Consider the following 350,535-nt stretch of genomic DNA (forward strand, 5'->3'; position numbering starts at 1 on the left):
TTTTAGAGCAGTGAGGCACATGCCGTATTTGCCCAGCATGGGCGAATGTCGGCCGGAACCCGATCAGCAATCTCAGGGAACTCGCATGGCAGCCTCGACACAAAGCACCTCCGCCACGACACCGCATTCGCGCGCGCCCATCCGAGATTGGCTCGGACTTGCCATCCTTGCGCTGCCGACATTTCTCGTTGCCATCGACATGACGGTGCTGCACCTGGCCGTACCGCATCTCACGGCGGCGCTGCGTCCAAGCAGTGCTCAACTACTCTGGATCATCGATATCTACGGTTTCATGATCGCCGGCTGTCTGGTGATAATGGGCACACTGGGCGACCGGATCGGACGCCGCCGTCTGCTTCTGGCAGGCGCAGTGTTCTTCGGTGCAGCGTCCACCTTTGCGGCTTTCGCCGGCAGCGCCGCGACACTGCTCACCGCACGCGCGCTTCTTGGCGTGTCCGCCGCCGCACTCATGCCGTCCACGCTCGCTCTTCTGACCGATATGTTCCGCGACAGCCGGCAGCGCGGTATTGCAATCGCCATATGGTCCAGCTTGTTCATGGCGGGGACGACAATCGGGCCGATCATAGGCGGGGCACTGCTTGAGTACTTCTGGTGGGGCTCCGTGTTTCTTTTGAATGTGCCTCTCATGCTGATACTTCTGGCCGCGGGTCCTTTCGTTTTGCCTGAAAATGTGCGCTCCGGCGGCGGACGGCTCGACCTGGCAAGCGCGGCCCTGTTCCTGTCAGCGGTCCTGACCGCAGTTTATGGAATTAAACACATCGCAACCAACGCGCTGGACCTGAAAGCCCTGTTGGCGCTCGCTGTCGGACTGGGTATCGGAACCATGTTTCTAAATCGCCAAACAAAGCTCGCCGACCCGATGCTGGATCTTTCCCTTTTTCGCAACACGCGGTTCAGTGCCGGGCTCGCCACCCAGTTCCTGACCATCTTTGCCGTGGCGACACCCTATTTCCTCTCGACCCAGTATCTGCAACTCGTTGCCGGCCTGTCCCCGCTTGAGGCCGGTCTTGCAATGCTGCCGCCCATGCTGGCCGGAATCGCAGCCTCACTCCTTGCACCGGTAGCGACCCGCATTCTGCACCCCGGAAGCGTGACGGGGTTGATGATGCTGATTGCGGCAGTGGGGTTTGCGCTGCTTGCCCTTACCTCTGCCAATGGCACACTCAACGCGGTGCTTGGTGGGCTCGCCCTCATCACCATTGGCAGCAGCGCGACCATGGCGGTCATCGTCAACATCATCATCAGCGCGGCACCTGAAGAACGTGCCGGAGAAGCTTCCGGCCTTTCGGAAATGAGCGGCGAGTTCGGCATGGCTCTGGGTCTCGCCGTAATCGGCAGCGTCGCCAGCGCAGCCTATCGCCTCTCTCTCGCCAAAGCACATGGGAGCGACGGCAACGCCGGTGCAACAGGTGCAATGGATGCGCTCGGAACCGCAATCGCCGAAGCCGAAAAGCTCGACACCGCTTCCGGCAACGCACTTTTGACCGCCAGCCGGGAGGCCTTCGTGACGAGCCTTGCTCTAAGCGCAGTCATCGGCCTCACGCTGGTTCTGGGACTGGCGGTTCTGGCATTCCGCGTTCTGCGCCGCGTGCCCCGGCAGAACAGTGGATAAAGGTAGAGAGCCGCTGCCGCGCCGGACTCAACTTATCAGGAAAGCCCTTCGATCAGACCGTTTTCATTGAGGAAAATGTGTTCGGAAGACGGGACTTTCGGCAGACCGGGCATGGTCATGATCTCCCCGCAGATCGCCACAACAAAACCGGCGCCGGCAGACAGGCGCACTTCGCGGATCGGCACCACATGACCGGTCGGCGCGCCGCGCAGATTGGGATCAGTGGAGAAGGAATACTGCGTCTTTGCCATACAAACCGGAAGGTGCCCATAGCCCTGCTCCTCCCACTGCTTTAACTGGCTGCGCACGGCCTTGTCGGCAATCGCCTCAGAACCGCGATAGATGCGTTTGACCACAGTGTCGATCTTGTCGAAGAGCGGCATATCATCGGGATAAAGCGGCGCGAATTGTGAAACGCCGCTCTCGGCCAGCGCTACCACCTTATGCGCCAGTTCCTCAATGCCGGCAGAACCTTCTGCCCAGTGACGGCACAGCACCGCCTCCTCGCCCTGCTCGGCCACATAGGCTTTCACCGCGTCGATCTCGGCATCCGTGTCCGTGTGGAAATGATTGATCGCAACGATTGCCGGAACACCGAACTGCTTCACGTTCTCGATGTGGCGACCGAGATTGACACAACCGGCCTTCACCGCCGCGACATCTTCACCACCCAGATCCTCCTTCTTCACACCCCCATTCATCTTGAGCGCGCGAACAGTCGCCACGATGACCGCGGCAGCCGGCCTGAGAGCGGCCTTGCGACACTTGATGTCAAAGAACTTTTCTGCCCCGAGGTCCGCGCCGAACCCGGCCTCCGTCACCACGTAATCGGCGATTTTCAGCGCAGTTGTCGTCGCCATCACCGAATTGCAGCCATGGGCAATGTTTGCAAAAGGGCCACCGTGTACGAAGGCAGGATTGTTCTCGAGCGTTTGCACCAGATTGGGCTGAAGCGCATCCTTCAGGAGAACGGTCATCGCGCCGTCGGCCTTGATGTCCCGGGCATAGACAGGGCTCTTGTCACGGCGGTATCCGATGATGATGTCGCCAAGCCGCTTTTCGAGATCCTTGAGGTCCGTCGCAAGGCACAGAATGGCCATGACCTCAGAGGCAACGGTGATGTCAAATCCTGACTCCCGTGGGAAACCGTTGGCCACACCGCCAAGCGAGCATACGATCTCGCGCAACGCCCGGTCGTTCATGTCCATCACACGCCGCCATGCCACTCGCCGCGTATCGATCTCCTGGGCGTTGCCCCAATAGATATGATTGTCGATCAACGCCGAAAGCAGGTTGTGAGCCGAGGTTATCGCATGAAAATCCCCCGTGAAATGGAGGTTCATATCCTCCATTGGCACCACCTGTGCGTAGCCGCCGCCCGCCGCCCCGCCCTTCACTCCGAAACAGGGCCCAAGTGAAGCCTCGCGGATGCAGATTGCCGCCCGTTTGCCGATGCGATTGAGCCCGTCACCCAGGCCTACGGTCGTCGTGGTCTTGCCTTCGCCCGCCGGCGTTGGATTAATCGCCGTGACGAGGATCAGCTTGCCGTTTTCCCTTTTGCGCGCTTCTGCGATGAACGCAGCGGAAACCTTCGCCTTGTCGTGACCGTAGGGAAGAAGATGTTCGCTCGGAATGTCGAGCCGCGCACCGATTTCCTGAATGGGTTTCTTTTTCGCCGCGCGGGCAATTTCGATGTCGGACTTCACTTCGGCCATGACAGTGTTTCCCTCTCCCGGTGGCGTGCAAAGTTCGCCGATAGGAATAAAGCCGCGAATTGAAAACATCCACCGTCGCAAAAGAGGCGCGGAATGCGTGAAATGCGACAGGGTATCTTCGAGGCTGGTGGTGAAGCGGCAGGCGAAGTCTGCAGACGCGCCCACCACATGAGTGGATTGGACTACCGATCCAGAACGAGGCGCAATTCCACGAGATTGGAACGAACCCGCAAAATATAGAACCCCATCGTGGCGAGGTGGGTCGGCATGATCCAGCCATCCTCACGCCCATTGGAAATGATGAAGGGCTGCACGTTGAGCGCGGCGCGGAACTGTTCCTCAGTCGTATCCCAGAGCGAACCGAGAGACCGCTGCTTGATGACATCCTCAAAATCGGCACCCGCCGCCTTGAGCAGTCCGTAATAGGCGTAGAGCTGACCATAGGCGAACCAGAACCGGTCATCCGCGCGTGTGTCGAACCAGCCGGAATTGTAATTCTCCGAACGCTGGCGCAACAGATCGGACGTGGACCCCAGATCACTCGCGATACGGTCGAGATACTGGATCAGATTGTCGGCGCGCGCGTCGAACACCGTCTCACAGGTCTCAAGCCGGTCGTTGAAACTGCGCAGGTCGCGGATGGCGGAGCGATAGAAGCTCGGCGTCGGCGTTTTCGGGCCAAATGGGCTCAGGCCGAAATACCAGGTCTCCTCATCAAAGGTAAGCGCGCCGCGTGCATTTTGCAGGTCCCGGTCGATCTGCGAAGTGCCGCGCACACGGCCAAGCGCATCGACAAGCTCTACCGCGCTACGGCGGGTCGCCTGATTGATCCCGCGCTGGAAGGACGCCTTGTTGTCGAAAAATGGCGTATCGTCCCAGTCGAGCACGAAGAAGAAGCCGAGCTTGTAGAGAAGCATGGAGGATATCCACGCGTTCTCATTCACGTTGAAGTCGGTCAGGTCCGCGGTCAGATCAACAATGGCTGAACGTCCGCAGGTGCGTGTCTCACCACCCTGCGTGGCGGCCGTCTGCTCGCCGGCAGAGACGCCTCTGGCATCAAGCTTGTACTCTTCGACATAATCGGGATCGAAGCCGCTCCAGACCTGCGTCTGCCAGAAAAAATAACCGTAGAACCCGACGATGGCGAGCAAGATGAGACCGATGGAGCCGCGCAAAATCCAGCCGCGACGTGTGTACCATCGCCCCAGAGCCATGAACGGCCAGAGGATCCAGGCGATCACAAGCCCGATGCCCCGGCCGATCCAGTGAAACACGCGGGTGAAGAAATCAACGATCGGATCGAGCACGAAACGCCTCCCTCAGGCGATTGGGGTCCAGGATCAGGTTTCCAGACCATAGAGGCGCTTCCGCAGCGCCGGTTTGTCCATGAGATATGCGGTTTTGAGCCGCGCCACAACATATTCGCGCCAGGCTTGCGGCCAGGTTTCGTAATCGCGGTAAAAACCCTGCTTGTTGAAAACGTAACGGGCGATGAAATCGGACGGCACGAAATCGGAAATCAGCCGGTTGGTGAGCCAGGCATCCTTGTGCGCCGGATCTGCGCGGGTGACAAGAAAGCGTTCACGCGCCGGAATTTCTTCGATCTTGAGCGTGCCCGTCTGGCTGATTTCGCGCACGGCGGCGTTGAGAAGCGGAACACTCCCCTCACCGGCAACCAGTTTCGCGTTGCGGTGCGTCCAGGTCTGCAGCCACACCGGATCGATGCGAGCGAAATCCGTATCCGGCTCCTCGCGCCGGATCAGATCAAGCAGTACCATCTCGCCGCGATGGGCGAGATAGTTCGAGCGTTCGATCCATGAGGCGCGAGGAAGCTGGATGCGGCCCGTTTCTGCCAGGAATCGGAAGATGCGCGCCGGATCGTCCTTCGACAGATAGCTCACCTGCCAGGGCCGCGAGCGGCGGAAGCCCGGCGTCGCAGGATCTGCGATCACCGTTGTGGTGTTTGGATCGGTGAATATATAGACACCGCCGAAATGGCTCGTCCAATAGGCATCGTGCCGGAACACGACCTGTTCGGGCACAAGACTGTTTTCGCGGATGTCGCCGGTTTCACGCGCCAAAGCAACCATGCGGTTGAGCAGTTCGTCGTCACGCCAGGCGTCGGGCTCATGCTTCACACGGTCGGCAAGCCGGCCAAGCTCCGCGGCCTTGCCGAGCAGGTCTTCGGCGGAGAGAACCTTGAACTCCACCTGCGCGATGGAGAGCAGATCCTCTATATCGCGCACCTGATTTACCTGCTCCTCGATCTCACCATACACCACATCCTTGATTGTGATGGCATTGATGGCGCGCGCATTGGCCATCATGAATTCGTAGACGAGCTGCGAGGTGTTGGAGAAGGCCGTGTGCACCACGGGCAATTCGATCTGCGCCGGGGTGAGGATGATGAAGCGGCGATTGACACCATTGGGGTCGAGATACTGCGCGTCGTCCAGCTCCTCGGCAATCTGCGGCGAGAAGCCGGTGCGGTCGATCTCGAAGGAAGCGAGTTTCGTCTGCGGCACGCCGAAGGCATCGAGCGCCTTGTTGTAGCGTGCGATCAGATGGGATTCTTCTATCTTCAGGAGCCGACCGAAGATGAGATCGTTTTCGCGGAGGAGGTTCATTTCAGCACGATCACAACTAACAAAAAAACTATCAATGCTGACAAAGCTAATGAACGCCGGGATAATTTTTCAATCTCGGCCTCTAATAAACATATTTTATCAAGAGCTTGTCCCGAATTAAGCGCACCAGACAAAGATTCTCTTCGAGTCCTTATAAGTAATCCATCTCTATCAATTTCAGTTATATTTTCCGTATTACTATCAAATTCGCCAGTTTCCCAACTTACTTCGTTACCGGCACGAAGTGCGTTTTCAGTAGACCACCGGTATTCCCCTGACGCTTTGAGTTCCTCAATCTCAGCATCAAGCGCGCTGTGTTTCCGCTTAAGACTCTCAAGAAAATCACCCATCCCAAACGCCCCTCGCCTTCATGTCCTCGATCTCACGCAGGGCGCGTTCGCGCAGGCGCTGGTCGCGGATGATGGTGGAAACGGCCGCATCGTCGGAACGGTCCGAATAGCGGAACTCCGAATCCGCGTAGCGGTTGATCTCCTGCATGACCATGTCCATCGTGAATGGCCGGCGCAGTTCGGCGATCATCGCTTTCTTCTCATCATAGCTTTTGCGCATGAAAGCGTCTGGCGTCTCGAACCATTCGTCCGGAAGCTCAATGTCCATGGCGCGCATCTTGATAGCGTCGGTGATGTTCTTGATGGCACGGCCGGTAAAGCGTGGCTCTGCCAGCTTGATCTCGTGCAGATAGGCGCCGATATCCGTCAGCGTCTTCGGCTCGCCGCGCTCGTTCAGGAAGCGCTCGTAGACCTTCGCAAGCCCTTCTTCCTGCGGCCTGGAATGCGCCTCATAGGCGGTTTCGACCGCGCGCTTGATTTCCTGCGTGGCGAAAGGCTCGTGCTCGCCAAGCGGGATCGAATGGTTCTTCCCGGCCAGAAGCACAAAAATGTCGACATAGTCCTCAAAAGTCTGCGGCCCGTCGACAAGCCAGCGCGCACCCGCCCGCTGCCGCAGCGCATCGTCCACATTCTCCGGATAGTTGGAGAACATGCCGAAGGAGCAGTTGCCGCGCACCACTGTGCCCGCGCCCGCAAAGCTCTCCATCAGAACGCCCGTCACCTCCTGCTGGCCGGCAGACGCCCGGTCGTCGGAGCGCTTGGCCGCCACCTGATCGATGTCGTCGATCGTGCCGAAACCGATGGCGCGCGGGCTCAGCACATTTTCCACGAACTGCTTGCAGTTTTGGCCCGACTTGCCCTGATAGGAGGAAATCTGGTCGACACCGAAATTCTCGTAGTGGAAGGGCACGCCCGCGACCTGGCAGTAATCGTTCAGAAGCCCGGCGGTCATCTGGATGAGGATGGTCTTGCCGGTGCCCGGCGCGCCATCGCCGATGAAGGTGAAAAGAAATCCGCCGAGCTCCACGAACGGGTTGAGCTGGCGGTCGAAATCATAGGCCATCAGCATCTTGGCGAGCTTCATGGCCTGATATTTGGCTATGTGATTGCCGATGATCTCGTTGGGCTTCTTGAAGGTCATGACGAGCGGCTTGCGCCGGCTGCCCGGCGCAACGTCGAAGCCGTCCAGCGTGAAATCGTCGGCCTCAAGTCGCATATGCGTGTCTTCAAACGCACCTAGACCGGTGAAACGGCTGCGCCGCTGCAAAAGCCCCTCGATTGCGACGCGGGCAAGCGCGCGGGCGCGCGCCGTCATCGCCGTATCATCGGCAGCGCCCGAGATCGCACCATCGAGCGCGGCAAGAACGCTTTTGAGCGCATCCTGCGGTGTATCGAACTGGAAATCCGGCTCATCCGTGTCGTTTACCGGCTCGCTGTCGGCGTCGAGCATCTGCAGGAGATAGGATGAGAGCGTGAAGGCTGCGACATAGGCTGACGCCTGCAGAAGCGCATGATAGGACTGCGCCGCCGCGCCTTCGAGCGGGCTGCGGGCGTTCCGCTCCTGAAGGCTTTCAAGTTCGGTCGAGCGTGCAAAGACATCGGCAACGGCCAGCGCCACCGCCACGCCGCGCCGGGCGCGGAAAAGGAGCGTGTGCTGGGGGATGGAAAGCATCGGATCGCCCTGACGGATGGCGGCGATGGTTTTCGCCAGCTCCACCTCGCGCGTCCTGCGCAGCGCGCCGGTGGAGACGGTCGACACGAAGCGCCGCCCGGTGCCGGCAAGCTCGGTGCCGGAGCGGCCGCCATCGGCCTGAAGCACCACAAAGCGCGTCACAAGGCTCTGCGCCGTCGCCCGGTGCTTCTCGATGTCCTTCTCGCCGATGGTCGTCAGGCCCGTGTCCATGGAATGTCCTATACGTCGGTGATGACCCGCCCGCCCGAAATGACGTGCACGTCGTAGCCTTCAAAAATCTTTTGCGCCTCGCCGGCTGCATAGAGCGCCTGATAGGCTTCGTGCGGCACGAGCGCGTGCTGCTCATAGGCGCTCACGCCCATGCGGGCAGCGTCCAGATCATCCGTGTCGATGAAGAACTCCTCGCGCGCCGGCTGGCTGGACCACAGCCCCTTGCGCGCCGGGCGCTCGGTCTTTGAATAGACCTCCTGCACCGTCCAGGTGAGAAGCCACGCATTCTCCTGCCGGCGCACCTTGCCCAGCACCTCCGAAACGGTCGAATTGTTCTCCGTGATGCCGGCCGTATAAAACGGTCCCAGCACCACCCGGCGCAGTTGCTTGGGGTGGAGGTGGTCGAAATCCTTGTCGAGATTTCCGGCAATCGTGGCGGGCGACAGGGAATAGGCGGAGTTTTTCTCCGCAAAATCATCGAAGCGATGGGCCAGCTCCGGATTGAGCAGACCGCCCACCGGCAGACCGATCTCGACATCCTCTTTTAGCTTGCCATCTTCGGAAACAAGCGCCTTGACCATGGAAGGCGAGGAATCCTCTACCGCTGCCATATAGACCACGGGAAGGCTCGAATTTCCGTCAAAAGCACCCCAATGCACCAGATAATAAGGCCGTTTTGTCTTGGGATTCACCGAAACACGCACCGTTTCCGGCAAAATGAAGGGCGAGAACACATTGCCCGCCTTCAACTGCTCCAGATAAAGCCGCTCGGCCATGGAGCGCTGGAGGTCAGCCGGAAATTCGCGATGGCGCAAAATGAAATCGACCATCTCGGCCCGCAGCTCGTCTGGCGCCGATATACCGGCAAGACGCTTCTCGGCCTGACGCCGGTCGTTCTCGAGTTCCAGCACGCTCTGGAAAACCGGATAACCGCTTTCAGCGCGCTGAATACGGAATTTTTCCATGAACCCGAGGCGGTTCTGCCAGCACTCGAACGAGCGTTCCAGCCTGCCGATATAAGGAGACACGACCTCCGCCACGAGACCGTGCGACTGGAAGGGTGAGGCCGACCGGTCGCCGAAGTAGACGCCAAGCCCTTCAAGCGCGGACGCAATGGCATCGAAATAGCGCGCGGCGGCGTCAGGAGCGGCGTTCATGCAGATCGCCCCGACTGTCTGTTTTCCCCCATACCGTCATCAGCTGCGAACGTAGTTGGCGGCGTCGTGCTTTTTCATCACGTCTTCGAAACGGCGGGCGAAGGCATCGTCGGCAAGCTTCTTGCGGCGCTGGATATCGGCGGTGGTGACCATGTTCTTCTCGTGCAGTTCGAGGAGATCGCCAATGTGCCGCTGTGCGGCGGCCCCGATGCCGGCCATGGTCTCCTCGGCGGTGTTGTCGACCTTCGAACCCAGCGTGTTGATGCGGTGGGCGACGTCTTGCTGGGCTGCGGTCTTCAGCGAATCCTCGAGCGCCTTGTAGAGAACGATGCGCTGCTCGGTGTCGATGGTGAGTTTGTTGATCAGCGTCGACTGGGCCGCGATCTGGTTGTTGAGCGAATCCACGAAGGTCTGGAACATGGAGGTGTAGCGCTCAAGCGTCTGGCTTTCGGCAAGCAGCTCCTGCTCCTTCGCCTGCGCTTCATTGTATTCGGTGGCAAGCTTCGAGCGTTCCCCTTCGAGCGCCGCCCGGTCCTTCTGGCTCGTGGAGGCTGCAATGCGGTTCTCGATATCGAGCAGCATCGGGTTCAGTTCCTCTATACGCTTCTGAGTAGCCTCCAGGGTCTCCATCGTGATTTTGCGCCGCTCGATAACCTTGGCAAGACTTGCCTCGGAGGTCTGATAGCGTTCTTCGAGAACCTGCTTCTGATCCTTCAGAATGCCGGTGATGGTATCCGACTTTGAAAGCAGTTCCTGAAGATTGCCGGCCAGAGACATGTTGCGGACGCGCTCTGTGCGCATGCGCTGCTTCTTCTGCTTGGAGAAGATGCCTATGAAGTTTTCCCAACCGGTGTAACTCTTCATGCTCTCGAATTCGGAACCGAAGACATTGGTGGCATCCTCAAGGCCGATGATCAGGTCGGCGATGTTGGTCTCCATCACCTTTTGCTGCGTGAGAACGTCCTGAATGCGTGCATTCTCTATGTCGAAATCGGCCTGGCCGATCTTCTCGTCGGTGCGGGCGAGCTTGTCGAGCACGGTGCCCGACTGCTCGATCTTCGAGCGCATCTCGTCGACCACCTCACGGGTCTTCGCGATCTCCGTGTCGAAATTCTGCAAGGTGGCCATAATAATACGCTCCGCAAAGGTCAGGGTTGCGAAAATATATGTGGGTCCATTGACGATTGAAAGACGTTACCGGCCTCGACGCACAATTCCTCAAGCGCGGTGGCCGCGCCACTCTGCCTGCGCTCCCTGTGGCGAAGCAGACTGAAATCGCGTGCACCAAGATCAATGCTCGCGACTTTCAGCAGACCACGTTCCACCAGCGGGCCGGCAGCTGACATGGAAATGGCGGCGGCACAACCACTCTCCCGCACGGCGGAAAGCACCGCCTCATTGGAGGGAAACTCCATGACGAGATTGAGCCCGGCTGGGTCGACACCCATCTCGGTTAACGTGCTTTCGAAGGCGGCACGCGTGCCTGATCCCTCCTCCCGCATGATCCATGACGCTCCCGAGATGAGGTCTTGCGGCGTAAGAGGCGGGCCCTCGGCCCACGGATGCGTGGGTGCGACCACGACTGACATGACGTCCCGATCCACCCGGCGCACGGTGAGCGCCGGTTCATCCACCCTGCCCTCGACCAGTCCCACCTCGGCCACGCCTTCCAGCATTGCGTCTGCCACCATACGTGTGTTTCCCACTTTGAGCTTTACTGCGATGCCGGGATAGAGCTTGTGAAACCGCATGAGCACCGGCGGCAACCAGTAGCTGGCCACCGTCTGGCTCGCATGGACATTGAGCGTACCGCGCCGCAGCCCGCCAAGCTCTGAAAGCATGGTTTCGGCAGAGCGCACCCGCGCGAGCGTCGCCTGCGCCTCGCCAAGAAATACCTTGCCGACACGTGTCAGCTCGATGCGGCGGCCAACGCGGTGAAAAAGCTCGACACCATAATAGCTCTCAAGCGCCTTGATCGATGCACTGACGGCAGAGGGCGTGCGTCCGACAGCGGCGGCAGCCTGAGTCAGGTGTTCCCGCTCGGCGACGGCCACAAAGATCAGCAATTGTTCAAAAGTCATGGGATCATTCGATTTTCACGAATGAAACATGACATACTATTCGATAGAAGTCGATAAATCCTCATGCGACCAAGGATGCATTCATCGCATCAGGTCGCATTCATGTCCGCACTTCGCCACCCGCTTCAGCTTCTTCCCGGCGTTTTTCTCTCCCTCCTTGTCGCGGGGGTGGCGCTGGTGACTGCATGGGCGGAACAGGTGTATTTCGGCGAGGCATGGCTTGAAGGACTGGTTCTCGCCATTCTGTTCGGCGCCGCGGTAAGCTCCATCGCCCGGATCACCCCTGCCTTCCGCCCCGGCATCGATTTCTGTGCCAAGGCGGTGCTGGAGGTCGCAATCGTATTGCTCGGTGCCTCCATCAGTCTCGCAGCCCTTGGCGATGCGGGCCTCGGGCTGGTGGGCGGGATTGTGGGCGTGGTGGTTCTGTCGCTCGTTGCAGGCTACGCGATCAGCCGGGCGCTTGGACTTTCGCGCAGCCTTGCAACGCTGGTCGCATGCGGCAACTCCATCTGCGGAAATTCGGCGATTGCAGCCGCGGCGCCCGTGATCCGTGCCGAAGCATCAGAAGTGGCGGCCTCCCTCTCCTTCACCGCGTTCCTGAGCATTCTCGTCGTGCTGCTTCTGCCCGTCCTCTATACGGCCATCGGCATGAGCCCGGTCCAGTCGGGCGTCCTTGCCGGCCTCACGGTCTATGCGGTGCCGCAGGTGCTGGCCGCCGCCGCCCCTGCCGGCCCGATCGGCATTCAGGTGGGAACGCTGGTCAAACTGGTTCGTGTGCTCATGCTCGGCCCGGTGATCTTCCTTCTGGGCCTGACCCATGGGCGCATGGCAGGCGTCAGGCTTGGTTTCTTCGAGATGGTGCCATGGTTCATCATCGGCTTTCTCGCGATGATGGGACTGCGTTCGGCAAACCTCATCCCCGCCCCGGCGCTTCCCGTCATGCATGAGACATCCGGCTTTCTGACGATCATCGCCATGGCAGCGCTCGGCCTGACGGTGGACATCAGAAGCGTGATGAAGAGTGGTGGCCGTGTTATCGCAGCCGCCCTTCTGTCCCTGACCGTACTGGGTGTGGTCAGCTATGCGCTGATCCGCGTTCTGGATGTTGCCTGAACGAGAGCGCTACTCAGCAGCACTTCCAGCAAAGCCCACAAGGTCCTCCGCCTTCCAGCGGCCCATTTCCTCTTCCCAGTGTTTGCGGCAGAGCGAGACATACACATCCTTGCCGATGGCGACCTGTGCGCCCTTCTTTGCCACTTTACCATCAGCCCCGAGCCGAACCACCATGGTGGCCTTGCGCCCGCAGCGGCAGATCGTGCGCACCTCACGCAGTTCGTCGGCCAACGCCAGAAGCGCTTGCGATCCGGTGAAGAGATTGCCCTGAAAATCGGTTCGCAACCCGTAGCACATGACGGGAATGCCAAGCCTGTCTGCCACGCGGGCAAGCTGCCAGACCTGCTCTTCCTCCAGAAACTGCGCCTCGTCGACAAACACGCAGTGAACTGTCGTGTGGTCGTGATGTTCGGCGATGCGTGCAAAAAGGTCATCCCCGTCGCGGAACATTTCCGCGTCGCTGTCGAGGCCGATGCGCGATGAGATGTAGCCGCCATCGTCCTTGCGGTAATGGCCTGCGACGAACAGCATCGTGTTCATGCCGCGCTCGCGGTAATTGTAGGATGCCTGCAGGAGCATGGTCGACTTGCCCGCATTCATCGTCGCATAGTGGAAATAGAGCTTTGCCATCGCGCTACCTGCATCGTTCGCGCTCTTAAACACCACCAGAAGCCTTTAGAAAACGCCACATCGGCCTTCTTCCACCGGAATACCGTCGCAGACGGTGCCTTGTATGGCGCAAACAGACACCTCTTTGTGCTTGCAGCGACACTGAATTGGTGCTTGCCTTTGAAATAATAAGCAAAGCCGGATAAGACCCGCGCTTCATCGACATAACCGCAGAGGAGAGCCGTCAATGTTACCGAGCCGAAAATCGTCCCTGGTCCTTGCGCTCGCCGCAAGTCTCGCATCGGGCACCGCATGGGCCGCGGAGCCCGAAGCCTGCCAGTCCGTTACCTTCTCGGATGTCGGCTGGACCGACATCACCGCGACCACCGCCACCGCCTCGGTGGTGCTTGAGGGCCTTGGCTATGAGCCCGAAACACAGGTGCTTTCGGTGCCGGTGACCTATGCATCGCTCAAGAACAATGACGTGGATGTCTTCCTCGGCAACTGGATGCCGACCATGGAGGCCGACATCGCGCCTTACCGCGAGGATGGCACGGTTGAAACCGTGGTTACAAATCTGGAAGGCGCGAAATACACGCTGGCCGTTCCGCAATATACCTATGATGCGGGCCTCAAGAGCTTTGCCGATATCGCCAAATTTGCTGACGAACTGGACGGCAAGATCTACGGCATCGAGCCTGGCAATGATGGCAACCGCCTGATCCTCGACATGATCGAGAACGACACGTTCGGCCTGAAAGACTTCGAAGTGGTGGAAAGCTCGGAAGCCGGCATGCTCTCGCAGGTGCGCCGCGCTGTGGGATCGAAGGAGCACGTAGTGTTCCTCGGTTGGGAACCGCACCCGATGAACGCCAATATCGACATGGCCTATCTTGAAGGCGGTGACGATGTATTCGGCCCCAACTATGGCGGCGCGACGGTGCACACCAACACCCGCGCAGGCCTTTCCGAAGAATGTCCGAACCTCGGAAAACTCCTGAAGAACATGGTTTTCTCACTTCAGATGGAGAACGAGATCATGGGCAAGATCCTTGACGACGGTGCCGAGCCGCAAAAGGCCGCAGCAGAATGGCTCAAGGCCAATCCGGACGCACTCGGCCCATGGCTGGAAGGCGTGACCACGTTTGGAGGCGAGCCTGGCCTCGACGCCGTGAAGGCGCATCTGGGCATGTAAACATCATGACGAAGCGGGGTGCCCGGGCTGGCACTCCGCGACGTCTTTTTTCGGCCCGCAGGCCAAAAGATCGCCGCATAGTCGGCGAGCACACGCATAAGAAGAAATCCGAGAAAAGGAACTCCCCGGGCTCATGGACCCTCTTTCAGAATGGATTGCTGACTGGAAAATTCCCATCGGTCGGTGGGGCCGAGACTTCTTCGACTTTCTGACCACCAATTTTGCCTGGTTGTTCGACACGCTGGCAGACGTTCTGGCCGACGTGCTCGACGGCATGGTGGACATTCTGCTGGCCGTTCCTGCCATTGTTCTGGTGCTTGCCATTGCAGCACTCGCCTATCTGCTGCAACGCTCCTGGAAGCTTTCTGTCGCGGTAGCGCTCGGCCTTCTCTTCATCATCAATCAGGGTTTATGGGAAGAAACGGTCGAGACGCTTGTGCTCGTCGTGGCCGCGGCAGCCGTGTCCATGGCGATTGGCGTCCCCGTTGGCATCTGGGCAGCACACAATCCACGCGTCTACAAGGTTTTGCGCCCCATACTCGACCTGATGCAGACGCTACCCACCTTCGTTTATCTGATCCCGGTTCTCATCCTGTTCGGTCTCGGCGCTGCTCCCGGCCTGATCGTGACGGTCATCTTCGCTTCGCCCGCGCCAATTCGGCTCACCTATCTCGGCATAACCTCCGTTCCCCGGCCCATGATCGAGGCCGGGCACGCCTTCGGCGCCACCAAGCGCCAGCTTTTGTGGAAGGTGGAACTGCCGGCCGCCCTGCCCTCCATCATGGCCGGGCTCACCCAGTGCATCATGCTCTCGCTCTCCATGGTGGTGATTGCGGCACTGATCGGCGCCGACGGCCTCGGAAAACCGGTCGTCCGGGCGTTGAATTCGGTCAACATCCCGCTCGGGCTTGAAGCAGGCCTCGCTATCGTCGTTCTGGCCATCATTCTCGACCGTATCGCGCGCATTGAGCGGGGGAGCGACAAATGAACGTGGCCATCGACTTCAACAAGGTTGACATCCTCTTTGGCACGGAGCGGCAGAAGGCAGAGGCGCTTCCACTGGTGGATGCGGGCAGGAACCGCGAGGAAATCCTCGCTGAAACCGGCGCGGTGCTCGGCTGCGCCAACTGCGACCTGACCGTGGAACGCGGTGAGATTTCCGTATTGATGGGGCTTTCGGGCTCTGGAAAGTCGACGCTGCTGCGTGCAGTGAACCGGCTGAACATCGTGGCCCGCGGCAATGTCGTGGTCCACGATGGCGACTGGCAGGCCGATGTGGTGAACTGCTCGCAAGCCGAATTGCGCAAAATCCGCCGCGAATGCGTGGCGATGGTCTTTCAGCAATTCGCCCTTCTGCCCTGGCGCACGGTGGCGGAGAATGTGGGTTTCGGGCTGGAGCTTGCAGGCATATCGGCGAAAGAGCGCAAGGAGCGCGTGATGGCGCAGCTCGAGCTGGTGCATCTGACCGACTGGGCCGACAAATATGCCCATGAGCTTTCAGGCGGAATGCAGCAGCGTGTGGGCCTTGCCCGCGCCTTTGCCACTGAGGCGCCGATCCTGCTCATGGACGAGCCATTCTCCGCGCTCGATCCGCTCATCCGCACCAAGCTGCAGGACGAACTGCTTGAACTCCAGGAGCGCCTGAAAAAGACCATCCTGTTTGTGAGCCACGATCTTGAGGAAGCCCTCAAGATCGGCAACCGCATATCGATCATGGAAGGCGGACGCATCGTGCAGACCGGCACGCCGGAAGACATCGTTCTTGCACCCGAGAACGACTATGTGCGGGACTTCATTTCCAATGTGAACCCGCTCTCTGTGCTGACCGCCTGGAACGTGATGCGCGATGTTCGCGACCTTGAGGCGGCCGGCGAAGGCTGGCTGTGGCTCGACCGGCGCAAGACCACGCGGTTCAAGTTCGATGAAAACATGCTGGTCATCGATGCCGAGCGGAACGGCAAGCCCGCCATCTGGGTCTCCTGCGACAATATCGAGGACCTCCCCGAGGACAGGCCAAAGGTCTTCTGGGCAACAGCGGGCACACCGCTGCGCACGGTGATGCGCGCCATGCAGCAATCCCAGACGGCGCCGGTGGCGCTCTTCGACGAGGCCTCGCGTTTTGTCGGGGCGATTGGTATCCGCGACGTGCTGGGCGCCATCATTCGGCGCTGAGCATCTCCACACACAGCGGCATTGCACAGATGCCGCTTTTCGAGTTGCGCCTCCACCGCTACTGTCTCGATCACACATTGAGGGAGGCTGACACATGAATCCATCCGGTATGGTTGCGCTTGTTACGGGCGGCGGTTCGGGGCTTGGCGAAGCGACGGCGCGTGCACTGGCGGACAAAGGCGCAAAAATTGCCATTGCGGATGTCGGCATGGAGAGGGCCGAAGCGGTGGCCGCGGATATCGGCGGCATTGCCGTGCGCTGCGATGTCACCAGCGAAGCCGATGGTCTGGCGGCTCTGGAGGAAGCGACGGAAAAGCTCGGCACGCCGCGCATTCTCGTGAATTGCGCCGGCATTGTCACGGCTACCAAAACCGTCGGCCGGGATGGGCCCCACCCGCTCGATCTTTATCGCAAGGTCATCGAGATCAATCTTCTCGGAACGTTCAACATGATCCGGCTTTTTGCGGCCCAGGCACAGGATCTTGAACCGCTGGAGGGTGGAGAGCGCGGCGTGATCGTGAGCACCGCATCTGTTGCAGCCTTTGACGGGCAGATCGGTCAGGTGGCCTACTCCGCTTCCAAGGGCGGCGTGGTCGGCATGACGCTTCCCATCGCCCGCGATCTCTCACGGTCTGGCATCCGCGTATGCACGATTGCGCCCGGCATCTTCAAGACACCCATGATGGCGAGCCTGCCGGAAGAGGCGCAGGCTTCGCTTGGCCAGCAGGTGCCCTTCCCGCCGCGCCTCGGCGAGCCTTCCGAATATGCAGCGCTTGCCTGCCATATCGTCGAAAACCAGATGCTGAACGGCGAGACCATCCGCCTTGACGGCGCGATCCGCATGGCACCGAAATAGCCCGATGATGGAGAATCCCCATCCACAGCTTGCAGCCGAAAGCATGATCGGCGAAGGAGATGCTTCAACGGATTGAGGCATCGATGAGCGAAGGAAAATCAAAGGACGTCATTCTCGAAACGGATGCGGACGCCATTCGCCTTGCGAAGACGCTGTTGCGCGCTGCACGCTTTGGTGCGTTGGCAACGATCGATCCAGATGACGGCGCACCCTTCGCGACCCGCGTCGCGACCGCGACCGACCTCGACGGCGCGCCACTCATACTGGTCTCGGGCCTGTCTGCCCATACCAGGGGGCTGGAAGCCGATCCGCGCTGCTCGCTGCTGATAGGTGAGCCCGGCAAGGGCGACCCGCTGGCGCATCCGCGCCTTTCCATCAAAACTTCCGCCTCCAGGGTGGAACGCGAAAGCAAAGCGCACGAACACGTCAGACGTCGCTATCTGTCACGTCATCCCAAGGCAAAGCTGTATGTCGACTTTCCAGACTTCTCCATTTACCGGCTTGAACCGCAGCAGGCGCTTCTCAATGGTGGATTCGCCCGCGCCTACAGGCTTTTTCGGTCTGAACTCCTGACGAACAGCGCCGCTCTGGACAGTCTTGCAGGCTCCGAGGCCGGTGCCATCGCACACATGAACAAAGACCACGCGGACGCGTTGGAAAACTATGCCCGCCATTTTGCCAGGGCTCCCTCGGGAAAATGGCAACTGACCGGCATCGACCCGGACGGGATCGATCTGGCGCTTGGCGACGAAACGTGCCGCATTTTCTTCAAATCCCCGCTGAGCGACGCCTCCCAGATACGCCCCACTCTTGTGGCGATGGCAAAGGAAGCGCGCATGGGGATCGCCAGTTGAAACGGAAGCTCTTACCCATCGCAAGCGCCGAAGATCCTCGCATCGCTGCCTATCGCGATATTCGCGAACGCGATCTCGTGGGAAGGCAAGGCCGTTTCGTGGCCGAAGGACGCGTGGTGCTCAACGTGCTCTTCTCAACAGGCCGGTTCACAGCCGAGAGCGTGTTTCTGCGGGAAAACCGTGTGGCCGGGCTCGGCGACCTCATCGACCGCATTCCCGAAGACGTTCCGATCTATACAGCCAGCGCTGCTGTGATGGATGAGGTCGCCGGTTTCGAGATCCATCGGGGCATTCTGGCGATCGGTCGCAAGCGCGAAACGAGCGGCGAAGCGCTGCTCGATACGCTGCCCGACGCGGCGCTGGTGGTCGCACTATCGGGCATATCCAATCACGACAATATGGGCTCGATCTTCCGCAACGCCGCATCTTTCGGCGCTGCCGCCGTGCTGCTCACGAACGATTGCTGTGATCCGCTCTACCGCAAGGCTATCCGTGTCTCGGTAGGTGCCACGCTGAAAATCCCCTTCGCGCGTTTCAGCGATACAGCCACCCTTGCGGCAGCACTTGAGGATCAGGGCTACTCGATTCTAGCGCTGAGCCCACAAGGAAAGATCGACATCGCGGGGATAAAGCGCGACCCGCGCCACGCATTGCTTCTTGGCAGCGAAGGGCATGGACTTTCGGAAGAGGACATGAGGCGGTTTCCCACCGCACGCATTGCCATGGCCCCGGATTTCGACAGTCTCAACGTGGCTGCAGCCTCCGCCATTGCATTGCACCGGCTCTGGCGCCCGGCCTGAGACTAGGAAGCACGTTCGCGCAGAATGCGCACTCTTTCAGCAAGGCTCATTGGGCGACCGTCGCCTCCAGTCTCCGGAGACTGAAGCGCTTCGGCGATTGGTGAACTTTCCCCTTCGAGAGACGCTGTCAGACCGATCACTTCTGCCGCCAGGCTATGGATCTGCTCACGCAGGGCTTCATCTGCCGGTGCGTCATAAGCTGTCTTCGAAACCGAAGCCTTTCCGTTTTTCTTTTTCTCAGAAAGCTCGGCACGCAGTTTCTTGTTTTCCTGAAGCAACCTGGAAATCCGTGTCTTGAGTTTCTCCTGGTCACTTTCAGATATTTTTTGAGGGCCCGTCGTCTTTGCCCCACCCTCGGAAAGAAGTGTGCGAACTTGCAGGGACTTGTCTGCAAGTTCACGCGACAGGCGATCGCATTCGGCCTCCACCTCCTTCAACCGGCGAGCGGCCTGTTCAGACAGGCTGGCCTCGCTCACCGCGTTCATCTCCTTGCGGAGACGGGCAATCTCGGCTTCACGGCGTTCAAGCTTTTCTTCGTGCTCGTACAGCGCCCTCATCTGCGCCTCCAGCTTTTTCTGAAGGTCGGCATTGCGCTTCTCGGCTACTTTCAACCCGGCTTCAGCCTCTTTACGTCCGGTTTCGGCTTCACGCGCTGCGCGAATTGCATCCTTGCGATCACGACGAAGTTCGGCCAGATCATCCTCCACCTTACGCAATTCCGTCTCGCGGGCGACCATTTCGATCTGCCGGCTGCTCGCCAGCAAACGCTCTTCCTCGTAGCGGTCATTAAGCTCCGTCAACGCGGTACCGCGAACCTCAAGCTCGGAAAGTGCTTCCTCCAGCTTCGCTTCCAGCATGGAAATGACTTCGGCGTTCTCCGCCAGCGCCGTGCGCTGCTTCTCGGTTTCGTCTCGCAGTTCGGCAATTACCCTGTCCTGTGCGTCTCGAGCCTCGGCGAGCTGCCGGGCCTCGTCGCTCAGTCGGGAGATCTCGACAAGTTGTGAAGACGTCTTCCTGTTCAGGGACTCGATATTCATCTCGAGCCGGCGGGCGGCCATGGCGTGGCTGGCGCGCAGCCGATCTTTCTCCGCCTCAAGTTCATTGGCAGAAAGCGGCAGGCTGGCTTCTATACGCTTTGTCGTGAGCCGCACCGCCCTGCGCCATACAAGCGGGGCCAAAGCAAGAGCGAGAAACCCCGCAATAAAAAACCCCAGAAGAATAAGCAGTATCGTCGTGATCACCGCATGAAACCCATCTCGTCAAGGAAACCCTGCATGTGCAGTTGTCGCCTCATTGGGTCACGCAAAACGACCCGCACGTCAAGCTGATACACTCAGGAAGCCGTTGCAACCATCGGGGCAGCGCGCAATCAGTTGGCCCGCCGCCGTGATGAACCTGCCTCAGAAGGGATTCCATGTCGGCTGCGGGGTCATCTTCAGGTAACCCAGATTGATGCCAAGGCGTGCGCCCACCCCGGTACGGATCGGGACCAGGATCATATTGTCGTTGGTCAGCGCGTTGAAGCCAAGACCCGCCACCAGGTAAGCAGAGCCCGCAACGCCGCCGAAGCGCCGGTAAAGATCGTTCACGGAGTTGAGGTTGTAGACGAGGATCATGACGCGGGATCCCTGACCGCCATAGTCCCAGCCGATGGATGGTCCCTGCCAGAAGACCTTATGGTCACCGGCATTCTTGGTGTAAAGCATGCCTTCGCCGTAGGTCAGGCCTCCGATAAACGCCCCGGAGCCTTCCTCGCCAAGAACATATCCGTTCGGCAAGCCGTAATTGGAGAATATCTTCTCCACCACGGTTGCCAGACCACCTGTCGTGGCACCGAAAAATCCGTGTCCGGCGTCAACGATCTCCTGAGCCGTATAGCCATTATTGGCCCGTGCCGTATTGGTGGCCACGGAGATGGCGCCCAGGCCGACCGCGAAAACCACCAGACAGACCTGGATAAACCGCGTCCAATAAAAAAGCCGTGCAGGCATTGTTCATTCTCCATCCATGAGTGGCAGTCATAGACTGCCCACCGTTACCCCGCCTCGAGCCACGATTGCTTCAAAATAGGCCGTGAATCTTTTCCAACTGTTAACCTCAACCTGAAACATGGCCGGCGCATGGCCCTTCACCAGGACGTACGGCTGCGGCCTGCGCCATTTCAGGCCAAACTGTTGCCGGTTTTCGCGCGCCTGTGTAACCAGAAGCAGCGCGTTCCATGATCTGATTCGGTCGGAGACTGGGACCTGTTCGAAGTCGGAACCACAAGAGCAAAGACCGGCCGGCGCCGCGGCATCCACAGGCAGCGATGGTCCGATCGGCAACAACGTCTGGAGGACAGATGCCCATGTCCGAATTTTTCTCGCTGAGCGCAACCGATCTTGCCGCTCTTCTGTGCAGCCGCGTTTGCCACGACATCATTTCGCCGGTGGGTGCCATCAACAACGGCCTCGAACTGTTAGATGAGGGCGGCGCTGACGAAGATGCCATGGCCCTGATCCGCGCCAGCGCGGTCAATGCCTCGGCACGCCTGCAGTTTGCGCGCATCGCCTTTGGCGCCGCCGGTTCGGCGGGTATGCAGATCGACACAGGAGACGCACAGGCGGTAGCCACGGCCTTCATCGCCAACGAAAAGCCCGAACTCGAATGGAATGGTGCCCGCGCGCTCTTGCCCAAAAACCAGGTAAAGCTTTTGCTAAACCTGTTGCTCGTTGCCAATTCCGCTATTCCGCGCGGCGGCAAGCTGCGCGTTTATCTCGAAGAGCTCGAAACCTCCCCCGCTTTCAAGATCAAGGCCGAAGGCCCGATGCTGCGCGTACCACCGAAGTTTCTTGAGCTTCACTCAGGAAGCAAACCGGAAGAGCCCATCGATGCCCACAGCGTTCAGTTTTACTACACCCTGCTTCTGGCACGCGATACAGGCATGACGGTCAATATCCGCGCCACGGCCGATGAGATCATCCTGTCTGCAGGGAAATAGTCCGTTAACCATAAGTCTTTGCGGCAGCTTTACCAGCCTTGCTCCATACTCCTTCCTGCTTGCCTGACAGCGGCAACTGCATTGCACGAAAGGATGTGGAAAATGGCTCGCTGCCTGATCGTCGACGATTCCAGCGTCATCCGGAAGGTCGCCAAACGGATACTCGCCAGCGCGGAAATGATGGTCACCGAGGCCGCCAGTGGGCAGGAGGCCCTTGATCTGTCTGCCCATGACATGGCTGACATCATCATTATCGACAGCTCCCTGCCGGATATGGATTCAAGCGACCTCGTTCGCCGGTTGATGGTTCTGCCTGCAGAGTTCAAGCCGTATATTCTTCTGTGTCTTGCTGAGCTCGATCTCGGCGCGATCATGCGTGCGAAACGGGCTGGAGCGCAGGGCTATATGCTGAAACCCTTTACCCGCGCGCAATTGCTCGAGCAGTTCCGGGAGTTTCAGACAGCAGCGTAACGCCTGACTGGACAAAACAACACACCCAGACAACGCAAAAAACCCGGCCTCGCGGCCGGGTTTGCGCGTTCTTGAAGGGGAGGCGAAACGGGGGTCAGGCGCTTTCGCGAATTTCCTCGGGCTCGCGCAGCACGTAACCGCGACCCCAAACCGTCTCGATGAAATTCTGACCGCCGGACGCGGCATCCAGCTTCTTGCGAAGCTTGCAGATGAAGACGTCGATGATCTTCAATTCCGGTTCGTCCATTCCACCATAAAGATGGTTCAGGAACATTTCCTTGGTCAGCGTCGTACCCTTGCGGAGCGAAAGTAGCTCCAGCATCTGGTATTCCTTGCCCGTCAGGTGGACGCGCTGCCCAGCGACCTCGACCGTCTTGGCATCCAGGTTCACAATCAGATCACCGGTGGTGATAACCGACTGTGCGTGCCCCTTGGAGCGTCGCACGATGGCGTGAATACGCGCCACAAGCTCGTCCTTGTGGAACGGCTTCGTCATATAGTCGTCTGCGCCGAACCCGAGGCCACGCACCTTGTCCTCAATGCCGGCCATACCGGAGAGGATAAGGATGGGCGTCTTCACCTTCGAAAGGCGCAGTGTCCGCAGGACCTCGTAACCCGACATATCCGGCAGGTTGAGATCAAGCAGTATGATATCATAATCGTAGAGCTTACCGAGATCGACGCCCTCTTCTCCGAGGTCCGTCGTATAAACATTGAAGCTCTCGGATTTGAGCATCAATTCGATGCTCTGTGCCGTAGCACTGTCGTCTTCAATCAGCAAAACGCGCATCTTTATCCCCTTCTCGCCGCCGACCCGGCCTGGCAGGCATCCGGCACCGAAGCAATGATTGCCTGAATCGGAGGCTGCCAGTTAATGGTTAACAAAATCTAATTCGGTCTGGCAAGCACCAGATTCCCTTTTCAGCTTTTGAAGGCACTTCTTTGATTCCACTAGTGAAATATCCGCCTCTGAATAGAGCGAATCACATTAGCAATTCACGCTAACCGACTCTCTCAACAATCAAATTACGTCTTTCTCACGCACAATCTTTACCGTGCCTTAAGCCATCGTCCTTATGATTAACAATGCCCGTAAACGAATGGTTACCGAAGGGGCCGAATCTTAGGAATTTGTTTCCTAAGTGCGCTTACCCTGCGAGGACTGACCCGGCGTAAACGGGACGGACAGCCGCCGAGGGGCGCTGGTGTGTGCGTATTGTGGGAGTATCGAGTATGAAGCCGCGTGAAAACCTCGTTCGACTGAAGCAGTTTCAGGTTAATGAGAAGCGCCGCCGCATGGCACAGCTGGATTCGATGATTGCCGAGTTCGACCGCATGGCCGCGGAACTGGATGCGCAGATTACTTCTGAGGAAACGAAGGCCGGCATCACCGATCTCAATCACTTCGCCTACCCGACTTTTGCCAAGGCCGCGCGCCTGCGCCGCGACAACCTGCGCACCTCGCAGGCAGAACTCGTCGAACAGCGCAAATCCGCCGAGGCCGAACTTTCCGAGGCGGAAGCAGAACTGGCCAAGGCCGAAGCTCTGGAAAACCGCGACGGGCGCGGGCGACAGGACGCAGCAGCCTCCCGCGCGATGACCGGCTGACCTTCGTCCCCGCAGACACCATCTATCGCTGAATCACTTTCAACGGCAGGGTTCTCCCTGCCGTTTTGCGTTTCTACCTGTTGCGCTGGATAAACCCCGGACTGCCAGAGTCTGTTTAAATAGATCGCGGCGTCATGCAGCCTGGCAGAACGGAAATGCAGAACTGAATTCGACCTCGCGCCGGAAAAGAAAAGGGCCGACGCAGAACGCCGGCCCTTTTCGGGTTTGAACGGCAGTCGACGCATTTTCCCGTTTCGCGAAAATGCGTCGAAACCTGGTCAATGTCGATATTGCTGGATACGTGTTGTCCGCAGCCCCGCCAGGCCATGATCATCGATAGAAGCCTGCCACGAGAGGAATTCCTCCACCGTCAGACGATAGCGCTGACAGGCTTCCTCAAGACTCAAAAGCCCACCGCGCACTGCGGCCACCACTTCCGCCTTGCGACGGATTACCCACCTGCGCGTATTGCTCGGTGGCAGATCCGCAATTGTCAGCGGGCTGCCATCCGGGCCGATGACATATTTTACGCGCGGTCGAACCATTTCGGTCATAGTACTCTCTACCTGAACTCAAGACCCGTCACACAAGCTACTGCGCCGGCTTTAAAATTTGCCTAAACACATGGTAAGCATACGGTAACGGACATGAATCCCGCGTTAGGAATTTGTCGCCGATTTGTTTCAAATTGCGTCGACCCCAGTGGCAAAACTCCGGAAAACCGCGGCCTGGCTTCCATCGGCGACCGTTAACCTTCGGGCTGGCAGCATGCCGATCCTTGACCTATATTCGCCGCATTGGCATGTAATCGGCCACGCTCAGAGACAAAGAAGATCAAGCAAATGAACAGCCTCGACCTGCCCGGACGCCCGCAGGACTGCCGAATCGTGGTGGCGATGTCAGGCGGTGTGGACTCCTCCGTCGTTGCCGGCATCCTCGCCAAACAGGGCTATGACGTCGTTGGCGTCACGCTGCAGCTCTATGATCATGGCGAGGCCGCGCACCGCCCCGGCTCCTGTTGCGCCGGTCAGGACATTGACGACGCACGTCGTGTGGCCGAGACGCTGGGCATTCCTCACTATGTGCTGAATTACGAGCAGCGCTTTCGCGAGGCCGTGATCGACCCCTTCGCTCAAAGCTATGTCGCCGGTGAAACGCCGATCCCCTGCGTTTCGTGCAATCAGACCGTGAAATTCGCCGACCTTCTGGAAACGGCACGGGACCTTGGCGCCGACGCGCTCGCTACCGGGCACTATATCCGCAGCCGCGCGAATGGTGCCCACCGCGCGCTCACGCGGCCGGTGGATGCTGATCGCGACCAGAGCTATTTCCTTTTCGCCACCACTCAGGAGCAGATCGACTATCTGCGTTTCCCGCTGGGCGGACTCTCCAAGCCTGATGTGCGTGCCATCGCCGAAGAAATGGGCCTGAGCGTCGCCGCCAAGCAGGACAGCCAGGACATCTGCTTCGTACCACGCGGCAAATATTCGGACATTATCAGCAAGCTGAAGCCCGAGGCCGCGACGCCGGGTGAGATCGTGCATCTGGACGGGCGCAAACTCGGCCGCCACGACGGCGTGATGCATTACACCATCGGCCAGAGGCGCGGTATCGGCGTCGCCACGGGAGAACCGCTCTACGTCGTGCACCTGGATGCCGAGAATGCGCGTGTCATTGTTGGCCCGCGAGAGGCGCTGGAAACGCACAAGGTGTTCTTGCGGCAGGTGAACTGGCTCGGCGATGGTCCGCTCGACGAATTGCCCGCAGATGGGATGGAGGTCTTTGCCAAGGTTCGTTCGACGCGCCCGCCGCGCCCTGCCGTGCTGCATCACGCAGACGGCAAGACCTGGGTTGAACTCACCGAGGGCGAAGCCGGCGTCGCTCCCGGACAGGCCTGCGTGCTTTACTCCGATGACGGCAATGAGGCCCGCGTCTTTGGTGGTGGCTTCATTGAGCGTTCGGAGAGAGGGCAGGAAGCGGAAGCACAGCTCACGCGTCTGGCAGCAGCCGCACCCAGCGCGTAAAGGTCGCCCTGCTCACCCGCGGCAGTCTCAGCCTTCAAAGAGCGGGCGCTTTTGCTGGAAAATCGATGGTCAAGCGGCAGGAAACTCAGGCTGGCTGACCAGACGCGTCAGCCATGCATTACAGAACCGGCCGTCAGAATGCGCAGAACCTCAATGGCCTCTTCGCCCGTTGTGCGCGGCTCGCTTCTTGTTTCGATACAGTCGAGAAAATGCTGCAGCTCACGCGTCAGCGGCATCCCCTCTTCCACATCCACATAGGTTGGCTCATTGGTGGTGAACGCCCAATGGCCGCTGTCCTGCCAGACTGCATGGCGATAGACGGCGAGCTTGCGCCCCCATGGCTCCACATCATCGAACACCGCCATCGCCTTGTCGCCGACAACCGTCAGGCGGCGCTCACGATAGGGGTTGAGCCGCGAGGTGAAGAGGTGGCTGCGCAGACCGCCAGGAAAGCGCATGTGGAGATGCGCGAAATCGCTCAGGTGATCGAGGAGCGCCGCGCCCTCGCCGCGCACTTCTTCGGGAGCCGCTCCCGTCAGCGCCAGGATCATCGACAGATCGTGTGGGGCAAGATCCCACAGGGCGTCGTTCTCGGTGTGAAACTTGCCAAGCCCCAGCCGGTGGGAATGGATATAGCGGATCTCACCAAGGTCGCCCTGGTCGATCAGCGACTTCAGTTTCTCGAAAGCCGGATGAAAGCGCAGCACATGGCCAACCATGATGATGCGCCCTGTTTCACGCGCCACGGAAACCGAGCGCTCGGCATCCTCGACAGTCAGTGCTATGGGTTTTTCAACCAGAACATCCTTGCCCGAACGCATGGCACGGATGGCGTATTCGGCGTGAAACTGCGGCGGCAGAGCCAGCACGATCGCATCGATCTCGGCATGCTCGAAGAGTGCGTCGGGTGAGATCGCCACGCATTCATGTTCACTGGCAAAGCCTTCAGCCCGCGCCTCATTGGCATCAGACACGGCAGCCAGCACTCCCAGAGACTTAAGCGTGCGAATGTGGTTCGAGCCCCAATAGCCACATCCGAGTACGGCAATACGCGGTTTCATAAAATCCTTCGCCCAAGATTTTGGCGCAGAAAACACATACAGACGCGGCCCTCGCGACTCAACCCTGCCCGTGAAATCCCGCCGATTTCTTCAGGGAAATCGTAAGCCTGGACAAATTCCCCCAAGAAACGGTGAAGCCCGCTTGACACGACAGACACCGCCCCCTTATATCCGCGCGTCTTCGTGAGGCACCGAACCGGTTTTGAAACGGTTTCCCCGGCCTCCAGGCGGCGGAGTAGCTCAGTCGGTTAGAGCAGAGGAATCATAATCCTTGTGTCGGGGGTTCGAATCCCTCCTCCGCTACCAACGTTCCCCCCGAACCCGATCTAGGTGTGCTTTACGTCCAAGGCGGCCTACCGCTACCATCACTCACAAGCCCTTTCGGATAGACAACCGGTGTCCCGCTCCCTCGTGCAGGACTAGAGCCTTTCGGCAAGCCGAAGCGTCACCATGTAGCCGGCCCAGGCTGACGCGCCCGTCAGTGCAGTCCCCCACGCCATATCGACGATGGTTACCGCCACGGACCAGTTTTTCACCGTTGCCAGATTGGTCATGTCATAGGTTCCGTAGGCGATCAGACCAAGAAGCGCACCGGCGATAAGAGCACTGGTTGCCGTGCCGTTGCCAAGGGCGGGGGCGACGGCGAAGTAGACGATGCCCGCCACGTATACGCAGTAGAAAAGCCCGGCGGCGGCAAGGTTTGGCTGATCAAGAAGCAAGTGCCCCATCCGATCGCGGTAGAAGCCCGTAGCCACACGCGACAGCCAGACATAATCCAGCCCGAAGAAGACCATGGCCGTGGCGAGATATGCGATGATGTAGGTCATTGAATGCTCCGATACCTGGAAAGTCGCGCGCGATCAGATTCCGAGGATCGGCTGAACGGCGCGCACCAGCCAGCTGCGAAATTTCAAGGGGGCGTCTGTGACGGCAAGGCAAATGCAATCCTCGCCTTCCGTCGCCACCGGCTGATGCTGCAGAGCCTCGTCCGCCTCTTCCAGATCGCCCCGTGCGAATAACGCGTCGCCGTCGTAAAAACTGCCGGAAAGAACGAGCGTTAACTCCCGCCCCCGATGCCCGTGCTCCGGCACCGGCTTGCCCGCTGGAATGCGCAGCAAGCGGACCCTTGTGCTTTTGTCCTCCACCGCAATGGGCAGGTGGTAGGCCCCGCGACCGAGCGGTCGCCATTTCACCGAATCCACGTCACCCCCCACATAAGAACGCAAAGGTTCCGGCAGGACGATAGAGAGGGCGCTCTCCGGATTGCGGCTTGACGGGGGTGTCTCGCCTTGCGCCTTTGCGCTCTCCAGCCGCTGTTTGAGGGCCTTCCAGCTGCGATCCTCATCGGGCAGCGAAGATTGAGGCGCAAGGTCGCTTACCAAAGCTCCACCCGCCATTTCCATCAGCGCAAGGCGGCGCCTGCTCTGTGGACACAAAGCAAGATGGGTGGCAATCGCGATGCGCCAGCCTTCCGAAAGCACGCCGGTGGCATAGTCGAGAAGAAGCTCATCGCTTACCTGATGCTGAATGGTCATGGCCGGTCTCCCAGCGCCGCGCGCAATTTTGAAAAGGCAAGCCGAATGCGCGATTTCACCGTGCCCAGCGGCAGCCCGAGACGTTCCGCGATCTCGCTATGCGAAACCTCCTCGAAGAAGGCCAGTTTCAGAAGGTCGTGCTGCTCGGGAGGAAGGCCGGTCAAGGCGATATGCAGACGTTGTTCTTCGTCTTGTGTTTCGACCGCATCATCGGCTGCAGGCTCTGCTTCCGGCACAAATGCGGGATCGTTGGGATCGAAGTCCGGTTGCCGGCTGCGGCGGTAGCTATCGATGCGCAAGTTGCGGGCGATGGTGAATATCCAGGCACTGGGTGAGCCTTTTGCCGCGTCGAACTGCGCGGCCTTGCGCCAGATCGTTACCATTGTTTCCTGCATCAGTTCTTCCGAGACCTGCGGGTCGCGCACACGCTGCAACATGAAGGCGCGCACCCGAGGTGCGTAGGCACGAAAGATCTGTTCGAAGGCTTCCATATCGCCGCTCGCGCCAACGCGGACGATCAAACGTGCAACATCGTCTTGAGGCGCTGGTCTGGAGATATCTTTCATCAAGCCCCGCAACACCGCTGTGTGATGCCGTGTGGCATGCACGACACCAAACGCTGGAAGCGCCTGTCTGGCAGGCAATGTCGGGCATAGATCGAGATTCATACCCTGAGTTACGACAGTTAGAGCATTCCGGATCACAACAAGCAAAATTTTTTGATGCAGGGAGATCCAAATGGGCTCCGTGTCCGTAGACCTTCATAACATTCATGGAGGGCTTCCCGTTGCTGACAAAAAAACACAGGCCGACTGACAGTCGCGTGGCGGTTATCGGCAGCGGCATTTCCGGGCTTTCGGCTGCCTGGCTCATTTCCCGCTCTCGCCAGGTCACCCTTTATGAAGCGGACGCGCGACCAGGCGGACACGCGAATTCGGTAGATGTAATCACCCCGCGGGGGCCCACGGCGGTCGATACGGGGTTCATCGTCTACAATGACCGCAATTATCCTGAGCTCGTCTCCCTTTTTGAGCATCTTGGCGTTTCCTCCCAGCCCTCAGACATGTCCTTTGCGGCGTCGCTGGATGGCGGCCGGTTCGAATACTCCGGATCCGGGCTCAAAGGGTTGCTTGGTCAGAAAGCAAATGTCCTGCGTCCGGTCTTCTGGCGGATGATCGCCGACATAATCCACTTCTACCGGACGGCCCCATCCATTCTGATCGAACGCGGCAATACGGACGAAACGCTCGGCTCATTTCTTGTACGCGCGGGTTATAGCGACAGCTTCATCAACAACCACCTTCTTCCCATGGGCGCAGCGATCTGGTCGACCACGGCCGCGCAGATGCGTGATTACCCACTCCGCGCCTTTATCGGATTTTTCGAGCGACACGGGCTTCTGACACTCACCAACCGGCCGCAATGGCGCACCGTCACGGGCGGCAGCCGCACTTATGTCGAGCGGCTCCTGAAGAATTTTGAAGGAGAAGTGCGCCTTGCCTCCCCCGTGACAAATGTACGACGCCGGGATCACGGGGTAGAGGTAACCGACGCAACTGGGCATACTGACACATTTGACGACATCGTGATTGCCACTCACGCGGATCAGGCGCTTCGCATGCTCGAAGACCCAAGTGAGGATGAATACCAGCTCCTTGGTGAATTCGCTTACACGCCCAATGAGGCAGTGCTGCACCGGCACACTGGACTTATGCCGAAGCGTCGCAGCGTCTGGTCGAGTTGGAATTACATCGAGGCGGCGCGCCAGCCCGGAGAACGACAGCTCTGTGTCACCTACTGGATGAACCGCTTGCAGAATCTCGATCCGGTCCATCCGCTCTTCGTGACGCTTAACCCAGTCTATGCGGTTCCCGAGCAAGATCAGATTGCCGCCTTTTCCTACACACACCCCCTCTTCGATACGAAAGCGCTCACGGCACAGAAGCAGCTTTGGCGGCTTCAGGGCGTCCGCGGAACCTGGTTCTGCGGTGCCTATTTCGGCAGCGGGTTTCATGAAGACGGCATCCGCTCGGGCCTTAGCGCGGCAGAACAACTGGCCGGCGTTTCTCCGCCCTGGAGAGGCAATCGGCAAGACCAGCCGCTGCCGGTCAGTCAGGACGTTGTCGCGGCAGAATGAGCTGGGTTTCCACCATATATTCCGGAAAGGTCGTCCACCGGCGTCACCGGCCCACGGCACACCATTTGAGCTACCGGGTGTTCGCCCTCTATCTCGATCTCGATGAATTGCCTTGTCTGTCGGAACGCTTGCGGCTGTTCAGCTATAATCGTGCCGGGGTGTTCTCCTTCCACGACACGGATCACGGCAATGGCGTTCCGGGCGGGTTGCGCCACTGGGTCGATGCGCAGATTGAAAAGGCCGGCCTCGATGCCAGGACAATGCGGGTGGGCCTGCTGTGCTATCCAAGGATGTTTGGGTACGTCTTCAATCCTCTGTCCGTGTATTTCTGCAGGGATGAAGAAGGCAATGTGCGTCTCATACTGTACGAGGTGTGCAACACCTTCGGCGAACGGCACACCTATGTGATTCCCGTGGAGAATATGGCTCCGAAGGGCATTCGCCATGCCTGCGACAAGGCACTTTACGTGTCACCCTTCCTGTCAATGAAGTGCCGGTACAACTTCCGCATCCTGCCCCCCACGGAGGATGTGTTGGTCGCAATCAACGAGACAGAGGAAGACGCACCGGTGCTGCACGCCTCCTTTGCAGGACAACGTCGGGACTTGACTGACCGGGCGTTGCTGGGACTCCTTTTAAGCCATCCACTGATGACACTTAAAATCACCGGTGCAATCCATCTCGAGGCGGCACGCCTCTGGCTGAAAAAGATCCCCTTCCACAGGCACACGCCTTCCCCACACCGGGTCACGCAGACCCTGGTCAAACCCGATCAAAAGGCAGATCCTCATGAGTCATATTGAACATGCCTCCAGGCTAAACGCCCAGTCATCGAGCCCCCTGTGGCAGCGCATAGTCTGTCGCTGGGCGGATGCCATCGATTACGGTCAGATCACTCTGCGTTTCCCCGACGGCGGGCGTCACACAGCCGCCGGGACACAGCCAGGCCCAGCCGCCGTGCTTCGCTTCAAGAACGGACGGGCTTTTATGCAGATCCTGACAGGAGGCAGCAACGGTTTTGCACGGGCCTTTCTCGACGGCCACGTCGAAACGCCCGACCTGGACGCCGTCCTCGAATTGGCTCTGGCTAACGAAACACGCTGGCGTGCCGTGTTGGAGAGTTCCTCTCTGATGTCCAAGCTGGACGTGCTGAGGCATCGCCTTCGTCGCAACTCGCGCGCGGGGAGCAGGCGCAACATCGCCTTCCATTACGATCTCGGCAACGAATTCTACAGCCACTGGCTCGACAGGAGCATGACCTATTCGTCAGCGGTCTTCAGCTCGCAAACACAGAGCCTGGAGGACGCCCAGGCTGCCAAATACGATCGCATCATCGATCGCCTGAAGATCGGGCCCGACGATCATGTTCTCGAGATCGGCTGCGGCTGGGGAGGCTTCGCTGAACATGCAATTCGCAAGACGGGTTGCCGTGTGACCGGACTGACACTGTCGCGCGAGCAGGCCAATTTTACCCGGGAAAGGCTTGCGCAAGCTGGATTGTCCGACAGGTCCGAAACCCGTCTGCAAGACTATCGCGATTGCCGCGGCACCTTCTCCAAGATTGTCTCCATCGAAATGTTTGAAGCCGTCGGCGAGGAGAACTGGCCTCTCTATTTCGATCGGATCCGCGCCCTCCTGGCACCGGGTGCGCGTGCTCTTATCCAGGTGATCACGGTGGATGAAAGCCGCTTTGAGATCTATCGACGGAAGGCGGATTTCATCCAGACCTATATTTTTCCCGGTGGCATGCTCCCGTCCCAACGCGCCTTCGAAGATGCCGCTTTCAACGCCGGCCTCACACTCGCTGACCGATATTGTTTCGGGAAGGATTACGCCCGTACATTGACCGAATGGGAAGCGCGCTTCGCACGAGGGTGGGAGGCCATTTCGTCACTCGGATTCGACGAGCGCTTTCGCCGCATGTGGCTTTACTATCTAGCCTATTGCCGGGCAGGCTTCCGCAACGGCCGTATCGATGTGGTTCAATACGAGCTTGCATAACCTGCCACAGTGAGAGGATCAGTCTCCAGCGCGCACAAGCTTGCGGGTAATCATAAAGCGCAGAGCCGCTGGCAGGGCGTGCAACAATTTGATTGCTATCTTCATTTTCCAGGGGAATATGATCTCGTACCGTCCGGATTCGAGCCCTTTTTCGATCGTGTCTGCGGCCTCCTCCGCCGAGATCAGGAATGGCATCGGAAAATCATTGCGCGCCGTCAGCGGCGTATCGACGAAACCGGGATTGATGACGCTCAGCGAAACGTTCCTGCGCTCGGCCTCCGGCTTCATTGCCTCACACAGATTGTTGAGCGCCGCCTTGGTCGCGCCATAGGTTGCGCCACCGGGCAGACCATTGTAGCCCGCCACTGAAGCCATGATGGCGATCTTGCCCCGCCCGCGCTGCATCATCGTTTTCAATAGCGGGTCAAGCGCATTCAAGGTGCCTTGCAGATTGACTGAAATCATCGCCTGCGCGGTTTCTGCCCTGAAGTCGAAAGCACCGTCGCGCTTGTAGGTGCCTGCTGCCAGAACAGCCATGTCGAGCGGTCCGAGGTCATGCTCGATCCGCCCGTGGACGCGCCTGGTCAACGTCATATCGGTAACATCAAGCGGATAAGGGTAGATGCGCCCCGCCTGCTCGGCTGCCAGTTCTTCCAGCGCTTCCACACTTCTGGCACTGGCCGCCACCTGCCATCCGCTGCGCGCCAGGCGCAACGCCAGCGCGCGCCCGATACCAGAACTTGCACCTGTGATCCACACGATACCTTTTGCGGTGTTGCCTGTCATGACGCTCAAACTCCTCTGTTGCCAGAGACTACGCGTCAAAACCAGGGCCGGATCACCCCAGTCGGCGCCTCCCGCCATTTCGCATGCGCGAAAACCCTTTATTCGACCGGATACTGTTTCGCCAGGGCCGCCACGTCATTGTCGGTGAGAAGGTTTGCCTTCATGCCGCGGGTAAGCAGCACCAGACGTGCCGTTGCTTCCAGCTCCTCCATGGCGAAAACCGCTGCTCTCAGATTCTTTGCCGCCACCACCGGGCCATGATTGGCCAAAAGCACGGCTGAATGCTTGCCTGCAAGGCCCCTCACCGCCTCACCCATGGCTGCATCTCCGGGCATGAAATAGGGAAGAAGCTTCACCTTGCCGAGCTGCATGAGTGAATAGGGCGTGATGGGTGGCAGCACATTGTCGGGATCCGTTTCAGGCAGCACCGAGAGCGCCACCGAATGGGTGGAATGCAGATGCACCACCGCGCCGGTCTGGGCCTGACGCGTTTCGTAAAAGGCTGAATGGAGAGGCACCTCCTTTGTCGGGAGGTCGCCGTCAATATGTTTGAATGATCCATCGAGACGGGAAATGCGGGCCGGATCCAGCATGCCGAGCGAAGACCCGGTTGGGGTTACGAGCAAACTGCCATCAGAAAGCCGGGCCGATATGTTGCCGGTGGACCCATGGGTCAGGCCGCGGTCATAGAGAGATTTCGCCAAAAGCGCAATTTCATCCCGCAGGCGTGTCTCTTCACTCATGCATTTGCTCCAAGAATTCGTGCTGCCTTGATGAAAAAGTCCTGTCCTCCGAAATTGCCGGATTTCAAAGCCAGTCTCAGCGATCTTCCAACCACCTGAAGCGCTGGAACACCTGGGTCGATTTCCGGCCCGATCTCGAACGCCTCGACCTCCAACGCCGACACGATCGCCCCCGAGGTTTCGCCCCCGGCGGATATGATGATGTCCACTCCCCGCTCTGCGAGAATACGCGCGGTCTCTGCAAATAGCTGCTCGATGGCCTGCGCCACCGTGTCCCGGCCAAACCGGCGCTGGTTCTCCAAAACCGTTTCCGGACCAGCGGAAGAATAGGCGAGCGGAACACCCTCTTGTTCGATCAGCCATTCAGCCAGGGATTCCGCGTTGACCCGCTTTTCAAGCACTTCGGCAGCGGCAATCTCGTATGCGGGCTGGCCTGCCCTGCGGTGCGCCTCCACCTGACCGCATGTGGCACGGGAGACAGAGCCCGCCAGTGCCACGGCCTTCGATGCCATCGGCGCGAACCCTTCCGCGCGGTCGAGCCGGGCGGGACGGCAGCCGAAATTCTCTGGAAGACCAAGAGCAATCCCTGAGCCGCCGGTCACAAGCGGGAGATCGGCCACCGCCCTGCCGATCTCCACCAGATGTGCATCGCTGACCGCGTCGACAATGATGAACGGCCGCCCCGCCTCGAACTCCCGCGTGATGGCGCGTCGAATGGCTTCATGCCCGGCCAACACATCCCCGATAGCCACATGGCCGACGGGCTTTTTTGTCTGCGACGCCAACACCCGGCGCAGATCCGCATCCCGCATCGGCGTCAATGGGTGATTTTCCATTCCGGATTCATTGAGTAGCCGGCCATGGACAAACAGGTGACCCTGATAAATGGAGCGGCCTGTCGCGGGAAAGGCCGGGCAGAATATCACCGGTCCCGCCTCCAGCGCCTCACTCAGCGCCTCCGCAACAGGGCCGATATTACCTTCAGACGTTGAATCGAAAGTGGAGCAGTATTTGAAGAAGAATTGACTGCAACCCTGATCGCGCAGCCAGTTCAACGCTTCCAGAGACTGTCGGACAGCCTCATCGGCGGGTACTGTCCGCGTCTTCAGGGAAACGATGCCCGCCTCCACATCCGGTGCGGCGAGTGAACTGGGGAGCCCACAATATTGAACGACCCGCATTCCGGCTTTGGCAAGCGTGTTTCCAAGGTCAGACGATCCGGTAAAGTCGTCCCCGATACAGCCAAGCTTCATTTATGCCTGCCCCGTGTGTTGGACAAAGTTGAAGCCCTCCCTGGGCCCCGTTTGCTCGCCAGCTTTCCATTTTCTGCGACCTTGGGAAAGAGGGGCCGGGCGGGTTGTCCATCTCCGCGCTGGGGGCACCCCGGCACTGTGTGCAGATACGTGGCGATCATCCCGACGACAATCATCCGCTTGTTGCCGCCATCCGCTTGTTGCGCCCATGACCGAGCGCGATTGTCTCTCTCTCTCTTGCAGACTTTGCACGAGCCCTTTCGGAGCAATGCCCCTGCCAATGTCAGCTGAGAAGTGACGTTTCAAACCGAACCCGTCTGCCTTGCAATGGCGCCCGGGGGTCCCAGTAGTTTGGCACCGGTGTCGTGCCCGCGGTGCAAAGCGCACTCAGAAATGCTTCGTCGTCAGCATCGTAAGGTGCTTTTGCCGCTTTGAGGTAGGCATTGAGCTGATCGACAGTACGCGGGCCGATCAGCACGCTTTTAACGGCGTCGTTGGCCAGCACCCATTGGAGGGCGAGATGCGCCGGCGCGACCCTCTTCTGATCGGCATACACGGCCACCCTCCCCGCGAGTTCCAGTGTTGCGGGGTGAAACTCCGTTTCCAGCATGCGGTTATCCCCACGCGCCGCACGCGAACCCTCGGGCGTGCCCGAACGATATTTGCCCGTGAGCACGCCTCGCGCAAGTGGTGAATAGGGAACAACACCAATGTCAAAATGGCGGCACACCGGCAGATAGTCTGCCTCCGCAGTCCGGTTGAGCACGTGATAACAGGGCTGCGCAGCAACCGGTCTCGCGACCCTGAACCTGTCAGCCAGATGCACGAGTTCAACGATCTTCCATGGTCGGAAATTTGACACACCCCAAGCGCGAATGGCGCCGCTGGTCAGAAGTTCGCCCATCGCTCCGACAATCTCATCGAGCGGCGTGGAGTTGTCGTCATGGTGCAGGTAATAGAGATCGACCGTTTCCCGCTTCAGCCGCTCCCGCGACAGTTCTGCCGCTTGGAGAATCCACGCAGGCGAGAGACCGCCACTTCCTTGAAACCCCGGCAGTGGATTACCGCATTTCGTGGCGACGTAAACCGGCAGATCGCGCTGGCTCAGAAGCCTTCCTAGAATGGCTTCAGATCGAGTTCCCGCATAGGAATCCGCTGTATCGATGAAATTGCCGCCAGCAGCAAGATAACAGTCGAGGATGGCTGAGGATGTCTCCTCATCAGCCTGGTCCCCGAACATCATCGTGCCAAGACAAAGGCGCGAGACCTCCGGGCCATACGGTCCAAGCTTCGTGGCCGTCAATGGCATGCCTCGCCGCTCCCGTTCAGAACCTTCTTTTTATACACCGATCCAGACGCTGCCCCCACGGCCGGACGCTGAAGTTCGCCCTCTGGAGTCCAGCTTCAACGACACTTGGTGGCACGGGAGCTCATAGTGCATCTTTGACCAGAGGCAGCAAGTCTGCACGCGTTGCCTTGGGGCTACCACACATTCTGGCGGTAGCCCCCAGACCTTGTCAAAGGAAGAGATCTGCGATGATTGCCGATCCGACATATGTGCCCGTCATCACGAACACGGCCACGATGAAGAGTTTCCAGCCCGAGGACTTGGCGATTGAAATTTCGCGCCGGGTGATCGCGATGCCCGCATAAGCCAGACATGGCGTGGCAAGCGTGAGAAAATTCACGTGGCTCACCTTGTCCAGAACCCAGGCACTGCCGGGTGTCCAGGGCAAGGTTGCGAGGATGCCCACGAGTGATATCCAGGCGACCGATGGCAGGTTGATTGGAACGACATGTGTCAGAACCAGGCCAACCATCGCGATGACGTAAAGGACGGCAAGGCCGACCAGCCCCTGAATGACCGTGGCGTCTGTCGCAACCGTATTCCCCACCAGAGCGATGAGGGACACGGCGGCCAGCAGCACGGCATGCTGCCCGAGATCGGGCTTCGTGTTTGCTTCGTAGTCGACGGGAAGTTCAGCAGTGCTCATGATCATTCTCCGGCGTTGCTGGCTGCGGGCTCTTTGCGGCCCAGAAGGTCGTAGAGTTTCTCAGTCACCGGCAGGGCCACAAAGATGCACAGGTAAAGACCCGTTGCATATGTCAGCACATTGCTGGCCCCGGCGAGGGCGAGAATCTGCTCCTCCATCGCCGGTACGGCGTGAGACAACGCACCGGAACAGGCCGCCATCATCGAGCCTGACCCGATGCCGCACGCCATGGCCAGAGCCTCGATGCTGAACCAGCCGGAGGTCGCCAGAAGCGACGCGAGAATGGCGAAGATGAACGTCCCGAAAAGTGTACCGATGACATAGACGCCCATGACACCGGCACCCTCGGCGGATTTCAGCCCGTATTTGTCGGCGATGATCGCGATGTTCGGTTCACGGGCGACGGAGAAAGTGGCTCCCACCGCTTCCCGCCCCATGCCGAGCACCAGCACGGCAACCGGGAAAGCAAGCAGAATCGTGCCCAGATTGCCGAGCTCCTGCAAAATCAGCGCCGGCCCCGCGGCAATGATCTTCTCCATCGACGGCCCAATGATCGTGCCGAACTTGGCGATGAACGGCATGATCGCGATCACGATCAGCGGTGATGCAGCACGGACCTCGCGCTGTCCCATCCAGCCTTCAGCCTTGCGAATGACGTTGGGATTGAGAATTAGCCCCATCACGAAGGCGTAAAGCAGCGGCAGAAGCAGGATCGAACCAATGCCGATCGGCACGGCGATCACGCCGATGGCCTCTGCGATGACGGTGATGACCAGCACGCTCAGATGAAGGCGCCAGTCCAGCAGTATGTCTTTCGTCTTCTCCATAGAGATCCCCTCTCGTAAGCCCGCCCCATTCTTAACGCGGGCCGGGATGGAACAAAGGGCGGCCCCGAGGGACCGCCCATGCGGTTCAGCCCGGCGCGTAACCGAAGCCGATGGTCGGATCGGCTGCGGTTTCGACCCAGACTGATTTCGTAGTCGTATAGGCGGCAAGCGCCTCCCGGCCGGAAGAACGCCCATAGCCCGACTGGCCAAAGCCGCCGAAAGGCGACATCACATGGATTGTCTTGTAGCTGTTGATCCAGAAAGTGCCAGCGCGAACTGTTGCTGCAACGCGGTGTGCACGTCCCACATCCCGTGTCCAGACCGCGCCCGCGAGCCCATAGGGCGTGTCGTTGGCAAGCGCCACTGCTTCTTCCTCCTCCTCGAAGGAAAGAACGGACAGAACGGGGCCAAACACCTCCTCACGCGCGATCTCCATCTCGCGAGATACCTGGTCGAGAACTGTCGGAGCATAGAAAAATCCGTCGGTATCACCCAGGGCCTCCGGCTTTCCGCCGCCGGTTGCCAGATGCGCACCTTCTGAAACGGCGGCGCGCACCATAGTGTCCACCTTGTTCCACTGGCGGGCATTGTTGACCGGGCCGATCTGCGTGGCCGGATCGAGCGGCATGCCGACTGGAATTCGGGCGCTGGCCTTCGCCAGTTTTTCAACCATCTCCGCGTGCACGCTGCGGTGAACCAGAAGCCGGGAACCAGCCACGCAGCTTTGACCGCACGCGGCGAAGATTGCCGCCTGCGCACCGACCACGGCACGGTCGATATCCGCATCGGCAAACACGATGTTGGCGGATTTCCCGCCCAGTTCCAGGATTGAAGGGATGAGACGCCGCGCCGCGGCGGATGCGATCGCCGCACCGCCCGCAGCTGAGCCGACGAAGACGACCAGACCCGTCGCGGGGTGTTCGATCATCTTCTGGCCGGCCGTCGGCCCCTGCCCTGCAATCACGTTGACGAGCCCCTTCGGCGCACCTGCCTTGACACACAGGGCAGCGATGACGAGCGAGCTCAACGGCGTTAGCTCGGAAGGTTTCAGCATCACCGCATTGCCCGCACAGATCGCCGGTGCAACCTGCCAGCAACAGGTGAAAAGCGGCGCATTCCAGGGGGTGATCTGGGTAACCACACCGATGGGCTCGTGGCGGGTGTAATTGAGATGGCTTGACGGTACCGGGATCACGTCGCCGCTGATCTTGTCGCACCAGCCCGCATAATACTCGAACATCTCGGCCATGCGAGCCGGCTCGCCGGCGGCATCGCGGATGGGACGGCCGGCCGAGATCGCCTCAAGACGGGAAAGCGGCTCCGCATGTGCGCGGATCTCGCGTGCGATCTCGAACATGATGCGCCCGCGTTCTGACGCTGTCTTGCCCCACCATTCACGCTGCGCAGCAACTGCCGCTTCGGCAGCTACGTCCACCACGGCTGCACCGGCATCTAAGAACTCCGCAAAGGCCTTGCCGGTGGCCGGATCGGTCAGCTCAAGGCCCTCGCCATCACCCGACATCAACCGTCCGGCAACGTGATTTTGCACCTCGGCGCTGCCGAGCAGTTCGGTCAACAACCGCGCGACTTCCGTGCGTGTGTCGCTTACGGGGATCATGTCGTCAGCCATCCGTTTTCTCTTCCGTACCGGCCGCAACACGGCCAAGCAGCATAAAATCCTGATCGTCGGCAATGCCCGAGCTTTCCTCGGACCACAGTTTCGCGACCAATTCCGAGACTGGCATGGGACAGCCGCTGTCCCGCGCCAGTTCAAGCGCCAGTCTCACATCCTTGCGCATCAGACCTGCAGAAAAACCGCTGTCGAAACTGCCGGTCAAAACCCAATTGGGAAAATGAACCTCGCTTAGCGCGCTCCGCCCCGTGGCGCTGTTGATGACGGAAAGCGCGTCCCGGGCCGGAAGGCCCGATGCCTCTGCAAGCCGCAGCCCTTCCGCCGTGGTGAGCATATGGCAGGCCACCAGCATATTGTTGACGAGCTTCGCGATATTGCCGGCCCCGCTCGGCCCGACATGGATCACCTTGGAAGCAAGCGCATCCAGAACCGGTTTGGCCTGCGCGACCCACTGCGCATCGCCGCCCAGCATCACCGAAAGGGAACCGCTTGCCGCCCCCTGCGGACCGCCACTGACGGGCGCATCAAGAAAACCGTGGCCGATCTCGGAGAGTTTCGCCGCCAGTCTGCGGCTCACCGCCGCTTCAGACGTCGACGTGTCGATGATGATCTTCGGAGAATTGAATGCACCTGCGGCCAATCCGGCCTCAATCGTCGATTCCACATGGCTGGCAAGGGGCAATGAGAGGACAATCACGTCACATGCCTCGATCACCCCGGCCGGAGCCCCATGCGCAGTAATGCCGGCTTCTTTGGCTCTTGCCATGGCCCGCGGCGCAAGGTCAAAAGCTGTCACGGAAAAGCCATTGGCCAGAAGAGAGCGGGCCATGCCCATTCCCATAGCTCCAAGACCGATCACGCCGACCGACTGCGTCATGCCACCTCCCATGCACTTGGTGTTCATGACACTGCGGTGACAGAGTGTTGTTGAGTAGACATCGATTCAGGCACGTAGCGTTGCTATTTTAGCAACACAAGATGCACTATTCACGGAATGCCGACATGTTCGCGGCCAGATACTCGACCGTTATTGACGAAGACTGCGGCAAGCGACGGCGGGCCCGCACCATAAGGTGCGCACTGACATGCCGCAGGCTTTCCTCGTCGAGCTCGACAATCGCGACCTCACCCCGTTCTGCCTGTATGGAGACGGAGAAGCGTGGAAGGAAGCTTCCGCCCATGCCCGCGCCCACATATCGAATCAAAGCGGCGATGGAGGAGGTCTCCACCTGGGGCCGCAACGCAAGCCCAAGATCGCCGGCTGCACGCGCAACCAGTGCCCTGATGCCATGGCGGGCATCGAGGATGGCAAAGGGATGATCAAGCATTTCAGCAAGCCGTACGGACCGTCGTTCAGCGAGCGGAGAATGAACCGGGACCACACCGCAGAGCGGTTGTCTTGCAAGCGCCACTGCCCGTGTTGCTTCCATAGGGACAGGATTGTAGGCGATACCCAGATCCGCGTCCCCTTCAACCACCTGGCGCTGAATTTCCTCGGTTCCGGCAATGTTGATGCGAAACCTGAGATGAGGATGGTTCTCCGCGAGCGGGGCGAGGCCGTTCTGCATCAGATCTGCAGCAAATCCCTCGCCGACGGCGATACGCACCACCTGCCCGCCCGAAGCTGTGAACTTGCCGAGCTGGTCGAGCAGAAACGTCTCTTCATCCTGCCGAACGAGTGCATGCTCACGCACCAGCCGCCCTGCATCCGTCAGCACGATGCCCTGTGCGCTGCGTTCCACGAGACCAACACCCAGCCGCGCTTCGGCTTCGGCCAGCTTGCGGCTGATCGCCGAGGGCGCAACATTCAGCCGTTCGGCGGCACGACGGATCGACCCCTCGCGGGCAACGACCAGGAACGCCCGCAAGAAGCGGCTGTCCAGAGCGTCCATCAGACAGAAAGAGCCCGCCGGACCAACCGCACCCAGAATTCGGCGCCCGTTGGCAGCACTTCGTCGTTGAAATCAAACCGGGGCGAGTGGAGCCCGGGGTTTTCGCCCTGGCGCGCCGCGCCCAGCCAGATATACGCGCCGGGCTTTTCGTTCAGCATGAAAGCGAAATCCTCGGACGCCATGCTTGGCCCGGCCTCTCCCGCATCGAGACCCATGGCCTCCCCCACACGCCTCGCAAGCCCCGCCTCGGCCGCGCTGTTGACCGTCGCAGGATAGCGTCGCTGATAATCGATGTTTGCCCGGCAGCCATGGGCTGCAGCAATGCCATGGACCACCTCGGCCAGCCTGGTTTCGATCTCGTCCCCTGCGTCAGACTGGAACCAGCGGGTCGTTCCACAAACGACCGCACGGTCGGGGCAAACGTTGAATGCAGAGCCGGTGTGAATCTGCGTTACCGAGACGACGCCCGGCACGAGCGGAGACAACCGCCGCGCCGGTAATTCCTGCAGTGCTGTGGCGACGCGTGCTGCGGCGGCCACCACGCCATCGCTCTGCTCAGGCATCGCGCCGTGTCCGCCACGTCCCTCGATGGTGATCTCGAAAATCGCGAAGGCTGCCATCATCTCCCCGTCACGGGCGACAAGTCGTCCGGGAGCGAGACCCGGCCAATTGTGAATCCCGAAAACCCTGTCGCACGGATACTGGCGAAAAAGCCCCTCCTCGATCATCACGCGCGCACCACCATCGTTTTCTTCAGCCGGCTGAAAAATCAGGGTCACGTTTCCGCCGGTCACACCTTCAGCCGCCATCTGACGCGCGGCCAGAAGCAACATCGCCGTGTGTCCGTCATGCCCGCAGGCGTGCATCTTGCCAGGGTGGCTCGAAGCGTACTCCAGTCCTGTTGTTTCTTCGATGGGCAGCGCATCAATATCCGCCCGCAGACCAATCGATGCCCCCCCGTCACCCAACCGCGCAACCACGCCAGTCTTCGCAAGCCCTGTTTGAACCTGCCAGCCCCAGCCCTCCAGTAAACCGGCGATCAGCTTCGAAGTACGCTCTTCCTGAAATCCCAGTTCGGGATGACGATGCAGGTCACGACGCCACGCAATGGCTTCGTCAATGTGAGCGCTTTCGAACATTGTCCACCCTTTCCGGACTGTCTGTTGAACGCCGCCGATGGCCGCGCGCACGACAGCACGTGAAAGAGACGCCCTGAATTGTCAAGAACGGGACACCGCTCACCCTTTGGTCAAATCGGCAGGGATACCCATCCAAAGCCACCGCACCGCTATCCGCCCCCCGGTTGCGCGTTTTTCAGCCGCTCAAAGCGCGATCATAGGTTTCCACGGTTTTGCGGGCCCTCGCTCTGACTGTATCAACGGCATCACCGGGTCGATAAAGTCCCGTCCCCAGACCGAAAGCGCGCACGCCGATCCCGAAATACTCGGCCAGTGTCGCATCGGAAACACCGCCCACGGCACACACCACAGCGTCCCTCGGCAGAATAGCCTTGATAGCGGCAATGCCGGACACGCCAAGCGCGGACGCCGGGAAAAACTTGAGCGCCGAAGCCCCGCATTTGTGCGCAAGAAGGGCTTCGCTGGGTGTGAAAACACCGGGCATGGAGATCATGCCGAGCGCCACACTGCGCCGGATAACCTCGGGGTCCGTATTCGGGCTCACGACCAGCCGGCCGCCGATGTCGTACAACCGCTCGACATCCTCAACGGCGAGCACTGTGCCGGCACCGACGAGCGCACGGTCTTCCGCTATTGCAAGGGCTGTTTCAATGGACTGGAACGGTTCCGGCGAATTCAGCGGGACCTCTATGGACGTGATGCCCTCGTCGATAAGCATCTCAGTCATGGCCGCAACTTCCGAAGGACGAATGCCACGCAGGATCGCTACCAGCGCACGCCTCTCTCCCGGCCAGCTCACATCTCGTTCCGGCATGTCTATCGGCTCCAAATTCGTTTTGCTGATCTGAAAAGCCCTGCCCGCGAGGCTTCTCCCGCATCTTTCGAGACGACCTGGAAACCCTGTTTTTCCAGGGCAACCGAATACAGCGCATTGACCGGCTCTGATGCGATCAACGTAACCTTGCCCTCCATACCGAAAAGCTCTCGCGCGGCAGAAATCTCGCCGCCGATCAAGAGACCGGAAAGATGGGCGGCACCATCGCCGCGAGTTTCCAGACCAAGCAATTGTGCAGCACGGACCCCGAAGAAGCCGGAAAGGGCAGCGTGCTCCTGTACTTCGGTACGTTCCAGTGCGGACCAGAATGCTGCGTCATCTGACGAGACAACGGCTTTTTCCTCGACCGCGTGCTGCAGAATTCCATGTTTCGTGAGCAGCGAGAAAAGCTCTCCGGTCATGAACGTGCTGAAACGCGTGACCACACCGTTTTCAATCTCGACCCATTTGCTATGCGTGCCCGGCATGCATACCAACGCATTGCCGCTCTCGCTCACGACACCCAGCAATTGTGTTTCCTCGCCTCGCATGACGTTCGGTGCCTGCGGGTCGTTCAGAGATAGTCCCGGCAGTATTCGAACATCTCCGGGTACGCCCGGAACCTTGATCGCCCTGTCCGCGAGTGCTGCAAGTTTGGCGGGAACCTCCACATAAGGTGCCTCCAGCCAACCCTGCCTTGCACCCGCCATCCCGCAGATCAACACAGGCGTGCCGGCAGGCGCTTCCACCTTTTCGAGATGAGCGTTGAGGACCGGTTCAAAGCCCGTCTTCGCGCAGTGCATCATGCCTTCCTCGCTCCTGCTGGACGCGACGACGGCCCCCTCGGCATCCAGAAGCCAAAGACGAAAACTGCTCGTGCCCCAGTCAACGGCAGCGCAGTAGGGACGGGATGGGTCGGTCATGAAAGTGAACTCAGGTCGGATGCTGCAAAACGCTCAGGCCACCATCAATAACGAGGCATGCGGCATTCATGAAGGGACATTCGTCGGAGATCATAAAAACCGACGCCATGGCGATCTCGTCAGGCGTTGCGATGCGACCGCCCGGATGCATGGCCATGGTCTCGGCCCGCGCAGCATCCGGATCGGGAAAACTGTTCCAGTAATCCACATTCTTCTGGGTTTCGACATAGCCGGGCGCGATGGCATTCACCCGCACACCCCTGCCCGCATATTCCAGCGCCAGCGCCTTCGTCATGCCCAAGAGGGCATGCTTGGCCACTGGATACGGAAAGGTGTGCGGGATAATTGTGAAACTATGGGTCGAGGCGATGTTGAGGATTGCGCCGCCGCCTCCTTCAATCATGCCAGGCAACAACGAACGGCAACAGTGCCATGCTCCCTTCAGATTAATATCGAAACAGCGCGCCCATTCTTCATCGTCCGTCTCGAGCGGTTTATGAAAAACATTGACACCGGCATTGTTGATAAGCGCGTTGGGTGTCCCGATCGTGTTTCCCGCCATATCCGCCGCCGCCTTGATGGCAGAGGCATCAGAGATATCTGCAACAGCATAGGCTAGCCGCCCCTCGGCCCCACCGAGTTCGTCAACCGTCTGCTCAAGAAGTGTCTCATCCCGGTCCACAAGAAACAGAGAAGCCCCTTCGCGCAGGCAGGCTTCGGCGATCGCCCGGCCTATGCCCTGAGCAGCGCCTGTCAGAAAGATGCGCTTGCCGCTCAACCGTCCCTGTCCAGATGTCATGCGATCTCTCCCGATGTCCAAGGCGCCGCCAAACGTTCCCTGAATGAAAAGCAAATCCAATATCTACAACACGCCATCCTGCATCAGCGTCGCCCGATTGCACTCGACCGCATATTATCGAGCAACACGGCAAGCAACAGGATGAACCCGCGTACCACATATTGATAGAAAGCCTGAATATTCAGAAGATTCATGACGTTTTCTGCAATGCCCATGATCATCACACCGACGATCACACCGGTCATTGTCGCCCGCCCCCCAGCCAGCGACACCCCACCCAGAACGCAGGCCGAAATCACGGAGAGCTCGAGCCCCGTAGCCGCATTCGGCTGCCCGGATGTGATGCGGGAGGCAAGCAGGATGCCGGCCACCGCACAGATGAAGCCCTGCAGCGTGAAAATCCAGATTCGCATCCAGTCGACATTGACACCCGCAAGTCTTGAGGCTTCCGGATTGCCGCCCATGGCAAGCGTGTTCTTGCCGAAAACCGTGCGGTTCAGGACAAAACCGAAAATGACGAAGAGAGCCGCCAACACCCAGATCGGAGTCGGAACACCCAGAAACTTGGAAAGAGCCAGCTGGTAGAACATGGGATCGTCGATACCGACAGCCCGCCCGTCCGACGAGATGAGCGCAAGCCCGCGCACGATCTGCATGGTTGCCAGCGTGGTGATCAGCGCGTTGATGCGAAATTTGGCGATGACCACGCCATTGAAAAGGCCGACCAGCGCGCCCGCAGCCAGCGCGGTCAGAATACCCAGAAAGATGGACCCGGTGGCATTCGACGCCATCACCGCGACCATGCCGCAAAAAGCAACATTGGAGCCGACGGAAAGGTCGAAATCGCGCGCCGCAAGACAAAACATCATCGTACAGGCAATCACACCAACGGTAACAACGGACTGTAAGAGACCGAGCATGTTGCGTTCGGTCAGGAAGTTGGGAACCGTCAGCGACACGAGCGCGAAGGCGAGAATGAAAATTACAAGCAGTCCCTGGTCGCCCAGGATGAGCTTTTTGATGGAAGTCGTCATCGTGAAGCCTCTTAACCGACCGACGCGGCGCTGGCCTCGTCCGGCAGCGCGGCGGCGAGGATGGATTGTTCGTTGAAGTCGGCTCGCTTGATCTCCGCGCTGATGCGCCCTTCGCACATCACGAGGATGCGGTCGCAAATGCCCATCACTTCGGGCAATTCGCTGGAAATGACGACTATGGCCATCCCCTCCTCCGCGAGCTGATAGAGAATGTCGTAGATTTCGGATTTGGCGCCGACATCGATGCCGCGCGTCGGTTCGTCGACGAGTAGAACCCTGACACCCTTTTCCGAGAGCCAGCGGCAAAGAATGACTTTCTGCTGATTCCCGCCGGACAGGTTGATGATGTCCTGCCTGCGCGAGGGTGTGCGCACCCTCAGTTTCTTCAGAAAGGTCTCGGCGACCTGCCCTTCCTGGCGCAGATCAAGCACACCGAACCGTGTCAGATGACGGCGCGAAGAGATAAGGATGTTCTCTTCAAGCGAACGGCCCTGGATGATGCCGTCGAACTTGCGATCCTCGGAGCACAGAACGACCCCCTTGCGGATCGCCTCTGCCGGTTGGCCTGACCCGATGTCCACGCCGCCGACACGCACATGTCCTCCGGCGCGCGGATCGGCACCACTGATCATGCGCAAGAGCTCCGAACGCCCCGCTCCTATAAGGCCGAAGAACCCGAGTATTTCCCCCTTTCGCGCCTCGAAGGAGGCGGGAACGGGCAGCTTCTCGCCATGAACCCCGTCCACCTCCAGCTCGACCGCTCCAACGGGACGCGCGCGCCATCCCCAGATGTCGCTGATTTCGCGCCCAACCATTTCGGAGACGATTTGCTCGCGCGTCACCCCTTCGATCGTTTCGTGATGGGCAGCAAGTCTGCCGTCGCGCAGAACCGTGAGGCTGTCACAGAGGCGGAAGACTTCATCCAGCCGATGGGAAATGTAAAGAATGACGCGGCCATCCTCCCTCAGCCTGTCGATCAGGGTGAAAAGAATTTCGCTCTCACGAGAGGATAGTGAGGAAGTCGGTTCATCCAGCGCGATGACACGCGCATCGAGCATGACGGCTTTCGCGATTTCGACCATCTGGCGTTCGCCGATGGAAAGCTCTGCAACCTTGCGCGTCGGATCGACGGAGATTCCGGCAAGCTGGAGCTTGCGCCGGACATCCTCATACATGGCACTGAAACCGATGACGCCGCCGGTTGCAGGAAACCGTCCAAGGCAGAGGTTCTCAGCGACTGTTAGCCCCGGCACCAGTTGCAATTCCTGATGAATGACAACGACGCCAGCATCGAAGGCATCGCGGGTCGACTGGTAGTTCTGCGTCTCCCCGTCTATGCGCACAGTGCCTTCATCGGCAGCAGCATCGCCGGAAAGAATGCGGATCAGCGTGGATTTCCCGGCGCCGTTCTCGCCCATCAAGCCATGTACCGCGCCTTTGCGAACTCCAAACGAAACATCGGAAAGCGCTTTGACGCCGGGATAACTCTTCGAGATGCCGGAGAATTCGAGATAGGCAGACATGAAGCCGGCTTCCTCCAAAGCATAGCCAGTGTCGGAAACCCGCCAGAAAGGCGGGAAGAGAGCAGCCGGCATGATTGCACGCCGGCTGCATGGAAACCGCCGGCTATTCGATGCCGAGTTCCTTGCGGACATCCTGATAGTTGTCGCGTAGCGCCAAGGCGCCGGACGTCAGGATCAGCTTCTCAGGCTCCTTGCCGTCGACAATCCACTCATGCATGTTGAGTGCGGTCTCATAGCCATGGCGCTTCGGTGAAATGATCACCGTTCCGAAGAAACCCGTTGGCTCGGGCTTCTTGAATTCGTTGATCGCCGAATCTGCGCCACCAATGCCCACACCGATCATGCCATCGGCGCCGATTCCCACGCCTTCCGCAGCGCGCACCGCGCCAAGGACAGCCTCATCGTTGAGTCCGAAAGCAACCCAATGCTTGATGTCCGCATTCTTGTTCAGAACCACGGTCGCTGCATTGAGAGCAGCCTCGGTGTCCGTACGCGCCTGCGGCGCATCAAAGATGTTGGCTTCCGGAAATCCAGCCTCTTTGAGCTTTGCAATCGCGCCCTCGACCCGATCGACTGCTGTCGGAAGCTGATCGTATGAAACCCGGATCGCACCGACCGTGCTCATGTCCCAACCGCGATTCTTGATCTCGGCAACGATGGCTTCACCGGCGGTCTCGCCAATCTTCACGGCCGAAATTCCCATATGCGGCACATCCGCAAGGGGCTCTCCATCGGATCCGACCAGCCTGTCATCGACCGTCATCAGCTTGAGGCCATTAGCGGCAGCCTTGGCGACAATGCCCGGCCCGAGCTTCACGTCAGGCGTACAGATAATGAAGCCCTGAACACCCTGGACACCGAGATTATCGATGGCTGACATGACTTTCTCGCCATCTTCCGCGCCGATTTTGACCAGCGTGAAGCCTTTTTCAGAAGCAGCTATATCAGCAAACTTCCATTCATCCTGAAACCACGGTTCTTCCGGCTGCTTAACCAGAAAACCGATCTTCACTTCATCGGCCAGCGCCGACCCGGCCAGAAGCGTGCCGGCAATCGCAGCCATTGCTGCGGTTTTCAAAAAACGCATGAGAACCTCCCTGTTGCTCTGCGACGCCCTCCTGAGAGCGGGTGAAAATTACGTCCAATTATCATATTAGTCAATTGCATTTGTATGATAAATAATGCTATTGATTTGACAACGAACAAAAGACGGCCATGACTGCCGACAAGAACCCCTCTCGCAGCTTTCCCGGAAAGCCAGCGGGAAAGAGAATGTGGAGGCAACAGGACAGTGACCGTTTCAACCATGGATGCTCCGGCGGGCAAGTCGATCCGTCCACGGGTCCGCCTGTCGGTGGCGCAGTGTCTCGCCCAGGACATATTTTCGGGAAAGTTCGCGGAAGGCTCCAATTTGCCGAGGGAGAACGACCTTTGCGAAGATTACGGCGTCAGCCGCACGGTCATCCGGGAAGCACTGAAAATCCTTCAGGCCAAGGGTCTGGTTGTAAGCCGCCCTCGCATCGGGACCATCGTGTGTCCGCAGGACGAATGGAACATTCTTGACAACCAGGTCCTTGATTGGATTGGCCCCAACCTCGACAGGATGGGGCTGGTCGACTGTATCCTGGAAGCGCGCGGCGCGATTGAGCCGATGGCGGCAGAACTGGCCGCGCGGCGGGCCACGATGCAGGAAATCGCCGATATCGAAGCGGCGTGGCAGGCGATGGCGAAAGCCGGCAACGATATAGAGGCCTTTATCGCCGCTGACACTGTCTTTCATGAGCTCCTTCTGAAAGCCAGCCACAACCGCATTTTCCAGCAGTTCGGCGCTCTTATGGATCCGGCCTTGAACTTCATGCTGTCGACATCGGCGCATTCGGCCGAGAATCTCGAAGAATCGATCGGGCAACATGGGGCGCTGGTCGAGGCGCTACGATTGCGCGACAGCGAAGGCGCACGCAAGCTCGCCCTCGCGCTTATTGCCAAGGCCAAGCACGATGTGAGTGCCGCCCGGTCTGTCAAATCATAACGCAAAAAGACACGTTTTCATGAAGATAACCAAACTCACCACTTTCCTTGTTCCGCCGCGTTGGCTTTTTCTCAAGATTGAAACCGATGAAGGGATTTCCGGCTGGGGCGAACCCGTTCTGGAAGGTCACGCGGCAACGCTCGCAGCCAAGATCGAAGAGTTCTCCGACTTTCTCATCGGTGCCGATCCCATGCGGATCGAAGACATCTGGCACATGCTCTACCGGAACGGATGCTATCGTGGCGGGCCGGTGCTGATGAGCGCCCTGTCAGGCATCGACATGGCGCTCTGGGACATCAAGGGGCAATATTACAACGCTCCCGTTCACGACCTCCTGGGCGGTGCCGTCCGCGACAAGATCCGAAGCTATTGCTGGATCGGCGGCGACCGTCCTTCGGATCTCGTTGCTGGCGCGAAAGACCTGATGAAGCGGGGGTTCGATGCCTGCAAATTCAACGCCTGCGCGGAAATGCAGATCATCGACAGCTACAAGAAGCTCGATGGCGTCGTCCAGCAATTGTCGGATCTGCGTTCTGCCGTCGGGACCGAGATGGACCTCGCTTTCGATTTCCACGGCCGAGTTCACGCCCCGATGTCGAAGCAGTTGCTGAAGGAAATCGAGCATCTCAGACCGATATTCATCGAAGACGCGGTCGATTCCGCTCATATCGGCACGCTGGCCGATCTCTCCCGTCAGACATCCATCCCTCTGTGCATCGGCGAGCGGCTGCATTCGCGCTTCGACTTCAAGCCGGTGTTCGAACAGCGGGCAGCAAGCGTAATCAACCCGGACACCGCACATGTCGGCGGGATCTCCGAAATGCTGCGCATCGCACACTGGGCCGAAGCCTACGATGTGGCCCTTGCACCGCATTGCCCGCTGGGACCGATCGCGCTGGCCGCCTGTCTGCAGGTGGATGCCGTCTGTCACAACGCCTTCATCCAGGAACAGAGCCTTGGCATCCATTACAATGCCACCCAGGACATGGCCGACTATCTCGAGCCGGGTCATGGTTTTGAACTGGAGGACGGCTTTCTGAAAATCCCCAGGGGACCCGGTCTCGGCATTCGGGTGAACGAGGAATTTGTGCGAAAGCAGGCGGAGATCGGGCACCGCTGGCGCGCACCGGTGTGGCGCCACGAGGACGGATCAATTGCCGAATGGTAACCGGGCGCCGATTTCACCGGCAAAACCGATCTCATGGGCAACCACGACCATGGTCATGCCGGCTTCGGCCAGGTCACGCATTACCTGAAGCACCTCCCCCACGAGCTCCGGATCAAGCGCAGGGGTCGGTTCGTCAAAGAGAAGCACCTTGGGTTTCATCACCATGGCGCGGGCGATAGCCACCCGCTGCTGCTGACCGCCCGACAATTCTCGCGCATACCGGTCGATCTTGTCGGAAAGCCCACGCGAGCCAGCAGTTCCGGAGCCTCGGCTTTCACCTGGACGACAGTCAAACGACGCACATGGATGGGCGCTTCAATGAGGTTCTCCATCACCGTCATATGAGAGAACAGGTTGAACGACTGGAACAACATGCCGATCTCAGCTCGCCGCTGGCAGAGTTCGTCGTCCTTCACCTCATAGAGACGGTCACCGCGCAGGTCGTACCCCACGAAAGCGCCATCGACGAGAAGGATCCCACCGGTGAGCTTTTCCAGATGGTTGATGCAGCGCAGAAACGTGCTCTTTCCGGAGCCCGATGGCCCAATGATGCAGGCAACCGAGCCGGTTGGCACATCGAAGTCCACGCCCTTGAGAACTTCAAGCTGGCCGTGAGATTTGCGCACACCGCGGGCGAACACGATGGAGTTCTCCGGCACGCCAAAGCGTGCCCGATTTTCGCCGGGCGTGTTGCTCATGCTGAAAGCTCCTTGGCGCGCGGTCCGAATGCGTTGCGAAGCACGCGCAGAGCCCAAGCATCCGTGCGGGCCCGCCTCACCTATTTCCACCAGATCGGCCAGTATGCGCTTTCCTTCAAGGAAGACCCCGAACAGCGCAAACGCCATGGCCCGATCCATGACAAGGTTCTACTGGCACCACTTGTTCAGGAACCGAACCTGCCAAAAGACTGGCAGGACACGGATGGCAAATAATTCTCCCAACGCCAGATCTCAGTTCCTCGTCTGATCGGCGAGGTCAAGACGTTTCAACACGTCTTTCATGTCGCGAATTTTCCGCGCGGACGTTTGCCGCGCCGCACTGGAGGAAAAGCCGAAGCCAACGATCTCATGATCAACCCCGACTGACACGCTGCAGGAGGCATGAAACGACCGAATACCGGTGGCACGCGCAATCTCGCCCAGATTTTCCGGCTTCAGGCCCGAACCTGCCATGATCTCGATGCGATCGCCCGCATGGGCGCGCATGGCTGCGAGCGCATTCTGCCCCTCCAGAACCGTCGGAGCGCCGCCGGACGACAAAATTCTTTCAAAGCCGAGCAGAACAGCAAGGTCGATTGCCGCCAGCCGATCCTCCACCGTGTCGATGACACGGTGGAGCGTGCGCCCCATGCCCGCACTTGTTTCGCTCAACATTTCAAGAGCATCCTTGTCGAGCACACCCTCGACAGTCGCCACTCCAAGCACAACGCCTGCGAGCCCTGCTTCCCGAGCGGCCGCAATATCATCCTGCATCAGAGTGATCTCCCGCGCATTGAAGCAGAAATCACCCTGACGTGGCCGGATCATCGCGTAGGCGGGCACACCGCATTTGGCTGCCGCCCGCATCAAGCCATGAGAGGGTGTGAGCCCGCCAAGCGGCAATGCCGAACACAACTCAATACGGTCGACCTCACCCTCGACACACGCTTCCACTCCCTCCAGAGTGTCGACACAGACCTCAAGGGTTGCCCGCATCGTGTGCCTCCCTTGCAAAGATCGCAGCCCCGATCAGTGCGCTCTCAACTCCACCCCGTACAGGGACGAGCAATCGGTCCCTGCGTTCTATGAGGCAGCGCTGACGCACCTCGGCATCGAGTGCCTCCAGGAGCAGTTCGTCCTGTGCCAAGCCACCACTGACCGGTACGATGGAAGGGTCGATCATATTGACCATGTTGGCCAGTGCTCCACCGACAATGTCCAGAAACACGTCGACGGTCCGCGTCGCCTGTTCTCCTCCACCGTGCCATTGCGCAAGAATTTCGTAGCTATCACTCTCAAGACCATGAAGGTGCTCGTGCAGTCGTTCGATGCCGCGCGCGGCGCCAAGCGTATCGACACACCCCGTCTGCCCGCACCCGCATTCAATAGCAGGCAGCAGAGTTCCGGTCCGCATCGCACTGGCCGGCCCATGCCCCCACTCTCCAGCATTGCCCGTGGCACCGGTCATCACTTTCCCGTCGATAATGACTGCACCACCAATACCGGTGCCAACAATCGCCGCAAGAACATGCCGGTGCCCCACACCTACCCCCGCCTTGGCCTCGGCAAACGCAAATGCGTTCGCATCGTTCATGACATAAACAGGACGCTCCAGAGTTTCACCAAGATCCCCGGCGAGATTGCGGCCCGTAATGCAGGGAATATTGGCACTGCGCGCCAATCCGGTATGCGGATCGATCACCGCCGCGATCGAGATGCCAACGGGCGTGCTGGCCTCTCCCGCCATCGCCTTCACTGTTTCAAGAAACGCGCCATAATCGTCCGCAGGTGTGACCTGCCGGTGGCGGATGACAGGCTTTTCGTTCTCGCCCATGTCGGCAACAACGGTTTTGGAGCCGCCGATGTCAAAACAGCATGTCATATCAGCCCTTTCGTGTTGGCCGAACTTCGGTGGAGCAGGCCATTTCCTTCTCAGGTCTCCTCCAGAGAGAGTTTGCCCTCGACAAGGAACCGAAAGCGGCCACGACCACATTTGTCGATGACGATACCTGCTCCGCGCTCGCTCAAACGTCGTTGAAGCAACAACAGCCGCGCCTCCAGATTGTCGATGTAGTCGGGCAATCTCAGCGCTGGATCGAGACGGAGTTCCCGATTGGTGAACGCGACACGCCCACTCTGCGCATGTTCCCGCGCAAGCTTCCAGAGGATAGCACCCGCCACGCCACGAATGATGTAGACATCGTCGACAAAGACCGAATTGTCGATCCTGTAATGACGGAGCCGAATGGCCTTGCCACCGGCATCACTTCCTGGAAGAGCCGGCTGCGCGCGCTCGGCAGTCTCGTCTTTCTGCAATAGCGCAACCCGCGCAGACACAAGCTCCGCAATCAGGGTCAGCGCATCCTCTTCGTCATAGCCAAACTGGTTGGGCTCTGTGCTTTCGGCAAACAGCACCCCCATCGTCTGGTCTTCACACAGAATGGGAACGGCAATCTGGCTCTGCGGTGCCTCAAGACCCGGGAAGGCGATGGCATTGGCACATGCCCACTCCAGCCCGGCCGCCCTGGCACTGTCCAGAACGGCAGCGCGATAGGTATATTGCGACGTCATATGCCCAATGCGAATGGGAACGCGCTGTGCGGCTGCGACCCCGATCACGCCATCCCCGAGGCCAACTTCGGAACCGATGCCGGAGAAGGGATAGCCACGCGAACTGACCGTGTAGAGGCGGTTGGAGATCTGGTCGAGCATCAACACCATGGCGTGCTCGATCCCGAAATGCTGCTGCAGACAGGCGAGCAGCGTATCGAACAATTCCCCCATCTCAGAGGCTCGTGAAAACTGCTCGCAGCTACGCCGTGCGGCCGCCAGTGCATTGCGCTTCGTGGGCCGGGCCATCACCTCGCTTGCGACCGGCTCTATCTCACGCACACGAAAAACATCGGAACCAAGCAGACGGAAAACATCCTGCATGCCGCTATGCGAGGCAATTCCTGCAAGCTTGGCACGCATGATCTCAAACAGTGGACCGCTCGTCTGCGTTTCCAGATATTCCAGCGTGAGGCGATACTGCGCATTCGTATCCGGGTCGACAACAGTGACGGAAGCCAGTCTGGTCGCGAGCAGATTGCGGCGGGTCTTGTTGAAGAACTGATAGGACAGTGCAACGTGATCGGGATCGACATACTGCACATGTGAAATCAAAGATACATTGGGGATACCGTCAACGTCAGCCGTGGCAAGTATCGAAGGAACGATGCCCTCAAGCGCGTTGCGTATCTCGGGAAGCCTAAGTGTCATCATTTGCGCAGTTCCGCCCCAGCCCCCGGTCCCGGGGTCTGCACAAACGCGGCAACTGGATCAAAATCGAGCGCGACGAGATCGCCCACGTCGACCGCACAATACGCTTCGGTGAAGCTGCGGGCATAATCCACATCGCGAAGTTCCTGCTCGAGTCCAGCCAACTGCTCCACCGCAGCCTGCCTGTCGCTCAATGAGGGTTCACCAGTGGCAGCGTTGATCCCCTTGATCTGGATGGATCGATGGGTAAGCGGTTGACTGAAGGTGACAGCGACCGGAGCGCCCCGATCCGCTGCGGCAAGTAGCGCATGACTGCTTCTGCGCAACAGGAGGATGCGCATGCGCCCGTCTTCCAGGACACGACACGCGCAACCCTGACCGCTCAGTGGAACATTGCCCCTGCCCCCGACCGCGATAATCACACTGACACCGCTCTGACAGAACTCAGCAAGTTCAGCCGTCAGAACGCTGCCCGAACCAAGATCGTCCTTGCAGGCGCTGAGCGCCTCCAACTCGGCTTCAGGAGAATGAGGGCGCTGGGCGCGCGGCATGTCTGGTTTCGCTTTCCCTGGATCGCTTGAGGGATGCAGGCCCATCCCGACGCGCATGAAGGCTATTTAGCATTTTTTTATGATCTCTTGCAGCTAGATTTAGCAGGCTCCGGAAATCCCGGTGAACTATTCGACTGGTCATTCGCTGCCGCGTTCATGGCAACGTCAGCAGCGATCAACCCGAAGCAACCGCAAGGAAGAAGCGCGAAGACGGACGCCAAAACTTGGCGCGGGGATACGCCGATACGGGAACGGGTCTGAACCCTTCCCTGACCACCGCCCCCGAATGTCTGAGCGCTGGTTCCAAGCTGTTGTGTGCGGAGTAGCGGCCAAAGACGGTGCGTCTCTCCCGCATGGGACACCGAAATAGTTCAACCAGGATAAGCAAGATGAATTATCTCATTCGTCCAGAAACGGATTTATCCGACGCGGCAGGGCTTCGCCTGAAGCCGCTTCTGACGCAGGTTAAGGGCAAGCCCATCCGACCTTCGGATGCTGAATATGAGCAGGCTCGGATACTCGCGAACAACAACTGGGACCACCAACCCGCATTGATCATGCGGGTGGCCGACGTACACGATGTGGCGCTCACCCTACGCTTTGCCCGGGAACAGGGCATCGAAATAGCGGTTCGAAGCGGGGGACACTCCACATGCGGCCATGGCTCCTGTTCCGGCGGCATCGTGATCGATCTGCGCGACCTGAACGCGCTTGAATTCGCACAGGATCAAAGCTGGGTCTGGGCTGGCGCCGGGCTCACGGCTGGCGAGGTTACTGCCGAGGTCGAAAAGCGCAAGCTTATCGTTGGTTTTGGGGACGCGGCCACGGTCGGCATTGGTGGGCTCACGCTCGGTGGCGGCATAGGATACATGGTCCGCAAGCACGGCCTGACAATCGATTCCGTCCTTGCCTTCGAGGTGGTTACAGCCGCAGGTGAAGTCCTGATTGCTGACGCCGACAATCATCCTGACCTGTTCTGGGCCCTCAGAGGCGGCGGCGGCAATTTCGGTGTCGTGACACGCTTCAAATACCGACTTCATCCACTTCCCGACTTCACTGGCGGACCGCTCATTCTGCCCGTAACGCCCGAGACACTGACCGGTTTCGTAGCAGCAGCGGAGGCAGCCCCTGATGAACTTTCAACGATTGCGATGGTGATGCCGGCACCTCCCATGCCCTTTTTGCCGCCCGAAATGGTTGGAAAAACGGTTCTCATGGGGATGATGGCCTTCGCGGGACCGGCCGATCAGGCTGAGAAGGCGCTCGCTCCCTTCAGAGCGCTGGCGAAGCCGATAGCAGATCTTGTGGGCCCAGCCCCCTACAGCTCGATGTACATGCCCGACGACCCGATCCTCCATCAGTCGGTCTCCATACGCACCACCTTCATGGACGGGGTCACAAAGGCGCAGGCGGAGAAGATGCTTGAGCTGATTGAAGGCAACGACGCCCCTCTGCGTATGATCCAGGTCAGGGTGCTGGGTGGAGCTGCAGCCCGCGTCGCGCCGGAAGCAACCGCTTTCGCGCATCGGCAAAGAAAGATCATGACGGTGTTTCTGGCCATCGATAGTCCAGAGACACTGGCGCGAAATGAAGAATGGGTCTCTCGGTGTCTGAAGGAACTGGCCGAAAACGACCTCGGCGCATATGTGAACTTCCTCGCCGACGAGGGTGCGCAGCGCATCCGCCAAGCATATCCCGAGGCAACCTGGAACCGCCTGCGGCAAATCAAACACCGATATGACCCGGACAATATCTTCCGGCTCAATCAGAATATTCCGCCCGCTGTTTAAAATCAGGACGGATCAATCGTATCCGGCGTCGGGGCCCTCCTCCGGCGCCGGAGTTTTTCTCGCTTTTTGGTCAAGCGCCCTCGCGGAGACGCTCTTTCTCGGGCGGGCTTGGCATGAATTTGCGTTCTGCTGCGCGTCGCGCTTCCTTTCGTTCCGCCTTCTGCCTGGATAGGAAAAGGGCGACCGCGTATTGCAGGCCAATCCCGACAGTCAGCAACACGGCGTCAGAAACGAAACCGGTTTCAAAGCGCAATCGCAGGATCTGCAGCACAATCGCCAAAACCGACCCTGAAGCGAAAACGGCGAGACCGTTCCTGCCCATCAGCTCGATCGGCCGGAAAACCGGCCATTGAAAGGCCTTGATCACCCAGGCAACGTTGGTCAGGACATAAGCAAGCGCAAGGGCATGCAGAAGCCGCGGCAACGCCAGAAAGGTCTTGTCAAAGCCCGCAATGAAGAATGGCAGAAACTTGCGCCCTGGCAGCGCACCCGCCTTGAGCAACACCCAGATGCAGGAGAATGCCAGAAACGCGACGCATAGCCAGAACAGCCACGCGCGATAAGGTACGAGCTTTCTTCCCTCAAGCATGCACAGGCCGCCCGCAATTCCCACAGCGTAGATCAGTTGCCAGGCTACCGGATTGAAGAACCAGCCCCCCGGATTCGGGTAGTTTGGCAAATTCAGGCGAAAGGTGCCTGCAAGTAGCCAGACAACAACTGCAGCTCCGATTAACGCGAGCGGGCTGCGCAGACCGATCATGATGTAAAACGGCGAAGCAAGCAGAAGCACGGCGTAGAGCGGGAGGATATTGAAGTAGCCAAGCTGATGGCCCAGAAGTGGCACGCCGACCATGGTCTGCAATGGTTTTGTGAGAAGCGGTCCGAAATTGATCCGGCCGAGCATCTCGAACACGCCGAAATACAGCGCTCCACCGGCAACCAGCGCAATGGCCAGAAGTGACGACACGATGTGCGTGACGTAGAGCAGCCCCGCGCGCCGCCAGACCTTCATGCAGGACGAAAGGAATGCTCCCTCGCGAAAGCCGCGCGAATAGGCGAGCCCCACGGCAATACCGGACATGAGAACAAAAGCCTCGGCTGCGTCCGAAAAGCCGAAATTGCGGGAAGTCAAATTCTCATAAAGATTTCCCGGCACATGGTTGATGAAGATCGTGATCAGGGCGAGACCACGAAACACGTCCAGGCGCTGGTCACGGCCAACGCTTGCGGGGATGAAGGGGGCGTTCATGGGGCAGCCTCACTGCTCCGCGTCAGCGGGCTCAAGCGCCGGTTCTGCCACCGGCGGGCTTGCGGGCGCAGGCTCTGCAGCGCCTCGCCAATACGAGAGAATGGCTTCCTGACGCAGGACCACCGGCGACCGTTCACGATCGTCTTCCGTCTGGAACAGCCCCCCCTCCCCAGCGTCGATTGCACTCCACGAGCTGATATGGATGAGAAACGGTGCAAACACCTGGGGGCCGGCCACAAGAAGCAGCCATCCCACATATTCCGGGGCGAACTGGAAAGCGAGCCCCAGTGTCACGAGGCCCGTGGCGCTGATCCACCAACTGGCAGACCAGGCTTCAGAAAGGCTGACAGACCCTGCTTCCCGGTCGGTAGCGGGCCAGCCGCCATCCATGCCGAGAAAAACCTCCATCACCGCACGGCACTGATACATAAGCATGATCGGCGCGAGCAGACTGGTTGATAGTATCTCCGTCAATGTGTTGAGAAGCGCCCCGCCAGTACCGCCGAAACGCTCATTCACGCCACTCAAGGCTCCACGCAGAACGATCAGTAGTTTCGGCCCGATCAACAGCCCGAAAACGCCGACGAGCAGGGTCAGGGCAAGCCCCTGTTCGACCCGCGGAAAAACGGGAAACAGACCCGGTTCGGGGAAATAGTCCGGCACACCCTTCAGCAACGGTGCCGCGATCGAGGCCATGATGAACAATGCCCATAGCGGTGATGCGACATAGGCCATGATGTTCTGGACAAAGACGAACCGGCTCCACGGCTTCAGGCCGGGAGCCACCATCACCCGAGCGTGCTGAAGATTGCCCTGGCACCAGCGACGGTCCCGCTTGGCAAAGTCCACCACATTGTCGGGCCCCTCCTCATAGGAACCGGAAAGATCCGGATCGACGCGAACGATCCACCCATTGCGGGTCAAGAGCGCCGCTTCCACATAGTCATGGCTGAGAATATGCCCACCGAACGGGGGCGTCCCAGACAGTTCCGGCAGCCCGCAGCTTTGAGCGAAAGCCCGCGTACGGATAATGGCGTTGTGTCCCCAGAACGGGCCGGCCTCACCCTGCAATGAGGCTAGACCACGCGTATAGATCGGGGAGTAATAGCTGGTAGAAAATTGCATCGCACGACCAAAGAACGAGCGTGCGTGGACGATCTTGGGAAGCGTCTGAAGCAAACCCAGCCTGGGCTCGCAATCCATACGCCGCACCATCTCGGCCATGGTCGCGCCTTCCATCAGACTGTCGGCGTCGAGAACGATCATATAGTCGTAGAGAGCACCGGACGTCCTGATAAAATCGGCAATGTTTCCAGCCTTCTTGCCGGTATTCTTCTCCCGCCGGCGATAATAGATCGCCGTATGCGCTCCACACTCCGCCTGCAGACGCTGGAACCAGCGCTCTTCCTCCGCCGCAACGCGCTCATCGTTCGTGTCGGATAGGATCGCGAAATCAAATCGACCGGCGGCACCCAGCGTGTGGAGGCTGCCGATCATCGCGGCTACATGGGAAAAGGTCTTGACCGGATCTTCATTGTAAACAGGGACAAGAACCGCTGTACGCGCCTCTGTCGGAGCGAGTTCGAAAGGTTCCTGTTTCTCCGGAAAGGGAGGGCTCAACAAGCCGTTGAACGCATAGGCTGCGCCCCATGCTAGCCAGGCGGTGCTGGCGGCCAGGAGCACGATCCGGATGGCGTCGATCCATTGGATCCCATCGGCCGAAAAATATCCGACTGCAAGCGAAGCGACGAGCCCCGCCATAAGCAGGCAGAAAAGGATCGACAATACGCGTCTTACGCTGACCATCACACTCTCGCGGCGTTCAATGACCGCCCCTTCCGACGGTCACATGCGTGCCCGGGCTCACTTCCAGGCCAATCGTTTGAGCAGAATGGAGAATAGCGCCGGGCGGGCGCGCCGGCGTTCAAGCACCTGCTCGGGCATGGCCATGGGCGCCACCGGCAGAGTGTGACGGAGAGGCATCATCGGCTGGCTGTCCGTCTCACGAACGTGCATCATCTGTTTCTCTCCACTGATAACTCCAGATTTCGGAAAGGCGTTTGTCGTCGAGCTTCAGGTGCCCGCTCATTTCGACGGGCCCCGCACCGTTCGGCTTCAGGTCAATCACCAGACGCCACATGCCATTGCTTTCGATGCGGGAAACCGCGGAATGGGCAATCTCACCCCGGCTGACGTTTACGACTGCTTCAATGTTTGAATCGCCCGGAAGGTTCCGCAGAACTTCGCCATCGAAATCCACGACGAACTTTCGTAACCCTTCCTCATTCTTGACACCCGAGACACCCCCCTCTCCACTGCGGAGCGCCATCACTCTGGCGAACCGGTTGGTCGGCTCGTCGATGGCACCCCACGTCAAACGGTAATTGAACTCAAGGGCATCGCCCGCCTTCACGTCCCTTTCGGGCACCCAGAACGCGACAATGTTGTCATTGACTTCCAGGTCGGTGGGGATCTCCACCAGAGTAATGTTGCCACGCCCCCAGGCCTCCAGCGGCTCAACGAGCAGTGACGGCCTGCGTTCGTAGTGAGCGCCGGCATCCTGGAAATGCGCGAAATCACGATCGCGTTGATACAGACCAAAAGCCTGCGGGCTATCTTCGGAAAAGAAGGACGTTGCGAGCTGGGAGGGATTGTTCAAATTGCGCCACAGCTCGTCACCGTCCTTGCGAACGATCTTCAGACCATCGCTGTCATGGACCTGCCCGCGATAGTCATCGAACGCGCTGTCATTGTTCTCGGCAAAGAGGAACATGGATGTCATTGGCGCAACGCCGAGGCGACCAATATCCTTGCGGGCGAAGAGACGTGCGGTCACCGTCATGACGGTGTTTCGCCCAGGCGTTATCACGAAGCGATAGGCGCCGGTCACACTTTCGCTGTCGAGCGCCGCATAGACCACCACTTCCTTGCTGCGTCGATTTGGCTTCTCGATATAGAAATCGGTGAACCGCGGGAACTCTTCCCCATTGGCGGTGGCCGTGTCGATGGCAAGGCCACGCGCTGACAACCCGTAAAGCGTGTCCCGTCCCAGTGCGCGGAAATAGCTTGCACCGAGGAATGAGACCAGCTCATCCATCACATCAGGAGCATTGAGAGGATAGTGAAGCCGGAAGCCTGCCTCCCCCTCCATCACGAGATCCTCGAACAGGGATGGATCGAGCGGCTTGCGATACTCGAAGTCGCGACCGGTGAAGAGGATCGGCTCGGCCATGTTCCCGTCCACCGCATAGAGGCGCACGGGCTCCTTGAAAAGCCATCCCATATGGAAGGCCTGGAGTTCGAAAGGGGCTTCCCCCTGCCACAGGGCATGATCGGGCCGGAAGCGAATCGCCCGATGCTCATCATAGGTCAACCCGGCTATCTGCTCCGGTAACTTGAACTCAGCTTTTGAGAATGGCGCGGAAGCCTTGCTCTTCATCGCCTCCGTAAGAGTGTCAAAAGAAAAGGCCTGTGCCTTTCCTTTCTCATCAATGCCGTGCGGCGCAGGATCTTCGGCGCGCGCCTGGGTTGCAAGAGCCGTCAGGCTGGAGGTACCCAACAGCGACGCTGACAGGCAGGAAACAAGGAAGGATCGTCGGTCCATATATGGAGCTCGTATGCAAGAAAACTCAGGGTGAAGCCGCGGCACAAGCCACGCGCTTTCAACGCATTAATTGCGGTTTTGTTTCGGCACTGGACATAACATTCGAAGACTGACCGTTACCAAGATTTGAAGGCACAGCGCAGAGCGGCGGATCGCTGTACAGCTTCCCCTCAAGACTTGCAATCCTGTTCTGAATCGTGCCCAATCACACCACCTCACCCAACGTGAGCGAACCCACCACAAACCGTCATGGCCAAACCAGATAAGAAGCTGTTGGCGGTGCATCAATCCGGGAAATCTGCCGATGGATCTAGGACTGAAAAACAAGCGCGCCCTCGTGCTCGGCGCAAGCCGCGGCCTCGGCGCTGCCATAGCCCAGGGGCTGGCAAAGGAAGGAGCGACCGTGGTCGCCGCCGCACGCAGCAAGGACAAGATCGAAGCCTGGGCAAAGGAATTGCCGGCAAGCGCAGGCACTGTCCAGGCCTATGAACTGGATCTTTCAGACCATGCCGCGATCGACGACCTGGCCGACAGGCTTCTGGCCGAAGGGGGCGTCGACATTCTTGTGAACAACACGGGCGGCCCTCCTCCTGCTAGCGCGGTCGACGCAAAACGCGGCGACTGGATCTCGAATTTCGAGACCATGGCCGCCAACATCTTTCATCTGACCGGGCGGCTCCTGCCAGCAATGCGTCAGCGCAAATGGGGCCGCATCCTCACCGTGACCTCGTCTGGCGTCGAGCAGCCCATCCCCATTCTGGCCCTGTCGAACGGCATTCGTTCGGCAATTGTCGGCTGGTCGAAAACGCTGGCGACAGAAGTTGCGCGTGACGGTGTTACGGTCAACATCCTGATGCCCGGACGTATTCACACCCAGCGCGTCGTCGAACTCGACACAGCGGCGGCCAATCGTTCCGGCAAACCGCTGGAGGAAGTGTCCGCTGCAGCCGCCGAGTCCATTCCTATGGGACGTTACGGCGATCCGGAGGAATTCGCCAACATGGCGGTTTTCCTTGCTTCCGAACGCGCGTCTTATGTCACCGGCACCAAGGTCCGCATCGACGGCGGCGCGACGCGTTCGGTCTAGGTGAGATTCACCTCCTCAATGCACGCCCAAGCGCATGCCATAATGCCTTGGGCGTGCGCTCAAATGTTTTGAAATCGACGTGCACGAGACCAAAGCGTTTTCATAGCCGAGCGCTTACTCGGAATTGTCCAGAAGTGACCAGACGATGTAGCCCTTCAGGGGAACGCCTGCGCTCAGGGTCCTGCGTACTGCACCGATATGTCGGTTGAGGAAAACAATGCGGGCAGCAGCATCCACTCGCCCGTTGGCCCAGATCGGGGAGGAACTTCGTGGCGCGGTGGAAGGCCCGGCGGTAGTTCACATCCAGCCCGCCCGCGTCAAGAATGAGTACCGGCAACAATACCATCGTCAGCCTTGGTGGACGGGATACCATGGTTCCCATCCCCCCCCCAAAAAAATCGCTCTCAGGCACGCAGTGCCATTTCGGTGAACGCCCCGAAGACATGCGAATCGCCCACAGCGAAGACTTCCTTTTCGAAGGAGACGTGCACTTCGTTGAACGCTTCGGCGAGGTCACTAATCTTTACCTTCATGTGAAAGATGTGGATGACGCAGTCGTCGTGAAGGTGGGTGGTGTCCAGAATTACGCCAAAGGCGATCGAGTGAGCATCACCGCGCCCCCTGAAAAGATGCGTCTTTTCACCGAAAAGGGGCGCTCGTTCCTTCATATTTGAAACGTTTGAACTGCACGCAGGATTTCTTGACCCGAATCGAAAGCTTACCTAACCATAAAGAGGTTACTGGGGCTTCCAGACTTCCATTCTGGATCTCCCTCTTGTGCTGCTCGAAATGGAATGACCGGTCTGAACTTCCCGGCCCTTTCACCATCAGATTTGTATGGATCGAGCATTTAGCGGGCCTCGTATTGCGTATCCGCGAAACGCTTGGCACCGATCTTTGAAGGTGCGGATTTGCGGTGACATTGAATGGCGACTGAGATACGCGAGAAACGCACTGCAAGGCTATCCAAAGCCGTGTCGCGGCGCGATCTGTCCAACCTTGCGCGCGGCTATTGCCAGTCTGGCGAACCGATCTCCTACCTGATTGCGGAAGCCGCGCCAGACAGCGCAACTGGCATGGCAAGCATTCTCGTTTCCAACTGGACTTTCGACACGATCGAAGATGTCGGGCTGACCGCGATCACCCGCCTTGTCGAGAGTTCCATTTCCACCTTTCCCGGTGCGATGCCGCGCGGATGGCATCCGGTTGCCCTATCTGCGCTCCTGGCCTGCGATGAAGTGGCGAACCTTTCGCTACACGAGCAACAAGAGATATTTCTTCTCAAACTCCCGTCAGGCAAGAAGCGTTACATCGCACTGATATCCACCAGTCAGACAGATACGCTCGACCTCGCCGAGCTACGCCGATTGCAGATGGGACTGTGTCATCTTCTCTCTGGCTACAAGTCAAAAGCAAACCCGGTGGGCGAGCCGCTCTCGGAGCGGGAGCGGGAATGTCTCTATTGGGTTTCTGAAGGAAAAACTGCCGATGAGGTATCCCTCATCATCAACGTGTCATCGAACACAGTAAACAGTTACGTCGCCCACGCGATCCATAAGCTGGCGGCGAAAAACCGCGCTATGGCGATTGCAACGGCCATTCGCAACGGACTTATATAGAACGGTATGACAGGGATGCTTTCGGACATCGCAGTCGAGCTGCAGGAGCTCACCGAAAGCATCGGCGCTGACCGGTTTCATCTTTACCTGGTCCAGGGCGTGTCGAAACCCAGGTTGACCCCCTGTCTGGCTGAACATGCCCCCGGGCACAGCGTCGAAAGTGCCGAGTTTGCAAAGCGATTACCCAAACGTTTTGCCGACAAACTCTCCGAGACCTTCCATCCCCTGTTCTGGGGCATTGCCATGCCTGACGATTCTTCCGGCATGCACTGGGAAGAAACCCTGCCGCTTGACGAGGGGTGTGGTCTGATTTTGCCGCTCGCAACAGACCAGCGAAATCATGGCGCGATTTTTATTCTCGGCCAGGACATCCGTCTGGAACGGGATCTTTTGTTTGATCTCCATAGCCAGTGTCATGCGCTGTTCACACAGTTCATTGAGCGGGACCCGCATCCCGCTGAAAGCGCAAGTCCGGCCATTTCGAAGCGGGAGCTTCAGTGTCTGAAGCTAACCGCCAACGGATTGACCAGCGAGGAAATCGCCAGGCGCCTGGGGCTTTCGGTGCACACTGCCAATCAATATCTGGCGAACACGACGCAAAAGCTCAACGCCGTCAATCGCGTTCACGCAGTTGCCAAGGCACTTCGCAAGGGATTGATCGACTGACCGAAAACGTCTCTCCTGCCGCGATATCAGACTGCCAGTTCCTGATCACCCGTTGATGAGTGGTCTCTCGCTGCGCACGATACGCGAAGCCTGCAATGCCTCCGCAAGATACCGCGAGTTCACCTCGGGATCCTCGGACGGGTTATCGAAGGCCACGTAATTGACCTCCACACCGGCATTGTCAGCGCTGAGCTCCAGCGTGAAATAGACTGTCGCGCCCTGCGGGCGCAATTCCAGATCGAGCGAGATGCGCGGGCTTCCGCTCCATGTCACATGCGCGTCGCAGCCATGCCCCAGGCGCAACGTGCCCGGCATGAAATAGAGTTCTGCAGCGGATTCGACGATATCAGCGACGCTCGCCAGGCTCTCAAGCCGAATGAACGCGATATAGTCGGCCACGTCGATAAGACGCAACTCGTTCGCTACCGCGCGTATGGCGTTGGCAACGATGATTTCGCGAGCAGGCGAATGCGGCTGCTTATCCATAGTGTATCCCTGCTGACTACGGTCTTTCACCGGTTCTGTAGATGCGACGGATCAACTCCGCGACAGCCTTGTAAAACTGTGACGGAATCAAACTATCAACCGAAACTTGTTTGTACATGGAGCGTGCGAGAACCGGCTCTTCGAAGACCGGAATGCCGTGCTCGGTTGCAATTTCCCTGATGCGAAGGGCTATGAGGTCCTGCCCCTTCGCCACCACCACGGGCGCTGCATCCTCGTCACGACGATACCGCAGCGCAATCGCAAAGTGGGTTGGATTGGCTATGACCAGTGTGGCTTGGGGCACCGCAGACATCATGCGCTGGCGAGCCCGGTCGCGTGCAAGCGAACGCAGACGCGCCTTGACGATCGGATCGCCCTCGGTCTGCTTGTGCTCGTCCTTGACCTCCTGCTTGGTCATGCGCAGATCGACACGCCATTGGTGGCGTGTCCAGAAAAGATCGGCGACCGCAATAACTGCCACCACAAGCGTCACCACTACGAGACTCTGAACGGCGATGTCGCGAATGACCGAGGAGAATTCGACCGGATTGGTGATCATGCCGGCGAGCAATCGCGTCTCTGCCTCACGCATCGCCAGAACAAGAAAGCCGCCTGCAACGATGATCTTGCCCAGGGATTTTGCGAACTCCACAAAACCCTTGACGCCAAAAATCCGGCTCCAGCCTTCCTTGAGAGAAATGCGCGAGAGCTTTGGTTTGACGCGGTCAAGGACAAAGCGCGGCGTGTTCTGAAACACTGAAGCCGCGACACCCGCCGTCACTAGCAGCAGCATCACGGTACCCACGACCTTCGCGATCTCCATGAATACCAGCTGATAAATCGCCATCGCATCAGAGCGCGTTTCCAGCGACCAGCCGTCCGCCCGCTCAAGAAAAATGGAGAGGAAGCTGCCAAGCCGCATCGCACTGTCCTGTGCGAAGAAGATGGTGAAAGTCAGAATGGCGAGAAAGGACGCAAAAACCGGCACTTCCTTGGAGAAGGGCAACTGACCTTTGTCGACGGAGTCACGGATTTTCTTTTCCGTTGCCTCTTCGGTCTTGCTTTCCTTGTCGGCACCTTCCGCCATCAGGACCTTCGCTCAAGCGATTGCAGATACGGTGATCCGGTATCGTCAGGAAGCGAACCGGCTTTTGTCCTTGGTGAATGCGTCAGGCGGCTTCCTGCTGCTGCATGCTGGGCAGGACAAAATTGCCCTGTTGTGCCAGTTGGACCGCACTTGCGGAGATGCGCCTGCGAGCTTGCAGGATATCAGCCTCAGGCACGTCCTCCGAGCCGGTGCTGAGTTCGGCCTCGATCATGCGACGCGTGCGCTGTCCAAGGGCCGACAACACGGCTTCCACAATGGCCTCGGAGGCATTGCGGAGCGCCAGCGTCACCAGTTCGCTCGACAGGCCGTCGAACAGTGCGACACGGGCTTTCTGATCGAGCAGCACGATTTCCTCGAAGCTGAAAAGCTGAGAGCGGATCGCTTTCACATCGCTGGTGCCAGTCAGCTCCAGCTCGTGAATGACCTCGTCGGCCTGGTCCTTGTCGAGTTCATTGAGGAGCGACGCCACGCGCGCCAGACCGACGGCAGAGTCCTTGCCGGCACGCATATTGCGCAGAAGGTCGCTCATGCGGTTCTCGATAAGTTTCTTCGCCTGAGCCGGCATTTCGCCCGTCGCCGCCATCCGGCTGATGACCGAGGTCCGCAGGTTTTTGTCCAGGCTCACCAGAACTTTAGCAGCGATGGACGGAGCGATGCCGCCCAGAATGGCAGCGATCACCTGCGGATGCTCAGCAGAGATGAGTTCAATCAATTCCTCGGCAGGGAGCTTCTCAAGTTCGGCCCAGACCTCTTCGGCCTCGCTGGCCGCTGGCGCATTGCGCCCCATGAGAAGGTTCATTTCTTCTTCGGAGAGGGTCTCGTTGAGAATCGTATCAATGCTGTCAGCCGAATCGAGAAGCCCGGCGCCTTCAGTGAATTCGCTTTCGAATTCGCTGACGACTTTCTCCAGCTCTGCCTGCGGGATGGTTCGCAGCAGGCGTGCTCCTTCCATGAGCGCCTTGAGTTCGTCCTGCTTGAAAAACTTCAGAAGTCGACCCGCCGAAGGCTTGCCCATCGCCACGAGAATGGTGGCCGCCTTCTGCGCCTGTGTCAGAGCCAGAGCTTCCGTCATGATCGAACCGACCTTCCTATCCGCTATTCGTTATACGCTTTATTCAACAGACGCCTTGCCGGCAATTTCCGTGAGCTTCACCCCGAAACGAGACGGATCATCATCAACCAGTGTGATCTCACCCCGTGCGATACGCCTGCCATTCACGACGATCTCGACCGGCTCGCCCACGCGCCGATTGAGCGACACTGTCGATCCCTTTTTAAGAGCCATGAGTTGCGAGACAGGCATCTCGGCGCTGCCGAGAACAATCTGGACCTCAACTGGAATGCTCATCACCAGGTCAGGATTTCCCGAGAAGGAATCGACCCGTGCACCCCCGCCGGGATTCTCCTCGTGCAGCACGTCCTTCAGTTCCTCAATCGCCTTATTGAGCTCTTCCTCGCCGTGTTCCTGCGGCTCCGGCTCGGCATTCGTCATCGTCATTCTCCTTCACCGCCTTTCCGGCACATTATTGTGCCAGAAGGCCCTCGACGACATCCTTGCGGGCGTCAAAGGGCTGTTTGATCCGCACCGTGTAGTGATGTCCGGCTTTTCCGAAATCACAGGTGAAAACTGTCTTGTCACGCACCGCGAGCCTCGCTTCGGGTTGAGCCCCATCGCCAAATTCGATCACCTGACCTTCGTGAAGCGACGCGAGTTGACCAAGCGCCATGCGCATCAGCGGAATGGTTGCCTTGAGGCGCACATTCGACCGCATGACCTCATCGCTAAACCGGTTGTGCCAGTCGGCTGCCTTGGCGCTTTGCTGGCGATTGTCTTCTACTTCGGGATCGCGAACCTCCAGCAGAAGACGCTGCGGCATCCAGGCGGTAAGAAAACCACCCTGCTCTTCCCCGCCAATCGCAAATCTGATGCGGACCCCCGGGCCGTCCCGCACGACGAAGCGCCGAAAATCAGCTCCGGCCAGTACAGTCGGCATTTGCAAGCGCAATCCGAGCGAACGGGCGCCCTTCCCGTTCAGGGCCCTTGCGAAAATGTCGAAAGCGTGGGCTACAACATCCCGTTCGATGGCCGAGGGCGGGCGTTCGAGGGCAACCGCCGGCAATTCAGGATTGCCTCCGAACATGGCTCCGACAATAAGGGAGATCGCTGTGGGATCGAGCCGCATGGTAAGTGCATCACCGGATGCATCGCCAGGAACGACCACAAGCGCATCGCAACAATCCGGCTGGGGCTTAAGTTCGGCAAGCCGCACGATTTCAACATCCACCAGATCTACCGTGATCGGCGTCGGCAGCTTTTCTTCCAGACTTTCCATGACACGCGGCAACGCGCGGGTCGCACATGACCGCGCCGCCTCAACCACCTTTCGCGGATCGCCGGTGGCACCCACCAGCCGCTCCACGACGAGCGCGCGCATCAGTTCAGGGTCATCCGTCAACGCCATGATCGGCTGTAACTCCATTGATCCTGCTGCATCATGCTGCCTGTTTCTCACCGCCACCGGTGTTCATGGTGCTCTGCTCGACCGCATCAATGCTCGGTCGGTCATATGCCGAAATGGTCTTGCGGCCGAACTCCAGTGCCACCTGCGGCAGCGAGCCGTTCATATATGCGAGTAAAGTCTGCTTCACGATCACGTAAAGCCGGTTCTTCTTTTCCCGAACAATCTTGATCTTGGTCGCAATCGGACCGACTACGGCATAGGACATGAAGATGCCAAGGAAGGTACCCACCAGTGCCGCGCCGACCAGACCACCTAGAATTTCCGGAGATTCATTGATCGCTCCCATGGCCTTGATCACCCCGAGAACGGCGGCCACAATACCAAGTGCAGGAAGCCCCTCCGACACCGCCACGAGCGCGTTGTAGGATTTGAGCTTGTCGCGTCGGATAGTCTGGATTTCCTCATCCATCAGCGCCTCAATTTCGAAAGGACGCGCATTGCCAATAATGATGATACGGCAATAGTCGCAGATGAAATTGGTGAGGTCCTTGTTTTTCAGAACCGTGGGATAGGTCTGAAAAATCGCGGATTCTTCCGGATTGTCGATATGAGCCTCAACCTCGCTGCGCGACTTTGTCCGCAACTCCCGCATCAGGCTATGAAGAACGCCGAGCGTTTCAAGATACTCGGTTTCTTTCGGCACCGCGCCCTTGAAAGCCTCAATGCAGGCCTTGCCCGCATCCTTGACGGTCGACATCGGGTTGGCAACCAGAAACGTGCCGAACGCCGCGCCGCAGATGATCACGACTTCCCACGGCTGGAAGAGCACATCCACATGTCCGCCCATCGCCATATAGCCGCCGATCACGCAGCCGAGCGTTACCACCAATCCGATTAGAATACCCATCTATACCGCCATCTTTTCTTGGCCTTTTCCCCTGTGTATCTGCCGTGGCTTGCGTGAGGCTTGAATATCTGAAGCGATCGCGAAAGCCTCGCGCAAGATAGGCGGACTAGGGTTGCGCAACCGAAGATGGCGGAGGGCGCGCCTTGATCAACACCTTCACGAGCTACAACCTCATCAACCGCGATCTGTCGCGTTCGCTGGAGCGCGTGCAGTCGCAGCCCATGGTGCAGCGGGAGACTGAGTACTACCAGGAGAACATCGGCCGGGTGACTTCCATCGAGGAGTTCGTCAATGACGATCGCCTTTTCCGATACGCCATGAAGGCACACGGGCTCGACGACATGGCTTATGCCAAGGCCTTCATGGTGAAGGTGCTGGAAGAAGGCATCAGCGATCCTGAAAGCTTCGCAAACAAGCTCACCGACAAGCGCTATGCCGAGTTCGCCCGGACCTATAATTTTGCGGCAGGCGGCGTCGACACCACCAATTACAATCCCGCCCAAAAGGGAACGGTGGACAAATATCTCACGCGTGCTCTCAAGAACGGCGCCTCTCCCAGTGATCCGGCCCTCATCGGCAGCATCAACAATTATCTGGCAAAGATCCCTGACATCAAATCCGTCGATGACCTGATGAACGATCAGGAAATGCTGTCTTTCGCGTTGCTCGCGCACGGCTTCGACCCAGATGAGGTGATCGACGTCAAATTCCTTCGTTCGGTCCTGGAAGGCGGTATCGACGATCCCGGAAGCCCGGCGAATCAGACCGAAGACAAGCGCTACAGGGCACTCGCGGAAGCGTTCAATTTCGCACGCTACGGCGAGGATGCAACGACCTACAACATCGCCAACAATCTGGCGGTCGAGCGTTATGTGCGTCAGACACTTGAAGAGGATGCGGGCCGTGAAAACGAGGGCGTACGGCTCGCACTCTACTTCCAGCGCAAGGCTCCCGAATTTCGTTCCTATTATGAATTGCTGGCCGACAAGGCCATCGCCGAGGTGGTCCGCACAGCGCTTGGCTTCCCGGCCGCGCTTGCCCAGGCTGACATCGACAAGCAAGTCGAGATGATCAAGGAGCGTATCGACATCGAGGACTTCCGCGATCCCGAAAAACTCGAGGACTTCCTGAAGCGCTTTACCACCATGTGGGAACTCGAAAACCCCACCAGCTCTCAGCAGACCTCCATCGCCGCTCTGTTCAGCCAGCCGGCGGAGTTCGGCATCTCCACCGACATGCTTTTCACCATCGCGCAGTTGAAGAGGTAAGAGACCCGATGCAGACCGGACTTTATGTGGCCCTGTCATCCCAGGTGGCGCTCGAGAAACGTCTTGGAACGCTGGCCGACAACGTCGCGAATGCCGGCACTGTCGGCTTCCGTGCCACCTCGGTGAATTTCCGCGACATGGTCAATGGCGACGGTCCGGATTCCGTCTCGTTTGCCGCCCCCGGCACACCCAACATTGCCACCCATGCGGGCGGTCTGCGTGAAACGAAGAACCCTTTTGATTTCGCGGTCCAGGGTGACGCCTGGTTCGCACTCGAAACACCGGCCGGCACGGTCGTCACCCGGGATGGTCGCTTCACCATGCGCGAGACCGGCGAGCTGGTCAGTATCGACGGACATCCGGTCCTGGATGCCGGTGGTGCCCCGCTGCTGCTGGATCCCCTGGCCGGTCCGCCCGAGGCAGGCGCAGACGGCACACTTCGCCAGAACGGTCAGTTGGTCGGCGCCATTGGTCTCTACGCATTCGCTCCATCGCAGGACTACGCACGTTACGGCAATTCGGGGTTCATCGCCAATGACGTCCAGCCAGTCATCGACCAGCCTGATGTTGGGGTCGCCCAGGGCTTCGTGGAAGAAGCCAATGTCAATCCGGTTCTCGAAATGATGAACCTCATCGAGGTGCAGCGCACCTTTGAACATGTTTCGGCGTTGATGAGCGATAGCGATACCGCGCTCAAGGATGCCATCAAGCTTCTTGGCGCATGAGTGAAGTCGTGACAGAGCCTGCAATCTCTGCTGCTCCCCCTCGAGAGACCGTGCTTACCGCACTTGAAGAAGCTTATCGGCGAATAGCGGGTGATCAGCGGTTCCTCATCAGGCATGGTGGTCGCGTCAGCGAGGTTTCGCCGACCCATTACAGCGTGCGCGGCCTTTCGGAAACGGCGAGGCTCGGTGATGTCGTCTCGCGACAGAGCCGCAGGGGCGGAATTGCCGGTGCCGGCGAAATCGTCCGTATCGCGCAGGGTAGTGTGCTCGTCGCGCCCTACGAAGAGGCAGGTGCCGTGGGCCTGGGCGAAGCCGTTTTCAATCGTGGTCAACTCGGTCTTGCGCCATCCCCGTCATGGCGCGGTCGTGTCGTGGATGCACTTGGTCGACCCGCCGATGGAAAGCCCGCCCCCGCCGGCGCGCCTTCCGCCACCGGCGCCGCGCCGGTCACACCACCGGCAATGCAGCGGCAACGGGTTTCCGAAGCATTCCGCACAGGTGTTCGTGTCATCGACATCTTCACTCCTCTTTGCCACGGACAAAGGCTCGGTGTGTTTGCCGGTTCCGGCGTTGGTAAATCGACGCTTTTGTCCATGCTCGCCAACGCGGATGCGTTCGACACGGTGGTCATCGCACTGGTGGGAGAACGCGGGCGCGAGGTCCGCGAATTCCTCGAGGACACAATCGGACCACGGGGTATGACTAAATCGGTGGCTGTGGTCGCCACCAGTGACGAAAGCGCCATGATGCGCCGCCGCGCACCGGATACAGCCATGAGCGTCGCTGAATATTTTCGCGATCGCGGTGAGAAGGTTTTGCTCATCGTCGATTCCATCACGCGCTTCGCCCATGCTCTGCGCGAGGTCGCTATCGGCGCCGGAGAACCTCCTGTAGCCCGAGGCTATCCCGCTTCGGTTTTCACCGAGTTGCCGCGCCTGCTGGAACGCGCCGGGCCCGGCGAAACCGGTCGCGGCTCCATCACGGCAATCCTGTCCGTCCTTGTCGATGGAGACGATCACAATGACCCGGTTGCCGACGCGGTGCGCGGCATTCTCGACGGACACGTGGTCCTCGACCGTTCTATAGCCGAACAGGGGCGTTTCCCCCCCGTCAATCCCCTGGCTTCCATTTCCCGCCTTGCCGAGCGCGCATGGAAGCCGGATGAGAAGCGGTTGGTGACACGATTGCGCGCGATGATCGCCCGTTTCGAAGACACCCGCGACATTCGCCTCCTTGGCGCCTATCAACCCGGAAACGACGCAGATCTCGATCAGGCCGTGCGCCAGATCCCACTCATCTACGATGCCCTCACACAATCGCCGAACGACCCGCGCTCGACTGATCCTTTCACGGATCTGGCGATGAAACTGAAAGCCGGAGAACCGGTACAATGACGCTGAAACTGGCCAGTCTCGAACTTCCGGACGGGCGGCGGACCGAACCGAACCCGACCGACGCGCCCGCAGCCGAGGCGCCCCCGCCTTCCCGAAAATCCGCATTTCTTCCTCGCCGGCTAAAAACGATCGCGCCTCTCCACAAGCCAAGCAGCAGCCGCAGCGACTGGATGATCATGATCGGCGGTATCGGGTTGGCCGCTGTCTGCGCCATGTTTCCCTGGTACATATTCTTCAATCAGGAGCATTTCGGCGTTCGTCCCATGACTTTTGCCGGGCGTCCCTCCCCGCAGGGACCTTCGCGTGAGGCTCTTCCCGATTTGATCGGTGCACGCATCCCATCGCAAATCATTCCTTTGCCGGAGGTCGACTACACGTCTACCGGAACGGTTGGCCGCACGCCCGCCGAAGTGCTTGAGAACCAGCCTTTCCCCGGAGATGAACCGGGCTTTCGCCTAGTGCATGTGGCCGGTGGACGCGCCATGATCGAGGACGAGGATGGGTATTGGCTTGTGCAGCGTGGCTCTCGCCTGCCGGATGGCAGCCGTGTCTCTCGGATAGTCTGGAAAGACGGCAACTGGGAAATGGTCACATCGCGTGAGCTGGTGGTCAAGGTTTCTGCAGAAGACGGGACGTAAGGCCCGCACAAGACTGGCTGCATAAAGTGCCATTCAGGATGTTTGCATAGACCGAGAGACTTGCCTGATGCAGCCCGTCAACCTGTTCGACCTTGCCACCCAGCAGGCGAAGTGGCTATCCGTCCGCCAGACGACGGTGGCCAGCAATGTCGCCAACATCAACACGCCTGGATACAAGGCGCTTGAAGTCGAGCCATTCGAAAACGTGCTGAACGGAACACGGGTCGCTCTAAAGAGCACCAACCCGAACCATCTGCAGTTTGGCGCTACCAACGCTTCCTTTGCCGTCGGCAGCACCGAGGATCCCTCCGTCCTGCCTTCGGAGAACACAGTGAAAATCGAAGATGAGCTCGCCAATGCCGGTGAGGTTCGTCGCTCGTTCGAGCTCAACACGGCCATCGTCAAGGCCTTTCACCGCATGTTGATGAACACTTCGAGAGGATAGTCCGTGGACCCGCTTTCCGCTTCTCTGAAAGTCGCAGCATCCGGCCTGCAGGCGCAGTCCGAGCGTATGCAGGTGGTTTCTGAAAACCTGGCCAACGCCAAGTCCACCAGCGACATTCCGGGTGGCGATCCCTATCGCCGCAAGACCATCAGCTTCGTTGCCGAGCTCGACCGCAATATCGGTGGCAGCGTTGTCGAGGTCGGATCGATCGCCCGTGACCCCACCGAATTCACCCTCGAGTTCAACCCCGGTCATGAGGCGGCGGACGAACGCGGCTACGTCAAGATGCCGAACGTCAACGTATTGATCGAGATGGCCGACATGCGTGAGGCCAATCGCGGCTACGAAGCGAACCTGCAGGTCATCAAGCAGGCGCGCGAACTCATTTCCATGACCATTGATCTGATGCGGAGCCAGTCATGATTCCTCCAGTCGGCAGCATTGCCCCTTCCACATTAACGCAAGCCACCGGTCTGCAGCCGGCCCGCCAGGCCCCCACCTCCGAAACCGGAGAAGCTTTTAGCGCGATGCTCGGGCAAGCGGCGGCCAACACGGTAGCGAAATTGAACCATGCCGAGGGCGTGTCCATCAAGGCGCTGCAAGGTGAAGCAGAAACCCGGGAAGTGGTGGACGCGGTCATGAGCGCCGAACAGGCGCTACAGGCTGCGATTGCCGTACGTGACAAGCTTGTCACCGCCTATCTCGACATCAGCCGAATGGCCATCTGAGGAGCCTGATTAATGAAAGCCCTGTCGATTGCCGCCACCGGCATGAGCGCCCAGCAGCTTAATCTTGAAGTGATTGCCAACAACATCGCCAACATCAACACGACCGGCTTCAAACGCGCCCGGGCCGAGTTTTCCGATCTGCTTTATCAGACGGAGCGTATGCAGGGCGTTCCCAGCCGCGCCAATCAGGCGATCGTGCCGGAAGGTGCGAATGTCGGCCTCGGCGTCAAGGCCGCAGCCGTGCGCAACCTGCATATCCAGGGCCCGATGAACAACACCGGCAACAAGCTCGATGTTGCGCTGGTCGGCAAAGGCTGGTTCGAGATCGAAGGCACGGACGGTGAGCCGCTTTATACGCGCGCCGGCTCGTTCAACACCAACGCGACCGGTCAGCTCGTCACCACCCAGGGCTACAATGTGACTCCGGCGATCGTCATTCCCGAAGATGCCGTGGAGGTGGTGATCAACAAGACCGGGCAGGTTTTTGCACGAATTGACGGCCAGGCAGAGCTTCAGGATCTGGGCCAGTTAACCCTTGCCAACTTTGCCAATGAAGCAGGCCTCGACCCGATTGGTGACAACCTCTTCCGCGAGACCCCCGCTTCGGGTGCTGCGATCCAGGGCGTACCCGGAGATCCCGGCTTCGCCGTCATCGAGCAGGGCTATCTCGAAGGTTCAAATGTCGATCCGGTGAAGGAAATCACCGAACTGATATCCGCTCAACGCGCCTACGAGATGAACTCCAAGGTCATCCGCGCGGCCGATGAGATGGCCGCAACCGTCACCCAGTCGATCCGGTAGGTTCGCATGAACACGCACTCCATCGTCTCCGCACTTGTCCTGGCCCTGGCCAGCTTCTTTGTGACCGGTGTTCCGGCAGCAGCGCAGGAGCAGGCGGTGGTTTCCACGCGTGTTATCTATCCCGGCGAAACCATCTCCATCGATGCGCTCGACGAAGTGATCCTGCGACGCCCGCCGCGCGGCAATACGGCAATTGCCCGTATGCTGGAAGACATCGACGGGAAAGTTGCCCGGCGCACCCTCCTTCCGGGCCGCCTCATACCCATCAGTTATGTGCGCGATGCCTATCTGGTGGAAACCGGCACCCCGGTTACCGTAACCTTCAGTGAAGGCCCACTCGTCATTTCGCTCCGCGCCGTACCGCTTCAAGCCGGCGCTGCAGGCGACATGATCCGCTTGCGCAACATTGAAAGCGGACGCACCTTCATGGGGGTGGTGCTCGCGGATGGTAGCGTCCAGGTGGGTGCCATATGATGTGTCGTCTGCTCCTCACCGTCCTCGTGGCAATGGCGCTCAGCCTGCCGGCCGGTGCCGCTTCGCGCATCAAGGATATCGCTATGCTGCAGGCCGCGCGTGACAACCAGCTTGTCGGCTACGGGCTGGTGATCGGGCTCCAGGGAAGCGGCGACAGCCTGCGCAATTCGCCATTCACCGAACAGTCCATGCGTGCAATGCTCGAGAATCTCGGCATCGCGTCGGAAGGCGGTCGCGCTCGCGCGAAGAATGTAGCTGCCGTTATCGTGACGGCAAATCTGCCACCTTTCGTCCAGTCCGGCGCGCGGATCGATGTCAGTGTCTCCTCGCTCGGCGACGCGACTTCCCTCGCAGGTGGTACGCTGGTCATGACCCCGCTTCGCGCCGCCGATGGCGAGATTTACGCCGTTGCTCAGGGGTCTGTCATCGTTTCCGGTTTTACAGCCCAGGGACAGGCCGAAACGTTGACCCAGGGTGTACCCACATCCGGTCGCGTGCCCAACGGCGCCATCATCGAGCGCAAGGTCGAGGCCTCCATGTCCGACAGCGCCAGCCTTGTCCTGCAATTGCGCAATGCGGATTTCTCAACGGCCGTGCGTGTTGCAGACGCGATCAACACATATACCGGCTCCCGTTTTGGCGCACGGCTTGCCAACGAAGAAGATGCCCGCACCATTCGGATCCGCAGGCCCAAGGGTATTTCCTACGCCCGCTTCTACGCTGAGATCGAAAACCTGATGGTGGAGTCCGACGGCCCTGCCCGGGTCGTGGTCGACGAGCGTACAGGAACGGTGGTCATCGGCAATGACGTGCGCATCTCCCGGGTTGCTATCAGCCACGGCGCGCTCACTGTCCGCATCACCGAAACGCCGCGCGTGGTACAGCCGGAGCCGTTCTCCCGCGGAGAGACAGCGATCGAACCTTTCACCGAAATTGAGGCCGATCAGCCGGATGCCAATGTGGCTCTGCTGGATGGCCCCAACCTGCAAACCCTTGTCTCTGGCCTCAACCGGCTTGGCGTAAAGCCCGATGGCATCATCGCCATTCTCCAGGGCATCAAGTCCGCCGGCGCGCTGCAGGCCGAACTCGTGCTGCAATAGGTACACCGCATGTCACGCAGTCTTCGATTGAAAAAAATCTCCACGGCCGTGTTCGCGGGTCTCGTTGTCGCCACGCAGATCGCACCACTCCACGCACTGGCGGCCGAAAACCCCGCGACCATGAAGCCCGACGAAGTGGAGCGTTTCTGCGCAAACATCGCCGATGCAGCACGCGATCGCCGCTACGCCCTCCAGGCCATGGAGCTTGAGAAGCTCAAGGGTGAAGTGGACGAGCGCATCGCCGCGCTCGAGCAAAAGCGTGCCGATTACGAGGGCTGGCTGCAGCGTCGAAACGTCTTTCTCGCGCAGGCCGAGGCCGGCATTGTCGAGATTTACGCCTCCATGCGGCCCGACGCGGCAGCTGAGCGTCTTGCGGAAGTCCGCGTCGAACTCGCCGCCGCCATCCTGATGAAGCTCGAACCGCGCACGGCTGGCATCATCCTCAACGAAATGAACAGCAAGTCCGCAGCGACGCTCACGACCATCATTGCCAGCGCCGCGCGGCCGGAGGACCCGACATGACGTTCCGGCCCCTATTTCTATTGCCACTGGCCTTCGTTGCCGGCTGCTCTCAATCGCTCAAGGAAATCGGCAAGGAGCCGGCGATGACCCAGGTCGGAGCGTCCATCGATCCGGAGGTTATGGCTGCTTACAACTATCCCAAGCGTCCGGCACCGGCGCTCACCCGCTACTCCCTTTGGGACGACAAGCAGAGCAGGCTCTTCACCGATCCGCGCGCGCTCAATGTCGGCGACATTCTGACGGTCGAGATCTCGATCAATGACAAGGCCCGTTTCAAAAACGAATCCGAGCGTTCTCGGGATGTGGACCGCAGTCTGGGTCTTTCTGGCTCCTACTCCATCGGCGGCGCGGGGTCATCAGCTGCGCTCGACGGCAAGATCGGTTCCGGCACATCAACGGCGGGCGGCGGCCAGACCGAGCGCTCGGAAAACATTCGTCTTCTCGTCGCTGCGGTGGTCACACAGGTAATGTCCAACGGGAACCTGCGCATCCGCGGAACGCAGGAGGTAAGGGTCAACGCAGAGCTGCGCATCCTCACCATCGAGGGCATCGTGCGGCCAAGCGACATCGATCCGCAAAACATGGTTTCCTACGAACGCATCGCCGAAGCGCGCATCTCCTACGGGGGTCGCGGTCGGATCAGCGAGGTTCAGCAGCCGCCCTATGGCCAGCAGTTCCTCGACCAGGTGCTACCATTCTAACCCGACGCCGGAGCCTGAAGACGCATGGCGCTGCTTGAACAGCAACCTACCGAGAAAAAGGGACCATCCCTCATCGTCCAGTTGGCGATGCTGCTGGTCATGTCGGCCCTTGCCGCCGGAGCTGCATGGTTCGCGGGCGGCTATCTGCAGAGCAGATCCGGCAGCTCCGAGGAGGTCGCTGCGGCCACCGCCGAAACTGCCTCCGCCGAACCCGCCACCGATGAGGATGGCGCCGCCAAAACGCCGCCCGGCATTTTCATGATGGACCCAATCACCACCAATCTGGCCGAACCGAGCGAAGTTTGGGTGCGTGCTGAACTTTCCCTCGTTTTCGAGGGCGAGCCCGACCCTGCGATGGCAGCCGCGATTCATCAGGACCTTTTTGCGTATCTGCGCACGGTGAAACTGCGCCAGGTGGAAACCGCGAGCGGCCTGCAGCATCTTCGCTCCGATCTTGCAGAACGCGCCAGCATTCGCAGCGAGGGCGCGGTCAAGCAAATCCTCTTCAGGGCTCTGTTGTTCGAATGAGACGTCTCGCTTTCCTGTCCGCCGCGCTGCTCGTTCCAACCGCAGCAGCGGCGCAAACCATCGATCTTGGTGCATTGACGGGTGCCGACGGCTCCACCATCGGCACGATTATCCAGCTTTTCGGCCTTCTGACGATCCTGTCCGTTGCGCCGGGCATCCTGATCATGGTCACAAGCTTCACCCGCTTCGTGATCGCCTTTTCGATCCTGCGTGCCGGCATGGGGCTGCCCACCACGCCAGCCAACCTTATCCTGATCAGCCTGTCCCTGTTCATGACCTTCTATGTCATGGCCCCCACCTTTGACAGGGCCTGGGCGGAAGGCATGCGCCCGCTCATGAACAATGAGATCAGCGAAGAAGACGCGGTCCAGCGTATCGCCGAACCCTTCCGTGGCTTCATGGTCAACAATGTCCGCGAGAAGGATTTCGCACTCTTCGCCGATCTGGCCGCGGAACGCGGCAATATAGACATCGACATAACGGTGGAGACCGCAGATCTGCGCGTTCTGGTTCCGGCTTTCATGATATCCGAGATCCGGCGTGGCTTCGAGATCGGATTCCTGATTGTCCTGCCTTTCCTCGTCATCGACCTGATCGTTGCCACCATCACCATGTCCATGGGCATGATGATGTTGCCACCGACCGTCGTTTCCCTGCCATTCAAGATATTGTTCTTCGTCCTGATCGATGGCTGGAACCTGCTCGTCGGCAGCCTTGTACGCTCCTTCGTTTAGGGGACCTTGCGGTCCTGCAATTCGTTTCTTCAGAAAAAACGCCGACCTGCGAAATTAAGCCGGCCCATTATCCTTTTGGTAGGACTTTCCCGCGATAAATGCCTTCAAGCATGGCGGACAGATCTTACAACGGGATCAAGGGCATGATGCCGCTCCGTCATACCGGTAAGCCCGGTATGTCCCTCGTTTGTTTTGTATTTCAGGGGCGTTTATCCCATGGCAAGTCTTATGACCAACGCGTCGGCAATGACGGCGCTGCAGACCCTCAACACCATCTCCAAGAACATGGCTACCACCCAGTCCCGCATTTCGACGGGCCTGCGCGTGGGCGAAGCTTCCGACAACGCAGCTTACTGGTCCATCGCGACTTCGATGAAGTCCGACAACAAGGCCCTTTCCAGCGTTCAGGATGCTTTGGGTCTCGGCGCCGGCAAGATCGACACGGCCTACACGGGTATCAATGAAGTCATCGACACCGTCGACAAGATCAAGCAGAAGCTTGTCACGGCACGCGGTGCTTCTCAGGAAGACCAGGAGAAGATCCAGGGCGAAATCAACGCGCTCCAGGCTCACATCACGTCGGTCGTCGGCAACTCCAACTACGCCGGCTCAAATATCATCCAGGACAACACCGATGTGAACATCGTTGCGTCCTACAACCGCAGCGGCGCGACCGTCACCATTGACGAGATCACGCTGACGGGTGCCAACGTTCTGGTGCTCGACGCGGCTGGTACGGGTGGTTCCGCAGCCAGCGTTGTTGCAGCGGCTCTGTTCGATGCTTCCGGCGGCCAGGTTGGTGACGCTGCAATCGATAGTGCTCTGGGCACCGTCGAGACGGCTCTCGCCTCCCTCGCCGACCAGGCAGCAGAACTTGGTGCCGCCAAGTCGCGCGTCGATCTGCAGAAAGACTTTGTTGGCAAGCTTTCCGACGCTATCGAACGCGGTGTTGGCCAGCTCGTCGACGCGGACATGAACGAAGAGTCGGCTCGTCTGTCGGCCCTGCAGGTTCAGCAGCAGCTGGGCATCCAGGCGCTTTCGATCGCTAACTCCAATTCGCAGAACATCCTGTCGCTGTTCCGCTAATAGATCGATCCCGGCGCAAAAGCGCCGGCATCAATCCACGATAGACGGGTCGCTCACTCGAGCGGCCCGTCTTTTTTTGATATTTGGAGCAACAGTTAACCTCCATTAATAGCCTGTTAACCATGTGCATCTACCTATCGTTAACCATACCCGGCGCGAACACGCGGTGCCACCGGGAGTGATTGAACAAAGAGGTGATCACGTGGCCAGCATCATGACCAACACTTCTGCGATGGTTGCATTGCAGAGCCTGAAGGCGACCAACAAGGCCATGGACGTGGTCCAGGGCCGCATCTCCACCGGCTACCGCGTTGCCGAAGCGAGCGACAACGCCGCCTATTGGTCCATCGCGACGACAATGCGTTCCGACAACAAGGCCTTATCGGCGGTTCAGGACGCACTGGGGCTGGGCGCCGGCAAGATTGACACATCCTACACGGCCATGAACAACGTTCTGGAAGCAGTGGATGCGATCAAGTCCAAATTGGTGACAGCGCGCGGCGCGAGTGCGGAGAACCAGGGCAAGATCCAGGCCGAGATCGACATCCTGCTTGACCACATCAAGAGCGCCGCCACCGGCGCAAGCTATGCCGGAACCAACATTCTCGCAACCGATGACACCGGAAACGTCGAAGTCGTTTCATCCTATAATCGCTCTTCAGCCGGAACGGTCTCGGTCGACACGATCAAAATCGACATCGCCAGCGTGAAACTGTTTGCCGCGGGCGGGCTTCCAGGCGGTCTGGCCGACGACATCATGCTCATCGACATCGTGACCAATGGGACAGACGCAGACATCGACGGCTACCTGACAGATGTTGAGACAGCCCTGTCGAACATGTCCAATGCCGCAGCCGATCTCGGTGCAGCCAAGACGCGTCTCGATCTGCAGAAAGACTTCGTCTCCAACCTGATGGACTCCATCGAGCGCGGCGTCGGGCAGCTTGTCGACGCTGACATGAACGAGGAATCCACACGGCTTCAGGCTCTACAGGTACAGCAACAGCTTGGCATTCAGGCGCTCGCCATCGCCAATCAGAACGCGCAGAGCATCCTGTCCCTCTTCAAGTAGGCAAAAGCCCGCAGCCACGCCGTTCTTACAATGGGGTCGCATCGCGGCCCCATTTCATTTTCGCACAAGTTTCGGCGTCTAGTCTCCCGGACAGAACTCGTATGGGAGCATTGGGCGTTGCCTGAGCAAATTCAGACCGTCGTTGAAAACCTGAAAAGCCTCGGCCCTCGCCGGCTTGCCCTTCTTGGGGGCATGCTGGCACTTTTCATGGCCGTCATCGTCGCCGGCGCGGCCTATCTCAACAGGCCCGCGTATGAAACTCTTTATGTCGGGCTCGATCGGTCCGACGTGAACCAGATCGGGCTGGTTCTGGGCGAGGCAGGCATCGGTTTTGATGTGGTCTCGGATGGGACGGCAGTTCTGGTCCCTGCCGGGAAAACCGCGCAGGCACGCATGTTGCTGGCCGAGAAGGGACTGCCCAGCAGCACCAATGCCGGCTACGAGCTCTTCGACAATGTCGGCTCCCTGGGTCTCACCACCTTCATGCAGCAAGTGACGCGCGTTCGAGCTCTTGAAGGCGAGATTGCCCGCACCATTCAGTCTCTTGCCGGCATCAAGGCAGCGCGGGTTCACATCGTCATGCAGGAACGCGGCACGTTCCGCACTGAAGAACGCCAGCCCTCGGCCTCCGTCGTCATCCGCGCTTCCAGCCTTGATGCAACCAACGCAGCCGCCTCGATCCGCTATCTGGTCGCAGCCGCAGTGCCCGGTCTGGACGCGGAGAAAGTGACCGTTCTCGATTCGACCGGCACGCTGCTGGCCGCCGGCGACGATCCGTCCAACAGCACCGCGCAACGTTCCATAGGCGTTGAACGCACGGTCGAAAACCAGATCGAGCAGAATATTCGCCGCGCGCTGGCGCCCTATCTGGGCCCAGACAACTTCCGCGCCAGCGTCAAAGCAGACGTAAACACCGACGCCCGTCAGATCGAGGAGGTCATTTATGACCCGAACTCACGCGTCGAACGGTCGGTTCAGGTCGTCCGCTCCAGCGACAGCGCCAATCGCGAAACAGCCATTCAGCCAACCTCGGTGGCTCAGAATCTTCCCGAGGACGACACTGCCGCCACGGCGGGTCCGAAATCCTCCGAGGAAAGCGAACGTCGTGAGGAAACTACCAATTATGAGCTGAACACCAAGCGCATCGCCACCACCAGCAACGGATACAGCGTCGACAAGATGTCGATTGCCGTGGTGGTCAATCAGGCAAGAATCCTGGAGATCCTCGGCCCCAGCGCCACGCCCGATCAGATCAATGCCCGGATTGCAGAAATTCAGAATGTCGTTGCCTCTGCTACCGGCTTCAACGAAGCTCGCGGCGACGTGATCAATGTCTCGTCGGTCGAGTTCATCGACGGCCTCGACGGTACACCGATGCCTGAGCCGGGCATTCTCGATACCGTCGGACAGCATACAGGTACTCTGATCAACGCAGCCGCCTTCATCCTCGTCGCGTTTCTCGTCACCTGGTTCGGTCTTAAGCCGATCGGCACCAACCTCATGCGCCCGGCCATAGCGCAGGGTCCGGTTTCCGACGACATGCAGCGGGCTCTTCCCAATCACGAAGAAGAGCAGGCGCGCCTGACGGATGGCGGGTACTCAGATCCCGAGTTCGAGGAAGACGACACCTACGGCACGCACCGGCTCAAGATCCGTCCCGCTCCACAGGAACGCCTGGCCCGCATGGTCGACCTCAATGAGGAGCGCACCGCCCACATTCTTCGCAAATGGGCGCGCGCTGAGGCGGAGGCCGGTTGATGTCTTCCGGTCTTTCGCTCTTCGACGTTCTGCCAGACTTTGGCACCCCGGCCCCGCCAGTCTCATCGCGCAGGGCGGAGAGCAGCCACTTCGATTCCCTCATCGAGCGTCCGGAGCCCCCTGCCAGGGAGGCGGTCCCTCCATTGCAGACCCAGGTTGACGAGATGATCGCGGCAGCGGAAGCCGCACTGGCGGAGAAGCTCGCGCATGAACATGCCGTAGCCCTCCAACAGGAACGTCAACGGCACGCTGAAGAGCTGGATGCACTGCGCAATCAAATGGGCGAAGCAGTGGGGCAGGCGATCGAAACGCGTTTTGCCGCGCTGGAGAATGACCTGGTCGCACTGACCTCACAAGCCACATCACGGATTCTCAGCAGTGTTCTGACGGAAGATCTTCAGAAGCGGTCGATCGCGGAACTGGAGCGCGTGATACGCAGCGCTGTTGATGATCGGGAAAGCCTGCGCATTCGCGCCAGTGGTTCTCCGGCCTTATGGGAAAGTCTGAAGGCGGGGCTCGGCGAGAAGGCGCGTCATGTCGATTTTGCGGAAGCCCCCGGATTCGACATCAGTATCTCAGTCGATGAAGAACTTTTTGAAACCCGGCTTACGGAGTGGTCGGAAACACTTGCAGGATTGATCTCATGAGCGTCGCCGAGAACGAGGATCGCGCCTCGGAGATCATTATCGTTCGTCGCGGCGGCGGCGACGAAGACGAGGGCCATCACGGCGGTGCATGGAAGATCGCTTTCGCGGATTTCATGACCGCCATGATGTGCTTCTTCCTGGTCATGTGGCTTATCAACGCGACCGACGAAGATACGAAAACCGCGCTTGCAAGTTACTTCAACTCCGTGCAGCTCATTGACCGCAACACGAGCAGCAAGGGTCTTGAGGACGTCGACGGCGATCCGGTCGATAGCGCGCCGAACGATGTGGAGGATGACGCACCGGGCGCTCCATCGGAAAATCAGGAGCAGACATCCGGGCCAATGAGTTTCGAGAATTCAGTTGGCCAGTCGGACATCCAGAAATTGTCTGACGAGAACCTGTTTTCTGATCCGTATGCCGTGCTTGCCGAAATCGCGTCCAACACCGACACGATGCAGAACATTTCCCAGAAAGGGGATGGAGGCGCGCAGATTGCGGGTCCTTCCTCAGGTGCGTCCGGAGGAGAATCCTACCGCGATCCATTTGCACCCGATTTCTGGTCGCAGCAGGTCGCGCGCCCGCAGATCGGTGTCCATGGCGATCCCGACAATGCACGTGAAAACCCTGCCGGAACCGATGTCGATCTCCCGAGCAACGGCGCGAATCTGCCACCAGCCGTGGCCCGGGAAGCTGCCGAGGCCGAGGCTGGAACCGAAATCGCTCTGGAACCGGTTCGCGAGGTTCAGCCCCTGAAACCCCTGGAGCGGGAAGAAACGGTCGCACAGGAAACCGCTCCTCCCGAAAAACCACAGATGAGCGATGCCTCGGAAGTGTCCGCCGAGCCTCCCGCAGAGGATGCGCTGGACAGAGGCGAGCAGCTTGCCGAGAAAATTCGCTCTCAGCTTGCTGCACAGTTCGCCGGAACGCCGCTTGAGAGCTCCATATCCGTTGTCGCAACGGATGAGGGTGTGCTTGTTTCTATTACCGACGATCTTGAAAACGGCATGTTCCCGGTAGGATCGGCAGTACCGCAACGCGAACTCGTTCTCGCGATGGACAAGATCGGCCAGACCTTGAGCGAACAGTCGGGCAAGGTGAGCGTGCGAGGCCACACGGATGGACGTCCCTTCCGCAGCGAGACTTATGACAACTGGCGTCTATCCAGCGCACGCGCTCAGGCCGCCTACTACATGCTGGTGCGCGGTGGGCTGGATGAGATGCGCATCGAGCAGGTAGCAGGTTTTGCCGATCGCAAGCTCAAGGTGCCGGAAGACCCGTATGCCAGCGCCAACCGCCGCATCGAAATCCTCCTGGAAGTGCCACGATGAGGGCAGTTGCGAGATTCGCCGCTATTCTGATAACCGGTCTCGTCGTCGAAACCGGTGCGCAGGCGGCGTCCATGCAGCCCTATCAGATGGTTCGCTCGCTTCAGCGTGTTCAAGACCGCATCGCGGACGGCGACCATGCAGCCCTGCCCATGCAGCAAAAGCTGCTCGGCATCATCGACAGCCGCATACGCAAAGCCGACCCGGCGGATTTCTCGGATCCGCGGAACCTGCAGGCATTGCTGATATACGGCTTAAGCGGCGGCAATCCCAAGACGCTCGAACTGCTCTTCTCCAGACTCTCTTTGGGTGCCGAGGAGGCCCGGCTCGGAGAAGCAATAGTGCGCTATGCGCTTGGAGACTTCACTGCGGCCCGGTCTGTGCTTCAGGAGATCGATCCAAAGTCCCTTCCACCGGAAGTGGGGCCACCTGTCGCTCTCGTCAGCGCAACAGTGACGGCGCGGGACAATCCGCTTTTTGCGGTTCGAATGCTTGATGAGGCACGGCTTCTCAGTCCTGGGACCCTCATAGAGGAAGCAGCCCTGCGGCGAAGCATCCCGCTGGCTGCCGCCCTCAAGGATACCGAGCGGCTTGCGCGGGCATCGGAACAGTATGTCCGGCGCTTTCTGCGCTCGCCCTACGCCACACAGTTCGTCGACACATTCGTGGCCGCTGTGGTGGAGTTGCACGAGACTGTCGACCCTTCCATGGTCGACGAAGTCACTGCACAAATGTCCGATGAACAAGCGAGGATCGTGTATCTGCGGCTTGCCCGCAAGAGCGCCATTGAGGGTTATGAGCGGCTCCTCGCCTTCGCTTCGCAAAAGGCCATGGCCTATGGCCATGACGCAGACGGAGGCAGCGATCCACGCGCCGTTCTCTACGCGAACATGGCTTCCGTCAGTTCGGACAATGTGGACGACGTCCTGACCGCCCTGAACAGCATCGATCGTCACCGGCTATCGAAAGCCGATCAGGAACTGCTCGATGCGGCCGTCGCCATAGCCAAGGCGGTTCTTGACGAACCACGGCACACCTCGGCCCTCGTAGCGGAGCCCCAACCGAAACTTGTGGACGCACGCCTGCCTGACGAAGAAATTTCCGATGAAGACGACAGCAGCGCCGAGATCGCGGAAAGCGCTGCATCTCTCATGACGCCGGAGGCTGCTGACCCCGTTTTCCCCGGCGATCCGGAGAATGATGAGGCAGATAGCTATCTGAAGGAAATGCGCAGCAAGCTCGACGACATCGATGCGCTGCTCGGAAAGGAAACCGTACAATGAATCCCGCCATTAGCCGGAGTTTGCCGACCACCCTGCAGACGCTGGACGCGGGGTCCCAGAAGCGGGCGGGCGGAGAGCCATTTTCGTCGGCCTTCGAGGAAGCTCTGACGGAAACCCGCAACGCCAGGGGCGACAGGGAGAAGAAAACCAGCGAGGAAACCACAGGCTGGAAGCCGATACGCTGGACGCTCGCCGAAGGTCTGGGTGCGCGAAAAGAGCCCACCAGCGATGAAGAACCGCCGACCGAAGGCAGCGAACTGCAGCACCTTCCCGAGACACTTTCTCCTCAAACGAATGCACCCGTCCCCAGTAGATTGAACGGCGAAACAGGTGACGCCAAGGGTGACGAAAGAGCGGCTGAAACGGGGGGCGAAATTCCGGGCGACGAGAATGGCCACGCAGTGCAATCCGGTGAGGTACCAACGGCCACGCCCCCGGTCTCCGAAGGCGCACTCGCTGCGCCACAGATGGTTTCAGGACAACCTCTTGTTCAGACGAGCGAGCGGGCCCAGGAACGCGTAGTGCCAGCCAAACCGTCGGACAAGGCCGGGCAACCTCTTCCTGAACTGCCAGGTGCACCTGAGAAAGCCGCTTTGCCTGTCGGTGAAAAGCCTTCCACGCCAGCAGCCATCGAGCAGGCGGCCAAACAACCTGGCAAGCCCGATGCGGCGCTGCGAGGCCCTGGCGGTAACGAGGGGCCTACGCGTGAGAATGCCCAGCAGCAACAACAGGAAATCCGCGTTGTCTCGATCCAGCGTGCGCCCGCCCCGGCCCCCACGGTCGGTGGCGACCAGACCCCTCTGGCCTCGCGCGCCGGAATGAGTGAGGCAGCACAGTTGCAGGCCAGCCAGCAGGGCGAAGCAGGAAAGATGGTGCAGACCCTGAAGATCCAGCTTCAGCCGGCCGAGCTCGGGACGGTGACAGCCAAGCTGCGTCTCGTGGGCGAGCAATTGATGGTTGATCTGCAGGTTGAAAGCACCGAGGCGCGTCATCGCCTCAGCACCGACAGCGAGTCCATCGTGAAAGCGCTGCGCTCACTCGGCTACGACATTGACCGGGTCACCGTTCAACAATCCACTCCCGGAGGTCAAAGCAACACCGCGACCGGCGGCAACACACGCGATGGAGCATTCCAGTCCATGAGCGACAGTCGTGGCGAAGGCGATCCTTCACGGGGAACCGGCGGCGATCGCTCCACCCGTGAAGAAGCCGGCAATGGTGGCAGGCAGTCACAGGATACCGCCGATGCGTCACATAGCGGCCTGTATATTTAGTCTTTCAGTGATGGCCGGCAGTGCCCAGGCCGCGGCAAACGCCTGCGAAGGTGAAATCCTTCGTGCAGCGGAAACTTACCACGTGCCAGCCGGCATTCTCTATGCCGTGGGACTGACGGAAACCGGCGTGAAAGGAAGCTTGCAGCCCTACGCGCTCAACATCGAAGGGAAAGCTGTCTTCGCTCGCAGCGCTGCAGATGCAATCCGCACCTTCGAACAGGCACGCAGCGAAGGCAAGAAACTGATCGATCTCGGCTGCATGCAAATCAATCACCACTACCATGGAGAGCATTTTCGAAATTTGCGCTCCATGCTGGACCCGCGCCAGAACGTCGATTATGCCGCCCGATTTCTGATTCAACTCAAGCAGCGACATGGCTCCTGGTCGATGGCGGTGGCACGTTACCACGCCGGCCCCAATAACGACCCGGCCCAAAAACGGTATGTTTGCCGCGTGATCACCAACATGGTCGCGACAGGCTTTGGTGCCTGGACACCGGAAGCACGCCGCTTCTGCAATCACTGATTGAATTCCCGCTTTCAGCGGAGCTCAGGAAACCCGCCCAACAGACTCCCCAATATTGACTCCTGAGATTTCATAGTTGTGCGTGATTCGCCCGACCAGTTACCACTTGATACATAAGTTGATTCGGAGGGCGGGCCGTTGATTGTCGTGATAGACGAGCGTGAGCTGGTGACTGAGGGTTATCACTCACTTTTCAATCGTGAGGGGGTTGCGAGCGCAGGGTTCGCACCGGACGAGTTTGGCGAATGGGTCGAAACTGTCGCTGACGACGAACTCAAGGCGGTGAGCGCATTCCTGCTCGGCCAGTGCGACGGGGGCAACATCCGGGCTCAGCGCATCCGCGAACGCTCCGCAGCGCCATTGATTGCACTCAGCGAGCGCAACTCGCTCGACGACACGCTGCGCATGTTCGAATGGGGTGTCGACGATGTGGTGCGAAAACCGGTTCACATCCGCGAAATCCTTGCCCGCATCACGGCGATTCGCCGCCGTGCCCAGCAGGACACGGCAACATTCACGGAAATCGGCGCCATGCGCATCTACTTCGACGGGCGCGATCCGGAAATTGAGGGACAACCACTTCCCCTGCCGCGCCGTGAACGCCGCATCCTGGAGTATCTGGCCAGCAACCCGACGCGCCGGGTGACCAAGACCCAGATCTTCAATGCCATCTACGGCATTTTCGATGAGGACGTCGAAGAGAACGTGGTGGAAAGCCACATCAGCAAACTGCGCAAGAAGCTGCGCGAGAAGCTTGGGTTCGACCCGATCGACTCCAAGCGGTACCTTGGCTACCGGCTGGCGGACGCCTGATCCGCCGGCTTTTTTTCTTCACAAAGCGTCATCACCAGTTTCACGCAAGTCACGTCTCCTACCTTGGCCGTGATCGGCGCAGACTACGAGGAGACTTCCGATGGGCCTTTACGGCATGATGCGTACCGGCGTTTCCGGCATGGCGGCACAATCCAACCGGTTGTCCACCGTTGCCGACAACATCGCCAATTCCAGCACCAATGGTTACAAGCGCGCGAAGGCCGAATTTTCCTCGCTTGTCCTGCCGTCCTCGGGCGGTTCATACAATTCAGGCGGCGTCACCACATCGATCCGCTATGAGATTTCCAAGTCCGGCCCGTTGCAATACACCACGTCGGGCACGGACCTTGCCATCGAAGGCAATGGCTTTTTCGTGGTCCAGGGCACCAACGGCCAGCCCTTCCTCACCCGTGCCGGCTCATTCGTGCCGAACGCTGACGGCGAACTCGTCAACGCTGCCGGCTACAAGCTCATGGGCTACAGCTACGCCAATGGTGTACCCGCAGTCACCGCAAATGGATATGCAGGCCTTGAAACCGTGACGATCGCGCAATCGGAACTGGTGGCAACGCCATCGCGCAACGGCACACTCACAGCCAACCTGCCATCGAGCTCGGACGTTGTTGCGGCAGCGGACCTGCCTTCCGCCAACGCAGCCACAGCCCAGTACACGCACAAGACCTCGCTCGTGGCCTACGACAATCTTGGCGGTAAGCAGCTGCTTGACGTCTACATGACGAAGACCGGCGCGGACACCTGGGAAGTCGCTGTCTACGACCGCGCGGATGCCGCGCCCAATACGTCTTTCCCATACGCCAACCCGCCCCTGGCCACGACGACGCTCACCTTCGACCCGACCAATGGCAAGCTGGACGGCGCCAGCCCGACCGACATTGCGCTGACCGTTCCCGGCGGCGACACCCTGACTATCGATCTTTCCGACATGACGCAGCTCGATACCGGCTTCTCGGTCACCGGCGAAGTGGACGGAAGCGCACCCTATGCGATCGACAGTGTCGAAATCTCCGAGGACGGCACGATCTTCGCGCAATATGCAGATGGCTCCCGACGGGCTCTCTACCGCATTCCACTTGCCAATGTTCAAAGCCCCGATCAGTTGAAGGTCATCACGGGCAACGTCTTTTCCGAAAGCGCGGATTCGGGCGGCGTACAGCTTGGCTTCTCGGGAACCGGCGGGCTCGGCAAGGTAACACCCGGAGCTGTGGAGCGTTCCAACGTCGACATCGCCACCGAGCTGACAGACATGATCGAGGCTCAGCGCAACTATACGGCCAATTCCAAGTCGTTTCAGACCGGTTCCGAACTGATGGAACTGCTGGTCAATCTGAAGCGATAAGCGTGGGTTTCCGGAACGGGGGAGTGGAAGAACGTAAATGTCTCTGACATCTGCACTGAACATTGCGCAGACGGCGCTTTTTAACACCTCGCGCCAGACCTCAGTCGTCTCACGCAACGTTTCGGAAGCCAGCAATCCGGACTACGCGCATCGCAGCGCACTTCTGTCCAGCATGGCCCCCGGGGCGCGCGTCGTTCAGATCCGGCGCGCGGCCGACGAAGTTCTCTTCAGACAAAATCTCTTCGCGATCTCGGCCTGGCAGGGTCAGAAAGCGATGTCTGGTGGGCTCGACACCATGCGTCTAACCGTTAACGGCATTGACGACGCGAACGCGCCGGCGACCGCGATCAGTAAATTGCAGGAGGCCCTGCAGCTTTATGCGGCCACGCCATCCAACACCACGCTTGCAGAGAGCGCGGTGCAAGCAGCGAAACAGGTGGTTCGCTCACTCAATGACGGTGCCAGATCCGTACAGAATTTCCGGGCCGACGCGGATCGGGATATCTCAACGGCGGTCGAGGACCTCAACTATCTTCTCGGCGAGTTCGAGACCGTCAACACTGAGATCGTCAACGGAACCCGAAGCGGCCGCGACGTATCGGATGCTCTGGATCGACGGGGTGCGCTTCTCAAGAAGATCTCCGAATATGTCGCCGTCTCGACCACGACGCGCTCCGGCAACGACATGGTCATCGTCACCGCCGATGGTGCCACGTTGTTCGAGACCATTCCGCGGCCTGTCACATTCACCCCGAATACGAGCTACGGACCAGGGACGACCGGAAACTCGGTCTATGTCGATGGCGTTCCGCTGGTACCCGGCGTGGGTGGCAACACCAGCGCCAAGGGCTCGATAGCGGCAGCCCTGCAGTTACGCGACGAGACAGCACTGCAGATGCAGCGCCAACTCGACGAGGTCGCACGCGGCCTGATTACGGCTTTTGCCGAGACGGACCCCAGCGGCACCCAGCCGGACATGGCAGGACTGTTTACCTGGGCCGGTGGTCCCGGAATCCCGCCTGCAGGCACACTCATCGACGGGTTGGCAGGAGCAATCCGTATCAACGTCGCGTTCGACAAAAGCGCCGGAGGAGACCCCTCGCTTCTGCGTGATGGCGGCGCCAACGGCGCAGCCTATCTGCACAACACGAGCGGCGCCGCCTCCTATTCGGATCTGCTTCTCGGTTACTCACAACGCCTCGACGAACCGATGGCTTTTGACCCTCTGGCAGGTCTCGACACAAACCGCAGTGTGACAGCCTTCTCGTTCGATTCCGTCGGCTGGCTGGAAGCGAGCCGCAAAGAAGCTGCAAGCGGCGCTGAAGGCAAGGAGGCGCTGGCGGTACGCACGGCAACCGCACTCTCGAACGCAACCGGCGTCAATGTCGACAATGAAATGGCGCTGCTGCTCGATCTCGAAAATGCCTACGAAGCTTCAGCGCGCCTCATCTCCGTTATCGATGAGATGCTCTCCACGCTGATGCAGGCAACCCGGTAGAAGGACCGACCATGAAAACCTCCTTCATCTCATCCCTGGCCATGTCGCAGTCGCTGCGGTACCAGACCATGCGCATGCAGGCTGAGTTGGCCGAAAGATTGAAGGAGTCGCAAACCGGACGGCATGCCGATGTTGGCATCGCACTTGGTGCCCATGCCGGTCGCAATCTTTCGATGACCCGCAACATTGATCGCCTGAACGGCCTCGTTGATGCCAACGCGATCGCCGCCAACCGCCTTTCAGCAACGCAGAATGCGATGACGCAGATCGGCGATCTTGGACAGAGCCTGCTTGCTGCGCTGACAGCGGCAAAGTCCGACATCGATCAGGTCTCCGTGTCACAGGCGGAAGCCGAGCGCGTATTGAAATCGATAACCGGCATACTCAACACCAATCTTAATGGCGAATACCTGTTCGCCGGCATCAACACCGACGTCAAGCCGGTCACCGATTTCGACGTCCCGGCCTCGCCAGCGAAAGCGGCCTTTGATGCGGCATTTGTGGCAAAATTCGGCTTTGCGCAGACTGACCCCGCAGCGGCGAGTATCACTGCAGCCGACATGGACGACTTCCTCACCAATTTCGTGGAACCTCAATTCATCGGCGCGGGCTGGGAAACCAATTGGTCCAGCGCATCCAGCCAGAAAATTACCAGCCGCATCACCTTGAACGAAACCGCGGAGACGTCGCTGACGGCCAATGAGACCGGCATACGCAAGCTGGCCATGGTTGCGGCCACGATTTCCGACCTTTTCAATGGCCCTCTCGGCGAGGAAGCGCGCGCTGTTCTCTACGACAGATCGCTCACGCTGGTCGGTGAAGCCGTCGCCGAGGTCGCGAACGCGCAGGCGCAGGCCGGTATTGTCGAAAACCGGGTCTCGGCAGCCAGCGAACGGCTCTCCGCCCAGGTTGATCTGTTCAACACACTGATAAAGGACAGCGAGGGCATCGACCCCTACGAGGCAGCGACCCGGGTGAACGACCTGAGAGCACAGCTCGACGCATCCTACGCGCTGACCGCACGCCTGCAGCAGCTCAGCATCTTGAACTATCTGCGATAACCGACAGACAGCCGGAACAAAACGAACGGGAAGCACATGTACCAGTTTTCCTACAGCGAAGTTCAGACAGACTCGCTCGCCGACGCCCGGGATCGGGAGGAACAGGTTCTGAGCCGTTCAATCGATCTTCTTCAGGCTGCGCGCGAGAAGGGCCCGAACTCGCAGGAAGCCGTCGAGGCAATTCACTTCATGATCCGCGTCTGGACTGCCTTCATCGACGATCTCGGCAATCCGGAAAACGAACTGCCAAAGGAGCTCAGAGCCAATCTGATTTCCATAGGCTTATGGCTGCTGCGGGAAGGAGAAGAAGTGCGTCAGGGAAGATCGCAGAACCTTGATGGCCTTATCGAGGTGTCGCAGATCATCCGCGACGGCATTCAGCAATGAGCACGTTAAAAATATCACTCAAGGCGAACGAGAAGATCTACGTCAACGGCGCAGTCATCAAGACCGACCGAAAAGTGACGCTGGAATTCCTGAACAACGTTCAGTTCTTGCTTGAGAACCACGTCCTTCAGGCGGAAGATGCGCACACACCGCTGCGTCAACTGTATTTCACGGTACAGATAATGTTGATCACGCCGGAGAATGCAGATGATGCGCGCCAGCTTTTCGGCCAGCTCCTTCCGAGACTACTGAACAGCTTCACAAGCGAGCGCATTCGTGCCGGTCTGAAGCATGTGGAGGAGCTGGTGGCGAACGAACAGGTCTATGACGCTCTGAAGGAAATCCGTGCGCTTTATCCTATCGAAGACGAGATCATGACCCAGAACACGCAGCCGGCCAATAGCGAGCCCGTCACCGCCATTGCAGGAGAGTAAGCCATGAACGTTGAAGCAGCATCAGGCACCCAGACCTACAGCAATGGCACGCAGCAGGCTGCCACACCGCAAACGGTGGACTACCAGGCATTCCTTCGCCTTCTGGTCGCGGAGATGAAAAACCAGGACCCCACGAGCCCGATGGAATCCACGGATTATGTGGCACAGCTTGCCACGTTCTCGCAGGTCGAGCAGTCGGTGCAGGCAAACGCCAAGCTTGACCAGATTCTCCAGGCTTCCGCACTTGCGCAGGCCGGCAGCCTTGTAGGCCGTGAAATCACCTCCGCCGACGGCGAAACCACCGGCAAGGTGGCCGAAGTACGCCTCTATAGCGATGGCGTCATGGCCGTTCTCGAAAGCGGCGACAAGATTCCCGTCGGACCGGGTGTCGTGATCCGCTGAACGATGAACGAAGCCGACGCCCTCGACATTGTTCAGTACGCGATCTGGACCGTTCTGGTTGCCTCCAGCCCGGCGGTGATCGTCGCCATGGTGGTCGGCGTCGGCATCGCCCTGGTACAGGCACTCACCCAGGTGCAGGAGATAACCCTCACCTTCGTGCCCAAGATCGTGGCAATCCTCGTCGCGGTCGCCTTCTCCGCCCCCTTCGTCGCATCGCAGATTTCCGGTTTCAGCAACGTCATCTTCCAACGGATCGAAGGCGGCTTCTGAAGCCTTCCCTGTCTCCTCTCCTCTTTCGCGCAAGTTTGAGGCGCTAGCTTCAGCGCACGGACGTGCAAACGCGTTCTGATTTGAGTAGGAAGACCGGCATGGCGTTGAGCGAAGCAATCACAGGCGCAGAGACCAGAAAGCATGGCCGCGACATTGGCTTTGCTGTTGGCATCGTCATCATCCTGGCGGTGCTTTTCCTGCCCATACCAGCCTTTTTGATCGACGTCGGCCTCGCATTCTCGATCGCGCTTTCAGTCCTGATCCTGATGGTCGCTTTGTGGATTCAGAGACCACTGGATTTCTCCTCCTTCCCCACCATCCTGCTCATCGCGACGATGCTACGGCTTTCGCTCAACATCGCCACGACCCGCGTGATCCTGTCCGAAGGCCATGAAGGGGCGAACGCGGCTGGTTACGTTATCGGCGGCTTCTCGCAGATGGTGATGAGCGGCGATTTCGTTATCGGTCTTATCGTCTTCATGATCCTGGTGGTGGTGAACTTCGTCGTCATCACCAAGGGTTCAACACGTATCGCGGAGGTTGGGGCCCGCTTCACTCTCGACGCCATCCCTGGCAAGCAGATGTCCATCGACGCCGATCTTTCTGCCGGCACGATCGACGACAAGGAAGCACAGCGCCGCCGGGCTGAACTCGAAGAGGAAAGCTCTTTCTTCGGCGCGATGGATGGCGCCTCGAAATTCGTGCGCGGGGATGCGATCGCCGGTCTCCTCATCACCGCCATCAACATCGTTGGCGGCATCGCCATCGGCTATGCACGCCACGACATGAGCATCGGCGAAGCGGCGGATGTCTTCACCAAGCTTTCTGTGGGCGACGGCCTTGTCTCGCAGATCCCCGCACTCATCGTCTCTCTGGCGGCCGGCCTGCTTGTCTCCAAGGGCGGCACGCGCGGCTCCGCGGATCAGGCTGTGTTCGGACAGCTCAGCGCTTACCCGCGTGCGCTCTTCGTCGCCGCGATGCTTCTGACAGTGCTCGGCCTCGTTCCCGGTCTTCCCTTTATTCCGTTTGTGGCGCTTGCCGGCATCATGGGCGGTATAGGCTATGCATTGCCACTGCGTGCGCGCCAACGGCGCGAAAAGGAGAACGAGGCACAACGACAGGAACAACTTTCCCAGGAAGAGGAAGAGCGCAACTCCGTCAAATCCTCTCTGAAAACCGCAGAGATCGAGCTCCTTATCGGCAAGCAGCTTTCGACGCGGCTTCTGGCGTCGCATCAGGAGCTCGCCTATCGCATGGGCAAGATGCGCAAGAAGTTCGCCGCGCAGTATGGGTTCGTGGTGCCCGAGGTGCGCCTGACCGATGACTATTCCATTCCTCCAAAGAGCTACCGCATCAAGATTCACGGCACTGTAGTCACCGAGTATCAGATGCGTGTGGGAGAACTTCTGGTGCTCGTCGGCAACAACCGCATGCCAGATATGCCCGGTGAAGAAGTCAAGGAACCCGCCTTTGGCATGCGGGCTTTCTCAGTACCGGAAATGTTCGCCGATGACCTGAAGCGCGAGCGCTATGCCTTCGCTGACAATATGTCGGTGCTGCTCACCCATCTAAGCGAAGTCATCCGTAACAACCTGCCGCAACTCCTTTCCTACAAGGACATGAAGGCGCTCATCGAGCGGCTCGACCCCGAATACCGCAAGCTGGCAGACGAAATCTGCTCATCGCACATCACCTATCCCGGCCTGCAGGCAGTGCTGAAACTGCTCCTGGCAGAGCGGGTGTCGATCCGCAACCTGCACCTGATCATCGAGGCGATTGCGGAGATCGCGCCGCATATCCGCCGCACCGAGCAGATTGTCGAGCATGTGCGTATTCGCATGGCACAGCAGATCTGCGGAGACCTGACCGAAGGCAACACGCTCAAGGTCCTCAGGCTCGGCGGCCGCTGGGACCTCGCCTTCCACCAGGCGCTCAAGCGTGATGCCAAGGGCGAAATCCGCGAATTCGATATCGATCCGCGGCAACTCGAGGAATTCGGACAGGAAGCGAGTACCGCCATTCGCAAACATCTCGATGCCGGCGAACGCTTCGTTCTTGTCACCGCACCGGAAGCACGCCCCTATGTTCGCATGATTACCGAGCGTCTCTTCCCCACACTCCCCGTCCTCAGCCATGTCGAGATGGCAAAAGGCGTCGAGCTCAGCGTATTGGGTTCAATTTCCTGATGCGCGGCGCCGGCCTGCCCCTGTTGATTGCACCGGCAACCTGAGACCATGCTGGAAACCCCGCTCCTGGCCGCCTTCCTCGCCTTCTGTCGCATAGGCGGCTGCTTCCTGTTCATGCCCGGCCTTTCCAGCGTCCGTGTGCCAATGCAGGTGCGCCTCTTCGCGGCGGTTGCGGCAACGCTCGCTATGCTGGCGCATCTTTGGGATGTGATCACCCCACATGTCTCAGACGAACCCGGCCCCCTCTTCCTGCTGATCGCCTCAGAACTGGCCATCGGAGCATTGATCGGTCTCATCGCCCGCTTCTACGTTCTGTCGCTTCAGTTCATCGGCACATCCATGGCGATGTTCTCCGGCTTCGGTATGGCTGCGGGTGGCACGGCTATCGAAGAACCGGAAGCCCAGCCGCCCCTGACGGCATTGATATCGCTCTCTGCCCTGATGCTGCTTTTCGTTCTCGATTTTCATCATCAGATCATTCGCGCGCTTGTGGTTTCCTACGAGCTTGCACCGATTGAGAGCCTCTTTGACCCGCAATCCGCACTGACCGATATCACCGATACGCTGTCCGACGCATTCTTCGTGATGATCCGGCTTGGCAGTCCGTTTCTGGCCTATGCGATCCTGGTGAACCTCGCGATTGGCTTCATCAACAAGCTTACACCACAGATCCCGATCTACTTCATCTCCCTGCCCTTCGTGATCGCCGGGGGCATCATTCTTCTCTATTTCGCCATTCCCTCATTGCTTGGCCTGTTCGCCGAGGGCTTCTTCCCAATCTTCGAAGGTCGCTAACAATGCCGACACCCCGTCAGAAGCGCCTGCAGAAACTGGTTCTGGTGATGCAGCGTCTCAAGGATTTTCATCAGGCCCAACACGCCGCGCACATCGCCGAAGTCGCTGTTGCGCAGGAAGAGGCAAAAGCCATAACCGAGACGCTCGATGCCGGAACAGCCATGACCGCATTGTTCCCGGAACTTTATCACCGTCGCGTCGCCAACGCGCTCGAACGCAGCCGTACAAGCGCCGAACGCGCCCGGCAGGAAGCACATCGCCTCTTGCAGGCCGATGCACGCGGCAACGCGCTGGCCCGGGCCTATCGCGAGGCCAGTGATCTCTCCGAGCGCAGCACTGCTGACAGGGAACGTCTGGAGTTCATCGAGCGCGGCAAAGCAGGTGAGACTTAAGCCTCCCACAAGCTTCTTCTGGGAAGATGCTGCCTACGAAAACGAATGATGGAGGACGCCTTGGCGATATCGCCTCCCGGCGACATTGTCCTGAACGTCGCGCGCGCCGCCGACCCCGCCAAAGCTGCCGCCGCGAAAGCGCGGCTCCAGGCGAAATCGGACGCAACCGCGAGTTTCTCGGCAGTGTTCGACAGCAATTCTGTCCAGGCTTCGAAGGTCAGCGCACACGCACCTTCCGATGTCGAGAAGAAATTCGAGGCAATGGTCCTGCAGAACTTCATGCAATCCCTTCTCCCAGAGGAGACGTCCGCCGTCTACGGCGAGGGTCTCGCGGGCGAAATGTGGCGCTCCATGCTGGCACAGCAACTGAGCGAAACACTTGCGGACAAGGGCGGCATAGGCATCGCACGCAATGTCCTGCGCGACTACACGGTTGAGAATGAAAAGCCCGTGCCAATTGGCGCGATCTCTCAAACACCGGAGCAGGAAGAGATCGGCAGACGCGCGCTTCTTTCCACTGCCATGGTCGAGGAAATCGAACGAGAAGCAGCCAGGACCCTTGGCGTGAACACGACCCCGGCCGGCGGCGATAAAGACAGCTGAAGTTCAGGAACGGAACAACACCATGTATGATATGACCTCCGCAGCAAATTCCGAAAATGCCTCCCTGACGATGAACCAGCATGGTGGGGCAAGCGCTCTGGCGATCATGCGCCGCATTGAAGAAACCATCGACGCCGAGACAGCTGCGATCCGCAATGATCCCGCCTTCGATCTCAAGGCTTCCAATGCGCGCAAAAGCCGTCACCTCTACGAACTTACCCGTGCATTGAAAGGGGCCAACGAGGCCGGCCTGGCCAGTGCGCATCGGGATGCTCTGATCCGCCTGCGCGACAAACTCGCCGACAACGAGGCCACCATCCGGGCTCACATGGGCGCAGTGAATGAAGTTGCCGATCTTCTGCAAGACGCCATCCAGCGTGCCCAGACAGACGGCACCTATTCGCAACATGAATTCGGACAGGCCGCGCCGGCATGATCAAGTTCGTCTTTGCCGCTCTCTGGATCTGCGCCGTCACGGTTGGAACGATGCTCTATTCGTTCCAGTTCTCGCAGGCGAAGAACAGCGCCGAGCCGCCACCTGCATTTTTTGGCGGCCTCGACTATGTAAGCACCGATGTCATCTCGGTACCGGTGATAAAGGCCGGGGCGGTGGAAGGCTATTTCTTGACCCGCCTCTCCTACTCGGTGGACTCCAAAAAAGTTCCCGCGCTCAGCATCCCTGTCCAGACGATGCTGGTCGATGAGATTTACTCCCACCTCTATGCAAACCCCGCTATAGACTACGCAAGCAACGAGGCTTTCGACGTCGTTGCCTTCCGGGACGGACTTCGCGACAGCATCAACCAGCGGGTCGGCGAAAAGCTCATCCATGAAGTATTCATCGAGCAGGCCGATTACCTGTCGAAGGCCGAGATCCGCGACAAGACCGCACGCAGCAGGCTCGGGCCGGCTGAGACGGCAGGCTCCGCCCCCAGCAAGAGTGCTCACTAAAACACCATTATGGTCACATCGGGCGGTGTTCCAGACTTCTCCGGAGTTGAGAGTATCGCCCTCCCAGGTCCCTGCCAGACAGGAGAAGCGGCGGAGATCCGGACAGGGTTCGGGCCTCCGCCTTCTTCTTTCACGGCCCGCAATCTCAAACTCAGCTCAGAGCTTGTGAACAAGCTGCTTCCGTCGAGTGATAGAACTCAGGATAACTATCACATATTATAATCATGAACCATTTCTACAAAGTCTAAGCATTAAACAATATTAGATATAAAACTTATAAGTTCAAACATAATACCGGAAAAAACTCGTTCTATATGAACTTTTGTATCCAAGCGCCTCATTCTTGTCCAAAATGGATTTGTTTAATGTGGATATAAGGCGTTGCCTTATACGGCCAACGTATGCAAACAGTCTTTCGCTACTTCGGTGATCTCACCAATTTTCGGTCGAGATGCGAAGCTCTGTTTCGACGCAGCGGTTTACGCAGGCCGAAAGAGTATAGTTTGGAGATTTACAGTGAAGATGACCCAGCCCTCGGTCAAAGTATCCACCGGCTCACCCGGTAATGAATATCTTGATGTTTTCGACAGCAATGCACAAAGCCCCTGTTTACCGCTTCTGGCAACCGCCATCGGCTACAAGCTGCGCCGCGCGCAGCTTGTCGTGTTTCAGGATTTTCAAAAATCGTTCGCTTGCGTGAAGCTGCGGCCAACGGAGTTTGCGGTCCTGTCGCTGATTGCCACCAACCCGGGCCAGAAGCAAACCGAAGTCGCGGAGCAATTGGGTATCAAGCGCGCGAATTTCGTCGCACTCATGGACTGCCTCGAGACCCGCGGTCTGGCCGAGCGTCGCAAAGGCGATATCGATCGCCGTTCGCACTCTCTGCACCTCACGGAGAAGGGCTCCGATTTCATCGCGGAGATTTCAAAACTGTGGGCTCAGCATGAGAAGCGGATCATTGAAAGGCTAGGGGGAGAAGACAACAGAGACGCTCTGATCGCTCTTCTCGACCGTCTGCTTGCCGGCAAGAAACGTGTGTCAATTCCGCGTGGTTGAGGCAAATAAAGACGTTGACGTAAACGTCAATAAAAGCCTACTGTTTACCAGCGGCGGGTCGGAGCTGAAACGGCTATCGCCAACTGAATGACAACACGACGCAGATGCGCGTACAGGGAGAACTTGAATGGGGATGGACGCAATTGCCGAGAAAGTGAAGTCACGCGTGGCAACTTCGGATTTCAGTCGGTCGGTGAAATTCGACTGCGGAGAGGACGGGGTGATTGTTGTTGACGGGAGCAGCGTTTCCACCGAAGACAGCCAGGCTGATTGCATCATCAGCTTGTCCAGGAACGATCTTGAAGCAATGATCGCAGGCGAACTTGATCCGACCGCCGCGTTCATGCAGGGAAAACTGAGGGTTGACGGAGACATGACTGTCGCCATGCAGTTGAGCCAGGTACTTTAGCACGTCTCTCTGCGAACAGAGCCGCAGAGGCTGCGATGCAGGTGCTTTTGGGGCGGCTCGCAACATGAGTGCGGTCCGCCCCGGCACTCTCAGGCAACCAGGCTTCGCACCACCGCTTTCCGGCCGGTGGGATAAAGCGTTCCAGACGCGTGTAACAGTGCACCCGGCGTGAGTTCGAGAGCCAGAAATCTGTTCGTCTCGTAAGGGCCGGGCATCGAAAGCGTCGGTGTCAGGTCGGCTGAGAAACCAAAGCGGCCATAATAGCCTGCATCACCAACGAGCAGGATTGCCAGGTGTTCCAGCCGACGTGCCTCGGCAATCGCATGGCGCATCAACGCAGCGCCGATACCCCGCCCGGCAAATTCCTTCTCGACCGCCAGCGGCCCAAGAAGAAGGGCGCTGGATCCCTCGTTGCCCAGACGAACATTCCACAGACGGACAGAGCCGATCATACGGCCTCCCGCGTCACGCGCAACGAAAGCCAGGCCTTCCGCCGGCAAACGGCCGCTGCGCAGCTTCTCCGAAGATTTTGACTTGCGCTTGGGGCCCATGACGCGATCCAGAAGAGCTTCCCGCTCGGCAGCGTCCCGGGCACTTTCGCAAAGAATCGAGAAGGCAGGCGCAAATGCGCCGCCAATAACAGCCTGTTCCATAACCCTGATCCCGAAATCCGGAAAATCCGGCCCGCGCATAGCGCGCGGGCAACGCAGCTTTATGTCAGATCACGTAGGATCGGAGCGGCTCGAAACCGTTGAATGCCACAGAAGCATAGGTCGTTGTGTAAGCGCCCGTCCCCTCGATAAGAACTTCATCTCCAATGGTCAGCGACAGCGGCAGAGGATATGGCGTTTTTTCATACATGACATCAGCGGAATCGCAGGTCGGGCCGGCCAGCACACAGGGTGCTGTCTCCCCGCCATCGTGACGTGTCACAAGCGGATAGCGGATTGCCTCGTCCATGGTTTCTGCCAGGCCGCCAAACTTGCCGATATCGAGATATACCCAGCGCACATTGTCGTTGTCCGCTTTCTTGGAAATCAGCACGACCTCGGACTTGATCACACCGGCATTGCCGACCATGCCGCGCCCGGGTTCGATGATCGTCTCGGGAATGCGGTTGCCGAAATGCTTGCGAAGCGCCGAGAAGATCGCCTGGCCATAAGCCTGTGCGGCAGGCACGTCGCGCAGGTAACGCGTCGGGAAGCCGCCGCCCATATTGACCATGCGCAGCACGATACCTTCGTCCGCAAGCGCACCGAAAACGCCACGGGCGTCGGCCAATGCACGATCCCAGGCGTCCAGATCGGTCTGCTGCGACCCGACGTGAAAGGAAACCCCATAGGGATCCAGTCCAAGAGCGCGGGCATGGCGCAGGACATCAACAGCCATGGTGGGTACGCAGCCGAATTTGCGCGACAGCGGCCACTCAGCGCCGGCGCCATCCGTCAGGACACGGCAGAACACGCGTGAGCCGGGCGCAACACGCGCAATCTTCTCCACCTCTTCCTCGCAATCGACCGCGAACAGGCGAATGCCGAGTTCATAGGCACGCGCAATGTCGCGCTCTTTCTTGATCGTATTGCCATAGGAAATGCGGTCTGCGGTGGCACCGGCATTCATCGCCATCTCGATCTCGGCCACCGAAGCCGTGTCGAAGCTGGAGCCCAACTGAGCAAGAAGACGCAGGATTTCCGGCGCCGGGTTGGCCTTCACAGCATAGTAAATCCGGGAATCGGGCAGCGCCTTTTCAAAGGCGCAGAAATTGTCGCGCACCACGTCGAGATCAACGACGAGGCAGGGGCCCTCGGGACGTCGGGTGGCGAGGAAGTCGAGAATGCGCTGGGTGGCCATCATGTCTCTCCAATCGCGGCTTTCAGGCCGCGTTACCGAAGCTTCGAAACTGCAAAAGCGAACTCGCTTCCGCGGTGGACAAAGGACGCGGCATGCGCACACGGGAGCCGGCAGGTGGAGAGCACCGGAACCAGGTCATGCGATAACGCGCTACGATGCACTTCCGCCTCGCGGCGAAGATGCGCTTTGTCTGCCTCAGCTTTGGATGGGAGACCCCAACCGCACTGCCGGCAATGAAGGTGTGCCTCTTCAGTAACCCCGGCTTTTGGACAGCCGGCAGACACCAGAAAGGCCCGCACCGTCGTTGCTTCAAGATGTCCTCGGTTTGATGGTTGGCCATCAGACCGACTGGAGCGGTTAGGTCCAGGTACCGTACCGGTTTCCTCGCCATTTTCGAGGTCCGGCGGACACCCACAGGCACGTGCGACTTTGGGCAGCGCGGATATAGGCGCAACGGCTGTCACAATCAATGAAAAATTTTATGTCCTTGAAAAAAAGCGCGTGAATGCCGACCTTTGACGCTCCGGTGCGATGAGGAAAACGACGATGATCAAGATGCGCGATACGCTGAACGCTTTCCTCGCCTACCCGGACACATCTCCTCCTCCCAGTGGCGAGGGACCGTTGGCAGGTCTGACACTTGGTGTGAAAGATATCTTCGACGTGGCGGGATATCCGACCGGTGGCGGCAATCCGCGCCGCGCTGAATGCTATCCCCGCGCCCCGAACACGGCACCAGCGATCCAGCGTCTTCTCGATGCGGGCGCCCGCTTCATCGGCAAGACCCAGACCGACGAACTGACCTTCTCGATGATCGGGCAGAACGCTCACCACCCTGCTCCGGTCAATCGCGCCGCGCCGCAGCGTTTCACCGGCGGCTCTTCCTCCGGTTCGGCGGCCGCGGTGGCTGGCGGGCTCGCTGACATCGCCGCCGGATCCGACACGAATGGTTCAATCCGCGCGCCCGCTTCATATTGCGGCCTGATCGGGCTGCGCACGACGCACGGGCGCATCCCCCTCGAGGGAGCCATGCCGCTCGCTCCTTCCTTTGACACGTTTGGCTGGTTCGCGCGTGACGCCGTCGCCTATGCACGGGTTGGCGAAGTGCTGCTTGGGAGCGACCCGCACAGGGATCTTCTCGTGCGCCCGGTTCGCATTTCCGAATTCGAGGCGCTTCTCTTCGGTGAGCAGGAGCGCACGTCCTATGGCACGATGCTTGCCACAGTCATGCACCATTTCGACCGCGAAGCTGCCTTCCTCGCGCTGCCCGGCTCCATGGACAGGCTGTTTGAGTGTTTCCGTCTCATTCAGGCTTTCGAGGCGTGGCAGGTGCATGGCGAGTTCATCCGGACCGCGAAACCGCAACTCGGTCCCGGTGTCCGGGAACGTTTCGAGTTTGGCAGCCGCATCAGCCTTGCTGCGGTGGCCGAGGCGCGCGCCGAACGCCTGCGCTTCCAGCAGGATTTCGCCGCGTTGTTCGATCACGACATGGTGCTGGTCATGCCGACCCAGCCGACCGTGGCCCCGATGAAGAATGCAACGCGGGAAGAGCTCGACCGCTACCGAAGCCTGGCGCTCAAACTCACCGCCATCGCCGGCCTGCTCGGCTGGCCTCAGATTACCCTCCCTCTCGGCCAGGTGCATGATGCCCCCTTCGGCATCTCACTTCTCGGGCCCGCCGGCAGCGACCGGCAGCTCATCCGCATCGCCGCCGATATCCTCTCCGGAAGCTGAAGGAAACTCTCGTGGACACACTCAGCCGCATGCGCGCATTCGTCGATGTAGTCGAGGCCGAAGGCTTTTCCGCCGCCGCCCGAAAAGTCGGAAAATCGAAGGCGCTTCTGTCGAAATATGTCCGCGAGCTCGAAGATGAACTGGGCGCGCTTCTGCTCAACCGCACCACAAGGCAATTGTCGCTTACGGAAGCCGGCCATACCTATTTCGCCCGAGCCGTGGAACTGTTGCGGGACGTCGAGGACCTTGCCGAAGCGGTGCGTGATTCCTCCGGCGATGTTCGCGGCAGGATCAGGCTTTCCGCCCCGCGTACATTTGCCGATGCTCCCATCGGTCAATCGCTCATCGATTTCGCCAGCGCGCATCCAGACGTCACGCTTGAAATCAATCTCGACGACCGCTTCGTCGACCTGGTCGAAGAAGGGTTCGATCTCGCCATTCGCATCACCAAGCTCGCCGACTCCTCGCTGATCGCCAAGCGGCTGGCCCCGTTCCGCGTGGTGCTTTGCGCTTCTCCGGCACTGATCTCCCGTCATGGCGAACCGGGTACGCCGCAGGAGCTCACCCATTTACCCTGCATCGTGGACACCAACAGCCGTTACCGCCAGAACTGGCCCTTCAGACTGGAAGATGGGACAACCGTGAATGTCCCGGTCACCGGGCGCCTGGAGGTAAACAGCCCCATGGCGGCCAGGGCAGCAGCTTTGTCCGGCCTGGGTTTCGCGATCCTTCCGGACTTTATCGCAGATCCGGAAATCAGCGCCGGTCGTCTTGTGCCCCTGCTCGAGCAGAACAGCTTCGACGGTGCCGGGATTTATGCCATCTATCCGCACCGACGCTATTTGCCCGCAAAAGTCCGTGCCTTTGTGGATTTTCTCGCGCAGTGGCTGAAAGAAAATTACCCCAACAAATAACACCCCGTCCAATTTCCGCCGGTTTCGTGTACATAACAGCACGGACGATCTGGGAGCAGGACTGTTGCATATGCCGATTCGCAGGAATTTCACGCCCGGAGTTGGCGCCACCCTTCTTGCCCTTGTATGCGCCACCCCCGCCTTTGCTCACCCACACGTGTTCGCCGAAGCACGGCTCGATGTGAATGTCGATGCCGGGGGAAACGTAACGTCCCTGCATCATGTCTGGCGCTTCGACGACCTTTTCTCCAGCACGGTTCTGGTCGAGTTCGACAAAAACCAGGATCTTGTGCTCGATCAGGCGGAACTCGAAGAAGTGGCAAATGTGGTTCACGGGTCGCTTGCCGATTTCAATTATTTTCAGCTTGTCACCAAAGGCGGCAAGGACGTGCCCATGCAGGCCCCCGAACGGCTTGTGGCCGATTTCGTCGATAACCAGCTCATCATCCTGTTTGAATCCGAACCCGAAGCGCCCCTTCTCCTTGTCGGCGAAGTCGCCTTCGGCGTCTACGACCCGACCTTCTACACAGCCATCGACTTCGTTGAAGACAGCTATATGACCGTCAACAATCTCCCGGCTGACTGCACCAGTAGCGTTGTCCGACCGGATCCCGATGAAGCGATCGCCCAAAATCAGCAGACCCTGACAGAAGCCTTCTTCAACGATCCGACCGGCAATGACATGAGCCAGATTTTCGCGACCCGCCTGGAGTTAAACTGCAGCAAGGATAGCTGACCCATGCTTCCATTCCGCCGTGTCGTCATCGCTTCCGCAGCGATTACCCTTCTGGCCGCGGGTGCGGCGATGGCGCAGAGTTCGCTCGGCATTGGAGCGGCCGAACCCGCCATCACCCCGTCCGGCCCGTTTGCCGGCACCCTGCAATGGATCAACACTCACCAGCAGGCGTTTTATCGCACTCTGACCGGCGCGTTGAAGGCGATGCGCGACGATGGCAGCAAACTGTGGGTTCTTATCGGCCTCTCCTTTGCCTATGGTGTTTTCCATGCAGCCGGTCCGGGGCATGGCAAGGCCGTCATTTCTTCGTATATGCTGGCCAATGAGGTCGCGCTACGGCGCGGTGTGATCCTCTCCTTCGCCTCTGCACTTCTACAGGGTCTGACGGCCGTCATCCTGATGGGCGTTGTCTTCCTGGCTTTGCGCGGCACATCAATCTCCATGACCGATGCCGCATGGTTTCTTGAAACTGTCAGCTTCGGCCTGATCGCCGCTTTTGGTGCCTGGCTCCTCTGGCGCAAGCTCTCAGGTCTGATGCGTACCCGTGCTTCACCCCTCGCCACCGCGGTAGCGCATTCCCGGGTCGCGCCGGCAATGCACAGTCTTTCAGCAGCGCACGTCCATGAACACGCCCATGATCATGTACATGCTGCTGATGACGATCATCATGACCATTCCACCTGCGAGCACGGTCATGACCATCACACGCACGATCACACATGCGGACATGAGCATCATCACGGGCACGAACACGCGCATGACCACGGTCCCGGTGATGTCTGCCCCAGCTGCGGTCACGCACATGCGCCGGACCCGAGTCTGCTGACGGGAGAGCGTTTTGACTGGAAAACCGCTAGCTCTGCCATTGCCGCGGTAGGTATACGCCCCTGCTCCGGCGCCCTGATCGTGCTCACCTTCGCCTTTCTGAACAGCCTTTGGCTTGGTGGCGTTCTTTCAGTTCTGGCCATGTCCATTGGAACGGCGATCACTGTTTCGGTTCTGGCGACACTCGCTGTGACAGCAAAGAACTGGGCCGTGGCACTGTCGGGTGGCAACCGTGCGAGCAACCGCGTTCACAACGCCATCGAGATCGGCGGCGCTGGCCTTGTACTGGTTTTGGGCCTGACGCTCCTTGCCGCAAGCCTTGCGGCGTGACCCCCGGTCAGCTGTATCAGTTGCGCTTCCGCTGGACGCGGGCGCGCAACCAGAAGACCATGAAAAATGCCAGTACAAACAGGACGGCAACCACACCCGCGACCCAGGGCGAATAGGCGCCGATGGCGAGCATGATGCGCGGCATCAGATAGGCAACGACACCAAAACCGATGAGGATGAGCGCGGCTGCGACCGCCGCCTTGCGATTTTCCGACAAAGGATCCTGCCTGTCTGCTCGCCGAGCTCCAGGGTCAGTCCCTGAAAGCTTCCAGCCTTTTCTTCTGACGGCCTTCCTTATCGAAATTGGCCGGATCAAGCCATGCGTCAAATGCACTTTTTAGCGCCGGCCATTCGCTGTCGAGTATCGAAAACCAGGCCGTGTCGCGGTTTTCGCCCTTTACGATCATATGCTGACGGAAGACGCCCTCAAACTTGAAACCAAACCGTTCTGCGGCGCGACGCGAAGGCAGATTGGCATTGTTGCACTTCCATTCGAAGCGCCTGTACCCAAGATCATCAAAGATGTGGCGGGCAAAAAGATAGAGCGCCTCGGTCGCCCGCACGCTGCGCGATATCCCCGGTCCCCAATAAATGTTTCCGGCCTCGATAACACCGTTGGCCGGGTCTATACGCATCAGCGCCTGCCGGCCGCCGACTCGTTCTGTCTCCCTGTCGATCACTGCGTAAAAGAACGGGTCGGTGCTCTCGGCCACCTTTTCAAGCCAAGGCCTGAAAGCCTCTTCGCTTTCCGGCGGATATTCTGCCAGCCAGCGAAATCGCTCATCCGCGTCGGCAACCGTGGATACGGCATAAAGACCGTTGCCGTGGAGCACCGGGTCAAGGGGTTCGAGCCTGACGGTACGTCCCTCGAGCACCCTGCGTTCCGGGCGCGGTCTGGTGCTCCAGTGAATAAGATCGTTCTGCATACGCATGTTCTCCAGCCTTGCCTGTGCACTGCCCAGCCTTGTCATCGTTCTGCAAAGCATGGTGGCGCGCCGCACGAAAGGCCCAGCAGGATATGCGGACCTGCGCCAGGCAACGCATGAAGAAGCATGAGATAGAAACGGACGAGGCGGCCACTGGTCGGCCGCCCCGTTTCGAACCGTGCTTGGGAGGAGGAAAGCCGATCCGACAGTCAGAATCCTAACTGCCCAATCGTTAACGTTTACTTAACGGAATCCCTCAAATCGCAATTACCTTGTCACGATCTCAGGCCCCATAAGGCTGTAGGGCAACCATGTTGACATAACCGGCATATAGGTAACCAGTATCAGGAAGATAAACAGAACTGCCACAAATGGCGCCGCCGCACGCACCACCTGGATCAGGCTCATGCCGGTTATGCCGCTTGTCACGAACAGATTAAGCCCGATCGGCGGCGTGATCATGCCGATTTCCATGTTCACCACCATGATGATGCCAAGGTGGACCGGATCCACGCCCAGTTCCATGGCGATAGGGAAAACGACCGGCGCAACGATAAGGAGCAGTCCTGAGGGCTCCATGAACTGGCCACCCAGAAGCAGAAGCAGGTTCACGGCGATTAGGAAAGTAAACCAGGTGAATCCGGCGTCGACCATGAGACCGGTGATGGCCTGGGGGATGCGCTCCGCCGTAAGCACATGGGCAAAAAGCAGCGCGTTGACGATGATGAACATCAGCATGACCGTTGTGCGCGCAGCATCGACCGTCACTTTCCGTGTCTCTTCATTGAAGAAGGCGCGCAGGAAATTCCGGCCCATCAGGCTCAGATTGCGCCGCCAGATCGGCAGGCTTGCCAGGAGCAACCCCGGCAGCGCCGCGGGTCCGCCCCTGCCGCGCCACAACGCATAAGCCACCATCGCCGCCAAAGACAGGAAGAGCCCGGTCACCGTGCGTCCCTGCAGCGTCACCCCTTCCCAATCTGCTGTCAGGAAGAAACTCAAGATCATCCAGACAAAGAAGAATGCGAGCGCATAGACCGTGGCCGAAAATCCCACCTTTGCGCGCGGGCCATCTGCCTCCTTCACCCACCGTTCGTTCTTCATTGGCCCCATGTCGCGATAGACGAACAGTGCCACCGCAAACGAGTAGACAGCGGCAACGGCAGCCGCTTCGGTGGGTGTGAAAMCCCCGCCATAGATGCCGCCGAGAATGATGATGATCAAAAAGAGGCCCCAGCCCGCCTCCTTGCCGCCCTCGACAATCTCGTGAAAACCCTTCCACTCCTCCGCCGGCAGGTTGCGGACCCGTGCCATCACATAGATGGCAACCATCAGCATCAGACCTGCGACGAGCCCCGGCACCACACCGGCCAGAAACATGCGCCCGACAGAGACATCCGTCGCCGCCGAATAAACGACCATCACGATGGATGGCGGTATCAAAATCCCGAGAGTGCCGGCATTGGCGATGATGCCGGCCGCAAACTCCTTGGAATATCCAACCTGCCGCATACCGGCGATGGCAATTGTACCAATCGCAACCACCGTTGCCGGCGACGAACCGGAAAGGGCGGCGAACATCATGCAGGCCAGCACTGAAGCCATCGCCAGACCGCCACGAAAATGACCGACGGACGCAATGGCGAACCGGATGATGCGCCGTGCAACGCCACCTGTAGACATGAAAGCCGAGGCCAGAATGAAGAAAGGGATCGCCAGAAGCGTGTAGTTCTGCGACGCAGTAAAAAGCTGCAGCGCCACCGAGGAAATGGAATCGCTTGAAAAGAACGCGATGATGATGAGAGACGAGAGCCCCAGGGCCACCGCTACCGGCACCCCCAGAAACAACAGGAGCAGAACGAGGACGAAAAGAATGGCTGGTTCCATCGCCGCTACTCCTTCAGGGCATCTTTGTTTTGGGCAACGAGATCTTCTGCCTCGTGGCCGGCAATGATCAGGTCGCGCTCGCCCCTGGCGATATCCACCACGCCCTCAAGAGCGCGAAATGCAAGGAGAGCAAGGCCGATCGGCAACATGAGATAGGCCACCCAGCGTTGTACGCGATCCTGTAGCCCGAACGCCTCCTGCATCCAGAGCGGATACCGAAGATCATCGAGCCCGGTGCCGCGGTCGAACATGAACTTCCAGTAGCCAATGGCGCCCGTTTGACGCCAATTGGTCGACACATCGGCCCCCACCAGTGTCATCCAGCCTGCATAGAGAAGAATGAAGGCGTAAAGAAAAACACAGACGGCGCCAAAAATAGCCACCGCTTTGAACAACCGGGAAGGAAGCAGCCGGATGAAAGCATCGACCCCCAGATGAATGCCGTTCTTCACGCCGTAACTCATCCCGAACAGGATCATCCACGCAAACAGGATACGCGTGAACTCGAGCGCACCGCCCCAGCCGCTGTTGAAGCCATATCTGGCAATAACCTGGGTGAAAGAGACAAATGTGATCGCCGCCAGAAGTATGGCTAGCACGTTTTCTTCAAACCGCCCGACCGCATTGGGAAAACGCCGTTCCAGAAGGAACATGACGGCCACGATTGCCACGAGCCCGAGCGCCGGCCATAACAGAACCATGATTTCCCTCCCGAAGATCGCCTGCCACAAGACCGCCCGCACGCAGCGGACGGCCCTGCATAACGCGACGAGGGGAGACGTCGCGTCGGGAAAGACTGAAACGTCAGGAGCCGCTTGCGGCAGCTGAATCGATCAGTTCCTTGCCGATATCACCTTCGAACTTCGCCCAGACGGGCTTCATGGTTTCGACCCATGTCGCGCGCTGCTCAGAGCTCAGTTCACGGATCGTGCCACCGGCATCAAGAATGTTCTGACGGCAGGTTCCCTCCTGGTCGGCAACATTGGCATTGGCCGTCTCAGTCACTTCCTGAACAATGGTGACGAACTGGTCGCGCACCGCCGGATCAAGACCCTCCAGCCACTCCGTAGAAGTCACCAGGAGATAGGCGAGAAGCTGATGATTGGTCTCGGTGATACCGTCCTGCACTTCAAAGAATTTCTGCGTGTAAATGTTGCACCAGCTGTTTTCCTGGCCATCCACGACACCCGTCTGAAGCGCGCCATAGACTTCCTTGAAAGCAAGTTTCTGCGCCGAAGCGCCCATTGCCTCGATCATGGCAACGGCGACGTCGGAGGTCTGAACACGGAACTTGAGTCCCGCCGCGTCCTGCGGCTCCAGAAGCGGCTTCCCGGCCGAGAACTGCTTGAGACCGGAAGACCAGAAACCAAGGCCCGTATAGCCTTCGTCTTCCATCACGGTGAGAAGGCCTTGTCCGTCATCTGACGTGGTGAATTTGTTCACCGCCTCCAGTGTGGGGAACAGGAAAGGAAGGTCGAACAGGCGATATTTGAGCGTGTAGGCCTCGAACTTCGCAAGAGAAGGAGCAGCCAGTTGAACATCGCCAAGAAGCAGAGCCTCCATCACCTTGTCATCGTCATAAAGAGTCGAATTCGGAAACACCTCCATACAGGCGGTTCCGTTCATTTCCTCATTCACCCGGTTTGCCAGAAGCGTCGCCGCATCCCCCTTGGGATGGCCTTTTTCGGCAACCACGTGGCTGAACTTGATAACCATTTCGCCGTCGTCGCACTGGGCTTGGGCCTGCCCTGCAAACATGGTCAGGGAAAGCGCCGAGACGGCACCGATCAGAAGTCGCATGGTGTCTCCTCCACTCCGCGGTCCGCAGAATGCTGCGGCCGAAAAATCGCGGCCTGTCACCGCCTGTTTCTTTTCTGGCAAGGCATGGGCGATCCTCCGCGCCGATGCGCCATTGCAAATGTATCCTGTGATACAGGCAGAGCGAAATCAAGCGAGACGGGAACTGCCTCCCCCTTTTCTCCCTTATGCTTTAGTCTGAGTATTCCCGTTCGTCGGCGATCACCTTGCCATCGCGCGGCAGGCTACCGGGTTCAGCCAGGACCACGCGGCCACCGATCCTGGTCACATCGCGCAGCGTCGTTTCGATGGCGGTGGCGTTTGGCGTGGCGCCGGCAAGCACCTCCACATGCAGGGTCATGGCATCGCTCGCGCCATCCCGTGCCACAACGAGCCGGGCCCGCTCAATCTCAGCATGCCTGCGGGTGAGTTCGGCGATTTGTTTGGGGTCGACGAACATGCCCTTGACCTTCGTGCGTTGGTCGGCGCGCCCCATCCAGCCTTTGATCCGCATATTGGTCCGACCGCACGGACTTGTGCCGGGTAAAACGGCTGAAAGGTCACCCGTGCCAAGCCGCACCAGAGGATAGGACTCGTTCAGCGAGGTCACCACCACCTCGCCCACCTCCCCATCGGGAACCGGATCGTCGGTCCCGGGCCGAACAATTTCCACGATCAGGTTTTCGTTCACCACCATGCCCGGGAGCGGTGCCCCGTCAGCCCCGGAGGTTTCATAGGCGATCACACCGAACTCGGCCGTCGCATAGCACTGCATCACGTGAATTCCCCGCGCGCGATACGCTTCGCGCATGGCAGGAAAAAGAGCCCCCCCGGAAACCAGACCAATCCGGATCGACGAAAGGTCCCTGCCGTCGCGATCCGCCCGTTCGAGCATCGTTTGCAGAAAATCCGGCGTTCCGGCATAGACATCCGGTCGAAAGGTCTCCGCCGCCTCCACCTGCATGTCCGTATTGCCCGTCCCCGCTGGAAACACGCTGCACCCCAGCGCACGCGCGCCCGTATCCAGCACGAAGCCGCCCGGTGTCATATGATAGGCGAATGCATTGTGAACCCGCGCCCCCGGCCGCACGCCAGCGGCAAAAAAGGCACGCGCGGCCTGCCAGGGATCGGCCCCCGCACCTTGTATTTCCCATATCGGCCCCGGGGACATGAAAATCCGCGCGCCCTCCAGCGCGTCGGGATCGACAAAACCGCCGAACGGCGGAGACGCCTTTTGCAGGTCCAGAAGTTCCGGTTTGCGCAGGACCGGCAGGCGCGCAAGGGCCGCACGATCTACGATGCCGGAGAGATCATGCCCTGAAAGCCAGTTCGCAAGCCCATCTGCCTTGGCCACGGCACCGCTCAAAAATTCCGGCAGCCTTGAAAACAGGTCACGTTCGCGCTCGGCTGGATCACGAATTTCCAGCGCGTCGAAATGCGGGGACATGGCTCCTCCCGAAGGGTTTTGAGCATGTTATCGCAACAATCGCCCCCCGCGGGCAAGGCCGACCAAGGTCATGCATCGAAAGCCGGTCGGAAAACGCGAGAAAGGCAAGCCGCACTTTGCGGCCTGCCATAGTCATGTTCTCGATCAGGAAACGCCGGCAGTGCGCGTCAGGACGAAATTCGTACCATTGGCCAGCGTGCAGTTCATACGGTCGCTCGATGCCAGAAGGCATGTCGCTGAGGTCTGCCGCTGACTCTTCAACGAATAGAAGGAAAGATCGATGGTCTGCGCCCCACGATGCGAGTAGGAGCCTTCCGTCAGGACCTCGCCGGTCTCCACCGCCCGCGAGCTGAAGCGGCCGCCCTGAAGGGTCGACACAGCCACACCGTCCGTACCCATCCACTGTCCTTCGACACCGGTCTGGCGCGCTGCGCGCTGTCCGCCACCGTCTGGCATAACCGTCTGGCAGCCGGCCAGCGCAAGTGCTGAAACGACCGTCGCAAGCGTCAGAATTTTGCTTGTCTTCATGGTTCTGGCCTCCTGTCGCGCCACCGAACACGACCGGCAGCGCGCCTTCGATTGGGCCCAGCCCTGTTCAGGACCCGGCAATATCCATTCCAATTGCCCGATTTTGTCGTCAATGCAAGCAAAGCACGCATTTCAACGATCAACGCACGAGAATGTTGCGGAACTGCCACGGATCGGATTCGTCGATATCCTCGGGGAAAAGGCCGGGTCTGCCCTCAAGCGGCGTCCAGTCGGTATAGTATCCCTTCACGGGTCCCAGATACGGCAATTGCACCTCGAGACAGCGGCGGTAATCCACTTCATCGGCCTCGACAATACCCGCTTCAGGGTTTTCCAGCGCCCACACCATCCCCGCGAGCACCGCCGACGTCACCTGAAGACCGGTCGCGTTCTGATACGGCGCGAGTTCACGGGCCTCCTCAAGCGTAAGCTGCGATCCGAACCAGTAGGCGTTCTTCTTGTGCCCATAGAGCAGGACGCCGAGCTCATCCATCCCGTCAACCAGCTCGGTTTCGTCAAGCACGTGCTGCTCCGGCTGCGCCTTTCCTTCTGCTCCGAACATTTCGTGCAGCGAAAGCACCGCATCGTTGCAGGGGTGATAGGCGTAATGGCAGGTCGGTCGATAGACGACCTTGCCCTTCTTGTCACGCACGGTGAAGAAATCGGCGATCGAGATCGACTCATTATGGGTCACGAGAAACCCGTATTGCGGACCCGGTGTCGGACACCAGCTGCGGACCCGCGTGTTGGCGCCCGGCTGCTCAAGAAAGATTGCAGCCTTGTTGCCCTTCTTCTGCTTGCGCGCGTTTTTCGGCTTCCATTTTTCATGCGTGCCCCAGCCCAGCTCCGCCGGCTGCAATCCCTCCGCGACAAAACCCTCGACCGACCAGGTGTTCCAGAACACGTTCATCGGTTTGGGCTTTTTGGTGCGTTGCGTGTCGCGTTCGGCGATGTGTATGCCCTTCACGCCGCAGGCCTTCATCAATTTTGCCCAGCCTTCGCGGTCATCCACGCCAGGCTCTGCGAATTCGAGCCCGAGATCGGCGGCAAGGTTCACCAGAGCCTGTTTGACGAACCAGGAAACCATGCCTGGATTCGCGCCACAGGTGGAAATGGCGGTGGTGCCACCCGGATTTTTTGCCTTTTCGCTGCGTACTGTCTCGCGCAACGCATAGTTGGTGCGCGAGGCATTGTCGGCCTTGTCATCGAAATAGAAGCCCAGCCAGGGCTCCACCACCGTGTCGATATAGAGCACGCCCAGTTTCCGGCACAGCTTCATCAGATCCAGTGAAGATGTATCCACGGACAGGTTCACGCAAAAACCCTGCCCTTCGCCTTCGGTCAGGAGCGGCCTGAGCAGTTCCTTGTAATTGTCTTTTGTGACATGCGCCTGAACGAAGCGGATGCCGCGCTCGTCCAGCAGCTTGCGATCCGCGTCATTCGGATCCACCACGACCATGCGCGATTTGTCGAACTTGAAATGGCGCTCGATCAACGGCAGCGTACCCCGCCCGATAGAGCCGAAGCCGATCATCACGATCGGACCGGTGATTTCACCATGGATGGGCCATTTCCTGTCAGCCATTACGCGCCTCTCCTAAACAGAACGGTTGAGCCTCCAAAACACAGAAGCGTGTCACAATAAAGCGCAAATGCTGATCCGGTTCGCCCAGGCTTTGCTATTCCTTAAGCGCATCAAGGCCTTCGATGGCGCGTGAAATGGCGCATTCGATGATCTCTGCTTCGGCCAAACCATTCGCCACAAACGGGTCCTGGGCGACACAGGCTTCAATGCGCTCACGCTCGCCGCGCGCCAGGATGACGCCGCCAGTTCTTGGCACCTTGCGTCCCGAAGCCATGAACATCCCACTCGCGTAATGTTCCTCGAGCCAGGCCATATGCCCCTCCATATGCGGCTCCACCTGCTCCACCGGCACAACGTAGCGCAACGATACGACAAACATCACCCATCCCCTTTTCAGGTCATCGCGAAGCGCGCTTTGAGCATCGCTTCTTCATATTCGCCTTCGGCAGTGGAATCGAACACCACCCCACCGCCCACATTGTAGACGGCTTCCCCACCGGCAAAGAGCGAAACCGTGCGGATCGCCACGTTGAAACGCATGGTGCCGTCGGGTGCGGCCCAGCCGATCGCCCCGCAATAGGCCTCGCGTGGTGCGGCTTCCAGCGCATGAAGAATTTCCATGGCCCGGATTTTCGGTGCTCCCGTAATCGAACCGCATGGAAAGAGGGCGGCAAAGATGTCGCGAAAACCCACATCCGGCCGTAGCTTCGCGCGAACACGACTGACCATTTGATGAACGGTTGGATAGCTTTCCACCCGGAATAGCTCGGGCACATCGAGGGTTCCTACCTCGCTGATGCGGGAGATGTCGTTGCGCAGGAGATCGACGATCATGCGGTTTTCCGCCTGGTTTTTCGGATCGTTGCGCAGGAAGGTTTTTTGCGCCGCATCCTCTTCGGGCGTCGCCCCGCGCGGCGCCGTCCCCTTCATGGGCAGGGTCTCGACCCAGCCATCCCGCGAAACCTGAAAAAACAGTTCTGGCGAACGGGAGACGATTACCGGCCAGCCAAGCTCCACCAGCGCCCCGTATCGCACAGGCTGGCGTGCACCGAGTGCATCGAAAAGCCGGGCAGGATCCCCACGCCAGCGCGCCTTGATGGGAAAGGTCAGGTTCGCCTGATAGCAGTCACCCGCCCGCAAATGCGCGTGAAGGCGTTCAAAACGGCTCTGATATTCCGTGCTGCTCCAGGTCGGCCTGGCGTCGGAAAGCGTGCCATCCCCCACGACAGTTGTAACAATCGGCCGGTCCTCGGGCGGATCGAAAACGCCGAAGCACAGAAGCGGCCCACACCGTCCTTCTGGCAGAAGTGGTCTCAATTTCGGCTCCAGCAGGTACCCGGCTTCATAGGCAATGTATCCGGCCAGCCAGAACCCCTCGCGCCGGATCTTCTCGGCCCGGTCGAGCATGATGTCGAATGTCTCGGCATCCGATGCGGAAAGAACAGCGCGTGGTCGGGAGAAGTGTAGCTCCCGGCCAGCAGCGTCATCGCGAATAAGGACCTGCCCCCGAATTTGTCCGGGCATTGCGTCTGAGAAACCTGTCCTAGCCGTCGAGCGTTTCAAGCTCGTCGATGAGACCCTCGATCACCGAAAGACCCTTGCTCCAGAAATCCGGGTCGCTGGCATCGAGCCCGAAAGGCTCAAGCAGTTCGGAATGATGCTTCGTGCCGCCGGCTTCAAGCATAGCAAAATACTTGTCCTGAAACCCCTCCGGTGCCTGCTGATAAACCGCAAAGAGCGAGTTCACCAGGCAATCGCCGAAAGCATAGGCATAGACATAAAAAGGCGAATGGATGAAGTGGGGAATGTAGGTCCAGAAGGTTTCATAGCCCTCGCGCAGCTTTACGGATGGACCGAGGCATTCTTTCTGGACGTCGAGCCACAATTCACCGATCTGGTCCGAGGTCAGCTCCCCGTCGCTACGGCGTTTTGCATGCACCTTCCGCTCAAACTCGTAGAAAGCGATCTGGCGGACAACCGTATTCAGCATGTCCTCCACCTTCTGCGCCAGCATGGCCTTGCGCTCTCGCTTCTGGGTCGTCCGATCGAGCAGGGAACGGAATGTCAGCATTTCGCCGAACACCGACGCCGTCTCGGCCAGTGTAAGAGGTGTTGGAGCCATCAAGGCTCCCTGCTTTCCAGCCAGAACCTGATGGATGCCATGCCCCATCTCATGAGCCAGCGTCATGACATCCCGCGGTTTGCCGAGATAGTTGAGCAGCAGATATGGATGGACAGCCGGCACCGTGGGATGCGCAAAGGCTCCCGGCGACTTTCCAGGGCGCACGGGCGCATCGATCCAGTTGTGATCGAAGAAGCGGTTCGCAATCTCTGCCATGCGCGGATCGAAAGCCTGATAGGCATCAAGCACCGTCTTCCTGGCCTCTTCCCAGCCTATCACCGCCTGTGGCGTCTCCGGCAATGGTGCATTGCGGTCCCAGTGGTTCAAAACATCCATGCCGAGCCATTTGGCTTTCAGGGCGTAATAGCGATGCGAAAGCTTCGGATAGGCGTTTCGCACCGCTTCGGCCAGCGCGTCCACCACCGGCCGCTCGACCCGGTTCGCCAGATGGCGGGAATCAGCGATATCCTCAAAACCGCGCCACCGGTCGGAGATCTCCTTGTCCTTGGCCAGCGTGTTGGTGATCAGCGTGAAAGTACGCAAATTCCTGGAAAACGTGTCTGCCAGGGCTGCGGCAGCGCTACGACGCTTCTCCCCGTTCGCGTCCTGCAACAGGTTGAGCGTCTGTTCAAGCGCCAGCTCTTCCCCGTCCACGGTGAATCGCAGGCTGGTCATGGTCTCGTCGAACAGCCTGTTCCAGGCGCCTCGCCCGGTTACCGACTTTTCGTGGAAGAGCTGTTCGACCCTGTCTTCCAGCTCGTAGGGCTTGTCCCGACGGATATCGAGCACCCAGGGCCTGTAGCGCGCAAGCCTGGCATCCGCTTCCAGCGCCGCATCGATCACGGCATCGTCGATCTTGTTGAGCTCCAGTGTAAAGAAGATGAGATGCGCGCTCGCATCCGTCAGTTTCTCCTGCACATCTCCGTAAAGCTTTGCACGTTTGGGATCGGAAGTGTCGCCAGCGTAGAGAAGCCCCGCATAGGACACGATGCGGCCCATCAGTTCTTCAATTGCCTCATAGGCTTCAACGGCTTCGCCAAGCCTGCCCTCATTTCCTCTGGCTGCCTCGTCCGCCAGCTTGCCTTTCCAGGCGGTCTCAAAACCGGCAGCTTCCGCCGCAGCGCGATCGAGATCGCGCTTCAATTCAGGCGACTCGATCGCCGGATAAAGGTCAGTCAGATTCCACTCTGGCAGGTTGCCGAGTTCAGAAACTGCGTTTTCAGCCGCTAGCGCCGCATCCGTTGCCGCAGGGCATGATGCCCTGTCAGTGTTCTTGGCCATATAAACCTCGTTGAGCCGAAATCGCTGTCTTCCCGCGGTGCCGAAAGGTTTCGTTCACCGGGATTCTTGAGCCCTTGTTTAGAAGCCTATGCCATTTTGATCCAGCCCGCGCCGAAAAACTGCGCGCGATATCGTAACGCCATTGCATAATTGCGACATGTCCGAAGCCGTTCTCATAGTGGATGATGACCCTGTTCAGCGACGCCTTCTTCAGGCGGCGGTCGAGAAATTGGGACATACTCCCCTCTTTGCAGAAAACGGTCAGGAAGCACTGGACGTACTGGAACAGGCAGAAAAGCCACCATGTACGATCGTGCTTGATCTGGTGATGCCGCATATGAGTGGGCTGGAAATGCTTGACCGTCTTCGCGGAGACGGGACCGAAATCCCGGTCATCGTCCAGACCTCCCGCGGCAGCATAGACACCGCCGTCGAAGCCATGCGCGCCGGAGCTTTCGATTTCATTGTAAAGCCCGTGGCTCCTGCCCGGCTGGGCATAGCCATAAGCAATGCCCTTAGGGTCAGCGCCATGGAAACTCGCCAGCGCCGGGGCGAAAAACCGGCGGAAGCATCGTCATTCAACCAGCTGATCACCAACAGCCCATCGATGGCGCGGGTTATTATGCTGGGCCAGAAGGCGGCTGCCAGCGACATACCCATCCTGATTGAAGGCGAATCCGGCGTTGGCAAAGAGGTCATCGCCCGAGCAATTCAGAGCGAAAGCCGGCGGCGGCGAAAGCCCTTTGTCACGGTCAATTGCGGGGCGATCCCCGACACGCTGGTGGAGAGCATCCTCTTCGGCCATGAAAAGGGGGCCTTCACGGGAGCCACGGAAAAGCGAGCCGGCAAGTTCACCGAGGCTGACACGGGAACGCTCTTCCTGGACGAGATCGGCGACCTTCCTCTCGACGTCCAGGTAAAGCTCCTGCGGGCAGTGCAGCAGGGTGAGGTGGACACGGTCGGCGGGCGCGGCACGCAGAAAGTGGACATTCGCCTGATTTCGGCCACCAATCAGAACCTGATCGAACGCGTAAAGGAGGGCCGGTTTCGCGAGGACCTCTTCTATCGCCTCAATGTCTTTCCGATCATGGTGCCTCCGCTGCGCGACCGAAAGGATGACATCCCTCTGTTGGTGCAGACCTTCATCGCCCGCTTCAGCGACAGTGCGGCACGTCGCGTCACCGGCATTTCGCGAACCGCACTCGAACTGCTTGATCGCTACGACTGGCCTGGCAACATTCGCCAACTGGAGAACGCGGTTTTCCGGGCTGTGGTGCTCTGCGAAACGGGTGTCCTTGATGTCGCGGACTTTCCGCAGATCTTCGCCCAGGTCGAAGGGCTTGATCCCTATGAAACGCTGAATGGCGGCATTGAGACTGCCGGCCGTGCCCGCACTGCACATCTGGCGGCGCAAGAGACCCTGCAGCACAAGCCGGCTGCCCCCCGTGATCTCCCCGGGCAGATCGCCGTTCTGGACGAAAACGACAATGTGCGCCCGCTCGAGGAGATCGAAGGCGATATCATCAGATTTGCTCTGGATCACTACGGCGGTCAGATGAGCGAGATAGCCCGGCGGTTGGGAATCGGGCGTTCAACCCTCTACCGGAAACTCAAAGACATGGGCATCGATCCGGCCGAGCGCACACGCGCAAAAGACGATTGAGGCCTTAAGGTCACAGTCCAGAGTTTAACTCCCTGTTTACCCTGCGGCGGCTTGTCTCATTTTGCCACGATATCGCCATCCTCTTCGCGCATTCCTCCTTTAATAAGATCGAATTAACCATTAAATAGAATAATCGGAAGGTGGGAACCACACAGTCCGAGCCTCAGGCTCGGGGGACAAACACCAGCCTGTAAGGCCACGGATCTTGAAACAAAACGACGTTCACGTTCTTGGGTGGCGTTTGCCTGCGCTCATACGCGTGAGGCTTCTCGCCGGTTTGATGCTAGCAATTGGCGCGTTTGTCGCAGCAGCGCCGGCCGCCCACGCCGAAACACGCACCCTGAAGCTCTACTTCATACACACGAAGGAGCGTGCGGAAATCACCTTCAAAAAGAATGGTCGCTACATTCAGAGCGGCCTGAAGCAGGTGAACCGCTTCCTGCGCGACTGGCGCCAGAACGAACCCACCAACATGGATCCGCAGGTCCTTGACCTGTTGTGGGAAGTTTATCGCGCAGCCGGTGCCCGCGACTATATCCACGTCGTCTCGGCCTACCGCTCACCCAAAACGAATGCCATGCTGCGTAGCCGCTCGAGCGGAGTTGCCAAGAAGAGCCAGCACATGCTCGGCAAGGCGATTGATTTCTACATTCCAGGCGTAAAGCTCTCCAATTTGCGGAACGCCGCCCTTAAATTCCAGGCTGGCGGTGTCGGGTATTACCCCCGTTCCGGTTCTCCCTTTATTCACATCGACGTCGGTGGTGTACGCCATTGGCCCCGCATGAGCCGCAAACAGCTTCTGGCCGTCTTCCCGGATGGAAAGACCATGCACGTTCCCACAGACGGCAAACCTCTGCCCGGATACAAGCAGGCGCTTGCTGCCTATGAGTCTCGCAAGCGGAACGGTAGCTCGATCCAGGTCGCACGTGACAATGGCGGTGGCAGTGGCCGCGGTCTCTTGGCTGCGCTCTTTGGTGGCGGCGCCGACGAGGAAGAGGATACCGCCGAGACGACAACGGTCGTCGCACGGCAGCAGCCCGTGGCCCGCCAGCCCGAGGCGCCGGCGGCAGCACCCGCACCGCAGCCGGAACCCGAGACTCCGAGCACAATACTGGCCGCCCTTCCGCAGCGCAGCCTGCCGACGCCACGTTCTGCCCCGCGCCCGGATGTGGCTGTCGGCCAGCAACTGCCCTTCGAAGTCAAGCCGGTGGAAGAAGCCCCGGCCATCGAGCAGGCGACACCGGAGAACGCCGGAACCGCGGTGCTGGTAGCCGCCAACATCCCGATTCCGACACGCCGTCCGGAATATGTGCCTGATGCGGCCACGCAGGAAGCTCTGGTACAGATCGCCTCGGCCCAGACTGATGCACCGGACGCGATTGCCGGCGTCCTGGCCGATGATACCGAAACCGGGCAGTCCATAACCACAGCTGCCTATCTGCCAATGCCCTCCGGCCGCCCCGAGCGCACAGTAGCCGACGAGTTCACGCTCGCAGCACTTCCTGAGCCGCGCCCGCAGACCGAAACGGCGGAATTGAAGAGCGATTTCGCCCTTGCTGGTGATGCGGAAGTGGAGGAGACAGTCAGCGCTCCTCCCCCTCAGGAGCAGCGTGGAGAGCCGGTTTCCGCATCCCCGCGCAAAGCGCTTCTCGCACGTGCGGACGATCTCCCCCAGGGCCGACATGAAAGCCGGGCGCGCAGCACGCGAAAATCGGCCAAACCGGGCCCGAATGACGTTGCCCGCGGTGCGCAGCCCGTGGTGGTTGCCACCTTGGGCGAAGCACCGACCCGCGCACTCAGTCAGAATTCGATGCTGACAGAAGCCACTCCTCCAACCCGCCCTCCGGCTTTCGACAGCGAGTTCGTCCGTTCGCCCGAAACCGTTTATACGACCGGGTTCCAGCAGGACATTACCGTGGCTGACGCCACTCGTTTCTCCGGAAAGGCCGTCAACTTCATCTCCATGGCCCGTTTCCGTACCAACTGAGATACGGCGGAAATTCAACAAAAAAGCGGGACCTCGCGGCCCCGCTTTTTTTGCGTCTTGCGCGAGAGATAATCAGTCCTTGAGGCCGCTCGCCGCCTGAGCCAGGGCTTCGATGCTGGCCCAGTCCCCGGCTTCGATCGCTGCGTCAGGCGCCACCCAGGATCCGCCCACGCAGATCACATTCGGCAGTGAAAGGTAATCTCCCACATTCTTCGGCGATATCCCGCCTGTCGGGCAAAAGCGGATGGAGGCGAGTGGAGAAGAAAGAGCCTTGAGAAAGGCCGCGCCACCTGACTGCTCGGCCGGGAAGAACTTGAGCAGGCTGTAACCCTCTTCCCGCGCGGCCATCACCTCGCTTGGCGTCGCCGCACCTGGAAGAAACGGCACTGCGGACATCGAGGCCGCATCGAGCAGCTCCTGCGTGATCCCGGGGCTAACGATGAACCGGGCGCCAGCCGCCACCGCATAGGAAAAATCCTTCGAAGTCAGGATTGTGCCCGCACCAACAATCGCTTCCGGCACTTCTTCGCTTACGAGACGAATGGCATCGATGGCATCGGGTGTGCGCAGCGTGATCTCGATCGCCGGCAATCCACCCTTCACCAGCGCCTGCGCAAGCGGCACGGCGTCTGCCAGCCGATCGATCTTGAGAACCGGAATCACCGGCTGTCCTTGCAGGATAGCCAGCAGCACCTCGTTCTTCTTCTGCATGGCAGCGTTCATGTGCAAACGTCTCCTCAAAATCTTCAATCTCCGGGCGAAATCGCAGCGTTAAAACGGTTCAATACACGGATTTCGCCGCCCATGAACACTTTTCTCCGGAAACTCGCAAGCTGCAAGGTTCATAACGCTGCCCCCAAAAGCCGCCTCAGCCGGAGAAAAAGCGCCCACAAACGCGATCCCAAAGCGCCGAACGGCAAGCGTCGCGCCAGCGCATCACGGGTTACAGGTCCCACGATACCATCCGAAACGAGGCCGGCTTCTGTTTGAAAGCGCTGCACCGCACGGCCGGTCTGCGGGCCGAAAACGCCATCCACCGCGACCCGTTGACCGTGGGCGCAGAGCATTAACTGCAGGCTTCTCACGGCGGCACCCCGCGCACCGATCCGCAACGTCTCCGCCGCGCAGAGCAGTCCGTCTGCCGCATGAGCCCGGTAAGCCCGGGCGAGCTTTCGGTCATACTGATTACGCCTGTAGCCCGGACCATTATAGCCGCGAGCAAAGCGCGCCCAGTCCCGCGCCACCAGAGCATCCATCAACCCTGCTTTCTCGATATACCGCAGCATCAGCCGAACCTGTCCGGCGATCCCGCTTCGTGCCTCCGCGACCAGGGCTTCCACATCGGCAAAGCCAAGCCAGCTCCAGTGCGCTCCCATCACCTGACCCAGCCCCCAGGAGACAGATTCGCAGGCAGCCTTTCGGTCAATGCGCGCCGCCCTTTCGAAAAGCGCCCAGCGTTCCGCCTGACCACGCGGGTTCGCAATTTCTCCAACCTCCGGCGAAGCCAGCCCCGCCGCTCGTGCCTCCGCACGTTTGGTACCGGCAAGCCTTCGATCGAAATAGTGGCCTTCAAACCGGATGACCGGCTCCGCTCGCCCACGCAGCATGACGTGCGATCTTCCGCCACTCTCCACCTGTGCCACCGCCAGAAGAATGGCCGGTTCGATCCCCGCCTTCGAGGCCGCTCCGCTGATTTCCGTGATTGCCGCTTTTGAAAACATTGCTCTCGCCTATGGTTGCATTGAACAATTATCGTCGAGAACAACCGTGAGGGGATAAACGCCAGCACTCGCAGCCTGGAGATCGAATACGACCCCTCACACAAGCCGGAAAAACACTGCTTTTTCTTGCATAGCGGTCAGGACAGGCGTAGGAGACCGCGCATGATTTCTTCCTCACCCGAACAAAGATTTCGCGTTGCCGCGCTCTATCGCTTTGCCGCCCTTCCAGAGCATGAGGCATTGCGTTCCGAGCTTGCCGCCTTCTGCTGCGAGCGTGGCATTCGCGGTACACTGCTCCTGGCTGCAGAGGGCATCAACGGCACAGTAGCCGGAACGCCGGAGGCCATCGAAGCGCTCATCGCACATCTTGAGGGAATGCCCGCGCTGAGTGGTTTGGAGGTCAAGTACAGCACCGCCTCCGAAATGCCCTTTCACCGCATGAAAGTCCGGTTGAAAAAGGAAATAGTCACCATGGGAGTCCCCGCGGTCGATCCTGTCAATCAGGCGGGAACCTATGTAGAGCCGGCCGAGTGGAACTCATTGATCGTCGACCCCGATACGGTGGTCGTCGACACCCGCAACGCCTATGAGACCGCCATCGGCACCTTCTCCCGCGCCGTGGACCCAGGAACTGAAACCTTCCGCGATTTCCCCGCCTGGGCCGAGCGAAATCTCAACCGCCTCAAGGGCCGCAAGGTCGCCATGTTCTGCACTGGCGGCATCCGCTGCGAGAAGGCGACGGCATACATGAAGCTGATCGGCGTCGATGACGTCTATCACCTTAAAGGCGGCATCCTGAAATATCTCGAAGAAGTTCCGCCAGAAGAGAGCCTTTGGGAAGGAGAGTGTTTCGTATTCGATGAACGCGTCTCTGTTCGCCACGGGCTCGAAGAGGGTGAAGCGACGCTCTGCCGGGCCTGCAGGCATCCGCTGACACCGCAGGAGCGCGCGTCTCCCCTGTTCCAGGAAGGCATTGCCTGTCCCCGTTGCGCTGAGAGCCGCAGTGAAGCAGACCGCACCCGCTATGCCGAGCGGCAGCGTCAGATCGAGCTTGCCGAAAAGCGCGGCGACCGCTTCCCCATCGGCGCACCGGCAGGGAAGCAACGCGCCTAGCGTTCATCCAATGCCTGCAAGATCCTCAAGGATCGCATCGGCATGGCTCCACAGAATGGCACTTCCTTCACCTTCCAGCCGCATAAGCTTGCTGTTCGGCAGACGCTTGCTGAGGGTCTCTCCAAAATCCGGCGCGTGCACCGGGCTTGTGTCGGCCAGGCCATACCACAGACGCACCGGACAGGTGATATCCTCGAGCCGAAATGGCCATGGCGCCATGGCAAGACGCGTATCGCGTGCATATCCCGCAGCGCCGTGGCGGAAGCCCTCATCGAGAGCCCTTCGATAAAGGGGCGCGAAGGTCTCGGCGGCGTAAAATGCCCGATCCTGCGGTCCGCTCATGGTCTCGATCATCTGCCAAAGCCACTCCGCGGTCGCGATGGCAGCGATGTCAGCCTCCAGCCGTTCAGGATCGTCTTTGGCAAGCTGCACCATGTTTGCCACCGCTTCGGGCAGTTGCGATAACACCCCGGGCGAGGCAAGCTCATCCTGCCCTGACACCACCGAAACCGCCTTGACCAAACCGATATCCGCCAGCGCCAGGGCAAAGGGCGCTCCTTGCGAGAATCCGATGGCGACAGCCTCATTGACCCCAAGATGCCGAAGCAGGTAGGCAACGTCGCCGCTCCAGCTCGCAAAGCTCTTTTCTGCGTTTGTGTCTGAAGCACCAAGACCCGCCCGGTCTACGGAAAGAATGCGCAAGCCCATTCGCCGGGCCGCCTCCTCGCCAAAAGGGATTGCCCCTGCCATCCCGGCCCCGGGGCAAAAGATAACGGCTTTACCATTTTGAGCTCCCCACTCGTGCCAGCCAAGACGCCGGCCGTCGGGGAGATTCAGTCGATGGGAAAAAACATCGTTCACGGTCGATACCTGCAAAAATAAGGGGGCGGGAGCCATTGCCACCGGACGTGCGAAATGTCAAAGCCAAATCAACCTGTCCCGGGCATCGCCGCAGCGATGTTCGCACGCGCAAAACGCTTCAGGTTGGCTTGCTTAACGCCGGCGCGTGCGTGGATCGCGACGCCGGTCAGCGTCGCCAGCATCAACTGGGCGAGACCTGCCGGATCTCTCACCCCCTTTCCCTCGTCCGCTGCACGCAGGATACGCCTCCTCAGCTGTTCCTCGATTTCAGTGATCAAGTCCGCAAGAGCCCGGCCGATTTCCTTGTCGGCAAGCGCTTCTGCAGGGGCCGTACACAGCACAAGACAACCCGGCGCGGTGCCTTCGTGATAGAAGGCGATAACCGCATCAAAGAAATCCACCAGCACCTTCGACAGCGCTCCATCCCCCTCCAGCGCCGGCGAAACCGCCACCCGCATCCGTCGCCGATAATCTTCAAGCGCAGCCAGATACATAGCCTTCTTGTTGCCGAACGCCGCAAAAAGGCTCGGGCGGTTCATCCCCGCAGCGCGGGCGATCTCTTCCAGAGACGCGGCGGCGTAGCCGCGCACCCGAAATGCTTCCGCAATCGCAATAAGAGCTGCTTCGCGATCATAGGCAGGCGGCCGGCCCCGACGTGAGCTCATTTTGTACCATCTTGCATAAAAATCATCTTTATGCATTTTTATGCGAAACAGTACAAATATCAAGGCATGCGATGACCGCCCAGGACCAACACCCCCGAAACGCGGGCATGGGCACCCTCGCCTGGGGTCAGGGAAGAGACGGAAGCTTGACGAGCACGGAGAAAATCCGCCTCATCGGTAATCTTGCCTACGTGCAGATACGCGAACGGTTCGACACCATGCGATGCCAGCTGGACCTTCTTGTTCCAGCGCAACTCGAGCTTGAATCAATCCTGCCTCCGAACACTGCATTGGTTGAAGACGCACTTGGATTGGCGAGTGAAACGCATCAGGACGCATTGTTCTACCACAGCTGGCGGACTTACCTCTTTGGAGCTCTCATCGCGGCTCACGAGCGATTGGCATATGATCCCTCTCTGTTTTTCGCGGCGGCCATCCTCCACGATATCGGGCTGACGGAGCATCATGAACCGCATCTTTGCTCACGTTGCTTTGCGCTGAGTGGTGGTGAGCGGGTTCGCGCGCATCTTCGTAGCAAAGGGCACGCTGAAACAGCGGCTCAAAAAGTCGGCAATGCAATCGCGCTCCATCTGAATGGATGGGTGTCCGCCCGGACACACGGCGCCGAGGCACATCTGGTCTCACGCGGTGCGGTCTGCGACCTGTTCGGCGCGGGCCGACATCGTATTGCACCCGCCACACTGTCTGCAGTGCTTGAGCGTTTCCCGCGAAACGGGGTCATCGAAGCGCTTCAGTTCGAAACCGCCAGGCATAAAGAAGGCACCCGTCCGGCCGTCATGACCAGCCTTTCAAGGGGCAAGGCGCCCGCAGAGCCTTTCTGATAATCGTCAGTCTCCCGAGATGAGCAGCGTTGTCATTGCAATGCAATGAATGCATCCCTACTTTCCTGCCAACCCCAGGGTGTATGTCGCGCGAAACGAGGAGATGCGGATGTTCGATCCCAAGAAACTGCTGAACGATCTTTTGGGCTCGCAGGTGCCCGGAACTGAGGGCACAGTGCGTGACAAGGCAGGTCAGGCCGTTCAGCTTGCCAAGGACAATCCGCTTGCGACCGGCGCAATCGCAGCCGTCCTTTTGGGCACCAGCGCAGGACGTTCGGTCACCGGTAGCGCACTCAAGCTTGGTGGCATCGCCGCCGTGGCCGGTTTGGCCTACAAGGCCTATCAGAATTATCAGGCAGGCAAGGAGCCCACCGAGGCTGCCAGGGAAGGCGAGCTTCTTCCTCCGCCGGAGGATACAAGCTTCGACCCCGCACAGGCTCCGCAGGGCGAGGCCGAGTTCGCCCTCGCTCTCGTGCGCGCCATGATCGCCGCTGCCCGGGCCGACGGGCACATCGACGAAGCCGAGCGTGGCAAGATTGCCGACAAGCTCAAGCTGGCGGGCATAGATGGCGAGGCAGAAGCCTTCCTCCTGCAGGAACTGGAGCGCCCGGTCGATCTAGACGCTTTGGTCGAAGCCGCCCAGACCGACGCCCAGAAAATCGAGCTCTACACGGCTTCGCGGCTTACCATCGAGCCGAAGACCCGTGCCGAGCGCGGCTATCTCGACATGCTCGCCGGCCGCCTGCGCCTGCCCGACCCGCTTGTCGACCACATCGAGGCAACCGTCTCCGAAGCAACGGCCTGACCGTTTCTCAATCGTCCGGTCATGCTCTTCCAGTCGTGGCCACCCCGACGAAAAGCGGGCCTCAACGTCAATGCCCCCTTCTCCCCACACGCGGGGAGAAGGTAAGGATGAGGGGCGAGCATCCGCATTCCCGAAATGCCCACCACGTCACACACACCACCTCGTCCCCGGCGCTTGCCCCATCCTCCCTTGACCCCGCCGTCACGCCCCTCCTAATATCCGGTTCGGGCAGCGCGTGATGGCTGCCTCTGTCCCAAGGTTCGGGCGGCATTCGGGGCGCGAATGTCCAGATCTGACCACCATGCATTCTCGCTGACCAGCGCGCGGCATTTGTCCGCACCAATGATCTATGGTGGTTTCATGTTCAAACGCACTTTTGTGAGCCTCGCCCTCATCGCTTCTCTTTCCACTGCGGCTCTCGCCGAAAAGCTCACAGTCTTCGCTGCCGCCAGCATGAAGGACGCCATCGAGCGCGCCGCAGGCGAGTATCAGGCTGCCGGTGGCGAAAAAGTCGTCGTCTCGTTCGCCTCCAGTTCCGTTCTCGCCCGACAGATCGAGGCCGGGGCGCCGGCGGATGTGTTTATCTCGGCAAACACCGACTGGATGGCCTATCTGGTCGAACGTGATCTGGTCCGCCACGATAGCGAAACCATCATCGCTGCCAACAATCTCGTCATCGCGGTCGCCGAGGGTACTGGGCAGGTGGAGAGCCCCGGTACCCTGCTCGACAATCGCTTCGCCATGGGCGACCCGAGCCATGTGCCCGCCGGCAAATATGCCCGTACGGCTCTCGAACACCTCGGTCTTTGGAATGACGTCGAGAAGAATGCGGTGTTTGGCGAAAACGTCCGTGTTGCGCTCGAACTGGCCAGCCGTGGTGAGGTGAAAGCAGCAATCGTCTACGGGTCAGACCAGAAGGCCGCCGGCGATCTGATACGCGCCTATGTCTTCCCGGAAGAAAGCCACGCGCCGATCCTCTACCCGGCCGCCGCCACGAAAAACGGGGCTGAAAGTGCCGAAGCCTTCCTCGCCTTCCTGAAAAGCGACGCCGGCCGCGCGATTTTCTCCGAATTCGGTTTTTCCGAGATAGCGGACTAGACTGCCGACATGGGTGAGACCGAACTTTCGATCATACTCCTGTCCGCGAAGGTGGCGTTCACCGCGATCCTCTGCGCGCTCGTGCCGGCCTTTGCGGTGGCCTGGCTCCTCGCCCGCAGGGAGTTTGCCGGCAAGAGCATCGTTCAGGCGCTGGTCACCCTGCCTCTCGTGTTGCCGCCGGTCGTCACCGGCTATGGCCTGTTGATCCTGTTCGGCTCCAAAGGGACCCTCGGCCAGCTTTTTGAAAACCTGTTCGGCATAAGCTTCGCCTTCCGCTGGACAGGCGCAGCGCTTGCCGCCGGTGTCATGGCGTTTCCGCTCCTTGTACGCCCCATCCGCCTCTCGCTGGAAGCAATGGACCGGGGCCTTGGCGAGGCTGCGCGCACGCTCGGCGCATCGCGTCTGACCGTGTTCTTCACCGTCACCCTGCCGCTCGCCTTGCCAGGCATCATTGCCGGCGCCGTTCTCGGCTTTGCCAAGGCGCTGGGCGAATTCGGCGCGACGATCACCTTCGTCTCCAACATTCCCGGCGAAACACAGACGCTGTCGCTCGCCATCTATGCGCTGCTGCAATCCCCATCGGGCGATGCCGCCGCCCTTCGCCTGATCGCAATCGCCGTTGCCCTGGCGCTCGCCGCCATTGTCGCGTCCGAATATCTGGCCCGAAAACTCACCGCAGGAGCGCGCGCATGACTGTGCTCGACGTCGATATCAGGGGCCGCGCCGGCAGCTTTGAAATCGAAACCGCCTTTCAGGCCGGCGCGGGCGTGACAGCTCTCTTCGGGCCATCGGGTGCCGGCAAATCCACGCTCCTGAAGATGATCGCCGGCACGGCACGTCCGCAGTCGGGGCGCATCATTGCCGGCGGGCGCACACTGTTCAACTCAGCCACCAGCACCAACCTCCCACCGGAAAAACGCGGCATCGGCTTCGTCTTTCAGGATGCCCGCCTCTTCCCGCATCTCTCGGTGCGCAAAAACCTGACCTATGCGCGCTGGGCCGGTCGCCGTCGCGCATCCCGCGCCTTCGATGAAGTGGTTTCTCTGCTCGGCCTTGATGATCGCCTCGACGCCGCACCCACAACACTTTCAGGCGGCGAGCGCCAGCGTGTCGCCATCGGCCGGGCGTTACTCGCCGACCCCGCTCTTCTTCTCATGGATGAGCCACTGTCTTCGCTCGACAAGGCGCGGCGCAGCGAGATCCTGCCCTATCTGGAAACCATCCGCACCGAGGCCGGTATTCCCATCCTCTATGTAAGCCATGAAACCTCAGAGGTCGCACGTCTGGCAGATACGGTCGTCCTCATTGAGAACGGACGCGTGACCGATAGCGGCCCCACCGCCGCAATCCTCGCCCGCCTCGGCCTCGCCGCCGGCAGCGATCCCGCAGAGGCCGGGGTGATCCTCGAGGGCCATGTCACGAATGTCGACTCCGCCTACCACACCGCCGTCATCGCACTCGGAGATGATCGCATCGAGCTGACCGGCAATGGTTTCGCCCCGGGCATGACTGTTCGCCTGCGTGTTCTCGCCGGCGATGTCGCCATCGCCAATGCGCCCCATGACGGACTGTCGATCCGCAACCAGCTTGCCGCGACGGTTGATGAGATACGCCGCGACGGCGCTTATGCCATGGTAGCCCTGACGTTGGGCGGGCAACGGCTGCTCGCACGCATCACGGCGAAATCCTCGGACCAGCTCGCTCTCCACCCCGGCGAACACGTCTACGCGTTGCTCAAGGCCGTGTCGGTTGAGATGGCCAGGCTGGAGCCCCTCTCCAGTTAAACAACGCACCTCTTCACGCGTGTCCAACTTTCTCTTGCATCGCATTCGGCCCGGTGAAAACATGCCGACCGGAGCCCTTTAACAGGGCGTCACAATGCGGCGGTAGAGACCGCACAGAGCCATTCGGGAGAAGTCACTATGAACAGATCGATCTTCAGAAAACGCCTCGCCATTGCATCGCTCACCGCATCTGCATTGACGCTGAGCGCCGGTGCGGCCTTTGCCGACTATACGCTCAACATTCTCCACATGAACGACTGGCACAGCCGCATCGAGCCTATCAACAAATACGATTCCACCTGCTCGCCGGAAGACGATGAAGCCGGCGAGTGTTTCGGTGGTGCAGCCCGCCTCGTCACGGCCGTCGCCGAGTCCCGCAAGGCGCTTGAAGGCGAAAACGTTCTGTTCCTCAATGCTGGCGACAATTTTCAGGGATCGCTGTTTTACACCACCTACAAGGGGGCAGCCGAAGCCGAGTTCCTGAACCTGATGAAGACCGACGCCATGGTGGTCGGCAATCACGAGTTCGATGACGGCGAAGACGGTCTGGCCACCTTCCTCGACAAGGTCGAGTTCCCGGTGCTCGGCTCCAACGTCAAGGCCAGGGAAGCCTCCGCACTCGGCGACCGGGTGAAGGAATATCTCATCCTCGAGGTGGGTGGCGAGAAGATCGCCATCGTCGGCGCGGTCGCCAACGACACCGCCGAGCTTTCCTCGCCTGGCGAAAACGTCTCGATCATTGAAGATGTGGCCGGCATCACCGCAGCCGTGAAAGCGGCCACTGCCGAAGGCGCAAACAAGGTCATCGCACTCACCCATGTGGGCTATCCGCGCGACCTTGAGGCCATCGCGAAAATTCCCGGCGTCGATGTGGTCGTTGGCGGTCATTCCAACACACTGCTGTCCAACACGATCGAAGGCGCCGCTGGCCCCTACCCGACCATGGTCGACAATCCGGACGGCCATCAGGTACCTGTCGTGCAGGCTGCCTCCTACTCGAAATATCTCGGCGAGCTAAAGCTCACCTTCAATGACGAAGGTGTCGTCACCGCCGCCACGGGCGACGTCAAGCTGATCGACGCTTCCGTTGCCAGGGACGAAGCCGTTGTGGCCCGTGTCAAGGAACTGGCCGGCCCCATTGAGGAGCTGAAAAACAAGGTTGTCGCTGAAACGTCAGCCGCTGTCGACGGGAGCCGCGAGACCTGCCGCGCCGGCGAATGCGAGATGGGCAATCTTGTCACGGATGCCATGGTCGCGCGCGCCAGTGATCAGGGTGTGCAGTTTGCCATCACCAATGGCGGTGGCCTGCGTGCTTCCATTGATGCCGGCGAAGTCACCATGGGCGAGGTCCTCGGCGTCCTTCCTTTCCAGAACACGCTTGCAACCTTCCAGTTGAAGGGTGCGGACGTCGTGGCGTCACTCGAAAGCGGTGTTAGCCAGATCGAGGAAGGCGCGGGCCGTTTCCCGCAGGTTTCGGGCCTGCGCTATAGCTTCGATCCATCGGTCGCGCCCGGCGAAGGCCGCATCAAGTCGGTCGAGGTAAAGGACGGCGACGGCTGGACAGCAATCGATCCGGATGCCACCTACACGATTGCCTCCAACAATTTCATGCGCAACGGCGGCGATGGCTACAGGCTCTTCGCCGAGAATGCCGAAAACGCCTATGACTACGGCCCTGGCCTCGAGCAGGTGCTTGCCGACTATCTGGCCGAAAACAGCCCCTACAGGCCTGCCCTGGACGGCCGCATCACGAAGATCGACGCAAGCGTCGCGGCGGCTGAGACTGAGGCCACTACCCCGGACCTGCCCGAAATGTCGAAAACGATCGCCAGCGAGGCACCGAAAGCAGTTGAGGAAACGGTGGAGAAGGCGGGCGAGGCCCTCGAAGCAGTGGCTGAAGGCGTGGAGGAAATGGCCGACAAAGCCGCTGAGGACGCTGGCGAAGCCATGGAGAAGATGACCGACGCGACCGGGGATGCCGCCAAAGACGCCGGTGAGGCTATGACGAACGGGAAGAACACCCACACCGTTGCGCGTGGTGACACGCTTTGGGAGATCGCCCGCACACACTATGGCGACCCGGTGAAGTGGAAGGCCATCGCGGAAGCCAATCCGCAGATAAACCCACACCGGATCGATGTGGGCATGGAGATCAATCTGCCGGCCGCAAACTGATCCCTCCCATCGGAACCGGTCCGGAGCCTCGCCACACGGCGGGGCTCATTTTTCGTCCCTGCGGCTACACGCTCCATTGAAAACCAGCCCGGCTTCGCTAGCTTCCCCTGCATGATCGGAGCCAAAGCATGAATCTCGCCACGACAATCGACCCCAAAGCAGCGAAAGCCATCGGCCCGCTGCCCCCAGAGCACCCACCTGTCCGTATTGGCAAGGTAGGCGTTCTTCTCGTGAACCTCGGCACACCGGACGGGACCGACTACGCGCCGATGCGGCGATATTTAAAGGAGTTCCTTTCTGATCCCCGTGTCATCGAATGGCCGAAAGCAATCTGGTATCCGATCCTCTACGGCATCGTTCTCAACACGCGGCCGAAGAAGTCAGGAGCGGCTTACGCGGAAATCTGGAATAACGAACGCAATGAATCGCCGCTGCGCACCTTCACCCGCTCTCAGGGCGAAAAACTTGCCGAGGCGCTGTCCGGGCACGAGCATGTGATCGTCGACTGGGCCATGCGCTATGGCCAGCCCTCCATCGAAACGGTGACCAAAAGCCTGATGGAACGCGGTTGCGACCGGATCGTCATGTTCCCGCTCTATCCGCAGTATTCGGCCACCACCACGGCGACGGTGAACGACAAATTCTTCGAAGCGCTCATGAAAATGCGCTTTCAGCCGGCGATCCGCACCGTGCCCTCCTATCAGGACGAGCCCGTCTATATCGAGGCGTTGGCTCGTTCCATTGAAAAACACCTTGAAAGCGTCGATTTCGAGCCGGAAGTGGTCGTCGCCTCCTATCACGGCATCCCGCAGAGCTACTTCAGGCGTGGCGATCCCTATCACTGCCACTGCCAGAAAACGACACGCCTCCTGCGTGAGCGCCTCGGTTGGGGCGAGAAGAAACTCATCACCTGCTTCCAGTCTCGTTTCGGTCCGGAGGAATGGCTTCAGCCCTACACCGACAAGACGGTCGAGAAACTCGCAAAAGAGGGTGTCAGGTCCATCGCCGTGTTTAATCCGGGTTTCGTTTCCGATTGTCTGGAAACGCTGGAAGAGATCGCGGGAGAAGCCGGAGAGATCTTTCATGAGGCCGGCGGCAGGAATTTCACCCACATTCCCTGCCTCAACGACACTGATGAAGGCATGGCTGTGATCGAGTACCTCGTGCGCCGGGAACTTTCAGGCTGGCTTTGAACGCACCCTGCCATAGGGGTGTCATATTTGGCGAAGCATATGCCTTTCGATGCAACTTTTTGTGGAAACAGCTCATGTCAACGCGCAGTCCGTTTCCGCGACAACGCGATCCGTGATCTTTCTGTTCACATCGCGGCGCAGAACCTTAAACTGCGTGCCAGCTTGTCATTCGTTCCCCGCAGACGCGGTTCCAGGAGCTGAAAATGCCTTTTTCCGGTTTTGACATCATCATTCCCGTTCTCGTCGTCCTTGTCCTGCTCTTGCTCTTTGCAGGCATCAAGACGGTTCCGCAGGGCTTCAACTTCACTGTGGAGCGCTTTGGTCGCTACACCAGAACGCTCTCACCCGGTCTCAATCTTATCGTCCCGTTCATCGACCGCGTTGGCGCAAAGATGAACATGATGGAGCAGGTGCTCGACGTTCCGACACAGGAAGTCATCACCCGCGACAATGCGATTGTCGCGGTCGACGGTGTCGCCTTCTATCAGGTTCTCACCGCCGCCGAGGCCGCATATCAGGTTTCTGGTCTGGAAAATGCGATCCTCAACCTGACCATGACAAACATCCGCTCGGTAATGGGGTCGATGGATCTCGATGAACTCCTGTCCAACCGGGATGCGATCAACGAGAAGCTCCTGCGCATCGTCGATGATGCCGCCAGCCCCTGGGGCATCAAGATGACGCGTGTCGAGATCAAGGACATCAATCCGCCCGCCAACCTCGTGGAATCGATGGCGCGTCAGATGATGGCCGAACGCAACAAGCGCGCCCAGATCCTTGAGGCGGAAGGTCTGAAACAGGCTGAAATTCTGGAAGCCGAGGGCCGCAAGGAAGCTGCCTTCCGCGACGCCGAAGCGCGCGAGCGTGCTGCCGAGGCGGAAGCCCGCGCAACCCAGGTCGTTTCGGAAGCCATTGCAGCCGGCGACGTTCAGGCCGTGAATTACTTTGTGGCACAGAAATACACCGAAGCACTGGCCACCATCGGCTCCTCCAGCAACAACAAGATCGTCCTCATGCCTTTCGAAGCCTCCTCGCTGATTGGCTCACTGGGCGGCATCGGCTCGATTGCACGCGAGGTGTTCGGCGAGGGCGGCTCATCCTCAACACCTGCCCAGCGCGTCTCCTCGGCCCGACCTCCCCGCACGGGACCGTCGCAGGAGTAACACCATGATCGAGCATGTCATCGCGGAACTCGGCCCCTGGAACTGGATGCTGCTCGGCTTCGTGCTTCTTGCAGCCGAGATCCTTGTACCCGGCGTCTTTCTGCTATGGATCGGGATCGCCGCGATCCTGACCGGCGCGCTTTCACTGCAATTGTGGGACCTGTTGGCCTGGACATGGCAGGTGCAGGTTCTTGTCTTCCTCGCCCTGTCTCTGATCTCGGCCTACGCCGGCAAACGTCTTATGGATTCTCGCCGCAATGAGGAAACCGACCAGCCGCTTCTGAACCGGCGTCGAGAGCAGCTCATCAACCGCACGGCGACGCTCGAGGAACCCATCGAAAACGGATATGGCCGCATTCGGCTGGATGACACGTTGTGGCGTGTCACAGGTCCCGATCTGCCGGCGGGAACACGCGTCAGGGTCGCAGCGGTGGACGCCGGAACCCTGCGTGTCGAGGCGGTCTGAATTTTCAAAGGTCCCGGAGCCATAAACCGCCTCCGGGACTTACGATCTGGATAAGAGCAGCCGAAAGCCGGCATACCCAAAGATCACAGCGAGAGCTCCTTCGATCCAGTGGCTAAACTTTTGGTAAGCCCGTCCCAGAACGCCAGTCGAAAAAAGAAGAGCATAGCCAACATTGACTGTCAGGCCCAGAACGGCACACCCCGCTATGATTGTCAGTAGCGTGTGTGGCGGCGCATCAGGCCCCAATCCGAGTGCCATGATCGCCACCCAGCCGAGAACGGCTTTGGGGTTGGACAAGTGCAATAGCACACCTCTACGGTAGAAGACCGCCTTCCTTGCAGGTGTCATTGATTTCATGCCTCCGGCCCGTGGCGACATGGCCGACCTCGCGGATTTCCAGGCCAGATAAAGAAGATAGAGCCCACCAGCGACCTTGATGAAAAAGACCGCTTCAGCATAAGCCGTCAGCACCGTTGCAACACCGGTCGCGGCCAAAATGGCCCATGACATACTTCCCGTCACCACCCCTAGTGCGAGAAAGATCGCACTTTCCCGACCCTGTTTCATCGCAACCCCCATAATCGCAATCGTGCTGGGGCCAGGGCTGGCGATCACGACAAAATAAGCGGCGAAGACGACCAGAAGATGCTGAATGTGTTCTGCAAGCATCGCACTTCCTTCACATGGAAAGGTCGGAGGGAACGCGAGAACTCCGGTCCCAATTGGTGAATATGGCACGCGACGCCCACCCTCCCAATCACGCAATTGTCCCCCTCACAAAATCCTCACCGGCAATCGACAGCCGTACAGCAAGCGAACGGATCGATCCCGCACGCGCTGCGATAAAAAAACGCCCCGTTTGGAACGGGACGTCCGTGAACTTTCGCTGTGCGTTTGGAGAACTACGGGCTTGCGTCAGGCAGCGCCAATCCGCAGCAGATCGTGGAGGTGCACAACCCCACAGGGTTTGCCGTCTTCGACCACCATCAGCGTGGTGATGGCTGAAGAGTTCACGATCTGCAACGCGCTTTCCGCCAGTGTCTCCGGCGCGATGGTTTTGGGATTGCGCGTCATCACCTGATCGACGGTCATCGACAGAAGCTCGCTGTCGATGTGGCGGCGCAGGTCACCATCGGTGATGATTCCGATCAGCAAACCCTCGGCGTCGGTGATACCGACACAGCCGAAGCCCTTTTGCGTCATTTCCAGAATGGCTTCGCGCATCAGCGCGCCGCTGCTGGCTAACGGCAGCTCGCTCCCTGAATGCATGATCTGGCGAACCTGAGTCAATTTAGCCCCAAGCTGCCCGCCGGGGTGGAAGGTACGGAAATGATCGGCCGTGAAGCCTCGCGCCTCCAGAAGTGCGACCGCCAGCGCATCGCCGATGACCAGTTGCAGCACCGTGGAGGTGGTGGGCGCCAATCCGTGCGGGCAAGCTTCCGGCGCACGCGGCAGCGCAAGAACCACCGTTGCTTCCTTTGCAAGCGCCGATGATTTGCCTGCGGTGATGGCAATGATCGGAATGGCGAAGCGTCGCGCGTAGGCAACAATGCCATGCAGCTCCATGGTTTCTCCAGACCATGACATGGCGAGTATGACGTCGTCATCGCCAATCATGCCCAGATCGCCGTGGTTGGCCTCTGCCGGATGCACAAAGAAGGCCGGCGTCCCCGTCGAAGCAAGTGTGGCCGCGATCTTGGAGCCGATATGGCCGCTTTTGCCCACACCGGTCACGATCAGGCGTCCCTTGACCCCCGCGATGATGCGCACCGCTTCCGCAAACGGATCGGCAAGTCCATTGTCGAGTGCGTCGGCGAGCTCTTTCAGGCCTGCCCGTTCGGTCTCGAGGGTGCGAACGGCAGAAGCGACAACGCTTTTCCGATCGATTTTGATGGAAGTGTCTTTCAGCATGGCAATGCCCTTACCGCCTTGATGACCGGCTGTCCATTCAGATTGTCCATTCTCCAGTGCGCAAGGTTAGCGCGACAGGGCTCAACCTTCCGTTAACCACAGAGGTTTAGATTTCGGTAAGCATAAGAATGGCGCGTCTCGATAGTCTGGATCTGTATGTTTCGTCCCGGTGTCAGAGTGGGTTCCCGCATCCGCGGATTGTACGGGTCGACCGCGATCGGCCTGTCGGTGATCGCGCTGACACCCTGCATCGCGGGAGCGCAGCAGGTTGACGGACTGCGCGGGCTCGTCTCCGAAACGGACATCACTTCATCCATCCAGGACAGCTCAGAAACGGGAATTTCCGCTCCGGCCTATACGCCGGCGACGCCGAGCCCGGCACAGCAAGCAGGTTCGGAGAATGACCGCGCAAACCGAGCACCCTCCACAGCAGTCGAGCGAGAGCGCGCCCGTGCTGCGCGGAACAACCCTGCCCTGACTGTTTCAGGATCAGCCTCTCTTGACCCCCTCGTCACCGAAGCCATCCCCGAAAGCGAGGAAGAGGCATCGGCTGCCGAACGCATCGAACGCGCGGAAGCACTCAATCAACGGACCGGCGCGATCGAAAGCGACTATCAGACCGCCGATGAAAACCCCTATGCGCCGCTGGGATTGCGGGTTGGCACCTTCATCGTCACCCCCACGCTCGAGCAGGGACTGACATGGACCTCAAACGCTGATTCCAGCACCAATGGCGCAGAAGCGGTGATTTCGCAGACAACGCTTCGCCTGAATGCGGCTTCGGACTGGTCGCGGCACGCCGCAACGTTGGGTGCCTACGGCATTTACCGGAAATCCGTTTCCGGCGAAGAGGTTTCCGACCTTGAAGGCGGCATCGATGGCAGCCTTCGCTTCGATCTCGCCCGCGATTACACCGCGCTTGCCAGTCTTGGTTATTCGATCAGTCCCGAATCGGCGTCATCCCCCGTGATCATCACAGGCGTGGACGACCGTCCGCTGCGTCACGCAATCGATGGCAGTCTTGGCCTGTCGAAGGATCTCGGAAAATTGCGCCTCAGCGCCACCGGCTCGGTATCGCGCCAGCAATATGGCGACGCCACGCTGATCGATGGCAGCACCCTCTCTCAGGAAGAGCGAAACTCGACCCTGGCGACACTGCGGCTGCGCACGGGCTATGCCGTTTCTCCGGCTCTCACCCCCTTCATCGAAGGTGAATTCGGTCGCCGGTTCTACGATGAGAAGCAGGACAGCGCCGGTTATGAGCGTTCAGCAACGCGTCTTGCCGCCCGCGCAGGTGTCATGGTCGACATTGAGGAGAAACTGTCCGGTGAAACCTCCATCGGCTGGATCGCCGAAGACCTCGATGACGAACGGCTCGATACGGTTTCGGGCCTTGCGCTCGCCGCAGCGCTCAACTGGTCGCCGCAGCGCGGCACGAATGTAAGGTTTGACGGTTCGACCACGATCGAAGGCACGACGGACGCCGGCGACAGTGGATCGATCCTTTATGCCGGAACCCTGCGCGTCGAAAGGCAGATCCGCGCCAACCTCATCGCCGAAGCAGCCGCCGGCCTTTCATGGCGAGACTATATGAGCGGCGGACATGATCTCACGATGAACGGCGAAGCGGGGATGACATGGTGGCTGAACCGCACGCTGGGCCTGACAGGTCGCGCCCGTTACGAGAAGCGCACAAGCAGCCTGCCTGACCGCGATTACGATGCCACAAGCGTCTTCATGGGCATCCGGATGCAGCGGTAAAATCCATTTTCGGGAATACCGCTCAGAATTCCGGAAAAGTGGAAAAAAGGCCGCCATTTTCGGCAAAACGCGGCCTTTTCCAGGAATTTTAGCTGCGGTCAGAAGCAGCGACAGCCTTCAGCACATGTTTGCGCAAATCCGGTCGCTCCAGCGCAAAGGCGAGATTGGCTTCAACAAAGCCCTCAGGCGATCCGCAGTCGAATGTGCGACCGGTGAAATGATACCCGTGGAACGGCTGCTCTTTCATCAGCGTGAGCATGGAATCGGTAAGCTGAATCTCGCCGCCGGCCCCACGCTCCTGCTTGGCGAGGAGATCGAAGATTGCCGGCTGAAGGATATAACGTCCATTGATATAGAAGTTCGACGGCGCATCTTCCGGCTTCGGCTTCTCTACCATGCCGTTGATCTCGAACCCTCCGGCGACATCGGCGCCACGCCCGACAATGCCATATTTATGCGTTTGCGAAGGGTCGCACTCCTCCACAGAGACCACATTGCCCCCGGTCTTTTCGAACACCTCCACCATCTCTGAAAGACAGCCCTTCGGCGCCTGCATGATCATGTCCGGCAGGAGAAGTGCAAATGGCTCGTTCCCAACAAGCTCCCGGGCGCACCACACCGCATGGCCCAGACCGAGCGGTTCCTGCTGGCGCGTGTAGCTCGTCTGACCCGGCTGCGGTTGCAGACTGCGCAGGCGATCCAGCACCTCGGTCTTGCCGCGACGCTCCAGCGTGTCATACAATTCCACCTGAATGTCGAAGTGATCCTCGATGACCGCCTTGTTGCGACCGGTCACGAAGATGAAGTGCTCTATTCCGGCTTCACGCGCTTCATCCACGACATATTGAATGACGGGTTTATCGACAACGGTCAGCATTTCCTTCGGCACCGCTTTGGTAGCAGGCAAGAACCGCGTTCCAAGACCGGCAACAGGAAAAACCGCTTTGCGAAGTTTCGTCATCAGAAATCGACCCCCGAAGGTTTATGAAAATGAGCTTAGCGCTGCCTTAGCAACGCCGGATTGATGTTTCCATAATGAATTCGCGTATTTCGTGACGGAAATGCGTGAAGCTCGTTCACGAAGGATAACAGCATGGTAAACGTTTTTCTAACCGGGGCATGCCATGGATAGGCTGCAGTACCTGTAACGGAGATCGTGATGTTGTTCCGCTTGCCCCCACGAAACCTCGTCGCGACATTGATCGCTTCTTTCGTGGTTGCCCTAACCGTAACCCTTCAACCGGCCAGCGCGGATGCCGGCTTCCAGAGATGGATTCAGCAGTTCCGCAACGTGGCGATTCAGAACGGCGTCTCCGGCGCCACCTATGATCGCGCTTTCCGCGGCATTACGGAACCCGATCCGGAAGTGCTGGAAAAAGCGCGTTACCAACCCGAATTCCGCGCCGAGCCATGGGAATACTTCGACAACCGTGTGCAGGAAGACGCAATTCAGCGCGGCCGCCAGCTTGCCCGCCAGTGGAAGCCATGGCTCGACCGCATTGAAAGCCAGTTCGGTGTCAGCCGCTACATTCTGCTCGCCATCTGGTCGATTGAATCGAACTACGGCGAAGTGCTCAAGAACGACCGCATCATGCGTAGCGTGCCACGTTCTCTGGCGACGCTCGCCTATGCCGACAAGCGCCGCGCAAAATTCGCACGCCAGCAGCTCATCGCCGCGCTGAAAATCCTCCAGACGGGCGACATCGATGTCGGCCATCTCACCGGTTCCTGGGCTGGCGCAATGGGACACACCCAGTTCATTCCCACCAGCTATCAGGCCTACGCGGTCGATATGGACGGCAATGGCAGACGCGACATCTGGACCTCGATTCCCGACGCGCTGGCGACCGCTGCCAATCTCCTGCGCCGCAACGGATGGCGAACCGGGGAGACCTGGGGCTACGAAACCGCGGCCCTCCCCGGCGGTCGCAAATTCCCCGGTGGCAACATGGCATTGAGCCGCTGGCAATCGATCGGCGTGGTCCGCGCCAATGGCAAGCCCTTCCCGCGCCCGAGCGACACCGCAGAGTTGAAAGTGCCGGACGGGCGCGACGGACCGGTCTTTCTCGTGACCAAGAACTTCCAGGTCATCAAGCGCTACAACAATTCCGACAAGTACGCCCTCGCAGTCGGGCTGCTCGCCGACGAAATCGCCGGCTACGGCGGTTTGGTGCGGGACTGGAACCGTCCGTTCGAGCGTCTGAGTTACAATGAAACGGAAGAACTGCAGAAGCGCCTCGGCGCACTCGGCTATTATGAGGGCCCGATCGATGGCAAGATCGGTTCAGGCTCGCGTGCCGCCATTCGCGCCTTCCAGGCACGCAACGGCATGCAGCAGGACGGTCATCCCGGCAAGGAAGTCCTGCGCCGCCTGCGCGGAAACTGAACCGGATCAAGGGGAGCGGCATGGAAGGAGGACGAAGCAGGATCGATGGCGGCAACGGCAGGCGCATTTTCGCCATCGCTGTTGCCCTGGTTCTTGCCGTGCCCGCCTCCACCGCCTTCCCCTCCTTTGCCGAGGCACAGGAGTATCAGCGTGAACAGCGGCGCGGTCTGTTCGATCTTCTTTTTGGCGGGGCTCTACGTCAACGCGAGCCGCAAAAACCAGCAACCCGTCAGCGTTCCGCTCCCAGGAAGCAGCAGGGGACACAAAGGCGTCGTTCGGCTGCCCCCGCAGCTCCCCGTCAACCGCCGCCCACCCCCGAAGTCGAGAAGCTGGAAAATGCACGCATCGTCCTCGTCGTCGGCGACTTCCTTGCAGGCGGTCTTGCCGAAGGGCTGAGCGCAGCCTACGCGGATTCGCCGGGCGTGCGTGTGGTCAATCGCAGCAATGGGTCGTCGGGCTTCGTGCGTGACGACTACTACGACTGGAACGGCGAAATAGCGGGCATTCTGGACGATGTATCGCCCGCTGTTGTGGTGATGATGATCGGTTCCAACGATCGCCAGCAGCTCATCGTTGACGGCAAGCGTGAAGCCCCGCGCTCAGAAGCATGGGTCGCAGAATACACGCAGCGCGTGGAGACCTTTGCTGCAGCAATCGAAGACAGGCAGATCCCCCTTGTCTGGAGCGGACTGCCATCATTCAAGTCTTCAACCATGTCCTCGGACATGCTTGCATTCAACGACATCTACAAAACAGCGGTTGAAGCCATCGACGGCTCCTTTGTGGATATCTGGGACGGTTTCGTGGACGAGAATGGCGGCTTCGTCTTCACCGGCCCCGACATGAACGGTCAGCCAGTACGGCTGCGTGGCAGTGACGGCATCAATCTTACCCGCGCGGGAAAACGCAAGGTCGCCTTCTATGTGGAGAAACCACTCAACAAGCTGCTGGGCGAGGCTGTGTCTCCGGATATCGGCGAGCTTGGCATGGAAAGCCTCCCAGCCCTTGTGCTTCATCCGGAAAACCCTGCGCCGGTGAACCGGACAATGCCAATCTCGCTGTCCGATCCCGCTCTCGACGGCGGAGTGGAACTGATGGGCGCGGTGGTCAAGCCGATCGAACGCCAAGAGCGTACCGAAAGCGGCGGAGATCCCAGGGAAGCGGCAAGTCAGCCTGGCCGTGCAGACAACTTTTCCCTGCAGACGAGCACATCACCGAAAAGCAAGACGCCGCCCGGCCCATCGGCCCAGGCGGCGCCCTGAACTTTCAAACTCCGCTTAAAGCACTCAGCGCGGCAGGACGGAGCTTCCCATGAGGAATTCGTCGATTGCATGTGCCGCTTGACGCCCTTCACGGATGGCCCAGACCACGAGCGACTGGCCACGGCGGACATCGCCTGCGGCGAACAACCGGTCGACGGTCGTCTTGTAATCGCGGTCATTCGCGTTGACGTTGACCGAGTTGCGGCGATCGACATCTGTCTTCAGACGATCCCCGAACTCCGACAGAACGCCCGTCTCGGCCGGGCCGGAAAAGCCGATGGCGATGAAGGCGAGATCGGCGCGGATAACGAATTCCGTACCGGCGATGGGCTTACGCTTCTCATCCACCTGGCAGCATTTCACGCCGGTCAGAACACCATCCTCGCCGATGAATTCGAGCGTTGCGACCTGGAATTCGCGCTCCGCACCCTCGGCCTGAGAGGACGAGGTGCGCATCTTGGTCGCCCAGTAGGGCCAGACGGCAAGCTTGTCTTCCTTTTCCGGCGGGCGCGGACGAATGTCGAGCTGGGTAACGCGCACCGCTCCCTGACGGAACGCCGTGCCCACGCAATCGGACGCGGTGTCACCGCCACCAACGACCACCACATGCTTGCCACCGGCCAGAATGGGATCGGAAGCCCAGGCAACGGACTGGATATCCTCACCGCCGACGCGCCGGTTTTGCTGAACGAGATAGGGCATGGCGTCGTGAACGCCTTCAAGATCGGCACCGGGAATACCGGCCGGGCGCGGACGCTCCGAACCGCCGCAGTAAAGAACGGCATCATATTCGGAAAGGAGTTCTTCGACCGGCTTGTCGACACCTACATTCACACCGCAATGGAAGGTGACGCCCTCGCCCTGCATCTGCTCGACGCGGCGGTCGATATAATGCTTCTCGATCTTGAAATCAGGAATTCCGTAGCGCATCAGGCCGCCTGGCCTGCTCTCGCGCTCATAGACATGGACCTGATGACCGGCGCGGCCAAGCTGCTGGGCAGCCGCCATGCCAGCCGGCCCGGACCCGATAACAGCCACTGACTTGCCCGTCTTGTGCTCGGGCGGATAGGGCCGCACGAAGCCGGACTCATAGGCCTTGTCGGCGATTGCCTGTTCCACCGTCTTGATGGCGACGGGAATGTCTTCGAGATTGAGCGTGCATGCTTCCTCGCAGGGAGCCGGGCAAATGCGGCCCGTCCATTCGGGGAAATTGTTGGTGGAATGCAGGTTGCGGATCGCCTCGTCCCAGTCGCCATTGTAGACGAGATCGTTCCAGTCCGGGATCTGGTTGTGAACCGGGCAGCCTGTCGGCCCATGGCAATAGGGAATGCCGCAATCCATGCAGCGCGCGGCCTGTTTCTCGACTTCCTTGTCCGACATGGGCAGCGTGAATTCGCGGAAATGGCGAATACGGTCGGATGCCGGCTGATATTTGTGGACCTGCCGGTCGATTTCGAGAAAACCTGTAACCTTACCCATCGAGTAAACCCCGTAATTTTATTGAAGTGCCGGAAGTCCGAGGACATCCTCGCACCGTGCAATCCAGCGGGTGAGCGCCCTGCGCCCGTCGAATTCAAAACCGCCCTGTGGAGCGAGCCGTGTGTAACCAAGCAGGGCGATGTCGGCGATGGTCAACGCACTGCCGACAAAGAAATCACGCGTATTCAACGCCTCGTCCATGAAATCGAGCGCGGCATCTCCGCGCTCGACCTTGACCGGATCCCGTGTCGCCACCGGTTCCTTGCGATAGACCACGTGAAAGCGCGCACCTGCCACATTGGGCTCGTGGAAATTCTGTTCCCAGAACATCCACTGGTCGATTTCAGCCTGCGCGAACGGATCATCGGGCAGCAGCGCAGAGCCACGCGCCAGATACCGGATGATCGCGCCCGACTGCCCAAGGACACGCCCGTCATCAAACCGCACCACCGGCACCTGGCCGAAGGGCGACATGGCGAGAAACGCATCCGTGCGGCTCTCACCCGCCATGATGTCGAGCTCGTGCCAGCGATAGACGAGGCCGAGATGATCGGCCGTATATCTGACCTTCAGGCAATTTCCCGAATTCTGGTCGCCGAAGATGTCCATTGACAACAGATCCCAAAAAGCGGTGGCTATTCAGCCGCCAGCCCCAGTTTCATGCGCTCCATCTCCTCCAGCGCGCGCCGGTATTCAACCGGCATCACCTTGCGGAATTTGGGGCGATAATCGGCCCAATTGTCCAGAATGGTGCGCGCCCGCTCAGAGCCCGTGTAGTGAAGATGGCTGGAGATGAGCTGCGCCAGACGCTCCTCATCGTGTCGGGTCATGTCGCCGGACACGTCGACACGTCCCTTGTGCATGAGGTCGCCGCCATGGTGGTGCAGCTTTTCGAGGATATCGTCTTCCTCCGGCACCGGCTCGAGCTCGACCATGGCCATGTTGCAGCGCTCGGCAAAATCGCCGGCCTCGTCCAGCACATAGGCCACGCCGCCCGACATGCCGGCAGCGAAATTGCGGCCCGTCTGACCAAGCACGACGACTACACCACCGGTCATGTATTCACAGCCATGATCGCCAACGCCTTCGACAACAGCGATGGCACCCGAGTTGCGTACGGCAAAACGTTCTCCGGCAACGCCGCGGAAATAACACTCGCCCTCGGTGGCACCGTAAAGCACTGTGTTGCCGACGATGATGGAGTCTTCAGCAACGATCTTCGAATCGTCCGTCGGACGAATGATGATGCGCCCGCCAGAAAGCCCCTTGCCGACATAGTCGTTTGCATCACCATGAAGCGTGAAGGTCACGCCGCGCGCCAGGAAGGCACCAAAGGACTGACCTGCCGTGCCCGTGAGGCGCACATCGATCGTGTTGTCCTTCAGGCCCTTGTGGCCGTAACGCTTTGCCACCGCGCCCGACAGCATCGCGCCAGCGGAGCGGTCGGTGTTGCAGATCGGGAAATCGAGCGACACCTTATCGCGGCTTTCAAGCGCGGGCTTTGCCGCCTCGATCAGCTTGCGGTCGAGAATGTCGTCAATCGGATGCACCTGCCGTTCCGTCCAGCGCAAGGCTTCGCGCGGGGCGTCGGGCTTGTAGAAGATTTTCGTGAAATCGAGACCACGCGCCTTCCAGTGCTCAATCATCGCGTTTTTCTCGAGAAGATCCGACTGGCCGATGATTTCATCGAGCCTGGTGTAGCCCATCTCGGCCAGATACTGACGCACCTCTTCCGCGACATAGAAGAAATAGTTGATGACGTGCTCGGGCGTGCCCTTGAAGCGCTTGCGCAGCACCGGATCCTGCGTGGCCACGCCGACGGGGCAGGTGTTGAGGTGACACTTGCGCATCATGATGCAGCCGGCGGCAATGAGCGGTGCGGTTGAGAAACCATATTCATCGGCACCGAGCAGCGCCCCGATGATGACATCGCGGCCGGTCTTCAGCCCGCCGTCGACCTGAAGCGCAACGCGCGAGCGCAGACCGTTCAGCACCAGGGTCTGATGCGTTTCGGCAAGGCCCATTTCCCACGGGCTGCCTGCATGCTTGATGGAGGTGAGCGGGGAAGCGCCCGTGCCGCCATCATAACCGGAAATGGTGATGTGATCGGCGCGTGCCTTGGCGACACCAGCCGCGACCGTGCCCACACCAACCTCGGAGACGAGCTTGACGGAAACGTCTGCATCAGGATTGACGTTTTTCAGATCGTAGATGAGCTGCGCCAGATCCTCGATGGAATAGATGTCGTGGTGCGGCGGCGGCGAGATGAGGCCGACACCCGGCGTGGAGTGGCGCACCTTGGCAATGGTCGCGTCGACCTTGTGGCCGGGAAGCTGACCGCCCTCGCCGGGCTTTGCGCCCTGTGCCACCTTGATCTGCATCATGTCGGAATTGACGAGATATTCGGTGGTGACGCCGAAACGGCCGCTGGCGATCTGCTTGATAGCCGAACGCTCGGGGTTCATCGAACCATCGGGCATGGGCATGTAGCGGTCCGGCTCCTCGCCGCCCTCGCCCGTGTTCGACTTGCCGCCGAGCGCATTCATGGCGCGTGCCAGCGTGGTGTGCGCCTCGCGGCTGATGGAGCCAAAGGACATGGCGCCGGTGGAGAACCGCTTGACGATCTCGGACGCCGGCTCGACTTCATTGAGCGAGACCGGCTTGCGTCCCGTGACCTTCGCCATCTTGATCGCGAAAAGGCCACGAATGGATTTGGCGTCAGCCGCCTCGCCATCGACCATCTTTGCGAAATCGCGATAGGTCTCCCACGACTTGCCGCGGACGGCGTGCTGGAGGGAGGCAACGGCATCGGGCGACCAGATGTGGGCTTCGCCGCGCATGCGGAAATTATATTCGCCCCCCACTTCGAGGGCGTTCTTCAACACCGGGTCGGGACCGAAAGCCGATGTATGGCGGCCAACCGTCTCGGCTGCAATCTCTTCCAGCCCGACACCTTCGATCGTGGTGGCGGTGTTGGTGAAATACTGCTCGATGAAATCGCTTTCGAGGCCGACAGCATCGAAAATCTGCGCACCACAATAGGACTGATAGGTGGAAATGCCCATCTTGGACATGACCTTCAGAATGCCCTTGCCGATGGCCTTGATGTAGCGCTGCACGACCTCCTGAGGGTCCACCTCCGGCGGGAACTCGCCGGCCTTGTGCATGGCAAGCAGCGTGTCGAAGGCCAGATAGGGGTTGATCGCCTCGGCGCCATAGCCGGCCAGGCAGCAGAAATGATGCACCTCGCGCGGTTCGCCGGATTCGACCACGAGGCCGACCGCCGTGCGCAGGCCCTTGCGGATCAGGTGATGGTGGACGGCTGCGGTGGCAAGCAGCATCGGTATGGCGATGCGGTCCGGGCCGATCTGACGGTCGGACAGGATGATGATGTTGTAGCCGCCGGCAACGGCCGCCTCGGCACGGTCGCACACGCGCTCCAGCGCGCCACGCATGCCGGCAGCCCCCTCCCCAGACGCATAGGTGACGTCGATGGTCTTCGTGTCGAACCGGTCCTCGGTGTGGCCGATGGAGCGGATCTTTTCCAGGTCCCCATTGGTGAGGATGGGCTGGCGCACCTCAAGCCGCTTGCGGCGCGAGGAGCCGACCAGATCGAAAATATTGGGGCGGGGGCCGATGAAGGAGACAAGGCTCATCACCAGCTCTTCGCGGATCGGGTCGATCGGCGGGTTGGTGACCTGCGCGAAGTTCTGCTTGAAATAGGTGTAAAGCAGCCTGGGCTTGTCGGACATGGCCGAGATCGGCGTGTCGGTGCCCATGGAGCCTATGCCCTCCTGGCCGGTCGTGGCCATGGGCGCCATCAGCATCTTCGTGTCTTCCTGCGTGTAGCCGAAAGCCTGCTGCAGATCGAGCGGGGAAACATCCTTGCGCAGCGCGCGCGGCTCCACCGGCTTCAGATCCTCAAGAATGAGCTGGGTGTTGTCGAGCCACTTCTGGAAGGGGTGCTTCGTGGCAATCTTCGCCTTCACCTCTTCGTCGGAGATGATGCGGCCTTCTTCCATGTCGATCAGGAGCATGCGGCCAGGCTGGAGACGCCATTTGCTGACGATCTTCTCCTCCGGCACCACCAGCGCACCGGCTTCAGACGCCATGATGACGCGATCGTCGTCGGTGACGATGTAGCGCGCCGGACGCAGGCCGTTGCGGTCGAGCGTCGCGCCAATCTGGACACCGTCGGTAAACGCCACGGCGGCGGGGCCATCCCACGGCTCCATTAATGCGGCGTGATATTCGTAGAACGCCTTGCGCTCGTCGCTCATCAGGCGATTGCCGGCCCAGGCTTCCGGGATCAGCATCATCATGGAATGAACGAGCGAATATCCGCCCTGGAACAGGAATTCGAGCGCGTTGTCGAAACAGGCCGTGTCGGACTGGCCCTCATAGGAAATCGGCCAGAGCTTGGAAATGTCGTTGCCGAAAAGCTCCGAATCCACCGAGGCCTGGCGCGCCGCCATCCAGTTGACGTTGCCGCGCACGGTGTTGATCTCGCCATTGTGGGCGACCATGCGGTAGGGATGCGCCAGCTCCCAGGAGGGGAAGGTGTTGGTGGAGAAGCGCTGGTGCACGAGAGCCAGCGCAGTCTCGAAACGCGGATCCTTGAGGTCTTTGTAATAGGCGCCAAGCTGGTAGGCGAGGAACATGCCCTTGTAGACGATGGTGCGCGCCGACAGCGAAACGGTATAGAAACCGTGTGTGCCGCCCTCCAGCTCCTCGCGCACACGGCCCGAAATCACTTTGCGCAGGATGTAGAGCCTGCGCTCGAAATCCTCTTCATTTTCGATGCCGGCGCCGCGCGCGATGAAAATTTGCCTATGAACCGGCTCTGACGCCACGATTTCGGGTGCCTTGGACAGGCAGGAGTTGTCGACCGGCACATCACGGAAACCGATCAGCTCCTGCCCTTCCGAGCGCACCACATCTGCAATGATCGTGTCGATCTTCTCGCGAAGTGCGCCGTCGCGCGGCATGAAGAAATGACCGACGCCATAATGGCCGGGCTGGGGAAGCTCGACACCGCGCCCGGCCCATTCCTCACGATAGAAGCGGTCAGGGATCTGCATGAGCATGCCCGCACCATCACCCACAAGCGGATCCGCGCCAACGGCACCGCGATGGGTGAGGTTTTCGAGCATGGCAAGTCCGTCCTGGACGATGCTGTGCGAACGTTTGCCCTTCATGTGCGCGACAAAGCCTACGCCGCAGGCATCGTGCTCGTTGCGCGGATCATAAAGCCCCTGTGCCACGGGCAGACCGGGCACAGTCGGCTTTCCTGTGCGTTTGACGGTGGCCGCTCCAGCCTCGGCGGCGGGTTCGAACTTGGTCGAAACAGATGGCGTCATTTCCGTCATCGCAATTCCTCACTATTGTTGCCCAGAGCCTCGCCTCCCTGAGCGGTCGTTCAGTCGCCGGGCTGCCCTTGCGGCCATCCGGGGTGTATGCACGGCATTTCCATTTAGAAGCCGGAGGAACGCTACCGGTTCGCTCCGGCGCATTTTCTTGTTCTTGGGCGGGGCATTCCTGCCTATGGATTTTGCTCCGGTCGTTGCCGGACCGCCTTCGTCGCGCCGATCACTGCCACATTACCACGACCCGGGGAGGCGTTTGCAATGCACCGCAGCGCAATCCGCGCGCAATAAGACAGGAGTACTGTCCTATTCGCTGAAATGCCAGAAATACCAACACCAGACAAGACGGAAATGCAAATTTTTTGCGCAAAAAGCGAAAGAAAATTCCCAAGCTGCAAGTATTATCGAAATTATCCATCATCGCCGCAGATCATCCTGCAAAGCAACCGAATGACCGCAACATCTAATCTTCGGGACTTGATAGAAGGGTACGAAGCGCGCAATGTCGCGCCGCCACTGCTTATTTTAAGGTCAAAAGAGAGATCGACTGCATGAATTTCGCCTCCGACAACTGGGCCGGCGCCCATCCGCAAATCGCCGAAGCGCTCACAAACAATGCAGGCGGCTACACATCGGCCTACGGGACAGGCGATCTGGACAGACAGGTGGAGCGAGCCTTCTGCGACGTCTTCGAACGTGACGTGGCGGTCTTCTTCGTCGGTACCGGCACGGCTGCCAACAGCCTGTCGCTCGCCTGGGCTGCCAGGCCGGGCGGGGTTGCCTTTTGTCATACGGAAGCCCACGCCATCGAAGATGAGGGAGGGGCGCCGGAATACCTGACCGGCGGCGCCCGACTGAAGGGGGTTGCCGGGCAGTTGGGGCGCATGGATCCGAACGCGCTCGATGCGGCAATCCGCGAACACCCGGCTGAATTCGTGCATGCGGGTCAACCCATGGCCACCTCTATTACCCAGGCCACCGAAATAGGCACGCTCTACTCTCTCGATGACATCGAGAAGATCGCCGGCATCTGCCGCGAGGCCGGTATTCCGCTGCATCTGGATGGAGCGCGCTTTGCCAACGCATTGGTGGCGCTCGAAACCACCCCGGCCGAAATGACGTGGAAACGCGGCGTCGACATTGTTTCCTTTGGCGGCACCAAGAATGGCTGCTGGTGCGCCGAGGCCATTGTGGTGCTCGACCCTTCGAAGGTGGGGCAGATGCATTTTCTGCGCAAGCGGGCCGCGCAGCTATTCTCCAAGTCGAGATTCATCGCCGCGCAGTTCGATGCCTACTTCAGAGACGGGTTGTGGCTCAAAACGGCCCGCCACGCCAACGCCATGGCCGGGGAACTGGCCTCCGCATTGTCAACTGCGAAAGGTACGCGCCTTGCCTGGCAACCTCAGGCGAACGAGGTGTTTGCACTCATGTCCGCCGAAAAGGCGAAGACCCTTCAGGCTGCCGGCGCACGATTCTATCCCTGGAAACCGCCATTGTCCTTCGCCGCCGAGATCAGGGAGGGGGAAATACTCCATCGCTTCGTGACCAGCTTCGCGACCGAGCCCTCTGAAATCAGGCAGTTTGCAGAGCTTCTTCAAGGCTGAGCGTCACGCGCGCGTCCCCGCCGATAAACACGCTTTCACGCCCATGTGATGGTGGATCGCGCGCGCTTGATTTCCAAGTGAACGTTCCCTCTGGAAGAACGGGTCCTGCCGGAGCCGAATTCCGGCTTCGTCACGACCTCGAGAGGAGAACGTTTCATGTCCACGAAAACCGCACTCACCGCTGCCTATATCGCCGGAACAGTCGCAGCCGCCCTGTCTGCAGGCACCCTTGCCACGACCACGGCTGCACAGGCTCAGGAAAAAGAGAAATGCTACGGCGTTTCCATGGCAGGCAAGAATGACTGCGCAGCCGGCCCCGGCACCACCTGCGCCGGCACATCGAAGGTCGACTATCAGGGCAACGCCTGGACTTATGTAGATTCCGGAACCTGCACCACGATGGAGCTTCCCGGCGACCGCATGGGTTCGCTTGAGCCGCTCGATCGCGATCTGCCGTCCTGATCGGCCTGACAGCATCCTGAACCAGAAATGCCGGGAGGCGCCCGATGCTACGCGAAGTCAAACTTCCATCCGCAAACGACAGTCGCTTCCCGGCACTCGACCCCGCCGGCAGAGCCGGAGCCAGCTTCAAACCACAGCATTTTGAGGAAATCTCCGCAGAGCCCACTTCCGTGGGCTTTGTCGAAGTCCATGCAGAAAACTATATGGGCGCGGGCGGACCGCCTCACGCCGCACTGACTGAAATCCGCAACGTGCTGCCCGTCTCCCTGCACGGTGTCTGCATGTCCATCGGCGGTCTGGACCCGCTCGATCCTGATCATCTGTCCCGCTTCGCCAGGCTCGTCGAACGCTATGAGCCCTTCAAGGTGTCCGAACATCTCGCATGGTCGACCCATGACGATGTATTTTTCAACGACCTCCTGCCCCTTCCCTATACTGACGAGACGCTGGCGCGTGTGTGCGAGCATATCAACCAGGTACAGGAAGCCATCGGCAGACCGTTGCTGCTTGAAAACCCGTCGACCTATGTCCTCTTCTCCGAATCCAGCTGGAACGAGACCGATTTCCTGCGTGAAATCGTCAAACGTACGGGCTGCGGTCTGTTGCTCGACATCAACAACGTCTTCGTTTCCGCAACCAATCACGGTTTCAGCGCCACCGAATATCTGGCCGACTTTCCACTCGCACATGTCGGCGAAATTCATCTCGCCGGCCATGACGAGCAGGAAGATGACGAGGGCGCGCCGCTTCTGATCGACAGCCATGACCGACCGGTCGCCGATCCCGTTTGGAGCCTTTACGAGATGGTGATCGAACAATGTGGACCGGTCGATACACTTGTCGAGTGGGATTCTGATGTGCCCGACTGGCCGATCCTGCGCTCGGAAGCCATTGCTGCCGAGCGCATTCTCGACCGCCATCGCGGACGCCAGCAGAGCGTGAAACGCCATGCGCTACACTCCTGACATGCCCGCCGAAGGCAATCCTGCAGGATATGACGGCGCGTTTGGTTCCGTGCTGCTCGACCCCGAACGCGCCACGCCCGAGGGTTTGACCGGCCCGCGCGGCAAGTCCGCAAACAAGCGCTTCAACGTCTACCGCAACAATGTCACGCACAGCCTCGTCACGGCTCTGACCGAGATCTTCCCCACGGTGGCGCAGATCCTCGGGGAGGACAACTTTCGCATGATCGCGCGAGACTTCGTGCGGGCACACCCGCCGCGCTCGCGGCTCGTCTTTGAGTATGGTCAAGATTTTGCTCGTTTCCTCGCCGGCTGCGCCCCGATCAGCCATCTGAAATACCTGCCTGACGTCGCCCGGCTCGAACGTGCCTGGCTGGACGCCTATCATGCGACCGACCATGCACCGCTTGCCGCAGATGATCTGAGTGCGCTACCGCCGGAGGCTCTGGCAACAGCAGTCTTCACGCCACATCCTGCTGCAAAGTTCATTTCGTCCGCCTACGCGATCCACACGATCTTTACCGCCCATCGGGAAGGGCCGATGCCCGAACGCATCAATGCCGGTGTCGCACAGGCAGTCCTTGTGACGCGACCGGCTCTCACGGTGCAGGTGCGCAAAATCGACCACGGTCAGTTTCTTTTTATTGAGGCACTCAGCCGTGGAGCCCCACTGCAGCAGGCCGCGGGCCTCTCGCTTGCGGCGGTGCCGGAATTCGACCTTCAGGCTGCAATTGCCTTGACCATTGAAAGCGGCGCTTTTGCAGGTTGCCGTTCAAGCAGTGATATTGACGAAAAGGATTAAGGCCCGTGTTTCAGACAATCGAGGCGCTGCATGCGCGTGTATTCTCGACCGTGGAGCGCTTGCTTGACGGATGGTTCCTGGGCCTTACAGCCCGCTTCTCCTTCTTCGCCGTTCTCTATTTCTACTTCCTGAACTCGGCACGTACGAAAGTCGGAGACGGCTTTTTCGGATTCTTTCACGTCGCTGACGGCGCCTATTACCAGATCGCGCTGCCGGCAGTGGAAGCGGCGGGCGGCAACGTCTCCGCCGTATCGTTCATCCCATGGGGGATGATTGTCTGGCTGGGGACATATTCTGAGTTCGTGTTGCCATTGCTGATCGTGTTCGGATTGTTCACCCGCATCGCAGCGCTCGGCATGATCGGTTTCGTGCTCGTGCAGTCCTATGTCGACATCGCCGTTCACAAGGTCGGCTCCCAGACGGCAGGCGCCTGGTTCGATCGCTTTTCGGACGGGCTGATCTGGGACCAGCGCACGCTCTGGGTTTTCCTGCTTCTCTATCTGGTGGTCAAAGGTGCGGGGCTGATCTCACTCGACGCCCTTCTTTCGCGCCGCCGCGCGATTCCAAACACCTGAACCAGAAGCGGCGCCACAAGGGCGCCGCCGTCAGGTCTTTAAGGCACTTATTCGCCTTAGTGGGCCTTGGCCTCGATCTCCTTCGCATCCTTCACCGAAGCAATGGGGATGCGGCGCGGCTTCATCTCCTCGGGGATGTTGCGCGTGAGCTCGATGTGAAGCAGGCCGTTCTCCAGACTGGCGCCCGCCACCTCGACATGGTCGGCAAGCTGGAAGCGGCGCTCGAAGCTGCGCGAGGCAATGCCGCGATAAAGCAGCTCACCCTCATCCTTCTGTTCCGTGCTCTTCTCGCCCTTGACGGTGAGCACATTGCGGTGAGCCTCGATGGAAATGTCCTCCTCGCCGAACCCGGCGACCGCCATCGAGATGCGGTAGGCGTCCTCACCCGTGCGCTCGATATTGTAGGGCGGATAGGTCTGGCCGTTATCCGGCTGCCCGAGCGTATCGAGCATCGAGAAAAGCCGGTCGAACCCGACGGTGGAACGATAGAGAGGCGAAAAATCAACGTGACGCATCGTTTGTTCTCCTGTTGAGCAACATTGCGTTATGGCCGTTTTCCGAAACCCGCTTATGGGCGTTTCTGAGTGGCCAGCGGCCCCGTCCTGGCGGCCGCAGAAATTATATGGGGACATCAAAAATACGGTTCAAGAGCGCGCGCCTCGCACATGAACAGCCGATGAACAGCCCACTCGGGAATCGTTCAGCTTGATCACGGTAGGGTTGGCGAACCTGATGGATGGCCTTGCGCTGCCATCAGGCAAGCACCGGATGTAACGTCCCTTCCACCGGTGCGGAACGCCGGAAGCGGCATGACGTCGCTTCCGGCATTCGTTTCCCCAAACCTTTCCGTTTCTTGCGTTTCAGGCGACCGGGCTCTATCAATCCATAGGAATATCATCTTCTGACGACCCTCATCTCCGCTCTTGAGGCCAATGTTTCTGCATGGATGACCTGCTTATCGTGGTTCCGGAAAATCCCGCACCAGAGGGGATCAGGGCAGGTCTGTTGCGGACAAGCGACGGGATCTCAATCCGGTACGCACGCGTTCCGGGCCGGGGCGAGGCGAAACACGGCACTGTGGTGGTGCTTCCCGGTCGCAACGAATACATCGAGAAATACTTCGAGACGGCCGACGATCTCGCGCAGCGCGGCTATGGGACGGCAATCCTCGACTGGCGTGGGCAGGGTGGCTCCGAAAGGCTTCTGGCGAATGCCAATCGCGGCTATGTGGAGAGCTTTGACGACTATGTCCGCGACCTGGACGCGCTGTTTGAGCAGGTTGTTCTGCCCGACTGCCGGGGCCCCTATTACATCCTCGCGCACTCGACCGGTGTGCTGGTTGCCCTTCTCGCCTCCCCCAGCCTTACCAACCGCGTGCGCCGCATGGTGCTCTGTGCGCCCTTGCTCGGCCTTGCGGCATCACCGTCAACAACGGTTTGGGTCAGGCGCCTCGCCCGGTTTCTCTATGCGATCGGGCTTGGAAAAATGTACATGCCGGGCCGTCGAAACCGGCTCAAGACCCCGGATTTTTCACCGGCAGCGTTAAGTTCCGACCCGGCGCGTTTCAACCGCAACCGCGCGACTGTGACAGCCTGGCCTGGGCTTGCCATCAATGGCCCGACAGTGGCCTGGACGCGGGCGATGTTCCGCGCCGTGGAACAGGTAACGGAGCCGGAGTTCATGGCACGGCTGCACATCCCCTCGCTGACACTGGCAGCAGGGGGCGACCGGGTCGTTTCCAACAGGGCGATTGAGGCCTATGTACGCCATCTGCGCAGCGGTTCCCTGTTGACGATCGACGGAGCGCGGCACGAATTGCTTCAGGAAGCCGATCGCTATCGCGAACAGGCGCTTGCAGCTTTCTTTGCTTTCCTGGAAGGCACGGGCGACATCGACTACTGAACAGGATCAGCGCAGCAGCGCCATCGCTTTTTCGTGGAGCTCGCGGGTCGCCGCAGCAATGATATCGCCACCGCTTTCAGGTCTGCCGCCAGCCCAGCTCGTGATTMCCCCMCCCGCCTGCTCGATGATCGGAACCAGCGCGACGATGTCGTAAGGCTGCAGTCCAGACTCGATGACGAGATCGACCTGCCCGGCCGCCAGCATGGCATAGGCATAGCAGTCCGTCCCATAGCGGGGGAGGCAGACCGCCTCTTCCACCCTGTCGTAAGCCGGGCGACGCAGGGCATCGAAGAGCGCAGGCGTGGTGGTGCACAGCGTGGCATCGGAAAGCTCGGACGTGTCGCGGGTCTTCAGTCTGCGCGCACCGCCGGGGCCCTCATAGTGGCTGCCCTCACCGACCGCATAGAACAGCTCACCCGTGAACGGCTGGGACATCATGCCCGCGACCGCACGGCCTGATACGGTGAGCCCCACCAGTGTCCCCCACAGCGGCAGGCCCGAGATGAAGGCACGTGTGCCGTCAATCGGATCGATGATCCAGCGGTGATCGCTCGCCTCGCGCTCAAGGCCAAACTCCTCGCCCAGTATGCCATGATCGGGGTAGGCCTCGCAGATCAGCGCGCGAATCGCTTTCTCGGCCTCGCGATCAGCCTCCGTAACCGGATCGAAGCCGCCATCCACCTTGTTGTCGATCAGCACCGGCTGGCGGAACCGCGGCAGGGTTTGTTCTGCGGCAGCTTGGGCAATGCGGCGCATCAGGGCCGGCGACACGGTCATGGAAAACTCCTGGATACTGGATTTTCTGGCGGGCGAATGGCCGGAGGCCGATCTTCGCTGTGAATGCGGCCGTTTGCAACGGTTCACGTACGGTTAACGCTTGACAATGCTGCAATGCAACATAAACTTCCAATCAGGCAGTTTATCTGCCGAATGCCCTTTTTGGGCGTTTCCTCCCTAGACTTTAGGCCGCGTCGCCAATGCGATGCGGTCTTTTTTTTTGCATCTGCTTCCGGAAATCGACACCGGCATATGCTGCACTGCCGCAAAATTGCGGATCATTCGGCAGCCAGGGGAAAAGTGCTGAAGTGCCGGCCGGCGGTCAGCATCAGCTCACGGGCGAAATCTGATAAATCCTCCATAAGTGCGTGAAAGCCAGCCGTCTTTTCCAGCGTGCGCTCATCCATATAGAGGCTTCGATTGATCTCGATCTGCAGGGCGTGAAGACCCTGTGCGGGACGCCCGTAATGCTCTGTGATGAAGCCGCCCGCATAGGGTTTGTTGTGCACCACGCAGTAGCCGCGCGCCGTCAACAACCCGATCACCCATTCCGTAAGGACCGGTGCCGCAGACACCCCGAAGCGATCTCCGATGATGAAATCAGGCCTCAGTCCACCGTCGCCGGTACGCACGCCCGCCGGCATGGAATGGCAATCGATGAGAATCCCATGTCCGAACGCGCAATGCGTGTCGATGAGAAGGCGTTTGAGGCATTCATGATAAGGCTGGTAGATCGATTCTATCCGTGAAACCGCCTCAGCCAGCGGCAACCGCCCCTGATATATGTCGAGGCCCTCTCCCACCAGCTTGGGCACTGTACCAAGCCCGCCCGCCACTCGTGGCGAACGGATATTGGCGTAGGGCGGCACCGGCTCGCAAAACATGCGCGGATCGAGCTCCCAGGGCTCACGATTCACATCGAGATACGCACGTGGGAAATTGGCTTTGAGGAAAGGGGCGCCACAGGCGACGACGCCGGAAAACAGTTCATCAACATAACAGTCTTCCGACCGCCGGATCACCCTGGCATCGAGCTTGCTCATCTCGAGAAAACGTTGCGGATAATGGCGCCCACTGTGTGGCGAATTGAAAACGAAGGGCACCTCTTGCGACGCTGGAGCATGCACCTCAAACGCGGGCACCGTGCCGAAATCCGCTGCAGCATTCATCCGTGTTTTGCGCCTCCGCAACGCTGTATTCTTCCGAAGCCTGCCACCGGCGCCCCCGCCTGTCCAGCCGCTCCACAGACTGGCCCATAAGGATTCACTTGATATTTACCATGCGAGAATCATATAGCTGGTAACACATAAGCGGTTGGCGGGACGACCGCTCTCGCACGATTCGGACGGCACAATGGCACGGATTCTCCTGGCGGAAGACGATAACGATATGCGGCGCTTTCTCGTGAAGGCGCTCGAACGGGCGGGCTACGAAGTCGTAGACTTCGACAATGGCGCCGGCGCCTATGACAGGTTGCGCGAAGAGCCCTTTTCTCTCCTTTTGACGGACATCGTGATGCCGGAGATGGACGGCATCGAGCTGGCAAGGCGCGCGACGGAAATAGACCCTGACCTCAAGGTGATGTTCATCACGGGTTTTGCCGCTGTCGCGCTGAACCCGGATTCGAACGCTCCGCAGGATGCAAAAGTCCTGTCCAAACCCTTCCACCTGCGCGATCTCGTGAACGAGGTGGAGAAGCTTTTGCAGGCGGCCTGAGAGCCGTTTTGTTATGGGGAGGCGCGGCATCCGGGACGGGTGTCGGATTTGCCGTAAAATCCCCAAACTACCTATTGACGCCTGCCGCAATTTTATGATCTATGCGCGGCGTCGGATGGGCGTGTAGCTCAGCGGGAGAGCACTACGTTGACATCGTAGGGGTCACTGGTTCAATCCCAGTCACGCCCACCATCCACTTCCTCATTGAAATCAACAGCTTGTTTTCCGTGTACCGCACCTCTAGCGTAAGACCGCAGGGCCGGTGGCGGGCGGTGTTTTGCGTCCTGCCTTTGGCCGCACTGGTCCCGCCCCGTCCCCCCCCCCGGCAGGCGCGGCAAGAAGCGGGAGGACACCGTGGTGAGGCCGGTTCAGCGCTTCACAGTCCGAAAACGCTCTTCCAGATACGACACGAGACGCACCGCTGGCCAAAGCACAATCAGGTACATAACCGCGGCGGCGATCAGCGGTGTGGGGTTGGCCGTCAGCGCCTGGGCATCGGTTGCCTGTTTGAGAAGATCAGGCATGGCAACAACGGAAGCCAGCGATGTGTCCTTGGCGATTGCGACCGAATTGCTCGTATGCGGCGGAATCGCCACGCGAAACGCCTGCGGCAGGATGATTTTGTAGATGATTGCCCAGAACGGCATGCCAAGAGCCTTGGCAGCCTCGGTCTGTCCCTCGGGAATCGACTGTATGCCAGCGCGGAAAACCTCGGCCGTGAACGCAGAAAAGACCAGTCCGAGCGCCAGCGTCGCGGACGTGAAGGCGTTGAGGCGGATGCCGACAAAAGGCAACGCATAATAGATTAGCACGAGGACAACGAGGATCGGCAGCGCACGAAACACATCCACGTGCAACACGGCAAGGAGACGCAATGGACGCGGCCCATAAAGTCTCGCCAGGCAGATGAGAACCCCCGCAAGCCCCCCAAGCGTGATCGTTGTCAGGGCGAGAAGGATCGTATTTCCAACTCCCTTCAGGAGCATCGGAAAGATTCGGAAAAAAACCTCGGCATTCAGAAACGTATCGACGAAACCCGGCATTCTTTTAATCCTCCCGCAGCTCACCCCGCATTCCCACGGGCGGCCGATTGATCCTGATAGACCGGGGATGGGTCGGGCAACCCTTCCCCGGTTCGTATCCTCAACTGTCTTCACGCGCGGGCCGGAGCATCCCCCGCAGATTGTTCCGCTGCCGATTGATAGACCGCCAGCGTGAACTGGACGTGCTCACGCAGCAGGCCAGCCGCGTGCTCCGCATCACGTGCAAGCACGGCCTCCATCAACCGGGTGTGATTGGAAATGGACAGCGCCTCCTCCAGCAACGCCTGGGTCGCCCCGTCATGTTCATAAGAATTCCCCTCGTCATCTTCCGGCAGAAACAGAAGTGCCTGATGATGCCGCCTCAGCTGCTCGGAAATCTGCCGCTGAAAGGATTTTAACCAGCCCGACCTGGCAGCCGAGAGAAGTGCTCGATGAAACGCGTCATGCGCATCCATCCATGCCGCGAATGTCCTGGAGCGCTCGCGGCAAAGGGCGGCCGAAGCGCGCGACAACTGGTGATGGCACGCCACGATGGCGCTTTCCCAATCCAGATCGCCATGGGCTATGGAGTCCTTGAGAAGTGCTGTCTCCACCACCGCGCGCGCCTGCTCAAGATCCTCCAGCTCCGCGACGGAAACGGACGCAACACGATAACCGCGATTGGGGCTGAGAACAGCAAGACCGGCCTCTTCAAGACGTGGTAGCGCTTCCCGCAGGGGCGTGTATCCGATCCCGTAGCGCTTCGACAGCGCCATCAGGCGCAACGGTTCCCCAGGCGCCAGGACTCCATCCACAATGTCCCGCTTGAGGGCGGCAAGCGCGTCTTCAGGCTCCTGCAGGTCACGCTTCGGCATTGTCTCGGCCTCAGATTTCATATAATCAATCATATTATATATAATCTGCCGGGCCAACAGGATTTTGATCAAATGAGCACAGCCGAACAAAATCAGGATAATCAGATGATGGCAAGTGCCCGGGAGAGCGACCGCAGGGACCCGTTGAAAAACCATCGCACCCGATTCACTGTTCCAGACGGCGTCATCTATCTCGACGGCAACAGCCTTGGCGTTTTGCCGGCCGGTCTCGGTCATCGCATGAGCGAGGTTATCGAACATCAGTGGGGCGAACGTCTGGTTCGCGGTTGGAACGACGCAGGCTGGATCGACCTCCCTTCTCGGGTGGCAGGGAAGATTGCCTCCCTAGTCGGTACAAGCGCAAACTGCGTTGCAGTTGGCGATTCCACATCGATCAACGTCTTCAAGGTGCTTTCTGCCGCCCTCTCCCTGCGCCCCTCCCGGCGCGTCATTCTCTCCGACAGAAACAATTTTCCCACCGATCTCTACGTTGCCGATGGCCTCACGCGTCTACTCAGGCAGGGCTACGAGTTGAAGCTCGCCACGGCAGAGACGATGATTGACACGCTGGACGAAAGCGTTGCTGCGGTGCTTCTGACGGAAGTCGACTATCGAACCGGCGAGCGCTACGACATGGCGGCCATGACCCGGCACATTCATGAAAAGGGCGCGATGGCGATCTGGGATCTGTGCCACAGCGCCGGCGCCTTCCCGGTTCATCTTGATGCCGCAGGGGCAGATTTTGCTGTTGGCTGCGGCTATAAATATCTGAATGGGGGCCCCGGCGCACCCGCCTTTCTTTATGTCGCGGAACGGCATCTGACGAGCGTCACCCCGGCACTGTCGGGATGGATGGGGCATAACGCCCCGTTTGCCTTCACAACGGATTATACGCCGGCTGAGGGAATTGACCGCATGAAGGTGGGCACGCCGCCGATCCTCTCCCTCTCCGCGCTCAACATTGCACTCGATGCGTTCGAAGGTGTCGACATGACACTGGTACGCCAGAAATCGCAGGAACTGTGCGACCGGTTTATTTTCGAGGTCGAACGCCGCTGCCCTGAACTGGAACTGGTGACCCCGCGCGAACGCGCCATGCGCGGCAGCCAGGTGTCTTTCAGACACCCTGAAGGCTATGCGATCATGCAGGCGCTGATCGCCAATGGCGTTATCGGCGACTTTCGGGCTCCCGATATTCTGCGCTTCGGCATGACGCCGCTCTATCTGCGGCACACCGACATTCTGGCCGCAGCAGAAACCCTTGAACGCGTGATGCATGAAAGGCTGTGGGACCGTGAAGAATATCGCAGCCGCGCCAAGGTAACCTGACGGCCTCCAGCCACTCCGTTTCGACCTCGACCCGGGAAGCAACACCGCCTGCTTCCCGTAGCCTTACGATAATTTAATACTAGAACAGATGAAAAGCCGCCCGGAAGCTGGCATAAAGAGCGTGGCTCGAAGCGACCGGTATACCGGCTGATCAGTGCCGCCTCCATTGCCAAAACCGAATTGCCGGAGCGTGCATGTCTTTCTGGAAACAGGCAGTTGCCTGCCTCATCATTCTTATCGTCGCAGCATTCGTCTGGTTTCTGTACTACCCCGGCGCACAGGATGTTCTGGCCCGCACGGGGCTTGTCTCACCTGACGCGGGCTCCCCGCAGACAAGCGCGGAGCGCGGCCCGCAACGAGGAGGACGTGGCGGAGGCGGCGCGCCGGGACCGGTGGTGACTGCACCGATCACCCACGCAACGATCAACGACAGGCTCACCGCGATCGGTACGGGTCGGGCGCGCCGCTCGGTCGTCGTCAACCCGCTGACGGCAGGCACGCTGGTCGAGATCGCGGTCTCTTCGGGGGCGGAGGTGAAGGCCGGCGACCTGATCGCCAAACTCGATTCAGATGCCGAGGAAATCGCACTCGACCGCGCCGTCATCGCACTGGACGACGCCCAGGCGACGCTCGAACGCATCAAGGCGCTACGCACATCCAACACGGTGAGCGTGGTGCAGCAGAACGAAGCCGAGCTTGCGCTGCGCAATGCGGAGCTGGCCAAGCGTGAAGCGGAGCTCGCACTCGAACGCCGTTCCATCACTGCGCCCATCGACGGCACGGTGGGCATTCTCCCGATATCCGCAGGCAGCTATGTGACAAGCAGCACGGAAATCGCCAGCATAGACGACCGGTCGCAGATCCTGGTGGATTTCTGGATCCCCGAGCGCTACGCGGGACTGGTCGATATCGGGTCGCCACTGACAGCCATTTCGGTCGCCCGCGCATCCTCGGTTCATGAAGGCGAGATAAGCGCGATCGACAATCGGATCGACCCGGAAAGTCGCACGCTGCGCATCGAGGGACGCATCGACAACCCCGACGACCGGCTGCGTGCCGGCATGGCCTTCACCATCTCCATGCGTTTTCCGGGCGAAACCTATCCGGCCATCGACCCACTCGCCATTCAGTGGAGCTCTGACGGGCCGTTCGTGTGGGCGGTGGAAGACGGCATGGCCCGCCAGAAGCCGGTGCGCATCGTGCAGCGCAATGCTGACAGTGTGCTTGTCGACGCCGAGTTTGGCGAGAACGCCCTCGTTGTCACCCAGGGCATTCACAATGTGCGCGAGGGTTCTCCCGTTGAAACGGCCGGAAATCCGGCCAGTGTCGGCGCCAGACAGGCTAATGCGGGAGGATCCGCGTCGTGAAGGAAACGCTTCAGAACGCCCAGACCGGCATTACCGCCCTTTTTGTCCGGCGTCCGGTCCTTGCCTTTGTGTTCAATACGCTGATTGCCGTGGCGGGTCTTGCAGCCCTCTTCGGCATCGAGGTTCGTGAACTGCCCGACGTCGATCGGCCGGTCATCACCGTCTCCACTGATTTCTCCGGCGCCGCCGCCGAAACGATGGACCGCGAAGTGACGGCCATGATCGAAGGCGCTGCGGCACGTGTTTCCGGCGTGGTGGCGATATCTTCCGATTCCTCCTATGGCCGCAGCCGGGTGACGGTGGAGTTCAGCGACAACGTCAACCTGGACACGGCCGCTTCCGATCTGCGCGATGCGGTGAGCCGCATCCAGAACAGTCTTCCCGACGATGCTGACGCGCCGCGCATCATCAAATCCGACAATGACGCCCAGGCGGTCATGCGGATTGCGCTGACCTCCGCAAGCATGCCGGTACAACAACTCACCACCCTCGTGGAGGATGAAGTCGTCGATGCGTTTTCGGCGGTGCCCGGGGTCGCCGATGTTCAGGTCTATGGCGACCGGACGGAAATCTTCCGTATCGACATCGACCAGACGAAGCTCTCCAGCATGGGGCTTACGGTGGCCGATGTTTCAAAGGCGCTTGCAACCGTCGCATTCGACACTCCGGCAGGCTCCCTGAGTAACACGACGCAGGACCTGACGGTGCGCGCCACAGCTGCCATCTCTACGCCGCAGGAGTTCGAGGCGATCTATCTGAAGGACAATGTCCGTCTGGGAGAGGTGGCGACCGTCACCCTTGGAGGCGATCTGGGGGAAAGCCAGTTGCGCGCCAACGGTCGCACCGGCATCGGGCTGGGCATCGTCCGCCAGGCCCAATCGAACACGCTCGAGATCTCCACCGGCGTCCGCAAGGCGGTGGAAGAAGTGCGCGCAATCCTGCCCGAAGGGGTCGACATCGAGGTAACCAGCGACGATGCGACCTTCATCAACGGTGCCATCCACGAGGTTGAGATCGCGCTGTTGATCTCCGTGACGGTGGTGCTTCTGGTCATCTTCATCTTTCTGCGCGACGTTCGCGCGACGATCATACCGGGGCTCGCCATCCCGGTGGCGCTGATCGGCACACTGGCGACCATTTACCTGACCGGCTTTTCAATCAACATCCTGACCCTTCTCGCTCTGGTTCTGGCGACAGGTCTTGTGGTGGATGATGCCATCGTGGTTCTGGAGAATATCGTGCGCCGGCGCAATGAAGGCATGGGCGCGCGCGCTGCCGCCGTGCTCGGCACGCAGGAGGTCTTCTTCGCGGTTCTGGCAACAACGGCCACGCTCATCGCGGTCTTCGTTCCCATTTCCTTCCTGCCCGGGCAGGCAGGCGGACTTTTCAAGGAATTCGGCTTTGTTCTCGCGATGGCTGTGTTCCTTTCCTCCATCGTGGCGCTGTCGCTATGTCCTATGCTCGCCTCCCGCATGCTGGCCTCCCACCCCGAAGGGGAAGCGGAGCAAGGCGGTGGTTCAAGTACCGGTCGGGCCCTTTCCACCCTCTATCGGCGCTGCCTGTATGCCTGCCTCAACGCACCGGCAGTGGTGGTGGTGATTTCGGTTCTTTTCGCTGCCGCTTCCTATGGTGCCTTCGGTTTCATCAAATCCGAGATCACGCCAAGCGAGGATCGCTCGATCGCCTTCATGCGCGTTTCGGCACCGCAGGGCGTGAGCCTCGATTACTTCGCCGAACGGATGCGCCGGATCGAAGCGCTGATAGAGCCCCTGCGCGACAGCGGCGAAGTGGTCAGCACCTTTTCCATCGCCGGGCGTGGCTCCTCCAACAGCGGCTTTCTCGTATTGCGGCTGGCCGACTGGGAAAATCGCGAGCGCAGCCAGCAGGAGATCGTTGCCGACATCTCTGCCCGTGTGCGCAATGAGCCGGGTGTCCGCGCTTTTGTCTTCCAGCCCAACAGCCTTGGCATCCGCGGCGCAGGAAACGGGCTGAGTTTCGCGATTGCCGGCAACAATTACGCCAGGCTGACGGAAGCCGCGGAGAAGATCGTCGCAGCCATGGACGAGGATCCGAGTTTCCGCCAGGCCCGGCTCTCCGATGACACGACACAACCCCAGCTTTCGATCGCCATCGATCGCGACCGCGCGTTCGATCTTGGGATCGATATTGACGGTCTTGGCAACACCATCCAGGCGATGCTCGATGGCCGCAAGATCGGCTCGGTCTTCATCGACGACCGCAGCGTGGACGTGAAACTGGTCTCGACCACCAATCCAGTGAATGATCCGACCGATCTGGAAAACATCTACATCAAGGCCGGCGACGGCCGTTTCGTGCCCTTGTCTGTCATCGCAACGCTCAAGGAGCAGGCCGTCCCGCCATCCCTGTCGCGCGAGGATCAACTGCGCTCGGTCGGCGTAAACGCAGCACTAGGGCCCGATGTGGCCCTTGGCGAAGCCTATCAGCGGGCGCAGGCAATCGCCGCACCTTTCCTCGAACCCGGCATGCGGCTGGTGCCGCTCGGCGAAGCGGCCGCGCTCGGCGAGACCGCCAATTCGATGCTGATCATCTTCGGTTTTGCGCTGGTTATCATCCTTCTTGTGCTGGCCGCCCAGTTCGAAAGCTTCATCAGCGCGGTCATCATCATGGCAACGGTACCACTCGGGCTCGCCTGCGCTGTGTTCGCCATGCTGCTGACAGGCACCAGCCTCAATGTCTACAGCCAGATCGGTCTCGTCCTTCTGGTGGGTATCATGGCCAAGAACGGCATTCTCATCGTCGAGTTTGCCAACCAGCTCCGTGATCGGGGGATGGGTGTCCGGGAAGCAATTGAAGAGGCATCGCTGATCCGTCTGCGTCCGGTCGCAATGACAATGATCTGCACCATTGTCGGCGGGGTTCCGCTGGTCCTTGCCAGCGGCGCGGGCGCAGAAGCCCGTGTCGCGCTTGGCTGGGTTATCGTGGGCGGCCTCGGCCTTTCCACGTTGTCCACCCTTTTCCTTACCCCGGTGGCTTATCTGTTGCTTGGGCGTTTCATCACCCCGAAGGTGGAAGAAGAAGAGAGGCTCGAGCGTGAGCTTCACCACGCATCGCGGATTGGTAGCAAGCTGTCCTGAACACTGGACCTGAAGCGGGTGACAATCGCAGCACAAAACTGTATCTGTGCGCGGCGCGCAGGGGCGAATGGTCCCGGCGCGATCCCTTCAACAGCCACGGAGTGCCCCGTTGACCATCGGGACAATCAGTATTGAGGAAGCCGAGAAACTGGTGGGACAGGAAGTCGGCCTGTCCAACTGGCGTGTCGTCACCCAGGAAATGATCGATCAGTTCGCCGCGGCGACCGATGATCACCAGTTCATCCATACAGATCCCGAGCGCGCTGCCCGGGAAACCCCGTATGGCGGCACCATCGCTCACGGCTTTCTCTCCCTGTCCCTCCTTTCGACCATGGTCTTCGAGGCGGTGCCGCGTCTCGAAGGGTCGGCAATGGGCGTCAACTTCGGCTTCGAGCGCATCCGCTTCCTGGCACCGGTGCGATGCGGCGCCCGCATTCGCGCGCGCTTCGTTCTCGCCGCGATCAAACTGCGTCCCTCGGGTATCGCCGAGGTAAATTACGATGTCACCGTGGAAATCGAGAACTCGCTGAAACCAGCTCTTACTGCACACTGGCTGACACTGGCGATGCCGGATCGTGGCCGGGACGACTGAAAGGGCGGCCCCCTCCAACGAAAAACCCGAACAGGCACCACATTCGGGCAAGGCGTTAAGGTTACCGGGCGGCAAACAATTGCTCGACCTGTTCTGTGCAGTTATTCACGTTAATAATAATTGCAGCCTTTCAGATTCTGGAGGGCATTTCCGTTCCTCCAAGAGTTTTACATGACGCTCAGTTTCGGCCCATCATTACAAAAGGAAGAACGGAAAAATCCCTACCGAGATCCCGAGAGCCTGGAGTTCAACTTCCGAGCAAGGCGATTTCAGCGTATCCGCCGCCTTATCGAAGACGCGCTTGACGAAAAGCAACAGATCAACATTCTCGATCTCGGCGGCACGGAAGAATACTGGCAGATCGGCGCAGACTTTCTGAACCAGCATCGACACAGGCTGAAGATCACGCTTCTCAATCTGGAAGCGGAAGAGGTCGAGGACAAAGGCATATTCGAAGCTTTTGCCGGTGACGCGGCGGACCCCAAATTGCTGCAGGGTGAGCGGTTTGACCTTGTCCACTCCAATTCCGTGGTCGAGCATATGGGGAGCTGGGACAGGATGTTGCGGTTTGCCGAGAACAGCAAAAGGCTGTCCAGGCGCTACTTTGTCCAGACCCCGAATTTCTGGTTTCCGTTCGAGCCTCATTTTCGTCTGCCCGGGTTTCAGTACCTCCCCAGGAGTATCCAGGTCTCACTTGTCCAGCGGTTTCAACTGGGCTTTTTCCCCCGCACTCCGGATCGCGCGGAAGCGTGCACGCTGGTCAGGCACAACACACTGATTTCAGCGGCACAGATGCAGCGGCTATTCGATGACGGAAACATTGTTTTCGAAAAGTTCGCTTTTCTGAACAAGTCGATCATGGCCATACGCGCGCGCTGACCCTGCTCCCGCTCAACGCCAGGAGGGGTGAAAGAGGCCGGTTGCGACTGCAATCCGGCCCCGTCTGAGCTTTCTATTCTTCTTTTTGCGCCTGAACGTCGTGCTCCGGAGCGGCCGAGACAAGCTCAGAGGCTGTCGACTGAACCAAAAGCAAATACCGCTCATACTGGATCAGCACGTCATGAATGATCTGGTCGCGTGTCATACCCATGATGTCATACCCCTTGCTGCCACTTGAGAATTCGGTCCGGGCTTCATAGCGCAGGCCCGATCTTGCGGCATCGAAGGCGGAAAACGCCGGTAGTTTCTGAGAGGCTGGCGCCACACCATAGACGAAGTTTCGCATATCTTCGGCTGGCGAGGTCAATGCGATGGCGCCGCTCTCCTCTTCCTCCACAAAAGCTTCACGACCCCGCTCCGTGAGTTCCTTTGCCACTTGCTCGAGAGCGGGCTTCACCTCCTTTTGAATGAAGGCAAGGATCTCCTTTTCGTTCGGCGCATGCAGCATCAATCCCAGTCTGCGCTGCCAGGTCAGCCCAGAGGCCGGGTAGGCCGGAGCCATCTGCGGCACGGCGACATGAGCCTCGCGCTGAGCCAGGTCAGCCCGCATGCCCACATAAAGCGCCCAGACCAGAGCGAGCATGACGAAAGTGAAGGGCAAGGCGCTGGCGATAGTGGCGGATTGAAGCGCGCCCAATCCCCCGGCAAGAAGCAGCGATCCGGCAACCAGGCCTTCAAGTGCGCACCAGAAGACCCTCTGAAGGGTCGTCGTTTCCGTTTCGCCACCGGCTGCGATGGTGTCGATGACGAGCGAACCGGAATCAGACGAGGTGACGAAGAAGATTGCGACCAGCGCGACCGCCAGCGCCGATGTCAGGCCCGTAAACGGCAGATAGGTGAAAAACTGGAACAGGCCGACGGAGACATCCTTTGCGACTTCGGCGCCCAGTTCGCCGGCAGCGATGCCCGTATCCACGAAGATCGCCGTATTTCCGAAAACAGTCATCCAGAAAAAGGTGAACCCCGCAGGAATGAAAAGAACGGCTGTCACGAATTCGCGCACCGTGCGACCGCGTGAGATGCGTGCAATGAACATGCCCACAAAAGGCGACCAGGAAATCCACCATGCCCAGTAGAACAAGGTCCAGCCGTCGACCCACGGCGTCGGCTCATAGGCATAGATGTTGAAGGTGCGCAGCACGAGCGTGTCGAGATAAAGTCCAATATTCTGCACGAAGTCGCGAAAAAGGTTTGCTGTCGGCCCGACAACAAGAACGAATATCATCAACAGGACCGCAACGATCAGGTTCGTTTCCGACAGTATGCGGACCCCCTTGTCCAGGCCCGTGACGACGGAGATGGTCGCAAACGCGGTGATGATCGCGATGAGCGGCAACTGCACCCAGGGTGCGATGGGCAAACCTACCAAGTAGTTGAGACCCGCATTTATCTGGGTAACGCCGAGACCAAGCGATGTAGCGATGCCGAACATGGTGCCTACAATGGCAAAGATATCCACCGCATGGCCGATAGGACCGTTGATCCTGTCTTTCAGAAGCGGATAAAGGCCCGAACGGATGGTGAGCGGCAGATTGTAGCGATAGCCGAAATAGGCAAGTGAAAGCCCCACCACCGCGTAAATGGCCCACGCATGGATACCCCAGTGAAAAAAGGTGACCGTCATGGCTTCGCGCATGGCAGCGATGCTTCCCGGCTCTGCTGTGGGCGGCGCCAGAAAATGGGTCATGGGCTCGCCGACCGCATAGAACATGAGGCCGATACCCATGCCGGCGGCAAACAGCATGGCAACCCAGGAATGATACTTGAACTCAGGTTCGGAATCGTCCGGTCCCAACTTCAGCCTGCCAAACCGCCCGAACGAAAACAGGAGCACCGAGGCCAGGAAAATACCAACGGCGAGAAGATAGAGCCAACCGAAGCTCGCCAGAATATTGCTCTGCAGGGCGGAGAACATCTCCCCTGCCCGGCCTGGAAAAACAATGCCAATCAAAAGAAACACTGCGATGATGGAAACCGCACCGAAAAAGACCGGTGGGTTGATAACAAAGCGATTGAACATGAGGGCTACTTTCTGCGCTTCCGTTTTTGAAATGGCGGTTGGCGCTCCAAAAGATTTGGCTCGCAAGGGGCATCAACACCCCTTGAATGGCTGGTGCACGATGAAAGAGCGCCGGCGGCAAGCGCCCCGTTTCTGCGACCCATGAGGTGGATTGTCAATGAGGGGTGGCAAAGCAGGTGCGCGCGGGCAACCGGTCAGTATGTCCGGGTTTCAAACAATTCCGCAGGCCCGAACAAGCTTGAGAAGGCGTGGTAGGGAAGGCTTCGTGTTCATCGCGCACCAGGTCTCACGCGCTTCCCCACCATAGCTTTCCTTGTGCCTTGCAAGCGACTGCGTCGGATAGACAAGCTTTTGGGCAACAGGATTTGTGTAGATGAATCGGAACGCACGGCGGGTCAGCCAGTCCTTCTCGAACTCCTGATCCTCGATCTTGTGAAACGGCATGAGGCCGAGATAAAGCTTCGGCACCCCTTCGGACTGAAACGTTTCCACCGCATGCCGGACAAGAAAGTAAGCCGCCAGCGGATCGGTGTCGGGTAGCCAGCGTCGCGTGGCCGAGAGGTACCCGATCAGCTTGCCGTCTTCATACAACGGATCGAAGAAGGCGAAGGCCAGCGGCCTGTCATTCTCATCCAGAATGAAGAACTTTCGGACATCGGGCTCATCACGTAACTGGATCGGACGAACTAGAAAAGAAAGCTCGCGGCGCTTAGTGGTGCGGGTGCGCCGCCACCCAAGGGAGACATCCTCGACTTGCTCCGGCTGCAGCGAAGCCACGGGAATTTCGGCAACGCGGCACCCCATGCGGGTGAAGCGGTTTGTTGCCGTCCGGAAACTCCGCCGCAAGGGCCCGGCGAAACTGTAGGTTGCGAGATCAATCAGGCTCTCGATGCCAAGCGCATTGACGGAAAATCCCTTTGACGAAAGAAGCTCCGCCATGGGGCGGGAGACCTGCCAGAAGGTCACATCGCTTTTAGCCGCCACAAACGCGTCGAGCATGGCTGGCCAGAGTTCCCTCGGTGCGAGTGGGTCAGCCAGCGCATAGGCTGTGCGCCCCACCATGCGATATGCGATCACACCATGTTCGTTGCCGAAATAATGCATACCTGGCTGGTGCGCGACTGAATAGGCCAGCACGAAACAACCGTGCCGTTTGAGCAGCGCATGGCGCTGACTGTCGGTCAGAAGAGCGTTGTCGCTCAGGCGATCAGAATTTGACAAGCGAGCTATCTGGTTCACGGCGAAGAATCATGTTCCGCGCCCCCACGGGCGGAGGGATGCCACGCATTGCGGACCGTGACAAGGTGATTGACAATAAAGAAACGAAATGGTTATTTTAATAATGATCGGAGGGTCTCATGACCAGATTGATTGCACCAGTCCAGGCCGAAGCCGCACCGGAAACGGCGGATGACCGCATTCTGTTTGCGCTCAAGACCAAGGGAGCGATGACAGCCCAGCGTCTTGCGCATCGTCTGAACATCTCCACAGTTGCCGTGCGCAAGCAGCTCTCACGGCTTGAAGAGAGCGATCTGGTTCAGTTTCAGGAAGACGTACGAGGCCGCGGGCGCCCCGAACGTGTCTGGCGCCTGACGCCCAAGGGGCATGGCCGTTTCCCCGACAGCCATTCGGATCTGACGCTTGAACTGATCAACTCGATCCGGCGGGTCTTTGGTGACCACGGGCTCGACAGGCTCATCGGAGAGCGCGAGCAGACGATGCGATTATCTTACGAAACCGCGGTCAGGGAACATAGCGATCTTGCCGAGCGCGTTGCAGCTCTGGCCCGGATTCGAGCACGGGAGGGCTATATGGCTGAAGTCGAGCCCCTCGACGACGGCGCATATCTCCTGATCGAGAACCATTGCCCGATCTGCGCCGCCGCGACGGCCTGCCAGGGCTTTTGCCGCTCCGAACTGGATGTTTTCAAAACCGTGCTCGGTCCTCAGACCCGGATCGAGCGCACGGATCACATTCTGGCCGGCGCGCGCCGTTGTGCCTACCGCATAGAAAGAGGTTCAGGCGACTGAACCCTGAACACCCGAGGACATCATGACAGATGCAAGCACCGAGGGTCCGCTCGGCAATGCCGGCTGGGCAGCGATCCTGAAAACCGGACAATTGGGGCAGTTCGCACTGCTGTGCCTCGGCATCTGGCTTCATGCCGCCGACACACTGCTGGTGGCCACGGCAATGCCAGCCGCCGTCTTGGAGATAGGTGGTGACCGACTGGTGAGCTGGACGCTGTCGCTCTACCTGCTGGGCTCGATCATTTCCGCTGCCGCAGCAGCCCTTGCTGCCACAGCGCTGGGGCTGCGCCGCGCGTTCGTGATCGCAGCGCTGATCTACACCGTGGGCTGCGCGATCAGCGCGCTTGCTCCCAATATGCCTGTCATGTTGCTGGGGCGTTTCTGTCAGGGCGTTGGCGGCGGCCTTCTCGTGGCGTTGACCTATGTCGCCATCCAGCGTCTTTTCCCAAAGGATATGTGGCCGCGTCTGATAGCGCTGATGTCGGCGATCTGGGGCGCTTCGGCATTCTGCGGCCCCATGATCGGCGGCTTCTTCGCGGATCTCGGCCTGTGGCGCTGGGGCTTCTGGACCTTTGCGATACAGGCGCTTCTGCTTGCGCTTCTCGTGCCCGTGTTCCTGCGCCCGACCAGAGGAGCAGTGGCAACCGCGCAGCGCTTTCCGGTGTGGAGACTCACACTCCTGTCTCTTGCAGTGATCTCAGTAGCGACAGCGGGGATCTACGTGAAGCCGGCCATATCGCTGCCGCTGGTGGCAGCAGGTGCGGTAATGTTTTTTCTCTTCCTTAAGCGGGATGGCAGTCGCCTGAGCAACAGGATGTTCCCGACGCGCGCCTTCGATATCCGCACACCTGTGGGTGCTGGATTCATCGCCAATCTCGCCCTTGGCACGGCAGCCATGTCGTTCACCGTTTACGGCCCGTTCCTTCTCCAGCGCATCCACGGCATGTCGGCACTGGGTGCGGGCTATGTGATCGCAGCCGAAGCCGTTGCCTGGAGCACAACGGCAATGGTTTTCGCCGGGGTGAATGAAGCAGGAGAGCGCGTCGTGATGAAAACCGGCGCATTGCTGATCCTTCTGGCAGTCACCCTGCTCGGCCCTGCGATGGCGGAAGGACCAGTGTGGGCAGTGGTATTGCTTTCGATCGCGCAGGGCGCGGGCTTCGGCATGTTGTGGGGATTTCTGATCCGCCGCGTGGTCGCTGCCGCTCCCGAAACCGAGCGCGACAGCGCATCCTCCGCAATGCCGACAACACAGCAGATCGCATTTGCGCTAGGCGCCGCCCTTGCCGGCATCGTCGCCAACATGGCTGGCTTTGCCGAAGGCGGCGCGGCCGAGTCCATGAAGGTGGTCGCGATCTGGGTGTTTGTCTGCTTTGTTCCGGTTGCGGCCTTCGGTGCAGCCGCAACGTGGCGGCTTGCACGCCAAAGCGACGTGGAAGCACTCTAGCTATTACCCCTAAGAGCGGCTCACCGTTTCACGGAAACACCACTCCGCTCTATCTGTCTGTTTTTCAGCATTTTTGCGGACGTCAGGTGATTCCAACTGACTGCAAAATGCTCTTCTAGCGCTCCCTCTTGGGGCGCCCCGTACGCGTGGACGAAGTTACGGATACGGGGTCGCTCGCTGGAAAAGTATCTTCAAGTCCCTCTTCCAGCTCGTCCTCGAGCTCTTCGGCATCCGGTTCGCTCTTCTGAGTTTTTTTCGCAAACTCTCCAGGTGCACCGGTGCGGGTGGTGCGCGTCACGGAGACCGGGTCGCTCGCGGGAAAACTCTCTTCCAGCCCTTCCTCCAGGGCTTCTTCCTTATCGAACTGCTCGCTTTTGCTGTCAGAGACTGGTTTTTTTGGATCAGGCTGCATTGATGTCTTCCTTTTCCGGATCAATGCTGGAAGGGCCTCTCCGGTTCCACGCTTCGGGAATTATCGGTCGCGTGTGGCCTGTTCCAGAAGCATGAAGACATAGTCGGAGAAGGAGCGCCAGCACTCGACCCGGAAGGCATCGGCGCCAGTGCGCCACAGAATGACCTCAGCCTTGCCGAAAACGGTACGCGAGCAGGCGCAAACCGGAAACGCATCGAGGGAAAGGTCCTGCGGGCAACCGGCGTTAAGCACCGTTTCAACACGCGCTCCCGAGACGAGCACAGCCGTGTTTCGGTGTGAAACGTCCACGGCCGAATGAAATTCTGCGACCGATGCGCAGGCTCCGGCCAAATCCGCCTGGTTCTCGTCGATCACCAGCCATTCATCCGGACCGAGCCAGAGAGCGGCCCGCCCGTCTTTTGCACTGGACGTTTTCGGACGTTCAGGCAGATCAAGCCCGAGCGCCTTCGAAAGGGATTTTATGGCGGTTTTCGGCGCACGCAGGGAAAGCCGTGCGGCCGGCTCGGCCCGGACGAGTGTCAGACCGTCCGCATTGAGAAAACGGCCTTCGAGCGCGCTGGCGCGTGCAATCGTGTCAGCCATTGGTGCGGTCTCCCTTCTTGTCGAAGAAAACCGTGGACGTGACCTCCACTTCGATCACGCTGCCGGGCATCGGCACGTAGAGCGTCTCGCCCATGCGTTCATGCCCGCCTGCAACCAGCGCCAGCGCGATGGAATGGCCGCAATTTTCCGACCAGTAGGACGAGGTGACATGACCGAGCATGGGAACGGGAACCGGCGCTTGCGGGTCGGCGACGATCTGTGCCCCCTCTTCCAGAACCGTTTTCGGATCACGCGTTTTCAGGCCCACGAGCTGCTTGCGACCGGGAGCGGCAAGGTCCGGGCGCATCAGACCGCGCATGCCGACGAAATCGGTCTTCTTCCTGCCAATCGCCCAGGAAAGCCCGGCATCATGGGGCGTGACGGTGCCATCCGTCTCCTGCCCGACGATGATGAAACCCTTTTCAGCTCTGAGCACATGCATGGTTTCAGTGCCGTAGACGCAGGCGCCATGTTTCTCACCCTCGGCCCAGACCGCCTCCCACACGGCGCGACCATAATCGGCCGGCACGTTGATCTCGAAACCGCGCTCACCGGTGAACGACATGCGAAAGAGCCTCGTCGGCACGCCGCAGATCATCCCCTCACGCACCGACATGTGCGGCATTGCCTCGTCGGAGAGGTCGATGCCGTCGACCAGCGGCGCGATGATCTCGCGGCTTTTCGGTCCCTGAACGGCGATGACAGCCCATTGCTCCGATGTGGAGGTGAGATAGACCTTCAGATCCGGGAACTCGGTCTGGAGATAGTCTTCCATATGGTTGAGAACGCGCGGCGCACCGCCGGTGGTGGTGGTCACGTGGAACCGGTCTTCGGCAAGACGCCCGACAACACCGTCATCATAAATGAAGCCGTCCTCGCGCAGCATGATGCCATAGCGGCAGCGTCCGACGCCGAGCTTCTGCCACGGATTTGTGTACATCAACTCCATGAAGCGCGCGGCGTCGGGACCGACGATCTCGATCTTGCCCAGCGTGGTGGCGTCGAAAATGCCGGCACTCTGGCGCACCGTACGGCATTCGCGGGCGACCGCAGCATGCATGTCCTCGCCGGCCTGCGGAAAATACCATGCGCGCTTCCACTGGCCGACATCTTCGAACACCGCGCCACGGGCTTCCGCCCAGTCATGTATGGGTGTGCGCCGCACCGGCTCGAACAGCCGGCCCCTGCCATGCCCTACAAGCGCGCCGAAAGTGACGGGGGTGTAGGGCGCGCGAAAGGTGGTAAGTCCCACTTCGGGAATGGGTTTGCCCAGCATCTCGGCGGCGATGGCGAGACCGTGCATGTTGGAGGTCTTGCCCTGATCGGTCGCCATGCCGGTGGTGGTGAAGCGCTTGACGTGCTCGATGGAGCGCATGCCCTCGCGCACCGCCTGGCGGATGTCCTTCGCGGTCACGTCGTTCTGGAAATCGACAAAGGCCCTGGCCGTGCTTTCGGCTCCAGCCCCCTCGCCTGCACCCAGCATGCCGCCGGACCAGCGCTCGGTGCTCTTGGCGGCAAGTTTTGGCAACTTGCGAGCCGCTCCGCCGGCAGCCTCCTGCCCGGCCTTCAGGGCCTCGGCGACCGTCTCGCCCAGATCAACCGTGCCGGCGCACGCTCCAACCGAAACCATATTCTGCACCGGCTGGCCGGGAAGGAAGCGCTGTGTTTCGGCTTCGAAGGCAAGCTTGCCGCGCGATTGCGAGAAAAGGTGGACGGCTGGCGTCCAGCCGGACGAGGTGATGAGCGCATCGCAGGCGACGCTGCGTTCCGCACCGCCGGATACGGGGCGAATCTTGATGGATGAAACCCTGAGGCGTCCGCTTGTTGCGGTAACGGCATGCCCCGTCAGGTATTCGATGCCAAGCCTGCGCGCCTCCTCTACATGAGGCCCCTGCGGATCGCTGCGGCAATCGATGATGGCGGCAATCGCGATGCCTGCGCGTTTCAGATCGATGGCCGCCTGCCACGCACCGTCTTCCGCCGTATAGACCGCCACATTGCGGCCGACGGCAACGCCGTAATGGTTCAGATAGGTGCGGGCGGCGGAGGCCAGCAGGATGCCCGGGCGGTCATTGTCTGGAAACACCATGTGCCGCTCGATCGAACCGGTGGCGAGCACCACGCGCCTTGCCCGCACCTGCCAGAGCCGTTCGCGCGACTGGTCGGTCGCAGGGCTCGCTAGATGATCCGTCAGCCGTTCGACGAGGCCCATCATGTTCTGTGCGTAATAGCCGAAACCCGTGGTGCGGGTGAGAAGCCGGACATTGTCGCGCGCGGAGAGATCCGCCGCAACGGCCTGCGCCCAGTCCCAGCCGGGCTTGGCCTCGATCATCGCGCCGGTCTCATAACGCAGCGCGCCGCCCATCTCCGCCTGCTCATCGGCAAGGATTACGCGCGCGCCGGTATCGGCCGCAGCGAGCGCCGCGGAAAGCCCTGCCGCACCGCCGCCAATGACCAGAACGTCGCAATGGGCAAAACGGTTTGAATAGCAGTCGGGATCAGGCCGGTCAGGGGCTTCGCCCAACCCGGCGGCGCGCCGGATGAAGGGCTCGTAGAGTTTTTCCCAGGCGGCCTTCGGCCACATGAAGGTCTTGTAGTAGAAGCCGGCGGAGAAGAAGGGCGACGCCAGATCGTTGAGCGTGCCGATATCGAAGGAGAGCGAGGGCCAGCGGTTTTGCGAGACCGCGTCCAATCCTTCATATATTTCCTGAACGGTGGCCCGCACATTGGGCGCCTTGCGGGCGGCATCACGATGAATGCCGACCAGCGCATTGGGTTCTTCAGCACCAGCGGAGATCACGCCGCGCGGGCGGTGATATTTGAAGGAACGGCCAACGAGATGAACGCCATTGGCAAGCAGGGCCGATGCAAGCGTGTCGCCTGAAAGGCCGGTAAAGGCTTTCCCATCGAAGCTGAAACGAACGGGATCTGCCTTGCCGAGCCTGCCGGCGGTAGCGATGCGGAAAGGCTGGGTCATCACTTCCCCTTCCCGAGATCGGGCTTGGGTTCGCCGGTCTTGTAGGTCGCAAGAAACCTGTCGGAAACCGTGTCGCGCGCAGCATTGAAAAATCGCGCGCAGCCATGGATGTGCCGCCAACGCTCATAAACAATGCCCTTTGGGTTTGAGCGAATGAAGAAAAAACGCTCGAATTCCTCATCCGACAGTTCGGCCATGTTTTCAGGCCGCGCGATATGCGCCTCGCCGGCATGGCGAAACTCAAGTTCCGGCCGGTCTTCCTCGCAATAGGGGCAGTGTATGAGAAGCATGAGATCCCCTTGCGTCTAATGCGCCACGGCGGCCGCCGCCGCCTCGTCGATAAGCCGTCCGTTGCGAAACCGCTCCAGCGTGAAGGGTGCGTTGACGGGATGCGGCTCGTCGCGCGCGACGGTGTGGGCGAATACATGGGCCGAGCCCGGCGTGGCCTTGAAGCCGCCCGTGCCCCAGCCGCAATTCACGTAAAGCCCCTTGACCGGCGTTTTCGCGAGAATGGGCGAGCGGTCGGGCGTGACATCGACAATGCCACCCCATGACCGCAGCATCTTCATGCGGGTGAAGATCGGGAACATCTCGCAGATGGCGTCGAGCGTGTGCTGGATGATGTGCAGCCCGCCGGTCTGGGAATAGGAGGTGTATTGATCGGTGCCTGCCCCGATGACCAGTTCGCCCTTGTCGGACTGGGAAATATAGGCATGGACCGTGTTGGACATGACCACGCAGGGAAAGACCGGCTTGACCGGCTCCGACACCAGCGCCTGAAGAGGGTAGGATTCCAGCGGCATCCGAACGCCCGCCATCTGCATCAGAACCGAGGAATGACCGGCGGCAACGACACCGATCTTTTTCGCATTGATGGTTCCACGCGTGGTCTCGACACCGGTGACCGCCCCGTCCGGCCCGCGATTGATGCCGGTGACTTCGCAATTCTGGATGATGTCGACCCCACGCGCAGCGGCAGCCCGCGCATAGCCCCACGCGACCGCATCATGACGCGCGGTGCCGCCGCGTCGCTGCAGCGCTGCACCCTGAACCGGGTAGCGTGCCTCACGCGAAATATTGAGTGGCGGGCAATAAGCCTTCGCCTCTTCCGGCGTCAGCCATTCATTGTCGACGCCATTCAGCCGGTTGGCGTGGATGTGGCGTTTGAACACCTGCACGTCATGCACATTGTGAGCCAGCATCATCACGCCGCGCGGCGAATACATGACGTTGTAGTTCAGATCCTGTGAGAGCCCGTCCCACATCCTGACCGCATGATCATAGATGCCCGCGCTTTCGTCATAGAGGTAGTTGGAACGGATGATGGTGGTGTTGCGACCGGTATTGCCACCGCCGAGCCAGCCCTTTTCCAGCACGGCGACATTGGTGATGCCATGCTCCTTTGCCAGATAATAGGCTGCACCGAGCCCGTGACCGCCTGCACCGACGATGATGACATCGTAGCTCTTCTTGGGCTCGGGCGACGGCCATTGTTGCGGCCAGCCCCTGTGACCACGCATGGCCTCGCGGGCGATGGCGAAGACGGAGTATTTGCGCATGGGCCTCCCCGCAGACAATTATGGTGCGTCGCAACCGGACGCCTCTGACAAGAGCCTAGCAGTAGCGAAATACGAGGCAATGCCTTACACTGATTGCGACGGAGATTGCCGTTTTGTGCCAAGCCTGATTGTCATTCCGTTCATCTGGCCTCTCGTCTGGTTTCGGGTGGTTGACACGCCGCGTTGCTGAAAGTTTCGCATCACCCGGCAATGCCGGCAACGCGAAACGGAAGGATACCAGATGACATCGCTGAACAAGAAAGTCGCCATCGTAACCGGGGCAAGTGCCGGTATCGGTCGGGCGGCAGCCAGGCTATTCGCCCAGCACGGCGCCAGGGTCGTCGTTACAGCCCGGCGGCAGGCAGAACTGGACACACTTGTCGGCGAAATCGAAGCCAAGGGAGGCGAAGCCATCGCGCTTGCCGGCGACGTTCGCGAGGATACTCACAATCAGAAACTCGTCGCGGTCGCAGAAAGCCGCTTTGGAGGTCTCGACATCGCCTTCAACAATGCCGGCGCTGTCGGCCCGCTAGTGCAGATCGATGCACTTGAACGCTCGGACTGGAACGATGTGATCGAAACCAATCTGAGCTCCGCCTTTTCGGCTGCGCGGTACCAGGTACCCGCCATGAGGCGCCGCGGCGGCGGTTCGCTGATCTTCACGTCGAGCTTCGTTGGTCACGAGACCGCAGGCATGCCCGGCATGGCAGCCTATGCGGCGAGCAAGGCCGGGCTCGTCGGCCTCGTTAAATCGCTGGCATCGGATCTCGGGCACGAAGCTATTCGCGTGAATGCCCTTCTTCCCGGCGGGACCGACACCAGAATGGCCACGTTCGAGAACGACGAACAGCGCGCCTTTGTCGAAGGCATGCATGCGTTGAAACGCATCGCACGTCCCGAAGAGATCGCCCAGTCTGCACTCTTCCTCGCTTCCGACGCATCGAGCTTCACGACCGGCACAGCCATGCTGGCCGATGGCGGCGTTGCCATCAGCAAGGTCTGATTGGGGCCGCTATCGATGCTGGCGAAATCGCTTCGCCAGCATCCATCCATAGGCGAGGAAAAGAAGTGAGATATAGAACTCGCGCACCTCGGACAGCTCATACCCATCCACCATGTCGAAGCCGCGAATGATGAACACCAGTTTGGAGACCACATAGATGGCCGCAAGGGCGGTGGCGGCAAGGCGCAGCTCGAAGGATTTGAGCTGGCGAACGATGTCAAGACAGATCAAAAGCCCCAGGAAGAACCAGACCTGATAGGGTACGATGTTCCAGGATTCGAACATCAGCGACGCGACGGGCAGCCCGAAAAGCGCAAAGATGCGCGGCGGCAGATAAGGCTCCACCTGGCCGAAAAGACCGCCCGCTCCGCGCGGCCAGCACCAGGGCAGGACCACAAAGCAAAAGATCGCGCTCGTGTAGTAGATGGCCTCGAACTGGTAAGTGTAGAAATTGTGGATGTTGGTTTCGTTCTGAACGTTCTTGCTGAAGAGCTCGGGCGTAGCCCAGCCAAGCCAATGCTGCCCCCAGGACATCTCTTCCATCAGAATGAAAAACACCACGCCAGCCATGCCAGCCAGCACCAGCTGCGGCGGGAAGACGCCGAGCAGCCGCGCGCCGCGCATGCCTCGCGCACGCCAGGCAGCGATAAGGAAACTGACGACCGCTGCAATGAGCAGAACCTCGGTGGCCATGCCCAGCGGCTGCATCTCGCGAACAAAATCGTTCAACGCCGTGGGAACAAAATGAACGGCGGCTGCAACCGCCAGAAGGAATGCGCCGGCAGCACCAATGGCCCAGCACGCCTGCGCGCGATCCCCGCTTGCCAGGGCCAAGGCATTCATGGCCGGCTTCAAGGCGAGAAAGAGCAAGAGCGCTGCCAGAAAGGAAAAGCCGATCCGGGCGCGACCAAAGAACGTGAAATCAGGATCGCCCTTGCGCAGCAGGCCATACCCATGGACCACTTCGCCATAGACAGCTGAACCAACGACCAATATGAAAGCGACCATGCCAAAACCAAGTCTCATCAGACTTGCCTCCGGCCCAGTGCCGGCCCGCCTGTCCCCCTCCGACATGTCGATATACTCCAATATGAAAAACACGTTTGTGTAGTGCTCTTTCCTTTTCTCTACGTTAACGCGAGCCAGGAAACATGCATGAGAGAGGCGTGTGCGCGAGAAGTCCACAAGAAAGCACTCGACAGAAGCCAATGCTTCTGCTATGTGCCACCGCTATTCGTGGCTGAATTCCGCCGCGGAACCCTTTGCCCATGGGTAAAGGAAAATCGAATTCAATGCTTAACATATCGAAGACCAACGTTCTGACAGGAAACCCACGTGCAGGTACTCGTCCGCGACAACAATGTTGATCAGGCGCTTCGCGCGCTGAAGAAGAAAATGCAGCGCGAAGGCATCTTCCGCGAGATGAAGATGCGTGGGCACTATGAAAAGCCGTCAGAAAAGCGCGCGCGCGAGAAGGCTGAAGCCGTTCGCCGCGCACGCAAGCTGGCGCGCAAGCGCGCACAGCGCGAAGGACTGGTCGGCGGACGTCCGGGCGCCCGCTGATAGCGCCCAGCTTTTGACGATTTCTGCCTATAGATGACGCGGTACGATCTTTGGATCGTGCCGCGTTTTCGCATATCCGATGACTTTTCGCATGGGGACGGCAATGGCTTGGTTTGGCACTCGGGTTGTGGCATTAAGTGGCATGACTTCTTTCGACACGCCCCCCTCCCGCGCATCGCGCAACGCGGTTGCGGGCTTCGCCCTCGCAGCCCTTCTGCCTCTCGCGGCTTGCCAAACCGCGACAAATCCCGCCACTGATCTGAGCCGTGTCGATACCGCTCAGGGTTCTGCCGAGAATATCGGCTCGCTGAGTGCGGTCATTCAAAGAACCCCCAATGAGCCTGAAGCCTACAATATGCGTGGGGCGGCATACGGCCGGGCGGGTCGCTATCAGGATGCGTTGAAGGATTTCGACAAGGCGATCTCGCTCAACCCGCGCTCGCCAAACACCTATGCCAACCGCGCCTTGATCCACCGCTACATGGGCAACAACCAGCAGGCGCTTGCGGATTACAATCAGGCGATTTCACTCGATCCGAACTATGACACCGCCTATATCGGACGTGCAGAAGTCTACCGCCTCTCCGGCCGTTCAACCGACGCACTTGCCGATCTGGAACGCGCCATCCGGCTCGATACGACAGACCCGCGGGCCTATCACCGACGCGGTCTGCTTTATCAGGCGAGCGGCCAGCACCAGTTCGCAATCGAGGACTTCGCCAAGGCGATCTCGCTATCCCCGGACGCACCGTATGGCTACAACGGTCGAGGGCTCTCCTATCTGGCACAGGGCGACGAGGAAAACGCCTTCTCCGACTTCAACACCGCCATCCGGCTTGACGACGGCCTGGCGGAAAGCTGGGCAAATCAGGCGCTTGTCTACGAGAAGCGCGGTGACAGGGAGAAAGCAGCGAAATCCTACGCCCGCGCGCTTCAACTCGACCCGGAATACATGCCGGCTCGCGATGGTCTGGCCCGCACGCGCATCTGATTTTTGATATTTACCAACAGCTTAGCCCCGGACGCCCAGGCCGGGGCTTTTTGCCGTCTTCAAGCAGGGTCAGGCAAATTAATCTGGAACCTTCTTTGCAGTGGCGTGTTTTGAGCCCGGACCACAAAAGGAGTTCCAGTGATGAAAAAAGCAATCATTCTCGCTTCCGCCCTGACCGCTGCCGCCGTCACTCCGGCGCTTTCACAGGAGCGTGTCGAAGTCGGTGTCCTTGACTGCGTCATCGAAGGCGGAGCCGGCGTGGTGATCGCCTCCTCCCAGGAACTGGCCTGCACCTTCGAGCCGGCTGATGATAGCCGTCCGCCCGAGACCTATGTTGGTGTCGTGAACAAGTTCGGCCTCGATGTCGGTGTCAAGGATGCCACGCAGATGCAGTGGCTGGTCATGGCTCCCACAGCTGATGCCTATGCTCCAGGCGCGCTTGAAGGTGACTATGCCGGTGTGAGCGCGGAAGTGGCAGCCGGACTTGGCGCTGGCGCGAACATTCTCGTTACGCAGGACAGCCAGAGCCTGATGCTTCAGCCCGTGAGCCTTGAAGGCAAGACGGGCATCAATGTCGCGCTGGGCGTGAGCGAATTTCAGCTACGCTCAACCTCTGCTGCCGAGTGATAATCCCCTGCCCCACCCGGCAACAAAAAAGCCCGGCTTCGCGCCGGGCTTTTTCTCTGATGCCAGTTCTTTGCTGTCAGTGATCCATCGCCTTAACGATGTCTTCTGTCATCTTCTTGGCGTCGCCGAGCAGCATCATCGTCCCGTCCTTATAGAACAGGGTGTTGTCGATGCCGGCATAGCCGGAGCCAAGCGAACGCTTGACGAAGAGGCAGGTGCGCGCCTTGTCCACATCGAGGATGGGCATGCCATAGATCGGCGAGGACTTGTCGTCGCGGGCTGCCGGATTGGTGACGTCGTTGGCACCGATGACATAGGCCACATCGGCCTGGGCGAACTCGGAGTTGATGTCTTCGAGCTCGAACACCTCGTCATAGGGCACCTGCGCCTCGGCAAGCAGCACATTCATGTGGCCGGGCATACGGCCTGCGACCGGGTGAATGGCGTATTTCACCTCGACGCCTGCTTCCTTCAGCTTGTCGGCCAGTTCACGCAGCGCATGCTGCGCCTGCGCGACCGCCATGCCATAGCCCGGCACGATGATGACCTTCTGCGCATTCGCCATCAGATAGGCGGCATCGTCGGCAGAGCCCTGCTTGACCGTGCGGTCGATCCCGTCATCGGCGGCAGCCGCCGTCTCGCCGCCGAAGCCGCCGAGAATGACCGAGATGAAGGACCGGTTCATGCCCTTGCACATGATGTAGGACAGGATCGCACCGGAAGAGCCCACCAGCGCGCCGGTGATGATGAGCGCGAGATTGCCGAGTGTGAAGCCGATACCGGCTGCAGCCCAGCCCGAATAGGAGTTGAGCATCGACACGACAACCGGCATGTCCGCGCCACCGATCGGGATGATGATGAGCACACCGAGCACCAGGGAGGCGGCAACGATAAGCCAGAAGATCGTGGTGCTCTGCGTGGTGACGAGCAGCACGATCATGACGACCAGCGCAATGGCAAGGCCCGCATTCACCACATGGCGCATGGGCAGCATGATCGGCTTGCCGGACATGCGCCCATCAAGCTTCAGGAAGGCGATGATGGAGCCGGTAAAGGTGATCGCGCCAATGGCGACACCGAGCGACATCTCGACCAGAGCCTGGGCGTGGATCGCACCCAGTTCGCCGATGCCGAAGCTTTCAGGCGAATAGAGTGCGGCGGCCGCAACCATGACGGCCGCGAGGCCGACCAGAGAGTGAAAGGCGGCCACGAGCTGCGGCATGGCAGTCATTGCGATGCGCTTCGCGATCACCGCGCCGATGCCACCGCCAATGGCGATGCCAAGAACGATGAGGACAAAACCGCCAAAGGAGGGCGTTGCGTAGAGCAGCGTGGTGCCGATGGCGATGGCCATGCCGACCATGCCGTAGACATTGCCCTGACGGCTGGTTGTGGGATGCGACAGGCCCCTCAGCGCGAGGATGAAGAGAATGCCGGAAACGAGGTAGAGGAAGGATGCAAGATTGGCGCTCACGTCACTTGTCCTTCTTCTTGTACATGGCAAGCATGCGGCTGGTCACAAGGAAGCCGCCGAAGATGTTCACCGACGCGAGGATGAGCGCGATGAAGCCGAAGCCGGTGGCAAGGCCGGAAGCGGAGATGCCCACGGCTAGAAGTGCGCCGACGACGATCACGGAGGAGATCGCGTTGGTGACCGACATGAGCGGCGTATGCAGCGCCGGCGTCACCGACCACACAACATAATAACCGACGAAGATCGCCAGCACGAAAATGGCGAAGCGGAAGACAAACGGGTCGATCGCCCCACCGGATGCGCCATGCGCAAGCGCGCTGGCGGCATCGGCGACTTCGGCCGCCTGCATGCCTTCAATGGCGGCGCGAACGCTCGCCGCGGCGCTGTCGAGCTGGTCGAGCGCCTTTTCTAGTGCGGTTGGTTCCATCAGGATTCTCCCCCCGATCTGGTTGCGGCAGGCTTATCGGCGGCGCTGGACGTAGCAGCCGGCTTTCCTGCCGTTTTCTTCGTCGCTGCGGAGCCGCTCGCAGCCTTGGCTGCGGGCTTGCGCGCGGGCGCCTTGCGGGCTGGCGCCTTTTTTGGCGCGGCGGCCTTGGCAGCAGGCTTTGCGATAGCAGGCTTTGCGGTGTCGACGAAATTGGGATGCACGACCTTGCCGTCATGGGTGAGCATGGTAGCCTTCACCAACTCGTCCTCCATATCGACGGCAAGCACCTTCTTTTCCTTGTCGACCATGGTCTCCAGGAAGGTGTAGAGGTTTTTCGCATATAGAAGCGACGCGGATGCGGCCACCCGGCCCGGCACATTGAGATGGCCGATAATCTTCACGCCATTGGCCGTTGAGACGACCTCTCCAGCCTTCGCGCCTTCCACATTGCCACCGCGCTCGACCGCGAGATCGACAATGATGGAGCCAGGTTTCATGGACTTGACCATGGCAGCGCTGACAAGGCGCGGCGCAGGCCGGCCCGGAATAAGCGCCGTGGTGATGACGATGTCCTGCTTGGCAATGTGATCGGCGACGAGTTCGGCCTGGGCTTTCTTCTCTTCGTCGGTCAGCTCGCGGGCATAACCGCCCTCACCCGAAGCATCTTTCAACGCTTCGGTCATGATGAACTTCGCACCAAGCGACTGCACCTGCTCGCCCGCTGCCGCACGAACATCGGTGGCGGTGACGACTGCACCCAGACGGCGCGCGGTGGCGATGGCCTGAAGCCCGGCCACGCCGGCACCCATGACGAACACTTTGGCGGCGGGGACCGTGCCGGCGGCGGTCATCATCATCGGCAGCGCGCGATCATATTCGGCGGCGGCGTCGATGACGGCGCGGTAACCGGCAAGGTTTGCCTGCGAGGACAGGACATCCATGGACTGGGCGCGCGTGATGCGTGGCATGAACTCCATGGCAAACGCCGTGACGCCCGCCGATGCCATCGCGGCGACGTCACCCTCATTGCCGTATGGATCCATGGAGGCGAGGACCAGCGCGCCCTTCTTATAGGTCTTGACCTCGGCAGGTGTCGGGCGGCGCAGCTTCAAAACCACATCGGCCTTGCCGGCGTCAGAAGCCTTGCCAATCTTCGCGCCCGCTTTTTCGAACTCGGCATCGACAATTCGCGATTGTTCGCCTGCGTTTTTCTCGACGATCACGTCGAAACCCAGCCCCACAAATCGCTTGACCGTTTCCGGAGAGACCGCAACACGACCTTCCGTCACGTCAATTTCTTTAGGCACAAATATGCTTTGTCCCACCGTCATATCCTTTCGGTTGGACCGTCCCCCCATTTCACGGAGCCGAGGGAGCGGCTCCGCACGTCACATCGCGGCAAGTGGCGCGGCTAGCGCAGCAGCCAGGCGCCGATCACCGAGATCAGAATGAAGAGAACGGTGCTGGAGAAAAAACCAGCGGAGGTGAAGAAACCAAACGCCATTGCCACCAGAATGGCGACAACCACCAGGCTCGAATATTTGATGACGGCCAGGAAGAGATCGTAGGTCTTCTCGTGTTCGGCGTAGTCCATTTCCGCGCCCGTTTCAGCCGGTCCGGCCGGCAAATTCTCTGCCATCTCAAAACCCCATGGGAATAGAATTGGTCTTGGGAGATAGCGAAAAGATGGCGGAAGGGCAATGGGAGGATTGCCGCATGAACAATCCAATGCGCTTTGAGGCGCCATAAGAGAACCGATTTCACGGAAACGGTACGGAATGTGGAAAAATCAGCGCTCCGGGCATGAAATGGCGGACTACTGTTTCGTCATCGCAAACGGCATATGGTGAATCACGAGAGCCAGCGCTTGCGTCGCTTGTAGTGTTTCACATTCCGGAAGGAGCGACGACCCTCGCCACCGACACCGAGATAGAATTCCTTCACGTCCTCGTTCTCGCGCAGCGCCCTGGCCTCGCCATCGAGCACGACACGGCCCGATTCCAGAATATAGCCATACTTGGCATAGCGCAGCGCCACATTGGTGTTCTGCTCGGCCAGAAGGAAAGAGACGCCCTGCTCCTCATTGAGCTTTCTGACGATCTCGAAGATTTCTTCGACCAGTTGAGGCGCGAGTCCCATGGAAGGCTCATCGAGCAGGATCATCTTCGGGCGCGACATGAGCGCCCGGCCAATCGCCGTCATCTGCTGCTCGCCGCCTGAGGTGTAGCCGGCCTGCGAGTTGCGCCGTTCTTTCAGGCGCGGGAAATAGGTGTAGACCAGATCGAGATCCTCGCGGATAGCCGCCTGCCCGTCGCGCCGGGTAAACGCGCCCGTAAGCAGATTGTCCTCCACCGAGAGATGGCCAAAACAGTGCCGCCCCTCCATGACCTGGATGCAGCCCCGCCGCACAAGATCGTTCGGCGAAAGGTTCTGGACTTCGGCACCACCGAACAGGATCGAGCCCTTGGTCACCTCGCCGCGCTCCGCATGCAGCAGGTTGGAGATGGCCTTGAGCGTTGTGGTCTTGCCCGCTCCATTCGCACCGAGCAAGGCGGTGATCCCACCACGCGGAACCGAGAGGGAAACCCCTTTCAGCACCAGTATGACGTGATCGTAGATGACCTCGATATTGTTGACTTCGAGGATCTGTTCATCGGCCTGTGGCGCGGGAGCTGGTGTCGTCATGCCGTCGGTTCCCATTTTATGGAAATGCTGCTCCCCGCTGGAGACGGGGAGCAGTGGGGCGTCAAGTGCCTACATGCTGCACTCTTCATTGACCGGCCAGGGCGCGTTGGCTTCCGCATATTCCTTGGCCTTTTCAGCTTCCAGTTTTTCGATCTCGGCACGGTCGGGTGTCAGAAGGTCCGACGCCTTGACGAATTTCGCGCCGTCCCATTGAAGCATCCAGCCGCCACCATGGCCGGTGTGATCGGCGCATGACGTGCTGAAGGGAACGAGCATGCCTTCGGCGCCGAGTTCCTTCAGCCGGGCTTCATCGAGATTGATGTTTTCCAGCCCCCAGCGCAGTTGCTCCGGGCTGGGATTGCGCACATCGAACTCTTCCTGCGCAGCCTTGATGCCCTCGACCAGTATGACGGAGATCATGAGACCGCGCTGATAGAACACGGAATCGAACTCGCCTTCACCCTGATTGATCTGCGACTTGCCGGCATCGACGACATATTTCTTGATGTCGGCCATAAGCGGAGCCTCGGAATTGGGCACGCTCCAGGAGATCGAGCGGTAGCCCTTGCCCTGATCGCCGACCAGTTTGAGGTCGCCGTCATGACCGGACCACCAAACACCGACGAACTGGTCCATCGGATATTTGGTCTTTACCGCTTCGGTGATGGCGCCGGCGTTCATGGCACCCCAGCCCCACATCACCACGAAATCGGGACGCTCACGGCGGATCTGCAACCACTGCGCGGACTGGTTCTGCATTTCCGTCAGACCGACCGGGATGGGAACCAGGTTGAAGCCATGCTTCTCGGCCAGAACCTCAAGCAGAGGCAGAGGCTCCTTGCCGAACGGATGATCGAGATGCAGGAAGGCGATTTTCTTGTCTTTCAGACTGTCGAGATTGCCGTCCGAAATGTTTTTCAGGATCATCGACGCGCCATCCCAGTAGGATGACGGCGGGTTGTAGGCCCACTGGAATACCTTGCCATCGGCCATGGGCGAGAAGCCATAGCCGGGCGCGAGGATCGGGATCTTGTCGACATTCGACTTGGGCAGGACCTGCAGTGTGATGCCGGTCGACCAGGGCTGCGTGACCACGGCGCGTGCCTTGGTTTTTTCGTAACACTCGACACCTTTCTCGGTGTTGTAGCCGGTTTCGCACTCGTCATATTCGAGTTTGACGCCGTTCAGCCCGCCATCGCGCTCGTTTAACAGCGTGATGTAATCGCGCTGGCCATTCATGAGCGGTGTACCGGTGGCCGCGAAGGGGCCGGTGCGGTAGGCCAGGTTCGGAATGTAGATGGCCTCGTCCTGCGCAGCAGCAGGGACGGCGACGCTGGCGGCAGCAAGAAGGGCTGACGACAGGATCGCATTTCTGAGCATTCTCTTCATACTCTCTCCTCCACTTGTTCCGTTCTCCGAAAGGAAGGGGCGAACAATCCCCGTTTCAGACACCTTTTCCACCTAGTGCGGAAATGGCCACAGAATGAATTTCTCGCGGATCATCGCCCAGAAGCGCGCGAGCCCGTGCGGCTCGATGATCAGAAAGGCGATGATGAGCGCACCGATGATCATGATGTTCAAATGCTCGACCATGGCTGAATCGAGTGGAATGCCGAACGCCTGCGGCACACTGCCGATGATGACCGGCAGGGCCACGATGAGGATGGCTCCGAGAAAGTTTCCAAGGATCGAACCCAACCCGCCAATGATGGCAATGAACAACACGCGGAAAGACAAGGGGATGTCGAACAGGTTCGCCTCCGCCGCACCGCGCCACAGAAAGACGAAAAGTGCTCCGGCAATGCCCACCACATAGGATGAGACGAAGAAGGCCATGAGCTTGGAGCGCATCAGATTGATGCCGACAAGCTCTGCGGCGATGTCCATGTCGCGCACCGCCTTCCACATGCGGCCGATGCGCCCGCGCGTGATGTTGATGGCGAAGAAGGTGATCACACAAACCACGCAAAGAACGAAGTAGTATTGCGTGATGGCCGTGGCGCGCGGACCGGCGACGGTGATGCCGAACATGTCGATATTGGGCACCTGGATCGCGCCAGAGGCGTTGTCATTGTAGAGCCATGCCCATTTCTGGAACAACCAGACGAGAAAGAACTGTGCGGCCAGCGTGGCGATGGCGAGGTAAAACCCCTTGATGCGCAGCGATGGCAGACCGAACAGCACGCCGATTGCGGCGGAGAAAAAACCCGATAGGGCAATGGCCACCACGATGTTCATCTCGGGAAAGATGGTGATGAGCTTGTAGCAGGCATAGGCGCCCACGCCCATGAAAGCCCCGGTGCCAAGCGACAATTGCCCGGCATATCCCGTCAGTATGTTGAGGCCGAGGGCTGCCAGCGAATAGATCAATACCGGGATCAACAACGCGCGGAACGTGAACTCGCTCGCCGTGAGCGGGAAGATGACAAACGCGATGACGAGGACGACGCCGAGCAGAAACGCATCCTGCCGCACCGGAAACAGCGCGTGATCGGCTTCATAACTTGTCTTGAACTGGCCTGCTGTGCGGTAGAACATGAATTATACCCGCTCAATGATTTTTTCGCCGAACAGCCCCTGCGGGCGGAAGAGAAGCACCAGCAGCGCCAGCATGTAGGCGAACCAGGCTTCGGTGTTGCCGCCAAGCAGCGGCTGGCCCCAATAGATCTCGAAGAGCTTTTCCAGAATGCCGATGGCGAGCCCGCCGATGATCGCGCCCATGACGCTTTCCAGACCGCCGAGCATGAGCACCGGCAGCGCCTTGAAGGCGATCACCTCCAGCGCGAACGACACGCCGGCGCGCGCGCCCCAGACAATGCCTGTGGCAAGCGCGATGACACCGGCAATGAACCAGACGATCACCCAGATGGTGGAGAGCGAAATGCCCACTGAAAGGGCAGCCTGATGGTCATCGCCCAGCGCGCGGATAGCGCGGCCGATCTTGGACTTGTTGAGGAAGACCAGAAGCGCTGCGACCAGCACCATGGCACCGATCACCGCCGTCAGGTCTTTCTCCTCGATGGAGACGAAGCCGCCAAAAGGCTCGAACACGATGCTGCCGGTGGGGATGAAAAGCTGTTCGGTGATCATCACCTTGTTTTCGCCACCGAAGATCAGTTCGCCGAAGCCGATCAGGAAGAGTGTGATGCCGATGGTGGCCATGAACAGGATGATGTCGGGCTGGTTGACCAGCGGCCTCAGCACCACGCGCTCGATGGTCATGGCAAGCACCAGCATTACGGCCAGCGTGAGCGGCAGGGCAAGCAGGGCCGGCACGCCTTTTTCATAGAGGCCCACCAGCGTGAGGGCGGCGAACACCACCATAATGCCCTGCGCAAAATTGAAGATGCGCGAGGATTTGTAGATCAGCACAAAGCCGAGCGCGATCAGCGCGTAGAGCACCCCTCCGACAAGCCCTTCCCAGAGCACCTGAAGCAGGAAATCGGGAGCAGCCGCCATGTCGGCGAAGGGCTTTATCAGGATGTCGTTCAAGAATTCCATGCGTTCCTCCCCTCGCCACCTAATGCGGGACGCCCAGATAGGCGTCGATCACATCCTGACTGTTCTTCACCTCGTCGGGCGAGCCGTCGGCAATCTTCTTGCCGTAATCGAGCACCACCACGCGGTCGGACAGGTCCATGACCACGCCCATATCGTGCTCGATCAGCGCGATGGTGGTGCCGCGCTGCTGGTTCACGTCGATGATGAAGCGACTCATGTCTTCCTTTTCCTCAAGATTCATGCCCGCCATGGGCTCATCGAGAAGAAGAAGCGTCGGCTCCATTGCAAGCGCGCGGCCAAGCTCGACGCGCTTTTGCAGGCCATAGGGCAGCTTGCCCACAGGTGTGCGGCGAATGTGCTGGATCTCCAGAAAATCGATGATCTCCTCGACCTTTTCGCGGTGTTCGATCTCTTCGCGAAGCGCCGGCCCATGCCAGAGCATCTGCCAGCCGATATTGCGCTTCATCATGACCGAGCGGCCAGCCATGATGTTGTCGAGCGTCGACATCCCCTTGAAGAGAGCGACGTTCTGGAAGGTGCGGGCGATGCCCTGCCCCACCGCCTCGTGCGGCTTCATGGAGCGGCGCTCGCGCCCGCGAAAGATGATCGTGCCCTGCTGCGGCGTGTAGAAGCCGTTGATGACGTTGAGCATGGACGTCTTGCCGGCACCGTTGGGACCGATGATGGCGCGGATCTCGCCCTTCAGAACGTTCAGCGAAATGTCAGTGATCGCCTTCACGCCGCCGAAGGAAAGCGAGACGTTCTTCACGTCGAGAAGCACACCGCCCCTGGCGATGCCGTCGTCGGGCGCGGTGAGTTGACTGGGATCGGGGCGCGGGTTCATTCGGCAGCCTCCCGCGCGCTCTCGACCGGAACCGCATGGACCTCGGCATCGACGATCTTCACCGTCGCGCGGATGATGCCCTTGCGGCCATCTTCATAGGTGACCTGGGTTTCCACGAATTTCTCCGTGGAGCCGTCGTAAAGCGCCTCGATCAGCTCGCCATAGCGCTCGGCGATGAACTTGCGGCGCACCTTCTGGGTGCGGGTCAATTCGCCGTCATCGGCGTCGAGTTCCTTGTGCAAAACGAGGAAGCGCCTGATCTGGGAAGCCGCCATCAGCGGCTCGCGAGCGAGCCTGCGATTGGCCTCGTTCACATGGGCTGCGATGGTCTCGTAGACGCGCGGGTGCCCGGCAAGCTCCTGATAGGACGCATAGGCGATGTTGTTGCGCTCGGCCCAGTTGCCGACCGCCTGCAGGTCGATGTTGATAAATGCCGCGCAGAATTCCCGCCCATGGCCGAACGCCACCGCCTCCTGAATGTCCGGGAAAAACTTTAGCGTATTCTCGATGTATTTCGGGGCAAACAGCGCGCCGTTGGAGAGCTTGCCGACATCCTTGGCGCGGTCGATGATCTTGAGCTGACCGTCGCCGTCGAAGAAGCCGGCGTCACCCGTGTGCACCCAGCCATCCTCGGTCTTGGTTTCGCGGGTCGCCTCATCGTTCTTGTAGTAGCCGACGAAAACGCCCGGCGAGCGATACATCACCTCGCCGCTCTCGGCGATGCGGATTTCTACCTCCGGCGATGGCAGCCCCACCGTGTCGGGACGGATTTTTCCATCCTCCTGCGCGGTGATATAGACGGTGGCTTCCGTCTGGCCGTAGAGCTGTTTCAGGTTCAGTCCCAGCGAACGGTAGAAGGAGAAAAGCTCCGGCCCGATGGCCTCGCCCGCCGTATAGCCGACACGCATGTTCGAAAAGCCCATGCGATTTTTCAGCGGGCCATAGACCATGAATTCGCCGAGCCCGTATTTCAGCCGGTCCAAGAGGCCGACCTGCTCGCCATTCAGAATGCGCTCGCCAACCTTTGCGGCGTGGGCCAGGAAATAGTCGAACATGCCCTTCTTGAGCTTTCCCGCATCCTCCATCCGCACCATGATCGAGGTCAGCATGGCCTCGAAGACGCGCGGCGGTGCGAAGAAGTAGGTCGGCGCGATCTCGCGACGATCCTCGTTCACCGTTTCGGGACTTTCGGGACACGCGACGCAGAAGCCAGCCGTGTAGGACTGGGCGTAGGAGAACAGGTGATCGCCCACCCATGCCAGCGGCAGATAGGCGATGATCGTCTCGTTCTCGGTCAGATTGTCGAAGGCGTTGCCGTTAATGGCCGAGCGCACGAAATTGTCGTTCGACAGCATCACGCCCTTGGGGCGGCCCGTGGTGCCTGAGGTGTAGAGCATCACCGAAAGGTCGGCGCCGCGCCCCTTCTCGATCTCGGCCAGCCAGTCGTCGTTGACACCCGGCTCTTCGGCAAGCCGGCGCAGACCCTCTTCGCGCAGGTCATCATACGCATGGAGATGGGTGTGATCGTAATCGCGTAAACCCCGCTCCTCGTCATAGACGATCTCAGTCAGAAGCGGCGCCTCGTCGGAAATGGACAGAACCTTGTCGACCTGCTCCTGGTCCTCGACGACAGCGAAGGTGACCTCGGCATGGTTCAGAACATAAGCCATCTCTTCGGCGACGGAATCGGCATAGACCGGCACCGGAACCGCCCCCAATGACTGGGCAGCAGCGAAGGCCCAGTAAAGCCTCGGCCGGTTGGAACCGATCACGGCGATCTTGTCGCCACGCTTGATGCCGATCGACTGGAGACCAAGCGCAAAAGCCCGCACTTCCTCAAGCTGCTCTGCCCAGCTCCAGCTCTGCCAGATGCCGTAATCCTTGAAGCGCATCGCCGGCCGGTCGCGAAACCGCTCGGCGTTCCAGAGCAGATATTTGGCAAACGTATCCTTAGACGCGTCAGAATGCGCCAAGTCGCTTCCTCCCACTGTCAGCGGTTGACCGCTGTTTTCCCGGCTCCTCCCAGAACCGGTTCTTGATTGGATCGAGGGTTCCACGAAACCTGCAACCGATCAACACGCCCCTTGACAGACATGCGATCAGTTTGCCTTTATACTAGCGGAATTATGTGCGCGGATGCGAGTATTCCGGAAGCATCAGGCGCCTGCTCCGACCAAAGTCTAAGCGATTATCAAGAAGAATGACGGGTTCTGCGGGACCAGGACCCGCTCAGGACTCGTAGTGGCTCAGCGCACCCGCATCCACCACTGTGATGCGGCCATGCTCTGCCTTGAGCAGCCCTTCCTCCTCCAGCGCGCGCAAGGCGCGATTGACCACCTGACGCGAGACTCCGGCGAGCAGACCGAGTTCCTCCTGGCTGATCTCGATCGTGGTGCCCGCACGCGGGTAAAGCGTACGATTGAAGAACCAGGACAGGTTACGCGCCACACGCGCCGTCGGACCCAGAATGCGATCATATTCTATCGTCGCGATGAACTGGCCCATGCGCTCATTGAGCTGCCGCACCAGAAACCGGTTGAAACCGGTGCTGTTCTCGTAAAGCCACAGAAAGCTGCTGCGCGACAACATCGCGAGACGCGTATCCCGGATTGCCACGACGTCATATTGTCGGGGCTCGTTCTTGAGCACCGACCCCTCCCCAAACCAGCCGCCATCCGTCACGCCGGCGAAGGTCATTGCCTTCCCGGCAGCGGAGATGGCGCTGATCTTGATGAGTCCCTCGGAAACGCCCGTCCAGTGGTCGAGCCGATCTCCCCGATGGCAGATATAGCTGCCCTTGGAAAAGGTTCGTTCCGTCAGCCCTCGCCGGGCCCGATCCAGTTCCTCATCCGTGAGTTCGGCAGCCCAGATGGTTTCTGCAACCGTATCCCGTTTCGTGCTCATGCCACTTCGATAACCCGGCTGCCCGCGAGCGGCAAGCAGTGGCGCTGAAAGAGGGTACGCTTCAGGCCGCGTGCTTCAGATATTTGGCTGTGGGAAGCACGGTCAGTGGTGGTGCGAGGTGGGCGTTGCCGCGCTCGAACAGAAGCTTTCGCTCCGACCGCGTCGACAGGAAGAACGGAAACCGATCCACAATGGGACCGAACTCCCTGGCACAAACGCCTCCGAACAGCATCAGTGGAACGCTGATTGGCGGATAGGTGCGCTCCGGGCTCATCTGGCGGGCACCAAAGATCCGGCGATAGAATGCGGTGTGTTCCTGCCGGATGAGACAGGCGCAATAGGTCGAGCGGAAATACTCATAGGCCGCAATCACCAGACGCAGCGAAACGTAGGGCAACGCACGGTATTCGCGCGCCCACTCCGGATCTGCAGCAAGCATGCTGGGGTTGATGCAGCTGTCACCCTGTTCGATCAGAGGCGACATGACGTCACCGAACCCTTTGGTCACGGGACCGAGCGGGTTGCGCTGGTCGATCTGGTGCAGGCGCACAGTGCTGACAAGACGCTTGTCGATATAGACAGCGAAATTGTAGCAATTGGGGAGATCGTCGAGGTCGTCGTGAACGATCTGTCCTTTCGTCTCGGGCACGAAACCATGAGCTCGATAGGAACGGTACCGAAGATGGAAGATCTCTTCACGGTCTTCCCCTGTTTCGCACCGGCGATACTCGGTACGCTCGAGTAGCGCCATCACGCCATCGATGAAGCTTGAAGATTTGTTTGACTGTTCGCGAACGACGCGTTCAGTTCCCGGTTTCAGTCCGACCAGGCCGGTACTCATGACCATTGCCGCATGCCCCATGTCGACTTCTACCACCTCTCGTAGAATATAAGCGTAGTCCCATGATCAGCGATGTAAAGCTGAAACTCGTAATCAAACTGTTCAGGTTTTATTAACCTTAACAAAAGATTTATGCGCACTCATCTTGCAGATACAAAAGGCGCTGAAAGTCAGTTGGATAGGCGCTCTTCGCGCGCAAGCTGAGCCGGTGTGTAAAGCTGTTTCATTTCGGCCATGGTTTCAATACCCGAGGCCGTCAGGGCCGGACCGAACAGAAATCCCTGCAGGAGATCGGGCTTCACCGAGCTTTCGAGCAGCTTCAGCTGATCGAACCGCTCAACGCCTTCGACCGTTACAGCAAGGCCCAGCTTGCGCGAAAGGTCGACCACGCCCTGCAGAAGATGAAGCGAGCGCTCGCCTTCCTTCAGATTTGCGACAAAGCTACCGTCGATCTTGATTTTGTCGAGCGGTAATGTGTGCAGATAGCTGAGGGAGGAATATCCGGTGCCAAAGTCGTCCAGCGCGATGCGCACACCAAGCCTCTTCAAGGTATTGATGTAACGGACGGTCGCTTCTGTATCGTTGAGGAGTGCAGTCTCCGTCACTTCGATTTCAAGGCGGTCCGGCTTCAGTCCCGCGCCGTTGAGAGCCCGCTCCACCTTGCCGACAACCGCCTCAGAGCGAAAATCCTTTGCCGACAAATTGACCGACACACTCACATGTTCCGGCCACTTAACGCATTCCTCACACGCTGCCTCGAGAACGATCGTGCTGATCTCGGAGATCAGACCCATTTCCTCCGCGAGAGGTATGAAGACCGCGGGTGAGACCAGTCCGAGGTCCGGATGGTCCCAGCGACACAGCGCCTCACAGCTCGTGATCCGCATCGTGCCTGCATCAACGATCGGCTGATAAACAACGCGCAGACTGCGCGCCTCGATGGCGCTGCGCAGATCGGCCTTCATCACCTGCCGGTTTCGGAATGCGATATCCATCTCGGTTTGGAACAGGCTCCAGGCATTTTTGCCCAGCTCCTTGGCCCGGAAGAGCGCCAGATCCGCCTTGACGATCATCGAGTCCACATCGCTTGAGCGAACAGGCACGACCACGGCCCCGCCACTCGCCTGAACGCGCATCGCATGTCCCGCGACATCGACTTCACCGGTAAGCGAGGCGAAGATTTCCTCGAACTGCCGGGAGAACTCTTCTTCGTCGGCCACCTGGTTGAAGTAGACCATGAACTCATCGCCGCCGAACCGGCTGATGCGAATGTTGGGGTTTGCGAAGGCAGAAAGTCGCTCGGCCACCGCATATATCAAGCCGTCTCCGACTGGATGACCGAGCGTATCGTTGACTGTCTTGAAATCATCCAGATCGAGAACCCCAAGAGCGCACAGGCGCCCCTGGTCGCCTGCCGCCATCGCTTCCGTCACCTTCTCGTGAAAATACGCGCGATTGGGCAGGCTGGTAAGGCTGTCATACCGCGCCATGAAACGGATTTTCTCCTCCGCTTCGACGCGACTTGTAACTTCCTCGAAGGTGAGAACACCCACTTCGTCATGTCCTTCGCGGGCAGCGAACTCAAAGTGCCGCCCATTGGTCATGCGCAACAGAACCTTGCGGTTGCGACCTTCGCGCAGAGCGCGCGACAGCTGTTCTTCGGCGTAGGCATAATCGCGCTCCGAAAGAAGACCGCTTGCCACACCACGCATGAGCAGTGATTTCAGCGTACGCCCCAGCAACTGCTCTGAGGACTTGAACCCAAGCATCTCAGCCGCCTGGGTATTGCTCACCACCACCCGCTCCTCATTGTTCAGCATAAGCAGGCCATGATGCATCGTATTGAGTGCGCGGTCGAAGCGCTGCGCCAGCCTGGTGGAGCGCTTTTCCTCACTGATGGCGGTGAAGAGAACCGTGCGCACCAGATCTGCCATTTTGGTCACGACCAGCATGAATGGCGCGATGAAAAGCCCAAGCACGAAATGATATAAATCGCCCTTCAACATCAGGCCGAGCGCCATCGGAAACACAATCGTCAGCGTCAGGATCGACACCATTTTGTGTGACCCGTAGTTGCGCCCTGCTATTGTGATCGTACCGCTAAGGATGGCCGCGACCGCGGCGAGCTCGCTGAAATTGTCCTCAGACAGAGCCGTGGCGAAGAACCCAAAAGCACCCACGACAAATCCGTGGAGGCTGCCCCACCAGAGGTAACGCGCCTCCCAGGCAAGCGCTGATGGATAGTCGGAGATCAGGGCGTGATCGACACGAGTAATCTTGAAGTAGCGCCAGAGCCCGGCAATGAACATCGCTGGCCCGAAGGCGAGGAAAGCAGCCTGCCCGGTCTTGTAGTAAAGAAGAATGGCAATCAGGCCATAGCAAGCCGCACCGACGGGGAGCACGCCCACGTCCTGAAACAACGAACGGATGTACCCAACGTAGACGTCTTCCGGAATGCTGTTTCTGCTGTTTTTCACCGCATGAGCCCGATTGACGGGCAAGATATGCCATAACAGCATTAAGAAAGGTTTAGTGAAGTTTCTCCGTCCGTTTCTTGAGAGAAGCCGGCTATTCTGCTGCCTTCAGGAAGGGATCTTCCGTTTCACCATCTTCCAGACGCTGGATCAGTCTCGCCCGCTCCTGCGCTGCTTTTGCCGCATTGGCTTCCTTGATGTGCCCGTACCCGCGAATGAGGGCGGGGATCGATGCAAGCGCAACCGCAGCATTCGCCCTCTCCGGAGAAAGCACTGCCTCGATCCGATCGAGGTCGGCTTCATATTCGGACAACAGCCGCCGCTCCATTCGACGCTCCTGCGTACGGCCGAAGAGGTCGAACGGCGTGCCGCGCAGCCCGCGCAAACGCGCCAGCAGGCGAAAGGCGGTCATCATCCAGGGACCAAAATTCGATTTTCTGGGGTGGCCGGCAGCATCGCGACGACCGAGAATGGGCGGGGCAAGGTGAAATTCAAGACGGTCATAGCTCTCAAATTCCGCAGCGAGCTGGCGTTTGAAGGCACCATCGGTGTAGAGCCGCGCCACCTCATACTCATCCTTGATCGCCATCAGCTTGAACAGGTTCCGCGCCGTGGCCTCCGTCACAGCGATCGAGCCCGGCACAGCTTTTTCTTCCGCGGCGCGCAAACGGGCGACACGTCGGCGGTAGCGCTCCGCGTAAGCCTGGCTCTGATAGCCGGCCAGGAAAGCCGCACGCCGGTCGATGATCTCATCGAGTGTCTGCGAAACAGGTTGCCGGACATCGCCATTCGAAGACCTAGCGACCAGTTGGCTCACAAACTCTGGATCGTGCGCCGCGCGGCGCCCCCAACGGAAGGCGGAAACGTTCATGCTTACCGCCTGGCCATTGAGCTCTATCGCTTTCTCGATGGCTTCTGCAGAGATTGGCAAACCACCAAGCTGATAAGCCATGCCAAGCATGAGCATGTTGGCACCAACGGAATTGCCAAAGAGAACGCTCGCCGTGTGTGTGGCATCGAAGAAATGCGCCTTTTCTTCACCGACCGCAGCGCGGATTGCCATTTTCAGGCGCTCGGTCGGTAGAGAGAAATCGGCTGAGCGTGCAAAGTCTCCAGGCATCACTTCCGCCGTGTTGGCCATGAAAAGCGTGTGCCCCTGACGGGCCGCTGCGAGAACCTTCTTGGCGCCGGAAACCACCAGGTCACAGCCAAGAACGAGATCCGCCTCACCCGCCGAGACGCGAATGGCGTGAATATCTTCCGGTGTCTCGGCGACGCGAAGATGAGTGAAAACCGCACCGCCCTTCTGCGCCAGCCCCGCCATGTCGATGATGCCCGCACCCTTGCCTTCCAGGTGGGCAGCCATGCCGACGATCGCGCCGATGGTCACGACGCCCGTGCCGCCGATTCCGTCCACCACCGCCGACCAGCCGCGCGTGAGACTGTAAAGCTCCGGTTCCGGCACACCTTCCAGCGGATCACTGGCACCGGTTGCGGCTTTCGCCTTCTTCAGCCTGGCTCCGTGCACCGTCACAAAGGACGGGCAAAAACCGTTCACACAGGAAAAATCCTTGTTGCAGCTCGACTGATCAATTCGGCGCTTGCGACCGAATTCGGTTTCCTGCGGCTGCACCGAAACGCAATTGGATTTGATTCCACAGTCACCACAGCCTTCGCACACGAGTTCGTTGATGAAAACGCGCTTGTCCGGGTCGGGGAAAGTGCCACGCTTGCGCCGGCGACGCTTCTCCGCAGCACAGGTCTGATCATAAAGCAGAACGGAAACGCCCTTCACCTCACGAAGGTCGCGCTGCACCTGATCGAGATCGTCACGATGGTTGATCGTGGTGCCCTTGGGGAAGCTCACAACCCCGGCGTATTTTTCCGGTTCATCGCTGACAACGGCAATGCGCTGCACGCCTTCCGCGCGCACCTGGTCGGCGATCATGTCGACGGTGAGACCGCCTTCATGCGGCTGTCCACCCGTCATGGCAACAGCATCGTTGTAGAGGATCTTGTACGTGATGTTTGCGCCCGACGCGATCGCGAACCGGATCGCCATGGACCCTGAATGATTGTAGGTGCCATCGCCGAGGTTCTGGAAGAAATGCTCGCGCTTCGAGAATGGGGCCTGCCCAATGAACTGCGCACCCTCGCCGCCCATCGCGGTAAAACCCACATTGGAACGATCCATCCAGGTGGCCATGAAGTGACAGCCAATACCGCCGCCGGCAATCGACCCTTCGGGAACATTGGTTGAGGTGTTGTGCGGGCATCCGGAGCAGAAAAAGGGCGTGCGACCTGATACGTCCTGCGTATCCGCGAGCATCGCCTGAAACTGGCGAAGCCGCGACACATGAGCGGCAATTTCCTCCGACGGACCGATGACGCGCAGGATGCGCTCGCCGATGGCGATGGCGATTTCATTGGGATCAAGCGCCGCCGTGGGCGCGAAAAGCCGGTTGCCTTTCTCATCCACCTTGCCGATGATTTCCGGCTGATTGGCTGTCCCGTAGAGATTCTCGCGCAATTGCACTTCGATCAGCGAGCGCTTTTCCTCGACCACGATCACCATGTCGAGGCCGCGCGCGAACTCCCGCATGTGCTCGACATCGAAGGGCCATGGGCAGGCCACCTTGAAAAGACGGATGCCAAGTTGCTTTGCACGCGCCTCATCGATCCCCAGATCGTCCAGCGCCTGACGCGTGTCGAGGTAGCTCTTCCCAAGCGTGACAATGCCGATCTTTGCATTGGCGCCGCCGGAATAGATGATGCGGTTGAGATTGTTTGCCTGGACGAAGGCCGCGGCGGCAGCGCGCTTGAAGTCGTAGAGCCGGGCCTCCTGCCCGAGCATGTTGATCTCGTTGCGGATGTTAAGACCGCCGGGCGGCATCTCGAATTCGGGCGTGACGATGTTCAGCCGCTCAAGCGACACATCCACGGCGGCTGTCGATTCAATGTTGTCCTTGACGCATTTGATGGCCGTCCAGGTCCCTGCAAAACGCGACAGCGCATAGCCATAGAGACCATAGTCTATCAGTTCCTGAACGCCGGCAGGGTTCAGGATCGGGATCATCGCATCGACAAAAGCGAACTCGCTGGCATTGGCAACCGTCGAGGACTCGGCTGTGTGGTCATCGCCCATGAGCGCCAGCACACCACCATGTTTCGAGGAGCCTGCGTGATTGGCATGGCGAAAAACATCGCCGGAGCGGTCTACGCCCGGGCCTTTGCCATACCAGACGCTGAAAACACCGTCATATTTGCCTTCGCCAAGAAGTTCGGTCTGCTGAGACCCCCAACAGGCGGTGGCCGCCAGTTCCTCGTTCAGACCGGGCTGGAAGACCACATTCGACGCTTCGAGCTGTTTTTTCGCCTTCCAGAGCTGCTGATCGAGCCCACCAATGGGCGACCCACGATAGCCGGAAACGAAACCGGCCGTATTCAGCCCCGCACGTCGATCACGCTCACGCTGCATCAGGAGCATCCGGACAATCGCCTGCGCGCCGGATACGAAAATGCGCTCCTTCGTTAAATCGAACTTGTCATCGAGCGTGACGTCGTGAAGCGTCATGTAATAATTCCTCCTCTGCGGATCACGGTTGGAAACGCTTCCGCAAGGGTAGTTTTCTATCCGCCCGGCATCCCGTCAAACGAATTTGCGGGCTCCACAACAATGAGCAACGCCAGGACAGGAAGCGGCATTTCCCGGGACATTTTATTAGCTGAACCGCATGAACAGCGCACGAATCTGACCTGAGTATACTCGTCGGTCTCCCGAGTGCAGCAAGCAGCATGGCATATTCACTTCGCAATTTGGGTTTGAAAGGCAGAAAATGGCGACTTTTCCCGCTGTGTTACTTTTTCGCCAGAAACAAAGCTGCTAATCAATCGCTGCCTAGTAACTAGGTTGAAGGGCAGGACAGGGAACAACTTCCGCTCGTATCGGGGAAATGCAAGAGGGCCTCATGACACATCATCACGCGCCGCCCACCGTGCGCGCAATCGCTATTTTAGTCCGCGCAATCAGCGGCCTTAATGCGCTCATCGGCAATGTTTTTTCTTGGCTTTCGCTGGCCATCGTTCTGGTTTGCTTCACCGTTGTCGTGCAGCGCTACATCTTCTCAACCAGCTTTGTGTGGATGCAGGACCTCTATATCTGGCTGAACGGAGCGATGTTCACCGCCGTCGCCGGTTTCGCCCTCCTCAGAAACGACCATGTGCGGGTAGACATTTTCTACCGACCGGCCAGCACACGGCGCAAGGCGATCGTGGATCTGATCGGTGTGATCCTGTTCCTTCTGCCTTTTTCCTGGATCGTGGCCTATTACGGGTGGAGCTTCGTCAGCCGTTCCTGGCGGCTGGGAGAGGCATCCGCCAATGTGGGCGGCATGCCGGGACTGTTCATTCTCAAAGGCTTCATCCTCGGATTTGCCGTTCTGCTTGCCCTGCAGGGCATCGCGATGGCTCTGCGCTCGGTTCTCGTCCTCTACGACAAAGAAAACCTGCTGCCGGAAAGCCTGAGATACGAAATCAATGACGACGAACAGCCGGAGGCGCACGTCTGATGGATCCGGTTCTTATTGGCGAGCTCCTTTCGGGGCTCATGTTCTTCGGCATTATCGGCTTTCTTCTTCTGGGCTTTCCCGTCGCCTTTACGCTCGCCGGCGTGTCGCTCATGTTCGGTCTCGTCGGCATGTGGATCGGCGTGTTCGACCCCTCCAATTTCGGCAGTCTCGCAAACCGCTATATCGGCTACATGACCAATGAAGTGTTGGTGGCTGTCCCGCTCTTCATCTTCATGGGCGTGATGCTGGAGCGCTCCAAGATCGCCGAGCAGCTGCTTTTGACCATGGGCAAGCTGTTCGGCAATCTGCGCGGCGGGCTTGGCATGTCGGTCATCATCGTAGGCGCACTTCTGGCCGCTTCCACCGGCGTGGTGGGTGCCACAGTCGTGACCATGGGGCTGATCTCGCTCCCGGCAATGCTGCGCGCGAACTACGACCCCCGGCTTGCCTCCGGCGTCATCTGCGCTTCGGGCACGCTCGGCCAGATCATCCCGCCCTCCACCGTTCTCATCTTCATGGGCGACATGCTATCGGGCATTAACGCACAGGTGCAAATGGCAAAGGGCAACTTCGCCCCGGTTCCCGTCTCGGTGGGCGACCTCTTCGCAGGCGCACTTCTTCCCGGTGTGCTGCTGGTGGGGCTATATCTCGGATGGACGCTCCTGAAGGCGGTTTTCGATCCGGCCTCCTGTCCAGCCACCCCGGTGCCTGCGGAAGAAAAGAAAGAGTTGCTGGGAGAGGTCGCTGTCGCGCTTTTGCCTCCGCTTCTTTTGATCATGGCCGTTCTCGGCTCCATCCTCGGTGGCATTGCGACACCGACGGAAGCCGCTTCCGTTGGCGCCGTCGGCGCGATGGTGCTTGCGGCCCTGCGCTGGAGGCTCTCCTTTGCCGTGCTACGGGAAACGGCGATCGCCACGGCCTCCATCACCTGCATGGTGTTCATCATCCTGTTCGGCGCTTCGGTGTTTTCCATCGTTTTCCGCCTGATGGGTGGTGACAATCTGGTGCACGAATTCCTCGCCAACCTGCCTGGCGGCACACTGGCAGCGGTGGCCGTGGTGATGTTCATCATGTTCCTGCTGGGTTTCATCCTCGACACGTTCGAGATCATCTTCATCGTCATCCCGATCACCGCACCGATCCTGCTGGCGCTTGATGTGGATCCGGTCTGGCTTGGTGTGCTTGTCGGCGTGAACCTGCAGACGAGCTTCCTCACTCCGCCTTTCGGCTTCGCGCTGTTCTATCTGCGCGGGGTCGCCCCGGATTCAGTGAAGACATCGATGATCTACAAGGGGGTTCTGCCCTTCGTGCTGCTTCAGCTCCTGGCCATCGCGATCATGTTCATGTTCCCGGAGATCGCCACCTGGTTGCCGAGAGCGATCTACAGCTAGGATCACAAACGGCAGGCAACAAAAAAGCCCGGCACAAGCCGGGCTTTTTCGTAGACCTCAATCCGGGTCAGATCGAGAAGTACTTCTTGCGAGCCTCAACGAAAGCACCGTCGGTGCCTTCTGTGCGGGTACGCAGAATGTTGAGCGACTCGATGAAGCTCTCGGTCGTCTTCTTCGTCAGGGCGTCTCCGGAATCGCGCAGTTCGCCGAGAATTTCGGTCGCAGCCTTCGCGCCTGCCTCAATAATGTCGTCGGGGAACTGGCGAACATTGACGCCATGCTCATCGACGAGCGTCTTCAGGGCACGCGGATCATTGGCGTAGAAATCCGAAGCCACCTGATCGTACTCCGCCTGGCAGACATCCTTGACGATCGCCTGCAGGTCGGAGGGCAGTTCCTGATATTTCGCCTTGTTGACCACCAGTTCGGTTGCCAGACCCGGCTCCACAAAGCTCGGGAAATAATAATTCTTGGCGACCTGGTAGAAACCGAGCGCCAGATCGTTATAGGGACCAACGAACTCAGCCGCATCAAGCGTGCCCGACTGAAGCGCCTGGAAAATCTCGCCGGCAGCCATGTTGGTGACCGTCGCGCCAAGCTTCTCCCACACACGGCCGCCAAGGCCCGGCGTGCGGAAGCGTAGACCTTTGACAGAATCGAGACCCGTCAGTTCCTCACGGAACCAGCCACCGGCCTGCGTGCCCGTATCGCCGGACAGGAAACCCTGGACGCCGAACTGGTCGTAGATCTCGTCCCAGATCTCCTGACCGCCCATATAGCGGACCCATGCCGCCATTTCACGCGAGGTCATGCCGTAGGGCACGCCGGTAAAGAAGGACAGGGCCGGGCTCTTGTTCTGCCAGTAATAAGCAGCACCATGGCTCATCTCGGCCGAACCGTCGATCACAGCGTCAAGCGACTGAAGCGGCGGAACGAGTTCACCCGCGGAATAGACCTGCACGGTCAATCGACCGTCCGAAGCCGCCGTGATGCGATCTGCAAGCCTCTGGGCACCAACGCCCAGACCCGGAAAATTCTTCGGCCACGTGGTGACCATGCGCCAGGTCTGGTTACCCTGAGCGATCGCAGGCGTGGCTAACGCCGCAGCGCCCGCGCCGGCACCCGTCAGTCCAGCTTTCCTGAGAAAAGAACGACGATCCATGTATACCTCCCAAAAGAACATCAAGCGAAAAAAAAGGCCGCAGAACGGCCTCATCGACTTTACCGCAGCACCGACAACAACCTCCCCGGCGCAGCGGAAACTTATCAATACACGCACACGCATAAGTGTCCAGACTGCTGCCTGCAGGGGGCGGCGATTTGGGACATTTGCCCGGTATGACCGTGTTTATTCACCTGGTTGCGACTTGAGCACGGACCCAGATTGCCGTGTCTGAGACTTCAATGTCGACTTTTGGCTCACTTGAACGCAGGCTGCAGATGCAAGACAAAGCATAAGTCCCGAGAATCACAAAAACGATCCGGGGGGAACACATTGCTGGGAGGAAAGCATGGCGGGGCTTCTAGGCCTTTCGCGCCTGATTGACGCTATTAATCAATTCATCGGAAAGCAGGTTTCATGGCTGATCCTGGTTGCGGTGCTTGTCTCGGCCTACAACGCCATCATCCGCTTTCTGGGAGATGGTCTGCCAGCCTATCTGCCGATACCGAGGGCTTCCAACAGCCTGCTTGAACTCCAATGGTACCTCTACGGAACCGTGTTCATGCTGGCGTCTGCCTATACGCTGCAGCGCAATGAACACATTCGCATCGATATCGTTTCGAGCCTGTTCACGAAGCGGACGCGGGACTGGATCGACCTCTTCTGCCACATCTTCTTTCTGCTGCCATTCGTCGTCCTGATTGTCTGGCTGAGTTGGCCCTGGTTTCAGCGGTCATTCATCTCGGGAGAGATTTCCGCCAATGCAAGCGGTCTGATCATCTGGCCGGCCAAGTTCATGGTGCTTGCCGGCTTCGTGCTTCTGACAGCGCAGGCCATCTCAGAGATCGTAAAGCGATATGCGGTCCTGCGCGGATTGATCGACGAACCCAACCCTCAACACGAGATACATCCGGCCGCCGAAGCAGCCATCGAAATGGAGGAGAAGCGCGATGATTGACCTTATCGCGCATAACCTCGCGCCCATCATGTTTGTCACCGTGATGGCGATGCTTCTGATCGGCTATCCCGTGGCGTTCACTCTTGCAGCCGGCGGCCTCCTCTTTTTCGTGTTCGGCGTGGAGCTATCCCACATCTCCAGCGAGATCCGTCTCTTCTGGCCTCTGCTACAGTCACATCCCGAGCGCATCTACGGGATCATGTACAACGACACCCTGCTCGCCATTCCGTTTTTCACCTTTATGGGGCTGATCCTGGAACGCTCCCGGATGGCGGAGGACCTGCTGGACACGATCGGCCAGCTCTTCGGCCCGGTGCGCGGCGGGCTTGCCTATGCGGCCGTGCTGGTCGGCGCCCTGCTTGCCGCCACGACGGGTGTCGTTGCCGCATCCGTCATCGCCATGGGCCTCATCTCACTGCCAATCATGATGCGCTACAACTACAATCGTGGCTTTGCGACGGGCACCATCGCCGCGTCCGGCACATTGGCGCAGATCGTGCCTCCCTCGCTTGTCCTGATTGTCATGGCCGATCAGCTTGGGCGATCAGTGGGGGATATGTATGTTGGCGCGCTTTTGCCGGCACTCGCCATTATCGGCGCCTATTGCCTGCTGGTTTTTGCCGTCACCATCGTCAAGCCCCACTGGGCCCCGGCTCTGCCTCCTGAAACCCGCACTCTCGGCGGCGGCGTAACCTCACTGATCCTGCTGCTTGCCGCATCAGTTGCGGTTTATTTCGCCACCTATCATACGCTGTTCGCCGACATGCGCAGCGAGGTGAGGCTGGTCTGGGCAGCAACGGCGGCGACGATGTTCGCTCTCACCATCAGCCTCGCCAATCGGCACCTGAAACTGAACATCCTCTCAAGGCTTGCCGAGCAGGTGGTGATCGTTCTGATCCCGCCGCTTGCGCTTATCTTTCTGGTCCTTGGCACTATTTTCCTCGGCATTGCGACCCCGACGGAAGGCGGGGCGATGGGCGCGACCGGAGCACTCGTACTTGCACTGGTCAAGCGGAGGCTTTCCTTTTCCGTCCTCAAACAGGCGCTGGACGCCACAACGAAACTTGCCGCCTTCGTGATGTTCATCCTGATCGGCGCGCGGGTGTTCGGGCTGACCTTCTACGGTATCAACGGCAATGTGTGGATCGAGGAACTGCTTCTGGCACTGCCCGGCGGTGAAATCGGCTTCCTTCTGACCGTGACCGTCATTGTCTTCATTCTGGGCTGCTTTCTCGATTTCTTCGAGATCGCGTTCATCATGGTCCCGCTTCTGGTGCCGGCTGCCGAAACGCTGGGCATCGACCTGATCTGGTTCGGGGTCATTCTTGGCATCAACCTGCAGACATCCTTCCTGACCCCGCCTTTCGGTTTCTCGCTTTTCTATCTGAGATCCATCGCACCGACGAAAGAATGGAAAGACGAGGTTTCCGGGAGAATTCTGCCTGCCGTGAAAACAACGGAGATCTACAAGGGCGCCATACCCTTCATTATCATCCAGTTTCTGATGATCATTCTGGTGATTTCGTTTCCCGGCCTTGTGACGCACTACAAGCAGGAGAGCACCGTCAATCCGGACGAAGTGGAAATCAACATACCCTCCTTCGGTGGCGATGGTGCGGGGGGGCCGGGATTTGGCTTGCCCGGCGCATTGGGTGGATCACCCTTCGGCTCACCGCCAGCCACTCAGCCAGCCACCCAGCCAACCAACCAGAATGACGGGAGTGAGCAAGAAAACAACGGCTTGCAACTACCGGGGCTTGGTGGGCTTCCACCGCTTGGCACGCCTCCGAATGACGCTTCGGAAGAAACCCCGCCTGCACAGCCATCACTGCCGGATCTCAGTCAGCCTCCGAGTTTCGACTGACACATTGAGCCACAAAAGGAAAACCCCGGGACTGAGCCCCGGGGTTTTCCTGACGCTTCAGAGACAGATCAGAGTTTGCCTGCCCGCTGCTGAATCATCATGAAAGTGTCGAACGTATATTCGGACAACTGGGCCCACAGATATGCATCCTTCTTGAAGGCCTGCTGATTGTCGTAGATCTTCTTGAAGGTGGGGTTTGAGGCGTTGATTTCCTCGTAGGTCTCCATTGCTGCGTTGTAGCACGCTTCGAGGATCTCCTGACTGAAGGGACGCAACTGTGCCCCGTCCGCCACCAGTTGCCGCAGTGCCGCCGGGTTCTTGTAGTCGTAGCTCGCCATCATGTCGGCATTGGCCGCCCGGCAGGCCGCGTCGAGCACCGATTGATAGGCTGCAGGCAGTTCATCCCACTTTGCCTTGTTGAACATGGCATTGAGGACCGGGCCGCCTTCCCACCATCCCGGGTAATAGTAGTACTGAGCGACCTTGTTGAAGCCGAGCTTCTGATCGTCATAGGGCCCGACCCACTCGGTTGCGTCGATGGTGCCTTTCTCAAGCGCGGGGTAGATATCGCCGCCGGCGATCTGCTGGGGCACCACACCGAGCTTCTCGATGATTTTGCCGCCCATGCCGCCGATGCGCATCTTCAGCCCTTTGAGGTCCTCGACGGTATTGATCTCCTTGCGGAACCAGCCACCCATCTGGGCACCCGTGTTGCCGCAGGGCAGCGTGTGAAGCCCTTCCGTATGATAGAACTCGTTCATGAGATCATTGCCGCCGCCATAATAGAACCATGCGTTCTGCTGGCGGTAGTTCAGCCCAAATGGAATGGCCGTGCCCAACGCATAGGTCGGATCCTTGCCCCAATAGTAATAGGATGCCGTGTGAGCCATCTCGACGGTGCCGGCGGCTGCCGCGTCCGCGGCCTGAAGCCCCGGCACGATCTCGCCAGCGGCGAAGACCTGGATCTCGAAATTGCCGTCCGTTGCCCCTTTCACGAACTCGGCCATTGTTTCGGCCGCGCCATAGATCGTGTCGAGTGCCTTCGGGAAAGAAGACGTGCAACGCCATGTGACTTTTGGCATCGACTGAGCGACGGCAGGTGCAGAAAGTGCCGACGCGGCGGCAACGCCCGTCCCTGCAATACCTGCCTTCTTGAAGAAGGTTCTGCGGTCCATATGTACTCCTCCCATTCTGGAACCGTCTGCCGTGGTGCACATAACACCCGGCTACAAGCCGGCTTCGCCGCCTGCTGCTGTTTGCTTTTTGTCAGGCGCCAAAAACCACGGTTATCAATGCATGCATGGCGGCCCAAGTCCAGCGAATGGGGGCCGTCTGCGACCAATGTCGAAGGCCCAACGAAATCACTGGACTGCCCATTGGAAAGACGCGAGAAATCTCTACATTCGCTTCCTTGGGAGCGAACGCCAACCAACGGATTTTTTCGAATGCGCACGCCACTGATCGCCGTCTCGACCGATGCAAAAGATTTCGAGAAATATACGTGGCACGCCACGCCTCAACCCTATCTCGATGCAGCCGTCGCCACTGCCGGCGTCCTGCCGGTTCTGTTGCCATCGCTCGGCGAAAAGCTCGATCTGGACAGCCTGCTGGACACCGTCGACGGCGTCCTGGTGACGGGATCGAAGTCAAACGTCTATCCCGAGCTGTACGGCGGCGAAGCCAGCGAAGAGAACGGCCCCTACGATCACGCACGCGATGCCACCACGCTTCCTCTTATCCGCAAGGCTGTTGAACGTGGCGTACCGCTGCTGGCCATCTGCCGCGGGATCCAGGAGCTGAATGTCGCGCTGGGTGGCACATTGGCGACGGAAATCCATGAACGCGAAGGCGCATTCGACCATCGCGGCCCACAGGATGCCGACCAGGACACGCGCTTCGCCATCCGACAGGCTGTAAAGGTGACGCCTGGCGGCTGTCTCGCACGCATATTCGACACGTCCGAAGTCCGCGTGAACTCAGTTCACCGTCAGGGCGTGGGTATGCCCGCTCCCCTCCTTCAGGTCGAAGCCGTAGCGGATGATGGAACGGCGGAAGCCGTTTCAGTCAAGGACGCGCCCGGCTTCGCCATCGGCGTCCAGTGGCATCCTGAATACTGGGCACACAGGGACAGCGCCTCGGCCCGCATCTTTGAAGCCTTCGGAAATGCGGTTCGCCAGCACGCGGCCAGGCGGAACAAGGCAGACATCGCCGCAGAATAATCAGTTTCCGGGGTACATGCTGAGCAGCGGTGTCTGCGGGCGCAGCGATTCATAGGCTGCACCGTCGCCCGGATAGAATTCTACCAGAGCCTCTCCGGTCGCTGAGACAAAAGCGACCGTCCCGTCTTCCCGCTCCTCCCAGATGCGCGCATCCGCAAGGCTTGGCATCAAACGGGCACAGGATCCGTCAAGATCAAGGCGCGTGTTCTCCAGCCCCGGCGAGTGGCGAACGCGGCAGATGCCGTTTAGCCCCACGCCCGTCAGGGTGAACTCTGAAACGGCCTCATCCTGGAACGCCGCTTTCGGCTCCGCCGTGGTTGCGGCCATTTCCCCCACCCGCGTATCAGAAAAATAACCGAACGCCCCGACAAGGGCGAACACCAAAGCGCCAGACGCTATCAGTTTCATAAATCGGGAGCTCCATCGCCAGCGGAATGTCTTTCCGAGAGCTTCCAATGTTCTGGTTAATCGCTTGTTAAAAAATACAACTTTAAGGCGCTATTCCACTGATGAGGAAACACCCTCGCGCTTTACATGGCCGGTTTCAGGCACTGGCGTAATCGCCTGGTTCCGCGTGAACCAGGAAACGAGATTGTCGACTACCAGATCCGCCATCGCCTGGCGGGTCACGATCGAAGCCGAGCCCACATGAGGAAGCAGCGACGCATTCTCCAAAGCAGTCAAAGCCTCTGGCACGTGGGGTTCATTCTCGAAGACATCCAGCCCCGCAGCAAAGATGGTGCCTTCTTTCAGGGCCGTGATCAGAGCCGCCTCGTCCACCGTGCTGCCACGACCGATATTGACGAACACGCCGTTCTCGCCCAGTGCCTTCAAGACGTCAGCGTTGACCGCCTTGTGCGTTTCCGCACCTCCCGGCGCTACGCAGATCAGAGTATCGACCGCTGCGGCCAGGGCTACAAGCGTATCGTGATAGGCATACGGGACGTCATCCAGTTGTCGGCGGTTATGATAGGCGATCGGCAAGCCGAAGGCGGAAAGGCGGTGGGCGATGGCACGACCGATACGCCCCATTCCGAAAATGCCGACAGTCCGTCCACGCAATGAGCCCCGTGACGACCGGTAGGCACCTTCCCGCGGCCAGCGCCCCTCACGCAGCCACGCCTCCGCCCGGGGGAACTCGCGGACGGTATTGAGCAGAAGCCCCACCGCCGTATCAGCGACCTCCTCCGTCAGAACATCGGGCGTGTTGGTGACCATGATGTCCCGCCGACCGGCATGCGCGGCATCGACTGCGTCGTAACCCACACCGAAGTTGGCGATGATCTCGAGATTGGGCAATGCATCGATAAAGGAGGCATTCACCACGGTCATCGCAGCCATCCCGCGCACCTTCGCCGCCATCTCCTTCGTTACGAGTGCCGGATCGGCCCTCTCGATCGTAAGGAGCTCGAAACGCCCATCAATGCGTTCTACTGCGTGTGGATGCAGTTTCCCCGGCACCAGAATTGCGATCTTGCTTGTTTGTGCCACTTCCATCCTCCTGATCGGGTAAGCCGGCGAAAATCCCGCAATCGAGGTTAGCGCTCGACGGGTTTTCCGGTTGACTGACGCACATGCAACTCCGGCTTGATAAGCTCCTGCGCGGGGTTCACCTCGGCCCCGTTGAGCCTGTCCAGCAGAACGCGCGCAGCCCGCCGCCCCACATCCCGCTGACCATTCCAGACCGTCGTCAGCGCCGGTGTGGCGATCGCCGCCTCCTCGAGGTCGTCATAGCCCGTAACGGAAATGTCGACGCCCGGTACGAGACCGGCCCGCGCTATTCCGTTCATCAGGCCGATCGCGACGAGATCGTTCCAGCACACCGCGGCCGTGGGCTTATCCTTGAGCGCCAGAAACGCGCCGGCAATCTCGAAACCGGCCTGCTTGGTACGCGGCCCCGGGAAACGCCACTGCGGCTTTATCTCGAGCCCCGCCTTCCCCATCGCATCGACATAGCCTTGATACCGGTCACGACCGGTCGATGTCTGGTCCGTACCGCCAATCATGGCAATGCGTGTGTGGCCAAGCGAAATCAGATGGTTGGTCGCAAGACCGGTTCCATACGCATCATCACCGCGAAAGACCGGCACCCGCGCACCTTCCACAGATCGCGCAATAAGCACTGTCGGCAAACCATTTTCCTCCACAAGACGAATGTCCTGTGGCGGCGTCCCGATAGCCGGCGACATGATCACTCCGTCAGCGCCCAGTTGAAGAAGCGTGTCGATGAAAGTGCGCTGCTTTTCGAGCTGATCGTAGTGGTTCGACAAAAGAAACGTTTGCCGGGACCGGTCAAGCTCGGTTTCGATGGAACGCAGAATCTCGGCGAAGAACGGGTTCATGATGTCATGCACGACGACCCCGATAATGCCTGAGCGCGACGTTCTCAGGCTGGCGGCGCGCCGATTGTAGATATACCCGATCTCGCGCGCATGCTCCTTGATCCGCTGGCGCGTGGCATCCGCCACGAGCGGACTGTCACGCAACGCCAGAGAAACAGTGGCCGTGGAGACGCCAAGCGCCTCTGCGATGGTGGAAAGCTTTATCTTCTGCGCCAGCCTGAATTCCCCCACATGCGGATGGCCTTCAACATCAGTCACGACGCGATCCGCGATCGTTCCGCCTGCTCGAAATAAGACAGACCCGCGAACACGCCCTGCCTAAACTGTTTAAAGACCTGATTACGCCACGGATGACTGCAAGGTCAATCAGGATGCACGTCCGCAGCGTCCCGTTCTGGCAAAATCAGGTCGGTTTTGTGGGATTCCAGACTGGGAGATCAGGGGCTACGCATCGACGTCGACATTTTCATCATCGTCGACATCCTCGAAACTTGTACCGTTCAGATTTGCTTCGACTTTTGAGAGAAGCCGCGTCAGTATCTGTCGCTCTTTCTTGTCGAACCCCTTGAGCGCGATTTTCTCTGTCTTGCGTACGGACTTCTCAATAGAGCGAATAGCCTGCTCGCCTTCCTGGGTTAAGAAGACATAGGCCCGGCGCCCGTCTTCCTCCGATAATCGCTTTTCAAGAAAGCCCTGATTCATCAGACGATTGATGGTCTTTGTGATTGTTGGTGGTCGTACTCCCAGAAGATTGGCGAGTTGACTGGGCGTCTGCCCGTTCTCCACCGATAACGCCAGCATCAACTTGTCTTGCCCCGCATAAAGCCCATACTCCAAAAGCCGTTCGGCCAGAGCGGTACGTGAAAGCCGAGCGGCCGACTGTAATAAGCCAATTGTCGCGCCCTTTGCAGCTTTGGCCATACAAACTCCCCTTTAGACATCCTTAACGATGAGATAGAACGCCCCGTACACAAAATAGCTCTAACGATTCCCATTGCAACCATAGATTGCTCTTGTTTAGACAAATAATTATCCACTACTTTTGGATAAGAGTTTTGCCAGATAAGTGTCTTGATACATCGCGGGGCAGGCTGTGAATACACAAGATAACACCCACACAATCGCAGAGAAGATCGCGGTCTTGCCAATCGGGGCTACAGAGCAGCATGGCCCTCATCTATCCCCGGATACCGACTGGATCATCGCGCAAGGTATTGTAGAAGCAGTCAAAAAAGCTGTTCCAGAGTATCTCGACATCGTTTTTCTTCCTGTCGAGAAGATCGGCTATTCGGTCGAACACTCCGATTCTCCGTCAACCCGAAGCATGACATTCGAAGAAGCGGCAAACCGGTGGATCGACATCGGAGCCTCACAGTACAGAGCCGGCTTGCGGAAGCTGGTGATACTGAACGCTCATGGCGGGAATTCGCCCCTGCTCACCATTGTGACGACGGAATTGCGTGTGCGATTCGGCATGCTTGCTGCCGCCACAAGCTGGACCCGTTTCGGCTATCCGAAAGACCTGGTTTCCGATAGTGAGCGTGCTCTTGGGATTCACGGCGGCTTTATCGAAACGTCGGTCATGCTTGCGTTGCGTCCAGACCTTGTGGACATGCAGAAAGCCGCGGATTTCAAGTCGGCTCAAGAGGACTTTCAACACAGCTTCAAACATCTGCGTGCATACGGTCCGCACGCTTTTGGATGGATGATGCGGGACCTCGCGCAAGAAGGCGTCACGGGGAACGCGTCTGCGGCGAGTGCGGAGGCGGGGCACCGTATCATCGCCCACAGCGTGACTGGCTTCCTCGAACTGCTCGAGGACGTCCACCGGTTCGATCTTGGCCATTTCAATCACTGACCGTGCAATCGACGCAGCTCCGTCTTATATAGTCGAAAAACCATTCTAGTTTTGCGAGAAATCATGTCCGACGTGCAGACTGAGACACCCAGCGAAGCCGAAGCGAAACAGATCCCCGTTACGGTGCTGACCGGCTATCTGGGTTCAGGCAAGACGACCCTTCTGAACCGCATCCTCACGGAAGATCACGGCAAACGCTATGCGGTGATCGTCAACGAGTTTGGCGAGATTGGCATCGACAACGACCTGATTGTCGAATCCGACGAAGAAATCTACGAAATGAACAATGGCTGCGTGTGCTGCACGGTGCGCGGCGACCTGGTGCGCGTGGTCGAGGGACTGACACGCCGCACGGGCCGCTTTGATGCCATCGTGGTGGAAACTACGGGGCTGGCCGATCCTGCCCCTGTTGCACAGACCTTTTTCATGGATGACGATGTGCGCACCAAGACGCGGCTCGATGCCGTTGTGGCACTGGTCGATGCCAAGCATTTACCGCTGCGCCTCAAGGATTCCAACGAGGCCGAAGACCAGATCGCCTTTGCAGATGTGGTGATCGTCAACAAGACCGATCTGGTGACATCTGAAGAACTGGCCGCTGTGGAAGCAACGATCCGCGCGATTAATCCGATGGCCCGCATTCACCGCGCCGAGCGCGCCGGCGTATCGCTTTCGGAGGTGCTTGATCGCGGCGCCTTCGACCTGAAGCGCGTGCTCGACAATGACCCGCACTTCCTCGATCATGATCATCCCGATCATGTATGCGGCCCCGACTGCGATCACGATCACCACCACCATGATCATGATCACGGGCACCATCACCACCATCACGGCGAAGCATCGCCCATTCATGATGCTGGCGTGAAGTCGCTCTCCCTGCGTGCGGGCGAGATGGACCCCAAGAAATTCCTTCCCTGGCTCGAGAAAACCACGCAGGTCGACGGGCCAAACATTCTGCGGCTGAAGGGCATCATCGCTTTTGCGGATGACCCCGACCGTTTCGTGGTGCAGGGCGTGCATATGATCGTCGAAGGCGATCACCAGCGCCCGTGGCGGGCTGACGAGAAACGCGAGACGCGTCTCGTCTTTATCGGTCGCGATCTGGACACCGAGCGCCTGCAACGCACTTTCGAAGCCTGCCAGGCCTGAAGCATGCCGACAGTCGCACCGCTTGATCTCGACAGCCATTGCATAGCCACTGCGTGGTTGAACGACACACCGCATTTTGCGTTGGCCGATGGCGTTGTGCATCGTCTCGACAATGGTCACAAATGGACGGAGGTTCACGATGGGCTTCTATCTGCCTGCTTTGATCCCGACCACGCACGCCTCATCACCGGCGGTGAAGATGGACGGGTAACAGCGCTTACAACAGACGGCACGGTCGAAACGCTGGCCGAAATCGGGCGCAAATGGGTGACCAGCGTGGCAAGTGGCACGCAGGGAGCGGTCGGTTTCGCGGTTGGGCGCAATGCATATGTACGCTTTGCCGATGGCCGGCAGCGCGAGTTTCAGCACCCTCGCTCGGTGGAGGGTATCGCCTTCGCGCCGAAGGGGATGCGGCTCGCCATCGCCCGCTACAATGGCGCAACGCTGCATTTTCCCGCGACCGACGGCAAACCGACAGAGCTGGAATGGGCGGGTGCTCACACGGGCATCACCTTCTCGCCCGACGGAAAGTTTCTCGTCACCACCATGCAGGAAAATGCCCTGCATGGCTGGAAACTTGCTGACGGAAAGCACATGCGCATGGCCGGCTACCCGGCCAAGGTCAAGAGCTTCTCGTGGAGCGCGAAGGGCAAATGGCTTGCTACCTCCGGCGCGTCTGCCGCCATTGTCTGGCCTTTCCAGGCCAAGGACGGCCCGATGGGCAAGGCACCGCTGGAGCTTGGCACACGTGGTGACACGATGGTGACGCAGGTTTGCTGCCATCCGACCGAGGAAATTGTCGCCATCGGCTATGCCGACGGCATGATTCTCGCCGGACGCTTCGCGGACCAGAAAGAAGTTCTTCTACGCCGCCAGGGCAAGGGCGCCATCACGGCCATGGCCTGGGACGGAGAAGGCCGCCGCCTGGCCTTTGGCTCGGAGAGCGGCGAAAGCGGCGTGGTGGACATTGCCAGCTGAACCTGCCGCCTGATTTTCACTCTTCACTTGCAGAGAAAATCACGTCCTATAGCCTTCGTGGTCGAACGACATCGAAATGGAGCAGACGGTGGATAGCAGGCGAACAGCACAGGAGACGCCTGCCCGGCTTGAGCTCACTACAGCAACCTATCGCCATCTTCTCAAAACGGCGCACCGCCACGCATCGCACCTCATCGAAGCAGAAGACCTTCTGCATGAAACGCTGATCGCCGCGCTGACTGCAGGCAACCGTCCGGGCATTGTGAGCCGCGCCTGGCTTCAGGGCGTGATGCGGAACGTGGCAGCGACGAAACGGCGCTCCGCTAATCGCCGATCAAGCCGGGAAAACACCGCAAGCCTTTTCGAGCAGGCGGACGACAGTGATATTCCGGCAGCATTTCTCGCCGACCTGCCAAAGAGCCAGCGGATCGTGGCTCTCCTCGCTCTCGGTGGTCATACACGCAGCGAAATCCGGTATCTTCTTCGCATTTCAGATGCAAGCCTGCGTCAACGCATTGCCGGCCTGCGCCAGCGTTGGCGCGATGCTGCCCCCAATGCCACTCCCCTTCCTGGAAAACTTCTGTCGGGCGCGCTCGCCTTCGGCGCGATCCGGCAGAGCCTTCGTCCGCTGGCCGGCCGCAGCCATACGTTCCTCGCGAGCCATGATCCGGACGGAAATCTTTTTGCGATAAGTTTTTCTGCTCCCAAGGCTCACAAATCGGGTTCCGGCGGCAATTAGGAAGCAGAGCCACCAATGGTAACATCAGGAGACAGACATGCTTTCCAACGTCCGCATCGGCAACATCTGCTACTACGTCAGCGACATTGACCGCACGGAGGCGTTTTATCGCGATGTGATCGGGCTGAATGTCGAAAGGATGGAAGGAGACGAGGAGACGGGCGACTGGCTGCTGGCCAGCATCGAAAACAATATCGAACTCATCTTCTTCAAGATGGACTCCCGCCCCGGAAACACGCCCATCGTGGTGTTCGATCTTTCTGAAGGTGGCATTGACGGGGTTGTGGAGGGCCTGGCGGAAAAAGGCGCAACCATCGTTACGCCCGTCAGTCATGCTCCCGGTGGCTGGTCGGCGGAATTTGCCGATCCGGATGGCCACGTCATGTCCGTTTATCAGTCGGAAGAGCGTCCGCGCCGACTTGCATAAGGGTTATTGCACCAGCACTGCCCGCAGATCATTGACATTCGTGCCGGTCGGCCCCGGCACGAAAAGGTCGCCCAGGGCATCAAACGCGCCCCAGGCGTCATGCGCAGCGAGCAGCGCCTTCGGGTCGTGGCCGGCGGAGCGCAGCCGCGCGGCGGAGCGGTGATCGGCAAAGGCGCCGGCATTCTCCTCCGACCCATCGATACCGTCCGTATCGGCAGCGAACGCCGAGATGCCGGACACGCCCTCGATGCGGAGCGCAAGCGCCAGAAGGAATTCGGTGTTGCGTCCACCGCGCCCGCCGCTCTGGCGTATCGTCACCGTGGTTTCGCCGCCCGAAAGCAGCACGACCGGCTTTCTGAACGGCCGGTCGCGCAGTGCGATTTCGCGGGCAATCGCGGCATGAACTCCGCCCACTTCACGCGCCTCACCTTCAATGGCATCGGAGAGAATAACGGCAGGCACACCCTGTGCTTCGGCAGCGGCCGATGCCGCCTCCAGCGAGCGCGCGGCGGAGGCGATGACGTGAACCTCATGGCCTGAAAAACGTGGATCATCCGGCTTTGGTGCGTCCGCCGCAGGTGATGCGAGATGCTGCATCACCGCATCGGGCATCTGGATGTCAAAAGCTCTGATCACGGCAAGCGCGTCTGTACGGCTTGCTGTATCCGGCACTGTTGGGCCAGAAGAGACAAGCGCCGGATCGTCACCGGGAATATCAGACACGATCAGCGAAACGACGCGGGCGGGGTGGGCCGCAGCGGCCAGCCTGCCGCCCTTGATCGCGGAAATGTGCTTGCGCACCGTGTTCATGGCCGAGATCGGCGCGCCGGACGCCAGAAGCGCCTCGTTGACGGCGATCTCGTCAGCAAACGTCAAGCGGCCCGCCGGCGCGGGCAACAGGGCCGAGCCTCCTCCACAGATCAGGGCAATTACAAGATCATCAGCACCAAGCCCGGACACTCTGTCCAGAAGGCGCTGCGCACCGGAAAGGCCGGCCTCATCCGGCACCGGATGCGCCGCCTCCAGCACCTCGATCATGCGGGTGGGTGCGCCATAGCCATAACGGGTGACGACAGTGCCTTCCAGAGGCCCGTCCCAGGCCTCTTCGAGCGCCGCCGCCATTTGCGCCGCGCCCTTGCCTGCACCGACAACGATGGTGCGGCCTTTCGGCTTCGGCGGAAGGAACTTACGAATGGTCCTGGAGGGGTCTGCGGCAGAAACCGCTGCCTCGAACAGCGTTGTGAAAAGTGCTTTCGGATCGATGCCACAATTCAAATGCGCCCCCTAATTCACAAGGCGCTCTTGGCCGCCTCTCCTGCAACATAAGTTTCCACGATGGCGCGGTCATCGGCAAGCGTCTGGAGCAGGAAAAGCTCCTCCGCCAATGTTTCCACACGCTCCATGCGCAGCGCCATGACGGGCGTCGCGCGCGCGTTCAAAACCACGATATCGGCGTCCGATCCCGGTTCCAGCGTGCCCACGCGCTCCGAAAGGGATAGTGCTTCGGCATTGCCGCGCGTGATCTGCCAGAAGGAGGCCAGCGGATTGAGTTTCTGGCCATTGAGCGCGATGACCTTGTAGCCCTCATCCATGGTGCGGAGCATGGAGTAATTGGTGCCGCCGCCCACATCCGTCGCCGAGGCCAGCCGCAGCGGCTTCTCGCGTTTGCGATAGCGCTGATAGTCGAACAGGCCGGAGCCGAGGAAAAGGTTTGAGGTGGGGCAGAACACGGCGACAGAGCCCGTGTCCGACAACACATCCGCTTCGCGCTCGGAAAGATGAATGCAATGGCCGAAAAGCGCCTTGGGGCCAAGCAGGCCGTAATGCTCGTATATGCCGGTATAGTCCGGCGCATCGGGATAGAGCTTAAGCGTGAAGGCGATCTCGTCGTGATTTTCGGAAAGATGCGTCTGCATGTGCAGGTCGGGAAACTCTTGCATTAGCGCCGACGCCATCTCCATCTGCTCGGGGCTGGAGGTGATGGCGAAGCGCGGCGTGATGGCATAGTTGAGCCGGCCCCTGCCGTGCCAGTCGCCGATTAGCGCCTTCGTGTCGTCATAGGACGACTGCGGTGTGTCCGTGAGCGCTTCCGGCGCGTTGCGGTCCATCATCACCTTGCCACCCACAACGCACATGTTGCGCGCCAGCGCCTCGCTGAAAAACGCCTCCGCGCTTTCCCTGTGAACGGAACAATAGGCGGCAACCGTAGTCGTGCCGTTGCGCACCAGCTCGTCGAAAAAGAGCCGGGCGATGCGGCGGCCATGCTGGATGTTGGAGAACTTCGTTTCCTCTGGAAACGTGTAATTGTTCAGCCAGTCCAGAAGCTCGGCGCCGTAACTCGCAATCACCTGCATCTGCGGGAAATGCGCATGGGCATCGATGAAGCCCGGCAGGATGAGGTGCGGGCGATGATCCACCACCGCGTGCCCCGCTTCGGCGCCTGCTGCGACCTCGGCAAAGCTGCCGGATGCGAGGATAACGCCATCTTCGACCAGAACCGCGCCATCCTCTTCAAAGAGATAGGCGTCGTGGTCGTCGATGCTCCGAGGCTCGGCCTTGAAGGACAGAAGCCGTCCGCGGATGAGTTTCTGTGCCATGTGCTAGCGCGCCTCTTCGAACCAGGTAACGATCAGCCGCCGCTCCTCTGGCGTGATGCCCGAGACATTGCCGGGCGGCATGGCGTGGCTGCGGCCCGCCTGCAGATAGATTTCGCGCGCATGCCCGGCAATGGAGGCATCCGTGTCGAGCACAACGTTTTTTGGCGGAAAAGAAACGCCCTCATAGCCCGGCACGGCAGCATGGCACATGGCGCAGCGCCCCATGACCGTGTCACGGACCGCCGGAAAATGCGCCGAGGTCACGAAGGTCTGCCCCGTCGTCGAAAGCTTCGGCTCGCCAGTCAGCACCTGCGGTACGGTGGAAAGCCACATGATGATGATGAAGAGAACACCGGCCAGCCCCCAGGTCCAGTGCGGGGTACCCTTGCGAGCATGCACCGTGTTGAAATAGTGGCGGATCAGCACACCTATGATGAAGATAAGCGATGCGATGGCCCAGTTGAACTGTGTGCCGAACGCCAGCGGATAGTGGTTCGACAGCATCAGGAAGACGACGGGGAGCGTCAGGTAATTGTTGTGTAGCGAGCGCTGCTTGGCCTGCAGGCCAAGCTTCGGGTCGGGCGTGCGTCCTGCCTTCAGATCGGCCACCACGATCTTCTGGTTGGGGATGATGATCAGGAAGACATTCGCCGTCATGATCGTCGCGGTGAAAGCGCCCAGATGCAGGAAGGCCGCGCGACCGGTGAAGAGCTGCGTATAGCCCCATGCCATCACCACAAGGATCACATAGAGAACCAGCATCAGCGCCGTGTCGTTTTTTCCGAGCGGCGATTTGCACAGAAGGTCGTAGAGCAGCCAGCCCAGGCCGATGGAGGCGAGCGAGATGAGGATACCGCCCCAGGCGGGCACATCGAGCACGTTGCGGTCGATGAGATAGAGATCCGCCCCCGCATAATAAACAATGGCCAGAAGCGCGAAGCCGGAAAGCCAGGTGGAGTAGGATTCCCACTTGAACCAGGTCAGGTGCTCCGGCATCGAAGCCGGTGCGACCATGTATTTCTGGATATGGTAGAAACCGCCGCCATGGACCTGCCATTCCTCGCCGTGGACGCCCTCGGGCAGGCCCGGCCGTTTCACCAGCCCCAGATCGAGCGCGATGAAATAGAAGGATGAGCCAATCCAGGCGATGGCCGTGACCACGTGCAGCCAGCGCACGCCAAAAGACAGCCAGTCCCACAAAACCGCGTATTCGTTCATGCCAGCTTCCTCAACTCCACCGGGCGCAGGGTGACGGAACCCGATATAAACGGAAAGCGGATAAGATCACGATGACTTTCAAAAAATTTTGGAAAATAATGCGCGCGAAACTTCTGGGGGCAGTGCATGGCCTATCTCGACAACATCGCCGTTTTTGTCCGCGTCGTGGAACTCGGCAATCTGTCTTCTGCGGGCCGCGACATGCGGCTTTCTCCGGCCGTTGCCTCGAACCGGGTGAAAGAGCTCGAAAAGCACCTCGGCGTGCGGCTCTTCAACCGCACCACGCGCCAGCTCACCCCCACCGAGCAGGGGCGCGTTTTCTATGAAGGCGCGCGAAAGGTTCTGGAAGCAGTGGCAGAAGCCGAAGCCTCGGTGGCCGATCTTTCCGGCCAGCCGCGCGGCACGATCCGCGTTACCGCGCCGCTTGGCATCGGCAAGCGGCTGATCGCCAGTGGAATCCCTGAGTTCCGTGACAGATATCCGGAGATCGAGGTTCGTTTGCGGCTGTCAGACCACGAAGTGGACATGATGCGCGAAGGCATCGACGTTGCTTTCAAGCTTGGAATTCTCGAGAATTCCTCGTTCCGCATGCGCGGCATCATGGATTGCGAGCGCGTTCTGGCGGCAGCGCCTGATTATCTGAAACGGCGCAGCGAACCGAAGACACCCGAAGCGCTGATCGATGATCGTCACGATTGCCTGATGCTGCGCTTCCCCGGCGCGCGCGAACATTTCTGGATGCTGCAAACACCCGAGGGCGCACGGAAATTCGAGGTGAGCGGCCCGTTCGATTCCGACGATGGCGACGTCATCACCGACTGGGCGCTTGCCGGGCGTGGCATCATCAACAAGCCCCGCTTCGAGATCGAGCCATTTCTGCGCGATGGAAGGCTTAAGGTGGTCCTGCCCCAGACCCCGCCTGTGCCGGTAAAACTTGCCGCGCTCTACCCGCACAAGAAGTTTCAGGACCCGAAAGTGCGGTTGCTGGTGGATTTCATGGCAAGCCGCTGCCAGAAGATGATCGGCGAGACCCTGTCGGAGCAATAATGGTCAGCCTGCACGCAGGCTTTCGAGGCCGCGCTGAACAAGCTCGCGCATGAGGCGCTGATAGGGAACGCCGCGCTTCTCCGCCTCAGCCTTCACCGCATCAAGTTGGCTTTGCGGCATGCGCATATTCACCCTCGCCGCCTTGTTCTCGAACTCGAACCCGGCGGATTTGAATGCACCAAAATCCAGATCGGAAAGATCCTGATCGAGGAAGTCTTCCGCATCCTTATCGGTTTTCAGTTTGGGAACGCTGCGTTTCATAGCGTTTCACCTCCTTGGCATGCATGTAGCGCGCTGTGATGGGACGAATAAGACGCTTCCCGTCAACCGTGCGAAAGGTCACGCCTATGAACATGGGGCGGCCCTGCCGGTTGCGTCCTATGACGATGTAGCGGTCTTCCGGCCCGGAATGTGCCGGGTCCGGCGCAATCAACGGGTCATGAAGAAGCGCATGTTCGATCTCATTCTTCGAGACACCGTGCTTTGCGCATTTCGGCCAGTTTCCGGCATCCCAGTCAAAGCCCGCGATCTTCATTCATGAAGTATGTAAGTTTGTACACACAAATGTCAATATGAATGCAAAGCCACCAGTATCTCCGCAGCCGCCACCGCCGCGATGACGGCGGGGCGTTTGTCGTGGACGGCGTTCCCGCCAATGGGGGTGGTGAGCTGTGCGAAACGGCGTTCATCGCCGCCATTCTTCAGATACCAGCTCTTGAAGGTCGCGCGCTTGGTCTTTGAGCCAATCATGCCGACATAGGCCGCATCATCACGTGCGAGCGCCTCGGCAACCAGCAGGAAATCGAGCGCATGATCGTGGGTCAGGATCACGAAGGCCGTCCCGGCGGGAGCTTCACGCACCGCCTCTTCCGGCAGGGCCGTAAGGCGCGTCTCCACATCATCCGGAAAACCCTCAAGCGCCTCCCGACGGGTTTCGACCACCAGAACACGCACGGGCAGCGGGGTCAGCGCTGCCGCCAGCGCATGGCCGACATGGCCACCGCCAAACAGGATCACCTGCGGGAAGGCGCTTGCCTCTTCGCCAGCGCGCTTCACGAGCGCCCCGCGCTCCGCCTGATCAAGAAGGCGAATGTCGAGCGCCACCCGACCGCCGCAACACTGGCCGATTTCGGGCCCGAGCGGTATGTTGAGGGTTCCGTTGACAAGACTGTCCACGATAAGTTCGCGCGCTTTGGCGATCGCCAGAAACTCGAGCTGGCCGCCACCGATGGTTCCGAAAATCGCCGCCGGCGAAACCAGCATCCACGCGCCCTCTTCACGCGGGGTCGAGCCCTTCGCCTCGCGTACCTCGACAAGCGCGACGGAAGGCGAGGCTTGCAGGAAGGTTTTCAGACCGGAGGTCGAATCGGCCATATCGATCAGCGTGCGCCTTCCGCCCGGACCCGCTCCACCGCCATCAGCACACGCTCGGGCGTGGCCGGCGCATCGAGACGCGGGCAGACCTTGTGATCGGCAACGCTCGCCACCGCATCGGACAGCGCATGAAGCACACACATGGCGAGCATGAAAGGCGGCTCGCCCACGGCCTTGGAGCGATGCACCGTCGGTTCGGCGTTTTCCGCCCAGTCGGCAAGCGCCACGTTGAACACCTTTGGCCGGTCGGAAGCGAGCGGGATCTTGTAGGTGGAAGGCGCATGGGTTCTAAGCCGCCCCTTGCCGTCCCAGACCAGTTCTTCCGTCGTCAGCCAGCCCATGCCCTGAATGAAGCCGCCCTCGATCTGGCCAATGTCGATGGCGCGATTCAGCGAACGCCCCGTTTCGTGCAGGATGTCGACGCGCTCGACCATGTATTCGCCGGTCAGCGTGTCGATGGAAACCTCGGCACAGGCGGCGCCATAGGCGAAATAGTAGAATGGCCGCCCCTCTCCCTTGTCGCGATCCCAGTGGATTTTCGGCGTCTTGTAGAAACCGGCGGCCGAAAGCTGGATGCGGGCCATATAGGCCTCGCGGATAAGCTCGGCGAAAGGGATTTCCTGATTGCCTATGCGTACACGACCCGGCAGGAACACGATCTGGTCTTTCGGCACGTCATGGGCTTCGGACGCGAAGTCGATCAGCCGGTTCTTGATCTGGCGTGCGGCATCCTGCGCGGCCATGCCGTTCAGATCGGAACCCGAGGAGGCCGCCGTGGCGGAGGTATTGGGCACCTTGCCGGTGGTCGTGGCCGTGATCTTCACCTGATCGATATCGATCTGGAACTCTTCGGCCACCACCTGCGCCACCTTGGTGTAGAGCCCCTGCCCCATCTCGGTGCCGCCGTGGTTCAGATGCACGGACCCATCCGTGTAGACATGCACCAGCGCCCCGGCCTGGTTAAAATGCGTGGCCGTGAAGGAGATGCCGAATTTCACCGGTGTCAGCGCAAGACCGCGCTTGATGACCGGGCTTTTCGCGTTGAAGGCCGCGATTTCGCGTCGGCGCGCGGCATAATCGCTGCTCTCCTCCAGCTCGGCGATGACCCGTTCGGCGACATTGTCCTCCACCGTCTGGTGATAGGGCGTGACGTTGCGGTCGTCGGTGCCGTAAAGATTTTTCTTGCGGATTTCGAGCGGGTCTTTGCCCAGCGCAAAGGCCACCTCATCGATGATGCGTTCCGCGCCCACCATGCCCTGCGGCCCACCGAAACCGCGAAACGCGGTGTTGGACACGGTGTTGGTGTAGAGCGGGCGCGAGACGGCGCGCGCGGCGGGGTAGAAATAGGTATTGTCGCAGTGAAACAGCGCCCGGTCGGTCACCGGACCGGAGAGATCGGCCGCATAGCCGCAGCGCGCAGCATAAGTGAAATCGACGCCGAGAATGGCACCTTCATCATCGAAACCGACCTCGTAGTCGATCAGGAAATCGTGGCGCTTGCCAGTCGCCGTCATGTCGTCGTCGCGGTCCGGACGCAGCTTGACGGGACGGTTGAGCTTCTTGGCCGCGATGGCCGAGACAACGGCAAAGAGATTTGCCTGCGTTTCCTTGCCGCCGAACCCGCCACCCATGCGCCGCACCTCGATGGTGACGGCATGGGAAGAAACGCCCAGCGCATGCGCCACCATGTGCTGCACCTCGCTCGGGTGCTGGGTGGAGGAAAAAACGGTCACGTCGCCATCCTCACCCGGCATGGCGAAGGCGATTTGCCCTTCCAGATAAAAATGGTCCTGCCCGCCAACCCGCATCTGCCCCTTGATGGAATGCGGGGCGGTGGCGATAGCCGCGGCACTGTCGCCGCGCTCAAGTTTCAGCGGCGCGGTGACAAGCCGCGCATCGGCGCCCGCATCGGCAATGTCGATCAGCGCCGGTTCTTCTGAATAGTCGATCTTCGCCAGACGGCATGCGCGGCGGGCGGCTTCGCGCGTTTCGGCAATCACGGCAAAGATCGGCTGGCCGAAGAACTGCACCCTTTCGTTCGTAAAAATGGGTTCGTCGTGCAACCCGGTGGGGCTGATGTCGTTTTCGCCGGGAATGTCGTCCGCCGTCAGAACGGCGACCACACCGGGCGCAGCACGCACCTTCGAGAGGTCCATGCTCGTGATCGTGCCATGCGCGACCTCGGAAAGACCGAGACAGGCATGCAGCGTGCCCGCCGGTTCGGGCATGTCGTCGATATAGACGGCTTCGCCGCTGACATGCTTGTGCGCGGAATCGTGTTTTTGATCACTGGCGACACCACCGGCGATCCTCGCCTTTCCGGGATCAAGCGTTTCGTGCCGTGTCATGATCAGGCCGCCTCATATCTGGAGAGGTTTGCCGGGTTGCCCATGCTTTCAACGTAGAAGCGGCGCAGCAGGTTCTTCGCCGCCATCATGCGATAGTCGGCGGAGGCACGCATGTCGCTGATCGGCTGGAAATCTTTCTCATAGGCCGAAAGTGCTGCCTCGACCGTTTCCTCAGTCCACGCCTTTCCGACAAGCGCTGCCTCGACGGCTTTTGCGCGTTTCGGCGTCGCAGCCATGCCGCCATAGGCGATGCGGGCGGCCTCAACCCGGCCATCGGCGATCGTGAGATCGAACGCGCCGAGAACCGCCGTGATGTCTTCATCCCGACGCTTGGAAATTTTCCACACCGCGAAACGGGAGGCCGCATCGGGCACCGGCACATGCACCGCCTCGACGAATTCGCCGGGCGCACGATTCTGTTTGCCATAGTCGATGAAGAAATCTTCCAGCGGAATGGTGCGGCGCGCGCTGCCCTTGCGCAGCGTAAGGGTTGCGCCAAGGGCGATCAGCGGAGGAGGCGTGTCGCCGATGGGCGAGCCATTGGCGATGTTGCCGCCAATCGTACCCATATTGCGCACCTGCTCGCCGCCAATGCGGTCGATCAGTGCGCCCAGCGCGGGAATGCGTTTCGCCAGAAATGAGAATGCATCGGAATAGCTGACGCCAGCGCCAATGTGGATCGCGCCATTTTCTTCGTGGCTATCGCGCAATTCATCGAGCCCCCCGATGAACACCACAGGCGCGATCTCGCGCATGAACTTCGTGACCCACAACCCCACATCCGTGGCACCGGCGACGACAGTGGCGTCGGGCTCGCTTTCGAGAATCGTGGCGAAATCGTCGACATCGGTCGGGATGACCAGGCGGTCCCTGCCGGAACCGATCTCCACCCTCGCCCCATCCTTCATCTGATTGAGCGCGGCGATGACCGCAGCGCGTTCCGTGGCCAGCGGATCCGATACCGCATCACCATAGGTGGAGACCGACAAAGCGGCGCGCACAATGGGTTCGTAACCCGTACAGCGGCAGAGATTGCCCTGCAGAGCCTTTTCGACGGCTCTCTCGGAAGGTTTCGGCTCGCGCATCCAGAGCGCATAGAGCGACATGACGAAGCCCGGCGTGCAGAAACCGCATTGCGAACCGTGATGGTCGACAAGTGCCTGCTGCACCGGGTGCAGGCTGCCATCGGCGCGCTTCAGATGCTCCACAGTCACCACGTGACAGGCATCGAGCGAACCCAGAAAGCGGATGCAGGCATTGACGCTCTCATAGACGAGTTCGCCCTTGCGCAACCGCCCGACAAGAATGGTACAGGCACCGCAATCGCCTTCCGCGCAGCCTTCCTTTGTGCCCGTCAGACGCTGCCGCAGGCGCAGATAATCGAGCAGGGTTTCGTCCGGGCGGACATTGCCCAGCGCCACCGGCGTGCCGTTCAACAGAAAGCGGATTTCAGAACGCGCTTTCATCAGCTTCCCCTGTAGGTGGAGTAGCCATAGGGCGAGAGAAGCAAGGGCACGTGATAATGCGCGTGCTCGGCCATGCCGAAGCGGATCGGAACCTGATCGAGAAAGGCCGGGGCCGGCAGATCGGCACCCTGTGCCCGCAGATAGGCGCCAGCCTCGAACACCAGTTCATAGAAACCGGTGCGAAACGCCTTTCCGGCAAGCAGCGGCGCATCGCAGCGGCCATCGCTGTTGGTCGTGACGGTTTTCACATGAACTCTCGCCTCGCCCTCCAGACGATAAAGCGCGATCTCCAGCCCTCCTGCCGGATTGCCGCTGGCCGTGTCCAGCACATGGGTCGTCAGACGACCCTCACCCGCATTGCTCATGCGGCCTCCCTTCACATTCGATCAAGCCACTTGCCCGTCGACCTCTTGATTGTGGGGCAAATTCATTGCGAGCATAAGAGGACGCGCGAAGGAAGAACAACAAAACTCTTTCAAATTTTTCAGGAAAGTCCCTTCCTCATTTCATCTATTATCCTTGCCAATAGCGAATTTCGGACAGATTGCATGACCCGTTACCTCAGAAACATGATCGGCTATGGCCAGACCCCACCCAGTGCCGACTGGCCCGGCAGTGCCAGGGTCGCCGTGCAGTTCGTCGTCAATTACGAGGAAGGCGGAGAAAACTGCATTCTGCATGGCGACGAGGCTTCGGAAGCCTTTCTTTCGGAAGTGGTGGGCGCGGCCCCCTGGCCCGGCATGCGCCACTGGAATATGGAATCGATTTATGAGTATGGCGCGCGGTCCGGCTTTTGGCGGCTTCACCGCATGTTCACGGCAGCCGGTGTGCCCGTCACGGTTTTCGGTGTCGCTTCGGCGCTTGCCCGCAGCCCGGGACAGGTGGAAGCGATGCAGGAGGCCGGCTGGGAAATCGCCTCGCACGGTCTGAAATGGATCGACTACCGCGCTCACACGGAAAAAAGCGAGCGGGACGACCTTCTGGAGGCAATCCGGCTGCACACCGAAGTGGTAGGCGAGCGCCCGCGCGGCCTCTACCTCGGCCGCACCTCGGTCAACTCGGTGAAACTGGCCATCGAGGAAGGCGGGTTCGACTGGATTTCCGACACCTATGACGACGACCTGCCCTACTGGATCGACCATGATGGACAGGGGCACGGCACGCGGCCGCAGCTGGTCATTCCCTATACGCTCGACGCAAACGACATGCGCTTTGCCACGGCGCAGGGCTTCAACTCGGGCGATCAGTTTTTCAGCTATCTGAAAGACGCCTTCGACACGCTTTATGCCGAGGGGGAAGCAGGCCGGCCGGGCATGATGAGCATCGGCCTTCATTGCCGGCTCGCAGGCAGGCCGGGACGCGCCGCGGCCCTTCAGCGCTTCATAGACTATGTGAAAAGCCACGACCATGTGTGGCTGGCGACACGGGGCGAGATCGCCCGGTACTGGCGCGAAAAGCACCCATATGAAGCGCCGGCCCTGCGCCCGAGCCGCATGAGCGAACCGGAATTCATCGAACGGTTCGGCAGCATCTACGAACACTCACCGTGGATCGCCGAGCGCGCGGCCAAGCTGGAGCTCGGCCCTGCGCATGACACGGCTGGCGGCCTTGCCAATGCTCTGGCACGTGTCTTCCGCTCGGCCAGCGCAGACGAACGCCTTGGCGTTCTAAGGGCCCACCCAGACCTGGCCGGAAAACTGGCGGCGGCCAAAAGGCTGACCCAAGAATCGAGCCGGGAGCAGGCCTCAGCCGGGCTCGATGCGCTGACCGACAGCGAACGCGCGCGCTTCACCGAGCTCAACACCGCCTATACGGAGAAATTCGGCTTTCCCTTCATCATTGCCGTCAAGGACAACACCAGGGACAGTATATTGAGGGCGTTCGAGGCCCGGCTTGAAAACAGCCGCGACGAGGAGTTCGCCACTGCCTGTCGGCAGGTGGAGCGGATCGCCCGGCTGCGGCTCAACGACATCCTTCCCGCGTGAGATCAGGACAAAGAAGATGAGCGCCCGCACCTACTACGCACCGCATGGCGGGCACCCGCCGCAGACCCAGCTCCTGACAGATCGCGCGGTTCTGACCGACGCCTATGCACTGATACCCAAGGGCGTCATGCAGGACATCGTCACAAGCCTGCTGCCGTTCTGGGAGAAGACGCGCTGCTGGATCATCGCGCGGCCGCTCTCCGGTTTTGCCGAGACGTTTTCACAATACATCATGGAAGTGGAACCAGGCGGCGGCAGCGACCGGGCGGAACTCGATGAGACCGCGGAAGGCGTGCTTTTTATCGTCGAGGGCGAGCTGACCGTCGAGATCGCCGGCGAAACGCACAAGATGACGCCCGGCGGCTACGCCTATCTGCCGCCATCGAGTGGCTGGACCGCTCACAACCGGGGAAATGCACCCGCGCGCTTTCACTGGATCCGCAAGGCCTATGAGCCTGTCGCCGGTCTCGACGCGCCTGATCCGCTATTTCTGAATGAAGCCGATATCGCGCCCTCTCCCATGCCGGGAACGGATGGGAAATGGGCAACGACACGCTTTGTCGATCCGGCCGATCTGCGCCACGACATGCATGTAACCATCGTCACGCTGGAGCCGGGCGCGGTGATCCCCTTCGCCGAAACGCATGTCATGGAACACGGTCTCTATGTGCTGGAAGGCAAGGCCGTCTACCGGCTCAATCAGGACTGGGTGGAGGTGGAAGCCGGCGATTTCATGTGGTTGCGCGCCTTCTGCCCGCAGGCCTGTTATGCGGGCGGGCCGGGCAATTTCCGCTACCTGCTCTACAAGGACGTCAATCGGCACGCAAAACTCGCCGGCGGGTTCGCGCGATGAAACGGATCGAGGCCGAGACACTGACACGCACAGCCTTCGCGCCATTCGGCGACGTGATCGAGACCGAAGGCGCGGAAAGCTTCCTGATCAATGCCGACAAGTGCCGCCGCTTTCACGATCTGGCGACGGTGGAGACGGCGGGCGAGAACGCCCGCGTTCTGATCAATATCTTTCGTGGCACGCCCTATGCACTGCCGCTCAGGCTTTCGATGGTCGAGCGGCACCCGCTTGGAAGCCAGGCCTTCATGCCGCTTTCGCGAGCGCCCTTTCTGGTGATCGTGTGCCCGGATGAAAGCGGGCGACCCGGCGAACCCCGCGCCTTCATCACCCGCCCCGGACAGGGCGTGAACTATGCGCGCAGCACATGGCATGGCGTCCTGACGCCCATCGGCGAACCGCAGGATTTCGTCGTGGTCGACCGTGGCGGAGACGGCAACAATCTGGAAGAATTCCACTTCCCCGACCCCTTTGAAATCACGGTGCCATCGCTCACATGACCGCCCCCGACATTCACCTCATCAACCGGCTGCTCGACGTGATCGAAGAGGATATCCTGCCGAAAACTGCAGAAGGCGTCGCCCATGGCAACAAGCTCTTCGGCGCGGCGATCCTGAAGAAAAGCGATCTTTCTCTGGTGCTTGCCGAGACCAACAATGAGCTGGAAAACCCGCTCTGGCATGGCGAGGTGCACACGCTGAAGCGGTTTTACGAACTCCCGATAGATGCACGGCCCGATACGAAGGACTGCATTTTCCTCTCCACCCACGAGCCCTGCTCGCTGTGTCTATCGGCGATCACCTGGACCGGCTTCGACAATTTCTATTATCTGTTCAGCCACGAGGATTCGCGCGACGCGTTTGCGATCCCGCACGATCTGAAGATTTTGAAGGAAGTTTTCACGCTGGAGCCCGGCGGTTACAATGCCGAAAACGCCTTCTGGAAAAGCTACGCCCTGCCCGCTCTCGCTACGGCGCTGCCGAAGGCTGACGCGGAAATCGTGAAAGCGCGAATTGCCGCGCTTTCCACAGCCTATGCCGCGCTTTCCGAGCGCTATCAGGACGGCAAGGCGGAGAACGACATTCCGCTGAATTGACTGGTGTGGCGGGCAGCTTGCGCCGTGGCCTGTCAGCGTTCTCCGCTCAAGCGCCCAGCCAGACCTCAGATGCAGGCTTCGAAGAGCGCCTTCGTGTTGGCTGCGGTCAGCTTGACCGGGTTGCCCCCACCACTCGGATCCTCCAGAGCCATTTCCACCATCTCGTCGATGCGGTCCGTGCCCACACCCATGTCGCCGAGGCGGTCGGGAATGCCGAGTTCGTCCCGGAGCTGCATCACGAAATCGAAGAATCCGTCAAACCCGCCCGCAATGCCCAGATAGGCTGCGGCGGCAGCTATGCGTTCCTCGATCTCCGGCCGATTGAGTTTCAGCACAGCCGGCATCACCACTGCATTCGTCGTGCCGTGATGGGTGTTGTAGAGCGCTCCGACCGGGTGCGAGATCGCATGGATGGCGCCAAGCCCCTTCTGAAACGCAACTGCACCCATGGCGGCAGCGCTCATCATATGGGCGCGGGCCTCCAGGTCGCTTCCATCGCGGTAGGCACGGGGGAGATATTCCTTCACGAGCCGAAGCCCCTCAAGAGCGATGCCCTGGCTCATCGGATGGTAGAAGGACGAGCAATAGGCTTCGAGGCAGTGCGCGAAGGCATCCATGCCGGTGCCAGCGGTGATTGCCTTGGGCATGCCCACGGTCAGTTCCGGATCGCAGATCACGACCGAAGGGAGCACCTTGGGATGGAAGATGATTTTCTTCACATGGGTTTGGGAGTTCGTGACAACGCCTGCACGCCCCACTTCCGAGCCGGTGCCGGCTGTCGTGGGAACGGCCACGTTTGGTGCGATTTTCGACGCATCCGCGCGGGTCCACCAGTCGCCGATGTCCTCGAAGTCCCAGACCGGTCGTGTCTGACCCGCCATGAAGGCGATCAGCTTGCCGAGATCGAGCCCCGAACCGCCGCCAAATGCGACCACACCATCATGACCGCCATCCCTGAAAACCTTCACGCCGGCTTCGAGGTTCTTGTCATTCGGGTTGGGATCGACTTCCGAGAACATGGCCCGCCCGAGGCCCGCGGCCTCCAGAATGTCGAGCGCGTTCTTCGTGATGTCCATGCCGGCAAGACCCCGGTCGGTTACCAGAAGCGGGTTTGAAATTCCGGCTGCATTGCAGGCCTCGGCCAGTTCCCTGATGCGCCCCGCGCCAAACCGTACCGCGGTGGGATAAGACCAGTTTCCTTCGAGCTTCATGCCTGTTTCTTTCTCATGTGGTAGGATTTTGGGCGGGTCAGATTGTGGTAGCCGATTTCGGAAAGCGCACCACCGCGCCCGGTGTTCTTGCAGCCGGTCCAGCAAAGGGCCGGGTCGAGATAGTCGGCACGGTTCATGAAAACGGTGCCCGTTTCGATGTCTGCACCGATAGCCGCCGCGCGGTCGGGATCGGCGGTCCAGAGCGAGGCGGTGAGGCCGAATTCGCAATCGTTCATGAGGTCGAGCGCTTCGGCGTCGTTCTTCACCGGCATGATGCCGACGACGGGGCCAAAACTCTCTTCGCGCATCACCCGCATCTGGTGGTTCACGTCCACCAGGATCTGCGGCATGAGATAGGTGCCGCCATCATCCTCGGGGAACGCTTTCGGATCGACCAGCGCCTTCGCGCCCTGCGCCAGCGCATCTTCGGTCTGGCTGCGCACTTCGGCTGCAAACCGCTTGTTGGCCATCGGACCGATGGTGGTGTCCTCGTCCAGCGGATTACCGAGTTTCAGCTTGCCCACCCAGTCGACGGATTTCTCGACAAAGCCGTCGAAATGCTTCTCCGCGACATAGATGCGCTCGATGCCGCAGCAGCACTGGCCGGCATTGAACATCGCCCCGTCCATCAGCACATCGACCGCCCAGTCGATATCCGCATCGTCCATCACATAGGCGGGGTCCTTGCCGCCGAGTTCGAGCCCGAGCCCGGTGAAGGTTCCGGCTGCGGCGCGCTCGATGGCGCGTCCACCGCCGACGGAGCCGGTGAAATTGATGAAGCCGAAAGTGCGCTCGCCGATCAGCTTTTCCGTGCCGGCATGGTCGAGGAACAGGTTGACGACCAGTTCCTCGGGGATACCTGCTTCATGGAAGGCGCGCACGATGCGCTCACCCACCAGCAGCGTCTGCGTGGCGTGTTTGACGGCGACGGCATTGCCCGCGATGAGGGCGGGAACGATGGTGTTCATCGCCGTCATGTAGGGATAGTTCCACGGCGCGATGACGCCGACCAACCCGTGGGGTACGCGTTCGATGCGGCGCGCGAAGCTTTCCGAGTCTTCCAGAACGATGGGTGCGAGGGCACGCTCGGCAATCTCGGCCATATAGGCGGAGCGCTCGTTCATGCCGCCGAACTCGCCACCATAGCGCACCGGGCGGCCCATCATGTGGGCAAGCTCCGGCACCACCTCGTCTTTCATCTCGTTGAGGCGGGATACACCGGCGTTCACGAGCGCGATGCGTTCATCGAGGGCGCGCGCCGCCCACGCTTTCTGCGCCTGGCGGGCATTGGCGAGAAGCTTGGCCGCCTTGTCGGGGTCCATCACGGGTCGCTCGGCAAAAACCGATCCGTCGATGGGGGAAATGCATTGCAGGGTTTTCGTCATGTCATGCTCTCTCAAAACCGCGCCTGACCTCCCAGTCGGTGACGCGGCGGTCATATTCGGATTGTTCCCAGCGGGCTGCGTGGACATAGTGATCGACAACGTCGTCACCAAAGGCCGCACGCAGCATTTTTGAACCGTCGAGCGCGGTGGCGGCATCGCGCAGGGTCTTGGGGATCTCGCGGATCCCTTTGCCCTCATACGCGTCGCCGACAAAGGCCGGCTCCAGCTCTTTCTTGTTTTCGATGCCATCAATGCCTGCCGCGATCAGGGCCGCGAAGGCAAGATAGGGGTTCAGGTCGGCGCCGCCGACCCGGCATTCCACGCGCACCGCTTTCGTGTCCTCGCCGCAGACGCGATAGCCCGCCGTGCGGTTGTCGAACGACCAGATCGCCTTGGTTGGGGCGAAGGTGCCGGCCGCAAAGCGTTTGTAGGAATTGATGTAGGGCGCGAGAAAATAGGTGATTTCGCCGCCGTGGGTGAGCAGACCCGCCATATAATGCTTCATCATGTCCGACATGCCGTGCTCGCCCGACGGGTCGAAAAAGAGCGGCTTGCCATCCAGCGTCCATAGCGACTGATGGACATGCGAGGAATTGCCGGCGGCGTTGTCGTCCCATTTGGCCATAAAGCTGATGGCGCGGCCGGCCTTCCAGGCGATCTCCTTACAGCCATTCTTCACGATCGCATGGCGGTCGGCCATGGTGAGCGCGTCCGTGTAGCGGACGTTGATTTCCTCCTGCCCGGCATCGGCCTCGCCCTTGGAGTTTTCCACCGGCACATCCGCGCCGTTGAGGCCGTTGCGGATCGCCCGCATTACATCCTCCTCCTTGGTGGTCTGGAAGATATGGTAATCCTCATTGTAGGTGCTGATGCGCTCCAGCCCGCGGTAGCCCTTGGCGGCGGCCTCCTCGAATGTGTCGCGGAACAGGAAGAACTCCAGTTCCGAGGCCATCATCGCCTTCATGCCCATGGCTTCCAGTCGCGCGACCTGCTTTTTCAGGATGGCGCGTGGCGAATGGGGCACGTCATCGTGTGTGTGATGGTCGAGCACGTCGCACAGGACCAGGGCCGTGCCCTCCAGCCAGGGAATACGCCGCAGGGTCGAGAGGTCCGGCTTCATCGTGTAATCGCCATAGCCCGCCGACCAGCTCGTCGCGCGATAACCTTCGACCGTGAACATTTCCATGTCGGTGGCGAGCAGATAGTTGCAGCTATGGGTTTCCTCGAATGCGCTTTCGAGGAAGAAGTCCACGTGGAAACGCTTGCCCATCAGGCGCCCCTGCATATCGACCAGCGCCACGAGCACCGTGTCGATCTCGCCGGCCTCCGCTGCCGCCTTGAGGCTTTCCAAAGTCAGTTTGCCCGCCATTCAATTCGTCCTGTCGGTGGTTTTGGATATGGCCCCGGAGGTAGAACCGGGGCCAATTTTCTTTCTTTGCTCAGCCGTAGCGATAGGGCGGACCGGCTTTCTGCATCAGGGTGCGATAGTCGCGCAGGATTTTCACCACACGCTCCTTGCGCCCGCCTTCGGCAGCGATCTCGTCCCAGAACTTTTCCGCCTCGGCTTCCACGGTCGCCCATTCGGCGTCGGGAATGGTGGTCAGCTCCATCTTTCCGCCATTGACACGCAGATCCGCTTCACCCGCCCAATACCAGTGCAGTCGGTAATAGTGGGAAGAATCCATCGCCAGCCGAAAGAGCTGCTTCAGATGGTCGGGCACCTCGTTCCAGCGGTCGGAATTGGCAAAGAACGAACCAACCCAGGCACCGCAGATGTTGTTGGTGAGCAGGTAGGGCGTCACGTCGGCCCAGCCCACCGTGTAGTCCTCGGTGATGCCCGACCAGGCGATGCCGTCGAGCTCGCCCGTCTGCACCGCCACTTCCACGTCTTCCCATGGCAGCGTGACGGGCACGACACCGAAGCGGGAAAGGAACTTGCCGGCGGTCGGGAAGGTGAAGACACGCTTGCCCTTCAGGTCTTCAAGGCTCTTGATCGGCTCCTTGGTGTTGAAGTGGCAGGGGTCCCATGACCCCGCCGAAAGCCATGTCACACCTTCGACCTCGCCATAGGCCTCTTCCCATATCTCGGCCAGGCCATGCTTGTAGAAGAGCGCCTGCACATCGAGCGAATAGCGCGTGGCAAAGGGGAAATAGCCGCCGAAAACCGACACATCGACCGGTGCTGCCATGGAATCGTCGTCCGATTGCACGGCGTCGATGGTGCCGTTCTGCATGGCGCGGAAAAGCTCACCCGTCGGTACGAGCTGGTCGGCATAGTAGAGCTCGATTTCCATCTCGCCATTGGCTGCCTTGTTGAAGGCGTCGATGGCCGGTTTGACGACATGTTCGGCAAGGGCGGCGCCGGCATAGGTCTGCAGCCGCCAGCGGATCGGGCTTTGCGCATGAACATAGGGCGTTGCAAGGGCCGTGGTCCCGGCTGCAGCCGCCGATGCCATGCCCGCTTTCTTCAGAAAGTCGCGTCTGTTTTGCATCTTCGTTCACTCCTCTGGTTGTTGTCCCGGTCATGGTTGCCGGGCATTGCCGCAGGCTTGTTCTGGTCGTCACCTCCTTGTTTGTCTGGGTTCAGCGCGCATAAACATGTTGCGGGAGCCATAGCGCGATCTGCGGAAAGACCATGACGATGATCAAGGCGAACACCATCACCGCTACAAAGGGCACAATGGATCGGTAGATGTCTCCGAGCCTGATCTCCGGCGGCGCCATGGCCCGCATCAGGAACAGATTGTAGCCGAAGGGCGGGGTCATGTAGGCGATCTGGCAGGTGATCGTGTAGAGCACGCCATACCAGATGAGGTCGAAGCCAAGCAGCTTCACGAGCGGCACATAGAGCGGCGCGACGATGACCAGCATGGCCGTATCGTCCAGGAACATGCCCATGATCAGGTAGGAAAGCTGCATAAGGATCAGTACTTCCCAGGGAGAAAGTCCGAGCTGATCGAGGAAGAATCCCTCGATGGCCCTCACGGCACCCAGACCGTCAAACACCGCGCCGAAGCACAGCGCGGCCAGGATGATCCACATGAACATGCACGAGACCGAAAGTGTCTTGCGCACCGTGTCGTGGATCACCTTCAATGTGAGGCGGCCGCGAATGGCGGCAGCGGCGGTCGCCGAAACCGCACCGATGGCAGAGCTTTCGACAAGGCTGGTGACGCCCATGACGAAAAGCCCGGTCATCAGGAAGAATATCATGAAAGGAAGAATGCCAGCGGACAGGAGTTTGAGCTTTTCCGACATGGGGATGCGGCGCTCTTCGGCAGGAAGCACGGGCCCGAGACTGGGCTGCAGCCAGCAGCGGACCGCGATGTAGAGAATGAAAAGCCCGGCCATGAGCAGGCCCGGAAAAACACCGGCAAGCCAGAGCTGGCCGACCGGCTGGCGCGCGATCATGGCGTAAAGCACCAGCACCACGCTGGGCGGGACGAGAATGCCGAGCGATGAGCCGGCCTGGATAACACCCGTCACCATGATCTTGTCGTAGCCGCGTCTGAGGAGTTCCGGCAGGGCGATGGTTGCACCGATGGCCATGCCGGCGACGGAGAGGCCGTTCATGGCAGAGATGACGACCATGAGTGCGATCGTGCCGATGGCAAGCCCGCCGCGCACCGGGCCGAACCAGACATGGAACATCTTGTAGAGATCGTCGGCAATGCCCGATTCCGACAGCATGTAACCCATGTAGATGAAGAGCGGGAGCGTCAGCAGCGCGTACCATTTCATCAGCTTCATGGCGGCGGAAAAGGCGATCTCGGATCCGCCCGTGCCCCACAGCAGAAGCGCGAAGGCCACGGCAATGAAGCCGATGGCGCCAAAGACGCGCTGGCCCGTCAGGAGCAGGCCCATCATGCCGGTGAACATCAGGATCGCTGTCAACTCATAGCTCATGACAGCTCCTCCCCACGCACCCGCGCCACATCCTTGAAGAGTTGGGCCACCGCCTGAAGCAGTGTCAGCGCGATGCCGATGCACATGATGATCTTGATGGGCGCCATGTAGGGCGACCAGGCCGAATAGCTGGTCTCACCGTACTTCAGCGCATAGGAGGTGGACGAAAACCCGCCATAGAGCAGCAGGGAGAGATAGAAGATCAGGAACAGAACGGTGATGGAATCGACAAGCGCCTTCGTGCGGGGCGACCAGCGTGCATAGATCAGGTCCATACGCACGTGCGCGTCGTTCTGCAACGCCCAGCCGCCGCCGACCATGTAATAGGCAACCATGGCGAACTGGGCCATTTCCAGTGTCCACAGAGGCGGAATGGCCACGGTCTTCATAATCGACGAATAGAGCAGTATGCCAATCATCAGGAAGATCATGTACATGACCACCAGACCCACATAGTGGTTTGTGCGATCGATCAGACGCACATAGCGCCTTATGGCGTTCGGCATCGCTTCCCGTCTCCCATTTTATCTCCTCTGTCTTCCCGCTCTGGTGACTTGCCGGCCCTGTTCTTGTCAGGCTTGTTGTGGTCCGGCTGCATGTATGTCGATATGAAAGCGCTCCAGTGCCGTCTCAAGCAGCCTTGCCGTGCGCCTTGCCCATTCATCCTGCCCGAGTTCAGTGTCGATCAGATCGCTGCAATATTCGATCATGACGTTGAGCAGGCCGTACTGGACTGCATGCAGGCGCAGAGTGTGCGTTACCCCGTCATCCGGCCCATAGGGATAATTGCGCATTGCATTGGAGATGCCTTGCTCTTCTGCCAGTTGCAGCATGGCGTCCGCGAGCCTGCGGTCCCGGTCGTGCAGGAGTCCGATCGCGCGATGCCGGGCGATGCCGAAATAAACGCGGGTGAAGGAATGGATTGTGACGATGACCGGCTGTCTGGATGGAGCCGTTCGCGCAGCGATGAGCTCCGCAAGCGCTTGACGAAAAGGCTCGTAGATCTCTGCGACACGCTGTCGGCGCGCTTCGTCGGAAAGATTGCGGTTTCCCGGGATGGCATGAATCTCGCTCCTCTCCGGGATTGCATCCCGCGCATCCGGGGGGCGATTGCAGTCGTAGACGAGCCGTGAGAAACGCTGATGGATAAGGGGAGCGTCCAGCAGGGCGGAGAGTTTTTGAGCCGTAGCCAAAGCTCCAATATCCCATGCAGCGTGGCTGGTTAGCGTGTCAGCCTTCGCGCCAAGACCGGAGAGTGAACGGGGCATTGTGCGTGAGGCATGCTCACAAACGAAGATGACGGGCGACTGCCCATCGGCGCGCTCGATCTCAAACGGTTCGCCCTCGGATGGGTCAAGTAGCGCTCTGACCATCAAACCTCCACACACCCGCCCGTGCCTTGCGGTAGATTTGTAATATTGATTAGCATTGCAGAGAATTTGTCAATTGTGTAATTTTTATTACGGACGTGAAGTTGGCACCGGCAGGAGAATGGCGTTTGGGGACGAAAGAGCTTGTGCATGGGGCGCTCGGTCAGATGACCGATGCAGAACGCAAGGTGGCCCACACGTTTCTCGCCAACTATCCGAGCAGCGGCCTTTCCACGGTTGCCGAGTTTGCCGGTCTGGCCGGCACGAGTGCGCCGACGGTTCTGCGCTTCGTGTCGCGGCTCGGCTTTTCCGGTTATCCGGAGTTTCAACGCGCCCTGCGTACTGAAATTCAGGCGGAGTTGCTCTCGCCCCTGGACAAAGGAGACAGCTCTGCAGCGCGCAATCTGGATGGATCGGCACTCGGCTCCTATTTCTCCCGGGCCACCGCCAATATTCAGGCCACGCTTGAGGCAATTCCTGAAAGCGAGTTCGAAGCCGCGTGTGCGTTGCTGTCCGATCCCAAGACTGCCTGCTACACACTGGGTGGGCGTTTCAGCGATGCGATAGCGCGCTATATGGCTTCGCATCTGCGCATTGTGCGACCCAATGTGCGCCGCTTTCAGGACCAGACCTCTACCTGGGACGATCAGTTGCTCGACGTGAAGGCGGGTGACGTGGTGGTGTTGTTCGATATCCGTCGCTATCAGCGCGATCTGGTGCATCTGAGCGAGCTTTTATGCGAACGCAAAGCGCGCATCGTATTGATCACCGATAGCTGGCTGTCACCGATTTCGCGCTATGCAAAGGTTGTCCTGCCCTGCGCCATCGACTCAGGCCGAACGTGGGATTCGGGCGTTGTTCTGCTGGCGCTGGTGGAGGCTATTGTAGACCGTGTAACCCACGGAGATTGGGATACGGCCCGGGAACGCATCCAGGCGTTGGAGCACATTCACTGGAATAAACCGCCTGCAGGGGACTGAACCGGCAGTTCTACCCGTACACGGCTGCCGCCGCATCCTTCAGCCACGCCATGGCCGACCGGTATGGCCCGGGGCCGTGGCTGATACGGGCCACTCCCAGCCGCCCAAGTGTCGCGGCATCCGGCGCGCTCTTCAAGGCCATGATGTTGACGGGCAGCGGTGCGGCATCGCAAAGGTCCTCAATCAGCACCTCGTCCACCAAGGCTGGGGCGAAGAAACCGCTGGCGCCCGCGTCCGCAAAAGCCTTCGCGCGCTCCCTGGCTTCGGCGATCAGGTGTGAATGACGGCCACGGTCACTCTCTTTGAGGAAAAGATCGGTTCGCGCATTGATGAAAAGCGGCACGCCGCGTGCCTCCGCCATGGCCCGGATGGCTGCAATACGTTTTGCCTGATCGGCGATCGTATGCAGGCCGCTGCCACCGACGATCTGATCCTCGAAATTGATGCCCACCGCACCCGCGTCGAGAATGCGCGAGACATTGTCTGCAGCACCTTGTGGATCGGTTGCATAGGCACCTTCGAAGTCGACAGAGAGGGGCAGGTCGACCGTCTCCACGATGCGACGGGCCACCTGAGCCAGGAACTCGACGGGGATTTTCTCGCCATCGCCATAACCATGGGCGGCGGCGACCGACCAGCTTCCGGTCGCAAGGGCCTTTGCGCCAGCCTCGGCTACCGCTGCCGCCGAACCTGCGTCCCAAGTATTATAGAGGATGAGAGGACTGCCTTTGACGTGAAGAGCGTGGAAGGTGCGAGCCTTGTCGGTCTGTTGCATGCCCGGTCTCCATAAGAATGGGATGGATCTGGCTTCAGCTTTTCACATTCTTTGGCTGCACGCTTGCTCCAAAGCGCGCTGTGCCGCAGGCCAGTTGCCACAAAGCCCGATCAGTCACAAAGCGGACGAAGCAGCGTTTGGGTCGCCTTGATATCCTGGCTGATGGCGTCGCACACGCCCGCAGCATCGCGTTTGCGCAGTGCCAAGATAATGTCGTGATGGTGGCGCGTGTAGGTTTCGCCTTCGCGTGAGCGCAGGGCTGGCTCCAGATGACGTGTCAGCATGCGCATATAGGGGCCGAAACGCAGCCACAACGTCTCGGCCAGCTGCATCAACACCTCAGAGCCGGAGCTCTGGTACAGTGTGAAGTGAAACTCCTGGTTCTTCACCAGCATCGTGTAGATGCTTTCCTCGTGACTTGATGTCTCGTGCGCTTTCACCAGTTCTTCCAGCGCCGTGATGTCAGCCTCACTGCAGTTTGGGGTCGCGAGCTCCGCGGCCAGGCCCTCGACGGCGATGCGCGCGCGGCAGAGATCGTCGAGCCGGGCCTTGCTTATGGCGGGAACACATGCCGAGCCATTGGCGGCGATTTCCAGCGCGTTTTCTGCGGCCAGGCGACGTAGCGCCTCCCGCACCGGCATGTGGCTGGTGCCAAAACTGTCCGCCAGAGATGCTATGGTGAGCGTCTGGCCTGGATCGAAGCGGCCGACCATCAGCGCGTGGCGAAGCTGCTGGTAGACACCATCCTGTATGGTGACGCGTCTGGATACCGGAACGAATTCGCCTTCCATCACCGTGCCACCCCTCGTCGGTCTCGCTTTTGCCGATACAGCTTCTGTGCGTATCAGCTAACGATCGACTAAGCGCGCTTTTCCAGTGTTGCAAGGTTTCCAGCCATGCGGATGCTTTAAATCACATGATTTCGTCGCAAAATGATACAGTGTTTTCTGGAGGCGGCCACAGGAATTCGCCGTCTTTCTATGTTCATCATTCTCAGCTGGTCTGGCGGATTGCCTGTCCCTGGTCGTCGAAACGGAAGACACGGTTATCGTCGAACTTCGCGTGCACGGTGCTGTCAATTTCGAAATTCTGTTCGCCGAACAGCCGCGCACAGATCAGGCCTGCGGCACCGCAGTCGAGATAGACATTTGTGTCCGCACCCAGGTGCTCGATGTGCGAGACGCGGCCGGAAATGTCTCCGCCCGAAGGCACGAGTGAAATGTGCTCGGGGCGGATGCCGATTGTCCTGGCATCTCCACGGGAGAGATGGCTGGCCTCAATGAAATTCATCTGAGGCGAGCCGATGAAACCGGCAACGAAGAGGTTCGCCGGATCGTTGTAGAGCTCCATGGGCGTGCCCACCTGCTCGATCTTTCCGCCATTCAGAACGACAATGCGGTCTGCCAGCGTCATCGCTTCGGTCTGATCATGGGTTACATAGACCATGGTCGCGCCCAGTTCGCGGTGCAGGCGCGCGATTTCAAGCCGCGTGTTGACGCGCAGTGCGGCATCGAGATTGGAGAGCGGCTCGTCGAACAGAAAGAGCTTGGGCTTGCGCACCACGGCGCGGCCGATGGCAACGCGCTGGCGCTGGCCGCCTGAAAGCTCTGCCGGCCGCCGGTCGAGATAGGGTTCGAGCGACAGCATCTTCGAGGCAAAATCCACGCGCTCGGCAATGTGGGCGGCCGGGTGTTTCGCCTGTTTCAGGCCGAGGCTCATATTGTCACGCACGGTCAGGTGCGGATAGAGCGCATAGGTCTGGAACACCATGGCGATGCCGCGCTTCGACGGTGGCGTCGAGCTCACCTCTGAACCGTCGATCTCCACGCTCCCGCCGCTGGCGTCTTCAAGCCCGGCGATGATGCGCAGAAGGGTGGATTTGCCACAGCCGGACGGGCCGACAAAGATGACGAATTCGCCGTCCTGAACCTGGAGGTCCACGCCCTTGATGACGTCGACCTGGCCGAACGACTTGGTGATGTTCTTGAGTGCAAGTGAGCCCACGGTTTCGTCCTAGAGTTCGATTTCCTTGCCGCTTCGCACGCTTTCGTCGGCGGCGAGGCAGATGTTGAGGGATTGCACGGCGTCATTCATGTGCCGTGAAAGGTCGAGGTTTTCGCGGATGGCTTTCAGGACGAAGGCCTGTTCGCGGTCGCACAGTTCCTGATGCCCCGGTTCGCCTTCCATGGACAGGAGCGTGTCCTCATGGGCGAAACGCCCCCCGGCATCTGTCTCGGCTCTGTGAATGCGTATGCGCGATGTCTGCGTGTGTGCGTCGATATCGTCCGACTTCGCGCCTTCGTCCATGACGATGGAGACGCAGCCATTCGGTGAAACGATATCCTTCACGAAGAAGGCGGTCTCCGACATCATCGGACCCCAGCCGGCCTCGTACCAGCCGACCGAACCATCGTCGAACATCACCTGGAAATGTCCGTAATTGTACATGTCGGAGGCGATCTCGTCTGAAAGCCGGACGCCCATGCCGCGCACCTTGACCGGCTTCGCATCGGTGATCTGGCACATCACGTCCACATAGTGCACGCCGCAGTCGACGATGGGTGGTGTCGTCTGCATGAGCTGCTTGTGGGTCATCCAGGTGGGACCGGAGGATTGCTGGTTGAGGTTGAGCCGGAACACGTAAGGACCGCCAAGTCCGCGCGCCTCCTCGATCAGTTTCACCCAGGAGGGGTGATGGCGCAGGATGTACCCCACCACGAGCTTGCGCTTGTGCGTTGTCGCCGTCTCCACCACGCGCCTTGCATCGGCAACATTCGTTGCAAGCGGCTTTTCGACGAAAACATGCGCACCCGCTTCCATGGCCGCAATGGCATAGGGGGCATGGCTGTCCGAATAGGTGTTGATTGAAGCCAGATCCGGTCGTGTTTCGGTCAGCGTCTCTTCGAAATTGGTCGAGTGTCGATAGCCCTTCAGCGCATCCGGCAGATCCGGTTTTGAGCGGCTCACGAGCCCCACGATTTCGAAACCGGGATTGGCGTGATAGGCGAGCGCATGGCTCATGCCCATATTGCCGAGGCCTGCAACCAGCACCCGGACCGGCTTTTCCTGCGCGCTCATTTCACCGCTCCCGAGGTAATGCCGCGGATCAGCTGGCGCGAAAAGATCAGATAGAGGATCAGCACCGGCAGGATGGCGAGCGAGAGTGCCGCCAGAACCGCATTCCAGTTGGTGACGAACTGGCCGATGAAGACCTGCGCGCCGAGCGTGATGGTTTTTGTTGCCTCGGCCGGCGCCAGGATCAGCGGGAACCAGAGATCGTTCCAGATTGGGATCATGGTGAAAACCGCGACCGTCGCCATTGCGGGCCGCACCAGCGGCAGGACGAGGCGGAAGAAGATGCGGTACTCGCTAAGCCCGTCGATGCGACCGGCATTCTTCAGATCATCGGACACCTGCCGCATGAACTCCGACAGGATGAAGACAGCGAGCGGCAGGCCCTGCGCCGTGTAGACGAGGATCAGCGAGGTGAGCGTGTTGACGAGGCCGGAGGCGGCCATCATCTGCAGGATCGCCACCGTGCCGAGCCGGATCGGGATCATGATGCCAAGCGCCAGGTAAAGGCCCATCAGCGAATTGCCCTTGAAGCGGTATTCGGCAAGCGCGAAGGCAGCCATGGCCCCAAACAGGAGCACCATGAAGAGCGACACCACCGTCACGATGAAGCTGTTCTGGAAATAGAGCAGGAAATCGCCCTGTTTCAGAACTGTTTCGAAGCCGACCAGGCTGAAGGTGTCCGCATTGGGAAGCTCCAGCGGTGTACGGAAGATCGCCTTGCGCGACTTGAAGGCGTTGATGACGATGACGAACACCGGAAAGAGCGCGATTATCGTGTATGTCGCCAGAACCGCGTGGGCGGCAATGGAACGAACGGGGGAATGCCTGGCTGTGCTCATCGGTTTCTCCCGCTCAGAACTGGTAGCGGCGCAGCCGCGTCTGGATGCCGAACAGATAGATCGACACGCCGATGAGAATGATGGCGAACATGGCAGTGGCAATCGCCGCGCCAAGATTCGGGTCGCCAAGCTGAAGCTGGAAGCCGAAGAAGGTGCGGAACATGAACGTGCCAAGAATATCGGTTGAGAAATCCGGCCCCGCCAGCGCGCCCTGCGTGGCGTAGATCAGGTCGAAGGCGTTGAAATTGCCAACAAAGGTCAGGATCGAGATAATGCCGATGGCCGGCAGGATCAGTGGCAGCTTTACCTTCCAGAACTGTGACATGCCGGTGATGCCGTCGCACTCGGCGGCTTCGAGAAGCTCGTCGGGAATGGAAAGAAGCGCTGCATAGATCAGCATCATCGGAATGCCGACGAACTGCCAGACCGAGATGAGCGCCAGCGTGGTCAATGCATAGGCTTCCTTGCCAAGCCACGGCTGGAAAAGGCTTTTGAGGCCAACGAGATCAAGGAGGTTCGGCGCCACGCCCCAGAGCGGGCTCAGGATGAGCTTCCAGGCGAAGCCGGCAATCACGAAGGAGAGGATCGTCGGTATGAAGATGGCCGTGCGATAGAACGAGCGCATGCGCAGCCGCGGGCTGGAAAGAAGCGCCGCAAGCAGAATGCCGATCGGGTTCTGCACGATCATGTGCACGATGAAGAACCAGGTGTTGTTCTTGAGCGCGTTCCAGAACTGATCCGACCATTGCGGATCTCCGAACAGGGCCCGGAAATTCTGAAGGCCGACAAAGACCTGGCTATTTTCCACCTCGCTGTAGAGAGCAAGTTGCAACGTGCTGAACAGCGGGATGATCATGATCGCCGTGTAGATCAGAACGGCAGGGGCCAGAAACACGGCAATGTGCCAGCGTCGGGGCTTCTTTGTCGCTTGGGACATGGAACGTCTCTCTATGATCCGGGCCCGCGCGAAAGGCGGACCCGGTTTTGTTCAGAGCTTGCGCTTACTGCTGCGGCTCGTACCAGCCGGCAAGGCCGTCCTGAAGCTGCTTTGCGCCGTCTTCAGGTGTCTGGGCGCCCCGCAGAACGTTGGCGGAAACGTTCCACATTTCGTTCCACAGGTTCGGCGTACCGCGCGAAAGGATCTGGTGCGCGGGACGAATGGTCGATTTGCAGTTTTCGCGCCAGGAGACGAACTCCTTGGCGAGCGGGTCTTCCATCTCCACGGTTTCGTTGGACAGAGAGAAGAAGCCCGGCAGCGAATTGGCGTAGAGCGAGGCGAATTCAGCCGATCCGACCCAGTTCAGGAAGGTGCGGGCAGCTTCCGGGTTCTCGGTCTTGGCGTTCATGCCGATGCCGATATCCGTGTGGTCGGAAATGTAGCACTCGTCGCCCGCATTCTGCACCGGCGGAGGGAATGCGCCAAGTTTGAAATCGGCCTGCTCGTTGAAGATGGCGATTTCCCAGGAACCGGCTGGGAAGATGGCCGCACGGCCAAGCGTGAAGAGGTTCTGGCTATCGGGATAGGCCTGCGCCTCGAAGCCGTCGCCCAGATAGGGAGCCCATTTGGCGATCTCGCGGAGCGGCTGGACCCACTGCTCGTCGGTGAGCTTCTGCTCGCCTGCGATCAGTGCCAGGCGGCCTTCCTCGCCCTTCCAGTAATTCGGACCGATATTGGTGTAGCCCATGGTTGCGGCTTCCCACTGATCCTTTGCGCCCATGGCCATCGGGATATAGGTGCCGTCTTCCTTGATCTTGTCGAGAACCGCGTAGAATTCCTCATTGGTTTTCGGCGGCTCGATGCCAAGCTCCTCAAAGGCGTCTGCATTGTAGATGAAGCCGTGGATCACGGAGGCCATGGGCACGCAGAAGGTTGCCGAGCCGTCATCCGTGCTCCACGCGGCCTTGGCCACGTCGGAGAAGTTCGACATGTTCTCAAGGTCCTTGAGGTCCGTAAGATGGCCTTTTTCATAGAGGCTGAGCGAGGCATCAAACGGGCGGCATGTGACGAGATCCCCAGCCGTGCCGGCGTCGAGCTTGGAATTGAGAACGGCATTGTATTCGGTCGGCGCGCTCGGAGCGAAGTTCACCTTGATGCCGGGATGCTTGGCCTCAAAGGCCGGGATCAGTTTTTCCTGCCAGATGGTCAGGTCGTCATTGCGCCAGCTTTCAATAGTGAGTTCGGCATCCTGTGCCATCGCCGTGCCGGTTGCACCCAGCATGGTCGCGGCAAGCAGTGCCAGTCTGGTGGATTTCATCATGGTAGTCTCCCTGTTTTGCTCAAGACGCATCTCCATGGCTCGGCAAGCATCATGGAGCGCGCTCTGGGCGCTGCTGAACTCGTCTGATGGAGGCAATTCGGCAGGGTTTTGGCCCCTACAAAGCCTTGTCAGCGCTTCCGGTTTGACATGTGCGTGTACGGGAACGTTCTTCTGTGTCCCTTATACGCGCCGCTCCCCGGACCCCTCTGCATCCTCCAATGATGAAATTAAAGTCCAAAAAGATACCATTTGTCCAGAGTGAATTCTGATCATTCGTTGGCGGGTTCTGCATGTTTTCGCATTTTTATATTTTTATCATGCACTTAAATCCGTTTTGACGGGTGTTGATTTTTTGTTGTTTCCTGAAGGTATCTTTTTGGTATTATGGTCGAGAGGAGCGATCATGAGCGATTTCGTCATAGCGATAGATGGTGGAGGAACCAGTTGCCGGGCTGCGTTGGCTGATCGTCGTGGACGCGTGGTGGGCCGTGGCAAACAGGGATCCGCCAACATCTTCACCACATCGGATGCAATTGGCGCGAACATCATCGCCGCCGCCGGTCAGGCTCTGGAGAATGCAGGGATCGACGGGAGCAAGCTGTCCGAGATACCCGCCTTTTTAGGCCTTGCGGGTATCAATGTGGGTGAGCGCCAGCGGGAACTTGCAAAGGCCCTTCCTTTTCGGGACACCCGGTTTGTTCACGATGGTCTGATTGCGCTGCAGGGCGCGCTGGGCGATGAGGATGGCGTAATGGCCATCCTGGGCACCGGCTCGGTTTATGTGGCGCGCATGGACGGGACGCTGCGGAATGTGGGCGGCTGGGGTTTTGCGATCGGCGATCAGGCAAGCGGCGCAGTAATCGGCAGGACGTTGCTGCAACAGACGCTACTTGCCCATGATGGAATTCTCGAACACACGGCGCTGAGCCGCGCAGTCATGGCGCGTTTTGATGATGACCCTGAAGCCATGGTGGAATTTGCCCAGCAGGATGCTCGTCCTGCCGACTATGGCGCCTTCGCCCCAATGATTTTCGAGTACGACACCAGGGGTGACCTGCTTGCCAGGAACATTCTGCTCGATGCCGTGCGGGACATTACCATGGCGCTCGATGCCGTGGTTTTCGAAGGCTGTGAAAGGCTTTGTCTCCTGGGAGGGCTGGCACACGAATATGCCAAGCGGCTTGCACCACGTCATAGGGCCATCCTGACCGATCCCCGGGGCGATGCTCTTGCAGGCGCGGTTCAACTGGCGTTGCGCGCGTTTCCGCTTGAGACGGTCGGGGAGAAACGCTGATGACAGACCCAGGCCTCTTTTCCGCAGATCGGGTGGCGGCCATGGGGTCAGGCCCCCTTTATCTGCGTTTGCGCCGCTTGCTCGAAGACGCAATTGCGGGCGGGGTGTTGCAGGAAGGAGAAGCCCTGCCGACAGAGCGTGACATCGCTGAGTTGACAGAGTTAAGTCGTGTAACCGTGCGTCGAGCGGTTGACGATCTGGTGAAGCAGGGACGGCTGATCCGCCGGCACGGGTCGGGCACCTTCGTTGCGCCGGCGGTTTCCCGTGTTGAACAATCCCTGTCACTTCTGACCTCGTTTACCGAGGATATGGCGCGGCGGGGCCTCACCTCGCGCTCTGAATGGCTGGAGCGCATCGTTGCTGCACCGTCTCCTGATGAGATGATGGTGCTGGGCCTGTCCATGGGGGATACGGTCGCAAGACTGGAGCGACTACGCATCGCCGACGATGTGCCGATGGCCATCGAGCGGGCCTCCATCATCGGCAGCTTCCTGCCTGATCCGGCTTCGGTGACACATTCGCTCTATGATGCGCTTGGCAAACGGTCGGCCCGTCCATGCCGCGCCACTCAACGGATCTCGGCTCGAAATGTGGATGAGCGGGAAGCTTCGCTTCTTAAGGTCGCTCCGGGGGAAGCCGCGCTCTATATCGAACGCGTTTCCTACCTGCCCGATGGCCGGGTCATCGAATTCACCCGTTCGGTCTATCGCGGCGACGCATATGATTTCGTTGCCGAACTGAAGATTCCCGAGCGCTGACACACTCTGACAGTTGGAACCTAGCATGTCTTCTTTCGCACTCGCCGGCGCGCGCATTTTTGACGGTGAAACCTGGTTCGAGAACCATGTTCTGATGGTCGACAATGGCCGGATCTCGGCCATCGAGGCGCGAGAAAAGGTTTCGCGCGAGTTACCGATACGCGATGCACGCGGCGCCATGATCGTTCCGGGTTTCATCGACCTTCAGGTCAACGGCGGTGGCGGGGTGATGTTCGACGGAAATTGCGGAGTGGACGGGCTCCGCGAGATCTGCCGTGCGCATGCGCGGTTCGGCACCACCGGTCTTTTGCCTACTTTGATTACCGATACGCGCGAAGCAACGGCCGTTTCAGTCGCTGCCGGGCTCGAAGCCGCACGGTCGGGCATGCCGGGATTTCTCGGCCTGCATCTGGAGGGGCCGCATCTTTCCATTGAACGGAAGGGCGCCCACGATCCGGCCCTGATCCGGCCGATGGAAGACGAGGACCTCGCCGCCTTGATCGAAGCGCGCAAAGGATTGCCGTCGTTGATGGTGACGCTTGCCCCGGAAAGCGCGACGGTCGATCAGGTGCGCGCCCTGGTGGATGGCGGTGTGAAGGTCAGTCTCGGCCACACGAACACCACCTGCAAAACCGCGCTGGCCTATGCGGAGGCCGGGGCGTCGCTTGTCACGCATCTCTTTAATGCGATGAGCCCGCTGACACACCGCGAGCCCGGTGTGGTGGGCGCAGCACTCCAGAGCGGCCAGCTTTGGGTGGGGATGATTGCCGATGGCGTTCATGTGGATCCGGTGGCCATCGGTGTCGCGCTGCGCGCCAAGAATGGCCCGGCGCGCCTCTTCGCCGTGACGGATGCCATGTCGACCATCGGGACGGACATGACGTCTTTCACGCTGAACGGGCGGACCATCATGAGGGAGAATGGGCGCCTGACACTGGCGGATGGAACCCTGGCTGGCGCAGACATCGATATGATCTCCACGGTTGTCTATCTTCACCGCACGGTCGGCCTGCCGCTGGAACAGGCACTGCGTATGGTAAGCGTTTATCCTGCCCAGGCCATTGGGCTCGATCGCTCCAGGGGTGGTCTCACAGCGGGCAAAGAAGCCGACTTTGTCGTACTCGACGATGATCTCGGTGTCGTTTCGACATGGATCGGCGGTGAAGTGGCCCATTCGATCCTCTGATCGGAATCTTTATTTTTCCTCTTGAAGCTCTAGTGACTAGAGATCCTATCCTTGCCGTCATTGATTGATTGCAAGGAGAATCATCGTGTCCTTGAAACAGGATGATCACGCCGCAAACACCCATTCCTGGACAGTGGGCGGCATGGACTGCGCAAGTTGCGCTGGCAAAATTCGAACAGCGCTTGAGCGCCTACCGGGCGTAAGCGACGTCAAGGTTTCGGTCATGTCCGAGACGCTGGCGCTTGCCCTTGATGAGGGCAAGACCGGACGGGAAACAATTGAACGCACAGTCGAAAAGCTGGGCTATAAGGTTTCCGCACGTCAAATAGCCGGGTCGGATGCCGGTGGAGATGCCAGCGCGGACGCATGCTGTGGCGGCAAGGGGCGGCAGCCTCACCCGGATTCCGGACCATCGGATCCGGGGCATGGTGTCGCCGGTCATGTGCATGGCGCGGATGTGGGTAACAAAAGCTGGTATCGCACCGGGAAGGGGCATCTCGTCATTTTGACGGGCCTTTTGCTGGCTGCTGCCTGGGGAGCCGAGTTCCTTCTGCCAGGTGATTTGGGCATGTGGGCCTTCGTGGCCGCCTGCCTGATCGGTGTCGCGCCGGTCGCGCGCCGGGCGTTCGCGGCCCTGCGCGCCGGCATGCCCTTCACGATCGAAATGCTGATGACCGTGGCGGCTGCGGGTGCGCTGTTTATCGGTGCGGCCGAGGAAGCCGCGCTGGTGGTTTTCCTGTTCGCCGTCGGTGAATTGCTGGAGGGCGTGGCTGCAAACCGTGCCCGTGCCGGTATCAGGGCCCTGGGAGACCTGGTTCCCAAAACAGCCATGCTTGAAGAGAATGGCGGGACCCGAAAGGTGCAGGCATCAGAACTCGTCATTGGGCAGATCGTCGTCGTGCGTCCGGGTGACAGAATTCCCGCCGACGGCGAAATCGTCGATGGCACTGCAGGCATCGACGAAGCACCTGTCACAGGCGAATCCGTCCCGAAAACGAAGAGCGAAGGGGATGATGTTTTTGCCGGATCGATTGTCACCGACGCGGCGATCAGGGTTCGTGTGACACGCGCGCCGGAAGACAACACAATAGCCCGCATCATCCGTCTGGTCGAGGAGGCTCAGGAGGCGCGTGCGCCCACCGAGCGCTTCATCGACCGGTTCAGCCGCTACTACATGCCGGCGATCGTGGCTCTTGCCGTTCTGGTGGCGGTTGTGCCGCCATTGGCTGTGGGCGCTGCCTGGGATGTGTGGGTTTATCGGGCGCTCGCATTGCTTTTGATCGGATGTCCCTGCGCGCTGGTGATTTCAGTGCCTGCTTCCATTGCATCCTCCCTTTCGGCCGGTGCCCGTCGCGGTCTCCTCTTAAAGGGTGGCGCTGTGCTGGAGGCAGCTGCAAGGGTCGATCTGGTGGCGCTCGACAAGACCGGCACACTGACAGTGGGGCGGCCTGTTGTGACGGATATCTGGTCGCCTGATGGCGAAGAGAGGCGTCTTCTGGCTCTGGCAGCCAGTGTTGAGGCGGGGTCCAGCCATCCGCTGGCGGAGGCCATTCTGAGGTTTGCAGAAAATCTTGGCGTTTTGTTCGAAACAGGAAGTGATGCGCGCGTCATACCCGGGCGCGGGGTGGAAGCCCGGGTGGGCGGGCAGACAGTGTTTGTGGGGTCGCCGCGACATGCCGCGGAGCAGGGCGCCATGACGCCCGAGGCCAGACAGCACATCGAAGCGCTGGAAGCCCAGGGCAAGACTGTTGCCGCCGTGTTTCAGGCCAATGCGCTTTGTGGAGTCATCGCCTTGCGTGACGAACCGCGCGAAGACGCTGCCGCTGCAATGCGTGACCTTGCACAGCTGGGCGTGCGTTCAGTGATGCTCACCGGGGATAATGCCCGCACAGCCGGCGCTATCGCGGGAAGCCTGTCGATGGAGTTTCGTGCCGAGCTTCTGCCTGATGACAAGGTTTCCGCCATCCGCGAGCTGACCGCCGGTCATACGGTGATGATGATCGGCGACGGGATCAATGATGCACCTGCACTCGCCACTGCCGATGTTGGGGTGGCGATGGGATCGGGCACCGATGTCGCTCTGGAGTCGGCGGATGGCGCGCTTCTGCGAAACCGGGTGAGTGACGTAGGCGGGATGTTGCGCCTGGCGCGGGCGACGATGATCAATATCCGTCAGAACATCGCCATCGCCCTCGGCTTGAAGGCTGTTTTCCTGGTGACAACGGTGCTTGGCATCACCGGGTTGTGGATCGCCATTCTCGCAGACACGGGCGCTACCGTGCTCGTGACGCTCAACGCTCTGCGACTTCTCGGATTTCGTCTGGAACGCTGACCCGCACAGAGGAATCGAATACATCCCGACATGTGGACGCCGGCCTTGTAGCCGGCGTTCTTATACGTGATTGTATACGTATATTTTCGCAGCTTTCCTCGCCTAAACGACGACCCGTTCTTCTGGGATTGATGCCATCGTTTTTCCTTATCTAATTGTAAAATAATGATAATTTTTTCCACCTCAGATGAGCGCCTTGTGCCGGGTAGAAAGATATCCACACAAACTACTATAGGTTGTACATGTAATCGGAATACGTTATCGTTTGGTCAATCTGGTGGTTGGAGGGCGTCGAGAATTCTGGGGGACAGTGTGTTTCAGCGGACAGGTGTTTAGCGCTGCGGAGATCTTGGTCCGAGGATCATTAGGAGCCCGGACGAAATGAATTGGCGACATGTTGGCAGGTGTCTCTCTGCCAGCGCCAAGACGGATCCCGCGGGGCCGCGGAACTGCATTGCGCGAATGAAACGCGTGATGCGGACGGACGGATTTTGCCGTCTTTCAACAGTGTTGCGTGCCGCATTCGCGGCGGCGTCCTTCGGGTCAGATTTCCACTCTTATCAAGCGAGGCGTAGAGCATATGGGCATGCACAAACAGGATGGACTTTCATTCGCAACCTTACGAGCCGCGGAAGCGGTCATCGACACACGCAGCCTGACCGGCGCGGCGCAGAAGCTGGGCATCAGCCAGCCAGCGGTCAGCATGCATCTGGGGCGTTTGGAGCGGGCAATCGGAACACCCCTCATCAAGAAGCTCGGCAACCGCATTGTCGTGAAAGAAGAAATATCGGGCCTCATTCGGCAGATGCTCGATCTCGAGCGCCGGCTTCGCACGGTCGGGTACGAGAAGAATGTTTCCAAACTAAAGGTGGGGATCTGTACCTATACAGCCCCACTGCTCCTGGGCGGTCTCGGGCGACTGGGCAAGATCAAGGAAACCGTGAGCTGGCGTATTTCCGATTCCAGGCGTCTGGAGGAGATGTACGATCTGGGGCAGGTGGATGCCGCATTCCGCGCGCTCTACCCAAATGAACTGGGCCCCGACCTGGTCTGCGACTACTCCATGCGTTGGATGGGCGCGCGTGAACTGAGCGAGCAGATCAAGCGCAACTCCACCGCGATACCCGTGGTACTTTCAAATCCACAGTCTCCTCTGGGAATTATGGCGCGTGACTGGCTTCGCCAGCGCAATGTACCCTACGAGGTGATTGGCGAGGTGGACGATCTCACAAGTGCCATGAAGCTTGTGGTCAGCGGTGTTGCCGTGTCTCCGTTGCCGGGTTTTGTCTTCGAAGGAAACTCCTCATCGCTGGAGGATTGCGCAGAGATCATCCCTGGTGGCCTCGAAATCCGCTACGGCATGTTTTTCGACGACAAGCGTTTCAATCTGCGGCTTGCGATGGATATTTTCGAGCTTCTCCAGGGAGAGCTTCATCGTCTCACCCCGCCACCTTCTGCCTATCAGGGGCATAGCCTAGCCCGTCAATAAATTCCCACCCATGCCTGACGCCGCGCAGCCCCCTGCGCGGCGTGGTTATGCCTAGAAACTGTCGTCAAAATTTCACCCAGCCGCCGCTTTGCCGTCAGGTTCGGCGCGCAAGATTCCAAACCATGAGCAGATCGATTCACAACGCCCGACCGGACGCGCAAACCGATGCGCAAATTGAGGCTCTCCTGTCGCCGCAGGACGAGGTTTCCATTGTCGACTCACTCTTTGCGATGTCGAAGGCGCATACGGCAGCGGGATCGCGCGATGTGCTTGAGCGCGTTCTCGCAGCCCGCCTGGAGGCGCGACTTGCGCGTCGGATGCGCCAGACCATTGAGCAAACAACCGATCAATCAGGCAGAGCATCAAGGAGTGCGGCATGATACGCGACAACAGCCCCCGGCTCCCCCGGCTTCCCGGGGGCGATGTCTTCGCCCGCGATGACAACGCGCTACTGCAAAGCGAGAAAGTCTTCGATCTCACGCGCGCCCGCCCGCAGATCAGGCAGGATTGTCTGCTCCATCTCGACGCAGGTGAAGCGCGCCGACTGGGTGGAAACGTTGAGCGCAGCCGCAATGCGTCCCGACTTGTCGCGGACAGGCACCGCAATCGACCGCAGACCGAGTTCCAGTTCCTGGTCGACAATGGCATAGCCGCGCGCGCCGGCCATTTTCACGGCTTTGGCGAGTGCGGCCCGGTCCGTCAACGTTCTCTCGGTCTTGGCGCTGATCGACGCCTGCGCGAGAAAACGGGCGAGTTCGGGCGGGTCCAGGTCTGACAGGAGGATCCGGCCCATCGACGTGCAATACGCCGGCAGGCGCGTGCCAACGTTGAGAGCGACCGAAACGATGCGTCGCCCGGCCACCCGGGCGACGTAAACCACCTCCTCGCCTTCCAGGACCGCTGCTGAGCAGGATTCGCCAAGCGTTTCAGAAATCCGCCGCATGATGGGTTCTGCATAGCGCCAGAGTGCCGCCCCGCCCATCCATGTTCGTGCCAGGCCAAGCAATCTTGCCGACAGCAGGAAACGGCGCTCTTCCTGTCGGGCATAGCCGCTGGCCACCAGCGTAAGCAGCAGGCGCCGGGCGCCCGCGCGCGTCAGCCCTGCCTCCTTCGCCACTTCCGTCAGCGTCATGCCATCGGGTGCGCCTGCGAGAATTTCCAGAACGCCGAGCCCCTTCTGCAGTGATCCGACAATATCTCGACCCTCGCCGGTGTTTGACACAGTCTCGTTCTCCATCTAATAAGTATCGCATATAAAACTTATGTTCGCAATACGAACTTTTGAGGAATGCCATGGCGCGTTTTGTTCCGCTGTCGCAGGCGGTCGCGGAAAATCTCGGCAATGGCGACAGTGTCGCTTTCGAGGGGTTCACGCATCTCATCCCCACCGCTGCTGCCCATGAGGCGATCCGCCAGGGTTTGAGAGATCTCACTCTGATCCGGATGACCCCCGATGTGGTATATGACCAGATGATCGGCATGGGTCTCGCCCGAAAGCTGGTATTCTCTTACGCGGGCAATCCAGGCGTGGGGCTCCTGCGCCGGTTGCGTGACGCCGTGGAGAACGGGTTTCCCCACGCAATCGAGATTGTGGAACACTCCCATGCAGCCATGGCCAATGCCTATGAGGCGGGTGCGGCGGGACTTCCCTGTGCCATCTTCCGTGGCTACCGCGGCGCGGAGCTTGCCCGTGTGAACCCGAACATCAAGTTCATCGAGTGCCCCTTCACCGGCGAGAGCCTGGCCGCCGTGCCGGCGCTCCGGCCCGATGTCACCTTCATCCACGCCCAGAAAGCGGACCGAAAGGGCAATGTTCTAATCGAGGGCATCGTCGGCATTCAGAAAGAGGCGGTGCTGGCGGCGAAACGCGCTGTCGTAACCGTGGAAGAAGTCGTCGACGATTTCTCCGACCTGCACCCCAATCTCACCATCCTGCCGCACTGGACGGTAACCGACATTGCCGTGGTGCCGGGTGGGGCGCACCCCTCCTACACGCATGGCTACTACGCACGCGACAACGCCGAATATCTGAAATGGGACAAGATCGCCGCCGACCGTGACCTGTTTCGCGACTGGATGCAGAAGAATGTGCTTGATGCGACGCCTGAGGATTTTGCCGCCCGTGTCGAGAAGCTGAGGGACGCATGATGAGCAAGCCCGAATTCACCCCCAATGAAATGATGACGATTGCCGCTTCGCGCGCGCTGAAGAATGACGATGTGTGCTTCGTCGGCATCGGTGCGCCGTCTGCTGCCTGCAACATTGCGCGCCTGACCCATGCACCCGACATCACGCTGATCTATGAATCCGGCACCATCGGAACGGCGCCGGACGTTCTGCCGCTTTCCATCGGCGATGGAGAGCTCTGCGACACCGCACTGACCACCGTGCCGGTGCCGGAGATGTTCCGCTACTGGCTGCAGGGCGGGCGCATTACCATCGGCTTTCTGGGGGCTGCGCAGATCGACAAATACGGCAACATCAACACCACGGTCATCGGTGATTATGACAGCCCCAAAACGCGGCTTCCAGGTGGCGGTGGGGCCCCGGAAATCGCCACTTCCTCGCAGGAAGTCTACATCACCCTCGCCCAGTCGAAGCGGGGCATGGTGGAGAAGATCGACTTCTACACCTCCTTTGGGCATGGTGATGGTGGCGATCATCGAGAGCGGCTGGGCATCGACACCAGGGGGCCGACGCTGCTCATCACCGATCTCGCGATCTGGAAGCCGGACCCGGTGACGAAGGAATTCACCGTCGTGTCGTTGCATCCGGGTGTCACGCGCGATCAGGTGCAGGAAACCTGCGGCTGGGCCGTAACGTTCGCCGACGGTGTGGAGGAGACACCGCCGCCCACCGAGCTGGAGCTTGCGACACTGCGCGACTTGAAAGCCCGCACCGAAGCGGCCCATAAGGGCGCATGATCTTTCCGCCGTGCGAGGCGCGGCGGCAGGGCGCTGCCCGGCATTGTTGGTTAGGAGAACCCGTTCATGGCTGAAGCATTTATCTGCGACTACATCCGCACGCCGATTGGCCGTTTTGGCGGCGCGCTGTCATCGGTCCGCGCTGACGATCTGGCAGCCCTGCCGATCAAGGCTCTGATGGAACGCAACCCCAGGGTGGACTGGGCGGCAATAGACGATGTGTTCTATGGCTGCGCCAACCAGGCCGGTGAGGACAACCGCAACGTGGCGCGCATGGCCGTACTTCTCGCGGGCCTGCCCATAGAGGTGCCGGGCTCCACGGTGAACCGCCTGTGCGGTTCGGGAATGGACGCAGTCACCATCGCCGCGCGCGCCATCAAGGCGGGCGAGGCTGAAATCATGATCGCCGGCGGCGTGGAATCCATGAGCCGCGCGCCTTTCGTCATGCCGAAGGCCGAGACGGCGTTTTCCCGCAATGCCGAGATCTACGACACCACGATCGGCTGGCGCTTCGTTAACAGGGTGCTCAAAAAACAGTATGGCATCGATTCCATGCCAGAGACGGGTGAGAACGTGGCGGCGGATTTTTCCGTAAGCCGCGCCGATCAGGATGCATTTGCCGTGCGCAGCCAGGAAAAGGCCGTGGCCGCACAGGAGAATGGGCGTCTCGCAAAGGAAATCGTGTCCGTCACCATTCCCCAGCGCAAGGGCGACCCGGTGGTGGTCGAGAAGGATGAACATCCGCGCCCTGGCACCACGGTTGAAAAGCTCGGCAAGCTGCCGACACCCTTCCGCGAGGGCGGCACCGTGACCGCCGGCAACGCCTCCGGCGTCAATGACGGTGCGGCTGCACTCATCATCGCCTCGGCAGAAGCGGCAAAGAAATACGGCCTGACGCCGATTGCCCGCATTCTCGGCGGTGCGACCGCCGGCGTTCCGCCGCGCATCATGGGCATCGGCCCTGCACCGGCGACGAAGAAGCTCTGCGCAAGACTTGGCTTGAAACCGTCCGACTTTGATGTGATCGAGTTGAACGAGGCCTTCGCCTCGCAGGGTATCGCCGTTCTGCGCGATCTTGGTATCCCTGAAGATGCGCCGCATGTGAACCCCAATGGCGGCGCGATTGCCCTTGGTCATCCGCTCGGCATGTCGGGCGCGCGCATCTCCGGCACGGCAGCACTTGAGCTGCAGGCCACCGGCGGCAAGCTGGCGCTTGCTACCATGTGCATCGGCGTCGGCCAGGGCATCGCGCTGGCGATGGAGCGGGTTTAGTTGCGATGGTAAAAATGGGGGCGGGTTGACCGATACCGGCACTCACGCACAATTCGTACAGACGATCCTTAGCTTGTCGAAGGGCGGAGGAAAGGGCACGCACCATCATCTCCGCAGCCGCCCGCCTAGAGCTTCAGCACGACCGTTGTAATGCCGGCCTCACCGCTGTCCTTCACCACGAAACCGAAGTCGCGGCACATGGCGAGCATTTTGGTGTTGTCGCTCAGAACGATGCCTTCAATGGCGCCAATGCCCTCTTCCCTGCCATAGTCGATGAGCTGCTTCAGCAGCGCAAACCCGAGGCCGTGCCCCTGAAGATCGGTGCGCACAAGCAGGCCATACTCGGCGATCTCCTTGTCCGGGTCGGCGGAAAGACGGCCAATGCCCGCCATTTCCCCATCCTCTTCCCTGAGCGCGATGAAGGCCATGTCGCGCTCGTAGTCGAGCTGGGTCAGCCGCTCGAGCATTTCATCCGGAAAGTGCTTGCGCGGGGCGAGAAAACGAAACCTTATGTCTTCCGAGGAAACCCGCGACAGGAAATCCGGGAATAGCGCCACATCGGCCGGCTTGATGGGCCGAAGATGATAGCGGTGCCCCTCAAGGTTCACATCCTTTTCCCATCCGGAGGGATAGGGCCGGATGGCAAGATCCGGGTTCGGCCCCTTGCGGTCGATTTCCGCCGGCTCGATCTCGATGCGCGCATCAAGCGCCACCACGCCGTCGGCATCGGCCAGAAGCGGGTTGATGTCCATGCCCTTGATGCAGGGGAAGTCGACAATCATCTGCGATACCGCGTTGAGCGCACCTGCAATCGCATCCCGATCTGCGGGCGCACGGTCGCGATAGCCGGCAAGCAGCTTGCCTATACGCGTCGACGCCATCAGGTCCCCGGCCAGCACATCGTCGAGCGGCGGCAGCGCAATGGCCGTATCCTCCATCACCTCCACAGCCGTGCCGCCCGCCCCGAACAACACCACCGGTCCGAAGATCGGATCCTGACTGACACCGAGAATGAGTTCATGGGCGTGTTTGCGCACCACCATGGGCTGAACGGCAAAGCCCTCCAGTCCGTCGGCCATACCGGCATCTCGCAAACGCTTGATGATGTTCTCAGCCGCTCTCTCAGCCGCTTCCGGTGTCTTGAGGCCAAGCACCACGCCGCCGACATCCGATTTGTGCGTAATGGTTCTGGACAGAAGTTTGACGACGACCTTTTCCGAACTTTCGAGCAAGCGGGCAGTCGCCTCACTCACCGCTTCTGGTGTCTCGACAATCACGGTTTCAGGCACGGGAATTCCGTAAGCGGCAATGGCAGCCTTGGCCTCCGGCTCCGTCAGCATACGCCGGCCTTCGGCAGCCACTTTTTCAAGGATGGCACGCAGGCTTTCGCGGTCTCCCTCAACATCCTCGCTGCGGCTTGAAGGAACACGGGTCAGCGCCTTCTGGGCGCGTGACCATTCACCCAGATAGGAAAGCGCCGCCGTGGCGCTGGACGGAGTGCTGAAGTTTGCAATGCCCGCGTCCTGCAGAATGCGACGCCCCTCGCGCGCGGTCTCCTCGCCCAGCCAGCAGGTGATGAGCGGTTTTCCATTCACCCTGCCCTTGTCTGCATGGGCCGCAACCGCGCGGGCGGCATCGGAGGGGGAGGCAAGGCCGGTCGGGCAGTTGAACACGAGAACGGCATCCGTGTCTGGGTCGTCTGCTACCGCCAAAAGCGCCTCGCTATAGCGCTCCGGCGGCGCATCGCCGATAATGTCGGCGGGGTTGGAATGCGACCAGTTGGGCGGTAGCGCGCGGTCAAGACGGGCGATGGTTTCAGGCGAAAACTCCGCCATCGTGCCGCCAAGATCGTTGAGCCGGTCGACTGCCAGAACACCGGCCCCGCCGCCATTGCTGACAATGCCCACATGGGCACGCTGCAGGGGGCGGAAGCGGGCAAGCACTTCCGCCGCATCAAACAGTTCGCCAAGATCCAGCACCCGCAAAATGCCGGCGCGGCGCAGTGCCGCCTCAACCACGCGGTCGGCACCGGAAAGCGCGCCGGTGTGGGTCGCCGCTGCCTGTGCGGCCTGCGCGTGGCGACCGGCCTTGATGGCGATCACCGGCTTCAGCCGCGCCGCCGCCCGGGCGGCGGTCATGAATTTGCGTGGATTGGGGATCGTTTCGAGATACATGAGAATGCCGCGCGTGCGTCCGTCGCCGGCGAGCATTTCCAGATAGTCGCCCACATCCACGTCGGCCATGTCGCCCAGAGAGACGATATGCGAGAAGCCAACGCCCTCCGCCGCCGCCCAGTCCACCAACGAGGTGGCGATCGCGCCGGACTGCGACAGCAGCGCCAGCCCGCCGGGTTTGGCCTGCATATGCGCGAAGCTTGCATTGAAATTCATCGGCGGAACCATCAGGCCCACCGTGTTCGGCCCGATGATGCGAAAAAGAAATGGCTTTGCCGCATCGAGCATCGCCTGGCGCAGCCCGTTTTCCCGTGTCAGCCCGGCGGTGATGACCACCGCCGCGCGGGTGCCTTTCTCGCCTAAATCGCGAATGATTCCGGGCACGGTTTCCGGCGGAGTGACGATCACCGCAATGTCCGGTACGCCAGGAATATCTATGGCGCGCCTGTAGCAACGCCTGCCTGCCACTTCCCTGTATTTCGGATTGACGGGCCAGACCTCGCCTTCGAACCCGCCTTCCTGCAAGTTCTGCATCACGATATGGCCGACGGCGCCGGGCCTGCTCGAAGCACCGATCACGGCAACGGAGCGCGGGCGGGCAGCATGTTCAAGATTGCGGATCGTCATGGGCGATGACTCCGGGTTCGCGCGGGTTTTGCGTTTCGTCGACACTATAGCGGCATGGCGTGAAGACTGCGCAACCCGCGATATGCGGTTGCCCTCAGCCTAGGGAGCGTTACGGCGATGAAGGTGTGGCACAGCCGCCACGAGTGCCCTTCCCGTCTGCGACCGCGGGTTGGCGATGATCTGCGGCGTTGGTCCCGTTTCCACAATGCGCCCACTCTCCATGATCGCTACTTGATGGGAGACAAGACGCACGACCGCGAGATCATGCGCAATGAAGACGTAGGAGAAGCCTTCGCTTTTCTGCAAATCAGCCATGAGTTTCAGGATCTGGCCGCGTATCGACTGGTCAAGCGCGGAGACTGGCTCATCGAACACGATCAGCGAGGGGCGCGCAGCCAGCGCGCGGGCGATGGCGACACGCTGGCGTTCCCCGCCCGACACTTCGTGAACGCCGCGCACAGCATAACTTGCCGGAAGCCCGACCCGCTCCAGAAGCGCGCCCACCCGCGCCGGGCGCGCTGCACGATCCGCAAGGCCATGGATGCGCAGCGGGTCCGCCAGAACACCGCCGATGGTCGCGCGCGGATTGAAGGCCGCAAGCGGATCCTGAAACACCATCTGGATCGAGCGGCGGCGCGCACGCAGCGCCCGCCCGCGAAGCTTAAGCCAGTCCTCGCCCAGAAGCCGCACCGTGCCCGCGTCGGCCGGCAGAAGCCTGAGAAGCACACGCGCGAACGTTGACTTGCCGCTGCCGGACGCGCCCACCAGCCCCAGCGTTTCGCCGGGAGCGATCGTCAGGCTCACATCGTCAAGCGCCGTGACCCTGCGCCCACGGCTGATGAAGGTCTTGCAGAGGTTCTGCGCAATGAGAACCGGCTCAGGCATCGGCCACCCCGTCGATCAGGCGCGGCGTCGAAAAATCGATCTGCGCGGCAAGAAGATGCTTCGTATACGCGTGCGCCGGCTGAGCGAGAACCGCGTGCGCAGCGCCTTTCTCCACCAGCCGCGCCCGCTGAAACACGGCAATGTCGTCGGCCAGTGCGGAGGCAAGCGCAATGTCGTGCGTGATGAAAACCAGCGTCATGCCCGCCTCCCGCACCAGATCGTCGAGCAGCGCCACGATCTCGGCCTGCACCACCATGTCGAGCGCGCTTGTGGGCTCGTCTGCGATCAACAGCCCAGGCCGCGCCGCAATGGCTGCGGCAATGGCGATACGCTGGCGCTGCCCACCGGAAAACTGGTGCGGATAGGCGCGAAGTGCGGCCTGCGGATCGGGAATGCGCACCCACTCAAGCAGCGCCAGCGCATGCGACTTCGCTGCACGCCAGCCAAGCCCCAGATGCCGCACCGCGCCTTCCGCAACTTGTTCGCCAATGGTCAGAACCGGGTTGAGGCTGCCACCGGGATGCTGAAACACCATGCCGATGTCACGCCCCGCCACGGGCGGATGCGCAAGGCCCGGCCAGCCAATGCTCCCCTCAATCCGCGCCTGCGGCGCGAGCAAACCGGCAAGCGCCAGCGCCAGCGTGCTCTTGCCCGATCCGCTTTCGCCGATCACCGCCAGCCGGCGGCCTCGCGCAATGTCGAGATCGACGCCCTGAAGCGCGAAGCTTTGCGCATCGTCACGCTCGTAGGAGACCGAGAGACCCCGGATTTCGGCCAGCGGCGCGCTCATCCGCGCGCCTTGCGGCCAGCCATCGCGTCGGCCAGCCCCTCGCCCAGAAGATAGACACCAAGAACGGTAGCCACGAGCCCCAGCCCCGGCACCATGGAAAGATGCGGCGCGGTGCGCAGCACATTGCGCCCCTCGGCGATCATCGAGCCCCATGTCACCACATTGGGATCGCCAAGCCCGAGAAACGACAGCGCTGCCTCCACCAGAACCGCTGTGGCGACGATCACTGCCGTGAGCGCCAAAACCGGCGGCAGCGCATTGGGCAGCACTTCGCGCAAAGCAACTTCCGCCGGGTGCATGCCGATCACCCGCGCTGCGGCCACATAGTCGCGCTCGCGGATCGACAGGACCTCCGCCCGCACCAGCCGCGCCGGCCCTGTCCACGCGCTAAGGCCAATGGCGAGAATGATCACCGGAAGCGATGCCCCGGTGACGCTGACAAAGGCGAGCGCAAGAAGAAAGCCCGGCACAATCTGAAACGCATCGACCACGCGCATAAGCGCCTCGTCCATCAGCCCGCCGGCAAGCCCGGCAACCGTACCCACAAGCGTCCCGGCGGCAAGTGCGACCAGCGCCGTGGCAAGCCCGACCAGAAGCGACGTCCGCGCGCCGTGCATCAGGCCCGCAGCCACATCGCGCCCCAGACGGTCCGTGCCAAGCGGAAGCGCCGGATCGGTGAAAGGCGCAGTTAGCGCGCGCCCGACAATTGCCAGCGGGTCGCCCGGATAAAGCAGCGGAGCAGCAAAAGCCATGGCGGCAAGCAGCACAATAAGACAAAGCCCCGCCACGCCTTCGGGCGAGTGCATGAGACGTCCTGCAACACGTTTCACGGAGCCACCTCCCCGCTGCCAACGCGCGGGTCGAGAAGCGCATAGGCGATGTCCACCAGAAGATTGACGGCGATCACGAGCACCGCGCTGACGATGATGATGCCGGTCAGAAGCGGCGCATCGCGGCCTGAAACCGCTTCATGCGCAAGCCGCCCAAACCCCGGAATGGCGAACACGCTTTCCACCACCACACTGCCGCCCAGCATGGCCGCTGCCTGCAGGCCCAGCATGGTGACCAGTGGCAGAAGCGCGTTGCGCGCCACGTAACGCAGCACGATGCGCCGCCGCGCCAGCCCCTTGGCGCGCGCAGAAAGGACAAAATCCTGCCGCCAGGCTTCCGCCATGCCCGCACGCATCATGCGCAGGAAAAGAGCCAGGTAAATGAAACCTAGCGCGGAAACCGGCAGCGCCAGATGCCAGGCAATATCGGCCACGCGCGCCAGACCCGTCTTGCCGGAGGCGATGGTTTCGATGCCGGCTGTCGGAAACCAGCGCAGATCGACCGCGAACACCAGAACCAGTACAAGGCCAAGCCAGAAGCTCGGAACCGCATAAAGCGCCAGCGAGCCGATCGAAAGCGTCCGGTCGGTCAGACTACCCGGCCGCGCGCCGGCAACAATGCCGAGCAGCGAACCGAGAGAGAAGGCGAGCGCCGTCGCTGCCCCCATCAGCCAGAGCGTGTTGGGCAAACGCTCCACGATCAGGTCGAGAACCGGCCGGTCGAAGGCCACCGACCACCCGAGATCCAACTGCAGCAGCGCACCCACATAAAGCGTCAGCCGTTTCACGATCGACTGGTCGAGCCCATAGCTCTGGCGAAGCTCCGCCACGAGGCCCGCATCGCCGCCGCCCAGTGACAGCAGATAGGCATCCACCGCATCGCCCGGTGCAGCTTCCAGAAGCAGAAACGTGCCCACAATGACGATCAGCAGCACCGGAATGCTGCTGACGATACGCCGCCGCGTCATAGTCAGGGCCCGGTGCATGCCAGTTCGTTTTCCTTGCTTGGTTAGCGGGAGAGAGCCGTGTCTGCCCAGTTGGAAACCGCCCAGCGCGGATTGTTGCCCACGTTCAGAACGGTATCACTGGCAACCGTGGTAAAGCCCCATTCGGCGACGTTTATCAACGGCAGATCTTCCACCACGATGCGCTGGAAGTCGTTGTAGAGTGCGGTGCGCGCTTCCGTATCGATGGTCTCGGTCGCCTGATCGATGATCGTGTCGAGCTCGGCATTGGCATAGCCACCCTGATTGGAAAACGGCACGCCATCGGGAATGCCCGACTGCACGAGGATCGTGGTCGAGATGGCCGGATCGCCGCGGAACACGGGCGAGCCAACGGCGATGTCGAAATCATGATCCGTGTAGACCGCCTTCAGATGCGCCGGCGTGTCGTTGTTCACCAGCGTCACGTCGATGCCCACCTTGCCGAGCGCCTGCCGCAGATAATCGCCGAACTGGCGCGTTTCGCTGAAGAAGGGTGCCGGCAGAAGGCGCAGCGAGAAACGCTTGCCATCCTCGCCACGCGGATACCCCGCCTCATCAAGCAGCCTGTTTGCCCCCTCGATGTCGAAGGAATAGGGTTTCACATCGGGATTGTAGAATTGCGGCGCGTTCTGCGGCACCGGGCCGGTGGCCGCCTGCGCATAGCCAAGAAACACGGTGTCGACCACGAAATCCCGATCGATGGCATGCGACAGGGCTTGCCGCACCTTCCGGTCGGCGAGGATCTCGTTGCGGTGGTTGATCTCCACCACAAGCTGATAGGTCAGCGCCTCATAACCTTCCGTCACCACTTTCAGGCCAGGCACCTTGGCGATGCGTTCCAGATCCACCAGCGGCACCTGCGAGAAGGCGGCAAGCTGAATTTCGCCTGCCTCCAGCGCGGAACCCGCTGCCGCCCGGTCAGGCAGAACACGGAAGATGATCTCGTCCAGCTTGGGCAGCCCCTCGCCCCAGTAGGCGTCATTGCGGGTGAGGCGATAATATTCGCCCGGCCTGTGCTCGGCGAATTTGAACGGCCCCGTTCCCACCGGCGCCTTATTGGCCGGGTTGGCGGCAATGTCCGTGCCCTCATAAAGATGCTTTGGCAAAACACTCGTCACCACCGGCAGCGCATTGCGAATGAGCTGGATCGGCGTGGGCGCGGAGAAGCGGAAAATGGCGGTGTGCGCATCGGGCGTTTCCACCGTGTCGAGATTGGCGAACACAACGCGGCCGAGATTTTGCAGCGGTTTCCAGACCTCCATCGCGGAGAAGGCCACATCCGCAGAGGTCAACGGCTCGCCATCGTGCCAGGTCACGCCCTCGCGCAGCTTGAAGGTGATGGAAAGCCCGTCTTCGGAACCTTCCCAGCTTGTGGCCAGGCGCGGCGCCAGCCCACCCTCGCCGTCCAACATTGCTTCCGCCAGCGGCTCGACGACCTTGCTGGCGATGAAAAACACGCCGTTCGAGGCCACAATCGCCGGGTTCAGCGAGCGCGGCTCTGAATCGGCCGCCACCACCAGCCTTCCTCCGCGCGGTGCATCCTCTGCCCATGCGCGCGCCATGGGCAGGGCTGCCGTCATCAACGCACCTGTGCCAAGGAAAAGATTGCGTCGCGAAATCAGAAACCCGGTCATCGGAAACCCTCGCTTGTTTATGCCAACAGAAGTCTAAGAGCCGCTGTCGGCAGGAACAGGGCCATGAATGCGTTGCGTTGGTCCAGCCTGTTGAACAAAGCGCCGTTTCAAAGATAAGGCGGAGTACAGGCCGAAACCACTATGGTGCGTCTGTCCGACAGATTGCGAAACCGATGGGGCTGGCGGCTGTCGAACAGATAGGCCTCCCCTGCTTTCAGGATGCGGAAGTCCTCGCCGACGTTGAGCGCCAGCTCTCCTTCCACCACATATCCCCCCTCGCTCGAGGCATGCTGGAGCATTGTCTCGCCAGTATCAGCGCCCGGTTCATAAACCTCGTGCAGTATCTGAAGATTGTGCATGCGCGCATCGCCGATCTGTCTGAGAACCAGAAGTCCGCTTTCGGGCGCATTTGCATTGATCGCCACCCGCGACGTGAGATCGATCAGATCGTCCTTGCCGAAAAAGGGCCCTGGGTTCTCCTCCCGCTCGGGCTCGAAAAAATCCGCCATGCTCACGCCCATTCCGCCTAGCACCTTGCGCAACGTCGATATGGAGGGACTGATCTTGTTCTTCTCGATGTTGGAGATCTGTGCATGAGGAACACCGGCCTGTTCGGCAAGCTGTCGCTGCGAAAGATTGCCCGCGGTGCGCATGGCCCTGAGGCGCGAGCCGATGTCGAAATCGTCCATATGTCCTTCGCCCGTTCGGTTTTGCGCCATCCCGCTCATGCTTTGCGCGGAACGCGGTATCGCTCAAGATATTGCCCTTGAAATCATTATACAATGCCAAAACACCGGAGATTTATCGGAACTGGGATCAATGATTTTCAAAGTCGCTCAAAATATTGAACGCACAATTGCCTCACCGAAAAATGAGTGCTACCGCTAGAGGACAGGAGGAGAGACCCGGAAACGGGATCATCCAACAACAATAACCGCATTCAAACGCAGGACAAGCCGATGACCGACAAGCCCAATTCACCCGAAGCGCGCGATATCGCCTATCACCTGCATCCATATACGAATGCGAAAAAACATCTTGAAGCCGGCCCGCTGATCATTGATCGGGGCGAAGGTGTGCATGTCTACGACAACAATGGCAAGCAGTATATCGAGGCCATGGCGGGCCTTTGGAGCGTCGGCGTAGGCTTTAATGAAAAGCGCCTTGTAAAGGCCGCAACGGAGCAGATGGAGAAGCTGCCCTACTATCACACCTTCACGCACAAATCCCATGGCCCGGTGATCGAGCTTTCCGAGAAGCTCATCGGCATGGCCCCGGTGCCGATGAGCAAGGCGTTCTTCACCAATTCCGGCTCGGAAGCCATCGACACGGCGCTGAAGCTGATCTGGTATCGCTCCAACGCTCTTGGAAAGCCTGAAAAGAAGAAGATCATCGTCCGCAACCGCGCCTATCATGGCGTGACCATCGCCGGCGCATGCCTGACGAGCCTGCCTGCAAACCACAAATCGTTCGACCTGATCGTGCCGAACGTGCTGCGCATGACCGCGCCGCACCACTGGCGTGAGGCAATGCCGGGCGAGAGCGAGGAAGAATTCGCAACCCGCCTTGCCAGGGAACTGGAAGACACGATCCTGGCGGAAGGCCCGGAAACCATTGCCGCCTTCTTCGGCGAGCCGGTACAGGGCGCCGGCGGCGTGATCGTTCCGCCTGCGACCTATTGGGAAAAGGTGCAGGCCGTTCTGAACAAATACGACATCCTGCTGGTCGCCGACGAAGTGATCTGCGGTTTTGGCCGTACGGGCACCATGTTCGGCTCCACCACCTACGACATCAAACCGGACATCATGGTCATGTCCAAGCAGCTTTCGTCGTCCTATCTGCCGGCCTCGGCCCTGATGATCAACGACCGGGTGTTCGAGCCGATCATGGAGGAAAGCGACCGCATCGGCACGCTCGGCCATGGCTACACGGCAAGCGGCCATCCGGTTGTCGCAGCGGTCGCGCTCGAAAACCTCAAGATCATCGAGGAGCGCGATCTGGTTGGCAATGCCGCCCGCATGGGCGAACGGCTGCGGAACGGGCTTGCTGAACTTGCCGATCATCCGCTGGTTGGAGAGGTGCGCGGCGTCGGCCTGATCGCGGCCGTAGAGCTCGTCACCGACAAGACAAACAAGACGGCGCTCGAGGCACCAGGCGCGCTTGGAGCGTTGGTCAATGCGCATCTTCAGGAGGCTGGCCTCATCAGCCGCGCCATGGTCGACGCGATGGCGTTCTGCCCGCCCCTCATCATTTCAGAGGGTGAAGTCGACGACCTGCTCGCCCGTTTCAAATCAGGGCTCGACAAAGCACTAGCGGAAGTGCCCCGGGAGACACTGTCGGCGTAAGCGCCGGAGCTTTCTCGGAAAACCCCGGTCCGGCGCTCGCCGGGCGACAGACAATAGCATCGTATCCACCACCCGGATACGATGCATTCTTGCGCTCTCAAAATCAGTTATGTCATTTTGTTATAATTGAGTCTGAAATTGCGATAGGACAGCGCTTTTCTTGCGCTATAGGGTCGCGGAAAGCGTTCCCTATTGAGGTCCCACAGTGACAGATCAAACTCAGGAGGCGCGGGAGGGTACAGATGTATCGTTGTCCGCGTCCCAAGGAAGTACTGAAAAATCAAATCATATCAAATTCTTGATATGGGGCATCGTGGTGGCAATGATTGTTGCCGTCTTTTTGCCGGCTCCGCTCTTTGCGAGCAATCTGTCATTCCTGTTTTATATGATGCTGTGGCTGACCATGGCGACGTCGTTCAACTTCGTCGCGGGCATGGCCGGATATATGCCTTTTGGTTATGTGGCGTTCTATGGCGTTGGCGCCTACGCCACCGGCGTTCTCTACAAGACATTCGGCCTGCCCATTCCAGTTGCGCTGGCGGGTGCAGCACTGGCAGGCATCGTTATCGGCCTTCTGGTGGCGCCCACACTGCGGCTCAAGGGCGTCTATTTTGGCATCGTCAGCCTCGCACTCGCCATGGCAATGAAGCTCGTGATCTCGCTTATGCCAAGCGAGATTACAGGCGGCAGCCTTGGTCTCATTCTCTCCGCGGCAAACGATCCGGTGGCAGCCTACTACGCCATGTTCATTGTGTTGATGGGTGCGCTCGCGGCGGGCACATGGCTATCCATGTCGCGTCTCGGCACGGCGCTTCGCGCCATCCGTGACGACAGCGAGGCGGCCGAGGTGGTTGGCGTCAACGTTGTGGCAACCCGGTTGAAGGCCTGGATTATGGCCACCATGTTCCCGGCCCTCGTGGGCGGCGTGGAAGCCTGGTACACCAACGCCATCGACCTCGATTCCTCCTTTAACCTTCTCGTGACCGCCAAGAGCATCGTTTACGCGATGGCCGGGGGCCTCGGCTTCCTCGTCGGGCCGATCATCGGAGCATCCGCGCTCTATGGCATCGACCAGCTGATCTGGCGGCATTTCCCGACCCTCAACCTGCTCATTCTCGGCGTGGTCATCATCGCACTGATGCTGCTCCTGCCGCGCGGCATTGTCGGGGCGTTCGCCCAGCGCTTCTCGCGCTTCCGGCGCTTCATTCCGTAAGACCCACAGGATTGAAACAAAGATGAACGAACTTCTGCTTCAAGGCCTGGTCAACGGCATCGTCGTCGGGCTGATCTACGCGCTGATCGGCGTCAGCCTCAACGTGATCTTCGGCGTCCTGCGCGTCGTCAACTTCGCTCATGGCGAATTCATCGTGCTGGGGGCCTATGGCGCCTATTTTGCCCAGGCCTGGCTTGGCCTTTCMCCCCTGCTTGCCCTGCCGCTAATCTTCATCGTCTTCGGTTTGATGGGCTATGGACTCTACTTCCTGCTGGTGAAGCGTCTTGCGCGCTCCAACGATCCCGAGCACGCTTCGCTTCTGGTCATGTTCGGCCTGTCGCTCGTGCTGGGCGCGCTCATGCTGCTTGCCTTCGAGGCGGATGCACGCTCGCTCAACTTCACGCTCGACCCGCCCTTCCTGATGTTCGGCAACATCATCCTGCCGACCACCAAGCTGCTTGGCCTTGCAGTTGCCGTCGTGGTCACTGGTGCTCTGGCATTCTTCCTCTACCGCACCTTGCCCGGCAAGGCGCTACGCGCCATCATCATGAACCGCGACGCGATCCAGATCGTCGGCGTGGACCTGAACCACCTTTCGGCCCTGACCTTCGGTCTCGGCCTCGGGCTGGCGGGCATCACCGGCATTCTCGTGTCGATGATCTTCCCCTCCTTCTCACCCTTCATCGGCCAGGACTACACCCTGATCGGCTTCATCGTGATCGTGCTGGGCGGTCTCGGACATCCGATCGGCGCCGTCGCCGGCGGCATCCTGTTCGGGCTGGCCGAACAGACCGCCATGGTGTTCTTCAGCGGAACCGTGGCAATGCTCCTCGGCTTCGTTCTCCTGATCGCCGTCATTCTCATTCGCCCCGCCGGTCTCTTCGGCGTGCAGAACTCACGGTGACGCCATGCTGAAAGTCGAAAACCTCGTCAAGAAGTTCGGTGGCGTCACAGCGCTGGACGGTATCAGCCTGACCCTCCCCGACCGCTCAATTCTTGGCGTTCTGGGCATGAACGGCTCCGGCAAGACAACGATGCTCAACTGCATCAACGGTCTTTACGACGCCACATCCGGGAAGATCACGCTAGACGGTGTGAGCCTCATCGGCAAAGCCCCGCATGCGGTCTTTTCCGAGGGCGTGGGCCGCACCTTCCAGGTACCACGCATCTTCCCGCAGATGTCGCTGCTGGAGAATCTCACTGTAGCACTCCTCAACAAGGGGCTGAGCAACGCCGAGATCGCAAAGATCAGCGCCTACTGGCTCAAGAAGGTGGAGCTCTACCGCCTGCGCCACAACTATGCGGAAGAGCTTTCCGGTGGGCAGCAGAAGCTTCTGGAACTCGCGCGCATCATGGTGGCCAATCCGAAACTCGTGCTGCTCGACGAACCCTTCGCCGGCGTCAATCCGAGCCTCGCGCTGCTGCTCATCAACATCATTCGCGAAATGCCGCAGGAGGTGGGCTGCTCGGTGCTGCTCGTCAGCCACGATCTCACATCCGTCTACGAACTGTCTGACAACATTCTGGTCATGCACGAAGGCCATGTCCTCGCCGAGGGCGATGCCGAAGCGATCCAGAAGAACCCGGACGTCATCGAAGCCTATCTGGGAGCCTGACCATGCATGGCGTTGAACTGAGCATGGAGAGCATCTCCGTCGCCTATAACGGAGACATCACGGTTCTCAAGGACGTGGCGCTGCGGGCCAAACCTGGCGAGGTCACCGGCATTATCGGGCCGAACGGGGCCGGCAAGTCGACCGTGCTGAAGACGATTTTCGGTCTTCTGTCCACCAAATCCGGCACGATCAGCATGGGCGGCCGCGACATCACCAGTCTCAAGGCGTTCCAGCGCGCGCTTGAGGGCGTATCGTTCGTGCCGCAAAACCGCAGCGCCTTTGCCGGTCTGTCGGTCTACGACAACCTGCTTCTCGGCTGCTGGCCCTTCCGCAAGGACAAGGCCCGCATCGACCGCGCCATCGATGGCATTTTCGAGCGGTTCCCGGTCCTGAAGGAAAAGCGCTCAAGCCTGGCCGGCTCCATGAGCGGCGGCCAGCAGCGCTTTCTGGAAATCGCGCGTGCGCTGGTCACCGATCCCAAGGTTATCCTGCTCGATGAGCCCACCGCAATGATCGCGCCGAAGATCTCGAAGGACATCTACGCGCTAACCCGCGATCTCGCAGACCAGGGGGCAACCATCATTCTGGTGGATCAGAACGTGCGGCAATGCGCAACCATTTCGGACAAGCTCTACATCCTGGAGCTTGGCCGCAACAAGGCGGAGGGGACCAGGGAGGATTTCGCCACCGACGGACAGCTCAAGGAGATGGTCGCCGAGTGGATGAACTACAAGATCGACGTGTGAGGCGTCGTCTTTCCAATAGCAACAAAAGGGGAATGCCCATGTGGACCATGACCAAACGTACCTTCATGGCAGGCACATTGCTTGCCAGCCTTGCGCTGCCGGTGGCCGGCCAGGCGCAGGAAAAGATCAAGATCGGCATGACGGTTTCGTCGTCCGGAAACTTCGCGCTCGCCTCGCAGTCTGGTGTGCGCGGCGTGGAAATCTGGGTCGATGAAGTCAACGCCAATGGCGGCCTGGAAGTGAATGGCGAGAAGCGCCTCATCGAACTCGTCAAGCGCGACGATCGCTCCGACAAGCAGATGGTGGCCCGCGTCTATGAAGACCTGATTGCGAATGAGGATGTCGATCTTCTGATGGCGCCATTCGGCTCCACCCTGACGGCAGCCGCCGCCACCGTGACCGAGCGTCTCGACAAGTTCATGGTCATCTGGTCCGCCGCCTCCGATGCACTGTACAACCAGGGCTTCAAGAACATCGTCTCGGCAACCCAGATGCCGGTCTCGCGCATGCCATCGGCCGGCCTTGAGGCCGCCGCAGCGCTGGGCGGCAAGAAGGTTGCCATTGTGAATGTGGATGAGCCCTTCCCCGCCGGCCTTGCCGACGGTGCCGAAGCCATCGCCGAGAAGCTCGGCATGGAAGTGGTCCTGAAGGAAGACTATCCGAAGGGCACGAAGGATTTCAGCCTGCTTTTGCAGAAGGCACGTGCCGCTGGAGCAGACGTGTTCTTCCCGACCAGCTACGAAGGCGACCTCATCTCGATGGTGCGACAGATGCGCCAGATGAACGTAAACTTCCCGTTCTCGTTCATGGTCTATGCCTCGACGCCGCAGTTCATCGAGATCGGCGACGATGCGCAGTACATCTACAGCCACACCAACTTCCACCCCACCATCAACTGGGAAGTGGATGCAGGGCTTGATCGTGAGGGTTTCCTCGCCGCATACGAAAAGCTCTTTCCGGACGTCTCCTATGAGCCCGACTTCCAGACCGTTCTCGCCTATGGTGCCGGCGTCATCGCTGGAGAGATCATCGAGAACGCGGAAAGCCTGGACGCTGCCGACCTCAAGAAGGCGGCCATGGAACTCAGCGACAATCTGACGGTTCTCGCCGGCCCCTATGCGATCGACGAAACCGGCAAGCAGCTGAAAATGCCTTTCCCGGTGGTGCAATTGCAGCCGGGCAAGGGGCTCGTGACCGTGTGGCCAAAAGAAGTCGCCGTTGCAGAGCCCATCTACCCTATCCCTGGTTGGGATCAACGCGACTAGATCGCCGAGCGTCCATTCGAACTCACAAAAGACGATCTGACTAAACGATGGAGCATCGGAATGTCTGAAAACCGGATTCTACTTTTCGGTCCGATGCTCTAGCTACCTGGCGCCCGGCTTCCGAAACGTCTCCCTCGGGGTCGGGCGCATTTTCCAAGAAAAGAACACCATGGATCCGTCATTCGCGTCCCTTGCGGACCTCTCGAAAGCGTTGAGCGAAGGCTCGCTCACCTCCACCGCGATCACCCGGCATTTCCTGGAGCGCATAGCCCGGCATGACAGGGCCCTCGGCGCCTTTGTGCATGTGGACGCCGAGAAAGCGTTGGCAATGGCGGAAGGGCTCGACAGGCTGCGCGCGTCCGGCGTGGTCTACGGCCCTCTCCACGGCCTGCCCATCGCCGTGAAAGACCTGGTCGACTGGCAGGATGAAACGTGCACGGTGGGCAGCAAGGCCTGGAAAGACCGACGCTCCACCGGCGATGCGATTGTCATGCGCAGGCTGCTCGCCGCCGGCATGATCCCAATCGGGCGCACGGCCATGGTGGAGTTCGCCTTCGGCGGCTGGGGCACCAATCCGCTCTGCGGAACGCCACGCAACCCATGGGACATGAAGACACACCGCATTCCCGGCGGCTCCTCCAGCGGTTCCGGGGTGGCGGTGGCTGCCGGCCTCGCGCCGGCGGCACTTGGCAGCGACACGGGAGGATCCGTGCGCATCCCCGCCGCTCTCAATGGCCTTGTCGGCCTGAAACCGACCTTTGGCCGCATCAGTCTGAAGGGCTGTTTTCCGCTCTCGGCCACACTTGATTCCATCGGACCGATGACACACACCGTCGACGATGCCGCTCTTCTGTTCGAAGCGCTTTCCGGGGCCGAGCCCGAGGATCCCGCGACACGGCTGGCACCGGCGCTGACGTCTGGCGCATGGCAGGCACTGCGCGCTGAGGGCATGCAGGTTGCCGTCATGCGCGAGGAAGATTTTCCGCTCCCGCTCGATGCCGAAAGCCAGGCCGCATACGACCGCGCGAAGGAAGCGCTCGCCAGCCTCGGCGTCAAGCTCGTCCCCACCGATCTGCCCTTTTCCTTCAACGACATGACCGAACGTAACGGGCGCATCATCGCGGCGGAATCCTACGCGGTTCACCGTGAGTACATCCATGACGAAAACGTTCCCATCGGGCCGCATGTCCGCCAGCGTGTGCTTGCCGGTGCCAACATCAGCGCCAATGATTACATCGAGACCCTCGCGGATCATCGGCGCATGAAAGCGGTCTATGCCGAATTCATGAAGCCCTTCGACGCTCTGCTCACGCCGTCGCTCCCCTTCCCCGCGATCCCGGTAGCGGAGGTGGACGAGGCCGCGGTGCCGCTTGCGGCCTATGGCCGGCCGGCGAACTACGTGGGTGCTTGCGGGCTCGCTCTTCCCGCAGGTTTTACAGCAAATGGTCTGCCCCTTTCCGTGCAGCTCATGGGACGCGCCTTCGGTGAGGAGCAGTTGCTCGCTATGGGGGCGGCTCTCGAGAAAAGCATCTCAATTACGAACCGGCGGCCCGACCTTTCTGCTGCCTGAGCAACGACAATCGGCAAGGAGTTTCCGATGACGCAATCCAGATGCGACACGCTTTTGAAAAACGCCTTGCTGTACGATGGCCTGGGGGGGCAACCGACCCGCGGCGGTGTGGCGCTCTGCAATGGCCGCATCGCCGCGGTCGGTGACGTTTCCGGCTGGAGCTCCGCCGAAACCATCGACCTCGACGGTCTCAGCCTTGCACCCGGTTTCATCGACGTTCACACGCATGACGATCTCGCCGTTCTGAACGATAGCGCGATGGAACCCAAGATCACGCAAGGCGTGACGAGTGTGATTGTCGGCAATTGCGGCATCAGCCTTGCGCCTTACGAAAAGCCTGCCGAGCTGGTGCCACCGCTCGGACTTCTCGGCACAGCGGAAGACTATCGCTTCGGCTCGTTCGCCGCCTATCGCAGCGCTGTCGACACCGCCAATGTCGCGGTCAATGTGGCCGCGCTTGCAGGCCATGGCACCCTGCGGGCCATGACGCTCAAAGACCCCAGCGAGCCCGCCTCAGAAGGCCAGATCGCAATCATGCGGGTGTTGCTCGAAGAGGCGCTGGAAGCAGGCGTTCTGGGGCTCAGCACAGGCCTCGCCTATCCTGTCGCACGGCATGCGCCAACCGAGGAAGTGGTAGCGCTCTCTCGAACCCTGGCAGCCTTCCCCGGTGCGCTCTACGTCACGCATATGCGCGATGAGCGCGACGGGGTCGAGGAGGCCGTCGGAGAAACCATTGCGATTGGTCGCCGTGCCGGCGTTCCGGTCGTCATCTCTCACCACAAGTGCATCGGCCGCCAGAATTATGGACGCTCCCTGAAAACACTGGCGATGATCGACAAGGCGCTCCTTCATCAGGACATTGCGATGGACGTCTATCCTTATGAAGCAAGCTCCACCGTGCTTCTGCCGGAGCTGACCCGTCATGCCGAGCGCATTCTGGTCATCGATTCCGCCCCCCATCCCGAATGCAACGGGATGGAGCTCTCCAAAGTCGCGGAGAACATGGGCTGCGATCAGGAAGAGGCGGCCCGCAGACTCGCGCCCGCGCGCGGCATCTATTTCCAGATGTCACCTGAAGACATCAACCGCATCATGCAGCATCCACGCACCATGATCGGCTCTGACGGCATTCCCGGCCCGCAGGCCCATCCGCGCCTCTGGGGCACCTTCCCGCGCGTGCTTGGCCGATACGTGCGCGAGGATGGCGTTTTGCCGCTGGAAGAAGCGATCCGCAAGATGACGTCGCTGCCCGCCCAGATTTTCGGCTTTGCCCGTCGCGGTAGGTTGCAGGAAGGTTTTCACGCCGATCTTGTCGCTTTCGATGCCGATACCGTCCTCGATCTGGCAGACTACGACACGCCTGACCGCCCTTCGGCCGGTATAGAGCATGTGTTTGTGAACGGAGTGGCGGTGCTTGCCAATGGCGCGGTGACCGGCGCTCGCGGTGGCCGCTTCGTTGCGCGCGGTGAAACCTGAGCTGCCTTGACTGTCAGGTTTCACGGTGAAGTTCCTGACAGGCCAGTTTCAGGATCTTGATGAACATTTCCTCGGCATTGGAAACGGCGCGATTTTCCGAGGTCAGCGCAGTGATCGTGAATTTCAGATCCGGCGTGAGCGGCCGCAGGCGCACGCCTCTCGTAAAGCGGGCGGAGAATTCGTCCACGATGGCACAGCCAACGCCCTCGCTCACACAAGCGGCTGCGACGGAATAAGTGTGCACGGATATACGTGGTTCATAGGGAACGCCTTCCGCATCGAATGCGGATTTCAAAAAGGTGCCCACAGGCGATTCCTTCTCGAGCCCCACAAAACTCTGCATGTCGATTTCCCCTAGGGAAACAGGCGCTGCGGTTGCCGGAACCGCAGGATCGTCAGTCTCGAGATAGGTGAGACGCATCGTTCCCACCGGTATGGAATTGATGCCCGGTGTCTCCATGATGTTGAAGGCCACAGCAAGGTCGAGGTCGAGCGCTCGGAGACGTCTGACCAGAACGTCATAATGGTGTGTGAAAAGCTCGACCTTAAACCCCTCCCAATGCTTGGGCAGATGCGAAACGACCCTTGGGGCAAGGCCCACGCCGAGACTGGGAAGAAACCCCACGCGCAGTACATCGTCGGGATTGCGTCCAAGATTGCGCGCGAGCGTGCGAAACCGTTCCAGCGCACCATGCACATCCACGGCCTCGGAAAACAGCAGTTCAGCCTCCCGGGTCGGCACGAGGCGCTGCTTTACCCGGTCGAACAATTTAAAGCCGAGAAGAGACTCCGCGTGTTTTAATGTACGGCTCAATGCCGGCTGCGAAACGTTGAGGCGCTCTGCTGCCGCGTTGATGGATCCGGCCAGACGGATGGCGTGAAAAACCTCTATATGTCGAAGATTCATTAAGCCCGGCGATGTTGTTTCGTGTTCCCGTTCGCAGTCTTCTGGCTGCCTTGCCTGGAATGATACACGCTCGATGGACCGCGTTGCACAAAAACTTTTCGACGCAAAAGACTTCGTAAACAACTTTAGGTCACAGACTGTACGCCAATCGCATTCTGTTCAACCGAGGCGCGAATTGTCGTGTTTTTTGCGTGAGTGAGATTCGCCCATTGGAACAGGACGACATCTCTGCAGTAGCGGAGATGTTTCAGCGCATATTGCGCAAACGGCGCAGCCCCGCCCCGCATGGCATGCGGGACTATCTTCGAAAGCTGTTCCTCGATCCCCCGCGCCGGGATAACGACATCCGTTCGCTAGTCCATTTGCGCGAGGATGGTCAGGTCAACGGCTTCATGGGCGTTCTGCCCATGCGCTTCACCTATCGGGGGGAAACACTCCGAAGCGCCATCGGGGGCAGTTTCATGGTCGATGGACACGAAGGCGACCCCTATGCCGGTGCGCGTCTCCTCAGAGCCTTTCAATCGGGCCCACAGGATCTTTCTCTCACCGAAACCGCCAACGACGTGTCGACCGCCATGTGGCGCAAGTTGCGCGGAACGAACCTGACCGGGTATAGCCTCGAATGGCTACGCATCCTCCGTCCGGCCGGCTTCATGGCCGCTATTGCGGCAGACGCGTTTGCTCCAGCCGCGCTTGCAAGACCATTGGCCAGGCCGCTTGATGCCCTGTTGCGCCGGAGAGGCGCGCCGCCGCAATGGACGCATGTGGCCGATGGAGAGTTTGCGCAGAGGGCTCTCATCAGCGAAGAAGCCGACACTGCCGAAACAATGTCACTGATCCGGACATTCGCCTCCACCTTCGCACTGCGCCCTGAGTGGTCGGAAAGCGAGCTGGAACGAATGGTGATAGAAGCACAGCGGAAAGCCAATTATGGCACGATGGTGCGTCGCAAAGTGCTCGCCCGTGGAGGAAAACCCGTTGGCTTTTTTATCTACTACGGCAACAGGGGCGGCATCGGTCGCGTCATCCAGATCCTTTCAGTGCCGGGGCACGAAGGCTCCGTCCTCGACACGATGCTGGACGACGCCACCCAGCGCGGTCTGGTCGCCCTGCGCGGCCGCGGCCAACCTGCCCTCGTAAACGCCATGCTCGGCCGGCGCTTCGCGTTTGTTCATGCTTCCTCCAGCATTGTTTACGCGAAGGACAAGGCGCTTCTGGAACCGTTTGTTGCAGGACAAGCATTTTTCAACGGCTTTGCAGGAGAATCCTGGTCCCGGCTCCTCGGAGACCGTTTCGACTAAAGCAGTTCGGAAAACAGAAAACCGGGCTGACGGGCCCTCAGGGGTAAAGAATCGATGTGTGGAATCGCAGGATATCACGGTGCAGGTCTTCATCCTCAGGAGGCTGATGCACTTCTCAAGGCCATGTCCTGTGCCATCGCCCACCGCGGCCCCGATGAAGCAGGCATTCATGTTGGTGAACAGGTGGGCCTGGCCCACCGCCGTCTCGCGATCGTCGGGCTGGCCGACGGGCAGCAGCCCATGGCCACCGCCGACGGGCGACTTCGCATCACCTTCAACGGTGAAATTTTCAATTACATAGAACTGCGACAGGAGTTGGAAAGCCGCGGGCACCGCTTTCGCACGAAAAGCGATACCGAGGTAATTCTGCACCTCTACAGCGAACTCGGACCAGACTGCCTGGGAAAGCTGAATGGCGATTTCGCTTTTGCAATCCACGATGCACACCACGCGCGTCTGTTCCTCGCTCGCGACCGCATGGGCGTAAGGCCGCTATATCACACATGGCATCGCGGACGGTTTCACTTCGCGTCCGAGATCAAGGCGCTCCTGACCGTTCCCGGCGTGGAAGCACGACTCGATCTCCTGGCACTCGATCAGATTTTTACGCTCTGGGCCCCCATTCCGCCACGCACGGCATTCGAGGGAATTTGCGAGCTGCCACCCGCGCACTGGATGATCGTGGAGAACGGCGCAGCCCACGTTCAGCGGTACTGGGACCTGAATTTTTCCGAGATCGATCACGCCCGTCCCCAAGACCAGCTGGAAGAGGAAACACGGTCCCTTCTGGAAGATGCCACACGCATCCGTCTCCGTGCCGATGTGCAGGTTGGGACTTATCTTTCAGGCGGGCTTGATTCATCCATCATCGCTGCACTCGCCAAACGCATGGCTCCGGCTGGTCTCTCAAGTTTCGGCGTTACATTCTCCAACGCCGCGTTTGATGAGAGCGGCTTCCAGAACGAGATGGTGGACGCCCTCGGCACCGTTCACCACACGGTGGACTGCGACACGGATGAGATCGCCAGCGTCTTTCCGCAGGTCATCCGGCACGCCGAGCTGCCGATCCTGCGGACCGGTCCTGCACCGCTCTACCGGCTCTCATCGCTGGTGCGATCAAAAGGGATCAAGGCGGTCCTTTCCGGCGAGGGTGCCGACGAAGTTTTCGCCGGTTACGACATTTTCAGGGAAGCCCGAATTCGACGTTTTTGTGCGCGGCAGCCTGGCTCGCAGCTGCGCCCGCATCTGTTTCGCCGCATCTACCCTTATCTCGCCAACCTGAAACGCCAGACGCCAGACTATCTGGCGGCTTACTTCGGCATCACCACGGATCACCTTGACGATCCGCTCTATTCACATCGCCCACGCCTGCGGAGCACGGCGGGCACCAAGCTTTTCTTTTCAAAAGCTTTGAGGAAGGAGCTGAGCGACTACAGCGCAGCCGATGAGCTTGCAGCCACGCTACCCGATGCCTTTCGCGGCTGGCACCCTCTGCACCAGGCGCAGTATCTCGAAACGCGTTTTCTGTTGCCCGGCTACATTCTTTCCAGCCAGGGCGACCGCATGGCCATGGCGCATGGGATCGAAACGCGATTTCCCTTTCTCGACCATCGGCTGGTGGAACAGGCCGCCCGCGTCCCCGCGAACACCAAGCTCAAGGGGCTTCGAGAGAAACACCTGTTGCGAGAGGCAATGCGCAGCACGATACCCGAACGGATCGCCGAGCGGCCTAAACAGCCTTACCGCGCGCCGGAAGCCGATGCCTTCACCGCAAACGCCCGTGATTACGTGGAAACCGCGTTCCAAAGAACAGCTCTGGAAGAAACCGGCATCTTCGACGTTGAAAAATCGACCAGATTGTATAAAAAAAGCCGGCTAAGTAATTTCACCGGTTTTCGCGACAACGCCGCTTTTGTCGGCATCCTGTCAACGCAGCTTTGGTCCCAGCAATTCGCCAGGCAATTTCGCAGAACGGACGAGACCCTGGCGGTTCGTGTCTGACCGTGAAAGGAAGCACCATGCCCCAGCAAATCAATGCCGACATCCGCGCATTCGTCGTTGATAACTTTCTGTTTGGCGATGAAAGCGAGGCACCCGCCGACGATGCATCTCTTATCGAGAGCGACATTGTCGATTCCACCGGCATTCTGGAGATGGTGTCCTTTCTGGAAGAGCATTTTTTGGTCGAAGTCGCAGATCCGGAAATCGTGCCCGAGAACTTCGACACGATTGCTCGCTTAACCGCATTCGTCGCAGGTAAGAGAAATGCGAAAGCAGCCGCAGGCACCTAGGGTCGGGATCCATTCACATGACCCAGGAGCAGACTGCCATGCGCATCGAGGCTTTTCTACGAAACCGGGCAGCAATTGCCCCTTCTGCAACGGCCCTTATAGCGGGGCCTGAGCGGTTAAGTTTCGCCGACCTCGATCACCTGTCCGAGCGCATGGCAGGCGCCTTAAGCCTTCATGCAGTGGAGCCCGGCGACCGGATAGTCCTTTTCATGGACAATCTGTCTGAAATGGCCATCGCCATCTTTGCCGGGTTAAAGGCAGGCGCAGTTGTCGTTCCTGTCAATCCTGGCGTGAGGGCAGAGGGCCTCGCCCATGTTTTAAGGAACTGCCTGCCCAAAGCCCTGGTATACGAGGCCAGGCACATCAAGCTCTGTGATGAGGCGACCGCGGCAGCGAGCCACAAACCCCTTTCCATCATAGCGCGGGCGGGCGCTTTGGCTCCGCACGACGCCATTGCCTTCGAGGCTTGCCTCAAGATGGAAGCGCCGTTACCCGCCGGTCAGGACAATGACCGCGATCTCGCCTTTCTGATTTACACCTCCGGCTCATCCGGCATGCCGAAAGGCGTCATGATGAGCCACCGGAATGTCGAGGCGGCATCAGCAATGATCGCCCAATACCTGGGCAACGGCGATCACGATGTGGTGCTCTCGGCACTGCCGCTTTCTTTCACCTACGGGCTCTATCAGCTCCTCGTCGCAATACGCAGTGGCGCGACGCTCATACTGGAAAAAAGCTTCGCCTTTCCTCATGCAATCCTCGAAAAGGCGTATGTCGAGGGTGTCACCGGTTTTCCTCTGGTGCCTACCATGGCGGCTATGCTTGCCACGCTCAAGGGAGTGGACCCCGGGCGCCTGCCGTCACTGCGCTACATGACCAACGCTGCGGCGCATCTGCCGCCTGCCCATATCGAAGCACTCCGCGCTCTCTTCCCCGCTGCTCGTCTTTACTCCATGTACGGGCTCACGGAGTGCGCGAGAGCAACGTTTCTCGACCCGGAGCAGCTAGACCGGCGTCCCACATCCGTCGGGAAACCGCTCCCGGGCACACAGGCCCTCGTCGTGGACGAAAATGGAAACGAAGCCGCCCCGAACACCACGGGTGAGCTCATCATCCGCGGCCCGCACGTCATGCAGGGCTACTGGAACGACCCGAAGGCAACCGCCCGCGCCCTGCGTGCCGGACCGGGCGGCAAAGGCAAGTTTCTTTACACTGGCGATCTTTTTAAACGCGACCCGGAGGGGTTCCTCTATTTCATTGGCCGCCAGGACGAAGTGGTGAAGATCCGTGGGGAAAAAGTATCGCCAAGACAGGTGGATGCCGTGCTTTCCGCCTGCCCCGGAGTGCGCGAGGCCGTCGCCTTCACCACGCCTGATCCGATTGCCGGCAACAGGCTAGACGCTCTCGTGGTACCCGCTTCACCGGATCTGACCGAGCAAATGCTCGCCCGCTTCTGCAAGCAACGATTACCGGACCCGATGGTGCCGAGATCATTCATCTTTCAGGCGGAACTGCCGAAAATGGCGAACGGAAAGATCAGCCGCCGCCTTGCCGCCATGGAGGCCATGAGAACCACATGAACATCTGCTTCTCCACAGACACTCTGAAAATTGACGTCATTGCCGAAACAGACCGCATAGTTACTGCACTGCGTACCCAGCTCCGCACACGCCTGCGCAAACGCGGTTTAGTGCTCGGCCTGTCGGGCGGCATCGATTCCAGCGTCTGCGCAGCCCTTGCCGCCCGGGCATTGGGGCCGGATCGTGTCTTTTGCCTGTTCATGCCGGAGTATGATTCGGATCCCGAAAGCCTTCGGCTGGGGCAGGAAGTGGCCAGTATTTTCGGACTTGAAAGCATGATCGAAGACATCGGCCCGACCCTGGAAGCCATGGGCTGTTATGACCGGCGCGATGCCTTTGTCCGCCAGGTGGTGCCGGAGTTTGGGCCGGGCTGGTCGATGAAGATCGCCATCGCCAATGCGCTCACCACCAAGGCCTACAACATTTCGTATCTTGTTGTGCGCAGGCCCGACGGCACGGTCGAAAAACACCGGCTCCCGCCCGAGGTGTATCTCGGCATCGTCGCCGCCACCAACATGAAGCAGCGGACCCGAAAACAGCTCGAATATTTCCATGCAGATCGGCTGAACTATGCGGTGATCGGCACCCCGAACCGGCTGGAATACGATCAGGGTTTCTTCGTGAAGAATGGCGATGGCGCCGCCGATGTGAAACCGATAGCCCACCTCTACAAGTCACAGGTCTACCAGCTCGCGAAACATCTGGGCGTCCCGGCGGAAATTCGCCGGCGCATGCCGACAACCGATACCTATTCGCTCGCCCAGTCTCAGGAAGAGTTTTATTTCGCCCTGCCCTACCGCGAAATGGACCTGTGCCTTTACGGGCTCGACCACGACATTCCGGCCAAGAAAGTTGCCTGTGCCACGGGTCTCAGCGAACGTCAGGTAGGCCTTGTGTGGCGCGACATTGAGGCAAAACGCAAGGTGGCGCACTATCTGCATCTGCCGCCGCAGACTGTTGAAGAGGTCTCAACACCCTGATCATCCGGCCTTCCTGGAAGCCAGAAGCGACGAACCGGGGAAACGCAGAAGCATCCCGAAAAGGTCCCGCGGCTCATCGGGATCGGCGAGAAGATCAAGTTCGATGAAGTGACTGGTCTCGCGCACCCGGTCATAGACATAACGCAATGCGGAAAAGTCCTCCGTCGCGAAACCGACGGAATCGAAGAGCGTGATCTGGCGTGCATCGCGCCGCCCTTTCACCTTTCCGGCAATCACCTGCCACAATTCTTCCACCGGGTGATCGTCCGCAAGCTGCTGAATCTCGCCCTCGATCCGCGTCTGCGGCGGATACTCCACGAAAATATCGGAACGTGTGAGAATGTCCCGGTGCAACTCGGTCTTGCCGGGGCAGTCGCCGCCCACGGCGTTGATGTGCACGCCGGAGCCAACCATGTTGTCGGTCAGAATGGTGGCGTACTGCTTGTCGGCCGTGGCCGTCGTTATGATGTCGGCCCCTTCGACCGCCTCTTCCGGCGCGCTGCACGCCACCATCTCGAAGCCGAGTCCCTCCAGATTGCGCAAACACTTTTCCGTTGCATCGCGGTCGATGTCGTAGAGCCGAAGCTTCTCGATGCCGAGTGCAGCCTTGAACGCCATCGCCTGAAACTCGGACTGCGCGCCGTTGCCGATCAGCGCCATGGTGCGCGATCCTTCCGGCGCCAGGTATTTCGCCGCCAGCGCAGAGGTCGCCGCGGTGCGTAACGCTGTCAGGATGGTCATCTCGGTGATCAACAACGGATAGCCGTTACCCACATCGGCATAAACGCCGAACGCGGTCACCGTCTGCCGGCCTTCACGCGTGTTCTTGGGATGACCGTTCACATATTTGAAGCCGTAATGTTTGCCGTCGCTCGTCGGCATCAGCTCGATCACACCCTCACGGCTGTGGGAGGCCACACGCGGTGTCTTGTCGAAATCCTCCCAGCGCCGGAAATCCTCTTCGATGTAATCGGTCAATTCGGCCAGAAAACGCTCGACCCCGATCTCCAGAACCAGTTCCATCATGTGATGCACGCTGATGAAGGGAACGAGGTTCAATCTGTCGCTTGCAGGGACGTATTTCATTGTCAATGGCTCCTTGTTGGCCGATCCATGATGCGCCGGCCAAGCAGACTGGCTGTGAGATCGACGAGCAGGGTGGCCGTGCGACCGCGCTCATCGAGAAAAGGATTGAGTTCGACGAGGTCTAGGCTGGTGACGAGGCCGCTGTCATGCAGCATCTCCATCGCCAGGTGCGCCTCGCGAAACGTGGCGCCGCCAGGCACCGTGGTGCCGACCGCCGGGGCAATGGCCGGATCGAGAAAATCGACGTCGAGGCTGACATGAAGGCACCCGCCTTCGACCGCCACGCGCTCAAGGAATGCGCGCAGGAGCGGCGCAAGGCCATGTTCGTCGATCGCGCGCATGTCATGGACGGTCACGCCGGCCTGATGCAGGGCAGCACGCTCGGCAGGATCCACGCTGCGCAGCCCCAAAGCGCAGATGCGTTTCGGGTCGATTGCCGTGTGAAGCGGCGGGAAGATCCCCTCAAAACCCGGCTGACCGCTGGCATAGGCGAGCGGGACACCGTGCAGATTGCCACTTGTGGTGGTTTCAAGCGTGTGAAAATCCGGATGTGCATCGAGCCACAGAACGAAAAGCGGCCTGTCGGTCTCGCCCGCGCGTCGAGCGATACCGGCCAGTGTCCCCGCCGCCATGCTGTGATCACCGCCAAGAAAAATCGGCATGCCGTCCTCGCATGCCTCATAGGCCGCCTCGCTGATTGCAGCCGTCCATGCGACGATCTCCGGCAGAGCCTTGAGAACGGCATTGCGATGCGGGCCCACGTGCTGCCGCGCCGGGACCACCGTTCCCAGATCGGTGACCTGATGGCCAAGCTCGCGAAGGGCGGCAGCTATCCCTGCCGTGCGCAATGCGCTCGGTCCCATCTCGCAGCCCATGCGCCCGGCGCCATCCTGCACCGGAATACCCAGAATCTTGCAATGCATACCGCCACCGCCTTGTCGGAGATTTGCACTATAGGAACCCGGATCGCCGGCAGAACGAACAAGCCAAATTGCCAAAAAATGCATTATGACTTATCATTTTGATAAATATGGATTTCGTTTTGAGAAATCATGGATGAGCTGGACAAACGTTTAATCACCCTGCTGCGTCATGATGCGCGACGCAGCATTTCCGATCTGGCCATGGACCTGGGCGTTTCACGCGCCACGGTCCGTGCGCGTATGGAACGGCTGGAAAAAGCGGGGCACATTGTCGGCTACACGGTCATTCTGAGGGCCGACACAGTGGAAGCGCCAGTGCGCGGTATCACCATGGTGGAGATAGAGGGGCGATCCGCCGACAGGGTAATCCATGCGCTGGAAGGATTTCCGGAGGTCTCGGCCATTCACACCACCAATGGCCGCTGGGACATCGTTGTGGAACTGGGCGCGTCCACCCTCACCGATCTCGACGCAGTGTTGCGGCGCATCCGTCTCATACCCGGCATCATGAACAGTGAAACAAGCCTGCTGCTCGCAACACCGCACAGCACGCGGGCCCGGCTGTGAGCAGGGCTTATGGCTGCGTTAACCTGAAGCTTCTAACCTGAAATCCCTGCCCCACCCGTAAACCGCGAGCCAATGACAAAGCCAGACAAAACCTCAGAGCCCGTTCGCTGGGGCATTGTCGGCACGGGAACCATGGCCGAGCAATTCGCCGAGGATCTCAGTGTTTCCGATGGTGCCGTGTTTTCGGCGGTTTCTTCACGAAATGCAGCCAGGGCGAAGGCTTTTGGGGCTCGCCATGGAAGTCACGCTTCGGCTCACGCCTCATATGCGGACCTTCTGGCAAACCGAGAGCTGGATGCCATTTATGTGGCGACACCGAATGACACGCATTTCGCAGTGGCTTGCGCGGCAATCGAGAGTGGCAAGGGGGTTCTGGTGGAGAAACCGCTTGTTGCGACAAGCCTGGAAGCCGCCCGTCTGGCTGCGCTTGCGGCGGAGCGAGGCGTTTTCTTGATGGAAGCCATGTGGACACGCTTTCTGCCTGCGATCTCGAAAGCGAAAACGCTGATCGAAGACGGCGCCATCGGCGAAATTCAGCGCCTCAGGGGCCAGCTCGCCTTTGATCATCCCTATGATCCAGAGAGCCGCTTTTACTCGAAGGAGCGGGGCGGCGGAGCGATGCACGACCTGGGGGTCTACTGCGTGTCGCTTGCCCGTTTCTTCATGGGAGAACCCATCGAATTCAGCGGAGAATGGCGGGCAGCCCCAACCGGTGTGGATCGCGCGGCATCCCTGACCCTGCGTTTCAAGAATGACGTCGTGGCCCATCTCTCCTGCGCCTTCGATCATGAGGGCGACAACAGTTTCATCATCGAGGGAAGCAGGGGAACGCTGGTACTGCCCGCCCCCTTCATCGCTGCGCGGGACGTTTTGCAATGCTCCAGCGGATTTGCGGCGCGCCTTGCCACGATCCCGGGTCGTTCTGCCCCGGCACGTGCGATCCGCAAGCTCATCTCGAGACTGCCTGTGCCTGGCATCCGCAAACACGGCTTTCCCTATGATGGTCATGGTCTTCAATTCGAGATTGAAGCGGCTTCCGGTGCCATCCGCTCCGGCAGGACGCACCACCCTACCATGCACCCGCTGGACAGCACCCGCACGCTGGAGATCATCGAAACCGTTCTGAAGGAAGAAAACCGGCGGCCCTGATCGCTCAGGCCCCGCTCCAGCGCGGGCTGAATTCGAAACCGGTCTTCGGCTTATAGTCATTTTCCCCGGCATTGAGCGCCAGAACCAGCTCCGTGAGGTGCAATGCCACTTTTCCTGAGAAAAACGGGGTTCGTCCCTCTTTCAGGGCGGCAGCCTGTTCGGCGATGCCGCCCATGAAGTCTATCTGCGAAGGGTATGATGGCAGCGTCCGTTTTCTGCCGGCCTGCTCGCTGGTAACACGCCTTCCCGGAAGCACCCGCACCGGGAGGGTGCGCCCGAACCTGTGTTCGATGAAATTGAGAGCGCGTTCAAGAAGCGATCTTTCATTTCCCGGCGCCGACAGGTGGATGGGAGAATTGTCATCCCAAAGGTCGCGCAGGATCAGGCTGCCACTGTCTCCAAGCACGGTGAGCGAGCGATCCCGTGGTGCAGCGAGGCCGCAGGTCAACCGTGCCCTCACTCCATTCCGGAAAGTGATAAGCCCAACGGAGAAATCCGGCGCAAGCGCCTCCCTGTCGTCGACTCCCTTGTCGGGAAAGCAAAGCGCGGAAGAGGCCGATAGATGCACGACCGGGCCGAAGAGATCGACCAGCCAGCTCAAGGCATAGCCTGCATGCTCCAGCGTGCAGCCGATCTTGAACTCTTCGGCTCCGGGCCAATGCGCGCCGGAGCGGCTGCGCCAGTTTTGCCAGTCGGCCCGGAAAACGGGGCCGTCCTCCATTTCGGCATAGACAAGGCGTGGCCGGCCGATGTGCCCTTTAGACAGCAGGTCCGCAAAGGCATCATGCGCCTTGCTCAATGCGTTGGCAGGCGCGCAGCAAAGGGTGAGGCCACGCTCGGCCGCAAGCTGTGCCACCGCTTCGGCATCATCGAGGCGCATGGCCAGCGGCTTCTCGCAATAGACGTGCTTGCCGGCTTCAAGACACGCCTTGTTGACCTCGTAATGGCTCTCCGGATTGGTCAGATTGACAACGATCCTCACATCCGTGTCGTCAAGAAGGGCCTGCATGTCGGCATAGGCGCGCACTTTGTGAAAAGCGCAGAACTGGGCCAGTCTTGCTGAATCACGATCCCATACACCCGCCAGTTGGAGATCCGGATGGTTCTCCAGCGTTGTCATGTAGTAGTCGGCAACGAAGCCCGTACCGACAAATGCGATTTTCGTCATTGGAAGCCTCACTCAGATTCTGAGCTCATTTCTCCAGTGAGCGGATCATGCGTAGCACATCGTCCTCCGCGGGTTTCCCACCAAATTCCTCGACAATGCCGAACGCTCCTCCATAGCCCCATATGGACCAGGCAAAGCCGCGCTCCTCGGCCTTTTCGATCATGTCGCGGATATAGGCTGCCCGCCATTCTCCCGGGATAACATCAGGGTTCTGGTATTCCTGACGGATCATGCCAAACTCACCAAGGAGGATGTTCTGCGGATCGACTCCATGGCGCGCCGCCCAGTCCGCCACAGTTTTGAACGGCGCATCCATCTGCGCTTCGAGTTCCGCCTCCGTATCCACACCGTCAATCTGCTCATCGAGATAATCGAGCATACCGGAGCGGCGCATGAAAGGCGCGTCGGCGCGAATACGCCCGCGTGCCTTCCCAACTGCAACTGCCAGCTCGGATTTGTGCTCATGGGGAGGATAGGGAATGCCGGTGACATAGCGAATGAAGTCGCCCGCCCAAAGCGCTCCCTGCGTGGTCAGGATGAAGGGATCGTAGGAGTGAAACGCCCAAAGAATATTGTCGTCGGGAATGGTGTTGGGGTTGAGTGCCGAAAGTCCTTGGGCCGAACCCCAGCAAGCACCCGACAGAACAAGTGTGGTGCGCGGCGCGGAAGAACGCGCTGCTGCGAAAAGCCGACCAAGCTGCTCGTCCCAGGCAGCGCCCTCAGCACCCTCGCAGCCAGTCACAGGCTCGTTCATCAACTCGAATGCGACGCGCTCGGGATCCTCGCCGGAGAGCGTGCGGCCCATGTCACGTACCAGACCCAGATAGCGTTCAAACAGCGCATCATCGCGCAGGAGTTCCTCCACACCTGCAAACCTGTCTGCACCGCGCGGAATGGGATGAAGGTCGACGATCACCTTCAGCCCCGCGGCATTGATGGTTCTCACACCTTCCAGAACCGACACCAAAAGGCGTTCGCGCAGATGCTCGGCCTTCGGGGAGAGAAACGGAATAGGGTCGACCGGCATGCGCAGGAAATCGAAACCGGTACCCTTGAGCTGGGTCAGCTCGCTCAAGTTCAGTTTTCGCCGCCATTCTGGATATGGCAGAAGCACACCATCCCGCGACCACTCCGCCTCGTTCGGCCAGGTATCCCACAGGTCGAGATTGAGCCCGCGCTCAGCCGAAAAGGTCGCAGCCTCGAGCGGTCCGGAAGCCAGCGCCAAAAGACCGGCCGCGACCAGCCCACGCGTCAACCCTGCCATCCTGCTCGCCATTCAGCGGCCCCCGTTTCCTGATCCGCACAGCACACACCACACCTTCCGGATACCAGCCGCGGATTAACGAAACATGGTCACAGACGCCTGCGACGGGTGTTTCAGGACACCATCACAAAAACGGGAAATTCTGGCTTTGAAATTCTGAAATTCGCTCTGGAATGACAGAAAACCGGTCAAATTCCGGAATTCGGGCGGCACAGAGCCGCCCGGGAAATCATGGCGCCATCTAGGCGCGCAGCGCCTGGGGATGCCCGCCCTGATCTGCTTGAAGGTCTGCCTCGCTCGCCAGTCCGGCCGCGACGACGGAAACCCGGAAGACACCTTCCAGCTTGTCATCGAAAATCGCGCCGACGATGATTTCGGCATCATCGCCCACTTCCTCGCGGATGCGGGTGGCAGCTTCGTCCACCTCGAAAAGGGTCATGTCGCGGCCACCGGAAATGGAGACCAGAACGCCACGTGCACCCTTCATGTTGGCTTCGTCCAGAAGCGGGTTGGCGATGGCCGCTTCGGCCGCCTTCATCGCGCGTGCATCGCCCGTCGCCTCGCCCGTGCCCATCATGGCGCGGCCCATGTCGCGCATGACCGAGCGCACATCGGCGAAGTCCAGATTGATCAGGCCTTCCTTGACGATCAGATCGGTGATGCAGCGAACGCCCGAGTAAAGAACCTTGTCGGCCAGTTCAAATGCCTCTGCAAACGTGGTCTTGGCGTCGGCGATGCGGAAAAGATTCTGGTTGGGAATAACGATAACCGTATCGGCCGCCTGTCGGAGAAGCTCAATGCCGCGCTCGGCAATGGCCATACGTCGATTGCCCTCGAAGGTGAACGGCTTGGTGACGACCGCAACCGTCAGGATCCCGGCATTGCGCGCAGCAGCGGCAATGATGGGAGCAGCACCCGTGCCGGTGCCCCCGCCCATGCCGGCGGTGACGAAGCACATATGCGTGCCCGACAGGTGATCCATGATCTCGTCGATTGTCTCTTCAGCGGCGGCCTGGCCGATCTCCGGTAGCGACCCGGCACCGAGCCCCTCGGTCGAGTTCGCGCCAAGCTGAATAAGGCGCTCCGCTTTCGACATGGTGAGTGCCTGCGCATCGGTATTGGCGGCGATGAAGTCCACACCCTGCAGGCTTTGCGCAATCATGTTGTTGACGGCGTTGCCGCCACCGCCACCGACACCGACGATGGTGATCTTGGGGCGCATTTCAGAGATTTCGGGCTTCTTTTCGTCCGTCATAGGGCCTTGGTCCTTCCTGGGGGCAGGCGGCGAAGAACGAATCGCTCCGCCCGCGCGTCCGCCTCAGGGAATCAGAGTGCGCACACTTGTTCAAGTGCGCGCTACACCTCGAATGTCGCCACAATACGGCTCAACTACAAATCTGATGACGCTTTGTAATAACCGGCTGGCGAAGTCATGACGGGTCGCCGGCATTGTCGGCAGTCACGCTTTCACGCAGGAGCCTCAGAACATCCGGATCAGCCGACTGCACACGACTCCAGTTGGCGATGAAAGGTGTTTCCATCGGGTGCTCCAGAAAGGTGTGCCCCGCCTCGACGATGTTCGCCGCAAACAGCTCCACAGCCTTCTCTTCCTTATGGCGGTCCACATGAAGGCCATTCATGATCGCGTCGTTGTAATAGCGCTCGATCAGATCCAGAGCGAGCCGATAATATGTGGCCTTGAGCGTGCGGAAATGCTCCTGGCTGAAAACCATTCCGTCGGTCGCGAGCTTGCGGAAGATCGCCTTCGATATGTCGATCGACATGCGCGAAAGCCCGCGCGCGGCGTCTTCCGCCGACAGCGGCTGGTGCTTGTGGTCGTAGCGGTCGCAGATATCCACCTGGCAGACGGAGTGGCGACCGAGATTGCGCCAGACTTCTGAAAGAACGCCGATTTCCAGCCCCCAGTCGGAGGGAATGCGGATGTCCGGGAGGATGGACGTGCGCATGGCAAATTCGCCCGCCAGCGGATAACGGAAGGCCTGCAGATATTCGACATAGTCGCTGTGGCCGAACGTGCGCTGCAACGCCTGTAGAAGCGGCGCAATCAGGAGCCGACTGACCCTGCCGTTCAGTTTCCCGTCTGCGATACGCGGATAGTATCCCTTGCAGAACTGATAGGGGAAGGAAGGATTGGCCAGCGGATAGACAAGCCGCATGAGCATTTCGCGCGAATAGGTGGTGATGTCGCAATCGTGCAGGGCCACCACATCGCTGTCCTGGCAGGCAATTGTGTAGCCCATGCAATACCAGACATTGCGCCCCTTGCCGGGTTCTTCCGGAGCGAGGCCGAGGGTGGCAAGCCGATCCTGGACGGCCTTGAGCCGTGGACCGTCGTTCCACAGGATCGAGTGCTTTTGCGGCAGACGGGAGAAATAATCCCGGGCGAAACGAAATTGCTCTTCGTCTGCCCGGTCCAGACCTATGACGATGTGATTGATGTAATCGACCTGGCAAAGCTCATCGACGATCTTGCCAAGTGCAGGGGCTTCAAGCTCCGAAAAGAGCGACGGCAGAATGAGTGTGATCTTGCGCCGGCCAGAGAAAAGGTTGAGTTGCCGCTCCATCTCTTCGGGCGCGATGGTGCCCAGATTGTGCAATGTTGCGACGCTGCCGCTCTGCTGGAAATCCGACATGATGTTCCTCCCCGCTATTCGATCTCTTCCAGCACCGCGAGCATTTCTTCGTTCCAGCCTGCTGGCCCCGCAAGACGCGCCCTTCTCAGAACCTGACTTCCCCCACGGGCAATCTTGCCGATCCCCGCATGGGCAGGGTTGGGAATTTCAACCGCGATGTCGACGCTTTCCAGCATGTCCCTGTCGTTCGGCGCATCGCCAAGTGCCACACTGACGACTGGCACGCGCTTGTCTTCAAGACGTTTCAGAAGTTCACTGACCCTTTGCCCCTTTGTGCCACCAAACGAGAGCGTGACGAAGCGTCCGCCCTTCTGGATGTGAATGCCCTTCTCGTTGAGTGCCTGGCAGAACGCAGCAAACTCCCCTTCCGTTCCGCTCCAGACGCCCGGTTCGGAATATTCACGCTGTTTGGCCAGTTGCGCCCCCTCCAGGCTCAGGCCCGTGCGCGCGGCCACCTCCTGCTCATCCCAGTCCGAAAAGCCGGAATAGCATCGCCGCAGCTCTGAAGGCAGAGCGTTGAGATGGCCGACGAGTTCTTCGTAGCGGCCACCGCTCTCATGTTGACTGCCCCGTTCGGAAGCAAGAATGCCAGCCCCATTTTCCACGATGGCGGGACAATGGGCAAAGTCCAGCGCGCGGCGCAGAGGCGCGATTTCAGCAGCCGTTTTGCTGGAAGCAAGAACGAGCACGCCGAAGCGCGCGCGCAACGCCTTTATCGCCGGCAGGGCGGGTGTGAAATCATAGGTCTCGTGATCCAGCAGCGTACCATCCAGATCGCTGAAGACGACGAGGCGCGGCCGAATGATCATGAAGCCGTTTGCCGGTTGGAGATCCAGCGCGTCTGGTAGGGAGCAAAGGCAATCTCGCCTGAAAGCTGTGCCACAGGCTCACCAGTCAGAAGGTCATGCCACGCATCCCCCTCAATGAGATTGAGTGACATGGAGGGGATGGATCGTTTCTGACTGGTCAGGTTCGATACTGCGAAAATGCTCTGCGACCTGTCGAGACTCTGGCGCCAGAAACCAAAGAAAGCTTCACCAAGCTGAAGCGTAAATTGCGTGGCATTAGGATGGAAGGCCGGCTGAGCGGAACGCACACGCACCATCTCCTTCAACCGCGAAAGGACGCGGGCGGAAAGAGTGTTCGGGTCATCAAGCTTCTCGCGCAGCATACCATAATCCAGGCGCTTGCGATTGATCGCCCGATTGTAACCCAGCTTTTCGACGCCGTCATAATCGTTGCGCGTTGCAAGCAGGGAGTGGATGTAAAATGCGGGAATGCCCTCCAGCCCCATGACGATGGCCTGGCTGCAAAGAAAGCGCTCGACCTGCAGATCGTCAGTCCCTTCATGGGTACCGGCAAAGGCGTCGAAGAGAGCCACATTCAGCTCATAGGGCCTGTCGCCATCCGGGCGGGCATAATGGGAAACACGGCCACCAAATCCCTGAACCGTGTCGATGACCTGCAGGATCTCTTCTTCAGGAATGAGACCTTCTGCGGGCCGCAGGCCGATGCCATCGTGAGAGGCGGAAAAATTGAAATAGGCGCAGCCGAGTTGCGCCGGCGGCATCGCCATCTGCCAGGCGTTGAGATATTTCGACGTGCCGCCCAACAACGCATGGAGAAGAAGCGGCGGCAACGCGAAATTGTAGATCATGTGCGCTTCGTTGCGATTGCCGAAATAGCTGAGGTTCTCGACATTCGGGACATTGGTCTCGGTGATGAGAACAATCGGCTCTTCGCGATAATCGCACAGAAGACGGATAAGCCGGATGATCTCATGCGTCTGGCGCAGATGGATACAGCTAGTCCCGATCTCCTTCCAGAGGAAGGCCACCGCATCGAGGCGAATGGTGCGCACGCCACGCTCTATATGTTCGCGGATGATATCGAGAAATTCGAACAGGACACGCGGGTTTGAGAAATCGAAATCAACCTGATCGTGGCTGAAAGTGCACCAGACATGCTTGATGCCGCTTTCCGTCTCGAAGGCGCGCAAGAGCGGGTGGGTGCGCGGACGCACCACCGCACTCAGATCATCTTCAGGGTTCGCCACCTTGAAGAACCGGTCCCAGGGTTCGTGGCCCTGCAGGAAATCCGAGAACATGCGGCTCTGGCTGGAGCAATGGTTCATCACCAGGTCGGACATGAGACGGAAATGGCCGGCGATGCGCGAGATATCCGCCCAGTCGCCCAACTGGCTGTTCACCTCGCGATAGTCGGTGACGGCAAAGCCGTCGTCCGAGGTGAACGGAAAAAAGGGCAGGATGTGAATGCCGGTGAAGACGCCCGCCAGATAGCGCTCGGAGAAATCGTACAGCAGATCGAGCGGCTTGTGTTCGCCATCCACCAGCGTGTTGCCATAGGTGATGACATAGTTGTCCTTTTCGCTCCATAAAGAATTTGCCGGCACCCGGCCACGCCTGCGCGATCTGCCATTTTGACCGAAAAAAGCGGCCAGCGCCTGTTCGACGAGCGAGTTTCGATCATGCTGTGGGTAAATGGAGCCAAGGAGCTGGCCGAGACCGTTTTGCAACCTGGCGGGCGCCATGGCCGGCGCGCTCGCTTCTGCTCCCGTGTCTCTCATGTGCTGAACCGGTTATGCTGCATCGCAACATGATGGCGCGGGAAACCAATGATGGCAAGAGGCACTCAGACTTCCGGCAACCAGCCGCCCTCAGGGGTTGGCACAAGTGCGGGGGTTTCAAACACACCAACCACACGGTCTGCAATGCCTTCGACCTCGGCAGAAAGCGCGTCGCGCCAGCGCGTGGTCTGGAGCATGGCCGCACCGATGGCGACGGGCTCGATGTCGCAAAGGTTGAGGAGCTTCAGTCCGGCGAGAATGGAGCTGCCGGTGCTAATGACATCATCCACCAGGAGCACGCGGCGACCCTCGATGAGCGGCAGCATGCGCGGGTCCACGTAAAGCCGTTTCTGCTGATCGGGACTGGTGACGGAGCGCAGCGGAACCGAGCGCTCTTCCTCGTACCAGAACTTACGCGAGGTGCTGAGCGGCACATAGCGGCTGTGACCGAGCGCGCGGGCGACCTGCGAGGCGAGCGTCAGGCCCAGGGTGGGCAAGCCGACGACAACATCCGGCCTGAAGACGGTCGCCTTTTCGGCCAGCGCCTTGGCCAGCGCATCGGAGACGGCAAAACTCGCCTGGTTGACGATGAGCGAAGCCAGCGCCCGCTCGCCGCCCGAAAGAACGCGGATCGGCAGGCCGAGCTGACGCCCGTCAGGCAGTTCTGCGGGGAAGAACCCCCTGTGGCCGCCGCGCGGGGCGCGCTCAAAGGTTCCTGCCGGTTCAAGCACCTGCCAGAATGCCTGGGGATCGATCTGGAAATCGGAATGCGTCATTGTCTGCCGAAAGGCCCCGCGTTAAGAATGAGCTGTTTTCACTTTGGATTTCTGTTTCCGGACAGTGCAACGATCTCCACGCCGGCCGCCTTGCTGCGGAAGGCATCTTTTATCCGGGCAGACGCATGAATGGAAAGGGCGTATTGATGGCTGTTAACGAGGATGTTCGTGCGGAGCTCGATTTTCTCGTCGCGTTGCGGCGCGACCTGCACGCCCATCCCGAACTGGGCTTCGAGGAAGAGCGCACCAGCCAGATTGTCGCCGAACATCTGACAGAGACCGGCATGAAGGTGCATCGCGGCCTTGGCGGCACCGGCGTGGTGGGCACGCTAACGGTGGGCAATGGCCCGCGCACCATCGGCCTGCGCGCCGACATGGACGCGCTCGCCATGCCCGAAACCGCCGACCGCCCCTATAAATCCACCGTGCCCGGCAAGATGCATGCCTGCGGCCATGACGGACACACGACCCTGCTTCTGGGCGCGGCGCGCGAACTGGCGCGCACGCGCAATTTCTCCGGCACGGTGCACTTCATCTTCCAGCCGGCGGAAGAAGGCCGTGGCGGCGCAAAGCGCATGGTGGAAGACGGTCTTTTCGAGCTGTTTCCCTGCGATGCGGTCTATGGCCTGCACAACATGCCCGGCCTCGACACCGACGAGATGGCCGTTGTGGCCGGACCGCAGCTTGCCTCTTCCGATAGCTGGCAGGTGCGTTTTCGCGGCGTCGGCACCCATGGCGCAAAACCGCATCTGGGCAAGGACCCTGTGACGGCCGGCGGGCATTTTCTTGCAAGCCTGCAGACGATTGTCGGGCGTGTGGTGGACCTGCTCCAGCCCGCCGTGGTGAGCGCCTGCTCGGTGCAGGCGGGCGACCCCAATGCGCTCAACGTGATCCCCGATTTCATTGACATTGCAGGAACCGCACGCGCCTACACGCCGCACGTGCGCGACCAGCTGGAAGAAGAGATCGGCCGGCTGGCGAACGGCGTTGCTGCAATGTTCGGCATCGAGGCTGAGTACCGCTTCATCCGCCGCATTCCGCCCGTGGTGAACGATGCGGATGCGACGGCGCGCGCGCTGGCGGCGGCGAAAGCCGTGTGCGGCGACAAGGTGCGCACCGACTTTCCGCCTTCGACGGCGGGCGACGATTTTGCGTTTTTCTCGCAGGGTGTGCCGGGAGCCTATGTGTGGCTCGGCAATGGCCCGGCGGTGGACGGCGCGCTGCACCACAACACCGCGTATGACTTCAATGACGGGGCGATCAGCACCGGCGTAAAATTCTGGACGACGCTGGTGGAACAGGAACTGGCCGCCTGACGACTTAGGCAATGCCTATTCCAGCACCTCAAGCACCGGCGTTTCCAGGACGGCGGGGCGGGCATTGTCGGCAATGCCGAGATCGGTCTGGTGCGGGCCGGCATTGCAGGCGAGCGTCGCGCCGAAACAGGCCTTGAACACCAGATAGGGTGGCTCCCAGTCGACAATCTCGTCCATGGCAGAGCGCAGAGCCGCAAAGCCCGCCGCCACATCGGCCAGCGGTTCATCGGAAACAAGGCCCGACAGAGGCAACGCCAGAGAGGCGACGATGCGACCGCCCTGCGCAACGGCCATGCCGCCGCCAGCCTCGATCACCCAATTGGCCGCTGCCGCCACATCTTCTTCATTGCCGCCGAAGACCGTGACGTTGTGGCTGTCGTGGGAGACAGTGGTGCAGAATGCGCCGCGCCACGAGCCCCAGCCGGTGAGATAGCCCACACGCGGAATGGCCGGCGCGCGGCCATGACGGTGGATGACACTGATCAGCGTCGCGCCCTCAGGCGGCACGACGAAGCCGCCGCGCACCACAGCTTCCGCCTCGCCCCACTCGGTGAAGCGGGGGCGGTGAATGGTGGCGACGCGCACACGCTCTCCATCTGCCCGGACGCGAAAATCATCGGGCGTGAAGGTGGGGCATTTGATCGAGCCTTTGAGCGGCGCGGTGGAATGCGCCTTCACCGGGGCGGTCAAAGCGCCATCGCGCGCGACCACAACGCCATTGGCGATGACGGCGGTGGCGCGGAAATTCTCCAGATCGTCAAACAGCGCGATGTCGGCGCGGCGACCGGCGGCGACAAGGCCGAGATCGGGGCGCGCGAGCCGGTGCGCGGCATTGAGCGTTGCGGCCTGAATGGCCCAGGTCGCCGGCATGCCGTAGCGCACCAGGCGGCGCACCACATCATCAAGCCCGCCTTCGTTCAGAAGCGTATCGGGAAACACGTCGTCGGTGCACAGCGTGACCGTGGAGGGCAGATGCCCGAGCGCGTTCAGCGCTTCGACGAATTCCGGCAGGAGATGATCGTGCGAGCCACGCATCTCGATGGCGAGACCGGCGCGCAGCTTGGCCATCAGATCATCGCCGGAGACGAGTTCGTGATCGGAGCTGACGCCGGCGGCCATGAAGGCGTTGAGGTCTGCGCCCGCGAGGCTGCGGGCATGGCCGAAGACAGGCTTGCCGCTTTCGAGGCCGGCCTGCACCACATCGCGCATGGGCGCGGTGCGGTCGATGACGCCGCGCATGTTCATGACCTCGGCAACGCCGCCAATGCCGGGACGCGCCAGCATATCGGCCAGCTCGGCCCCGCCAAAATCCGCACCGGACATTTCGAGACCGGGGGCTGCGGGAACGCAGGACGGCGCGAGCACGATCATGCGCAGCGGCAGATCGGCCGCCGCCTCCAGCGCCCAGGTGACGCCATCGAGCCCGTGCACATTGGCGAATTCATGCGGGTCCCACTGAACGGTGGTGACGCCGCGCGGCAGCACGGCCTGCGCATAAGCGACAGGCGTGATCATGGAGCTTTCCACATGCATGTGCATGTCGATCAGGCCGGGCGTGACGGTGAGCCCTTCCGCCTCGATGATCTCGGCTGCGTCGTCGCGCGCGCCCCGCTCGTGGACGCTGGCGATGAGCGCGCCGACAATGCCGATATCGGCGGGGCGCAGTTCGCCGGTCACCGCATCGAGCAGCGTGCCACCGCGAATGAGAAGATCAAACGGCGCATCGCCGCGTGCTGCGGCAACGGCGCGGTCGCGCAGGGCAGGATCGTTCAGATCGCGGGGTTCGGCGGTCATAAGCGGGCTGCCTCCACGAGGGCGTCGAGCGCCAGCGCGCGAACGCGGGCGGCATCGGCGCGCATGCCCCAGAGCGCATTGGGTTTTGCGCGAGGGTGTTGATCGACAATGGTGCGGCCACGCGTGTGGGTGCCAGACAGCTCCATCGTGACTTGCGCTTTCTCGAAAACGAAGGCGTCAGGTGCCACGAAGGCAGCGGCGGCGGTGGGGTCGTAGAGCGCCATGGCCGCGCGTCCGCTGTTGAGCGCGATGTCCACATATGCGCCAAAAAGATCGGCCAGGATTTCGGCCTTCGGCGTGCCGACAGCGCGGACCGTGTCGACATCCTCCGGACCGACCAGCACCTGGCGGCAGAGGTCGAGATCGGCGACGCGCAGTGAAATGCCGCTTGCCAGAACGATGGCGACAGCCTCTGGATCGGCGAAGGCGTTGAACTCGGCGGACGCCGTGTGGTTGCCACGGGTTGCGCCGCCGCCCATCCAGGTCACACTGTCGATCTTTGAAATGAGATCCGGCCGCGCGAGCGACAGGATTGCGATGTTGGTGAGCGGCCCGAGCGCCAGGATTTCGCCCGGCGCTTCGAGCCCTTCAAGCCATGCAGTCAGGGCCGCAAGCGCATCGGTGCGCGGCAGCGCCTCGGCTTGAGGAAGGCTGCGCCCACGGGTGGGAATGCCGGTGGGCCCAAGCACATGGGCGGGTGTTTCCACCCCGCCCAGGACCGCGCGTTCCGCGCCGGTGTGGATCGGGAACCGCCAGTTAAGCAGCGATGCGGCTCCGGCGGCATTGGCGCGCACCGCGTCCATCGGCGCATTACCGAAAACCAGCGATACGCCGGCCACCGGCTTCGACCCGGCTGTGACCATCATCACCGCCAGAATGTCGTCGAAGCCCATATCCGTGTCGATCCAGACCAAGGCGGACACTCCCTCTCTACATCCGCTCCAGAACGGCGGCGCGCTCCGGCGGCAGATCGAAGGCGATCTTGCTACCCGGTTTGAAAGCGGGCGCTGCAGCGTCCATCTCGGCCTTGATGGGTCCAAGCGGGCTCTTCAGGAGATACTCGCGCGAACCGCCGGCAAAGGCAGCGCCAAGCACCTCACCCTCAAAGCGCCCCTCCCCGAGGGTTACCATGTTCGGTCGCCATGCGAGCCCCGGCGCATTCACTGAGAGACCGCCGCCCAACGCCATTGCGCCGTTTTCGGTCACGATGTTTCCATCCTTCACGGCAAAGATGTTCTCGAAACCGACGAAATCGGCAACGAAACGCGACCGGGGACGATTATAAACGTCCTCGGGCGAACCGACCTGCTCGATTGCGCCTTCCTTCATGACGACGATGCGGTCGGCCAGCGCCAGCGCCTCGTTCTGGTCATGCGTGACGAAGACCATGGTGACGCCGCTCTCGCGCTGAACGCGCTGCAGCTCGGTGCGCATTTCCAGACGCAGGCGCGCATCGAGGTTGGACAGCGGCTCGTCGAGCAGCAGCACCTTGGGCTCCATGACCAGCGAGCGGGCAAGCGCAACACGCTGCTGTTGGCCGCCGGAAAGCTCTGCCGGCTTGCGGCTGTGGAACTTGCCAAGGCCAACCATGGCGAGGCCGGCCTCGACCCGCTGGTTGATCTCGGCGGAGGGGCGCTTCTTCAGGCGCAGGCCGAAGGCGACATTCTCGAACACGGTCAGGTGCGGGAACAGCGCATAGGACTGGAACACCAGACCGACATGGCGCTTGTTGGCCGGCACATGGGTGATGTCGGCGCCATCCAGCGTGATCTTGCCGGACGCCGGACGCAGAAGGCCGGTGATGGCGCGCATGGTGGTGGTCTTGCCGCAGCCGGAGGGGCCGAGCAGCGCAATCAGCTCACCCTTGCGGATGGACAGGTTGAGGCGTTCGACCGCAACGGTCTTGCCATAAGCGAGCGTCAGATCGCTCAGATCGAGATAAGTTTCATCAGACATAGCGGGAGAACCCCAGGAAACGTTCCGCGAGGAAAACGATGGAAATGGAGAGGAAGGCGAGCAGCGCGGCAAGAGCGGCCACCGACGGATCGTAGGTGATTTCCATGTACCAGATCATGTCGATGGGCAACGTGCGTACGCCCGGTCCTGAGAGGAAGAGCGACACCGGCACCTGATTGAAGCTGGTGACGAAGCCCAGAATGAAGGCCGCCAGAATGCCGCTCTGAATGTTGGGCAGCACGATCCGGAAGAAGGTGGCGACCCGCGAAGAGCCCAGGATGACCGCGGCTTCCTCGATGTCGCTGCGCAGATTGTCGAGCGAGGCCGAAACCACGCGCACCGCATAGGGCAGGATCAGCGCCGTGTGGGCGATGAAAAGCGCCACGCCGACGCTGACGTCGAGCGGGATCACCAGATAGCGCAGGAGCGCCAGGCCGACGATGATGCCCGGCACGATGATCGGCGCGGAGACAATGGTGCGGATGGTCTCGCCGAAGGGCAGACGATAGCGCGAGGCGGCATAGGCCACCGGCACGCCGAGCACGAGGGCGGCGAGCGTGCCGAAGATGGCGAGGAACATGGAAAGCGCAAAGCTTGCCCTGAAACTCTCCACCTCGAAAACTTTCATCACCCATTTGAGCGACAGGCCCTGCGGCGGGAAGGCGAGCGTTTCGCCGCCCGAAAGGGCTGCCGCGACGATGATGACGAACGGCCCCAGCAGGAAAATGAGGACGAGCGTCAGCGTGACGTAGGACAGAAGGCGGGAGGTCATCGCTTGTTCCTCGCGGTGGCCAGTCGTTTCAGAAGCAGGTTGGCGGAAAAGCTCATGACCATGAGGATCATGGCGATGATGCTTGCCGAGGCGAAATCGTTGGCGACGGTCACGCGCTGATAGAGCAGCGTTTCCAGCATCAAGACCTTGGAACCGCCGAGAATGGCGGGGGTGATGTAGGCCGTGAGCGAGCCGGTGAAGACCAGCGTGCCCCCGATGACGAGCCCTTCCCTGGTCAGCGGAAGGATGACCTTGACGAAGACCTGCAGCCAGTTCGCGCCCAGAACGCGCGCGGCGGGCACGGCATCCCTGGGCATGTTTTCCAGCGCACTGATAAGCGACAGGATCATGAGTGGCAGGAAGAGTTGCAGAAGACCGATGAAAACGGCCGTCTCGGTGAACAGGAACCGGATGGGCGTGTCGGAAAGACCGAGCCAGACAATGGTCTCGTTGACGAAGCCGGTGCGGCCCAGAATGACGATCCAGGCATAGGTGCGGGCGACGGGCGAAATCATCAGCGGCATGACGACGAGACCGATCATGCGGCCGCGCGCGGTGGGCGGCAGCGTGACGATGGAATAGGCCGTGGCATAGCCGATGATCGCCGACACGGCAGTCACCATCGCGCCGAGCTTCAGCGTGCGCCAGAAGACGGTGCGGTTGAGCTCGCTTTCAAAGAAGGTGGCGTAAGATGCCAGCGTCCAGCTTCCCTCGGCGCGAAAGCCCTCGGAAAGCAGGATGCCCACGGGAACGAGAAAAACGATCGCCGCGAAGACCGCCGCAGGCAACGCCAACGCCAGTCCTTCCATCCGATTCTGAAACATGTGTTGGAACCTTGTGTTGGGTTCGGGGGCAGACCCACTGCCCGCCCCCGGACCATCGCATCAGCGTATCGGCTTACTGGCCGATCTGGGCATTCCACTCCGAGAGCCAGCCCTCGCGGTTGTCGAGGATGACGGCCGGGTCCAGAAGCTGGAGGCTCTCGACGGTCTCGGCGCCATAGGTGAGGTTTTCGGCGATCTCGTCGGAAACCTTCACTTCTGCATTGGCGGGGCTGTCCACCAGCGCCTCGGCAAGCTTGGTCTGAATCTCGGTGGAGAGCCAGAAATCCATGAACTCGTAAGCGAGATCTTCGTTCTTCGCGCCCTTGGTCAGGATCATGACGTTCATGCCGCCAGTCTGACCTTCCTTCGGGGTGGCCCAGGCCATGTCGAAGCCCATCTTGGAGTATGCGCCCCAGGCGAAACGGCCAATGGGTGCGGCGAGGATTTCTTCCTGCTGCATGAGCTGTGCGACCTGCGAGGACCGCTCGTAGAAAGTGACGATGTCGTCCTTATTCTTCGCGACTTCGCCGATGGCGGCCTTCAGGTCTGCAGCATCGTCGCCGATGGCCTTGCCGACCATGTAGAGCGCGGGCGGGCCCTGATTGGTGCTCACATTCGGAAATGCAACGCGGCCCTTGAGCTTGTCCTGGAACAGATCGGCCCAGCTTTCAATGGTCACCTCGTCGGCGCGGTAGGCGATCGACGTGGCATAGAAAGTGTAGCCGACACCCATGTTGTCGCCGACCGGGTCCTTGGCGATGTCGTAGAGCTTGTCATAGTTCGAAAGGCGGCTGACATCGATAGACTGAGTGATGCCCTTGCGCGCAGCTGAAAGCGCATCATGGGTGGACATGACGGCCATGTCGATTTCGGGGTCGTCCTTGCGGGCTTCCAGCTTGGCGAGGCGCTCAACGGAATTGCCTGTTTCGACCACCAGCTCGCAGCCACACTGGGCTTCGAACGGATCGTAGACAATCTCCTTGAAGGCATCCTGGGCAAAGCCATATACGGAGATGACGAGCTTTTTGTCGGCGGCCTGCGCCGCGCCGCTGAGTGCAGCCAGCGCGACGCCTGAGGCCAGAATTTTCTTGAACATATCTAATCGCTTCCTTCTCTGGTGGTGCTTCTTCTGGGTTCGGTAGAGGATGATGCAGGCCCGGCGAGGACCGGCGTCATCGCGCCAGCAGCGGGGAGCCCCAGCACCGGCCCGCTCGACTGGCGAATAATGAGTTCCATCGGGATAGAGCGCTGATCCGGCGAGACCGGCGGACGGGGTGACGTGGCGCGCCCATCCTCCTGCTCGATCTGAGAGATCAGGTCGGCAATGGCGATCTCCGCGATGCGCTCCATATCCATGCGCATGGTTGTGAGACTAGGCGCGATGACACCGGCCCATATGAGATCGTCGAAACCGGTAACGCTAACATCGCCCGGAATTGAGATGCCGCCCTGCTGCAGTTCGGTGATGGCGCGCAGGGCGTGAAGATCGGACACGGCAGCGAATGCCGTCACGCCTTCTTCTGCCAGTCGCACAAGACCGAGCGGACAGCCGGACCCGTGGCTGCGCTCCATTTCGCCGATCCAGATCAGACGGGTTTCGCCCCTGCCGGCAAAGGCCTCGCGAATGCCGCCAATGCGGTCGTTCTGGACGTTGGAATCCGAATGAAGGCCTATGATCGCGACGGATCGATGGCCAAGTTCCAGCAGATGCCGGCCAATCTCCAGCCCGCCATTCCAGTGATCGGCGGCAACGGTGTTGCCAGGTGTGGAGGCAGAATCAATGACGGCGACGGGACGACCGATATCGCCGATGCGCGTACCATGGCGCGGAACGACCACTATGCCATCCGCGCCGCGCTCGATCAGCCGGTTGATGGCGCGGGTCTGCGCCTCGACATCACCCCGGCTGTCACCGATGAGAACGCCGTAACCCGCCTCGGACGCCGCATGCTCGATCGCCTGTGCAAACTGGGGAAAGAGCGGATGAGCAATGTCAGCCAGAACAAGGCCAAGCACATGGCTGCGGCCGGTACTGAGCGCCCGGCCTGCGAGGCTGGGCACATAGCCCAGCTCCTTTGCCTTTTCGCGGATCGTCCGGCCGAGTTCCTGCGACACGCGGCCCTTTCCGGACATCGCGTTTGAAACGGTCGCAACCGATACGCCAAGCGCCTTGGCAATATCGGACAGATTGGCGCGAGAAGCCATCAAAGCCCGGTTCAGAAGCAGATTAAACGTTTAATCAATATGCCTTGCTCGAACCAGTCTGTCGACTCTGTTTTTTGGTTTCCCCAAAAAGTGCGGTCAGGCGGACACCTCTACCGCTCTCTGATTGCTTGCCTTCCCAGTCTCCTGCCCGGTGACCCGGGCAGGAAGAGGAGCCTGAAAGCGCTTGAGCCGCAATGCATTGCCCAGAACGAAGACGCTGGACAGAGCCATCGCCCCGGCTGCCAGCATGGGCGAAAGGAGCATGCCCGTAGCCGGATAAAGCACACCGGCCGCAACCGGGATCAGGCTCACATTGTAGGCGAAGGCCCAGAACAGGTTTTGCTTGATGTTCTTCATGGTCGCCTGTGAAAGACCGATGGCATTGGCAACGCCGGTCACGTCACCCGCCATCAACACCACGTCGGCGCTCTCAATGGCGACATCCGTGCCGGTGCCGATGGCAATGCCCACATCGGCCTCTGCAAGAGCGGGAGCATCGTTGATGCCGTCACCGACGAAGGACACCGGGCCCGCCAGAGTGCGCAGACGCCTGAGCGCCTCGACCTTACCCTCGGGCAGCACTTCCGCCTCGACGCGGTCAATACCCAGCCTTGCAGCTATGGCCTGCGCCGTATGCCGGTTGTCGCCGGTGATCATGGCCACTTCCAGCCCCAGAGCATGGAGCGCTGCAATGGCGGCGGGCGTCGATTCCTTGATGGGGTCCGCAACCGCGATGACGGCCGCGAGCCGGCCATCCACCGACGCGTAAAGCGGTGTCTTGGCGTCGGAGGCGAGCGTCTCTGCCGCAGCTGCAGCCTTGCCGATGTCGATGCCCTGCTGTTGCATGTAGCGATCCGCGCCGACATGAAGCCTGTGACCACCAACGGTGGCAGCAATGCCGAAACCCGGAACCGCATCAAACTCGACGACACTCCTGAGCGCGAGATTGGCCGTTTGCGCAGCCTCCACAATGGCTTCCGCCACCGGATGTTCAGACATGGCTTCCGCAGAAGCAACAAGCGAGAGAACTTCCGCACGGTCGAACCCGTCCTGCACGATGAAATCGGTGAGTGCGGGGCGACCGCGCGTGAGTGTGCCGGTTTTGTCGAACGCCACGACGCGCGTGTTGCGCATTTTCTGCAATGCCTCGCCATTGCGGAACAGGACACCGAGCTGTGCGGCACGACCGGTGCCAACCATGATGGAGGTGGGCGTTGCAAGCCCCATGGCGCAGGGGCAGGCGATAATGAGCACCGCCACCGCATTGACCAACGCGAATGCCAAAGCGGGATCAGGACCGAACAGGAGCCAGATGACAAAGGTGAGTGCCGCCGCGAGCATGACGGCCGGAACGAACCATGCCGTGACCCGATCGACCACCGCCTGGATTGGCAGTTTGGCTCCCTGCGCGTTTTCGACCATTCGGATAATCTGTGCCAAAACGGTGTCGGAGCCGACCTTGGTGGCGCGATAAACAAAGCTGCCGGTCTTGTTGATCGTGCCACCGATGACCTCGTCGCCCTCGGCCTTGGAGACCGGAACCGGTTCGCCGGAAATCATAGCTTCATCAACATAGGAAGAACCGCTTTCGACCAGACCATCGACCGGCACCTTGTCGCCGGGGCGCACCTGAAGGCGGTCGCCCACAACCACCTCTTCAAGCGGCACCTCGACAAAATTACCGTCCCTTTGAACCCGGGCGTTTTTGGCGCGAAGCCCCATCAGCCGCTTGATGGCCTCCCCGGTGCGGCCCTTGGCGCGCGCCTCCAGAAGTCGCCCAAGCAGGATCAGCGTGACGATGACGGCGGATGCCTCGAAATAGACGTTGACCGTGCCGGACGGGAGAACGCCGGGCGCAAAGGTGGCCACGACCGAATAGGCCCAGGCGGCGGTGGAACCGAGCATGACGAGTGAGTTCATGTCGGGCGCAAGGCGCATCAGCGCCGGAAAACCCTTGCGATAAAAACGCAGACCCGGGCCAAACTGAACGATGGTCGCCAGCACGAAGTAGACCATATAGAGTGTGCTGCGGTCGGCGATGCCCATCAGCCAGGCATGCATGCCCGGCACGAAATGACTGCCCATTTCAAGAATGAAGATCGGCAGGGTGAAGATTGCCGCCAGCGTGAAATCGCGCTTTAGCGAACGCAGCTCCGCGGTCTTTGCCTTCTCATGCGCATCGCTAGCGGTAGCGCCATCGGAGCGCAGAACCGGCGTGTAGCCGGATTTGCGGATCGCCTCCTCCACTCCGCTGCGCGCTTCGTCGTTCACGAGATCGATGGACGCGCTTTCGGTGGCAAGGTTCACTGCGACTTTTGAAACCCCGGGAACGGCGGCAATGGCCTGCTCTACACGCCGCACGCAGGATGCGCAGGTCATGCCCTCGATGCCGATATCGAGATGGCTGGCCGGGACGCCATAGCCAGCTCCCTCCACCGCTTTGACAATGCTGGAAAAATCCACGCCGGGCTGGAGTGAGACCTCTGCGGTCTCCGTCGCCAGATTGACCGAGGCGTTCGTCACGCCATCGACTTCTGCCATAGCGTTTTCGGCGCGCCTGACGCAGGAAGCGCAGCTCAGCCCCTCAATACGGAACCGTTTGACAATGACCGGAGAGGCGCCGGCAGGAAGGGTATTCATCGCTTTCACCCTGAATGACTATTGTTCAGGATTGGGCTTCTAAACCTTCCAGTCAATGGAAGGTCAAGCGGGAAAATTCACAATCCCTTTCGACGTTTCCCGGCAGCCCTCAACCACATTGTCGTTTGCCCCTGAGGATCACACGAATATGATTGGGATTGCACAGGCGCGATACCTACATCAGGCTCTGCGGGCATGGGGCTCTCCACCAATGCCCGATCTCGATGGAGACGAACAATCAGGAAGCCGGAGCTGCGAATGAGTTACAAGAAAACTGAAGAAGCCTTGGCCCGCCTCACCCCCGAGCAGTACTACGTGACGCAGCAAAGCGGAACGGAACGTCCGGGCACGGGCGAATATCTTCACAACAAGGAACCCGGAATCTATGTCGATATCGTTTCCGGCGAACCGCTTTTCGCAAGCAGCGACAAGTATGAATCCGGCTGCGGCTGGCCAAGCTTCACAAAGCCGATCGTACCGGCCAATGTCCAGGAACGACGCGATGTGTCCCATGGGATGATCCGCACGGAAGTGCGTTCGGCACATGGTGACAGCCACCTCGGCCATGTCTTTGAAGATGGGCCAGTGGACCGCGGCGGCCTGCGCTATTGCATCAACTCGGCCGCTCTTCGCTTCATCCATCGCGACGCGATGGAAGCGGAAGGTTATGGTGCCTATCTCGACCAGGTGGAGGACGTGACATGACTGAACGTGCCGTACTTGCCGGAGGCTGCTTCTGGGGCATGCAGGATCTCATCCGCAAAATGCCCGGCGTGATCAGCACGCGCGTGGGCTACACCGGAGGCGATGTGCCGAATGCGACCTACCGCAACCATGGTACCCATGCAGAAGGCATCGAGATCATCTTCGACCCGGAAAAGACGAGCTACCGGCGCCTGCTGGAGTTTTTCTTCCAGATCCACGACCCGACGACGGTGAACCGGCAGGGCAACGATGTCGGCATGTCGTATCGTTCGGCAATCTATTATGTGACGGATGAACAAAAACGCATCGCCGAGGATACGATTGCCGATGTCAACGCCTCAGGTCTCTGGCCAGGCAAGGTCGTGACCGAAGTGGAACCCGCAGGCGATTTCTGGGAAGCCGAACCGGAGCACCAGGATTACCTGGAGCGGTACCCGAACGGGTATACATGTCATTTCCCCCGCCCGGGCTGGGTACTGCCCAGACGCGACGCGGCCGAGTGAGCATCATCTCTCGCTGATCAACTCTCACGCGGCCATGCGACATGCATGTCGTCAATCACATAGGCATGGGCGTGACGGCGCCCATGTCCACTTCCCGCAAGATGCGGGTGGTCCTCCGGGAGGTCGTCATGGCTGTGTTCGACAATCTCCGGATCGTCGGCCGGCCAGATGGCAAGACCGGCCCCGATGGCGACCGCGGCCAGCGCTGAGAGGATGATCGACGTGGCGGGCAGGCCGAGAGCCGCGCCCGCCCAACCGGCAAGCGGATAGGCGATCAGCCAGCAGGCATGAGAGAGGGCAAACTGCGCGGCGAAGAGTGCCGGGCGGTCCTCCGGATTGGCTGAGCGTCTGAGCAGTCTGCCCGACGGCGTCTGCGCCGTTGAATATCCAACACCGAGCACGAACCACAACGCCAGCAACCACGCAAATCCGGGCAGCGCCGCCGCAGTCAGCGTACCGGCCACCAGAAGAGAGGCCCCGGCCAGCATCACCGTGCGGTCCGAGGCGGTTTCCAGCAATTTGGGCAGTGTGAGCGCGGCCACCATCGACCCGCCTCCGAACGCAGCAAGCGCCAGCGCGGTCGACTGATTATTGAGGGCAAAGACACCCTGCACATAGACAACCGTGTTGACGATCACCAGGGCCCCCGCCGAAGCGACGGCCAGGTTGAGCGCCAAGAGCCCGCGCAGACGTGGCGTTGCAAGGTAGATGCGAATGCCGCGCGTGGTCCGATCATAGATGCCGCGCGGCTTTCCCGGTTTCGGGCTGGGCAAGGCCACCGACATCACGAGTGCCGCCGAGACGAGAAACCCGATCACGGTTCCGGCAAACAGGTTGTGAAATGAGACAACGGAAAGCAGGGCGGCCGCCAGCATCGGACTCACGACACTTTCCAGATCGTAGGCCAGACGCGAAAGGGAAAGCGCCCGCGTATAGTCTCTCTCATCCGGCAGAATATCGGGAACCGTAGCCTGAAAAGTGGGTGTGAAACCCGCTGAGGCGGATTGCAGCATGAAGATCAGGACGTAAACCTGCCAGACTTCGGTAACAAAGGGCAGGAACATCGCGACACCTGCACGCACCAGATCGAGTGTCACCAGCATTGCGCGGCGCGGCACCCTTTCTGCGAAGGCGGAGGCGAGCGGCGCAACGCCAACATAAGCGATCATCTTGATGGCAAGCGCCGTTCCCAACACCGCGCCTGCATTGTCGCCAGCCAAATCGAAAGCAAGCAGCCCCAGAGCCACGGTCGCAAGCCCGGTTCCGATCAACGCGATCACCTGCGCGCCGAACAGATGGCGATAGGTTCGATTCTTCAGGATCGCCAGCATCACAAATACTTCGCTATTTCCCTGAATTCATCGAGCGCCTGTCGCCGCTCACGCGCGAGCGGCCCGATCACATCTTCAAGACAATGATCAAGATGATCCTGGATCAACGTCTTCTTGGCCTGCGCAATGGCCCGTTCGACCGCATGGAGCTGCTGGGCGATGTCGAGGCAGGGTCTGCCGGCCTCGATCATTTCGATGACCCCGCGCAAATGCCCGTCGGCGCGTTTGAGCCGCTTGACGATCTGGGGGTGCGTTTCGTGCAGATGAGGTTCCGTAGTCATTGATAAATGCTATCCCCCCGTAGAGGATATGACAAGACGTTTTGACGTAGGAATGGCAATCCGCAACTGGTGTATCACAAACCGGTCAGTCGCGGCGATTCGCGGAGCCGTCGGCCGCCTTATCCTCTCCCAAGGAATGATGTTTGCCTAGCGAAGCGGGACAGCAGATTGCACCTCAGATGCCGGTTCGCCCTGAGGCAATGGCGTCCAGCGCTCTGCGCTGACGATGCATTTCCAGAAAGACGCGATAGTCACGATCGAAACGTTCCCGGGCAATGGGGTTCGGTCGCCGCGCCCTGCCCCTCTGTGCCATGCTTACACAGGCATCCGTCAGACTATCGTGGAGCCCGGCAGCCGTAGCCGCTACCATCCCGGTCCCCAGAAGCATGGCGTCCTCGGCGCCCGGCTCCTCCACCGTGCAACCGGCAGCATCCGCATATAACTCCATCAACAGCGGATTTTTCGTATGTCCGCCCGTAACGTGAAGCGTGTCGATGGCATAGCCCTTTTCGTTCAGCGCATCGAGAATGTGACGAATGCCGAACGCAATCGCCATCGCGGTACGCCAGTAGAGCCGGCAGAGACTGTCGAAAGAGGCGTCGAGGGTCAGCCCCGAGATGACCCCGACTGCATGGGGATCGGCCAGAGGCGAGCGGTTTCCGTGAAAGTCCGGCAGAACGTGCAGCCGGGCGGCAAGCTCGTATCCTTCTGCAGCCCGCAATTCGTTGACGCGGTCGCAGATGCGTTTGTGCATCCCGGCATCCGGCTCTCCGCCCGCAGCGTGCCAGCGGATGATGTGGTCGAGCAAAGCACCTGAAACGGACTGGCCGCCTTCACCGAGCCAGCATCCCGGCAACGCCGCCCCAAGATAGGGACCCCATACGCCAGGCACTGGACGGGCCTCGCGGGAAAAGGCCATGACACAGCTCGACGTCCCGGCGATCAGCGCCATGTGCCGATCGATACTGTCGGCATCGCCAGCAAAACCGCCAAGCACACCGAGGGCTCCGCCGTGGGCATCAATCAGCCCGGCTCCGACCCTGCACTGTTCCGTGAGACCAAGCGCATCCGCAGCGTCTGCGGCGAGTGGCCCAAGATCCAGACCGATGGGGCTTGCTTCCCCCGGCAATTGCCCGCGTTCAAGCATGTCCGGGATACCGACAGTCTCGAAGAAATCGCTCTGCCAACCGGACTTCTCATGTGCAAGATAGGTCCATTTGCAGGTCAGTGTGCATTGTGAGCGCGCGAGCGAACCCGATGCTTTCCAGGTCAGAAAATCGGCCAGATCGAAAAAATGACCGGCAGCGTTCCAACATTGCGGCAGATTGCGCTTTAGCCACATCAGCTTTGGCGTCTGCATCTCCGGCGACATGACGCCACCGATGAAATCAAGCACACGGTGGCCGGTTTGCGTGCATTCATCGGCTTCGGAAAGCGCACGATGGTCGAGCCAGACGATCGTGTCCCAACCCGGCTCTCCATCGGGTGAAACGCTTACCTGGCCACCATCACGATCCCGCACAACCAAGGAACAGGTGGCATCGAAGCTGATACCGACAACGCCCTGAGGCGCCACCCCTGCCCGCTCAACCGCAGTCCGCACCGAGGCACACACCGCATACCAGATGTTTTCGGAATCCTGCTCTGCGAAATCCGCTGCAGGCCGGTTCATCCGGATCGGCGTCTCAGCTCGACCCAGAAGCTGGCCTTCACGGTCAAGCACACCGGCGCGGGCGCTGCCTGTGCCCACGTCAACCGCCACCACATAATCGCGCATCAGTTCTCTCTCTGGGTCTCCACCAACCGGACGAGAAGGTCCGGAAGCAACTGCATCCTGTCAAAAATCAGGTCCGGTTCCAAGCGTTTCAGAATTGCGCGATGTGCTTTGGAACCGGCGTGGGATGCACCGGCGAAACACAGGACCCGCATACCGGCCCGGTGCGCAGCCTCGATCCCGGCGGGGCTGTCTTCCACGACGACACAACGGGCCGGTTCAATCCCCATCGAGCGGGCGGCAAAGAGAAAGAGATCGGGAGCCGGCTTGCCGTTGGGCACCATCGTCGCGCTGAACACATTCGGTTCGAAACGATCAAGAAGCCTCGTCACCCCAAGCGATACTCGGATACGCTCCGGCTGGCTGGAAGAGGCAACACAATATGGCAGTTCAAGACCGTCGAGCGCTTCGTGAATCCCATCGACCGCCCGCAGTTCTTCACGAAAGGCAGTGTAGAGATTCTCACGCATGCGCGACAGTGCAGCCTCGTCGAGATCGACGCCGAAATCCGCACTGAGCAGCGACCTGATCGTGGTTAAAGAGCGACCGAGAAACAGTTCATAAGCCGTTTCCGGTTCAATATGCACACCATGTTCCGCGACGGCCTCCAACAGGACCCGCATGGAAAGCGGCTCACTGTCCACGAGCACACCATCGCAATCGAAGATCACAAGCGCGATGTCGTGCTTCGTTGTCACCTGGCTCACATCCTTCACCAACACGAATAACCGCCGTCCGCCATCACGATCGAACCGGTCATGAGGCTGGAAGCATCGGAGGCGAGGAATTGAACAACCGAGGCGATCTCATCGGGCTGGCCGACACGTCCCATGGGGGTCATCTCCAGCCAGGTAGCATACATCTCGGGATTCTCCTGAATACCGAACGCTGTCAGCGGTGTTTCGATATAGGTTGGGGCGACCGCGTTGACACGAACCCCACGCCGGCCCCATTCGGCGGCCAGAGACCTGGTCAGCTGGTGCACCGCGGCCTTGGAGGCGTTGTAGAATGCCTGGGGCTGAGGCTTGTTTACGATCACGCCGGACATGGAACCGATATTGACGACGGAGCCGCTGCCGCGGTCCAGCATCTTGCGGCCGAACGCCCGGCAACACCAGAACAGCCCGTCGACATTGACATCCATATGGAAGCGCCAGTGATCGTCACTGGTTTCTTCAGCCGGCACGTCGCTCTGCGCCACGCCTGCATTGTTGACGAGAATGTCGACCCGCCCATGACGTTCCGCAATTGCATCTGCGGCGGCATTCACCTGTGCCGACCTGGTCACGTCCAGCACGATGCTCTCTGCCGAGTGACCCAGTTTGTTCAGGGCTTCGACGCTTGCTTCGGCCAGGTCGGCTTTCATGTCCGCAACCACCACATGGGCACCGGCTTCGCCAAGCGCGCGGGCGCATGCGGCACCGATACCCTGGCCTGCACCGGTGACCACCGCGACGCGTCCATCGAGCCTGAATTTTTCCAGATACATTTCAAAACACCTTCTTCGTTCTGCTTACCCTGTGTGCCGGACCATCAGCTCAAGGCGTTGCCGGCGTCATCGAAACGGTGCAGGCGCTCTGGCGATGGAGTGAGATAGACCGTCTCACCGTGACGCAACGCAAACTCACCGTCGGCCCGCGCGGTAAGCTGTCCGATCCCGTCAATGTCGACATGGAGAAACGTGTCGGAGCCAAGATGCTCAGCCACGCCGACCCTGCCCTTCCAGTGACCGCTTTCGGTCGAAAGCTGCAGGTGCTCGGGCCGGACTCCGATTGTCGCAGCCCCCATCTTCTCCGCTTCGATGCCCTGGACGAGGTTCATGCGCGGCGAACCGATGAAACCCGCCACAAACAGATTTCTTGGGCTGCGGTAGAGTTCCAGAGGTGAACCGACCTGCTCGATCCGTCCCGCATTCAGCACGACGATCTTGTCGGCCATCGTCATGGCCTCCACCTGATCATGGGTGACGTAAATCATCGTCGTGTTGAGCTGATGATGGAGTTCGCTGATCTCAAGCCGCATGGAGCCGCGCAGTGCTGCATCGAGGTTCGACAACGGCTCATCAAAGAGAAACGCCTTTGGCTCCCGCACGATCGCCCGGCCGATCGCCACACGCTGGCGCTGACCGCCGGAAAGTTGCCCGGGACGACGGTCGAGATAATCCGTCAGATTGAGAATGCGCGCGGCGTTGCGCACCTTCTCGTCGATCGCCGCCTTGTCCGCTCCGGCCATTTTCAGCGGGAAAGCGATGTTCTTGTAAACGCTCATATGCGGATAGAGCGCATAGGACTGGAAGACCATGGACAGGCCGCGCTTTGCCGGAGAGCGGGCGGTCATGTCTTCACCATCGATCAGGATCCGGCCGCTTGTCGTGTCTTCGAGGCCCGCAATCAGGCGCAGCAACGTGGACTTGCCGCAGCCTGACGGGCCGACGAACACGACAAATTCATTGTCGGCAATCTCCAGATCGATCTCGGGAATGACGACTGTCGAGCCAAAGGCCTTGTGCACCTTTTCGAGACGGATTTCCCCCATGATTGTCGTTCCTTATTTGACGGCGCCAAAAGTGAGGCCACGCACGAGCTGACGTTGCGAGAACCAGCCCATGATGAGGATCGGGGCGATGGCGAGTGTCGATGCGGCCGAGAGCTTTGCCCAGAACAGCCCCTCCGGGCTGGAATAGGAAGCGATGAAGGCCGTGAGCGGTGCCGCCTTGGCTGCCGTCAGGTTGAGTGTCCAGAAGGCCTCATTCCAGGCAAGAATGATGTTGAGAAGCAGGGTGGAGGCGATGCCCGGAACAGCCATGGGCGTCAGCACATAGATGATTTCCTTGGCGAGCGAGGCGCCGTCCATCCGGGCGGCTTCAAGGATGTCGCCGGGAATCTCACGGAAATAGGTATAGAGCATCCACACGATGATCGGCAGGTTCGCCATGGTAAGCACGAGCACCAGACCGATCCGCGTATCGAGCAGCCCCGCATCGCGAAACAGAAGGTAAATCGGCACCAGAACACCGACTGCCGGCAGCATCTTTGTGGACAGCATCCACAGGAGCACGTCCTTCGTGCGCTTTGTCGGAGCGAAGGCCATGGCCCAGGCTGCCGGGATGGCGATGAGGAGACCGAGCAGGGTCGAACCAAGCGAGATCACCACCGAGTTCATGAAATGCTTCAGGTAGTCGGACCGACTGTTGACCTCGACATAGTTCTCCGCTGTCCACTCGAAGAACAGAAATTGTGGCGGCGTTGCGATCGCAGCACCCTCGGACTTGAAGCTGGTCAACACTGTCCAGAGGATTGGAAAGAAGATCACGAAGCCGACGAGCCAGCCTATAACTGTGAAGGTGAGACGAGTGCGGGTGGAAACGGCGCGGGCCATCGGGTCTCTCCTATTCCAGGTTCTTGCCGATGAGGCGGACGAGGAAAATGGCGACGATGTTCGCCAGCACCACGGCAACGATGCCGCCGGCAGAGGCGCCACCCACGTCGAACTGCAACAGCGCCTGCACATAGACCAGATAGGTCACGGTGGTTGTCTGCACGCCCGGCCCGCCATTGGTGGTCACGAGGATTTCCGCGAACACGGAGAGCAGGAAAATAGTCTCGATGAGCACCACCACGGTGATCGCCCGCGCCATGTGCGGCAGCACGATATGGATGAAGCGCGAAACCGCCCCCGCTCCGTCCATCTCAGCCGCCTCCTTCTGCTCGGTGTCGAGAGACTGAAGTGCCGTCAACAGGATCAGCGTTGCGAAAGGCAGCCACTGCCAGGAGACGATCATGACAATCGAAAAGAGTGGAGCCTCGCCGAACCAGTCGACAGGCTGAAGGCCAAATGTGCGCGCGATCCAGGCAAACAGCCCGTTCACCGGATGCATCAGCATGTTCTTCCAGACCAGCGCCGACACGGTTGGCATGACGAAGAAGGGGGCGATGACCATCAGGCGCACAATGCCCTGCCCGAAGAACGGCTGGTCGAGCAGCAGTGCCATCATGATGCCCCCACCGACGCTGATGAGAAGCACGCCCCCCACCAGGAGCAGTGTATTCAACAGCCCCGTGAGGAATGCGGGATCCGTAAGGAAAAACCGGTAGTTCAGGAAGCCGGCCCACTCCTCCATGCCCGGCATCAGGAGATTGTAGCGCAACATCGAGAAGTAGAGCGTCATGGACAGGGGAACAGCCATCCACAGAAGCAGCAGAACGACTGCGGGCGTCATCATAAGCCGGGCGCTGGCGCGGGTCTGTAGCGTGGCCATGAGCCTGCCTCTTCAAACGTTGTGTCGACGGATAGGCGGAATCGGGATCGCGACCGGGAGAGAGGGCCGGCCGCGACCCCGGGGGATGGGCGGGTTTACTTGGGGTATCCCGCCTTCTGCATTTCACGCTGGGTCAGCGCCTGCGCGTTCGACAATGCCTGGTCAACGCTGGATTGCCCGGCAAGTGCGGCTGAGAATTGCTGGCCGACCGCCGTCCCGATACCCTGAAACTCCGGGATCGCGACAAACTGCACACCCACATACGGCACGTCCTCGACCGTTGGGCTGGTCGGATCAGCAGCCTGAATGGACTTGATGGTCAGGTCGGCAAAAGGCGCGGCTTCCTGATAGGCGGGGTTTTCATAGAGCGAGGTCCGCGTGCCGGGCGGCACGTTGGCCCAGCCTTCCTCCTCCGCAACGAGCGCGCTGTATTCCTTGCTTGTCGCCCAGGCTATGAAGGTCTTTGCGGCGTCGGTTTTCTGCGAGCCGGCGGGAACGGCCAGAGACCACGCCCAGAGCCAGTTTCCGCGCTTGCCGAGCCCCTTGTCGGGCGCAAGTGCAAAGCCGACCTTGTCAGCCACCTGACTTTCATCCGGGTTGCTGACGAAAGAGGCCGCCACCGTGGCGTCGATCCACATGCCGCATTTTCCGGTCTGGAATAGCGCCAGGTTCTCGTTGAAGCCGTTGGAGGATGCTCCGGGCGGTCCTGCATCGTTCATGAGATCGATGTAGAACTGCAGGGCCTCCTTCCATTCAGGCTGGTCGAACTGCGGATTCCATTCCATGTCGAACCAGCGCGCGCCGAACGAGTTCGCCATGGCGGTGAGGAACGCCATGTTCTCGCCCCAGCCGGCCTTGCCCCGCAGGCAGATTCCATAGATCTCGCTGTCTTTATCGGTGATCTTGCGCGCTGCTTCGCCGATAAAGTCCCAGCTTGGGGCCTCCGGCATCTCAAGTCCCGCTTCCTCGAACAGATCCTTGCGGTACATGACGAAGGAACTCTCGCCATAAAATGGCGCGGCATAAAGCGTTCCGTCCATCGATAGGCCGGCCCGGATGGCCGGCAACAGATCATCGACGTCGTATTCAGGGCCGAAATCGAGCGGTACGAGCCAATTCTGCGCGGCCCAGATCGGCACCTCATAGGTACCGATGGTCATGATGTCATACTGACCGCCCTTGGTGGCAATGTCCGTGGTGACGCGCTGCCGCAGGACATTTTCCTCCAGCGTTACCCATTCAAGCTCGATATCGGGATGCTTTTCCGTGAAGGCGCCCGCAAGCTTCTGCATACGGATCATATCGCCATTGTTGACGGTCGCGATCGTCAGTGTTTCCGCCTGCGCCGCAACGGCAATGGTCATTGCCGAACACGTCATCATGGCCAGAAAATTCGCTCTCATGGTCTCCTCCCAAAGAATTGAGCAAATGCTATATTGATGAGCAAATACTCACTTCACTTCAAAGTCAAGCCCTTCTGTCTCGGAGAAACAGAAGCGGACGAGCGGAGGCTCGGCTCAGCCAGCCTCCAGCAGCGCTGTCGCCGTGCATTCATCGGTGATCAGCCCGTTGACGATGTGGCGGCTTACAGCAGCCGTAATAGCGGGAAGTTTGCGCGCGCCCATCGCCGCTGCAATGACGAGCGAGGTTTCCGACGACGGCAATGGTGCGCTTGCGACACGCTCATTCAAACCGCCCTCGATGTAGACGCCATTTGCGTCAAACGACCAGCCGACGATCTCCCCGACCGCACCCGCCCTTTGAAGAGCGTCCAGCTCGGGCCTGGATACGAAGCCGTCTTCGAAAACTGGCGCGTTATCTGTCATGTCGCCTATACCGACAAACGTCACATCCGCCCTTCTCGCCAGTTCCAGTGCCGGCCGGATCATCGGCTGCTCGTGAAGAAGATTCCGCTCCTCGGGCGACGAAACGATCACCGGCAGGGGCATGGGGAAACTGCGGGCCTTCACGGTATCCGCCATGGTGAAGATAACGTTGTAGTAGGCCGCCGAGCCATCGGGCGCGATATTTCCTGTCAGTGAAACGATGCGGTGTTGAGGACATTCCATCGGCGGCAGTTGTTCGATTGCAGCCTTGAGCGTTCGCCCTGTCCCGATCGCCATGACGATCGGTTCCGCCGAAAGCAGATGTCGCTCTATCTGGGCGGCAGCCGCCTCCGCCACACCGACTGTTGTCGAATTCGATTGAGGATCGCTGGGAACCACTTCGGCAAACTGAAGATCAAAACGTTCTTTCAACCGTCGCGCCAAATCCATGCAAGCGGCGATCGGGTGGTCGATCCTTACCCGCACGAGCCCTTCCGACACAGCCAGCGAGACAAGGCGTTGTGCGGATTGCCGCGAAACCCCCAGCGTCGCAGCAATCTGATCCTGCGTGTTGCCCGCCACGTAATAAAGCCATCCTGCCCGGGCGGCGTCATCCAGTCGATTTCCGCGTGCGCTCATACTTTCCAACTCATGTTCTGCTTGTCAGTCCAATGATCATAACTCTAGCGAAGCAACGGGGAGACAACCAGCAACATGATGCAAACGAACAGGCCTGGTGAGACAGGCCCGGAGCACCCGGGGCTGTGGCCTACGAAACGCCGGACGCATACAGACGCAAAAACCGGCCTTGGTGGGGGCATGAGACCAAGGCCGCCACCAATATGGCATTGTCTGCAATCGTACGGCGCAGCGTCTCACCAGGCTCATCCGCATCCCAGGCGCAAGGTAAAGCCCCCCGTGCTCTCGGCCAAACACTGCACCTGACGGCCTTGATCCTGCGATAGACCGACCCGACCACATGCGTGGTAAAATTGACACCCGGATATTCAGTTCAGAAGCGAGAGCGCAGGGGCGGCATGGCAGATATCGATACCGTCTGCAACGATGACCACGGTCGCTGCATTTTCTGTAAAACGTAGTTGGTTTGCCGCAATCCGCACGGCATCGGAAAGCAGTCGCTTGCCCTTCGGCGGCAACCATTGGCCACAGCGGTCATCCGAGCCACGGACCGGCAGCCTGCGCACCGGAACCACCGGTTCTATGTTCGAACAGGCGCCTTCCCCACATGGAGCCTGCGCAATCGAAAACAATGATAGTGTGTGCCTCCTGGGCAGGCACATTGCCGCGCAGACCGAATACCAGGAGATTTCACACCAGAAAAAGGAAATGCAGAAAGGGTGCGTTTCAAGACGATGGATTGGCAAGCATTCCAGGCTCCATTCTCGCGCGCATTCATCCGCCGGAAAAACGGACAAAGGCCAACATCGAGAAGACTATCCGCTGCTTCGCAACCGCACCTCACCCATTTGGGTGACATCACACGGTTGCGCGAGGAGATGCGCTGGATTGGAGCGATTATGTTCGGCGGGTAGAGGCGGAACCCGCAACCCACTCGCATCGACGGCATTTCAGGCACCAGCCAGTCCCGCCTCCACAGGGTGAGAGCACGATGCGACTTCTCAGACCTTCAGGCTGCCGCGATCCGGGAGCGGAAATGTTCCGTACCTCGCTCAATATGATCGAGCAGATCAGCGGCGGCCCAATGCCGCTCCAGAGGGTCGTAGTCCACCACCCGGGAATGAGCGCTCGAAAAGGTTCCCAGCCTGAGATGCCATAGCTTGGCGAGCTTTGGATACCCCATCCCCTCAGCCATTCCGGCCAATGCGAGAAAAACCGCGAGATCGCGAACCAGTTCCGTATCCTCGCCCCTGTGTTCGTACATCCAGGCATAGAGATCCGGATGGAAATTGCTGAACACGCCACCGAAGCCCCGCGACCCCGCACGCATGGCGGCAAGCGCGATCGCTGCATTGGCGTTGACAATGGCGAAGGGCGTACCCGCAGTTATCGCTGCGCGACGGGCCACCGTCGGCAGGTCGCAACTGACATCCTTGAGCACGGCAAAGCGGCCCGTATCCAGGCAGAGCTTCAGCTCGTCATCGCTGAGCAGGCGGCGATAGGGGACCGGGCATTCATAGAGCCCGAGCGGCAGATCGTCTGGCAAGGCTCTCAGGATCGCTTCAAGCGCATGTCGGAACCCCTCGAAGCCAGCATTGTCTGGATCCAGCCTGTTGGTGACCAGAACCAGCGCATCGACCCCCGTTTCGGCCATTGCCTTTAGCTCTGTGAGCTGGTCGTCCAGCGCCCCGGATATGTGCCCTGAAGCAATCACCGGCAGCCGCCCACGCGCGCATTCGAGCGTGCGGCGCGCCAGAAGAACACGCTCGTCCAGCTGCAGCCTCTGCATCTCACTCGACTGGCAGACCGCGAACAATGTCTGTGCACCGCCTTCGATATACCAGTCGGTCAGCCGTGCGAGCCCGTCCTCGTCAATGCGGTTGGCCGACGTGAAAGGCGTGAGCATCACCGGCACGAGGCCATCAATCCCAATTTTCATTTCTTGCCCATCTGAAGGTTTCAATTGCCACGCTATATGATACGAAATGAAATTGGAATAGGATTCCAAAAACGGAGGAGAAGCATCTTGAGCGTGACTCGGTGGGAGGATGACGCGTCGGTCTGGACGGGCCCGACTTATGTGGACCAGGCCATTCGCTATCATCCCGATGTGGGTTCGGCACCGGTCGCGGGCCGCATCATCACCTGCGTCGATGTGGTCGACTGGGATGGCGATGGCGGACGCGACCTTCTCCTGTCCAGTTGGGATACGTGCTATGAGGGGCGCGTTTTTCTGTATCCGCAGATCGGAATCAAGCCGGACGGCACACCGCTTCTTGGACGCGAGGAGATCGTTGAAGGTGTGCGCGGCTATGTTACCGCCGTACGCGACGGCGACCGCTTTCATCTCCTCTCCGTCTCGCGCATGCGGCGACAGATTTTTCTATTTCCCAATATCGGCACCGCGCGCGAGCCGCGTTTCGGTGATCCGGTCGCGTTGGATCTCGAAGCCGACTGGGTCAAAGGCAACGAATATTTTCACATGGCCCGCTTCCATGACATTGACGGCGATGGTGTTCCCGAACTCGTTGTGGGCACGGATTCATGGGATGACTACTGGCCGAACGGGCTGGAGTGGAACGATGTCGGCTACCGCGCCTATGATGCGGCGGGCCGCTGGCTGGGCGGGCCGCTACGCGGTTTCCTCTATGCTTTCAAGAACACCGGCACCCTGAGCGCGCCCGTGTTGAGCCGAGGCAGGCCGATCGTCGGGGGAGAGACCCCGCTGGAGGTCTATGGCCAGTGTGCTCCAGCCTTCGGAGATTTTTCCGGAGAGGGGCGCACCGCCGTGGTGTGCGGCGAATTCTGGAACATCCTGCATTTTGCCGAACAGACCGGCCCCTTCGCCTTTGAACATCCCACGCTTGTTGCCGACGGTGCCGGTGCCCCGGTGCTACTGGATCAGTGCATTCACCTGCCGTGCGCCGTCGATTGGGATGGCGACGGGCGCCTCGATATTCTGGTTGGAGCCGAAGATGGTTATGTGACTTTCCTTCGGAACACCGGCGCCGGCCCCGACGGGCGGCCGGCCTTTCAAAAGATCGGCCGCGTCGAGGGCACCGAGCCATCGATTCATGCCGGGGTTCTGCCCTCTCCCGCCGCTCACGATTTCACAGGCAACGGCCTGCCCGACCTCGTGGTCGGCAACAGCACCGGCGAGCTTCTGTTCTATGAAAATCTCGGCCCTAGCGGCGCGCCCGCGCTCGCGCGGGAAGTGATGATCGAAGCGGGCGGACAGCCCGTCCGCATCGCCGCCGGTCTGACCGGCTCCATACAGGGCCCTTCAGAAAAAATGTTCGGCTATTCCTGCCCCGCCATTGCCGACTGGGACGGCGACGGATTGCCGGATCTGCTTGTCAGCGACGTCAACGGCGAGCACAATTTCTACCGCAATGACGGTGGTTCCGTGCCTCCCCGTTTCGAAGCGCCACGCCCCTTGATCTGGCAGGGCAAGCCACTGAAAACCGTCTGGCGAGTGCGACCGGCCGTGGTTGACTGGATGGGCAACGGCCAGCTCCATTACCTCGCACTCGACGAGGATGGCGTGTTGTCGGATTTCCGCCGCGCAACAGACACGGAACTTGCCGACAAACGGCATCTGCAATGGGAGGACGGCGCGCAAATGCGTTTCACCCAGGATGTGGGCGGCGGGCGCGGACGCGTGAAACTCTGTGCCGTGGACTGGACCGGCGATGGACGGATCGATCTCATTATCGGGACACACGCGCGTGCGTCCGTGCCCCCCGGCCCGACCGGCCAACCACGCAACACGACCGGCCAGGCTGGCATCTTTCTGCTGGAGAACATTGGCTCCAACAACAAGCCGGTTTTCGCTTTTCCAAAAGCGTTCAAGTTTCGCGGCGAAACCATCCAGATGGCCATGCACGTCGCTTCGCCGGAAGCTGTGGACTGGGATGACAGCGGCAAGCCCGGTCTCGTGGTCGGCGTGGAAGATGGCAGTCTCGTATGGCTGAAGCGCGAGGAGCTCTCATGGTAGATCTTCCCCTTGCGATCAATGGCTCGACCAGGATCATGGGTGTCATTGGCGACCCCATCGCCCAGGTGATGACCCCGACGGCGATCAACCCCATCTTTGCCGCACGGGGAGAAAATATCGTCTGCGTGCCCATAAACATCGATGCACGGGAACTGGACACCGCATGGGCGGGGCTCAAGACGCTCAAAAACCTGATCGGTTTTGGCATCACCCTGCCGCACAAGCAGGCCGCACTCCCGCTCTGCGACAGTCTCGATCCACTCGCCGAACGGGTCGGAGCGGTCAATCTCGTGCGGCGGGAAACCGATGGTTCCTTCAAAGGCTACCAGTTTGACGGCAAGGGTTTTGTTCGCGGTTTGAAACGCCAGGGCCATGTGGTGTCCGGCAGGCATTGCCTCATGGCCGGAGCCGGCGGGGCAGCTATCGCGATAGCGTTCGCACTTGCCGAGGAAGGCGCGGCATCCCTGATCATAGCAAACCGCACCCGACAAAAAGCCGAGGAACTGGCAGAGGCTGTGAACCGCGCCGCTGGGCGGTCTTTCGCGCGAGCCGAAATGTCCGGCGAAACGCATACCGCATCGGGTCTGATTGTAATAAACGCGACGTCGCTCGGCCTTTCGGCGAACGACCCTCAGCCCTTCGATGCAAGTCTGATCGACGAGACGATGCTGGTCGCCGAGGTAATCGCCAAGCCGGAGGTGACACCTTTGCTCGAGGCCGCACGCACGCGGGGTGCGCAAATCCATTCAGGCATTCACATGATCCACGGCCAGATCGATCTCATTGCGGCTCACATGGCTGCTAAACATGGCTGCTAAAATGGCAGAGGAGCAGGCTGAGACCTGAATTCAGAGCGGCGTCCCCGCCTCCCCTCCGGCCGCGAAGCCAGCAATCAGCGCGATCTGTGCCTCAAGCATGTCGCGACCATCGCTTGTAGCCGCGCCACGCGCCCGCGCGAGCTTCAGCAATTCGGTATCCCGTGACAAGGCGGCAATGTCGGCCACCAGCATTTCAGAGTTCAAATCCCGGAGATCGACTGGAAAGGCGTCTGCGGATTTCAACCCGATCGGCGTTGCGTTGATCAGCACATCGATACCCGCCAGATCGCCGGAGCCGCGTTGCGCCACCGGCCCACCCATCTCCCGATTGACCATGCCGATGGTGAATTGCAGTGCATCCTCATCGAGGTCGATCACGGAGAGCCGGCCGATCTGCTCACCGCACAAGGCATGGGCGATGGCACGTCCCGCCCCGCCAGCGCCGACGAGCATAACCGACGCTCCCGCCAGACGGCTGCGATTGGCGGCCAATCCACGCACGAAACCCAGCCCGTCGAAAAGCGCACCATACATGGAGCCGTCGCTTCGTCGCTGAATGGAATTCACTGCGCCGACGGCCTCAGCGGCAGGTGTCAGTTCGTCGCACAGACGAGCGGCTGCAATCTTGTGCGGCACGGTCACGCCGATCCCTGCCACATTGTCCATCGCTGCGAAAACGCGCCAGGTGGCCTCGAAATTTTCCCGGGTGACATGAAAAGGAACGGCGTAGAGATCAAGGCTCCTGGCCGCGAAAAGCGGGTTGATGAGGGTGGGTGTCTGCACCTGAGCCACGGGATCGCCGAACACCGCATAGATGCGCGATCCACCGCCCAGATTTGGAATGCTGTCGCTCATGATGTGATCATCCCCCCGGAAATATGCTACGGCATCGCGCCAGTGCCGTATCAAGGACGAGGTCGGGGTCTTCGCCCCACCAATGGTCGGAGAAGATCTCGATCTCGATCGGCCCGGCGTAACCGGCTGCCTGCACCTCGCGCCACATGCCGGCCAGATCGATGATGCCATCCCCCATCATGCCCCGATCGCGCAGGACATGCTTCGTCGGCACCAGCCAGTCGCTGACGTGGAAGCCCAGTATCCTGCCGGCAGAACCGGCGCGTGCGAGCTCATCCTCCAGACGCTCATCCCACCAGATGTGATAGGCGTCCGCCACGATGCCGATGCCGTCGCCCAGCTGCGCGCACAGGCGATTGGCGTGACTGAGTGTGAGGATCACCGCCCTGTCGCCGGCCACCATGGGATGCAGCGGCTCCAGCGCGAGGGTCATTCCAACGGAACGGGCATGGTCGAGGAGCATCCCGATCGCGTCTTCCACCTCGGCGCGCGCGGCGGCAAGATCGCGGCTGCCGTGCGGGAGCCCACCTGAGAAGACAAGGACATGGTCGGCTGCGAGCTCGGCGGCCATGTCCACCGCGTGACGTGCGCGATCAAGGCATTCTGCACGCCCGGACCCTTCCGTTCCCAGGAGAGGCCCTGCCCGATTGAAGCCAAAGGTTGATATCCCGGTGCGGGAAAGCATACGCCGCGCCTCCTGAAGGCCGACCTTTTCGATTTCATCGCCCCATAAGGAGGCGCGCGACAGACCGCGCTGCGCACATCCTTCGAGAAACGGCTCAAGGCCCCACTTCTCGCGCACTGTCGCTTCATTGAAGATGAACTCGGGCAATTGCAAAGCTTCGACCATGACGCCGCGCTAGAATTTGTAGACGCCGAGCTTCTCGAAGATCCGATAGATCCTTTCGGCATATTTCGAGAACTCGGGATACTCGCCCAGATGGGCCGGGCGCGGACGCGGCAGATCGATAACGATTTCCTCGACGATTGTACCGGGGCTCTTCGACATGACCAGCACACGATCCGAAAGCCCCACCGCCTCTTCGATAGAGTGGGTGATGAAAAGCACCGTCTTGCGTGTTTCGAGCCACAGCATTTCCAGGTCGTGCCGGATCTGTGTACGCGTGATCGCATCGAGCGCACCAAAGGGCTCGTCCATCAACAGCATCGAAGGGTCGTGAACGAGAGCCCGCGCGATGGAAACGCGCTGACGCATGCCGCCGGAGAGCTGCCACGGATATCGGTTTTCCGCCCCTGTGAGACCAAGCCGCGCGAACAGGGCATCAGCCCGTTCTCTGAATTTGGCCCTGTCGAGCCCCCTGATCTCCTGCTGCAGCATGACATTGTTGATGGCGGTACGAAAATCGAGAAGCAGATGATCCTGAAAGACGATGCCGATCTCCGAAATGGGAGCCGTGAGAGGTTTCCCGTCGATCTCTACCGAACCCGCGCTCGGCGGCTCCAGTCCGGTGACAAGAAGCATGGTCGTGCTCTTGCCGCACCCGGAGGGGCCGATAATGGAAACGAACTCTCCCGGCTTTATGTCCAGATCGATGGGCCCGAGCGCGTGGAACGCATTTTCCCCGCTCCCAAACACCTTCGTCAGCCCTTTGGCATTGATCGAAGCGCCCGTGGCGTTCGCCTCGCCGACCGGATCCACCAGACCGGAAGGAATTCGGGAGTTCATGTCTGCCATCGTCGTGTCCGTCATTGTCATTTATCCGGGTTCAGTGTCTGGACCACGGCATCAGCCATTGCCCGATAATGCTCATTGCGCCGTTGAAGATCAGCGCGACGATCGCTGCAGCCACCAGTCCGGAAAACATCAGTGTCATATCCATGAACGCCGAGGCGCGCACGATCATGAAACCCAGACCTTTGTTGGAGGCGATGAATTCGGCGATGATGACGCCCTCCACCGCCTTCACCACGCCTATCTTCATGCCTGAGAAAATGTGGGGCATGGCGGCGGGAAGCCTGACCTTCCAGAAAGTCTGCCATGAACTCGCGCCCATGGATCGCGAAATGTAGAAAAGGCGACGGTCGACCAACCGAAAACCCGACATGGAATCGACCAGAACCGGAAAGAAACTCATCAGGAAAACGATCAGCGCGGCCACCAGCGGGCCAATCCCGAACCAGATGATCAGGATGGGCCCGATCACCGTCTTGGGCATGATGTTCAAAAACACGATGACGGGGTAGAGGCCCCGTTCCAGCGCACCCACCGAAACAATCGCCAGGGCCAGCGGGATCGCCACCAGCACCCCAAGAACAAAGCCCTCCACGATTGTGAGTGAAGTCCAGAACGCGTGACCGGCGATCAACGCCCGGTCGGTATAAAGCCGCGCCAGGAAATCTGAAGGCTTGGGCGCGAGCCATATGGGCACCTCGAAGAAGCGAAGCGCTATCTCCCACACGCCAAGCAGCAACAACACCGCCACCGTTCCGATCAGAACGGACGATAAATACGAACCGCCGAACGCCGCCATCAGGCGCGCGCGCGCCCCCGACTGTGCCGGTGCCATGGCAGAAGCTGTTTGCGACATGCCTACGAAACTTTCCGCGTGAGATTTATGTCCGGGCGCCTCACACGCCCGGACCGGAGGTTACGACTGACATGCCTCAGGGGCAGGTCACCGGCGTTCCCGGCAGATAGTCGAGCGTATAGTAATCGGTTACCGGCTTGGTGTCGGGAAGGTTCATCGCCGAGGTCATGACCCCGTACATGGTTTCCCAGGTTTCCGCGTCCGTTACACCGATGGCGTCACCGGCCCCACCCGGACAAACCGAGGCAAAGCTGAACTTGGCCGACTGAAGGAGATTCTCCTTCGAATGCGAGGTCTCGGGGAAAATCTCGAGCAGCGCATCGACCGCGGCTTCCGGATCCTTCATCGCTTCCTGCCAGCCCAGCGCCGTCGCTTCGACAAAGCGTTTGTAGACATCCGGGTTGGCTTCAAGCTTGTCTTCACGGGCCACCAAGGCGAGGCTCGCGATCGGAACACCATTGTTATAGAAATACATGTTGCCCGCCTCGATGCCCTGGGCAGCAAGCGGCACCACAATGTTTTCCGGCGTTTGCGACACCGCATCGACCTGTTTGGATGTCAAAAGGCCAATAAATGCGCTCTCAGCCGCAGAGACGATTTCGACCTGAGACTCTTCGATGCCGTTTGCCCGCAGGAAGACCGGGATGAGCGGAAGCATCGCTGATCCGGGAGAAACCGCCAGCTTTTTGCCGATAAGATCTTTCGGTTCCTTGATGCCTGAATCGGCCAGATACTGGATACCGAACTGACCGGATTTCCAGATGGTGGCGATGATCCTGATCGGCGCCCCCTGTGCAGCGACATTCAGTGTCGCGCCGGTATCGGCATAGCCAAGCTCTGTTTGCCCGGTCGCCACGAGCTGCGCCGCCACAGCGGATCCGCGCCCCTCCGTCAAAGTGACATCAAGATTATGGTCCTTGTAGATTCCCCTGGACTGAGCCACCGCAAAACCGAGATGCGCCGAGTCCGCCGTCCAGTTCATCTGCATCTGCAGCTTGTCCTGCGCAGACGCGGAAACCCCGCCGGCGAGCAGTGCGAACATCGCCCCTGCAGCCACATGTTTCAATCTGAATTGCATTTTCTTCCTCCCTTTTGTTGATCGTGATGACTGCTTGCCGACCACGAACCGCTCAGCGCCGCCGCCAGGGCAGCAATGCCCGTTCGGCCAGTTCCATCCCCCAACTGAGCAGAACGCCGATCATCGAACCGACAACAAGCACTGCAAAGATGAGTGACGTGTCGGAATCGTCCATTCCCCGTAAAACCAGATACCCAAGCCCGTTCTGCGAGTTCATCCACTCCACGACGATCACCACTGTGACAGCGATGACAACGGTGATCTTGAACCCCGAAAATATACTGGGTGCCGCCGACGGCAGTTCGAACAACCGAAATGTCTGCCACCATGAGGCCCCGACCGAGCGGCTGAGATAGTACTGCCGCGGATCGATCGATTTAAAACCGGTGACGCTGTCGACCAGGATCGGAAAGAAAGTGATCAGCGCCGTGAGCAGTATCTTTGGAAAATCGGCAAACCCGAACCAGACCAGCATGAGCGGGGCCAGAGTGATCTTCGGCAATCCCTGGATGAAAACAACCAGCGGATAAAGCACCTGCTCGGCGAAACGGGATTTCGCTATCAGATAGCCGAGCACGACACCGGGTATGGCGCCCGCGACAAATCCGTAGACGATGAGCCTTGTCGTCACGAGTGCGTGGTAACCCAGTCTCTGGTAATCCTCGAGAATGCGCGAGAGGAATTGCGATGGCGCGGGCAAGACGTAAACCGGGACCTGCAGCGCCCTGACCAACACTTCCCACACCAGCAAAAGACCGGCGAACCAGAGAACCGGCTCCAGAACGCGCTGCAATACTGGGTTGCGTTGCATCATTTCTTTCCTCAAACGTCCGCGGGCGCTGGCGAGCGCGACGCCGCCACAGCCGGCTGATAACCGCGCTGGCGGCTGCGAAGAGACCAGATCTCGGCAACCTCAACGGCGGCCTTCTTCAGGGCGGTTGCAAGCTCCTCGTAGCGGTCGGGGGTGATGCGCACGAGAGGCCCGGCCACGCTCATCGTGCCGGCCACTGGAGCATCCGGCTCCACCCCGTTGAAGAAGGGCACGGCCACGGCACCTGTCCCCGCCTCGGCTTCTTCTACGGAGACCCCGTATCCGCGCTCACGCGTTTCAACGAGACGGGCGCGGAACTCATCAACATTGGTGGCGCTGTTTGGACCGAGCGGCCGCCGAGCGCCAAAACCCCGGGAGCAGACTATGCGCAGCGCCTCCGATTCCGGCAGAGTGGAAAGCCAGGCCTTGCCGTTGGCGGTGGCATGCAGAACAATCTCCTGTCCCATCTCGGGATCGTAGCGCAGCCCCGTAACCGCACCCTGTGCACGAGCCACCCAGACAAGATCCTCGCCCTCGACGATCGCGAGACGGCAATATTCGCGCGTCTCGCGTGCCAGCTTGTCCAGAACGGACTGAACCACGTCGGGCACCGCGCGCACATCGAGATTACGGAAAGCGAGGGTGCTCATGCGGAGAGAAAGCGCATAACGCTGGGTTCCGCTATGCTGCAACACCCATCCTCGCGAGACAAGTGTTGTCAGCGTGCGATGGACCGCACTTGCCGGCATATCCAACCGGTTCGCGAGATCCGTAAGTTCGATCGGATCGCGCTCGCCCGCGAGGGCCTCCAGCATCGTCAGGCAACGATCTATAGCAGCTACAGTCAACCATCCCTCCCAGGTCGGATTGGAGTATACAACATCAAATTCCAAAATGGAATACGATTCCAGTTTTAAAGGCGCAGATGGATGCGAGCGTTTCGCTTTCACGTCCGCCTGAGCGGTGGCCGGTTTGTTCCACGTTAAAGAATCGCAATCAGGCCACGGCAGAGTTTACCGTGTATTCTCCAGGATTATGAGGGTTTGCTGCTCACGCTCTTCTGAACGTCTGCGCCCCGGAGCGGCCTCGCGCCAGGCCCCTGAAATCATCAGTGAATGGAGATCCGGCCACACACGAGCCGCAACGGCCCCACACCGAACGAGTCTGCAATCCGGGCCCAAACAGACCACAACACGAACAGGGCTAATCTATGAATGGATACAGTCAGGGAAGCAGGTCAGGCCCCGTTTCTGCCAGATCGAAATACGAGAACCCATTGAAAATACGTCGGAGAGCGCGAACCCTAATGCTCAGTTCACAGCCGGACCTCGCGGAAGAAAACGCGAGGACGAATACCTTTACTTAAGCACTACAATTGGAGTCGCCGGAGTGTTCAACGAATATCTTTCTGTCTTTCGCAATACTGTTGAACAATCCCTACGATCCGTGCCTGGGCGTTCCTCATCATAACCAGCGTACGATCGTGCGCATCTTGCTCGTTACGATCTCGGATGCTTAGAAGAACTTTGCGTAAGTCGCCGGCAGAGTGCTCCTGCATTTCCCTGCTGTGGGTGTGTGCAAAATAGCGGTAACGCATGGCCTGCTTCTCTATCGTGCGCAGAATATTCTCCAGGGTGCGATTACCGGTGATCGCGTGAACGCGGTCGAAATACGCCATATTGGCATCGAAGAAGGCTTCCGCGTCATCTTGCGCGAGGGACTTGTCGAGCGCATCGACGGCACGTTCCAGATACTCAATATCGGCCTTAGATGCGTTTCGCGCAGCGCAACTTGCCGCAATGCTCTCCAGAGGCGTGCGCACGAAATAGATTTCGTCCACATGCTCCGGTGTCATGTCTGTAACGCGGATGCCCTTGCGGGTATGCCGCACCACAAGGCCAATGGCCTCAAGCTGACGAAATGCCTCACGCACGGGTGAGCGGCTTACGTCGAAACGCTCGCATATCTGCTGCTCGGTCAAGTGCTGGCCAGGCTCAAACTCGAGCCTGATAATCAAGCGCTCAATGATCTGTGCAAGCTCAAGACCCAGCACATTGGGCAGGCGAACTGTACCAGTTCCCGAAGCCACGAGACTATCCATTTCAATCTCCAATCACGTGGGTCGCTACCGATCCACGTGCCGTTTATATAATACTGTATCCAAGACCTCTAGGCTGCTAAACAACTCATCCAGCGATCCTGGTACGTGACTTGCGACCAGCCCGCGTGTCCAAGCTGCGCTTGAGTCCAAACCCCACGATCAGGACGATCACCGCGATGATGACCAGCCCCACCGGTCGCGAAAACACCGACAGCAGCGCGTCGTCTTTGAAGATGATGACGGCTTTACGCAAGTTCTCGTCGGCCAGCTTGCCGAGAATCATCGCGAACACCATGGGGGCGAGCGGGAAGCCGCTTCGGCTCATGACATAGCCAAAGAGCCCGAATGCAAGCGCGATCCACATATCGAAGACAGAAAGCTGGACAGAATAAGCGCCCACCATACACAGCATGGCCACCATCGGCATCAGAACGGAAGGCGGCAGCGCCAACATCTTCATGATCGGCTTCAGAAGCAGGAACGCCAGCACGTACATGGCAAAGTTGGCCACAATCAGCGTACCGTACAGATACGAGAGGAAGCCAGGTTGGCTGAGTTCCACGGACGGCCCTACCACCACTCCGTGATAGGCCAACGCTGCCATGAAGACGGCAACCGCCGCCGAGCTTGGAATGCCAAGCGCGAGAGCCGGAAGAAGCGAACCGCCTATGGAGGCGTTGTCGGAGGTACCAGTGCAGACAACTCCCTCAATGCTGCCTTTGGAGAAATCCTTGCCTGATATACGCTGGCCGAGTTCGTAGGATAGGAAGTTGGCCATGGGCGAGCCGCCGCCCGGTATTACACCAATCACTGTGCCCAGTCCGCTTGAGCGCAGGGCGGCGCCGGCGTATTTGCGAAGGAGATCGAAACGGGGCCAGCAGCGCCCGATCACCATCCGTGAGACGCGTGGGTTTTTCTGCCCAGCCATCCGCATGACTTCGGCAATGCCGAACAGGCCGATAAGAGCAGCGATGAAGTCCACGCCGCCGCGCAGGTTTGGAACATCAAAAACCAGGCGCGGATAGCCCAGTATCGGCTCCAGCCCCACCATGGAAATGGCAAGGCCAATCCAACCGGATATCCATCCCTTGATAGCTGAATCGCCCTCACCTGAAATGCTCCCCGCAAGCAGTATTCCGCAAAGCGCGAGCAGGAACTGCTCCCACGCGCCGAATTCAAGCGCAAACATGATGAGAAGCGGTGCTGTGAGGGCGAGAATGAGGATGCCAACCCAGTTCCCCACAAAAGAGGCAAATATTGCGGTCGCGATCGCTTCTCCACCACGTCCGCGCTTGGTCAGCGGGTAGCCGGCAAGCTGGATCGGCACCGAGTCAGGTGTACCTGGAATATTGATAAGCACCGCACTAACGGCGCCACCGAACGTCGCTCCAGTATAGACGCCCATAAGGAACGCGGCAGCATCGAAGATCGACATGCTGTAGGAAAATGTCGCGAGGAGCGCGATGCCCATGGTCATGGAAAGCCCGGGAATCGCGCCCCATATGATTCCAGCCGCAGCACCGATTACCGAATAGAGGATCGGTGAAGCCGTAAACGCTTCGAAAAAACTGAACATGACAATTCTCGATCAGTTGAGGAAGCGGTCGAGCAGAACCGCTCCGCCGGGCAACAAAGTCTGCAGCACCTGCGTGAACATGAATGCGATGATCGCCGTGAAAAGGAGTGACGCGACCAGTATGCGAACGAGGGACCGCTCGCCTAGTGCCCACATCCCGGCCACGAGATAGCCAAGGGTGGCTAACTCGAAGCCAATATGGTGAACAAGCAGTATGTATGCTGCAAGACTGACGGGTACCGCAGTGGTCAGCGCGACCCGTCTCCTACGTTCAGCCGCGCTTTCCTTTTCACTGGAGGAGTCGGGTGCTTTCCTGTCTCTGGGCAGCGGCTCCAACTGCAGGAGAATCGCAAGCAGAAACAGAACGCTCCCGATAATGATGGGGAAAAGGCTGGGCGATGTCGCCCAGCCTCTTTCATGCGGCATATGCAAGCCTTGCCAAACAAGCCCTGTGCCTATCAGAGCCGTCAGCATTCCGGGGATCAGGCGGGACTTCAGTGAACTTGTCATGGAAGCTCCGGGAAGACTGGGTTTCGCAGAACGGATTTACTTCGTCAGGCTGCTTACTTCGCCCTCTTGTAATCCTGCGGTGGCCACCATGCCCTGAAATCCTCCGGACGAGGGATTCCCAGCTCTTCCGGCGTTTTCTGTAAGCCTTCCATCTCGTTCTCGAAATAGAGCCAGGACGTGACGGCCTCAAAAAGTGCAGCTTCCCTGTCCGCTTCCTCGCCACTTTTGAACTCGGGGAACATGACCCGGTTGGCCAGGACTTCCGCAAATCGCTCGTCTGCAACGGCTTCCTTTACCGCCGCTTCCAACGCTGTGAGAACCTCTTTTGGCGCATCACGGCGCACTGCCAGAGCATACACGCCCTGGATGAGACCGATATCGGCTGCATTGGGGATGGCGTCAGTCACTGGCTGCAGAGGCTCGTCGACGCCTTCGATTTCCAGCGGCTCGGTCAGGAATACCGCTAAGTTCCGCAATTGGCCACTGCGCAGATATTCGACCTGCTCCTGTACACCGCTTGCAACGACGTCCGCCTCGTCCTGAAGTACGGCCAGCGCCGCCGGCGCGCCACCGTTGTATGGAATATGGGTGAACCTGGCGCCCGTAGCATATTCGAGCGCGACAAGTGTCGCCTCGTGCCAAACGGTGCCAACGCCTGCATTTGAGATCCGCACGGAGCCAGGGTTGTCCTTCGCCGCCTTCACCACATCGGCTAGCGTCTTGAACGGCGAATCCGGCTTGACCGCCCAACCCGGCAACGAACGGCCGATCTTGAAAAACTGCCACTCCCGCCATGGCGCAGTTTCGGTGTACCCCAGGACACGGAAAATCTTGTTGTAGTCTGCATTGCCGAGCAGCCAGTAGCCATCGGGCCTGCGCTTTGCAACTTCGTCGGCAGCCAGCGAACCTGCAGCACCAGGCTGGTTCACGGCGCGCAGCGACACGTCGAAGGATTTTTCCAACGCCTGGACAAGCGCGCGAATGATCGTGTCCGTGCCGCCGCCTGCACCATATTGAATAACAACTGTAATCGGACGAGCCGGCCACTCGGCAGCGTGTACAGCTTTTGGGGCGATGGTCATTAGCGCCGCGCCTGACCCGAGGCTTTTCAGGAGGGTTCTTCTGCTAAGGTCTTTCATGCTCTCTTCCTCTGGAGTTAGCCCGGGGCTTGTTTTTGTTATTCCCCGGGCGGTTGTTGAAATTCAAAGATCGAGTTCGCGGTCCTTAAGCACCGTCTTTCCATCAATTGTCACGATCGGATGGCGGATCACGAGATCCAGATGGCCCTTTGCACGGATCGAGCTACCAAAAGTGATGCCGTTACCAATGCCAAGATGGATAGTGCCGAACTCCCCTTCGTCTTCGAGTTCGATTCCGCGGCCAATTCGGGCGTTCGGGTTGAGGCCGAAGCCAAGCTCCACGTGGGCGTAGATGTTGTCGTCATCATAGCTTTTCAGCAGACGATCAAGTTTGGTCCCGTCAGGACCCGAAGTGTCGATTTCAACGATGCGTCCTTTCTCGAAGCGAATCTGGAAGGGGTGCAGCACCTCGCCACCGGGTGCCAACGCACCGTCGATCATGGCAACGCCCTCGGTCGTGTACTCGACAGGTGAAACAGCGGTTTCAATGCATGGTGGTGGCGAGATGGTCCCCGGTTCATGGCAAATGCCATTCTGCGGGACGGCATGGCGTCCGCGAATGTCGATCTTTAGATCGGTGCGCCCGTCATGACTGGTGACGTGGACGCTTTCACCATTCTCGAGGATCTCCGAAAGCCTGGCGATGATCTTCGCCTGCTCCTCAAAGTCAATGTCTAGCGCACCGTCGAGGAACATTTCCTCCTGGCATCCGGGAAAAAAGATCAGACGCGCGCCGGCGTCACTTGCCGCCTTGCGCGCTGACGTATGGTTTACCGAAAACTTTGTCGGGGCAACGATCACATCAGCCGCTTTCATGGCTTCAGCAATGATGCGGGGAAGCTCGTCGCCGTGGCGCGTGCGCGGGGAATAGGTCAGGAATATCGTCTCCGCACCACGTTCCTGTCCGGCCAGGGCGAACATGCGGCCGATCCGCAGATTTTCGGTATCAGCCAGGACTAGAAATTGTTCGCCTGCCCTGAGGTTGAGGCATTGGTCCAGAATCCGCCCAACGGGCTTCATCATTTCCATTCTCTCGAGCATTAGGTACTCCCTTTTCGTCGCTCCGGACCTGCCTGCCCCGACACTTCGCGGGGAAATGATTGCAAGCATGTCACCATTTTTGGATATAGTATACAGTTTCTTCAGCTACGCTTCCCCGTGGGTGGCCGACCTTAATGCGGCAGCAGAAGTTGCTCCCCATCAAACACAACCTCTCCGTCAAGCTCGAGCCGCGCATCTGTCAGTACCGTGTCGTAATGTGCAGCAGCGCGACACTCGCCGCCGGGGGCGCTTGTGCCAAGCGCGAGCTGGAAGCCGCCCCATACGCTCTCATCGCTGAGCATTGTGCCATCGAGCGTGCATTCAGGATTCATCCCAACGCCTAGTTCACCCAGATTATACACGTTAGGATCGTTGAAGCTTTCCAGCAGCTTGCGAAAGGCGTCGGCTTCCGGGCCACCGGCGATCGACGTGGCAAGACCGTTTTCATATTCAATGATGATCGGTTGGTCCCTGATGAGCGCGACGCCTGGAACGCTCGCATTGACCACGATGCGGCCATTGGCAGTTCCTTCAACCGGAGCGATAGAGGCTTCCAGGCAGTAGCCGGCCGAGATGTCGATAGTGTTGGCAAAGCCGTTTAGCGAGCGCCCTCGACGTCCGGCTATGCTCATCGTGATATCAGTTCCCGCCTTCGAGGTGACGCGAGCGGTATTTGCCTGATCAAGCGCCCTGGCAAGCACATCAATCCGGGGGCGAAGCGATACGAAATCAGCGTCCCAGCCGCGCGCCAGGAAAAAGTCCGCCCCATCAGCCTCGGGGAGGACGATAACCTTGACCCCATTACGCTGCGCCTCGCGCCTGGCTTCGGTATGCGCGACATTGGTACGCATTGGCGCGATAACCAGATCGCAGGATTGCATGGCCGCGGCCGCCACCTTCGAAAGCTGCTCCCCATGGTGACGCCCCGTGGAAACCTGCATCGTCGTAAAAGAGCACCCTACTTCCGAAGCTGCTATGGCAAGCGCTTCGGCATTATGGCCGGTGTATGCATCGTGCAGGATGAGTATCTCGGTATCCGGCGTCGCCTCGCCGAGGAGACGAACGACCTTCCGAGCATTGGGAAGCAACGGCAAGAGACTGCGCATCATCTGAGATTATTTCCCCACATGGTTATGATGGGCTGCGCACGCTTGTACGCAGCCCGGTTTTTGGCTGTTCTAGTTCGGCGCCTGCTCAGCGATGCGCTCAAACAGTCCTTTTTTCCACTGACCCTCAAACTGCTTTGGCAGATCGGCGACGGCAGCCTGGAATGCGGAAAGCTCCTCAGGTGAGAGCTCAACAATGGTCATTCCAGAGGAGCGAGCCTGCTCGAGATAGTTGCTGTCTGCGGCATAGACCTTCTCCTGCCCCCACTGCATTGCCTGGTCCGCTGCAGACTGGATTTTGGCGCGAACCTCTTCCGAGAGGTTACTCCACCACAGCTCCGAAACCACGAGCCACTGAACTTCGCGCACATGACCTGTGAGGATGATCGTGTCCTGGACTTCGTTCAGGCTGGTGCCCATGATGATGTCTAGCGGGTTTTCCTGCGCATCGATGACGCCGGTCTGAAGTGCAGTGTACACCTCTCCGAAAGCCATAGGGACAGGGCTAGCGCCAAGCAGGCGGAACGCCTGAACCTGCACCGGGATCTCTCGCATGCGAATCTTGATGCCTTGAAGGTCTTCAGGCTTGCGCACTGCCTTGCCGCTGGTTGTAACGTGGCGCGGAGCACGGTCCATGCGACCGATGATGCGGATGCCCTTGCGCTCCAGAATTGCGTCGCGAAGCTCGGCACCGACTTCGCCATTCATCACCTTGTGCAGGTGCTCCGGCGAGGAGAACAGGTAAGGTGCGTCGAGCGGACCGTATTCCGGTGCAATGGCCGATACAATGACAGAGCCGGTGACGCCCATTTCGATCGCGCCGCTCTGCATCAGGTCGAACATGTCACGTTCGCCGCCCATTTCACCGCGCGAAAAGACATTAATCTTGATATCGCCACCGCTCTCTTCAGTCAGCGATGCGGACATGCGCTGCACTGCTTCATCGACAATCGTGCCTGTCATCTGATGGTTGAGGCTGGCGGTTACGCCTTGTGCTTGAGCGCTCTCAGTGAGCGAGCCGCCCATTGCCACGGCAAGGGCCAGGAGGCTTCCTCGCAAGATACTGGCTGCACATAGCCGGTGTGAACTCCCATTCATCACATTCCCCTCATGCTTGTTTTTCTTGATGGCATGCCCGTAACGGGCGCGCCATCAGGCTTGCTTTACGCCCGATGATTTAACATGGATATTGTATTCAGTCTATAATCGACGTTATGTTCTATGAATAACGACAGCAGAGGGGAACGGGGAACCATGCGCGGAAGCCAGGAACTAAACTGTGACTACTGCACCGAAATTCGGCCCGCATGGACCGACCATAACGGCCATTTGAACGTCGCCTATTACGCATTGATTTTTGATCAGGCGACGGACCATTTCCTCGAACGGCTTGGACTCGGGCCCGCTTATCTGGCCGAATGTGGCAGCAGCACCTTCGCGGTGGAATCACACAGCCGCTATTTCTCCGAAGTTCATGAAGGTCAGGCAGTGCGCGTTGAGAGCACCCTTCTCGCTTTCGACGATAAACGCATTCTCTACGGCCACCAGATGTACAGGGCCAAGGATGACGCGCTGGCAGCGCAGTTCGAGCAGATTTCCCTCCACGTCGACCTTTCCGAGCGCCGGGTTCATCCGTGGCCGCAGGGCATCGCGAACAACTTCCAGCATGTGTGCAGCGAGAATGACGCATTTGGCGCGCTCACCCTGCCTGTATCCAGGAAGGCAGGCTGAGCATGTCCGCATCTCATGAAACCAAGGGGGGTATCATGGCAAAATTCGCCAACCTTCTTATCACCACCGCCATCTGCCTGGCGCTGGCAGGCATGGCTGCGAGTGTCTTTCTCCAGGTGGTCATGCGCTATGCGTTACAGGCGCCACCTTTCTGGACAGAAGAACTGGCCCGCTTCCTGCTTATCTGGCTCACCTTTCTTGGTGCGGTTGCCAGCCATATCGCGCGCGAGCATATCGCGGTCGAGTGGGCGCCAAATCTGCTCAAGGGGCGCTGGCGTGTCCTGCTCGACATCATCAATCACGCAATCATCCTGCTCGTACTCGGCGTGATCTTCATCGCGGGCTTCAAGATGGCTCAGCTCGGCGCACAGAAGTCGCCCGCGCTCGGCATAAGCATGCGCTACATCTACGGCGCTCTGCCGGTCGGCGCGGCTCTCATGCTTCTTGTATCGATTGCACAATTCGGGCGCGACATCGCTTCCCTTTTCAAAGGTGCCCGTGATGCCGATTGAATGGATCCTTGCCGGCTTTTTCCTGCTTGCGCTTGCAGGTGTGCCGATCGCATTTGCAATCGCGGCCATATCCGCAGTCTACATCATAGGCTCGAGCATGCCGCTGATGGTTATCGGTCAGCGCATGGTGTCAGGTGCCGATTCCTTCCCCCTTCTGGCGGCCCCGCTCTTCATGCTCGCGGGAACGATCATGAATTCCGGTGGGATCATGCAAAGGCTCCTGCGGCTTTCAGATGCCATGATCGGACATGTACGTGGCGGCATGGCCCAGGTGAATGTGCTGAGCAGCCTTCTGATGGCTGGCATGTCGGGCTCAGCAACGGCGGATGCCGCCGGACAGGGCGCAACCATGATTCCCGCCATGACAAAATCGGGCTATCCACGTTCCATGAGCGCGGCGATCACCTCCGCGTCGTCTGTCATCGGCCCGATTTTTCCCCCAAGCGTACCTTTCGTGATCTACGGTTCGATTGCGCAGGTATCTATCGGGCAGCTTTTCGTGGCTGCGATCATTCCGGGAATGCTGATGGCAGCAGTGCTGATTGGCACCGTCTATTTCATCTCCCGGCGAGAGAACTATCGTACTCGCGTCGGCTTTGATTTTGGCGACTTCCTCTCAGCTCTGAAGGCAAGTGCGCTGGACCTGATGCTTCCGCTCATCATCATCGTTGGCATCATCGGGGGTATTTTCACGCCCGTTGAAGCGGCCAGCGTGGCGGTCGTCTATGCACTCGTTCTCGAGCTTGTCATCTTCAGGACCATTCGGCCAAAGCAGTTGCCCGTCATTCTTCTGCAGGCAGGCAAACTTACAGGCATCATCATGTTTGTCATTTCTGTCTCCAACATCTTCGGTTGGATACTCGTGCGCGAGGGAATCGGGCAGATGCTGGCAGACACGCTGCTTTCCATGTCATCGGACCCGGCCGTCCTGCGCATGCTGGTTGTGGTCCTGCTCCTCATTCTGGGACTGTTTATCGAGACGGTCGTCCTGATTGTCCTGATCGTTCCCATCCTCGTGTCGCTCGGGCCGCAACTGATGATGGACCCGGTTCATCTTGGCGTCATGGTCGTCTTCACCACCATGCTGGGGCTGATCACACCACCGGTCGGGCTATGCATGTTCATCGTGAACTCGATTGCCCGCATCAGCATCACGGAATATACGCGAGCCATCCTGCCCTATTTCGCAGCGCTGATCGCCTGCGCCTTCATCATTGCAATGGTGCCGCCGCTGACGACATGGCTGCCACAGCTTCTGATGCGCTAGAACCACCGCCATATGAGAGGGACGAAATGACAAGCTACGATTTCGCAATTATCGGCGGAGGCATTGTCGGGCTTGCGACAGCTCGCCGTCTGCAGGCGCTCCACCCGCAGGCGAGCGTCGTGCTCTTCGAGAAGGAAGAGGCTGTGGCCCTGCACCAGTCGGGCCGCAACTCCGGCGTTATTCACGCTGGAGTATATTACACGCCAGGCAGCCTGAAAGCCCAGTTTTGCAGCGAGGGGGGGAAAGCTGTGGTCGCCTATTGCGACGAGCACGGCATCCGCTACCAGATCTGCGGCAAGCTCATCGTTGCTGTTGACGATGCGGAAACCGAGCGATTGGGCAACCTGCACCGTCGTGCCACCGCCAACGGCATTGAAATCGAGCGCCTTTCGGGCGCAGAGGCGCGTATGCTGGAACCGAATATTTCGGTCGAAGCAGCCTTGCTCTCACCATCGACAGGCATCGTGGACTTTGCGGCAATCTCACGAGACATGGCCAAGCGTTTCCTCGAGGCTGGCGGCACCCTCAAGCACGGCTGCAAGGTCACGTGTGGTTCGGAAAAACCGTCAGGCATTCGGCTCGAGACCTCCGAGGGTACAATCGAGGCCGGCAAGGCGGTTTTCTGTGCCGGACTTATGGCAGATCGGATGGCGCAGGCATTCGGCGCAGATGTGGATTTTCGTATCGTCCCCTTCCGCGGTGAGTATTATCGCATCGTGAACCAGCCAGACGACCTCGTGCAGCACCTCATCTACCCGGTCCCCGACCCAGAACGCCCATTTCTCGGTGTGCATCTGACCAAGAAGATGGATGGCGGCTTTACCGTGGGCCCGAATGCAGTGCTGGCATTTGCTCGTGAAGGTTACGGCAGGCTGTCGCTCAATCTGCGCGATTTGGCTGACAGCCTCACCTATCCAGGCTTCTGGCGCGTGATCGCGCGCAATGCGGGGCCCGCAGTGGACGAGCTGTCCGCCTCCCTTATGCGGTCGCGCTATCTGAAAAAGGTTCAGAAATACTGCAGCACCATCAGGCTGGAGAATCTTGCGCCCTACCGCTCTGGCATCCGTGCGCAGGCGATCTCACGCGATGGCAAACTGATGGACGATTTTCATTTCGTGGAGACCCGGCACAGTCTGCACGTATGCAATGCGCCCTCACCTGCTGCGACATCTTCAATCCCCATCGGTGCCTATATCGTAGAACGCCTGCTAAAATAGCGCAGGTTGAGCCTGCAGATACAAACGAGGTCGCCCTGCACGCTACAGGGCGACCTCTTTGCTTGAGTCAGGCTTGCATTCAGCGACCCAGGTCTTCCCTCGTTTGATCGAGAGATTTGCCGAAGCGCTCAAGTATCGCGTCAATGTCGCCCTGGGTGGCAATGAGCGGCGGGCAGAAGGCGATGGTATCTCCGATCGCACGTATGATAAGGCCATTGTCGTGGGCATGCTGGTTGAGAATCCTGCCCGCCCGTCCCGCCGGATCGAATGGCGCCCGGGCCTCCTTGTCGGCCACGAGCTCGACTGCGGCGATCAGACCTTCACCACGCACTTCACCGACCAGCGGATCGTCTGCAAAAACGCGCAGGCCTTCCTGCAGTCTTGGGGCGAGTGCAGCGCAGTTTTCTACCAGAGACCGCTCTTCGATGATCTTGAGGTTCTCCAGTGCAACGGCGGTGGCCACAGGATGTCCACTGCCGGTAAACCCGTGACCAAGCACCCCGATCTCCGCCGTTTGTGTAGCGATTGGTGCAAATAGCTCGTTGCTGATCAATACGGCAGCCAGCGGTTGATAGGACGATGTCAGCTGCTTCGACAGAACCATTACGTCCGGGTCGATATCATAGAAATTGGAGCCAAACATGGTGCCAAGGCGACCGAATCCGGTGATAACCTCATCGGCGATGAGCATGATGCCATGATTGCGGCACACTTTCTGCACCATCGCCCAATATCCGAAGGGCGGTGGAACGACGCCGCCGGCAGCCATCAATGGTTCACCAATAAAGCCGGCAATGGTGTCAGCGCCTTCGCTGGCGATCAGGGCTTCAAGTTCATGCTCGAGCCGCAGCACGAAATCGCTCTCGCTCTCGCCAGGCTTTCCTTCGCGGTAGTAGTGCGGACAGGTCGTGTGGAGGAAACCGGGCAGCGGCAGGTCGAAACATGCCTGATTGACCGGTAGTCCCGTAAGGCTGCCCGCCCCGATGGTGATACCGTGATAGCCCCGCTTCCTGGCAATGAACTTTTTACGCTGTGGCTTGCCTATTGCGTTGTTGTAGTACCAGAGGAGCTTGATGACCGTGTCGTTGGCTTCCGAGCCGGAATTGGTGAAGAACACCTTCGAAAGGCGATCCGGTGTCATTTGCACCAGACGCTCGGCGAGATTGATCGCAGGCTCGTTCGATTTGTGGGAAAAGGTGTGGTAGTAGGGCAGCTCTTTCAACTGTGCGGTTGCCGCTTCGACAAGCCGCTCTTCTCCGAAACCGACGGCTACGCTCCACAGGCCAGCCATTGCCTCAATATAGCTTTTCCCCTGATCGTCGAAAACATTTACGCCTTCACCGCGCTTTATGATCAGCGGTCCAGCCTCGCAATGGGCCTGGGCGTTAGTGTAGGGATGCAGCATGTATGCCACATCCCGCGCATGGTTTGAATTTGGCTGTAGCATCCGTACCTCCTACCGTTTGCCGGCGGCTTTTTTGAGCGGAGCCTGCGCCCAGATCTCGTCAATCTGGTCATTGTGTTCGCCGAGCAGAGGCGCGTGGCTGCGCACCGAGCCTGGAGTTTGCGAGAGCTTGATGGGAATGCCGAGCGTCTTGTGCGCGCCCGCCTTGGGATGATGCACAGGCACGACCATCTCGCGGAAAACGGCATGGGGATGAGCCAGAGCACGGTCGGTGCTTTGAATAATTCCGGAGGGAATGCCAGCATCTTCCAATGCGGTCAGCCAGTAGTCTGCGGGCTTTTGCAAAAGCTGCTCTTCGACAAGCGGCACAAGCTCATCGATATTGGCAACGCGATCGGCATTGCTGATGAAGCGCTTGTCTTCAACAAGATCCGCGCGGCCAATGAGCTTGCACAGCGCGAGCCAGAAATTTTGCTGGGCAACTCCGACTGTAATGTGATCCGTACTGGTAGAAAATACCTGGTACGGCGCCACGCCGCGATGTTTCTGACCAAGCTTTTCAGGTGCTTCGCCGGTGGCGAACACACCTGCAGCCTCGTAAAGCTGCAAGGAAAGCCCTGCGTCGAACAGTGAAGCTTCAACGCGCTGTCCCTGCCCCGTGGCATTGCGGGCCTGAAGGGCGGTGAGAATGCCAATGGTCAGGTGCAGGCCGGCCGTGATGTCACATACGGGAATCGGCATGCGGTGCGGCCCCTGGTCGATCGGACCTGTAAGATGCATCAGTCCCGTAAAACCCTGGAGGACAAGATCGAAGCCGCCCTTGGTCGCGTATTCACCGGTGCGGCCATACCCGGATATCGAAGCGTAGATGAGTCCGGGATTGCGCTGTGAAAGCTCGTCATAGCCAAGTCCAAGGCGTTCCATCGCCCCAGTACGGTAGTTCTCGACCAGGACATCAGCTTCATCCACAAGCCGCAGGAAGGCGTTCTTATCTTCCGGATCCTTCAGGTTCAGCGTCAAGGATCGTTTGTTGCGGTTCCATAGCATGAACGGCGCGCTTTCACCCTCAACGAAAGGCGGTTCAGTACGGTTTTCGTCTCCGACACCGGGACGCTCGATCTTGATCACGTCTGCCCCTTGGTCGGCAAGCATCATCGCGCAATACGGCCCCGCAATGAAGCTCGCCAGTTCCAGAACTTTCAGCCCTTCAAGCGCCTGCATCTTGCTGTTCTCCATGCTTCGTGTTTTGTATACTGTGTTCTTTCTGACTGAAAGTTCGGATAACGTCAATCACGCGCAGAGATTAAAAGGATTGATTCATGAGCGATGCCGCGCCCTCCCCGACGACCGGCCACATCCTTTCGACATGTGACGAAAACGGCGTGCTGATCGTGACGATCGATCGGCCCAAAAAGAGAAACGCGTTGTCGCTGGCCATGTGGCAGGAACTGGGTAACGTGTTTCGTCAGGCGGCCACGGATGCCAATATCCTCGCGGTTGTTCTGACGGGGGCCGGCGGCCACTTCAGCGCCGGTGCAGATATTTCGGAATTTCCCCGGGTCCGCGCCACGGCTGAACAGGGGTTGGAATACGACCGCATCAATGATGAAACCACGCTCGCTATTCGCGACTGCCCGCGTCCAGTGTTTGCGGCGGTTTCGGGCGTGGCAGTGGGTGGGGGATTGAGCCTTGCCCTTGCCTGCGATTTTCGGGTGGCAGACGAAACATCGAGAATGGGCATTCCTGCGGGGAGATTAGGCCTTGTCTACAGTGTGCTCGATTCCCGGCTGCTGACAGAACGCGTCGGAACGACCCGCGCGAAGCAGATTCTCATGAGTGCGCAGCTCTTCTCCCTCGAGGAGGCTGAGGGTCTCAGTCTCGTGGACTACAAGTGTCGCGACAATCCCCTTGAGCATGCACTGCTTCTTGCCTCCAGCATGGCGCAGACCGCTCCGCTGTCTCTTGCTGGAAACAAGACGATCCTAAATGCGATCGCCGATGGTAGCATCGCTGATCGCGCCGACGAAATGGAGAGTTTGATCGCTCACGCCTTCGACAGCGAAGATTATCGGGAGGGCCAAGCCGCGTTCAGGGAGCGTAGACCGGCACGATTCAAAGGATGCTGATTCTGTTGCTACTGACCTTGCGGCTGGGTGGTTTTGCGGGCCAAAAGAACCCCGCGAACCGTGGGGTTGGCGGGGTTTTGTATATTTGGTTGCGGGGGCAGGATTTGAACCTGCGACCTTCAGGTTATGAGCCTGACGAGCTACCGGGCTGCTCCACCCCGCGTCAATTTATTTGCGTTTTTTGCCAGTTTTCATGGCAAAAGGCCGCTTTTGCGGCCTTTTKSWGWKTTKKGTTTGTTTTGAGAAGCTTTCCATGCGTTTAGCAGACCTGGCAGCGACCTACTCTCCCGCGTCTTAAGACGAAGTACCATCGGCGCTGGGGCGTTTCACGGCCGTGTTCGGAATGGGAACGGGTGCAGCCGCCCCGCCATAACCACCAGGTCGGCGAAACGCATGTAATCGAGAAGCTGGTAAAAACGAATAGTGAGTAGCGAATGGCGAATAGAGAATGCGCCTCAAGCCTCACTGTTCGCTGGTTGACCTTCCGGTCATTGATTGCTCGCCTTCGGGCGAAGCCCACAAGGCCAGAATACAGGCGAAGCCTGCAAGGCCGACTGGCCGTCGGCGCTCATGCGCCGCGCACGCGCAGCGGTTTGCAAGGCAAACCCGCGTGAGCGCTCAAGATGAGCATAAGCCCAGATGAGCATAAGCAATGAGAATGATTCAAGCCGATCGAGTTATTAGTACCGGTAAGCTCCATGCGTTGCCGCACTTCCACACCCGGCCTATCAACGTGGTGGTCTCCCACGACTCTCAGGGAATACTCGTTTTCAGGTCGGTTTCCCGCTTAGATGCCTTCAGCGGTTATCCGTTCCGTATATAGCTACCCTGCTATGCGGCTGGCGCCACAACAGGTCCACCAGAGATACGTCCATCCCGGTCCTCTCGTACTAGGGACAGATCCTGTCAATATTCCTACACCCACGGCAGATAGGGACCGAACTGTCTCACGACGTTCTGAACCCAACTCACGTACCGCTTTAAATGGCGAACAGCCATACCCTTGGGACCTGCTCCAGCCCCAGGATGCGATGAGTCGACATCGAGGTGCCAAACAACCCCGTCGATATGGACTCTTGGGGGTCATCAGCCTGTTATCCCCGGCGTACCTTTTATCCGTTGAGCGATGGCCCTTCCACGCGGGACCACCGGATCACTATGACCGACTTTCGTCTCTGCTCGACTTGTCAGTCTCGCAGTCAGGCAGGCTTATGCCATTGCACTCAGCGAACGATTTCCGACCGTTCTGAGCCCACCATCGCGCGCCTCCGTTACTCTTTAGGAGGCGACCGCCCCAGTCAAACTACCCACCATACACTGTCCCGGATCCGGATAACGGACCGCGGTTAGACATCCATATAGATAAGGGTGGTATTTCAAGGATGGCTCCACGCGAGCTGGCGCCCACGCTTCAAAGCCTACCACCTATCCTACACATGCCGACACGAATGCCAGTGTAAAGCTATAGTAAAGGTGCACGGGGTCTTTCCGTCTAACCGCAGGAACCCCGCATCTTCACGGGGAATTCAATTTCACTGAGTCTCTGCTGGAGACAGCGGGGAAGTCGTTACGCCATTCGTGCAGGTCGGAACTTACCCGACAAGGAATTTCGCTACCTTAGGACCGTTATAGTTACGGCCGCCGTTTACCKGGGCTTCAATTCRGAGCTYKCACYCCTCCTYTTAACCTTCMGGCACCGGGCAGGCGTCAGACCCTATACGTCGTCTTGCGACTTCGCAGAGCCCTGTGTTTTTGATAAACAGTCGCTACCCCCTGGTCTGTGCCACCCCCCGATGGTTGCCCACCGAAGGGTCACGCTTATCCCGAAGTTACGCGTGCATTTTGCCGAGTTCCTTCAGCAGAGTTCTCTCAAGCGCCTTGGTATACTCTACCAGTCCACCTGTGTCGGTTTCGGGTACGGTCTATATGGAGGAGCTATTTCCTGGGACCACATGGCTGCCTCTCCAATCCAATAAGGAAAGACAACGTCCGCAATCCGTCACTACCTCCAGGCCCACGAATATTAACGTGGTTCCCATCGACTACGCCTTTCGGCCTCGCCTTAGGGGCCGGCTAACCCTGCTCAGATTAACTTTAAGCAGGAACCCTTGGACTTTCGGCGAGGGGGTCTCTCACCCCCTTTATCGTTACTCATGTCAGCATTCGCACTTCCGATACCTCCAGGAGCCCTCACGGGTCTCCCTTCATCAGCCTACGGAACGCTCCGCTACCGCTTGCAAAGCAAGCCCAAAGCTTCGGTGTATGGCTTTAGCCCCGGTACATTTTCGGCGCAAAACCCCTTAATTAGACCAGTGAGCTGTTACGCTTTCTTTAAATGATGGCTGCTTCTAAGCCAACATCCTGGTTGTTTTGGGAGTCTCACATCCTTTCCCACTTAGCCATAACTTGGGGACCTTAGCTGTTGGTCAGGGTTGTTTCCCTCTCCACGACGGACGTTAGCACCCGCCGTGTGTCTGCCGACTAGTACTCCTCGGTATTCGGAGTTTGGTTAGGTTTGGTAATCCGGTGAGGACCCCTAGCCCATCCAGTGCTCTACCCCCGAGGGTATTCGGTCGACGCTCTACCTAAATAGATTTCGCGGAGAACCAGCTATTTCCGAGTTTGATTGGCCTTTCACCCCTAGCCACAAGTCATCCCGATCTATTGCAACAGATATGGGTTCGGTCCTCCAGTAAGTGTTACCTTACCTTCAACCTGCTCATGGCTAGATCACTCGGTTTCGGGTCTAATGCAACGTACTGAACGCCCTGTTAAGACTCGCTTTCGCTGCGCCTACACCTACCGGCTTAAGCTTGCACGTTACATTAAGTCGCTGACCCATTATACAAAAGGTACGTGGTCACACTTGCGTGCTCCCACTGTTTGTAGGCAACCGGTTTCAGGTACTCTTTCACTCCCCTCGTCGGGGTGCTTTTCACCTTTCCCTCACGGTACTAGTTCGCTATCGGTCATGCACGAGTACTTAGGCTTGGAGGGTGGTCCCCCCATGTTCAGACAGGATTTCACGTGTCCCGCCCTACTCGAGGACTATCGTTCACATTACGCATACGGGACTGTCACCCGCTCCGGTCCAACTTTCCAGAAGGTTCTGCTTGTTAAACGATAGCCACTGGCC

The 350,535-nt window shown here is 59.9% G+C and carries 330 protein-coding genes, 3 tRNA genes, 2 rRNA genes and 1 pseudogene (1 of these 336 running past the window's edge); 150 read left to right on the forward strand and 186 right to left on the reverse strand.

Features of this window, described 5'->3' with window-relative positions; translation table 11 throughout:
• Positions 1–85 precede the first annotated feature (85 nt).
• Positions 86–1,633 (forward strand): MFS transporter, encoded by a 1,548-nt coding sequence (locus HF949_RS15910; protein ID WP_292896890.1) that lies wholly within the window; start codon positions 86–88, stop codon positions 1,631–1,633.
• Between the two features lie 35 nt (positions 1,634–1,668).
• On the opposite strand, the gene HF949_RS15915 is transcribed toward HF949_RS15910, so the two are convergent.
• The 8 genes from HF949_RS15915 to HF949_RS15950 form a co-directional block, all read right to left on the reverse strand.
• Positions 1,669–3,348, reverse strand: coding sequence for a formate--tetrahydrofolate ligase (locus HF949_RS15915; RefSeq protein ID WP_292896892.1), 1,680 nt, complete (start codon positions 3,346–3,348; stop codon positions 1,669–1,671).
• A gap of 182 nt (positions 3,349–3,530) precedes the next feature.
• Positions 3,531–4,655 (reverse strand): DUF2333 family protein, encoded by a 1,125-nt coding sequence (locus HF949_RS15920; protein ID WP_292896894.1) that lies wholly within the window; start codon positions 4,653–4,655, stop codon positions 3,531–3,533.
• A 33-nt stretch (positions 4,656–4,688) separates the two neighbouring features.
• A complete protein-coding gene (locus HF949_RS15925; protein ID WP_292896896.1) occupies positions 4,689–5,975 on the reverse strand; it encodes a DUF6638 family protein in 1,287 nt (428 codons plus the stop codon).
• Positions 5,972–6,325: a hypothetical protein gene (locus tag HF949_RS15930; protein ID WP_292896898.1), complete on the reverse strand. Its 354-nt coding sequence runs from the start codon at positions 6,323–6,325 to the stop codon at positions 5,972–5,974. Before HF949_RS15930 ends, HF949_RS15925 begins: the two co-directional genes overlap by 4 nt.
• Positions 6,318–8,228, reverse strand: a complete 1,911-nt coding sequence (locus HF949_RS15935; RefSeq protein WP_292896900.1) for an AAA family ATPase — start codon at positions 8,226–8,228, stop codon at positions 6,318–6,320. Before HF949_RS15935 ends, HF949_RS15930 begins: the two co-directional genes overlap by 8 nt.
• 8 nt (positions 8,229–8,236) lie before the next feature.
• Positions 8,237–9,385 (reverse strand): hypothetical protein, encoded by a 1,149-nt coding sequence (locus tag HF949_RS15940; RefSeq protein ID WP_292896902.1) that lies wholly within the window; start codon positions 9,383–9,385, stop codon positions 8,237–8,239.
• Between the two features lie 39 nt (positions 9,386–9,424).
• On the reverse strand, positions 9,425–10,513 hold the full coding sequence (locus tag HF949_RS15945) for a hypothetical protein (protein WP_292896904.1): 1,089 nt from the start codon (positions 10,511–10,513) through the stop codon (positions 9,425–9,427).
• A 20-nt stretch (positions 10,514–10,533) separates the two neighbouring features.
• Positions 10,534–11,466 carry a LysR family transcriptional regulator gene (locus HF949_RS15950; RefSeq protein WP_292896905.1) on the reverse strand — a complete coding sequence of 311 codons (933 nt, stop codon included), beginning with the start codon at positions 11,464–11,466 and terminating at the stop codon, positions 10,534–10,536.
• 102 nt (positions 11,467–11,568) lie between these two features.
• Between HF949_RS15950 and HF949_RS15955 the strand changes: the two genes are divergently transcribed.
• Entirely contained in the window at positions 11,569–12,579 is a 1,011-nt protein-coding gene (locus tag HF949_RS15955; protein ID WP_292896907.1) for a YeiH family protein, read from the forward strand.
• Positions 12,580–12,588: 9 nt separating this feature from the next.
• On the opposite strand, the gene HF949_RS15960 is transcribed toward HF949_RS15955, so the two are convergent.
• Positions 12,589–13,209 (reverse strand): thymidine kinase, encoded by a 621-nt coding sequence (locus HF949_RS15960; RefSeq protein WP_292896909.1) that lies wholly within the window; start codon positions 13,207–13,209, stop codon positions 12,589–12,591.
• 226 nt (positions 13,210–13,435) lie between these two features.
• Between HF949_RS15960 and HF949_RS15965 the strand changes: the two genes are divergently transcribed.
• The 6 genes from HF949_RS15965 (at position 13,436) to HF949_RS15990 (ending at position 19,065) form a co-directional block, all read left to right on the forward strand.
• On the forward strand, positions 13,436–14,383 hold the full coding sequence (locus HF949_RS15965) for a choline ABC transporter substrate-binding protein (protein ID WP_292896911.1): 948 nt from the start codon (positions 13,436–13,438) through the stop codon (positions 14,381–14,383).
• Positions 14,384–14,516: 133 nt separating this feature from the next.
• A complete protein-coding gene (gene choW / locus HF949_RS15970) occupies positions 14,517–15,371 on the forward strand; it encodes a choline ABC transporter permease subunit (RefSeq protein ID WP_292896913.1) in 855 nt (284 codons plus the stop codon).
• Positions 15,368–16,555 carry a choline ABC transporter ATP-binding protein gene (choV, locus tag HF949_RS15975; RefSeq protein ID WP_292896915.1) on the forward strand — a complete coding sequence of 396 codons (1,188 nt, stop codon included), beginning with the start codon at positions 15,368–15,370 and terminating at the stop codon, positions 16,553–16,555. Before choW ends, choV begins: the two co-directional genes overlap by 4 nt.
• Positions 16,556–16,649: 94 nt before the next feature.
• Positions 16,650–17,411: a 3-hydroxyacyl-CoA dehydrogenase gene (locus HF949_RS15980; protein ID WP_292896917.1), complete on the forward strand. Its 762-nt coding sequence runs from the start codon at positions 16,650–16,652 to the stop codon at positions 17,409–17,411.
• 83 nt (positions 17,412–17,494) lie between these two features.
• Complete coding sequence (locus tag HF949_RS15985) at positions 17,495–18,265, forward strand: HugZ family pyridoxamine 5'-phosphate oxidase (RefSeq protein WP_292896919.1); 771 nt, start codon at positions 17,495–17,497, stop codon at positions 18,263–18,265.
• On the forward strand, positions 18,262–19,065 hold the full coding sequence (locus tag HF949_RS15990; protein WP_292896921.1) for a TrmH family RNA methyltransferase: 804 nt from the start codon (positions 18,262–18,264) through the stop codon (positions 19,063–19,065). Before HF949_RS15985 ends, HF949_RS15990 begins: the two co-directional genes overlap by 4 nt.
• Before the next feature lie 2 nt (positions 19,066–19,067).
• Here HF949_RS15990 and HF949_RS15995 read toward each other — a convergent pair whose 3' ends face one another.
• Together HF949_RS15995 and HF949_RS16000 are read right to left on the reverse strand one after the other, a co-directional pair.
• Entirely contained in the window at positions 19,068–20,306 is a 1,239-nt protein-coding gene (locus HF949_RS15995) for a hypothetical protein (RefSeq protein ID WP_292896923.1), read from the reverse strand.
• Between the two features lie 159 nt (positions 20,307–20,465).
• Positions 20,466–21,056: a DUF1134 domain-containing protein gene (locus tag HF949_RS16000; protein ID WP_292896925.1), complete on the reverse strand. Its 591-nt coding sequence runs from the start codon at positions 21,054–21,056 to the stop codon at positions 20,466–20,468.
• A 356-nt stretch (positions 21,057–21,412) separates the two neighbouring features.
• Between HF949_RS16000 and chpT the strand changes: the two genes are divergently transcribed.
• Together chpT and HF949_RS16010 are read left to right on the forward strand one after the other, a co-directional pair.
• Positions 21,413–22,045, forward strand: a complete 633-nt coding sequence (chpT, locus tag HF949_RS16005) for a histidine phosphotransferase ChpT (RefSeq protein ID WP_292896927.1) — start codon at positions 21,413–21,415, stop codon at positions 22,043–22,045.
• A 102-nt stretch (positions 22,046–22,147) separates the two neighbouring features.
• Complete coding sequence (locus tag HF949_RS16010) at positions 22,148–22,516, forward strand: response regulator (RefSeq protein WP_292896929.1); 369 nt, start codon at positions 22,148–22,150, stop codon at positions 22,514–22,516.
• A 94-nt stretch (positions 22,517–22,610) separates the two neighbouring features.
• On the opposite strand, the gene ctrA is transcribed toward HF949_RS16010, so the two are convergent.
• Positions 22,611–23,306: a response regulator transcription factor CtrA gene (ctrA, locus tag HF949_RS16015; protein WP_223021304.1), complete on the reverse strand. Its 696-nt coding sequence runs from the start codon at positions 23,304–23,306 to the stop codon at positions 22,611–22,613.
• Between the two features lie 443 nt (positions 23,307–23,749).
• Here ctrA and HF949_RS16020 point away from each other — a divergent pair, with 443 nt between their 5' ends.
• A complete protein-coding gene (locus tag HF949_RS16020) occupies positions 23,750–24,124 on the forward strand; it encodes a flagellar export protein FliJ (protein WP_292896931.1) in 375 nt (124 codons plus the stop codon).
• A 278-nt stretch (positions 24,125–24,402) separates the two neighbouring features.
• Here the strand turns inward: HF949_RS16020 and sciP are convergent, their stop codons facing one another.
• Positions 24,403–24,678 carry a CtrA inhibitor SciP gene (gene sciP, locus HF949_RS16025; protein WP_007009631.1) on the reverse strand — a complete coding sequence of 92 codons (276 nt, stop codon included), beginning with the start codon at positions 24,676–24,678 and terminating at the stop codon, positions 24,403–24,405.
• Between the two features lie 288 nt (positions 24,679–24,966).
• Here sciP and mnmA point away from each other — a divergent pair, with 288 nt between their 5' ends.
• Positions 24,967–26,148: a tRNA 2-thiouridine(34) synthase MnmA gene (gene mnmA, locus HF949_RS16030; protein ID WP_292896934.1), complete on the forward strand. Its 1,182-nt coding sequence runs from the start codon at positions 24,967–24,969 to the stop codon at positions 26,146–26,148.
• Positions 26,149–26,255: 107 nt separating this feature from the next.
• Here the strand turns inward: mnmA and HF949_RS16035 are convergent, their stop codons facing one another.
• Positions 26,256–27,209 (reverse strand): Gfo/Idh/MocA family protein, encoded by a 954-nt coding sequence (locus HF949_RS16035; protein WP_292896936.1) that lies wholly within the window; start codon positions 27,207–27,209, stop codon positions 26,256–26,258.
• 229 nt (positions 27,210–27,438) lie between these two features.
• On the opposite strand from HF949_RS16035, the gene HF949_RS16040 reads away from it, so the two are divergent.
• A tRNA-Met gene (locus tag HF949_RS16040) sits at positions 27,439–27,515 on the forward strand.
• A 113-nt stretch (positions 27,516–27,628) separates the two neighbouring features.
• Here HF949_RS16040 and HF949_RS16045 read toward each other — a convergent pair.
• The 3 genes from HF949_RS16045 to HF949_RS16055 are packed head-to-tail and all read right to left on the reverse strand — an operon-like array spanning position 27,629 to position 29,310.
• Positions 27,629–28,036, reverse strand: coding sequence for a DUF2177 family protein (locus tag HF949_RS16045; RefSeq protein WP_292896938.1), 408 nt, complete (start codon positions 28,034–28,036; stop codon positions 27,629–27,631).
• A gap of 33 nt (positions 28,037–28,069) precedes the next feature.
• Positions 28,070–28,744 carry a ChrR family anti-sigma-E factor gene (locus tag HF949_RS16050; protein ID WP_292896940.1) on the reverse strand — a complete coding sequence of 225 codons (675 nt, stop codon included), beginning with the start codon at positions 28,742–28,744 and terminating at the stop codon, positions 28,070–28,072.
• A complete protein-coding gene (locus HF949_RS16055; protein ID WP_292896942.1) occupies positions 28,741–29,310 on the reverse strand; it encodes a sigma-70 family RNA polymerase sigma factor in 570 nt (189 codons plus the stop codon). The genes HF949_RS16050 and HF949_RS16055 overlap by 4 nt, the downstream gene beginning before the upstream one ends.
• Positions 29,311–29,531: 221 nt before the next feature.
• Here HF949_RS16055 and HF949_RS16060 point away from each other — a divergent pair, with 221 nt between their 5' ends.
• From HF949_RS16060 to HF949_RS16070, 3 genes are read left to right on the forward strand one after another with little or no spacing between them, the layout of a single operon-like run.
• The gene (locus tag HF949_RS16060; protein WP_292896944.1) at positions 29,532–30,881 is read left to right on the forward strand and encodes an NAD(P)/FAD-dependent oxidoreductase; all 1,350 of its coding nucleotides are present in this window, start codon (positions 29,532–29,534) and stop codon (positions 30,879–30,881) included.
• Positions 30,878–31,684 (forward strand): DUF1365 domain-containing protein, encoded by an 807-nt coding sequence (locus HF949_RS16065; protein WP_292896946.1) that lies wholly within the window; start codon positions 30,878–30,880, stop codon positions 31,682–31,684. Before HF949_RS16060 ends, HF949_RS16065 begins: the two co-directional genes overlap by 4 nt.
• Positions 31,671–32,882, forward strand: coding sequence for an SAM-dependent methyltransferase (locus HF949_RS16070; RefSeq protein ID WP_292896948.1), 1,212 nt, complete (start codon positions 31,671–31,673; stop codon positions 32,880–32,882). Before HF949_RS16065 ends, HF949_RS16070 begins: the two co-directional genes overlap by 14 nt.
• An 18-nt stretch (positions 32,883–32,900) precedes the next feature.
• On the opposite strand, the gene HF949_RS16075 is transcribed toward HF949_RS16070, so the two are convergent.
• The 16 genes from HF949_RS16075 to HF949_RS16150 form a co-directional block, all read right to left on the reverse strand.
• Positions 32,901–33,668 carry an SDR family NAD(P)-dependent oxidoreductase gene (locus HF949_RS16075; protein WP_292896950.1) on the reverse strand — a complete coding sequence of 256 codons (768 nt, stop codon included), beginning with the start codon at positions 33,666–33,668 and terminating at the stop codon, positions 32,901–32,903.
• A gap of 98 nt (positions 33,669–33,766) precedes the next feature.
• On the reverse strand, positions 33,767–34,411 hold the full coding sequence (gene otnC / locus HF949_RS16080) for a 3-oxo-tetronate 4-phosphate decarboxylase (RefSeq protein WP_292896952.1): 645 nt from the start codon (positions 34,409–34,411) through the stop codon (positions 33,767–33,769).
• Complete coding sequence (gene otnK, locus HF949_RS16085) at positions 34,408–35,664, reverse strand: 3-oxo-tetronate kinase (RefSeq protein ID WP_292896954.1); 1,257 nt, start codon at positions 35,662–35,664, stop codon at positions 34,408–34,410. The genes otnC and otnK overlap by 4 nt, the downstream gene beginning before the upstream one ends.
• Before the next feature lie 283 nt (positions 35,665–35,947).
• A complete protein-coding gene (locus HF949_RS16090) occupies positions 35,948–36,973 on the reverse strand; it encodes an aldo/keto reductase (protein ID WP_292896956.1) in 1,026 nt (341 codons plus the stop codon).
• Positions 36,974–37,181: 208 nt separating this feature from the next.
• Positions 37,182–37,658, reverse strand: coding sequence for a hypothetical protein (locus HF949_RS16095; RefSeq protein WP_292896958.1), 477 nt, complete (start codon positions 37,656–37,658; stop codon positions 37,182–37,184).
• A gap of 2 nt (positions 37,659–37,660) precedes the next feature.
• A complete protein-coding gene (locus HF949_RS16100; RefSeq protein ID WP_292896960.1) occupies positions 37,661–38,485 on the reverse strand; it encodes a DUF3100 domain-containing protein in 825 nt (274 codons plus the stop codon).
• Between the two features lie 85 nt (positions 38,486–38,570).
• Positions 38,571–40,115 (reverse strand): aldehyde dehydrogenase family protein, encoded by a 1,545-nt coding sequence (locus HF949_RS16105; protein ID WP_292896962.1) that lies wholly within the window; start codon positions 40,113–40,115, stop codon positions 38,571–38,573.
• Positions 40,108–40,995, reverse strand: a complete 888-nt coding sequence (locus HF949_RS16110) for an NAD(P)-dependent oxidoreductase (protein ID WP_292896963.1) — start codon at positions 40,993–40,995, stop codon at positions 40,108–40,110. Before HF949_RS16110 ends, HF949_RS16105 begins: the two co-directional genes overlap by 8 nt.
• A 106-nt stretch (positions 40,996–41,101) precedes the next feature.
• Positions 41,102–42,010 (reverse strand): LysR family transcriptional regulator, encoded by a 909-nt coding sequence (locus HF949_RS16115; protein ID WP_292896965.1) that lies wholly within the window; start codon positions 42,008–42,010, stop codon positions 41,102–41,104.
• Positions 42,010–43,149 (reverse strand): amidohydrolase, encoded by a 1,140-nt coding sequence (locus tag HF949_RS16120; protein WP_292896967.1) that lies wholly within the window; start codon positions 43,147–43,149, stop codon positions 42,010–42,012. The genes HF949_RS16115 and HF949_RS16120 overlap by 1 nt, the downstream gene beginning before the upstream one ends.
• A gap of 175 nt (positions 43,150–43,324) precedes the next feature.
• Complete coding sequence (locus HF949_RS16125) at positions 43,325–43,963, reverse strand: 2-dehydro-3-deoxy-6-phosphogalactonate aldolase (RefSeq protein ID WP_292896969.1); 639 nt, start codon at positions 43,961–43,963, stop codon at positions 43,325–43,327.
• A 2-nt stretch (positions 43,964–43,965) separates the two neighbouring features.
• Positions 43,966–44,886 carry a 2-dehydro-3-deoxygalactonokinase gene (locus HF949_RS16130; protein ID WP_292896971.1) on the reverse strand — a complete coding sequence of 307 codons (921 nt, stop codon included), beginning with the start codon at positions 44,884–44,886 and terminating at the stop codon, positions 43,966–43,968.
• A 10-nt stretch (positions 44,887–44,896) separates the two neighbouring features.
• On the reverse strand, positions 44,897–45,685 hold the full coding sequence (locus HF949_RS16135; protein WP_292896973.1) for an SDR family oxidoreductase: 789 nt from the start codon (positions 45,683–45,685) through the stop codon (positions 44,897–44,899).
• 83 nt (positions 45,686–45,768) lie between these two features.
• The gene (gene araH / locus HF949_RS16140) at positions 45,769–46,719 is read right to left on the reverse strand and encodes an L-arabinose ABC transporter permease AraH (protein WP_229448542.1); all 951 of its coding nucleotides are present in this window, start codon (positions 46,717–46,719) and stop codon (positions 45,769–45,771) included.
• Between the two features lie 11 nt (positions 46,720–46,730).
• Entirely contained in the window at positions 46,731–48,242 is a 1,512-nt protein-coding gene (gene araG, locus HF949_RS16145) for an L-arabinose ABC transporter ATP-binding protein AraG (protein WP_292900257.1), read from the reverse strand.
• Between the two features lie 103 nt (positions 48,243–48,345).
• Positions 48,346–49,329, reverse strand: a complete 984-nt coding sequence (locus HF949_RS16150) for an arabinose ABC transporter substrate-binding protein (protein ID WP_292896977.1) — start codon at positions 49,327–49,329, stop codon at positions 48,346–48,348.
• 219 nt (positions 49,330–49,548) lie between these two features.
• On the opposite strand from HF949_RS16150, the gene HF949_RS16155 reads away from it, so the two are divergent.
• Positions 49,549–50,271, forward strand: coding sequence for a FadR/GntR family transcriptional regulator (locus HF949_RS16155; protein ID WP_441338414.1), 723 nt, complete (start codon positions 49,549–49,551; stop codon positions 50,269–50,271).
• Between the two features lie 19 nt (positions 50,272–50,290).
• Positions 50,291–51,439 carry a galactonate dehydratase gene (dgoD, locus tag HF949_RS16160; protein ID WP_292896981.1) on the forward strand — a complete coding sequence of 383 codons (1,149 nt, stop codon included), beginning with the start codon at positions 50,291–50,293 and terminating at the stop codon, positions 51,437–51,439.
• Here the strand turns inward: dgoD and HF949_RS17630 are convergent.
• Complete coding sequence (locus HF949_RS17630) at positions 51,422–51,622, reverse strand: hypothetical protein (RefSeq protein ID WP_366931312.1); 201 nt, start codon at positions 51,620–51,622, stop codon at positions 51,422–51,424. The two genes, dgoD and HF949_RS17630, sit on opposite strands and share 18 nt — an antisense overlap.
• Positions 51,623–52,137: pseudogene (locus HF949_RS16165) on the reverse strand (ATP-binding cassette domain-containing protein); the annotation flags it as partial.
• Between the two features lie 63 nt (positions 52,138–52,200).
• Between HF949_RS16165 and HF949_RS16170 the strand changes: the two are divergent.
• A complete protein-coding gene (locus HF949_RS16170) occupies positions 52,201–52,371 on the forward strand; it encodes a hypothetical protein (protein ID WP_292896983.1) in 171 nt (56 codons plus the stop codon).
• An 18-nt stretch (positions 52,372–52,389) separates the two neighbouring features.
• On the opposite strand, the gene HF949_RS16175 is transcribed toward HF949_RS16170, so the two are convergent.
• From HF949_RS16175 to HF949_RS16190, 4 genes are read right to left on the reverse strand one after another with little or no spacing between them, the layout of a single operon-like run.
• Positions 52,390–53,133 (reverse strand): copper homeostasis protein CutC, encoded by a 744-nt coding sequence (locus HF949_RS16175; protein ID WP_292896984.1) that lies wholly within the window; start codon positions 53,131–53,133, stop codon positions 52,390–52,392.
• Positions 53,117–54,019, reverse strand: coding sequence for an ROK family protein (locus HF949_RS16180; RefSeq protein ID WP_292896986.1), 903 nt, complete (start codon positions 54,017–54,019; stop codon positions 53,117–53,119). The genes HF949_RS16175 and HF949_RS16180 overlap by 17 nt, the downstream gene beginning before the upstream one ends.
• Before the next feature lie 50 nt (positions 54,020–54,069).
• On the reverse strand, positions 54,070–55,401 hold the full coding sequence (locus HF949_RS16185) for a GAF domain-containing protein (RefSeq protein WP_292896988.1): 1,332 nt from the start codon (positions 55,399–55,401) through the stop codon (positions 54,070–54,072).
• Positions 55,398–55,949 (reverse strand): hypothetical protein, encoded by a 552-nt coding sequence (locus HF949_RS16190; RefSeq protein ID WP_292896989.1) that lies wholly within the window; start codon positions 55,947–55,949, stop codon positions 55,398–55,400. Before HF949_RS16190 ends, HF949_RS16185 begins: the two co-directional genes overlap by 4 nt.
• Before the next feature lie 389 nt (positions 55,950–56,338).
• Here HF949_RS16190 and HF949_RS16195 point away from each other — a divergent pair, with 389 nt between their 5' ends.
• Complete coding sequence (locus HF949_RS16195) at positions 56,339–57,739, forward strand: FAD-binding oxidoreductase (RefSeq protein ID WP_292896990.1); 1,401 nt, start codon at positions 56,339–56,341, stop codon at positions 57,737–57,739.
• Between the two features lie 70 nt (positions 57,740–57,809).
• On the opposite strand, the gene HF949_RS16200 is transcribed toward HF949_RS16195, so the two are convergent.
• Genes HF949_RS16200 through HF949_RS16215 form a run of 4 tightly spaced genes read right to left on the reverse strand, consistent with a single transcriptional unit; the run spans position 57,810 to position 62,592 of the window.
• Positions 57,810–58,988, reverse strand: a complete 1,179-nt coding sequence (locus HF949_RS16200) for an OpgC family protein (protein WP_292896991.1) — start codon at positions 58,986–58,988, stop codon at positions 57,810–57,812.
• Positions 58,989–58,997: 9 nt separating this feature from the next.
• Entirely contained in the window at positions 58,998–60,815 is a 1,818-nt protein-coding gene (gene mdoH / locus HF949_RS16205) for a glucans biosynthesis glucosyltransferase MdoH (protein WP_292900259.1), read from the reverse strand.
• A 36-nt stretch (positions 60,816–60,851) separates the two neighbouring features.
• Positions 60,852–61,007, reverse strand: coding sequence for a hypothetical protein (locus HF949_RS16210; protein ID WP_292896992.1), 156 nt, complete (start codon positions 61,005–61,007; stop codon positions 60,852–60,854).
• Positions 60,991–62,592 (reverse strand): glucan biosynthesis protein, encoded by a 1,602-nt coding sequence (locus HF949_RS16215; RefSeq protein ID WP_292896993.1) that lies wholly within the window; start codon positions 62,590–62,592, stop codon positions 60,991–60,993. The genes HF949_RS16210 and HF949_RS16215 overlap by 17 nt, the downstream gene beginning before the upstream one ends.
• A gap of 304 nt (positions 62,593–62,896) precedes the next feature.
• On the opposite strand from HF949_RS16215, the gene HF949_RS16220 reads away from it, so the two are divergent.
• Positions 62,897–63,679: an SDR family oxidoreductase gene (locus HF949_RS16220; RefSeq protein ID WP_292896994.1), complete on the forward strand. Its 783-nt coding sequence runs from the start codon at positions 62,897–62,899 to the stop codon at positions 63,677–63,679.
• A gap of 114 nt (positions 63,680–63,793) precedes the next feature.
• On the opposite strand, the gene HF949_RS16225 is transcribed toward HF949_RS16220, so the two are convergent.
• Positions 63,794–63,916: a family 1 glycosylhydrolase gene (locus tag HF949_RS16225; protein WP_292896995.1), complete on the reverse strand. Its 123-nt coding sequence runs from the start codon at positions 63,914–63,916 to the stop codon at positions 63,794–63,796.
• Between the two features lie 86 nt (positions 63,917–64,002).
• Here HF949_RS16225 and HF949_RS16230 point away from each other — a divergent pair, with 86 nt between their 5' ends.
• The 3 genes from HF949_RS16230 to HF949_RS16240 all read left to right on the forward strand — a co-directional run bounded on the left by HF949_RS16230 (position 64,003) and on the right by HF949_RS16240 (position 65,964).
• The gene (locus HF949_RS16230) at positions 64,003–64,353 is read left to right on the forward strand and encodes a TOBE domain-containing protein (RefSeq protein WP_292896996.1); all 351 of its coding nucleotides are present in this window, start codon (positions 64,003–64,005) and stop codon (positions 64,351–64,353) included.
• A 252-nt stretch (positions 64,354–64,605) separates the two neighbouring features.
• Positions 64,606–65,298 carry a response regulator transcription factor gene (locus tag HF949_RS16235; protein ID WP_292896997.1) on the forward strand — a complete coding sequence of 231 codons (693 nt, stop codon included), beginning with the start codon at positions 64,606–64,608 and terminating at the stop codon, positions 65,296–65,298.
• 15 nt (positions 65,299–65,313) lie between these two features.
• Positions 65,314–65,964: a helix-turn-helix domain-containing protein gene (locus HF949_RS16240; RefSeq protein WP_441338379.1), complete on the forward strand. Its 651-nt coding sequence runs from the start codon at positions 65,314–65,316 to the stop codon at positions 65,962–65,964.
• A gap of 45 nt (positions 65,965–66,009) precedes the next feature.
• On the opposite strand, the gene HF949_RS16245 is transcribed toward HF949_RS16240, so the two are convergent.
• The 6 genes from HF949_RS16245 to motA form a co-directional block, all read right to left on the reverse strand.
• Positions 66,010–66,450 (reverse strand): hypothetical protein, encoded by a 441-nt coding sequence (locus tag HF949_RS16245; protein WP_292896999.1) that lies wholly within the window; start codon positions 66,448–66,450, stop codon positions 66,010–66,012.
• Between the two features lie 16 nt (positions 66,451–66,466).
• Positions 66,467–67,537 (reverse strand): flagellar biosynthesis protein FlhB, encoded by a 1,071-nt coding sequence (gene flhB / locus HF949_RS16250; RefSeq protein WP_292897000.1) that lies wholly within the window; start codon positions 67,535–67,537, stop codon positions 66,467–66,469.
• Positions 67,538–67,619: 82 nt separating this feature from the next.
• A complete protein-coding gene (locus tag HF949_RS16255; RefSeq protein WP_292897001.1) occupies positions 67,620–68,630 on the reverse strand; it encodes a FliG C-terminal domain-containing protein in 1,011 nt (336 codons plus the stop codon).
• A 39-nt stretch (positions 68,631–68,669) separates the two neighbouring features.
• Positions 68,670–69,056, reverse strand: coding sequence for a flagellar motor switch protein FliN (gene fliN, locus HF949_RS16260; protein WP_292897002.1), 387 nt, complete (start codon positions 69,054–69,056; stop codon positions 68,670–68,672).
• Positions 69,057–69,081: 25 nt separating this feature from the next.
• Positions 69,082–70,038 carry a FliM/FliN family flagellar motor switch protein gene (locus HF949_RS16265; protein WP_292897003.1) on the reverse strand — a complete coding sequence of 319 codons (957 nt, stop codon included), beginning with the start codon at positions 70,036–70,038 and terminating at the stop codon, positions 69,082–69,084.
• 13 nt (positions 70,039–70,051) lie between these two features.
• Positions 70,052–70,927 (reverse strand): flagellar motor stator protein MotA, encoded by an 876-nt coding sequence (gene motA, locus HF949_RS16270; protein WP_292897004.1) that lies wholly within the window; start codon positions 70,925–70,927, stop codon positions 70,052–70,054.
• Positions 70,928–71,070: 143 nt separating this feature from the next.
• Between motA and HF949_RS16275 the strand changes: the two genes are divergently transcribed.
• From HF949_RS16275 to HF949_RS16460, 38 genes are all read left to right on the forward strand, one after another.
• Positions 71,071–72,195 carry a DUF1217 domain-containing protein gene (locus tag HF949_RS16275; RefSeq protein WP_292897005.1) on the forward strand — a complete coding sequence of 375 codons (1,125 nt, stop codon included), beginning with the start codon at positions 71,071–71,073 and terminating at the stop codon, positions 72,193–72,195.
• Between the two features lie 8 nt (positions 72,196–72,203).
• Positions 72,204–72,920 (forward strand): flagellar basal-body rod protein FlgF, encoded by a 717-nt coding sequence (flgF, locus tag HF949_RS16280; protein WP_292897006.1) that lies wholly within the window; start codon positions 72,204–72,206, stop codon positions 72,918–72,920.
• Positions 72,917–74,314, forward strand: a complete 1,398-nt coding sequence (fliI, locus tag HF949_RS16285) for a flagellar protein export ATPase FliI (RefSeq protein ID WP_292897007.1) — start codon at positions 72,917–72,919, stop codon at positions 74,312–74,314. Before flgF ends, fliI begins: the two co-directional genes overlap by 4 nt.
• Positions 74,311–74,952, forward strand: a complete 642-nt coding sequence (locus HF949_RS16290; protein WP_292897008.1) for a hypothetical protein — start codon at positions 74,311–74,313, stop codon at positions 74,950–74,952. The genes fliI and HF949_RS16290 overlap by 4 nt, the downstream gene beginning before the upstream one ends.
• 67 nt (positions 74,953–75,019) lie before the next feature.
• Entirely contained in the window at positions 75,020–75,397 is a 378-nt protein-coding gene (gene flgB, locus HF949_RS16295; protein ID WP_292897009.1) for a flagellar basal body rod protein FlgB, read from the forward strand.
• A 3-nt stretch (positions 75,398–75,400) separates the two neighbouring features.
• Complete coding sequence (gene flgC / locus HF949_RS16300) at positions 75,401–75,820, forward strand: flagellar basal body rod protein FlgC (protein WP_292897010.1); 420 nt, start codon at positions 75,401–75,403, stop codon at positions 75,818–75,820.
• Positions 75,817–76,125, forward strand: coding sequence for a flagellar hook-basal body complex protein FliE (locus HF949_RS16305; RefSeq protein WP_229448496.1), 309 nt, complete (start codon positions 75,817–75,819; stop codon positions 76,123–76,125). Before flgC ends, HF949_RS16305 begins: the two co-directional genes overlap by 4 nt.
• A 12-nt stretch (positions 76,126–76,137) precedes the next feature.
• Positions 76,138–76,926: a flagellar basal-body rod protein FlgG gene (gene flgG / locus HF949_RS16310; protein WP_292897011.1), complete on the forward strand. Its 789-nt coding sequence runs from the start codon at positions 76,138–76,140 to the stop codon at positions 76,924–76,926.
• A 6-nt stretch (positions 76,927–76,932) separates the two neighbouring features.
• Complete coding sequence (gene flgA, locus HF949_RS16315) at positions 76,933–77,400, forward strand: flagellar basal body P-ring formation chaperone FlgA (RefSeq protein WP_292897012.1); 468 nt, start codon at positions 76,933–76,935, stop codon at positions 77,398–77,400.
• A complete protein-coding gene (locus HF949_RS16320) occupies positions 77,397–78,500 on the forward strand; it encodes a flagellar basal body P-ring protein FlgI (RefSeq protein WP_404934570.1) in 1,104 nt (367 codons plus the stop codon). Before flgA ends, HF949_RS16320 begins: the two co-directional genes overlap by 4 nt.
• Positions 78,501–78,509: 9 nt before the next feature.
• Positions 78,510–79,022 (forward strand): MotE family protein, encoded by a 513-nt coding sequence (locus tag HF949_RS16325; protein WP_292897013.1) that lies wholly within the window; start codon positions 78,510–78,512, stop codon positions 79,020–79,022.
• Entirely contained in the window at positions 79,019–79,723 is a 705-nt protein-coding gene (flgH, locus tag HF949_RS16330; protein ID WP_292897014.1) for a flagellar basal body L-ring protein FlgH, read from the forward strand. The genes HF949_RS16325 and flgH overlap by 4 nt, the downstream gene beginning before the upstream one ends.
• A 24-nt stretch (positions 79,724–79,747) precedes the next feature.
• The gene (locus tag HF949_RS16335; protein ID WP_292897015.1) at positions 79,748–80,251 is read left to right on the forward strand and encodes a flagellar basal body-associated FliL family protein; all 504 of its coding nucleotides are present in this window, start codon (positions 79,748–79,750) and stop codon (positions 80,249–80,251) included.
• On the forward strand, positions 80,248–80,985 hold the full coding sequence (gene fliP / locus HF949_RS16340) for a flagellar type III secretion system pore protein FliP (RefSeq protein WP_292897016.1): 738 nt from the start codon (positions 80,248–80,250) through the stop codon (positions 80,983–80,985). The genes HF949_RS16335 and fliP overlap by 4 nt, the downstream gene beginning before the upstream one ends.
• A gap of 216 nt (positions 80,986–81,201) precedes the next feature.
• A complete protein-coding gene (locus HF949_RS16345) occupies positions 81,202–82,071 on the forward strand; it encodes a flagellin N-terminal helical domain-containing protein (protein ID WP_292897017.1) in 870 nt (289 codons plus the stop codon).
• A 202-nt stretch (positions 82,072–82,273) separates the two neighbouring features.
• A complete protein-coding gene (locus tag HF949_RS16350) occupies positions 82,274–83,143 on the forward strand; it encodes a flagellin N-terminal helical domain-containing protein (protein WP_292897018.1) in 870 nt (289 codons plus the stop codon).
• Between the two features lie 117 nt (positions 83,144–83,260).
• Positions 83,261–84,901, forward strand: coding sequence for a flagellar basal-body MS-ring/collar protein FliF (gene fliF, locus HF949_RS16355; RefSeq protein WP_292897019.1), 1,641 nt, complete (start codon positions 83,261–83,263; stop codon positions 84,899–84,901).
• Positions 84,901–85,548, forward strand: coding sequence for a hypothetical protein (locus tag HF949_RS16360; RefSeq protein WP_292897020.1), 648 nt, complete (start codon positions 84,901–84,903; stop codon positions 85,546–85,548). The genes fliF and HF949_RS16360 overlap by 1 nt, the downstream gene beginning before the upstream one ends.
• A complete protein-coding gene (locus HF949_RS16365; protein WP_292897021.1) occupies positions 85,545–86,879 on the forward strand; it encodes a MotB family protein in 1,335 nt (444 codons plus the stop codon). The genes HF949_RS16360 and HF949_RS16365 overlap by 4 nt, the downstream gene beginning before the upstream one ends.
• Positions 86,876–88,159 (forward strand): chemotaxis protein, encoded by a 1,284-nt coding sequence (locus HF949_RS16370; protein ID WP_292897022.1) that lies wholly within the window; start codon positions 86,876–86,878, stop codon positions 88,157–88,159. The genes HF949_RS16365 and HF949_RS16370 overlap by 4 nt, the downstream gene beginning before the upstream one ends.
• Positions 88,156–89,433 (forward strand): flagellar hook-length control protein FliK, encoded by a 1,278-nt coding sequence (locus HF949_RS16375; protein ID WP_292897023.1) that lies wholly within the window; start codon positions 88,156–88,158, stop codon positions 89,431–89,433. The genes HF949_RS16370 and HF949_RS16375 overlap by 4 nt, the downstream gene beginning before the upstream one ends.
• A complete protein-coding gene (locus tag HF949_RS16380; RefSeq protein WP_292900263.1) occupies positions 89,405–89,959 on the forward strand; it encodes a transglycosylase SLT domain-containing protein in 555 nt (184 codons plus the stop codon). The genes HF949_RS16375 and HF949_RS16380 overlap by 29 nt, the downstream gene beginning before the upstream one ends.
• A gap of 138 nt (positions 89,960–90,097) precedes the next feature.
• Entirely contained in the window at positions 90,098–90,772 is a 675-nt protein-coding gene (locus tag HF949_RS16385; RefSeq protein WP_292897024.1) for a response regulator transcription factor, read from the forward strand.
• A gap of 100 nt (positions 90,773–90,872) precedes the next feature.
• A complete protein-coding gene (locus tag HF949_RS16390; protein WP_292897025.1) occupies positions 90,873–92,129 on the forward strand; it encodes a flagellar hook protein FlgE in 1,257 nt (418 codons plus the stop codon).
• A gap of 37 nt (positions 92,130–92,166) precedes the next feature.
• The gene (gene flgK, locus HF949_RS16395) at positions 92,167–93,627 is read left to right on the forward strand and encodes a flagellar hook-associated protein FlgK (RefSeq protein WP_292897026.1); all 1,461 of its coding nucleotides are present in this window, start codon (positions 92,167–92,169) and stop codon (positions 93,625–93,627) included.
• Positions 93,628–93,638: 11 nt separating this feature from the next.
• On the forward strand, positions 93,639–94,688 hold the full coding sequence (locus HF949_RS16400; protein WP_292897027.1) for a flagellar hook-associated family protein: 1,050 nt from the start codon (positions 93,639–93,641) through the stop codon (positions 94,686–94,688).
• A gap of 36 nt (positions 94,689–94,724) precedes the next feature.
• Entirely contained in the window at positions 94,725–95,075 is a 351-nt protein-coding gene (gene flaF, locus HF949_RS16405) for a flagellar biosynthesis regulator FlaF (RefSeq protein WP_292897028.1), read from the forward strand.
• Positions 95,072–95,509 carry a flagellar biosynthesis repressor FlbT gene (gene flbT, locus HF949_RS16410; RefSeq protein ID WP_292897029.1) on the forward strand — a complete coding sequence of 146 codons (438 nt, stop codon included), beginning with the start codon at positions 95,072–95,074 and terminating at the stop codon, positions 95,507–95,509. The genes flaF and flbT overlap by 4 nt, the downstream gene beginning before the upstream one ends.
• A 3-nt stretch (positions 95,510–95,512) precedes the next feature.
• Entirely contained in the window at positions 95,513–95,911 is a 399-nt protein-coding gene (flgD, locus tag HF949_RS16415; protein WP_292897030.1) for a flagellar hook assembly protein FlgD, read from the forward strand.
• A 3-nt stretch (positions 95,912–95,914) separates the two neighbouring features.
• Complete coding sequence (gene fliQ / locus HF949_RS16420) at positions 95,915–96,181, forward strand: flagellar biosynthesis protein FliQ (RefSeq protein WP_007008607.1); 267 nt, start codon at positions 95,915–95,917, stop codon at positions 96,179–96,181.
• Between the two features lie 98 nt (positions 96,182–96,279).
• A complete protein-coding gene (gene flhA / locus HF949_RS16425) occupies positions 96,280–98,367 on the forward strand; it encodes a flagellar biosynthesis protein FlhA (RefSeq protein ID WP_292897031.1) in 2,088 nt (695 codons plus the stop codon).
• Between the two features lie 48 nt (positions 98,368–98,415).
• Positions 98,416–99,162, forward strand: a complete 747-nt coding sequence (gene fliR, locus HF949_RS16430; protein WP_292897032.1) for a flagellar biosynthetic protein FliR — start codon at positions 98,416–98,418, stop codon at positions 99,160–99,162.
• A gap of 2 nt (positions 99,163–99,164) precedes the next feature.
• Entirely contained in the window at positions 99,165–99,554 is a 390-nt protein-coding gene (locus HF949_RS16435; protein ID WP_292897033.1) for a hypothetical protein, read from the forward strand.
• A 60-nt stretch (positions 99,555–99,614) separates the two neighbouring features.
• Positions 99,615–100,157, forward strand: coding sequence for a rod-binding protein (locus tag HF949_RS16440; protein WP_292897034.1), 543 nt, complete (start codon positions 99,615–99,617; stop codon positions 100,155–100,157).
• A 70-nt stretch (positions 100,158–100,227) separates the two neighbouring features.
• Positions 100,228–100,593: a hypothetical protein gene (locus HF949_RS16445; RefSeq protein WP_292900265.1), complete on the forward strand. Its 366-nt coding sequence runs from the start codon at positions 100,228–100,230 to the stop codon at positions 100,591–100,593.
• Positions 100,590–101,108, forward strand: coding sequence for a hypothetical protein (locus HF949_RS16450; RefSeq protein ID WP_292897035.1), 519 nt, complete (start codon positions 100,590–100,592; stop codon positions 101,106–101,108). The genes HF949_RS16445 and HF949_RS16450 overlap by 4 nt, the downstream gene beginning before the upstream one ends.
• Positions 101,109–101,489: 381 nt before the next feature.
• On the forward strand, positions 101,490–102,164 hold the full coding sequence (locus HF949_RS16455) for a MarR family winged helix-turn-helix transcriptional regulator (RefSeq protein ID WP_292897036.1): 675 nt from the start codon (positions 101,490–101,492) through the stop codon (positions 102,162–102,164).
• Between the two features lie 127 nt (positions 102,165–102,291).
• Positions 102,292–102,573: an SCP2 sterol-binding domain-containing protein gene (locus HF949_RS16460; RefSeq protein WP_292897037.1), complete on the forward strand. Its 282-nt coding sequence runs from the start codon at positions 102,292–102,294 to the stop codon at positions 102,571–102,573.
• A gap of 89 nt (positions 102,574–102,662) precedes the next feature.
• On the opposite strand, the gene HF949_RS16465 is transcribed toward HF949_RS16460, so the two are convergent.
• Together HF949_RS16465 and odc2 are read right to left on the reverse strand one after the other, a co-directional pair.
• Positions 102,663–103,226, reverse strand: a complete 564-nt coding sequence (locus HF949_RS16465; RefSeq protein ID WP_292897038.1) for a GNAT family N-acetyltransferase — start codon at positions 103,224–103,226, stop codon at positions 102,663–102,665.
• A gap of 64 nt (positions 103,227–103,290) precedes the next feature.
• On the reverse strand, positions 103,291–104,424 hold the full coding sequence (odc2, locus tag HF949_RS16470) for an ornithine/lysine decarboxylase (RefSeq protein WP_292900267.1): 1,134 nt from the start codon (positions 104,422–104,424) through the stop codon (positions 103,291–103,293).
• Between the two features lie 546 nt (positions 104,425–104,970).
• Between odc2 and HF949_RS16475 the strand changes: the two genes are divergently transcribed.
• From HF949_RS16475 to HF949_RS16490, 4 genes are all read left to right on the forward strand, one after another.
• Complete coding sequence (locus HF949_RS16475) at positions 104,971–106,158, forward strand: amidase (protein WP_292897039.1); 1,188 nt, start codon at positions 104,971–104,973, stop codon at positions 106,156–106,158.
• 11 nt (positions 106,159–106,169) lie between these two features.
• Complete coding sequence (locus HF949_RS16480) at positions 106,170–107,072, forward strand: LysR family transcriptional regulator (protein WP_292897040.1); 903 nt, start codon at positions 106,170–106,172, stop codon at positions 107,070–107,072.
• A 70-nt stretch (positions 107,073–107,142) separates the two neighbouring features.
• Positions 107,143–107,808, forward strand: a complete 666-nt coding sequence (locus HF949_RS16485; protein ID WP_292897041.1) for a DUF1007 family protein — start codon at positions 107,143–107,145, stop codon at positions 107,806–107,808.
• Positions 107,809–107,811: 3 nt separating this feature from the next.
• Entirely contained in the window at positions 107,812–108,963 is a 1,152-nt protein-coding gene (locus HF949_RS16490) for a nickel/cobalt transporter (protein WP_292897043.1), read from the forward strand.
• Positions 108,964–108,979: 16 nt separating this feature from the next.
• Here HF949_RS16490 and HF949_RS16495 read toward each other — a convergent pair whose 3' ends face one another.
• From HF949_RS16495 to HF949_RS16545, 11 genes are all read right to left on the reverse strand, one after another.
• Positions 108,980–109,180, reverse strand: a complete 201-nt coding sequence (locus HF949_RS16495; RefSeq protein ID WP_292897045.1) for a hypothetical protein — start codon at positions 109,178–109,180, stop codon at positions 108,980–108,982.
• A 34-nt stretch (positions 109,181–109,214) separates the two neighbouring features.
• Complete coding sequence (locus HF949_RS16500; RefSeq protein WP_292897046.1) at positions 109,215–109,889, reverse strand: GNAT family N-acetyltransferase; 675 nt, start codon at positions 109,887–109,889, stop codon at positions 109,215–109,217.
• A 267-nt stretch (positions 109,890–110,156) separates the two neighbouring features.
• Entirely contained in the window at positions 110,157–111,773 is a 1,617-nt protein-coding gene (locus tag HF949_RS16505; RefSeq protein WP_292897047.1) for a TRAP transporter large permease, read from the reverse strand.
• A gap of 5 nt (positions 111,774–111,778) precedes the next feature.
• On the reverse strand, positions 111,779–112,474 hold the full coding sequence (locus HF949_RS16510) for a TRAP transporter small permease (protein ID WP_292897049.1): 696 nt from the start codon (positions 112,472–112,474) through the stop codon (positions 111,779–111,781).
• A gap of 103 nt (positions 112,475–112,577) precedes the next feature.
• Positions 112,578–113,573 carry a DctP family TRAP transporter solute-binding subunit gene (locus HF949_RS16515; RefSeq protein WP_292897051.1) on the reverse strand — a complete coding sequence of 332 codons (996 nt, stop codon included), beginning with the start codon at positions 113,571–113,573 and terminating at the stop codon, positions 112,578–112,580.
• A gap of 190 nt (positions 113,574–113,763) precedes the next feature.
• A complete protein-coding gene (locus HF949_RS16520) occupies positions 113,764–115,017 on the reverse strand; it encodes a phenylacetate--CoA ligase family protein (RefSeq protein ID WP_292897052.1) in 1,254 nt (417 codons plus the stop codon).
• Positions 115,018–115,161: 144 nt separating this feature from the next.
• A complete protein-coding gene (locus HF949_RS16525; RefSeq protein WP_292897054.1) occupies positions 115,162–115,545 on the reverse strand; it encodes a hypothetical protein in 384 nt (127 codons plus the stop codon).
• A gap of 139 nt (positions 115,546–115,684) precedes the next feature.
• Positions 115,685–117,130, reverse strand: a complete 1,446-nt coding sequence (locus HF949_RS16530; RefSeq protein ID WP_292897056.1) for a homospermidine synthase — start codon at positions 117,128–117,130, stop codon at positions 115,685–115,687.
• A 94-nt stretch (positions 117,131–117,224) separates the two neighbouring features.
• Positions 117,225–117,509: a YciI family protein gene (locus HF949_RS16535; protein WP_292897058.1), complete on the reverse strand. Its 285-nt coding sequence runs from the start codon at positions 117,507–117,509 to the stop codon at positions 117,225–117,227.
• A 14-nt stretch (positions 117,510–117,523) separates the two neighbouring features.
• Complete coding sequence (locus HF949_RS16540) at positions 117,524–118,654, reverse strand: aminodeoxychorismate synthase component I (RefSeq protein WP_292897059.1); 1,131 nt, start codon at positions 118,652–118,654, stop codon at positions 117,524–117,526.
• A gap of 19 nt (positions 118,655–118,673) precedes the next feature.
• Positions 118,674–120,533, reverse strand: coding sequence for a M3 family oligoendopeptidase (locus HF949_RS16545; RefSeq protein ID WP_292897061.1), 1,860 nt, complete (start codon positions 120,531–120,533; stop codon positions 118,674–118,676).
• A gap of 157 nt (positions 120,534–120,690) precedes the next feature.
• Here HF949_RS16545 and HF949_RS16550 point away from each other — a divergent pair, with 157 nt between their 5' ends.
• Both HF949_RS16550 and HF949_RS16555 read left to right on the forward strand, forming a co-directional pair.
• The gene (locus HF949_RS16550; protein ID WP_292897062.1) at positions 120,691–122,196 is read left to right on the forward strand and encodes a sigma-54-dependent transcriptional regulator; all 1,506 of its coding nucleotides are present in this window, start codon (positions 120,691–120,693) and stop codon (positions 122,194–122,196) included.
• A 205-nt stretch (positions 122,197–122,401) separates the two neighbouring features.
• Positions 122,402–124,183 (forward strand): DUF882 domain-containing protein, encoded by a 1,782-nt coding sequence (locus HF949_RS16555; protein WP_366931273.1) that lies wholly within the window; start codon positions 122,402–122,404, stop codon positions 124,181–124,183.
• Between the two features lie 72 nt (positions 124,184–124,255).
• On the opposite strand, the gene HF949_RS16560 is transcribed toward HF949_RS16555, so the two are convergent.
• Positions 124,256–124,894 (reverse strand): 2-dehydro-3-deoxy-phosphogluconate aldolase, encoded by a 639-nt coding sequence (locus tag HF949_RS16560; RefSeq protein WP_292900271.1) that lies wholly within the window; start codon positions 124,892–124,894, stop codon positions 124,256–124,258.
• Positions 124,895–125,025: 131 nt separating this feature from the next.
• Positions 125,026–125,904 carry an N-acetylmuramidase domain-containing protein gene (locus HF949_RS16565; protein ID WP_292897064.1) on the reverse strand — a complete coding sequence of 293 codons (879 nt, stop codon included), beginning with the start codon at positions 125,902–125,904 and terminating at the stop codon, positions 125,026–125,028.
• 162 nt (positions 125,905–126,066) lie between these two features.
• Between HF949_RS16565 and trhO the strand changes: the two genes are divergently transcribed.
• Positions 126,067–127,017 carry an oxygen-dependent tRNA uridine(34) hydroxylase TrhO gene (gene trhO / locus HF949_RS16570; RefSeq protein ID WP_292897066.1) on the forward strand — a complete coding sequence of 317 codons (951 nt, stop codon included), beginning with the start codon at positions 126,067–126,069 and terminating at the stop codon, positions 127,015–127,017.
• A gap of 3 nt (positions 127,018–127,020) precedes the next feature.
• On the opposite strand, the gene HF949_RS16575 is transcribed toward trhO, so the two are convergent.
• Together HF949_RS16575 and HF949_RS16580 are read right to left on the reverse strand one after the other, a co-directional pair.
• Positions 127,021–127,767, reverse strand: coding sequence for an alpha/beta fold hydrolase (locus HF949_RS16575; RefSeq protein WP_292897067.1), 747 nt, complete (start codon positions 127,765–127,767; stop codon positions 127,021–127,023).
• A gap of 179 nt (positions 127,768–127,946) precedes the next feature.
• Positions 127,947–128,543, reverse strand: a complete 597-nt coding sequence (locus tag HF949_RS16580; protein ID WP_292897069.1) for a TetR/AcrR family transcriptional regulator — start codon at positions 128,541–128,543, stop codon at positions 127,947–127,949.
• Between HF949_RS16580 and HF949_RS16585 the strand changes: the two genes are divergently transcribed.
• The 9 genes from HF949_RS16585 to HF949_RS16625 all read left to right on the forward strand — a co-directional run bounded on the left by HF949_RS16585 (position 128,534) and on the right by HF949_RS16625 (position 138,069).
• Positions 128,534–129,385 (forward strand): HD domain-containing protein, encoded by an 852-nt coding sequence (locus tag HF949_RS16585; RefSeq protein ID WP_292897070.1) that lies wholly within the window; start codon positions 128,534–128,536, stop codon positions 129,383–129,385. The genes HF949_RS16580 and HF949_RS16585 overlap by 10 nt on opposite strands.
• Positions 129,386–129,494: 109 nt before the next feature.
• On the forward strand, positions 129,495–130,190 hold the full coding sequence (locus HF949_RS16590) for a tellurite resistance TerB family protein (RefSeq protein WP_292897072.1): 696 nt from the start codon (positions 129,495–129,497) through the stop codon (positions 130,188–130,190).
• 360 nt (positions 130,191–130,550) lie between these two features.
• Positions 130,551–131,288 (forward strand): molybdate ABC transporter substrate-binding protein, encoded by a 738-nt coding sequence (modA, locus tag HF949_RS16595; protein ID WP_441338415.1) that lies wholly within the window; start codon positions 130,551–130,553, stop codon positions 131,286–131,288.
• Positions 131,289–131,297: 9 nt separating this feature from the next.
• Positions 131,298–131,981, forward strand: coding sequence for a molybdate ABC transporter permease subunit (modB, locus tag HF949_RS16600; RefSeq protein ID WP_292897075.1), 684 nt, complete (start codon positions 131,298–131,300; stop codon positions 131,979–131,981).
• Entirely contained in the window at positions 131,978–133,072 is a 1,095-nt protein-coding gene (gene modC, locus HF949_RS16605) for a molybdenum ABC transporter ATP-binding protein (protein ID WP_292897077.1), read from the forward strand. The genes modB and modC overlap by 4 nt, the downstream gene beginning before the upstream one ends.
• A gap of 138 nt (positions 133,073–133,210) precedes the next feature.
• The gene (locus HF949_RS16610) at positions 133,211–135,247 is read left to right on the forward strand and encodes a 5'-nucleotidase C-terminal domain-containing protein (protein ID WP_292897079.1); all 2,037 of its coding nucleotides are present in this window, start codon (positions 133,211–133,213) and stop codon (positions 135,245–135,247) included.
• Between the two features lie 128 nt (positions 135,248–135,375).
• Positions 135,376–136,440: a ferrochelatase gene (hemH, locus tag HF949_RS16615; protein ID WP_292897080.1), complete on the forward strand. Its 1,065-nt coding sequence runs from the start codon at positions 135,376–135,378 to the stop codon at positions 136,438–136,440.
• A gap of 203 nt (positions 136,441–136,643) precedes the next feature.
• Positions 136,644–137,603, forward strand: coding sequence for an SPFH domain-containing protein (locus HF949_RS16620; RefSeq protein WP_292897082.1), 960 nt, complete (start codon positions 136,644–136,646; stop codon positions 137,601–137,603).
• A 4-nt stretch (positions 137,604–137,607) separates the two neighbouring features.
• Entirely contained in the window at positions 137,608–138,069 is a 462-nt protein-coding gene (locus HF949_RS16625) for an NfeD family protein (protein WP_292897083.1), read from the forward strand.
• Positions 138,070–138,108: 39 nt separating this feature from the next.
• Here the strand turns inward: HF949_RS16625 and HF949_RS16630 are convergent, their stop codons facing one another.
• Both HF949_RS16630 and HF949_RS16635 read right to left on the reverse strand, forming a co-directional pair.
• Positions 138,109–138,723, reverse strand: coding sequence for a LysE family translocator (locus HF949_RS16630; protein ID WP_292900273.1), 615 nt, complete (start codon positions 138,721–138,723; stop codon positions 138,109–138,111).
• A gap of 261 nt (positions 138,724–138,984) precedes the next feature.
• The gene (locus HF949_RS16635) at positions 138,985–139,980 is read right to left on the reverse strand and encodes a KpsF/GutQ family sugar-phosphate isomerase (RefSeq protein ID WP_292897085.1); all 996 of its coding nucleotides are present in this window, start codon (positions 139,978–139,980) and stop codon (positions 138,985–138,987) included.
• 177 nt (positions 139,981–140,157) lie between these two features.
• On the opposite strand from HF949_RS16635, the gene HF949_RS16640 reads away from it, so the two are divergent.
• The gene (locus HF949_RS16640) at positions 140,158–141,741 is read left to right on the forward strand and encodes an outer membrane beta-barrel protein (protein ID WP_292897086.1); all 1,584 of its coding nucleotides are present in this window, start codon (positions 140,158–140,160) and stop codon (positions 141,739–141,741) included.
• A gap of 88 nt (positions 141,742–141,829) precedes the next feature.
• Here HF949_RS16640 and galU read toward each other — a convergent pair whose 3' ends face one another.
• The gene (gene galU / locus HF949_RS16645; RefSeq protein ID WP_292897088.1) at positions 141,830–142,702 is read right to left on the reverse strand and encodes a UTP--glucose-1-phosphate uridylyltransferase GalU; all 873 of its coding nucleotides are present in this window, start codon (positions 142,700–142,702) and stop codon (positions 141,830–141,832) included.
• A 198-nt stretch (positions 142,703–142,900) separates the two neighbouring features.
• Here galU and HF949_RS16650 point away from each other — a divergent pair, with 198 nt between their 5' ends.
• Positions 142,901–144,127, forward strand: a complete 1,227-nt coding sequence (locus HF949_RS16650; RefSeq protein ID WP_292897090.1) for a lytic murein transglycosylase — start codon at positions 142,901–142,903, stop codon at positions 144,125–144,127.
• Between the two features lie 20 nt (positions 144,128–144,147).
• Positions 144,148–145,389 carry an SGNH/GDSL hydrolase family protein gene (locus tag HF949_RS16655; RefSeq protein ID WP_292897092.1) on the forward strand — a complete coding sequence of 414 codons (1,242 nt, stop codon included), beginning with the start codon at positions 144,148–144,150 and terminating at the stop codon, positions 145,387–145,389.
• A 24-nt stretch (positions 145,390–145,413) separates the two neighbouring features.
• Here HF949_RS16655 and HF949_RS16660 read toward each other — a convergent pair whose 3' ends face one another.
• Genes HF949_RS16660 through gltB form a run of 3 tightly spaced genes read right to left on the reverse strand, consistent with a single transcriptional unit; the run spans position 145,414 to position 152,237 of the window.
• Positions 145,414–146,868 (reverse strand): glutamate synthase subunit beta, encoded by a 1,455-nt coding sequence (locus HF949_RS16660; protein WP_292897094.1) that lies wholly within the window; start codon positions 146,866–146,868, stop codon positions 145,414–145,416.
• 18 nt (positions 146,869–146,886) lie between these two features.
• Positions 146,887–147,477: a glutathione S-transferase family protein gene (locus HF949_RS16665; RefSeq protein ID WP_292897096.1), complete on the reverse strand. Its 591-nt coding sequence runs from the start codon at positions 147,475–147,477 to the stop codon at positions 146,887–146,889.
• A 26-nt stretch (positions 147,478–147,503) separates the two neighbouring features.
• Positions 147,504–152,237, reverse strand: a complete 4,734-nt coding sequence (gltB, locus tag HF949_RS16670) for a glutamate synthase large subunit (RefSeq protein WP_292897098.1) — start codon at positions 152,235–152,237, stop codon at positions 147,504–147,506.
• 548 nt (positions 152,238–152,785) lie between these two features.
• Between gltB and HF949_RS16675 the strand changes: the two genes are divergently transcribed.
• From HF949_RS16675 to HF949_RS16695, 5 genes are all read left to right on the forward strand, one after another.
• A complete protein-coding gene (locus HF949_RS16675) occupies positions 152,786–153,838 on the forward strand; it encodes a threonine aldolase family protein (protein WP_292897100.1) in 1,053 nt (350 codons plus the stop codon).
• A 156-nt stretch (positions 153,839–153,994) separates the two neighbouring features.
• Complete coding sequence (locus tag HF949_RS16680) at positions 153,995–154,300, forward strand: BufA1 family periplasmic bufferin-type metallophore (RefSeq protein WP_229448410.1); 306 nt, start codon at positions 153,995–153,997, stop codon at positions 154,298–154,300.
• Positions 154,301–154,344: 44 nt separating this feature from the next.
• Positions 154,345–155,265, forward strand: coding sequence for an MNIO family bufferin maturase (gene bufB / locus HF949_RS16685; protein WP_292897103.1), 921 nt, complete (start codon positions 154,345–154,347; stop codon positions 155,263–155,265).
• Positions 155,249–156,064 carry an HvfC/BufC N-terminal domain-containing protein gene (locus HF949_RS16690; protein WP_292897105.1) on the forward strand — a complete coding sequence of 272 codons (816 nt, stop codon included), beginning with the start codon at positions 155,249–155,251 and terminating at the stop codon, positions 156,062–156,064. Before bufB ends, HF949_RS16690 begins: the two co-directional genes overlap by 17 nt.
• 5 nt (positions 156,065–156,069) lie before the next feature.
• Positions 156,070–156,639 (forward strand): DoxX family protein, encoded by a 570-nt coding sequence (locus tag HF949_RS16695; RefSeq protein ID WP_292897106.1) that lies wholly within the window; start codon positions 156,070–156,072, stop codon positions 156,637–156,639.
• Positions 156,640–156,695: 56 nt separating this feature from the next.
• Here HF949_RS16695 and HF949_RS16700 read toward each other — a convergent pair whose 3' ends face one another.
• The gene (locus HF949_RS16700) at positions 156,696–157,154 is read right to left on the reverse strand and encodes an Hsp20 family protein (RefSeq protein ID WP_292897108.1); all 459 of its coding nucleotides are present in this window, start codon (positions 157,152–157,154) and stop codon (positions 156,696–156,698) included.
• A 427-nt stretch (positions 157,155–157,581) separates the two neighbouring features.
• Here HF949_RS16700 and HF949_RS16705 point away from each other — a divergent pair, with 427 nt between their 5' ends.
• Positions 157,582–158,541 carry an alpha/beta fold hydrolase gene (locus HF949_RS16705; protein WP_292897109.1) on the forward strand — a complete coding sequence of 320 codons (960 nt, stop codon included), beginning with the start codon at positions 157,582–157,584 and terminating at the stop codon, positions 158,539–158,541.
• A gap of 6 nt (positions 158,542–158,547) precedes the next feature.
• Here HF949_RS16705 and hisN read toward each other — a convergent pair whose 3' ends face one another.
• Positions 158,548–159,318 carry a histidinol-phosphatase gene (gene hisN / locus HF949_RS16710; protein ID WP_292897110.1) on the reverse strand — a complete coding sequence of 257 codons (771 nt, stop codon included), beginning with the start codon at positions 159,316–159,318 and terminating at the stop codon, positions 158,548–158,550.
• Between the two features lie 278 nt (positions 159,319–159,596).
• Complete coding sequence (locus HF949_RS16715) at positions 159,597–160,487, reverse strand: N-formylglutamate amidohydrolase (RefSeq protein ID WP_292897111.1); 891 nt, start codon at positions 160,485–160,487, stop codon at positions 159,597–159,599.
• Between the two features lie 184 nt (positions 160,488–160,671).
• On the opposite strand from HF949_RS16715, the gene cpdR reads away from it, so the two are divergent.
• Positions 160,672–161,034, forward strand: coding sequence for a cell cycle two-component system response regulator CpdR (cpdR, locus tag HF949_RS16720; RefSeq protein WP_007008549.1), 363 nt, complete (start codon positions 160,672–160,674; stop codon positions 161,032–161,034).
• Positions 161,035–161,151: 117 nt separating this feature from the next.
• Positions 161,152–161,226: transfer RNA gene (locus HF949_RS16725), tRNA-Val, on the forward strand.
• Between the two features lie 176 nt (positions 161,227–161,402).
• Here the strand turns inward: HF949_RS16725 and HF949_RS16730 are convergent.
• Both HF949_RS16730 and HF949_RS16735 read right to left on the reverse strand, forming a co-directional pair.
• Entirely contained in the window at positions 161,403–162,077 is a 675-nt protein-coding gene (locus HF949_RS16730; protein WP_223021455.1) for an amino acid ABC transporter permease, read from the reverse strand.
• Between the two features lie 110 nt (positions 162,078–162,187).
• On the reverse strand, positions 162,188–162,952 hold the full coding sequence (locus HF949_RS16735) for a GntR family transcriptional regulator (protein ID WP_292897112.1): 765 nt from the start codon (positions 162,950–162,952) through the stop codon (positions 162,188–162,190).
• 84 nt (positions 162,953–163,036) lie between these two features.
• Here HF949_RS16735 and kynU point away from each other — a divergent pair, with 84 nt between their 5' ends.
• From kynU to HF949_RS16760, 5 genes are all read left to right on the forward strand, one after another.
• Complete coding sequence (gene kynU, locus HF949_RS16740) at positions 163,037–164,260, forward strand: kynureninase (protein WP_292900275.1); 1,224 nt, start codon at positions 163,037–163,039, stop codon at positions 164,258–164,260.
• Positions 164,261–164,454: 194 nt separating this feature from the next.
• Positions 164,455–165,627 carry an efflux RND transporter periplasmic adaptor subunit gene (locus tag HF949_RS16745; protein WP_292897113.1) on the forward strand — a complete coding sequence of 391 codons (1,173 nt, stop codon included), beginning with the start codon at positions 164,455–164,457 and terminating at the stop codon, positions 165,625–165,627.
• On the forward strand, positions 165,624–168,743 hold the full coding sequence (locus HF949_RS16750) for an efflux RND transporter permease subunit (protein ID WP_292897114.1): 3,120 nt from the start codon (positions 165,624–165,626) through the stop codon (positions 168,741–168,743). Before HF949_RS16745 ends, HF949_RS16750 begins: the two co-directional genes overlap by 4 nt.
• Before the next feature lie 109 nt (positions 168,744–168,852).
• Positions 168,853–169,335: a MaoC family dehydratase gene (locus tag HF949_RS16755; RefSeq protein ID WP_404934529.1), complete on the forward strand. Its 483-nt coding sequence runs from the start codon at positions 168,853–168,855 to the stop codon at positions 169,333–169,335.
• Positions 169,336–169,506: 171 nt separating this feature from the next.
• Positions 169,507–170,214 carry a methyltransferase domain-containing protein gene (locus HF949_RS16760; RefSeq protein WP_292897116.1) on the forward strand — a complete coding sequence of 236 codons (708 nt, stop codon included), beginning with the start codon at positions 169,507–169,509 and terminating at the stop codon, positions 170,212–170,214.
• Positions 170,215–170,287: 73 nt separating this feature from the next.
• Here HF949_RS16760 and HF949_RS16765 read toward each other — a convergent pair whose 3' ends face one another.
• Both HF949_RS16765 and HF949_RS16770 read right to left on the reverse strand, forming a co-directional pair.
• On the reverse strand, positions 170,288–172,294 hold the full coding sequence (locus HF949_RS16765) for a BCCT family transporter (protein ID WP_292897117.1): 2,007 nt from the start codon (positions 172,292–172,294) through the stop codon (positions 170,288–170,290).
• Between the two features lie 210 nt (positions 172,295–172,504).
• On the reverse strand, positions 172,505–173,515 hold the full coding sequence (locus HF949_RS16770; protein WP_292897119.1) for a DUF2156 domain-containing protein: 1,011 nt from the start codon (positions 173,513–173,515) through the stop codon (positions 172,505–172,507).
• Positions 173,516–173,652: 137 nt separating this feature from the next.
• On the opposite strand from HF949_RS16770, the gene HF949_RS16775 reads away from it, so the two are divergent.
• Both HF949_RS16775 and HF949_RS16780 read left to right on the forward strand, forming a co-directional pair.
• A complete protein-coding gene (locus HF949_RS16775; protein ID WP_292897120.1) occupies positions 173,653–174,324 on the forward strand; it encodes a helix-turn-helix transcriptional regulator in 672 nt (223 codons plus the stop codon).
• 22 nt (positions 174,325–174,346) lie between these two features.
• Positions 174,347–175,771 carry an MFS transporter gene (locus HF949_RS16780; RefSeq protein WP_292897121.1) on the forward strand — a complete coding sequence of 475 codons (1,425 nt, stop codon included), beginning with the start codon at positions 174,347–174,349 and terminating at the stop codon, positions 175,769–175,771.
• A 115-nt stretch (positions 175,772–175,886) separates the two neighbouring features.
• On the opposite strand, the gene HF949_RS16785 is transcribed toward HF949_RS16780, so the two are convergent.
• Genes HF949_RS16785 through HF949_RS16805 form a run of 5 tightly spaced genes read right to left on the reverse strand, consistent with a single transcriptional unit; the run spans position 175,887 to position 181,322 of the window.
• Positions 175,887–176,183, reverse strand: coding sequence for a hypothetical protein (locus tag HF949_RS16785; protein ID WP_292897122.1), 297 nt, complete (start codon positions 176,181–176,183; stop codon positions 175,887–175,889).
• A gap of 60 nt (positions 176,184–176,243) precedes the next feature.
• A complete protein-coding gene (locus HF949_RS16790; RefSeq protein ID WP_292897124.1) occupies positions 176,244–176,786 on the reverse strand; it encodes a sarcosine oxidase subunit gamma in 543 nt (180 codons plus the stop codon).
• Positions 176,779–179,763, reverse strand: a complete 2,985-nt coding sequence (locus tag HF949_RS16795; protein ID WP_292897126.1) for a sarcosine oxidase subunit alpha — start codon at positions 179,761–179,763, stop codon at positions 176,779–176,781. The genes HF949_RS16790 and HF949_RS16795 overlap by 8 nt, the downstream gene beginning before the upstream one ends.
• Positions 179,763–180,053, reverse strand: coding sequence for a sarcosine oxidase subunit delta (locus HF949_RS16800; RefSeq protein ID WP_292897128.1), 291 nt, complete (start codon positions 180,051–180,053; stop codon positions 179,763–179,765). The genes HF949_RS16795 and HF949_RS16800 overlap by 1 nt, the downstream gene beginning before the upstream one ends.
• A gap of 15 nt (positions 180,054–180,068) precedes the next feature.
• Positions 180,069–181,322, reverse strand: coding sequence for a sarcosine oxidase subunit beta family protein (locus HF949_RS16805; protein WP_292897129.1), 1,254 nt, complete (start codon positions 181,320–181,322; stop codon positions 180,069–180,071).
• A gap of 241 nt (positions 181,323–181,563) precedes the next feature.
• On the opposite strand from HF949_RS16805, the gene HF949_RS16810 reads away from it, so the two are divergent.
• Positions 181,564–182,325, forward strand: coding sequence for an SDR family oxidoreductase (locus tag HF949_RS16810; protein ID WP_292897131.1), 762 nt, complete (start codon positions 181,564–181,566; stop codon positions 182,323–182,325).
• Between the two features lie 9 nt (positions 182,326–182,334).
• Here HF949_RS16810 and HF949_RS16815 read toward each other — a convergent pair whose 3' ends face one another.
• Positions 182,335–183,351 carry a hypothetical protein gene (locus tag HF949_RS16815; RefSeq protein WP_292897133.1) on the reverse strand — a complete coding sequence of 339 codons (1,017 nt, stop codon included), beginning with the start codon at positions 183,349–183,351 and terminating at the stop codon, positions 182,335–182,337.
• 309 nt (positions 183,352–183,660) lie between these two features.
• Here HF949_RS16815 and rpsU point away from each other — a divergent pair, with 309 nt between their 5' ends.
• From rpsU to HF949_RS16830, 3 genes are all read left to right on the forward strand, one after another.
• Positions 183,661–183,888 carry a 30S ribosomal protein S21 gene (gene rpsU, locus HF949_RS16820; RefSeq protein ID WP_007008828.1) on the forward strand — a complete coding sequence of 76 codons (228 nt, stop codon included), beginning with the start codon at positions 183,661–183,663 and terminating at the stop codon, positions 183,886–183,888.
• Between the two features lie 142 nt (positions 183,889–184,030).
• The gene (locus HF949_RS16825; protein WP_292897134.1) at positions 184,031–184,879 is read left to right on the forward strand and encodes a tetratricopeptide repeat protein; all 849 of its coding nucleotides are present in this window, start codon (positions 184,031–184,033) and stop codon (positions 184,877–184,879) included.
• Between the two features lie 141 nt (positions 184,880–185,020).
• Positions 185,021–185,506, forward strand: coding sequence for a DUF992 domain-containing protein (locus tag HF949_RS16830; RefSeq protein ID WP_292897135.1), 486 nt, complete (start codon positions 185,021–185,023; stop codon positions 185,504–185,506).
• Positions 185,507–185,582: 76 nt separating this feature from the next.
• Here HF949_RS16830 and HF949_RS16835 read toward each other — a convergent pair whose 3' ends face one another.
• The 14 genes from HF949_RS16835 to HF949_RS16900 form a co-directional block, all read right to left on the reverse strand.
• Positions 185,583–186,980 carry an NAD(P)(+) transhydrogenase (Re/Si-specific) subunit beta gene (locus tag HF949_RS16835; protein ID WP_292897136.1) on the reverse strand — a complete coding sequence of 466 codons (1,398 nt, stop codon included), beginning with the start codon at positions 186,978–186,980 and terminating at the stop codon, positions 185,583–185,585.
• Between the two features lies 1 nt (position 186,981).
• Positions 186,982–187,407 (reverse strand): proton-translocating transhydrogenase family protein, encoded by a 426-nt coding sequence (locus tag HF949_RS16840; RefSeq protein WP_292897138.1) that lies wholly within the window; start codon positions 187,405–187,407, stop codon positions 186,982–186,984.
• Positions 187,407–188,732: a Re/Si-specific NAD(P)(+) transhydrogenase subunit alpha gene (locus HF949_RS16845; RefSeq protein ID WP_292897139.1), complete on the reverse strand. Its 1,326-nt coding sequence runs from the start codon at positions 188,730–188,732 to the stop codon at positions 187,407–187,409. The genes HF949_RS16840 and HF949_RS16845 overlap by 1 nt, the downstream gene beginning before the upstream one ends.
• A gap of 86 nt (positions 188,733–188,818) precedes the next feature.
• Positions 188,819–189,046 (reverse strand): aa3-type cytochrome c oxidase subunit IV, encoded by a 228-nt coding sequence (locus HF949_RS16850; protein WP_292897141.1) that lies wholly within the window; start codon positions 189,044–189,046, stop codon positions 188,819–188,821.
• 212 nt (positions 189,047–189,258) lie between these two features.
• Positions 189,259–190,092, reverse strand: coding sequence for an ABC transporter ATP-binding protein (locus HF949_RS16855; RefSeq protein WP_292897142.1), 834 nt, complete (start codon positions 190,090–190,092; stop codon positions 189,259–189,261).
• 69 nt (positions 190,093–190,161) lie between these two features.
• A complete protein-coding gene (locus tag HF949_RS16860; RefSeq protein ID WP_292897144.1) occupies positions 190,162–191,481 on the reverse strand; it encodes an ABC transporter substrate-binding protein in 1,320 nt (439 codons plus the stop codon).
• A 72-nt stretch (positions 191,482–191,553) separates the two neighbouring features.
• The gene (locus tag HF949_RS16865) at positions 191,554–192,630 is read right to left on the reverse strand and encodes a branched-chain amino acid ABC transporter permease (RefSeq protein ID WP_292897146.1); all 1,077 of its coding nucleotides are present in this window, start codon (positions 192,628–192,630) and stop codon (positions 191,554–191,556) included.
• 3 nt (positions 192,631–192,633) lie between these two features.
• Entirely contained in the window at positions 192,634–193,593 is a 960-nt protein-coding gene (locus HF949_RS16870; RefSeq protein ID WP_292897148.1) for a branched-chain amino acid ABC transporter permease, read from the reverse strand.
• Between the two features lie 19 nt (positions 193,594–193,612).
• Positions 193,613–194,437, reverse strand: coding sequence for an ABC transporter ATP-binding protein (locus HF949_RS16875; protein ID WP_292897149.1), 825 nt, complete (start codon positions 194,435–194,437; stop codon positions 193,613–193,615).
• Positions 194,434–196,410, reverse strand: a complete 1,977-nt coding sequence (locus tag HF949_RS16880; protein ID WP_292897150.1) for an AMP-binding protein — start codon at positions 196,408–196,410, stop codon at positions 194,434–194,436. The genes HF949_RS16875 and HF949_RS16880 overlap by 4 nt, the downstream gene beginning before the upstream one ends.
• Before the next feature lie 256 nt (positions 196,411–196,666).
• Positions 196,667–197,341, reverse strand: a complete 675-nt coding sequence (locus HF949_RS16885; protein ID WP_292897151.1) for a Crp/Fnr family transcriptional regulator — start codon at positions 197,339–197,341, stop codon at positions 196,667–196,669.
• Positions 197,342–197,402: 61 nt separating this feature from the next.
• Entirely contained in the window at positions 197,403–198,203 is an 801-nt protein-coding gene (locus HF949_RS16890) for an N-acyl amino acid synthase FeeM domain-containing protein (RefSeq protein ID WP_292897152.1), read from the reverse strand.
• Between the two features lie 149 nt (positions 198,204–198,352).
• Positions 198,353–200,701 carry a putative bifunctional diguanylate cyclase/phosphodiesterase gene (locus HF949_RS16895; protein ID WP_292897153.1) on the reverse strand — a complete coding sequence of 783 codons (2,349 nt, stop codon included), beginning with the start codon at positions 200,699–200,701 and terminating at the stop codon, positions 198,353–198,355.
• 49 nt (positions 200,702–200,750) lie between these two features.
• Positions 200,751–204,230: an indolepyruvate ferredoxin oxidoreductase family protein gene (locus HF949_RS16900; protein ID WP_292897154.1), complete on the reverse strand. Its 3,480-nt coding sequence runs from the start codon at positions 204,228–204,230 to the stop codon at positions 200,751–200,753.
• 394 nt (positions 204,231–204,624) lie between these two features.
• On the opposite strand from HF949_RS16900, the gene HF949_RS16905 reads away from it, so the two are divergent.
• Together HF949_RS16905 and HF949_RS16910 are read left to right on the forward strand one after the other, a co-directional pair.
• Complete coding sequence (locus HF949_RS16905) at positions 204,625–205,224, forward strand: TRAP transporter small permease subunit (RefSeq protein WP_292897155.1); 600 nt, start codon at positions 204,625–204,627, stop codon at positions 205,222–205,224.
• Entirely contained in the window at positions 205,224–206,615 is a 1,392-nt protein-coding gene (locus HF949_RS16910) for a TRAP transporter large permease (RefSeq protein WP_292897157.1), read from the forward strand. Before HF949_RS16905 ends, HF949_RS16910 begins: the two co-directional genes overlap by 1 nt.
• Positions 206,616–206,682: 67 nt before the next feature.
• On the opposite strand, the gene HF949_RS16915 is transcribed toward HF949_RS16910, so the two are convergent.
• Complete coding sequence (locus HF949_RS16915; RefSeq protein WP_292897159.1) at positions 206,683–207,777, reverse strand: TRAP transporter substrate-binding protein; 1,095 nt, start codon at positions 207,775–207,777, stop codon at positions 206,683–206,685.
• A gap of 349 nt (positions 207,778–208,126) precedes the next feature.
• Between HF949_RS16915 and HF949_RS16920 the strand changes: the two genes are divergently transcribed.
• The gene (locus HF949_RS16920) at positions 208,127–208,735 is read left to right on the forward strand and encodes a TRAP transporter small permease subunit (RefSeq protein ID WP_292897161.1); all 609 of its coding nucleotides are present in this window, start codon (positions 208,127–208,129) and stop codon (positions 208,733–208,735) included.
• Positions 208,728–210,599: a TRAP transporter large permease gene (locus HF949_RS16925; RefSeq protein ID WP_292897163.1), complete on the forward strand. Its 1,872-nt coding sequence runs from the start codon at positions 208,728–208,730 to the stop codon at positions 210,597–210,599. Before HF949_RS16920 ends, HF949_RS16925 begins: the two co-directional genes overlap by 8 nt.
• Before the next feature lie 68 nt (positions 210,600–210,667).
• Here the strand turns inward: HF949_RS16925 and HF949_RS16930 are convergent, their stop codons facing one another.
• Entirely contained in the window at positions 210,668–211,774 is a 1,107-nt protein-coding gene (locus tag HF949_RS16930; RefSeq protein WP_292897165.1) for a TRAP transporter substrate-binding protein, read from the reverse strand.
• A gap of 270 nt (positions 211,775–212,044) precedes the next feature.
• Here HF949_RS16930 and HF949_RS16935 point away from each other — a divergent pair, with 270 nt between their 5' ends.
• On the forward strand, positions 212,045–212,818 hold the full coding sequence (locus HF949_RS16935; RefSeq protein WP_292897167.1) for a gamma-glutamyl-gamma-aminobutyrate hydrolase family protein: 774 nt from the start codon (positions 212,045–212,047) through the stop codon (positions 212,816–212,818).
• Here the strand turns inward: HF949_RS16935 and HF949_RS16940 are convergent, their stop codons facing one another.
• The 4 genes from HF949_RS16940 to HF949_RS16955 form a co-directional block, all read right to left on the reverse strand.
• On the reverse strand, positions 212,819–213,226 hold the full coding sequence (locus HF949_RS16940; RefSeq protein WP_292897169.1) for a hypothetical protein: 408 nt from the start codon (positions 213,224–213,226) through the stop codon (positions 212,819–212,821).
• 90 nt (positions 213,227–213,316) lie between these two features.
• Positions 213,317–214,309, reverse strand: a complete 993-nt coding sequence (locus HF949_RS16945) for a 2-hydroxyacid dehydrogenase (protein WP_292897171.1) — start codon at positions 214,307–214,309, stop codon at positions 213,317–213,319.
• 47 nt (positions 214,310–214,356) lie between these two features.
• Positions 214,357–215,376, reverse strand: a complete 1,020-nt coding sequence (locus HF949_RS16950) for a LacI family DNA-binding transcriptional regulator (protein ID WP_025030476.1) — start codon at positions 215,374–215,376, stop codon at positions 214,357–214,359.
• A gap of 228 nt (positions 215,377–215,604) precedes the next feature.
• On the reverse strand, positions 215,605–216,081 hold the full coding sequence (locus tag HF949_RS16955; protein WP_292897173.1) for a MarR family winged helix-turn-helix transcriptional regulator: 477 nt from the start codon (positions 216,079–216,081) through the stop codon (positions 215,605–215,607).
• 172 nt (positions 216,082–216,253) lie between these two features.
• On the opposite strand from HF949_RS16955, the gene HF949_RS16960 reads away from it, so the two are divergent.
• The 5 genes from HF949_RS16960 to HF949_RS16980 all read left to right on the forward strand — a co-directional run bounded on the left by HF949_RS16960 (position 216,254) and on the right by HF949_RS16980 (position 220,311).
• A complete protein-coding gene (locus tag HF949_RS16960; protein ID WP_292897175.1) occupies positions 216,254–217,018 on the forward strand; it encodes a creatininase family protein in 765 nt (254 codons plus the stop codon).
• A gap of 63 nt (positions 217,019–217,081) precedes the next feature.
• Positions 217,082–218,167: a CobW family GTP-binding protein gene (locus HF949_RS16965; RefSeq protein ID WP_292897177.1), complete on the forward strand. Its 1,086-nt coding sequence runs from the start codon at positions 217,082–217,084 to the stop codon at positions 218,165–218,167.
• A 3-nt stretch (positions 218,168–218,170) separates the two neighbouring features.
• Positions 218,171–219,145, forward strand: a complete 975-nt coding sequence (locus tag HF949_RS16970) for a WD40 repeat domain-containing protein (protein ID WP_292897179.1) — start codon at positions 218,171–218,173, stop codon at positions 219,143–219,145.
• Positions 219,146–219,233: 88 nt separating this feature from the next.
• Entirely contained in the window at positions 219,234–219,884 is a 651-nt protein-coding gene (locus HF949_RS16975; RefSeq protein ID WP_292897181.1) for an RNA polymerase sigma factor, read from the forward strand.
• A 37-nt stretch (positions 219,885–219,921) separates the two neighbouring features.
• Positions 219,922–220,311: a VOC family protein gene (locus HF949_RS16980; protein WP_292897183.1), complete on the forward strand. Its 390-nt coding sequence runs from the start codon at positions 219,922–219,924 to the stop codon at positions 220,309–220,311.
• A gap of 3 nt (positions 220,312–220,314) precedes the next feature.
• Here the strand turns inward: HF949_RS16980 and HF949_RS16985 are convergent, their stop codons facing one another.
• Genes HF949_RS16985 through HF949_RS16995 form a run of 3 tightly spaced genes read right to left on the reverse strand, consistent with a single transcriptional unit; the run spans position 220,315 to position 224,126 of the window.
• Entirely contained in the window at positions 220,315–221,586 is a 1,272-nt protein-coding gene (locus tag HF949_RS16985) for a glycerate kinase type-2 family protein (RefSeq protein WP_292897185.1), read from the reverse strand.
• Between the two features lie 14 nt (positions 221,587–221,600).
• A complete protein-coding gene (gene guaD, locus HF949_RS16990) occupies positions 221,601–222,908 on the reverse strand; it encodes a guanine deaminase (protein WP_292897187.1) in 1,308 nt (435 codons plus the stop codon).
• Between the two features lie 3 nt (positions 222,909–222,911).
• Positions 222,912–224,126 (reverse strand): urate hydroxylase PuuD, encoded by a 1,215-nt coding sequence (locus HF949_RS16995; protein ID WP_292897189.1) that lies wholly within the window; start codon positions 224,124–224,126, stop codon positions 222,912–222,914.
• 126 nt (positions 224,127–224,252) lie between these two features.
• Between HF949_RS16995 and HF949_RS17000 the strand changes: the two genes are divergently transcribed.
• Positions 224,253–225,173: a LysR family transcriptional regulator gene (locus tag HF949_RS17000; protein WP_292897191.1), complete on the forward strand. Its 921-nt coding sequence runs from the start codon at positions 224,253–224,255 to the stop codon at positions 225,171–225,173.
• Positions 225,174–225,176: 3 nt separating this feature from the next.
• Here HF949_RS17000 and HF949_RS17005 read toward each other — a convergent pair whose 3' ends face one another.
• Genes HF949_RS17005 through uraH form a run of 6 tightly spaced genes read right to left on the reverse strand, consistent with a single transcriptional unit; the run spans position 225,177 to position 230,726 of the window.
• Complete coding sequence (locus tag HF949_RS17005; RefSeq protein ID WP_292897193.1) at positions 225,177–225,434, reverse strand: CopG family antitoxin; 258 nt, start codon at positions 225,432–225,434, stop codon at positions 225,177–225,179.
• Complete coding sequence (locus HF949_RS17010) at positions 225,400–225,708, reverse strand: BrnT family toxin (protein WP_292897195.1); 309 nt, start codon at positions 225,706–225,708, stop codon at positions 225,400–225,402. Before HF949_RS17010 ends, HF949_RS17005 begins: the two co-directional genes overlap by 35 nt.
• A 32-nt stretch (positions 225,709–225,740) precedes the next feature.
• Complete coding sequence (xdhC, locus tag HF949_RS17015; RefSeq protein ID WP_292897197.1) at positions 225,741–226,547, reverse strand: xanthine dehydrogenase accessory protein XdhC; 807 nt, start codon at positions 226,545–226,547, stop codon at positions 225,741–225,743.
• 5 nt (positions 226,548–226,552) lie between these two features.
• Positions 226,553–228,895: a xanthine dehydrogenase molybdopterin binding subunit gene (gene xdhB, locus HF949_RS17020; protein ID WP_292897199.1), complete on the reverse strand. Its 2,343-nt coding sequence runs from the start codon at positions 228,893–228,895 to the stop codon at positions 226,553–226,555.
• 2 nt (positions 228,896–228,897) lie between these two features.
• A complete protein-coding gene (gene xdhA, locus HF949_RS17025) occupies positions 228,898–230,361 on the reverse strand; it encodes a xanthine dehydrogenase small subunit (RefSeq protein WP_292897201.1) in 1,464 nt (487 codons plus the stop codon).
• Entirely contained in the window at positions 230,361–230,726 is a 366-nt protein-coding gene (uraH, locus tag HF949_RS17030) for a hydroxyisourate hydrolase (protein ID WP_292897203.1), read from the reverse strand. The genes xdhA and uraH overlap by 1 nt, the downstream gene beginning before the upstream one ends.
• A 183-nt stretch (positions 230,727–230,909) precedes the next feature.
• Between uraH and puuE the strand changes: the two genes are divergently transcribed.
• The 4 genes from puuE to HF949_RS17050 are packed head-to-tail and all read left to right on the forward strand — an operon-like array spanning position 230,910 to position 234,292.
• A complete protein-coding gene (gene puuE, locus HF949_RS17035) occupies positions 230,910–232,346 on the forward strand; it encodes an allantoinase PuuE (protein WP_292897205.1) in 1,437 nt (478 codons plus the stop codon).
• A 16-nt stretch (positions 232,347–232,362) separates the two neighbouring features.
• Positions 232,363–233,199, forward strand: a complete 837-nt coding sequence (locus HF949_RS17040; protein ID WP_292897207.1) for a bifunctional allantoicase/(S)-ureidoglycine aminohydrolase — start codon at positions 232,363–232,365, stop codon at positions 233,197–233,199.
• The gene (locus HF949_RS17045) at positions 233,196–233,696 is read left to right on the forward strand and encodes an ureidoglycolate lyase (RefSeq protein WP_292897209.1); all 501 of its coding nucleotides are present in this window, start codon (positions 233,196–233,198) and stop codon (positions 233,694–233,696) included. The genes HF949_RS17040 and HF949_RS17045 overlap by 4 nt, the downstream gene beginning before the upstream one ends.
• A complete protein-coding gene (locus HF949_RS17050; protein WP_292897211.1) occupies positions 233,693–234,292 on the forward strand; it encodes a nucleoside deaminase in 600 nt (199 codons plus the stop codon). Before HF949_RS17045 ends, HF949_RS17050 begins: the two co-directional genes overlap by 4 nt.
• Positions 234,293–234,357: 65 nt before the next feature.
• On the opposite strand, the gene HF949_RS17055 is transcribed toward HF949_RS17050, so the two are convergent.
• From HF949_RS17055 to HF949_RS17085, 7 genes are all read right to left on the reverse strand, one after another.
• A complete protein-coding gene (locus HF949_RS17055; protein WP_292897213.1) occupies positions 234,358–235,503 on the reverse strand; it encodes an iron-containing alcohol dehydrogenase in 1,146 nt (381 codons plus the stop codon).
• A complete protein-coding gene (locus HF949_RS17060) occupies positions 235,500–236,888 on the reverse strand; it encodes an aldehyde dehydrogenase family protein (protein ID WP_292897215.1) in 1,389 nt (462 codons plus the stop codon). Before HF949_RS17060 ends, HF949_RS17055 begins: the two co-directional genes overlap by 4 nt.
• Position 236,889: 1 nt before the next feature.
• The gene (locus HF949_RS17065; RefSeq protein WP_292897217.1) at positions 236,890–238,257 is read right to left on the reverse strand and encodes a glutamine synthetase family protein; all 1,368 of its coding nucleotides are present in this window, start codon (positions 238,255–238,257) and stop codon (positions 236,890–236,892) included.
• Between the two features lie 70 nt (positions 238,258–238,327).
• A complete protein-coding gene (locus HF949_RS17070; protein ID WP_229448310.1) occupies positions 238,328–239,380 on the reverse strand; it encodes a TRAP transporter substrate-binding protein in 1,053 nt (350 codons plus the stop codon).
• Between the two features lie 91 nt (positions 239,381–239,471).
• On the reverse strand, positions 239,472–240,794 hold the full coding sequence (locus HF949_RS17075) for a TRAP transporter large permease (RefSeq protein WP_292897219.1): 1,323 nt from the start codon (positions 240,792–240,794) through the stop codon (positions 239,472–239,474).
• Positions 240,791–241,300, reverse strand: coding sequence for a TRAP transporter small permease subunit (locus HF949_RS17080; RefSeq protein ID WP_292897221.1), 510 nt, complete (start codon positions 241,298–241,300; stop codon positions 240,791–240,793). Before HF949_RS17080 ends, HF949_RS17075 begins: the two co-directional genes overlap by 4 nt.
• Before the next feature lie 66 nt (positions 241,301–241,366).
• Positions 241,367–242,167: an N-formylglutamate amidohydrolase gene (locus HF949_RS17085; RefSeq protein WP_292897223.1), complete on the reverse strand. Its 801-nt coding sequence runs from the start codon at positions 242,165–242,167 to the stop codon at positions 241,367–241,369.
• 125 nt (positions 242,168–242,292) lie between these two features.
• Between HF949_RS17085 and HF949_RS17090 the strand changes: the two genes are divergently transcribed.
• Positions 242,293–243,144, forward strand: a complete 852-nt coding sequence (locus HF949_RS17090) for a MurR/RpiR family transcriptional regulator (RefSeq protein ID WP_292897225.1) — start codon at positions 242,293–242,295, stop codon at positions 243,142–243,144.
• 10 nt (positions 243,145–243,154) lie between these two features.
• Here the strand turns inward: HF949_RS17090 and HF949_RS17095 are convergent, their stop codons facing one another.
• The 7 genes from HF949_RS17095 to HF949_RS17125 form a co-directional block, all read right to left on the reverse strand.
• The gene (locus HF949_RS17095) at positions 243,155–243,919 is read right to left on the reverse strand and encodes an isocitrate lyase/PEP mutase family protein (protein ID WP_292897227.1); all 765 of its coding nucleotides are present in this window, start codon (positions 243,917–243,919) and stop codon (positions 243,155–243,157) included.
• A gap of 110 nt (positions 243,920–244,029) precedes the next feature.
• Positions 244,030–244,710 (reverse strand): GntR family transcriptional regulator, encoded by a 681-nt coding sequence (locus tag HF949_RS17100; RefSeq protein ID WP_292897229.1) that lies wholly within the window; start codon positions 244,708–244,710, stop codon positions 244,030–244,032.
• A gap of 202 nt (positions 244,711–244,912) precedes the next feature.
• Positions 244,913–245,923, reverse strand: a complete 1,011-nt coding sequence (locus HF949_RS17105; protein WP_292897231.1) for an ABC transporter ATP-binding protein — start codon at positions 245,921–245,923, stop codon at positions 244,913–244,915.
• 9 nt (positions 245,924–245,932) lie between these two features.
• A complete protein-coding gene (locus tag HF949_RS17110; protein WP_292897233.1) occupies positions 245,933–246,997 on the reverse strand; it encodes a Gfo/Idh/MocA family protein in 1,065 nt (354 codons plus the stop codon).
• Positions 246,994–247,833: a carbohydrate ABC transporter permease gene (locus tag HF949_RS17115; RefSeq protein WP_292897235.1), complete on the reverse strand. Its 840-nt coding sequence runs from the start codon at positions 247,831–247,833 to the stop codon at positions 246,994–246,996. The genes HF949_RS17110 and HF949_RS17115 overlap by 4 nt, the downstream gene beginning before the upstream one ends.
• Positions 247,834–247,846: 13 nt before the next feature.
• Positions 247,847–248,770 (reverse strand): carbohydrate ABC transporter permease, encoded by a 924-nt coding sequence (locus HF949_RS17120; protein ID WP_292897237.1) that lies wholly within the window; start codon positions 248,768–248,770, stop codon positions 247,847–247,849.
• A gap of 64 nt (positions 248,771–248,834) precedes the next feature.
• Positions 248,835–250,091: an ABC transporter substrate-binding protein gene (locus HF949_RS17125; protein ID WP_292897239.1), complete on the reverse strand. Its 1,257-nt coding sequence runs from the start codon at positions 250,089–250,091 to the stop codon at positions 248,835–248,837.
• 403 nt (positions 250,092–250,494) lie between these two features.
• On the opposite strand from HF949_RS17125, the gene HF949_RS17130 reads away from it, so the two are divergent.
• From HF949_RS17130 to HF949_RS17155, 6 genes are all read left to right on the forward strand, one after another.
• Positions 250,495–251,385 (forward strand): N-acetylglucosamine kinase, encoded by an 891-nt coding sequence (locus HF949_RS17130; protein ID WP_292897241.1) that lies wholly within the window; start codon positions 250,495–250,497, stop codon positions 251,383–251,385.
• Positions 251,385–252,143: a GntR family transcriptional regulator gene (locus HF949_RS17135; protein WP_292897243.1), complete on the forward strand. Its 759-nt coding sequence runs from the start codon at positions 251,385–251,387 to the stop codon at positions 252,141–252,143. The genes HF949_RS17130 and HF949_RS17135 overlap by 1 nt, the downstream gene beginning before the upstream one ends.
• Positions 252,144–252,168: 25 nt before the next feature.
• Positions 252,169–253,329 carry an N-acetylglucosamine-6-phosphate deacetylase gene (gene nagA / locus HF949_RS17140; protein ID WP_292897245.1) on the forward strand — a complete coding sequence of 387 codons (1,161 nt, stop codon included), beginning with the start codon at positions 252,169–252,171 and terminating at the stop codon, positions 253,327–253,329.
• An 85-nt stretch (positions 253,330–253,414) separates the two neighbouring features.
• The gene (locus HF949_RS17145; RefSeq protein ID WP_292897247.1) at positions 253,415–255,661 is read left to right on the forward strand and encodes a heavy metal translocating P-type ATPase; all 2,247 of its coding nucleotides are present in this window, start codon (positions 253,415–253,417) and stop codon (positions 255,659–255,661) included.
• 580 nt (positions 255,662–256,241) lie between these two features.
• Positions 256,242–257,150 (forward strand): LysR family transcriptional regulator, encoded by a 909-nt coding sequence (locus tag HF949_RS17150; RefSeq protein WP_292897249.1) that lies wholly within the window; start codon positions 256,242–256,244, stop codon positions 257,148–257,150.
• Between the two features lie 122 nt (positions 257,151–257,272).
• Entirely contained in the window at positions 257,273–257,530 is a 258-nt protein-coding gene (locus tag HF949_RS17155; RefSeq protein WP_292897251.1) for a hypothetical protein, read from the forward strand.
• Between the two features lie 68 nt (positions 257,531–257,598).
• Here HF949_RS17155 and HF949_RS17160 read toward each other — a convergent pair whose 3' ends face one another.
• Positions 257,599–258,387 carry an IclR family transcriptional regulator domain-containing protein gene (locus HF949_RS17160; RefSeq protein WP_292897253.1) on the reverse strand — a complete coding sequence of 263 codons (789 nt, stop codon included), beginning with the start codon at positions 258,385–258,387 and terminating at the stop codon, positions 257,599–257,601.
• A 56-nt stretch (positions 258,388–258,443) separates the two neighbouring features.
• Between HF949_RS17160 and HF949_RS17165 the strand changes: the two genes are divergently transcribed.
• From HF949_RS17165 to pcaF, 3 genes are all read left to right on the forward strand, one after another.
• Positions 258,444–259,298, forward strand: a complete 855-nt coding sequence (locus HF949_RS17165; protein ID WP_292897255.1) for a CoA transferase subunit A — start codon at positions 258,444–258,446, stop codon at positions 259,296–259,298.
• A complete protein-coding gene (locus HF949_RS17170; RefSeq protein WP_292900278.1) occupies positions 259,298–260,074 on the forward strand; it encodes a CoA-transferase subunit beta in 777 nt (258 codons plus the stop codon). Before HF949_RS17165 ends, HF949_RS17170 begins: the two co-directional genes overlap by 1 nt.
• Before the next feature lie 66 nt (positions 260,075–260,140).
• Complete coding sequence (gene pcaF / locus HF949_RS17175) at positions 260,141–261,346, forward strand: 3-oxoadipyl-CoA thiolase (protein ID WP_292897257.1); 1,206 nt, start codon at positions 260,141–260,143, stop codon at positions 261,344–261,346.
• A 125-nt stretch (positions 261,347–261,471) separates the two neighbouring features.
• Here pcaF and HF949_RS17180 read toward each other — a convergent pair whose 3' ends face one another.
• The 7 genes from HF949_RS17180 to HF949_RS17210 all read right to left on the reverse strand — a co-directional run bounded on the left by HF949_RS17180 (position 261,472) and on the right by HF949_RS17210 (position 269,961).
• On the reverse strand, positions 261,472–264,147 hold the full coding sequence (locus HF949_RS17180) for a bifunctional acetate--CoA ligase family protein/GNAT family N-acetyltransferase (RefSeq protein WP_292897259.1): 2,676 nt from the start codon (positions 264,145–264,147) through the stop codon (positions 261,472–261,474).
• Positions 264,148–264,246: 99 nt separating this feature from the next.
• Positions 264,247–265,032 (reverse strand): ABC transporter ATP-binding protein, encoded by a 786-nt coding sequence (locus tag HF949_RS17185; protein ID WP_292897261.1) that lies wholly within the window; start codon positions 265,030–265,032, stop codon positions 264,247–264,249.
• On the reverse strand, positions 265,025–265,822 hold the full coding sequence (locus HF949_RS17190; protein ID WP_292897263.1) for an ATP-binding cassette domain-containing protein: 798 nt from the start codon (positions 265,820–265,822) through the stop codon (positions 265,025–265,027). The genes HF949_RS17185 and HF949_RS17190 overlap by 8 nt, the downstream gene beginning before the upstream one ends.
• Positions 265,819–266,652 carry an ABC transporter permease gene (locus HF949_RS17195; protein WP_441338380.1) on the reverse strand — a complete coding sequence of 278 codons (834 nt, stop codon included), beginning with the start codon at positions 266,650–266,652 and terminating at the stop codon, positions 265,819–265,821. The genes HF949_RS17190 and HF949_RS17195 overlap by 4 nt, the downstream gene beginning before the upstream one ends.
• Positions 266,649–267,638 carry an ABC transporter permease gene (locus HF949_RS17200; RefSeq protein WP_292897265.1) on the reverse strand — a complete coding sequence of 330 codons (990 nt, stop codon included), beginning with the start codon at positions 267,636–267,638 and terminating at the stop codon, positions 266,649–266,651. Before HF949_RS17200 ends, HF949_RS17195 begins: the two co-directional genes overlap by 4 nt.
• A 23-nt stretch (positions 267,639–267,661) precedes the next feature.
• Positions 267,662–269,272: an ABC transporter substrate-binding protein gene (locus HF949_RS17205; protein WP_292897267.1), complete on the reverse strand. Its 1,611-nt coding sequence runs from the start codon at positions 269,270–269,272 to the stop codon at positions 267,662–267,664.
• A gap of 107 nt (positions 269,273–269,379) precedes the next feature.
• On the reverse strand, positions 269,380–269,961 hold the full coding sequence (locus HF949_RS17210; protein ID WP_292897269.1) for a cupin domain-containing protein: 582 nt from the start codon (positions 269,959–269,961) through the stop codon (positions 269,380–269,382).
• A 270-nt stretch (positions 269,962–270,231) separates the two neighbouring features.
• On the opposite strand from HF949_RS17210, the gene HF949_RS17215 reads away from it, so the two are divergent.
• From HF949_RS17215 to HF949_RS17250, 8 genes are all read left to right on the forward strand, one after another.
• A complete protein-coding gene (locus HF949_RS17215) occupies positions 270,232–271,617 on the forward strand; it encodes an aspartate aminotransferase family protein (RefSeq protein WP_292897271.1) in 1,386 nt (461 codons plus the stop codon).
• Positions 271,618–271,939: 322 nt separating this feature from the next.
• The gene (locus HF949_RS17220) at positions 271,940–272,830 is read left to right on the forward strand and encodes a branched-chain amino acid ABC transporter permease (RefSeq protein ID WP_292900282.1); all 891 of its coding nucleotides are present in this window, start codon (positions 271,940–271,942) and stop codon (positions 272,828–272,830) included.
• Between the two features lie 22 nt (positions 272,831–272,852).
• The gene (locus HF949_RS17225) at positions 272,853–273,734 is read left to right on the forward strand and encodes a branched-chain amino acid ABC transporter permease (RefSeq protein WP_292897273.1); all 882 of its coding nucleotides are present in this window, start codon (positions 272,853–272,855) and stop codon (positions 273,732–273,734) included.
• Positions 273,735–273,738: 4 nt separating this feature from the next.
• Positions 273,739–274,446 (forward strand): ABC transporter ATP-binding protein, encoded by a 708-nt coding sequence (locus tag HF949_RS17230; RefSeq protein ID WP_292897275.1) that lies wholly within the window; start codon positions 273,739–273,741, stop codon positions 274,444–274,446.
• A 2-nt stretch (positions 274,447–274,448) separates the two neighbouring features.
• Positions 274,449–275,192 (forward strand): ABC transporter ATP-binding protein, encoded by a 744-nt coding sequence (locus HF949_RS17235; RefSeq protein WP_292897277.1) that lies wholly within the window; start codon positions 274,449–274,451, stop codon positions 275,190–275,192.
• A 47-nt stretch (positions 275,193–275,239) separates the two neighbouring features.
• Complete coding sequence (locus tag HF949_RS17240; protein ID WP_292897279.1) at positions 275,240–276,457, forward strand: amino acid ABC transporter substrate-binding protein; 1,218 nt, start codon at positions 275,240–275,242, stop codon at positions 276,455–276,457.
• A 169-nt stretch (positions 276,458–276,626) separates the two neighbouring features.
• Positions 276,627–278,027, forward strand: coding sequence for an amidase (locus HF949_RS17245; RefSeq protein ID WP_292897281.1), 1,401 nt, complete (start codon positions 276,627–276,629; stop codon positions 278,025–278,027).
• A gap of 27 nt (positions 278,028–278,054) precedes the next feature.
• Positions 278,055–279,503 carry an N-acyl-D-amino-acid deacylase family protein gene (locus HF949_RS17250; protein WP_292897283.1) on the forward strand — a complete coding sequence of 483 codons (1,449 nt, stop codon included), beginning with the start codon at positions 278,055–278,057 and terminating at the stop codon, positions 279,501–279,503.
• Positions 279,504–279,516: 13 nt separating this feature from the next.
• Here HF949_RS17250 and HF949_RS17255 read toward each other — a convergent pair whose 3' ends face one another.
• Positions 279,517–280,410, reverse strand: coding sequence for a LysR family transcriptional regulator (locus tag HF949_RS17255; RefSeq protein WP_292897285.1), 894 nt, complete (start codon positions 280,408–280,410; stop codon positions 279,517–279,519).
• A gap of 209 nt (positions 280,411–280,619) precedes the next feature.
• Between HF949_RS17255 and HF949_RS17260 the strand changes: the two genes are divergently transcribed.
• From HF949_RS17260 to nadE, 5 genes are read left to right on the forward strand one after another with little or no spacing between them, the layout of a single operon-like run.
• Positions 280,620–281,711 carry a hypothetical protein gene (locus HF949_RS17260; protein WP_292897287.1) on the forward strand — a complete coding sequence of 364 codons (1,092 nt, stop codon included), beginning with the start codon at positions 280,620–280,622 and terminating at the stop codon, positions 281,709–281,711.
• 54 nt (positions 281,712–281,765) lie between these two features.
• Entirely contained in the window at positions 281,766–283,712 is a 1,947-nt protein-coding gene (gene asnB, locus HF949_RS17265) for an asparagine synthase (glutamine-hydrolyzing) (protein ID WP_292897289.1), read from the forward strand.
• Positions 283,713–283,729: 17 nt separating this feature from the next.
• Positions 283,730–284,002 (forward strand): acyl carrier protein, encoded by a 273-nt coding sequence (locus HF949_RS17270; protein ID WP_292897290.1) that lies wholly within the window; start codon positions 283,730–283,732, stop codon positions 284,000–284,002.
• A gap of 38 nt (positions 284,003–284,040) precedes the next feature.
• Positions 284,041–285,582 carry a class I adenylate-forming enzyme family protein gene (locus tag HF949_RS17275; RefSeq protein WP_292900284.1) on the forward strand — a complete coding sequence of 514 codons (1,542 nt, stop codon included), beginning with the start codon at positions 284,041–284,043 and terminating at the stop codon, positions 285,580–285,582.
• Complete coding sequence (gene nadE / locus HF949_RS17280) at positions 285,579–286,562, forward strand: NAD(+) synthase (protein ID WP_292897292.1); 984 nt, start codon at positions 285,579–285,581, stop codon at positions 286,560–286,562. Before HF949_RS17275 ends, nadE begins: the two co-directional genes overlap by 4 nt.
• Here nadE and HF949_RS17285 read toward each other — a convergent pair whose 3' ends face one another.
• Together HF949_RS17285 and rocF are read right to left on the reverse strand one after the other, a co-directional pair.
• Positions 286,563–287,648 carry an ornithine cyclodeaminase gene (locus HF949_RS17285; protein ID WP_292897293.1) on the reverse strand — a complete coding sequence of 362 codons (1,086 nt, stop codon included), beginning with the start codon at positions 287,646–287,648 and terminating at the stop codon, positions 286,563–286,565.
• Positions 287,649–287,650: 2 nt separating this feature from the next.
• Positions 287,651–288,571 carry an arginase gene (gene rocF / locus HF949_RS17290; protein WP_292897295.1) on the reverse strand — a complete coding sequence of 307 codons (921 nt, stop codon included), beginning with the start codon at positions 288,569–288,571 and terminating at the stop codon, positions 287,651–287,653.
• Between the two features lie 129 nt (positions 288,572–288,700).
• Here rocF and HF949_RS17295 point away from each other — a divergent pair, with 129 nt between their 5' ends.
• Both HF949_RS17295 and HF949_RS17300 read left to right on the forward strand, forming a co-directional pair.
• Positions 288,701–289,138, forward strand: a complete 438-nt coding sequence (locus HF949_RS17295; RefSeq protein ID WP_292897296.1) for an Lrp/AsnC family transcriptional regulator — start codon at positions 288,701–288,703, stop codon at positions 289,136–289,138.
• Positions 289,139–289,210: 72 nt separating this feature from the next.
• Complete coding sequence (locus HF949_RS17300) at positions 289,211–290,287, forward strand: Gfo/Idh/MocA family protein (RefSeq protein ID WP_292897298.1); 1,077 nt, start codon at positions 289,211–289,213, stop codon at positions 290,285–290,287.
• A gap of 4 nt (positions 290,288–290,291) precedes the next feature.
• Here the strand turns inward: HF949_RS17300 and HF949_RS17305 are convergent, their stop codons facing one another.
• The 7 genes from HF949_RS17305 to HF949_RS17335 form a co-directional block, all read right to left on the reverse strand.
• Positions 290,292–291,455, reverse strand: a complete 1,164-nt coding sequence (locus HF949_RS17305) for a Gfo/Idh/MocA family protein (RefSeq protein WP_292897300.1) — start codon at positions 291,453–291,455, stop codon at positions 290,292–290,294.
• A gap of 25 nt (positions 291,456–291,480) precedes the next feature.
• Positions 291,481–292,731, reverse strand: a complete 1,251-nt coding sequence (locus HF949_RS17310; RefSeq protein WP_292897301.1) for a glycoside hydrolase family 5 protein — start codon at positions 292,729–292,731, stop codon at positions 291,481–291,483.
• Between the two features lie 229 nt (positions 292,732–292,960).
• A complete protein-coding gene (gene ftsZ, locus HF949_RS17315; protein ID WP_292897303.1) occupies positions 292,961–293,974 on the reverse strand; it encodes a cell division protein FtsZ in 1,014 nt (337 codons plus the stop codon).
• A 175-nt stretch (positions 293,975–294,149) separates the two neighbouring features.
• On the reverse strand, positions 294,150–295,373 hold the full coding sequence (locus tag HF949_RS17320) for a glycosyl transferase (protein WP_292897304.1): 1,224 nt from the start codon (positions 295,371–295,373) through the stop codon (positions 294,150–294,152).
• Positions 295,374–295,387: 14 nt separating this feature from the next.
• Positions 295,388–296,182: an HAD-IIB family hydrolase gene (locus HF949_RS17325; protein WP_292897306.1), complete on the reverse strand. Its 795-nt coding sequence runs from the start codon at positions 296,180–296,182 to the stop codon at positions 295,388–295,390.
• Positions 296,179–297,960, reverse strand: a complete 1,782-nt coding sequence (locus tag HF949_RS17330) for a sugar phosphorylase (RefSeq protein WP_292897308.1) — start codon at positions 297,958–297,960, stop codon at positions 296,179–296,181. The genes HF949_RS17325 and HF949_RS17330 overlap by 4 nt, the downstream gene beginning before the upstream one ends.
• Before the next feature lie 65 nt (positions 297,961–298,025).
• A complete protein-coding gene (locus tag HF949_RS17335; RefSeq protein WP_292897310.1) occupies positions 298,026–298,736 on the reverse strand; it encodes a phosphoribosyltransferase in 711 nt (236 codons plus the stop codon).
• Positions 298,737–298,882: 146 nt separating this feature from the next.
• Here HF949_RS17335 and HF949_RS17340 point away from each other — a divergent pair, with 146 nt between their 5' ends.
• The gene (locus HF949_RS17340) at positions 298,883–300,052 is read left to right on the forward strand and encodes a M20 aminoacylase family protein (protein ID WP_292897311.1); all 1,170 of its coding nucleotides are present in this window, start codon (positions 298,883–298,885) and stop codon (positions 300,050–300,052) included.
• A 15-nt stretch (positions 300,053–300,067) separates the two neighbouring features.
• Here the strand turns inward: HF949_RS17340 and HF949_RS17345 are convergent, their stop codons facing one another.
• From HF949_RS17345 to HF949_RS17380, 8 genes are all read right to left on the reverse strand, one after another.
• Positions 300,068–301,846: an adenine deaminase gene (locus tag HF949_RS17345; RefSeq protein ID WP_292897313.1), complete on the reverse strand. Its 1,779-nt coding sequence runs from the start codon at positions 301,844–301,846 to the stop codon at positions 300,068–300,070.
• On the reverse strand, positions 301,843–302,760 hold the full coding sequence (locus HF949_RS17350; protein ID WP_292900285.1) for a nucleoside hydrolase: 918 nt from the start codon (positions 302,758–302,760) through the stop codon (positions 301,843–301,845). Before HF949_RS17350 ends, HF949_RS17345 begins: the two co-directional genes overlap by 4 nt.
• 16 nt (positions 302,761–302,776) lie before the next feature.
• Complete coding sequence (locus HF949_RS17355) at positions 302,777–303,802, reverse strand: ABC transporter ATP-binding protein (protein ID WP_292897315.1); 1,026 nt, start codon at positions 303,800–303,802, stop codon at positions 302,777–302,779.
• Positions 303,795–304,574, reverse strand: coding sequence for an ABC transporter permease (locus HF949_RS17360; protein ID WP_025030355.1), 780 nt, complete (start codon positions 304,572–304,574; stop codon positions 303,795–303,797). The genes HF949_RS17355 and HF949_RS17360 overlap by 8 nt, the downstream gene beginning before the upstream one ends.
• Positions 304,571–305,398, reverse strand: a complete 828-nt coding sequence (locus HF949_RS17365) for an ABC transporter permease (protein ID WP_292897317.1) — start codon at positions 305,396–305,398, stop codon at positions 304,571–304,573. The genes HF949_RS17360 and HF949_RS17365 overlap by 4 nt, the downstream gene beginning before the upstream one ends.
• 73 nt (positions 305,399–305,471) lie before the next feature.
• Complete coding sequence (locus tag HF949_RS17370; protein ID WP_292897318.1) at positions 305,472–306,494, reverse strand: polyamine ABC transporter substrate-binding protein; 1,023 nt, start codon at positions 306,492–306,494, stop codon at positions 305,472–305,474.
• Positions 306,495–306,496: 2 nt separating this feature from the next.
• Positions 306,497–307,603 (reverse strand): LacI family DNA-binding transcriptional regulator, encoded by a 1,107-nt coding sequence (locus HF949_RS17375; protein ID WP_292897319.1) that lies wholly within the window; start codon positions 307,601–307,603, stop codon positions 306,497–306,499.
• Between the two features lie 96 nt (positions 307,604–307,699).
• Complete coding sequence (locus HF949_RS17380; protein WP_292897320.1) at positions 307,700–310,243, reverse strand: heavy metal translocating P-type ATPase; 2,544 nt, start codon at positions 310,241–310,243, stop codon at positions 307,700–307,702.
• Between the two features lie 258 nt (positions 310,244–310,501).
• On the opposite strand from HF949_RS17380, the gene msrB reads away from it, so the two are divergent.
• Together msrB and msrA are read left to right on the forward strand one after the other, a co-directional pair.
• Complete coding sequence (gene msrB / locus HF949_RS17385) at positions 310,502–310,948, forward strand: peptide-methionine (R)-S-oxide reductase MsrB (protein WP_292897321.1); 447 nt, start codon at positions 310,502–310,504, stop codon at positions 310,946–310,948.
• Positions 310,945–311,451, forward strand: coding sequence for a peptide-methionine (S)-S-oxide reductase MsrA (msrA, locus tag HF949_RS17390; RefSeq protein WP_292897322.1), 507 nt, complete (start codon positions 310,945–310,947; stop codon positions 311,449–311,451). Before msrB ends, msrA begins: the two co-directional genes overlap by 4 nt.
• A 17-nt stretch (positions 311,452–311,468) precedes the next feature.
• Here the strand turns inward: msrA and HF949_RS17395 are convergent, their stop codons facing one another.
• The 12 genes from HF949_RS17395 to HF949_RS17450 all read right to left on the reverse strand — a co-directional run bounded on the left by HF949_RS17395 (position 311,469) and on the right by HF949_RS17450 (position 323,499).
• Positions 311,469–312,782, reverse strand: a complete 1,314-nt coding sequence (locus tag HF949_RS17395) for an MFS transporter (RefSeq protein WP_292897324.1) — start codon at positions 312,780–312,782, stop codon at positions 311,469–311,471.
• On the reverse strand, positions 312,782–313,063 hold the full coding sequence (locus HF949_RS17400; RefSeq protein ID WP_292897326.1) for a metal-sensing transcriptional repressor: 282 nt from the start codon (positions 313,061–313,063) through the stop codon (positions 312,782–312,784). Before HF949_RS17400 ends, HF949_RS17395 begins: the two co-directional genes overlap by 1 nt.
• Positions 313,064–313,238: 175 nt before the next feature.
• Positions 313,239–314,840: an FGGY-family carbohydrate kinase gene (locus HF949_RS17405; RefSeq protein ID WP_292897327.1), complete on the reverse strand. Its 1,602-nt coding sequence runs from the start codon at positions 314,838–314,840 to the stop codon at positions 313,239–313,241.
• A complete protein-coding gene (locus HF949_RS17410; RefSeq protein WP_292900286.1) occupies positions 314,840–315,535 on the reverse strand; it encodes an HAD family hydrolase in 696 nt (231 codons plus the stop codon). The genes HF949_RS17405 and HF949_RS17410 overlap by 1 nt, the downstream gene beginning before the upstream one ends.
• A 14-nt stretch (positions 315,536–315,549) precedes the next feature.
• The gene (locus HF949_RS17415) at positions 315,550–316,326 is read right to left on the reverse strand and encodes an SDR family NAD(P)-dependent oxidoreductase (RefSeq protein WP_292897329.1); all 777 of its coding nucleotides are present in this window, start codon (positions 316,324–316,326) and stop codon (positions 315,550–315,552) included.
• Between the two features lie 44 nt (positions 316,327–316,370).
• A complete protein-coding gene (locus tag HF949_RS17420; RefSeq protein WP_292897330.1) occupies positions 316,371–317,372 on the reverse strand; it encodes an ABC transporter ATP-binding protein in 1,002 nt (333 codons plus the stop codon).
• A 12-nt stretch (positions 317,373–317,384) separates the two neighbouring features.
• A complete protein-coding gene (locus HF949_RS17425) occupies positions 317,385–318,215 on the reverse strand; it encodes a carbohydrate ABC transporter permease (protein ID WP_229448232.1) in 831 nt (276 codons plus the stop codon).
• A gap of 10 nt (positions 318,216–318,225) precedes the next feature.
• A complete protein-coding gene (locus HF949_RS17430) occupies positions 318,226–319,095 on the reverse strand; it encodes a carbohydrate ABC transporter permease (RefSeq protein ID WP_292897332.1) in 870 nt (289 codons plus the stop codon).
• Between the two features lie 95 nt (positions 319,096–319,190).
• Positions 319,191–320,498 (reverse strand): ABC transporter substrate-binding protein, encoded by a 1,308-nt coding sequence (locus tag HF949_RS17435; RefSeq protein WP_292897334.1) that lies wholly within the window; start codon positions 320,496–320,498, stop codon positions 319,191–319,193.
• Positions 320,499–320,612: 114 nt separating this feature from the next.
• Entirely contained in the window at positions 320,613–321,560 is a 948-nt protein-coding gene (locus tag HF949_RS17440) for a sugar-binding transcriptional regulator (RefSeq protein ID WP_292897336.1), read from the reverse strand.
• Positions 321,561–321,928: 368 nt separating this feature from the next.
• Positions 321,929–322,126: a hypothetical protein gene (locus tag HF949_RS17445; protein WP_292897338.1), complete on the reverse strand. Its 198-nt coding sequence runs from the start codon at positions 322,124–322,126 to the stop codon at positions 321,929–321,931.
• 443 nt (positions 322,127–322,569) lie between these two features.
• Positions 322,570–323,499, reverse strand: coding sequence for a dihydrodipicolinate synthase family protein (locus tag HF949_RS17450; protein WP_292897340.1), 930 nt, complete (start codon positions 323,497–323,499; stop codon positions 322,570–322,572).
• A gap of 93 nt (positions 323,500–323,592) precedes the next feature.
• On the opposite strand from HF949_RS17450, the gene HF949_RS17455 reads away from it, so the two are divergent.
• Positions 323,593–325,557 carry an FG-GAP repeat domain-containing protein gene (locus HF949_RS17455; protein WP_292900287.1) on the forward strand — a complete coding sequence of 655 codons (1,965 nt, stop codon included), beginning with the start codon at positions 323,593–323,595 and terminating at the stop codon, positions 325,555–325,557.
• Positions 325,551–326,375 (forward strand): shikimate dehydrogenase family protein, encoded by an 825-nt coding sequence (locus HF949_RS17460; protein ID WP_292897342.1) that lies wholly within the window; start codon positions 325,551–325,553, stop codon positions 326,373–326,375. Before HF949_RS17455 ends, HF949_RS17460 begins: the two co-directional genes overlap by 7 nt.
• A gap of 30 nt (positions 326,376–326,405) precedes the next feature.
• On the opposite strand, the gene HF949_RS17465 is transcribed toward HF949_RS17460, so the two are convergent.
• The 14 genes from HF949_RS17465 to HF949_RS17530 form a co-directional block, all read right to left on the reverse strand.
• Complete coding sequence (locus HF949_RS17465; RefSeq protein WP_292897344.1) at positions 326,406–327,230, reverse strand: shikimate dehydrogenase family protein; 825 nt, start codon at positions 327,228–327,230, stop codon at positions 326,406–326,408.
• 7 nt (positions 327,231–327,237) lie between these two features.
• A complete protein-coding gene (locus HF949_RS17470; RefSeq protein ID WP_292897346.1) occupies positions 327,238–328,080 on the reverse strand; it encodes a sugar phosphate isomerase/epimerase family protein in 843 nt (280 codons plus the stop codon).
• Positions 328,081–328,089: 9 nt separating this feature from the next.
• Positions 328,090–328,941: an ABC transporter ATP-binding protein gene (locus HF949_RS17475; RefSeq protein WP_292897348.1), complete on the reverse strand. Its 852-nt coding sequence runs from the start codon at positions 328,939–328,941 to the stop codon at positions 328,090–328,092.
• Positions 328,942–328,957: 16 nt separating this feature from the next.
• Positions 328,958–329,779, reverse strand: coding sequence for an ABC transporter permease (locus HF949_RS17480; RefSeq protein WP_292897350.1), 822 nt, complete (start codon positions 329,777–329,779; stop codon positions 328,958–328,960).
• A 76-nt stretch (positions 329,780–329,855) separates the two neighbouring features.
• Positions 329,856–330,857, reverse strand: a complete 1,002-nt coding sequence (locus HF949_RS17485; protein WP_292897352.1) for an ABC transporter substrate-binding protein — start codon at positions 330,855–330,857, stop codon at positions 329,856–329,858.
• A 52-nt stretch (positions 330,858–330,909) separates the two neighbouring features.
• Positions 330,910–331,671: an ABC transporter permease gene (locus HF949_RS17490; RefSeq protein WP_292897354.1), complete on the reverse strand. Its 762-nt coding sequence runs from the start codon at positions 331,669–331,671 to the stop codon at positions 330,910–330,912.
• Between the two features lie 8 nt (positions 331,672–331,679).
• A complete protein-coding gene (locus HF949_RS17495) occupies positions 331,680–332,516 on the reverse strand; it encodes an IclR family transcriptional regulator (RefSeq protein WP_292897356.1) in 837 nt (278 codons plus the stop codon).
• A gap of 545 nt (positions 332,517–333,061) precedes the next feature.
• Entirely contained in the window at positions 333,062–333,769 is a 708-nt protein-coding gene (locus tag HF949_RS17500; RefSeq protein WP_292897358.1) for a GntR family transcriptional regulator, read from the reverse strand.
• A gap of 85 nt (positions 333,770–333,854) precedes the next feature.
• Positions 333,855–335,345, reverse strand: coding sequence for a tripartite tricarboxylate transporter permease (locus HF949_RS17505; protein WP_292897359.1), 1,491 nt, complete (start codon positions 335,343–335,345; stop codon positions 333,855–333,857).
• Positions 335,346–335,357: 12 nt separating this feature from the next.
• The gene (locus HF949_RS17510; RefSeq protein WP_292897361.1) at positions 335,358–335,855 is read right to left on the reverse strand and encodes a tripartite tricarboxylate transporter TctB family protein; all 498 of its coding nucleotides are present in this window, start codon (positions 335,853–335,855) and stop codon (positions 335,358–335,360) included.
• 53 nt (positions 335,856–335,908) lie between these two features.
• Complete coding sequence (locus HF949_RS17515) at positions 335,909–336,994, reverse strand: Bug family tripartite tricarboxylate transporter substrate binding protein (protein WP_292897363.1); 1,086 nt, start codon at positions 336,992–336,994, stop codon at positions 335,909–335,911.
• 63 nt (positions 336,995–337,057) lie between these two features.
• Positions 337,058–338,017: an aminopeptidase gene (locus HF949_RS17520; RefSeq protein WP_292897365.1), complete on the reverse strand. Its 960-nt coding sequence runs from the start codon at positions 338,015–338,017 to the stop codon at positions 337,058–337,060.
• A gap of 149 nt (positions 338,018–338,166) precedes the next feature.
• The gene (locus HF949_RS17525; protein ID WP_292897367.1) at positions 338,167–339,144 is read right to left on the reverse strand and encodes an aminopeptidase; all 978 of its coding nucleotides are present in this window, start codon (positions 339,142–339,144) and stop codon (positions 338,167–338,169) included.
• Between the two features lie 69 nt (positions 339,145–339,213).
• Positions 339,214–340,200 (reverse strand): TRAP transporter substrate-binding protein, encoded by a 987-nt coding sequence (locus HF949_RS17530; protein ID WP_292897369.1) that lies wholly within the window; start codon positions 340,198–340,200, stop codon positions 339,214–339,216.
• 195 nt (positions 340,201–340,395) lie between these two features.
• Between HF949_RS17530 and HF949_RS17535 the strand changes: the two genes are divergently transcribed.
• Genes HF949_RS17535 through lhgO form a run of 4 tightly spaced genes read left to right on the forward strand, consistent with a single transcriptional unit; the run spans position 340,396 to position 343,868 of the window.
• Complete coding sequence (locus tag HF949_RS17535; protein WP_292897371.1) at positions 340,396–340,872, forward strand: thioesterase family protein; 477 nt, start codon at positions 340,396–340,398, stop codon at positions 340,870–340,872.
• Positions 340,873–340,907: 35 nt separating this feature from the next.
• On the forward strand, positions 340,908–341,384 hold the full coding sequence (locus HF949_RS17540; protein ID WP_292897373.1) for a TRAP transporter small permease: 477 nt from the start codon (positions 340,908–340,910) through the stop codon (positions 341,382–341,384).
• The gene (locus tag HF949_RS17545) at positions 341,374–342,651 is read left to right on the forward strand and encodes a TRAP transporter large permease (protein ID WP_292897375.1); all 1,278 of its coding nucleotides are present in this window, start codon (positions 341,374–341,376) and stop codon (positions 342,649–342,651) included. Before HF949_RS17540 ends, HF949_RS17545 begins: the two co-directional genes overlap by 11 nt.
• 26 nt (positions 342,652–342,677) lie before the next feature.
• Positions 342,678–343,868, forward strand: a complete 1,191-nt coding sequence (gene lhgO, locus HF949_RS17550) for an L-2-hydroxyglutarate oxidase (protein WP_292897377.1) — start codon at positions 342,678–342,680, stop codon at positions 343,866–343,868.
• A gap of 79 nt (positions 343,869–343,947) precedes the next feature.
• On the opposite strand, the gene HF949_RS17555 is transcribed toward lhgO, so the two are convergent.
• Together HF949_RS17555 and HF949_RS17560 are read right to left on the reverse strand one after the other, a co-directional pair.
• Entirely contained in the window at positions 343,948–345,315 is a 1,368-nt protein-coding gene (locus HF949_RS17555) for an aspartate aminotransferase family protein (RefSeq protein ID WP_292897379.1), read from the reverse strand.
• A 9-nt stretch (positions 345,316–345,324) separates the two neighbouring features.
• Positions 345,325–346,494, reverse strand: a complete 1,170-nt coding sequence (locus HF949_RS17560) for a CaiB/BaiF CoA transferase family protein (RefSeq protein WP_292897381.1) — start codon at positions 346,492–346,494, stop codon at positions 345,325–345,327.
• Between the two features lie 98 nt (positions 346,495–346,592).
• On the opposite strand from HF949_RS17560, the gene HF949_RS17565 reads away from it, so the two are divergent.
• Positions 346,593–347,399 carry an enoyl-CoA hydratase/isomerase family protein gene (locus HF949_RS17565; protein WP_292897383.1) on the forward strand — a complete coding sequence of 269 codons (807 nt, stop codon included), beginning with the start codon at positions 346,593–346,595 and terminating at the stop codon, positions 347,397–347,399.
• An 86-nt stretch (positions 347,400–347,485) separates the two neighbouring features.
• On the opposite strand, the gene HF949_RS17570 is transcribed toward HF949_RS17565, so the two are convergent.
• The 3 genes from HF949_RS17570 to HF949_RS17580 form a co-directional block, all read right to left on the reverse strand.
• Positions 347,486–347,562 (reverse strand) — tRNA-Met (locus HF949_RS17570).
• 103 nt (positions 347,563–347,665) lie between these two features.
• A 5S ribosomal RNA gene (gene rrf / locus HF949_RS17575) occupies positions 347,666–347,780 on the reverse strand.
• A 278-nt stretch (positions 347,781–348,058) separates the two neighbouring features.
• Positions 348,059–350,535, reverse strand: a 23S ribosomal RNA gene (locus HF949_RS17580); it runs 396 nt beyond the window's last position.

Source organism: Nitratireductor sp. (genome assembly GCF_017794765.1).
Classification (GTDB): Bacteria; Pseudomonadota; Alphaproteobacteria; order Rhizobiales; family Rhizobiaceae; genus Nitratireductor.

Coding starts and splice junctions, on each gene's coding strand:
- HF949_RS17335 (WP_292897310.1), bottom strand. CDS start 298,736: ATGACGCATTCCGATTTCCAGATCGATCCCCAGGCATTCTGGCAGGTG.
- HF949_RS16760 (WP_292897116.1), top strand. CDS start 169,507: ATGACGCTCAGTTTCGGCCCATCATTACAAAAGGAAGAACGGAAAAAT.
- HF949_RS16400 (WP_292897027.1), top strand. CDS start 93,639: ATGAAAACCTCCTTCATCTCATCCCTGGCCATGTCGCAGTCGCTGCGG.
- flhA (WP_292897031.1), top strand. CDS start 96,280: ATGGCGTTGAGCGAAGCAATCACAGGCGCAGAGACCAGAAAGCATGGC.
- fliR (WP_292897032.1), top strand. CDS start 98,416: ATGCTGGAAACCCCGCTCCTGGCCGCCTTCCTCGCCTTCTGTCGCATA.
- HF949_RS16905 (WP_292897155.1), top strand. CDS start 204,625: ATGACACATCATCACGCGCCGCCCACCGTGCGCGCAATCGCTATTTTA.
- HF949_RS17050 (WP_292897211.1), top strand. CDS start 233,693: ATGACCGCCCCCGACATTCACCTCATCAACCGGCTGCTCGACGTGATC.
- HF949_RS16540 (WP_292897059.1), bottom strand. CDS start 118,654: ATGCCCGGACAAATTCGGGGGCAGGTCCTTATTCGCGATGACGCTGCT.
- HF949_RS17075 (WP_292897219.1), bottom strand. CDS start 240,794: ATGAGCTATGAGTTGACAGCGATCCTGATGTTCACCGGCATGATGGGC.
- HF949_RS15930 (WP_292896898.1), bottom strand. CDS start 6,325: ATGGGTGATTTTCTTGAGAGTCTTAAGCGGAAACACAGCGCGCTTGAT.
- HF949_RS17235 (WP_292897277.1), top strand. CDS start 274,449: ATGCATGGCGTTGAACTGAGCATGGAGAGCATCTCCGTCGCCTATAAC.
- HF949_RS16055 (WP_292896942.1), bottom strand. CDS start 29,310: ATGAAAGATATCTCCAGACCAGCGCCTCAAGACGATGTTGCACGTTTG.
- HF949_RS16150 (WP_292896977.1), bottom strand. CDS start 49,329: ATGCGTTTTTTGAAAACCGCAGCAATGGCTGCGATTGCCGGCACGCTT.
- HF949_RS17505 (WP_292897359.1), bottom strand. CDS start 335,345: ATGTTCAGTTTTTTCGAAGCGTTTACGGCTTCACCGATCCTCTATTCG.
- HF949_RS16665 (WP_292897096.1), bottom strand. CDS start 147,477: ATGGACATCTTCGGCGACCAGAATTCGGGAAATTGCCTGAAGGTCAGA.
- HF949_RS16865 (WP_292897146.1), bottom strand. CDS start 192,630: ATGTTCTACCGCACAGCAGGCCAGTTCAAGACAAGTTATGAAGCCGAT.
- motA (WP_292897004.1), bottom strand. CDS start 70,927: ATGGGTATTCTAATCGGATTGGTGGTAACGCTCGGCTGCGTGATCGGC.
- HF949_RS16860 (WP_292897144.1), bottom strand. CDS start 191,481: ATGAAGAGAATGCTCAGAAATGCGATCCTGTCGTCAGCCCTTCTTGCT.
- HF949_RS17485 (WP_292897352.1), bottom strand. CDS start 330,857: ATGCAATTCAGATTGAAACATGTGGCTGCAGGGGCGATGTTCGCACTG.
- HF949_RS16970 (WP_292897179.1), top strand. CDS start 218,171: ATGCCGACAGTCGCACCGCTTGATCTCGACAGCCATTGCATAGCCACT.
- HF949_RS16780 (WP_292897121.1), top strand. CDS start 174,347: ATGACAGATGCAAGCACCGAGGGTCCGCTCGGCAATGCCGGCTGGGCA.
- HF949_RS16360 (WP_292897020.1), top strand. CDS start 84,901: ATGTCTTCCGGTCTTTCGCTCTTCGACGTTCTGCCAGACTTTGGCACC.
- HF949_RS17255 (WP_292897285.1), bottom strand. CDS start 280,410: ATGAATCTTCGACATATAGAGGTTTTTCACGCCATCCGTCTGGCCGGA.
- HF949_RS16445 (WP_292900265.1), top strand. CDS start 100,228: ATGAACCAGCATGGTGGGGCAAGCGCTCTGGCGATCATGCGCCGCATT.
- HF949_RS17250 (WP_292897283.1), top strand. CDS start 278,055: ATGACGCAATCCAGATGCGACACGCTTTTGAAAAACGCCTTGCTGTAC.
- HF949_RS17215 (WP_292897271.1), top strand. CDS start 270,232: ATGACCGACAAGCCCAATTCACCCGAAGCGCGCGATATCGCCTATCAC.
- HF949_RS17555 (WP_292897379.1), bottom strand. CDS start 345,315: ATGCTACAGCCAAATTCAAACCATGCGCGGGATGTGGCATACATGCTG.
- HF949_RS16240 (WP_441338379.1), top strand. CDS start 65,314: ATGCTTTCGGACATCGCAGTCGAGCTGCAGGAGCTCACCGAAAGCATC.
- HF949_RS16940 (WP_292897169.1), bottom strand. CDS start 213,226: ATGAAACTGATAGCGTCTGGCGCTTTGGTGTTCGCCCTTGTCGGGGCG.
- HF949_RS17490 (WP_292897354.1), bottom strand. CDS start 331,671: ATGATGCAACGCAACCCAGTATTGCAGCGCGTTCTGGAGCCGGTTCTC.
- odc2 (WP_292900267.1), bottom strand. CDS start 104,424: ATGGCCACCCAGCGCATTCTCGACTTCCTCGCCACCCGACGTCCCGAG.
- HF949_RS16070 (WP_292896948.1), top strand. CDS start 31,671: ATGAGTCATATTGAACATGCCTCCAGGCTAAACGCCCAGTCATCGAGC.
- HF949_RS16840 (WP_292897138.1), bottom strand. CDS start 187,407: ATGGAACCAACCGCACTAGAAAAGGCGCTCGACCAGCTCGACAGCGCC.
- HF949_RS16180 (WP_292896986.1), bottom strand. CDS start 54,019: ATGACATGCTGTTTTGACATCGGCGGCTCCAAAACCGTTGTTGCCGAC.
- HF949_RS16370 (WP_292897022.1), top strand. CDS start 86,876: ATGAGGGCAGTTGCGAGATTCGCCGCTATTCTGATAACCGGTCTCGTC.
- HF949_RS17170 (WP_292900278.1), top strand. CDS start 259,298: ATGAGCAAGCCCGAATTCACCCCCAATGAAATGATGACGATTGCCGCT.
- HF949_RS16520 (WP_292897052.1), bottom strand. CDS start 115,017: ATGTCCCCGCATTTCGACGCGCTGGAAATTCGTGATCCAGCCGAGCGC.
- HF949_RS16215 (WP_292896993.1), bottom strand. CDS start 62,592: ATGGACCGACGATCCTTCCTTGTTTCCTGCCTGTCAGCGTCGCTGTTG.
- HF949_RS16235 (WP_292896997.1), top strand. CDS start 64,606: ATGGCGACTGAGATACGCGAGAAACGCACTGCAAGGCTATCCAAAGCC.
- HF949_RS16105 (WP_292896962.1), bottom strand. CDS start 40,115: ATGGCTGACGACATGATCCCCGTAAGCGACACACGCACGGAAGTCGCG.
- HF949_RS16650 (WP_292897090.1), top strand. CDS start 142,901: ATGTTGTTCCGCTTGCCCCCACGAAACCTCGTCGCGACATTGATCGCT.
- HF949_RS17095 (WP_292897227.1), bottom strand. CDS start 243,919: ATGCAACAGACCGACAAGGCTCGCACCTTCCACGCTCTTCACGTCAAA.
- HF949_RS17565 (WP_292897383.1), top strand. CDS start 346,593: ATGAGCGATGCCGCGCCCTCCCCGACGACCGGCCACATCCTTTCGACA.
- HF949_RS15945 (WP_292896904.1), bottom strand. CDS start 10,513: ATGGCCACCTTGCAGAATTTCGACACGGAGATCGCGAAGACCCGTGAG.
- HF949_RS16190 (WP_292896989.1), bottom strand. CDS start 55,949: ATGCCGCGCGCCCAGCGCCCTCATTCTCCTGAAGCCGAGTTGGAGGCG.
- choV (WP_292896915.1), top strand. CDS start 15,368: ATGAACGTGGCCATCGACTTCAACAAGGTTGACATCCTCTTTGGCACG.
- HF949_RS16995 (WP_292897189.1), bottom strand. CDS start 224,126: ATGAACGAATACGCGGTTTTGTGGGACTGGCTGTCTTTTGGCGTGCGC.
- HF949_RS16125 (WP_292896969.1), bottom strand. CDS start 43,963: ATGCCGGAACGAGATGTGAGCTGGCCGGGAGAGAGGCGTGCGCTGGTA.
- HF949_RS17120 (WP_292897237.1), bottom strand. CDS start 248,770: ATGTCCCAAGCGACAAAGAAGCCCCGACGCTGGCACATTGCCGTGTTT.
- HF949_RS16855 (WP_292897142.1), bottom strand. CDS start 190,092: ATGACGACACCAGCTCCCGCGCCACAGGCCGATGAACAGATCCTCGAA.
- HF949_RS17515 (WP_292897363.1), bottom strand. CDS start 336,994: ATGAAAGACCTTAGCAGAAGAACCCTCCTGAAAAGCCTCGGGTCAGGC.
- HF949_RS17245 (WP_292897281.1), top strand. CDS start 276,627: ATGGATCCGTCATTCGCGTCCCTTGCGGACCTCTCGAAAGCGTTGAGC.
- HF949_RS15960 (WP_292896909.1), bottom strand. CDS start 13,209: ATGGCAAAGCTCTATTTCCACTATGCGACGATGAATGCGGGCAAGTCG.
- HF949_RS16545 (WP_292897061.1), bottom strand. CDS start 120,533: ATGGCCAAGAACACTGACAGGGCATCATGCCCTGCGGCAACGGATGCG.
- HF949_RS16435 (WP_292897033.1), top strand. CDS start 99,165: ATGCCGACACCCCGTCAGAAGCGCCTGCAGAAACTGGTTCTGGTGATG.
- HF949_RS16885 (WP_292897151.1), bottom strand. CDS start 197,341: ATGAGCACGAAACGGGATACGGTTGCAGAAACCATCTGGGCTGCCGAA.
- guaD (WP_292897187.1), bottom strand. CDS start 222,908: ATGGCACAGAAACTCATCCGCGGACGGCTTCTGTCCTTCAAGGCCGAG.
- HF949_RS17365 (WP_292897317.1), bottom strand. CDS start 305,398: ATGTTTCAGAATCGGATGGAAGGACTGGCGTTGGCGTTGCCTGCGGCG.
- kynU (WP_292900275.1), top strand. CDS start 163,037: ATGATGGCAAGTGCCCGGGAGAGCGACCGCAGGGACCCGTTGAAAAAC.
- HF949_RS16475 (WP_292897039.1), top strand. CDS start 104,971: ATGATCAAGATGCGCGATACGCTGAACGCTTTCCTCGCCTACCCGGAC.
- HF949_RS17070 (WP_229448310.1), bottom strand. CDS start 239,380: ATGCAAAACAGACGCGACTTTCTGAAGAAAGCGGGCATGGCATCGGCG.
- nadE (WP_292897292.1), top strand. CDS start 285,579: ATGAACATCTGCTTCTCCACAGACACTCTGAAAATTGACGTCATTGCC.
- HF949_RS16900 (WP_292897154.1), bottom strand. CDS start 204,230: ATGACGCTTCACGACGTCACGCTCGATGACAAGTTCGATTTAACGAAG.
- hemH (WP_292897080.1), top strand. CDS start 135,376: ATGAATCTCGCCACGACAATCGACCCCAAAGCAGCGAAAGCCATCGGC.
- HF949_RS17040 (WP_292897207.1), top strand. CDS start 232,363: ATGAGCGCCCGCACCTACTACGCACCGCATGGCGGGCACCCGCCGCAG.
- HF949_RS17420 (WP_292897330.1), bottom strand. CDS start 317,372: ATGGGGGAAATCCGTCTCGAAAAGGTGCACAAGGCCTTTGGCTCGACA.
- araG (WP_292900257.1), bottom strand. CDS start 48,242: ATGTCTGCCTATCTCGAATTCTCCGGCATCTCGAAGAGTTATCCCGGC.
- HF949_RS16825 (WP_292897134.1), top strand. CDS start 184,031: ATGACTTCTTTCGACACGCCCCCCTCCCGCGCATCGCGCAACGCGGTT.
- choW (WP_292896913.1), top strand. CDS start 14,517: ATGGACCCTCTTTCAGAATGGATTGCTGACTGGAAAATTCCCATCGGT.
- pcaF (WP_292897257.1), top strand. CDS start 260,141: ATGGCTGAAGCATTTATCTGCGACTACATCCGCACGCCGATTGGCCGT.
- HF949_RS15915 (WP_292896892.1), bottom strand. CDS start 3,348: ATGGCCGAAGTGAAGTCCGACATCGAAATTGCCCGCGCGGCGAAAAAG.
- HF949_RS17190 (WP_292897263.1), bottom strand. CDS start 265,822: ATGAGCGCGCCGCTGGCCGAAATCCGGGGTCTCTCGGTCTCCTACGAG.
- xdhB (WP_292897199.1), bottom strand. CDS start 228,895: ATGACACGGCACGAAACGCTTGATCCCGGAAAGGCGAGGATCGCCGGT.
- HF949_RS16210 (WP_292896992.1), bottom strand. CDS start 61,007: ATGATGCACGTTCGTGAGACGGACAGCCAGCCGATGATGCCTCTCCGT.
- HF949_RS15955 (WP_292896907.1), top strand. CDS start 11,569: ATGTCCGCACTTCGCCACCCGCTTCAGCTTCTTCCCGGCGTTTTTCTC.
- HF949_RS16690 (WP_292897105.1), top strand. CDS start 155,249: ATGCGCTACACTCCTGACATGCCCGCCGAAGGCAATCCTGCAGGATAT.
- HF949_RS16850 (WP_292897141.1), bottom strand. CDS start 189,046: ATGGCAGAGAATTTGCCGGCCGGACCGGCTGAAACGGGCGCGGAAATG.
- HF949_RS16130 (WP_292896971.1), bottom strand. CDS start 44,886: ATGACCGACCCATCCCGTCCCTACTGCGCTGCCGTTGACTGGGGCACG.
- HF949_RS17045 (WP_292897209.1), top strand. CDS start 233,196: ATGAAACGGATCGAGGCCGAGACACTGACACGCACAGCCTTCGCGCCA.
- HF949_RS17180 (WP_292897259.1), bottom strand. CDS start 264,147: ATGACGATCCGCAATCTTGAACATGCTGCCCGCCCGCGCTCCGTTGCC.
- HF949_RS16050 (WP_292896940.1), bottom strand. CDS start 28,744: ATGACCATTCAGCATCAGGTAAGCGATGAGCTTCTTCTCGACTATGCC.
- HF949_RS17270 (WP_292897290.1), top strand. CDS start 283,730: ATGCCCCAGCAAATCAATGCCGACATCCGCGCATTCGTCGTTGATAAC.
- araH (WP_229448542.1), bottom strand. CDS start 46,719: ATGACGACTTCCATCAAAAAGCTCATCCTGGGCGACCAGGGACTGCTT.
- HF949_RS16550 (WP_292897062.1), top strand. CDS start 120,691: ATGTCCGAAGCCGTTCTCATAGTGGATGATGACCCTGTTCAGCGACGC.
- HF949_RS17285 (WP_292897293.1), bottom strand. CDS start 287,648: ATGAAATACGTCCCTGCAAGCGACAGATTGAACCTCGTTCCCTTCATC.
- HF949_RS16490 (WP_292897043.1), top strand. CDS start 107,812: ATGCTTCCATTCCGCCGTGTCGTCATCGCTTCCGCAGCGATTACCCTT.
- modC (WP_292897077.1), top strand. CDS start 131,978: ATGACTGTGCTCGACGTCGATATCAGGGGCCGCGCCGGCAGCTTTGAA.
- HF949_RS16515 (WP_292897051.1), bottom strand. CDS start 113,573: ATGCGACTTCTGATCGGTGCCGTCTCGGCGCTTTCCCTGACCATGTTT.
- HF949_RS17110 (WP_292897233.1), bottom strand. CDS start 246,997: ATGAGCGCGCAGGAAAAGCCGGTCCGGGTGCTGGTTGCAGGCCTCGGC.
- HF949_RS16115 (WP_292896965.1), bottom strand. CDS start 42,010: ATGGACGCTCTGGACAGCCGCTTCTTGCGGGCGTTCCTGGTCGTTGCC.
- HF949_RS16915 (WP_292897159.1), bottom strand. CDS start 207,777: ATGGATCGTCGTTCTTTTCTCAGGAAAGCTGGACTGACGGGTGCCGGC.
- ctrA (WP_223021304.1), bottom strand. CDS start 23,306: ATGCGCGTTTTGCTGATTGAAGACGACAGTGCTACGGCACAGAGCATC.
- HF949_RS17425 (WP_229448232.1), bottom strand. CDS start 318,215: ATGGCCCGCGCCGTTTCCACCCGCACTCGTCTCACCTTCACAGTTATA.
- fliP (WP_292897016.1), top strand. CDS start 80,248: ATGAGACGTCTCGCTTTCCTGTCCGCCGCGCTGCTCGTTCCAACCGCA.
- HF949_RS17355 (WP_292897315.1), bottom strand. CDS start 303,802: ATGTCTGATGAAACTTATCTCGATCTGAGCGATCTGACGCTCGCTTAT.
- msrB (WP_292897321.1), top strand. CDS start 310,502: ATGAGTTACAAGAAAACTGAAGAAGCCTTGGCCCGCCTCACCCCCGAG.
- HF949_RS15940 (WP_292896902.1), bottom strand. CDS start 9,385: ATGAACGCCGCTCCTGACGCCGCCGCGCGCTATTTCGATGCCATTGCG.
- HF949_RS16500 (WP_292897046.1), bottom strand. CDS start 109,889: ATGCAGAACGATCTTATTCACTGGAGCACCAGACCGCGCCCGGAACGC.
- HF949_RS17300 (WP_292897298.1), top strand. CDS start 289,211: ATGACAAAGCCAGACAAAACCTCAGAGCCCGTTCGCTGGGGCATTGTC.
- modA (WP_441338415.1), top strand. CDS start 130,551: ATGTTCAAACGCACTTTTGTGAGCCTCGCCCTCATCGCTTCTCTTTCC.
- asnB (WP_292897289.1), top strand. CDS start 281,766: ATGTGTGGAATCGCAGGATATCACGGTGCAGGTCTTCATCCTCAGGAG.
- HF949_RS17405 (WP_292897327.1), bottom strand. CDS start 314,840: ATGCGCGATTATGTGGTGGCGGTTGACGTGGGCACAGGCAGCGCCCGC.
- HF949_RS17275 (WP_292900284.1), top strand. CDS start 284,041: ATGCGCATCGAGGCTTTTCTACGAAACCGGGCAGCAATTGCCCCTTCT.
- ftsZ (WP_292897303.1), bottom strand. CDS start 293,974: ATGACGGACGAAAAGAAGCCCGAAATCTCTGAAATGCGCCCCAAGATC.
- HF949_RS17370 (WP_292897318.1), bottom strand. CDS start 306,494: ATGTTCAAGAAAATTCTGGCCTCAGGCGTCGCGCTGGCTGCACTCAGC.
- HF949_RS16460 (WP_292897037.1), top strand. CDS start 102,292: ATGGGGATGGACGCAATTGCCGAGAAAGTGAAGTCACGCGTGGCAACT.
- HF949_RS17080 (WP_292897221.1), bottom strand. CDS start 241,300: ATGCCGAACGCCATAAGGCGCTATGTGCGTCTGATCGATCGCACAAAC.
- HF949_RS17380 (WP_292897320.1), bottom strand. CDS start 310,243: ATGAATACCCTTCCTGCCGGCGCCTCTCCGGTCATTGTCAAACGGTTC.
- HF949_RS17375 (WP_292897319.1), bottom strand. CDS start 307,603: ATGGCTTCTCGCGCCAATCTGTCCGATATTGCCAAGGCGCTTGGCGTA.
- galU (WP_292897088.1), bottom strand. CDS start 142,702: ATGACGAAACTTCGCAAAGCGGTTTTTCCTGTTGCCGGTCTTGGAACG.
- lhgO (WP_292897377.1), top strand. CDS start 342,678: ATGACAAGCTACGATTTCGCAATTATCGGCGGAGGCATTGTCGGGCTT.
- HF949_RS16920 (WP_292897161.1), top strand. CDS start 208,127: ATGGCGGGGCTTCTAGGCCTTTCGCGCCTGATTGACGCTATTAATCAA.
- HF949_RS16195 (WP_292896990.1), top strand. CDS start 56,339: ATGAATTATCTCATTCGTCCAGAAACGGATTTATCCGACGCGGCAGGG.
- HF949_RS17395 (WP_292897324.1), bottom strand. CDS start 312,782: ATGCTGGCGATCCTGAAGAATCGAACCTATCGCCATCTGTTCGGCGCG.
- HF949_RS17450 (WP_292897340.1), bottom strand. CDS start 323,499: ATGAAAATTGGGATTGATGGCCTCGTGCCGGTGATGCTCACGCCTTTC.
- sciP (WP_007009631.1), bottom strand. CDS start 24,678: ATGACCGAAATGGTTCGACCGCGCGTAAAATATGTCATCGGCCCGGAT.
- HF949_RS16675 (WP_292897100.1), top strand. CDS start 152,786: ATGAATTTCGCCTCCGACAACTGGGCCGGCGCCCATCCGCAAATCGCC.
- HF949_RS16910 (WP_292897157.1), top strand. CDS start 205,224: ATGGATCCGGTTCTTATTGGCGAGCTCCTTTCGGGGCTCATGTTCTTC.
- fliI (WP_292897007.1), top strand. CDS start 72,917: ATGAGTGAAGTCGTGACAGAGCCTGCAATCTCTGCTGCTCCCCCTCGA.
- HF949_RS17475 (WP_292897348.1), bottom strand. CDS start 328,941: ATGACGGACACGACGATGGCAGACATGAACTCCCGAATTCCTTCCGGT.
- HF949_RS16075 (WP_292896950.1), bottom strand. CDS start 33,668: ATGACAGGCAACACCGCAAAAGGTATCGTGTGGATCACAGGTGCAAGT.
- HF949_RS17165 (WP_292897255.1), top strand. CDS start 258,444: ATGGCGCGTTTTGTTCCGCTGTCGCAGGCGGTCGCGGAAAATCTCGGC.
- HF949_RS15935 (WP_292896900.1), bottom strand. CDS start 8,228: ATGGACACGGGCCTGACGACCATCGGCGAGAAGGACATCGAGAAGCAC.
- HF949_RS17460 (WP_292897342.1), top strand. CDS start 325,551: ATGGTAGATCTTCCCCTTGCGATCAATGGCTCGACCAGGATCATGGGT.
- HF949_RS16620 (WP_292897082.1), top strand. CDS start 136,644: ATGCCTTTTTCCGGTTTTGACATCATCATTCCCGTTCTCGTCGTCCTT.
- HF949_RS16185 (WP_292896988.1), bottom strand. CDS start 55,401: ATGATGACACTTAGGCTTCCCGAGATACGCAACGCGCTTGAGGGCATC.
- HF949_RS17230 (WP_292897275.1), top strand. CDS start 273,739: ATGCTGAAAGTCGAAAACCTCGTCAAGAAGTTCGGTGGCGTCACAGCG.
- HF949_RS17005 (WP_292897193.1), bottom strand. CDS start 225,434: ATGAAACGCAGCGTTCCCAAACTGAAAACCGATAAGGATGCGGAAGAC.
- HF949_RS17540 (WP_292897373.1), top strand. CDS start 340,908: ATGGCAAAATTCGCCAACCTTCTTATCACCACCGCCATCTGCCTGGCG.
- HF949_RS15925 (WP_292896896.1), bottom strand. CDS start 5,975: ATGAACCTCCTCCGCGAAAACGATCTCATCTTCGGTCGGCTCCTGAAG.
- HF949_RS16035 (WP_292896936.1), bottom strand. CDS start 27,209: ATGAAACCGCGTATTGCCGTACTCGGATGTGGCTATTGGGGCTCGAAC.
- HF949_RS15985 (WP_292896919.1), top strand. CDS start 17,495: ATGAGCGAAGGAAAATCAAAGGACGTCATTCTCGAAACGGATGCGGAC.
- HF949_RS17470 (WP_292897346.1), bottom strand. CDS start 328,080: ATGGTCGAAGCTTTGCAATTGCCCGAGTTCATCTTCAATGAAGCGACA.
- gltB (WP_292897098.1), bottom strand. CDS start 152,237: ATGACGGAAATGACGCCATCTGTTTCGACCAAGTTCGAACCCGCCGCC.
- HF949_RS16680 (WP_229448410.1), top strand. CDS start 153,995: ATGTCCACGAAAACCGCACTCACCGCTGCCTATATCGCCGGAACAGTC.
- HF949_RS16175 (WP_292896984.1), bottom strand. CDS start 53,133: ATGCGGGCAACCCTTGAGGTCTGTGTCGACACTCTGGAGGGAGTGGAA.
- HF949_RS16465 (WP_292897038.1), bottom strand. CDS start 103,226: ATGGAACAGGCTGTTATTGGCGGCGCATTTGCGCCTGCCTTCTCGATT.
- HF949_RS16785 (WP_292897122.1), bottom strand. CDS start 176,183: ATGCAGCCTGATCCAAAAAAACCAGTCTCTGACAGCAAAAGCGAGCAG.
- HF949_RS16265 (WP_292897003.1), bottom strand. CDS start 70,038: ATGGAGTTACAGCCGATCATGGCGTTGACGGATGACCCTGAACTGATG.
- HF949_RS16485 (WP_292897041.1), top strand. CDS start 107,143: ATGCCGATTCGCAGGAATTTCACGCCCGGAGTTGGCGCCACCCTTCTT.
- HF949_RS17360 (WP_025030355.1), bottom strand. CDS start 304,574: ATGACCTCCCGCCTTCTGTCCTACGTCACGCTGACGCTCGTCCTCATT.
- HF949_RS17345 (WP_292897313.1), bottom strand. CDS start 301,846: ATGACCGCCGAACCCCGCGATCTGAACGATCCTGCCCTGCGCGACCGC.
- HF949_RS16815 (WP_292897133.1), bottom strand. CDS start 183,351: ATGAGACTTGGTTTTGGCATGGTCGCTTTCATATTGGTCGTTGGTTCA.
- HF949_RS16200 (WP_292896991.1), bottom strand. CDS start 58,988: ATGAACGCCCCCTTCATCCCCGCAAGCGTTGGCCGTGACCAGCGCCTG.
- xdhA (WP_292897201.1), bottom strand. CDS start 230,361: ATGAAAGCGCGTTCTGAAATCCGCTTTCTGTTGAACGGCACGCCGGTG.
- HF949_RS16320 (WP_404934570.1), top strand. CDS start 77,397: ATGATGTGTCGTCTGCTCCTCACCGTCCTCGTGGCAATGGCGCTCAGC.
- HF949_RS16660 (WP_292897094.1), bottom strand. CDS start 146,868: ATGGGTAAGGTTACAGGTTTTCTCGAAATCGACCGGCAGGTCCACAAA.
- flgK (WP_292897026.1), top strand. CDS start 92,167: ATGTCTCTGACATCTGCACTGAACATTGCGCAGACGGCGCTTTTTAAC.
- HF949_RS17465 (WP_292897344.1), bottom strand. CDS start 327,230: ATGAGCGACAGCATTCCAAATCTGGGCGGTGGATCGCGCATCTATGCG.
- HF949_RS17150 (WP_292897249.1), top strand. CDS start 256,242: ATGGGCATGCACAAACAGGATGGACTTTCATTCGCAACCTTACGAGCC.
- HF949_RS16000 (WP_292896925.1), bottom strand. CDS start 21,056: ATGCCTGCACGGCTTTTTTATTGGACGCGGTTTATCCAGGTCTGTCTG.
- HF949_RS16895 (WP_292897153.1), bottom strand. CDS start 200,701: ATGCTGTTATGGCATATCTTGCCCGTCAATCGGGCTCATGCGGTGAAA.
- HF949_RS16065 (WP_292896946.1), top strand. CDS start 30,878: ATGAGCTGGGTTTCCACCATATATTCCGGAAAGGTCGTCCACCGGCGT.
- HF949_RS16790 (WP_292897124.1), bottom strand. CDS start 176,786: ATGGCTGACACGATTGCACGCGCCAGCGCGCTCGAAGGCCGTTTTCTC.
- HF949_RS16525 (WP_292897054.1), bottom strand. CDS start 115,545: ATGAAGACAAGCAAAATTCTGACGCTTGCGACGGTCGTTTCAGCACTT.
- HF949_RS17240 (WP_292897279.1), top strand. CDS start 275,240: ATGACCAAACGTACCTTCATGGCAGGCACATTGCTTGCCAGCCTTGCG.
- HF949_RS16610 (WP_292897079.1), top strand. CDS start 133,211: ATGAACAGATCGATCTTCAGAAAACGCCTCGCCATTGCATCGCTCACC.
- HF949_RS17100 (WP_292897229.1), bottom strand. CDS start 244,710: ATGGAAGGCGAATTCGTTCCGGTATCCAGACGCGTCACCATACAGGAT.
- HF949_RS16560 (WP_292900271.1), bottom strand. CDS start 124,894: ATGCAGAAGAAGAACGAGGTGCTGCTGGCTATCCTGCAAGGACAGCCG.
- HF949_RS16730 (WP_223021455.1), bottom strand. CDS start 162,077: ATGCCGGGTTTCGTCGATACGTTTCTGAATGCCGAGGTTTTTTTCCGA.
- HF949_RS16120 (WP_292896967.1), bottom strand. CDS start 43,149: ATGTTCGAAAGCGCTCACATTGACGAAGCCATTGCGTGGCGTCGTGAC.
- HF949_RS17115 (WP_292897235.1), bottom strand. CDS start 247,833: ATGAGCACAGCCAGGCATTCCCCCGTTCGTTCCATTGCCGCCCACGCG.
- HF949_RS17520 (WP_292897365.1), bottom strand. CDS start 338,017: ATGATGAAGCCCGTTGGGCGGATTCTGGACCAATGCCTCAACCTCAGG.
- HF949_RS16875 (WP_292897149.1), bottom strand. CDS start 194,437: ATGAACCCGCGCCCCGATCCCAGTCAACTCACCGCGCCCGACGACGGC.
- flgG (WP_292897011.1), top strand. CDS start 76,138: ATGAAAGCCCTGTCGATTGCCGCCACCGGCATGAGCGCCCAGCAGCTT.
- trhO (WP_292897066.1), top strand. CDS start 126,067: ATGATTTCTTCCTCACCCGAACAAAGATTTCGCGTTGCCGCGCTCTAT.
- HF949_RS17130 (WP_292897241.1), top strand. CDS start 250,495: ATGAGCGATTTCGTCATAGCGATAGATGGTGGAGGAACCAGTTGCCGG.
- flbT (WP_292897029.1), top strand. CDS start 95,072: ATGAGCACGTTAAAAATATCACTCAAGGCGAACGAGAAGATCTACGTC.
- HF949_RS17010 (WP_292897195.1), bottom strand. CDS start 225,708: ATGAAGATCGCGGGCTTTGACTGGGATGCCGGAAACTGGCCGAAATGC.
- HF949_RS17060 (WP_292897215.1), bottom strand. CDS start 236,888: ATGACGAAAACCCTGCAATGCATTTCCCCCATCGACGGATCGGTTTTT.
- HF949_RS17440 (WP_292897336.1), bottom strand. CDS start 321,560: ATGAGCGCACGCGGAAATCGACTGGATGACGCCGCCCGGGCAGGATGG.
- HF949_RS15910 (WP_292896890.1), top strand. CDS start 86: ATGGCAGCCTCGACACAAAGCACCTCCGCCACGACACCGCATTCGCGC.
- HF949_RS17220 (WP_292900282.1), top strand. CDS start 271,940: ATGATTGTTGCCGTCTTTTTGCCGGCTCCGCTCTTTGCGAGCAATCTG.
- HF949_RS17055 (WP_292897213.1), bottom strand. CDS start 235,503: ATGAAGCTCGAAGGAAACTGGTCTTATCCCACCGCGGTACGGTTTGGC.
- HF949_RS17510 (WP_292897361.1), bottom strand. CDS start 335,855: ATGACAAGTTCACTGAAGTCCCGCCTGATCCCCGGAATGCTGACGGCT.
- HF949_RS16830 (WP_292897135.1), top strand. CDS start 185,021: ATGAAAAAAGCAATCATTCTCGCTTCCGCCCTGACCGCTGCCGCCGTC.
- xdhC (WP_292897197.1), bottom strand. CDS start 226,547: ATGGCCGATTCGACCTCCGGTCTGAAAACCTTCCTGCAAGCCTCGCCT.
- HF949_RS16715 (WP_292897111.1), bottom strand. CDS start 160,487: ATGAATGCTGCAGCGGATTTCGGCACGGTGCCCGCGTTTGAGGTGCAT.
- HF949_RS17085 (WP_292897223.1), bottom strand. CDS start 242,167: ATGGTCAGAGCGCTACTTGACCCATCCGAGGGCGAACCGTTTGAGATC.
- HF949_RS16930 (WP_292897165.1), bottom strand. CDS start 211,774: ATGGACCGCAGAACCTTCTTCAAGAAGGCAGGTATTGCAGGGACGGGC.
- HF949_RS16220 (WP_292896994.1), top strand. CDS start 62,897: ATGGATCTAGGACTGAAAAACAAGCGCGCCCTCGTGCTCGGCGCAAGC.
- HF949_RS16365 (WP_292897021.1), top strand. CDS start 85,545: ATGAGCGTCGCCGAGAACGAGGATCGCGCCTCGGAGATCATTATCGTT.
- HF949_RS16765 (WP_292897117.1), bottom strand. CDS start 172,294: ATGTTCAATCGCTTTGTTATCAACCCACCGGTCTTTTTCGGTGCGGTT.
- HF949_RS17200 (WP_292897265.1), bottom strand. CDS start 267,638: ATGCACCGGGCCCTGACTATGACGCGGCGGCGTATCGTCAGCAGCATT.
- HF949_RS16700 (WP_292897108.1), bottom strand. CDS start 157,154: ATGCGTCACGTTGATTTTTCGCCTCTCTATCGTTCCACCGTCGGGTTC.
- otnK (WP_292896954.1), bottom strand. CDS start 35,664: ATGAAGCTTGGCTGTATCGGGGACGACTTTACCGGATCGTCTGACCTT.
- HF949_RS16870 (WP_292897148.1), bottom strand. CDS start 193,593: ATGGAATTCTTGAACGACATCCTGATAAAGCCCTTCGCCGACATGGCG.
- HF949_RS16335 (WP_292897015.1), top strand. CDS start 79,748: ATGGCGCTGCTTGAACAGCAACCTACCGAGAAAAAGGGACCATCCCTC.
- dgoD (WP_292896981.1), top strand. CDS start 50,291: ATGAAGATAACCAAACTCACCACTTTCCTTGTTCCGCCGCGTTGGCTT.
- HF949_RS16800 (WP_292897128.1), bottom strand. CDS start 180,053: ATGCTTCTCATACACTGCCCCTATTGCGAGGAAGACCGGCCGGAACTT.
- HF949_RS16305 (WP_229448496.1), top strand. CDS start 75,817: ATGATTCCTCCAGTCGGCAGCATTGCCCCTTCCACATTAACGCAAGCC.
- HF949_RS17535 (WP_292897371.1), top strand. CDS start 340,396: ATGCGCGGAAGCCAGGAACTAAACTGTGACTACTGCACCGAAATTCGG.
- HF949_RS17560 (WP_292897381.1), bottom strand. CDS start 346,494: ATGCAGGCGCTTGAAGGGCTGAAAGTTCTGGAACTGGCGAGCTTCATT.
- HF949_RS17295 (WP_292897296.1), top strand. CDS start 288,701: ATGGATGAGCTGGACAAACGTTTAATCACCCTGCTGCGTCATGATGCG.
- fliQ (WP_007008607.1), top strand. CDS start 95,915: ATGAACGAAGCCGACGCCCTCGACATTGTTCAGTACGCGATCTGGACC.
- HF949_RS17000 (WP_292897191.1), top strand. CDS start 224,253: ATGGCCTATCTCGACAACATCGCCGTTTTTGTCCGCGTCGTGGAACTC.
- HF949_RS15980 (WP_292896917.1), top strand. CDS start 16,650: ATGAATCCATCCGGTATGGTTGCGCTTGTTACGGGCGGCGGTTCGGGG.
- otnC (WP_292896952.1), bottom strand. CDS start 34,411: ATGAGTGAAGAGACACGCCTGCGGGATGAAATTGCGCTTTTGGCGAAA.
- HF949_RS17340 (WP_292897311.1), top strand. CDS start 298,883: ATGGCTGTTAACGAGGATGTTCGTGCGGAGCTCGATTTTCTCGTCGCG.
- cpdR (WP_007008549.1), top strand. CDS start 160,672: ATGGCACGGATTCTCCTGGCGGAAGACGATAACGATATGCGGCGCTTT.
- HF949_RS17210 (WP_292897269.1), bottom strand. CDS start 269,961: ATGGACGATTTCGACATCGGCTCGCGCCTCAGGGCCATGCGCACCGCG.
- HF949_RS16375 (WP_292897023.1), top strand. CDS start 88,156: ATGAATCCCGCCATTAGCCGGAGTTTGCCGACCACCCTGCAGACGCTG.
- HF949_RS16580 (WP_292897069.1), bottom strand. CDS start 128,543: ATGAGCTCACGTCGGGGCCGGCCGCCTGCCTATGATCGCGAAGCAGCT.
- HF949_RS17125 (WP_292897239.1), bottom strand. CDS start 250,091: ATGATGAAATCCACCAGACTGGCACTGCTTGCCGCGACCATGCTGGGT.
- HF949_RS16705 (WP_292897109.1), top strand. CDS start 157,582: ATGGATGACCTGCTTATCGTGGTTCCGGAAAATCCCGCACCAGAGGGG.
- flgF (WP_292897006.1), top strand. CDS start 72,204: ATGCAGACCGGACTTTATGTGGCCCTGTCATCCCAGGTGGCGCTCGAG.
- HF949_RS16450 (WP_292897035.1), top strand. CDS start 100,590: ATGATCAAGTTCGTCTTTGCCGCTCTCTGGATCTGCGCCGTCACGGTT.
- HF949_RS16245 (WP_292896999.1), bottom strand. CDS start 66,450: ATGGATAAGCAGCCGCATTCGCCTGCTCGCGAAATCATCGTTGCCAAC.
- HF949_RS17155 (WP_292897251.1), top strand. CDS start 257,273: ATGAGCAGATCGATTCACAACGCCCGACCGGACGCGCAAACCGATGCG.
- HF949_RS16045 (WP_292896938.1), bottom strand. CDS start 28,036: ATGACCTACATCATCGCATATCTCGCCACGGCCATGGTCTTCTTCGGG.
- HF949_RS16390 (WP_292897025.1), top strand. CDS start 90,873: ATGGGCCTTTACGGCATGATGCGTACCGGCGTTTCCGGCATGGCGGCA.
- flhB (WP_292897000.1), bottom strand. CDS start 67,537: ATGGCGGAAGGTGCCGACAAGGAAAGCAAGACCGAAGAGGCAACGGAA.
- HF949_RS17400 (WP_292897326.1), bottom strand. CDS start 313,063: ATGACTACGGAACCTCATCTGCACGAAACGCACCCCCAGATCGTCAAG.
- mnmA (WP_292896934.1), top strand. CDS start 24,967: ATGAACAGCCTCGACCTGCCCGGACGCCCGCAGGACTGCCGAATCGTG.
- HF949_RS17305 (WP_292897300.1), bottom strand. CDS start 291,455: ATGACGAAAATCGCATTTGTCGGTACGGGCTTCGTTGCCGACTACTAC.
- HF949_RS16510 (WP_292897049.1), bottom strand. CDS start 112,474: ATGGTTCTGTTATGGCCGGCGCTCGGGCTCGTGGCAATCGTGGCCGTC.
- HF949_RS16100 (WP_292896960.1), bottom strand. CDS start 38,485: ATGGAGAAGACGAAAGACATACTGCTGGACTGGCGCCTTCATCTGAGC.
- HF949_RS17320 (WP_292897304.1), bottom strand. CDS start 295,373: ATGTCGGATTTCCAGCAGAGCGGCAGCGTCGCAACATTGCACAATCTG.
- HF949_RS16090 (WP_292896956.1), bottom strand. CDS start 36,973: ATGCCATTGACGGCCACGAAGCTTGGACCGTATGGCCCGGAGGTCTCG.
- HF949_RS17525 (WP_292897367.1), bottom strand. CDS start 339,144: ATGATGCGCAGTCTCTTGCCGTTGCTTCCCAATGCTCGGAAGGTCGTT.
- HF949_RS16155 (WP_441338414.1), top strand. CDS start 49,549: ATGGATGCTCCGGCGGGCAAGTCGATCCGTCCACGGGTCCGCCTGTCG.
- msrA (WP_292897322.1), top strand. CDS start 310,945: ATGACTGAACGTGCCGTACTTGCCGGAGGCTGCTTCTGGGGCATGCAG.
- HF949_RS17325 (WP_292897306.1), bottom strand. CDS start 296,182: ATGATCATTCGGCCGCGCCTCGTCGTCTTCAGCGATCTGGATGGTACG.
- nagA (WP_292897245.1), top strand. CDS start 252,169: ATGTCTTCTTTCGCACTCGCCGGCGCGCGCATTTTTGACGGTGAAACC.
- HF949_RS17205 (WP_292897267.1), bottom strand. CDS start 269,272: ATGACCGGGTTTCTGATTTCGCGACGCAATCTTTTCCTTGGCACAGGT.
- HF949_RS16745 (WP_292897113.1), top strand. CDS start 164,455: ATGTCTTTCTGGAAACAGGCAGTTGCCTGCCTCATCATTCTTATCGTC.
- HF949_RS17330 (WP_292897308.1), bottom strand. CDS start 297,960: ATGAGAGACACGGGAGCAGAAGCGAGCGCGCCGGCCATGGCGCCCGCC.
- chpT (WP_292896927.1), top strand. CDS start 21,413: ATGTCCGAATTTTTCTCGCTGAGCGCAACCGATCTTGCCGCTCTTCTG.
- puuE (WP_292897205.1), top strand. CDS start 230,910: ATGACCCGTTACCTCAGAAACATGATCGGCTATGGCCAGACCCCACCC.
- HF949_RS16290 (WP_292897008.1), top strand. CDS start 74,311: ATGACGCTGAAACTGGCCAGTCTCGAACTTCCGGACGGGCGGCGGACC.
- HF949_RS16775 (WP_292897120.1), top strand. CDS start 173,653: ATGACCAGATTGATTGCACCAGTCCAGGCCGAAGCCGCACCGGAAACG.
- HF949_RS17160 (WP_292897253.1), bottom strand. CDS start 258,387: ATGGAGAACGAGACTGTGTCAAACACCGGCGAGGGTCGAGATATTGTC.
- HF949_RS16255 (WP_292897001.1), bottom strand. CDS start 68,630: ATGACGGAAGCTCTGGCTCTGACACAGGCGCAGAAGGCGGCCACCATT.
- fliN (WP_292897002.1), bottom strand. CDS start 69,056: ATGACGATGACGAATGCCGAGCCGGAGCCGCAGGAACACGGCGAGGAA.
- HF949_RS17480 (WP_292897350.1), bottom strand. CDS start 329,779: ATGTCGCAAACAGCTTCTGCCATGGCACCGGCACAGTCGGGGGCGCGC.
- HF949_RS16735 (WP_292897112.1), bottom strand. CDS start 162,952: ATGAAATCTGAGGCCGAGACAATGCCGAAGCGTGACCTGCAGGAGCCT.
- HF949_RS16095 (WP_292896958.1), bottom strand. CDS start 37,658: ATGAGCACTGCTGAACTTCCCGTCGACTACGAAGCAAACACGAAGCCC.
- HF949_RS16110 (WP_292896963.1), bottom strand. CDS start 40,995: ATGACGCAGTCGGTCGGCGTGATCGGTCTTGGAGCTATGGGAATGGGC.
- HF949_RS16325 (WP_292897013.1), top strand. CDS start 78,510: ATGTCACGCAGTCTTCGATTGAAAAAAATCTCCACGGCCGTGTTCGCG.
- HF949_RS16980 (WP_292897183.1), top strand. CDS start 219,922: ATGCTTTCCAACGTCCGCATCGGCAACATCTGCTACTACGTCAGCGAC.
- HF949_RS16955 (WP_292897173.1), bottom strand. CDS start 216,081: ATGGCCAAAGCTGCAAAGGGCGCGACAATTGGCTTATTACAGTCGGCC.
- HF949_RS17185 (WP_292897261.1), bottom strand. CDS start 265,032: ATGCCTGAGCCGGTTCTCATTGCGCAGAACCTCTGCAAGACCTTCATC.
- HF949_RS16925 (WP_292897163.1), top strand. CDS start 208,728: ATGATTGACCTTATCGCGCATAACCTCGCGCCCATCATGTTTGTCACC.
- HF949_RS16530 (WP_292897056.1), bottom strand. CDS start 117,130: ATGGCTGACAGGAAATGGCCCATCCATGGTGAAATCACCGGTCCGATC.
- HF949_RS15950 (WP_292896905.1), bottom strand. CDS start 11,466: ATGACTTTTGAACAATTGCTGATCTTTGTGGCCGTCGCCGAGCGGGAA.
- HF949_RS16935 (WP_292897167.1), top strand. CDS start 212,045: ATGCGCACGCCACTGATCGCCGTCTCGACCGATGCAAAAGATTTCGAG.
- HF949_RS17545 (WP_292897375.1), top strand. CDS start 341,374: ATGCCGATTGAATGGATCCTTGCCGGCTTTTTCCTGCTTGCGCTTGCA.
- HF949_RS17310 (WP_292897301.1), bottom strand. CDS start 292,731: ATGGCGAGCAGGATGGCAGGGTTGACGCGTGGGCTGGTCGCGGCCGGT.
- HF949_RS16655 (WP_292897092.1), top strand. CDS start 144,148: ATGGAAGGAGGACGAAGCAGGATCGATGGCGGCAACGGCAGGCGCATT.
- HF949_RS16575 (WP_292897067.1), bottom strand. CDS start 127,767: ATGGCAGGGGCAATCCCTTTTGGCGAGGAGGCGGCCCGGCGAATGGGC.
- HF949_RS16135 (WP_292896973.1), bottom strand. CDS start 45,685: ATGACATCTGGACAGGGACGGTTGAGCGGCAAGCGCATCTTTCTGACA.
- HF949_RS16020 (WP_292896931.1), top strand. CDS start 23,750: ATGAAGCCGCGTGAAAACCTCGTTCGACTGAAGCAGTTTCAGGTTAAT.
- bufB (WP_292897103.1), top strand. CDS start 154,345: ATGCTACGCGAAGTCAAACTTCCATCCGCAAACGACAGTCGCTTCCCG.
- HF949_RS16810 (WP_292897131.1), top strand. CDS start 181,564: ATGACATCGCTGAACAAGAAAGTCGCCATCGTAACCGGGGCAAGTGCC.
- HF949_RS16345 (WP_292897017.1), top strand. CDS start 81,202: ATGGCAAGTCTTATGACCAACGCGTCGGCAATGACGGCGCTGCAGACC.
- flgA (WP_292897012.1), top strand. CDS start 76,933: ATGAACACGCACTCCATCGTCTCCGCACTTGTCCTGGCCCTGGCCAGC.
- HF949_RS16230 (WP_292896996.1), top strand. CDS start 64,003: ATGAGTACCGGCAACAATACCATCGTCAGCCTTGGTGGACGGGATACC.
- flaF (WP_292897028.1), top strand. CDS start 94,725: ATGTACCAGTTTTCCTACAGCGAAGTTCAGACAGACTCGCTCGCCGAC.
- HF949_RS16890 (WP_292897152.1), bottom strand. CDS start 198,203: ATGGGGCATGCGGCAATGGTCATGAGTACCGGCCTGGTCGGACTGAAA.
- HF949_RS16535 (WP_292897058.1), bottom strand. CDS start 117,509: ATGTTTGTCGTATCGTTGCGCTACGTTGTGCCGGTGGAGCAGGTGGAG.
- HF949_RS16625 (WP_292897083.1), top strand. CDS start 137,608: ATGATCGAGCATGTCATCGCGGAACTCGGCCCCTGGAACTGGATGCTG.
- modB (WP_292897075.1), top strand. CDS start 131,298: ATGGGTGAGACCGAACTTTCGATCATACTCCTGTCCGCGAAGGTGGCG.
- HF949_RS15965 (WP_292896911.1), top strand. CDS start 13,436: ATGTTACCGAGCCGAAAATCGTCCCTGGTCCTTGCGCTCGCCGCAAGT.
- HF949_RS16795 (WP_292897126.1), bottom strand. CDS start 179,763: ATGACCCAGCCTTTCCGCATCGCTACCGCCGGCAGGCTCGGCAAGGCA.
- flgB (WP_292897009.1), top strand. CDS start 75,020: ATGCAGCCCGTCAACCTGTTCGACCTTGCCACCCAGCAGGCGAAGTGG.
- HF949_RS17435 (WP_292897334.1), bottom strand. CDS start 320,498: ATGAGAGCGAATTTTCTGGCCATGATGACGTGTTCGGCAATGACCATT.
- HF949_RS16380 (WP_292900263.1), top strand. CDS start 89,405: ATGCGTCACATAGCGGCCTGTATATTTAGTCTTTCAGTGATGGCCGGC.
- flgH (WP_292897014.1), top strand. CDS start 79,019: ATGACGTTCCGGCCCCTATTTCTATTGCCACTGGCCTTCGTTGCCGGC.
- flgD (WP_292897030.1), top strand. CDS start 95,513: ATGAACGTTGAAGCAGCATCAGGCACCCAGACCTACAGCAATGGCACG.
- HF949_RS16805 (WP_292897129.1), bottom strand. CDS start 181,322: ATGCGCAAATACTCCGTCTTCGCCATCGCCCGCGAGGCCATGCGTGGT.
- HF949_RS16590 (WP_292897072.1), top strand. CDS start 129,495: ATGTTCGATCCCAAGAAACTGCTGAACGATCTTTTGGGCTCGCAGGTG.
- rocF (WP_292897295.1), bottom strand. CDS start 288,571: ATGCATTGCAAGATTCTGGGTATTCCGGTGCAGGATGGCGCCGGGCGC.
- HF949_RS16635 (WP_292897085.1), bottom strand. CDS start 139,980: ATGCTGAAAGACACTTCCATCAAAATCGATCGGAAAAGCGTTGTCGCT.
- HF949_RS17500 (WP_292897358.1), bottom strand. CDS start 333,769: ATGGATAGTCTCGTGGCTTCGGGAACTGGTACAGTTCGCCTGCCCAAT.
- HF949_RS16965 (WP_292897177.1), top strand. CDS start 217,082: ATGTCCGACGTGCAGACTGAGACACCCAGCGAAGCCGAAGCGAAACAG.
- HF949_RS16010 (WP_292896929.1), top strand. CDS start 22,148: ATGGCTCGCTGCCTGATCGTCGACGATTCCAGCGTCATCCGGAAGGTC.
- HF949_RS17430 (WP_292897332.1), bottom strand. CDS start 319,095: ATGGCCACGCTACAGACCCGCGCCAGCGCCCGGCTTATGATGACGCCC.
- HF949_RS17065 (WP_292897217.1), bottom strand. CDS start 238,257: ATGGCGGGCAAACTGACTTTGGAAAGCCTCAAGGCGGCAGCGGAGGCC.
- uraH (WP_292897203.1), bottom strand. CDS start 230,726: ATGAGCAATGCGGGTGAGGGTCGTCTGACGACCCATGTGCTGGACACG.
- HF949_RS16565 (WP_292897064.1), bottom strand. CDS start 125,904: ATGTTTTCAAAAGCGGCAATCACGGAAATCAGCGGAGCGGCCTCGAAG.
- HF949_RS17135 (WP_292897243.1), top strand. CDS start 251,385: ATGACAGACCCAGGCCTCTTTTCCGCAGATCGGGTGGCGGCCATGGGG.
- HF949_RS17415 (WP_292897329.1), bottom strand. CDS start 316,326: ATGTATCTGGAAAAATTCAGGCTCGATGGACGCGTCGCGGTGGTCACC.